The organism is Actinoplanes sp. NPDC048967 (assembly GCF_040649415.1).
Lineage (GTDB): Bacteria > Actinomycetota > Actinomycetes > Mycobacteriales > Micromonosporaceae > Actinoplanes.
The window spans coordinates 399,168-848,519 of the sequence record NZ_JBEZFL010000001.1 but is presented as its reverse complement, the minus strand read 5'-3'; the positions used below and the strand labels follow the sequence as shown (position 1 = coordinate 848,519).

The following is a 449,352-nucleotide window of genomic DNA, read 5'->3' as shown; positions in this document are numbered from 1 at the left end:
AGGTGGTCGCCGGACGGATGGAGAACCCGGGCGGCTGATCGTCCGGGCCAACCCGCAGCGGAAACCCAGGGCAGTTCGTGTCTGGCGGTTTTCGCGCACCTGAACCCCGCCATCCGGTCTTCGAAGGAGTTGCCACCCGTGGCCATGCAGTTCTACGCCTCACCCGAGCAGGTCCAGCGCGACCGCTCGGAGTACGCCCGCAAGGGCATCGCCCGCGGCCGCTCCGCCGTCGTCCTCACCTACGAGGGCGGCGTCCTGCTGGTCGCCGAGAATCTCACCTCGCTGCGCAAGATCAGCGAGCTGTACGACAGGATCGGCTTCGCGGCGGTCGGCCGCTACAACGAGTTCGAGAGCCTGCGCCGGGCCGGCGTGCGGATGGCCGACCTCAACGGGCTGGCCTACGACCGCCGCGACGTGACCGGCCGCGCGCTGGCGAACGCCTACACCCAGACGCTGGGTGCGATCTTCTCCGAGACGCAGAAGCCGTACGAGGTGGAGATCTGCGTGGCGCAGGTCGGCATCTCGCCGGAGGCCGACGAGCTCTACCGCATCACGTACGACGGCTCGGTGCAGGACGAGCCCGGCTTCATGGCGATGGGCGGCTCCGCCGAGGCCATCTCCACGGTGCTCAAGTCCCGTCACGACGTTGCGGCGGACCTGCAGACCGCGCTGGCGCTGGCGGTCGAGGGCCTGGCCAGCGTCGGCGGGGAGAACGGCACCCCGCGTACGCTGGGCGCCTCCCAGCTCGAGGTGGCGGTCCTGGACCGCAACCGCAAGGGCCGCACCTTCCGCCGCATCTCGGGCGCGGCGCTGACGACGCTGCTCGAGGGCGGCAAGGACGAGCCGGAGAAGGAGGTCGGCGAGGCGGGCGACGTGGCGCCGCCGGCGCCGGCTGAGGACAAGCCGACTGTTTCGGCCGCTTCGGTCGATCTGGAGGGCAAGCCCGAGGCGGACCCGGCCGAGCCGGCCGACGACACCAACGGCGACGGTTCCTGACCTGACCGGCTGCCGGCCGCACCCCCAGCCTCGCCGCGATGGCCGGGCTCGGGGGAGCGGCCGGGCCGGGCTCAGTCGATGACGTGCGGGCGCCACCAGTCCTCGTTGGCGCGGTACCACTGCACGGTCTCCGCCAGGCCGGCCGCGAAGTCCACCCGGGGCCGGTAGCCCAACTCCCGCCGGATCCGTTCGTCGTCCAGCGCGTACCTGCGGTCGTGACCCTTGCGGTCCGCGACCATCTCCACCCGGTCCCAGCCCACCCCGCAGGCCGCCAGCAGCATCCCGGTCAGCTCCCGGTTGGTCAGCTCCCGGTTCCCGCCGATGTGGTAGACCTCGCCTGCCTTGCCCTCCGCCAGCACCAGCGCCGTCCCCCGGCAGTGGTCGTCGACGTGCACCCAGTCCCGCACCTGCTGCCCGTCGCCGTACAGAGGCACCGTGCGGCCCTCCAGCAGGTTCGTGACGAACCGGGGGATGAGTTTCTCGGGGTGCTGGTACGGCCCGTAGTTGTTGGCGCAGCGGGTCACCACGACCGGCAGTTGGTGCGTGCGGTGATACGCCAACGCCAGCAGGTCCGCGCCCGCCTTGGTGGCCGCGTACGGGGAGTTCGGCGCCAGTGGCGACCGTTCCGTCCAGGCCCCCGTGCTGATCGAGCCGTAGACCTCGTCCGTGGAGACGTGCACGAAGCGGCTGGTGCCGTGCCGCAGCGCCGCGTCGAGCAGTACCTGGGTGCCGACCATGTTGGTCATCGCGAACTCCCCGGCCGCCCGGATCGAGCGGTCGACGTGGGATTCGGCGGCGAAGTGCACAACCGCGTCGTGGCGGGGCAGCACCGAGTCGATCAGGGCCGCGTCGGCGATGTCACCGGGTACGAAGTCGAGGCGTTTGCTCTCCGCGACCGGGCCCAGATTCGCGAAGTTGCCCGCGTACGTCAGCTTGTCGAGGACCGTGACCCGGGCACCCTCCAGGCCCGGCAGGGTGTCGGTGAGCGCGCCGCGAACGAAGTGGGAGCCGATGAAGCCGGCGCCGCCGGTGACCAGAAGATTCATCAAGCCGGAGTGTATCCGCAGGTCCAGGCCCTGCGAGTTGATCTTCACAGACGATCATGACAGATAGCACCGGTGAAAGGGCGCGTTGTCACTGCCGCGAACGCCCCCGGTGCGGCTAGTGTTTCGTCATGGAACGGCGAATTTTCGGCCTCGAAACCGAGTACGGAGTCACGTGCACCTACCGGGGACAGCGGCGGCTGTCGCCGGACGAAGTGGCCCGCTACCTGTTCCGCCGAGTGGTGTCCTGGGGACGGTCCAGCAACGTCTTCCTCCGCAACGGTGCCCGCCTCTACCTCGATGTCGGTTCCCACCCCGAGTACGCGACCCCCGAGTGCGACTCCGTCACCGACCTGGTCGCCCATGACCGTGCCGGTGAGCGGATTTTGGAAGGTCTCCTCGTCGACGCGGAGAAACGCCTGCACGACGAGGGCATCGCCGGTGAGATCTACCTCTTCAAGAACAACACCGACTCGGCCGGCAACTCGTACGGCTGCCACGAGAACTACCTGGTGAGCCGGCACGGCGAGTTCGGGCGCCTGGCCGACGTGCTCATCCCGTTCCTCGTCACCCGCCAGTTGATCTGCGGCGCCGGCAAGGTGCTGCAGACCCCGCGCGGTGCGGTCTTCTGCCTCTCGCAGCGGGCCGAGCACATCTGGGAGGGCGTCTCCAGCGCGACGACGCGCAGCCGCCCGATCATCAACACCCGCGACGAGCCGCACGCCGACGCCGAGCGCTACCGGCGCCTGCACGTCATCGTCGGCGACTCCAACATGAACGAGGTCACCACGCTGCTCAAGGTCGGCAGCGCCGACATCGTGCTGCGGATGATCGAGGCCGGCGTGGTCATGCGCGACCTGTCCCTGGAGAACCCGATCCGGGCCATCCGCGAGGTCTCGCACGACATCACCGGCCGCCGCAAGATCCGCCTGGCCAACAACAAAGAGGTCAGCGCGCTCGAGATCCAGCAGGAATACCTGGCCAAGGCCACCGAGTTCGTCGAGCGCCGCGGCGGCGACCCGACCGCCAAGCGCGTCGTCGAGCTGTGGGGCCGGGTGCTCAACGCGATCGAGAGCGGCGACCTCGACCCGGTGTCCCGCGAGATCGACTGGGTGTCGAAGTACAAGCTGATCGAGCGGTACCAGGCCAAGCACGAGATGCCGATGTCGCACCCGCGGATCGCGCAGCTCGACCTGGCGTACCACGACGTGCGCCGCGGCCGTGGCCTCTACGCCCTGATGGAGAAGCGCAAGCAGGTCGACCGCATCTCCAACGACCTCGAGATCTTCGAGGCCAAGGAGACGCCGCCGCAGACGACCCGCGCACGCCTGCGCGGCGAGTTCATCCGGCACGCCCAGGAGAAGCGCCGCGACTTCACCGTCGACTGGGTGCATCTCAAGCTCAACGACCAGGCGCAGCGCACGGTCCTGTGCAAGGACCCGTTCCGCGCCTACGACGAACGGGTGGAGCGCCTCATCGCCAGCATGTGAGCGAACGGTAGGCTGGTCGGGCCATGACGACACCAGCGCCAGAGCCCGACCAGCGCCCCTCCGGCGAAAAGCCGGAGGAGCCCGTCGAGGACGTCAAGCCGAGCCTGGTGACACGGCGCCGCGAACGCCTTCGCGCCGAGATCCACGAGGCCCGTCACGGTGACCACCTGGTCCCGACCTGGATGCTGACAACGATCCTGGTCGTGATCGTGGTGGGCTGGCTCTACCTGATCTACTCCGCCTGAGCGAGGGGTCATGGCGCGCATCGAGATCGTGGTCGCGGACATCACCGGCGAAGCCGTGGACGCGATCGTCACCGCGGCCAACGAATCTCTGCTCGGCGGCGGCGGTGTGGACGGTGCCGTGCACCGAGCGGCCGGCCCGCAGCTCGCCGAAGCGGGCGCGGCGCTCGCACCCCTCGATCCGGGCGACGCGGTGGTCACCCCGGCCTTCGATCTGCGGCCACCGGTCCGGCATGTGATCCACACGGTCGGCCCGGTCTGGGAGGGCGGCGACCAGGGCGAGGCCGAGGTGCTGGCTTCGTGCTACCGGCGCTCACTGGAGGAGGCCGACCGCATCGGGGCGCGCACGGTGGCATTTCCGGCGATCGCCACCGGGGTCTACGGCTTCCCGGCCGAGGAAGCGGCGGGCATCGCGGTCCGCACGATCCAGGACACCCCGACGGCGGTGGAGACGGTCCGGCTGGTCGCCTACGACGCCGAAGCAGGGGAGATCCTCCAGGCGGCGCTGAGCGCGAGCTGAGCGGTAGGGGGCGGGAGATCGGGGGCCGCCGTGTCGAGGTCGAGGCCTTCAAGATCAAGACGTGGGAGAGATCGAGAACCGGAAGATCAAAGGCTTGAAGATCAAAGGCTCAGAGCCAAAGGCTTGAAGATCAAAGTCAGGTCGTGCCTGGTTGCATGGCATTGACCGTCGCTCCCGCCGATTGCCAGGTTCGTGCGGAGTCACCCTCCCGCGCTACGCGCGAAATCGCGCCACTGCGAAGCCGAGCTGAGCGAGTTTGTCGCGCCACTGCGCCACTGCGCCACTGCGCCACTGCGCCACTGCGCCACTGCGCAGGCCGCGCTGAGCAGTCCGTCGGGCTGCGGGTGAAGCCGCGCCAGTGCGCATGCCGCGTTGAGCGTGTTTGTCGCGCTGCGGGCGCTATCGCGTCGCTGCGCATGCCGCGTTGAGCGCCTTTGTCGCGCTGTGGGTGGTGCTGCGTCGCTGTGCGAGCCGCGTTGAGCGTGGTTGTCGCGCTGTGGGTGGCGCGGCGTCGCTTCGCATGCCGCGTTGAGCGTGTTTGTCGCGCTGCGGGCGCTACCGCTCCACTGCGCGGGCCTCGCTGAGCGAGTTTGTCGCGCTGAGCGATTGTTGCGCGGCGCGGGATTGCCGCGCTGAGCTACCGGGACGTGAGCTCACGCGCGACGACCTCTGCGTCCTGGGCGGTCAGGGGATCAGCGTGGCAGCGTGGCGTCCCGCCGCTGCCGCTGCCACGAAATAGGCGTGGTCCTCCGTCAGTCCTCTACCCATCGTGGACAGCCGGACCGGGCTGGCCAGCAGCGCCGCGTCCAACCCGTCGGTCGCCACGTGGACCAGGCGGTGCAGAGTCGTCAGCGGCGCCAGGGCGTCTTCCACTGCCTTCGCCAGGTCGGTCGGCAGGTCGTCCGGGATCACCAGATCCGCCGGGACCAGGGCGACCTTCCCGTACGCGGTCAGGCTGTGGTGGGAGACCCCTCGGTGGCGGGCGCGGCCGTCGGCGTCCGAGATGCGCAGGGAGCCCACCGGCGTGCCCTGCAGGGCCACGATCGCGTTGATCGCCTCGCCCAGGGCCACCCCGGAGAAGCCCCACGGCGTACCCGTGCCGAGGTTGCCCGGGCCCTGCGCCACGATGGCCACGTCCGCCGACAGGACGTGCCGGGCGGCCAGCAGGCCCGCGTGCAGGGTGCCGGCCTCCAGGTCGCCGCCGAACGACTGGCCTGTTGTCACCGTGCCGGCCAGGTGGTCGTGCAGGCCGTCCAGGGTGCGGGAGAACCAGGCCGGGAGGGCGCCGCCGTCGGTCATCACGTAGGCGACCTTGGCCTCCGGGCGGTCCGCGTGGATGCCCGCCAGCACCGCCGGCAGCGCCGAGTGCAGGTCCGCCGTCACCACCGGCATGCCTTCGAGGCTCTCCGCGGTGGCCATCACCTCGCGGTGCGGGGACGCCTCCTCGTCGACGCCCAGCAGGATCGGCTGCAGCGGGGTGTAGCGGGCCTTCACCAGGTGGCCCTCATCGCGGTCGGTGCCGGTCGACGGCGGGTCCGCCGGCAGCCGGTCGGGGAGCGCCACCACCAGGGCGTAGCCGCCGGTGCCGAGGCCCATCACCAGGGCACCCACGTTCAGCAGGACGCGGTCGCCCACTTCCGGCGTACCGGTCAGGGCCGGGTAGGCCAGTGCCCGCAGCGGGCCTTCGTCCGTCGTCACGTCGAGTTCGACGGCGCCGCGCCACTCGCGTCGGACTGCGGACACCGTTCCTGATCGCCAGCGCACCATGGCGGCGACCCTATATGTCCACTCCGCCGTCGCGGTGGTTGCGTCCGGCCCGGCCTCGCGTCGGGTCCAGGAACACGTACTGGATGCCCTGGTAGCGGGCCCGCAGCCGGCGCTCGGCCTCGTCCGACGCCGCCTCGATCTCCGCCCCGCTGACGTCGTCGTTGAAGTCGACCTTGGCCGCCACCAGGATCGCGCCCGGGCCCAGCTGCATGGTCAGCAGCGTCGGGACCGCCGTCACCACCGGGATGCCGGCCAGGTCGTCGGCGATCTGGTTGTGCATGCGGCGCGGCACCGCCCGGCCGACCAGCAGCGACACGTTGGCGCGGGCCAGGACGGTCGCGACCACCAGCAGCAGCAGGCCGATCGCGATCGAGGCCAGGCCGTCCCACAGCTCGGCGCCGGTGATCTGGGACAGCGCGATGCCCGCCGCCGCCAGGATCAGGCCGATCAGCGCCGCCGAGTCCTCGAAGTAGACGGCCTTGACCGTGGTGTCCGAGGTGAGCCGCAGGAACCGCCGGCGGGTGATGCCCCAGCGTTTCGACTCCCCGGTCACCTGCCGCTGCGCCTTGAGGAACGAGGTGCCCTCGGCCAGGAACGACACCGCCAGCACGATGTACGACACCAGATAGTCGCCGCTGTGCTCGCCGCTGATGATGGTGGTCACACCGTGGTAGATCGAGAAGCCCGCGCCGCCGACGAAGGTGAACAGGGCCGCGATGAACGCCCAGACGAAGCTTTCCTTGCCGTACCCGAACGGGTGTTCTTCGTCCGGCTGTTTGGTGCCGCGGCGCAGCGCGACGAACAGGAACACCTCGGTGACCGTGTCGGCGAGGGAGTGCGCGGCCTCGGACAGCATGGCCGCCGAGCCCGACAGCATGCCCGCGACCAGCTTGGCCGCGGCGATGGCCAGGTTGGCCAGGCCGGCGACCACGACGGTGCCGACGCTCTCGTTGCCCTCGCCGTCCGGGGATTCCGTCGGGTCGGCGGGCTCCGCCGGTGCGGGCAGGGCCGAGCCGCCGGCCACGCCGACCGGCAGGTGATCGTCGGGCTCGGTCAGCGGGGGACCGGCGGTGGGGGTCTTGTCGGGCACGCGTCCAGGGTTCCCCACCGGCGGTCACGAATAACCTCAGCGGCGTCGTTGCTGCTAGCGTTTCCTCTCGTGTCGCGGACCCGTACCGAGCGCCTGGTGAACCTGGTGATCTGTCTGCTGTCCACGCGACGGTTCCTGACCGCCGCGCAGATCGCCGCGACCGTGCCCGGCTACGAGCACGACCCCGAGGATCCCCGCGACCACGAGGCGTTCCAGCGCAAGTTCGAACGGGACAAGGCCGAGCTGCGCGAGCTGGGCGTTCCGCTGGAGACCGGCCTGGCCAGCGCCTTCGACACCGAGTCCGGTTACCGGATCGCCCACCGCGAGTACGCCCTGCCGGACATCCCGCTCGAACCGGACGAGGCCGCCGCCGTCGGTATCGCCGCCCGGCTCTGGCAGCACGCCGGTCTCGCCGCCGCGGCCTCCTCCGGCCTGGCCAAGCTGCGCGCCGCCGGGGTCGAGGTCGACCCGCAGGCCACCCTCGGCATGGAGCCGGTGATGACCGTGGACCCGGCGTTCGGGCCGCTCACCGCCGCCGCCCGGGCCCGCCGCGCGGTCACCTTCTCCTACCGCGTCCCCGAGGTCGACGAGCCGTCCACCCGCCGGCTCCAGCCCTGGGGCGTGGTCTGCTGGCAGGGCCGCTGGTACGTCGTCGGCCACGACCGGGACCGGCAGGCCACCCGCTGCTTCCGGCTGTCCCGCATCGTCGGCGCGGTCCGCCCGGTCGGCTCCGAGGGCGCGTTCACCCCGCCGGAGAACGTCGACCTGATCAGTCACGTGGCCCGCTGGTCCGGGCCGGTCGAACGCAACGGGCGGGCCACCGTGCTCGTGCCGCCGGGCCGGGCCGCGGGCCTGCGCCGGCTGGCGATCGAGACGGTGCCCGGTCCCGACGGCGACCGCCTGACCATTCCGTACTCCGACGTCGAGTGGCTGGCCTCGCGGCTGGTCGGCTACGGCGCCGAGGTGCGCGCGGACGGGCCGCCGGAGCTCCGCGACGCCGTCATCCAGCAGCTCAAGGAGGTCGTGGCCCGCCACGAGCGGGTCCAGCCGGCGGTGCTGCGATGACCCCTCAGCCCCGTACCCGGGAGAACAAGGCCTCCGCCGACCGCCTGGGCCGGCTGCTCAACCTGGTGCCCTATCTGCTGGCCCGGCCCGGGATCCTGGTCGCGGAAGCGGCCGCGGCCTTCGGGATCACCGAGCGGCAGCTGCGCGAGGACCTGGAGTTGCTCTGGGTCTGCGGGCTGCCGGGGTACGGCCCCGGCGACCTGATCGACATGGCGCTCGACGGCGACCGGGTGACCATCACCTACGACGCGGGCATCGACCGGCCGCTGCGGCTCAATCCCGACGAGGCTCTCGCCCTGGTCGTGGCCCTGCGGATGCTGGCCGAGACGCCGGGCACCGGGTCGCGCGACGCGGTCGAACGGGCCCTGGCCAAGATCGAGAACGCGGCCGGGGACGTCGCGGACACCCCGGTCGCGGTGCGGCTGCCCGCGGACAACGAACGCGTCGACGCGATCCGCGGTGTGGTCGAGCGGCGGCACGCCATGCGCCTGACCTACTACACGCCGGCCCGGGACGAGACCACCGAGCGGGTGGTCGACCCGATGCGGATGCTCATGGTCGGTCCCCGGGCCTACCTGGAGGCGTGGTGCCGCCGGGCCGAGGGCACCCGGCTGTTCCGGGTCGACCGCATCGACGCCTTCACCGAGCTGGACGAGCCCTCCGCTCCGCCCGCGCAGGCGGTGCCGCACGACGTCAGCGACGGCGTGTTCCATCCGTCGCACGACCTTCCACTGGTCACGCTGCGGGTGGGCCGCGGCAGCCGGTGGATCACCGAGTACTACCCGTGCGAGGACGTGCGGCGCGACGGCGACGAATGGATCGTCACGATGCGGGTCACCGACCTGGGGTGGGCCCAGCGGCTGCTGCTGGGCCTGGGCCCGGACGTGACGGTGGTCGGCCCGGTCGAGCTGGTCGACCGGATCCGCGAACAGGCCGCCACCGCGCTGGACCAGTACGCGGCGACCCCACCGGTCACCGCGTAGGGCCTGCCCTGCCGGTCATGACGGCCTGCGCCGGGCCCAGCTTCCGCCTCGCGGCGCGGTCCGGACGGTCGAATACAAACCCGGTATTCGACCGTCCGGCCCACTTGCGACGCGAAACCTGGACCTCGTCTCGGCGTCGCCATGATCGGCAGGGCAGGCCCTAAGCTGTCCGCCATGGTGAAGTGGATCGTGATCGCCGTGGTGGCGCTCGCCCTGATCATTCTGGTCGTGGCTGTGTTCTCCGTGCTCAACAAGCTGAACGGGCTGGACCGGGCGGCGCGCAAGCTGCAACGGCGGCAGGCCGAGGCGATGAAGCTCCAGCAGGGCGCCGTCGTCCTGGAGGAATCCGTGGCCGGCCTGCAGCAACGGGCCGAGATCATGCAGGCGCAGCTCGCCGTCATCAAGGCCGGACAGGGCGCCTCGGACGGGAAACACTCCTTAAAGAAGGCCTGATCCGCGTGGTAGCGTGCGGCGTTCCCCGCGCGTTGTCCGAAAATTCCTCGGAGCAGATCGCAATCAAACAGCTCCGGCATGGGCTGCTCTCCACAACCACACGTACGATGGACCCCGCATCACCCGTCAGGACCCTGATCCGATCGACTGGAGTTATCCATGGGCGCCCTCAAGCCGTGGCACATCGCCATCTTCGTCGTCGTCCTCGTGCTGTTGTTCGGCGCGAAGCGGCTGCCGGACGCCGCGAGGTCGCTCGGCCGGTCGCTGCGGATCATCAAGGCCGAGACCAAGGGCCTCGTGGACGACAACGACAACGTCGCCGAGAAGGCTGAGCCGCAGTACTCGCGCCAGCCGCTGCAGCCCGACGCGATCCACCAGCCGGGCCAGCCGGGCTACCAGCAGGCGCCGCCGCCCGGATACCAGCAGCCGGGCTACCAGCAGCAGCCCAACGGCCAGCAGTACCCGCCGCAGCAGCCGCCGGCCCAGCCGTACGTGGACCCGGTGCAGCGCACCAACGACCGCTGATCGGCCGTGGCCCTCTCCCTACGCCGTCGGGGACCGAGCAAGTTCGAGCAGGCCTCCGACGGTTCCATGACGCTCATCGAGCACGTCCGGGAGCTGCGTAACCGGCTCTTCTGGGCGTCGCTCGGCATCATCGCGGGCCTGATCGTCGGCTTCATCGTCTCGGGGTGGGTCTTCGACATCCTGAAGCAGCCGTACTGCTCGCTCGACAGCTCCTGGATCATCAACTCCCAGGGCGAGCGGGTCTGCAACTTCGTCGTGCTCGGCGTCGTCGACCCCCTGATCCTCAAGCTCAAGATCGCGCTGTGGGTCGGCCTGATCCTCGGCGCCCCGGTCTGGATGTTCCAGCTGTGGGCGTTCATTGCCCCGGGCCTGCACCGGCACGAGCGCAAGTGGGCCTACGTCTTCGTGGCTATCGCCACGCCGCTGTTCGTCGGCGGTGCGGTGCTCGCCTTCTTCGTCATCAAGCACAGCCTGGCCTTCATCCAGGAAGCCGGCATCCTGGGCGTGACGACCCAGCTCGAAGTGACGGCCTACGTCAGCTTCGTGACCAACATGATCTTGATCTTCGGGGTCGCGTTCGAATTCCCGCTGGTCCTGCTGATGCTCAACTTCACCGGCGTGGTGAGCGCCAGGAAGCTGATGGGCTGGTGGCGGATCGTGGTGTTCCTGTCCTTCGGGTTCGCCGCCATCGCCACCCCGGACCCCGGCCCGTTCGGCATGACCCTGCTCGCCGCGTGCATGGTGGTGCTGTACCTGATCGCGACCGGCGTGGCCTTCATCAACGACAAGCGCAAGGGCCGCGGCAAGGAGATCTACGCGGGCCTGGACGACGACGAGATCTCGCCGATCGAGGACGACCGCGAGCCGGTCACCGCGGGCAGCCGGGTCGAGTCGGTCGCACCGGTCGAGGCCCCGGAGCCCGTGGCGAAACCGTTGCCGCTGGAGAGCCGCTTCGACGACATGACCTGACGGGGCAGCCGGTAGCCTCCGGCTGTGACGAGCGACGACATCGCGGTGCTGGCCAACCCCCGGGCGGGGCGCGGCCGGCACCGCGGTCTGCTTCCCGGGGTCCTGGAACGGCTGGGCGCTTCCGGCCGCAGCGTGCGGCTGCTCAGCGCGGACAGCGCGGAGGACGCCGAGAAGGCCTGCCATCGGGCCGTCGCCGAGGGCGTCGGCGCGCTGGTCGCCGTCGGCGGGGACGGCACCGTGCACCGGGCCGTGCAGGCGGTGGCCGGCACCCGGGTCGGCTTCGGCGTGGTGCCCGCGGGCACCGGCAACGACTTCGCGGCCGGCACCGGCGTGCCCACCGATCCGATGGCCGCCGCGACCGCCGTCGCCGACGCGGTCCGCGACGGGCGCGGCACCCCGGTCGATCTTGCCCGGGTCACCACCGGGCCGGGCGACGTGCGCTGGTACGGGGCGGTGCTGGCGGCCGGCTTCGACGCGATCGTCAACGAACGGGCCAACCGGATGCGCTGGCCCCGCGGCCCGCGCCGCTACGACCTGGCCATCGTGCTGGAGATGGCCCGGCTGCGCCCGCGCCGCTACCGCCTCGAGCTCGACGGCGTCGACCGCAGCTTCACCGGCGTCCTGGTGGCGGTCGGCAACTGCCGCAGCTACGGCGGCGGCATGCTGATCTGCCCCGACGCCGACCCCACCGACGGCCTGCTCGACGTGGTGGTCGCGGCGCCGCTGGGCCGCGGCGCCCTGGCCCGGCTCAAGCCGCGCCTGCGCCGCGGCACGCACGTCACCGACCCGCGGGTGGGCAGCTACCGGGCCCGGGAGGTCCGGATCGGGGCGCCGGACATCATCGGGTACGCGGACGGCGAACGCGTCGCCGCCCTGCCGCTGGTGATCAGCTGCGAGCCGGGTGCGGTCCGGTTGTTGCGGTGATCCCGGCATCAGCGGCCGCCGACCCGGGCCGAACGGAGAGGTGAAGCCGCAGATCATCGGGAGGCAGCATGTCGATCGGTTCGCTGAGTTCGGGCACCGTGTCCACCGCCACGCTGGCGTCCGCCGACACGGCCGGGCAGGCCACCAGGGCCCAGGACGCCGAGAGCCCGACGATCGCGGACCACGTGGCCGCGGCGGACGTCCAGGAGCCGATCCGCAGCGTCTCGACGACCCTCGGCACGCTGGTCGACACCTACCTCTGACCGCCACCGGGCTCCCCGGCCCGCTGCCGCGCCGGGCCCAGGGCCGCCTTGGAACGAGGTGCTGGGCACGGCGTAGAGCTGCCGTGCGACGTGCTGCCGGGCGGCCCCGATCGTCAGACGGGGCAGCCGGCCAGGGCCAGAGTCGCCCCCAGGCCGTTGGTGCGGCCGGGCTCCGCCGCCGGCAGCACCAGAGCCGCGCAGCCGGCCTGCACCGCTCCCGCGTCGGCCGGGCTGTCGCCCACCATCAGCGTGCGTTCCGGGTCGGCGCCGAGCATCCCGCAGGCGCGCAGGAAGATCGCCGGGTCCGGCTTCGTGCGGCCCACCTCGTACGACAGGGCGAACGCGTCGACCAGGTCCGCCAGCCCCCAGGCGGCGAAGTGCGGGCGGATGTCGAAGCCGATGTTGCTGACCACCGCCACCTTGACGCCCGCGTCGTGCAGGGTGCGCAGGGTCGGTTCGGTGTCGGCGTACGGCAGCCAGCCCTCCGGGCCCAGCAACCGCTCGTAGAGTGCGTCGGCGAGGCCCTCCACGTCCGTGCTGACGGTGGCGGCCAGGCCCGTGTAGGCGGCACGGTGGCTGTGTTCGTACAGGTCGCGGTCGGCCCAGTGCTCCGCCAGGTGCAGCGGCACCCGGTAGGGCAGCGGCCCGCCGGCGCGCCCGGCCGTGACCAGGCGGTCGGCCAGGATCGTGGCCTTGCCGCGGTCCAGCTCCCGCCCGCAGGCCGCGGCCGCGGCGAGCACCCAGGCCACCGGCTCCTCGACCTGCGCGAGGGTGCCGTGGAAGTCGAAGAGCACCGCGTCGACCTGGCGGCGCGACGGGAAGGCAGTCGAATCGGCGGCATCCGGCACGCCGTGCACCATACCGAGCGGCTGCGACGCAACTGTCGGCAACCGCCCGGCGGGGCATGACCTTCGTTGTGTCACACGCAAGCATTAGCCTTGTGTTCATGACGAGCCCTGCCGGTGATGTGAGCCCCGCCGAACGGTATGCGGCTTCGAAGCGCCGGGCGGCCCGGGCCGCCGAGTTTCCGGCCCTCGACGATTTCATGCTCGACGTCGGCTTCGACCTCGACGACTTCCAGCGCCAGGCCTGCGAGGCGCTGGAGCGCGGCAGCGGCGTGCTGGTCTGCGCCCCGACCGGCGCGGGCAAGACGGTGGTCGGTGAGTTCGCCGTGCACCTGGCGCTGCGCTCGGACGGCTCCGGCGTGCGCCGCAAGTGCTTCTACACGACCCCGATCAAGGCCCTGTCCAACCAGAAGTACCACGACCTGGTGGAACGCTACGGCGCCGACCAGGTCGGCCTGCTCACCGGCGACAACGTGGTCAACGGTGACGCCCCGGTCATCGTCATGACCACCGAGGTGCTGCGCAACATGCTCTACTCGGGCTCGGCGAGCCTGCAGGGCCTGGCGTACGTGGTGATGGACGAGGTGCACTACCTCGCCGACCGGTTCCGCGGCGCGGTCTGGGAGGAGGTCATCATCCACCTCCCGTCCTCTGTGACGCTGGTCTCCCTGTCCGCCACGGTCAGTAACTACGAGGAGTTCGCCGACTGGCTGGTGACCGTGCGGGGGCAGACCGAGGTCGTGGTCAGCGAGCACCGGCCCGTCCCGCTCTGGCAGCACATGCTGGTCGGCAAGCGGATGTTCGACCTGTTCCACGACGCCGACGCGGCCCGCAAGCACGACGTGCACCCCGAGCTGCTGCGCTACACCCGCGAGATGCTGCGCCGGCTCGAGCTCACCGACCGTACGGCCGGGCCGGGCTGGCAGGGCCGCGGGGGACGTCCCCGGCGCTGGCAGCCACCACCGCGCGCCGAGGTCGTCGACCGGCTCGACCGGGCCGACCTGCTGCCGGCCATCCTGTTCATCTTCAGCCGGGCCGGCTGCGACGCGGCCGTGCAGCAGTGCCTGTCCGGCGGCCTGCGGCTCACCGGCGCCGACGAGCGCGCCGAGATCCGCCGCATCGCCCAGGCCAAGGTGGCCAACATCCCCAGCGAGGACCTGTCCGTCCTCGGCTACTGGGAGTGGCTCGACGGCCTCGAACGCGGGGTCGCCGCCCACCACGCCGGCATGCTGCCCGCCTTCAAGGAGGCGGTCGAGGAGTGTTTCGTGCGCGGCCTGGTCAAGGCGGTCTTCGCCACCGAGACGCTGGCGCTGGGCATCAACATGCCGGCCCGCTGCGTGGTGCTGGAACGACTCGTCAAGTTCAACGGCGAGGCCCACGTCGACCTCACCCCGGGGGAGTACACCCAGCTCACCGGGCGCGCCGGGCGCCGCGGCATCGACGTCGAGGGCCACGCCGTGGTGCTGTGGAGCCCCGAGGTCGACCCCCGGCACGTCGCCGGACTGGCCTCGACCCGCACCTATCCGCTGCGCTCCAGCTTCCGCCCGTCCTACAACATGGCCGTCAACCTGGTCGGCTCGGTCGGCGCGGACAAGGCCCGCGACCTGCTCGAGTCGTCATTCGCCCAGTTCCAGGCCGACCGATCGGTGGTCGGGCTGGCCCGGCAGGTGCAGCGCAACATCGAGACCATGCAGACGTACGACAACGACGGCGCCTGCCACCACGGTGACTTCGACGAATACTTCGCCCTCCGGGTCGCCATCGCGGACCGCGAACGCTCCCTGGCCCGCCAGGGCACCGCGCAGCGTCGTGCCGCCGCGGTGTCCTCCCTGGAGAAGCTCCGGGTCGGCGACGTCATCCGGGTGCCGCAGGGCCGCCGGGCCGGTCTCGCGGTGGTCCTGGAGCCACCCACCGGCGGCTTCGGCGAGCCCCGCCCGCTGGTGCTCACCCAGGACCGCTGGGCCGGCCGGGTCAGCCCGGCCGACTTCCCCGGCGCGGTCGACGTGCTCGAACGCATCCGGGTGCCCAAGCACTTCAACCCCCGCTCGCCGGGCGCCCGCCGCGACCTGGCCGCCACGGTCAGCGCGACCGGCCTCGACCGGCACGGCTCGGGCAACGGCCGGCGCGGCCGGGGCAAGGCGGCACCCGGCGAGGACGCCGAGATCGCCCTGCTCAAGGTGCAGATGCGCCAGCACCCGTGCCACGCCTGCCCGGACCGCGAGGAGCACGCCCGCTTCGCCGAGCGCCGTCACCGCCTGTCCCGCGACACCGACGCGCTGCGTGACAAGGTGGCCGGGCGCACCGGCTCCCTGGCCCGCACGTTCGACCAGGTCTGCGCGGTGCTCGCCGGCCGCGGCTACCTGTCGGGCGACGGCGAGGTGACCGAGACCGGCCGGATGCTGGGCCGGATCTGGACCGAGGCCGACCTGCTCGTCGCGGAATGCCTGCGGCGGGGAGTCTGGGAGGGGCTGGCCCCGGAGGAGCTGGCGGCGGCGGTGTCCATGGTGCTGTTCGAGTCCCGCCGCGAGGGCGACGAACGCGCGTCGGTGCCCAAGGGCGCCACGACGGCGGCGGTGGACGCGTGCCACAAGCTGTGGGCCGAGATCGAGTCCGACGAGGCTGCGCACGGGCTGTCGCTGACCCGGGAGCCGGATCCGGGCTTCGTCTGGCCGATGTACCGGTGGGCGCGCGGGGAACCGCTGGCCCGGGTGCTGGCCAGCGGCAACAACTACGAGACGGACATGCCGGCGGGCGACTTCGTGCGCTGGGCGCGGCAGGTGCTGGATCTGCTGGCGCAGCTCCGGGACGCCTCGGCGGCGACGCCGGGGGTGCGGGAGACGGCGCGGAAGGCGATGACGGCGGTGAACAGGGGGGTACTGGCCTACCAGACGGCCCTCTGAGTGGCCCCGGCGGTCAGAGCGGCCAAGCCGGTGCGGGCCGGGCGGTAGCTGGCGTGCGGGTCTGGCACACTCCCGGCGTGGGCATGATTTTCCAAGGGCGGCGGCTGACGTCCGATCAGGTCGCGGACCTCGCCGCCGATCCGTCGCTGACCGCTCGCCTCCTCGACCGCGAGGATGACGTCCTCGATCTCGACAAGGCCTGGCACGGCATCCACTTCCTGCTGACCGGCGGCTCCTGGGAGACCTCCCCGGGCGCCGGGGAAGCGGTGCTCGGCGGCGATCCGGTCGGGGACGATCTGGGCTACGGCCCGGCCCGCCTCCTGCCGGCGGAACGGGTCCAACTGGTCGCCGCCGCCCTGCGCGAGGTGACCGCTGACTCGCTGCGGACCCGGTTCGATCCGGCCGCCCTGCTCGCGGAGGGGATCTACCCGCAGGTCTGGGACGACGAGGACTTCGCGCTTTACCTGCTGCCGAACTTTTCGAGCCTGCAAGCGTTCTATGTCGCGGCCGCGGGGGAGAAGCAGGCCGTCCTACTGGCCGTCACCTGACCCGGTGCTGTCGCGGATCACCAGGTGGTGCGCGGCCACGACACGGCGGGCCGGGCGGTCCGGCGGACGGGTGCCGAGGCGGTCGGCGAGACAGTTCAGCGCCTCCCGGGCGATCGCTTCCTTGTCCGGGGAGATCGTGGTCAGGGACGGGGTCGCGTACCGGCCGTCCTCGACGTCGTCGAAGCCCGCCACCGCCAGGTCCCGCGGGATCCGCAGGCCGCGCGCCAGCGCGACCTGCATCGCGCCGAGCGCCAGCTGGTCGCTGAAGCAGAACACCGCATCCGCCCGCGGTCCGGCGTCGAGCAGCCGGCTCATCGCCGCCGCACCGTCGGCCCGGTGCAGCCGGTCCACCGGGATCTCCAGCGCCGGATCGGCCGGCAGGCCCGCCTCGGCCAGCGCCCGCCGGTAGCCCTCCAGGCGGCGGGCCGCTGTGCCGTTCTCCAGGTGCGGCTGCAGACCGACGGCGGCGATACGGGTGCGACCGGCAGCGATCAGGTGCTGGGTGATCTCGCGGGACGCGGCCACGCTGTCGACCGCGACATGGTCCAGCAGGCCGTCCGCGTCCTGCTCACCGAGCAGCACCACCGGTACGCCACCAGGGCCGCGGCGCAGCTCCCCGGGGGACAGGGCCCACGGGCTCAGCACGAGACCGTCGATGACCTGGCCGCGTACGCCGTCGAGCAGCCGCCGCTCGTGATCGGCGTCGCCGTCGGTCTGCTGGACCAGCAGCATCCACGAACGTCGCTCGGCCTCGCGGACGAGCAGGCCGGCCAGTTCACCGAAGTACGGCGAGGCGATCTCCGGGATGGCCAGAGCCACCAGTCCGGACCGGCCGCCGCGCAGGTGCCGGGCGGCGGCGTTGGGGCGGTACTGGAGCTCGTCGATGGCCTGCTGCACCCGGGCCCGGGTCTCCGGGGCCACCTGGGCGAAGCCGCTGACCACGTTCGACACCGTACGGATCGACACCCCGGCGCGTTCCGCCACCTGCCGCAGGCTCGCCGTCATGATCGACCTCCCATGGTGCAAACCCTACCGCTACCACTTGCCACGTTGCATGCAACGTTGCAAAGTGAGGGGCATGACTGACACCGACACCGGCGTGCGGGCTCGCGACGCCATCTACGACCAGGGGATCACCGCTTGTCCGGGCGCGTTCAGCGTCGCCTGGGCGGACACCATGCGGGAGGACATCGAGAAGGCGTTCGCCGAGGCCCGGTCCCGGCCCGGCGGTGCGGTCGGCCGCGGCCCGCACCGCTACTACGTCGAGATCCACCCCGAGCAGCTGCGCGGCTTCGTCGACCTGGTCACCCACCCGTGGGTCACCGCCGTGTGCGAGGCGGTGCTGGGCCCGGAGTACGAGATCGTCGAGCTCGGCTTCGACGTCCCGCTGGCCGGCGCGGTCAATCAGCCCTGGCACCGGGACTTCCCGATGCCCGAGGTCACCCGCCAGGAACGGCGGCTCAACTCGCTGGCGTTCAACCTCACCGGCGTCGACACCACCGAGGAGATGGGCCCGTTCGAGATCGCCCCGGGCACCCAGTTCGACGACGAGCCGGAGTTCGGCCACGGCATGTTCCCGCCGAAGCCCTTCTACCGCCGTTACGAGGAGCGGGCTGTCCGCAAGTACCCGAAGCGCGGCGACATCTCGGCCCGCTCGGCCCTGACCATCCACCGCGGGACCCGCAACTACTCCGACATGTCACGGCCGGTGCTGGTCCTGGGCGTGGACGCGCCCGGCGCGGGCAACGGCGAACGGCACGACACCGCCGTCACCCGCGCCTACTGGGAGGCTCTGCCGGAGCAGGTCAAGGCTCACCTGCACTGTCCGGTCGTGGAGACCCTCACCCCGATCACCCAGAAGCACACCATCGAAGGGCTCGTCATGGGCGAGGCCTGAGAAGCGACCCGGCCGAGCCCGGTCGGCTGCTCAGCTGCCGAGGCGGCGTGATCCCGCGGCGGCCTTCACGATCACCGGTACGAGGACAGTCGGGTCGAGGCGGGTCCGCAGCGCCGGAACCCAGCCCGCGTCCGGGGCGAAGTCCGGGTCGTAGGCCGCGTTGTACGCCGCCACCAGGTCCACCGCTCGCGGCGCCCGGCTGCCCACCTGGACGAGCGTGCCCTGCGCGGTGATCTTCGTGCCCTTCCAGTACTTGAGCAGGTCGCCGTCACCGACGTCGGCGCTGCGCAGGAAGTAGTTGTTCTCCGCGTAGATGCTCGACTCGAAGCCCACGCCCAGCGAGTAGCCGTAGTCCTCAGCCGTGGCCACGTACAGGTTGTTGTAGATGTCCACCTGGCCGAAGCGGACCCGCGGCGCGCGCTGGACCACGTTGCCGAAGCGGTTGTGGTGCACCGTGACGCGCAGCTTGCCCACGTCCACGCCGGGGGTGTCCGTCGAGCCGATCAGCATCGTCTTGTCGTGGTCGTAGTAGTTGTTGTACGAGACGGTGACCAGGTCGGAGCCGCGGATGATGTCGCTGGCCCCGTCGTGGACCTGGTACGGCCGGTCGAAGTACAGCGGCTGGGCGGCGTCGTGGTTGTTGCCGTCGCTGAACGTGTTGTGGTCCAGCCACACGTTGGTCGCGCCGGTCAGCGACACCAGGTCGTAGAGCGAGTTCCAGTTGCCCGTCGAGCCGTCGGTGGGGTCCCAGGCCGGGAAGCAGTCCGCGGCGTCGGTGAACTCGATGTTGCGCACGATCACGTTGTGCACGTTCTGCAGCACCATGCTGCCGTGCTCGATGCGGGCGCCGTTGATGCCGATGACGGTCGTGTCGGACGGCACGAGGATCTTGATCTGGTCGCCCTGGCGCTTGGCCGAGCGGACCCGGGCCTCCTCCAGTGGGCCGGTGGGCTTGGTCGCCCGGCCCCAGACCGCCGGGTCGTAGGCCTGCAGGAAAGCCTCCAGGCGGTACGCCGGGTCGGCATAGTCCGCGCAGCTCAAAGGCTTGTTGTCGGCGTCGACGCTCATGCTGAAGCGGCCGTCGACGAGGACCAGTCGCGGGGCGGCCTCGCCGCTCAGGGCCGCGATGAGCTCGGCGCGGTTGTGCACGACGAAGGTGTGGGCGGCGTCGGCGGCCGAACCACCGGTGGTGCCGGTGCCGGCGGCGGCCCAGCCGTCGTCGGCGGCGAGAGGTTGCCGGGCCAGCCGCAGCGCCGCGGCCGACGCGCCGGACGGGGTGTCGGCGGCTTCGGCGGGCAGGATCGGGCTGAAACCGATGGCCGTGACCAGGGCGGCCGCGGCAAGGGATCTTCCGCGCATGGTGCGCTCCAGGTAATCGATGCTCGAGGTGGGGGAGGAAGCGCCGGGCGAGAGTGGGAAAGCGCTTACCCCGAGCAACGGTTACACGCGTGTTTCGACGAGTCAATGCCCGCGAACGTGCAGGAAGTTTGCAGTGGTCGATCTCCGGCGAGCGGTGCGGGCCGCAGGCCGGATCAGGGCCAGACGGTGGCGTGCGCGCTGAAGAGCTCCGGGTCGCTGTGCACCGGTACGACGCAGAGCAGATGCCCGCCGGGCGCCCGCATGATGTGACAGTCCAGCCAGCGGTTGATCTCCACCGCCCCCAGCCCTGTCAGCCGGGCCGCCTCGGCCTCGTGGTCGTCGGTCTCGATGTCCACGTGGTAGCGCGGTGCGTCGCCGACCGCCTGCACGCCCATCGTCAGCGCGGGCAACGCCTGACGCAGCATGATGAACTGCTCCTCGTGCGGCTCGGGCACCGCCGGGACGCCCAGCGCGGCCGACCAGAAAGCCGCGGCCGCGGGCGCCTCCGGCGTCGGCGTGTCGACGAACAGACCGTAGAGGCGGCTGCGATGCATGAGGGCCAGGCTAACAACGCGGTACCGGGCCAGGCGTGCAGCTGGAGGCGGGGGCCATCTGCTCGCCGACGAGCCGTTCGCTCTGATGTTCGAGACCCGGGACGACCTGATCACCGGGATCACCACGTTTCTCGGCGAGCCGGCCGCGCCGTGGGGGCAGGATGGACACGTGCAGAGTGATGGTGAATTGGCCCGGACAGCCGCCCTCGCCGGCGCGACAGTCGCCCTGAAGTACTTCGCCGAGCTCGCCGGCCTGCCGCGCGAGCTCAAGGCCGACGGCAGCGTCGTCACCGAGGCGGACCGGGCCACCGAGGCCGCGATCCGCGCCGTGCTGGCCGAGGCCCGGCCGCACGACGCCGTCCTGGGCGAGGAGGGCGGCGAGACCGGCGCGGGCGCCCGGCGCTGGATCATCGACCCGATCGATGGGACGGCCCAGTTCGTCGCGGGCGACGACCGGTGGCTGGTGCTGGTCGCCCTGGAGGAGGCCGGCGAGGTCGTCGCCGCGGTGGCCGCGGTCCCCGCGCAGGACCGGGTCTGGTGGGCGCGTCGCGGCGGCGGCGCCTACGAGACAAACCTCGACGGTACGGCGGACAAGCGCATCCACGTCACCGATCGCCGTACCCCGCTGAGCGCCGCCCGGCTCGGTGTCGTCCCGGTCGCCCCGAACGTCTACCCCTCCGACCTGGCCGTCGCCGCGCCGCTGACCGCCGTGACGCCGGCCGTGGAATGGGATGTGCACGCCGGCCTGCTCGTCGCCGACGGCACCCTCGACCTGGCCGTGCAGACCCGCGGCGAGGTGTGGGACTTCGCCGCCACCTCGTTGATCGTCACCGAGGCGGGCGGCTGCTACGGCGGGGTGGACGGCATCCGCGGGCCGCGCGCCGGTGTCTCCCTCTACGCCGCGAACCGTTCCCTGTGGCAGGCCGCGGCCGAGGTGCTCTGGCCGGCCTGAGCCACCCCCTAAGGCGAGGTGCTGGAGTTCAGCGCGAAGACCAGCGCCGCGACCGCGCCGATGGACAGCACGACGCTGATGATGCCCAGGACGCGGCCGATCAGCGCCGGCCCGACGCCGTGCGCGCCGCGCCCGCGCGTGCTCATGACGATGGCGGCGATGCCGAAGATCCAGCCCAGCAGGCAGAACGACAGCGGTACGCCGACGACGCCCAGGATCAGGGCGGTCCGCCCGGCGTTGCGGTTCGGCGGGGTCGGCGGTGCGGCGTTGCGCGGGTCCCACTGCAACCGGGGCGGCAGATCCTGCACCTGGGCCATGAGATCCGAGGCGTACGTGGCCGTGCTGACCGCGACCACCCGGCCGTCGTACTGCTCGGTGGTCAGCAGGCCCTCGCCGAGGGCCTGACTCAGCTGGTCGATCACCTGGGTGCGGTGCACGGTGCCGATGCGCTCGTCCTTCATCGGTGGCGAACGTATCGCGCGCCGGGCGGACCGCGCGGCGAAACCCGCACAGTCACCCGCACGGAGTCGGTCAGGCCGGGGCCTGCAGCAGGATGGTCGTCCAGGCGCCGACGTGCACCCGGTCGCCGTGGCCGACGCTGCGGGTCTGCCCGGCCGTCAGCGGCTTCGGCTCGTCGTTGAGGTAGGTGCCGTTGGTCGAGCCGAGGTCGGAGACCAGCCAGACGCCGTCCACACTCAGAGTCAGCAGGGCATGGCTGTGCGAGACACCCGGGTCGGCGTCGGCCAGGTCGATCTCCGGGTCCGTGCCCTTCGACGTGCTCCTGCGGCCGATCCGCACCTGCGGGGCGGGCAGCGTCACCGTGCGCTCGGTGGGCTGCTCCGGGAAGTCGACCCCCTCGATGGCGTTGGCCGCGAAGTACTCCCGGTCGGCGAACACGGTGGCCGTCCACTGTGCCGCCGGCTGCCCGGTCACCGGGGGCTGGACCAGCGCGGGCACCTTGCCGGTGCTGTGGTCGAAGCCGCAGTCCTCGCAGAACCGGCCCGCCCCGGCCCGGGGCGTGCCGCAGTTCGGGCAGGGTTCCCCGCTCGGGAAGGCCGGCGGGGCGGCCGGGGCGACACCCGGGGTGAACGCCGCCGTGCCACCGATCTTCGCGCCGCAGGTGTCGCAGAAGTCGTCCGTCGTGGACGCGTGGCCCTTGGGACAGGCATACGTCGTCATGACGACCGTCCCACCCGCACGGTCTTGGTCGAGCGGGTGTCCAGGGCCATCTCGTCGGCCGCCTCGACCTTGCGGCGCAGCCGGACCGTGCCGGTCGCCGCGTCCTCGATGTCGACGACCGTGGCCAGCAGCTCCTCGGTCGCCTTGTTGCCGCTCTCGTGGGCGAGCTGCGCGGCCCGGCCGAACTTCAGCGTCGCCGTCCGGTCGTCGCCGGCTTTTCGCGCCTCGATGCCGGCCTGGATCGCGTCGGCCAGCTCGGCCTGCCCGGTGTAGTGCGCCACCTGACGGTTGATCCGGGTCGACAGCGCCGAGTCCTCGGTCCAGACCGCCCGCACCAGGGTCTGCGCCAGCACGTTGTCACCCTCCACCACGGACACCCGGGCCGCCAGCATCTCGTCACCGGCCGCGCCCGGGGTCACGTCGACGCAGATGTGGTAGTCGCGGCTCTCCGAGCCCCACGCGCCCAGCGGGTAGCGGCCGGCCCGGGGACCGTCCTCGACCCGCTTGCCGGTCAGGTCGGCCACCTGCGGCTCGACCTGCTTGACGAAGCGGACCGTCGCGTTCACCGGGGTCCAGACCTTGAGCTGCACGTCGGCGCTGGTCTTGCCCATCGCCGCGGTCATCATCTGCTCGAACGCGGCGGCCAGGTCCTGCGGGCGGGCGACGATGTCGACCGTGCCGAGCATCGCGGTGGCGATCTTGCGCAGCTCGGAGACCGTCCAGTTGGTGCCGACGCCGCGGCAGTCACAGGTGAAGGTGCCGCCGAGCTCCTGCAGCACGCCCTCGAGGTAGCCCTTGTACTCGCCGTTCTCGCCGTCGGTCAGCAGGATGGCGTGGGTGATGTCGCCCGGGCGCTGGGCGAACAGCTGGCCGGCCAGCTTGAGCCAGGCGCCCATGGCCGTACCGCCGTTGGCCTGGAGCCGGTCGATCGCGCCGATCGCCTGGGCCCGGGTCTCGGGGGTGGCCACCGCGAGCTGGCCGGGCGCCGGGAAGAGCTGCTGGGCGGTGCTCACGCCGGCGATGATGGCGAAGCGCACGCCGTCGTCGATGCAGTTGACCGCGGCCTTGGCGGCCTGGCGGGCGGCGACCATCCGGCCCTCGGCCTGCATCGAGCCGGAACAGTCGACGATGATGATCTCGGTGGCGCCGGCCGTGCGCCGTCCGCCCTCCGCGCCGGACGAGGCGACGGTGACGATCGCGTTGACTTCGGTCGCGCCCAGGGCGAGGAACTCGTTCTGGAACGCCTCGGCGGTGTACGGCACGGGCTCTCCCTTAGCTGTCGAGGGTGTTGAGGGGGACGAGGGCGACGGTGATGTTGTCCGAGCCGCCCGCCGCGTTGGCGAAGTCGACGAGGGCGCGACCGGCCTCCAGCAGACCCGCCGAGTCGCGCAGCGCGGCCCGGACGGTGTCGGCGAAGGCGGCCGGCTCGGTCAGGTAGTTCCACAGGCCGTCGCTGCAGAGCACCAGGTGGCCCGGGGTCTCGGCGAAGAAGGCGCCGGTGCGTGGGCGGATCGCGCCCGCGTCCGCGCCCAGCCAGGCGGTGATGGCGTGCGCCTTGGGATCGTTCCAGGCCGACTGCGGATCGACGCCCAGCGAGATGGCGTGGGTGGCCCACGAGTCGTCCTCGGTGAGCTGCACGGCTTCGCCCTCGACGGGCACCCAGTAACCGCGGCTGTCGCCGACCCAGCCGTACCCGATCTCGGTGCCGCGCACGCAGGCCGCGACGATCGTGCAGGCCGGGTTGGACGTGGCCCGGCGCGGGTCGCCGGTCGCCGCCAGCGCGGCGACCGCGGTCCCGGCGGCCAGGATCGCCTCGGCGATGCTCTCCGGCAGCTCGGCCCCGGCCGTGAGCAGGGCCTTGCCGGTCACCTCGGCGGCGGTCTCGGAGGCGACGTCCGGATCGAACGACGCGGACACCCCGTCGCAGACCACCACGTCGACGTCGGCGCCGCGGGTGGCCAGCCACATCGCGTCCTCGTTGCGGTGGTGCCGCAGACCCCGGTCGGTGACCGCGGCGGCGACCGGTCCGGCGTCGGCCTCGACGTGGTCTCGGGGCCGGGCCGCGAGCAGCCCGCAGTTGCCGCAGTAGCCGTCGTCGCCGACCGCGCCGGCCGCGCCGCAGGACGGGCAGTCCTTGCCGACTGCCTGGCCGGCGCCCGTGGCCAACGGCTTGCCGCAGCTCTCGCAGAAGGCGGCCCCGGCGGCCCGCTCGTCCCCGCAGGAGGCGCAGTCCGGCCGCGCGGTCATGCGGCGCCGCCGCGGGGGGCGTGGTCCGGCCGCGCGGTCATGCCGCGCCGCCGCGGGGGGCGCAGTCCGGCCGCGGAGTCATGCCGCCGTGGCGGCTGGTGTCGCGGCCGGGCGTGGCGCCGTCGGCGAAGGAACTCATGGCGTCTCGTTTCTCCCACCGGACGGCCGGCCTCACGTGCGGGTCCTCGGCCGGGCCGCGTTGGCCAGGTCCACCAGCCGGATCTTCTCCGGCCCGTGGGCGGCCCGGGCCATCTCCCGGTACGCGCCCTCCAGCGCGAAGCGTACGTCCCGCTCCCCGGCGTGCGTGGCGCCGGGCGTGCCCAGCACCGCGCCCGGCACGGGGGTGCCGCCGGTCAGGGTGCTCAGCGCCCGTTCCAGCAGCTCGGCGCGGAGCGCGGCGAGCTGCGCGGCCTCCATCTCCAGCCGGTCGATCAGGGCGGCCGCGGCAGCCAGGGCGGCCACGTCGGCCGCCGCCGCCGGATCCGACCGGACCAGGGCCCGGACGGCGCCGACCTGGGAGCTGCGGTACGCCGCCGAGGTCCCCGGCACCCGGTTGTACGCCTCCACGGCCCCGTCCCGGTCCCCGGTGGCGAGCCGGCACCGGGCCAGTCCCGCCGCCGCGGTCGTGTACGCCGGGTCGGTGCGGCTCACCACGTCGTAATAGGCCGCCGCCTCGCCCGGGCGCCCGGCCAGCTCCAGCGTCAGGCCCAGCGCCAGCTTGGGCGCGAGCTCGCCGGGCAGCGCCGAGTAGACCGCGTCGAACTGCTCCCCGGCCCGGGGCAGGTCGCCCGAGGCCAGCGCCAGGACACCGTCGTACCAGGCGACCCGCCAGTCCCCGCCGGCGTGCGCCGCGATCGTGTCGTGCATCCGGGCCGCGTCGGCGAAGGCGTCCCGGCCGCTGCCGGCCGCGCCCAGGTCGATCAGCGCGCGCAGGGCCCGCAGCTGCACCTCGAGGGTGTTCTCCGGGGCCTTGCCGAGCAGCGTGAGGACCTCCTGCGGCTCGGTGACGGTCACCGAGGCGAGGAAGGCGGCGGCCGGGTCGGTCAGGTCGATCATCGGTGCCGGCAGGAAGCGCCATTGCGGCTCGTCGCTGCGCGGATCGGTGCGCAGCTCGCCGGTGAACAGCCGGGAGGTGGCCGGGCGGGGGTCGCCGTCGGCGGCGAGCACCTCGCGCAGCACGCCCAGCATCTGCTCGGTCATCTCGCCGGCGTCGACGAACCGCTCGGCCGGGTCGGTGCGGGTGGCCCGCTGCAGCAGCCGGTAGAAGGACTCGTGGCGCTGGTAGACCTCGAACTCGCCGCGGTCGGGCAGGCTGTCCTTGAAGGTGCTCTGGTAGCCACGGAAGTCGGTGGTGAGCACGGCCAGGGTGCGCCCGATGGTGTAGAGGTCGGACTGGATCGACGGGCCGGCCGTGGCCATCTCCGGTGCCTGGTAGCCGAGCGTGCCGTACAGCGCGGCGTCCTGGTCGTCGACGTGCACGACGCCGCCGAGGTCGATGAGCTTGACCTGGTCGCCGGTCTGGATGACGTTGTCCGGCTTGAAATCGCAGAAGATCAGGCCGCGGTCGTGCAGGTAGCCGAACGCCGGCATGATCTCCAGGACGTAGGCCAGCGCCTGGTCCACCGGCAGCGGGTCCGGCTGGTGGTTGTTGGCCGTACGGCGGTCCTTGAGGATGCCCTTGAGGGACTCCCCGCCGACGTACTCCATGACGATGTAGCCGGCGCCGTCGTGCTCCACGAAGTTGTAGATCTTGACGATGTTCGGGTGCTCGACCTCGGCCAGGAAGCGCTGCTCGGCCACCGCCGCCGCGAGCGCGTCCTCGTCACCGGAGTTGAGCAGGCCCTTGAGCACCACCCAGCGGTTCGAGACGCGCTTGTCGTTGGCCAGGTAGATCCAGCCCAGGCCGCCGTGGGCCAGCGCGCCGATCACCTCGTACTGCCCGCCGACCAGATCGCCCTTACCGAGCTTGGGGGTGAAGTTGAACGCCTCGCCGCAGGACGGGCAGAAACCGGCGGTGCGCCCGGGCCGGTCGCCGCGGGCCCGGCCGACCGGGTTGCCGCACTTGGCGCAGTACCGCTTGTCCTCGGGCACCTCGGCCACGGCCATGATCGCCGTGGCGGGATCGCGCTCGGGCAGCGGCGCCACGTCGACGAGCCCACCGCCGAAGCGCCGGCGCCGGGATCCGGTGCGGGCGCTGCCGGTGCGGGCCGAGCCACCGGTACGCGTGGACAGCGCAGCCGTCCGCACCGAGGGAGCCGTGGCCGTACGCGGCTTCGGTGGCGCCGCGGCTCCTCCCTTGACCGGGGCCATGCCGCAGGTGTCGCAGTAGCCGTCCTGGATGGTGCCGGGACAGTCGCGCTGGCATTTCACAGAAGGCCGTCCCTCGCAGTCGTCGTGGCGGTGAGCCGGGCCACCGCATCCTGGTACGCGTTCACCGCGGCCCGGGCGGCGTCGACATCACAGGGCGCGGTGTAGAGCGCGTCGCGGGCCCGTCCGGCCAGTGGCGCGAGCGCCGGATCCTCGGACAGCCCCCGCCGGCCGGCCTTCGCCTGGTACGCGTCCAGGCGACCGCGCAGCTCGTTGCGGGCCGCCAGCATCCCGGCGTTACGGGCGGCGGCGTCGCGCAGGGCGGCGATCCGTTCCCGGGCCCGCCGGCTCCACTCGGCCAGCCGCGGACTGAGCAACGCCCAGTGCCCGGCGGCGGCGAGAGCGTCCAGCGCCGCCAGATCCGGCCGCAGGTCCGGCCCGGACACGACCGCGATGGCGCTGTCGGCGAACCGGCCGGCGGCGTTCTGCTCGGCCACCGCCGCGGCCCGGGCCGCCTCGGCGAGCTGGTCGAGCAGGGCATGCGCGTCGGCCAGCCGCTGGGTGAGCGCCTCGCGCAGCTCACCGGCCGAGGTGCGTTCCGCGTCGGCCCGGTCCAGCAGCGAGCGGACGGTCGCCAGAGCCCGCTCGTCGCAGCCCAGCGGATCCGAGGCGAGGGCGGAGGTGAAGTCGCCGAGCAGCCGGTCGGCCTCGTCCAGGGTCGCCGAGCGGGTCAGGCCGCGCAGGTGGGCCAGCGACGAGGCGACCGTGGCGGCCTCGGGCATCAGCCGGTGCCACACGTCGCCGGCGCGTACGGCCACGTCGACCGCGGTCTTGAAGGCGGCCTCCATCGCGGCCAGCAGCTCGGCCGGGGTGCAGGTGGTGCTGACCTGGCCGGCCCCGAGCAGGCCGCGCTGGGCCAGCGGCACCGTCGTGGTGGACAGGGTGATCGAGCGGCCGAGGACCTGGTGCACGTACGCGGTCTTCTCGGTGTCGGTGAACCGCCGCTGGTTGCGCGCCGACCGGGCCGAGGTGATGAACGCGGTCAGCATGCCGTAGCCGTCCCACAGCTGGGTCAGCGCGGCGGTGGCGTCGGCCCAGGCGGCGGCTGTCCGGCCGGTCAGCGGTCCCTTGTCGAGATCCTTGCGGGCCGTGTTGTCGTCGAGGTCGACCAGGTTCGCCGCCACGGCCGCCGCGGCCGCCTCCAGGCGCAGCAGCTCGCTGTCGGCGCGGCCGAGCAGGTCCTGGGTGGGCGCGGTCACGGCCGGTCAGTCCCGGTACTCGGCGACCGGCGGCTGCGGGGCGGCGCCGAAGTCACCGAGCCACCGCTCGTAGGTGGCCTTCCAGGTGCCGTCGGCCCGGTTCCTGGCCAGCACCGCGTTGACGAAGCGGGTGAACTCCGGGTGGTCGTTGCTCATCGCCATGCCGTACGGCTCCTCGGTGAACGCGGGGCCGACGACCTTGGCGTACGGGTCCTGGGCGGCCAGCCCGACCAGGATGGTGTCGTCGGTGGAGATGGCGTCGACCTCGTTCTGCTGGAAGGCGACCAGGCAGTCACCGAAGCCGGGCCGGTCCACCGCGATCGGCTTGGCGGGATCCTTGGCGATGTTGTCGTACGACGTGGAGCCCTTGGCCGCGCACACCTTCTGGCCGCGGAGGTCCTTGATGCTCTGCGCCTTCGAGGCCGAGGAGACCAGCACCTTCTGCCCGGCGTTGTAGTAGATGGTGGAGAAGTTGACGTCCTTCCAGCGGGCGCAGTTGGCGGTCATGGTGTCGGCGACGAGGTCGACCGAGCCGTCCACCGCGGAGCTGACCCGCTTGTCGTACGCGATGACCTTGATCTGGATCTTGTCCGGGTCGCCGAAGATGGCCTGGGCGATCTGCCGGCCCATGTCCACGTCGAAGCCCTCGACCTTGCCGGTGAACGGGTTGCGCGAGCTGAACAGCAGGGTGTCCTGGCTGGTGCCGAGCACCAGCCGGCCGCGCTTGTGGATCTGGGCCATGTAGGTGCCGGCCGGCATCTTGCCCGGGGCGGGCAGCGCCCCGGCGGGCTTGAGGCTCGCGCGCGGGTTGCAGGACGTGTCGACGACGGCGGCGGGGCCGGTCGGCGCGGGTGCGGCGGACGCGCTCGGACGCCCGGGCAGCGGGGACGAGTCGCCGGCGCAGCCCGCGGCGGCGAGCACGGACAGTGCGGCGACGGCGACGAGGGTGACACGGGCGCGCATCAGCGGTACTCCTCGAGTCGGGCGCGGACGCCGGCGACGGCGAGGCCGCAGATCAGCAGGGCGAGCAGCGGTCCGAGCACGGTGAGCAGGCCCAGCCCGCGACCGGCCGCGCCGATCTCGTCGCGGAACACGTCCTTGCGGCTCTCCAGCGCCCGGTCGATGACGGCGGTGACGCCGGTGAAGGTCCGGCTGGTCTGCGGCCCGATGGCCAGCGCCACGGCGCCGTCGTAGTCGCCTTTGTTGTCGAGCTCGCGGACCTTGTCGTGGGCGCTGACGTAGGCGCGGTGGGCCTGGGCCGCGGACCGCACGTCCGCACCGGCGGAGCCGTCGGGCATGACCTCGGCGGCGTCGGTGAGCAGCTTGTCGAGCCGGCCGGTGGTCTGGTCGAAGTCGGTCTCCAGGGCGCCCTCGCCGGACCGGGCGGCCAGGGTCAGCGCCTCGTCGCCGCGCTCGCGCAGGGCCGCGATCCGCGTCTCGGCGAGCAGCGCGACCGGCCAGGAGCCCTCGGTGTCGGCCTCGGACAGGTGCGCGCGCTGCGAGATCAGCACCCCGCCGACGCCGACCGCCAGCACGAGCGTGACCGCCGTGGCGACCAGCAGCGGCACGTTGAACGTGCGGTGGGTCAGGCGGCTGAGGTGGCGCTGGGTCAGCACCAGCGCGGTGAGCAGCGCCAGCAGCAGCAGGATCAGCAGGGCGGTCCACCAGGAGCTGCGGGCGTCGCCGTAGCCGTCGTCGACCTCGCTCTGCGCGGCCTGGAACAGCGCCTGCGCCTGCGGCTGCAGCGAATCGCGGCTCAGGGTGGACGCCGAGGACAGGTACGACGCGCCGATCGGCAGGCCCTGGCGGTTGTTGGCCCGGGCGCTGGCCACCAGGGCCGCATAGCGGGAGACGTCCGTGGACAGCTGCCGGATCGCGTCGGCCGAGCGGCCGGTCTCCGGGGTACGGCGGGCCGCCGAGGTCAGCGCGGTGGTGGCGCGGTCCAGATCCTCCTCGTAGCGCCGGGTGAGGTCGACCGGCTCCAGCCCGCCGGCCAGGAACGCCTGCGCGGCGGTGGTGTCGGCGTCGGCCAGCGCGGAGTAGATCGTCTCGGCCTCGACCAGCAGCGGCTGGGCCCGGTTGCCGAGATCGGCGGTACCGGTCGCGGCGGCCGACGCGGTGAGGCCGGCGACGAGGCCGGTCAGCAGGCCCAGGGTCACGAGCCCGGCGAGGATGAGCTGCAGCCGGCCGGGGGAGGTCCGCCGGAGCCGGGCGACGCGGTGCAGGACGCCACCGGAGGGGTTCGCCACGACCGGCGCGGGCCGGTCGAGCTGTGCTGTGCTCAAGCTTCCTCCGTCGGTGCCGTGCGTGGTCGGGCGCTCACCCGCTCACTGTGCCGCACGCGCGCAAATGATCTTCTCCAGCGTCCGGCCGGCCGAGTCTACGCACGAAAACGCACCCGGAGTGTCCCCCTCCGGGTGCGCGTTCGGCGTACGTCAGGTCAGGTCAGCGCACTCAGGTCAGGGCGCGCTTGAGCAGCTTGCCGGTCGCGGTCATGGGCAGCGTGTCCACGAAGGCGACCAGTCTCGGGTACTTGTAACCGGCCATCTGCTCCTTGCCCCAGGCGATGAGCTCCTCCTCGGTGACGGTCGCACCCTCCTTGCGGATCACGTACGCCTTCACCTCCTCGCCGTGGGTCTCGTGCGGCACCCCGATGACCGCGGCGAGCGACACCGCCTCGTGAGTCATCAGGACCTCTTCGATCTCGCGCGGGTAGACGTTGAAACCACCGCGGATGATCATGTCCTTGGCCCGGTCGACGATGTAGTACCAGCCGTCCTTGTCGCGCTTGCCCAGGTCGCCGGTGCGGAACCAGCCGTTGTTCATCACCTCGGCGGTCGCGTCGGGCCGGTTGTAGTAGCCGCGCATGATGCAGTGCCCGCGGATGGCGATCTCGCCGATCTCCTCGCTGCCCTCGATCGTGTTCCACGACTCGTCGATCAGCTTGACCTCGACACCCCAGATCGGCACGCCGATCGACCCCGGCCGCGGCTCACTGTCCGGGTCGCTGAACGTCGCCACCGGCGAGGTCTCGGACAGGCCGTAGCCCTCCAGGATGGTCCAGCCGAGCCGGTTGCGGACCTCCTTGATGATCTCCAGCGGCAGGCTGGAGCCGCCGCTGACCGTGCGCCGCATGGTGCGGGCGATCTTCTCCACGTCGACGTCGTCGGTCAGCGCGTTGAGCAGACCCCAGTACATCGTCGGCACACCGGCGAAGAAGGTGACGTTCTCCTTCTCCAGCAGCTTGACCGCGGCGGCCGGCTCGAAGCGGGGCAGCAGCACCAGCGTGGAAGCGCTGGAGAAGCCCGCGTTCATGTTGACCGTGGAGCCGAACGAGTGGAACAGCGGCAGCACCAGCAGGTGGGTGTCGGTGGCCGGAGCGGACTGGAACAGCCGGTTGCAGGTGAGCGCGTTGAGGATGAGGTTGGAGTGGCTCAGCTCGGCGCCCTTGGCCTGCCCGGTGGTGCCGCTGGTGTAGAGGATGACCGCGGGATCGGTCTCGGCGGCGAGCACGGTCTCGAACACGGGTGACTGCCCGGCCAGCGCCCGGCCCAGCGTCTCGGCGCCCTCGATCGGCGACTCCGCGGCGGGGTCGGCGGTGACCAGGAAGAAGTGCTCGCACGCGTCCACCTGGGCGAAGCCGGCGTGGCCCTCGGCGCCCATCGGCAGCTCGGGTGTGCCCTGGAAGCAGAAGTACGCCTTGGCCTGCGAGTCGGTCAGGTGGTACGCGATCTCCCGCCCCTTGAGCAGCACGTTCAACGGCACGACGACCGCGCCGGCCTTGAGGATGCCGTAGTAGAGCACCGGGAAGTACGGCAGGTTGGGACACGACAGGGCGACCTTGTCCCCGGGGCCGATGCCCCGCGCGCGCAGCAGGTTGGCGACCTGGTTGGCCGCCGCGTTCACCTGCGCGTACGTCAGGCGCTGGTCGCCGAGGACGACCGCTGCCCGCTCCGGGTAGTGACGGGCGCTGTCCTCCAGGAAGACGGAGAGGTTGAGCATGCGTGGGTCTCCTCGACAGATCCGCTGTGGCGACGGTCTCAATCCCAACATGCCGACGGCAGCCGAAGAACCCTCCGTTTCGATTTTGTTTCACATAGACCCAGCTCTTGCCCGCAGCACCGGCACGCCGGCCGCCAGGACGGCGACGAGGGCGCAGACCAGCGCCACGCCGAGGTTCTGACCCCACGGCACCACGAGCTCGATCGCCTGCCCGATCTCCTCCTCGATCGAGCGCCGGGCCGCCAGCAGGCAGAACACCGCCACCGTGCCGCCCAACAGGGTGCCCGTCACCACCGCGAGCAGGGCCTCGCCGGAGGTCACCCGCAGCACGTGGGACGTGCCGCCGCCGGCCAGGCGCAGCGCCCGGTACTCCTCGCGGCGTGCGGCCGTCGCCATCAGCAGGGTGTTGGCCACCGCGAGACCCGTGTAGCCGACACCGAGGGCGAGCAGCACGGCCAGGAAGATCTGCACGATCTCGCCCTCCTCGTCGATGTCGAGCTGCACGTACGCGCGTGCGGTGAGTACCCGCAGCCCGGTCGCCGGCACGGCCGGTCCGTCGAGCAGGACGGCCTCGGTCAGCGCGCCGGGGTCGTGGCGCCGGACCAGGTCGCGGGGGAGCAGCATCGCTTCCGGCGCGTCGTCGCGGACGGCGGTGACCGGCAGCGTCGCGGTGGTGCCGTCCGGGAACCGGACGTCCAGGCGGCGGGGCAGGTCCGCAAGTTCACGCGAGAGCACGACACCCTCCTGACCGTCTGTCCCGGCCACGCCGTAGCGCGTCGTCCTGCCGCCGACCGTCACCAGCAGGTGGCTGCTCAGATAGGAGTCGCCGGGCTGGCCGGCCACGGCGGCGTCGGACAGACCCGGAGTGCCGTCGGGGGCGGCGACCAGCGCGGCGGGCACGTCGGCCGCCGCGTCGGCGCCGGCGGACTGGGAGATCGTCGAGACGGTCCCGGTGAGCAGCACCGCGAAGCCGATGGTGAGCAGCACCGGTGCCGCTGTCGAGGCGACCCGGCGGGCCCCGGTGAGCGTGCCTTCGCGGACCAGCATTCCGGTCGCGCCGCGCCGCCACGGCCAGGTCGTGAACCGCACCAGCGGGGCGATGACCACCGGGGCGAGCAGCGCGGCCCCGATGAGCAGCAGCATCGCGGCGCCCATCATGGCCGAGGACTGGGCGTCGGTGCTGAGCGCGGGCAGGGCGATCAGCAGGGCGGCGCCCGCGATCACGCTCAGCACGCCGAGGATCCAGCGGGGCCGGGTCATCGCCCGGTGCTCGATCGCCGCGTCCCGCAGGGCGTCGAGGGCGGGCACCCGGCTGGACCGCCGGGCCGCGGTCCAGACACCGGTCAGCGCGACCACGATGCCGAGCCCGAACGCACCGGCCAGCGCCGCCGGCTGCCAGGTCACGGCGAACCCCGCCGGTTCGAGCCCGGCGGCCACCAGCGGCGGCGCGAGCAGGGGAGCGGCCAGCGCCCCCAGCGGTACGCCCACCGTGCCACCCAGCACCGCGACGACCAGCGTCTCGGCGTACATCATCCGGATCACCTGGCCCGGGGTGGCCCCCACCGCGCGCAGCAGCCCGATCTCGCGCCGTCGTTGCGCCGCGCTCAGCGCGCACGTGGACGCGACCACGAAGATCGCCACGAAGGAGCCCAGCGAGACCATGGCGATCAGCAGTTGCGCGCCCAGCCAGCGGATCCGGGTCACGGACTCCGGCTCCAGGGTGTCGCGGGCCGCCCCGGACAGGACCGTGCCGCTTGTACCCACGGCCGACCGGGCCGCCGCCGCGACCGACTCGGCGTCACCGCTGACGGTCAGCCCGATGAGCCGGACGCCGGCGGACAGGGCGGCGGCGGTGGCATCCGCGACGTAGAAGCCCGGGCCGTCGGTCGTGCCGGTCACCGTCCAGGTCGCCGGGCCGTGCGCGGTCAGCACGTCGACCCGCGAACCCGGTGCCTGACCGGCCAGCGTGACCTCCCCGGGCCGCTCCGGTGGTGCGCCGGCGCTGAGCCGGTAGCCGCCGAGCGCCGCCGACGACCAGGCGTGCCCCTCGGCGAGCGCGGTCTGCGGGTCGCCGGTGGGCCGGCCGCCGACGACCCGCTGCACGTAGAAGGACGGGTCGGGGATCGCCGCGGTGACCCCGGGCAGGGCCGCGAGCCGACCGGCCAGCCCGGCCGCCTCGGCGATGGTCCACGAGCGGTACTCCGGATAGCCGTCGTCGTTGTCGCCGACCGACGGCGAGTGCACGAGCACCGGGGTGGCGGACAACCGCTCGGGGGTCTGCGGTTGTGACGACGCCCAGAGAGTGGTCGCGCCGGCCACGACGCCCACGCCGAGCGCGATCGCGACGAAGGTGCCGGCGAACGCGGCGAACCGGTGCCGGACCATGTCCCAGGCGAGCCTCACCGCTCCTCCAGCCGGGCCATCCGCACGGCGATCTCCGGGGCGTCCGCCGGATGGTCGAGCACGTCCGCCACCCGTCCGTCGGCGAGCAGCAGCACCCGGTCGGCGTGCGCGGCCGCGTACGGGTCGTGCGTCACCATCACCACGGTCTGGGCGTGCCGGTCCACCGCCGTACGCAGCAGCCGCAGCACCTCCCGCGACGCCGTGGTGTCCAGCGCGCCTGTGGGCTCGTCGGCGAACAGCACTGCCGGCCGGGTCACCAGCGCCCGGGCGATGGCGACCCGTTGCTGCTGGCCGCCGGAGAGCTCACTCGGGCGGTGCCGGGCCCGGTCGGCCAGCCCCACCTCGGCCAGCATCGCCCGGACCTCGCCGGCCGCCGGCCGCCGGCCCGCGAGCCGCAGCGGCAACGCCACGTTCTGCTCCGCGCTCAGCGCCGGGATCAGGTTGAACGCCTGGAAGACGAAACCGACCCGGGCGCGGCGCACCTTGGTCAGGGCCCGCTCGGAGAGCCCGGTCAGGCTCACCCCGTCGATGGTCACCTCGCCACTGGTCGGCCGGTCGAGGCCCGCGGCACAGTGCAGCAGGGTGGACTTGCCGGACCCGGACGGGCCCATCACCGCGGTGAACGTGGCCGGGGCGATGTCCACGTCGACCGCGTCGAGGGCGGTCACCGCGCTTTCGCCCGTACCGTAGATCCTGGAGACGGCCCGCAGCCGCACCGCCGTGCCGATGGTCGTGATGGTCATGGCCGGAAGCCTTCCGGCCCGCCGGGCCCGGCACATTCCCCCGCGCGCGAGGATCGAAGGTATACCCAGCACTACCGAGCGGGGCGCGGCCCGCCGGTAGCGTGACTGCCCATGCCGGTCCGCAACGCGCTCGAGGCGCTCACCATGCGGCCGACGCGGTTCCTGCTGTCGCCCTGGCCCCTGCGCTCGCTGATCTACCTCACCGGTGGGGCGCTGATCGGCATGGCCACCATCGCGACCACCCTGCTCCTGCTGGCCGCCGGGCTCCTGCTGTCGATCGTCGTCGTCGGCGTCGCCGGCTACCTGGCCACGGTGCTGTCCGGGGTGGTTGTCGGCCGGCTGGAACGCTGGCGGATGCGGCTGGTCGACCGGGAGGCGCTGCCGAACCCGCACCGCCATCCCGGCGAGCCGGGGCTGCGCGCCTGGCTCACCTGCCGGTTGCGGGAGCAGGCCACCTGGCGGGAGCTGGGATACACGGTGATCTCCGCGCTGGTGCTGTGCTGGATGGACGCCGCGGTGGTCTACGCCGCTGTCGTGGTGCCCGCCAGCCTGCTGTTCGGACCGGTCTACCTGCACGGCGAGACCACGCCCTGGGTCACCGTGCCGATGGCGCTGCTGACCCCGGTCGCCCTGGCGATCGGCGCCTATCCGGTGACCGCCTGGGCCGGCGCGCGGGCGGCGATGGCCCGGGCACTGCTCGCGCCGCGCAGCGACGACAGCGACGCCAAGCTGGTCGAGCTCACCCGCTCCCGAGCCCGACTGGTGGACGCCTTCGAGGTCGAGCGCCGCCGCATCGAGCGGGACCTGCACGACGGTGCCCAGCAGCGGCTGGTCGCCCTCAGCATGCAGCTCGGACTGGCCCGTCTGGAGCTGGAGGACGGGTCCGCGGCCGCGGTCCAGGTGACGGCGGCGCAGCAACTCGCCAAGGAGACGCTCGCCGAGCTCCGGGAGCTCATTCGCGGCGTCCACCCGAAGGTCCTGACCGACCGCGGCCTTGCCGCGGCCGTCGGGGACGCGGCCGGGCACGCCCCGGTGCCGGTGGATCTCGACCTGCGGCTGGCCGGGCGCCTGCCGGACGCGGTCGAGGTGACGGCGTACTTCGTGGTGGTGGAGGCCCTGGCCAACGTGGCCAAACACAGCGAAGCGACCCGGGCCGCCGTGTCCGCCGGGATCCGCGGCGGCCGGCTGCACCTGGACGTCCGCGACGACGGCCGCGGCGGCGCCGACCCCGGCCGCGGCACCGGTCTGACCGGGCTGGCGGATCGGGTCGCCGCGGTCGACGGCACAGTGGCGCTGTCCAGCCCGCCCGGCGGCCCCACCCTGCTGCATGTGGAGATCCCGTGCGGGTCGTGATCGCGGAGGACGGCGTCATCGTCCGCGAGGGCATCGCCGGCATGCTGCGCCACTTCGGCCACGAGGTGGTCGCGGCCGTCGCCGACGCACCGGCCCTGCTCGCGGCCGTCGCCGAGCACCGGCCCGACGTCGTGGTCACCGACGTGCGGATGCCACCGGGCTTCAGCGACGAGGGCCTGCAGGCGGCGATCGCGCTGCGGGCCGCCGACCCCGGCCTGCCGGTCCTGGTGCTGAGCCAGTACGTGGAGCAGACGTACGCCGCCGAACTGCTCGACTCCGGCCCGACCGCGGGCGTCGGCTACCTGCTCAAGGACCGCATCGGCGACGTGGCCGAGTTCGTCGACGCGCTGGTCCGGGTGGCCGCCGGCCGTACGGTCGTCGACCCGGAAGTGGTCCGGCAGCTCCTGGGCCGGCGCCGCGACCCGCTGGCCCGCCTCACTCCCCGCGAACGCGAGGTGCTGGCCCTGATGGCCGAGGGCCGCTCGAACACGGCGATCGCCCGGACGCTGGTGGTCAGCGAGGCGGCGGTGGCCAAACACATCGGCAGCCTGCTGGCCAAGCTGGACCTGCCGCCGGACGTCGACGACCACCGCCGCGTCCGGGCGGTGCTGGCCTTCCTGCGCGGCTGATCCGTTCCTCAGGCGTTGCGCAGCTGCTCGAGGACCAGCGGGTCGATCCTGCCGGCGACGATGCGTTCCTCCAGGTTGGCGACGCCGGCCCAGGACGCGAGCGCCTCGTCGAGGTCGGCCGCTGCCGGGCCCGCGGGGTGGCCCAGGACGGCGAGCCGGTCGCGCACCTCGGTGCCCAGGTCGCCGTCGAGATCCAGCAGGGTCGCCGGGTCCGGGCGTTCGAAGTAGAGGGTGTGCAGTTCGAGCAGGCGGGTCAGCTCCGCGACCGGGTCTGGGTGGTCGTCCACACGGAGATCCACCACGACGTCGCTGGTGCCGCCGTACCCCTGGCCCTTGGCCACCACCAGCAGCGCCGCGCTCTGCCGGCCCCGGCGGTCGCCGCCGGCCTCGTCGCCGGCGCGCAGGGCGTCGAGCAGGCGGTACGCCAGGCGGGTCTGTGCCGTGCCGGCCAGCCAGGCCTGGCGCATCTGCTCGACCACCTGGGGTCCGGCCAGCATGTTGCCCTGGATGGCGAAGCCGTCCCCGGCCACCCCGCCGGCCCAGTCGTGGCAGGCCGAGCCGGTGAACGTCGCTCCGGGGCCCTGCGAGCCGACCACGCCGACCTGCCGGTGGTCCACCGGGCCGGCGTCCGCGGCGATCAGGCCGGCGACTGTCTCGGCGGCGGGCACCCCGGTGGCCAGCAGGGCGAGGGCCTGCGGCCGGTACGCGAGGTTGGCGTACGACTGGGTCGCCACCGCGCCCACGTCCGCGAGGGCGGCGGGCACGGCCGCGCCGGCGCCCAGGAACTTGCTGGCCACAGCCACCCCGAGCGCGCCACCGTCGGCTGCGCGCGCCACGACAGAGAAGGTCATGAGCGCACGTTATCCGAGTCGTAACAAGACAGGAGAACACTGTGCCCGGGTGCCGTTCGACTGAGCCGGCGGCGTCCGCTGGTCAGATCACTGTCGTGCCCGCCGCCGCCCTCGGTGGGGCCGACCACGGTCCGCCGTCCGCGGGCCGCGCCGGGATCGGTGCGGCCCGCTGTGCGGACCTCGAGCTACGGGCGGGGACGGTGCTTGCCGGTTCCTGACCCGCCCGTAGTTTCGCCCGTCGTTTCGTCAGCGGCCGAAGGCGAAGCGCGAGCGCTTCTTCTGCCGGCCGAAGCGGCCCTGCAGGGTGTCCGCGCCCTGGCGCAGCAGCTTGGTGCCGCGGCTGGGTCCGCGCTTGGCCTCCACGGCGTCGCTGAGCTTGCGCGCGCCGGCCGCGGCCAGCGGGATGGCGATCGCCATGATCACGTAGCGCCTGATCAGGTTGAAGAACATCGGAGTCTCCTCGTCGCCGGTTGGGGTACGCCTCCTGATTACCCGCAGCGACGATCGCCACACGTGGCCCGGCCGCCGACTACCTCGTCCGGGCGGGTGACAGCCGTGCCGCCAGTGCTTCCACGCCGGGACCGGAGAGCCGGGGCAGGGCCGCCGGCCGGCCGGTGAGCAGCAGCAGGATCGCCCCGATCGGGCCCTCGACGCGAGGCCCGGCCCCCGCCGTCCAGTCGTCGTCGGTGGCGGCGAAGGTGAAACCGCGCAGCCGCCGCTCGGCCCGGAACGGCCACAGATCCGGCCACACGCGGGCCGCGGCGGCGGCCGACGCCCGTGCCGGCATCGCGCGCTGCCGTCCGAGCGGAACGGCGATGTCCTGGCCGTGCACCAGGACGTCGATGAGTGGCTCCAGGTGGGTGACCCCCGGTGCGGTACGCCGCGACCCGGCCATCGCGCGCAGCAGCGGGGCATACTCCGCGGTGGGCCGCCGGGCCTGGTGGCGCGCGGTGTCCCGGATCATCCGGTTGAGGTTGCCGCGGGCCCGCACCACGGCCACCAGCGCGGGCAGCACGCCGGTCTGGGACAGCGTCAGGTGCGCGGCGACATCGCGGACGCGCCACTGCGCACAGAGCGAGGGCGTCGCCCACTCCGGCGGGGTCAGATCGTCGAGCAGCTCCGCCAGGCTCAGCCTCTCGGCGTCGATGGTCTGCCACACCTCGTCGCGGTCCATGTCGGCCCTCCCACCGAATTTGGTAAGCTTCTCTGACCAATAGTCGTCAGAGAATCTGTCCAAGTCAAGGGGCCGTATGAGTGACGAGCTGAATCTCGGCCTGCTCTGCTACATCGCGTACCGGGCGATGGAGAGCGGGGTGCTCGAGGCGCTGGAGGCGGCCGGATACGGCGATCTCACCGCCGCTCAGGGCCGGATCGCCGCCCGGATCGGGCCGGCCGGGAGCCGGGTCACCGAGCTGGCCGAGCAGGCCGGGGTGACCAAGCAGACCGCCGGTTTCCTGGTCGACCAGCTGGAGCGCTCGGGCTACGTCGAGCGGGTGCCGGACCCGTCCGACGCGCGCGCCCGGCTGGTGCGTTTCGCCCCGCGGGGCAAGGCCGCGGTCGCGGTCGCGCGCGAGGCCGAGGTGCGGATCGAGGCGACGTGGAGCCGGCATCTGGGCCGGCGCGGCACGACCCAGCTGCGGCGGGCGCTGACCGAGCTGCGGGAGATCACTGATCCGTACCGGTGACGGCCGGTGGCCCCGGGCCGGACGGGGAGCGGCCCACCCCGCTTTCCCGCCCGGCCCGGGGCCACCGGAGGTCGTGGATCAGTCGTTGTCGCGCAGGTAGCGGACGGTGTCGTGGGCGGCCCGGGCCAGCAGGGACGCGTCCGAGCCCACGCCGATGAAGCGGAAGCCCAGGTCCGCGTACTCCTGGGCCTGCCCGGCGTGACCGGCCAGGATGCCGGCGGTGATCCCGGCGTTCTTGGCCGCGACCAGCACCTCGTCCAGGGCGGCCCGGAAGTCGGGGTGGGTGAAGGCCCCGGGCACGCCGAGGTCGTGCGACAGGTCGCGGGGGCCGATGAAGAGCACGTCGACGCCGGGGATGGCGGCGATCTCGGCGATCGACGCCAGCGCCCGCCGGCTCTCCACCTGCACGATGCCGAGCACTCCGTCGTTGGCGGTGGCCAGGCCTTCGGGGCGCAGGCCGAAGTCGTACACCCGGTTGTAGGTGGCCACGCCGCGGTCACCGGCCGGCGGATAGCGCAGGTGCCGGACCGCCGCGGTGACCTCCTCGGGCGTTTCCAGCCGGGGGAACATCACGCCGGTGACGCCGACGTCGAGCACCCGGCCGGTGCGGATCCGCTCGGCCGACTCGACCCTCGCCACCATGGCCAGCCCGTGCGCCTCGGCGGCGATCTGCTGGTGCAGCAGGGCCGGCTCGTCCCCGCCGCCGTGCTCGAGGTCGGCCAGCAGCCAGTCGAAGCCGGCCACCGCGCAGGCCTCGGCGGCCAGCGCCGAGCCGAGCCCGAGGAACGTGCCGTAGAGCAGCTCGCCGGCCCGTAGCCGGTCCCGCAGGTCAGCCATCGGCCCGGCCCGCCATCCGCTCGGCCAGCCGCAGCAGCGCGGTGTGGTCCAGCCCGCCGTCCCCCTGGGCCCGCAGGGCGGCCATGAGCTGGGCCAGCAGGGCGCCGACCGGGACGACGGCGCCGGCCTCGCGGGCGGCCTCCAGCATGATGCCCAGATCCTTGTGGTGCAGGTCGACCCGGAAGCCGGGGGTGAAGCTGCGGGCGAGCATGCCGGCCGCCTTGCGGTCCAGCACCGTGCTGCCGGCCAGACCGCCGGCCAGCACCCGCAGGCCGGCCCCGGCGTCGACGCCGGCGGCCTCCAGCAGCACGATCGCCTCGGCCACGAGCTGGATGGTGCCGGCGACGACGAGCTGGTTGGCGGCCTTCACCGTCTGGCCGGCGCCGGCCGGTCCGACGTGCACGATCGTGGTGCCGAGCGCTTCGAGCACGGGCCGGGCCGCCTCGGCGTCGGCCTCGGCCCCGCCCACCATGATGGACAGCGTGCCTTCGACGGCCCCCTGCTCACCGCCGGAGACCGGGGCATCCAGGGCCCGGACACCCCGGTCGGCCACGGCGGCCGCGACCGTGCGGGCGGTCCGCGGCCGGACGGTGGACATGTCGATGAGGAGCGTGCCCGGCCGGGCGTGGGCGAGGACCCCGCCGGGGCCGAGGACGACCTGCTCGACGTCGGGGGAGTCGGGCAGCATCGTGACGACCACGTCCGCGCCGGCCACGGCCTCGGCGACGTCCCGGACCGGACGGCCGCCCGCGGCGGCGAGCCGGTCGAGGCCGGCCCGGCCGCGGGAGTGGCCCGCGACGTCGTAACCCGCCTTGACGAGATTGGCGGCCATGGGCGAGCCCATGATCCCCAGGCCGATGAAGCCGATGGCGTCTGGCATGCAGGTACCCCGTCCACATATATGGATGCCTATCGCACTGCTGAATGCAACCCAAACTAGAGAAGCCCTGTCGGCCGGTCAAGCAAGCGATATGTATGGGAACTGGATGTTAGGGTTCCGTCGCATCGACGACGGTCATGAACGTGGAGGTTCCCCCGATGGCTCAGCGACTCCTCATCACCGGCGGCGCGGGAAAGGTCGCGGGGCTGCTGCGACCCCGCCTCGCCGCCGCGGGCCGCACCCTGCGGCTGCTCGACATCGTGGAGCCCGCGCCGGTCGAGGGCGGCGGCGCCGAGGAGATCGTCATCGCGTCGGTGGACGACCAGGAGGCCCTGGTGGCGGCGTGCGAGGGCGTGGACGCCATCGTGCATCTGGGCGGGCAGAGCAAGGAGGCCGGCGCCGAGGACGTGCTGCGGCGCAACGCGTACGGGACGTACTGCCTGCTCGAAGCGGCCCGGCGCAGCGGGGTCCGGCGCGTCGTGCTGGCCTCGTCCAGCCATGCCGCCGGTTTCCACCCGCGCGACGACGACCGCTACCCCGACGGGCTGCCGGCCGACCTCCCGCCCCGCCCCGACACCCTGTACGGCTGGAGCAAGGCAGCCGTGGAGTCGCTCGGCCGGCTCTACGTGGACCGCTTCGACCTCGAGGTCATCTGTGTCCGCATCGGACTCTGGTTCCCGACCCCGCCGCAACTGCGCGGCCTGGCCCTGTGGCTCTCACCCGACGACGGCGCCCGGCTGGTCGAGGCCTGTGTGGCGGCCGAGAGTCCGGGTTACCGGATCATCTGGGGCGTCAGCCGCAACACCCGCCGCTGGTGGTCGCTGGCCGAGGGCGAGGCGATCGGCTACTTCCCCGAGGACGACGCCGAGGTCTACGCGGAGCGGCGCGTCGCCGAGTTCGGTGAGCCCGACTTCGCGCACGACCCGCTGCTGAACCGGGTCGGCTCGTGGTGGTGCGACCTGCCCCTGGGCGAACCGATGTGACCCGTCAGCGGATGCCCTCGCGGCGCAGCGTCGCGGCGAGGGCGTTCGTGTGCGCGGTCACCGCCGCCACCACCTTGTCCAGGTGGGCGCCCTTGGCCAGGTCGGCCGGCATCGAGCAGGAGATGGCGTCGGTGGCCGGGATGCGGTAGCCGACCGCGACGGCGACGCACGCCACCCCGGGCGTGCCCTGCTCGACCTCGAACGCCCAGCCACGCCGGCGCACCGCGTCCAGCTCGGCGTGCAGCGCGGCCCGCCCGGTGATCGTGTGCGGGGTGAACGCCTCCAGCGTGTCCGGCAGCAGGGCGTCCACCTCGGCCTCGGTCAGGTCGGCGAGCAGCGCCTGGCCCAGCCCGGTGACGTGGGCCGGCAGCCGGCGCCCGACCCGGGAGATGACCCGCTCGGCCTCGCGCGACTCGCGACTGGCCAGGTAGAGCACGTGGGTGTCGTCGCGCCGGGCGTAGTGGATGGTGTGGCCCACCTCGGTGCGCAGATCCTCCAGCGTCTCGTACGCGTACCGCAGGGCCGGGTCGCGGTCCAGATAAGCCGTGCCGGAGAGCAGGGCGTGCGGGCCGACGCCGAAGGCGGAGCCGCTCTCGTCCGCCTCCACCCACTTCAGCTCGCGGAGGGTGCGCACCAGCGCGTGCAGGCTGGAACGGGGGTAGCCCATGCGCTCCTGGAGCTCCGAGAGCGTCAGCTTCGTCGGGGAGGCGGCGAGCGTCTCCAGGATCTTGACGGTGCGCTCCGCGGACTTCACCGGTGACGAGTCATTGGTCCCGGTGGATGGGTGGGCGACCGGGCGGGATCGAGCTAGAGCCATGTCAGCCACCATCGCGGTCGATTGTTTCCGGACTGTTGACGGCCATAGTACCGAAAGCTAGCTTGTGCGTACTTGCCTTCCACAAGCTCGAAACGCTTCCACATATGTAGACAGGAGGCATCCCCATGTCTACCAGGAGACTGCTGGCGGCGGTCATGGCCACGATGCTGGTCGCGACCGGACTCACCGCCTGTGGCGACGACGGCGCCCCCGAACAGGACGCCAACGCCGCGCTGGACATCTGGATCCGCAAACCCCCCGGCTCCAACTCCGAGAAGACCGCGAAGGCGATCGCCGCCGGGTTCACCGCCGCCACCGGCACCCCGGCCACCGTCACCGCGCTGTTCGAGGACTTCGAGACCAAGCTGCAGCAGGCCGCCGCCCAGAAGGACCTGCCCGACATCGTCATCAACGACACCGCTCAGCTCGGCACGCTGGTCAATCAGGGCCTGGTCCGCGCGGTCGACAAGGCCGCCCTGGCCGGCGGGGCCGACCTCAGCCCGACGTCGTGGGACGCCGCCACCGGCGCCGACGGCAAGACGTACGGGGTCCCGTTCTCGGCCCAGTCCTTCGCGCTGTTCATCCGCAAGGACTGGCGCGAGAAGGTCGGCGCCGCGCAACCGAAGTCCTGGGCCGAGCTCGACGCGCTGGCCAAGGCGTTCACCACCGAGGACCCGGACGGCAACGGCAAGGCCGACACGTACGGCTACGTGGTGCCCGGCTCCACCAAGCGTGGTTACACCGCCTGGTACCTGACCAGCTTCCTGTGGTCCGGCGGCGGCGACTTCCTCAGCGGCGACACCGGCAAGTTCACGACGGCCGTCAACACCCCGCAGTCCGTCGCCGTGGTCGACGGCTTCAAGAAGCAGTTCTGCACCGACAAGGACGTCGTGCCGGGCGCGGTCACGCTGGAGACCACCCAGGCCCACCCGCTGTTCGAGACCGGCAAGGGCGGCATCTACTTCACCGGTCCGTACAACATGGCCCGCTTCGACAAGAACCTCGGCAAGGACAAGTACGAGATCGTCGCGTTGCCGGCCGGTCCCGGTGGCAAGGCCCAGTCGCTGGCCGAGGGTGAGAATGTCTACCTGATGGCGGGCTCGGCCAACGAGACCGGGCAGCAGAAGTTCGCGGAGTTCGCCGTCTCGGTGCCGGGCCAGACCATCGGCATGGCCGGTGACTCCGACGGCGGCATCGTCCGGCTGCCGGTCAACACCAAGGTGCAGCTGTCCTCGGTGCGCAAGGACACCCGCTGGGCCACCTTCGAGCAGGTCTTCCAGAAGTCCGGCCGCTACGTGCCGGCGGTGCCGGACTGGACGCCGTTCCGGCAGGCCGCCGCCGAGACGATCAACACGATCGTGGCCGACTGCGGCTCGGACACCAAGGCCGAACTGGACAAGCTGGCTCAGACGTTCGATGCGGAACTGACCAAGCAGGGGGTCAAGGGATGACCGGCCGCGCCGAGGAGACCCGGTCATGACGATGGCGCCCGCCGTGCCGGCCCGGACGGGCGCGCCGCCCGCGCCCGCCGCGCCGGCCCGGCGGAGCCGCCTGCGGCTCGCGCTGCGGCGGCACCTGCCGGCCTGGCTCTTCCTGGCCCCAGCCCTGCTGCTCTTCGCGGTCTTCAAGTTCGTGCCGATGGTCCGGGCCGTCGAGATGAGCTTCCACGAGGTACGGCCGTACCTCGGCGACCGCTTCGTCGGCCTGGCCAACTACCGCGACGTGCTCACCGACCCGTCGTTCACCTCGGCCATCGGTCACACCGTGGTGCTGGCCCTCGGGCAGACCCTCGGTTCGCTCGTGCTCGGTTTCGTCCTCGCGCTGCTGCTCGAAGGCTCGTCGCGGGGCCTGTGGTTCGTCCGGACGGCCGTCTTCCTGCCCACGGTCGCCGCGATGGCGGTGGTCGCCGAGCTGTGGCGCATCCTCTACCACCCGGTCGGCGACGGTGCGATCAACAGCGTCCTCGGCTGGTTCGGCGCCGGCCCCTCGCAGTTCCTCAACTCCGCCGACTCGGCCCTGTGGTCGGTCATGGGCGTCGGCATCTGGCGCGGGGCACCGTACGACATGATGATCTTCCTGGCCGGCCTGGCCGGCGTCGACCGCGCCCTCTACGAGGCGGCCGCCGCCGACGGCGCCGGCCCGCTGCGGCGGCTCTGGCATGTCACCGTGCCCGCGCTGCGCCCGGTGCTGACCATCCTGCTGACCCTGGCCGCGATCCGCGGCCTGCGGGTCTTCACCGAGATCTTCCTGCTGACCAACGGCGGGCCGAACGGTTCCACCGAGGTGGTCATGACGCTGGTCTACAAACTCGGGCTGGAACGCAACGAGCTGGGCGTCGCCTCGGCCGGCTCGGTGCTGTTGCTCCTGGCCACCGTGGTGCTGACCGTCGCCGTGCGGGCCTCGCGCCGGCGGGAGGCCTGATGAGCCGCCGCAACGTGGGTGCCCGCCTGGACACCGCCCTGGGCTGGGGCGCCGCACCGGGCCCGGTCGCGTTCGCCGCCCGGGTGCTGCTCCAACTGGTGCTGGTCGCGGTCTTCGCCGGGCCGCTGATCGCCCTGCTGGTCAGCGCCTTCACCCCGGTCACCGACCCGACCCGGCTGACGCTCGTCCCGCACGGGCTGACCCTGGACAACTTCGCCGCGGCGGTGGACCGCGACGTGCTGACCTACCTGGCGAACTCGTTCATCGTGGTCGGCGGCGGCCTGCTGCTGCAGATCCTGGTGAGCGTCTCCGCCGCGTACGCGTTGGCCCGCAAGCGTTTCCCGGGCATGCAGCTGGTCCTGCTGCTGATCCTGTCCACCCTGATGCTGCCCGAGGAGATTCTGGCCATCCCGCTGTCGCTGGTGCTGGCCGACGTGCCGGTGCTGCACGTCAACCTGATCGGCACCCTGGCCGGCATGATCATCCCGGTCGGGGCCTGGGCCTTCTCCATCCTGGTGATGACCGAGTTCATGAAGGAGATCCCCGTCGAGCTGGAGGAGGCGGCCCGCCTCGACGGCGCCGGCGACCTGCGGATCTTCTGGTCGGTGGTGCTGCCGCTGTGCCGGCCGGCGCTGGGCGTCATCGGCATCTTCGGCTTCACGATGATCTGGGACCAGTACATGCTGCCGCTGCTGGTCGCCGACGACGCCGCGAAGTTCACCCTGCCGCTGGCGCTGCGCACCCTGCGCAGCGACGATCAGGTGGGCCTCGGGGTGCTGCTCGCGGCCGCGCTGCTCGCGCTGCTGCCCTCGGTGCTGGCCTTCCTGGCCATGCAACGACAGTTCATGCGCGGCCTGACCTCAGGAGCGATCAAGGGATGACGACCTCGCTGCCCGTCCGCGCCGTGACGATCACGCCCATTGCTTTTCCCGATCCGCCGTTGCTCAACTCCGCCGGGGTGCACCAGCCCTGGGCGCTGCGCGCGATCGTCCAGGTCCACTGTGGTGACGAACTGGTCGGGCTCGGCGAGACCTACGGCGACGCCCCGCACCTGGCGTTGCTGGAACGCGCCGCGGGGGCGCTCGCCGGGCTGGATGTCTTCGACCTGGCCGGGCTGCGGTCCCGGATCGCCACCGCGGTCGGGGTGGTGGACGCCCCCGACCGGCACGGGCTGACCGGCGGCTCCAGCGCCGAGAAGACCCTGGCCCGGATCGTCTCGCCGTTCGAGGTGGCCCTGCTCGACCTTCAGGGGCAGGTGACCGAGCGACCCGTGCACGCGCTGCTCGGCGGCAAGGTGCGGGAGACGGTCCCGTTCTCGGCGTACCTGTTCTACAAATGGGCCGGGCACCCCGGCGCGGAGCCCGACGAGTACGGCGAGGCGCTCGACCCGGCCGGCATCGTCGCCCAGGCCCGGCGCATGATCGACCGGTACGGCTTCCGCTCGATCAAGCTCAAGGGCGGCGTCTTCCCGCCGGAGCAGGAGATCAACGCGATCCGCGCGCTCCGCGTGGCGTTCCCGGAGCTGCCGCTGCGCCTGGACCCGAACTGCGCGTGGACCGTCGACACCTCGATCAAGGTCGCCGAGGAGACCGCCGGCCTGCTGGAGTATCTGGAGGACCCGACCGCCGGGCTGGCCGGCATGGCCGAGGTCGCCGCGCCGGCCCCGATGCCGCTGGCCACCAACATGTGCGTGGTGCGCTTCGCCGACCTGCCGGAGTCGGTGGCGCGGGGCTCGGTGGGCATCGTTCTCGCCGACCATCACTACTGGGGCGGGCTCACCGCGTCGGCGCACCTGGCGACCATCTGCCGCACCTGGGGGCTCGGGCTTTCCATGCACTCGAACAGCCACCTGGGGATCAGCCTGGCCGCGATGACCCACCTGGCGGCGGCCACGCCGAACCTGACGTACGCGGTGGACACGCACATGCCGTGGCAGCTCGGCGTCGACGTGGTGGCCGAGCCGCTGCGCTTCACCGACGGCTCGGTCACCGTGCCGGACGCACCGGGGCTCGGCGTCAGCCTGGACCCGGACGCGTTGGCCCGGCTGCACGAGAACTACGTGAGCTGCGGGATCCGGGAACGCGACGACACCGCGTACATGCGGCTGTTCGAGCCCGGATACACCAAGCGGCGGCCACGATGGTGAGCGGGCACGCGTACCCGTGGGATGTGCTGGGCGATCCGGACTTCGCCGGGCGGGCGGCCGAGGCCGTCGACGCGGTGACGCTGGCCGCGACGTACCACTCGGTCCGGGCGGCGACCCCGCTGCATCCGGCGCGGCGGGTCGTCGACGCTCGGTATGCCGCGCTCTACCGCCCGATCCGGGCCGCGGCCTGGGACGGCCGGCTGCTGCGGGCCGCGGGCCCGGCCTGGATGACCGAGCAGGACCCTTTCGGTACGGCGGCCAGCACGCTCCGGGCGGCGGGGCTGGCGGTCAACGCCTGGATCGTGCTGACCCACAACACCCGGCTCGGCCTGGCGCACCCGGAGACCGCGGTGGTCAACTGCTTCGGCGAGCGCTACCCGTACGCGTTGTGCCCGGCTCATCCGGAGGTCCGCGCGTACGCGGCGACCCTGGCCGGCGAAGCCGTCCGGGATGTGGCCGTGGACGGGATCTCGTTGGAGGCGTGCGGGCAGCTCGGCCTCGTCCACCTCGGACACCACGAGAAGACCGACGGCGCTTGGACCGCGGCGGAGGTACGGCTGCTGTCCGTGTGCTGCTGTGCCTCGTGCCGTTCCGGTTGGCGGGCGGCGGGCCTCGTTCCGGATTCGGTCGTGGCTGGGCTGCGGGCGGGTTCGATGTCCGATGACGTGATGGCGGCGGTGCTGGCGAATCGGCACGCGAACGCTGATGCTCTGCGGGCGGAAGTGCTGGGCGCTGTCCGTGAGCGGGCGCCCGGGGTGCCGATCACGTTGCACGCCAACCCGGATCCCTGGGCGACCGGGCCGTCGCCGGGTCTCACCCCCTCGGCCGCAACTGACGTCGACGCGTTGTTGGTGCCGGCGTGGCCGACCACTGAAGCCTCCGCCGAAGTGGTGCGCCAGGCTGCGGCGACGGGGCTGCCGGTGGACGCCTATGTGACGGTGCTGCCGCCGGTCGAGGCGGACGCCGTACCGGGGCACGTTGCTCGGCTGCGGGCGGCCGGTGCGGCCCGGATCAGCTTGTATCACCTCGGCCTGGCGGGCCCGGACCGCCAGAAGCTGCTCCGGATCGCGGCGGCCGCCACGCTTGGTTGAGTCCCACACGCCCCGTCAGCGACTCGTTGACCTGGCCAGACTCGACGGCCGCTCAATTTGTCCGCGGCGTCACCTCGGCCCGACGGCAGCACCCGCACGGTGCTCGCCGGTCCGACCCCTGCTGGAATCCCATCGCCCAGAGCGCCCATCGAAGTGCAACAACCTGATCCGGCCCCGACTCGAAAGGACGATCAAGGCTGAACCCCGCTGTACAACCACTCCGCCTCGATCCGGCCACGCTCGAAGCCGAGTCGACGATGCGGATGGCGTCAGCCCCGTTGACTGGCGAGGACCAAAAACGCATTGATCTGCCGATGAGAGTGTGCGGCGCCCGGACGCGGGCGCGACGCTCAGGATTTGCCGCGGTGGTTATTCGCTCGCGCGATGACGACGACGCCGGCGGTCACACCCAGGGCCGCACCCAGCGCGACACCGAGACCGACGTTGTTGAGCAGGATCCCGATGACGACGCCGAAGGCAGCGCCAAAGGCGACCCAGACCCCGATATTTGACCAGATCCCGAGACTTGCGGAGCCCCGAGGCTTGTCGTTGCTCGTCATCGGATCTCTCCCGGGGCGTTGAGCGGGAAGGCGGACGATGCGGCGGCCCACCGTGGCGAATGCGCCGCCGTCACCCTCCTCAAATTATCACCCGGCATCAATCGGCAAATCCTCGTCGCGGAGCCGGCCTCCGCCCTGATCTGCCGCCGAGCGTGCGCGCGCCGGCTACCGAGAGCGGTCACGCGGCGTGGTCAGCGCCGGCCTGGCTCGGGCGCACGTACGACCGGCGCCTGTTTGTCGTCGTTGGAGTCGAAGCGGTAACCCTCGCTCACCAACCGCGCAACGATGACGTCGATGTTCTGCCGGGCACGACGGGCCATCTCGTCGGAGACCTGCTGGGCCTCGGACGCCATGTCGGGCTCCTGGCGGACCGTCCGCCCTCGTTGGCGCAGCTCATGCGAGACGAGCTCTCGCTGTCCGGCACGGTAACGGCTGAGCCATCGCGGCGACGATGTCATGCCGGCGATCTTGCCGAACCCGGCTCCAGACCCTTGGAGGGGAGTGCCGTACGTATGGCACCTACTGAGCGCGGATGGCCGATGTCTGGGGTGACTGATCCCTCGGCACGGTCGCGGCGACCAATGTGGAGGCGGTGCAGCGCGCCTGCGTCCCCGCCGCACGCCAACGCAGGAACGGCTGGGCCGGCCGGCATGCCGGGGCAGAATGTGATCAGCGCGGCCCGGACGCTCTGAACCGGGCCGAGATCCGGTGCACATCGCCGCGATTCGCGGCCCTAACCCCAATCGCGCCGGGCGCTGCCTCTCACTTCGTCTGGCTGGACCGCATTCGTCTGCCGCGAGGTGCCCGGCCCTGTCGCGCTCAGTTCTGGTGACGACCGAGGCCTTCATCGATACGAACGGATTGAGCGATGATCATCGTCGGTACGGTTGCAGTGGATGTCTCGGCATCCCAGCCGTACTCACACTATGATTCGTGTGTGACGGCATCCGGGTCTGGATGCACTTCCACCTGGGCAAACACTCGCCGAGCAGGGGCGGAGGTGTGCAAGACGGCGCTCCGGCGGCACCGTAGTAGTGGATGGTCGACAACCGGCGCAACCGAAATGCCGGCGGATCCGTATCCCGGGAGCTTTGCATGCTGGCGCTGATCATTGACGATTCGGCAGTCATCCGTTCCATCCTGAGGGGGTACCTGCTTCCGTTCGGCTTCAACATCTACGAAGCCGTGGACGGCGTGGACGCCCTTGACCTGCTCGCTGAGATTCCCACCGTTCCGGACCTCGCCCTGATCGACTGGCACATGCCGCGGATGAACGGCCTTGAGTTCCTCCGGTCCATCCGCCGTCGACAGGATCTGGCCGCGATGGTGCGCATGATGGTAACCAGCGAGAGTGAACCAGGCAGCATCGTCCGAGCCCTGGCCGCCGGAGCGCACGAGTACCTGCTGAAGCCCTGCACCGCCGACGATCTGGGCGAAAAGCTGGCCTACCTGGGGATGGTAGCGCCCGTGACAGCGCCCTGAGCTGCGAGAATTTCGACTCGACCGAGTCAAACGTGGCTCTGCGCCACCGAACGGAGGCCAAGGCGCTCCGATCTGCCGCCGAGCGTGCGCGTCGGCCACCCAGAGCGGTCACGCGGCGTGATCGGCGCCGGCCTGGCTCGGGCGCACGCTCGTGCCGATGAGCGTGCGTGCGATCTGTCCGACAATGAGACCGGCAGAGCGCTGGAAGTGCGTCCACGTCGGCCTGAACCTTTACCACTTCACCGGTGGACCCTGCGCCGAACTGGTGGCTCTCGCGGTGGCCCGGGCCGCCGGCGCCCGAGCACCTCGGTTGATCGTCGCGGTCGGCGACGCCGGCCGGGGCGTTCTGGGCCCATGCGGGCGCGACCGGCAGGTGCTCGCCGACTACTACCCGGGTATCCACGTCATCGTCCCCACCGACGAGGGCACCCGGATTGAGCCGACCGCCGCACTGCTGCCGCAACCCTTTCAATGGGAGAATCAGCAAGTGCAGCGTCTGCGGTTCCGGGCCACCCATCTTCCCGCCGTCCGCGACGGAAGCAAACGGGTGACGATGCGCTTCAAAGATCCCGTACAGGTCGGACCTGCGCTGCTGGTGTTTCAATCCGACGACGAGGTGTGCCTGCCCGGACGCATCACCTCCACCGTCGCCAAGCGCCTCGACAGCATCACCGACGACGAGGCCCGAGAAGACGGCTTCACCAGCGCCGCCGACATCCTGCCCGGCTTGCGTGACTACTACCCGGACCTGCAAGCGGGCGACGAGATCGTGATCGTTCGCTTCGACCTGGACGAGTGAACGGATCCTGGCCGGTCGGCTGCGGACTGCTGCGCGGAGGTGCCCGATCCGGTTGGTCGGACGCCACGCTGTGGCTTCAGATACGGTGACCGAAAGCTCCCGGGGAGCGCCGAACTCCTCGGCCCCTACGCCTGGACGCAGTTGAGCATGAGCACACCAAACGCCGTCCTCGTGGGCTTACGACCTCGCCGGCGCCGGGGTCAGTGCGGCCGCCGGCACAGCGCATGGCCGTCCGGGCAGAGGTAGTAGTCCACCCCCGGCTCCAGGCGCGTCCGCGACTCGATCCGGTAGGTGACGGCCGGGCCGCCCGGACCCAGCACGATCACGTACGGCGCATGGTGGTCCCAGCCGCCGTCGTAGCCGTTGAAGACGTCGGCGGCTCCCGCGGCGTACCCGGATTCGAAGATCGTCTTGTCGGTTGCCGGCAGGTTCACCGTGGCCTGCTCGGCCCGGCCCTCGCGGAGGCCGTCGGCATGCCCGGCGTCGTACCCTCGATCGGCCGCCGGCCCCGGCTCGGCACCCGTCACCCGGCCCGCCCAGAACGTGCCCGCGCCGGCCAATATCAGAAGCACCACCGCCAGCGCGGTCCACATCCGAATTCGCATGCTTCCATCTTGGCCGTCCGCGGTCGGCTTCGAAGGGCGTGGACCGTGGGTTTCGTACGCGCCAGGTTCTGCCTCGGATCTTGCCTGCGGATACCCGGTGCCGCTACCGTGCACCGGCTTTGACGTATCTCTGACAGGGAGACATAGAGAGAATGACTGCTACCCAGACCCCCACCGGTACGGGCTCGAAGTCCTGGATCGTCGCACTGGTGCTCAGCTTCTTCGTGGGCGTGCTCGGCATCCACCGCTTCTACGTCGGCAAGATCGGCACGGGTGTGCTCATGCTGATCACCTTCGGCGGGTTCGGCCTCTGGGCGCTGATCGACTTCATCATGATCGCGGTCGGGAAGTTCACCGACAAGCAGGGGCTCGCGCTCTCGCGCTGACCCGCATCCCGGCGATGCCCGGCTGTGCCCCGTGAATCAAGCGGTGGCGGGGCCGGGCATCGGTTCGTTCAGGCGCTCAACGTTCGCAGGTGGGCCAGATCCCGCCCGACGGCGGCCACGGGGTCGGTCATCGGGTAGTGGGCGTGCAAGGACAGCGGGCCGGCATAGCCGCGCTCGCGGAGTGTGCCCAGCGTCGCCGGCCAGTCGACGACCCCGCCGTCATCGGCCAGCGGCTGCCAGGCGAGGCCGGCGCCGCGCCAGGCCGCGTTTTTGACGCCCACGCAGGCGATCCGGTCACCCAGCAGGTCGAGGCTCATCGGCAGCTGTTCGCTGCCTTCCATCGCCTGGTTGCCGGGGTCGAGGTAGACGGGCAGTTCCTCCGTGAGGCGCAGGGCGTGCGCCGCCGACGGGTGGATCGTGCCGTGGTGCAACTGCAGAGCCACCCGTACGCCGTGACGGCGGCCCAGCCCGGCCAGCGCGGCCAGGTCACGCCGTGCGGTGTCGAGGATGCGCTGGTATCCGGGTGCGGCGTCGTACCGCCACCAGCCGAGGCGGACCAGCGGCACGCCCAACTCGGCGCAGACGCCGAGGATCGTGTCGGCGGTGTCGTCGGCCCGGACCAGATCGGTGGTGACCACGCCGAGCTTCATGTCGTGGCGGGTGAGCTCCGTGGCGACGTCCCTGAGTCGGGTGGGCTCGTCCGGTGTCACGGTCTGGCCGTCGCGCACGACAAGCTCGGCTCCGTCGGCTCCGAGCGCGGCCACGGTCGCGGCGAGCCGGCCGGCCGGGAGAGCTCCGAACGGCTTCGTCATGACAAGTAACCGGATTGCGTCCATGGATGAGGATGACTCTACCGTGGGCCGCCCGGGAGCGCGGACGTCGAGATACTTCGATAGGTTCGGGCTGACCACTCCACGCCGGACCGTGACCCGGTCCGCGACGGAAGGAAGTTCGACCGTGCGACGACTGCTGGTGGCAACGCTCGCCACCGCACTGACCCTGGCCGGGACCGCGCTCCCGGCGCAGGCCGCACCCACTCCCGGCGGCGCCGGGCTGGGCGACGAATACTTCCCGGACTACGGCAACAGCGGCTACGACGTCTCGCACTACGACGTACGGCTGCGCTACTACCCCGGCGAGGACCGCCTCACCGGCACCACCACGATCCTGGCCGCGGCGACGCAGGATCTCAGCTCCTTCCACCTCGACTTCGTGCTGGACGTGGCCTCCGTGAAGGTCAACAACCGGGCCGCCACCTTCACCCGCGAGGGCGACCACGAGCTGGTCGTCACGCCGCCGCGGGCGGTCGGCCAGGGTCAGACGATGACCGTCGTGGTGCAGTATTCCGGCGTGCCGTCCAACAAGGTCGCGGCCGGCTACACCGCCTGGACCCGCACCGCCGACGGCGCCCTGGCGGTCGGCCAGCCCGAGATCGCCTGGTGGTGGTTCCCGAGCAACGACCACCCGAGCGACAAGGCCACCTTCGACGTCTCCGTGGCCGTGCCCGACGGCGTCGAGGTGCTCAGCAACGGCGTCATGCCGCGCAACCCCACCCAGGACACCCTCGGCTGGAAGCGGTGGAGCTGGCGTTCGCTGCACCCGCAGGCCACCTACCTGGCGTTCCTGGCCATCGGGCAGTACGAGATCACCCGCGACACCACCGCCGACGGCCAGCAGGTCATCAACGCCTACTCGGAGCTGCTGCCGCAGGACTTCGAGGACGCGGCCAAGGCCAGCGTCGAGCGCACGGCCGAGGTCGTCGAGTGGGAGAGCGGCGTCTTCGGGCCGTACCCGTTCGAGGCGCAGGGCGGCGTCGTGGGGCCGCCGGGCGCACTCGGCTTCGCTCTGGAGACGCAGACCCGGTCGGTCTACTCGTCGGGCTTCTTCCGCAGCGGCGCCAACATGTCCGTGGTCGTGCACGAGAACGCCCACCAGTGGTTCGGCGACAGCGTGTCCGTCGAGCAGTGGAAGGAGATCTGGCTCAACGAGGGCTTCGCCAGCTACGCCGAGTGGCTGTGGTCCGAGGAGCAGGGCGAGGGCACGGCCCAGGAGCTCTTCGACTACCTGTACGCCACCCAGCCCGCCGACTTCTGGACCATCGCACCCGGTGCCCCGGGCGCGGCCGACATCTTCAGCAATGCTGTGTACGACCGGGGCGCCATGACCCTGCACCAGTTGCGCCGGGCCATCGGTGACGAGGACTTCTTCGAGCTGCTGCGCACCTGGGTGGCCGAGCACAAGGACAGCGACGGCAACACCGCCGAGTTCATCGCGCTGGCCGAGAAGGTCTCCGGCCAGCAGCTCGACGAGCTGTTCCAGGCCTGGCTCTACACGCCGTCCAAGCCGGCGATCGAGGGCGTCTCCGCGCTGGCCCGTAAGGCCGCGCCGCAGGCCCCGAAGTCGTGGGCGAAGATCCAGCAGACCCACCAGCTGCTGCACGCACACTGATCCGTCCCGCTGCGGGCCCGGCCGGAGACGGCCGGGCCCTCAGTGCAGTTTCGCCTCGTCGGCGGCCTCGCGGCCCGACTCCCAGCCCTCCAGGCTGGCCACCCGGAAGCCGCGCCCGCGCGTGGTGCTCGGGAACGAGCGGTCGCGCGCCTCCCGCACCTGCACGTCCCGCGAGGCGAGCACCGGCAGCAGCGCCGCGGGATCGGCGGTCCGGTCCAGCGCGGCCCGGCTGGCCTCGGCGAGCCGTTCCCCGATCCGCACCGCGTAGCCGACCAGGAACGACTGCCGGAAGTTCTTGAGCCGCGACCGGCCCGCCTTGCCGCGCGGCTCGGTGCGCGCCATCGCCCGGTGCGCCTGCACCAGCAGCGAGGTGTGCAGCAGGTCCACCGCGTCGATGTCGGCGTCGAAGCCGAAGACGGTGGCGAAGCCGAACTCGGGGGACCAGACCACGTGGCAGCGGTTGGCCCGGGCCACGGAGTTCAGCAGCGACGCCTTCTCACTCTCGTACGGGTGATCCACCCCGATCCGCCGGGCGTACGGGACCACGGCGCTCTCACCCCCGGCGGCCAGCAGCGCCTCGTCGATGCTGTGCCGCGAGATCAGCTCCTGCGCCTTGGCGCTGTACGCCTCCGCCTCAGCCGGGAAGGTCGTCGCCTCGGCCTTGGCCAGCAACGCCCGTACCCGTTCCAGCTTGGCGTCGTTGCCGGGCGCCCGCCGCACCGGCGTCGCCTGCCCGGGCGGCGGCACGAGCACCTCGATCGGCGGCAGCCCGTTGAGCAGGGTCACCAGGCTCAGCACCGCGTCGATCAACGAGACCCGGTCGATGCGGCGGTGGGTGGTGACCTGCCGCAGGTAGTCGGCGTCGTCACCCCACCACGGGCGGGCGTCCAGCTCGGCGGCCTGGTCCCGCCAGCGCTCGTCGACCGTCTTCGGCCGGAATCCCCGCAGGTACGCGGCGACGGAGTCGACGATCAGCAGCGGCTGCGTCCCGGTGCCGCGCCGGGTCACCAGGCGGTGCAGCTCGGCCGGCTGCCAGCCACCACGCCAGAGCCGCGCGGTGGCGTCGAACAGCGCCGTGGCCAGCGCCGGATCCACCTCGGCGGCCGGCGCGACGGTGAGCGCGTCGAGGCCGTCCTCGTACCCCGTCCGCCCGCCGACGATCGCCCCGACCGTCTCCCGCACCGTCTCCACGCGGCCATGATGCCTGGTCGAGCCCGGACAGCACGCACAGCGGGGCCGCCGGGCGGCGCACGTCACCCCGGTAGGTCGTACCGTGGGCCGCATGACGACGGCGGCCCAGCTGATGGCGTTCTGTGGCGTGGTGGGCCTGGGCGCGATGTCGCCCGGACCGGACTTCGCGGTGGTCGTGCGCCGCGCGGCCCTGCGCGGACGGGTGGAAGGCATGGCCGCGGCCACGGGTGTGGCCACCGGCGTCTTCCTCTGGGCGGTGGCGGCGGCCGCGGGGGTGGCCGCGCTGGTCGCGACGGTCCCGGTGGTGCTCACGACCATCCGGTACGCGGGCGCGGCGTACCTCGCGTACCTGGGCATCAGGGCCCTGCTGGCGGCGATCCGTCCCACCGCGACCGGTCCGAGCGCGGCGCCGGGGTCGACCGGCGGGGCGTTCCGGGACGGGCTGCTCTGCAACGCCCTCAACCCGAAGGCGGCGGTGTTCTTCCTGGCGCTGCTGCCGCAGTTCCTGCCGGCGCATCCCGGCACCCTCGACACGCTCACCCTTTCCCTGCTCGCCGTCGCGGTCACGCTGCTGTGGTTCTGCACCGTGGCGAACCTGGTGGCGGTGTTCCGGCGGGTGTTCGACCGGTCCGGGGTGCGCCGGGCGCTCGACGGGCTGAGCGGTGCGGCGCTGCTCGGCCTGGGCGCCCGGCTGGCCAGAGGGTGGTGAGCGCGACGCTGAGTCTCAGCTGAGGCTCAGCGGGCCCGGATTAGCGTGGCTTCGTGATCGAGATGTCACCACGGGAACACCCCGACCACGACGGCCTGGCCGCCAACGGCGACATCAGCGTCGCGTACGAGACCTTCGGCCCACCCGACGGCATGCCTCTGCTGCTCGTCAGCGCCACCGAGGCGCAGATGCTGATGTTTCCCGAGGGCTTGTGCCGGGCGTTCGTCGAAGCCGGTTTCCAGGTCACCCGCTTCGACCACCGCGACGCCGGCCTGTCGACCCATCTGGACGGCGTCCCCGCGCCCGGGCCTCTCAAGGCGGCGCTCCGTCCGTCGACCGCGCCCTACCAGTTGACGGACATGGCGGCCGACGCCGTCGCCGTCCTGGACGACCTCGGCTGGCCGTCCGCCCATGTCGCCGGGACCTCCATGGGCGGCATGATCGCCCAGACGATGGCGATCACCCACCCGGGCCGGACCCGAAGCCTCACCTCCATCTCCTCCACCCCGTCGATCCGGATCGGCGCCCGGCCGCCGCGCCGGATCCTGCGGGCGATGAAGGACATCCTGGCGGCGCCGGTCACCGACGCCGACCAGGCGGCGCGCCGCGAGATCGCGATCTACCGGCTGATGGGCTCGCCCGGGTTCCCTCTCGACGAGGCCCTGATCGCCGACATCGGCCGGCGGTCGCACGAACGCCGGCCCAGCGACCCCGGCAGCGGCCGCCGGCAGCGCGCCGCGGTCGCCGCGTCGAGAGATCGGCGTCCGGCGCTGGCGGCTCTGCGCATCCCGGCGCTGATCGTCCACGGCCAGGACGACCTCATGATGCGTCCGGAGGCCGGCCGTGCGACCGCGGCGGCCATCGCCGGATCCCGGCTGGTGTCCTACCCCGGTATGGGCCATGATCTGCCCGCCGTTTTGTGGCCGCCGGTCGTCGATGAGATCCGTCGCCTGGCCGGCCGGGCCGAGGACCGGCGCTAGACCGGCTGGTCGGGACGCTGGGCCGCGGCCGCCGGTCGGTACCGCACGTCCACCTCGGCCGTCGGGTCGTCGGCGCCGACGCGGTGCAGGTAGATCGGCCGGCCGCCGACGTGGTCGTAGAGCCGGATGCCGTCACCCAGCAGCACCGGCGCGATGTGCAGGTCGATCTCGTCGATCAGTCCACGCTCGAGAAGCTGGCGGCCGATGTCCGCCGAGAGCACCTCCACGTTCTTGCCGTCGGCTGCCGCCAGCGCGATCCGCACCGCCTCGGCCACGTCGCAGTCGAGGAACGTGACCCGCTCGGCGGGCTCGGCGTCCTCGGGGTGGTGGGTCAGCACGAAGACCTGCCCGGTCCAGGCGCCGCCGTAGACGTTCGCGGCGTCGGGGAACCGGTCCCAGCCCTGCCGGCCGCCGAGCACGGCGCCCGTCGTCTCGACGTACTGGTCGATGAAGCCGGGCCGCTCGGAGATGCCGGTGCTCATCCAGTCCATGTCGTGGTCCGGCCCGGTCACGAAACCGTCCAGTGACATGGTGAAGTGCCACAGGACCTTGCCGTTGGCGGTCTGCGGTTCGAAGTCGCTCATGCCGTCCTCCCGGTGCGCTGATTCGCTCTTACCCAGGTTGAGACGGCATCCGCGACGAAACCTCATCGGTCGAGGGCCGGCGGGAGCCCGAACACCGGGAACAGCGCCGGTTCATGGAACGCGACGATCTCGATGATCCGCCGGGCGCGCACCCGGAGCACCCCGATCCCGAACGGCTCGAAGACCGGCCGCCCCGGGATCCGCCGATAGCTCGCCGCGGCGAGCTGCCCGTTGGCGCTCGTGGGGAGGGTGCGCAGAGCACCGACATAGTCGGGGGAGCCCGCGTCCCAACTCGCCGCCAGCGCCGCGAGGACCGAATCACGGTCGGCGAACCACTCCGGGAACGGCGGCATCGTCGCCCGCACGTCCTTCGCCAGCAGCTCGGCCACCGCGTCGAGGTCGCCGCGCTCGACCGCGTCCAGATATCGCCGCAGTACCTGCCGGTCCTCCTCGGTCGGCGGCGCGGCCGGCGCCCAGTCCGATCGGCCCCGCGGAAGGTGCTCCCGCAGCGTCGCACGGGCCCGTTGCAGCGAGCTGTTGACCGACGCGACGCTGCCGTCGAGCACCTCGGCCGTCCGGCGGGCCGGCCAGCCGAGCACGTCGCACAGAACGGCCGCGGCGCGCTGCCGGGGCGGCAGGTGCTGCATCGCCGCCAGGAAAGCCAGCTCCAAGGTCTCCCGGGCCACGGCGGCCGCCTCCGGCTCGTCATCCCGCGGCGCGACCGGCTCCCGCAGCGCGTCGGGGAACGGTTGCAGCCACGGGCCGGTGACCAGGGCTGACGCCGACTGCCCGGGTACATGATCCGGATTGGCGTGATCAGGCAGCATCCGCCGCCGGCGTCCGCCGAGCGCGTCGAGGCAGACGTTGGTGGCGATGCGGTACAGCCACGTACGCAGCGACGACCGACCCTCGAACCCGTCCCGTCCGCGCCAGGCTTTCAGGAACACCTCCTGCACGAGGTCCTCCGCCTCGTCGTAGGAGCCGAGCATGCGGTAGCAGTGGACGCGCAGCTCGCGCCGGTGCTGCTCGATCCGCCGGGCGAAGTCGTCGTCGCTCACCGGGCGACCGTACCGAGCCGCCCACCGCTACGGTGACCCCTCATAGGGTGGCGGATGCCTGCGCGAAAGTCTGACTCCGAGGAGCCTGACGTGCCGGGGGCGACGGACGAGGACATAGCTGACGCCATAGCCGCCATCAAGAGCGAATCCCAACGGTGGTCCGCTCGGGCCGAGGCTCGACGAACCACGTCTCGTGCGGCCCGCAGGCAAACGTGTCTGCTGGTCACGGCGTTGTCCTCGGTGCTCATGATCTGCGCCTTGGCCGCATGCGCCTGGACCGCCGAGCCGGCAGTGAGCGGCACGCTGATCGCTGTACCGGTTTTCGTGGCTGTCCTGGGGCTGAGCGGTTCGCTGCTGCTCTACGTCATCGGCGCTGCCGTGGCGTACCGGTCGGTCGTGACCGATCAGGCATCGGGGGCAGCCATGAGTTTCATGGTCGCGATCACCCTGGCCGGCCGGGCGTTGTTCATGGGTACCGCCCCGCCACGGTTCTTGCCGTCGGGGTAGCCGTGCTGGGGCAGAAGCTCGGTGTCATCATCCGGCACGCCGGAGCACTGTAGATCTACCAGGGGCGCGGTGTACGGCCGCGGGGTGCTGGGCTGCGTCGGGCCGGCCCTGGCCGGGTGGTGCGGGGCCGGGTCGGACTGCGCCGAGGAAGGCCGGGCGGTGCCGGCTGGCGGGCGGAGGGACGGCGGCGCGGCACGGGAACGAGTGGTGAGGAGACCACAGGGGCGAGGCCGAGCCCGGTCAGCCGCATCGCGACGGCCAGCAGTGCGGCAGCGACCGCGGCGTCGACCCAGTAGTGGTTGGCCGTGCCGACCACGACCAGCAGCGTGAACAGCGGGTGGAGCAGCCACAGCCGGCGCCACCGGCCGCGCGTCAGTGTCATCAGCGTGAGAGCCACCAGCAGGGACCAGCCGACGTGCAGGGACGGCATGGCCGCGTACTGGTTGGTGACGGTGTCGGTGGCGGGGGAGCCGTAGACGCTGGGCCCGAACAGCTGCCCGGTGTCGACCAGGCCCGTGCGCGCCAGCATGCGGGGCGGGGCCAGCGGGAAGATCAGGTGCACCACCAGCGCCGCGCCCGTGAGCAGGGCCAGGGTGTTGCGCGCCGGCCGGTAGTGGGTGGGGCGGCGCAGGTAGATCCAGAGCAGGAAGGCGATGGTGGCCGGGAAGTGCACGTACGCGTAATAGCTGTTGGCCGCCTCGATCACCGCGCCGGAGCGCAGCAGCAGGTGTTGCAGGCCGGTCTCGCCGGGCAGGCGCAGCAGCCGTTCCAGGTCCCAGATCCGGCCCGCGTTGGCCATTGCCGTGGCGACGTGTCCGTCCGCGGCCAGCCGGCCCAGGCTGTAGGCGGCCCACAGCGCCGCGATCAGCGCCAGTTCGCGCAGCGGCGCCGGCCGGGTCCTCGGTACGGCCACGGGTGCCCGGGCCGTACGGTCGTCGGCGAGCGTCATCGCGGGTCACCTCTGTTCACGGGGTGAGGGCCCGGACCGCCGGGGCGGTCCGGGCCACTCTCATCGGCCTGCGGTGACCAGATCCGAGCCGGTGTGTTCCGGCTCGCTCAGCTCGTCCGGCGGGACGCGCAGCTTCTCGCCCTCCACGTCGATGTCCGGCAGCACCCGGTCCAGCCAGCGCGGCAGCCACCAGGCCCGGCGCCCGAGCAGGGTCATCACCGCCGGCACGATGGTCATCCGGACCACGAACGCGTCGAACAGGATCGCCGCCGCCAGCGCGAAGCCGATGGACTTGATGAACGACTCGGGCGACAGGATGAAACCGGAGAAGACGCTGACCATGATGATCGCCGCGGCCGTCACCACCCGGGCCCCGTGGGCGAAGCCGTTGACCACGGCCTGAGTCGGCGGGGTGCCGTGCACGTGCTCCTCGCGCATCCGGCTGACCAGGAAGACCTCGTAGTCCATGGCCAGGCCGAAGACGATGCCGATCAGGAACACCGGCAGCATGCTCATCACCGGGCCGGGCTGGTCGATGCCGAACAGCCCGCCGAGCCAGCCCCACTGGAAGACGGCCACGACGGCGCCGAAGGTCGCCAGCACCGAGAGCAGGAAGCCGGCGATCGCCTTGATCGGCACCAGGATCGACCGGAACAGCAGCGTCAGCAGCAGGAACGCCAGCGCCACGATCACCGCCAGGTACGGCACCAGCGCGCTGCCCATCTTGTCGGACATGTCGATGTCGACCGCCGTGGTGCCGGTCACCGACAGGTCCGCGCCGGTACGCTCCCGCAGCCCGTCGTTCTGGTCGCGGATCGCGTGCACCAGCGCCTCGGTCTCCGCGCTGTCCGGCGCGGTGGCCGGAATGACCTGGAGGATCGCGGTGTCACCGGCCGGGTTGAGGGTGGGCGGGCTGACCGTGACGACCCCGGCCAGGCCCTTGATCGTGCCGGCCGCCGTGGCCGCGGCGCGCTGCGGGTCCGGGCTGGACGCGGCGTCGACCACCACGGTCAGCGGGCCGTTGAAGCCCGGCCCGAAGCCGTCGGTCAGCATGTCGTACGCCTTGCGCTGGGTGGTCTCGGTGCCGGCCATGTTGTCGCCGGGCAGGCCCAGCCGCAGGTCGAGGGCCGGGATCGCGAGCACGACCAGGCCCAGCACGGCGGCGACCAGGACGGCCACCGGCCGGCGGGTGACGAACCGGGCCCAGCGCAGCCCGGCGGACGGCTTCGCCGCACCCGCTTCCGGGTCACGGCCCCGGCGGCCCATGACGCGCCGGCCGGCGAAGCCAAGCAGGGCGGGCAGCAGGGTCAGGGCGATGAGCACCGCGACGACGACGGCGAAAGCGGCCGCCAGCCCCATCTGGGTCAGCACCGGGATGTTGACCACGGTCAGCGCGGCCAGGGCGATGAACACGGTGAGCCCGGCGAAGGTGACCGCGGAACCGGCCGTGCCGACCGCGCGGGCGACCGCCTCCTCGGTGCGGCGCCCGATGGTGATCTCGTGGCGGTAGCGGGAGACGATGAACAGCGCGTAGTCGATGGCCACGGCGATGCCGAGCATCAGGGCCAGCGTGGAGGTGCTGCTGCCCAGGTCGACGAAGCCGGAGGCGATCTGGATGCCGAGCACGGCCGCGGCGACGCCGAGGATGGCCGTCAGCAGCGGCAGCCCGGCGGCGACCAGCGAGCCGAAGGTGATGACCAGGACCACCGCGGCGACCAGGATGCCGAGGATCTCGGAGTTGCCGGGTCCGCCCTGCTCCTGGACCGCGTCACCACCCGCTTCCACGGCCAGGCCGGCGTCCCGGCCCGCGGCGGTGGCCTCGATGAGTGCCTCGCGGTCGGCGTCGGTCAGCGCGGTGGCGGCGACCTTGTACGTGACCTGCGCGTACGCGACTGTGCCGGCCTGGTTGATGGTGCCCTGCAGCGGGTCGGAGACCGCGGCGACCTGCGCACCGGTCTTGAGCTGGGCGACGGTCCCGGCGACGGCCGCCCGGTTGCGCTCGTCGGTGAGCTTCTCGCCGGCGGGGGCCGCGAACACCACCCGGGCCTGGGCGCCGTCCGCACCGGCGCCGGGGAAGCGCTGACCGAGCAGGTCCATCGCCTCCTGGGCCTCGGTGCCCGGGATCTTGAACTCGTCGGAGGTGGGTCCCGACAGCGTGGCCGCGCCCACGCCGAGTAACGCCAGCGCGGCGAGCCAGAGCGCGAGGATCAGTCTGCGCCGGCGGAAACTGAACCGGCCCAGCCGGTAGAGGTAGGTGGCCATCGGTACTCCCGGGATCGCGTCGTCAGGTGACCCTTGAAACGATCAATGAATCCCGGTCCCGGCGCGTCGTCCCCGTGCAGGCACCGCATACCATCGCCGTGGTATTTCCGGCCGGCCCCGGCTACTGCGACGAGACGACGACCCGGTCCCGCCCGCCCGCGTACGGTCAGCGTGATGGAGGAGACCGGCGTGATGCGGATGAAGCGGTGGTCCGACGCTCAGTGGCACCCGCTGCTGGTCGATGCCCTGCTCGCCGTCGTGCTGGCCGGGTTCGTGCTGAAGTCGGCGGTGCTGGAGCCGAGCTCCGAGCTCACCGAGACCGTGACGGTCGGCGACGTGCTGGTCGCCGTCGTGGCGTTCCTCGCCGTCCTGCAGCGCCGCAGCCGTCCCCGGGCCGCCCTGGTGATCGCCACCTGCGCCACCGTCGGCGGGATCACCCAGGGGGTGAGCAATCCCGGCCTGGTCGTCGTCCTCGGCGTGATCACCTATTCCATCGCGGCCCACCGCAACCGTCGAGACGGCTGGATGTGCGCGCTGGCAGCGGCCTCGGTGGTCTACGGCGCCGCCGTCGTCACCTCCGCCGGATGGCGCCCGGACGTGCTGGCCGTCTTCGCCTGGATCTTCATGGCCGCCGCGGTCGGGGACGCCGCCCGCAGCCACCGCGCCTACGTCGCCGAGGTCGAGGCCCGGGCGCACCGCGCCGAGCAGACCCGCGAGCAGGAGGCGCAGCGCCGGGTGATCGACGAGCGGCTGCGGATCGCCCGGGAACTGCACGACGTGGTCGCCCACCACATCGCGGTGATCAGCGTGCAGGCGGGCGCGGCCACCCACGTGCTGGAGCGCCGGCCGGACCAGGTGGGCCCGGTGCTGGCGCACATCCGCGAGGCCTCCGACCTGGTACTCAAGGAGATCTCGTCGGTGGTGGGCGTGCTGCGCAATTCCGACGAGCAGGCGAACACCGAGCCGGCCCCGGGATTGTCGCGGCTGCCGGATCTGCTGGGCGCCCTGCAGGCCGCCGGTTTCACCGTACGGAACCAGCTGCGCGGCGATCCGCGGGAGTTGCCGGCGATGGTCGACCTGGCGGCGTACCGGATCGTGCAGGAAGCCCTGACCAACGCCCACCGGTACGGCGACGGCCGGGCCGCGCTGCTCGTCGAGTACGCCCCCAGCGGCGTCATCCTCGAGGTCACCAACGACATCCGGCCCGACCGGGACACCGGGGGCACCGGCTACGGCCTGCTCGGCATGCGCGAGCGGGCCACCGCGGCGGGCGGCACCGTGACCGCCGGCCCGCTCGGCGACGGCCGTTTCCGGGTGCACGCCGTGCTGCCGACCGAGGACGCCCCGGCGAAGGGCTGCCTGCGGTGACCATCCGCGTGCTGCTGGCCGACGACCAGACGCTGATCCGGGCCGGCTTCAAGATGATCATCGACTCGGAGCCGGAGTTCGAGGTGGTCGGCGAGGCGTCCGACGGCGGCGAGGCGGTGGCACTGGCCCGTACGGCCCGGGCCGACGTGGTGCTGATGGACATCCGGATGCCGCGGATGGACGGGCTGGAGGCCACCCGCCGGATCGGCGCCGACGACAACCTCGCCGGGGTACGCGTCCTGGTCCTCACCACCTTCGAGAACGACGACAACGTGGTGCTCGCCCTGCAGGCCGGCGCGAGCGGCTTCCTGGGCAAGAGCGTCGCGCCCGCGGACCTGCTGCACGCCATCCGGGTGGTGGCCGACGGCGAGGCGCTGCTGTCCCCCCGGGCCACCCGCGGGCTGGTCAGCCGGTTCCTGAGCCAGCCCGAGGCCGGTGCCGGTCAGGTCCCGGTGGAGCTGACCGGCCTCACCGACCGGGAACGCGAGATCCTGGTGCTGGTCGCCCACGGCCTGTCGAACGACGACATCGCCGAGCGGCTGTACGTCTCCCCGCTGACCGTGAAGACGCACGTCAACCGGGCGATGACCAAGCTCGACGTACGGGACCGGGCACAGTTGGTGGTGCTGGCGTACCAGCGTGGCCTGGTCCGCCCGGGCGAGCAGCTACCCACGGGCTAGGGGAACGGCGTCCCGCACGGCGTTCAGGCCGTCGGCCTGCGTGACGATCGCCTGGTATCCGAGCTCGGCGACGGCCTTGCCGGTGCGCAGCGTGCAGCTCTGCGCCAGGAACCAGCGCGCGGGAACGGGAATCACGCGGGCCGCGGTGTCGGCGTCCATGTCGGGGATGGTGGCATCGACTCCGTAGATCGCGAAGTTCTCCTCGAGGAACTCGCGCAGGGTGACGCGGTGCTGATCGGTGATGAAGTAGGCCTGACCCGGCCGGCCGGCCGTGCAGCCAGCCCCGCACCAGGCCCTCGACCGCGTTGTCGACGAAGGTGACGTCGGTGAGGTGCCGGCCGCCCTCGATCCAGGCGAACTCGCCGTTGCGGGCCGCATGGACGAGACCTTCGACCAGCGAGCTCTCGGGTCCCCACACGAACCGGGGCCGGATCGACACAGTGGTGAAGCCCGGCGCGTTCGCGGCCAGGACCGAAGCCTCGGCTTGCGCCTTCGTCGCGCAGTACGCGGCTTCGGAGTCCGGTCGCAAGGGCGCGTTCTCGTCGGCGTCGATGAGCGGCTCGCCGGCCAGGAGGGCGGATTCGCTGCCGCAGTGCACGAAGCGGGCCACTCCGGCCTGCCGGGCTGCTTGCAGGGCGGCACGGGTGCCGCCCACCGTGATCAGCTCCTGCCGTTTCCGCGCGGCCGTGATGTCGGTCTCCGCGGCCAGGTGGAACAGCACCTCGCTGCCCTCGACGCCGGCGCGCCAGGTATCGGGATCGGTCAGCTCACCGCGCACCGGCTGGGCGCCCAGCGCGGCCACCACGTCAGCGGCCGCCGCACTGCGGACCAGGACCTTGACCGTGTGCCCATCGGCCAGCAGGCGACGCACCAGTCGCCGGCCGATGAAGCCGGAACCGCCGGTGATGAAGGTCTGTGCCATCTCGTTCTCCTCGGTCGTGACGATCTCTGCCTGGTCCAGCAATCGGCGGTCGCCGTCCCTTCCCTCCGGTTCATCGAGGTTTCGGTGGCCTGCGATAAGATTTTTGAATGGCTACGCTGCGGGCCCTGGAATGCCTGGTCGCGGTCACGGACACCGGCTCGATCACCGAGGCGGCCCGGCTGCTGCACTCGTCGCAGCCCGCGGTGTCCCAGCAGATCGCCGCGCTGGAGCGCGAGACCCGGACTCCGCTGCTGCGCCGGGAGGCACGTGGGGTCTCGCTCACCCCGGCCGGGCGCGCGGCCGTGGCGGACGCCCGGCGGGCGATAGAGGCAGCCGCGTCAGCCGTACGCTCGGCCCGGGCCACGGGCGAGGCGGGGGGCGGATCGCTGCGCCTGGTCTGCGCGCAGAGCCTGACCGTGCCGTTGCTCGCCCCGGTGATCCGCGCCTGGCACCGGCACCACCCGCAGGTGGCGATCAGCATCAGCGAGGCCGTCAAGCCGGACGGCCTGTTCGGCCTCATCGAGACTGACGACGTCGACGTCCTCGTGATTCCCGGTCCGGCGGACGGCCGGTTCACCTCCACGGCTCTCGCCGAGGAGGAGATCGTGCTGACCGCACCGAGAAGCCATCGGCTGGCGGAGCAGAGTTCGGTGCGACGTTCCGAGCTCGACGGTGAGGATCTGGTGCACTTCGCGCCGGACAACAGCTTGAGCAGCTGGCTCGACCGGTCGCTCAGCGCGGCCGGCCTTCGCCTCGAGCCGGTGGTGCGGACCTCGGTCACCTCGGCGGCGCCCCAGCTCGCCGCGGCCGGCCTCGGCATCGCGATAAGTCCGGTCAGTGCCGTCAGCGCCGGCTTCCCGGGCGTGGTCCGCTCCTTCTCACCCCGGTGGACCCGGCAGCTGGTCGCGGTGACGCCGGGGGAGCCCGACCCGCTGGCCGCCCGCTTCATCGCCGATCTGCGTGCCCGCGGGGTGAGGGTGCCCCGCGACGTGCGGAACCAGCTCGACGGCCGCGGCGCCGGCTGACCATCCGCGGGGCACTGCGGCCACGCCGGGCTCAGGCCGTCCTGATCAGCGCCACGATCGGGATGCGGCGGCCGGCCCGGGCCTCGTGCTCGGCGAAGAACGGGGCCTCCTGCTTGATCGCGGCCCACTCGCGGTCGTAGTCGTCGCCGGACAGCGGTTCGGCGCGGGCCGTGAACCGCTCGCCGGGCAGTTCGACCGTGACCGACGGATCGGCCAGGAGGTTGCGGTACCAATGCGGGTCCTCGCGGGCCCCGTTGTTCGACGCGATCACCAGGAGGCGGTCGCCGCTGCGGACGTACATCATCGGGCTGGTCCGCTCCTGGCCGCTGCGGCGGCCGACCGTGCTGAGCAGCAGCAGGGGCCGGTTGCCGAGCGATTCTCCGCCGTCGGCCCGGAACTGTTCGATCAAGGTGCGGTTGTAGGTCAGCACGTCCTCAGGCATCGTCATCCGGACATCATCGCGCGCGGCCTTGAGATTTCCACCTTGTTACAACTACCGTGGTCGATGCATGGGAGCGCTCCCATACTCATCCCCAGGAGTTGTCGAATGCGCTTGAGATCCCTCGCCTCCACCACGGCGGCCGCCGCGGCCGTGGTCGCCGGCACCGCGGTGCTCTGGCCCGGCGCGGCTTCCGCCGCCGAGTCGCCCTTCTATGTCGACCCGCAGAGCAGTGCCGCCCGCTGGGTCGCCGCCAACCCAGGCGACTCGCGGGCGGGCGTGATCCGGGACCGGATCGCGAACGTCCCGCAGGGCCGGTGGTTCACCCAGAACAACACCTCCACCGTCGCCGGTGAGGTGGACTCCTTCGTGGGTGCCGCCGCCGCGGCCGGCAAGACGCCGATCCTGGTCGTCTACAACATCCCCAACCGCGACTGCAGCGGCGCCAGCTCGGGCGGGCTGGCCAACCACACCGTGTACCGGCAGTGGATCGACCAGGTGGCCGCCGGGCTCAAGGGCCGCGCGGCGGCGATCATCCTGGAGCCGGACGTGCTCCCGATCATGACGAACTGCCTGACCTCGGCCCAGCAGCAGGAGGTCTATGCCTCCATGGCGTACGCGGGCAAGAAGCTCAAGGCCGCCTCGTCGGCCGCCAAGGTCTACTTCGACGCCGGGAACTCGGCCTGGGTGGCCCCGAACGAGATGGCCGCCCGGCTGGTCCGCGCCGACATCGCCAACAGCGCCGACGGGATCTCGGTGAACGTGTCGAACTACCGCACCAACCAGGAGTCGACCGCTTACATCCGTAACGTCATCAACGCCACCGGCGTCTCCCGGCTCAAGGGTGTGATCGACACCAGCCGCAACGGCAACGGCCCGCTGGGCAGTGAGTGGTGCGACCCGGCCGGGCGGGCGATCGGCATCCCGAGCACCACCGCGGTGTCCGACCCGATCCTGGACGCGTACCTGTGGATCAAGCTGCCGGGTGAGGCCGACGGCTGCATCGCCGGTGCCGGGCAGTTCGTCCCGCAGCGCGCCTACGACCTGGCGATCGCGGCCGGCCCGGTGAGCCCACCGCCGGTCACGACCTCGCCCACGCCGGCACCCAGCACTCCGGGGCCGACCACTCCGGCGCCCTCGACGCCCCCGCCGCCGACCGGTACCTGCTCGGTGGCCTACTCGGCCAACGCCTGGTCGAACGGCTTCACCGCCGACGTGCGGATCACCAACGGCGGGGCCGCGCTGACCTCGTGGACGCTGACGTTCAGTGTGCCGGCCAACGTCACGCTGAGCAGCGGCTGGAGCGGCACCTGGTCGCAGTCGGGCAGCACGATCACGGTCCGCAACGCGGCCTGGAACGGCTCGCTCGCCACCGGCGCCACCACCTCGACGGGCTTCCAGGCCACCTTCACCGGTGCCGCCCCGGCCAGCCCGACGGACTTCGCCCTGAACGGCACGCCATGTTGATCCGGCTGGCGGCCGCCGGCGCCCTGCTGATCGGCGCGGTCCTGGCCGCGGTGAGCCCCGCGGCCGCCGCCACGGCATGCGATGTCACCTACACCGCCAACCAGTGGAGCACCGGCTTCACCGCCGACGTCCGGGTCACCAACAACGGCGCGCCGATCAACGGCTGGGTCGTGACGTGGACGTTCACCGGCAACCAGCGGGTCACCTCCGGCTGGAACGCCCAGCTGACCCAGTCCGGCAGCACGGTGACCGCGGCGGCGCCGAGCTACAACACCGCGCTGGCCACCGGGGCGTCGGCGAGCTTCGGCTTCCAGGCGACGTACTCGGGGACCAACCCGGCCCCGGCGTCGTTCGCCCTCAACGGCGTCTCCTGCAACGGCGACGCCCCGCCGACCTCGACCCCGCCCAGCACCCCGCCGACCAGTACGCCGCCGAGCACCCCGCCCAGCACCCCGCCGACCTCGACCCCGCCGCAGGCCGGGTGCGGTTCCGGGACCCGCTGCGACGGCTTCGAGGGCACCCAGGCCGACTGGGCGGTGACCTATCCGGACTGCTCGGGCACCGGCAAGGCGGCGTTCGACCCGGCGGTCGCGCACAGCGGCAGCACGTCGCTGCGCGTCGACGGCACGGCCGGCTACTGCAACCACGTGTTCATGCGCAACACCTCGCTGCTGCCGGCCGGGGCCTCCGCCCTGTTCGTCCGCTACTGGGTGCGGCACACCACCGCGCTGCCGGCGGCGCACACCACGGCGGTGGCGCTGCGCGACGCCAACGACGGCAACCGGGACCTGCGCTTCGGTGGCCAGAACGGCGCCCTGCAATGGAACCGGGCCTCCGATGACGCCACGCTGCCGGAACAGAGCCCGGCCGGGGTGGCGCTGTCCGCGCCGCTGCCGACGGGCAGCTGGAACTGCGTGGAGTTCAAGGTGGACCAGAGCAACGGCACCATGCAGACCTGGCTCAACGGCACGTCGGTGCCCGGGCTGCTGCAGGACGGTGTGCCGACGCACGACATCGACAGCCAGTGGCTGAACCGCACCTGGCGACCGGCTCTGGCCGACCTGCGCCTGGGCTGGGAGAGCTACGGCGAGGGCGCCGACACCCTCTGGTACGACGACGTCGCCGTGGGAACCGCCCGCGTCGGCTGCTGAGTCACCGGCATCCGGGCGGCGGCGCGAGCTCCGCGCCGCCGCCCGGAGTGACCGGGATCCGTCACAGCTCGAACCAGTACCGCCGGGCGGGACCGAACGGGGTCTCCCCGATGCCCTCGAAGGCGCCGCCGCCCCGCTCGATCGTGCGCATCGAGGCGACGTTGCCGGGCGCGCAGACGGCCAGCACCCGTTCCAGGCCCAGCCCGCGCGCCTCGTCGAGCATCCGGGCCAGCGCCCAGGCGCCCAGCCCGCGCCCGCGGGCCGACGGCCGGATGCCGTACCCGAGGTGGCCGGCCCACCGTACGTAGTCGCTGTCGCCGTGGCGCAGCGCTGTCCCGCCGAGCACGCGATCACTCTCGATGATCCACCGATACGTGCAGTGGTCCTGCGAGAGCCGGGTCAGCCAGGCCGCGAAGCCGGCCGGTGTGCCGACCTCGTCCGCCGGGCCCAGCCCGAAGCCGTCGTCGTGCGCTCCCGGGCCCCACTCCGCGTGCGCCTCCAGCCAGGCCTGGTGCAGGTGGACGGCGGGCGGGATCAGCTCGGGCACGCGACGACGATAGCGGCCGCCCCGCCAACTCGTACGCAACTGCGTTCTTGTTCGGCGCGGGGGCCGCCACCACGATCGGCGGTGTCCGGACGGTTCCGACGAGGGCGAGGATCGATGAACGCCACCACCACGACGGCGGTACCGCCGGATCCCACCGGCGCCGCCACACCGGTCGAGTTCGCAGGACGCCTGCGCGCGTTGATGGCCATGCGCAGACGCTCCCTGGACAGCGTGGCCAAGCGCAGCCGCGACGCGGGGACCCCGATCTCCCGCGCCACGGTCCACAATCTGATCACCGCCGCCAGCACACCCCGGCAGGACTCCCTGGTCGGCTTCCTGCGCGGCTGCGGAGTGCCGCCCCGCGAGCAGATCCGCTGGCTCATCACGTTCCACAAGGTCTATCCGGAGGGCCAGCGCACGGTCAGGCCCCGGCCGGCCCCGGATCCTCGCGCCTGCTGACGGCCGCGTGGCCGGCGGTGCGGGCCAGCGTGATGCGGTCGATCTCGGTGCAGGGCTGCTTGCTGCCCGGCAGGGCGTCGGCGAGGCTGCGTACGGTCATCGTGGTGCGCGCGCCGCGAGCAGCGGGCACGACGTCGACAGCGATGAAGGCGTAGTCGTCGTAGCGCACCTGTGACCAGTCGACCACCTCGGGAACCCGGCTCCCGCCCAGGTGCCCGGCCGCCTTGATCTTGCTGTCCTGTTTCGACCACACGTAGCTGTTGACGATGTTCTCAGTGTTGTTCTCCACCTCGTTCGGACCGCCGGGCGGCTGATAGCCCCGGTAGCGCTGACCCGCCGGCAGCTTCTGCGGGCCGGTCGGGGTGATCCCGGGCGGCGGTGGCGCGGCCGGGCTGGGCGCCGTCCGGAAGGGATAGCGCGGCCGTCCGCCGGAGCCGACGCAGAGGTACGTGACGCCGTCCTTGGCCGGATGAATCGTCGAGCCGTCCGGCGCGGACCGGGTCCGCTTGCCGTACCGGATCGGGTCGGTGCGTTCCAGCAGGTGGTTGTGGCCCTGCACGACCAGGTCGACCTCGTACCGGCTGAACAGCGGGTCGAGCGCGTCGCGGACGCCGCCGTCGGAGGCGTGGTTGTTCGTCGTCGAGTACGCGCAGTGGTGCAGGAACGCGACCACGAAATCGATGTCCCCGGCCAGCTCGCTCCGCCACTTGCGCAGCGTGTGCCTGAGCCAGCTCAGCTGGGCCCCGCCGGAGTAGCCGGTGTTGGTCTGCAGCTCGGCCGAGAGCTCGTTGGCGTCTACGGAGATCACGCCCACGTTGGCGTACACGTAGCGGTAGACGGACGGGCAGCTCTTCGGGCCGTTGGCCGGGAAGTCCAGGCGCGACACCAGCCCGCCGTAGCCGTGGGCGGGGCTGTCGCCGAGGAACTTGGTGTTGCCGTACAGCGGTTCCATGTCGTGGTTGCCGGTGGTGAACATCCACGGCGTGTACGCGGCCAGCGGCTCGATCTGGTTGAGGAAGACGTCCCAGACGTACGGGTTGTAGAGGTTGCGGCCAGTGGGAGCGACCCCGGTCAGCGCGGTCGTGTCGTCGGCGGGCAGGCCGGAGCCGGACGGGTTGGCGTAGCAGATGTCGCCGGCCAGCAGTGTGAAGACCGGCTGCTGGGTGGCCATGAGCATGGTCTGGGTCAGTGCGGGACGTTTGTCGGTGCCGTGCGGCCCGGCCACCGGATCGTCCGGCAGGTACGAGTTGTCGTCGAAGACCCCGGACGGCCACTTCCCGCCGGCCGCGGTGACGGACGCCGGGTTCTGGCCCCAGGCGTACTTCGGGTCCCTGGGCGCGGTGTTGGTGCCGACGTCGGCGAAGGCGGTGAACGTGAACGGCGCCGCCACCGCGGAGTGCCGGGCCGGAGCCGTGCTGAAGTGCGCGTCACCGCTGACCGTGCCGTCGGACAGCCGGATCCGGTAGTGGTACACGGTGCCGGCGCGCAGCCCGTCCACGGTGGCCTTGAGGTAGAACTGGCTCCCGATCGGCCCGCCGGGGATCGCGTACTGGCCGACCAGGTGCTGGATCTCCGCCTCGGTCCGGTGCCCGTACCGGCCCGGCTCGTGGCCGACGTCGACGAACGCCCGCAGCTTGGGCGGCAGCTTGCCGGTCTTGCTGACCAGTTGCGCGGTCACGGCCATCGCCGGGCGCAGCAGGCCGTCGGAGGCCGGTACGAACGACAGGTGCCGGCCGGAGACCACCACCCCGGCCCGGCCCGGCTTGCCCCCACCGGCTGCGAAGGCCGCATCGGCCAGCTGGAACTGGGCGTACGCGTACCCGCCGGCGCCGGCCATGACGGCCTTCAGCATCGAGCGGCGGCTCACCCGTTGACGGGCCAGCTCCCGGGCGTTCCACTCCGCGCACTCGTCCGCCGTGACGGGACGGCTACTTCTCGACAATGTCACGCGGCCATCCTGTCCGGCCCGGACCGTTCCCAGGACGTACACGCCCGGCCCGGCCGGAAAACCCGACGAAAGAGGTAGCGGGCGCAATGTCGGGGGGTCGTGTCACTCTTGGTCGGGAGAGGGGGCCGTCATGTCCTTCGAGTATGCGGGCGCCACAGTTGAGATCGTCGATGCCGCCACCATTCTTGCCGCTGCCCGGGTCAACCCGGTCGACCTGCTGCGCCGAGCCGCTTTCCCCGCCCCGGTGCGCCGGGCCACCCTGACCGTGACCAGCGCGGACACCGCCTCCGGGCCGGTGCACGTGTTCGTCGCGGAGATCCGCACCAACGATGACGACGTGCCCCAGCGGGAGCGCATCCGGGCGGTCGTGCTGGGCAACGACCCCGTCGGGACGCTGCTCGCGAAGCGGATCGCCGCCGGGGATCCGGTGGCCACCAAGATCGTGGACGGGGTGGGGGCGGCGGCCGTCGCGGCGTACAAGAAGCTCGGCCTGGATCGGCCCTCCGGGCCGGCGGCGGAGCGGGAGCCGGGCGCCGCGGTCCTGGCCGACGCGGCCGCCGGGCTGCAGGCCGCGGTGACCTACGACCAGGACGGCGGTGTCGTGCGGCTGCGGGCCGAGGTCGCCCGCGACGACGTCCAGCCCGACCACCTGGAGGCCATGGTCAAGCTGACCCTGCGGGCGGTGGTCGAGCTGATCGGTCCGGAGGCGGGGGAGCTGCCGCTGGCCGGCCGGCGGTACGTGGTCAGCCGCGAGACCATCCCGCGGGTCGCCCCCACCACCCGGACGGTCACCCTCGACCAGGTCGGCGGTCTGGCCGACGTGGTCGCCGAGCTGCGCCAGATCGCGGTGTCGTTCCGGCATCCGGAGGCGATGGCCCGGTGGGGCGCGCGCCGGCCGCAGGGCATCCTCATGTACGGCCCGCCGGGCACCGGCAAGACCATGCTGTCCCGGGCGCTGGCCAACGAGATCGGCGCCGACTTCCGCGAGATCCGCACGCCGGAGATCCTGGACAAGTGGCTGGGCGGGTCCGAGCGCAACATCAAGCAGATCTTCCGCGACGCCCGCCGCTACCGGGTGCCGACCCTGATGCTGTTCGACGAGTTCGACTCGATCATCAGCTACGCGGGCTCCGGCGGCGACGCGGCCAGCCAGGCGATCAACGCGGTGGCCGGCATCTTCAAGCAGGAGATGAACGACCTGATCGAGGCCAACCCGAACGTCATCGTGGTGGCGACGACCAACTTCCCGCACCGGGTCGACGACTCGCTGATCCGCTCGGGCCGCTTCGACGTCAAGATCTCCGTGCCCAAGCCGGACGAGGTGAGCCGGGCGGAGATCTTCCGCAAGATGATCGCCCAGCTGGCGGCGGTGCACGAGGAGCCGGGCTTCACCATGTTCGCCGACGGCATCGACCTGGCCGAGCTGGGCCGGCTCAGCCACGGCATGACCGGCGCGGACATCAAGGAGATCCTGCGCCGGGTGCAGCTGGCCAAGGCGATGCAGGACGCCCGCACCGGCGGCCTGGTCGACCCGATCAGCCAGCAGGACCTGATCACCAGCATCAACGACCTGCTCGGTCCCCGCTGACCGTGGCTGAGCGCAGACCCTGGCGGTCGGGGCCGCGATGTTCGCCCGCCGCGCGGCCGCCGGCTGCTCATGACCGCGAGTCTGTCAGCTCACCGGCCGCCAGTGCCGCCTCCGCCGCGGGCGTGCGCCACGGCAGCAGGGCGGCGCTGGTCACCACCGCCCCGGCGAGCACGAACAGGGCCGTCCGCACGCTGGTCGCCGCGGCCAGCAGGCCACTCGCGGCGATGCACGCCGGCTGGGCCACCCGCGAGCTGATCGACCAGGCGGCGAACACCCGCGCGAGGTAGCCGTCCTCGGTGGCCTGCATCCGGTACGTCGCGAAGGTCGGATTGAACGCCCCCGCGCAGGCGACGAGCAGGAACTGGCCCAGCGTGATCGACGTCAGCCCGGCCACGCCGGCCGGGGCGAGCGGGATCAGGACCAGCGGCAGCGCCTTGGCGGCCCCGGAGACCAGCAGCACCCGGCGCCGGCCGTACCGCCGGGTCAGCGGGCGGGCGGCCAGCGCGCCGAGCAGGCCGCCGAGGCAGGGGATCCCGAACGCCAGGCCGTACTGCCAGGGGGCGAAGCCCAGCTCACGCAGCATCAGGACCGCCAGCAGCGGAGCCGTCGCCATCACGCAGGCGCCGAAGACCAGCGAGTTGAAGAAGAGCAGGCGCAGGTCGCGGTGCCGCAGGATGTACCGCCAGCCGGCCGTGAGCTGCGCCGCCCGGTGCCGTTCACCGGTCGGCGCGGGCGGTGGCGGCTCCGGGCCCCGCAACCGGCGGATGCCCAGCGCCGACAGCAGGAAGCTGACCGCGTCCAGGGCCACCGTGGCCGTCGCCCCGACGGCGGCGATCAGCACCCCGCCCAGCGGCGGGCCCGCCGTGCTGACCGTCCAGAACGTCGCCTCGAAGCGGCCGTTGGCCACGGCCAGCTGATCCGGCGGGACGAGCGCCTTGAGATGGGCACCGCTCGCCGCCTGGAAAGCGATGCCGCCCACCGACTGGGCCACCGCCACCAGACACAAGTGGGGATAGGTCAGAACGCCCAGCGAGGCGGCGACCGGGAGACTGCCCAGCGCCGCGCACCGCAGCAGGTCCGCGCCGATCATCACCGGGCGCTTGTGCCGGACCTCGATCCACGGGCCGAGCGGCAGCGCCAGAGCCGCGCCGGCCACTCCGCCGAGCGCCGCCAGCAGCGATACCTGCTGCACGGAGGCGTGCAGGGCCAGCGTGGCGATCAGGGGGAGAGCACCCAGGCTCAGCGCCGTGCCGAGTTCGCTGACCGCGTACGCGGCCCACAGCCGGCGAAAGTCCACCGGCGCACCTTACGGGCTGGGGGCCGGTTCGCGCACGGCGTACGCGGCGAAGTCGGGCTCGGCCTGGGGCTTGCCGAAGTGGTAGCCCTGGGCCAGCTGGTAGCCCAGCCGGTACAGCTCCTCGGCCTGTTCCACCGTCTCCACACCTTCCGCGACCGCGGTCAGGCCGAGGCCCTCGCTGACCCGGATCAGCGCCGTGGCGATGACGGCGTGCCGGCCCGCCATCGTGATGTTGTCGACGAAGGACTTGTCGACCTTGAGGACGTCCACCGGCACCGTCTGGAGCAGGCCGAGCGACGAGTGCCCGGTGCCGAAGTCGTCCAGGGCGATCCGTACGCCCAGCTCGTGCAGCTCGTTGAGGGTCTGCACCGCCTGGCCGCCGCCGAACACCGCGGTCTCGGTGACCTCGACGGTGAGCTTGCCGACCGGCAGCCCGGTGTCCGCCAGGGCGCGGGCCACCACGGCCGTGAAGCCGGGCTGGGCCAGCTGCCGGGCCGAGACGTTGACGCTGATCCGCTGCGGCGCCCGGGCACCCCAGTCCGCCTGCCACTCGACGGCCTGGGCGCACGCGGTCCGCAGGATCCATTCGCCCAGCTCGACGATGAGCCCGTTGTGTTCGGCCGCCGGGATGAACCGGTCGGGGGAGATCATGCCGCGCTCCGGGTGGTCCCAGCGGACCAGCGCCTCGACCGCCCGCAGCCGCCCGTTGGGCAGCTCGACGATCGGCTGGTAGACCATCCGGAACTGGCCGGTGTCCAGGGCGGTGCGCAGCTCGGCACCCAGCCGGGCCTGCTCGTCCGCGGTGTCGTCGAGGTCGGCGGTGTGGCGGCGGTGGGTCTCGCCGACGGACTTGGCGGCGTACATGGCGACGTCGGCGCGGCGCAGCACCTCGACGGGGTCGGTGGTGCCCGTACCGTCGGCGACGCCGATGCTGACGCCGATCAGCAGCTCGTGGCCGCCGGCGTGCACGGGTGAGCGCAGCGAGCCGGCGAGCCGGGTGACCGCCGCGTCGGCCGTCGCGGCGTCCGCGCCGGTGAGCAGGACCGCGAACTCGTCGCCACCCATCCGGGCCACCAGGGCGCCGGGTCCGGCGGCCCGGGACAGGCGCTCGGCCACACCGATCAGCAGCCGGTCCCCGACGGCGTGCCCGAGCGCGTCGTTGACCTCTTTGAAGTCGTCCAGGTCGAGCAGGGCCACCTGCAACGGTCCGGCGGCCAGGCCCTCGGTCAGGCCCTGCTCCAGCCGGCGGCGGTTGGCCAGCCCGGTCAGGTCGTCGGCCATCGCCAGGTCCTCCAGCTGGTCGGCCTGCTGCTGGACCTGCGCCACGAAGCCGGACATCCGCAGCACCACGAGGACGAACAGCAGTACGGCGCCGACGGCGATCGCCAGCCGGTCCACGGGGTCACCGCCGATGCCGGGCACGAACAGCAGCGCGGGGGCCAGCAGGGAGCAGACTGCCAGCAGCACCAGCCGGGACCGGCCCACCCGGGCGTCACTGGGCCGGTTGGTGGTCGTGCCGGTCCAGCGCATCGAGGGGTGCAGGGCCGCCGCGGCCCAGGCGATGTAGGACAGGAGCCAGCCGGCGTCGAGCAGGCTGCCGCCGTCGTCCTCCGAGTAGAGCGAGACGAGTGAGTAGGAGATGTCCGCGACGAGCAGCAGCAGCGCGGCCAGGCTCAGCAGCCGGGCACTGGCCGAGCGCCGCCCCGAACTGGTGAAGAACCGGGCCAGGATGGCCAGCAGCAGGGCGTCGGCGGCGGGATAGGCCACCCCGATGACCCGTTCCAGCGTCGAGGCGGTCGAACCGGCCGCGATCGGGTGCATCACGAACACCCAGAAGACCAGACCGATGCCGATCGCCACGATCGCCGGATCCACCAGCCCGGCGAGATCACCGCCGCGGCGGCGGCCGCGGCTGAGCAGGACCAGACCGACAACCAGCATCGGGTACGCGCTCAGATAGAAGTAGTCGGCCGCCGACGGGTACGGCTCCTCGTGCAGGACGTACTTGTAGTACTCCCAGACGAAATCACCGCCGACCCAGGTGATCTGCCCGGCGGCGAACCAGTACCACATCGCCGGCCGTTCGGGCCGGTGCAGGCGCACCGCCAGCGGGATCGCCAGGCAGGAGAGCAGTCCGATGGCGTTGTAGACGGCGTTCGCGGCGAAACCGTCGTGCGGCAGCAGGTAGTAACCGCCCACGGCCAGCACGCCGAGGATCAGCCACCACCACCAGAGTCGTTTCTGCCGCACGGAGGGCAATCGGTCGCCGGCGTATTCATCTGAGGATTTCACCGGGTCAGACCGCCACTGTCCCGGTGCCGCTGACGGCGTCGTGGAAGTCGGGCTGGGCCGCGGGCCGGCCGAAGTGGTAGCCCTGGGCCAGCCGGTAGCCGAGGCGGTGCAGTTCGGTGGCCTGTTCGGCGGTTTCGACGCCTTCGGCGACGGCGGTGAGTCCGAGGCCGTCGGCGACCTGGATGAGGGCGGTGGCGATGACGGCGTGCCGGCCGGCCATGGTGATGGTGTCGACGAAGCTCTTGTCGACTTTGAGGGTGTCGACGGGGACGGTCTGCAGCAGGCCGAGGGAGGAGTGGCCGGTGCCGAAGTCGTCGAGGGCGATGCGTACGCCGAGCTGGTGCAGGTCCTTGACGGTCTGCACGCTCTGCCCGCCCCGGAAGACGGCGGTCTCGGTGACTTCGATGATCAGATTGTGCGCACTCAGGCCCGTCCAGGCCAGTACTTCGGCCACCAGATCGGCGAAGTCCGGCTCGGCGAGCTGACGCGCGGAGACATTGACGCTGACCCGCGCCGGGGCGGCCGTACCGTGCGTGGCGTGCCAGGCGACGGCCTGGGCGCAGGCGGTCCGCAGGATCCAGGCACCGAGTTCGACGATGAGCCCGTTCTGCTCGGCGACCGGGATGAAGTCGGCCGGGTTGACCAGGCCACGCTCGGGGTGATGCCAGCGGACGAGGGCCTCCACCGATACGATCCGGGCGTCGGGCAGCGAGACGATGGGCTGGTAGACGAGGCGGAACTGGCCGGTGTCCAGCGCCGTACGCATCTCCGCCCCCAGCCGGTCCTCCGCTCGGGCCCGTTCGTCGAGCTCCACGGCGTAGCGGCGGACGTGGCTGCCGCGCTGGTCCTTGGCCGCGTACATGGCGGTGTCGGCCCGGCGCAGCACCTCGTACGGGTCGTCGGTGTCCTCGCCGTCGGCGATGCCGACGCTGGCGGCGACCAGCAGCTCCTGGCCCGCCACCTCCACGGGCGGGCGCAGGCCGGCCGTGAGCCGGTCGACGATGCCGGCCATCGCCTCGGCCGACGCGCCGGTGACCAGGACGGCGAACTCGTCACCGCCCATCCGGGCCACGAGGTCGTCACCGCGCAGGCGGTCGGCGAGGCGTTGCGCCACGACCGCCAGCAGCCGGTCGCCGACGGCGTGGCCGAAGCGGTCGTTGACGTCCTTGAAGCCGTCGAGGTCGAGCAGCGCCACCTGGGCCGGGCCGGCGGCCACGGCGGCCGCGAGCCGCTCCTCGAAGAAGCGGCGGTTGGGCAGGCCGGTCAGGTCGTCCCGCATGGCGAGGTCCCGCAGCTGCCGGGCCTGCCGCTGCACCTGCGTGACGAAACCGGACATCCGCAGCAGGACCAGGACGAACAGCAGCACCGCGCCGACGCCGATGGACAGCCAGCTCAGGTGCGGGAAGCCCAGGGCACCCTGGACGAACAGCAGCGTCGGCACCAGCAGCGTGCTGCCGGTCAGCAGGACCAGCCGGCCCGGTCCGACGCGGGGCCCGCCGGTGCGGACGGGCGCCGGGGCGGCGGCCGACGGATGCAGGGCCGCGGCACCCCAGACGACGTTGGAGAGCAGCCAGCCGACCGAGATGACGCCCTCCAACTCCGGGCGGTAGGCGGTGACGAACTGGAACCCGACGTCGGCGGCGAGCAGCGAGCCGATGCCCGCGGCCAGCAGGGCCGGGCCGGGCGTCGGGCGTCCGGAACGGGTCAGCATGCGGGCCACGAGCGCCAGCAGCACGAGGTCGCAGCCGGGATAAGCGGCGCCGAGCAGCCTCTCCAGCAGCGGGATGGAGCTGTCGCCGGCGATCGGGCCGATGGCCAGGACCCACCAGACCAGGCCCAGCCCGGTGGCGATGATCGCGGCGTCGAGCAGGCCGGCCAGGTCGCGGCCGACCCGGCCCCGGGTGAGCAGCAGCGTGCCGGCCACCAGCAGCGGGCAGCTGCCCAGGTAGAAGACGTCGGCCGGGGAGGGGAACGGCGACTGGTGCAGGACCTGCCGGTAGATCTCGTACGTGACGTCGCCGGCCAGCCGGAACCCGACGGCGGCAGCCAGGACGCACCAGCCCAGCCGGTCCTCGGGCCGGTTGCGCCGGACCCGGGCCAGCACCACCACCAGCGTCAGCAGCTCGAACAGGTTGTACAGGACCGCTCCGGCCAGGGTGCCGTCGCCCAGGAGCGGATACGCGACGCAGCTGAGCAGCCCGGCCGCCGTCCACGCCGTGACCCTCCGGTCGACCGCAATTGTCCGCACGACGGGGCCATCGGCACCGGCGCCCGGCACTTGAGACTTCGGGCACACCCGGGGGTGCGGCCGCCGGACCGCAGGCTAGGCCGGCAGCGCCCGGTCGATCAGCGCCGCGGTGTCCACGCCCCGGGGCAGCGTGCCGAACGAGTGACCCCAGTCGCCGCCCAACCGGCTCGCGCAGAAGGCGTCGGCCACGGCCGCCGGCGCGTGCCGAACCAGCAGGGAGCCCTGCAGCACCAGGGCCATCCGCTCCACGACGCGACGGGCGTCCGACTCCAGATCCTCGCCGTCACTGAGCAGTGCGGTCAGCTCGGCCGTGGCGGCGTCCAGGCGGGAGTCGGCGCCGGCGGCCGCGCCCACCTCGGCCCGGAACGCGTCCAGCCCGGCCGGGTCGCGGCGCAGGGTCCGCAGCACGTCCAGCGCCTGGACGTTGCCGGAGCCCTCCCAGATCGAGTTCAGCGGGGCGTCGCGGTAGAGCCGGGGCAGGCCCGACTCCTCGACGTAGCCGTTGCCGCCCAGACACTCCAGGGCCTCACCGACGACGGCCGGCTGACGCTTGCACACCCAGAACTTGCCGACCGCGATGGCCAGGCGGCTGAACGCGCGCTCGCCGGCGTCACCGCGTACTCCCCGGTCGACGGCCCCGGCCAGCCGCAGAGCCAGCGCCGTCGCCGCCTCCGACTCCACCGCCAGGTCGGCCAGGACGTTGCGCATCAGCGGCTTGTCGATCAGCGGCCCGCCGAAGGCGGCGCGGTGCCGCGCGTGGTGCACGGCCTGGACCAGCGCGGCCCGCATCCCCGAGGCCGAGCCGGTCACGCAGTCCAGCCGGGTCATGGCGACCATCTCGATGATGGTCCGCACCCCGCGGCCCTCCTCGCCGACCAGCCAGGCCACCGTCTCGTCGAACTCCGGCTCGCTGCTGGCGTTGCTGCGGTTGCCGAGCTTGTCCTTGAGCCGCTGGATCCGGAACGGGTTGCGCCCGCCGTCCGGGAGCACCCGCGGCACCAGGAAACAGGAGAGCCCGCCGGGGGCCTGGGCCAGCACCAGGAACAGGTCACACATGGGCGCGCTGGTGAACCACTTGTGGCCGCGCAACCGGTACGTGCCGTCGGCGGCCGGGGTGGCCGTGGTCGAGTTGGCCCGCACGTCCGAGCCGCCCTGCTTCTCGGTCATGCCCATGCCGGCGAGCAGCCCGCGCTTGGTCGTCGGGGTCCGCAGCCCCGGGTCGTACACCCGCGCGGTCAGCAGCGGCTCGTAGACCGCGGCCAGCTCGGGGGCGTTGCGCAGGGCCGGGACGACCGCGTACGTCATCGAGACCGGGCAGGAGTGGCCCGCCTCGACCTGGCTCCACACGAACGTGCCGGCGGCCCGCGCGACGTGCGCCCCGGCCCGGCCGTCCGCCCACGGGGCCCCGGCGAGCCCGGCGCCGACGGCGACGTCCATGAGGCTGTGCCAGGCCGGGTGGAACTCGACCTCGTCGATGCGGTGGCCGTACCGGTCGTGGGTGAGCAGGCGCGGCTCGTACCGGTTGGCGTCGGCGGCCCAGCGCTGGGCCTCCGGCTGCCCGCCCAGCTTGCCCAGCCGGTGCAGGTCCTCGGCGGCCCAGCCGGCGCCCTCCCGGGCGAGGCCTTCGAGCATGGCCGCGTCGGCGGCGATGTCGTGCCCGGCCAGGGGTGGCGGCTGGTTGACGACCTCGTGGGTGAGTGGCATGCCCCGAATCTAGGCCGTCGCACCGGCCGGTGACGAGGGCGGGGACCAGGTGGCCGCCATGGCGGCGATCCGCTCGGCGACCCCGGCCGGGTCGACCACCTGGTGCAGGTGGCGCCCGGCGATCCGCTCCACGGCCCAGCCCCGCGCGGCGGCCTCGTTGGCGATCTCCTCGTACGGCGGGCCGAACAACAGATAGCCGCAGGGCTGCGCGTCCCAACCCGCGGGCACGGGGATCTGCTGCTCGTAGTAGCTCAGCGGCAGGCGCGGCTGCTCGGCCTCGACGGCGGCGCGGACGGCGGCGTCGGGCAGCATGGGCGCCACCTCGTCCTCGTCGTACCAGCTCGTCCACGGCGGCAGGACGCCGTCGACGGCCCTGGGCCGCAGGAAGGCCAGCGCGTCCTCCGGTGCGACCGGGGTGGGCCCCTGCCGGGCGGGCAGCGCCGCGTCGACGAACAGGCAGCCGACGACCGGCCGGGTGGCGGCCGCGACGATGACCGGCACGAACAGCCCGGCGTTGCTGTGCGCCACCAGCACCACCGACCGGTCCGGCGGCAGTCCGGCGACGGCCGCACCGACCAGCTCCACGACCCGGGGCCAGAACGGCGGTCCCGCGTCGCCCACGCCGGCCAGCGACGGCACGACGACGGTGGCTCCCCGGGCACGCAGCTCGTCGGCGACGGGGTGCCAGGTGCCCGGTCCGACCGACGGGCTGTGCACCAGTACGAAAACGGCGTCCATGACGCTCACGCTTCCGGAAACGGACCGGCGTGGCCAGGGCGGCGCGTGACGCCCACAGCGAAACCGGCTCGGCCGGGAGCGGCTGCGCCCTCGCCGGGCGGTATCGCAGGGGGACTGCGCGACCGTAGCGTGCGCCGGCGACTACCCGCCGTCGAGACCGCCGCAGCGTTCCCGACCCGGGTCGGAACTTGCCCGATCGTAAAGGCGCAATCGCGGGTGTTGGTCCGAAATGCCGCCCCACGGCACGTGTGCCGTCCTCTTAGGATGACCCGGCCCGCGTGCACATGCGGGTCGAAATGGGGGAGGCACGTGTTCAGACAACGGAAAGTGCGCGGCGCTGCGGCCGGGCTCGCTTGCGTGGCCATGGTCGCGACGGCGGGAATCCTGGCGAGCTCCGCGTCGGCGGATGACACGGGCACCGACGTGGCATCCCGCAAGCGGGCCGCGGCCGACGGGAAAGCTCCCGCCGGTGACAAGAAGCTGCTGGCGGCGGCCAAGGCCGCCGCGGAGAAATCCGCAGCCCGCAAGAAGGCGGACGTCGGCGACGGCGCCGTGCACCTGGTGGTCGGTTTCAAGCCGGGGGTCGAGGCCGCCGTGGCCACCCAGTCCCTCGGTGCGGCCGGCCTGCGGGCCAAGACGGACGCCGCCCTGGCATCCCTCGGCGCCCGTCGCGTGACTGTCCCGGCCGCCGCCAGCGCCGAGGCGATCGCCAAGCTGCGGGCCGACCCGGACGTGGCGTACGTGGAGAAGGACGGCATCGCCCGGGCCACGGCGGTCACGCCGAACGACGAGTACTGGTCGTACCAGACCGAGCTGCCCCAGATCACCGTGCCGGGTGCCTGGGACCTGACCACCGGATCGGCCGCGGTGAAGGTCGCCGTGGTGGACACCGGTGTGACGAACCTCGGTGGTGAGCTCGGCGACGCGTTGCTGCCGGGCTGGGACTACGTCAACGGCGACAGCGACCCGGCCGACGACGAGGGGCACGGCAGCGCGGTTGCCGCCCTCATCGCCGGGCGGGGCGACAACGGCAAAGGTACGGCGGGAGTCTGCTGGCAGTGCCAGATCCTGCCGGTCAAGGTGCTGGACTCCGCGGGCAACGGCTCGATGGCCAACGTGGCGGCCGGCATCAAGTACGCGGCCGATCGCGGCGTGCAGATCATCAACGTGTCGCTCGGTGGTTACTCGAGCAGCACGGTGCTGCAGGACGCGGTCACGTACGCCCGCGGCAAGGGCATCCTGGTCGTCGCATCGGCGGGTAACGACGCGCTGCGCGACCGGCTGTACCCGGCCGCGTACGCGGACTCGCTCGCCGTCGGTGGCACCGACATCAACGGTGACTGGTTCCTCGACTACGACCCGGCGCTGGGCTACTACGGCTCGAACTACGGCGCCGACTGGGTCGACGTGGCCGCACCCTGGTGCACGGTCGCGCCGAACCTGGCCGGCTTCGCCAACGACAGCGGTGGCGAGGACGTCGGCGACGACGACTACGGGTACTTCTGTGGCACCTCGGCGTCCGCACCCCTGGTGTCGGGCATCGCGGCGCTGGTGAAGTCGCGCTACCCGGGGGCGACCGTGTGGTCGCTGCAGAACAGCCTCACCAAAACCGCCAAGCAGACCGTCACGACGGACTTCACGGCGTTCGGCGAGGTGCGCGCGGCAACGGCGGTGACCACTGTGGACACCACCGCGCCGAAGATCACCGGGGCGACGCCGGCGCAGTCGGCCAAGTTCCGCGGCACGGTGACGGTGGGCGCGACCGGCGTCTCCGACACCGGCGGCGCGGGCATGTCCTACGGTGCGCTCTACGCCGACGGCAAGTACGTCGGCCGGGACACCACGACGCCGTACGCGGTCAAGTACAACAGTGGCCGGCTCAACCGGGCGGTGAAGTTCCAGTGGAAGGTGTACGACAAGGCGGGCAACTCGGCCGTCTACAACCGCACCCTGATCGCCGACAACAAGGTGCCGACGGTGAAGATCACCAGCGGCCCCAAGAACGGCGCGAAGGTCAAGGGCACCGTGACGCTGAAGGCCTCGGCCAGTGACTCGTCGGGCATCACCCGCGTCGAGCTGCTGATCAACGGCAAGGTGGTCGCCAAGGACACCACGTCGGGCTATTCGTTCAAGATCAAGGTGTCGAAGTACGGCAAGAAGATCAAGGTGCAGGTCCGCTCGGTCGACAAGGCGGGCAACTCCGCCACGACCTCGGCCCGTACCTGGAAGCGCTGACAGCCGGTCCGCGCACCCCGCACCGACGACGAAGGCCCAACCCCTGGCACGGGGGTTGGGCCTTCGCCGTCGTCCGGGGTCGTTCGGATCAGCTCCGCACGACGCCGCGGTCGGCCAGCAGCTTCGCCTGCTGCGGCCAGGTCACCAGGCTGGGCGAGAAACGCATGCCGGCGGCCGCGATCGCGGCCCGCAGCCCGGCCTCGTCGGTGGCGGCCAGCTGCGCGTAGGTGGTGATGCCGGCGGCGACGAGCGCGCCGGCCATCTTCGGGCCGATCCCCTCGATCCGGGTGAGATCGTCCGGCGCGGTGGTCCCGGCACCGCGCTGCGCCGGTACGGCGTCAGCGACGGAACCGGCGGGCACGCTCTCATCGGCCGTCGTGCCGCCGAGCACCGGGGCGGTCTCGGGGCTCACGGCTGAATCCGGGCCGGCCGGACCGACTGCCGCTGCGGGCACGGCCTCCGCTGCGGGCACGGCCTCCGCTGCGGGCACGGCCTCCGCGGCGGCGACGCGCTCGACGCCCGGTGCGCTGTCGGTGATGGGCTCGACTTCCGGTGCGCTGTCGGTGATGGGCTCGGCGCCTGCCGCATTGTCGGTGGCGGTGATGGGCTCGACGCCCGGTTCGCGGTCGGCGGCCAGGTCGTCGGCGAGGGCGGTGAAGGCGCGCTGGTCGCCCTCGGCCAGCAGGCGGGCCTGCTCCGGCCAGGTTGCCAGGTTGGGCGAGAGGCGCAGCTTGGCGGCCTTGATCGTGGCCCGCAGCGAAGCGAGATCGGCGTCGGCGAGGTCGCGGTAGGTGCTGATGCCGGCGGCCGCGAGGGTGGCGGCGATCTTCGGGCCGATGCCCTCGATCCGGGTCAGCTTGTCGGCGGGGCGAGCGGACCCGACCGGCGCGGCGGGCGCCGGCTCGGCCGATGCCGGCTCGGCGTCGACCGGCGCGACCGCGACGGGGACGGGCGTCGCGACGACGGGCTCCGGCTCTGCCACGGGCTCGGCCGCCGCGATCGGCTCGGGCTCTGCGATCGGCTCGGGCGCTGCGATCGGCTCGGGCGCTGCGATCGGCTCGGGCTCTGCGACGGACCCGGATCCGGCGATCGGCTCGGATGCGGCGATCGGCTCGGCAGCGAGGGGCTCCGCCTCAGTGACAGGCTCCGTCGCGGTGGGCGTGACGACGGGCTTCGTCTCGACCGGCTCGACGTCCGGCGTCGCGGCGGCGATCGGCTCGGCATCCGACGTGCCGGCGGTGGACGGCCCGCCGTCGGCAACGGAAACGGTTTCGGCGACGGGTGCGGCGGTGACGGCCGGCTCGGCCGGCTCGACGGTCTCGGTTTCCACCCGGCTCTCCACGATGGGCTCAGCAGCGGCCGGATCCACCTCGGCCGGCGCAGCGGCCTCTGGTTCGGTTGTCCCGACGGGCGCGGCGACGGCCACCGCCGGGGCGGCCTCCGCGGCCGCGGACCGCCGGGAAACGAGGATCCGGCCCCAGATCAGCCAGCCCGCGAGCAGGCCGACCAGGAGGGCGGCAACGATGGACAGGAGCGATGCCACGGCATGCCTCCGAAGACGAGGGTCGAGATGTAGGCGCGCAGCTTCGCACATCTCGATACCGGTCAGGTCGCGGCGTGCCGTTTTCGTGACCCCGGACGGGTGATTTCCCCACGAGCCGGTCAAGCCCGGGGCTTGAGCAGCGTGATCCGGCTCGCGCCGAGCTCGGTCACGTACAGGTTGCCGGTGCTCACGTCCTGCGTCACGTCCAGTGGCTGGCTGAATCCGGTCAGTCCGGTGATGCCGGTCGTGCGGTTGCTCAGCGTGCCGTTCGCGGCCACGTCGAAGGTCTCGATGTCCTGTCCCGCCGAATAGCGGACCACGAGCAGCTTGCCGTCGAGCGCCCCGCCCCGGTACTCGATCGCGCCGTTCGCCGAGGCGTGCAGGCCCGCGTCGTAGGTTCCGGCGAGGTCGAGGTTCGGGTCCGGCAGGGTGCCGACCGGGTACGCGCCCACCTGGAACGGATCCGTGCCCGCGGTCGGATTGCCACCGGCCAGCACCCACTCGCAGCGTTGCGGGTTCGGGTGCCCGTAGTAGCGGCCCGCCTTCACGTCGAACACGTAGTCCGTCTCGGCGGTCGGCACCGACGTCAGCGCCGGCACCGTCGGAGCGGTGTAGCCGCGGCGGGTGCAGGACGCGGGCAGCGGTGCCGGAGTCGCCGGGGTGTTGCCGCCGGCCGCCGAGCCGTTGGTCGGCGCGTACAGGTGGCCGTTGCGGTGCCACACCAGGTCGTAGGCGTTCCGGACGCCGGTCGCGTGCAGGGTCACCGGTGCGCCTGCGGCGTAAGGGTTGTAGCTGCCGCCGTCCGCGGTCTTCACGTTGATCGGCGTACCGGTGAACGCCGCCGGGTCGAGCCGCAGCACGGCCGCGCTGAGCAGTTGCTCGGGGCGGTTGCCCCAGGTCGAGTCGGGCGCGCCCATCGCGTTGTTCGCGCCCTGGGACACGTACAGCGCGCCGTCGGGTCCGAAGGCGAGCGAGTTGGTCTCGTGGTCCTTCACCGAGCGGGGCAGGTTCACCACCACCGGCGTGTAGGTGCCGAGGTCGGTGCCGCTGAGCCGGCCGATGCGGCCGGACCAGTCGGGCACGTTCAGCGGGCCGGTGAACTCGTAGTTGTCGGTGACCCAGAGGTTGCCCGCCGGGTCGAAAGCCATGCCGATCACCGTGCGGGCGGGCGCGCCGGGTAGTCCCAGGGCGGCCGCGTTGTCGCGGACGGCGGTGATCACCGTGGCGGTGCCCAGGGTGCCGTCCGCGTTGATCGGAAAGCGGAAGATGCGCCCGTCGAGGGTGCCCGCGTACAGGCGGTTGCCGGGGCCCTCGACCACCGTCGTGAAGGACGCGCCGGTCGCGACGCCGACCACCTTGTCGAAGGCGGCCGGGCCGCCCGGGCCGGTGCCGGCCCCGGTCGTGAAGACGATGGAGTACGGCGTGAAGGTGCGCCCGCTCACGTCCTTCACCCCGGCGGTCAGGCTGAACCGGTACGCGGTGTTCGCCGCGAGCGCCGCGGTCGGGGAGAGGTTGACGACGTCTCCGCCGCCGCTCGTGATGGCGTTGGCCGGCACCGCCGCGCCGTCGCTGACCCGGGTCAGCGTCACGGTCGCCGAGGTCAGGGTGGCCTGGTCGACGCCGCCGTTGGGCAGCACCAGATCCTCGACGACACTGCCGGTCGGTGACACCCCGGTGGCGCCGTTGGCCGGCGTGCTGGTGCGTACGCCGGGGATCGCGCCCGCCCCCGGCACGCTGGCGACGTCCACGTAGTTGAGCTTGGTGTTGGTGCCGCCGGCCGGGCTGAGCGTGAGCCGTCCGTCGGTGACGGTGACCGTCCGGGTGGCGGTGGCGTGCCTGACCGACGCGGTCGGGGTGAACGCGGCGACGGCGTTCTGGTCCTCGATGCTGAGCCAGTGCACGCTGTTCACGGCCGTGCCCGCGTCACCGACCGCGGCCGTCACCGTGTAGGTCCCGTTGGGCACGACGGCCTCCCATGAACCGGGCGTGCTGACCCCGGTGGAGCCGGCCGGCAGCTGGGCGTGGATCAGCGTGGCCAGCCGTACGTCGGGCTGGGCGGCGTCCGGGTTCCGGTTGCGGCCGTTGCCGGCCAGGCTCAGCGGCGTCGTGGTGCCCAGCTGCACCCAGCCGTAGCCGCGAGCGGTGGCGAACGCGTCGCCGGAGTCACGCACGTAGCCGGTGGGCGGGGCGGTGGCGGCGTCGGAGAAGTTCACCTTGAGCGCGAACGCCGCCGGGGTCGCGGTGACAGTGGCCGACGGCGGCGACTCGGTGCCGGTGCTGTCCACGGCGGTGACGGTGTAGCCGTACGCGGTGCCGTTGCGGGCGGTGGTGTCCAGCCACGTGGCCCGGGTCAGCAAGGTCGCGCCCGAGATCAGGGTGCCGCCGCGGTAGACCCGGTAGCCGGCCAGATCCGCGGCGGCCGACGCTGTCCAGGCCAGTGCCACCTGGGCGTCGCCCGGCCTGGCGGTGACTCCGGTGGGTGCGGCGGGTGGGCCGACCCGCGCGATCTCCAGGTAGTTGAGCTTGGAGTTGGTGCCGCCGGTCGCGTCGACGGTCAGCCGCCCGTCGCTCACCGGCACGGTCACGGTGGCGGTGCGGAACTCGGCCGCGGTGGTGGAGACGAAGCCGGACACCGCGGTCACGCCCTCGACCCGGATCGTGTGCGCGCTGTCGTACGCGGGCTGGTCACCGACCGACACGGTCACCTGGTACGAGCCCGGGGACAGCGCGTACTCCCAGGCGCCGGGGGTCAGCACGCCGCTGGTACCGCCGACGTCGCCGTACTGGAGGTGGATCAGGGTGTTGAGCCGCGCGTCGATCCCGGTGCGCGCCCGATCGCGGGTGTTGCGGCTCAGGTCCAGCGGGTCGTGCGTGCCGGCCGCCACCCAGCCCGACCCGCGCGCGGCGTCGAAGCCGAGCCCGGTGTCGGCGGTGTAGCCGGCCGGGACCGCCGCGGCGGCCGGCTGGAAATTGACCTTCGCGACGGGGGTGAGGGCCGCGTGCGCGGGTGCCACGAAGGCGAACGGGGCGACGAGCGCCGCCACGGCTGTTGTCCACAAACGACGGTGCATGTCGGTCCCCCTGACCGGCCCCCCAGCAGGCCTGGCGGCAGCCTGGCACGGCGGCGGTGCGGCGCCCGCTGTCAGCAATCTGTCTGCGGTGTCCGCGCAGGTGGGAGGCCGGGCCGAATGGTCGCGCTCCGACCGCAGGGCGTGAACGGATAGAGCGCCCGTAAGCGCCGATCATCGAGCGGATCCCCCGCACCCGGTACAGATCGGCGCGGCCGTCCAGCAGCCCGCCCCGACCCGCAGTGGGCCGCGTCGGCCGGCCCAGTTCGCACAGGGCCGCGTCGGCCGGCCCGGCCCGCGAACGGCCGCGGCGATGGGTCAGGCGCGCGAACGGCCGCGGCGATGGGTCAGGCGCGCGAACGGCCGCGGCGATGGGTCAGGCGCGCGAACGGCCGCGGCGATGGGTCAGGCGCGCGGACAGCCGAAGAGGCGCGGCTCAGCGATGGCGGCGGCGGGCGATCGCGTACAGGTCGCGGGCCGGGCCGATCAGCTGCCCCGAGGCCGGCCACACCGCCCGCAACTGCCGCTGCAGCGGCATGGCCGTCGGCACCGCGACCAGCGTGCCCGCCGCCAGCTCCGCGGTGACCGCGAGCGAGCTGAGCACCGCCGCCCCGCTGCCGGCCGCCACCGCGTGCTTGATCGCGGTCGTCGACGACAGCTCGAGCAGCGGGGCCGCCGCGGTCAGCGGGGCCAGGGCCTGTTCGAACGCCCGCCGGGTGCCCGAGCCGGCCTCCCGTGACACCAGCGGGGTCCCGGCCAGCTCGGCCGGGGTGACGCCGCGCCGCCGTTTCGACCACGGGTGCCCGGGGGCCACGACGACCGCCAGCCGGTCGGTGGCGACGGTCTCGGCGCGCAGGCCGGCCGGCGCTTCCGGACCTTCGACGAAGCCGAGGTCGACCTCGTTGGCCAGCACCGCGGCCGCCACGTCGGCCGAGTTGGCCGCGCGCAGCGTCACGCTGAGCCCGGGGTGGCCGGTGCGCAGGGCCACCAGCCACGCCGGCAGCAGGTATTCCGCGACGGTCTGGCTGGCGGCCACCGCGAGCCGGCTCTCCTGGGTCTCGCGCAGCGCGGCGGCGCCGGTGGCCAGGGCGTCGGCCGCGTCCACGGCGGCGCGGGCCCAGTCGGCGACCAGGGCGCCGGTCGCGGTCAGCGTCGAGCCGCGCGGGGAGCGGTGCAGCAGGGTCAGCCCGAGGCGGCGTTCCAGCTCGCGGAGGCGGGCACTGGCGGCCGGCTGGGAGATGTGATGTGTCGTCGCCGCGCGGCCCACGCTGCCCAGCCGGGCGACGCTGAGCAGCAGGTCGAAGCCGGTCAGGTCGGCGAACGCCGGCGGCAGAGGCATAAGGCCAGCTTATGACCCCACAGGCGGGCGGCGGCTACTGGGGGAGCCGGGCGGGGACCGAGAGTGGAGATCATGACCGTCCTGCTCGAACGTCCCGTGCGCCCGGCCCCGATCGTGATCGGCCCGAACTGGTTCGCCAGTGTCATGGGCACGGGCATCGTCGCCACGGCCGCGGTCGCCCTCCCGCTGCCCGTGCCGGGGCTGCGGGCGTTCGCCACCGTGGTCTGGGCGCTGGCGTCGGTCCTGCTGGTTGTCCTGGCCACCGCCGCGGTCCGGCACCGCCGGGCGTACGCGGGGGACGTCGTCTCGGAACAGTTCTGGGGCGCGCCGCCGATGGCCCTGCTGACCGTCGGCGCGGGGACGTTGCTGCTGGGCCGGGACTGGATCGGCGAGTCCGCCGCGGTCGCGGTGGACGTGGTGCTCTGGACGGCCGGAACCCTGCTCGGGCTGGCGGTCGCTGTCGTGATCCCGTACCGCATGGTCACCCGGCACCGGCCGGGACCCGGCACGGCTTTCGGTGGCCGGCTCATGCCGGTCGTGTCGCCGATGGTGTCGGCGGCGACCGGCGCGCTGCTCGTGCCGCACGTTCCCTGGCCCGTCGAGCTGCTGGCGGCCTGCTACACGATGGCCGGTCTGAGCCTCGTCGCGGCGGCGCTGGTGTTCGTCCGGCTCTGGCGCCGGCTCATCGCGTACGGCCCCGGCGCGGCCCGGATGGTGCCGACGTGGTGGATCGTGCTCGGGCCGGTCGGTCAGTCGGTCACCGCCGTGCACCTGCTGGGCCGGGCCACCGACGGTGTGCTGAGCGAGCCGTACGCCACCGCCGCGCAGGGGCTGGTGCTGCTCTACGGCGTACCGGCGCTGGGTTTTGCCCTGTGCTGGGCGGCCCTGGCCGCCGTGATCACCGTGCGCACCGCCCGGGCCGGGCTGCCGTTCTCACTCACCTGGTGGAGCTTCACGTTCCCGGTCGGCACGGTGGTGACCGGCGCGAGCGGGCTCGCCACCCGCGTCCCGTCGGCCCTGCCGGTCGCCCTCGCCGTGGTGCTCTATGCGATGCTGCTGGCCGCCTGGTCGGTCGTCGCCGTCCGCACGCTGCGCGCGCTGGGCCGGGGTGACCTCATCCGGCCGGCACCGCCCGCGTAGCCTCTGAGCAGGGCTGCGTCGAGATGAGTGAGGGAGTCGTTGGCCACGGACCTGCTCGCCGAGCTGGCCGGCGCACGCCGCCTGGCCGTTGCCCACGACCGGCCCGACCTCGCCGAACGGCTGGACCGCGCGACCGCCCAGCTGCAACGCGGCGACGTCACCGTGGCGGTGGTGGGCGAGTTCAAGCAGGGCAAGAGCACGCTGGTCAACGCCCTGCTGCGCACCGACGTGTGCCCGGTGGACCCGGATGTCGTCACCGCCGTGCCGACCGTCCTGCGCTACGGCACCGACCCGGCGGTCACCCTGCACGTGCCCGCCGAGGACGGCTCGGTGGAGCCGGTCACCGTGCCGTTCGACCAGCTCGGCGGGCATGTCACCGGCGCCGCTCCGGCGGCCGGGGCGCGGGCGCCGCGCAGCGTGGAGGTCCGCCTCGACCGGCGGCTGCTCGGCGCCGGGCTGTCCTTCGTCGACACGCCGGGCGTCGGTGGCCTCGACTCCGCGCACGGCAACCTGACCATCGGCGCGCTGACCGGGGCCGCCGCGGCGCTGTTCGTCACCGACGCGTCCCAGGAGCTGACTGCCGCCGAGGTCGACTTCCTGCGCCGGGTGCTGGAGCGCTGCCCGGCCGCGTACTGCGTCGTCACCAAGACCGACCTGTACGGCGAGTGGCGGCGCATCGTCGAACTCGACGCCGGGCACCTCGCCGCCGCCGGCCTCGACGTGCCGGTCGTGGCCGTCTCGTCGTTCCTGCGGCTGCGCGCCCAGGCCCGCGACAGCACCGAGCTCAACACCGAGTCCGGCTATCCGCTGCTGGTCGAGCTGCTGCGCCGGGACGTGCTCGGCGCGGCCCGGGCGGGGGCCCGCTCGGCCGCGCGCGCCGAGCTGGCGTTCGTCGTGGCCCAGCTGCGCGAGCGGGTGGTGGCCGAGCAGGCCGCGGCGAGCTCCCCCGCGGCGGCGCAGACCCTGGTCCAGCGGTACGCCGAGAAGCAGCGCCGCACCCGCACGCTGGGCTCGTGGCAGACCGTGCTCGGCGACGGCATCCAGGACCTCACCGCCGACGTCGACCACGACCTGCGCGAACGCCTGCGGACCATGCTGCGCTCAGGCGAGGAGCTGCTCAACGAGTCCGACCCGCGCGACACCTGGCCGGAGTTCCAGGCCTGGGCCGCCCGCGAGGCGTCCGCGGCCGCAGTCGACAACCTGATGCTGCTGGCCCAGCGCAGTGACCAGCTCGCCCAGGAGGTGGCTGCCCGCTTCGACCTGGAGTACGAGGGCCTCGACCTGGACCTGCCCGCACCGGAGCAGGGGCTGGGCAAGGTGGGCGGCCTCGACGTGGACTTCCACCGCTCCGGCATGCAGCAGTTCCTCGGCGCGTTCACCGCTGCCCGGATCACCTACGGCGGCTTCTACATGCTCGGTGCCATCGGCGCGATGTTCAACGTGTTCATCGCCGCCCCGATCGGCCTGATCGCCGGGCTCACCCTGGGTCGCCGGCTGGTCAAGCAGGAACGCGAGCGGCAGATCCAGCAGCGCCGCCAGCAGGCCCGCACCGAGCTGCGCCGCTACGTCGACGACGTCTCCTTCCACGTGGGCCGCGACTCCCGGGAAGCGGTCCGGCGCACCCAGCGGCTGCTGCGCGACGAGTTCACCGCCCGGGCCGCCGCCGTGGAACGCTCGACGGCCGAGGCGGCGTCCGCGGTCCGCGAGATGGCCGCGCTGCCGGCGGACCAGCGTGCGGCGCGGGCCCGGCAGCTCGCCGCCCAGCGCGCGGAACTGGACAAGCTGGCATGACGCTGCTGCCGGAGGTGCAGGCGCTGCTGGACCGGGCGCTGGCCGAGACCGGTGACCCGGCCGTGCGGGCGGCGATCGGCGACGCCCGGCGCCGGCTGGGCGAGCCGCTGCGGGTGGCCATCGCGGGCAAGGTCAAGGCGGGCAAGTCCACCCTGCTCAACGCGCTGGTCGGTGAGGGCCTGGCGCCCACCGACGCGGGGGAGTGCACCCGCATCGTGACCTGGTACGCCGACGGCCCGACGTACGCCGTCACGGCCCACCTGCGGGACGGCGGCACCCGGCCGTTGCCGTTCCACCGGGTCGCCGGCGCGGTCCGGATCACCCTCGACCGGCCCGCCGAGCAGATCGACCACCTCGAGGTACGCGTCCCCAGCGCCCGCCTGCGCCGGCACACCTTGATCGACACGCCTGGCATCGCGTCCCTGTCCACCGACGTGTCCCTGCGGACCACCGCGTTCCTCGACGCCGAGGCCGACCGGCCGGCGCAGACCGACGCGGTCATCTACCTGCTGCGCCACATGCACGCCGACGACGTCCGCTTCCTGGAGTCCTTCCACGGCGACGACCTGGCCAGCGGCACCCCGGTCAACACCGTCGGGGTGCTCTCGCGGGCCGACGAGATCGGTGGCGCCCGCCTGGACGCGATGGAAGCGGCCGCCCGGGTCGCTGCCCGCTACGCCGCCGACGACCGGCTGCGCCGGCTCTGCCCGGTCGTCGTGCCGGTGGCCGGCCTGCTCGGCGCGGCCGGGGCGACCCTGCGCGAGGACGAGTTCCGCACCTTGGCCGCGGTGGCCGCGCTGCCCATGGCCGACGTGGTGGAGCTGCTGCTGACCGCCGACCGCTTCGCCGGCTCGGCACCCGGGCGGCGGGAGACGCTGGGCCGGCTGGGGCTGTTCGGCGTGCGGCTGTCGGTGCGGCTGATCCGCGAGCAGAAGGTGCACGACTCGGCCGACCTGGCCGCCGCGCTGACCGCGCACAGCGGCATCGACCGGCTGCGGGACGTCTTCGCGGCCCAGTTCGTCGGACGCAGCGAGGTGCTCAAGGCCCGGTCCGCGCTGGCCGTGCTGGACGAGTTCATCGACCCCGGCTCGGCGCTGGCGGCGCAGGCCGAGCGGATCCGGGCCAGCGCTCACGAGTTCGTCGAGCTGCGGCTGCTGCACCTGTTGCGGTCGGGCCGGCTGCCGGGCACGCAGGCACAGCTGGCCGAGATGGATCTGCTGCTCGGCGGGGCGGGCGGGGCCGCGTACCTGCGGCTGGGCCTGCCGGCCGACGCGTCGCCGGAGCAGATCGCCGCGGCGGCCCGGGAGGCCCTGGCCCGCTGGCAGACGCTGGCCGAGCACCCGTTCTCGGCCCGGGAGCTGCGCACCGCGGCACGCGCGGTCACCCGCAGCTGTGAAGGGCTGCTGGCCGGCGTCGCCTGACCCCTGCTCACCCCGCGGACGACAGGGCGGCGAGCTTGCGGCGGACGGCCTCGGCGTCGGAATGGCCCAGTTCGGTCAGGACCGCCAAGGACCTGGTCCACGCCCGCTCGGCCCGGTCACTGCGGCCGGCGGCCAGTTCCGCGTCGCCGAGGTGGGTCAGGGCCTGGGTCTGGTTGTACCGGTCGTCGAGATCACCGGCGAGGCGCACCGCGTGGCCGTAGCACTCGATCGCCTCGTCGTGGCGGCCCAGCCGGTGGTGGGCGTAACCGAGGCTGTCCCAGGCGTGCGCCTGTCCGGCCCGGTTGCCGAGCCGTTCGTGCAGGGCCAGCGACTGGCGGCAGCACTCCAGCGCCTCGTCGTGATCGCCCCGCATCGCGTGGTACCAGCCGACCTGGTTCAGCGCGTCGGCCTGGCCCCGCTCGTCGGCCGCGGCGCGGTACAGCGTCAGCGCCTGCCGGGCGTGGTCCACCGCGGCGTCGTAGCGGCCCTGGTGGCCCCAGAGGTGGGCGAAGTTGCGGTGGGTGTGCGCCTGACCGATCCGGTGACCGACCGCGGTGTACAGGTCGAGAGCCTGTTGCAGGGAAGCGATGCTGTCCGCGTAGCTGCCGCGCAGAGTGTGGGTGCGGGCGATGCTGATGTGCGCCCGCGCCTGGGCGACGCGGTCGCCCAGCCGATCGGCGGCCCGCAGCGCCGTACGCCAGGCGGCGGCCCGCTCGTCCCAGTCGCCGCGGCGGTCCAGATAGGTGTTCAACGACCAGGTCAACTGCCAGATGTACGCGTCATGCCCGGTCTCCGCGGTGGACGTGACCGTGGCCAGCAGCACCGGGTGCTCGGTGGCCAGCCACGCGGTCGCGGCCCGCGGGTCGGCGAGCTGTTCCGGGCGGGCGTCGGCCGCCGGGGGAGCCAGGGGCAGCTCGATGTCGCCCCGGGCCGGGTCGAGCAGCCGGTCGGCGGCGTACGCGGTGTGCAGGTAGTGGTCGAGGAGCCGGCGCACAGCGGCGTCCCGATCGGCGACCGGATCAAGATCAGCGGCGAGGCCGGCGGCGTACGATCGCAGCAGGTCGTGGCTCACGTACCGGCCGGGGAGCTGCTCGGTCAGCAGGCTGGCCCGGGTCAGCTCGCCCAGCAGCCGCCGGGTGTCGGACGGCGGCAGCCCGGTCAGGCTCGCCACCGCCGTGGTCGCCGCGCTCGGCCCCGGATGCAGGGAGAACAGCCGGAACACCCGCTGCGCCGGGGCACTCAGCGCGTCGTACGACCAGGAGAAGACCGACCGCATCCGGCCGGCCACGTCCCCGGTGTCCAGCGCGTCCAGCCGGTGGCCCTCCTCGGCCAGCTCGGCGGCCAGCGGGGCCAGCGGGAAACGGGACTGCCGGGCCCGGGCGGCAGTGATCGCCAGCGCCAGCGGCAGGCCCGCGCAGGCGGCGACGATCACCTCGGCCGCGGCCGGTTCGGCGTCCACCCGGTCCCGGCCGAGCCGGCGGACCAGCAGCTCCCGGGCCTCGTCGTCGGTGAGGGTGTCCAGCGGCAGCGCCTGGGCGTCGGCGGTGGCCAGCAGACCGGTGAGCTGGTGCCGGCTGGTCACCAGGGCCAGCGAGCCCGGGGCGGCCGGGAGCAGCGGCCGGACCTGCTCGGCGTCGCGGGCGTTGTCCAGCACCACCAGCACCCGCCGGTCCGCGAGCAGGGTGCGGTAGCGGCCGAGCTGGGCGTCGCGGCCCGGTGGCAGCCGGTCGGCCGGCACCCCGAGCGCGTCCAGGAAACCCCGGACCGCGTCGGCCGGGGCCAGGACGGTCTCGTCCTGGTCGAAGCCGCGCAGGTTCACGTACAGCTGGCCGTCGGGGAACCGCGGCGCCACGGTGTGCGCCCAGTGCACGGCCAGGGCGGTCTTGCCGACGCCGGCCATCCCGGACACCACCACGGCTCGCGCGGACGCCCGGTCGTGCAGGGCGTCCAGCATTGCCAGGTGTGCGGTCCGGCCCGCGAAGCCGGCGATGTCCGCGGGCAGCTGCGCCGGGCCGGAGCGGACGCCACCGGGTTCGTCCCCGCGCAGCACCGCGCGGTGCACGTCCTGCAGGTCCGCGCCCGGCTCGGCGCCGAGTTCCTCGATCAGATGGCGGCGGACGGCCGCGTAGTGGGCCAGCGCCTCGGCCGGGCGTCCGGCCGCCACCAGGGCCCGCATCAGCACCGCGGCCAGCGACTCCTGCAGCGGGAACTGGGCGGCCAGGTCACCGAGGACCCGGATGACCTCGCCCGGATTGCCGACTGCGAGCTCGGCGCGGGCCCAGGCCACGGCGGTGTCCGCGTACCGGCGGCGCCAGAGCTGCCTGGTCTGCGCGACCCACTCCCCGCCGAGGCCCGCCAGGGGCTCGCCGCGCCACAGTGCCATGCCCTGCCGGAGCAGGGCCACCCGCTGCTCGGCCGGGTGCTCCGGCCGCAGGGCCCGGGCGGTCAGCTCGCCCAGCCGGTGCACGTCCACGGTGGCCGGGTCGACCTCGAGGCGGTACGAGTCCGAGGTGAGCACCAGTGAGCCCGGCACCCCGGCGCGCTGCACGACCTGCCGCACCCGGGTGAGGTGCGCGTGCAGCGACTGCCGCGCGGACCGGGGCGGGGCCTGGCCCCAGACCCGGTCGATGAGCGTGGCGACCGGCACCGACCGTCCGGCGTCGGCGAGCAGAGCCGCCAGCACGGTCCGCTGCCTCGGGTGCCCGACATCGATGCGCTCGGCGCCGTGCCACACCTCGACCGGACCCAGCAACCGGAAATCCCCCACGCCCGACCTCTCGTAGCCCGAGCCGTCGATCGAACCACAAGAATCCCGCAAGCGCTGTCTGGCACTGTCCTCATCGGAGGTCACCGCCATCGCCTCCGAGCGTCGGACGCGGCCCTTCGGTGATCGGCATCCCGCCGATTCGGGGGCGCCGAATGGCCGGGTCCACGCCCGCGAGGACGGGCCGCTGGCGCGCCCGCGTCATGCTGATCAGGTGCGCCTCATCCTGAACGTCCTCTGGTTCATCTTCGGCAGCGGCTTCGTCCTGGCGCTGGGGTACGGGCTGGCCGCCCTGCTCTGCTTCGCCCTCGTGGTGACCATCCCGTTCGGGGTCGCGTCGCTGCGGCTGGCGTCGTACTCGCTGTGGCCGTTCGGCCGTACGCTGGTCACCCGGCCCACCGCGGGCGTCGCCTCGGGCCTGGCCAACGTGCTGTGGGTCGTCATCGCCGGCTGGTGGCTGGCGCTGGGTCACGTGGTGGCGGGCATCGCCCAGTGCGTGACGATCATCGGCATCCCGTTCGGCATCGCCAACTTCAAGCTGGTCCCGGCGGCGTTCTGGCCGCTGGGCCGCGAGATCGTCGACCTCGACGAAGCCGCCGGCTGAGCCCCGAGGGTCAGAGTCGGCTGTAGGCGGCCCGCAGCGCGGCCTGCCGTTTCTTGTCGGCCTGGGCACGCCGTTGCTCGATCAGGCCGGTGGTGGCCCGCAGCTGCCGCTGGAGACTCCCGAGCGGGACGAGGCCCTCTGCCAGCCGGAGCCGGGCCCCGGCGCTCGCCAGGGTCGGCGGAACCTCATCCACCAGGGCGGGATCCGGCATCCGGACCGGCCGCACGGTGGTCCGGGTCAGCTCGGCCACCCGGTGCTCGATCCGGAGGACCTGGTCCGGCAGGGCCCTCAGGCCCGTGACCGCGTCGCGGATGTGGTTGTCGTAGCCGCGCGCCGCCCATTCCGCTCGGAACTGGTCGGTGGAACCGGTGGCCTTCCCCATGACGGCGCGCATCACCGTGCCCGCCGCCCCGACGGCCGAGCCCAGGTGCCGGCCGACCTCCTCGCAGTGGGCCAGGGCCTGGGTGAGAAGCAGTGTCGCCACGACCAGCCGCTGGTAGTGGCCGTCGTGGAGCCGCAGGACCGGGTCGACCAGACCGTCGATCTGCTCGGCCAGCTGCTCCGCACTGGCCTGCTGCTCCTCGACGCGGACGGTCAGCTCCCGCTGGCTGCGCCGCAGCTCCCGGATCCGTTTGACCGTGGCCAGGTCCTTGCCGAGCGAGCCGCTGAAGAGCCGGCCGGTGGCCGGTTGACCGGTCAGCTCCGCCGTCGTCTCCGCCAGCTGCCGCTGGTCGGCGGCGAGGGCCTCGGTCACTTGGCGGAACATCGCCAGACGGGGGGTGAGCAACAGACGGGCTTCGGCGTCCAGCATCGCCCGAGGATAGACACCGGTACGCCCGGCGGGCTACCTCTCGTGATCAATCGGTCGCGGGCTGCGACTTCAGGCGGCCCCGCGCGGGCGAATGTGCTTGCCCGGGCGGGGCGGTTCGCCGATCATCGCCCGATGGCCGCCGATTTCTCCGTCAAGCCCACCCTCGTCGGCCCGCGCGTCGTGCTGCGCCCGTTCCGGGCCGGTGACTTCCCGGCCGTCCGGGACGCGCTGCGCGATCCCGAGGTCGTCCGGCTCACCGGCAGCCGGCCGGTCGTCTGGGACGAGGCCGCCGAAGAGCGGCTGCGCGAGTGGTACGGCACCCGCGCCGACTGCCCCGACCGTCTCGACCTCGCGGTGGAGGAGCGGGCCACCGGAGCCTGGGTCGGTGAGGTCGTCCTCAACGAGTGGGACCCACCCAACCGCAGCTGCAACTTCCGGACCATGTTCGGACCCCAGGGCCGGGACCGGGGGCTGGGCACCGAGGCGGCCCGGCTGCTCGTCGGCTACGGCCTGGAACAGCTCGGCCTGCACCGCATCGCCCTCGAGGTGTACTCGTTCAACCCGCGCGCCCGCCGCGCGTACGAGAAGGTGGGTTTTGTCGCCGAGGGCGTCCTGCGGGACGCTTTGCGCACGCCGCAGGGCTGGGTGGACGCCACGGTCATGGCGATCCTGGCCGACGACTGGAAAGGTCAGGACCAGCAGGGATGACCCTCGCGGGCGTCCCCTTCGGTGAGGACCTGCTCCGCGGAGCCGTCCGCCTTGGCGACCACGATCTTCGGCTGGTCGACCGGCCCGCGGGTGAAGGCCAGCCAGCTGCCGTCCGGCGCCCAGGACGGGTCCATCTCCCGGTCCTCGTGCTCGGTCAGCTGCTTCGCGTTCTTGCCGTCGGGACTGATGGTCCAGATGTCCCCCGCGTCGCCCGGGTCACGGGTGTAGGCGATCCGCATCCCGTCCGGTGACCAGTTCGGGTCCACGCCGGGACCACTGTCGCCCTTGGTCACCTGCAGGCCGGGCTCCTCCGGATCGTTGGCATTCAGGATGAAGATCTGCCGCTCACCCTTCACCAGCTTCCAGTAGGCGATCGCCCCGCCGCCGGGCGACCAGGCCGGATCGTCCTTCATGCCGTCCGCCCAGGTCAGCTGGGTCGGCTTGGAGTCACCGATCCTGATGGTGAAGATCTGCGGGCTGCCGTCGACCTTGCGCAGGAACGCCAGCTTGCTGCCGTCGGGATTCCACGACACCCGGCCACCGGTGGCGTTCTCCACGACCTTCTGCGGGTTGCCGCCGTCCGCCGCCATCACCCAGATCGCGTTGCTGCCGTCCGCCTCGTACCGGATCACCGCGACCCGCTTGCGGTTACGGGACCACTCGGGCAGCACGTCGCCGCCGGTGTCCGCGACAGCCGTGCGGCCGGGCTTGCCGGGGGTGAGCAGGTAGGCGCTGGACTTGAGCTCGGGCCGCTGGTCACCGCCGGCGTCGACCTGGATCAGCATCCCGGCGGTGGGAAGGGTCAGCGGCACACTGACCGACGGGGAGGCGGTCGGCGGCGCGGCCGTGTCCCGGTCCTTGTCGCCGCGCCGGACCAGCGCGACCAGGACGGTGGTCCCGGCGATCATCGCAAGGGTGAGGGCACCGATCAGGACCAGCAGCTTGCCGTTGCGTTTGGCCGGCGGCCGGTCGCCGCCGGCCGGCGCCGGTGGGTAGTGCACCGGCGGGGGACCGGGCGGCGGCGGGGCCGGGCTGGTCGGCTGCGGGAAGGTGCGGGTCGGGGTTGTGCGGGGCTGCCCGTTCGAGGGTACGGAGGCCGCGCCGCGCGAGTAGGCCACCGGGCCTTGCGCCGCCCCGCCGCTGACCGGCCGGTCGGCCCGCACCGCTTCGCCGGGCAGAATCCGCGTGGCTCCCGCGGCCCCGTTCCCGTTGCCGTGGCTGCTGCCCGGCAGAATCTGCGTGGACCCGGCGTCGGCGGCGGTTCCCGGAGCGGTCTGCGTGCCGCTGTCCGCCAGGAGCTGGGTGGATCCGGCGTCGGCGTCGGCGGCGGTTCCCGGAGCGGTCTGCGTGCCGCTGTCCGCCAGGAGCTGGGTGGATCCGGGCCCGGCGCCGATGCCGGTCGGCCCGTGCGTCGCTGCGCCGGCGTCCTCGTGCGGTGCCGCGCCGGCGGCCTGCGCGAAGCCCGCGATCGCCGGCGTTTCGAGCAGGGTGTCCTGCCCGGCTTCCGGGTCCGCCCAGGCCGCCGTCGCATCGGCGCCGACCGACCCGACCGGCTCCGGACCGGCCGCGGCGACCGGGGGCGGCGGAACCACCGCGTCGTCGAAGGGCGACACCCCACCGGTGACCAGTGCCGTGGCCACCGCCGCACCCATCGCGATGCTGTGCTCCGGATGCGGGTCGGCCACCACCGGCCGGTCGAACGCCGCCGCCAGCAGCTGCCCGATCAGCGGGATCCGGGACGATCCGCCCGCCAGCAGCACCGCGTCCAGCTCGCCCGGCGCCACCCGGGCCGCGCGCAGCGCCCGGTGCATCGCCGCGACCGTGTCGGCCAGTGCCGGGGCGATCATCGACTCCAGTTCGGAGCGGTTCAGCCGGACCCGGGTGTGCACGCCGGGCAGCGCCACCGGGATCATCACCTCGGTGTCGAAGGACAGCGCCTCCTTGGCCTCCACGCAGTCGCGGCGCAGCCGGGCCAGGGCGGTGACCACGTCGGGCTCGTTCGGGTCCAGACCCTCGACCCGGTCGCCGAGCACCCCCAGGACGTGCCCGAAGACCGCCTCGTCGAAGTCCGCGCCGCCGAGCTGCTCGATGCCCTCGGGCTCGCCGAGCACCTGGAAGCCCTCACCCTCCCGGCGCAGCACCGCCGCGTCGAAAGTGCCGCCACCCAGGTCGTACACGGCCACTGTCTCGCCCGGACCGATCCGGCGGGCCGTCGCATGCTGGAGGGCCGCGGCCTCCGGCTCGGTGCGCAGCAGCGCCGGCCCGGTGTCGGCCAGCCGCAGCGCCTGGTCCAGCTGCTCCCGTTTGTACGGTCCCCAGTTCGCCGGGTGCGTCACCGTCAGCACCGCGGGCGGCCCGTCCTGCAGCCGGATGACCGTGTCCAGCACGTGCCGCAGCAGTTTGGCGGTCAGCGCGTGCGCCGAGAACGGCACGCCACCGGCCAGGATCGGCACCGGGTCGCCGATGCGGCGCTTGAACTCACGGGCCAGCCGGGCCGGCTCGGCCTGACCGCGGCGCTCGGCCGCCTCACCGATCAGCAGGCCGCCGTCGGGGCGCACGAACACCAGCGACGGGATCTCGGCCCGGCGCCCGCCCAGCCGGACCACCTCGGTCCGCCCGTCGACGCGGACCGCCGCCGCCGTCTGGGTCGTACCGAGGTCGATCCCCAAGCCGTACTGCATCGCCACAGCTAGAGACCTTAAGGGCAACGCGCCAGCCCCGGCACCGCCGGACGGGCGGTGTCGCGGGTGGTTCTCCCGGCGCGCGGATCAGCAACAGCGGACATCGTGCCGAGGGCGCCCAGCTCACAGCTGAGTCACTGAACGTTTCAGCCGTGTTGACAGGTCGTTACCCAGGGGATCAACATATCTGAACTGACTGATGGAAGCGCTCCCAAGGAGACCCTTCGTGATCCGAACCCTCGGCGCCGCCGTCCTGCTCGTGGCCGGCCTCACCGCCGTACCGGCCGGTCCGGCCGCTGCCGCCGACGAGGTCGAGCAGGTCGTCAACGGCGGCTTCACCACCGGCACCGACCCGTGGTGGGGCAATCCCGGGCCGCTGACCCTGACCGACGGCAAAGCCTGTATGGACGTGCCGGGCGGCACCAGCAACCGGTGGGACGTCGCCGTCGGTCAGAACGACATCGATCTCGTCGCGGGCGAGACCTACCGGTACTCGTTCACAGCCAGCGGCGATCCCGATGGGCATGTCGCCCGGGCGATCGTGGGGCTGGCCGTCTCGCCGTACGACACGTACTTCGAGGCGTCGCCGGCGTTGACCGTCTCGGGCGACACGTACTCGTACACCTTCACCTCGGCCGTGACCACCGCCCAGGCGCAGGTCGCGCTCCAGGTCGGCGGCAGCGCCGACCCCTGGCGGCTCTGCCTGGACGACGTCTCCCTGGTCGGCGGCGTGCCGCCGGAGGTCTACGTGCCCGACACCGGGCCGCGGGTGCGGGTCAACCAGGTCGCCTACCTGCCGGGCGGGCCGAAAAAGGCCACCCTGGTCACCGAGGCCACGACGAAGCTCCCCTGGCAGCTGAAGAACGCGGCCGGCGCCACCGTCGCGCGGGGCAGCACCGTGCCGCGCGGGGTCGACGTGTCGTCCGGGCAGAACGTGCAGACGATCGACTTCAGCCGCTACCACAAGCGCGGCACCGGCTACACGCTGGTCGCCGACGGTGAGACCAGCCGGCCGTTCGACATCGACGCCGCCGTCTACGAGCAGCTCCGCGCCGACGCGCTGAAGTTCTACTACACCCAGCGCAGCGGCATCGACATCCGCGAGGACCTGCGGCCCGGGTACGGCCGCCCGGCCGGTCACGTCGACGTCCCGCCGAACCTGGGCGACGGCTCGGTGCCCTGCCAGGCCGGTGTCTGCGACTACAAGCTGGACGTGACCGGCGGCTGGTACGACGCCGGCGACCACGGCAAGTACGTCGTCAACGGCGGCATCTCCACCTGGCAGCTGCTCAACCAGTACGAGCGCACCGCCGAGCCGCGCAAGCTGGGCGACGGCACGCTGGCCATCCCGGAGAGCGGCAACAAGGTCCCGGACCTGCTCGACGAGGCCCGCTGGGAGCTGGAGTTCCTGCTGAAGATGCAGGTGCCGGCCGGGCAGCCGCACGCCGGCATGGTGCACCACAAGATCCACGACGCCAACTGGACCGGGCTGCCGCTGCTGCCGCACCTCGACCCCCAGCAGCGTGAACTGCACCCGGTCTCGACCGCGGCGACGCTGAACCTGGCCGCCACGGCCGCGCAGGCCGCCCGCATCTACCGCCGCTACGACAAGGCGTTCGCCGCCAAGGCCCTGGCCGCGGCCCGCACCGCCTACACCGCCGCCCTGGCCGAGCCGGCCATCTACGCCTCCGTGGCCGACGGCACCGGCGGTGGCGCGTACAACGACGACAAGGTCGACGACGACTTCTACTGGGCCGCCGCCGAGCTCTACATCAGCACGGGTGACAAGACGTACGCCCGTGACATCCTCGCTTCGCCGGTGCACACCGCGGACGTCTTCGGCACCGGGGCCTTCGACTGGGCCAGCACCGCCGCGGCCGGCCGCCTCGACCTGGCCCTGCTGCCGAACAAGCTGCCCGGCCGCCACCAGGTCCGCGCCTCGATCGTCGCCGGCGCGGAGAAGTACCTCAAGATCCAGAACGCGCACCCGTACGGCGTCGCGTACGCCCCGGCCAACAACATGTGGGACTGGGGCTCGAACAGCGCGATCCTGAACAACATGACCGTGCTGGCCTCGGCCTACGACATCACCGGCCGCGACAGGTTCCGCAACGCGGTCTACGAGGGCATGGACTACATCTTCGGCCGCAACGCGCTCAACCAGTCCTACGTGACCGGTTACGGCGAGGTCAGCTCGCACAACCAGCACAGCCGCTGGTACGCCCACCAGCTCGACCCGGCCCTGCCCAACCCGCCCCGGGGCACCCTGGCCGGCGGGCCCAACTCCTCGATCCAGGACCCGTACGCGCAGAGCAAGCTGACCGGCTGCGTGGGTCAGTTCTGCTACATCGACGACATCCAGTCCTGGTCGACCAACGAGTTGACCATCAACTGGAACGCACCGCTGGCCTGGGTGTCCTCGTTCATCGCGGACCAGAACTAGAATCCATGGCGTGATCGACGTCGAGAAGCCCGTGTGGCTTCTCGACGTCGACGGCGTCATCAACACGATCAAGCCCGGCTGGGGCGCCGCGCCACGCAAGTCGCTGGTGTGGTCGGGGGCGGACAACACGTCGTACGTGTTGCGCTGGTCCCCGCTGCTGGTGGACCGGATCCGGGCGTTGCACATCGACGGCCGGGTCGAGGTCCGCTGGTGCACGACCTGGTGCCCGGAGGCCGAACGCCTGGAAAGCCTGTGGCGCCTGCCTGTGCTCGGGCGGGCCCTGGACGCCGACCCGATGCCCCGCGGCGCGCAGTGCTGGCCGCTGAAGCTGGCGGCGGCCTGGGAGGTGCTGGCCGAGGGCCGCCGGCTCATCTGGACCGACGACGAGGCTCTGCCCGCGCCGGGCCCGGCGCGTGACGAGCTGACCGCGGACGGCCGGGCGCTGCTGATCGCGCCGCGGGCCAACCGCGGCCTGCAACCGGCCGACTTGCACCTGATCGAGAAGTTCGCCGAGGGACGGCGCCTGCCGACGCACCGGGTGCCGGGCCGCCACCGCCAGCCGCCGGACTGACGCTCAGGCCGGATGCCGCTCCAGAAAGCGCCGGGCCCGGCTGATGTCCCGCCCGAGCAGGATCATCGCCGTCGCGCACAGCGCGGTCACCACCAGGGCCAGCACGGTCCAGACCGGGCTGCGATGCTGAACGGCCTGGCCGACCTGCACGAGGATCAGCCCGGCCGGCGTGGCCATGAGCCGCCGTTGCCCCAGCAGGTCACCGGCGCCCTGACGGGCCGCCGGGGCGTCCCGCGGGTCGACCGGCGCGCGGCCGCGGATCTGGCGCAGCACCCGCCGGCGCTCCGCGGGCGCCAACCCGGCCAGTGCCGACGACCGCCGGGCCCGGGCCCGGTGCCGGAGCACCAGGACCAGCGCCGTGATGATGACGGCCAGCCCCGCCAGATTGATGCCGACGCCGATCCACTGCCACAGTTCGTCCGTGCCCACCCCTGCCGGATACCCCGGTCACAGCGGGCGGGAAACACCACGGCGGGCCCGGCGCAGAGGCCGGGCCCGCCGATGGCGGCTCTTCTGGTCAGCGGCGCAGCGTCAGCAGCGCCGGCCGGTACGGCAGCAGCCCGTAGTCGCCGCCGGAGCTCGGCGAGCGGCCCTGGTAGAGCAGTTGCAGGTTGCACGGGTCGATGGTCATCGTCTGGTCGGCGTTCGTGCGGATCAGCTCGCCGTGGCTGATGTCGTTGGTCCAGGTCGCGCCGCTGTTGGCCTTGCCCGCGAACGGGTTGCTCTCGGTCGCGGCCTGCGGCGTCCACGAGCCGTTCAGGCTGGTGGCCGTGAAGGACCGGAAGTAGCGGCCGTTCGCGCCGATGGCTTCGACGATCATCAGGTACCGGTTCTGGCCCTGGAGCTTGTAGACCTGCGGGGCCTCGAACAGGTTGTTCTTCGTGTCGCTCATGACCACGGTCGAGGTCGAGCCGAAGGTGCCGGGGAAGTTCCCGATCGGCATGCTGGCCCGGTAGATCTTGCCGTTGTCACCGGCGAAGAACAGGTACATGTTCGTGCCGTCACCGATCAGCGTCTGGTCGATCGGTCCGGTGTCGGAGCCGCTGATCGAACCGGTGAACAGCGGCTGGGCCGCCGACCAGCTGTTGGCGTTGGCCGGGTCGTTCGACGTGCGGTACGAGAACGCGGTCGGGCCCCACTGGTGGGCCAGCACCCAGATGTTCTTCGGCGCGAAGTAGAACAGCGACGGCGCGACCGTTCCGGCGTTCATCTTGTTCTGGCTGGCCGAGCCGAGCTCGGAGAAGGTGGTGACCGGGCCGAAGTTCATCGAGCCCCATGAGGTGCCGGTGTCGTGGGTGGTGGCGTAGACGAGCTGCTTGCCGTTGTAGGGCGCGGTGGTGAAGTCCTTGAGCGACACCCAGCCCGACTTCGGGTTGGCCAGCGAGCCGGTCGAGTTCCACCGGTACGACGACGGCAGCGCGCAGGCGGCCGGGGTCGTGGTGGGGGTGGTCGGCGTGGTGGTGGTGCCGCCGCCGGAGCCGGTGCACGAGGTGATCCGGGGACGCGCAGTGGTGTTGCCGTTGACCATGGTGGTGAAGCCGAACGCGTTGCCGGAGCCGTTGGCCTTCATCGTCATGACGGTGCCGCTGGCGTCCCAGGTCGCGGTGCCGTTCCAGACGGAGGAGACCTTCTGCGGCGCCGTGAGGGTGACGACGACACTCCAGTCGCTGGCTCCGGTCACCGTGACCGTGGAGTTGTAGCGGTCGCCCCAGGCGGTGCCGGGGGTCAGCGTCGCGGTGCAGCTGCCCGATCCGGTGGCCGGCGGAGTGGTCGGGCCGGTCGTCGGGGTCGTCGTGCCGCCGGCGTTGAGGGCGTTCAGCACGGAGGTGTAGGCGGCCTTCTTGTTGCCCGAACCGTCGAACAGCAGCGGGTTCTCACCCGGGCGCCAGGAATCGCTGTCGCGGATGCCCCAGGCGGTGATGCCGGTGCACCGGGCCACCGCGAGGCAGGCCTTGGTGACCGTGCCGTAGATGGCGGCCTGGTTGCCGCCCTGCGCGATGTCCAGCTCGGTGATCTGCACGTCCACGCCGAGGTCGGCGAAGCGCTGCAGGTTCGCCTGGTACGTCGAGTCGATGCCGGTGCCCAGGTGGGACTGGAAGCCGACGCAGTCGATCGGCACGCCCCGGGACTTGAAATCGCGGACCATGGTGTAGATGCCGGTCGACTTCGCGTTGATGCCGTCGGTGTTGTAGTCGTTGTAACACAGCTTCGCGGCCGGGTCGGCGGCCCGCGCGGCGCGGAAGGCGGCTTCGATCCAGTCGTTGCCGGTGCGTTGCAGGTTGGAGTCGCGGCGGGCGCCGCTGCCGCCGTCGGCGAAGGCCTCGTTGACCACGTCCCAGGCGTAGATCTTGCCCTTGTAGTGGGTGGCGACCTGGGTGACGTGGTTGATCGCGGCGTTGCGCAGCGTGGTGCCCGACAGCGACTGGGCCCAGCCGGGCTGCTGGGCGTGCCAGAGCAGGGCGTGGCCGCGGATCTTGGCGCCCATCGCGATGCCCTGGTTGAGGATGCGGTCGCCGTTGGTGTACGTGAACCGGCCCTGGGACGGCTCGGTGGCGTCCCACTTCATCTCGTTCTCAGGCGTGACGGAGTTGAACTCGCTGTTCAGGATGCGGGTGTAGGTCGAGTCACCCAGCCGGCCGGCGGCGATCGCCGCACCGAAGTAGCGGCCCTTCTGGGCGGCTGAGGCGCCCAGCGTCGTGGCCGCGTCGGCGGTCTGGGTGTAGACGACGCTCAGCCCGGCGGCGACCAGGCCGGCGATGCCTGCCGCCACCAGCACGATCCGCCGTCGCGGGGCTCGACGATGGGCGGGTGGATGAACAGACGCAGTCATAACGTGCCTCTCGGGAAAGGGATGGCGCGAAGAAAAAGGATGGTCGCGCGGTCGCCAATGCTGCCACGCCAATATCCGGATATCAACCTGTGAGCATTTGAAGAATGGTCGAAAGACGACTTTCGAATGGCTTCCGGGGAAACGCATTTAAGGAAAAGCAAAGGTTCATAGCCGCTGGTCAGGCCCATGATCTGGCCGCAAAAAAAGCCGTCTGCCGATAATGCGGCAGACGGCCGGTAAAAGCCAGGGGCCGGGTCGGCGCGGGGAGGCGCCGACCCGGCTGATCCGGTGCGGGGACGGTTACTTGTAGGTGATGTCCGAGGCGCTGAAGAAACAGTTTTTACCGTCCGCGCCGGAACCGGTCTTCGGCGGCTCGGCGCCGGTGTTGTTGCCGGTGAATCGGTCGCAGATCGCGAGCTTCTTCTTGCTGTCCCCGACGATCGTGATGCCGGAGAACGTAGCCGTGTCCCCGTTGGTGTTGATGCCGGCCAGGGACTTGCCCGGTGCGCTCGCGGTGATGTTCTGCAGCACCACGGTCCGCTTGTACTGCGTCCTGCAGTTGCCGCACGAGCGGTAGAGCTTGCCGAAGTCGCTGACCTGGAAGTCGCGGACGGTCAGCGTGCCGCCGCCGTTGTGCTGGAAGACCTTGTCCGAGGCCGAGCGGGCGCCGCCGCCGTCGACGGTGTAGCGGGCCGAGGGGCCGCCCTTGAACGTGGCGGCGTCCTCGCCGACGTCTTCCCACCAGACGTTGACCAGAGTGCACGAGCCGCTGCAGTGCACGCCGTCACCGGCCGGGGCGCCGAGGATGACGTTCTTGAGGGTGGCGCCGTCGGCCAGTTCGAACATCGGATCCTGACTCTCGCCCTGGCCGCCGTCGCCGATGCCGAAGTACCGCTTGAGGCCGCCGTCGAAGGTGCCCGGAACGGTGGTCGTCGCGCTGACCTTGACCAGGCCCTGGGCGGACGGCCAGGCCGTGGCGGCCGAGGCGTTCTGGGTGAAGGCGACCGCGGTGACGCCGAGACCGCAGGCCAGGACGGCCGCGATGGCCGCGCCCCGCCAGCGCCGGAGCCGGCCGGGGGAGCTCTCCGGACCGGGAGAGCTCTCCGGAGATGTGGGGGAGGACGTTTCCATACCCGTCCAGTGGCCGGGGGCACCCGGGAGGTTGCCCCGCGGCGCAAGATTTCTCCGCCGGTTCCGCGGGTAGGCCGAGGGCATGGCTGCGCCCGGCGTCCTCACCCGATACACGACCGCGGCCGCCCTGGCGCGGCTCGCCGACGAGGGCAGCCGGGTGGCGCTGCTGCTGCACGTGCTCGCAGTCGGGCGGGGCGCGGCGTTCGGCGGCCTGCTGATCGGCGCGCTGATGGTGCCGCACGTGCTGGCGGCCCCGCTGGTGGGAGCACTCGCCGACGCTGTCCGCCGGCGCCGGCTGCTCTACGTCGGCGGGCTGCTGGGCTTCGCGGCCGGTTTCACCGGTGCGGCGCTGCTGGCCGCGCCGGCCCCGGCCGCGGCGTTCGGGGCGGCGGTGCTGGCCGGCTGCTGCGCGCCGCTGCTGATCGGCGGTCTGTCCAGTCTGCTCGGCGAGCTCGCCGGCGACCGGCTGCCGCGGGCGTTCGGCCTCGACGCGACCTCCTACAGCCTGGCCGGCATCGTCGGCCCGGCTCTGGCCGCGCTTGTCGCGGGCTGGTCGGGGGCACTGTGGGCGGTGGCCGTGCTCGCGGTCTCGTGCGCCCTCGCCGCGGCCATCGTGGTGTCGCTGCCGGTACCGGACCGGACCCGGCCGAGCACCCCACGGGGCCGGGGGCGGGCGATCAAGGCGCTGTGGCGGGAGCCTCCACTGACCGCTGTCACGGCGGCCAGCACAGTCAGCCAGTTCGGTCTCGGCGCCCTGCCGATCGTCGCCGCGCTGCTCGCCACCGGTCTGCACGACCCGGCGATGACCGGCCTGACGTTGTCCGCGTTCGCGGTCGGCGCCCTGGTCAGCTCGCTGGCCTACGCCCGGCTGCCGCTGCGCCGGGTGCGTCCCGAGACAGTCATGCTCGCCGGGCTGGCTGTCTCGAGTGTGCCGTTCGCGCTGCTGACCGCCGTCGAGGGCCGCTGGTCCCTGCTGGCCCTGTTCGCGGTCGCGGGCCTGATCGACGGGCCGACGTTCGCGTCGCTGCTGGTGGTGCGCAACCGCGAGGCGCCGCCGGAGGCACGGACCCAGGTCTTCACCATCGGGGCCGGGCTCAAGGTGACCGCCGCCGCGGCCGGGGTCGCCCTCGCGGGGCTGGCCACCGGCCACGGCACCACCGCCCTGCTGCTGGCCGTCGCGGCCAGCCAGCTGCTGGCCGGCGGCCTCGGCGCCGCGCTGCTCAGGCGGCGCCGGCCAGCTCCTCGAGTGTCGCCCGCGCTCCCTTGAGGTGCAGTGAGGACAACACCGACCGGTACGCCGAGACGAACCGCTCGTTGTCGATCAGGTCCCCGAACAGGTCCCGGTCGGCGATGAAGGCCAGTGGGTCCGTGCTCTGACGCCGGGCCGCCGCGGTCAGGGTGTCCTTGAGCCGGTCCACCACCTCGATCGGGTTGCCCTGCTCGTCGACGCCCTCGGCGTACCGGGCCCAGCTGGCCACCACGGCGGTGGACCGCAGGATCTCGCCACCGGTCTCGAGGTTGTGCCGGATCACCGGCAGCAGCCACTTGGGGATGCGGTCGGAGCTCTCCGCGCAGAGCCGGGCCACGGTGTCGCGTACCTGGGCGTTGGAGAACCGATCGATGAGCTGGTGCTTGTACTCGTCCAGGTCGATACCGGGCACCGGCTCCAGGGTCGGTGTGGCCTCGCGGTCCATGTACGCCAGCAGGAAGCCGGCGAACAGCGGGTCCTGGGCGACGTCGTGCACGAGCCGGTAGCCGGCCAGGTAGCCGAAGTAGCACAGCGCCTGGTGGCTGGCGTTGAGCAGGCGCAGCTTCATCAGCTCGTACGGCTCGACGTCGGCGACCACCTGCACGCCGGCGTCGGAGAACGGCGGCCGGCCCAGCGGGAACGCGTCCTCCAGGGCCCACTGGGTGAACGGCTCGCACACCACCGGCCAGGCGTCGTCCACGCCGAACCGCTTGCGCACCTCCGCGCGGTCGTCGTCCGTGGTCACCGGGGTGATCCGGTCGACCATGCTGTTCGGGAAGGCGACGTGCTGCTGCACCCACTCGCCCAGCCCCGGGTCCAGCAGGGTGGCGAAGGCGACGAAGCTGCGCCGGGCGGCGTGCCCGTTGCCCTGGATGTTGTCGCAGCTCATGATCGTGAACGGCGGCACCCCGCGCTCGCGCCGCCGGGCCAGCGCCGCGGTGATCAGCCCGAAGGTGGTCCGCGGCGGGTTGCCGGGCGTCAGGTCGTGCCGCACGTCCGGGTTGTCGGCGACGAAGGCCCCGGTGACGGCGTTGAAGTTGTAGCCGCCCTCGGTGATGGTCAGCGAGACGATGCGCACCTCGGGCCCGGCCATCTTCTCGATGACGGCCTCGGGGTCGTCCGGCGCGAAGAGGTATTCCTTGATCGAGCCGACGACCCGGGCCTCGAGGGTGCCGTCCGGCGCCTTGACGACCAGCGTGTAGAGGCCGTCCTGGGCGTGCATCACCTCGGCCATGCGGCGGTCGGCCGGCATCACGCCCACCCCGCAGATCGCCCAGTCCAGCGCCTGGCCCGCGCTCATCAGCCGGTCGAGGTACATCGCCTCGTGGGCCCGGTGGAAGCCACCGACGCCGAAGTGCACGATCCCGGTCCGCAGCGCGCCGCGGTCGTAGGACGGGACCGGCAGCTCGGCGGGCAGGGACGACAGGTTCTGGGCATTGAGGGGCAGCATCGGCATGTCCTCCCAGCGCTGCTCTGACGGGCTCGGAGCCCCAGCATGGCATCCCGGGAGGCCCGTTGCCGGGCCCGGCGCGGCAGCAGCTTTCTCACCGTCCGTCAACACGGGCACACGCGCCGCACAAACGGGCACGGCCCGGTGGCGGATCGCCACCGGGCCGTCCCAATGCTCCCGGTCAGACCGGCAGAACCGCCGCCGGCTTGAGGCCGGCACCGGTCATGTGCCGCAGGTACGCGGGCAGAGTGAAGAACTCCGGACAGGTCCGCTCGGAGAGCAGCACGGTCAGCAGGGTCCGGGCCTGACCGAAGCACCGGGCCGACTCCTCGTCCAGCGCCCCGGTCTCGGCCAGCACGTCCAGCTCCTCGCGCAGCATCCGGGTCACCAGGCCCGCGGTCACCGGCACGCCGTAGTCGGTCGGGGTCCCGGTCGAGATCCACTGCCACAGCTGGGTCCGGCAGATCTCCGCGGTCGCCGCGTCCTCCATCAGCCCGCCCAGCGCCACCGCGCCGCGCCCGCCCAGCCACGCCGCGACGTACCGCAGCGCCACGCTGACGTTGGTGCGCAGCGCGACCTCGCTGACCGTGACGGCGCTGGACTTGACGTCCAGCAGCTCCTTGGCGGTGACCCGCACGTCCTCGCGCTTGCGCACGATCTGGTGCGGCTCGAAGCCGAGCCACTGGTCGAAGACCTCCCGGCAGGTCTGCACCAGGCCCGGGTGGGCCACCCAGGAGCCGTCGAAGCCGTCGCCGACCTCGCGCCGCTTGTCCTGGCGGACCTGGTTGAGCGCCCGCTTGGCGGCCACCGGGTCCCGGCTGGGCACGACGGCGGCCATGCCACCGATCGCGTGGGCGCCGCGCCGGTGACAGGTCTTGACCAGCAATTCCGTGTACGCCCGCATGAACGGCGCGGTCATCGTCACCTGCGAGCGCTCCGGCAGCACCACGTCCGGCCGGTTCTTGATCATGCTGAACAGGTAGTCCCAGCGGCCGGCGTTGAGTCCCGCCGAGTGCTCGCGCAGCTCGTACAGGATCTCCTCCATCTCGAAGGCCGCCGTGATCGTCTCGATCAGCACCGTCGCGCGGATCGTGCCGCGGGGGATGCCCAGCAGGTTCTGCGCGAAGACGAAGACGTCGTTCCACAGCCGGGCCTCGAGGTGGCTCTCCAGCTTGGGCAGGTAGAAGTAAGGGCCGCTGCCGCGCTCGATCTGCTTGCGCCCACAGTGGAACAGGTACAGGCCGAAGTCGAACAGCGACGCCGAGACCGCCCGCCCGCCGATGCGCACGTGGCACTCCGGCAGGTGCCAGCCGCGGGGCCGGACCATGATGGTCGGCAGCTCGGTGCCGATCCGGTACTCGCGGCCGTCCGGCGCGGTGAAGTCCAGCGTGCCGTCCAGCGCGGCCCGCAGATTGCGCTGGCCCGAGACGACGTTGTCCCAGGTCGGCGCGGTGGCGTCCTCGAAGTCGGCCATCCAGACCTTGGCGCCGGAGTTCAGCGCGTTGATCGTCATCTTGCGTTCCGGCGGCCCGGTGATCTCCACCCGGCGGTCCATCAGGTCCTCGGCCGGGGGCGCCACGGTCCAGGTGTCGTCGATGCGGATCTGCCGGGTCGAGGACAGGAAGTCCAGCTCGGTCGTCCGGGTGGCCCGGCGGCGCCGGCGGCGGTCCAGCAGCTGGACCCGGCGGGCGCCGAACTCGCGGTCCAGCGCCACCACGAACGCGATCGCCTCGGGCGTCAGGACGTCGTCGTACTCGGAGGGGGAGACAGTGACTTCTTCCATCAGAACTGCTCCGCTTCGGTCGAGCCGGACAGCGCGGTGGTGGAGCTGTCGGGGTTCAGGGCCGTGGAGACGGCGTCGAAGTAGCCGGTCCCGACCTCGGCCTGGTGCTTGGTCGCCGTGTAACCGTTGGCCTCGGCCGCGAACTCGGCCTCCTGCAACCGCACGTACGCGCTCATGCCCTCGGTGGCGTAGCCCTGGGACAGCTCGAACATCGAGTGGTTCAGCGCGTGGAAGCCGGCCAGCGTGACGAACTGGAACTTGTAGCCCATGGCACCGAGCTCCTTCTGGAACCGGGCGATGGTGGCGTCGTCGAGGTTGCGCTTCCAGTTGAACGACGGCGAGCAGTTGTACGCCAGCATCTTGTCCGGGTGCACCTTGTGCACGGCCTCGGCGAACGAGCGGGCGAACTCCAGGTCCGGCTTGCCGGTCTCGCACCAGATCAGGTCGGCGTAGTCGGCGTACGCGACCCCGCGGGCGATGGCCGCCTCGGGACCGCTGCGCACCCGGAAGAAGCCCTCGGCGGTCCGCTCGCCGGTGAGGAAAGGCTTGTCGCGCTCGTCGACGTCGGTGGTGAGCAGATCGGCGGCCAGCGCGTCGGTGCGGGCGATGATCAGGCTCGGCACCCCGGCCACGTCGGCGGCCAGCCGGGCCGCGTTGAGCGTGCGGATGTGCTGGGCGGTCGGGATGAGCACCTTGCCGCCGAGGTGGCCGCACTTCTTCTCCGAGGCGAGCTGGTCCTCCCAGTGCACGCTGGCCGCACCCGCGGCGATCATGGCCTTCATCAGCTCGAACGCGTTCAGCGGCCCGCCGAAGCCGGCCTCGGCGTCGGCGACGATGGGCGCCAGCCAATCGCGGTCGTGCCGGCCCGCCGCGGTGTCGATCTGGTCCGCCCGCAGCAGCGCGTTGTTGATCCGGCGCACCACCGCCGGCACCGAGTTCGCCGGGTAGAGGCTCTGGTCCGGGTATGTGTGCCCGGACAGGTTGGCGTCGGCGGCGACCTGCCAGCCGGACAGGTAGATCGCCTTGAGCCCGGCCCGCACCTGCTGCACGGCCTGGCCGCCGGTCATGGCACCGAGCGCGTTGATGTACTCCTCGTCGTGCAGCAGGTCCCAGAGCCGGCGGGCGCCCCGCTCGGCCAGGGTGTGCTGTTCCTGGACGCTGCCGCGCAGCTTGACGACGTCGTGCGCCGTGTAGCTGCGGGTCACGCCCAGCCAACGGGGATCGCCGGCCCACGCCCGAGTGAGGTCCGCGGCGGTACCGCCCCTGACTTCGGTCAGCTGATCAGTCATGGTGTTAAGCCCTTCCGTTACGGCAGAACTTCACTCTGATCGAGGGCGCAACCCCTCCTGAAGATATTTGTGAGGAGAAGAAGGGCGAATCTTCTGCTAGCGTCAAAACGCATGACGGCTTCACCGACCGACGCGACCGTGGACCTCGTGACCCTCGGGCAGCGGCTGCGGCACCAGCGCCGGGCCAAGGGCATGACCCTCGACCAGCTCAGCGCCGCCGTCGGCCGGGCGCCCTCACAGCTCTCGCTGATCGAGAACGGCAAACGGGAGCCGAAGCTCAGCGTGCTGCAGGCGATAGCGGGTGCTCTGGGCGTACCGATGCAGGAGCTGCTCCGGCCGGAAGCGCCGAGCCGGCGCGCCGGGCTGGAGATCGAGCTGGCCCATTTTCAGCGGGAGCCGGCCTACACGGCCCTGGGTCTGCCGGTCGTGCGCGGCGGCCGGCGGCTGCCCGCCGACGCCCTGGAATCGTTGATCGGCCTGCACCGCGAGCTGACCCGGCTGCTCACCGAGCAGAGCGCCACCCCGGAGGTTGCCCGCCGCGCCAACCAGCAGCTGCGCGTCGAGATGCGCGAGCGCGACAACTATTTCGACTACATCGAGCAGGCCGCGGCCACGGTGCTCGAGTCGGTGCGGCACACCACCGGCCCGCTGTCCCAGCGCGGCATCCTCGACATCGCCGCCCACCTGGGCTTCTCGTTGCACTACGTCAACGACCTGCCCGGCTCGGCCCGCTCGGTGACCGACCTGAAGAACCACAAGATCTATCTGCCCCAGGTGGCCAGCGGGAAGGGCCACGACCCGCGCGCGGTGGTGCTGCAGACGCTCGGGCACTTCGTGCTCGGCCACCACGATCCGGCCGACTACGGCGACTTCCTGCGCCAGCGGGTCGAGGTCAACTACTTCGCGGCGGCGCTGCTGATGCCGGAGAAGTTCGCCACCGACTTCCTGCGCGAGGCCAAGGCCGACCGGGCGCTGGCCATCGACGATTTCCGCGACGCGTTCGGGGTCTCCTACGAGACCGCCGCGCACCGCTTCACCAACCTGGTCACCCACCACTTCGGCATCCCGGTGCACTTCGCCCGGGTGCACGAGAGCGGCACGGTCTACAAAGCCTACGAGAACGACGACGTGCGCTTCCCGACCGACGTGACCGGCGCGATCGAGGGCCAGCCGGTGTGCCGCAAATGGGCGTCCCGCACGGTGTTCGCGGCCGAGGACCCGTACTCGTCGTTCTACCAGTTCACCGACACCGGCAAGGGCACGTACTGGTGCACGGTGCACGTGGAGTCGACCCGCTCGGGCGAGTTCTCGGTCACGGTCGGGACGCCGTACCAGCATGCGCGCTGGTTCCGCGGCGGGGACACCACCCGCCGTACCGTCTCGACATGCCCGGACCCGACCTGCTGCCGCCGGCCGCCCGCGGAGCTGGTGGACCGCTGGGCCGGGCAGGCCTGGCCCAGCGCCCGGGTGCACTCGCACCTGCTGGCCGCCCTGCCGCCCGGCACCTTCCCGGGCGTCGACGCCCAGGACGTCTACGAGTTCCTGCAGCGCCGCGCCCGGTGACGGCGGTTCGGACCGGCATTCGTGTGCGTTGTGTGGAGATCCTGTGCGGAGTCGGCCCGGGCGGTCGCCGGCGGGCCGGGCCGGTGATGAGATCGCATCGTCGGCACTCGCCGCCCCGGAAGGAGACCCCGTGAAATACGTCCTGGCCGTCCTGGCCGTCCTGCTCGGCGCCGCCGCCATCGTGTACGGCGAAGGCGACGACTCCCCGGGCCTGCAAGGGCTGGGCGCCCTGCTCGTCATCGGCGCGATCGTCTTCGTGGTGCGGACGGTGCGACGCCGTCAGGGCCGGTCCAGCGGCTTGCGATAGACGCGGAAGTCCGCGGGGGTGGCCAGCAGTGGCGCCAGGTCCGGATACAGCTCCTCGATCCGGCCCACCCGCTCCAACCGGTAGCCGAGCCGGGTGTACCAGGCGGCCAGGAACTCCTTGGACGCGAGCGTGAAGGTGCGCGGGACCAGCAACTCCAGCCGCATGACGAGACTTCCGCGCGAACGGGCGGTGGCCTCGGCGTACGAGACGAGCTGCCGGCCCACCCCCGTACCCCGGACCGCCGGGTCGGCGGCGAGCATGCCGAACTCGCTGCTGACCTCGTCCCACCGCCGCAGCCGCAGCACACCGGCCAGCCGATCGTCGCGGTACGCGGCCAGCAGCTCCCCGGCCCGGACCATCGCGGCCACCTCGACGGCGTCGGTGCGCGCGGCGCCGTCCACCCACAGACCCTGCTCCGACTCCTGATAGACCCGGTTGACCAGCCTCGTGACAGCGCCGATCAGCTCGGGGTCGTCGGCGGCGGCCGGGGGCAGCGGGGCGATCACGGACACGTCTCCTTCCTAGCGCAGCTCGGCGATCCGGGCCCGGGTGTCCGCCGGGGAGTCGGGGTGCAGGCGCTCGACGTCGGCCCGGATGTCGGCCACGGTCCGGCCGGCCAGCTCCCGCCGCCAGGCCAGCTCGGCCCCGCGCATCGCCTGGGCCAGGGCGCACGACTGCCGATAGTCGACGCCCGTGTGCACGCCCGGGCCCTTGCTCAGGATCTGGTCGCAGCGGAACAGCTCCTCCGGCCCCTCGATCGCGGCCACGATGTCCAGCAGGGAGACCGTGTCCGGGTCCCGGGCCAGTCGGAAGCCGCCGCGCGGCCCGGAGACCGACGTCAGGATCCCGGCCCGGACCAGGGCCTGGAGCTGCTTGTTCAGGTAGGCCGGCGGCAGCTCGTAGAAGGCCGCGAGGGTGCCGGTCGGCACCGGGGTGTCGAGCCAGCTCAGGTTGAGGCACGTGTGGAGGGCCCATTCGACGCCCTGACTCATCCGCATGTTCCTGGACTTTACATGTCCAGAATTCCGTGCCTATCCTGGACCTCCAACATCCAGGAACGGGGGACGATCATGACACTCGTACGCGGTCCGGCGATGACCGGCCCCGGGCGCCGCCGGGGCGCCCTGGCGCTGCTGGCGTTCGCCATGCTGATCGTCTCGCTGGATCAGTACATCGTGGTGGTCGCGCTCCCGGACATCCGGCGTGACCTGGGTTTCTCCGCGCAGACCCTGCAGGCCGTGGTCACCGCCTACGCCGTCGCGTCCAGCGGTTTCCTGCTGCTCGGCGGCCGCGCCGCGGACCTGCTCGGCCGGCGCCGGGTCCTGGTCACCGGCCTCGCCCTGTACGCGGCCTCGGCCCTGGCCGGCGGTCTGGCGCGCAGCCCGGAGGTGCTGCTGAGCGCCCGCGCGGTCCAGGGACTGGGCGGCGCCCTGGTCTTCCCGACGACGCTGGCGCTGGTCAACGTCACCTTCCCGGAGGGCCGGGCCCGCAACCGCGCGCTGGGCGTGTGGGGCGGAGCGGGCGCGGCCGGACTGGTCCTCGGCGTCCTGCTCGGTGGTGTCCTCACGCGCGCGTTCGGGTGGCCGGCGGTGTTTCTGGTCAACGCACCCTTGGCCGCCGCGGCGCTGGTGCTGGCGTTGCCGCTGCTGCCGGCCGATGCCCGGCGCGCCGAGGGGCGGTCATTCGACCTGCTGGGCGCGCTCAGTGCCACCGGCGGCAGCACGCTGCTGGTGTTCGCGCTGGTGAAGGGGCCGGAGTCCGGCTGGACCAAGCCGGTCGTGCTCGGCCCGGCGTTGTCCGGGCTGGTCCTGCTGGCCGCGTTGGTCGTGATCGAGCGGCGGGCCGCCGACCCGCTGGTGCCGCCGGGGCTGCTGCGCCGCAACGTCGTCGTGGCGGTCGGGCTCGCGGCGATGTTCGCGGCGACCTTCGGCTCGGTGCTGTACTTCCTGTCGATCTATTTCCAGGACGTCCGCGGCTACGACTCCCTGCGGACCGGTCTGGCCTTCCTGGTGCCCACCGCCGTGGTCGTGACCGGCTCCACGGTGGCGGGTCAGGTGGTGACCCGTTTCGGCCTGCGCCGCACCCTCGTCGCGGCGCTGGTGGTGGGTGCGGCGGGTGCCGCCGCGCTGGGTCTGGCGATGACCGGCGACAGCTCGTACGCGGCACTGCTGCCCGGACTGGTCGCAATCAGCATCGGTGACGGGGTGGTCTTCACCGCCATGTTCATCGCCGCGGCCACCGGCGTCAGCGACCGGGAGCAGGGCATCGCCTCGGGGCTGGCCTCCACCGGATCCGGGATCGGCGCCGCGCTCGGCCTGGCCGTCCTGGTCCTCGTCGCCCAGCACGGCATCCGCGCGGCGGTCCTGACGGTCGCGGCCGGGATCGTGCTCACGATGCTGGTCGCGGGGGCCCTGCGACCGGCACCGGCCGAGCCCCGCTCACCGATCCTCGTGCGAGGATGCTGAGCCCGAGCGGCCGGACCGGGATCAGGCGCGGCGCTGAGCGACGCGGGCGGTGCCGCGCGCCTGTTCGGGCACGGTGGCCCGGGCCACCGGTATCCCGGCGCCGAGCCGGATCACCAGGGGAGCGTCGACGAGGTCACTGTGCTCCAGCAGGGTGTGCTCCTCCCACGACAGCCGGACGTCGGCCGAGCACGTCGCCACCCGTACGTGCGCCAGCCGGCCGGCCCGTACGGTGGCCGCCAGACCCTGCACGGTGAACGTCACGGACAGGCACAACCGCAGCTCGTACACGCGTTCCTGGTCCACGAGCACGTCGAGGTGCGGGTCGTAGGTGACCCGGACCAGGTGGTCGTCCAGCGTGACCAGCCGGGTGACGTCGGCGTCGGCGGCCGTCTCCCGCGCGGCGGCGACCACGCAGTGGTAGCCCATCAGCCCGTTGAGCAGGATCGAGCCGAGGTCCTCCTCGAGCAGCCCGCCGGTCGCCGCGGAGAGCTCCGCGCCGAGCGCGTCGCGGGCCGGCCGGGACAGGCGGCGGGGGATCGCGCCGAGCGCCGCCTTGACCGGGCCGCCCTCGGTGAGCAGCCGGGTCAGGGTCGCGTCGTCGGCGCCGAGGAAGTCGCGCAGGTGGCCGGTCACGATCCCGCCTCCTCGATCGTCGTCCGGCCCGTCGCGGGATGCCGGACCACGGCGATGACGATCTCCGGAGCTGTGGTCCGCGCGGTCACCACCGCCGTACGGCGGCCCGGCTCGGCCACCACCGTCACGTGCTGTCGCAGCCACCGCCGGCCTCTGGGCAGACGGATCACACCCGACCTCATAGCGACCATCTCCTCGTGATCACTATGCGCACGTCCGGCGGGTTTTCCGGGCGTTGAGTCGTTGATCCGCTCGTGTTCAGCCCGGGATGTAATCCTCCAGGAGGGCCGGCGTCAGTCCGGCCTTGTGGATCGCGCGCAGCGCCGCCAGGAAATCCCGCACGAAGGCCGGCCGGAAGTGCATCAGGATGACGTCGCCCGGCTGGACCCGGTGACCCTCCTGGTAGCGCACCTTGCCCTTGTGGACCGTCTCCTTCCACATGAACGCGGCCTTGATCCCGCAGTCGCGCGCCGCCCGCAGTGTGGTGGCGTCCTTGGTGCCGAACGGTGGCCGGAACAGTACGGGCCGGCGTTGGTAGCGGTGACCCAGCCGGTCCGCCGAACCGCAGATCTCCCGGTGCTGGAACGCGTACGACTTGCCGCGCAGCTCGGTGTGGGTGATCGTGTGCGCCTCGATGACCGCGCCGTGCTCCCGCAGGCGCGCGAAGTACGCCTCGTCGTCGTGGATGGCGTCGGTGGTCAGGAACAGCGTGACCGGGACGCCGGCCGCCGCCAGCAAGGCCGGCGCCTCCGGCACCTTCAGGTAGCCGTCGTCGATGGTGATGAAGGCGACCGGCTGCTGCGTCGGGATCCGCGACAGGTACGGCACACTGCCCGACGCCGGCAGGGTGATCGGCACGGGCGGCGGTGCCGGCGGAAAGACGGGTATGTCGGCGGAGGTCCAGCCCTTGCCCCCGGTCGGCGCCGCGGGCCGGCTGGTCGGCGTCGTCGGTGTCGCGGGCGCTGTGATCAGGTGCTCGGCCGGCGGCGAGGCCGAGGGCAGCGCCTCCGGCGCGTCGGAGCCGGCCGAGCAGGCGGCCAGCGGCAGCCCCAGGAGGCAGACGACAGCGGTGGCGAGGGCTCGGCGGGACATCGGCAAGATCACATGGGCAAGCTAGAGAACGCCCGCAACCGCACACGGTGACCCGGACGTCGCGGACACAACATGCTGGCTGGTCAGACGCTCAGCAGGTGGGGGATCCGGCCCGGATCGGTCGGGGCCAGCAGGTGCAGCAGCGAGCGGGCCGCCGCGATCACCAGCGCCCGGTCGTACGTCGTGGCGAACACGAACCGCCGTTCCGCCTCGGGCCCGGTGTCACCGAGGTCGCGGGCGACCAGCGCCGCCGCCTGGTGCGGGCCGACGACCAGCACGTTCCACTCGCCGCGCAGCGCGTCACCGGCGGTGAAGTGGGCGCCGCGGACGCCGGGGGCCGGTTCGTCGCTCAGGCCGGTGCCCAGCGCCGCGACCATCGGGCTGCGCTCGGCGATCGCGGCGTACCGGCGGGCGGTGGCGTGGGTGAAGTGCAGGGCCTCCTGAAAGCAGGCGAGCAGCACGGGCGGCTGGTGGCTGTCGCGGGCCAGGGCTTCCAGGTGCTTGCTGATCGGCATCAGCGTCGACTTGGTCGTGACCACGGTGGGACGCCGGGCCGCGACGATCTCGAACGGCGTCGCGCCGGTGGGACCGCTCATCACCGGTCGCAGCAACGGCAGCAGGGCACCCGGCGGAGCGGGGACGGGCGGCAGGGGACCGGGGCGCCCGTACAGCCAGCCCTGGCCGACGGTCGCGCCCATCGTGCGGGCGATCGCCTCGTGCTCGGCCGTCTCCACCCCTTCGGCGAGGATCGTGGCCCCGCTGGCCTCGGCGTACGCCGCGACGGCGGCCACCACGTGCGAGGTGTGCGGATCCTGCGGGGCGTGCAGCAGGCTCATGTCCAGCTTGACGACGTCCGGGTGGACGAACGGCATCAGCGCCAGCGACATCGGGTCGGCGCCGACGTCGTCCAGGGCCACGCCCCAGCCCGCCGCCCGGCAGCTCGCCGTCGCGGACAGCAGTCCGGCCGGGTCCGCCGCGATCGCCCGCTCGGTCATCTCGGTGACCACGCGCAGCCGGCTCTGCGCCCGGGCCACCACCGGGGCCAGATCGCCGGGGCAGGGCGTGTGCCAGGCCGTCGGCTCCATGTTGACGAAGAGGGTCTGCTCCAGGCCGGCGTCCAGCGCGGCGCGGTACGCCGAAGCCCGGCACACCCAGTCGAGTTCGTTGTCGCGTCCGGCCGCCCGGGCCGCCGCGAACAGCGTCACCGGCGACTCCCAGGGGCTGCCCGCCGGGCCGCGGCTGAGCGCCTCGTAGCCCAGCACGCGCCGGGTGTCGAGCTCCACCAGCGGCTGGAAGACGGAGGTCACGGCGCGGCCGTCGATGACGTCATGGATGTTCCGCACGTCTTCGACATCGGCAGTGCGGGCGGACGGCTGAGGAGTTGGATCGATGTTAATACGAATTACCTCACTATCAGTGGTTCTATTAGCAGCCGACGGCCGCTTAGCGTCACGGACATGAATCGACGCACCCTGTTGAAAGGTGCCGCTGCCGGACTGGCGGGCGCCGCCGTAGTCCCCGCCGCGGCCCGGGCCGCCCTGCCCGCCGGCATGCCGACCTACACCTACCTCCGTGACGCCCTGACGCTGCCGTTGAACTACAACCCGACCGGGGAGTTCATCTTCCCGTGCATCCGCGGGGTCTACGACAAGATCAGCGGCGCGCGGGCCCGGTACTACCTCTATTACGCGCCGCACGAGAAGCCGGGCGGCATCTGTGTCGCGTACGCGAACTCGCTCGCCGGGCCGTTCACCGAATACTCCGCCAACCCGTTGATCGACAATGTCCTGCCCAGTACGACAGTCAGCCATGTGTCGTCCCCGCACGTCATCTGGGACGCCGCCACCCGGCAGTTCTTCTGCTACTTCCACGGCGAGAACACCACGACCCGGGTGGCCCGTTCCGCGGACGGCATCAATTTCCGCGACGAGACGCCGATTCTGAGCACGCGGCTCGTGCCCGGCACGTCGGAGACCTCGTACGCCCGGGTCTTCGAGCACACCCTGCCCGGGCGCGGCAACAAGTACGTCATGGTCTTCATGGGCGTGAAGAGCGGGCGGCGGATCTTCTACGGCTGGTCACCCAACGGCTGGGACCAGTGGCAGTTCAGTTCCACCCCGCTGGTCAACCCGGAGGGCGACGGCCTCACCGACATCGCCGCGCCGGCCCTGGTCAAGCGCAACAACACGACGTACGTGGCGTACCACGGCAACGACGGCAGGATGCGGATCACCGAGGTCGGCAACGCCTTCGACCGGGAGAACCACCTGGGTGTCTTCTACAGTCCGATCGCCTCCGACAACGGCCGCGCCGCCGCGCCGTCGTTCGGCACCGACGGTGGTACGCCGTACATGTTCTACGAGGCCGGGCCGCGCCTGCAGGCCCGGATCTGCATCGCGCGCGCCGGCTGACGGTCAGAGAGCGCTCCCACATAGATGGGTATCGAAAAACTTCGTTGGCTCTCTTTACTGTTAACAAGCTTTAAATTACGTTGAGCGTATCGCCGACGGAGCTTCCATCCATCGGGCAATGTCGATACCGACCGGACTTCCGGCGTGGTACCGGCGTGCCCGCGGCAGGCCGGGTTCCCCCAAACTCCGGCCTGCCGCCCCCCATGTAGAGGAGCGCTTCATGAGAAGAAGAACCACACTGCCGCTGCTGACCGTGGCCACGGTCGGCGCCTCACTGTTCGTCGCCGTCGCGCCGGCCTCGGCGCACGGCTACATCTCCTCACCGCCCAGCCGGCAGGCCAACTGCGCCCGCGGCGCGGTGGCCAACTGCGGTGACATCATCTACGAGCCGCAGAGCGTCGAGGCGCCCAAGGGCTCGACGCAGTGCAACGGCGGTGGCAGCCGCTTCGCCGTCCTCAACGACAACAGCCGCAACTGGCCGGCCGCGAGCGTCGGCTCGTCCGTGACGTTCAACTGGGTGCTCACCGCCCGGCACTCCACCAGCACGTGGGAGTACTTCATCGGCGGCACCCGGCTGGCCTCCTTCAACGACGGCGGCGCGCAGCCCGGCGCCACCAAGTCGCACACCGTCAGCATGGGCGGCTTCACCGGCCGGCAGACCGTGCTGGCCCGGTGGAACATCGCCGACACGGTCAACGCGTTCTACTCCTGTGTGGACGTGAACATCGGGGGCGGGGGCGGCAACCCGCCGCCCACCACGCCGCCGCCGACCACGCCGCCCACCCAGCCCACCACGCCGCCGCCGACGACCCAGCCGCCGGCCGGTGGCACCTGGCGGGCCGGCACCGCGTACTCGCCCGGCAACGTCGTCACCTACGGCGGGGCCTCGTACAGCTGCCGGCAGGCGCACACCGCGCTGGCCGGCTGGGAGCCGCCGAACGTGCCGGCTCTCTGGTCCCGCATCTGATCCACGCCCCGCGGACGGGTCCACGGCCACCGGCGTGGACCCGTCCGCCCGGCACCGGAGGAGGTGTCACCGTGCGTCGCCTGGCCACCGCCCTGCTGATGCTGATCACGCTGGCCGGCTGTGCCGCCGATCCGGCGCAGCCGCCACCGCCGGCGTTCAACAGCACCGACGTGATGTTCCTGCAGATGAGCCTCGACTACATCCGCCAGGGTGAGCAGGTCGTCGCGCTGGCCGGGCCGCGGGCCACCAACCCCCGGGTGCGCACGCTGATCAACGAGCTGGGCGGGCAGTGGCAGAGCGAGGCGGCCACCATGGGGCGCTGGCTGACCGGCTGGCAGCAGCCGCCGTCGGCCGACCCGGCCGCCGGCGCCCACGCCGGGCACGGCGACCTGCACTCGCTGCGGCCCGCCGACATCGCCGAGCTCGAGGCCGCCCGCGGCGCCGACTTCGACCGTACGGCGGTCAGCCTGCTCCTGGGCCACCTGCACAACTGTGTCGAGGTGACCCGGATGGAGGTGGCCGGTGGGCAGTACCCGCCGGCCAAGGCCCTCGCCGAGACGATGACCACCCAGCGGCAGTCGCAGATCCAGGCCATGCTCGCCCTGGCCGCATAGCCTCAGACCGTGATTGAAGCTTCAAACCACAGTACGATGGGCCGGTGACCGCCGAACCGCCGCGCTGGCTCAGCCCCGACGAGCTGCGGGCCTGGCTGCCCGTCGGTGGCCTGCTGCTGAAACTCCCCGCCGCCCTGGACGCCCAGATGCAGCGCGACTCGGGCCTGAGCCACTTCGAGTACCTCGTCCTGGCCAACCTCTCCGAGGCCCCCGAGCGGACCCGCCGGATGAGCGCCCTGGCCGCGCTGGCCAACGGCTCGCTGTCCCGGCTCTCCCACGTGGTCAAGCGCCTGGAGGCCCGCGGCTGGATCGAGCGCAGGGCCTGCCCGTCGGACGGCCGCTACACCAACGCGGTGCTCACCGAGGCCGGCTGGGAGAAGGTCCTGGCCAGCGCGCCGGGGCACGTGGAAGCCGTCCGCACCCTGGTGCTGGACGCGTTGTCCCCGGAGGAGCTCGACCAGCTCGGCGCGATGGCCCGCCGCCTGCTGGAGCGCCTGGAGCCGGGCGACGCCCGTAATGCCTTTCCGGGCTGAGCGCCCGGCCGATAATGTCGCCGGCATGGCCGAACTCATCGCACCCACCGCCCGGCTCCGCGAATCCTGGCTGCGCTCGCGCGACGAGTGGGGCGGCGCCCACCAGGACGGTGCGGGCCTGCGGCCGGAGGACGACGTGGACACCCCGGACGGCTTCGCCGCCTGGGTGCGCCGGCTGCTGCGGGACGCGGATCCGGCCGTCGCGCAGCCGGAGGGCCTGGTCCACTGCACGTACTGGTGGATCGTCGAGGACGACGAGGTGCTCGGCGCGATCGCGCTGCGCCACGAGCTCAACGACTTCCTGCTGCGGGCCGGCGGGCACATCGGTTACGGCGTACGGCCGTCGGCCCGCCGCCGCGGCCTGGCGTCCTTCGCGCTGGGCGAGGTCCTGCCGTACGCGGCCAAGCTCGGCCTGGCCCGCGTCCTGGTCACCTGCAACGTGGCCAACGAGGGCTCCCGCCGCACGATCGAGCGCAACGGCGGCGAGCTGGAGGACATCCGCGACACCGAGATCGGCCGGCTGCGCCGCTACTGGATCACCACGTCCGGCAGCTGAGTTCCATCCCGTCCTCGACCGGGAAGTCCACAGTGGTGTAGCCGTGGGCCGGGTCCCGGACGTAGGCGAGATAGGGCGCCATGCTCGTCATGCCGGTGTCGTCGGCGACCACCAGCGCGCCCGCAGCGAGCCGCGGCTCCAGCAAGCGCAAGACTGGCAGGCAGAGGTCCTTCCAGCCGTCCAGCAGCAGGAAGTCAACCTGACCGGGCACCGCGGCCAGCGTCTGGAGGGCGTCGCCGCGCAGGACCGTCACGGCCCGGTCGAGTCCGGCCTCGGCCAGGTTGGCCCGGGCCGCCGCCACTTTGGTGCCGCTCAGCTCGGTGCTGAAGACGTGCCCCCGGCCGTTGTCGGTGACCCCGGCCGCCAGGTAGATCGTCGACACGCCGTAGGAGGTGCCGAACTCGACCACCGTGGCGGGACGGGTCGCGCGTACCAGGGTGTAGAGCAGGTCGCCGCCGCGGGCCGAGATCGGCATGTACACCCGGTCCAGCGTGTCTGCTCGCTCCTGGGGCGGCGCGGTGACGAAGGGACGGTCGGCTGGCCACAGGTCGGGGTCGCGCGCCGCCGCGTCGAAGAGGCGTTCCAGGAGCGCGGGTACGGGGGCGCGGTGCAAGGTGTTGGGCATGGCGGTAGAGTAGACGCAACGTTGCGTCCAGGCAAGGTTGCGGGCAGACGGAGGAGACGGCGTGAACCATCGCGGGAACCGGCACGGCCGCAGCGAGCAGGCCCGGCTGAGTGTGTTGCAGGCAGCGGACGACCTGCTCGCCGAGAAGGGCTTCGCCCAGCTGACGATCGAGGGGATCGCGGCCCGCGCGGGGGTCGCCAAACAGACCATCTACCGCTGGTGGCCCTCGAAGACCGACGTGCTGTTCGACGCGTTCGCCGCCGACGCCGCGCAGGACCTGGAACCGGCGGACACCGGCGACCTGGCCGGTGACCTGCGCGCGCACCTGGAGAACCTCGCGCAGTACCTGACCCGGTCGGACGCCGGCGCGGTCTTCCGCGCGCTCACCGGGCAGTCGATGCACGACCCCGCACTGGCGGCCCGGCTGCGCGCCGAGCACCTCACCCACCAGCGGGCACGCGACCGCCGCCCGCTGGAACGCGCGGTCGCCCGCGGTGAGCTGCCCTCGGACACGGACCTCGACGCGGCCGTCGACCGGCTGGTCGGCCCGGTCTACTACCGCGTTCTGGTCACCGGGCAGCCGGTCACCCCGGACTTCGTCGAGACCCTGGTCCGGCAGGTGGTGGCGTAGGGCCGCTCAGCCGACCAGGCGGCGTTCCCAGGCCCAGGCGGCGATCTCCACCCGGTTGCGGGCCCCGAGCTTGGTCTGCACGCTGCCCAGGTGGGTCTTGACGGTGCCGACCGAGATGAACAGCTGCGTCGCGATCTCCGCGTTGGTCAGCCCGCGGGCGGCCAGCTTGACCACGTCCAGCTCACGCGGGGACAATCCGCCGTCGTCGCCGGTCGGGGCCGGTGGGGACAGATGCTCCAGCAGCCGTACGGTGATCGACGGGCTGATCAGCGCGTCCCCGGACACCGCCGCGCGTACCGCCTCCACCAGCAGCGCCGGCCCCGAGTCCTTCAGCAGGAAACCAGCCGCGCCGTTGCGCAGCGCCTGATGCACGTACTCGTCGAGGTCGAAGGTCGTCACGACGACCACCTTGATCGGATCCGCGACGCCCGGCCCGGCCAGCAGCCGCAGGGCCTCCAGGCCGTCCATCCGGGGCATCCGGATGTCGAAGAGCGCCACGTCCGGCTTGAGCTTGCGGGCCATCGCCACCGCCTCGACGCCGTCCGCGGCCTCGCCGATCAGCTCCATGTCGGGCTGCGCGCCGATGATCATGCCGAAGCCGGTCCGTACCATCGCCTGGTCGTCGGCGATCATCACGCGGATCACCGCGTCACCTCCTGGTCGAGCGGCAGGGCGGCGTCGACGACCCAGCCGCCGTCGATGCCCGGCCCGGCGGTGATGCGACCGCCGACCGCGCGGACCCGTTCGGTCAGGCCCACGAGACCGTACCCCGGGGCCTCGCGCGGCATCGCGGCGCGCGGAGCCGCGCCGTCGTTCGCCACCCGGACGAGCAACCAATCGGCGGTACGGCGCACCCACACGTCCGCGACCCGCGCGTCCTTGGCGTGCCGGCGGATGTTGGTCAGCGCCTCCATCACCACCCGGTACGCCGACGTGGACACCTCCACCGGGAGCCCCACCGTGCTGCCGTCCACGTGCAGCCGGGCCAGCACGTCCCCCGCGTTGCTGAACTGCTCCAGCAGCGGGGCCAGCTCGTCCACCCCGGCCAGCGGCGCGAGCGGCGCGTCCGGCCGGGCGTCCGGATCACGCAGCACCCCGACCATCCGGCGCATCGAGGCCATCGTCTCGGCACCGGCCGCCTCGATCTGCTCCAGTGCCAGCAGCACCCGCTTGGGGTCCTGCTCGGCGATGAACCGCGCGCCCTGGGCCTGCACCACGATGCCGGTGACGTGGTGGGCGATGAAGTCGTGCAGGTCCCGGGCGAACTCGGCGCGCTGCTCGGCGCGGACCGAGTCCATCGCGCGTACCCGGGTCGACTCGATGATGCGCAGGTAGACCGCCAGCGCGATGATCGCGGTGGCGACCAGCCCCAGGGCCAGGCCGGCGATGACGTTCTCGGAGCCGGCGCCGGCCCGCAGCGGCATGAACCCGATCGCCATGCCGAGCAGCAGCACGGCGCCGACCGCCCACCGGCTGTCGCCCCGGCGGCACACCACGAACATGACCGCGAGCAGCCCGACCGACTCGGCCAGGCCGAAGCTGCCCCCGACCCCGCCCGAGGCGCCCCCGATCCCGATGGTCAGCAGCAGGGAGAACGCGGCCAGCAGCATCGCCGCCCGGGGCAGCCGGGCCGAACCCTGCCGGTGGGCGGGCAGCCACACGGCGGCCGTCGACAGAGCGCCGATGAACAGCGCGAGGGCCAGCGGCAACCCGCCCGCGGACACGGCGGAGGCCAGGTCGATCAGCCCCAGCATGGCCATCACCAGCAGGGTGGCCAGCTGAGCGCCACGGCGGATCAGGTTCGGTCGCGTCAACATCGTGACCCAGCGTAACCGCTGCTCAACGCGGCTCCATCGGCCGAAAGACAGATCCGCCGCAGCCGCCGATCCCCGCTGCGGGCTGATGTGCGCGGTGCCTCCCGACCATCAGGCTGCTCCCAGTTTCGCTGACCCCTGGAGGATCCCTGATGAGAACGCAGTCCCCGGCCGCCTCTCCGACGTCGTCGATGGCCGGCCCCGACGACGGCATGACCGCCGTCGCCGCCGTGGACCTGGTCAAGGTGTACGGCAGCGGAGAGACCGCCGTCCGCGCCCTCGACGGCGTGACGGTCGGCTTCGCCCGCGCCCAGTTCACCGCCATCATGGGACCGTCCGGCTCCGGCAAGTCCACGCTGATGCACTGCCTGGCCGGGCTCGACACGGCCACCTCGGGCCGGGCGCTGCTGGGCGGCACCGACCTGACCGTGCTCAGCGACAAGGTCCTGACCCGGGTCCGCCGCGAGCGGATCGGCTTCGTCTTCCAGTCGTTCAACCTGCTCCCGCAGCTCACCGCCGAGCAGAACATCACCCTGCCGCTGGACCTGGCCGGCCGGCGGGCCGAGTCCGGGCTGTTCGCCCACCTCGCCGACGTGCTCGGCCTCAAGGGGCGGCTCACCCACCGGCCCAGCGAGCTCTCCGGCGGCCAGCAGCAGCGGGTCGCGCTGGCCCGGGCGCTGGTCTCCCGCCCCGAGGTCGTCTTCGCCGACGAGCCGACCGGCAACCTGGACTCCCGCTCCGGCGCCGAGGTGCTGTCGTTCCTGCGCAACTCCGTCCGCGAACTCGGCCAGACCATCGTCATGGTCACCCACGACCCGGGCGCGGCCGCGTACGCCGACCGGGTCGTGCTGCTGGCCGACGGCAAGGTGGCCGGCGAACTCGACCGCCCCGACCGCGCGTCGATCGCCGACGCCCTGCAGCACCTGGGGACGTACCGGTGAACGTGCTCCGTACCCAGCTCGCCGGGGTCTCCCGGCGCCCGGCCCGGCTGCTGCTCACCGGCCTGGCCATGCTCGTGGCGTCCTTCGTGGTCTACGCCACCGTCCTGGCCCAGCAGATCACCGAGCGCACCATGCTCGACGGCCTCAGCGGCACGCCCGCCGCCGTCGACCTCGTCGTCGGCGGGGAGTCGGAGACCGGCAACATGCCGACCATCACCCGCGCCGACCTGGCCCGCCTCCAGGCGGTGCCCGGTGTCGCCGAGGCGGCCGGGCGCACCGACTTCGGCGGCCAGACCGGCAGCGACTACCTGAACATCACGGCCGACCCGGGCAGCGGCCCGCTGGCCGTCGCCCACGTCACCCAGGGCCGGTACCCGTCCGCGCCGGGCGAGATCGCGGTGACCCCGCGCACGGCCGACCGGATGGGCCTGCCCGTGGGCAGCACCGTCTCACTGGTCACCAGCTGGGACGACGACGGCAAGCCCGGAAAACCCGTGCGGCTCACGGTCACCGGCCTGGCCGACGCCCGCGACGACTACGGCTCCACCGCGTACGCCCCGACGGCCACCATCCTGGCCCTGAGCCCCGACACCACCCTGTTCAAGGTGGACCTGCGCCTGGCCCCGGGAGCCGACGCCACCGCCGTCCGCGCGGAGCTCGACCGGATCGTGCAGAGCATGCCGGCCCCGCCCGAGGGCGCCGAACGCGCGCTGATCCGGGCCGGCGCGGACGTGCGCACCGACGAGGCGAACCGCGCGGCCTCCGATCTCAACGAGCTGTTCGCCGTCGTCGGGATGTTCGTGGCCATCGCCGTGGTCGCCGCCGGGCTGGTCGCCACCTCCACGTTCCGGATCGTGTTCGCCCAGCGGATGCGCCAGCTGGCGCTGCTGCGGGCGGTCGGGGCCGGACGCAGCTCGATCAGCCGGGCGCTGGCCGCCGAAGGCGCACTGACCGGATTCGTCGCCGGCCTGGTCGGCGTGCTGGGGGCCCTGGCCGTCGGCCACGCCCTGCCACCGGTACTGCGCGCCTTCGACGTCGCGGTGTCCTCGCCCGGTGTCCCGCTGCTGCCCGCGGTCGGGGTGATCCTGCTGTCCGTGCTGATCACCGTGCTGGCCGTGCTGGCCCCGGCGTTCTCGGCCGCGAAGGTCGCCCCGCTGGAGGCGCTGCGCTCGGCCAGCACCACCGGCGGCCGGCGTGACATCGGCAAGCTGCGCTGGGCGTTCGGGCTGCTGCTCACGCTGATGGCGGCCGGCGCGGCCGCGTACGTGATCGCCAACCTGCCGGACCGCGACGCCAAGAACTACACGCCCGGACCGATGCTGCTGACGGTGGTCGTCTCCGGAGCGCTGGCCTTCTTCGCCCTGATGGCGCTGGGTCCGGTCCTGGTCCGCCCGGTACTGGCCACGGTGGGCTGGCCGCTGCGCCGCCTCGGCGCCGTCGGCCGGCTCGCGGTGGGCGGAGTCGGCGGAGCGCCCCGGCGGGCCGCAGCGGTGTCGGTCGTCGTGGCGCTCGGCGTCACCCTGATCGCCGGCGTCGTGGTGACCGGGGCCTCGGTCCGGGTCCTCGCCGACCGCGAGATGGCCTCGGCCGTACCCGCCGACTACGAACTCGCCGCCAATGCCGACGAGCGGGTGCCGGCTGCCCTGGTCGACCAGGCGAAAGCCAGCCCCGACCTGGCCCACGTGACGCCGTACCGGCGCCTCGACACGGTCACGATCGGCGCCGACGAGTCCCAGCTGCAGGCCACCGACCTCGACATGGACGCGCTGCCGACCATGAAGAACATCGACGTGTCGGCCGGCACACTGGCCGGCATCAAACCCGGCGCGGTGGCGATCTCCGGCTTCGCCACGGACCTGTCCGGACTGGCGGTCGGCGACACCACGACGCTGACCAGCGGCAAGAAGAAGCTCCAGGTCACGGTCGCGGCAGTCCTGCCGGACACCGGGCCGCTGCAGTCGTCCCTGCTGCTGGACCCGAGCGACCTGACCAAGCTCGGAGCGCCGGCGACCTACTCCGGACTGCTGGCCGACGCGGCACAATCGGGCGAGGACGGGCGCACCGCCGGACAGAAGGCCATGCAGCAGCTGGTCCAGGGACGGACAGGCCTGGGCGTCACGGTCCTGGCCGACCAGCGGGACCAGTTCAACCTGATCCTGAACGGCGTCCTGGCGGTGGCGATCGGCCTGGTCGGACTGACGGTCCTGATCGCCGTGGTCGGCGTGGGCACGACAACGGCGCTGTCGGTGGTGGAACGGGTCCGAGAATCAGGCCTGCTGCGGGCGGTGGGCCTGTCCCGCGGCGGCCTGCGAGCGATGCTGACCGCGGAATCAAGCCTCTACGGCGTGATCGGCGCGACGATCGGCCTGATCCTGGGGGTGCCGTACGCGTGGCTGTCGATCAAGGCGCTGGGAGTGAACGCGCCGCTGGCCCTGCCGGTGTGGCAGCTGGCGGCGGTGTTCCTGACGCTGGTGATTTTCACGGCGGTCGCGGGGGTGTTGCCGGCTCGGCGGGCTTCCCGGGTCAGTCCGGTTGCTGCGCTGGCTACTGACGGGTGATCAGGTGGGAGCGGGGGTCGCTCTCGGCGGTTCGTTTCCGCCGGGGGTGGCCCTCGTTTCCTGGGCCTGGCTTGTATGCGGCGCCCTCCGTTTCTTCCGTCTCTTCGGCTTCTTTGACTTGTTCGGTGGCTTCCGTGCCCTCCGTTCCTTCGGCTTCTTCGGCTTGCTTGGTGTCTTCCGCGCCTTGCGGGCCTTGCGCGCTTGCGGGCCTTGCGCGCTTGCGGGCCTTGCGCGCTTCCGGGCCTTGCGCGCTTCCGGGCCTTGCGCGCCCTGCGCGCTTTCGCGCCTTGCGCGCTTCCGGCCTTCCGCGCTTCCGGGCCTTGCGCGCTTCCGGGCCTTGCGCGCTTCCGGGCCTTGCGCGCTTCCGGGCCTTCCGCGCTTCCGGGCCTTGCGCGCTTCCGGGCCTTGCGCGCTTTCGCGCCTTGCGCGCTTTCGCGCCTTGCGCGCTTCCGCGCCTTGCGCGCTTCCGGCCTTCCGCGCTTCCGGGCCTTGCGCGCTTCCGGGCCTTGCGCGCTTCCGGGCCTTGCGCGCTTCCGGGCCTTGCGCGCTTCCGGGCCTTCCGCGCTTCCGCGCCTTGCGCGCCTTGCGCGCTTCCGGGCCTTGCGCGCTTCCGGGCCTTCCGCGCTTCCGCGCTTCCGCGTCCTCCCTCCCCAGTCCCTCTGCGCCTCTAGCTCCGCACGGTCTGTGCCGGTTCGTTTTCGTCTCTCTCCGCTCAGTTGTGCCGGGCCGTTCGCGTCTCCCTCCGCTCACGCTGTGCTGGTCTGTCTGCGCTCCTCTCCGCTCCCTCTGCGCCGGTCCGTCCTGCGGGCCGATGTCCGCGACGACTCCGGCGTTCGCAGCCTCGTTGTTGTCGTACCCGGCGGATAGATTTCTGAGGTGACCGATCAGCCCGCAAACCGTGCCGCCGAAACCGAGCCGCTCTATCGTGCGGATCTCGCGGCGGTGGATCCCGAGCTGCGCGAGCCGTTGCCGACGATCATGGCGGCGACTCCGCGCCCGTTGACCCTCGACCTGTTGCCGGCCCGGCGGGCGCTCGGCGCCGAGCTGCGGCCCACCGACGAGTTGTTGTCGCGGGACGGCCGGATCACGTTGGAGACCCGGCAAGCGGGGGAGACCAGCGTCCTGATCGCCCGGCCGGCCGGGGTGGAAGGGCCGCTGCCCGGGGTCGTCTACCTGCACGGCGGCGGGATGATCGCCGGAGATGAGCGGAGTGACCTGCCCGGGATCCTGGAATGGGTCGAGCGGGTCGGCGTCGTGCTCGTCTCGGTCGCGTACCGGCTGGCGCCCGAGCATCCGTACCCGGCCGGCGTCGAGGATTGTCACGCCGCGCTCACCTGGACCTTGTCCCACCTCGACGAGCTGGGCATCGACGGCCGGGTGGTGCTGGCCGGCACCAGCGCCGGTGGTGGGCTGGCGGCGGGGACAGCGCTGCTGCACCGCGACCGCGGCGGCGCGGATCTGGCTGGGCTGCTGCTGATGTGCCCGATGCTGGACGACCGGAGGGTGGACGCGCCGGTGCGCCCGTACGACACGTGGAGCTCGGTCTCGAACCTGACCGGCTGGACCGCCCTGCTCGGGGCCGCCCGCGGCGGCCCGGACGTCCCGCCTTACGCCGCGCCGGCGCGCGCCACCGACCTGTCCGGTCTGCCGCCGGCCTTCATCGACGTGGGCACCGCCGACATCTTCCTGGACGAGGACGTCACCTTCGCCCAGCGGATCTGGGCGGCAGGCGGGCGGGCCGACCTGCACGTGTGGGCGGGCGGATTCCACGCGTTCGACCACCTGGCCCCGGAGGTGCGGATCTCGGGCGAGGCGCGGGCCGCGCGGGTCGGATGGCTGTGGCGCATCCTCCAGACCGGTCCCTACGTCACCGTGTAGTGCGCGACCGTGTCCTCGCGGCCGATCAGGAACTCGTCGTCCTCGGGATAGAAGACGGCCCGGGAGATGTCCGAGCCCGCGAAGCGCTGAATCACCTCGATCGACTCCCACCAGCTCAGCGTGACGACCTCGGTGCGGCCGTCACCCAGATCCCGGGTCCACATCTGCGCGTCGACGTTGCCCGGCGTGCCGCGGTAGGCGGCCATGCCGGTCTCCTCGATGTAGGCGACGTATTCGGCGGCCCGGTCGGTGGCGACCCAGCCACGCCACATGCGTGCGATCACCCGTTCGACACTAGGCCGTGAACCATCCGCAGGACCAGCCCCGCGGCCAGCGCCGGATCGTCACCCACCACCCCGAGCGCGTCGTACGCCGGAAACGACGTCGCCGCCACCACCCCGGCCAGCACCGCCTCACCCTGCTCGGGCGGCGCTGTCTCGCTCTGCCTGGGCGGCGCTGTCTCGCTCTGCCTGGGCGGTGCTGTCTCGCTCTGCCTGGGCGGCGCTGTCTCGCTCTGCCTGGGCGGCGCTGTCTCGCTCTGCCTGGGCGGCGCTGTCTCGCTCTGCCTGGGCGGCGCTGTCTCGCTCTGTCTGGGCGGCGCTGTCTCGCTCTGTCTGGGCGGCGCTGTCTCGCCGTGCCGGGGCGGCACTGCCTCGCCCCGCCCGGCCAGCAACCGCCGGAACTGCTCGCGCCGCCGGTCCTCGCGTGCGGCCAGATGTTCCGCGATGCCGGCGTCGACCGCTGCCAGCCCGAAGAGCGGCCGCAGCACCGCTCGCTCGCCGTGCCAGAAGCGACAGGTCTGCTCGACGACAAAGGCCAGCGCCTCGTCCGAGCCCAGGTCACGCGACGCGGTCAGCAGCTGATCCATGCCGGCCCGGCTGGTCAGCTCGGTGAGCACCGCGTCGAGCAGCCCGGCCTTGTTGCGCACCTGGTTGTAGACGGTGACCCGGGTGACCCCGGCCCGGGTGGCGACGGCTTCGAGGGTGAACTCCCGCCACGGCACGGTGGCAAGCAGCTCGCGGGCAGCGACGATGACCGCCTGCCGGGTCGCCGCGGTGGCCTCGGCTCGCCGCATCGTCGCTCTCCCAAATACTTGACGCCGTGTATAGCGAATAACTATACACGCTGTATGGCGAATGGAACGTTGATCGAATTCGGCGGGCTGCCGGGCACCGGCAAGTCCACATTGGCCGCTCATCTCGCGGACCGCAGCGGAGCGGTGTGGCTGCGTATCGACGAGATCGAGGGCGCGATGCGACGCAACGGGCTGACGGCGGGTCAGACCGGGGTGGCGGCGTACTCGATCGCCCACGACGTGGCGGCGAGCCACCTCCGGCGCGGGCTCACGGTGATCGCGGACGCGGTGAACCCGGTGGAGGCGGCCCGTCTCGGCTGGCGTGATCTGGCCCGGTCGGTGCAGGCCCGGCACGTCGTGATCGAGACTGCCTGCCCGGACGCGGCCCGGCTCGACCGGATCGCCGAGCGGGAACCGGATCTGCTCGTCCCGCTGGCGGCGGACGCCTATGAGCCGCGCAGCGATGAGCGGCTGATCGTCGATACGACCCGGCCGCTGAACGAGTGCCAGGCCGACGTGGTCCGCCACACCGGATTCACGCCGTGACCGACGCACCCGCCATGGCCGGTAGCCGGGTGCTTCGGATGAACAGCCCGGTCGCGTCCCCTACCATCGGGCCACGCGCGGTGATCAGGACCGGGGTGCGGGGACAGCGGCGGCAAAACGCGGTGGCCGGCACTCGAAGGCGGCGCGGTCCCATTCGGTGCGGTTCCGGCGGGCGGTGAGACCGGTCGCGGCGGGCGCCCACTAACCTGGACGTCTACTCGCTCGGCATCCCTGCCCGGGCTCGCCGCGAGGCTGGACGACGTGGTGGTCGGCGCCGGCAGGCCCAGGCTCGGCCGGGACCCCGGCGATAGTGGCGACTGGTCGTCTGACGAGGGAGTTGGGTCTGCGTGAGTGACTGGCCACTGACCGAGCTGCGGCTGACCTGCCGCGAGGTCTCTCTACGGCCTGTCCGCGAGGCAGACCTGCCCGCGCTGGCCGCGATCCTGCCGGCCGACTTCGAGCAGGACCCGAGCCTCGAACTCTTCCCGGACCTGAGCGCCGAGGCGAACCAGCGCCGGCTTTTCTACCAGGGTTACTGGAAGTCGCTCGGCACGTGGTCACCCTCGGCGTGGGTGCTGCACTTCGCGGTCACGTACCGCAACGAGCTCGTCGGGGTGCAGACGCTGGAGGCCGAGAACTTCCCGGCGCTGCGTACCGTGGATTCGGCGTCCTGGCTGGTCCCGGGCGTGCGCGGGCGTGGGCTCGGGGTGGCGATGCGAACGGCGGTGCTCGGCCTCGCCTTCGACCACTTGGGAGCGGTCGCGGCGGTGTCGTCGGCCGTCGCGGGCAACGCGGCGTCCCTAGGGGTGTCGCGCCGCATCGGTTACGCCGAGAACGGGGTCGGCCTGATCGTCGTGCCCGGTGGTGAGGTGGCTGAGTTACGGAATTTCCGGCTCACCGTGGACGCCTGGCGGGCCGCGGGACACGGCAGTTCGCCCGCGGGCGCCCACCCTCACGCCCGGCCCGAGGTGACCGTTGATGGGCTCACGCCGTGCCTGCCGTGGTTCGGCCTGCGCTGATCTCATCGGTGCGCCGGCGGGAGGGTGAACCAGAAAGTCGCGCCCCGCCCGTCCTCGCCCTCGGCGTGGATCTCGCCGCCGTGGCGTTCCACGGCCCGGTGCACGGTTGTCAGGCCGATGCCGGTGCCGGGGAAGTCGGCCGCGTTGTGCAGCCGGGCGAACGGCCGGAACAGCTCGATCGCCTTCCCGGACGGGAAGCCCGCCCCGTTGTCACGGATGTGGTACCTCGGGCTCTCACCCGGCCCGCTCCAGCCGACCTCGATCACGGGCTCGGTCACCCGCCGGGTGAACTTGCAGGCGTTGTTGATCAGGTTTTCCAGGATGACCCGGACCAGCCCCTCGTCACCGTCGGCGGTCATGTCGTCCGCGACCGTGAACCGGATCTCACGGTCCGGTTCTCGAGCCGTGACCTCGCCGATCACCTGCCAGGCCGTCGCGGTCAGGTCGAAGCGTTCCCGGCGTAGCTCACCACGGCTGGCCCGGGCCAGGATCAGCAGCGACTCCACCAGATCCGCCATCCGCCCGGCCGCGGCGTGGATGCGTTCCACCCGGTGCCGGACCTGCTCGCTGAGCGGCTCGTCGTCCTCGTCCAGGATGGTCTCCGCGAAACTGCTGATCACCTGCAACGGGCCGCGCAGGTCATGGGAGACCGAACCGCTGAACGCCTCCAGCTCGCGGTTGCGCCACTCCAGCTCCTCGACCAGCGCCGCCCGCGTCTCCGCGAGCTGCCGCGCCGCCCGTTCGCCGGCCGCGTCGAGCTCACGCCGCATCAGCTCCTCGCGAATCCGCCGGCTCTCGTCGAGGGACTGCTTGCGGCGGATCTGCCCGCGTACGTGGGCCCGCAACGTCTCCGGCCCGTCGGCGGAGCGCACGTAGTCGTCGGCCCCCGCGGCCAGGCAGTCCAGCATGGCGTCGTCGTGGTCCCCGATCATGATGACGGGAGTGTCGCCGATCTGCGGAACCTCCTTGATCCGGCGGCAGATCTCCCGGGCGTCGGCACCGGCGCCGTCGAGACTCAGCACGATGCAGTCGACCGGTTGCGCCGCCAGCAGATCGAGGGCGTCGTCGGCGGTGCCGGCGGGCACCACGTCGTACCCGTCGTCGCGCAGCGCATCGCCCAGCGCGAGCAGCCGCTGCCGGTCCGACGTCACGGTGAGCACCTTGCCCGGCCCGTGCAGGCTCCCGGTGACCTCGATGGGCAGTTGCTCGGCGCTGGTCCGCAGCACGGCGGCGAGCTTGGCGAGCACGACGGCCAGGTCCTGCTGCTTGCGGACGAACGCGTCGGCGCCCGCCTCCAGCATCTGCACCTCGGTCGCGTAGTCGTCCGACGCCGTCATCAACAGGCAAGGAATGTCCCGCAGCGCCGGATCGAGCCGCAGCCGCCGAATGACGGTCGCGCCGTCGATGCCCGGCATGACCCCGTCCACGATGACGGCCTGCGGCCTGCGGTCGGCCGCCGTGCGCAGGCCCTCCTCGCCGGAGTTGGCCGTGATGACGGCGTACCCCTCGGGCTCCAGCAGCTCCCGCAGCGTCTCCCGGAAGGTGATGCTGTCGTCGATGACCAGCACCGTAGTGCGGTCGTCGATGCGGAAAGGGTCCTCGCCGAGCAACTGCCGCGCCCGCGCCACGACATAACCGGCGTCGTAAGGCTTGCCGACGTACTCGTCAGCCCCGGTCCGCAGCCCGTGCAGCCGATCGGCGACCTCCGCCTCGCTGGAGAGCAGCACGGTGACCGTGCCTTCCCGGCCGGGATGGGCTCGCAACTCCCGCAGCAGTTCGACCCCGTCGGCATCGGGTAACAGCACGTCGAGCACCGCGACGTCAAAATGCGCACCGGCGAACGCCGCCCGCGCCTCGGCGCCGTTGGCGCAGAGAATCGACCGGAAGCCGTCGGCTTCGAAAGCCTCGTGCAGATCCATCCGTACGGTGAGACTGTCATCGACGATCAGCACCGTGTGCTTGTCCACCGGCGGGCCGATACCGGTGTCGCGGCGCTCTTCAGTGCCGCGATCGGCCTGATGAACGGTGGTCGCGGACGTGGACGGCTGGGCGAGCCGGCCGACCGCCTCGTGGGTCGGATGGCTCATCGCCGCACCCCCACGTCGGACGACAACTCACCGAGGCGCCCGGCTATCCGCGAGGGCGGCATGATGAAACCGGCCGCGCCGAGCAGCGCGGCCTCCCGCGGCATGCCGTAGACGACACAGCTCCCCTCGTCCTGGGCGAACGTGTGCCCGCCCCGCGCGCGCATCTGCAGGAGGCCGAGGGCACCGTCCCGACCCATGCCCGTGAGCAGGCACCCGGCTGCCGTCGGGCCGTATTCGGCGGCAACGGACTCGAAGAGCACGTCGACGGACGGCCGGCAGGAATGCCGGGGCGGTCCCTCACTGAGCCGCAGGTGGCCGTCGCTGACCAGCAGGTGACGGTCCGGCGGGGCCAGCAGGATCCGGCCGTTGAGCACCCGCATGGACATCCCGTCCACGGCATAGCTGACGTTGCGCCCGGTCTGCCCGGCGAGCCAGTCGGAGAAGGCCACGGCGAACGGCTCGCTGGCCGCGATGTGCTGCACGCACAGCACCGGCGGCGCGAAACCGGCCGGCAGCGCGCGAAGCAGCTCGGTCAGAGCCCCGGGACCACCGGTCGAGGCCCCGAGAGCGACCACCTTGATGCGCGGCTCATCGGCGGTGAGCAGCGGGGGAGCGGCCGGCGGACGCACGGCGGGCTCGGGCGTCGTACGGCTGCGGCCGTCGAGGCGCGCCCGCGGATGCGTGATCACGCGGATCCGCGACACCAGCCGTACGGTCGAACACAGCCGGCGTGCCCACCCGGCGTCGGAATCGTCCCCACGCGGCTTCTCCAGCACGTCCACCGCGCCGGCGGCGAGCGCGTTGTAGGTGCTGAACAGCTCCTGCCGGTCGGCAGAGGAGACGACCAGGATCGGCGTCGGGAACTCGGCCATGATGTGCTCGGTGGCGACGAGCCCGCTCATCGTGGGCAGCATCATGTCCATGGTGACCACGTCGGGCCGTAGCCGTCCGACCAGTTCGACGGCCTGCCCGCCGTCGAGTGCCTCACCGACCACCTGTAGTTCGGGGTCGGTCGCGAGCGCCTCGCGCAGGGCGTGGCGCATGGTCGCCGAATCCTCGACCACCAGAACGCGGATCATGCGTGGCTCCCCTTTCGCATGGCCCGCCGACGGATGTCCCGGCTCCCGGTGCACCGGCTGTTCACGCTCATGCCGGCACCAGCCGGCGGATGTGAGCGAGCAGCTCCTCCTGGTTGAACTCGCCCTTGACCACGTACGCGCTGGCCCCGACGGCAACGCCGTGCTGCCGGTCCTCGGCGCTGGCCCGGGAACTGACCAGGATCGCGGGCACCTCGGACAGCTCCGGATCCGCGCGCGTCTCGGCGACGAAGGTGAACCCGTCGATGCCCGGCATGTCGATGTCGGTGAGGTAGAGCCCGTAACGGCGGGACCGGGCCATGTCCAGGCCCTCCTCGCCGGAGGCGGCGAGGTCGACCTCGTACCCGGCCGACTCGAGGATGCTGCGTTCGAGCATCCGGGTGGTGAGCGAGTCGTCGACAACCAGAATGGGCAGGCGCCGGGGTGGCTCGGCCGGCGCGGGGCCGCCCGCGCCGAGCCGGTAGGTCTCCGCGATGAGTCCCTGGGCGTCCAGCACAAGCCGTGGATTGCCGTCGAGATCCATCGACACGCCGCCGATGACCGATGCCGCGGGGGCAAGGTCGGGCAGCGGCCGCACGACCAGTGTGGAGGTGCCCGCGAGCCGGTCGACGCCGACGGCCACGGCCTGGTCATCGGTGCCCACGATGACGGCGACAGTGGGCCCGCCGCCGTCCGGCACTGTCGTGCCTGCGTACAGCGCCCGGGCCAGCGGAAGGAACGGCACTGCCTCGCCGTCGTGCGCCATCTTCCCGGTGACGGCCGCGGCCGTGGCCTGCTCCGGCAGCAACCGTACGCACGTGCGTACGGAGTCGAGCGGCACGGTGGCGATGGTCCCGGCCGCCTCGAGAATCAGTCCGTGCATCGACATCAGCGCGAGCGGCAGCACCAGCTCGACAGCGGCGCCCCGGCCGGCCTCGGTCCGTACGGATACGTCGCCCCCGAGCTGGTCGGCGACGTCCCGGGCGACATCGAGCCCGATGCCCCGGCCGGCCACCTCGGTCACGGTCGGGGAAGTGCTGATGCCGCCCCGCAGCACCAGCTCGACCAGCGTCTGCTCGTCGGGCGGCGTCCCGCCGGGCATCAGCAGCCCACGGGCCTCGGCGGTGCGCCGGACCGCCGCGAGGTCGAAGCCCCGTCCGTCGTCCGTGCACCGGAAAGCCACGTACCGTCCACGCCGCTCGACCTCCACGACCACCCGGCCCTCGACGGGTTTGCCGGCCGCCAGGCGGTCCGCGTCAGGCTCGATGCCGTGCGCGACCGAGTTGCGAACGACGTGCAGCAATGCGTTGTTGGCCAGCGTCAACACCTGCGGATCCAGTCGCAGGTCGCCACCCCGGCCCTCGAACCGCACCCGCTTGCCCTGGGCGTCGGCAGCGTCGCGAACCGCGCGGTGCAGGCCGGTGAAGATGCTCGAGGCGGACACGAGTCGTAGCCGCTCAGCCCGGCCTCGCACCTCGTCCAGCTCCCGCTCGACCTGCTCGACGGTGTCGGTGATCCGCCTGCCGAGCGCACCGAGGTCCGCGGCGAGACGGGCGGCGACAACCCTGGCCGCATCGGTGTGCGCGGCCGTGCGCCCGACGCGGAGCTGGTCGGCGAGAGCCTCCGCGGAACGGGTCAACTGATCAAGGGCATGCCCCCCGGTGCGCAACGGAGCGAAGCGAGCGTGGGCCTCGCCGACGGCATCGAGAAGCTCATCGACATCGGCGGTCGCACCGCGCGCGGCGGGCGCGGCGTCGGGATGCGAGGGGGTCTTGGCGGCCTCCTCGCTCTTCGTCGTTGCTTCGGCACCGCCGGGAACGTCTGCCGCGGGCCGACCTTGTTCGGAGCGGCTGGTGCCGTCGTCTGCTTTCGTCCGGTGATCGTCCGGTCCGTCGACGGGCGCCGGCTGAGATGCGGACGCCGCAGCAGTGTTGATCCCGCCCAGGTCGCCGGCCGCGGACGGATTGGCCGTCTGGCGCCTCTTAGTCTCGGACCTGTCGACATCTTCTTGGCCACTGTCGGTCTGCGGTGCGGAGCCTTGCGGCTGATCACTCTGCCGATCTTGTCCATCATGGACATCCGGCACTTGGATCCGACGTTCGTTGTCGTATTGTGGCGCGCTGATCGCTCCGACGACCTCTTCGGCCTGAGGCCCGCTGATGGCTTCCGGGCCGTCAGCTCGGTCCCCGATCGGGCGTCCCGGATCGCCGTCATGTTGTTGCGCGCCGAGGCTTGCTGGCTCACTCTCGTGCAGCCGCGCGTTGCCTGTCCGGGACTCATCCTCCTGCTCCGCGGCTCGCCCGGGTCCCGCACCCCGATCGCCAGGGGCCCGCAGGCCGGGGGAGGGGCTCGCACCCCCCGGAGTCATTCCCGGCGGGAACCGCAAGGGTGGCTGCGCCTGCGGCCGCTGCGGTTCGAGGGCGGCGACCCGTTCCTCGATCTCGTCGTTGAGGCGCAACAACTCCCGCATCTGGTCCGCGGGCAGGGGTTCGCCGGCGCTGCGGTGCGGCACGAGCACTTCCTCGAAGGCGTGCGCCCGGTCGGCGATCTCCTGCTGGCGTACCACCCGGGCGGCGCCCTTCAGGGTGTGCGCGAAGCGCAGCAGCCGCGCGACCAGGTCCGGCCCGGGCTGCTGGTCCAGGTCGAGGACGCCCGCGCTGATCTGGTCGATCAGTTCGCGGGCCTCGACCCGGAAGTACCGCAGCGGATCCTGGCTCATCAGCGCCGACCGGTGCCGACCAGGTCGAGCAGGTCACCGGACAGACTCGACAGGTGCGCGGCGGTCTGTTTCGTCTGCACGGCACTCGCCTCCGTCTCCCGGGTCACCCGCGCGGTGTCGGAGGCGGCCACATTGACCTGCTCGACCGCCGTGGTCTGTTGCTTCGTCGACAGCTCGATCTCGCGAGTGGCGTCGTTGGTCGTCGCGACGAGCTGGGCGATGCGCCGGAACGAGCTGGTCGCGTCGTCGAACTGCCGCGAACCCGCGTCCACGCTCTTGGCGCCGATCTCCGTGGCCATCACCGTGGTGTTCACCGCCCCGCGGACGTCGTCGATCAGCGCACGGATCTCCTTGGCCGACCCGGCCGTACGGTCCGCGAGTTTGCGGATCTCCTCGGCCACCACGGCGAACCGCCGCCCCCACTCGCCGGCGCCGCTGGCCTCGATGGTCGCGTTGATGGCCAGGATGTTGGTCTGCTCGGCGAGTTCGGACACCAGGTCGACGACGCCGCCGATCTGCTGGGACTTCTCACCCAACGCCAGCATGTGCTGCACGATCTGATCCACCTGGGAACGGATGGCGGAGATCGAGGCCCGGGTCTGGTCGATCGTGGCGTCGCCGGTCTGCGCAGCGTCAGCCGTGTCCTCCGCGATCTTCGACACCCGCTGGGCGCTCTCGGCGATCTGCCGCGACGTGATCAGCAGCTCGCTGATCGTCGTGGTGATCTCGCTCATCGCGCTCGCCTGGTCGCGCCCGCCGGTCGCCTGCTGGGCGGCGGCCGCCTCGAGCTCGGCCGACGAACTCTGAATGTGCCCGACAGCGGCGCCGACCTCACGACGCAGGTCGCGATTGAGCCGCCAGGCGATGGAGGCACCGCAGGCCATGGCGAGCAGGCCGAGCGCGATGATCAGGATGATGCCCTGGGTGGCCCGGGCTGACGACTGGCGCCGGGCGGTCTCCACGTCGGCGCGGACCTTGGCGGTCAGAGCGGAGATCGATTCCTGGAGTGCCCGGCGGGCCGGGCCGACCTCAGTGGCGTTGAGCTGACTGATGGTCTGCAGGTCGGTGATCGTCTTGCGCTTCTCGATGACCGGCTGCAGGACCGCCGCATGCTGGGCCTCCGCGGTGGCGACGGCTTCCAGCAGGGAGATCGCGGCGCGATCGGTGAGCGTGCCACGCAACTGCACCACCAGTCCCAGAAACTCCTCCCGGTCCTGCGTGGTGAGGTTCAGATACTCCTCGTTGCCGTTGAGCAGATACGCCCGATAGTCGCTGATCCGGCTCTCCGCCTTGGTCGTCAGGTGCTCGGCGCTGCCCAGATCGTCGACGGCTTCCCGGATCGCGTCGTCCTTGGCGTCCACGACGATGGACAGCGCGGCCACCGAGGACGCCCCCATGATCAGGGTCAGGGCCACGGTCAGCCCGAATCCGAGCCCGAGCTTGTTGCCGAATGTACGTTTGGCCATGCCCGTCACCGCTCCTCGGTGTTGTACGTGGTGTGTCCGGTCAGCTGATGGACGACCGCGCGGGCCGACAGCAGGTCCACGATCGGCCTGATGCCACCCGGCAGCGGGACCATGCCGCGCAACACGTCGCGTCCGGTGTTGCCGTCGGCCTCGTCGACGATGATCGAGGCCGGCACCCGGACGTGACCGTCGAGATCGTGGAACGCCAGTGCGAGCGGTGGAGCCCCTGCGGCGACCACGAGCCAGCGCGGACGGTCGGGCACGGGATGCCCCAGCAGTGCCGCGAGGTCGTAGACGGGCACGATCGCGCCACTGAACCCGGCGACGCCCAGCAGCGCCGCCTGCGGTCCGGGCAACGGCGTGACCGGGCGGTCGGAGTGCACCCCGGAGGCCTGCGAGAGGCGTAACGCGTACGGGCGGCCGCCGGCTCGGACGGCCAGCAGTTCGGCGTACTCGGCGTCATGCTGGCGCGCCGGTTCCGTGAAGGAACGATCGAAGTCGTCGCGCAACTCGGCGAGGCGGTTCTTGACGTCACTGGGGCTCATCGGTGCGCCCCGCACGCGTCGAGCTCCGCACGGCAGAGTGTGGTCAGGGCGATCCGGCCGAACCCGCCGCCGAACAGTGCGATCCGCTCGTCGCGTTCCCGGCGGAGCAGGCCGAGCGCCCGGTCCAGCTCGGGCACGGCGATCCGGTTCTCGCCCCGGCGGCGGGCGAGCAGACCGAGCCGCAGGCGGGGCATGGCGAAGTCCGGATCCAGGTACGCGGCGAGCCGGTAGTGTCCGATCGCCACATCCACGGCAGCCCCGCCCTCCAGGCACACCGCGAGCTGGTGGTGGGCGTCAGCGTAGAGCCCGTCGACGTCGAGCAGACGCCGGCACAGCATCTCGGCTTCTTCGAGGCGGCCGGCGTGGGCCAGGAGCACGCCGTGCAGCAGGACATCACGCGCAGCGCGCCCGTCTGTCGGCTCGGCCTCGATCAGGCGCAGCGCCTCGGTGAAGCGCTCATCCAGCAGCAGCCGCATCGCACGGTCATGGACGCTGGACTCCACCGGGCCCGGCGGCACGGGCACATGACCGCGAGTCGGCGCGGTGAGGGCCGGCACTGCGCCGGCGGAGGGAACCGAGTGCTGCAGCCGACGGTAGTAGAACGTGTGGCGCGTGTGCTGCGGCTCGAGCCCGTCCGGACGACTGCCGAGCGAGTCGGTGTGCCCGAGGAACAGATATCCGCCCGGCGACAGCGCCCTGGTCATCCGCTGGATCAGGGATTCGCGCACCTGAGGTGTCAGATACATCAGCAGGTTCCGGCAGAACACCACGTCGTACTGGTCCGGGCGCCACAGCACCTCGTCGTCGGTCGCGACGTTGTACTGCTGGAAACGCACCGCCGACCGGATGCCGGCGTCCAGCTCGAACTCGCCGTCGTTGGCGTGGAAGTAGCGTTGCCGCACCGCGTCCGGGGTCTCGCGCAACGACCAGGCCGAATACCGGCCGGTCCGGGCCTGGTGGAGCACGGCGGGATTCGCGTCCAGCCCCTGCACGGAGATGATCCAGTCCGGGCCCGGCTGCGTCTCGCGCGCCACGATCGCCATCGTGTAGGCCTCTTCGCCGGAGGAACAGCCCACCGACAACATCCGCAGCACCCGCTGGGTCGAACGGGCCTCGATCCGTTCGGGCAGCGCCACCTCGGCGAGGACGCGGAACTGCTCACCGTGGCGAAAGAAGTAGGTCTCGTTGATGGTCAGGTCCTCGGCCAGCGTCGTCAGCTCGTCGTCCCAGTCCTCCTGGGCCAGCCGGCCCAGATACCGGGAGCGGCTGAGTCCGTGCGTCTCCGACCGCTTGCCGAGCACCTCAGCCAGCTGGGACGTGTCGTTGTCGTCGAACGTCCAGCCGAGCTTCGTGGCGAGCAGGCCGCGGAACATCGTGACCTCCGCGGAAGCGCTCATGAGGTCACCGCCAGGGAGGCTGCGGCAGCCCAGACCTCATCGGGCACGAGCCGCATGCTCTGCAACAGCAGCACCGGCGCGGCGTCGATCGTGCCGACGGCGGCGATGAGACGGGCGGGCGCGTCCCCGAGCAGAGCCTCATGGCGCCCTTCGGTGCCCGTGCTGACCGGCCGCACGCCATGGATCTCACCGGTCGCGAACGCCACCGGGCCACGCTCGGTCCGCACCGCGACGAAGCGCGACACCTCGGCGTCGGCCCCGCCGAGGAGCCGGGCCACGTCGATCACCAGGGTGGGGATGCCCCGCATGATGCAGATGCCCTTCACGAACGCGGGAGTGCCGGCGAGGGGATGGGTGGCCAGAGGCCGCATGGTCTCGATGACCTCGTCCAGGCGAAGGGCGCAGAGCAGCGGCCCGGCTCGGAAGACGAGCGAGCTGTCCCCCGCGGGCTCCTCTGCCGGTGGCGCCATTTGTCCGGGCTGCACCATTCGCTCAGGCTAGCGGTCATTTCTCCCTCATTAGCGAGAATGTTTCAGTCTGCTGGGTCCCATGCGGCACAGACGTCGCTCCGGGGCAACCGGACGCCGGACCCTTCGGCGATCGGCCGCGGCACCTGCGCCCGCTCAGCTTCGACCCGTACGCGTCGCCTGTCGTCCGCCCGCGCGACGATCCCGTCGTGGACTTCAGGAGGACGCGCAGCGCTCGTGTCCTCCTTGAGGAGTACGCCAAGACCGTTCCTGCTGACGACGCGGCCGCTGCCCGTTCGTCCATAGATTCGCCTCCGACCACAGGAACAGGAGGCCGAGATGACCACCACGCACGCCGTGCGGGCGGACGAGCTCGTCAAGGTGTACGGCGAGGGCGAGACAGCGGTGACAGCCGTCGACCGGGTGAGCGTCACGTTCCCCGCGGGGCAGTTCACCGCGATCGTGGGCCCGTCCGGCTCCGGCAAGTCCACCCTGATGCACCTGCTGGCGGGTCTCGACACCGCGACGTCCGGTTCGATCCTGATCGGCGGCGTCGAGTTGACCGGCCTGGCCGACCGCGACCTCACGGTGCTCCGCCGCGACCGCATCGGGTTCGTCTTCCAGGCGTTCAATCTGCTGCCGACGCTCACCGCCGAGCAGAACATCCTGCTGCCCGGCGAGCTCGCCGGGCGTCGCGTGGAGCGTCAGCGCCTCGCGCAGGTCGCGGCCGATCTCGGTCTGGCCGATCGGTTGCACCACTACCCGGCCCAGCTCTCCGGTGGCCAGCAGCAGCGGGTCGCCTGTGCGCGGGCGCTGATGAGCCGTCCGGACGTGGTGTTCGCCGACGAGCCGACCGGCAGCCTGGACACCCGGACCGGCGCCGGTGTGCTCGAGCTGTTGCGGCGCAGCGTCCGGGAGTGGGGTCAGACCGTCGTGATGGTGACCCACGACCCGGTGGCCGCCGGATACGCGGACCGTGTGGTCGTGCTGGCGGACGGGCGCATCGTCGACGACCTTCGGGCGCCCACCCCGGACGGCGTCGCCGACCGGCTCCAGCGGCTGGGGGCCTGACGTGCGGCGGACCGGACTGCGCCCGCGCCGCCTGGTGCCGACCGGGTTGGCGATCGTGCTCGCCGTCGCGTTCGTGGCCGGCACGATGATCTTCAGTGACAGCGCCAGGAGTGCCCTGGTCGACCAGTTCGCCCGGGCGGCGCGCAACGTCGACGTGGTGGTTTCTGCCGCGTCGGGCGGCCGGCTCACCCCGGCCGATCTGGATGCCGTGCGCCGCACGGACGGCGTCGCGTCGGCCACCGGCCGCATGCGGGAGCGGCTACCACTGCTCGACCGCGACGGCCGCCTCGTGGCGACCTTCGGCGCTCCGGGCTACGGCATCGACGTCGGCGACGACCCGACCCTGCGTTCGTACGACCTCAGCGCCGGCTCCCTGCCCACCTCCGACAGTGAAGCGGCGATAGACAACAAGACAGCGCAAACCACGGGTTACCGGATCGGTGACTCCGCCACTGTCCTGGACGCCTCGGAGCAGCGCCGCACACTGCGCATCGTCGGCATCGTCGCGATCACCGGAGACGTCTCCACCACCGTGGTCACCCGGGCCACCCTCACTCGGCTCACCGATGCCACCGGCTACCGGAACGTGGTGGCCACCGTCAGCGCCGGAGTCGATCCGGAGGCAGTTCGCGATCGCCTGCGGGTGCCGGCCGCGGCGTCGGCCCGTACCGGCGATCAGTTCCGCCAGGATCTCGCCCAGCAAGCGTTCGCGCAGATCAACGGGTTGACGATCGGCTTGTACCTGTTCGCCGCAGTGGCGGTCCTGGTGGCCGGATTTGTCATCGCGAACACGTTCGGAATCCTGGTCGCCCAGCGGCAACGGGAGACGGCGTTGCTGCGTTGTGTCGGCGCGCGCCGAGGTCAGATCCTGCGTTCACTGCTCGCCGACTCCGCCCTGGTGGGCGTCGCCGGTGCGATGCTGGGCATTTTGCTCGGATACGCGGTCGCGTGGGGGCTGCTGGAGGGCTCGGCGGCGCTCGGGGTCCGGCTGCCGGCCGGCGGCCTCGTCCTCACGCCCTACCCTCTGCTCGTGTCACTCCTCCTCGGGCCGCTGGTGACCATGGTCTCCGCTGTGGTGCCCGCGGCCCGGGCCACCCGCGTCCCGCCGGTCGCCGCTCTGCGCATGGTGGTGCCCGCCACCGGCAGATCGCGGCGCGTGCTGATCGTCGCCGCGGCTCTGGTGGCGCTGGCCGGCACGCTGACGACGGTGGCGGGGCTGCGACTGGACCAGCCCGAAGCGGCGATGATCCTGGTGGTGGCCGGTGGCATCGGCAACTTCCTGGCCTTGCTGCTGATCTCGCCCCTCGTCATCGGCAGGCTCGTCGCCGCGCTGGGGTGGCTGCCGGGTCGTCTGTTCGGGGTGCCCGCACGGCTGGCGGTCGCCAACGCCCGGCGCAACCCCGGTCGTACGGCTGCCACCACGGCCGCGTTGCTCGTCGGTGTGGGGCTGATGGCCGGCGGCAGCACCATCGCCGCCACGGTGGACCGCACGGCGGAGGCTCAGCTCAACGAGGCGTATCCGGTCGACTATCTGCTCACCCCGGCCGAAGGGCAGCGGGGCATCTCGCCGGCGGTAGGTGCACGTCTCACCGGTGACCCGACATTCGACCTGGTCGCCAAGGTCAAGCAGGTTGACGGGCGGGTGGCCGGCGACACGGTGACAGTCGCCGGTTTGGACAGCGCAGCGATCGGTACGGCGTACCGGCCTGAGGTGACAGCCGGACGGCTGGCTGACTTCGGACCCGGCTCAGCGCTCGTGGCGACAGGTCAAGGCAAGGTCGGTGACGAGCTGCCGGTTTCGGCCGCAGGGCGGAAGCACCAGGTGCGCATCGCCGCGCTGGTCGAGGCCTCCAGCCTTGTCGGCGACGTGATCCTGTGGCCCAGCGACTTCGCGGCGCTCTACCCGTCGCAGCGGGACGACAGCCTGATCCTGGTCCGGTCGGCACCCGGCGTCGACACCTCAGCCGCACGGCAACGCGTCGATGCCGCCCTGACCGCGCATCCGCTGGTGCAGGTCGACGACCTCGCTTCGGTCCGTGCCGAGCGCGGCGCTGCGATCCGCCAGATCCTCGGAATCATCGCGGTCCTGCTGGGCTTCGCGCTGGTCATCGCCTTGGTCGGCATCACCAACACGCTGTCCCTCTCCGTCCTGGAACGCACCAGGGAGTCGGCTCTCGTCCGCGCACTCGGCCTGACCCGGGGTCAGCTGCGCGCGACCCTGCTCGTCGAGGCGCTGCTGATGGCGTCAGCCGGCGCCGTCGTCGGAGTGGCGTTCGGGGTGCTCTACGGCTGGCTGGCGTCGGAGGCGGCCTTCGGTCCCACCGATGCGCTGCTGACCGTTCCGGGCGGGCAACTCCTGAGTTTTGTGCTGATCGCAGCAGTGGCCGGAGCCGGTGCGGCGGTGCTGCCCTCACGCCGAGCGGCCCGCGCCTCTGTCGTCAGCGCCATGGCGGACGCATGAGGCCTTCTATCGTGGTGGTCGTGTGGCGCATCGGCGCGTGGATCCGACCCTGGCTGTTCGATGGAGCCGTGGCGGCGCTCGTCGCTGCCCTGACCCTCTTCGAGTACCGCCTGCCATGGCCCGTCAAGATCTGTGGTCTGGCCATGGCGCTAGCGCTGATCTGGCGGCGGCACCTGCCGATGATCGTGGTGGCCGTGGTCTATCTGCTGGCGCCGCTGCACCTGTTGATGAGCAGCTACGTGCGGATGTTCGACATCGCTGTTCTGATCGCCATGTACGCCGCGGTGCTGTACAGGCCCGAGCTCCGCTGGGGAGTGGTCGCCGGGGCTGGTGCGGGCGTCGCGGTGCTGGTCGCTGCTCTCGTGGAGAACAACCGTTCTGGCAACTTCTGGGTGGTGTTCTGGGTCGTGGGCGCGGTGACGGTGGCGACCTGGGTCACCGCCTACGGCCTGCGCACCCGGCGGCTGTACGTGCAGACGCTCGAGGAACGTACCGCCACTCTCGAACGCGAACGCGACCACTTGGCCCTGCTCGCCGTTGCCGAAGAACGGGCAGCCATCGCCCGCGAGATCCACGACGTGGTGGCGCACAGCCTCAGCGTGATGATCGTCCAGGCCGATGCCGCCGGTTTCACGCTCGAAGGATCCGAGACGCCCGCCCGCGAAGCCCTGGCGACGATCGCCTCCACCGGCCGCGAAGCGCTCGACGACATGGGCCGGGTGATCCAGCTGTTGCGAGGCGCGTCGCTGCCGGTGCCCGAAGCGGTGGTCGAGCCCGTCGCGCATTCGAGTGATCGATCCTGGGCTGCCGTGGCGCGAAGGTTGGAGCGTCGGCAGAGTGCCACAGGTCGCGGTGCCGCGTTCGACGGTTTGCTGGCCGAGGCGGACCGCGCGAATGGCGACGGAACAGAGCGCAGAGCGATCGGGCTCAGGGAGATCGACGGACTTGTGGCACGGTCCGGCCTGCGCGTGGTGCGCGAGACCACGGGTGCGCTGGGTCGCCTCAGCCGGGCGCAGGAGATTGCGGCTTACCGGATCGTCCAGGAGTCACTGACCAACACCCTGCGGCACGCCGGGTCCGACGCCGCCGTGACCCTGCGTCTCGCCTTCACGCCGAAGTCCATGCGTGTCGAGGTGAGCGATGACGGGGGCGGGAAGCGACGGGTCGCGACGGCGGTGACCGCTCGGCCGGGTCACGGCTTGGCCGGGATGCGGGAACGGGCCGCCCTGCACGGTGGCACCTTGGAGGCCGGGCCGCGAGAGGATGGCGGCTGGTGCGTGATGGCGACCATTCCACGGACGTCAGGTGGCACCGATGACGGCAAAGAGTACGACGTGAACGGGGGCGACGCGGTGAACGGCGCAGGCAGTGCCCGGGGTGGTGGCGGGTGATCAGAGTTGTCGTCGTGGACGACCAGGAGCTCGTCCGGCGCGGGTTCCGGTCGATTCTGTCCGCGCAGGACGACATGGAGGTCGTCGGTGAGGCCGCCGACGGGGCCGAGGCCCTGCGGGTGCTGCGGGACGTCGATGCGGATGTCGTGGTGATGGACATCTGGATGCCTGTCATGGATGGCGTCGCCGCTACCCGAGAATTGGTGGCATCGGGAAACCGAGCCCGGGTGCTCGCGCTCACCACATTCGACACCGACGAGAACGCCTTCGCGGCGCTGCAGGCCGGGGCCGGCGGATTCCTGCTCAAGAATGCTCCGCCCACCGAGCTGCTCTCGGCGATCCGGTCCATCGCCGCGGGCGATGCCATCGTTGCGCCCCGGGTCACCCGGCGGCTGCTCGATCGCTTCGCCGGGCAACTGGTGCCCGCGGTGCCGGCGGTGCACAGCTCCGCCAAGCGGCTGGCGACCCTCACCGACCGTGAACGCGAAGTGTTTCTGCTGGTCGCTCAGGGCCGGTCGAACGCCGATATCGCTGAGCGGTTGCATGTCGCCGAGACCACCGTGAAAACGCACGTCGGCCGGATCCTCGGAAAGCTCGAGCTGCGGGACCGCGTACAGGCGGTGGTGCTCGCGTACGAGAGCGGTCTGGTCCGGCCCAATGCATAGATAAAGGTAGATGTAGCCTGGTTGCTCCATTGCCGAGATCGAGGAGGCGCCCGTGATACGAGTGCGAAGCCGAAGGGCGGCTTTGGTGGCGGCAGCCGTCGCGATGACCGCGACGATCTACGGGCTGGTGCAGCTCCCGGCGTCCGCGGACACCAGGACTGAAGTGCGCGAGGTGTTCTCGCCGAACGGCTCGATCCGGAAGGAGAACCTCCGGGTGGCCGATCTCCCGCGGACCGACAAGTCTGTCGACGTGACGGCCGAGGTGGTGACGATCCAGCAGACCGGCGCGCCGGGCAGCCGCTACGACCTCGTCTTCGTCGGTGACGGCTACACCGCCGCGGAGCAGGAGCTGTTCCACAGCCAGGTCCTCGCTCGCTGGGCCCAGCTCAGTGCGGTGGAGCCGTTCCGGACGCTGAAGAACAGCTTCAACGTGTGGCAGGTCAACGCGATCTCGGCCCAGTCCGGATCGGACAACGATCCGACCCTCGGCATCGAGAAGGACACCGCCCTCGACGGCGAGTTCTGGTGCGGAGGCCTGGACCGGCTGGTCTGCGTCGACGAAACCGTGGCCGAGCAGTACGCCCAGCTGGCGCCGGGTGCCGACCAGGCCCTCGTCCTGGTCAACAGCACCACCTACGGCGGCTCGGGCGGCAGCGTGACGGTGTCCAGCGGCGGCAACGCACTCTCCGGCGACATCGTGGTGCACGAACTCGGCCATTCGATCGGCGGCCTGGCCGACGAATACGGCGGCGACCCGACCGCCTATCCCGGCGGCGAACCGGGCGACCCCAACACCTCGGTGGCCAACGAGGCGACGATGCGCGCCCAGCGGCTCAAATGGTTCAGCTACCTGGGCAAACCCACCCCGGACGGCGGCGTGATCGGCACCTTCGAGGGCGCCGCCTACTACGACCGAGGCGTGTACAGGCCGAGCGAGAACTCGATGATGCGATCGCTGGGCAACGAGTTCAACCTGATCGGAATCGACCAGCTGACCGCCGCGATCCTCGCCAAGTCCGGCTGACGGCGGACCGGGTGACGGGTTCTCGGCGCGCAGTGGCGGCCGATTAGAGCCGCTACGCAGTTGTGAGCCGCGGCGGGCGAGCGGGGCGCGTCGAGGGTGTGGGCGGCAGCGGGCGAGCACGGCGCGTCGAGGGTGTGGGCGGCAGCTGGCGAGCAGGGCGCGTCGAGGGTGTGAATGGACGCGAGCGAGCGAGGCGCGTCGAGAGCGTGAGCGGCAGCGGGCGAGCAGAGCGCGTCGAGGGTGTGAAGAGAAGCGCACGAGCAGGGTGCGTCGAGAGCGTGAGCGGCGGTGGACGGGCAGAGCGCCATCGAGGATGTGAGCGGCAACGGGCGAGTGGGGCGCGGGCGGACCTGGGAGAGCAGGCCCGCCCGCACGCGCTGCCTCACTTCGGTTCGTCGTGTTCCCCGCCGAACCACGATCCGGCCGGCGCATGGTCGTCGTCACCGTGTCTCCGCGCCTGCGCCTGCGCCGAAGACCCCGCCGCGGAAGACTCCGCCGCGGGAGACTCCGGCGGCATTGGCCCGGCAACAGGAGAAATTGGCGAGGCACCTGGGGAAGTCGGGTCGGTACTTGGGGGAGTTGGCCCAGCAGCAGGAGGGGGAAGAGAAGGAAAACGAGGAGCAGAAGACATGGCGGCATGCCGCCCTGCGTCCGCAATCTCCTCTCGATCACTGAACCCGCGCCCAACCTCCGGCAAGCCGAATGACACCTCGGCCTCAGGAAATTCGACCACGGACTCCCGCCGCCGAGACCCGAACCCCGCGTCACCCACCACGACAGGTGCGGCTCCGGCCGACCCCCACGGCACCTCGCCACCGCCGAACCCAGCCGTAGGACGAGTCACCGACGACCCCGAACCGGCCTGGCCCGGCATAGAAAGATCACCCGTAGGCCGCGAAGCGAACTCCGAGTCCGAAACGACAGACCCAGACCCAGACCTGGACCCGAGCCCGAACCCGGACCCCAGCTCGGACCGGGACCCGGACCCAGACCGCTGCTCAAGCACGGACCCGGTCCGCGAGCCCGGCTGAAACTCGGATCCGGTCCGCGAGCCCGGCTGAAACTCGGATCCGGTCCGCGAGCCCGGCTGAAATTCGGATCCGGTCCGCGAGCCCGGCCCGGTCCCGGACCCGGCCGCCACCTCATCCGAAGTCGCCAGCCCGGAACCCGACCCAGACCCCAGCCCAGATCCGGACCCATCCCGCTCCTGAGACCCGGACCCGGTCCGCGAGTCCAACCCAGCTCCGGACCCGGCAGCCCTCAAAGCTGAAGCCGCCAGCCCAGACCCAGACCCCTCCCGCTCCTGAGATCCGGACCCGGACCCGGCGGCCACCTCATCCGAAGCCACCAGCCCAGACCCGACCCCAGCCCCAGCCCCAGCAGCCCCCTGCCGCCCACTCCCCACAGGCCACAATCGAGGCCGCCGCCGAGCAGCCAGATCCTCAACCCACCCGAACGCCACCACCGCCAGCAACGTCAACCCCAGCGAAGCGACCAGATCCGTAGGCCCGTCCAACTCCCCAAGATCATCCAGCGCCAGCACCGTCAGAACAGGCCAGATGGTCGCGATCGCGATGTTGTGCCAGAGATAGATCGTCACCGCCCGCGCGTTCAACAGATTGACCGCCCCGTCCACCCGCGGCCGACGCTCGAGCCACGACATGTCCGGCTGCCACCGCAACGCCAGCAGGACGAAGGCCAGTGACCACAACGCCTGCGACTCCGATACCTCGTTGAGGTCCCAGCCCGACTCCGAAGCGTGCCCCCGCAGCCAGTACAACGCGGCCAGCCCCATGAGCGCCGAGGCCGCGACCACCAGGCCCGGCCGGATCCGGGCCAGTCGACCGTCGTGATGCGCGAAGCCGGCGATCCAGCATGCGCCGTAGGTCGCGAAATCCCACATGGCCGCGTCCGCCCGCCCGAACGGCAGCGAGAAGCCCGTCTTGTCGAGGATCGCGATCAGCACGATCGGCGCCGCCACCGCGGCCCAGCCGATCTTCTTGTACGCCAGGTACAGCACCGGCGACAGCACCACGAACCACAGGTACGCCCGGATGTACCAGAGCGGCTCCCAGACGTCGATCCCCTTCTCGCTGCCCGGCGGGTCTCCGATCGGCAGCAGCCACAGGCCGAGTTTCCAGCTCAGCGGTTCGTCCCCGCCGTCCTCGTCGGTCCAGCCCAGGTACAGCATCGCCGGCACCGCGATCACCGCCAGCAGCCACAGCGGGGGCAGCAGCCGGCGCAGCCGCGAGGTGATCACCGAGCCCGCCGAGCGCCGGTCCAGGGATGCTGCTGTCAGCGATCCGGCCAGGGCGAACATGATGCCCATCGCGGGCAGCAGGATCGACAGCCACGGCCAGCCGAACAGGTGGTAGACGATCACCCGGACGATGGCGGCGGCGCGGAGCAGGTCCAGATAGCGGTTGCGCACCGGAGCACGCTAGCGATGCCCACCTCCCTTTCAGCACCTCCGGAGCGGTCCACAAGTACGCCCGGCCGGGTTACCCCGAAGGGGTGAAGTGTCCGGATTGTCAGTGCGATTGTGCGTCGCCGGTGATCTGTCCGGAGTCAGGAAAGTCCAGGTCAGGATGCCTGTCGCCGGGTTGTGGGGGAGAACTGGCCGAAACCTGCGGTAGTCACCGTTGCGTGGTGCCGCCGTTGGTCCTCCTCGGAGGCGGCGTGCACGGGCGCGGCGCATGAGGCAAAGGGAGACACACGGGATGCGCAAGCCTGCTGTCGTAGTGACCGCCGCGGTCTCGGCGGTGCTGGCCGGCGGGATCATGGTGGCCACCACCGCGGGTGCGGAGGAGACTCCGGCCACGCCGGCGGCGCCGTCGATGGTTCTGCCCGACCTGCCGGCCATCCCGCAACTTCCGGCCGACGGCGGCGTACCCGCGACTGCCGGGCTGCCCGCCGTACCCGGGGATCCGGCTGCTCCCGCCGGTCAGCTGACGCCCACCTCCGGCGCTCATGCCCCCGCCCGGCCCGGGGGTGTCGCCGATCCGGCGAAGCCGGCGGCGGACCAGCCGGCCGCGCCCGGCGCCGCGACCACAGCTGCCCGCCCGGCGGCTGACGCGGCGACCCGACCGGCGGCCGGCGCCCCGGCGGCGGCCAAGCCCGATGTCAAGGCCGACGACCGGGCCGACGAGAAGCCGGCGGCCGACAAGCCCACCCGCGGGGGCAAGCCGAACGCCTTCTCGGCCGCCCAGCGGGACGTGACCACCAGCCAGGCCCTCTCCACCGACCCCGGCGGCAGCGTCCAGCAGCAGGCGTTGACGCTGGTCAACGAGAACCGGCAGCGTGGCGGTTGCGACAAGCTCACCGTCGACCGGCGGCTGATCGTGGCGGCGAACCGGCATGCCGCCGAGATGGCGCGGCGCGGCTACTTCGCGCACGAGGACTCGCGCGGGCAGCGGGCCGGTGACCGGGTCGAGGACGCCGGCTACCGGTGGTCGCGCTACGGCGAGAACATCGCCCGTGGCCAGGACAGCGTCGCCGAGGTCGTCGACGGCTGGATGAAGAGCCCCGAGCACCGCGAGAACATCATGGACTGTGGTCTGCGCGAGGTGGGCGTCGGGCTGGCCTTCAGTGTCGACCGTACGCCGTACTGGGTCCAGGACTTCGCCACCCCGCAGTGACCGGGAGAAAGCGCTGAGCGACCACCCCTGTGTTTGACGTCCCGGATTGATGCCACAGTCGTTCGGCGGACCTTCCCAGGTGCACGGATGTGCTTCGATGTGCGGACACATCTCCTGGGGAGGACGATTTTGGGAGTGCAGCGGGTTTCCGCACGCCTCGCGACCGCCGTGCTGGCGGTGGCGGTCGGCGGGGGGCTCGGCGCTGTGGTGCTGTCCCCGGGCGCGGCCGGCGCCGCGACCCGGACGGTGAGCGCCGCACCGGTCACCGCCGTCGTCGTCACGAAGGCCGCCGCGGCTTCGTGCTCGACGGGCAAGTACCAGAAGCAGGTCGAGGGTTACCTCAAGAAGATCGGCGGCTACGGCACGGTCTCGGTCGACGGCAAGCAGTCGGCCAAGGACTGCGCCGCGATCAAGAAGTTCCAGGTCCGCTTCGGCATCAAGCCGGCCGCGGGCCTGGCCGGGCCGACGACGTACGGAGTGGCCAAGCGGCTCGCCGCCACGAAGACGTCGAAGTGCAAGGCCAAGAAGTCGGGCTACACGTTCTGCGTGGACCTGACGAACCAGACGACCTGGGTGATGAAGAACGGCAAGGTCTACGCCAAGCCGACGGTCACCCGGACCGGCATGAAGGGGTACCGCACGCCGTCGGGCTCCTTCAAGATCAACAAGCGCACCAAGAAGGAATGGTCCGACCCGTACGAGGTGTGGCTGCCGTACTGGCAGCGCTTCATCGGCGGCCGGGGCTTCCACCAGACGACCACGTACATCCACGATGCGTGGCGGGGCTCGCACGGCTGCGTCAACCTGCTGCCGGCGGACGCCAAGAAGTACTACAAGATCGGCAAGATCGGCATGACGGTCAAGGTCATCGGCCGTCGGTCGGGCACCTGATCAGGTAGGCAAGCGCAGAGACGGCCCGCCGGCCTGAGCCGGTGGGCCGTCTTTCTTTTCCGGTACGGGGTCAGGCCGCGAGCTCCTGGTGGCTCGTCCGGGCGTGCGTGGTGAGCACGTCGTGACCGGGGAAGGCCTTCTCGTCGCCGGACGCGGTGAACACCCGCAGGCCCTGCCGGGTCAGCGTGTACGTGACGTCGGTGAAGTGGCTCACCGTGTCGTCGTGGTGCACGATCGTCAGTTCGTCGGCGCGCAGCATGGTCCCGTCCTTCGCGTACGCAGGTGGTGCACGTGACCTGGATTACGGTTGCCGGGCCGCCCCCGGTTCAATCCGTCGGCCGATTGTGCCTTCCGGCAGGCCCCTTGACCAGGCCCGCCACTGAGCCTGCCGCCTCGCCTTGACCTGCGCAGTCGGCCACAGGTCGGCCGTCGGGCGGATTACCGACACCTACCTGGTATCAAATCGTTCCGACCGATATAGATCAGCTGTCCGATCGGCCCGGGTTTTTCGTCGGTGCCCCGGCATAGAGTGGCGCTCGTGTCCCGCCCCCACCGCCGCGCCCGCACCCTGCTGGTCGCGTTCGTCCTGCTGCCACCCCTGACCGCGGCCTCCTGCGGCGACGAGCCGTCCCGCCTCACGGTCGGCGCCGCCGCGATGGGCACCGTCGCCGAGATCGTCGAGGCCTCCGGCTCGGTGACCGCCCGCGCCGCCGCCACGGTCACCTCGCCGGCCGAGGGCACCCTCGCCGAGCTGCGCTTCGACGCCGGTGACCAGGTCCGTAAGGGCCAGGTGGTCGCGGTGGTCGACTCACCCGCCGCCGAGCGCCGCCTGGAGCAGGCCGCCCGGGCCCTCGACGCGGCCTCCTCGGGCGGCGTGCCGTCCACCGGGGGCACCGCGGCATTCACCGCCGCCCAGCACCGCACCGACCAGCGCGCCGACAAGGCGTTCACCGACGCCCGCAAGGCCGCCGACAAGGTCACTGACGCCGAGCTCAAGACCGCGCTCCTGGCCCAGGTGCGGGCCGCCCAGCAGCAATACGAGGCCGCCTCGGACGCGGCCGGCGCAGCCCTGCGCTCGGTGCAGCGCGGCGTCGCCGGCCTCGGCCAGGCGGTCAACGCCCTCGGCACGGCCCAGCGGCTCCAGGCCCAGCAGGCGTACGACCTGGCCGAGGCGGCCGTCGACGCGCTCACCCTGCGCGCCCCCGTCTCCGGCGTCGTCCAGCTCGGCGGCACCGCCGCGGGCGGCACGTCCTCGCTCACCGATCTGCTCGCCGACCCGGCCTCCGCGGCCGCTGCCGGTGCGCCGGCGCAGGCGCCCGTCGCCGGGGTCGATCCGGCCGTGCCGCAGGGCGCCACGGTCGGCGCGGGCACCCCGATCCTCACCATCGTCGACACCGGCAAGCTCGGCCTGGCCGCCGAGGTCGACGAGACCGACGTGCTGCTCGTGCGGGCCGGTGGCAAGGCGACCGCGGAGCTCGACGCTGCCACCGGCGCGACCTACGAGGCGAGCGTGCGCGCCGTCGACCTGCTGCCGACCACGTCCGCGCGCGGCGGCGTCTCCTATCGTGTGCGGCTCACTCTGGGCAAGGGCCGCTATGCGGACGGCCGGCCCGCGCCCACGCCGCGGCCGGGCATGAGCGCCATCGTCCGGCTCCAGGTGCGCCAGGCCGACGACGCGGTGACCGTGCCGGCGTCCGCCGTGGTGTCCGCCGACGGCCGCGACACCGTCTGGACCGTCCGCGGCGGCAAGGCCGAGCGGGTGCCGGTCACGCTCGGGGTCCAGGGTGAGGACGTCGTGCAGGTGGTCTCCGGCATCGGCGCCGGCCAGCAGATCATCGTGGGCGGTGCCGACCAGGTCAGTCCCGGGCAGACCGTGCCGTGAGCGACATCCCGGCCATCGTGGCCACGGACGTCTCGCGCACGTACGAGCTGGACGGCGTCTCCGTCGCCGCCCTGCGCGGCGTCTCCCTGACCGTGCACGACGGCGACTACCTGGCCATCGTCGGCACCTCCGGCTCCGGCAAGTCCACCCTCATGCACCTGCTCGGCGGGCTCGACCGGCCCACCGGCGGCACTCTGCTCATCGGCGGCCGGGACGTCGCCACGCTCTCACCGCCCGAGATGGCCCGGCTGCGCAACGAGACCATCGGCTTCGTCTTCCAGTCGTTCCATCTGCTCACCCGCACCACGGCCCGCGACAACGTGGCCCTGCCGCTGGTCTACCGCGGCGTCGGCCGCCGGGAACGCCGGGCCCGGGCCGGCGAGATGCTGGAACGCGTCGGCCTGGCCCACCGGATGGACCACCGGCCCAACCAGATGTCCGGCGGTGAGCAGCAGCGGGTGGCCATCGCCCGCGCGCTGGTCACCGGGCCGTCGGTGCTGCTGGCCGACGAGCCCACCGGCAATCTCGACACGACCACCGGCCGGTCGGTGCTGACCCTGCTCGAGTCGCTCAACGCCGACGGCGTGGCCGTCGTCCTGGTCACCCACGACCGCGAGGTCGCCGAGCGCGCCCACCGGCAGATCGTGATGCGCGACGGGCTGATCGTCGAGCCCGCCCCGGCCGCCGGGGACGGCCCCGCGTGAGAGTCGCCGAGGCCTGGCGGGTCGCCCTCGACGCGCTGCGCGCCAACCGGCTGCGCAGCGTGCTCACCATGCTCGGCGTGGTCATCGGCGTGGCCGCGGTGGTCGCGCTGGTGGCCATCGGCACGGGCACCAAGCAGCAGATCGAGCAGCAGGTCGAGGGCCTCGGCTCAAATCTGCTCATCGTCGTGCCGGGCCGGCTCGAGGCCGGCTCCGCGCCGTCGGTGTCGACGCTGTCGCTCGACGACGTCGACGCCGTCTCCCGGGTCGTCGGCGACCGCAACCGGGTCGCGGTGACGGTGGCCTCCGGCGAGACCGTACGCGCGGGCAGCCGCAGCTCGTTCGCCAGCATGCAGGGTGTCCTCGAGACCACCCCGAGCGTCTTCGTCCGGCGCCTCGACCGGGGCACCTACCTCACCCGCTCGGACGTCAACACCGCCCGCCGCGTCGCGGTCCTGGGCGCCGGCGTGGCCGGCCAGCTCTTCGGCGACCGGGATCCGATCGGCCGGCAGATCACCATCGGCGGTGTCCGGTTCCGGGTGATCGGCACCTTCGAGGCGCTCGGCCAGAGCCTCGGCGTGGACCGCGACAGCGAGGTGCACATCCCCGTCACGGCTGCCCAGCGGCTGCTCGGCACCGACCGCATCGACGCCCTGGCGATCCGCGCGCCCGACCGGGAACGCATCGACACCCTCGGCACCGACATCGTCGCGGCCCTCGGCAAGCGCCACCCCGAGAGCGACTTCAGCGCGGTCACCCAGGAGCAGATCCTCGGCGTGCTGGGCGACATCCTGGGCGTGCTGACCGGTGTCCTGGCCGCCATCGCCGGGATCAGCCTGCTGGTCGGCGGCGTCGGCGTCTCCAACATCATGCTGGTGTCGGTGCGGGAACGCACCAGAGAGATCGGCCTGCGCAAGGCGGTCGGCGCCCGGCCCCGCGACATCGGCGTGCAGTTCCTGCTCGAAGCTGTCCTGCTCACCACGATCGGAGGCGTCATCGGTATGGCGCTGGGCATCTCCGCCGCGCTGCTCGTCGACCGGCTGTCCCCGGTGCCGGCCGCCGTCACCTGGTGGTCGCTGGCCCTGGCGTTCGGGGTGTCGGCGCTGGTCGGCATCGTCTTCGGCGTCGTGCCCGCGCAACGCGCCGGCCGCCTCGATCCCGTCGTCGCGCTGCGGACCGAATGACCACGACCGTCCGCGAGCGCCGCACCGTGCCGGCTCCACTGCTCGTCCTCACCGCCATCGCGTCCGTCCAGGTCGGCAGCGCCGTCGCCCGCACACTGTTCGACGACCTCGGCGCGGCCGGCGTCACGCTGCTGCGCCTGTTGATCGCGGCCGTCGTCCTCGGCGTCGCGTTCCGCCCCCGGATCGGTGGCTGGTCCGCCGCGGCATGGCGGGCCGCCGGGCTGCTCGGCGTGGCCATGGCGGGCATGAATCTGCTCTTCTACCTGGCCCTGCGCACGGTCCCGCTCGGCGTCGGCGTGACGGTCGAGTTCCTCGGACCGCTGCTGCTCACGCTGGTGCAGACCCGGCGGCTGGTCGACCTGCTGTGGGCCGTGCTGGCCGCCGGGGGAGTCGCCCTGCTCGGTCTCGGGTCCGGGTTCACGGCGCCGCTGGGTGGACTGCTGCTGGCGTTCGCGGCCGGGCTCTGCTGGGCCGGTTACATCCTGGCCAGCGCGCACCTGGGCACCTTGGTCCCGGGCACGGGCGGGCTGGCGGTGGCGCTTGCCGTGGCGGCGGTGCTCGTTCTGCCGTTCGGCGCGAGCGGTGCTTCCGCCGTACTGGATCATCCGTCTCTGCTCGCCGGCGCGGCCGCGGTCGCGTTGCTGTCGTCGGTCCTGTCCTACGGTCTGGAGATCAACGCGCTGCGGCGCATGCCCACCCGGGTGTTCGGCATCCTGATGAGCCTGGAGCCGGCCGCCGCGGCCGTCGCCGGCCTCGTGGTGCTGCACCAGCGGCTCGGCCTGCGCGAGGTCGTGGCGCTGCTGCTGGTGAGTCTGGCCAGCCTGGGCGTCACTCTGGCCCAGCGCGAACCGGCACCCCCACCCACCTCACCGGCCTGACCGGCGCGGCCAAAACCTCATGTCCGGGCCCGGGAGGCCGAACAAAGAACGTGTCGCTCAGGGTCCACGCCCCCGCATACGAGCTACGCGATCTGCACGGAGCCTCTCGTGCGGTCGCGTACCTCGCGCTGGCCGCGTCGCCTTACGTGTTCGTGACGTCGTACATCGACCCGGGCGTCAACCTGATCACTCTGATCGTGTCCGCGGTGATCTCTGTCCTGATGGCGTTCACGGGTGTGCTCTGCTGGCGCCGGCCCGCCGCCTTACCCCGGTCGGGCTGGTTCATCGCCCCGATCCTGGCCACCGCGGTGGTGGCCGGCCTGAACTTCGCCACCCACGACGCGTCCACCGGCTCGCAGCTCTTCTACCTCTGGCCCATCCTGTACGCGGCGAACTTCCTCAGCCGCCGCGTCCTGTACCTCAACCTGCTCCTGGTGTACGCGGGCGACGCGGCCACCGTGTTCGCGGTCCTCGGGCCCCAGCGCGGCGCCTCGGACTGGGTCGCCATGGTGCTGGCCATGACGATGGCCGCCACCGTGGTGCAGAGTCTGCGGGTCCGCGCCGACCGGCTGCGTGACGTCCTGGAACGGCAGGCGAACGCGGACCACCTCACCGGCCTGGCCAACCGCCGCTACTTCGACGACGCGCTGGTCGCCGAGGCCGCCTGGGCCCGGCGCACCGACGGCGCCCTGGCCCTGCTCACGGTCGACCTGGACCACTTCAAGACGATCAACGACACCTTCGGCCACGCCGAGGGCGACCGGGTGCTGCAGGCGGTCGCCGACGCGATGCGCGACGTCGTCGGCGAGACCGGCGTCGCGGCCCGGCTGGGCGGCGACGAGTTCGTCATGCTGCTGCGGATGGGGCGGCGCGCCGCCGTGGGCGTCGCCGACGCCCTGCGTTCCGCGATCGCCGACCGCACCGACCTGCTGGGCGGCCCGCCGGGCGTGAGTATCGGCATCGCGGTGCTGCCCGGCGACGCCGGCACGGTGGAAGACCTGGTCGCGGCGTCGGACGCGGCGCTCTACGAGGCGAAGACGTCGGGCCGCGGCCGGGTGTCCGTCGCCGGCGAACGGCACAACGTCGACCAGGTGCCTAGCTTTGTTCCGGAGTCCCGGTCCTGACCAGCCCGAGAATCTCCCGGCGCATCCGCGGGTAGGGACCCCAGCCGTCCCGCAGCACATGGATGTAGATCGCCTCGAGCGCCACCTCGATCCGCTGCGCCAGCTCCTGATCATCGGGCAGCCCGAGCCGCGCAGCCCGGGCGAAGTGATCGAGCGCCTCCATGTGCCGCCCCTGATCAAAGGCGCTGCGACCGGCGTTCTCGTGCACAACGCTGCGCAGCAGCTCCGGCGCCTCCGAACTGGCGGCCTGCTCGAACAGCCGATCGGCCTCGGCGTAGTCCCCCCGCAACCGCAACACGTGCGCCAGCTCGGCCTGCGCGATGACGAGGGCCTGCACATCCCCGGCCGACTCGGCGTGAGCCAGCGCCAGCCGGCTCGCCGCCGCGGCCATACCGAGCTCGCCCAGCAGCCGGTACACCTCGGCCCGCACACTGAGCAGCCCGGCCCGGGCGACGTTGTCCTGCTCGTCGGCCAGCGGCCCGTCGAGCCGCTCACCGAGCTCCCGCAGCGCGTCCCGGTCGTCCACGACCTCGCGCAGCGTGGCACCGTCCAGCCGCCACCGGATCGCGGCCAGATCCTCCGGACCCAGGGGCCTGGGCCGGCCCGGGGCGGCGGGCTTGATCTCGGTGGGCTCCGGCCCGGGTACGAGCAGCGCCCCGGCCTCGTCGTCGAGTTTCGAGGGCGCACCAGGCGCCGGCCCGCCGCTGGTCGGCTGAGCGTCGCTCGGCTCGGGCTGATCCGGGGCGGCGACCTCCTCCGGTGACACCGTGGTGGTGGCGCCGGCGATCCCGTTCATCAGTCCGGTGATGTCCAGGTTCAGCACGACCCCGTCGGCCTTCGCCTGCTCGGCGTTCTCCGGGGCCGCCTTCGGCTTGGCCCCGAACCACGTGGGCCCGAGATCCGAGTCGGCGTACTTGCGCGGCTCCGACGGCCCCGACGTGATCAGCCGCCCGATCGGCGCGGCGTTCGCGGCGGGGTTCGGGCCGGGCCGGGTGGCCGGCGGGACCGGGGAGACCGGCGTGGCGCTGCCCGCACCGGGTTTCGGGCTGTGCTGCGGCTTGACCTCCGCGGGGGCGGCAGTGGCCGGCTGCGCTTCGGCAGGCCGCGTGGTCGGCACTCCGCCGGTCCGGAAGGCGGCTTCGGCCAGTTGCTTCGCTTGTTGCTGGCGGGCGAGCTCCGCGGCGCGGCGGGCCTCCTCCGCCTGGCGGGCGGCTTCGGCCTGCCGGGTCGCTTCGGCGTGCTGTTCGGCTTCGAGCTGGCGGGCCGCGATTGCTGCCTGGCGGGTCGCTTCGGCCTGGCGGTCGGCTTCCTCGGCCTGGCGTGCGGCCTCGGCTCGGCGGGCGGCGTCGGCCTGGCGTGCGGCTTCGGCTTGACGGGCGGTCGCTTCGGCTTGGCGGGCTGCGATCTCCGCTCGGCGGGCGGCTTCGGCGCGGCGGGCGGCCGCTTCAGCCTCGCGGGCTGCGATCTCCGCCTGGCGGGCGGCCTCGGCCTGGCGTGCGGCTTCCGCTTGGCGTGCGGCTTCCGCCTGGCGTGCTGCTTCAGCGTGGCGCGCGGCTTCGGCCTGGCGTGCGGCTTCGGTTTGGCGGGCGGCCTCGGCTTGGCGGGCGGCCTCGGCCTGCCTGACAGCCAGCTGGGCCTGATGTGCGGCTTCGGCTTGCCGGGCGGCCTCTGCTTGTCGCGCAGCGATCTCCGCCTGCCTGGCCGCTTCCGCCTGACGCGCGGCTTCGGCCTGACGCGCGGCTTCGGCCTGACGCGCGGCTTCGGCCTGACGGGCGCCTGCCGCCTGGCGAGCCTGTTCCGCTTGGCGTGCGGCGTCGGCTTGGCGTGCGGCGTCGGCCTGGCGTGCGGCTTCAGCTTGGCGTGCGGCGTCGGCCTGGCGTGCGGCTTCAGCTTGGCGTGCGGCGTCGGCCTGGCGTGCCGCGTCGGCCTGGCGGGCGGCCTCCGCCTGCTGCGCCGCGGCCCGCCGAGCTGCCTCTTCCGACCGGTGCTGGTCCGCCGGATCGCCGTGACGCGGCTGCGCGGGCACGCCCATCGGCCGCACCGGAAGCACGGGCTCCGCTTGATCCGGACCACCGTGCCGCGGCTGACCGGGCCGGCCCTGAACGCCGGGATCGGCGAGATAGCTTTGGGCTGCCTGCCCCGAACCGTCCGCCTCGCCCGGCCGCTGCGCGGGCACCTGGAACGGCCGGTCGACGGGAGGCTGCTGTGGGCTGCGGTGCTGCCCCGGTACGTCGGCGTAGGCCGCCGGCTCGCCACCGGCGGGCGCGGGAGAACCCGGCCGGACCATGCCGACCGTCGGCATCTCCGGCTGAGGGCTGATGAGCGGCAGCTCACCGGTGACCGGGCCATCGACGCCGGGCCGGGCCGGAAGAACCTCGCCCTCGAGCGCGGTCGGCCCGCCCGTGACAGGTCGGACCTGGGCGGGAACGTCGTACGCGGTGACCCCCGGCTGCGGTGCGCCAACGGTCGGAGCAGTACGGGACGGCGGCCGCTGCGAAGGCGGCACAGCGGTCGGCGTACCCGTGGAGAGAATCATCGCGGTCCGCGGCCCACCGACGATCGGCCGCTCAGCGGTCGACCCGTCGTCGAACGACGCCCGGCCGCGCGAAGCGTTGGCGGCGGGCGGGGCAGCCGGCCCGCCACGACGACCCCGAGGTGTGGCGAGGCGCGGATCGGTGTCCTGCGGCGACGAGAACCGCGGATCGTGCACCGGCACACCGCGCGGATCGGTGGCCGCCGGAAACGCCTGGGGCGACGCGAGCCGCGCGTCGGCACCCTGCGGCGGCGGAGCGAGCCGGGCGTTCTGCCCCGGCTGCTGAGCATCCTGACCAGGCAACTGCTGAGCGGCCCAGGCGTCCTGCGCAGGCGGCTGGATGAGCCGCGGGTCCGGCCCGGGCACCGCACCCCGCGGCGAGAACCGGGGACCGTGCACCGGAACGCCATGTGGATCGGTCCCGGCCGGGAAGCCGAGCGAGGACGCGACGCGCGGATCCTGCGTCTGACCATCATTGGCCCACGGGGTGAAAGCCGCCGGGGCCTGCGCCGCCGCCGGGCTCTGCGGCGACTCGCCGACCGCGGGCCGCCGGATCGGCGTGGGCGCGGACGGCGGCACCGGCGGAGGCGCAGCGGCCGGCATGACGGGCGGCCGGTCACGCGGCCCCGCCGGGCTGACGGGCGGCGCCTCCGCGGCGCGCCGATCCGCCGAGGGCATCACCCCCGGCCGCAGACCGTCAGGAACCGGCCCGGCCGGACTGACCGGAGCCCGCCCGGCACCACCGGAAGCATCGCGTCCCTGATCAAACGCGGCCGGAGCCTGCCCGGCGCCACCGGAAGCATCCCGCCTTTGATCGAACGCGGCCGGAGCCTGCCCGGCGCCACCGGAAGCATCCCGCCCCTGATCGAACGCGGCCGGAGCCTGCCTCGCAACACCCGGTGTGGAATCGAAGGCAGCCGGACTGACCGGTGCCCGTCCCGCGACACCCTGCGCGGCCGGACTGACCGGGGCCTCGTCCGTCACCCCGGACGGCGAGACGAACCCGACCCGCGGCTTCCGCGCACCTCCGGCCCGCCCCTGGTCGACCGCAGCCGGTGCCGCACCCTGCCGCCGCGTCCCCGGCCCGGCCGCCGCCGGCGCCTTCGGCACGTTCGGCAGCGCCGGCGTCACCACCCGAGGCGTCGCCGTCGACGGCGCCGCCTTCACCACCCGCGGCGTAGCCGGCGGGTCGGCCTTCTTGATCACCCGCGGCGGCGCGGGCGGCTTGGCCTTGCTGAGCACGCGTGGCGGCACCGGCGGCGGTGCCTTGCTCAGCACCCGCGGGCCCGCACCGTCGTCCGGCGTCTGCGGTTCCTCGGTCTGGGCCGCCGCCGCAGCCGGCCGCGGCGCCTCGGCGGCGGGCCGGTCGGACCACGGCTCGGCCGGGGCGATCCGCGACTCCTCATCCGGTACGGACGCAGCCGGCCGATCCCACGTGGTCCGCGAAGGCCGGCGGTCCCGCCCCGGGGCCGGCCGACGCTCGTACGGGAGCAGGTCCTCCTCGCGCAGGTCGTCGACGAGCGGGTCGAAGTTCTGATCACGCCGCGGGCGGTAGAGGTCGGCCACGACCTCTTCCTCGGGCTCGTCCGGCACCGGCGGCGACACCCGGGCGCGGCCGGTGACCGGCTGCGGCACGTCGTCGCGGCGGCCCCGGCGCACCGGCTCGTCGATCGGCTCGTCGTCCCAGCTCTCGATGACCCGGGAGCGGCGGGACGCGGTGTAGCGCTGCTGTTCTTCCCAGTCCCGTTCGTCGAAGTCGCGGTCGTCGTACTCGAGTTCGTCGAAGTCGAGGCTGCGGCGCTGCCAGCCTTCGGCGCCGGGCGGCGAGACGGGCGCGGCGTCGAGGTCGGCCGGGGTGAACGCGGGGTCGTCGAGCCAGCTGGGGCGTTCACCGTCGAAGGCCTGCTTGATGCGCTTGTCGCGGTTCGGTGACCGCTGGTAGCCGTCCTGGCGGCGCTGGCGGCGGCGTTCGGCCAGCTCGTCGACGCCCGGATCGAGGGGAATGACCGGCTTCAGCGGGGGTTCCGGAATGTCGGCGAATTCGTCGTCTTCGACGTATCGGGCGCGAATCGGGGGACGGCGGGTATCAGCGCCCCAGCGGGCCGCGACTGCGTCCGCGTACGGATCCCGGGCGGTCGCGGTGGTGTCCGCGTACGGCTGTTTCGGGCCGTCGTCGTACTCCGATTCCCAGTATTCGTCGTCCTCGAAGCTCATCGGGTCACCCCGGCACGACCCGCGGAGGGGCACGACAGTGGCTGCGCCGAGCCGGCCCGCTGTCGCATCCGTGCCCCCCGTCCTCGCCGCCGCGCACGCCCACCCGCGCCCGGTAGCCCTTCCCCGCCGTACGAGTTGGAAGGTTAACCACGGATTTGCGTAGCGCGCTACCGCCCGCGGGAGCGCTTCATCCGGCCCTGGTGGTCCCCCGACCCCGGGAGCCGTCCCGGCGCCGCGGCCCGCCGGAAGAGTTCCATCGACAGACAGTACGGACGCGGGCGCCCAGCGGTTCATTCTCCGGCGTGGGCAAACGGAAGGTTTTTGACAATTGACGTTGAGTGACGACGGCGGCTGCGGCGGTACCCCATTCATGAACCGCTCTCATTGTTTTGGTGAGGTGGCCGGCCACGGAATTTAAGCCATTCTTAATGGCCGGCTGAGGAAAGCAACGAAGAATGGCGCCGGACCGGGCGATCTTGCCCTCACCCACTGTGACCGTGGCGAGGGACACGTCGCGTATCCACGGATCATGGCCGCCCCGGATGTCACGGTGGGAAGCACGGGCCGGCCCGGCGCTGTGCCGGCCCGCGGCGCGCCACCTCATCTCCCGGCGCGACCGCTGAGTGACAGAAACACGACACCGAACGGAAGGGAGCGGATCATGCCGCGTCTCGACCTCGGCGCCGTACGCGCCACCTGCCGGGTGGCGCTGCGCCGCCTGGACTCCTGGACCCTGTCCACGATGAACTCCCCGGCCGGCGGCCGACGCCCCCGTTAAGCCGCCATCCGCCGGGGCCCAGGAACGGCGGCGGGTGCACCCGCCGCCGTTTCGATCCCCGACCTGCCCCCGGGCGTATCCGGTCCGCCGACCGCCGCCGCTCAGAAGCGGCCGTCCTTGTTGAACGGTGCGATGAGCGCCGGCAACGCCAACCCCGCGCGGCACAGATCGTGCAGCAACCGCGAAAGCTCAGCCCGGGTCAGCATCTCCAACTGCTCCGGCTCCCGATGCGGCACGTCCAGAGCCCGCGCCGCCTCCACGGCCCGTGCCCCGATCGCCGCCTCCACCGCCCACAACCGCTGGGCCAGCATCGCGATGTGCGCGGAGCGGGTCAGCTCCTCGTGCAGCCGCAGCAACCGGCGCAGGTCGGCGGCCAGCTTCTCGATCGGCGGCCCGAGCGGCTGCGGCTGTTCCGCCCGGCGACCGGGCCAGGACTGCGACACACCGGCCCACCAGCGCGGCGAGTAGATGACGACCGCGCCGATCAAAGTGGGCGTCACGGTGATGAGGGCGAGTTTCCCCACGTCGAGCAGGCTCACGGTGCGCTCCTTCAGCCCGCGTGCATGGACACCTCTCTGACGATCCGCCCGCCCGCAATCACCGTCAAGCCGGATCTGTGCGACGCCCGAAGTGGATCTCCGCAGGTCAGCGGGTGCGGCCGCGGCTCACCAGGCGGGTGATCGGCATCGGCGGCGCCGGGATGTCCGGGCCGTCGTAGCCGCGGACCACGCCGAACGGTCCTCCTGCGGCCCGGTCCTCCCAGGCCTGGCGGGCCGTCACGATCTCGTCGTGGTCGCGGCCCACGAAGTTCCACCACATCACGAGCCGTTCGCTGAACGGTTCGCCGCCCAGCAGCATCAGCCTGGTCGCCGGTCCCGCGACCAGGCGCAGCTCGGTGCGTCCCTCGCCGAGGTAGAGCAGCGGTCCCGGCTCGACCGGCACGTCCGCCGCGGTCACCGCGCCGTCGATGACCAGCACCGCGTACTCGAAATCGGGTCTCAGGGGCAGCGCGGCCGTGCTCCCGGCAGCCAGGGTGATCTCCGCTCCCAGCAGGGGAGTGTCGCAGCGGGCGGGGGAGACCGCCCCGGCCAGGTCGCCCATCAGCACGGTGGCGGTGAGGCCGCCGTCGGTGAGCACCGGCAGCTCCGCGTGCTGGGTGAAGGCCGGCGGTCCGCCGCGGGTCGCGTCCGGCAGAGCCACCCAGAGCTGAACCCCCTGGAGTACGCCGCTGTTGTCGGCCGGGGTCTCCTCCGAGTGGGAGATGCCGCGCCCGGCGGTCATCAGGTTGAGCTGGCCCGGCCTGATCTCCTGCAGGCTGCCGAGGCTGTCGCGGTGCACGATCTCCCCGGCGACCAGCCAGCTCACCGTCTGCAGCCCGATGTGCGGGTGCGGGCCGACGCGCATCCCCGCCGAACCCGCGAGCCGGTGCGGCCCGTACGCGTCCAGGAAGCACCACGCCCCGACCATCCGCCGGTGCTTGCTGGGCAGCGTCCGGGTCACCGTCAGCCCGCGCGGCCCGCCGAGGGCGACCGGGGTGCCTTCGAGGATCTCCACCCCGGCCGGGGGCGTCGTCACGTCAGGAATGCTCACCGTTGAAAGCTACCGCCGTTCCCGCGCTCAGCGGAGCGGCTCGCAGCAGGCTTGCGCCCAGCGCCACCACGGCCAGGGCGAGCGGCGCGGTGATCGGCACGACCAGCAGCGTCGCCGTACGGCCCGCCAGCAGCCCGCCGAAGCCGACGATCGAGACGCCGAGGACGCCCAGCGTGCACATCGTCGCTCCGAGCGCGGCCCGCGCGGCCGATCCCGCGGTGATCATCGTGGGCCGGGGTGTGTCGAAGCGGCGGAAGACCAGTACCAGGCCGGCGGTGACCAGCGCGGCAGCCGCCAGCCAGAGCGGCCGGGTCGCCCACCAGCCGGCCGACCCGGGTGCTCCGGCGGTCAGGCCGCGGGCCGCCACCAGGACGACGAACGCGGCGGTCAGGTGCCAGAGGAACGCCGTCATGGCCAGCCCGTTCGCCGCCACCACGGCCTGCCACACCCGGGCCCGGCTCAGCAGCCGGGTGGCCGGAACCCGGACCAGCAGCACGAGACCGATCAGCCAGACCGCGTGCGCGGCCAGCGCCACCGTCGGCGGCGACATGTTGGACACCGTCTCGCCCGGCACCCCGACCATCGACACCGGGTACGGCCCCACCGTCGTCAGCAGCAGCACCGCGCCGAGCCCGCCACCGGCCAACAGCAGGGCGAGTCGCCGGCCACCGCGCTGCAGCGTCCCGTCGGCGTAGAAGAAGCCGAGCTGGTGCACGCCGGCCCAGACCACCAGCAGGTTCAGCACGGCGATCCGCGGGTGCCCGGCGAAGCGCAGCACGTCCACGCCGACCGCCACCGCCAGCAGCAGCACCGGCACCTTCGCGCCGAAGCGCTCGTGCAGCCGCCACATCACCGGTGCCAGCGCGACGAGTCCCAGGTAGACGGCGAGGAACCACAGCGGCTGCACCGCCGTCCGCAGCGCCACCCGGATCAGGCCCTGGTCGTGGCCGGCCAGGGCCACGCCGAGGGCCACGGCCAGCCAGACCGTGAGGAAGACCGCGGTCGGGCGCAGCAGCCGGGCCGTACGGGACCGGGTGAAGTCCGCGTAGCCGCCGCCGCGGCGCCGGATCGAGGTCAGGGCGGTCGCGTGGGCGAAGCCGCCGACCAGGAAGAACACCGGCATCACCTGCAGCAGCCAGGTGATCGGCTGCAACCGGGGGACCAGGGCCAGCACGTTGGTCACCCGGGTGCCGCCGTCGGCGCCGGTGACCGGTACGGCCATCAGCCAGTGCCCGGCGATCACCACGCCGAGCGAGGCGACGCGGAGCAGGTCGACGTAACGGTCCCGGCCGGGCGGGGTCGCGGCCGCCAGGGACGCGGCGGAGGCGCCGGGCACGGTGGTGGAGGTCATGCCGGATACCCTGCCGGGCCGGTGACCTGGGCGGATGGGTGTGCGTACTCAACTCCGACCGGGTACCGGCGCTGACAACGGGCGCTGCCGGCAGTACGGTGGCCGCTGCTTCTCCGACCGGGAGGTCGACGTGCGTCCCGTACTCGCTGCCCTGCTCGTCGCGGCTCTTGCCGGTTGCAGCGCCGACAAGCCGAAGCCCGTGGAAAGCCCGCCCAGCGCAGCGGCACCGAGTGCCGTGCCGACATCCTCGGCCCGGCCGGTGACGCCCGCGCAGCTGCCGCAGGGCGGTACCCGGATCTTCCCGGCGTACCGGGTCGTCGCCTACTACGGCACCGCGGGCAACAGCAGCCTCGGGGTGTTGGGCGAGGGCAGCCCGGACAAGATGCTGCCGAAGCTGCGGGCCGCGGCGAAACCGTTCGCCGGTGGCCGCCGGGTGCAGCCCGCGTACGAGTTGATCGCGAGCGTCGCCCAGGCCGGCCCGGGCGCCGACGGCAACTACAGCCGGATGATCCCGCTCAGCCGCATCCAGGAGTACGTCGAGCACGCCCGCCGGCACCAGGTCCTGCTCATCCTGGACCTGCAGCCGGGCCGCGGCGACTCCTGCCGCAGGCCCGCCGGCTGGAACGCTTCCTGGTGCAGCCGCACGTCGGGCTGGCCCTGGACCCGGAATGGCGGATGCCGGAGGGCAAGGTGCCCGGCAAGACCATCGGCCGGGTCGGCGCCGCCGAGGTCAACCGCGTCTCCGGCTACCTGTCCGGCCTGGTCCGGGCGCACAAGCTGCCGGAGAAACTGTTCGTGCTGCACCAGTTCCGGGCGTCGATGCTGCCGGACATCACCCGGATCAGGAAGCAGCCCGGGCTGGCCCTGGTGCAGCACGTCGACGGCTTCGGCACCCGCTCGGAGAAGGACGCCACCTGGAACAGGCTGCGCCGCCCGCAGCAGTTCCACCTCGGCTACAAACTGTTCTACGACGAGGACGTCAAGCGCTACCGGGCGGCCGACGTGCTCAGGTTCAAGCCCGTTCCCGAGCTGGTGAGCTTCCAGTAGCGCCCAGGCTGGCCGAGCCCAGCACCCGGGTGATCGTCACCTCGATGACGACCCGCTGCGGGTTGGGCCGGGGCCGGCGGTAGCGCTCGGCGTAACGGCGCTCGGCCTCGGCCACCGACTCCGGGTCGTCGCGGACCACGGCGCGGCCCTCGATCGTGCTCCAGCGTGGACCGTCGACCTGGCAGATCGCCACCCGGTCACCGCCCGCGCGGACCTGGCGGACCTTGGCCGAGCCGCCGGAGGCGATCACCCGCAGCAGGCCCGCCGCCGGGTCGACGGTGGCACCGACCGGCACCACGTGCGGCGAGCCGTCGGTGCGCAGCGTGGTCAGCGTGCAGAGGTGCCGCTCGGTCCAGAACTCCAGAACTGCCGGGGCTGACAGGGACAGCCGACCACTCATGCTTGCTCCGTCGGTAGGTGACCCTGGCGCACGGCGGCGACCAGGCGTTGGTGGTCGCTCTCGACCTGGTCCGCGTACGCGCGGGCGAACTTGCACAGCATGTCGTCGAGCTTGTCGCTGCCGCCGATGTAGCCCGCGATCATGGAAGCGCCGCTGGTCCGGGCGTGGCTCTTGGCGAGCAGGTAACCGCAGATGCCGGCGTAGTCGGCCAGCGCGCCCGCGTTGATGTCCTCGACCAGGATCGCGCCCTTCATGTCGCGGAACTGCCGCACGTAGAACTGCAGCTCGCCCACGGTGGCCCAGCCCAGCAGCGGGTCGCTGACGGTCTGCAGCGCCTGCTGGTACTCCACCACGCGCTGGCCCTGGTGCCGGTGCCAGGCCACCGAGCCGTGCTGGTGCTTCGCGATCACCGACCGGCGGGCCTGCTTGAGCTGGAGGAACACCACGTCGTCGGGGCTGCTGCCCTCGCACAGCGCGACGTACGCCCGTAGCCCCACCGACCCCACGCCGACCACCTTGTGCGCGATGTCGACGATCCGGTAGCCGGCCAGAATGCGCGCCCAGTGCGGTGGCAGCGTGTTCAGGTAGCCGTCCAGGGCCGCGGCCAGGTGGTCGAGCTCCTTGTCGCTGGGCCGGGTGATCAGCGGCGGCTCCTGCACCAGCCGGACGGTGCCGTCGCGGTGCTCGGTGAAGCGCGGCAGCGCCCGGTCGCTGGTGCGCCGGCGGGCCCGGCGGGCGGCCCGTTCGATCTCGTCGCGGAAGCCGGGCTTGGTGGCCGCCTTGCGCAGGTCGTCCACGTCGAGGGCGGCGAACGAGCGGGCCAGCAGCGGCAGCTCGGCGAGGTGGCCGATCTGCTCGCGGTATTCCTCGACGCAGTGCTGTACCGCGTCGGCGCAGGCGTGCTCGCGGAAGCCGTTCTGCCGGCCGGCCACCCAGACGCTGGTGACCAGCCGGCGCAGGTCCCATTCCCAGGCGCCGGGATGGGCCTCGTCGAAGTCGTTCAGGTCGAAGACCAGTTCGCGTTCGGGGGAGGCGTAGAAGCCGAAGTTGCCCAGGTGGGCGTCGCCGCAGATGACCGGGGTGATGCCGGTGTGCGGCAGGGGAGCGAAGTCGTCGGCCATGATGTTGGCCGAGCCGCGCAGGAACGCGTACGGCGAGGCGATCATCCGGCCCACCCGGACCGGAACCAGCCGGGGCAGCCGCCCCTCGTGCGCGTCGGCGATCTGCTGGACCGGGTCGACGCGGTCCGGCGCCGGGGTCCAGTGGGCGAGGTCGGAACGCGGCGAACGCTCGCGCAGGGAGCGGCCGAGTTCGTAGCGCTCGGCGCGCGACGGCGCGGACTTGCGCAGGGACGCGAAGCCGTGGTCACGACGGGTGTCGAGCACGACGTGGCCGGCCGGTGGCGGGGAAACCGGTGCTGCGTCCATCACCGCCGAGCGTACGGGTCCGCACCGGTCCGGCTGTTGACGAGGGTCTTGTTATCGCTAACAATGACCGTCGGGTCCACCCTCCGGGACACCCACGCCCATGGTGGTGCGCGACGGGACGAGGTGCGGCGATGGATGTGCACGCGGCGCGCAGCCCCGCCATGACCGATGTCGCCCGGCTGGCCGGAGTCTCGCACCAGACCGTCTCCCGGGTCCTCAACGACCATCCGAATGTGCGCGAACAGACCCGCCTGCGGGTACGCGCGGCCATCGCCGAGCTGGGTTACCGGCCCAACCGGGCGGCCCGGGCCCTGGTCACCGGCCGCTCCCAGCTGATCGGCATCGTCGCGCAGAACAGCACCCTCTACGGCCCGGCCTCGCTGCTGGCGGCCTTCGAGCAGGCCGCGGCCGAGGCGGGTTTCGCGGTCAGCGTGGGCAGCGTCGGGCGCCTGGACCGGGAGTCGATCGCGGGGGCCGTCGAGCGGCACCTGGACCAGCGGGTCGCCGGCCTGGTGGTGATCGCGCCGGTGAAGTCCGCCGACGACGCCCTCGAGGGCATGCCGGCCGGGGTGCCGCTGGTGACCATCGACGGTGATCCGCAGCGGTCGCACACTCTGGTGACCGTGGATCAGGCCGCCGGGGCGCGCGCCGCGACCCGGCATCTGCTCGCCGCCGGGCACCGTACGGTCTGGCACATCTCCGGCCCGCCCGAGTGGTACGACGCGGCCTGGCGCATCGAGGGCTGGCGGGCCGCCCTGCACGAGGCCGGCGCCGAGGTGCCGCCGCTGGTGAACGCCGACTGGTCGGCGGCCTCCGGCTACGACGCGGGCCGGATGCTGGCGCGGATGCCCGAGGTGACCGCGGTCTTCGCGGCCAACGACCACCAGGCGCTCGGCCTGCTGCGGGCGTTCAGCGAGCACGGCCGCCGGGTGCCGCACGACGTGAGCGTGATCGGCTTCGACGACGTGCCGGAGGCGGCCTTCTTCATCCCGCCGCTGACCACCGTGCGGCCGTCCTTCGACGCGGTCGCCCAGGCCGGCCTGGACCTGCTGCTGGCCCAGATCACCGACCCCGCCACGCCGCCGAACCGCGTGGTCATCGCCCCGTCGCTGGTCGAACGGGCCAGTGTGGCCCCACCTGCCTGAACGGTTTCGCCAAGGTTGCCGCGTTGTAACCACAGAGCCGTTGACATCGGAAATGTTAGCGCTCACACTCGATCCCACGCCGCCTGTCGTGTGGTCTGTGACACGCCGGCGCCACGCCGGATCCCCCTTCCCGGAGGTATTCAGTCATGCCTGTCGCTCCGTCCGAGACCTATGTGATCGGCGTCGACTTCGGCACCCTCTCCGGCCGGGCCGTGGTCGTCCGGGTGTCCGACGGCACCGAGCTCGGCTCGGCCGTCCACGAATACCCGCACGCCGTGCTCACCGAGGCCCTGCCCGACGGCACCCCGCTCGGCCACGACTGGGCGCTGCAGGTGCCCGGCGACTACGTCGAGGTCCTCCAGCAGGCGGTGCCCGCCGCGGTGCGCGCCGCCGGCATCGACCCGGCCCAGGTGGTCGGCATCGGCACCGACTTCACCGCGTGCACCATGGTGCCGACGCTGGCCGACGGCACGCCGCTCAGCGAGCTCGAGGGGCTGGCGAGCCGGCCGCACGCGTACGTCAAGCTCTGGAAGCACCACGCCGCCCAGCCGCACGCCGACCGGATCAACCAGCTCGCCGCCAAGCGCGGCGAGCCCTGGCTGCCGCGCTACGGCGGCCTGATCTCCTCGGAGTGGGAGTTCGCCAAGGCGCTGCAGCTGCTGGAGGAGGACCCCGAGCTGTACGCGCGGATGGACCGCTGGGTCGAGGCCGCCGACTGGATCATCTGGCAGCTCACCGGCTCCTACGTCCGCAACGCCTGCACGGCCGGTTACAAGGGCATCCGCCAGGACGGGCACTACCCGTCGCCGGAGTTCCTGAGCGAGCTCAACCCGGACTTCGCGAGCTTCGTGGCCGACAAGCTGGACCAGCCGATCGGGCAGCTCGGTGCCGCCGCCGGCACGCTGAGCGCCGAGGCCGCCGGTTGGACCGGCCTGCCCGAGGGCATCGCGGTGGCGGTCGGCAACGTCGACGCGCACGTCACCTCGGCCGCGGCCCAGGCCCTCGAGCCGGGCCAGATGGTCGCCATCATGGGCACCTCGACCTGCCACGTGATGAACGGGGCCGAGGTCGCCGAGGTGCCCGGCATGTGCGGCGTCGTGCAGGGCGGCATCGTCGAGGGCCTGTACGGCTACGAGGCCGGCCAGAGCGGCGTCGGCGACATCTTCGCCCACTACCTGCGCTACCTGGCCCCCGAGTTCACCCACGAGCACCTCACCGAGCTGGCCGCGCGGCAGCGGCCGGGCGAGCACGGCCTGATCGCGCTGGACTGGCACAGCGGCAACCGCTCGGTGCTGGTCGACCACGAGCTGTCCGGCCTGCTCGTCGGCGAGACGCTGGCGACCCGGCCCGAGGACGTCTACCGGGCGCTGATCGAGGCGACCGCGTTCGGCACCCGGACCATCGTCGAGACGTTCAACGCCGCCGGCGTGCCGGTGCGCGAGTTCGTCGCGGCCGGTGGGCTCGTCAAGAACCCCCTGCTCATGCAGATCTACGCCGACGTGCTGCGGATGCCGCTGTCGGTGATCGGCTCCGACCAGGGCCCGGCGCTGGGCTCGGCGATCCACGCGGCGGCCGCCGCCGGCGCGTACCCGGACGTCCGCGCGGCCGCGGCGGCGATGGGCCGCAAGGAAACCGCGGTCTACCAGCCCGACCCGGCCGCGGCCGAGGTCTACGACGAGCTGTTCGCCGAGTACACCAAGCTGCACGACTACTTCGGCCGCGGCGCCAACAAGGTCATGCGCAACCTGCGGGCCGTCCAGCGCCGGGTGGCCGCCCGGTGAAACCTCTCGATCGCAACCAGCACGCCTACGGACAGGAGTCCACCCGATGAAGCCGCAGATCTGGTTCCTCACCGGCAGCCAGCACCTCTACGGGCCCGAGACCCTGGACCAGGTCGCCTCCCAGTCGCAGCAGATCCAGCAGCTCCTGACGACGTCCGGGGGCATCTCCGCGGAGATCGTCAGCAAGCCGGTGCTCACCGACAGCGCGGCGATCCGGACGGTCATGCTGGCGGCCAACGCCGACCCGGCCTGCCTGGGCGTGATCGCCTGGATGCACACGTTCTCCCCGGCCAAGATGTGGATCACCGGCCTGGACGCGCTGCGCAAGCCCCTGCTGCACCTGCACACCCAGCTCAACCAGGCGCTGCCGTGGGCGTCCATCGACATGGACTTCATGAACCTCAACCAGGCCGCGCACGGCGACCGGGAGTTCGGCTACATCCAGACCCGGATCGGCGTGGCCCGCAAGACCGTCGCCGGGCACGCGTCCGATCCGTCCGTGGTGACCCGGATCGACGGCTGGGTGCGGGCCGCGGCGGGCGTGCAGCGCCTGCGCAGCCTGCGGCTGGCCCGCTTCGGCGACAACATGCGCGACGTGGCCGTCACCGAGGGCGACAAGGTCGAGGCCGAGCTGCGCTTCGGCGTCTCGGTCAACACGTACGGCGTGAACGACCTGGTCGCGGTGGTCGACGCGGTTCCGGACAGCGAGGTCGACGCGCTGGCGGCGGAGTACGCGGACGCGTACACGCTGGACCCGCAGCTGGCCCGCGGCGGTGACCGGCACGAGTCGCTGCGCTACGCCGCGCGGATCGAGGCCGGCCTGCGGCAGTTCCTCACCGAGGGCGGCTTCGGCGCCTTCACCACCAACTTCGAGGACCTGGGCGGCCTGCGCCAGCTGCCCGGCCTGGCCGTGCAGCGGCTGATGGCCGACGGCTACGGCTTCGGCGGCGAGGGCGACTGGAAGACCTCCGCGCTGCTCGCGGCGGTCAAGGCGATGGGTACGGGCACCGGCCGCGGCACCTCGTTCATGGAGGACTACACCTACCACTTCGGCCCGGGTGAGCAGAAGATCCTCGGCGCGCACATGCTCGAGGTCTGCCCGAGCATCGCCGCCGACCGGCCGTCGTGCGAGATCCACCCGCTGGGCATCGGTGGCCGCGAGGACCCGGTGCGGCTGGTCTTCGACGCCGCGCCCGGCCCGGGTGTGGTGATCGGCCTGGCCGACATCGGCGACCGGTTCCGGCTGGTCGCCAACACCATCGAGGTCACCGCGCCGGACGAGCCGCTGCCCAGGCTGCCGGTGGCCCGCGCGGTCTGGAAGCCGGCCCCGTCGCTGGCCACGTCGGCCGAGTCCTGGCTGACCGCGGGCGGGCCGCACCACACCGTGCTCACCCAGGCGGTCGGGGCGGAGCCGCTGCGCGACTTCGCCACGATGCTCAACACTGAACTGCTGCTCATCGACGAGAACACGACCACGCACGACTTTGCCGATCGGGTTCGGTGGAACCAGGCGTACTACCGGCAATACGCGCGGTAAGTACGTATCGCCTGCGTAACAACAGTGTCGAGAAATGTTTACTTATGATCGCACGTGCGGGAAAGTTGCCCGGTCGTGCGCCCACCATCGCAAGGAGAGAACGATGAAGTTGACCCGGCTCGCGTCAGTGGCCACGGCCATGACGCTCACGGTGGCCCTGGCCGCCTGTGGCTCCAGTGAGAAGACGGCCGACCAGGAAGGCGCCGGCGCCGCCGACAACAAGGGCGCGCTGATCGGCGTGACCATGCCGACGCGTTCCTCCGAGCGGTGGATCGGTGACGGTGACAACCTCAAGAAGCAGCTCGAGGCCAAGGGCTACAAGGTCGACCTGCAGTACGCCGAGGACGACATCCCCACCCAGGTGAACCAGCTGGACAACCAGATCACCCGGGGCGCCAAGCTGCTGATCATCGCGTCGATCGACGGCACCGCGATCACCACGCAGCTGGCGAGCGCCAAGGAGAACAACATCCCGGTCATCGCCTACGACCGGCTGATCCGCAACAGCCCGAACGTGGACTACTACGCCACCTTCGACAACTTCAAGGTCGGCGTCCAGCAGGCGACCTCGCTGCTGGTCGGCCTGAAGCTGCTCAAGGAGGACGGCACCACCAAGGGCGACGCCAAGGGCCCGTTCAACATCGAGCTGTTCGCCGGCTCGCCGGACGACAACAACGCCACGTTCTTCTTCAACGGCGCGATGTCGGTGCTCCAGCCGTACATCGACAACAAGACCCTGGTGGTCAAGAGCGGCCAGACCGACTTCAAGAAGGTCGCGATCCTGCGCTGGAAGCCGGCCGTCGCCCAGGACCGCATGGAGAACCTGCTGACCTCGACGTACAAGGGCGGCGCCAAGGTCGACGGCGTGCTGTCGCCGTACGACGGCCTGAGCATCGGCATCCTGTCCGCGCTCAAGAGCAACGGCTACGGCACCGCCGGCCAGCCGTACCCGGTCGTCACCGGCCAGGACGCCGAGCAGGCGTCGGTCAAGTCGATCATCGCCGGTGAGCAGTTCGCCACCATCTACAAGGACACCCGCAAGCTCGCCGACACCACCGTGCAGATGGCCGACGCCGTTCTCAAGGGCCAGAAGCCCACGACGAACAACGACAAGGACTACGACAACGGTGTCAAGGTCGTCCCGGCCCAGCTGCTGGACTCGGTGATCATCTACAAGAGCAACTACAAGAAGGAGCTCGTCGACTCGGGCTACTACAAGGAGTCGGACCTCCAGTAATCCGTACCGGTGCCCGCCGCCCACCCGGCGGCGGGCACCGCCTCCTTCGCGCGCGTGCGACCCTGGGGAGTGCCATGAGCGACACCATCCTGCGGATGCAGGACATCACCAAAACGTTTCCCGGGGTCAAAGCGCTCCAGGACGTCAACCTGACCGTACGTCGCGGCGAGATCCACGCGATCTGCGGCGAGAACGGCGCCGGCAAGTCCACCCTGATGAAGGTGCTGTCCGGGGTCTATCCGCACGGCTCCTACGAGGGTGAGATCACCTTCGAGGGCGAGGAGTGCCGGTTCTCCGGCATCCGCGACAGCGAGCACCGCGGCATCGTCATCATCCATCAGGAGCTGGCGCTGGCGCCGCAGCTGTCCATCGCCGAGAACATCTTCCTCGGCAACGAGCAGGCCACCCGTGGCCTGATCGACTGGAACCGCACCAACCACGCCGCCGGCCAGCTGCTGGCGCGGGTGGGCCTGCACGAGAGCCCGGTGACCCCGATCCTGGAGCTGGGCGTCGGCAAGCAGCAGCTCGTCGAGATCGCCAAGGCCCTGTCCAAGGAGGTCCGGCTGCTCATCCTCGACGAGCCGACCGCGGCGCTCAACGACGAGGACTCCGCGCACCTGCTGGGCCTGCTGCGCGGGCTGCGCGACGAGGGCATCACCTGCGTGATCATCTCGCACAAGCTCAACGAGGTCATGGCCATCGCCGACCGGGTCACCATCCTGCGTGACGGCCGCACGATCTCCACCCTGGACCTGGCGACCGACGAGGTCACCGAGGACAAGATCATCTCTGGCATGGTGGGCCGCGACCTCGACCACCGTTACCCGCCGCACGAGTCGCACGTGGGCGAGGAGGTGCTGCGGATCGAGGACTGGACCGTGCACAGCCCCACCCAGCACGGCCGGGTGGTGGTCAGCAACGCCAACCTGAGCCTGCGCCGTGGCGAGATCGTCGGACTGGCCGGGCTGATGGGCGCCGGGCGCACCGAACTGGCGATGAGCGTCTTCGGCCGTTCCTACGGCACCGGCATCACCGGGCGGATCATCAAGGACGGCAAGGAGATCCACCTGCGGTCGGTGCGCGATGCGATCGACCACGGCATCGCGTACGCGACCGAGGACCGCAAGCGGTACGGCCTGAATCTCATCGAGGACATCAAGCGCAACATCTCCGCGGCCGCCCTGGGCAAGCTGGCCAAGCGCGGCTGGGTGGACGAGAACGAGGAGTTCAAGACCGCCGGTGCCTTCCGCAAGAGCATGAACATCAAGGCGCCGAGCGTGCTGAGCATCACCGGCAAGCTCTCCGGGGGCAACCAGCAGAAGGTCGTGCTGTCCAAGTGGATCTTCACGAACCCGGATGTGCTGATCCTCGACGAGCCCACCCGCGGCATCGACGTCGGCGCCAAGTACGAGATCTACACGATCATCAACCGGCTCGCCGACGAGGGCAAGGCGGTGCTGGTCATCTCCTCCGAGCTGCCCGAGCTGCTCGGGATCTGCGACCGGATCTACACGCTGTCGGCCGGCCGGATCACCGGTGAGGTGCCGCGGGCCGAGGCCACCCAGGAGAACCTGATGACGCTGATGACCAAGGGAACGGAGTAACCGCGATGTCTGTCGCACCCACCAACGCCGACCTCGCGGTGGACGAGTCACCGGCGGCGCCGGCCGGCCCGACCGGGGACTCACCCCGCCGGTACAACCTGAACCTGCGCCAGAGCGGCATCTACATCGCGTTCGCGCTGATCGTCGTGCTGTTCTCGGTGCTCACCGGCGGTGACCTGCTGGCACCGCAGAACATCAGCAACATCATCGTGCAGAACTCGTACATCCTGATCCTGGCGATCGGGATGATCCTGATCATCATCGCCGGGCACATCGACCTGTCCGCCGGCTCGGTGGTCGCGGTCTGCGGCGCGGTCGCGGCCGTCCTGATGGTCGAGCAGAACGTGCCCTGGCCGCTGGCGCTGCTCATCACGCTGGTCGTCGGTGGTCTGATCGGCGCCTGGCAGGGCTACTGGATCGCCTACTTCGGCATCCCGGCCTTCATCGTCACGCTGGCCGGCATGCTGCTGTTCCGCGCGCTGACCCTGACCATCCTGGGCAACCGGGGCATCGGCCCGTTCCCGGACGAGGTCCGCACGCTGTCGAACGGCTTCACCGAGGGCTACCTGGGCAACGTCGGTCTCGGCGCGCTCGGCGGCGCCGACCTGTTCAGCCTGCTGGTCGGCGTGATCGCGGTCGGTGGCATCGTCTTCACCCAGTGGCGCACCCGCTCGGCCCGCCAGCAGTACGGCCAGGTCGTCGACCCGCTGCCGCTGTTCATCGGCCGGATCGCGGTGGCCTCGTTCCTGGTCATCGCCGTCATCGTGCAGCTGGCCCGGTTCAAGAACCTGCCCTGGGTGCTGGTGCTGCTGGCGTTCCTGGTGCTGGCGTACTCGCTGCTGACCAACCGGGCGGTCTTCGGCCGGCAGATCTACGCGGTCGGCGGCAACCTGCAGGCCGCGACGCTGTCCGGCGTCAAGGTCAAGTCGGTCATCTTCTGGATCTTCGTGAACATGGGCGTGCTGGCCGCCCTGGCCGGCGTGATCTTCGCCGGCCGGCTCAACCAGGCGAACCCGACGGCCGGCGCCAACTTCGAGCTGGACGCGATCGCGGCGGCCTTCATCGGCGGCGCGGCGGTCCAGGGCGGCGTCGGCAAGGTGGTCGGAGCCATCACCGGTGGCCTGATCATGGGTGTGATCAACAACGGCATGTCGCTGATCGGTGCCCAGAGCGAAACGGTCCTGCTGGTCAAGGGTGCAGTCCTGCTGGCCGCAGTGGCCTTCGACGTCTGGAGCAAGCGCCGCGCCGGCGCTTCCCGTTAGGGAGGTTCCGGGCGACGGGTGATAGGGGAGAAACGGCGGCGGCCCTTGGGGGGACCGCCGCCGTTTCGCATGTCCGGGTCGACATTCCGAAACTTCCGGTAGCTCGTGACCCGCGCCACCCCCGAACTGGTCCTGAGGCGCATCGAAATACCAGCTGGAAACCGGTTAAAAGCGGGCGTTGTGCGCGGTAACAAATTCCGGAAGTGTTCCGGGAACCATTGTTTCCGCGATGTTGCCATGCCAGCATGACGGTGGCATTGAAACCCGTCGTTCTTTGGATCAGGTCGTGCGATCCGAGAAGGAGGCCATCGTGGCAATCCCCCCTCCTGTCCACTCCGCCGGCACCCCGCGGCGCCGCTCGTTACGGGCCCGCGCGCTGCTCGCCGGGGCCGTCGCCGTCGTCGCGGCGACCGGCGCGGTGACGCTGATGCCGAACGCGAACGCCGCGGAGTCCACCCTCGGCGCGGCGGCGGCCCAGTCGGGCCGCTATTTCGGTACGGCGATCGCCGCGAGCCGGCTCAGCAACTCGACGTACTCCACGATCGCCGGCCGCGAGTTCAACATGATCACGGCTGAGAACGAGATGAAGCCCGACGCGACCGAGCCCAACCGGGGCCAGTTCAACTTCAGCGCCGGCGACCAGATCTACAACTGGGCGACTCAGCGGGGCATGAGGGTACGCGGTCACACCCTGGCCTGGCACGCCCAGCAGCCCGGCTTCTGGGGCAGCCTCAGCGGGAGCAGCCTGCGGCAGGCGATGATCGACCACATCAACGGCGTCATGGCCCACTACAAGGGCAAGCTCTACGCCTGGGACGTGGTCAACGAGGCCTTCGCCGAGAACGGCAGCCGGCGTTCGTCGAACCTGCAGTCCACCGGCAACGACTGGATCGAGGCGGCGTTCCGCGCGGCCCGCACCGCCGACCCGGGTGTGAAGCTCTGCTACAACGACTACAACATCGAGAACTGGACGTACGCCAAGACCCAGGGCGTCTACAACATGATCCGCGACTTCAAGTCGCGCGGCGTGCCGATCGACTGCGTCGGCCTGCAGACCCACTTCACCGGCGGTAGCTCGCTGCCGGGCAACTTCCAGACGACACTGTCGAGCTTCGCCGCGCTGGGCGTGGACGTGCAGTTGACCGAGGTCGACGTCACCAACTCGTCCACCTCGCAGTACGCCGGACTGACCCAAGCCTGCCTGAACGTGCCCCGCTGCACCGGCATCACCGTCTGGGGCGTACGGGACAGCGACTCCTGGCGCTCCAACGAGAACCCGCTGCTGTTCGACGGCAACGGCAACAAGAAGGCCGCGTACACCTCGGTTCTGAACGCCCTGAACGCGGCCGGACCGGGCACGCCGACCTCGCCGACCGCGGGCCCCGGCTCCCCGACCCCCTCGACCCCGCCGGGCTCGGGCACCCGGATCGTCGGCGCCCAGTCCGGCCGGTGCATTGACGTCCCGAACGCGACCCAGAACAACGGCACGCGGGTCCAGCTCTACGACTGCAACGGCGGCAGCAACCAGACCTGGACGCTGACGTCGAGCAAGCAGCTGACCGTGTACGGCAGCCGCTGCCTGGACGCGGCGGGCTCGGCCAACGGCTCGGCGGTGCAGATCTACAGCTGCAACGGACAGACCAACCAGCAGTGGAACGTCAACAGCAACGGCACCATCACGGGCGTGCAATCGGGACGCTGCCTCGACGTCTGGGGCACCGGCAACGGCCAGCAGGTCCAGCTCTACGACTGCAACAGCCAGGCGAACCAGCGCTTCAGCCTGAGCTGACCCGACGCAGACGATCACGGTGTGGCGGCAGCGACTTGCCGCCACACCGTTTCGCCGTCCGAGGTCCGGAAGTTTGGGACAGTGAAGCCATGGTGCCCACACTGATGCTGGTGGGCCTGGTGCTCGGCCGCTGGTGGCGTACGACCCTGGTGGCCGCCACGCTGGGCTGGCCCATCCTGCTGCTCGCCGACGACCTGATCGAACCGGGCTGGAACATCGCCGCCGCCGCGGGGGTGTCCGCGGCCAACACAGCGGCCGGCATCGTGGTCCACCAGGCGATCCGCTGGGCCGTACGCCGCGCCACCAGCAGAGCCTCCGAGGGGCCGCCGCCGGCGACGTAGTCAGCGGGCCGCGGCCAGGCCGAATCCGGCCGGGGTGACCTCCGGGAAGACCTCGGCCAGCGACCCGAAACCGCACCGCTTCTGCAGGATCTCGCCGATCACCGCGCGATAGTCCGTCGTCGCGGCCAGGTCGCCGGCGACCAGAGCGCCCGCCGCCAGGCCCGGCCACGTGCCGTACACCGTGCCGCCGCGCACGCCGCCGCCCATCAGCAGCATCGCGTTCCCGTGGCCGTGGTCGACCCCGCGGGACGCGTTCTCCGCCACCCGCCGGCCGAACTCGCTGACCGTCACCACCGTCACCGACGCCATGCCGGCCGGGCCCAGGTCGGCCGCGAACGCCGCCAGTGCCGTCGAGGTTTCCAGCAGGTTGTCGTACATGCGCTGGCCCTTGACCGCCGTGCCCAGGCCCTCGTGCATGTCCCAGTCGCCGGAGTCGACCGCCGCCGCGGCCAGGCCCACCTTTGCCTTGATCAGCCGGGCCACGTCCTTGAGGGCGTTGCCCAGGGGCGTGGCGGGGTAGGCCGCGCCGTTCGCCGGTGCGTACGCGGTTGCGCGTACCCCCGTGGTTGCCGTCAGGGCGGCGTCCGCCGCCAGGGCGGGACCGGCCAGCAGGCCGGGCGCGGTCGCGTACATCTTGCGCAGCGACGCCGCCATCGGGCGGTTCGCGCTCTCGCCGGCCAGCGTGAAGCCGTCGACCGAGGCCATCGACACGTCGGAGAAGGCGCCGCCGAGGAGCCGGGCCGGCATCGCGTTGCCCATCGCCACCGCGGCGAGCGGACCGGTGGCGCCGGTCAGGCCCAGCATCCGGTCCAGCCAGCCGCTGCGCAGGGACGTGCCCGCGGCCGCGCGTTCCATCTCCTCCATGGCGGCGAAGTGCGAGCGGGTCGGGTTCGGCTGGCCGACCGCGTGCACCGCGGCCAGGCTGCCGTTCTTCCACATCGGCAGCAGCGGGGCCAGGCCCGGGTGCAGGCCGAACATGCTGTTGCCGCCGATCGCCTGGCTCTTGGGCAGGGCGATCGTCGGGCGGAGCTTGTAGTAGTCGGGGTCGCCGATCGGGGCGATCGCCGACAGGCCGTCGAAACCGCCGCGCAGCGACAGCACCACGAGGGTGTCCCCGGTGTAGCCCTCGGCGGCGTACGCCAGCCGGGTGGACAGCCCCTCGCCGACCAGGCCGGCCAGCGCCCCGGCGGCGCCGGCCGCGAGGCCGCGGCCCAGGACGCCCCGGCGGGTGAGCAGCTTGTTCTCGTCGCAGCAGGCCTGTGCAGTCACGGTGGTCACCTCAGCTGGAAGGAGGGCGAGTCGAGGACGAGAGCGATCAGGTACGGCAGACTCCCGGCGACCGACTCCTTGCTGGTCAGAGAACTCGTCGGCAGCTTGCCGGCGACGCTTAGCACGGCCGCCACGTGATCGGCGGGCAGCGGGGTGCCGACCAGCCGCCGGGCCAGCGCGTCCACCAGCGCCCCGTACGTCCTGGGCAGCACCGGCACGAGGGACGTGAGCAGGTCGGCGGGACGGGTGAGCTGCTTGGGGTACCAGCCGGCGGCGAGGTTCAAGTGGCTGTTGCAGCGCATGAGGAACGCCGACGGTGACGCCCAGGCGGCGGCCACGTCCGGGAAGCCGTTCGGCGGGCTCCAGCGGAACGGGGCGTTGCCGGCATTGACGAGGTTGTTGTAGAGCGCGTCGAGCGCCTTCACGCCGGAGGTCTCCGGGCCCAGGCCCAGGGCACGGACCGTGGCGGTCAGGTCCTCGAACGGCGTACGGACCTTCTGGCCGATCGACGCGGCGAACTCCGGCGACGTGAACAGGGCCCGCAGCACCGGCCCGATCGACGTGTCGTTGTCGAGGTACACCTTGGCCAGCTTGGCGACCAGGGCGGCCGGGGCCTCGTCGGCGACGAAGCGCAGGCAGAGCTTGGTGGCCAGCCGCTCGGCGGTGGCCGGGTGCTTGGCCAGGTAGTCGAGGAACGCCAGCGCGGCCGCCTCGCCGCCCTCGGCGGTCGCGTTCGCGTGGCTGAAGCCCAGGATGCGGACGGCGCCGGTCGCGTGCTTGGCCGCGGTGTAGGTGTAGGTCCCCGTGGTCGTCACAGTCAGGCCGGTGAGCAGCTGGGCGGCGGCCTGCACGTCGGCCTCGGTGTAGATCATGCCGACGGTGTGCAGCTCCATCAGCTCGCGCGCGTAGTTCTCGTTCGGCAGGGTCCTGGTCGACGACCGGTTGTCCAGGTACGTCAGCATCGCCGGGTGCCGGGCTGAGGCCTTGAGCATGTCCGCGAAGCGCCCGAAGGTGTACTTGCGGGTGACCGTCTTGTCGTAGTCGCTGCGGCTGTCCCAGACCCCGCTGGACGGCGCCGAGATGTGCAGGTGGTTGGCCCAGAACGCGGCGGTGGTCTCGAACAGCTGCCGGTTGCTCCAGATCGCCCGGGCCACCGTGGCCCGGCCCAGCTGGCCGAACGCCTCGTACGAGTGCTTGGACAGCTTGGCGCGTACCGTCGCGATGTCGGCACCGGCCAGCGGCAGGCGGGTGAGCAGCGCGTCCAGTGCCGAGTCGTCGATCTTCGCCGGGTCGAGCTGGCGGTCCAGCCAGGCCGGCACGCCCAGCTTGGCCAGCTCGGCCAGGGCTGCCGGGGTGGGCCCGAAGGTGGCCCGGCGCAGCAGATGCGCGAGCGGATCGGCCGAGACCAGGTCGGTCGGCACGGCCGCCGCGGCGGCGGGCGCGGCCAGCGCCACGTCGAGGGCGAGGCCCCCGGCCGCGGTCACGGCGACGGCGGCGGCGCCACCGAGAACGGCGCGGCGGGTCGGCTCAGGCTTCGTCTGCATGCCAGGCCCTTCGGCGTGATCCGGCACCCGCCGCGCCGCCGCAACCGGACTCTCACCGCTCGCAATGCGCTTGCACCCGTCGCGTCACGGCGTCCCGGCACGTACGCTCGGGGCTGTGGATCAGATCGATGCGGTACGGACCCCGGCGTCCTGGGTCGTGGTAGGTCTCGACAACGGCGGCACCTGCAACAACGCCACCGTCCTGGACGCGACGGGCCAGTTCCTGGTCGATCATCTGGTGGAGAATCCGAGCCTGGTCACCGACGGCCCGGAGTCCGCGGTCGAGCAGCTCGCCGCGGCCTTCACCGGCATTCTCGAGCTGACCAGCACCCCGCGGACGCTGGTGCGCGCGGTCGGGCTGGACACCCCGGGCCCGGCCAGCGCCGACGGCGTCATCTCGTCGAAGGGCTCGACGAATTTCTCGCAGGTCTCCTGGCACGGCTTCGACATCCGCGGCGCCCTGCAGGCGCGCATCGGCCTGCCGGTGGTCTACAACAACGACGCGAACGCGGCCGCGCTCTACGCCCACCACCGGCACTTCGGCGCCGAGGCCATGGAGCGGTCGTCCGTGGCGGCGATCGTCGGCACCGGCCTGGGCGGGGGAGTGGTCGAGCTCGGCAAGGTGGTCAGCGGTGCGGCCGGCATGGCGGGCGAGCTGGGCCATGTGCAGATCCCGTTGCACGGCGTGCTGGAGGAGGACCAGCCGGTCCCGGAGTGCAACTGCGGCTTCGCCGGCGACGTGGAGAGCATCGCGTCGCTGACGGGCATCGCCAAGAACCTGCTGCCGTACTGGCTGCGGCGGTTCCCGGACCACCCGCTGGCCGGGGAACCGATCAGCCGGGCGGCCAAGCTGCTCCGCGGGTACGGCGAGAAGGAGGACCCGCTGGCCGTGGCGGTCTTCGAACAGCAGGCCAAGGCGATCGGCAAGCTGTTCACCATCGCGGCCAACTTCACCGACCCGGCCGCGTACTTCCTGGGTGGCGGCGTGGTAGAGGCGGCGCCGCACTTCCGCCAGTGGTTCCTCAACACGGTCCGCGAGCACACCCAGCTGCGGGCCGAGCAGCAGGCCGCGGCGACTTTCGCCCTGGTGCCCGACCTCGACATGGCCGGTGCCCGGGGAGCGGCCGTCGCCGCGCTGGAGACTGTACGCCCGGTCGGCTGACGCGCACTTGTCCACTGTGGTTGAACGGGCATGACCGCGCGTCCCCCCGTCAATTCCCGTGCGCTCCTAACACCTGTGACGATGCATCGACAGCACTAGATATTGATCGACTCGCTCGGTAGCGTCCTGTGTGCCGTCCGTGGCGGGGGCCCCGGAGGCACCGAAGGGGGATCACTGATGCGACGTAGCATCGCGACCGTCGGAGCACTCGTGCTCGGAATCGTCGCGCTCACTCCGGGCGCGACGCCGGCCGCTCCACTCCAATCCGATCCGGGGCTGAGCCCGGCCGACAAGGCTGCTGTCGACGCCGGTCTGCCGGTGGCCGCCAAGCCCAAGCCCGGCGCCAAGCCCGCCGGGGTCAACCCGTTCCTGGCGATCCTGCCCGACCCGGCCAAGGCCGACTACAGCGGTTGGGCCGCCTACATGAAGAAGCAGGCATCGGCCAAGGCCGCCGCCCGCCTCAAGGCCCTCGCCGCGGCACCGTCGTCGGCGGCGGCCAAGGCTGCCGCGGCCGCGGTGGTCGTCGACGAGGACGAGCCCGCGGGCACCCGCGGCTCCAACGAGGACCCCGCCTCCGCCCAGCTGATCAAGAACTTCGGCACCGGCAGCGGCCAGAACCCGGCCATCCGCATCCTCGGCGCGCTCACTCCCGAGAGCGTCACCCCCGCCGCCCGGGCCGCCACCCCGGAGGACGACGGGTCGATCCCGCTCGCCGGGGCCACCGGCATCGGCGCCGCCCGCCGGGCCATCGTCACCAGCGCCGAGATCGGTGACGGCCCGCACGGCTCCGCCGGTACGGGCACCAACGACTTCGACTTCTACTCGTTGCAGGCCACCGCCGGACAGGTGGTGACCGTGCAGACGGCCACCCCGACGGGCGCGCTGGACACGCTGGTCGCGCTGTACACGCCGGACGGCACGATCGTGGCCAGCAACGACGACGCGGCCGGCTCCTTCGACAGCCTGCTGCAGTACAAGGTCCCGGCCACGGGCACCTACTACGCGGTCGTCGCGGCGTACAGCGGGCTGCCGGCCGATCCGTTCGATCCGGCCAGCGGGGACGGCGGGGCCAGCGAGGGCCCGTACACCGTCACCATCTCGGCGGCCTCGGACGACCAGGACTTCTTCGCGATCAAGCTCAAGGCCGGTGACGTGCTCGGCGCCTCGGCCAAGGGCGCGCCGGCGTACCTGACGGTCTACGACACGAACCCGCGCGAGGTGCACGGGTCGGACCAGGACGCCACCTACATCTACCCGCCGTCCTCCCCGCTGCCCGGTGGCGGCAACGCGGCCACCGACTACGTGGCGACCAAGACCGGCTGGCACTACGTGGGCGTGGCCCGGGGTTCCGGCAGCTACGACATCACCGTCGAGGCTTACCGGCCGGTCCTGCAGGGGGCCAAGCCCGTACAGACGCTGTTCCTGGACTTCGACGGGGCCCGGGTCAACACCGGCGTCTTCGGCGGCACCGGGAACGTGACGCTCAGCCCGTTCTCCGCGTTCCTCGCCAAGTGGGGCATCCCGCGTGTGCAGGAGGACGAGGTGATCGACGCGGTGGTCGCGAGCGTCACCGAGAACATCAAGCAGGATCTGATCGCCAGCGGTCTCAACAGCAAGTTCCGGGTGAAGATCCTGAACAGCAAGGACCACGCGGACCCGTGGGGCCAGGCGAACGTGAGCCGCATCGTGGTCGGCGGCACGATCGACGAGTCCGGGGTCGAGACCATCGGCATCGCCCAGAGCATCGACCCGGGCAACTTCGAGACCGAGGAGACCGCCCTGGTGCTGCAGGACGTGCTCAGTGACCCGGCCGGTGGGCCGGCCTCGCTGAACACGTACCTGACCCCGGCCAGCGACCGGGTGGCCTTCGTCGGCCAGGCGGTGGGCAACGTGACCGCGCACGAGGCGGGTCACTTCTTCGGTGACTGGCACACCGACAACGCCGACGAGACGGCCAACCTGATGGACTCGGGTGGCGCCAACTTCGACGTGCTCTTCGGCGTCGGCCCGGACGGCGTCGGCGGTACGGCTGACGACGCGGACGTCGACTTCGGCGACAGCCAGTTCAGCCCGGCGGAAGGCTTCGTCGGCACGGAGGACACGCTGGGCCGGATCGTCTTCGGTCTGACCAGCTGACCCTCGGACACGGCAGGGGCGTCCCGGGCATCCGGGGCGCCCCCGCTCGCTGCCGGAATCAGTCCTTCATGGCGGTCTCGACGTCGGCGTGCAGCGACAGATAGTCGATGAGGCCGAGGGTGTCGAGCAGTCGCCGCAGGAAACCGGAGGGTGCCGCGAGCCGGACCCAGCCACCGCGTTCCATCGCGCGGCCGTGCGCCGTCACCAGGACGCCGACGCCCATGGAATCGCAGAAGTCGAGTCCCGACAGGTCGACGATGATGCGAGGGCTGGGACGTTCCACGAGGCGGCTGAGGTTGGCCTTCAGTGACGGCGCGGTGTCGATGTCCAGGGAGCCGCGCAATGTCAGAACGGCCGTGTTGGGCGGGTGGTGCGCGACCGAGACCTGCATGGCGGTGTCGCTTTCGTCGGGGGCGGGCAGGGGTCAGTCAGGTCAGTCAGGGGGTCGTGGCGGACAGGACAGGTGGGTGTCTCCACCCTAGGCGAGGACGCGCTCGGCGGCAGACTCAGCCCGGAGTACGTTGATCACGTGAGCATCGACAAGGGTGACGTCGCCCCGGACTTCGAACTACCCGACCAGCACGGCACGCCGCGGCGGCTGAGCACTCTGCTCGCCGACGGGCCGGTCGTGCTGTTCTTCTATCCGGCCGCGATGACCAGCGGCTGCACGGCCGAGGCCTGCAACTTCCGGGACCTGGGCGCCGAGTATGCCGAGGCCGGCGCGCAGCGGGTCGGTATCAGCCGGGACAAAGTGGACAAGCAGCGGCAGTTCGCCGAGCTGCACGGCTTCGACTACCCGCTGCTCTCCGACCCGGAGAACAGCGCGGCCGAGGCGTACGGGATCAAGCGCCGGCTGCCGCTCGGCCCGCTGAGCGTCAAGCGGGTCACCTTCGTGATCGACACCGACCGCACCGTGCTCGACGTCATCCACAGCGAGCGCGACATGAACGAGCACGCCGACCGGGCCCTCGAGGTCGTGAAGGCCCGATCGGCGCCCTGAATGCTCTACTTCATGGGTTTTCCGCCGCGGGTAGGCTCAGCTCGTCAGACGGCGTTGCGCCACTTGCGGCCGCTGCGGCCGATCAGGCGGTCGGCGTCCGTCGGGCCCCACGAGGCGGCCTCGTAGGTCGGGATCGGCGACATGTCGTTCTTCCAGTGCTCGATGATCGGGTCGACGATCCGCCAGCACTGCTCGACCTCATCGGTGCGGATGAACAGCGTGGGGTCGCCGAGCAGGGCGTCGAGCAGCAGCCGCTCGTAGGCCTCCGGCGACTCCTCCTTGAACGTCTGGTCGTACGAGAAGTCCATGCTCGCCGTGCGCACCCGGAACGAGTGACCCGGGACCTTGGCGCCGAAGCGCAGCGAGATGCCCTCGTTGGGCTGGATCCGCAGGATCAGCGCGTCCGCGTCCAGCTCGGTGAGCTGGTTGGTCGGGATCGGCAGGTGCGGCGGCCGCTGGAACTGCAGGGCGACCTCGGTCACCCGGGCGGGCAGCCGCTTACCGGTACGCACATAGAACGGCACCCCGGCCCAGCGCCAGTTGTCGACGTTGAGCCGCATGGCCGCGTACGTCTCCGTGCGGGACAGCGGGTCGACGCCGACCTCGTCGCGATAGCCGGCCATCAGGTCCTCGCGGGTGCCGCCACGGGTGTACTGGCCGCGGACCGCCAGGTCGGCGATGTCGCGGTCGGTGGGCAGCCGGATCGCCTGCAGCAGCTTGACCTTCTCGTTGCGCAGCCCCTCGGCGTCGAACGAGGCGGGCGGCTCCATCAGCGCCAGGGCCAGCACCTGGAGCACGTGGTTCTGCACGATGTCGCGCATCGCGCCGGCGTGCTCGTAGAAGCCGCCGCGGGTGCCGACGCCGAGGGTCTCGGCCACGGTGATCTGCACGTGGTCGACCCACGAGCGGTTCCAGATGGGCTGGAAGATCGCGTTGGCGAAGCGCAGGGCGAGCACGTTCTGGACGGTGTCCTTGCCCAGGTAGTGGTCGATGCGGAAGACCTGGGGCTCGTCGAACGCGGCGTGCACGATGCCGTCGAGCTCGTGCGCGGTGCGCAGGTCGTTGCCGTACGGCTTCTCGATGACGAGCCGGGCGAACGAGCCCTCGCGCGCGTGGTTGAGCCCCGCGCCGGCCAGCCCGTTGATCACCGGCTGGAACGCCTCGGCGGGCGTCGAGAGGTAGAAGATCCGGTTGCCCGCGGTGCCACGGGTGGCGTCGAGCTCGTCGAGCACCTCGGCCAGCCGCTTGTAGGTCTCCGGGTTGTCGTAGCCGCCGGAGACGTAGCGGATGCCGCCGCCCTGCAGCTGCGGCTTGTCGGCGAGGCTGCGGCCGCCGAGCGCGCTCTCGGCGAACTGGTGGTCCTCCATGGCCGTGCGGGCGACGCCGACCAGGGCGAACTCGCCGGGCAGCCGGTTGTGCCGGGCCAGGCTCTCCACGGCCGGCAGCAGCTTGCGCCGGGTGAGGTCGCCGGACGCGCCGAAGATCACCAGAGTGGCGGGCGGGGCGTTGCGGTCCTGTGCGAGCTGGGGAACGGTGTCCATCGTCAGGTCTTCCTCCGACCGCGTACGTGAGCTTCCGTGAGAACTTTACGCAGCGCGGGCTCCCACCGGATCAAACCGGTACGCCGATGCGACCAGGCCCATAGCCGCGAAAGTGGCAAACTGGGGAGTAAGGTGCCAATCGGCAGAGGGAGATTGCTCGTGAAGTACCGGCTCGTGACCCGCAGCGACTTCGACGGGTTGGTCTGCGCCGTCCTGCTGCGTGTGCTCGACATGATCGACGAGATCACCTTCGTGCATCCGAAGGACGTGCAGGACGGCGTGGTCGACATCACCGAGCGTGACATCTTGACCAACCTGCCCTTCGCTCCGGGCGCTCACATGGTGTTCGACCACCACCATTCGGAGACGTTGCGTAACAAGGGTGACCGTTCGAACCACGTCATCGACCCGGACGCGCCGTCGGCCGCCCGGGTGATCTACGACTACTTCGGCGGCGCGGAACGCTTCCCGGAGATCTCCGACGAGCTGATGCGCGCCGTCGACCAGGCGGATTCGGCCGATTACGCGCTGGACGACATCCTCGACCCGCAGGGCTGGACGCTGCTCAACTTCCTCATGGACAGCCGCACCGGGCTGGGCCGCTTCCGAGAGTTCCGGATCTCGAACTACCAGCTGATGATGCTGCTGATCGACGCCTGCCTGCAGCTGCAGTCGGTCGACGAGATCCTGGAGCTGCCGGACGTCCGCGAGCGCGCCGAGCTCTACCGCGACTGCTCGGCGATGTTCGTGGAGCAGCTGCGCCGGGTCAGCCACCTCGACGGCGACGTGGTGGTGGTCGACCTGCGCGAGGAGGAGACGATCCACGCGGGCAACCGCTTCATGGTCTACGCCCTCTACCCGGAGTCCCGCGTCTCGATCCACATCATCTGGGGCCGCCAGAAACTCAACACGGTCTTCGCCTGCGGCAAATCAATCCTCGACCGCACCTCACCCGTCGACATCGGCGAAGTCATGCTCCGCTACGGCGGCGGCGGCCACCAAGCAGCAGGAACCTGCCAGATCCCCCACGAAAACTCAGAACGAGTGCTCCAGGAGATCATCAACGCCCTCAAGACCCCGCGCCCGGTCTCGGTTTAACCGCGACGAAAGTCGGATTTGCGCCGTCGGTGTCGAGGGCGCCGGAAATGACTAGGCGCCTTTTTGCCGTGGTCATTTCCGGTGACCTCGACACCGACCTCGTGGGCGCAAATCCCGCCGAGCCGAAGGCGAGGCCATCAAACAGAGCCATTTAATACAGCGGGGCGGGAAGCCGAACCTTCCCGCCCCGCCAAGTTGCAGGTCGTGGGTCTTGCCCTGGACCCCACCCGCCGGTCGTGTTCCGCGCCCCACGCGCATCAGCACGACACACCCGCGCCCACCTGCGCGGGACGTCTGTCACTCGGTCGGGCCGTCCTTGTAGCTCCAGGACGTGACCCGGGGCGTCTTGGCCGCGCCGACGAGTTCCTTGTCGTCCGCCTCGGTCTCGGGCTCTTCGGTCGTGGCGGCTCCGGCCGGGCGGCGGCGCGAGCGCAGCACCGCGACGGCGCCGGCGGCTGCGGCCAGTGCGGCGACGACCCAGCCGGCGATGGTCCAGAAGCCGGGTCCGTCGTTGGCGTCGATCAGGGCGGCGAAGGTGGCCGCGTCGGCGTCTCCGGTGTCGCTGGTGCCCGTACCGTTGTGTCCGCCGGAGTGGGGTGCCGCTTGCTGGCCGGGCGCCGCCGGGGTGAGGGAGAGCACGACCGGCGGCAGGGCAGCGCCCTGGGCCGGGTCGGCGTAGGTCGCCTGGAGGGTGAAGCTCATCTGGGCGGAGGCCGGCATCGGGCCCATCGCGACCGGCAGGTCGGCCGATGCGCCGGGGGCGAGCGCCTTGCCGGGCATCGCGGTCCAGGTGATGTCCGCGGCGGTCTCGGCGATCGCTTCGCCGTGGATGCCGTCCATCGGGGTGGCCAGCGACCTGGTCGTGATCAGCGGCGCCCAGTCGTCCACCGAGAGCGGGTAGGCCTCGGCGACCGGCAGTTCGGCCGGCAGCATCAGCTTGACCTTGGTGATCGGGCTCCGGGCGGTGTTCGTCACCTTGAACGTCACGTTGGTGCCGCTGCCCTGCGGTGCGCTGGGCGGGCTGACCGTGACGTCCGCGGCGGCGGGGGATGCCGCGCCGAGCACACCCGCGGCGACGGCGGCGGCCAGTACGCCCGCCCGGCGGTGCTTCTCGAGGTTCCTCACGAGGGGTAGTTCGGCTGGGACGCGTCAATGGTTCAACCGTGCCGGACTTTCTTTTCGGAGAGTTCGGCATGATGGTCGGCATGCGTGACGTGGCCATCAACAGCGACATGATCAGACTCGGACAGTTTCTCAAACTGGCCGACCTCATCGACACCGGCGGGGAGGCGAAGATCCTGATCGGGTCGGGGGACGTGACGGTCAACGGGGAGGTCGACACCCGGCGCGGGCGGCAGTTGCGGCCGGGGGACGTGGTGGTCGTGCAGGGACGGTCGGCCCGGGTCGCCTGAGGACCTCCGGGCAACTTCGATACTCATATATGCAGCACTGTGTGACCAGTGGTTGACATCCTGTCGATCACAGGCATCTACTGAGTCCGGTGTTACCGGCGTCACAGATGCCGGAGTCCGATCCGCCTCGCCGGGGAGGCTCCATGTCTCGTGCACATGTCCGCGCGGTTCTCTCGGGGGCCGCCGCAGCCCTGCTGGCCGTGTCGCTCGCGGGATGCGCGGGCTGGGGTGGTGACAGTGCCGGCTCCGGCGGGGCGAACAGCATCGACGTGCTGATGGTGAACAACCCGCAGATGATCGACCTGCAGCGGCTCACCGAGGCCAACTTCACCCGGCAGACCGGCATCAGCGTCAACTTCACGGTGCTGCCGGAGAACGACGTCCGGGACAAGATCAGCCAGGAGTTCTCCAGCCAGGCCGGCCAGTACGACGTGGCCTCGCTGAGCAACTTCGAGATCCCGATCTACGCCAAGAGCAAGTGGATCGCCCCGCTGGACGACTACGTCGCGGCCGACAGCGCGTTCAACCAGGCGGACATCCTGCCGCCGATGACCAAGTCGCTGACCGCCGACGACGGCAAGCTCTACGGCGAGCCGTTCTACGGTGAGTCCTCGTTCCTGATGTACCGCAAGGACGTGCTGGACGCCCAGGGCATCCAGATGCCCGCGAAGCCGACGTGGCAGCAGGTGGCGGACATCGCCGCGCAGGTCGACGGCAAGCAGCCCGGGATGGCCGGCATCTGCCTGCGCGGCCAGCCGGGCTGGGGCCAGGTCTTCGCGCCGCTGACGACGGTGGTGAACACGTTCGGCGGCACCTGGTTCGACGCGGACTGGAACGCCCGGGTCGACGCGCCCGAGTTCAAGCAGGCCACCCAGTTCTACGTGGACCTGGTGCGCGCGCACGGCGAGGTCGGCGCCCCGCAGGCCGGTTTCACCGAGTGCCTGAACAACCTGGTGCAGGGCAACGCCGCGATGTGGTACGACGCGACCAGCGCCGCGGGCACGCTGGAGGCGGCGGACTCCCCGGTCAAGGGCAAGATCGGGTACGTCGCCGCGCCGGTCGTCAAGACGCCGAGCTCGGGCTGGCTGTACGCGTGGTCGTGGAGCATCCAGCAGGCGAGCGAGAAGAAGGACAACGCCTGGAAGTTCATCTCCTGGGCCTCCAGCAAGCAGTACGAGGAACTCGTCGGCGGTCAGCTGGGCTGGTCCAAGGTGCCGGCCGGCAAGCGTGCCTCGACCTACTCCAACCCGGACTACCTCAAGGAGGCGTCGGCGTTCGCCGAGCCGACCGAGCAGGCCATCTCCAGCGCGGACCCGCGCAATCCCGGTGTGCAGCCGCGCCCGGCGCTCGGCATCCAGTTCGTCGACATCCCGGAGTTCACCGACCTCGGCACCCAGGTCTCGCAGTACGTCAGCTCCGCCATCGCCGGGCAGATGACCGTCGACGAGGCGCTGAAACGGGGTCAACGGCTGGCCGACGACGTCGCGGAACGGTACCGATCGCGCGAGAACGGCTGAAGGGGGCGACAGCGATGACATCCGTGGCCGAGAAAACGGGATCCGGCACGACCGGTCTGACGCCCACGCCGCCCGGTGCGGCGCGCCGGGCCGCCGGCTGGGCCCGGCGGGCGCCGCTGCTGCCCGCGCTCATCTTCATGATCGTGGTGACCCAGCTGCCGTTCGTGGCGACGCTGGTCATCTCGTTCATGGACTGGAACGCCTATTACCCCGACGAGCGCGGGTTCGCCGGCTTCGACAACTTCCGGCGGGTCTTCACCGACGTCAACATGCGTGACGCGGTCTGGACGACGATCCTGCTGACCGTCGGCGTGGTGCTGATCAGCCTGGTCCTCGGGCTCGGCATCGCGCTGCTGCTGGACCGCAAGTTCCGGGGCCGGGGCGCGGTCCGGACGATGATGATCGCCCCGTTCCTGGTGGTGCCCGTGGCCGCCGCCCTGCTCTGGAAGCACGCGCTCTACAACCCCGAGTACGGCCTCTTCAACGGCGCGCTGACCTGGGTCTGGGGGCTTTTCGGCTCCGACAACCCGCCGCAGCCCGACTGGATCAGCAACATGCCGCTGTGGTCGGTGATCTTCGCCCTGGTCTGGCAGTGGACCCCGTTCATGATGCTGATCCTGCTGGCCGGCCTGCAGGGACGCCCGCTCGACGTCGTCGAGGCCGCCCGCATCGACGGGGCCAGCGGCTGGCAGATCTTCCGCAGCATGACGCTGCCGCACCTGCGCCAGTACCTCGAGCTCGGCGCGCTGCTCGGCTCCATCTACATCGTGCAGAACTTCGACGCGGTCTTCACCATCACGTCCGGCGGCCTCGGTACGGCGAACCTGCCGTACACGATCTACCAGATCTTCTACCAGGCCCACGACTACGGCCGGGCGTCCGCCGCCGCCGTCGTGGTCGTGATCGGCACGATCATCATCGCGACGTTCGCCCTGCGGACGGTCTCGTCGCTGTTCAAGGAGGACCCGGGCCGATGACCACCACCTTGACCCGCACCGCGCCCAGCCACCAGGCCGTACCGAAGAAGAAGGACCGCGGCGGGCCGTGGCTGTCGCTGCTCGCCTGGGTGGTCGGCCTGCTGTTCGTGCTGCCCGTCGTCTGGATGGTGCTGACCTCCTTCCACAGCGAGGCCGACGCCGCCACCAACCCGCCCGCCGTGGCCGCCCCGCTGACCCTGGAGGGCTACCGCGAGTTCTTCTCCGGCGGCGCGAGCCCGTGGCCGCCGTTGCTCAACTCGCTGACCGCCAGCGTCATCTCGACCCTGCTGGTGCTGCTGCTGTCGTTCCCGGCCGCGTACGCGTTGTCGATCAAGCCGGTCAAGAAGTGGACCGACGTCCTGTTCTTCTTCCTGTCGACCAAGATGCTGCCCGTCGTCGCCGGCCTCCTGCCGCTGTACCTGTTCGCGCAGAACACCGGCCTGCTGGACAACATCTGGCTGCTGATCGTCTTCTACACCTCGATGAACCTGCCCATCGCGGTCTGGATGATGCGCTCGTTCCTGTCCGAGGTGCCGGTGGAGATGCTCGAGGCCGCCTCGATGGACGGCGCCGGTCTGGCCAAGACGTTGCGCTCGGTCATCGCGCCGGTGGTCATGCCCGGCATCGCCGCGACCGCGCTGATCTGCTTCATCTTCAGCTGGAACGAGCTGCTCTTCGCCCGGGTGCTGACGGCCACCGTGGCGGAGACCTCCCCGGTGTTCCTGACCAGCTTCGTCACCAGCCAGGGCCTGTTCCTGGCCCAGCTCTGCGCGGCGGCCTTCGTGGTTTCGTTGCCTGTGCTCGTGGCCGGCTTCGCGGCCCAGGACAAGCTCGTGCAGGGCCTGTCCCTGGGCTCGGTCAAGTAGCCGCCCCTGATCCACACTCCGCCCCGATAGAGGTGACCGGCCCCGCCCCCCGGGGCCGGTCACTGCGTCCCGGACCGAATTTTTTCCCCGAAAGGGGTAGGAACCGGTGCGCCCCGGGGTACGTCTGACCGCCTATGACCAGACTTCGCGGCTCGTGGACGGCCGCTGCCGCCGTGACCTTGTTCCTGCTCAGCGCCTGTGCCCAGCCGACCGCCGCCGGCGCCCCGAGCACCGGCGCGTCGCCGGACAGCTCCTCGGCCCCCGCCACCGGCGGCGACGGCGACGCGCTGGTGCTGCGGGTCTCCTCCGCCGGCGGCTTCGTGCCCCCGAGCGCGATCGTCGGCCGGCTCCCCGAGACCAGCGTGTACGCCGACGGCCGGGTGATCTTCAACGGCCCGGTCACCCTGAGCTATCCCGGCCCCGCCCTGCCCAACCTGCAGTGGGGCACCATCTCCCCGGCCACCCTGCAACAGCTGCTCGACAAGGCCGTCGCGGCCGGCGTCAAGCCCGGCACCGACTTCGGCCAGCCCGGGGTCGCCGACGCGCCGACCACTGAGGTCACCGTCGTGACCGCGGCGGGGGAGCGGACCGTCGGCGCGGTGGCCCTGCGCGAGGCCCGGCCGGACGACCCGCAGCTCACCAAGGCCCAGCAGCAGGCCCGGACGAAGCTGCGCACGTTCGTCGACGAGCTCGGCGACCTGACCACCGAGCTGATGACCGGCGGACCCCAGCAGTACAAGCCGGAGGTCATCGCCGGGATCGTGCAGCCGTACGTGGAGCCCGCGGATCAGCCCGGACGTCCCCGGACGGTGGCATGGCCCGGCCCCGCGCTGCCGGGCGAGCCGCTGAACCCCGATCTGAAGCTCAGCTGCGTGACCGCCACCGGCGAGCAGCGCGACGCCGTGCTCGCCGCGGCCAAGGACGCCACCGCCACCACCCCCTGGGTCTGGGCGGACAACGGCTGGTCGGTGCTGCTGCGCCCGCTGCTGCCGGACGAGGCGGGCTGCGCCGACCTGAAGGCGGGCCGATGACCCCGATCGGCGAGCCGTTCGACCCGTCGCCGGTCCGGCGGCCGGCCCCGCACGAGGCGGACAGCAGCGGGCCGGGACAGGCGACGCCCGTCCCGGCCCGCGCGGCCTGCCGGCCCTGGCTTACTGCACCCCGAGCAGATCCACCACGAAGATGAGGGTCTCGTTCGGCTTGATCACGCCACCGGCGCCGCGAGCGCCGTAGCCGAGGTGCGGGGGGATGGTCAGCTTGCGGCGGCCGCCGACACGCATGCCGACCACCCCCTGGTCCCATCCGCCGATGACCTGACCGGCGCCCAGGCCGAAGTCGAACGCCTCGCCCCGGTTGTACGACGCGTCGAACTCCTTGCCCGAGGAGAACGCGACCCCCACGTAGTGGACGGTGACCTGGTGGCCCGGCTTGGCCTCGTCGCCGTCACCGACGACCAGATCCTCCACGACCAGCTCGGCCGGCGGCTCACCCACGATGGGGCCGACGTCGGGCTTCTCCATGTGTCCTCCTGATTTGTGTGACTGCATGGCCATGCAACCACAGCGGGAGGTTTTTCCGGGCAGCGCCACCCACGGTGGTGAACGACTGAGCGCTCATCTCCGTACTGTTCGCCGGGAGGCCGGCCACCGCCGCACCCCGCGAGCACGAGGAGAAGGCATGACCGTCGTACGCCGTACCGCTGCGCTGATCCTGGCCGGTGGGATCGCCGCGGCCACGACACTGCTCCCGGCCGCACCCGCGCTCGCGCACGGCGCGCCGACCCAGCCGCTCAGCCGTACCGCGGCGTGCGCCGCCGGCGGCGAACAGGCGGGCTCGGCGGCGTGCAAGGCGGCGCTGGCGGCGAACGGGCGGTCCTTCGGCAACTTCGACAACGTGCGGGTGCCGAACGTGAACGGCAAGGACAAGCAGTTCATCCCGGACGGCAACCTGTGCAGCGGTGACCTGCCGGAATTCCAGGGCCTGGACCTGCCCCGCGCGGACTGGCCGACGACGAAGCTGGCCGCGGGCAGCACGCTGACCATCAAATACCGGGCCACGATCCCGCACCAGGGCACCTTCCGGGTCTACCTGACCAAGCCGGGCTATGACCCGAAGCAGCCGCTGGGCTGGGACGACCTGGGCAGCAAGCCGATCTTGACGGTGCAGGACCCGCCGCTGCGCTCCGGCGCCTACCGGATGAGCGCCGAGCTGCCCGCCGACCGTACGGGACGGCACGTGCTCTACACGGTCTGGCAGACCTCCAGCACCCCGGACACCTATTACTCGTGCTCGGATCTGCAGCTCAAGGCCCCGGCGACGGTCGCCACGACCAAGCCCGGCAAGGCCGCCGCGGCGCCGAGGCCGAAGGTGTCCCGCTCGGCCGAGCCCGGAGTGGTGGCCTCGCCCCAGGAGGCGGCCGGACCGGCCGCCGCGGGGGTGCCGCAGCAGAGCGACGACACCTGGCTGCGCCCGGCGGCGCAGTCGCAGGACACGCTGGACCGGGTGGCCCTGGGACACCAGATCATCATCGCGGCCCTGATCGTGATCGCGGGCGTGCTGGCCGCCGCCGGCTTCAAGCGGCTCCGCCGCCGGTAGCCCTCGCACGGCCCGCTGGCGCCTACCCGGCGTTCGATAGCGTGGGCGGCGATGACGAGTAGAGTGCGGTGGCTGAGTGCCGGAATTGTCCTGCTGACCGTGATCACGGGGTGCGCAGACACTCCCACGCCGCGCGCCTTGTCGTCCACTCCGCCTTCGCCCCCGGCCTCACTCAGCGCGGCGCCCGTGCCCAGCGCACCGCCGAGTCCGAGTCCGCAGGGCTGCGCCGACACCGTTCTGGCCGGGCTGTCCCCGGCCGAGCGCGCCGGCCAGGTGCTCATGATCGGCACCCCGGTCGGCGACCCGCGTGAGCTCGGTGACGTGGTCGCCCGGCATGATCTCGGCGGGGTCTTCCTGGCCGGGCGCAGCTCCCGGTCCGCCGCGGGCCTGCGCGCCGACATCACCGCCCTGCAACGCCGGGCCGGGACGCCGCTGCTGGTCGCGCTCGACCAGGAGGGCGGCAGCGTGCAGACCCTCAAGGGCCGCGACTTCCCGCTGATCCCCTCGGCGCAGCGGCTCGGTGCCGGCCCTCCGGCCAAGCTGCGCGGCACTGTGCGCGACACCGCCCAGCGCCTCGCCGGGATCGGCGTGACGGTCAACCTGGCGCCCGTCGCGGACACGGTCCCGGCCAAGCTGGGGGAGGGCAACCCACCCATCGGCGGCTTCCACCGCCAGTACGGCTCCGACCCGGACGCGGTCGCGGCGGACATCGCCACGGTGGTGTCGGCCTCGCAGGGCGCCGAGGTGCTGACCATCCTCAAGCACTTCCCCGGGCTGGGCCGGGTCCGCGCCAACACCGACACCGCCGTCCGGGTCGTCGACAACACGACCACGGCCGACGACCCGTACCTGAAGCCGTTCGTGGCCGGGATCAAGGCGGGATCGGCCGGGGTGATGATCTCCTCCGCGACGTACCCGAAGATCGACGGCTCGTCCATCGCGGCGTATTCCCAGCCGATCGTCACCGGCCTGCTGCGCGAGAAGCTCGGCTACACCGGGCTGGTGATGTCGGACGACCTCGGCGCGGCCGACTCGGCGTCGTCGCTGCCCGCCGGCGAGCGCGCGGTGCGGTTCGTGGCCGCGGGCGGCGACCTGGCGCTGACGATCCGGCCGCAGGACGCGGCCCCGATGTCGGCATCGCTGATCGCGGAGGCCCGCACGTCACCGGCGTTCGCGACCCGGCTGACCGACGCGGCCCGCCACGTGCTGCGGGCCAAGGACCGGGCCGGCCTGCTGACCTGCTGATCCGTACCGGATCCGCGCTGCGGTGTTGACCTGGAGCGCGCTCCAGGTCCTAACGTCTTCGACATGCAGACGATCGAACTGGGCACCACCGGGCAGCAGGTCAGCCGGCTCGCGCTCGGTGCCATGCAGATGGGCAACGCCACGAACGAGCAGGACTCGGTGCACATCCTGGACCGGTACCTCGAGGTCGGCGGGTCGTTCATCGACACCGCCGACTGCTACGAGTGGTGGGCGAGGCGGGACAGCCGGGGCGGGGAGAGCGAGGAACTGCTGGGCCGCTGGCTGCGCCAGGGCGGGCGGCGCGACCAGGTGTTCCTGGCCACCAAGGGCAGCGGGCTGCCGGCGTACTCGCCGGAGCTGTGGGCGGCCGACGGCACCGCGAACTGGGACCTGGCCCGGCGCACCTACGCCGGCGCGGGCGGCGACACACTGCGGCATGCCCTCGACGGCAGCCTGCGGCGGCTCGGCACCGACCACGTCGACCTCTACTACGTGCACGTCGACGACCGGGCCACCCCGCTCGAGGAGACCCTGGAGGCCCTGGCCGGCCTCGTGCAGGCCGGGAAGATCCGGTACCTGGGCTGGTCGAACGTGCGGACCTGGCGGCTGGAGCGGATCCGGCAGCTGTGCGACCGGTACGGCTGGCCGGCTCCGGTGGCGCTGCAACAGCAGCACACGTACCTGCGGCCGCGGCCCGGCACCGACAGTGTGTCCATCGTCGGGGCGGAGCAGCTGGATTACCTCGATGCGCACGAGGACCTGACGCTGGTGGCGTACTCGCCGATCCTCAAGGGGATCTACGACGACCCGGCCAAGCGGGCCGGGCACTGGGCCATGGAGGCGTACGCCGGGCCGGACACCGACGCGCGCCTCGCCGTACTGGCCGAGGTGGCCGCCGAGGTGGGCGTCACGCCGAACCAGCTCGTCCTGGCGTGGCTGGTGCAGCAGCCCTCACCGCGGACGATTCCGCTGGTCGGGCCGCGGACGCCGGAACAGTTCGAGGCGGCGCTGCCGGCCCTGGACGTCAAGCTCGGCGAGGACCAGCTTCGTCGGCTGAACGCCGCGGGCTAGTGCGGCAACGGCCCTGGGCTCAGCTCAGGCTCCACCTCTGGTTGAGACCCGACCCGCACGTCCACAGCACGATCTTCGTTGCGTTGGCGGTGGCTGCGTTGTAGGCGTCCAGGCACAGACCGGATGCGGCGCTGGTGATCGTGCCGTCGCTGTTGACGTTCCACCGCTGATTGCTCTGGCCGTTGCAGTCCCAGATGACCGCCCGCGTGCCGTTGGTGGTGCCGCCGTTGTACGCGTCCAGGCACTTGTTGCCGTAGATGGTGAGCTGACCGGCGGAGGTGTGGGTCCAGGACTGGTTGCTCTGGGCGTTGCAGTCCCACAGCTGCGCCTGGGTGCCGTTCGTGGTGCTGGAGTTGTTGATGTCCAGGCACCGACCGGACTGCCGCCCCACGATCGTCGTGGTGGTGGCGCTCGGCCCTTCCGTGCCGGTGACGGTGAGCAGTACGGACTGCTTGGCCGGCACGCTGGCGGTGTAGCCGGTGGCGAAGGACCCGCGGTCGGTGGCCGTCCACGGGTCCCGCACGGATGCCGGGCCGGTCAGCCCCAGCGCCGACCAGCGGGCCGTGACGGTGGCGGTGGCACCGGTGCGGTTGAGCAGCAGGACCGCCCGTTTTCCCGTACCGGTGAGCGGTTTGCTGTAGACCTGCAGCCCGGGGGTGTCCTCCGCGACCTTCGTGCCCTGCCGGCCGAGCGGATCCTGGTCGATCGCGATGACTTCCCGGTTGGTCAGGATGGCGCGGGTCTCCGCGTCCATGGTGGCGATGTTGTTACCGGCCAGCAGGGGCGCCCCGGAGATCGCCCACAGGCCCAGATGGCTGCGGTTCTGCGCCGCGGTGAAGTCCGGCATGCCGACGACGAGCATGTCGGGGTCGTTGTAGTGGCCGGGCCGCTGGGCGGTGGGATGCTGTGCGGAGTCGAAGTTGGCCAGGACCCGGTCCGTCGACGCCTTCTCGCCGTAGTAGATGATGTCCTGGCTCGTGCGCCACATCGTCGATATGCCGGGGGCCCAGTTCCACGGGTTGCCGTTTCCCCAGCTGCAGATCGAGAACGCCATGGGCCGGCCGGTCTGCGCCGTGGCGCGGGCGATGGACTCGCTGATCTGCGTGTAGGCGGTCTGCGGGTTGAGTCCCTCGGCGTTGCCGCCGCACCAGTCCACCTTGACGAAGTCGAAGCCCCACCGGGAGAACTGCAGGAAATCCTGGTCGTAGTGACCTTCGCTGCCCGAGCCGGGCGCGGCGGGGCGCCCGGTCGGGTAGTAGTAGCCGCACCCGTCGCGGCCGGCGTCGGTGTAGATGCCCGCCTTGAGGCCCTTGCTGTGGATGTAGGCGGCGATGGCGGCCATCCCGCCGGGCCACTCCGCGGTGTCCACAGTGATGTTGCCGGCCGAGTCCCGGGTGCCCTGCCACCAGCCCTCGTCGATGTTGACGTACTGGTAGCCGGCGTCCTTGAGCCCGGCGGAGACGATGGCGTCGACCTGGGTCCTGATCACGTTGTAGTCGATCTTCGCGGCGAACGTGTTCCAGGACGCCCAGCCCATCGGGGGCGTGGCCACCACGTCGTTCGGCGCGGCCGCCGCGGGTTCCCCGCTGGTCACCAAGGCCGTGGCCACCAGCATCGAGATCAACAAGCCACCGAGAAGGCGCTTGGCCGTACCGCTCGGGTTCAGCATGCGAATCCCCTCGATGCCGGTGACCGTATCAATCGACGAACGCCGATAGAGTCAATGTGACCGTTAACATAATGCGCGTCGGGGCGACGTGCAAGGACACGTTTCGATACCCGGGCGCGGCAAGGGAGCTGACCTGCGTAACGCCGCCGTCTCTTCTTCAGGCCTCAAGCCTTGGGCCGGAAGCTGTCGAAGATCAGTTGCAGGTCGTCCCGGTCGGCCTTCCAGCGGGCGTCGCTGGTCTCCCACCAGAGGCCGTACGCCTGCTTCTTCGAGGTGATGAAGCCGCGGTTGTTGACATGGCGACGGTTGCTGCCGTTGAAGGTGAACTCCCAGTCGGCGGCCTTCAGCCAGTACTTCACCGGGACGATCTTGATCTCCTTGTAGCCCGGGAAGTCACCGATGGACACCCGGTACTCGGCCTTGCCCTGCCAGTCGGCCACCGGGTTCCACTGGGGGCGGTCGGTCTGGTCGATGCCGAGGACGTGACCCTTGCCGTCGCGGAAGTAGACGATCGAGCCCTTCTTCGACCTCGACCAGCCCTCGGGGACGTAGACCCGGAAACCGGTGGGGTCGCGGTAGTCACGCCAGCCGTCGGGCAGCGGCGGCCGGGCCACCGGGTCCCCGGCCCGGCCGGTGGGCGCGCTGCTGGCCGGGGTGGCGCTCGGGGCGGGGGCTGACCCGCCCGGTACGCCGCCCGGGTCCGTCGATGCGGTGCCCGGCCCGGTCACACCGGGACCGGCACTGGCCTGGGCGGATGCTGTAGGCGCGACGGTGGGGGCCGTTCGGGGGGTCCCGTCGCTGTCGTCGTGCAGGGCCCACCAAGTGGTGCCCGCGCCGGCCAGGACCACGGCGGCTACTCCCGCGGCCAGCAGAGACCGTCGCCGCGGGGGAGCGGTTCTCGGGCCGGGTACCGGCGCGGTACCGCGCGGGGGAGCGGTCTCCGCCTCCGGCTCGGCTTCGGTGGTCGGCCTGGCCTCAGTGACAGGCGCGGCCTTGGTGGCGGGCGCGGCTTCCGTGATCGGCGCGGCCTTGGTGGCGGGCGCGGCCTTGGTGGCGGGCGCGGGCTTGGTGGCGGGCTCGGCTTCGGTGGCGGGCTCGGCCTTGGTGATGGGCGCGGACGCAAGCTCGGTGTCGGTGATGGGCGCGGACGCAAGCTCGGTCTCGGTGATGGTCTCGGCCTCGGGAACCCGCTGCCGGGGCACGGCCGACGCCGGGGCCAGCGCCGGGGCTGCCGCTGAATCCGGTGTGGGTCGCGTGTCCGGTATCGCCGTGGGTGCGGGCGGCGCGTCGCGTGTCGCCGCAGGCGCGGGTGTCGCGGTGGGTGCGGGTGGCGGGTCTGGTGTCGCGGTGGGTGCCGGTTTCGCCGCCGGAGCCGGGGCGGGCGCAGGAGCTGGGGCGGGCGCCGGTGCCGGGGCAGGCGACGCAGGCGCGGCCGTTACCCGGGCCGGCGTGTTGCGGTCGCGGTCACGCCAGCCGCTCCAGGGCCACCGCGGGCGCGGAGGAGCCGCCGTTTCGCCGCTCGCGACCTCTTCCAGCAGCTCCCGGGCCTCTTCCAGGTCGATCCGCGCGGCTGGGTCCTTGCGCAGCAGCCCTTCGAGGACCGGCGCCAGCACCCCGGCGTGCCCGGCCGGGGCCGGCTCGTCGGAGGCCACCGCGGTCAGCGTCTCGAACACCGACCCCCGCTCGTACGGCGAGTGCCCCTCCACCGCCGTGTACAGCGTCGCGCCCAGCGACCACAGGTCCGAGGCGGGCAGGGTGGTGCCGTCGCGGACCCGCTCGGGCGACATGTACTGCGGGGAGCCCAGCACCATGTTCGAGCTGGTCACGATGCCGTCGCCCTCGATGGTGGCGATGCCGAAGTCGGTGAGCACCACCCGGCCGTCGTCGCCCAGCAGCACGTTGGCCGGCTTGACGTCGCGGTGCCGGACGCCGGCCCGGTGCGAGGCGTCGAGGGCGTTCAGCACGGCCAGGCCGATCTCGGCGACCCGGCGCGGCTCCAGCGGGCCCTCCTGGTCGATGACCTCTTTCAGCGAGCGCGACTTCACGTACTCCATCACGATCCAGGTGGCGCCGTCCGCCGCGATGACGTCGTACACCTGGGCCGCGTTGGGGTGGCTGATCCGGGCCGCCGCCCGGGCCTCGCGCAGCGTGCGCTGCTGCACGGCGTCGCGGTCGGCCTCGGCGATGTCGTCCGGCGGCACGATCTCCTTGATCGCGACGTCCCGGTCGAGCACCTCGTCGCGGGCCAGGAAGACCCGGCCCATGCCGCCGACGCCGAGCGTCTCACCCAGCCGGTAACGACTGGCGACGACGACCGGGCCCACTGTCATGACACCGCCATACCCGATGACAGCACCGGCCACTCCTGCCGTACGGGGTTAGGATGCGGCATGGACGAGCTGTCGCTGCTCGACACCACCGGGATCCTGCGCCAGCCGTGGATCCGGCCCGACCGGACCAGTGCGGGTCTGGGCTGGTCCGGGCTCTACGTGTCCACCCAGCGCGAGCAGCCGTACCGGGCCGCCTTCGATGCCGCCCGCAGCCACCTCGTCATCCTGCACCTCAACGGGCCGGTCACCGTCCGCCGCGGGCATCTGGGGCTGACCAGCGCGCGCACGGTCGCCCCGGGCGGCTTCTTCGTGCACCCGGCCGGCAAGGACCTGACCGTGGAGCTGGGCGGACCGCTCGACACCGTGCACGTGTACCTCGACGATGACGCGTTGCAGCAGGGGCAGGACGGGTCGCCGGTCACGCTGGCCGAGGAGCTGGGCGTGGCCGATCCGCTGCTGGAGCAGCTGGTGCTGGCGCTGGACTCGGTGTTGCGGCAGTGGGAGCCGTCCGCGCGTACCTATGTGGATCAGGTCGCCGGGCTGCTGGCCGCGCAGCTGGCCCGCCGGCACGGCACCCGGCGGCCGTCGGCCGGTCCGGACGAGCGGCGCCGGCCGGCCGGGCTCAGCGAGCGGCAGCTGGCCCGGGTGCGGGAGCTGCTCACCGAACGGCTCGGCGAGCCGGTGCCGCTGGCCGACATGGCCGCGGCGGCCGGGCTGAGCGTCAGCCACTTCTCCCGGCAGTTCAAGGCCCGCGTCGGCCAGGCCCCCCACCAGTACCTGCTGCGCCTGCGGCTCGACACCGCGTGCCGGCTGCTGCGCACCGGCACCATGCCGATCGCCGCGGTCGCCGACCGCTGCGGCTTCACCCACCAGGAACATCTCACCCGGGTGATGCGCCGGCATCTGCACACCACCCCCGCGGCGGTACGGCGCGACGGTTGAACGAGCCATCGTTTCGTGCAGCGACGCGATGGTTCTGTGCAGGAAACAACGGCGCAACCGTGGGAGGTTCGCACCATGACGTCCTTCGCGTACTCGTCCGGCCCGGCCCGGGTCGTGTTCGGGCCCGGGGTGCTGGACCAGCTGCCGGAGGAGGTACGCCGCCTCGGCCGCAGCCGGGTGCTGGTGGTCTCCGGCGCGGGCACGGCCGACGCCGCCGCGCGGGCGGCCGCGAGCCTCGGTCCGCTGCTCGCCGGGCACTTCGCCGGAGCCGCGATGCACACCCCGGTCGATGTCACCCGGGAGGCGCTGGAGCTGGCCCGCGGCCTCGGCGCGGACTGCCTGGTCTCGGTGGGCGGCGGCTCGGCCACCGGGCTGGGCAAGGCGCTGTCGGTACGCGCCGGGCTGCCGCAGATCGCCGTGCCCAGCACGTACGCCGGTTCCGAGGTCACCCCGGTGCTCGGCGAGACCGATGAGACCGGCAAGACCACCCGCTCGGCGCCGGAGATCCTCCCCGAGACCGTCCTGTACGACGTGCAGCTGACTCTCGGCCTGCCGGTGCCGCTCTCGGTCACCAGCGGGGTCAACGCGATGGCGCACGCGGTGGAGGCCCTGTACTCCCCGGACGCGAACCCGGCGACCGGCGCGCTGGCGCAACGGGCGATCACTCTGCTGGCCCGCGCGCTGCCCGGCATCGTCGCCGATCCCGGTGATCTCGGCGCCCGTTCGGACGCCCTGACCGGGGCCTGGCTGGCCGGCATCTGCCTGGGCACCGTACGGATGGGGCTGCACCACAAGCTCTGCCACCTGCTCGGCGGCTCGTACGGGCTGCCCCACGCGCCCACCCACACGGTCATGTTGCCGCAGGTCATGGCCCACCAGGCGGCGGCCGCCCCGGAGGCGATGCGGGTGGTGGCCGAGGCGCTCAACGTCCGCGACGCGCCCTCCGGCCTGTACGACCTGATCACCTCGTGGGGCGGCCCGACCTCACTGCGCGAGTTGGGCATGGCCGTCGGTGACCTGGACGAGGCGGCGCGACGGGTGGACGCCGACGGGGTCCGGGCGCTGCTCGGGGCCGCGTACGAGGGCACCCGCCCGCCCGGACCCGCCGCCGTGCCGGACTTCAGCGCCCTGACCGGCCAGGTCCTGGCCAGTTTCGCCGCGACGCCCGATCCGCGGGTCCGCACTCTGGTCACCGACCTGGTCCGGGTCCTGCACGACTACACCAACCGCAACGACCTCAGCCAGCAGGAGTGGGAGTACGCCGTCGACTTCCTCACCCGCACCGGCCAGCTCTGTTCGCCCACCCGCCAGGAGTTCGTGCTGCTCTCCGACACCCTCGGCGTGTCGAGCATGGTCGACCTGCTGAGCAACTCGCGTACCCCGCGGACCACGCCGTCGGCCGTGCTCGGGCCGTTCTACGTGCCCGGGCCGCCGCCGGAGCCGCTCGGCGCGGACATCGCCGGCGGCCTGCCCGGCACGCCGCTGTGGGCCGACGTGCTGATCGCCGACGTCGCGGGCCGGCCGGTGGCCGGGGCGGTGGTCGACGTCTGGCAGTCCAACGACGACGGCTTCTACGACGTGCAGCTGCCCGAGCAGGCCGGACCGGTGCTGCGGGCCCGGTTCACCAGCGGCGACGACGGCCGGGTGCGCTTCTGGTCGATCCTGCCGTCGGAGTACCCGATCCCGGACGACGGCCCGGTCGGGCAGATGCTCGCGGCGACCGGCCGCCACCAGTACCGGGCGCCGCACCTGCACTTCATGATCAGCGCGCCGGGCTACCGCCGGCTGGTCACCCAGCTGTTCGTGGCCGGCGGCGCCTACCTGGACTCCGACACCGTGTTCGGGGTCAAGGACGACCTGATCGTCGACTTCGCGCCCGGCTCCGGTCCTCCGCCGGACGGTCGCGCGGTCGCGGAATGGCACCAGGTGTCGTACACCTTCCGGATCGCCGAGGAGAAGCCGTGACAGACGTGGTCGAGACCGACGTGCTCATCGTCGGCAGCGGGCCGGCCGGCGGTGCGGCGGCGATGCTGCTCAGCACGTACGGCGTGCCGAACATCATGGTCACCAAGTACAGCCGGCTGGCCGACACGCCCCGCGCGCACATCACCAACCAGCGCACGATGGAGGTGCTGCGCGACGCCGGCCTCGAGGAGCAGGTGGTCGCCCTGGCCACGCCGCAGCACCTGATGGGCCAGACGCCGTTCGTGTCCGCGCTCGACGGCGAGGAGCTGGGCCGGCTGCACACCTGGTACACCCACCCGTCCCGGCAGGCCGACCACGACCTGGCCTCGCCCACGGCGATGTGCGACATGCCCCAGCACCTGATGGAGCCGGTGCTGGCCGGCGCCGCCACCGCCCGCGGCACCCACCTGCGCTACGACACCGAATACCTGTCCCTGACCCAGGACGACGACGGCGTCACCGCGACCGTGCGCGACCGGCTGCGCGGCGACGAGTACCGGATCCGCGCGAAGTACCTGATCGGCGCCGACGGCGGGCGCAGCAAGGTCGCCGAGGACATCGGCCTGCCGATGGCCGGCCGGATGGGCGTCGCCGGCAGCATCAACATCGTCTTCGAGGCCGACCTGACCCGCTACGTCGCGCACCGGCCCAGCACCCTCTACTGGGTGCTGCAGACCGGCGCCGACGTCGGCGGCATCGGGATGGGCCTGGTGCGCTGCGTCCGGCCGTGGCACGAGTGGCTGATCGTCTGGGGCTACGACATCGACGGCGAGCCGCCGGACCTCACCGACGCGTACGCCCGGCAGATCGCCCACCAGCTCATCGGCGACGACACCGTGCCGGTCACCATCAAGTCGTCGTCGGCCTGGACGGTCAACCACCTGTACGCCGAGCGTTACCACCAGGGCCGGGTGTTCTGCGCCGGCGACGCGGTGCACCGGCACCCGCCGTCGAACGGGCTGGGCTCCAACACCTCGATCCAGGACGCGTACAACCTGGCCTGGAAGCTGAAGCTGGTGCTGTCCGGGGCGGCCGGGCCGGGGTTGCTGGAGTCGTACAGCGCGGAGCGGGCGCCGGTCGGCGCGCAGATCGTGGCCCGGGCCAACCGCAGCATCGGCGAGACCGGCCGCATCTTCCAGGCGCTGGGCCTGCTCTCGACCGAGGACCCGGACCAGATGCGGGCGAACATGGACGCGCGCAAGCTCCCCGGTGAGGCCCCGGAGAAACAGCGCCAGCTGCTGCGCGAGGCGATCGCCTTCAAGGACTACGAGTTCAACACCCACGGCGTCGAGCTGGACCAGCGCTACCGCTCGGCGGCGGTCGTCGGCGACGGTACGCAGGCACCGGCCAACCCCCGCGACGAGGAACTGTTCCACCACCCGACGACCTGGCCCGGCGCCAAGGTGCCGCACGCCTGGCTGGGCCACGGCTCCGCGCGGATCTCCACCCTCGACGTGGGCGGTCACGGCCGGTTCACGCTGCTGACCGGCATCGGCGGCGAGCCGTGGGTCGCCGCGGCGGCCACGCTCGCCGGCGCGCTGGGGGTCCCGCTGACCGCGGCGACGATCGGCCCGGGGGCCGACTACGAGGACCTGTACGGCGACTGGGCCCGCCTGCGCGAAGTCGGCGACACCGGCTGCGTGCTGCTGCGCCCGGACAACTACGTGGCGTTCCGCAGCCCGGGCCTGCCCGGCGATCCGGCGGCGGTGCTCGAAGCGGCCCTGCGGGCGGTCCTCGCCCGGCGCTGACCGCTGCGTACCCGCACCGGTTCGGCCGCGAGCAGGGTGACGACCAGGAAAGTCGTGGTACAGGTGAGGGTCCCGGCCGCCCACCCGGCGAGCTCCCATCGGCCGGCCCCGGCCTCGTGGTCGGTCAGCCGACCCTGGGCCCGTAAATCGGACAGGCCGGATCACCCGGAGTCGGCTCACGGACCCCTAGGGTGGAAGGGACCAGGCCTGGGGAGGAAACATGCGGATCAATGACGTTCTTCGTGTCAAGGGCGGGCAGGTCGTGACGGTGTCTCCGGAGACGCGCGTCGACGCACTGCTGACGGTGCTGGCCGAGCACCGGATCGGCGCCATCGTGGTGTCCGCCGACGGCTCCAGGGTCGACGGCATCGTCAGTGAGCGCGACATCGTGCGGGCCCTGGCCGCGCGCGGTGCCGCGGTGCTGAGCGAGCCGGTCACCGCCATCCACACCACCGAGGTCCACACGGTTGCGCCCGACGCCCCCCTCGAGGATGTCGAGCGGCTGATGACCGAGCGCCGGTTCCGGCACGTGCCGGTGGTCGTCGACGGCACGCTGCGCGGCATCGTGAGCATCGGCGACGTGGTGAAGGAGAGGATCGGCGAGCTGGAGACCGAGCGCTCCTCGCTGGCCGGCTACATCACCGGGGAACGCTTCTAGCTCGTGACGGGGCTCCGGTCGCCGTGGTACCCGGGTGCCACGGCGCAATGGCACCGTGGGTGGATGCCGGGATCCGCTTGCCTCCGTAACGTCGACGCCATGGTCGGACGGTCCCGTTGCTCCTCGGCGGGGCGACCCGGGTGCGCGACGCTGCGTGACCGTGGCTGCCGCAGCTGAGCCGCCGCGCCTGCCGAACCCGGCAGGTGCGGTGCGCGCGTTCCTCGTCCGCCATCCGCGGGTGGTGGACTCGCTCGTCGCCCTGCTCTGCCTGCTGTGGAGTTTCGACAACGGCACGGGGCTCCGGATACCGCAACCGGTCGGCCCGGCGTGGGGAGCCGTCAGCCTGATCGTGGCGGGCACGATGCTGGTTCGCCGTACGCGGCCGTGGTGGCCGGTGGTGGCGGTCGCCGCCGGTGGCGCCCTGATGACCGAGCATTTCATCGGTGTGGCGCTCGCCTGCGGGCTGTACGCACTCGCCGCCTACCGCTCCACGGGCCAGGCGGCGCTCGGGTCGGTGCTGGCCGTGGTCGCGTTGACTGCGCCGGCCGACCCGGTCGACTGGCGAGCCAAGGGAATCCTCTACGCGGTGATCGCGGTGATCGCCGTGGTCTTCGGCGCCAACGTCCGGATCCGGCGCCGGTACCTGCGGGCGTTGCTCGACCGCACGGTCCAGCTCGCGCGGGAGCGGGAACAGGAGGGACAGTTGGCGGCGGTGCGCGAACGCACCCGGATCGCCCACGATCTGCACGACATCGTGGCCCACAGCCTGACCGTGATGGTGCGCCTGGCCGATGGCGCCGCCGCCGTGGGGGACACCGAGCCGGACCGCGCCCGGTCGGCCGCGGAACGGATCGGCGGCATCGGCCGGGAGGCCATGACCGACATGCGCCGGCTGCTCGGCGTGCTGCGCGACGGCGGCCAGGACGAGCCGGCCACCCAGGACCTGGACGCCCTCGTCGCCACCTTCCGTACGGCCGGGCTGCCGGTCGAGCTTCGCCGGCAGGGCGCGGAACCGACCTCCCGGAGCTTGCGCATCGCCGTGTTCCGTACCGTCCAGGAGTCCCTGACCAATGCGCTGCGCTACGCCGTGGACGCGCGGCGGGTGGTCGTCGACGTGGACTACCGGGCCGACCCGCTGGTCGTCGAGGTCGTCGACGACGGGCGCGGCGCCGGACCCGCGCCGTCGGTGGGCACCCGGCAGGGCCTGGTCGCGCTGAAGGAGAGGCTCGCGCTCTACGGCGGTACGGTCGAGGCCGGTCCGCGGCCGGGACACGGCTGGACCGTCCGGGTGAGCCTGCCACTCGTGGAGTGAGGGAAGCGATGGCTGAGACGACCGTGCTGCTCGTGGACGACCAGGCGCTGGTGCGCGAGGGCATGGCCATGGTGCTGGGCCGGCAACCCGGCCTGCGGATCGTGGGGGAGGCCGACGACGGTCGCGCGGGCGTCCAGCTCGCCCGCCTGCACCGGCCGGACGTGGTGCTGATGGACGTGCGGATGCCGGTGCTCGACGGCATCGAGGCGACCCGGGAGATCGTGGCGCACTGCCCGCAGACCCGGGTGCTCATCCTGACGACGTTCGACCTCGACGAGTACGCCTTCAACGGCCTGCGCGCCGGCGCGAGCGGGTTCCTGCTCAAGGACGCGCGTTCGGCTGATCTGGTCGCGGCGGTCCGTACGGTGGCGGCCGGTGAGGCGGTGGTCTCGCCCCGCATCACCCGCACGCTGCTGGACCACTACCGGGCGGGTCCGGCCGCCCCGCCGGAACGGGAACGCCTCCTGGAGGAGCTGACCACCCGGGAGCGGGAGGTCCTCGTGGCCATCGCCCGCGGCCTGTCGAACACCGAGATCGCCGCCGAGCTGTTCCTCTCCGAGTCGACGGTGAAGACCCACGTCGGCCGGGTCCTGGCCAAGCTCGGCGCCCGTGACCGGGTGCACGCCGTCATCTGGGCACACCGCCACGGCCTGGTCTGAGAGGTACCGCGGTACCACGACCGGAGGGCACCGCGGGTGGATGGGAGAACCTTTCCTTCTCCGTAGCGTCGAGCCATGATCCGAGTAACGAGAGTCCGGTTGCGCGCCGCCTTCGGCTGGTTCGTTGCCATCGCCGCGGTGGTCACCGCCGTTGTGTTGTTCTTCGTCGCGCTGTTGGTCACCGCTCAGACGACCGGGAACGCGTTGTTGTCCTACGCCGGTGCCGGCCTCGCCGCGATCATGGGCGCGACCGTCCTGGCCCGGTGGTCGGTACGGCTCCGGGACAGCCGGAGCGGGTTGACCGCAGGTGTCTGCCTCGCGACGTCGCTCCTGCTGGCGGCCGGAGTGTCCTGGGCCTGGTTCGGGGCGCCGGCCACCTACACGCCGTTCCCCGGCTCGCCGGCCGTACGGTACTGGGACCTGCCGACGGGCTCCCGGATCGCCTACGTCCGCACCGCCGGCACCGTGACGCATCCCGAACCGGTGCTGCTCGTCCACGGTGGCCCGGGTGCCCCGGCCGGCAACAGCGACGAGTTCGCCGAGCGCCTCGCCGGTGCCGGCTTCGCCGTCTACAACTACCAGCAGGTCGGTGCGGGCCAGTCGAGCCGGCTCGATCCGCGGGAGTACACCGTGGCCCGGCATGTCGCCGACCTCGACGCCATCCGGCAGCAGCTGGGAGCCCCGAAGACGGTGCTGATCGGCTCATCGTGGGGTGGGGAGCTCATCGCGCACTACCTCGCCGCGCACCCGGACACCGTCGCGAAGGCGGTCGTCGCGAGTCCCGGGGCCATGTGGGACAACTCCTTCAGCGACGGCAGCCTGACACCGACCGGCCGGACCGACCAGTACCGCCGGTTGGCCGCGCACACCCGCTTCGCGGCGACATTCTTCCTGGGCCAGGTGGGTGGACTGCCGGCGGCCCGGACCTTGCTGTCCGACCACACAGCCGACGGGCTCTATCAGCAGTTCGTCCGCAGTCTGAACATGAGCTCCGGCTGTCCTGACGCCGCCGGAGTCGAACGGCCCGTCGACGCCACCGCCGGATACGGCCTCTGGGTCAACATCGCCACCTCGGCCTCGGCGTCGAAGGCCGCCGACCCCCGGCCGGCGTTACGCCACAACGGCACCCCCGTGCTGGTGCTGCGGGCCGAGTGCGACTACCTCCGCTGGGAGGTGACCCGCGAATACCGTGACACGTTCCCCCGAGCGACGATGCTGACCATCAACGGCGCCGGACATTCCGTTCTCGCCGACAAGCCGGCCGAGACGGGCACGGCCGTCGCGGCCTTCCTGACCGGAAGAGCCTTGCCGGCCGAGCCGTACACCGGCAGCGACACGCCCTGGAGATGAGCCCGGCCAGAGGCGGGCCGGGAGCGACAGTGGCACGATGCGACGGTGACGCTGAAGGTTGCCACCACCCAGCCCGCCGGGACGCCCGACGCCCGCGAGAACGGCCGCATCGTCCGCGAGCTGATGCGTCAGGCCGCCGCGGCCGACGTCCGGCTGCTCCACTTCCCCGAAGGGTTCCTGTCCGGATACGCCAAGGAGCAGATCGCCGACTGGGACGACGTCGACTGGGACGCTGTCCGCGACGAGCTGAGGTCGACCGCCGTCCTGGCCCGTGAGCTGGGGATGTGGGTGGTGCTGGGCTCGGCGCACCCGCTGACCCCGCCCCACCGCCCGCACAACAGTCTCTACGTGATCTCCGACGAGGGCCTGATCGTCACCCGCTACGACAAGCGCTTCTGCTCCCACACCGAGATCACCCGGTTCTACAGTCCGGGCTTCGAGCCGGTCGTGTTCGAGGTCGACGGCTACCGGTTCGGCCTGGCCATCTGCATCGAGGTCAACTTCCCGCAGCTGTTCGCCGAGTACGACCGTCTCGGGGTGGACTGCCTGCTGCTGTCCGCCTGGCCCGTCGACGCGATCCTCTTCCGCAAGGCGCAGGCGCACGCCGCGATCAACAACTACTGGCTCAGCCTGTCCGTACCCGCGCAGAGCGCCGGGTTGATGCCGTCGACGATCTTCGGTCCCGACGGAAGCGAGCTGACGGCGGCCGTCGCCCCGGAACAGCCGGTCGCCGCCGTCCTCGATCGTGCGGCGCCGCAGTTCCACATCGCCCTGAAGCTCGCCCGCCCGTGGCGTGCCGCGGCGAGCCGGGGCGACATCTATCGCAGCCGGCAGGTCGAGGATCCGCGCAGCGGCGACCGGACGATCATCTGACCGGCGGCCCGGGGACATGGATGCCCCCGGGCCGGAACGGCTCACACCGCGTTCAGTGGCTGCGCGGGGGCGATCCGCCGGGTCACCACGTGCACCGCGAAGAGGGCGTACCCGGTCAGCACCGGCACCAGCGCCGGGTGCACCAGCACGGCGAGCACTGCTGCCAGCACGACCACCGCGCCCACCGCCGCGGCCGCCCGGCCGTGACCGGGCAGCGTGGCCAGGGCCGCCCGCCAGCTGTGCTCCGGGTCGGCGCCCACCGCCACGATGACCAGCGCGCCGTAGCCGGCACCCGCGGCGGCGAGGGCCACCGTGAGGGCCACCAGCGGTGCGCCGCCCGGGACGGTGCCGTTGCGTACGGCCAGCACGTCGACGATCACCAGCAGCGCCGCCGTCGCGGCGGCCAGGCCGGCGACCAGGCCGGGCGCCAGCGCGCGCCGGAACGTCGCCCAGCTCGCGCGGACGGTCGGCCACCGGTCGTGCTCCAGGTGGTGGTGCACCGCCGCGCTGCCGGCCGCCAGCGCGGCGCCCGCCGTGACCAGCGGCAGCGCCGCCAGGGTGACCAGGAAGCCCAGCAGGGCCAGGTCGGTGGCGATCCGGACGGTCTCGCGCCAGTCGCGCCTCATCCCTTGAGCCCGCTGGTGTTGATGCCCTCGACGAGCATGCGCTGGAACGCCACGAAGAACAGGAACACCGGGATCAGCGACAGCAGCGACATCGCGAACATCGGCCCCACCGAGCTCTCACTCGTCGAGTCGATGAACAGCGTCAGCGCCACCGGCGCCGTGTAGTCCTGCAGTTCCGACAGGAACACGAGCTGCCGGAAGAAGTCGTTCCAGGTCCAGATGAACGAGAAGATCGCCGTGGTCACCAGGGCCGGCCGGCTCAGCGGCAGGATGACGTGCTGGAAGATCGAGTACGGCGACGCGCCGTCGATCTTCGCGGCCTCGTCCAGCTCGCGCGGGATGCCCCGCATGAACTGCACCATCAGGAACACGAAGAACGCCTCGGTGGCCAGGAACTGCGGCACCAGCAGCGGCAGGTACGGCCACTCGCCGCCGACCCAGCCGAGGTTCCGGAACAGGATGTACTGCGGGATGATCAGCACGTGCCCGGGCAGCAGCAGGGTCGCGATCATGATCGAGAACCAGAACTTGCGCATCCGGAACCGCAGCCGGCCGAAGGCGTACGCGGCCAGCAGGCAGGACACCGTGTTGCCGAGCACGGTCAGCCCGGAGACCATCGCGCTGTTGAGGAAGAACCGGCCGAAGTTGACGTCGAACTTCTGCCAGCCGGAGCTGAAGTTGCCGGGAGTGAAGCTCTCCGGCAGCAGCCCGATGTTGCTGGCGATCTCCTCGGGTGACTTGAAGGACGTGCCCACCATCCAGATCAGCGGGTAGAGCACCACCAGCAGGATCAGGATCAGGACGAGCAGGCGCAGCCGGCCGCGCATCAGTGCTCCTCGGCGTCGGAGTAGTGGACCCAGAACCGGCCGGTGCGGAACAGCACCACCGTGATCAGGCCGATCGCGAGCAGGAACACCCAGGCCATCGCCGAGGCGTAACCCATGTCCAGCTCGACGAAGCCCTTGATGTAGAGGTTCAGCGTGTACATCAGGGTGGAGTCGACCGGCCCGCCGGTGCCGTTGCTGAGCACGAAGGCGGACGTGAAGCCCTGGAAGCCGTTGATCGTCTCCAGCACCAGGTTGAAGAAGATCACCGGGGACAGCATCGGCAGGGTGACGTTGCGGAACTGCCGCCACCGCCCGGCGCCGTCGACCGAGGCGGCCTCGTACAGCTCCGTCGGCACCTGCTTGAGCCCGGCCAGGAAGATCACCATGGGCGCGCCGAACTGCCAGATGGCCAGCAGCATCAGGGTCTGCAGGGCCCACCGCGGGTCGTTGACCCAGGGCGCGCCCTCGATGCCGAACAACCCCAGGAACGAGTTGAAGGCACCGTCGCGGTTGAACATGCTGACCCACACGATGGCCAGCGCCACACTGCCGCCCAGCAGCGACGGCAGGTAGAACAGGCCGCGGAACACGCCGATGCCGCGCATGGCCCGGTTCAGCAGCAGGGCCACGCCGAGCGCGGCCGCCAGCTTGAGCGGCACGGCGACCAGCGCGAACGTCAGGGTGACCTGGACCGCGTGCCAGTAGGTCGGGTCCGAGGTGAACATCTGCCGGTAGTTGTCCCAGCCCACCCAGTTCGCCTCCGACAGCGGCGTGAGCACGTCGTAGTCGGTGAAGCTGAGGTAGAGCGAGAGCAGCATCGGGACAGCCGTGATCGCGAGCAGCCCGATCAGCCACGGGGACAGGAACAGGTATCCGGGCAGATTCTCGGAGTGCCGCTTCCCGCGCCGGTGGCCCGGGCCCTGCTGGTCGGCAGGGCCCGGGCCGGCGGGGTCGATCCGGCTCTGGGCCGTTCGCACCGTAGTCACGACTGTCGTCAGCCCTGACCGATCGCGGCCTTGGCCGCGGCGATGAACGCGGTGCCGCCCTGGGCCGGGGTCTGCCGGCCGTACTGGACCTCCTCGGCGATCCGGATCAGCTCACTGCGCACCTTGCTGTGCCCCTTGAGCGGTACGGACGGCGCCGAGCTGAAGGTCTTGCCCAGCTCGGTCTGCACCGCGATGGTCTGCTTCATGCTCGGGTCGGTGACACTGTCGGCCACCACCTGGCGCACCTCAAGGTTGGACGGCAGGCCCCGGTCGGTGCCCAGGATCTTGCCGGCCTCGGGGTCGTTGGCCAGGAAGTTCAGCACGTCCACGGCCTGCTCCTTGTGCGGGCTGCCGCGGAACACCGAGAAGTACATCGACGCGCGTGCCCACTGGGCCTTCTGGTCACCGGGGTACGCCACCACGCCGAGCTCGTCCTTGGTGTTCTTCTTCAGCTCGGGCATCTGGTTGGCCCAGACCCATGAGGTCGCGGCCTTGCCGGTGACCACCAGCTGCTTGCTGATGTCGGTGGCGTTGCCCTCGTGGATGACGTCCGGGGTGGGAGTGGCGCCGCGGTCCCGGGCGCCCTTCCAGAGGTCGAACCAGGCGGTGACGTCCTGCTCGGTGAAGCCGAGCTCCTTGCCCTTGTACAGGTCCTTGCCCTGCTGCCGGAGCCAGACCCAGAACGCCTGGTAGACGGCGCTGGCGTCCTGGGTGCCGGGCACCTTGGCGACCTTGGAGACGTTCTCCGCCCAGGCGATGTGGTCCTCCCAGCTCATCCCCGTGGTGGGGGCGGGCAGCTTGAACTTGTCCAGCAGGGTCTTGTTGAAGACCAGGCCCTGGGTGTTCTCGCCGAAGGCCACGCCGGCGAGCTTTCCGTCGACGACGCCGTAGTCCTTCAGGCCGGGCGGGAACTTCGACAGGTCGAGGCGCCCGTCGCCCGCGTACGGCGTCAGGTCGAGGGTGACGTTGCGGCCGGCGTACTCGGCGATGAAGTTGTCGTCGATCTGGAACACGTCGGGGGCGTTGCCGCCGGCGGTGAGCGTGGCCAGCTTGTCGAAGTAGCCCTGGTTGGCCTGCCAGGTCTTCTTGAACGTCACGTTCGGGTGTTTCTGGGTGTACAGGTTGAGCGCCTTCTCGGTCAGCGTGGCGCGGTTCTCCGCGCCCCACCAGAAGAAGGACAGCTCGACGGGCTTGTTGGGATCGCTGGACTCGTCGTCGCCGCCGCAGGCGGCGGCCCCGAGAGCCAGGGGTATGACCAGGGCCGCGGCGAGAAGCCGCCGTCGGGTCGCGGTACCGTGGCGGCGCGTGGTTCGCACGTCCGTCGGCGGGGCTTTGTCCGGGTACATGGTGCTCACTCCTTGGCGTAGGAGGCGACAGCTTCGGGGGCGGCGGCAGCCGCGTTGCCCGGATCCGCATGGCTGTGCGGATCCGGGCCCGGTCCCGTCGAGTCGCGGATGACCAACTCGGTCTGAAGGCTCGCATGGGCAGTGGTACGACGGTCGTCTCCGTGCGCGAGGAGCATGTCGACGGCCGCTCTTCCCGCGGCGGCGGCAGGTGTGGCCACCGTGGTCAGCTTGGGATGGATGAGGCGGCTCAGCGCGATGTCGTCGATGCCGACGACGCTGATGTCCGCCGGGACCCGCGCGCCGTGGGCGTGCAGGCCCTCGATGAGGCCGATGGCCATGAGGTCGTTGTAGGCGAGCACGGCGCTGACCCCGCTGCGCAGGACCTGCTCGGCGACGGCGGCGCCGCCGTGCTCGGTGGGCGGGTTGGGGCCGATGACGGTCAGCTCGGCACCGCCGGCTCGGGCGGCCAGCGCGGCCGAGCGCCGGATCTCCTTGCTGGTCCAGGAGCCGCGCGGCCCGGCGATCAGGCCGATCCGGCGGTGGCCGAGGCCGGCCAGGTGGTCGACGGCGAGCCCGGCGCCCTGGGCCACGTCCATCACGACGGTGGGCAGGCCGGTGATCTGCCGGTTGATCACGACCAGCGGCACCTCCCGGCTGAGCAGCTCGATGAGGCTGTTGCTCATCCGCGGGCTGCACAGCAGGATGCCGTCGACCTGCTTGGCCAGGGCGCGGACCAGGTCCTCCTCGACCGCGGCGTCCTCGTTGGAGTCGGCGACGAAGATGTGGTAGTCGCGCTGCCGGGCCTGGCTCTCGGCCGCCTTGATCAGCGGCGGGAAGAACGGGTTGGCGATGTCGGCCACGATCAGGCCGACGTTGTAGGTGCGCCCGGTGATCAGGGCCCGGGCGGCGCGGTTGGGCCGGTAGCCGAGCTGCTCGGCACAGGCCAGCACGCGGGTACGGGTGTCCGGGTTGACCAGGTGCGGCGCCGAGAACGTGCGGGAGACGGTGGAGATGTGGACTCCGGACTCCCGTGCGACGTCGCGAATCGTGGCTGGCACGCCGGCCCTTCCTTCGATGGGGGTGCCCTGTGGTCGGGGTCACTCTGGGGGCCAATTAATGCAAACGGTTGTAGCTGTGTCAACGGCCTTTTGTTGCAGGTTCATGACGGCTGTCCGCATTGCAGGTCCAGGTCACGGTTGCGGATTAGCATAAAAGCGGACGTAGCCGCCCTGAATTCTTGACGGCGAGCGATCGACGTGTTTAGTTCTGCTGCAAACGTTTGCAGTGAGGAGACGCGGTGGACGCACGACGGCGCTACGCACTGGTCGGTGCCGGGGCCCGGGCCGAGATGTTCCTGCGGGCCCTGGCCGTCGACCACGCCGGCACGGCCGAGCTGGTCGCCCTGGCCGACGTCAACCCGAGCCGGATGGCGGCGCACAACCGCTGGCTGACCGGGCTGGGCGTACCGGCGGTGCCCACGTACCCGGCGGCGGAGTTCACCACCATGCTGGCCGCCGAACGGGTCGACGAGGTGCTGGTCACCAGCGTCGACCGGACGCACGCCGACTACGTGGTGGCGGCGCTGGAGGCCGGGTGCGACGTCATCACCGAGAAGCCGATGACGGTCGACGCCGAGGGCTGCCGGCGGATCCTGGACGCGGTCGAGCGCACCGGCAAACGGGTCCAGGTGGCGTTCAACTACCGCTTCAACCCGCTGCACGAGGCCGTCCGTGAGGTGCTGGCCGCCGGTGAGCTCGGCGAGATCGGGTCCGTGCACTTCGAATGGCTGCTCGACGTGCGGCACGGCGCCGACTACTTCCGGCGGTGGCACCGCGACAAGGCCAACTCCGGCGGCCTGCTCGTGCACAAGTCCGGCCACCACTTCGACCTGGTCAACTGGTGGCTCGGCGCCGAGCCGGCCCAGGTGTACGCCGACGGCCGGCTCTTCTTCTACGGCGAGGCCGGGCAACGCCACGGCTACGCCCGCGACTACGAGCGTGCCCACGACGCCCCGGCTGCCGAGGGTGACCCGTTCGCCCTGCGCCTGCGGGACAACCCGCGGCTGCGCGAGCTGTACCTCGACGCCGAGGCCGACGACGGCTACCGGCGCGACCAGAACGTCTTCGCGCCCGGCGTGACGATCGAGGACGACATGGCGGTGCTGGTGCGCTACGACACCGGCGCCACGATGACGTACCACCTGACCGCGTACGCGCCCTGGGAGGGCTACCGGCTGATGGTCAACGGCAGCCGGGGCCGGCTGGAGCTGGAGGTGGTCGAGAGCGACCACGTCAGCGCGGCGGGGGCGGGCGAGGTCAAGGGGGCCGCGATCCACGGCGTGACCGAGGCCGAGGAACAGGGCCGGGCCACGCTGACCCTCCGGCCGTTCTGGGCGCCGCCGCGTGAGCTGCCGTTGCCGGCTGGGTACTCGCGGTCCGGGCACGGCGGCGCCGACTCGCGGATGACCGACGTGCTCTTCGGCGCGGCCAAGGACCCGCTCGAGCGTTCCGCCACCGCCCGCGACGGTGCGCTCGCCCTGCTCACCGGTCTCGCCGCGAACCGTTCCATCGAGATCGGATCCCCGGTCCGCGTGGCCGACCTGCTCGACCTGCCCTGACCCGACCTGTCCAGACTCCCGACGAGGTGTCCATGTCAGACCTGCTGTTCGCGGCCGAACCCCGCCAGCGCGACATCGCCCGTGAGCTCTACGCGCTCGTGGCCGGCCTGCCGCTGATCTCGCCGCACGGCCACGTCGATCCCGGCCTGCTCGCCGAGGACGAACCGTTCCCCGACCCGGCCCGGCTGATCATCGTCCCGGACCACTACATCACCCGGATGCTGCTCAGCCAGGGCATCCCGCTCGCGCGACTGGGCGTGCCCAGCCGTACCGGTGACCCGGTCGAGACCGACCCCCGCGCGATCTGGCGGCTGCTCGCGGAGAACTGGCACCTGTTCCGCGGCACGCCGTCGCGGCTCTGGCTGGAACGCACCTTCGCCTCGGTCTTCGGGGTGACCACCCGGTTCGGCCCGGCGACCGGCGACGCGATCTACGACGAGATCGCCGCCAAGCTCGCCGAGCCCGCCTTCCGGCCCCGGGCGCTGTTCGAGAAATTCGGCATCGAGGTGCTGGCCACCACCGAGTCGCCGCTGGACGAGCTGACCCGGCACGCCAAGCTCGAGGCCGACGGCTGGGGCGGCCCCGGGGGCCGGGTGATCACCACGTTCCGCCCCGACGACGTGGTGGACATGGAGTTCGAGGGCTGGGCCGGACGGATCGCCCGGCTGGGCGAGCTGACCGGCGAGGACACCACGACCTACCGGGGCTACCTGGCTGCGCTGTGGTCCCGGCGGCAGGCGTTCAAGGCCGCCGGCGCGACCTCCTCCGACCACGGGCACCTCACCGCCCGTACGGTGCGACTCCCCGCCGCCGAAGCCGCCCGGCTGTACGAACGCGGCCTGCGCGGGCGCGCCTCGGCGGCCGACGCCGAGGAGTTCCGTGCCCACATGCTGGTCGAGTTCGCCCGGATGTCGATCGAGGACGGGCTGGTCATGCAGCTGCACCCCGGTGCCGTCCGCAACCACAACAAGAGCCTGCACACCGGGCACGGCCGCGACGTCGGCGGCGACATCCCGCAGGCCACGGACTTCGTGCACGCCCTGACACCGCTGCTCGACGCGTACGGCAACGATCCCCGGCTGCGGGTGGTGCTCTTCACCCTGGACGAGGACACCTTCACCCGGGAGCTGGCTCCGCTCGCCGGTGGATATGCCGCGCTCTACCTCGGCGCGCCCTGGTGGTTCCTGGACTCCCCGGACGGGCTGCGCCGGTTCCGGGACGCGGTCACCGAGACCGCCGGCTTCTACAACACCGCGGGCTTCACCGACGACACCCGGGCCTTCTGCTCGATCCCGGTCCGGCACGAGGTCGCCCGGCGGGCCGACGCGGCGTACCTGGCCCGGCTGGTCGCCGAGGAGCGGCTGCCGCTGGACGAGGCCGCCGAGACCATCGCCGACCTCGCCTACCACCTGCCGAAGCAGGTGTTCCGGCTGTGACCAGGATCGTCGAGGTCGAGGTGCACGACGTCCGGTTCCCGACGTCGCGGACCGGCGACGGCTCCGATGCCGTCAACCGCGGCGACTACTCGGCCACGTACGTGGAGCTGCGCACCGACGGGCCGCACGCCGGTGCCGGCTTCACCTTCACCAACGGCCGCGGCAACGAGCTGACCTGCGCGGCGGTCCGGGCGCTGAGCCACCACGTGGTCGGGCGGACGCTGAGCGAGCTGGCCGCCGGGCCGGCCGCGTTCGTCCGGAGCCTGACCGCGGACCCGCAGCTGCGCTGGCTCGGGCCCGAGAAGGGCGTCCTCCAGCTGGCCACCGGGGCGCTGGTCAACGCGGTGTGGGACCTGCGGGCCAAATCCGCCGGGGCGCCGCTGTGGCAGCTGCTCGCCGAGATGTCCACCGAGGAGCTCGTCGCCTGCGTCGACTTCCACCACATCAGCGACGCGCTGACCCCGGCCGAGGCGGCGGCGATCCTCGACAAGGGCCGGGTGGGCCTGGCCGAGCGCCTCGCCGACGTGGCCCGCGACGGCTTCCCGTCGTACACGACCTCGGTGGGCTGGCTGGGCTACCCGGACGACAAGGTGCGGGCGCTGGCCCGGACCGCGTACGACCAGGGCTGGCGGGCCATGAAGATGAAGGTCGGCGGTGACCTCGACGACGACGTCCGGCGGGCGGGCATCATCCGCGAGGAGATCGGCCCCGAGGCGCTGCTGATGATGGACGCCAACCAGGTGTGGGACGTCGACGAGGCGATCGCCGCGATGACCCGGCTCGCCGCGTTCGGCCCGTACTGGATCGAGGAGCCGACGCACGCCGACGACGTGCTCGGCCACGCCCGGATCCGGCGTGCCGTCGACGGGCTCACCGGCGGCGCCTGCCGGGTGGCGACCGGTGAGGTCGCCGCCAACCGGGTGATCTTCAAGCAGCTGCTGCAGGCCCAGGCGATCGGCGTCATGCAGGTCGACGCCTGCCGGGTCGCCGGCGTCAACGAGGTGCTGGCTGAACTGCTGCTGGCGGCCAAGTTCGGCATCCCGGTCTGCCCGCACGCGGGCGGGGTCGGGCTGTGCGAGCTGGTCCAGCATGTGGCGATCTTCGACTACCTGCGGGTCGGCACGGCCCTGGAGGGCCGCATGATCGAGTACGTGGACCACCTGCACGAGCACTTCGAGGATCCGGTACGCACCCGCGAGGGCCGCTACCTGCTACCGGACCAGCCCGGTTACAGCGCCACCATGCGTCCCGCCTCGATCGCGGAGTTCTCCTTCCCCGGCGGACCGGCATGGCGGTGACCACCACGCCGCTGCTCGGGCTGGCCGGTCTGGCCCGGCTGCCGGCGCGCAGCCGTCCGCTGGTGCGCCCCGGCGACGTCCCGGCCGGGATCGTGCACCTCGGTCTCGGCGCCTTCCACCGGGCCCATCAGGCGGTCTACACCGAGGAGGCGATCGCCGCGGCCGGCGGTGACTGGGGCATCATCGGTGTGGCGCCGCGCTCGGCGCGGATCGTCGCCGACCTCTGGGCCCAGGACCGGCTGTTCAGCGTGACCACGATGTCCGGCCCGAGCGCCGGCACCCGGGTGGTCGGCGCCCTGGCGGGCGTGCGGCATGCGGCGGCGGATCCCGGCGCGGTGGTCGCCCTGCTGGCCGATCCAGCGGTACGGGTGGTGACGCTGACCGTCACCGAGAAGGGCTACCGGCTCGACCCGTCGACCGGCCGGCTCACGGTCGACGCCGACCTGCGGGCCGACCTGAGCACCGACCGGGCGCCGGTGACGATCCCCGGACTGCTGCTGCGCGGCCTGCTCGCCCGTTGCCGCGCCGACGCCGGTCCGATCGCGGTGCTCAGCTGCGACAACCTGCCCGCGAACGGGCGCCGGGTGCGCAGCCTGGTCGACCAGGCCCGGGAGCTCGTGCCGGGGGACTCGACCGGCTTCGGTGAGTGGCTGGGCGCGAGCGTGACGTTCCCCGGGTCCATGGTGGACCGGATCGTGCCCGCGAGCACGCCGGCGACGCTGGAGCTGGCAGCCACCGCGCTCGGTGCGCGGGACCTGGCGGCGGTGCACGGGGAGCCGTACCGGCAGTGGGTGATCGAGGACCGTTTCCCCGGTGGGCGGCCCGCCTGGGAGCTCGCCGGTGCGGTGCTGACCGACGATGCCGGACCGTGGGAACGGCTCAAGCTGCGTACGCTCAACGGGGTGCACTCGGCTGTGGCGTACCTCGGGGCGCTGGCCGGGCGCGAGACCATCGCCGCCGCGCTGGAGATCCCCGGGATGCGCGCGGCGATGACCCGCTTCGTCGCCGAGGACGTCGCCGGCAGCCTCGAGCCGCCGCCCGGCGTCTCGGTCGTCGGTTACGGCGACTCGGTGCTGGACCGGTTCGCCGACCCGGCCATCGCGCACCGCACCCGGCAGGTGGCGATGGACGGCACGCAGAAGCTGCCGCAGCGCGTGCTGCACACGATCGCCGACCGGCGCGCGGCCGGCGCATCACCCCGTTGGGCGGCCCTGGTCGTCGCGGCGTGGATGCGCTACGTGCAGGGCACGGCGGACGACGGGCGGGCGCTGCCGCTCGACGACCCGCTGGCGGACCGGATCCGCGAACGGCTGGCCGCCGCGCAGTCCACCCCGGCGGGCGTGGCCGAGGCGCTGTTCGGGCTGGGCACGGTGTTTCCGGCGCCGCTGTCCGCCGACGAGACGGTACGAGCGCTGGTCGTCGAATGGCTGACCGCGCTGGACAGACACGGTGTCGAGGCGACTTTGGCAGGTGCGGCATGACGGCGACAGTGGCGTTGATCGGCGCGAACGGGCATGGGCGGTCGCACCGGCGGCGGATCGCCGAGCTGGAGCGGACGGGGTCGGTGCGGTTGGTGGCGCTGGCCGACGTACAGCCGATAGACCCGGACCCACCGGTCCCACCCGGCGTGGCGGTCTTCACCGACCACCGCGAGCTGCTCGCGGCCGCGACCCCCGACGTCGTGGTGATCTGCACGCCGCCGCACACCCACCTGCCGATCGCCCTCGACGCCCTGGCGGCGGGCTGCGACCTGCTGCTGGAGAAGCCGCCGGTGCCGACGGTCGAGGCGCACGCCACCCTGCAGGCGGCGGTGCTGTCCTCGGGCCGGTCGTGCCAGGTGGGCTTCCAGGCACTCGGCTCGCTGGCCGCGCAGACCCTGTTCGACGCGGTGCGCGCGGAGCGCCTCGGCGCCGTCGAGAGCGTGGCCACTGTCGCGTCATGGCGGCGCGACGACGCCTACTACGCCCGCGCGCCCTGGTCCGGGCGCCGGGTGGTCGACGGCCGCCCGGTGCTCGACGGGGCACTGGTCAACCCGCTGGCCCACGCGGTCATGCAGAGCCTCGCGGTGGCGGCCGCGGCGGGCGCGGGCGAGCCGGCGCTGCTGGAGGCCGAGCGGTACCGCACCCGCGACATCGAGGTGGACGACACGGCGTTCGCCCGGATCACCTTCAGCGGCGGGCTGCGGATGATGGCGGCGGCGACGCTGGCGGGGGAGGACTTCATCGCCGGCGAGGTGATCGTGACGGGAGCGGCCGGGCGCTCCACCCTGGAGTACCCGACCGACCGCCTGGACCTGCCGGGGATCACCGCGCCGGCCGGCCGCATCGACCTGCTGGAGAACCTGGTGGCGCACCGGCGGGACCGGTCCGGGGTCGCGCTGGTCGCCCCGCTGGAACGGACGGCGGCGTTCACCGCGGTGGTGCAGGCACTGACCGGGCCGGGGGCGGCCCCGCCGGCGTTGATCGACGACGCGTTCCTGGCGGCGGTGGGCTCCGGGCCGGAACGGGTGCAGGTGATCCCGGGCGTCAACGCTGTGTTGCGGGAGGCGGCGGAGACGCTCAAGCTGCCGTCCGAGTCGGGGGTGGCGTGGGCGGTGCCGGCGTACACGGTGGAAGTGCCGGGCCACTGATCACAGCCGGCGCTCCAACACCCCGGCGACCGCCGCGCGCCCTTCTGTCGGATGTCCGATAGGGAGATTCGCCGCCCAGCCGGGTGATCTTCGACCGGATCGCCGGTGCGGACGTATCAGGTGATGGCCCCGGCGCCCCCGGTGGCCTTCACCGCTGAGAGGGCGTGCGCATCGTGAGAAGGGCAGTCGACGTCGAGGACCCGGCCGCGCCGGACGGTCAGCCGCCCGTACGCGGGGGAGCCGCGCCGGCCAGCACCGCCATCGCCGGGGTGGTCGCCACGGCCGCGGGCGCGACGGCGATCCCGCAGCTGCTGGGCGTGTTCGCCAACGTCGCCCAGGTCGCCACCCTGGCCCGCAGCGACCTGCTCTTCGTCGTCAACATCGTGATCGTCGTGCTCGGCCTGATCGCCCTGTTCGGCCCCGGGCAGGCGAAGTACCGCGAATCCTTGCCGCGGGTGATAGCCGCGGCCTGCGCGGTCATCGTCTGCGGCACGCTCGCCGGCATCGGGCTCTCCGACCGGCTGAAGAGCGAACCCGCGCCGGCCGAGGCAGCCGCGCCGGATCCGTCCCGGTCCGGCCCGCCGGCGAGCCGGTCGGTCGTCGCCACCCCGGGCAAGAAGGTGAAGCCCACAGCCACCGCGATCGTCGACCCTGTGGTCATACCCGGAGCACCGCAGGAACAGCCGGCGGCGCGAGAGGTCACTTCCAGGCCCACGTCCCGGCCCTCGACAAAGGCACCGATCAGGAAGGCGGCGGTGTCCGCGTCGATGAGCTGCACACCGTCGTCGTGCGAGACCTCGGAGAAGATCATGGCGCTGGGTGGTGCGTTCAGCGGTGCCCTGGCCGCCGGACACCAGCTGATGCTGTTCGTCCAGGCGCCGGACGGGCGGCACTACCCGGGCTCGAAGGGCCTGGTCAGCGGCAGCCGGTGGTCCGGCAAGGTCCACGTGGGCAGCGACAACGGCCAGGAGGCGAGCTTCACCTACGCCGCCTGCCTGTACGACATCAACCAGACCTTCGCGGCCGACCTCGACGCCCGCAGCGACACCGAGCTGAACGCCGGCCTGACCAGAATCCCCACCTCGGGCACGGCGGTGGCGCTGGCCTGCGAACAGTTGCGGTGGAACCGGCCCTGACCGATAGTCCTGGCGTGGACTTTCCGCTGCGTGAGCTGGGCCCCGCCCTGACCGCCCGGGCCGGGACCTGGGAGCGGCTCGGACTCGCCTGGACCATCGGGCCGGTGCTGCCGAACCGGGCCCCGGCTGTGGTGCAGGCGGAGTTCGAGTCGGCCGAGCTGGTCGGTGACCTCATGATCTGGGTCAGCGGCGAGGCGGAACTCAGCACGGTCCGGCTCACCGACGACCGCATGGTCAACAAGCATTACGACCTGGCCACGGTCGACGACCTCGAGGTCGTGCTCGACGAGCTGGTGGTCCTGCTGACCGACGGCATCGCGCCGGCCGCCGCGGTCGTAGACAGATTTCCGAGTGGTGATCCTCGAATTCCGGCCCCACAAATACGGCCTGAATGAATAGTGCGTCGTCGGTGTTCCCGCCGCGACACGGGGGGCTCGCGAGTGGACCGGCCGCCGGCCGGAGCCATTACACTCGCGGGATGCCACAGGACGGTCGTGAGGACCTCACCTGGCTGGGGTTGTCCGCGTTCGGCATATCCGGCGTCAAAGCGCCGCGAACCGTCGATCCAAAGACCGTCTTCGACTTGTTGAAGATAGTGTTCGCGGCGGTCGCGGGCGTCGGCGGCGTAGTCGCTCTCGTCATGGCCTACCGGCGGAAACGCGTCGCTGAGGCGAGCAACCAGTTGGCCGAGATCGGGGCCTCCCTGGACAAGGAGCGCGAACGCCGCGAACAGGCCAGGCACCTGAATGAACGCTTCACTACCGCGTCGTCGCAGCTCGGCGACGAGAACGCAGCAGTTCGGCTGGCCGGGGTGTACGCACCCGCCGCCCTGGCCTGGGCCCATGACCGCGAGGTCCGGCACACCATCGGCCGCGTGATCGCCGCGCATCTGCGGCAGAACGCGGCCTTGTCCTGGCAGGGACACGACTGCGACTTCACCACCGTGGTGTTCGACGGCGGGGACTTCACCGGCTCCCACTTCTCGGCCGGCCAGGTCCGGTTCGGGTACACCGAGTTCGAGTCCGGTCGAGTCGACTTCCGGGGTGCTGTGTTCGAAGGGGCCACAGTACATTTCGGCTTCGCGGAGTTCACCGGCGGATTCGTCGACTTCCGCGGGCGGATCGATTTCGGGAATGCGCGCTTCAATGGTGCGACAGTCCGGCTCGATCAGGCGGAGTTTGCCGGTGCCACGGTTGACCTCTCCGCGGTCCAGTTGGGCGCGAAGCCGCCGGTGCTGGTGGCCGGCGGTGTTCCGCAAGGACTGAAGTTGCCGAAGAGCCGGCAGTCACGGCCATGATCAAGCGGTGATCTGCTCCCGGGTCAGCGCGCCGTCGGCCACCAGGATGGTCAGGTTTCGGGAGAGCGGCGCGTCCGGCGTCACCGTGACGGTCTTCTCGAAGGCCAGGGCCGCGCACAGCCCGTTGTAGCCGCCCGCGCCCGTGCGGACGAACCAGCGGTCGTCGTCGCTGAGGCCGCGGAAGACCAGCGTGTACGGGCCCGGGCCGGTCAGTGCCACCCACGGCTCGTCGCTGCCGTTGACTGAGTCCTCGCCCGTCCGGGACGCCGTGAAGGTCGTGGTCGGGCCGGGGGTCGCACGCCAGAAGAAGCCGCCGTAGCCCGCGCCTCCCGGGCGGCCGTTGGTGGCCGGGCTGCCGAGGGTCACCGGCTGGATCGTGCTCAGCTCGTACGAGAAGGAGAGCTCCCAGCCCAGCGGGACCGCCCGGGCCGCCACCGTCCGGGTTTCGGTCAGCAGGGTCTCGTCCTGCGGGCCGAGCCAGAGCAGCCGCTCGCTGAAGCTGTCGGCCGCCTGCGCCAGCCATTGGGCGTGGATGATCCGGCCGTGGTCGTCGAGCCAGGTGTAGCCCTGGTCGCGCACGTAGGTGCGGCCGCCCCACAGGTTGACGCCGTTGACGTCCTGCATCGCGACCGAGACGCCCAGGTGCCATTGGTGGTCCTCCGGCAGGACGTCCGTCACCGGTACGCCGGCCAGTGTGCGCACCGGGTGCAGGTACGGCCGCGGGCCGTTCAGCGGGTCGACCTCCGGCTCCGTGACGTACTCGGCGACATCGACGTCTCCCACTGCCAGGCGCATGACCGGACGTTACCTCAGGCCGGGAACAGCAGGTCCAGGTGGGCGTCGAGGGCCTGCAACGCCCGCTGGGCCGGGTACTGGCCGCCGAGCACGTAGATGCCCAGTCCCTCCATCAGGGCCAGCAGGCTCGCCGCGGCGCCGACCGGGTCCGGGACCTTCAGCATGCCCGCCACGAAGTCGACCATCTGGGCGGTGTCGTCGTGCAGCTCGGCCGCCGCGGCCGGGCGGACCGCCGTGTACGCCAGGAAGGCCAGCGCCACCCGCCCGTTGTCGCGGCTCTCGTCGTCGAGCGGCAGCAGCGCCGCGATCATCGTGCGCAGCAGCAGCCGCGGTGGCGGGTCGGCGCCCAGCCCGGCCAGCGCCTCGGTGACCTTGCGCTGGCTGCGTTCGCGGACGACCGTCAGCGCGAAGGACATCATCTCGTCGCGGCTGCTGAAGTAGTGCTGCACCATCCCGGCCGACACACCCGCCTGGGCGGCCACGTGGCGCAGGCTCACCGATTCGAGGCCCTGGTCCGCGGCCACGCGCATCAGGGCGTCGGCGATCAGCCGGCGCCGTTCCTCCGGATCAACCTTCTTGGGCATGGCGCATGGTCGCATGCTCGGCGCCGGTCGCCTGCCGGCAGGCCCGTACGAAACCGTCGGGGTCGTCGACGTAGATCCGGAGCTCGTCGGCGGGCTCGGACGGGCCCTTGGGCAGGGGGTAGCTCACCGGGTGGCGCAGCCTGATGTCGACGGCGGTCTGGCTGCCGGTCGGCAGGTTGAGCACCGTGCGGTCGCCGTCCGGCTCGACCTGCACCGACTTGCTCGACGGCAACGTGCGGTAGGCCTTGCTGACCGTGGCGACGTCGGTCCACGGCACGGTGAGGTCGTGGGCCGCGCCCATCCGCACCCGGATCCCGGCCGGGCCCACGATGTGCGGGTTGATCTTCAGGCTGGCGAACAGGCCGATCATCCACAGCAGGCCCCAGACGCTGATCGCCAGCATGATCCAGCGGGCCGGCGCCCAGGGCACCACCTTGCGGATGATCAGGTCGAGGATCGGGATCTCGACCACCGAGAGGCCGATGAAGACGCCGAGAATCGGGGTGACCACGCCGAGGTAGCTGAACGCCTGGTCGCCCGGGGCCGGGGTCACGGGCTTGCGGCGGGCCCACAGATACATGCTGCGCCACATCGCCGCCTCTGTGGTGGCGGCCCGGCGGAGGAGCGGGAGAACCTGCATGATCCCAGGCTACCCGTTTGACAATACGACTGCAATATAAAAGCGGCCGGGAAGAGGCCGGCCCGGGGGCGGGACCGGCCTCGTCGCGGATCAGAGGTTGATCATGTGGCCGGTGAGGCCGTGGAACGCCTCCTGCAGGGCCTCGCTCAGCGTCGGGTGGGTGTGCACGTTGCGGGCCAGCTCGTTCGCCGTCAGGTCCCACTTCTGGGCCAGCGTCAGCTCCGGCAGCAGCTCCGAGACGTCCGGGCCGATCAGGTGGCCGCCCAGCAGCTCCTTGTACTTCGCGTCGGCGACCAGCTTGACGAAGCCGGTCGGCTCGGCCAGGCCGTGCGCCTTGCCGTTCGCGGTGAACGGGAACGTCGACACCTTGACGTCGTAGCCCTCGTCGCGGGCCTGCTGCTCGGTCAGGCCGAAGCTGGCCACCTGCGGCTGGCAGAACGTCGCCCGCGGCATCATCCGGTAGTCGCCCAGCGTCATCGTCTCCGCGCCGGCGATCGTCTCGGCGGCCACCACGCCCTGCGCCTCCGCGACGTGGGCGAGCTGGAGCTTCGCGGTGACGTCGCCGATCGCGTACAGGTGGGGGATGTTCGTCCGCATGTGGTCGTCGATCTCGATCGCGCCGCGGTCGGTGAGCTTGACCCCGGTGTTCTCCAGGCCGTAGCCCTCGACGCGGGGGGCGAAGCCGACCGACATCATCACCCGGTCCGCCTCGATGGTCTCCTGCTTGCCGTTCTTGGCGGTGTAGCTGACCACGACCGAGGAGCCCTGGTCGGTCACCGTCTCGACCTTGGCCGAGGTCAGGATCGGGATGCCGAGCTTGCGGTACTGCTTGGTGATCTCCTTGGAGACGTCGGCGTCCTCGTTGGGCAGGGCCCGGTCGAGGTACTCGATGATGGTGACGTCCACGCCGTAGTTCTTCAGGACGTAGCCGAACTCCATGCCGATCGCGCCGGCCCCGACGATGACGATCGAGGACGGCAGGTCGCGGTCCATGATCTGGGTCTCGTAGGTCACCACGTTGTCGCTCAGCTCGACGCCCGGCAGCAGGCGCACCGTCGAGCCGGTGGCGATGATCGCGTTGTCGAAGGTCAGCGTCTCGGTGCCGCCGGAGCTCAGCGTCACGTCGACGGAGTTGGCGTCGCGGAACACGCCCCGGCCGTCGTACTCCGTGATCTTGTTCTTCTTCATCAGGTAGTGCACGCCCTTGACCCGGCCGTCGGCGACCGTACGGCTGCGGTCGAAGGCCACGCCGAAGTCGAAGCTCACGTCCCCGCTCATGCCGAAGGTCTTGGCCTGGGTGTGGAAGATGTGCGCCAGCTCGGCGTTGCGCAGCAGCGCCTTCGACGGGATGCAGCCGACGTTCAGGCAGACGCCGCCCCAGTACTTCTCCTCCACCACCGCGGTCCGCAGGCCGAGCTGGGCGGCGCGGATCGCGGCGACGTAGCCGCCGGGACCCGCGCCGAGGACGATCAGGTCGTAGTGCTCACTCATGTGTTCAAGTATCGCGCAGGGTGGGTCAGCTGAGCAGGAAGACGGACGCGGCGCCCGTCACCACCACCCCGTTGCGGTGGCGCAGGTAGCGGGTGGGGTCGTCGGCCAGCTGGAGGTGGACGCCGCGGCCCCGCGGCACCCGGCGGAAGCCGGTCGGTGTGCCCGCCTCGATGAGAACCACGCCGTCGACGACCCGCACGTGCCGGTCGGGGAAGTCCACCGACTGCAGGTGCTCGACGTCGCCGGTGGCGGGGACGAAGCGGAACTGGGTCGTGGCGAGCGCGTGGTCCGGCGGGCGGACCACCAGCGCGGTGCCGTCGTGGGTGACGAACTGCCGCGGGGCGTCGGCGGGGGACAGCCGCACGATCGGGCCGCCGGCGCCGACCGGTACGCCGAACAGCGGCGTGCCGTCCGGGTGCCAGTACAGGCGCTGGACCCGGGTGTGCCGGTTGGGGTCGTAGAGCGGGTCACCGGTGATGTCGCGGTAGTCGCGGGCGTGGTAGACCAGCACGTCCGTGACGCCGTCCTCGGCCACCGTGAAGCTGTTGTGGCCGGGGCCGTACCGGTCGGTCTCGGGCCGGGTCACGAAGACCGGGTCCGGGCTCTTGGTCCACGACGAGCGGGCCAGCAGGTCGGCGCGGGCGTCCGCGGTCAGCAGGCCCATGCAGTAGCGGGCGTCGGTGGCGCTGGCCGAGAAGGTCATGAAGATCCGCCCGTTGCGGATCAGCACCGCCGGGCCCTCGTTGACCTTGAAGCCCTGGATCTCCCAGCTCTTCGTGGGAGTGGCGATCCGGGTGGGCTTGGTCCTCAGCGCCCAGGGCGAGCTCATCTCGGCGATGTAGAGGCTGGTGTTGACCGCGATCTCCGGCTCGCTCTGGGCCCACACCAGGTAGCGCCGCCCGCGGTGGGCGAAGGTGGTGGCGTCCAGCGAGAAGCTCTCCCATTCGGTGGCGATCTGGCCCTTGAGCGTCCAGCCGGCCGGGTCGGTGGGGTCGGCCAGTGCCGACTCCAGCACGTACATCCGGATCCGGAAGACGTCGTCGGAGTCGCCGGCGGCGAAGTAGATGTACCACTTGCCGTCGATGCGGTGCAGCTCCGGCGCCCAGATGTGGCCGCCCATCCTCCCGGTCGCCGGGCGCCGCCAGACCACCGACTCGGCCGCGGTGGCCAGCCCGTCGATGGTGGTGGCGCCGCGGACGACGACCCGGTCGTACTCGGGCACCGAGCCGGTGAAGTAGTAACGGCCCCGGTGCCGTGGGGTGATGAACGGGTCGGCGCGCTGCTCAATGAGCGGATCGCGGGTGGTCACGCCGGAGATCTGGGCATCGGTACGGGCTTTGCGGGCCTCCGCCGGGGAGGCGGCCAGGGTGACGCCCAGGCCCACGCCGCCGACAAGAAGGGTACGACGGTTCACGAGGTCTCCCGGATACGCAGGAAGGTCACGGAGTTCGGGGCGAAGGTCCGAGTGAATGTCGACGACAGACCATCGACTGTGGTGGTGACGGGCTGGATGGGCTCGGCGGAGCGGGTGTTCTGCTCCTGCGGGTCGCCGGTGATCACGGTCATCCGGCCCTGCCGGGCCACCTTGCGCCCGCCGAGGTCCACCGTGGTCACGGCCGGCGCGTCCTGCGCGTTGACCACTTTGACGATCAGTTCCCTGGTGGCGTCGTCCCGGGTGATCACTTGGGCGAACGGCTCGGTCACCTGGTCGTCGGTGAAGCTGCCCCACTCGGCCCCGTTGAGGAACAGCCGCACCTGGGTGCCGCGGACCTCGATGCGGATGTCGTACGTGGTCCCGGTGGTGATCGAGTTGGGCTTGGCCAGCACGATCTCCTTGGACCCGCCGGCGCCCTTCTGGATCGCGCCCTGGGTGTTGTTCCAGCCGCCCAGGTTCCACCAGTAGAGCTCGCCGGAGGGCTGCACGCCGAACGCGACCAGGAAGCCCTCGGCGCCGGCCTGCTTGGTGGCCTTGAGCGTCAGGTCGTAGTCGGTGGCGGTGATGTCGCCCGCCTTGACCAGGGTGTCCTGCGCGGCCGTGTCGGTCTGGCGGTAGGTGCCGTCGACGACCGACCAGGAGCCGCGCGGCTCCACCGGCGTCCACTGCCCGGCACCGCCGGAGAAGTCGTCGCTGAACAGCACCTCGCCGTCCGGGGCGGTCACCTTGACGTCGTCGTACGTGGCGGCGGTGGCCCAGGTGGAGAGGCCGACGGCTCCGGTGATGGGCTCGGGCTGGACCACCTTGCCGGTCGACCTGCTGGGCACCACGCGGTCACCCACGTTGGTCATGAACAGCTTCTGCATCTGGTAGCTGGTCGAGCCCCAGGACTCGTCGTTGTCGAACCAGATCAGGTCCGGCTTCCACTGCACGTGGTCGATGTTGGCCAGCAGTGGGGCGTACGAGGCCAGCTTGACCACGTCGGCGTTGCGTTCCAGCCCGGTCATGTACGACGCCTCGGCCAGCGAGTTGGCCAGCTTGTTGTCCAGGGACGCGTACTCGCCGAGGAAGACCTTCGGGCCGTTGCGGTCGTACGAGTCGTAGCGCTTGTTGTTGCCCAGGAACCAGGCCGGGCTGTTGTAGTAGTGCTCGTCGACCATGGCGACCCCGGCGGCCTTGTTCTTGGCCCACAGGTTGTCGAAGGTCGCGCCCTGGTCGTCCGGCCCGGAATTGCTCACCACGACGATCTGCGGATACTTCGCGGCGATGGCCTCGCGGAACTTCAGGAAATTGGCGAAGTACTCGTTCGGCAGGTTCTCCTCGTTGCCCACGGCCACGTGGGTCAGCCCGAACGGCTTCGGGTGGCCCATCCGCGCGCGCAGCTTGCCCCACGTCGAGGTGACCGGCCCGTTGGCGAACTCGATCAGGTCGAGGGCGTCCTGGATGTGGCGTTGCAGCAGCGCCGGGTCGTCGGTCGCCCGGTTCTGCCCGCAGCCGGTGACCAGCGCCGGCAGCACCGGCAGCGGCATCGCCCCGATGTCGGCGGAGAACTGGAAGTACTCGTAGTAGCCCAGCCCGTAGGACTGGTTGTAGCCCCAGAAGTTGGCGTTGGTGGCCCGCGTCTCGACCGGCCCGACCGTGTCCTTCCACTGGTACGAGCGCGCCCGCGGGTAGTTCGCCGCCGCGTCGTAGCCGGCCATGCTGCCGGTGTTGACCAGGCAGCCGCCGGGGAAGCGCACGAAGCCGGGACGCAGCGCGGCGATCTTCTCGGCGAGGTCCTTGCGCAGGCCGTTGGGGCGTCCCTGGTAGGTGTCGCGGGGGAACAGCGAGACCATGTCCAGGCGCAGGGTGCCGGTGCCGCCGGCGAGCACGGCCAGCCGGCCGGCGTCGGTGGTGCGGGTCGCCCGGACGGTGGCCGGGTAGCGCGTCCACGCGTCGCCGCGGACGGTGAGTGAGACCGGCGCGGCAAGGGGCCGGCCGGCGGTGTCGCGCAGGGTCACCGACAGCGGTGTGCCGGCGGGGGAGTCGCTGCGGGCCCAGACCGAGAAGTCGTACGTGGCTCCGCGGGTCACCGCGAAACCGGTGTTGTAGCCCGCGTTCGTGACGCCGTAGCGCCCGCCGGCCGGGTTGGTCAGCGCCAGCTTGAGGTAGGTGCGGTTGCGCTCGTTGAGCCGGGCCGCGTCGTCGACGGTGCTCGCCGTGCCCGCGCCGCCGCCCTCCGCGCCGGGCGTCCAGGCGGTCAGCCCCTGGTAGGCGGCGTTGTCGGCCGGGAGGAACTCGAAGGAGCGGTTGCGGACCAGCTCGGCGTAGAGGCCGCCGTCCGCCGCGAAGTTGATGTCCTCGAAGAAGACGCCGTACATGGAGTCGGCGATCTCCGGTCCGGTGGCCCCCCGGTCGACGGTGATCGTGTAGTCGGGCGGGGCGGCGGCCGGGGCCTGAGCCAGGCCCGGCGCCGCGCCGCCGACGGTGGCGAGCAGCACCGTCACGGTCGCGAGACCGAGGAGCGCACGGTACGGGGACATCTGCGTCCTCCTATGTGAACGTTAACAACGCAGGCCGATTATCTTCGACGCATAACACACCGTCAATGCTTTCGTAACTGAACTTGTTGTTATGAGAGCGGGAGTCCGCGAGTCGTGAAGACCTCGCGCAGCACCTCGGGGCGGTCGGTCATGATGCCGTCCACGCCCAGGTCGAGCAGGCGGCCCATCTCCGCCGGATCGTCGATCGTCCAGACGTGCACCTGCAGACCCAGCCGGTGCGCCCGGGTGAGGAACCGCCGGTCCACGATGGGCACCCGGCCGTGGCGGGTCGGGACCTGGGCCGCGACCGCCGAGGCCGGCAGCCGCAGCGGCGTGCCCGCCCAGGACGCGAGCCGCAGCCGCGCCACCTCGCCCCGGCCCAGCGAGGTCGCCACCCGCGGGCCGGCCAGCGCACGCACCCGGGCCAGTCGCGCATCGCTGAACGAGGCGAGCAGCACCCGGTCCGCGGCGTCGCCACGCCGGATCACGTCGACCGTCGGACCCGTCGCGGTGTCGGCCTTGACGTCGATGTTGAACCGGATCCGCGGCCAGGCGGCCAGCACCTCGTCCAGGCGGGGCACCGCGCCCGCCCCGCCGATCCGCAGCGTCGCCAGGTCGGCCCAGCGCAGGTCGGCCACCCGGCCCGCGGTGCCGGTGAGCCGCTCCAGCGAGGCGTCGTGGAAGACCACCGGTACGCCGTCCGCCGTGGCGTGCACGTCCGTCTCGACGTACCGGAAGCCCAGAGCGATCGCCCGCGCGAACGCCTCCGCCGTGTTCTCGTCGCCGGCGGCGGCCCCGCCGCGATGGGCGAACGCCAGCGGGGTGGGGGAGTCCAGGAAGGGCAGCCGGGCCCCTACAGACACGCGTCGTCCAGCTCGGCCAGCAGTGTGTCCCCGCTCTCCAGCAGCTCGAACCAGGCCGTCGTGCGGGGCAGCTCATGGGTGAAGAAGTAGCGGGCGGCCAGGCGCTTGCCGTCGTAGAACCGACCCTCCCGGCCGGCGGCGGCGCTCGCCTGCTCCAGCCACATCCACGCGATGACGAGGTGGCCGGCGGCGTTCAGGTAGGCGGTGGAGTTGGCCAGCGCTCGTTCCGGGTCGCCGTCCGACCAGAGCTTGCCGGTGACCTCGGCCAGCCGCTCGCAGCCCGCCTCCAGGAGCCGGGCATGGTCGGCGAGCTCGGCCGGCGCGCGCCCGGCGGCCTCGCGCATCGTGCGGACCAGCAGCTTGAGCCCGGCCCCGTCGCGCATGACCACTTTGCGGCCCAGTAGGTCCAGACCCTGGATGCCGTCGGTGCCCTCGTGGATCGGGTTGAGCCGGTTGTCGCGGTAGAACTGCTCGACCGGATACTCCCGGGTGTAGCCGTAGCCGCCGTGCACCTGGATGGCGTGGTCGTTGGCCAGCAGGCACCACTGCGACGGCCACGCCTTGACGATCGGCGTCAGCACGTCCAGCAGCAGTTGCGCCTCGGCGGCGGCCGCGGGGTCACCGGTCTCCTGCTCGTCGACGAGCTTGGCCGCGTACAGGACCAGGGCCAGGCCGCCCTCGACGTAGGTCTTGGACGCCAGCAGCATCCGGCGTACGTCCGGGTGCCGGATGATCGGCACCGGCGGGGCGACCGGATCCTTGCCGGCCACCGGGCGGCCCTGCAGGCGCTCGCGCGCGTACGCCAGCGCGTGCAGATAGCCCGTGTAGCCCAGCGCCACCGCGCCGGCGCCCACGCCGATCCGCGCCTCGTTCATCATCTGGAACATGTAGGCCAGGCCGCGGCCCTCCTCACCGACCAGATACGCCTCGCTGTCGGTGAACGACAGCACCGCGTTGGTCGTGCCCCGGAAGCCCATCTTGTGATTGAGCCCGGCCAGCTCCACGCCGTTGCGCGCGCCCACCCGGCCGTCGTCGCCGACCAGGTGCTTTCCGACGATGAACAGCGACAGGCCCTTGACCCCGGCCGGTGCCCCGGCGACCCGGGCCAGCACCAGGTGCACGATCGTCTCGCTGAGCTCGTGATCGCCGCCGGAGATCCACATCTTGCTGCCGGTGACCCGGTAGCTCCCGTCACCGGCCGGCACCGCCCGCGTGGTGACATCACTCAGCGAGGAGCCGGCCTGGGGCTCGGACAGGCACATCGTGCCGGTGAAGCGGCCCTCCAGCATGGGCGCCACGAACCGGGCGACGTGCTCGGGCGCGGCGTGGGTGAGCAGCAGGTTGGCGTTCGCCATGGTCAGCAGCGGGTACGCCGAGGTGGCGATGTTGGCCGCCTGGAACCAGGCGAAGCAGGCCCGGGCCACCACGTGCGGCAGCTGCAGCCCGCCGACCGCCTCGTCCATCGACCCGGCCAGCAGCCCGGAGTCGTTGAACGCGGCCAGCGCGGCCTTGACCTCCGGGATGATGTGCACCCGCTCGCCGTCGAAGCGCGGCTCCTCGGCGTCGTTGCGCCGGTTGTGGGGCGCGAACTCACGCTCGGCGATCTGCGCGGAGACCTCCAGGAAGGCGTCGAACGTCTCGCGGGAGTGCTCGGCGAAGCGCGGCCGGGCGGTCAGCCCGGCCACGTCGAGCCACTCGTAGAGCAGGAACTCGAGGTCGCGCTGCGAGAGGATGTTGGACGCCATCAGCCCACCCTAGCGTCAGCCGTTCAGCCGGCCCGGCGGCCGTTGTCGACGTGCGCCACGAAGTCCAGCACGGCGCCGGCGAGTGCCTCGGGGGCCTCCTGCGCCACGAAATGGCCGACGCCCTCGAGGCGTACGGCGGTGAGCTCGCCCGCGCTCACCTGGCGGAAGGTCTGCTCGGTGAACGGCGCGCTGAACGCGTCGACGGTGAGCACCGGCATGGTCAGCGGACGCTCCTCGGCCAGGGCCCGGGTGCTGCCCGCGTCGGCGAAGACGGCCTGGTAGAGACCGGCCGTGCCGCGCCAGCCGCCGGGGCGTGCGTACGACCGGGTGAACTCGTCGATGTCGGCCTCGGTGACGGCGTCCTCGACCGCGGTCATCTGTGGGTAGGCCCAGTCGGCGAGCAGCCGCCGTTCGTGGCCGGGCAGGAGCATCTCCGGGATGCCCGGGGCGGCGAGGAAGCCGACGTGCCACGAGCCGCCGTGGTTGACGTCGGCCAGGCTCTCCAGCCCGTAGCCGGCCAGGGTGGACTCGACCGCGGTGAGGCTCAGGACATCGTCGGGATGCGTGGCGGCGAAGCGGAAACCGAGGCCGCCGCTGATGTCCTGGCACAGCAGGTGGACCGGTCCGGCGCCGAGCTGCCCGGTCAGGTGGTGCAGGTCCTCGGCCGCGGTGGCGTCGTCGTAGTCGCCGTCGGCGGTGCCCGAGTCACCGAACCCGCGCAGGTCGACGGCGAAGACCCGGTGCGTCGTGGCCAGCAGTGGGATCAGCTTGTGGAAGGCCCACCAGGTCTCCGGCCACCCGTGCACGAGCAGGATCGCGGAGCCGGTCGTCCCGGCCGAGACGTAGTGCAGCCGGGCGCCGTTGACGTCGGCGACATGGTGGGTGACGCCGGGGATGGTGGCTCCGACGGGCGCGACGACGGGCATGGTTGGCTCCTCAGATAGACAGCCTAGGTGTCGATTAAGGTAGACACCCAGGCTGTCTTTGTCAAAGGCTTAGGCTGCCCGCATGTCCCGATCCGGCGCCGACCTCGCTCTGCTCCTGCTGGGCGGATTCCGTGACCTGGCCGACCGCGCGACGGCCGAGCTCGCCGCGCGGGGCTACCGGGACGTCCGGCCGGTGCACGACTTCGCGCTGCGGGCGATCCTGTCCGGCGCGGACAGCGCCTCCGAGCTCGGCCGGCGGATGTCCGTGGCCAAGCAGTCCGCGGCCAAGACGATCGCCGGGCTGGAGGAGCGCGAGTTCGTGCGGCGCGAGCCCGACCCGGCCGACCGGCGGCGGATCCGCCTGACGGTCACCGGGCACGGGCTCGCGATGCTGCGCGAGGGGGAAGCGATCTTCGACGAGTTGCGCGGGCAGTGGGAACAGCAGGTGGGGACGGACTCCGTCAAGGCGCTCGAGGAGACCCTCGGCCGGCTGCTCGCCGGCAACACCGTCCGGCTGGACACGCCGGGCTGGCTCATGCGGGACCTGTCCGGCGAGAGCTGATCCGCCCCCGGCCGCGCTCAGCCGCAGCGCCGGCCGCTGTTGACGCAGGCGGCGATCTTGCTCATCTGCCGGTCGGTGTTGACGTTGACGTAGTCGTTGTGGTCCGAGAACGGGTTGTGGTTCTCCTCGGGGAACGAGTCGAGCGCGTACTGGCCCTTCTCCTGCACGTCGCGCGGGATGTCGTAGGAGATGCTGATCCGCAGCTGCGGGATGGCCCGGAAACCCCGCGGGCAGGAACCGGCCCGGTCGGCGAAGGCCAGGTGCGCACGGTGGTTGTCGCTGTCGATGTCCTGGCCGTTCCAGCAGCCGGGGAAGTCCTGCACGCGCATCACCTTGCTGCCGGCCGGGCAGATCGGGTACTTGTCCGACAGCCGGTCGGCGAAGCCGGAACAGGTCCAGGTCGCGCGGGCGTTGGCCGGGCCCCGGCTGGTGGGCTTGGCGTCACCGGTCAGCGCCCGCAGGAAGCGCGGCATCGGGGTGACCTTGGCGGTGGCGTTGCCGCGGTACTCGATCAGCACGGCGGCGGGGCGGACGATGGCGCCGGTGTTGCCGGGCAGTTCCAGGTTCGGGCCGCTGGGCGCCGGGAGTTCCTTGCCGCCACCCGCGGCCGGAGGCTGCTTGCCGCCACCCGCGGCCGGGGGCGGGGCGTCCTGTCCCTTGCCGACGGTGCAGGCGGCGAGCTGGTCCAGCCCGGCCGGCCGGGCGGCGCGGCGGCTGATGGCGATGACGATCCGGTCGATCGTCGCGGTCCGCTTGGCCTGCAGGGCGCCCAGCACACCGCCGTCGCCCGGCGCTTGCACCAGGCGCTCGTCCGCCTGGGCGATCTGCCGGTCCAGCTCGGCCAGGTTGCGGTCGACCTCGGCCAGGGCCTGATCCGGTACGGCCGGGAGCTTGTCCCGCACCGACGGGCACCGCACGTTCGGGTTGGCGACGCTGCGCGTGGCCGCGGTGCCGTGCCCGGCGTGCAGGCCGTCGTAACTGACCTCGCACTCCACCAGTGACACCAGGCGCCCCGACCGGCCGTTGAGCAGAGCGCTGAGCTTCTTCAGGATCCGGGCCCGTTCCGCCCGCAGCGGCTTGATGACCGAGTTGTTGAAGCCGGCGTCGATCTGCCCGCGGCTCGCGGCGATCCGGTCGTTGGCCGCGGCCAGGCTCCGGTCCAGCTTCGCGAGCTGCCGGTCGACCGCCGCCCGGGACCCGGCCGGGACGGCGGGCAGCTTGTCGCGGACCTGGGGGCAGGAGACCGTCGGCACGGTCGTGGGCAGCGCCGCCGCGGTATCGGCCCGGACCGCCTTGTCGATCCGGACGACCGGCCAGAAGTACGAGGACTTGTCACCGTTGCGGCACGTGGTGCCGGCGGCGGCCAGGGCCTCGTCCGGGGTGTCCGCGGTGATCGCCTGGTTGCCCACGAAGTCGTGGACGTGCTCGGCGCCGTTCTTGATGCCCGGCTGCGCGACGGGGTTGTCCGGGCTGAACTTGCCGTTGCCGTTGGTGCCGCAGTCCACGGTGAAGGTGCCGGTGGCGGCTCCCCGCCGCGGCTTCGGCGTCACGACGTTCGGCGCCACCTTGGCGATGGGCACGTAGTCGGCGAGGCTGGTCTCCGCCGAGGCCTCGCCCTTGCCGCCGCTGGACACGAAGTAGCCAGTGGCTCCCGCGGTCACGATCAGTGTGGCGGCGACGGCGACCAGCCGTGCCCGACTGGTCCTGCTGCTGACCCTCATGGTGATTTCCCTCCGGACGCGGCAGGCCGGACGGCCCGCTGCGCCGGTGGATACGCCGGGAGGATCGACGCCGATCGGTTCGCGGAGGTGGCGTCACCGGTCGGTAAGATCCGGTCGCCGTGTGTGGTGAGGTGGTTGCGTTGCGTCTCAGTCGCGGGGCGGGCGGGTGCTGTCGCGGACGATGAGCTCGGTGGCCAGCTCGATCCGGGGCGCCTGGATCTCCTCGCCGCGGGCCAGCCGCAGGATGCTGCGGGCGGCGAGGCCGCCCATCTCGGCCAGCGGCTGCCGGACCGTGGTGAGCGGCGGCGACGCCCAGCGCGCCTCGGGCAGGTCGTCGAAGCCCACCACGCTCAGGTCGTCCGGCACGCGCAGGCCGCGCTGCCGGGCCGCCTCGTGCACGCCGAGCGCCATCGTGTCGCTGGAGGCGAAGATCGCGGTCGGCGGGTCGGCCATGGCCAGCAGCGACGCGCCGCCGGCGAAGCCCGAGTCGTAGAGGAAGTCGCCCTGGCGGATCAGACCCTCGTCCGGGGTGAGCCCGGCGGCCTCCAGGCCCGCGCGGTAGCCGTCCAGCCGGGCCCGGCTGCACAGCAGGTTCTTCGGGCCGGCGACGAAGCCGACCCGGCGGTGTCCGAGCTGCACGAGGTGCTGGGTCGCGGACAGGCCGCCGGCCCAGTTGGTCGCGCCGATCGTCGGTACGTCGACCATGGCGCCGCCGGCCGGGTCGATCACCACGACCGGGATGTTGAGCCGCTGGAGCTCCGCGTAGACCGGCGTGCTCACGTCGGAAGTAACGAAAATCACGCCGTCGGAGGCCCGGGCGTAGAGGTTCTGCAGCCATTGCCGGGTCGCGGTGCTGCGGCGGTGCACCGCCGAGACGACCGTGCCGACCCCGGAGGTGTGCATGACGTCCTCGACGCCCCGGATGAGCTCGACCGCCCACGGGCTGTCCAGGTCGTTGAAGACCAGGTCGACCAGAGCCGCCTTGCCGGCCTGCTGGCGGGAGGCCCGCCGCCGGTATCCGTGCTGCTTGAGCAGGTTCTCCACGGTCTCGCGGGTCTGCGGCGACACGTCGGCGCGGCCGTTGAGCACCCGGGAGACCGTGGGTACCGAGACCCCGGCTTCGCGGGCGATCGCGGCGATGGTCACGCGGGCCACTGGCGTCTCCTCGTAAGTTTCGGATGCAGTTTTCGGAAGTATTCCACAGTCCTTCGCGGAAAACATGAAACGTATTAGGGCTCGCGAATACAGATCGCGCCCGGACTCCGTCTCTCCCGTCACCCCGTCGGATGATCGCCGTACCTTTTGTGGCCTTTCGGAGGATCATCCGAGCCGTTTGCCGGGTCGGCGCTCGCGTCCTTTGGGCGTGGGCGCCGTTAGTTTGCGTTGTGCGTAATAACCGAAATGGCCGAAAATCTGTCGTACGCCGGCTGGTCCTCGTCGGCGTCACCACCGTCGTCGCCGCCGTGGGCGGTGTCGCCCTCGCCGAGGTCGTGTCGGGCCGACCGGCACCGTCGCCGTCGTTCAACGGCCCGGTGTACGCGCTCGCGCACCGCGGTGACGTGGTCTACGTCGGCGGCAACTTCACCGGCGCCCTGATCGGGGGCAAGACCGTGGCCCGGCAGCGGCTCGCGGCCTACGACGCGCGGACCGGCGCTCTGCTGGCCTGGAACCCCGGAGCCGACGCCACCGTGCGGGCCCTGGCCGTCGACGGCACCACCGTCTACGCCGCCGGTGACTTCGACAAGGTCGCCGGCATGGCCCGCGACGCCGTCGCCGCGATCGACGCGGGCACCGGCAAGCCGACCACCCTCAAGCACACCGTGCTGGGCCAGCCCAACGCCCTCGCGGTCGGCAACGGCCGGCTCTACATGGCCGGCCGGCTCACCTCCGTCGACGGCGCGCCGCGAACCAATCTGGCCGCGTTCTCGCTGGCCACCGGCGCGCTCGACGGCTGGGCGCCGACCACCGACAACACCGTGAACGCGCTGGCCGTCTACGGCAACCGGGTCTACCTGGGCGGCGGCTTCCACAAGACCAACGGGGTCAGCTCCACGCTGCGGCTCACCGCGGTCGACGGCAGCACCGCGCAGCTGGACAAGAGCTTCCTGCCCAAGCCGGTCTCGCAGGTCTTCGCGCTGACCGCCGACGCCAACGGCGTGTACGCCGCCCTCGGCGGCCAGGGCGGCCGGGCCGTCGCCTACACCTTCGGCGGCGCGGCCCGCTGGACCCGGGTCTTCGACGGCGACGCGCAGGCGATCGCCACCCTCGACGGCACGACATACGTCGGCGGCCACTTCGACAAGGCCTGCACCACGACCAACAACGGCGTCAAGGGCGTCTGCACCGACGGTTCCGTACCGCGGGTCAAGCTCGCCGCCGTGGACGGTGCCGGCAACCTGACCGATTGGGCGCCGCAGGCCAACGGGGTGGTGGGGGTCCGGACGCTGGCCGCGAACCCGGCCATCGGCCTGCTCGGCATCGGCGGTGACTTCACCACGGTGGCCGGTTCCGCGCAGAAGCGCTACGCCGCCTTCGGGGGCCCGAACTCGCCCGAGGCGGGGCCGGTCGCCCCGGCGTCGCCGTACGTGGCGTCGTACAACTTCGACTCCACCGTCACCGACGGCACGTTCGACGACGGTTCCGGCCACGGTCACCTGCTCAAGGCCCTGGCGGTCAACGGCGGCGCGGTCAGGACCGTCCCGCACGGCGCCGGGCAGGGCATCGCCTTCCCGGCCAAGTGCGCGGGCACCGCGTGTGCCCGGGTCGTGCTGCAGGCCACCGACGTGCCGGACCTCAACCCCGGCCGCAAGGACCTGCGGTACGGCGCGAACGTGTTGCTCTCACCGGCCGAGACCTCGTCGGGCGAGAACGTCATGCAGAAGGGCTACTCCACCGCCGGCGGCCAGTACAAGCTCCAGGTCGACGGCATCTCCGGCAAGCCCAGCTGCGTGCTGAGCGACAAGACCGACCCGGCCATCCACGTCGCCAAGAGCCAGACGTCGGTCGCGGACGGCGACTGGCACACCATCGAGTGCCGGCGGACCGGCACCACGCTGAGCATCCTGGTCGACGACAAGGAGAGCGCGAGCGCGACGGTGCCGGCGACGCTCGAGGTCGTCACCGCGCAGCCGCTGAGCATCGGCGGTAAGGGCACGGGCGTGAACAACGACCAGTTCCACGGCAGCCTCGACGACGTCTGGATCAGCGTCGGCTGACAGCCGCATCCGGGAGGCACGGCGGGTCCCACCGCCGTGCCTCCCACCGGCAGGGTGTGGCCGGCCCCCGTACGGGCTGCCCATACTCGGTGCCATGGACGCGAAACGACAGCTCGGCGAGTTCCTGCAGACCCGGCGCTCGCAGCTGCGGCCCCAGGACGTGGGGCTGAGCACGTACGGCGACCGGCGCCGCGTGCCGGGTCTGCGCCGCGAGGAGCTGGCGCTGCTGGCCGGGGTCAGCGCGTCCTATTACTCCCGGCTGGAGCAGGGCCAGTCGTCCAACGCCTCACCGGAGGTGCTGGACGCGATCGCCCGGGCCCTGCGGCTCGACGACGCCGAACGCGCCCACCTGCGGGAGCTGGCCGCCGGGACCCGCGGCGGCACCACGCGACGCCGTCCCGCCCCGGAACGGGTCACGCCCGCGGTCCGGCAACTGGTGGGCGCGCTCGGCGACGTACCGGTGGTGGTGCTGGGCCGGCACAGTGACGTGCTCGCCTGGAACGCCGCCGGGCACGCCCTGTTCGCCGGGCACCTCGACGTGGCCGCCCCCGACAGCCGGCACCGGCCCAACATGGCCCGCCTGGTCTTCCTCGACGAGCACACCCGCGAGCTGTACGCCGACTGGCCGGCCAAGGCCCGCGCCGTGGTGGCGACGCTGCGGATGGCCTCGGGGCACTTCCCGGACGACCCGCTGTTCGCCGGGCTGGTCGGTGAGCTGTCGATGAAGAGTCCGCAGTTCGCCGCGATGTGGGCCGACCACCGGGTCAAGGCCCTGGGCGACGCCGTCTACGAGATGCGCCACCCGCTGGTCGGCGCTCTCACGGTCACCCAGCAGACCCTGCGCACCGAACACGCGCAGGTCCTGGTGGTCGCGACCACCGAACCCGGGTCGCCGTCCCAGACGGCGTTGACGTTGCTGGTGCACAGCACGGCGACGAGCGGCACTGTGCCGGCCGAGCGGGCGCTCACCGACTGACCTTTCCTTCTCTCCGCGGGTGCTCCGACGACGAGCGCCGGACCCCGTACGCCCTCAACCCCTCTGGAGCGACCATGCACGAGATCAAGCTCGGCGACGTCACGGTGACCCGTGTGGAGGAGATGCACGGGCCGATCATGGCGCCGGGCGCCTTCTTCCCGGAGCTGCCGGCGGACGCCTGGCCGGAGCATCGCGACCTGCTGGTGCCCGACCACCTCGGGGCCGGCGACGACCTGGTGCACGCGGCCATGCAGACCTGGCTGCTGCGCAGCGAGGGCCGCACGATCCTGGTCGACACCGGCGTCGGCAACGACAAGACCCGCCCGTCGGTGCCGATGTGGGACCACCTTGACCGGGACTTCCTGGACCGGCTCGCGACCGCCGGGGTACGCCCGGAGGACGTAGACCTGGTCGTGAACACCCACCTGCACGCCGACCACGTCGGCTGGAACACCCGGCTGGTGGACGGGCGGTGGGTGCCGACGTTCCCGAACGCCACGTACCTGATGCCGCGGGCGGACTACCAGCCCCGGACGGCGGGCGACGCCTTCGAGGACAGCGTCGTCCCGGTCCACGAGTCCGGTCAGGCCCGGTTCTTCCAGGACACGTACGTGATCGACGCGAACCTGCGGCTGGCGGCGGCGCCCGGGCACACGCCCGGCTCCGCCGTGATCAAGCTCAGCTCGGGTGACGACCGGGCGTTGTTCGCCGGGGACCTGCTGCACACGCCGTTGCAGCTGCTGTACCCCGAGCACAACAGCTGCTTCTGCGAGGACCCCGCGGCGGCCCGGGTCAGCCGTCGCCGGCTGCTGGGATGGGCGGCCGACGCCGGTGCGCTGGTGCTGCCGGCGCACATCAGCGGCCACAGCGCTTTCGAGGTGAGCCACCGCGGCGACGCGTTCGCCGTCAAGCAGTGGGCGCCGTTCCCTCGTTACTGACGCGACCACCGGGTGGAGGGCCGGCACCGGCCCTCCACCCCGGGTCCCTGCGGCTGAGGATGGAAGCCGCAGAGGGGCTATCCCGTGTACGCCTCCAGCGTCGACAGCTGACCGGCCGGCCACCCCGTGTTGGCCGTCACGGTGATCCGGACGTAGCGGACCGTGGCGCTCGGGAAGGTCACCGTCACCTGGTTGCCGCCGGCCGGGTTGAACGTGCGGCCCGTCGCGGCGGACAGGGTGGTGAACGCGCCGCCGTCGGTGCTGCCCTGCACGGCGATGGTCTGGGTGCGGGTCTCCCAGCCGGGTGGCAGGCGCAGGACCAGGCGGGACACCGGCGTCGACGCGCCCAGGTCCACCTGCAGCCACTGCGGGAACGCGTTGTTCGCGCTCTCCCAGTACGAGCTCGGATTGCCGTCGACGGCGTTGCCCGAGCCGTACACCTGGGTGTGGCTGCTCTCCGCGGTCGGCCGGCCCGCGGCCAGGTCGCGCGCCGGGTCGGGGCCCGGCCCGGGGCCGCCGCCGAGCACCGGTGGGGTCGGGCGGGTCGCGGTCAGCGCCAGCCGGCCCTTGAGCATCCGGCCGCCGTCGGCGGTGATCCGCAGGTAGTAGTCGGCCGAGCAGGCGGTGCCGTCCTCGTCGAGGGCCCGGATGCCCGAACCGGCCGGCACGTACGCCGCGGTGGGTGCCGTCTTGGCGATCTGGTTGCCCTCGTTGAACTCGTCGAACATGGACACGTACAGGCCCTGGGAGCCGAGCCGGATCATGTTGTAGAGGCTGCGCCAGTAGTAGTCGCCGTGCCGGCGGTGCCCGGACGACAGGTCGCCCGGCAGCACGCAGGGCTGGTAGTCGATGCCGTGCGCCTGGCAGTCGGCGTAGTCCCCGACGTTGGCGTTGGCGTAGTACGAGTCCAGGTCGGCCGGGGTGGCCGCCCGGCCCACCATCCACGGCGAGATCATGTGGAAGGCGTGGTAGACGTCGGCGAAGCCCGGGCGCGAGTCGTTGATGCCCTGGCGCCACCACGTCGGCACCCCGCCGATGACGTAACAACCCTGTGCCTTGAACCAGTTGATGACGTCCAGGCAGGGGGCCGGGGTGAACGGGCGGCCGGGGTCGTCGAAGCCGAAACCCCAGATGCAGACGACCGGCTTGCCGTTCTGCCGGGCGTACGCGGGTGACGCCGTGTGCGCGGCCATCTTGGTCAGCCAGTCGTTCTTGATCTCCTGCTGCATCGCGGTCCAGCCGGTGACGTCGTACATGATGTAGAACTTGCGGCCGGTCGCCTCGGCCGCGCCGCGGACCTTGACCGTCATGGCGTCGCGGGTCGGGCCCTCGTCGCCGGTCGGGTTGAAGCGCTGCAGCGCCGCCGTGTCGATGTCGTAGTCGCGCATCCAGCGGAAGTGCGTGTCGACCGTCTGCTGGTCGTAGGAGGAGAACAGCCGGGCGCTCTGACCGTTGCCGAGATTCGGGTAGGCCGTGGGGTAGCCGTGCTGCAGGTCGGTCAGATCCGGCCAGGACACGATCGTGGTGTTGGCGGGGGACGGCGGCTGGAAGCGGTCGCGGCTCCAGTGCCACCAGCCGCCGATCGGGGCGCCGTCGCCGGGGCAGGAGAACCAGCCCTGGTAGCCGACGGTGATCTTGCCGACGACGTCGCCGGGCGGGGAGGCGGCGCCGGCCGGGCGGGCGAACAGGGCGGGGGAGGCGGCCGCGGCGGAGCCGGCGGCCATCGTGGACAGCACGGTACGGCGGGAGACGGGCACGGGGATGCTCCGATCCGATCCGACTTAGGGATGGAGGGGGATGTCGGATCGACGGTCATCGTGACAGCGCACGACACAGTCCCGCAATAGTTGAACCAACTTCTGAAACAATCGTGATACTCGCCCGCAAGAATGCGCCTGGCCGCGCCGGGACCCACGATCGGACCCCGGCGCGGCCGGTCGAGCGATCAATGCGAAAGGGCCGGCACAGCCTCGGGCACGCCCGGCGGGATCTCGTCGGCCCTGGCGGCCGGGTGGCGGGGCAGCCACAACGCCACGACGCCGCCGGCCGCCACGATGCAGGCGCCGACGATCACCGCGGGGACCAGCCCGTCGACGAAGGCCTGCCGGCTGGTGTAGTCACCGGTGGAGGTGAAGATGGAGGCCAGCACCGCGATGCCGACGGCCACCCCCAGCTCGCGGATGGTGTTGTTGGCCCCGGAGGCGACGCCGCGTTCGCGGGCCGTGACGCTGGCCAGGGCCATGGTGCTGATCGGCGCGAAGGTCAGCCCCATGCCGACCCCGCTGAGCACGAACGCGATCACCAGGTCGCCGTAGCTCACCTCGGTCGTGATGGCCAGGGCGATCCACAGGATGCCCGCGGCCAGCAGCGCCTGGCCCGCCACGATCAGGTTCCGCACGCCGAGGCGGTCGGCGAAGATGCCGGCCAGCGGCGCCACCACCATCGGCGCCATCGTCCACGGCAGGGTGCGGATGCCGGCGTCCAGCGGGCTCAGCCCCTGCACCACCTGGAAGAACTGGGCCAGCAGGAAGACCGCGCCGAAGGTGCCGGCCGAGAACGTCAGCGTGACGACGTTGACCAGGCTGAAGCCCCGCGAGCGGAACAGCGACAGCGGCAGCATCGGCGCGCTGTTGCGGCGCTGCCAGACCACGAACGCGGTGAGCAGCACGGCGCCACCGGCCAGCATGGACAGCACCCGGGCTGAGGACCAGCCGTGGTCCGGACCGTCCACCACGCCCCAGACCAGCAGCAGCATGCCGGCGGCGGAGAGCAACAGGCCCAGCGGGTCGAGCCGGACGGCACCGCCGCGCGACTCGGGCAGCACGGTCGCGGCCAGCAGCACGGCCACGACGCCGACCGGTACGTTGAGCCAGAAGATCCAGGACCAGTCGAGACCCTCGACCACGGCGCCGCCGACCACCGGGCCGACCGCGACCCCGAGACCGCTGATGCCGCCCCAGATCCCGACCGCCGCGCTGCGCAGCCGGTCCGGGACCGCCTGGGCCAGCAGGGTCAGCGACAGCGGGGCGACCGCGGCGCCGCCCAGGCCCTGCACCGCGCGGGACGCGGTCAGCATCCACGACTCGGTGCTCAGTGCGGCGGCGGCCGACGCCAGCGTGAACAGCACGATCCCGGCCAGGAACATCCGGCGGCGGCCGATTCGGTCGCCGATGGCGGCCGCGGTGAGCAGGAAGGCGGCGAAGGGCAACGTGTACGCGTTGACGAACCACTGCAGGTCGGTGACCGAGGCACCGAGGTCCGCGCGGATCACCGGCAGCGCCGTGGTGACCACCAGATTGTCCAGCGTGACCATGAAAATCGGGATGCCGACGGCGGCCAGGACCGCGGCGAGAGGGCGGGGCCGGCCGGGCGCAGCCGCTTGGGTGGACATCGGATCTCCCTAGTTGTTATTCACTGATAACTAGCTGCCGCCCACCGTAGTTATCAACTGATAACCTGTCAACGTGACCAGGACCCGTCTCACCGCCGAGGAGCGCCACGAGCAGCTGGTGGCCGCCGCTGTCACCGCCTTCGCCCGCGGTGGCTACGCCGGCACCACCACCGACCAGGTGGCCCGGCTGGCCGGCGTCTCGCAGCCGTACGTGATCCGGCTCTTCGGCACCAAGCAGGCGCTGTTCCTGGCCGCCGCCGAGCACGCCACCGACCGCGTGGAGCAGCGCTTCCGGCAGGCCGCCGCCGAGCGGGCGGATCTGGAGAGCCTGGGCATCGCCTACGACGACCTGCTGGCCGAGCGGGACCTGATCACGGTGCTGTTGCACGCCTTCGCCGCCGGTGCCGATCCGGCGCTCGGGCCCACGGTGCGGGCCTGCTTCGGCCGGATCTACCGCACGGTCCGGGAGCTGACCGGCGCTGACCAGGAGGAGGCCCGCGGCTTCCTGGCGTCCGGCATGCTGCTCACCGTGCTGGGGGTCCTGCAGATCATCGGCCCGGACGCGGTGCCCCGCGAGCCGTGGATGACCGAGCTGATCGGCGTCCACAACGAGAAGAAGGGCTGGCTCGGGCCCGCGCCGGCATAGTTCGTGCCACGAATGTTCCCGCCTACAATGGCCCGGTGGACAGTGCGGACGAGGGCCGGATCGGGGTGGTGGCCGCCCTGGTGCGGGCCACGTTCCTGGTCAATGCGGTCTATGCGGAATCGGGGCGGGAGCACGGCCTGACCCCGCAGCAGGGACAGTTGCTGTGCGTGCTGATGAGCGGGCCGCGCGGTATGGGTGAGCTGACCACGATGCTCGCCCTGGCCAAGTCGAGCCTCACCGGCCTGGTGGACCGCACCGAACGCAACGGGCTGGTCAGGCGCGAGCCTGATCCCCGCGACACGAGGGCGGTGCGGGTCGCGCTGACCCCGCACGGCAGCCGGCTCGCCGCCGGGTTCTATGCCGAGACCTGCCGCCGGGTGGCGCGGTTGGCCGCGGGCCTGGACGACGCCGGACGCGACGCGCTGTCCGGGCTGCTCGGCGCTGTCATCCGGGACAACAAGGTCCCCGAGGTGTTCCTGGAGCCGGAGGTTGCAGTTCGTAGCACGAACTAATACAGTTCGTGCCGCGAACTATAGGCCATCGGAAAGGCACTGCCATGTCCCGAGCCCGGGTTGTCTTCGGCTTCGGCGCACCCCACGGCATCACCGAGGGGCCGGCCCTGGTGCGGGCCGCCCGGCAGGCCGACCGGGCCGGGCTCGATCACCTCTCGCTGTCCGACCACCCCTACTTCGGTGCGCGGCTGGACGCGTACGCCGCGGTGGGTTTCGTCCTGGGACGTACCGAGCGGCTGGCCGCCCTGGCCAACGTGACCAACCTGCCGACCCGGCCCGCTCCCATGCTGGCCCGTACGGTGACGTCGCTCATGGCGCTCTCCGGCGGGCGGGTGGTGCTCGGCGTGGGCGCGGGCGGTCTGTGGGACCGGATCGCGCAGCTGGGCGTGCCCCGGCTCTCCCCGGGTGAGGCCGTCGAAGCGTTCGAGGAAGCGATCGTCCTCATCAGGAAGCTGTGCGGTGGTGGGCCGCCGGTCACGCACGAGGGCCGGTACTACCAGGTGCACGAGCTGGAGGCCGCGCCCGTGCCCGCGCCGCCGGTGTGGACCGGCTCGGTCGGCCCGAAGTCCCTCGCGGCCACCGGACGGGTCGCCGACGGCTGGATCCCCGGACACGCCGCCGACTGGCTCAGCGAGCGCTACCGGACCTCGCGCCCCGTCATCGACGAGGCGGCCGCCGCCGTCGGCCGCGATCCGGGCGAGATCCGCACCGTCTTCAACCTGCCCGGGGCCATCACCGACCGCCCGCTGACCGCCCCGCGCGACGAGGCCGGGCGGTGGCGCGGCGGCTCGGTGCAGCAGTGGATCGAGGAGCTCACCGGGGCGGTGCTGGAGCACGACGCGGCCGGCTTCACCCTCTTCGCGGCCGGTCACGGCCCCACGGACGAGGTGTCCCTCGGGCGCTGGGCCGAGGAGATCGCCCCGGCGGTCCGCGAGGCGGTCGCCGCTCAGATGTTGTGACGGGCGTAGGCCGGGCCGCGCAGACCCAGCATCGCCTCGGTCATCCGGACCGCGTCCACTGCCGCGCGCACATCGTGCACCCGCACGATCCGGGCACCCTGCGTCACGCAGAAGACCACCGCCGCGACCGTGCCCACCAGGCGCTCCTGCTGCGGGCGGTCCAGGGTCTCGCCGATGAAGTCCTTGTTGCTCAGCGCCGCCAGCGTCGGATAGCCGATCGCGGTGATCTCGCTCAGCCGCCGGGTCAGCTCCAGCGAGTGGTACGTGTTCTTGTTCAGGTCGTGACCCGGATCGATGATGATCTGCTCCGGCCGGACGCCGCGGGACAGCGCCAGCGCCACCCGCTCGCGCAGGAACCCGGCCACCTCCGCGGTCACGTCGGCGTACCGCGGGCTCGGGTGCAGGGTGCGCGGCGCGGCCAGGCTGTGGGTGATCACCAGGGACGCGTCGGTGCCGGCCACCGCGTCGGCGATCGCCGGGTCGCGCAGACCCGAGGTGTCGTTGATGACCCCCGCGCCGGCCGCGATCACCTCCCGCGCCACCTCCGGCCGGTAGGTGTCGACCGAGACCACGGCCAGCCCGCGCGCCGCCTCCACCACCGGCAGGACCCGATCCAGCTCCTCGGCCGCGCTGACCTCCGGCCCCGGCGCGAACGGCACCCCGCCGATGTCGATCCAGTCCGCCCCGGCGTCGGCCGCCGCGCGCACCGCCCCGGTCGCCTTCTCCAGCGCGAACGTGCGGCCGCGGTCGTGGAACGAGTCGGGCGTGCGGTTGACGATCGCCATCACCGTGACCCGGCGCGAGAAGTCGTGCGCGCGTCCCCCGATGACGCGTTCGGCGCAGATCAGCGGGGGTGCGAAGGCAGTCACGACCGGAGACTAACCGGGCTGTGAACATCGCCCGAATTCGGGCTCCCGCCGATGATCGCTGCTGCTCTAAGGTGCAAGGCGTGACGGAAGCGGGACACGCGGTGGCCGACGTGCGTGGTCCGCTGCCGTACCTGTGGTGGCTCGTGCGGCGGCAGAAGCTGCGGATCACCGCCGGCGCGGTGCTCGGATCGCTGTGGATGGTGGGGCTGACGCTCCCGCCGTACCTGCTCTCCCAGGCCATCGACCGCGGCCTGCAGCGGCGCGATCTGGCCGCCCTGGCCGGCTGGGTGGCCGTGCTCTTCGTGGTCGGCGCGGTCAACGCGGTGCTGGCCATCCTGCGGCACCGCACCATGACCAAGATCCGGCTGGACGGCGGTTTCCGCACCGTGCGGGCCGTCATCGCGCACGCCACCCGGCTCGGCGCCGCGCTGCCGCGGCGCATCGGCGCCGGCGAGATCGTCACCATCGGCATCGCCGACGTCTGGGTGCTGGCCCAGGCCCTCACCGTGACCGGGCCCGGCCTGGGCGCGGTGGTCGCCTATGTCGTGGTCGCCGTGCTGCTGCTGAAGATCTCGCCGCTGCTCGCGGTCGTGGTCCTCGCCGGCGTGCCGGTGCTGGCCATCGTGGTCGGCCCGATGCTCAGCCGGCTCCAGCGCGCCGGCGCCCGCTACCGCGACCACCAGGGCGCGCTCGCCGACCGGCTGGTCGACATCATGGCCGGGCTGCGCATCCTCAACGGCCTCGGCGGCAAGGAGGCGTACGCCCGCCGCTACCGCCGCGACTCCCGGCGGGTCGCCGAGGAGGGCTACCTGGTCGGCGCGGTGACCAGCTGGATCCAGGCACTCGGCGTCGGCCTGCCCGCGCTGTTCCTGGCCGTGGTGATCTGGCTGGCGGCCCGGATGGCGGCCCAGGGCCAGATCACGGTCGGCGAGCTGGTCGCGGTCTGGGGGTACGCGGCCGTGCTCGTCGTCCCGGTCGCGTTCTTCATCGAGGGCGGCTTCGACATCAGCCGTGCCCTGGTCGCCGGGGGCCGCGTCGTGGATTTCCTGCGTCTGCCGGTGGATCCGGCGCCGGCCCGGCCCGGTCCCGACGGCCCGGCGGTGCTGCGCGACCCCGAGTCCGGGGTGGTCGTGGTGCCCGGCCGGCTGACCGTGCTGGCCAGCGCCCGGCCCGCCGACGCCGCCGCGGTGGTGGACCGGCTCGGCCGCTACGGCCCGACCCGCGCGACCTGGGGCGGGCTGCGGATGGACGGGCTCGCGGTCCGCGACCGGATCCTGCTGGCTGACAACGAGGCGTACCTGTTCACCGGCACGCTGGGTGAGATCGTCGCGGGCCGGTCGCCGGTGGACGACGCCGCCGTCACCCGCGCGCTGACCGCCGCCGTCGCCGGTGACATCGTGGACGGTCTCAGCGAGGGCACCGCGTCGACCGTCGACACCCAGGGCCGCAACCTCTCCGGCGGCCAGCGCCAGCGCATCCGGCTCGCCCGCGCGCTCCACGCCGACCCGGAGATCCTGCTCGCCGTCGAGCCGACCTCGGCCGTGGACGCGCACACCGAGGCGGCCATCGCGCAGCGCCTGCCCATCGCCCGGGCCGGCCGGACCACGCTGGTCGCGACGACCTCGCCGGCCCTGCTGGACCGGGCCGACATCGTGCACTACCTGGTCGACGGCCGGCTGGCGGCCACCGGCACGCACCGCGCCCTGCTCGACACCGAGCCCGGCTACCGCGCGCTGGTCACCCGGGCGGCGGGGGAGGCCGCGATGCCGGAGGTCGTCCGGTGAGCACCCTGCCGGTCGCCGGCGGCGCCCACGTGCGCCGGGCCGCGATCCGGCTGATCCGCGACGACCGGCGGGCCGTCGTGCTGATGGTGCTGCTCAACGCCCTCGCGGCGATCGCCGGGCTGGCCGGGCCGTGGCTGCTGGGCCGCATCGTCGACACGGTCACCAGCGGCCACGCCTCCGTGCACGCCGTCGACCAGCTCGCCGGCGCGATCCTGCTGTGCACGGTCGCGCAGACCCTGCTGGCCCGCTCGGCGCTGGCGGTCGGCTACCGCTTCGGTGAGCGTACGGCGGCCCGGGTCCGCGAACGGTTCGTCGACCGGGCCCTGGCCCTGCCCGCCTCGGTGGTGGAACGGGTGCCGACCGGCGACCTGGCCGCCCGCGGCACCGGCGACGTCAGCACGGTCGCCGTGACGCTGCGCGACGCGATCCCCGAGGTGCTCATCGCCTCGGCGCAGGCCCTGTTCGTGATCGTCGCCGTCTTCCTGCTGGACCCGTTGCTCGGCGTGGTGGCCCTGGCCGGACTGTCGGCGATCCCGGCGGCCACCCGGTGGTATCTGCGCCGGGCGCCGACGGCCTACCTGGACGAGGGGGCGGCCGGGTCGGCGCTGGCCGACGAGCTGGCCTCGACGATCGCCGGCACCCGTACGGTCGAGGCCCTGGGCCTGCAGGAACGCCGCCGGGCAGCGGGCGACGCGGCGATCGCCCGGGCCCGCCGGACCCGGTTGCGCACCTTGTTCCTGCGCAGCGTGCTGTTCCCCGCGGTCGACGTCTCCTACGTGGTGCCGGTGGTCGCCGTGCTGCTGGTCGGCGGCACCCTCTATGTCAACGGGCTGCTCTCGCTGGGCGCCGTCGCCGCGACCGCGCTGTATCTGCGCCAGCTCGCCGTGCCACTGGACGCGATCCTGATCTGGCTGGAGCAGCTGCAGAGCAGCGGCGCGTCCTTCGCCCGGGTCGAGGGGCTGGCGGTGATCCCGCGGGCGGTGGTCACCGAGCGCCGCGCACCCGCCGGCGACCGGATCGAGGCACGCGGCGTGCGGTACGCCTACGACGGCGGCCGCGACGTCCTGCGCGGAGTCGACCTGACCGTGCGCCCGGGGGAGCGGCTCGCTCTGGTCGGCCGCTCCGGCGCCGGCAAGTCCACCCTGGGCCGGCTGCTCGCCGGGGTCGACCGCCCCCGCGCCGGCACGCTGACCGTGGGCGGCGTGCCGATCGCCGAGCTGCCGCCGAGCCTGCTGCGCCGGCAGGTCGTCCTGGTCACCCAGGAACACCACGTGTTCCGCGACGCGGTCCGCGACAACCTCACCCTGGCCGCCCCGGACGCGTCCGACGACGACCTGCGTTCGGCGCTGGCCATCGTCGGCGCGGACTGGGTACGCGAACTGCCGGACGGCCTGGACACCCGGCTGGGCGGCGACGGCTTCGTCCTCGACGGCGCACAGGCCCAGCAGCTGGCGCTGGCCCGGGTGGTGCTGGCCGACCCGCACACGGTGGTGCTGGACGAGGCGACGGCCCTGCTCGACCCGACGACCGCCCGGGACGCGGAACGGTCGCTGGCCGCGGTGCTGCACGACCGTACGGTGATCGCGATCGCGCACCGGCTGCAGACCGCGCACGACGCGGACCGGGTGGCGGTGATGGACGGCGGGCGGCTGGTGGAGCTGGGCACGCACGACGAACTGGTCGCGGCGGACGGCACGTACGCCGCCCTGTGGCGCACCTGGCACAGCTGACCGGTCAGACGGCCACCACGGGGTGCCGGACCACGGCGTCGAAGAGATAGCCCAGCTCGTTGTGGTCCGCCACATCCGGCTGGGTGTTGCCGCGGACGTCGGTCGCCCGGGCCAGCAGCTCGTGCGGGCCCGCCTCCGGCCGCCAGTCCACCTCCCACCGCTGCCATGCGTGGCCCTCGCTGCCGCCGACCCGGCGGGCCCGGCGCCAGGTCGCGCCGCCGTCCGTGCTGACGTCCACGTGCCGGATCGCGCCCGCCGCCGACCAGGACCGGCCGCGTAGCCGTACGTGCCGGCCCGCCGGGACCTGCGCGCCCGGGTCGAGTTCGAAGGCGCTCTTGAGGACCTGGCGGTTGAAGGGTTCGCCCTCGGCCGGGTGGTCCGGGCCGAACAGCCGGTAGAACTGGGTGTTCCAGGGGGAGAACAGCGGGGCGTCGCTGACCTCGATGCTGCCCAGCCACTTGATCGAGGCGATGCCGATCCAGCCGGGCACCACCAGCCGCACCGGGTGGCCGTGGTCGGCGGGCAGGGGTTCGCCGTTCATCTCGTACGCGAGCAGCACGTCGTGCAGTGCCTTGCGGAGCGGCAGCGGGCGGCGGACCGGGCCGAGGTCCACGCCCCCGCTGACGAAGTTCGGGTCCAGTCCGGCCGGCAGCACGTCCACCGCGTGGCGGCTCAGGCCGGCGCGCCGCAGCACTGTGGACAGCCGGACGCCGCGCCAGCGGGCCACGCCGACGGCGCCGAGCTTCCAGGCCGTGCCGGACACCGTCCGACCCTGCTGGGTGGTGAAGTAGCTGCGGCCGTTTCCCGCGCATTCCACCGTCGCGGTGACCGTTTCGCTCGGCCCGCGGCGCAATTCGTCATACATTAATGTGACCGGTCCCTGTCGCAGCCCGGCGCCAAACAGGTGTAGTCGCCAATCCTTCGCATCGATCATCGGCGTGCTGGTGTGGTTCCGGACGAAAAAGCGGTCGATGGGCACCAGATAGCCCTGATCGGCCAGCGCGGACCAGCGCATCTCGGCGTTGCTGCCCAGCACGGTGAAGAGCTCCGGGGGCAGGGGCTTCACGATCGGGCCCGGCGCTGCGGCGGTGGCGGCGGTGCCCGTGGCGGCCCCACCGGCCAGGCCCGCGCCTGCCGCGGCGGTGAGTTTGAGCAGGTCCCGGCGGGAGAAGCCGGTTGCCTCCCCGGCCAGCCACTGGGCCAGCCGGCGCCGGTCGTAGGTGGCCTCGTCCAGCATGTCGTCCATCAGGGTGCTCCTCTGCGGCACTGACCGGTCTCGATCGTCCACAGCATGGTAAACCGATGGGCGATGTAGGAAAACGGAGAGGAGGTGAGTACCCGCTGAAAAACGATCTATGCAGAAATAATTCGGCGTATTGTGCGGGCATTTTTATGCGTCAGCCGACGGAACCAGGGGTAACCAATATCGCGAAGCACCAACGGACGAACGAACCACGATGGAGGCAGCAATGAGTGACCCGTCTGCGGGCGCCCGCGCGCCGGACACCAACCCCCTCGCCGACGTGCCGGTCACCGAGACCTACGCGGCGACGACATATCCCGAGACGACCTACCCCGCCGAGACGTACCCGGCGACCGGGCAGGGCTCCTCGGATGGCGACCAGTCCGCGGTGAAGCAGGCCGCCGGACAGACCGCCCAGGCCGCGGGTCAGGCCGCCACTGACGTCAAGGACACCGCCAAGGAGCAGGCCCAGCGGGTCGGCTCCGAGGCCAAGACGCAGGTCCGCAACGTCGCGTCCGAGGTCCGCGGCAAGGTGAGCGAGCAGGCCCGGACGCAGAACGACAAGCTCGTCGGCAGCATCCGTGAGATGGCGGACCATCTGGAGGAGATGCGCGGCGACCGGGCCGACTCGCCCGCCACCCAGATCGTCTCGCGTGTCGCGGACAGCGGCCGGCAGCTCGCCGGTTACCTGGAGAACAACGGCCCCGAGGGCGTACTGCGCGAGGTCCAGGACTTCGCCCGGCGTCGCCCCGGCGCGTTCCTCGCGGGCGCACTGGCCGCCGGCTTCGTGGTGGCCCGGCTGGGCAAGGGCGTGGCCAAGGCCGACGACCTCTCGTCGGACAAGCCCGCCAGCGACTCGTTCGTGTCCAACCCGGGCACCTACGACACCGGCTACGACACCGGCACGACGGGCTACACCACCGGCACGACGACGACCGGCGGCTACGTGGACCCGGCGGTCGGCACCACCACCGGCTACCCCGCGGCGTCCACCGAGTACGCCTCGACGGGCACCGGCACGCCGGTCGTCGTGGAGGAGGACTACGTCACCGGGACCACGCGGGATTACCCGGGCGGCACGCGATGACCGCGCCGTACCCGACCGGCCACTCGCGGGACCACGCCGAGGAGGTCAGCGAGACCTCCGTCGGTGAACTGATCGGCAACATCAGCAACGACCTGTCCACGCTGTTCCGCCAGGAGGTGGAGCTGGCCAAGGTCGAGCTGAAGCAGGAGGCCTCGAAGGCCGGCAAGGCGGCCGGGATGCTCGGCGCCGCCGCCTTCGCCGGTTACCTGGTGCTGGTGCTGCTCAGCTTCGCGCTGGTGGCCGCCCTCAGCAACGTGATGGATCCCGGCTGGGCCGCGCTGATCGTGGCGGTGCTCTGGGGGATCGTCGGCGCGGTGCTCTACAGCAACGGCCGCAAGAAGCTCAAGACCGTGGACCCAACCCCGCGGCGCACCGTCGACACCCTCAAGGAGGACGCGCAATGGCTGAAGAACCCGACCGGTTGAGGCAGGACATCGAGGCGACGCGCGCCTCCATGACCCGCCACGTGGATCTGCTGGCGGAGAAGACCAGCCCTACCAAGGCCGCCCAGCGCCGCTGGACCGCCGTGAAGGAGAAGGTCATGGGTAGCTCGGAGCACGCGCGGCACTCGGCGGGCAACGCCGCGGGCACCGTGCAGGACAAGGCCTCCTCGGCCGCCAGCACCGTGCAGGACAAGGCCTCCTCGGCCCTGGGCACGGTGCAGGACAAGGCGTCGAACCTCAGCGACGCCGCGGGCGACAAGGCCCACAGCGCCGCCGACGCGGTGCGGAGCGCGCCGCAGGCGGTGGCCCAGCAGACGCAGGGCAACCCGCTCGCCGCGGGCATCATCGCCTTCGGTGTCGGCATGCTCGCCGCCACGCTGATCCCCGTCACCGACGCCGAGAAGCGGGCCGGCCAGCAGCTCAAGGAGCACAGCGGCGACCTGACCGACAAGGTCAAGGACGTCGCGGCCGAGATGAAGGACGACGTCTCGGGCACGGTGCAGCAGGCGGTCGGCCAGGTCAAGGAGACCGCCGCCGACGCCGCGCAGACCACCAAGCAGCAGGCCCAGTCCTCGGCGCAGGACGCCAAGGACCAGAGCAAGCAGGCGGTCAGCGACGCGCGGTCCTGACCTTCGTACGACCGACGCCGGGCTGCCCCGAAGGGGGCAAGCCCGGCGTTTGTCGGTACACCGCTCGGGCACAGGAACCGCATGACTATGAAGTTCGGATACAAGTTGTCGGCCGAGGGTTTCGGCCCGAAGGAGCTCATCCAGCAGGCGGTGCGGGCCGAGCAGGCCGGCTTCGACTTCGTCGAGATCAGCGACCACTTCCACCCGTGGCTGGACGTGCAGGGCCACTCGCCGTTCGCCTGGACCGTGCTCGGCGCGATCGCCGCGCGCACCGAGCGGATCGGCCTGGCCACCGGCGTGACCTGCCCGACCGTGCGGTACCACCCGGCGATCATCGCCCAGGCGGCCGCGACGCTGGCCATCGTGTCGGACAACCGGTTCACGCTGGGCATCGGCGCGGGGGAGCGGCTCAACGAGCACGTCGTCGGGCAGGGCTTCCCGAGCGTCCGCGGCCGGCACGAGCGGCTGCGTGAGGCGCTGGAGATCATCAAGCTGCTCTGGCAGGGCGGCTACCAGTCGTACGAGGGCAAGCACCTGCAGCTGGAGGACGCCCGGATCTTCGACCTGCCGGACCAGCTGCCGGTGATCGCCGTGGCGGCCGGCGGCAAGGACGCGGCCGCGATGGCCGCCGAGCTGGGTGACGGGCTGTTCGCCACCGAGCCGCGGGCCGACCTGGTCGAGAGCTACACCGGCGCCGGCGGGTCCGGTCCCCGCTACGCCGAGGTGCCGATGGCCTGGGCCCCGACCGAGGAGGCCGGCATCCAGGAGGTGCTCAAGACCACCCGGTGGGCGCTGACCGGCTGGAAGGTGATGAGCGAGCTGCCGAACCCGGTCAACTTCGACGCGGCGTCGCAGACGGTGCGCGAGGAGGACGTCCGTGGCCAGTTCGCACTGGGCCCGGACGCCGAGCCGTACGTGGCCGCGGTGCAGAAGTACACCGAGGCGGGCTTCGACCACATTGTCCTGCAGAACGCGGGTCCGGACCCGGACGGCTTCATCGACTTCTTCCAGAAGGACCTGCACGACAAGCTTCAGCGCCTGTGAAAGTTCCCGTTTCGTCCCGGGCCGGTAGGGGTAGGCCGCTGCGATGATCAGCGAAGTCACCGTCGTGGTGGCCACCCGTAACCGGCGCGCCCGGCTGTTCGAGACCATCCCGCACCACGAGGGTCCGGTCATCCTGGTCGACAACGGCTCCGACGACGGCGGCCCGGAGGCCATCGAGGCAGCGTTCCCGCAGGTCACGGTGGTCTCCCTGGGCGAGAACAGGGGAGCCGCGGCGCGCAACGTCGGCGTGGAGCTGGCCCGTACCCCTTATGTCGCGTTCGCCGACGACGACTCGTACTGGGCGCCCGGCTCACTGGCCGGCGCGGCCGCTCTGCTGCGGGACCACCCGCGGGTCGGGCTGCTCAGCGCCCGCGTGCTGGTCGGACCGCGGGCCCGCGTCGACCCGGTCTCCGAGGCCATGGCCGCCGCGCCCCTCGGCGTCCCCGAGGGCGCGCCCGGCCCGGCCGTGCTGGGCTTCCTGGCCTGCGCGGTCACCGTCCGGCGGGAGGCGTTCCTGCAGGTGGGGGGCTTCAACCCCAAACTGCACGTGTACGGCGAGGAAGCCCTCCTGGCGATGGACCTGGCCGCCGCCGGCTGGCTCCAGACCTACGCGCCCGAGCTGACCGTGCGCCACCTGCCGCTGCCGGCCGGCCGGGACAACGGCGCCCGGCACCGCATCGAGGCGCGCAACAGGGTCCTCACCGCTCTGCTGCGCCGCCCGCCCGCCGTGGTCGCCCGGACGGCGGTATCGGCCTGGCGGGACGATCGGCGGGGGGTGGCCGACGCCGCGCGCCTGCTCCCGTGGGCGCTGCGCCGACGCCGGCCACTCCCGGACACTGTGGAGGACGCCCTGCGCGTCCTCGCCAACTAGGAGGTCTCACCACCCGGTGGGGGCCTCACCACCCGTTCGGCGGGGCCTCCAGGTGGACCGCCTTCATGACGGTCAGCTCGTCGAGCAGCTCGGGGCCGTACCCGAAGCCCTGCCCGCTGCCGCCGCGCGGATGCGCCGCACCGCCGGGCGCGCCGCCGAAGACCGCGTTGACCTTGACGGTGCCGACCGGCAGCTCCCGCCAGGCCTGCTGGGCGTGGCTCATCGAGCCGGTCAGCACCGTCGCGGCCAGCCCGTACGGTGACTCCGCGGCCCGCGCCAGCGCCTCGCTGAACGAGTCGACGACGACCACCGGGGCGACCGGCCCGAACGTCTCCTCGCGCAGCACGGCCATGTCGTCGGTGCAGTCGGCCAGCACGGTCGGCGGGTAGTACGCGCCCGGCCCGTCCGGCACCTCGCCGCCGGCCAGCACCCGCGCGCCGTCCCGGACCGCGGCGCTGACCTGTGCGTGCACCGCCTCGCGGAGCCGGGTGTCGACCAGCGGTCCGATGTCGCCGGCCCAGGTTCCGGCCTGCTCGGCCAGCTCGCGCAGGAACGCGTCCGCGATGTCGCGGTGCGCGTAGATCCGTTCCACGGCGACGCAGATCTGGCCCGAGTTGGCGAAGGAGCCGAGCGCCGCCTGCTGCGCCGCCCACGCCGGGTCGACGTCCGCGTCGACGATCAGCGGGTCGCTGCCGCCGTTCTCCAGCAGCGCCTTGGCCCCGGTCGTCGCGCAGGCCGCCGCGATGGCCCGGCCGGTCGCGGTCGAGCCGACGTGCGCGACCACGTCCACCTCCGCCGACGCGAGCGCCGCCCCGACCGTGCCGTCGCCACTGAGCAATGAGAACACCCCGTCCGGGAAGTGCGGGGCGAGGAGCTGGGCCAGCCGCCGGCCGGTGGCCGGGGTGCGCTCGCTCGGCTTGTACACGACGGTGTTGCCGGTCACCAGGGCGGCGCCGAGCAGACCGCACGAGACGGCGACCGGGTCGTTCCACGGCGTCACCACCGCGACCACGCCCCGCGGCCCGTAGGCCATCAGGTCGATCGCCTCGTCGTTGCCCGCGAGGGTGCGGCCCCGGTGGGTGGGTCCGAGCTCGGCGTACTGGCGCAGGGTGCCGACGCCCGCGCCGATCGAGTCCTTCGCGCCGTCGACGGGCTTGCCCATCTCCGCGTTCATCAGCTCGGCGAGCTCGTCCGCGGCGGCCTCGACCGCGTCCGCCGCCGCGTGCAGGGCGGCCGCGCGGGCGCCCGCCGCGGTCCGGCTCCAGAGGGGGCCGGCGTCGCGCGCGGCCTTCACCGCGGCGGCCACATCAGCTTCCGAGGCGACGGCGACGCTCGTCACGGGAGTCCCGTCCGCGGGGTTCAGTACGGTCAGCCGGGCGTCCCCGCTGCCGGGTGTCCAGGTTCCACCGATGAGTTGTCCGACGTCATGCATGCCTCGCCGGTTGCCCCTCAACCGGCTCCGCAAACGCCGCGTCGTCCTTTATCAGTGCAGGTCGCGGGGCTCTGAAGAAGTGCTGAAGAAGTTGTGAACAAGTCAGTGATCTAGCGAATAACTCGAAATGGCCGGGGTACCCGGGGCGCCATGCGTGTCCTCGGTATCAATGCGATCTTCCACGATCCGGCTGCCGCCCTGGTCGTCGACGGCCAGGTGGTCGCCGCCGCGGAGGAGGAGCGGTTCAGCCGGCGCAAGCACGGCAAGCGGCCGGTGCCGTTCTCCGCCTGGGAGCTGCCCGAGCTCGCCGCCGCCTGGTGTCTGGAGAGCGCCGGCCTCAAGCCGGGCGACCTGGACGCGGTCGCGTACTCCTTCGATCCCGGCCTGACCCGGGACGCCGCCGAGCTCGGCCTGGCCGACCCGTGGGACCACCTGCGCGTCGACTACGCCCGGCGGGCGCCGCAGTTCCTCGCCGCCGCGCTGCCCGGGCTCGACCCGGAGCAGGTCCGCTTCGTCCCGCACCACGTGGCCCACGCCGCGTCGGCCGGCCTCGCCGTCGAGGAGGACAGCGCCGTGCTGGTCCTCGACGGGCGTGGCGAGGTGGCCAGCCATCTGTCCGGCGTCTACCGCGATGGCGAGTTGACCGTCCTGGCCGGACAGGGCCTGCCGCACTCGCTCGGCCTGCTCTACGAGGACCTGACCCGCCACCTGGGCTTCCTGCACTCCAGCGACGAGTACAAGGTGATGGCGCTGGCCTCGTTCGGCACGCCGAAGTTCCTGCCGCTGCTGCGCGAGCTGGTGCACGCCAACGACGACGGCGGTTTCACCGTCGAGCGCATCGACTGGTCCGCGCTGGCCAAGGCCCGCAGCGCCGAGGGCGAGATGACCGACGCGCACGCCGACCTGGCCTCCAGTGTCCAGGCCCGGCTCGAGGAGGTCATGCTCGACCTGGCCCGCTGGACGTACGACGCCGCCGGCGGTCCGAAGACGCTGACCATGGCCGGTGGCACCGCGCTCAACTGTGTGGCCAACGCGCGGATCGCGGCGCAGGGCCCGTACGAGCGGGTCTGGGTGCAGCCGGCCGCCGGTGACTCCGGCACCGCCCTGGGCGCCGCCCTGAGCGTCTCCCGCGAGGCCGGTCCGGTCGTGCCGTTCACCGGGGCCGACCTGGGCCGGGGCTGGAGCGACGAGGAGCTCGAGGCCGAGCTGCAGCGGGCGGCCCTGCCGTACACCCGGCCGGAGTCCATCGCCGCCGAGACCGCGCGGGTGCTCGCGGACAACGGCATCGTGGCCTGGTACCAGGGCCGCAGCGAGTACGGCCCGCGCGCCCTGGGCCACCGGTCGCTGCTCGCCCACCCCGGCGACCAGGACACCCAGACCCGGATGAACAACGTCAAGGGCCGCGAACAGTTCCGCCCGATCGCGCCGATGGTCCGGGCCGAGCGCTTCGCCGACATCTTCGACGGCGTCTACCCGAGTCCGTACATGCTCTTCGTGCACCAGGTGAAGCCCGAGTGGCGGGACCGGATCCCGGCGGTCGTGCACGTCGACGGCACCGCCCGCGTGCAGACCGTGCACACCGGGTCCGAGCCGTTGGTGGCCGAGATGCTCGCCGAGTTCGAGCGGCTCACCGGTCTGCCGGTGGTCGTCAACACGTCGCTGAACACCGCCGGGCGGCCCATGGTGGACACTCCGCGCGAGGCGATGGAGCTGTTCGGCTCCGCCCCGGTGGACCTGCTGGCTCTCGGGCCGTTCGCGGTGCACCGCGCCGCGGCCTTCGGGGGCGGCCGATGACCGGAGTCTCCGTCGTCGTCCCGACCCTCGGCCGGCCCAGCCTCACCGCGCTGCTGAGCGCCCTGGCCGCCGGGGCCCCGGCCCCGCTGCCGGTGGAGCTGCTGCTGGTCGACGACCGCCCGGCCCCGGCCGAGGAGCTCGAGCTCCCGCCGGGCGTCGACGCGAAGATCCTCACCGGCCGGGCTGCCGGTCCGGCCGCCGCCCGCAACGTCGGCTGGCGCGCCGCGAGCCACGAGTGGGTGGCGTTCCTCGACGACGACGTGCTGCCCGATCCGGACTGGTTCGTCCGGCTGGCCGCCGACCTCACCGGCGCTTCCGCGTCGGCCGGGGGAGTGCAGGGCCGGCTGCGCGTACCGCTGCCGGAGCACCGGCGGCCGACCGACTGGGAACGGGTCACCGCGGCGCTCGCCGACGGCGCGTGGATCACCGCCGACATGGCGTACCGGCGGGCCGCGCTGGAGGCCACCGGTGGCTTCGACGAGCGGCTGCCGCGGGCCTTCCGTGAGGACGCCGAGCTGGCGTACCGGGTGCGGGCGGCGGGTTGGGACCTGGTCCGGGGCTCGCGCACGGTCACCCACCCGGTGCGCCCCGAGGACCGCTGGGTCAGCGTGCGCACCCAGCGCGGCAACACCGACGACGCGCTGCTGCGCCACCTGTACGGCCCGGGCTGGCGCGGCAAGCTCGACATCCCGCCCGGTCGCCGCCCCCGGCACCTGGCCGTCACCGCCGCCGGCACCCTCGCCGCCGGTGCGCTGGCCACCGCGCTGCTCACCCGGCGACGCGGGGCGCTGACCGTGGCCGCCGCCGCGGCAGCCGCCTGGGGTGCCGGCACCGCGGAGTTCGCCGCCGCCCGGATCAAGCCCGGTCCCCGGGACCGCCGGGAGGTGGTCACGATGCTCGCCACCAGCGCCGCGATCCCGCCCGTGGCCGTCGCGCACTGGGTGCGCGGCTGGTTCATATGGCGGGGCGCGCGTCCGCTGGAGACCGCGCCGTGACCGCTCTCTTCGATGCCGTCCTGTTCGATCGGGACGGCACTCTCATTGTCGATGTCCCTTACAACGGCGACCCGGCGCTGGTCGAGCCGATGCCGGGCGCCCGGGCCGCGCTGGACCGGCTGCGGGCCGCGGGTCTGCGGCTGGGCGTGGTCACCAACCAGTCCGGCCTGGCCCGGGGCCTGTTCACCGCCGAGCAGCTCGCCGCGGTCAACGCCCGGGTCGAGGAACTGCTCGGCCCGTTCGACACCTGGCAGGTGTGCCCGCACGACGACACCGCGGGCTGCACCTGCCGCAAGCCCGCCCCCGGCCTCGTGCTGGCCGCCGCCGAGGTGCTGGGCACGAGCCCGGCGCGCTGCGTCGTCGTCGGTGACATCGGCCGGGACATGGTCGCGGCCGGGGCGGCCGGCGCCACCGGGATCATCGTGCCGACCGCCGTGACGCTGAGTCCCGAGGTCGCCGCGGCGCCCGCCCGAGCCACCGATCTGGCCGGTGCCGTCGACCTCATCCTCGAGCGGCAGACTCTGGTCACCCCGCGCGAGCCGCGCCGACCCGGCGGCACCGTGCTGGTCGTGCGGTCCGACTCGGCCGGGGACGTGCTGCTCACCGGGCCGGGCATCCGGGCCGTCGCGGCCGGCGCCGACCGGGTCGTGCTGCTCTGCGGGCCGCGCGGGCGGGCCGCCGCCGAGCTGCTGCCCGGCGTGGACGAGATCATCGAGGCCCGGCTGCCGTGGATCGACCCGCAGCCGGCGCCGGTCGGCCCGGACTTCGCCGGTGAGCTGGTCGCCCGGCTCGCCGCTGTCGGCGCGGACGAGGCCGTGGTCTTCACCTCGTTCCACCAGTCCGCGCTGCCGCTGGCGTTGCTGCTGCGTACGGCCGGGGTCGCGCGGATCACGGCGATCAGTGACGACTATCCCGGCTCGTTGCTGGACGTCCGGCACCGCGTACCGGTGGGGGTGCCCGAGGCGGAGCGCGCCCGCTCGGTCGCGGCAGCCGCCGGTTTCGCCCTGCCGGACGGCGACGACGGCGCCCTGCGGGTGCGGGTGGACGCGCCGGACACCGCCGATGACTACGTTGTCGTGCACCCTGGCGCCTCGGTCGACGCCCGGGCCTGCCCGCCGCAGACCATGCGCGCGATCGTCGTCGCGCTGGAACGCGCGGGACACCGGGTGATCGTGACCGGCGGCCCGGACGAGCAGGCGCTGGCCGCCGCCGTGGGCACGCCGGCCGGCGCGACCAGCCTGGCCGAGCTGACCCGGCTCATCGCCGGGGCGTCCTGTGTGGTGGTCGGCAACACCGGTCCGGCCCACCTCGCCGCGGCCGTCGGCACCCCCGTCGTCAGCCTCTACGCCCCGACCGTCCCCTTCGGTCAGTGGGGTCCGTACCGGGTGCCCTACGTGCGCCTCGGCGATCCTGGCGCGGCCTGCCGCGACACCCGCGCCGCGGTCTGTCCCGTGCCGGGCCACCCGTGCCTGGCCCGGATCGACCCGGCCGAGGTCGTCGCCGCCGTACGCCTGCTCGGTGTCCCCGTTCCCGTCATCAGTGAGGTAGCCGCGTGAACATCCTGCTCTGGCACGTGCACGGTTCCTGGACGACGTCGTTCGTCCAGGGCAAGCACCGCTACCTCGTCCCCGTGAACGCCGCCCGCGACGAGTGGGGCCGCGGCCGGGCCCGCACCTTCGACTGGCCCGCCTCCGTCGAGGAGATCGACCCGGCCGACGTGCGCGACGTGGACGTCGTCGTGCTGCAACGGCCCGAGGAGCTCGACCGGGTCGCGCACCTGGACGTGCCGAAGATCTACGTCGAGCACAACACCCCCAAGGGCGACGTGCCGAACAGCCGGCACCCGATGGCCGACCGGGACGACCTGATCGTCGCCCACGTCACCCATTTCAACGACCTGTTCTGGGACGTCGGCGGCACCCGGACCACGGTGATCGAGCACGGCATCGTCGAGCCGGCCGCGCGCTGGACCGGCGAGCTGGACCGCTTCGCGGTGGTCACCAACGAGCCGGTCCGGCGCAACCGGGTCACCGGCACCGACCTCATGCCCCGGTTCGCCGCGGTGGCACCCCTGGACGTGTACGGCATGGGCGTCGCCGGCCTGCACCTGGACGGGGTCACCACCTACGACGACCCGCCGCAGGCCCGGATGCACGCCGAGATCGCCCAGCGGCGGGCGTACCTGCACCTGTGCCGGTGGACCTCGCTGGGGCTGAGCCTGATCGAGGCCATGCAGATCGGCATGCCGGTGCTCGCGCTGGCCACCACCGAGGCGATCGCCGCCGTACCGGACGACGCCGGCGTGCTCGCCACCCGCGTCGACACGCTCGTCGACGCCGCCCACTGGCTGATCGAGGAGCCCGAGCAGGCCCGCCTGCTCGGCGCCCGGGCCCGCCAGGTGGCGCTGGCCCGCTACGGCCTGGACCGGTTCCTCGCCGACTGGGACCGCTTGCTGGAGGAGGAGACATGCGCATAGCGATGATCTCGGAGCACGCCAGCCCGCTCTCCGCCCTCGGTGGCGTGGACGCGGGCGGTCAGAACGCGCATGTCGCCGAACTCGCCGCCGCCCTGGTCGAACAGGGCCACGAGGTGCGGGTCTACACCCGCCGGGAGAGCCCGGACCAGCCCCGGGTCGTCCCGGCCAACGGGTTCCAGGTGGTGCACGTGCCGGCCGGACCGGCCGCTGTGCTGCCCAAGGACGACCTGCTGCCGTTCATGGGTGACTTCGCCGAGTGGATGGCCGCCGACTGGCGTGAGCACTGGCTGCCGGACGTCGCGCACGCGCACTTCTGGATGAGCGGGCTGGCCGCCGTGACCGCCGGACGGGCCTGCGACGTGCCGGTCGTGCAGACCTACCACGCGCTCGGCTCGGTCAAGCGCCGTCACCAGGGCGCCGCGGACACCAGCCCGGCGCACCGGGTGGCCTACGAGCGCCAGCTCGGCCGGGTCGTCGACCGGGTCGTCGTGCAGTGCCAGGACGAGGTCCGCGAGCTGATCCGGCTGGGCGTGCCGCGCGCCCGGATGGCGCTGGTGCCCTCGGGCGTCAACACCGACCGGTTCCGCCCGGACGGCCCGGCCGAGCCCCGCGACCCGGCCGTGCCGCGGATCATCACGGTGGGCCGCCTGGTCGAGCGCAAAGGCTACGAGGACCTGATCCGGGCGATGCCGGCCGTGCCCGGCGCCGAGCTGGTCATCGTCGGAGGACCGCCGGACGGCTCGGTCGACGACCACCCGTACGCCCGCAAGCTGCGCGCCCTCGCCGAGCGCAGCCGGGTCGGCGACCGGGTCCGGCTCGCCGGCGCCGTGGCCGCCGCCGACATGCCGCGCTGGTACCGCTCCGCCGACCTGCTCGCCGCCACCCCCTGGTACGAGCCCTTCGGCCTGACCCCGCTGGAGGCCATGGCCTGCGGGGTGCCCGTGGTCGCCACCGCCGTCGGCGGGCTCACCGACACCGTGGTCGACGGGATCACCGGCGACCTGGTGCCCGCCCGGGACCCGCGGGCGCTCGGCTCGGCGCTGCGCCGGTTGGTCACCGACGAGGTGCGCCGGTTCTCCTACGCGGCGGCCGCCGTCGATCGGGCCACCCACTCCTACTCCTGGCGGCACGTGGCCCTCCGGCTCGCCGCCGTCTACGCCGCTGTCACCGGCCGCACCCTGGCCGAGGACCAGACCCGAGAGGCAGTCGCCTGATGGACCTCCTGGACGAACACCTCACCGGCATGGCCGCGGCGCTGCTGCCGTACCGCGCGGCGGCCGCCGACCGGCTGGCCCGCTGGGGCGGCGAGCTGGCCCGGCACCTGGGCCACGGCGGCCGGCTGCTGGTCGCCGGCAACGGCGGCAGCGCGGCCGAGGCCCAGCACCTCGCCGCCGAGCTGGTCGGCCGGCTGCGTGACGAGCGGATGCCGCTGTCGGCGATCGCGCTGACCCCGGACTCGTCGGCGGTCACCGCGATCGGCAACGACTACGGCTTCGACGAGATCTTCGCCCGCCAGGTCCGCGCCCACGGCCGCCCCGGCGACGTGCTGCTGCTGTTGTCGACCAGCGGCCGCAGCCCGAACCTGCTCACCGCGGCGGACGCCGCCCGGGAGATCGGCGTGCGCACGTGGGCGATGTGCGGGCCGGGGCCGAACCCGCTCGCCGACGCCTGCGACGACGCGCTGTGCTGCCCGTCGCCGGACTCCCAGGTGGTCCAGGAGCTGCACCTGATCTCGGTCCACGTGATGTGCGAGTACCTGGACCGGGCCCTGCCGGTGGTGCTGGGAAAAGCACCGGCGCGACCCGTGCGGCGCATGCAGCCGGTGCTGGCGTCATGAACGGGCCGCTGCTGGTCATCGTCGGGGACACCCTGCTGGACCGGGATGTCGAGGGCACAGTGCGGCGGGTCGCGCCGGACGCGCCCGCCCCGGTGCTGGAGGAGGAGTCGGTCACCGACCGGCCCGGCGGCGCCGGCCTGGCCGCGCTGCTCGCCGCCGGTCAGGGCCACGACGTCGCCCTGGTCACCGCGATCGCCGACGACGAGGCCGGGAGCCGGCTCTGCGAGCTGCTCACCGACGCCGGCATCGCGGTCTATCCGCTGCCGCTGGCCGGTGCGACCGCCGAGAAGGTACGGCTGCGCGCCGACGGTCAGGTGCTGGTGCGCCTGGACCGGGGCGGCGAGCCGGTGGCACCGGGCGACCCGAGCGAGGCAGCCCTCGAGGTGCTCAAGGAAGCCTCGGCGATCCTGGTCAGCGACTACGGCCGCGGTGTGGCCCGCAATCCCCGCCTGCGCGCCGCGCTGCAGGAGGCCAAGGCGCCCGTGGTGTGGGACCCGCACCCGAACGGGCCGGCCCCGGTGCCCAACGTGCGGCTGGTGACCCCGAACGAGGCCGAGGTCCGCAAGCTCGCCGACGACGCCGGTGCCGGGCCGATGCTGAGCACGGTGCACCGCGCGGGCCAGCAGTTACGGCAGCGCTGGCGGGCCGGTGCGGTCGCTGTGACGGTCGGCGCGAACGGCGCGGTGTTGTGTCACGCCGGGTCGACGCCGCTGGTCGTGCCCGCTCCGAACGCCGCCGACGGCGACACCTGCGGTGCCGGTGACCGGTTCGCCGCGACCGCCGCGCTGGCCCTGGCCTCGGGTGCGCTGGTCTCCGAGGCGGTCCAGCAGGCGGTCACCGCGGCGACCGAGTACGTGGCGGCCGGCGGTGTCACCGTCGCCCTCGCCCCGCCCGCGGACAAGCCCGACCGGCAGACCGAGGAGGCGAGCCGGGTGATCGCCCGGGTCCGCGCCCAGGGCGGCACGGTCGTGGCCACCGGCGGCTGCTTCGACCTGCTGCACATCGGTCACCTGGCGACCCTGCAGGCCGCCCGCAAGCTGGGCGACTGCCTGGTCGTGTGCCTCAACTCCGACTCCAGCGTCGCCGCCCTCAAGGGCCCGGACCGGCCGCTCACCGGCCAGGGCGACCGGGCCCGGCTGCTCGCCGCCCTCGACTGCGTGGACGCCGTCGTGGTCTTCGACGAGCCGACGCCCGAGGCCGTGCTGGCCCGGCTGCGCCCGGACATCTGGGTCAAGGGCGGCGACTACGCCGACGGCGGGCCGGACCTGCCCGAGGCCGAGCTCATGCACCGCTGGGGTGGCCAGACGGTCATCGTCCCCTACCTCGACGGCCGTTCCACCACCAGGACCATCGCCGCCGCGCGCGGCCATTCGGAAGGAAACTCATGACCGACGCTGTCATCGTCACCGGCGGATCCAGCGGCCTGGGCGCCGCCGTCGTGGACGCCGTGCTCAAGGCCGGCGGCCGTCCGTTCGTCATCGACCGGCAGCCGCCCGCCGAGGGTGTCCCGTGGGTCGAGTGCGACCTGGCCGACACCCGGGCCGCCGAGGCGGCCACCCGCGAGGTCATCGCCCAGGCCGGCGGCAGCATCGACGGGGTGGTCACCGCGGCCGGCATGGACGTGCCCGGTGCGCTGGCCGACATCCCGGGCGAGACGTGGGACCGGATCGTCATGATCGATCTGCTGGCCACCGCCGCGGTCATCCGGGCGGCCATCCCGGCCCTCAAGGAGTCGCACGGCACGGTCGTGACCGTCGCCTCCACACTGGGCATCAAGGCGGTCAGCGACGCGACCGCGTACTGCGCCGCGAAGTTCGGCGTCGTCGGCTTCACCCGTTCGCTCGCCGCCGAGCTGGCCGGGCAGGTCGGCGTCACACTGCTGATCCCCGGTGGCATGCGGACGAAGTTCTTCGACGACCGCGACGAGCAGTACAAGCCGGGCCCGGACGCGATCCTCAACGACCCGGCCCAGGTGGCCAACGCGATCATGTTCGCGCTGACCCAGCCGGCCGGCAGCGCTGTGCGGGAGCTCATCGTCGCGGCCGAGCAGGAGACGTCGTACCCGTGATCCTGGTGCTGCGCGCCCTCGGCGTCGGCGACCTCGCCGCGGGCGTGCCCGCACTGCGGGCGCTGCGTGCCGCGTTCCCGGACCGGACCCTGGCGCTGGCCGCACCGGCCTGGCTGACGCCGCTGATCGAGCTGATCGGCGGCGTCGACCGGATCGTGGCCACCGACGGGCTGGCCGCGCCGCCGGCCGTGCCCGCCCCGGAACTGGCGGTCAACCTGCACGGCAGCGGCCCGGAGTCGCACCGGCTGCTCCAGGCGTTGCGACCCGCGCGGATGTGGGCGTTTGCCAGCGCCGGCGCGGGGCATCTCGACGGCCCGACCTGGGCCGAGGAGGAGCACGAAGTGCGACGCTGGTGCCGGCTGCTGAGCCATTACGACGTACGGGCCGATCCCGGCGATCTGTCCCTGGCCGTGCCCGGGGTCGACGGGCGGCGAGGGGTCACGATCGTCCATCCGGGCGCGAAGTCCCCGGCGCGCCGCTGGCCGCACTTCGCGGTGGTCGCCCGAGAGCTGGCCGCGCGGGGCCACGACGTGGTGGTCACCGGCTCGGCGGGGGAGCGGGAGCTCGCCATGACGGTGGCCCGCGACGCCGGCCTGCCACCGGCCGCCGTCCTGGCCGGGGACACCGGCCTCGATGAGCTGGCCGCGCTCGTCGCCCACGCGCGGCTACTGGTCAGCGGGGACACCGGCATCGCCCACCTGGCCACCGCGTACCGGACGCCGTCGGTCGTGTTGTTCGGGCCGGTGCCGCCGCGCCGCTGGGGGCCGCCGCCGGACCGCGCGTACCACCGGGCGATCTGGCACGGCACCCGGGCCGAGCGGGGCGACACGATGGACCCCGGGGTGCATCCCGCACTGCTGCGGGTGAGCGTCGACGAGGTGCTCGCGGCGGCCGGCGAGGCGGAGAAGGCGCGTCATGCGTTTGCGGCGTAGTGATCTGAGCAAGTCCGGCTACGGCCGGCGCCGCTCCGGCAAGGGCTTCCGCTATCTCGACACCGACGGCACCACGACGCTGCGCGACCGGGACGCCGTCACCCGGATCAAGGAACTGGTGATCCCGCCCGCGTGGACCGACGTGTGGATCAGCACCGATCCGCGCGGGCACATCCAGGCCACGGGCCAGGACGCCGCCGGCCGCAAGCAGTACCTCTATCACCCGGACTGGCGCACGGCCCGCGACGAGAAGAAGTTCGAGCACGCGCTGGAGATCGCCGAGCGGCTGCCGGAGATGCGCTCGCGGCTCTGCACCGACCTCAGCGGGCGGGGCCTGACCCGCGAACGGGTGCTGGCGGCGGTGGCCCGGCTGCTCGACATGGGCATGTTCCGGGTCGGCAGCGACCAGTACGCCCGCCGCGACGAGGACCCCTCCTACGGCCTGTCCACGCTGCTGCCCGAGCACGTCCGGGTCCGGGGTGGCTGCGTGGTGCTGGAGTTCACCGGCAAGTCCGGGGTCGAGCACGCCAACCCGGTCGAGGACGGCGAGGTCTGCCAGGTGCTGCGTGACCTCAAGCGGCGCCGGCGGGGGGAGCAGCGGCTGTTCGCGTACTGGGATCCGGCCGGGCGGCGGTGGCGCGACATCCGGGCCGACGACATCAACGCGTACCTGCGGGAGATCAGCGGCGAGGAGATGACCGCGAAGGACTTCCGGACCTGGCACGGCACGGTCAAAGCGGCCGAGGAACTGGCTGCCGCCGGGCCGCAGGAGACGAAGACCGGTCGCAAGAAGGCTGTCTCGCACGCCATGAAGGAGGTGGCCGAGATGCTCGGCAACACCCCGGCGGTCGCCCGCAGCTCGTACGTGGACCCGCGGGTCGTGGAGGAGTTCGAGAAGGGCCGGACCGTGCCGCAGGACGAGCCGGTCGAGCAGGCGGTGCTGGACCTGCTCTCGGACTAGTTTCGCGCCTCGGCCCGCGGGAACTTCGACGGTATGCCCGCACGCGAGAATCTGCCGAGCACCATCAAGCGGTCGCCGCGCAAAGCCCAGGACACCTACGCGGCGACCCTGGACAGCGCCGTCGAGCAGTACGGCGACGGCGAGCGCGCGCACCGCACCGCCCTGTCGTCGCTCAAGCACTCGTTCGAGAAGGTCGGCGACCACTGGGAGCCCAAGGAGCAGCGCGGCCCGAGCGACGCGCAGGCCGAGGGTGGTGTCGACACCGACCGACCCACGGCGGGCGGCGTGGACGCCAACGCGAGCAAGAAGCACCTGCTGGAGGTGGCCAAGCGGCTGGACGTGACCGGTCGCTCCCGGATGACCAAGGATGAGCTGGTCGAGGCGATCGGCAGGGCCAACGACGCGGCCAGCCGGCGCGCGCTGAAGGCCGAACGCGAGGACTGATCAGATCTGGGATAGCATCCCGAATATGAGAGATGCCCTGGACGAGCGGCTGGCGTCCCGCGTCGCCGAGCTGCGGGTCGCGCGCGGCTGGTCGCTGGACGACCTGGCCGGCCGCACCGGCGTGAGCCGTTCCACGCTGTCCCGCCTCGAACGCGGCGAGATCAGCCCGACGGCCTCGCTGCTCGGCAAGCTCTGCACCGCGTACGGCTGGACCATGTCCCGCCTGCTGGCCGAGGTCGAGGCCGAGCCACCGGCCGTGGTCCGCGCCGCGGACCAGGCCCGCTGGCGCGACGAGTCCGCCGGCTTCACCCGCCGCAGCGTCTCCCCGCCGCACGCCGGCCTGCGCGGCGAGCTGATCGAGGGGGTCCTCGAACCCGGCGCCGACATCTCCTACGACGCGCCCCCGGTGAGCGGCATGGAGCAGCACGTGTGGGTGCTCGACGGCCGGCTGGAGCTGACCGACGACCGCACCCCGCACCGCCTCGACGCGGGGGACTGCCTGCGGTTCCGCCTCTGGGGCCCGACCCGCTTCCACAACCCGGGTCCAGGCCCGGTCCGCTACGCCGTCTTCGTGGTGCTGCCGTGACCGTCACCCGGCTCACCGGCGACGACTTCGCCGCTCACCTGCCGGCCCTGGCCGACCTGCTCGTCGACGCCGTGGCCGGCGGCGCCTCCGTGGGCTTCCTGGCCGGCTTCGACCACGCGGCCGCGACCGCCTGGTGGCAGTCCCGCGCCGGCGCGGTCGCGGACGGCAGCCTGGCCGTGTGGATCAGCAGCGGTCCGGCCGGCGTCACCGGCACGATCAGCCTGGCGTACGCGGAGAAGCCCAACGCCCGGCACCGTGCCGAAGTGATCAAGCTGGCCGTGCGCCGCGACGCGCGGGGCCACGGCCTCGGCCGCCGGCTGCTCGCCGCCGCGGAGGAGGCAGCCGCCGCCTCCGGGATCACCCTGTTGCTGCTCGACACGGAGACGGCCAGCGCGGCGGAACGGCTCTACGAGTCGGCGGGCTGGCACCGGTACGGCATCGTCCCGGACTACGCGGCCGACCCGGCGGGTGAGCTCCGGGACTGCAGTTTCTTCGTCAAGAAGCTCGGCTGACTGTCGGGAATCCGCCTTTCCACAGTGGAAGGGCCGGGGCGGGCGCTGCGCTAGCCTGACGCCCTATGGGCCGGCGCTATCGGGTGCTCCTCGTCTCCAGCAGCGGCGGTGTGCTGCTGGATCTGCTCGCCCTGCGACCGTGGTGGCAGGGTCACGACCCGGTCTGGGTCGCCGTGCCGGCCCCGGACACCGAGGTCGCCCTGGCCGGGCAGCGGGTGCACTGGCGTCCCGAGCTGACCACCGGCACCAAGCTGCGGGTCGTCCCGGCGGCCTGGCGAGCGCTGCGGCTGCTGCGCGCGGAGCGGCCCGACGTCATTGTGTCGGCCGGCACCGGCGTGGCGGTCGGCTTCTTCCTCGCGGCCCGGCTGCTGCGCGTGCCCGCGCTGTGGCTGGAGACGTTCAACATGACCGGTCCGCCCGGGGCCGCGGCCCGGATCTGCGCCCGGCTCGCCGCCGCCGTGCTGGTGCAGCGGCCGGCCCTGCTGGAGACCCGCCGCCGCGCGGTGCTGATCGGGGAGCTCTACTGATGGCCCGCGTTCTGGTCACCGTCGGGATGGGCCCGTGGCCCTTCGACCGGCTCATCGCCGCGCTGGCCCCGCTGTGCGCCGAGCACGAGGTGTTCGCCCAGACCGGCCCGTCCACCGTCGTCCCGCCCTGCCCGCACGCGGCTTTCCTGCCGCTGGACGACCTGCAGGAACGGCTGGCCGCCGCGGACGTCGTGCTCACCCACGCCGGCAACACCGTGCGGCTGGTGCAGCGGCTCGGCGGCGTGCCGGTGGCCGTGGCGCGGGAGGCGGCGCGCGGCGAGATGGGCAACGATCACCAGGTCGAATATCTGCGGGCCGAGGAGCGGGCCGGCCGGGTCGTCGCGGTCTGGGACGTCGGCGAGCTGGCCGGGGCGGTCGCCCGCCACCGCGAGGACGCGCGGCGGTTGCTCGCCGAGCGCCCGCTGCCGCCGGCCGTCTCCGACGAGCGGCTCGTGGCCGTCCTCGACGAGCTCTGCGGGCGGCTGGTGCGATGAACCCGTTCGCCGGCCATCCGCTGCACCGGTACGCCTTCGCCTGGGAGCAGCTCGACGGGCGCACCGGAAGGCATCTCGACCTCGGCTGTGGCACCGGCGACTTCCTCGGCGTGCTGCACACCGCGGGCAGGGTCGTGGCGGAAGGGGCCGACCCGCATCCCGGATATCTGGCGCAGGTGCGGGCGCGGCACCCCGGGCTGACGCTGCACCAGCTGACCGTGGGCGCACCGCTGGAGCTGCCCGACGCCTCCTACGACTCCGTGACCGCGCTCGACATGCTGGAACACGTACCGGACGAGGCCAAGCTGCTCGCCGAGGCGCACCGCGTGCTGGTCCCCGGCGGGCTGCTCGTGGTGACCGTGCCGCGCCGGCACGTCTTCTCGTTCCTCGACCCGGACGACGCCAAGTTCCGGCTGCCGCGGCTGCACCGCTGGGTCTACACCCGCCGCTTCGGCGCCCGCGTCTACCACGAACGCTTCACCGACCTGGCCAACGACCTGCGGGGCGACATGTCCGTCGGTAAGGACCGGCACACCAACTACCGCACGCCGGAGCTGCTGGGGCTGTTGCGGGACAACGGCTTCGAGCCCGTGGTGGTGACCGGGGCCAACCTGTTCTGGCGCTGGCTGCAGATCCCGGCCCTGCTCACCGGCGGCGCGCTGCGGCGGCTGCTGGAGCGCGGCATCCATCTGGACGGGCGGCTGTTCCGCTCGGCCAATCTGTTCGTCGCGGCGAGGAGACTGCCATGACCCTCGGTGAGAAGGCCCGGCTGGCGGCGTTCTTCGGCCGGCTGGCGGTCAAGGAACGGTTCGCGCCCCGGCTGCACGTGCGGCCGCTGGTCGCCGAGCTGTTCCTCACCGACAACTGCAACCTGCGCTGCACCAGCTGCGGCTGCTGGACCTCGAACACCAAGGGCGAACTGTCCACCCAGGAGTGGCAGGACGTGCTGCGACAGCTCGTGGCGCTGCGCATCCACAAGGTCAACTTCACCGGCGGGGAGCCGCTGATCCGGCCGGACGCGATCGCGCTGATGGCGTACGCCCGCAGCGCCGGCGTACGCCACCTGCACCTCAACAGCAACGGCATCCGGCTCACCCCGGCCGTCCTGGACGAGGTCATCGCCGCGGGCGTGCGCAGCTTCAACGTCTCGGTCGACGGCCCGACCGCCCTGGTCCACGACCGGATCCGGGGCCGCCTGGGCGCGTTCGCCACCACCACCGGGCACCTGCGGCACCTGATCGCCCAGCGTGACCGGCACCGGCTCAAGGTGCGGATGAACTTCACCGTCATGCGCGACAACGTGGACAGCCTGCCGGCCATCGCCGCGCTGGCCCAGGAGCTCGGCGTCGCCCTCTACCTCAACCTGGTCACCGACCGTACGTTCCTGTTCCGCACGGACGCGGTGACCGACCAGACCGCCGTCGACCGCGGCCGCCTCGACGCCGCGCTGGCCGAGCTGGAGGACCTGGCCCGCCGGGACCGCCGCTGGCTGCCGCGCTACTCCGACCTGCGCTACCTGCGCGGCCACTTCAGCGACCTGGTGCAACGTGACCTGCCGTGCGCCGAGTCGCAGCTCAAGCTGATGATCCACTCGCAGGGCCAGGTCGGCGGGTGCTGGGCCCACGACCCCACCGCCACCGTCCGCTCCCGGTCGCTGGCCGCCATCGTCGACGCCCCCGAATACCGCGAGGAGCACGCCAGGCTGTTCCGCAAGGAGTGCGTCGGCTGCGGCAGCAACTACAGCCTCAACCTGCGGTGGCGGCCCGGCACGTACCTCGCGGACCTGCAATGGCGCGCGGGACGGAAGTCCCTTGCGGCCTAGCCGGCCCCTCTACGACGCGCTCGCCGACGGCTACGAGCAGCACTTCGCCGTGCCGCACCGCCGCGCCTACGACGACCTGGCCTGGGAGCAGACGGCGGCCCTGCTGCCGCCGCCCCCGGACCGGATCGTCGACGCCGGCTGCGGCGTCGGGCGCTGGGCGCGCCGCCTGCGGAGCCTGGGGTACGACGTGACGGGGGTCGAGCAGTCCCCGGGCATGATCGCCGCCCTGCGCCGCCACCCGAGCGATCCCGGGTTCACCCTCGTCGAGGGGTCGATGACCGACGCGCGGCTGCCGCCGGACGCCGGAATGGTGCTGGCGATGGGGTCATTGCAGTACACCGACGACCCCGAGGCCGCGATCGCCCACCTGGCCGGCTGGCTGCGTCCCGGCGGCGTCCTGGCCGTCCTGGTCGACTCGCTGGTCGCCCTGGTGTTGGAACTGCTGCGCGACGGCCGCGAGCAGGAGGCCCGGCAGCGGCTGGCCACCCGGCGCGGGGTGTGGCGTCAGCACGGCCTGGAAGCCGACCTGCACCTGCTCGACCGGGCCCGGCTCGAGGCGGCGTTCACGGCGGCCGGCCTCACCGGCATCCGCACCCGCGGCCTGCTGGTCACGGCGACACCCCTGGGCCGCGACGAGCTCACCCGCCGGCTGACCACCGACCGCGACGCCCACCTGGCCCTGGAACGGCACCTGCTGGAGTCGCCCCTGCTGGCCGACACCGGCAAGCAGCTCCTGGTCACCGGCCGCCGTCGCGGGCCGGCTGGTCCGGCGTAGGCCACTCCTCGATCCCGAGCACGCGCAGCAGCGCCAGCCGCTCGCGGGCCTCGTCGTCGGCCGGGGTGAGAACCACCAGCTCCTGACCCTGGTCCGGGGTGACCAGGGTCTCGCAGTCCATCCGCAGCCGGCCCACCCGCGGATGCCGGAACGTCTTGCGGTCCATGCGCCGCACCGCCACCTCGTGCTCGGCCCAGAGCCGCCGGAAGTCGGCGCTCGCCGCCTGCAGCCGGTCGACGAGCCCGGCGACGGCGGGATCACCGGACCGGCGGCCGGCGGTCGCGCGCAGGTCGGCGACCAGCCGGCGGCTGTGCTCCTGCCGGTCGTCGTCCGCGTGGGTGGCGCGGGCGGCCGGGTCGGTGAACCAGCGGTACACGACGTAGCGCCGGTCACCGGAGAAGTGGGTGAGATCGCCGGTCAGCAGGAAGGACATCCGGTTCTGGGCCAGCACCTCACCCAGGTCGGACAACACCATGGCCGGGGTGTCACCGAGCAGGTCCAGCATGCGCATCAGACCGGCCCGGGCCTGGCCGGCGATGCCCTCGGCGGGCGGGGGACGGTGCCCGGCCAGGTGGAACAGGTGGTCACGCTCGTCGTCGGAGAGGCGCAGGGCCCGGGCCAGCGCACCGAGCAGCTGGGTCGAGGGCTGACTGCTGCGGCCCTGCTCCAGGCGTACCACGTAGTCGACCGACATGCCGGCCAGCATGGCCACCTCCTCGCGGCGCAGGCCGGTGGTACGCCGGCGCGGCCCCTCGGCGATGCCGACCTGGGCCGGCCGGACGGCCTCGCGGCGGCGGCGCAGGAAGTCGGCGAGCTGCTCACGATGCATGACCTCATGGTGCTCCGCGCCGGGCCCGGGTATCCAGGGAGCGGCTCTCCCACGATGAACGCTCCGCTCCCGCCCGCGCCGGGCCGGGTCCACGGTTGATCCATGATGCAGACACGAACCTTGGGCAGGACCGGGCCGGCCGTCTCCACGCTGGGCCTGGGCGCGATGGGCATGTCGGGCGCGTACGGCGCGACCGACCGCACGGAAGCGATCGCCACGGTGCACGCCGCGCTGGACGCGGGCGTGACCCTGATCGACACCGCCGACTTCTACGGCATGGGCCACAACGAACTGCTGCTCGGCGAGGCCCTGCGCGGCCGCGACCGGGACAGCTACCAGCTGAGCGTCAAGTTCGGCATGCAGCGGGGGCCGGGCGCCACGTTCGGCGGCCAGGACAGCCGCCCGGAGGCGGTGCGCAACTTCCTGGCCTACACGCTGATCCGGCTGGGCGTCGACCACATCGACATCTACCGTCCCGCCCGGCTGGACCCGGCGGTGCCGATCGAGGACACCGTCGGCGCGATCAAGGAGATGATCGACGCCGGCTACGTGCGGCACCTGGGCCTGTCGGAGGTCGGTGCGGAGACGATCCGCCGGGCGCAGGCCGTGCACCCGGTGGCGGACCTGCAGATCGAGTACTCCCTGCTGTCCCGGGCGGTGGAGGCCGAGGTGCTGCCCACGCTGCGGGAACTGGGGATCGGGCTGACCGCGTACGGGGTGCTGGGCCGCGGTCTGATCTCCGGGCACTGGTCCGCCGGACCGCCCGGACCGGGCGACAGCCGCGGCTTCAGCCCGCGGTTCGCCGGCGGCAACGTGGAGCACAATCTCGCCCTGGTGGAAGCGCTGCGCCGGGTCGCCGGGGCGAAGGGCTGCACGGTCGCGCAGTTGGCCATCGCCTGGGTGGGGGCGCAGGGGCCGGACATCGTGCCGCTGGTCGGCGCGCGCACCCGGGAACGGCTGGCCGAGGCGCTGCCCGCGGCCGAGCTGACCCTGACGGCGGACGACCTCGCCGAGATCGAGCAGGCAGTGCCGGCGGGGGCGGCCCGCGGCGACCGTTACCCGGCGGCTTTCATGGCTTCCCTCGGCGTGGGCAACTAGCGTCGTCCATGCTGTGCGGGTGGCGAGGCGGGCAGCTCCGGGGCCTTTCTGGATGTTCCTGTGGGCGGTGGTGTCGGTGTCGGCCCCACTGGTCCTGTACCCGTTCTTCCATCGCGCCGAGGAAGTCATGTCCGAGGGCCCGACGGTGGTGTGGTGGATGCTCGCCCCTCCGCCGCTGCTCGCCGCCGTCTCCGCCGCGCGCGCCGGCGGGCGGATGTGGCGTGCCGTCACCATCGGCACCGTCGTCGCGGCCGCATATCTGGGCCTCTCCTGGGCGGTGTATCGCTGGGGCATCCCGGTGCGGCGGACGGTCGGCGCGGAGGCCTTTCTCGGCCTGCCGCTGGCCGCGACCGGAGCCTTGATCGGTTACCGGCTGGGCCGCCCGGGAGCGCGCGGTGGCCGGTGGCCCGGCCGGGTTGTCGCCGGCGCGCTGATCGCCGTGGTCGGTGCGTCGCTGGTTCCCGTGACCGTGCAGCGGGGTGCCGAGTTCAGCTTCCGCAGCTTTCCCGCCGGACCGGACGAGATCCGGGTCGATCGGCCGGTGCCGCTCACCCTCGTGGCAGCCGGCCGGTACGGCCTCTACGCGGTCGGTTCCGCACCGACCGACCCCGACTGCCAGGTGACCGGCGCCGGCCAGCCCGATCGGGCGGTGGAGCTGCTCCCCGTCAAGCCCGGCACACCCGGCGTCGATGCCACTCCGGCGTATCGCTGGATCGGCGAATTTCAGGTGCCCGCGGCGAGCGAGTACTCCCTGACCTGCCGGGGGAGCGTCGCCGCCGCGACCTACTCGGTCAACCGGGTCCCGCGGATCCGCGGGGCGGTGGGGACGCTTGTGCACTGGCCGCTGCCGATTCTGTGGCTGTTCGGGGCGCTCCCCGGACTACTCCTGATCGCGACCGGCTTACGGCGCGCGATCAGCTGATGAGGCTCACGCCCAGGGCGAGGACGGCCAGCCCCTGCAGGACGGCCCGGGGGACGATGATGCGGTCCCAGGCGCGTTGCCAGCCGCGGACGTCGGCCGGAGTCTCGTGGGCGTCGGCGGCCACGGTGAGCCGCCGGTTGATGGGCGCGCTGACCCGCAGGTAGAGCAGCACCCAGACCACCAGCAGCACGAATGCCGCCCCGGCGGTCGCGGCCGCGGCGGGACGGCCGGCCAGCGCGGCGAGCACGGCCGCGGCGGCCGCCGCGATGACCCCGAGGATCCCGGGTACGGGCATGCGCCGGTCAGCGACGCGGTGCAGGTTGCCCATGACCGCCGTGAGGGTGCTGTCGTCGACGCGCGCGAGGGCGGACCGCTGGACGAGCGCGCAGAAGGCGTCGGTGCCGTAGACGATTCCGGTGCTCAGGACGGCCAGCAGGGCGGCGAGTTGCGACACCAGTGTCATGCCTGGGCCTCGGGACCGCCGAGCGCGGGCAGGGCACCGATCTGCTGGAACATCTGCATCAGGTTCAGCTGGTCCCAGTGCTCGACGAACAGGCCGTCGCGCACGCGCCAGATGTCGATGCTGCGCATCTCGACGGGCTGGCCGCTGGCCGGGATGCCCAGCAGGTCCCCGGTGTGGGTGCCGCGGTAGACGAAGCGGCCGACGACGCGGTCCCCGGAGACGATCAGGTCCTCCATGGTGACCCGCACGTCGGGCAGGCCGGTGAAGAACGCGGACCAGAACTGGCGGTTGGCCTCGCGTCCGTCGGCGACGAAGTCGTTGTGGTTGCGGTAGTCCTCGGCGATGAACCTGTCCACCAGGTCCGGGTTGTGGGTGTTGGTCATCTCGACGAAGAGGTCGGCGAGCTGGTGTCCGGGCGTGGTCATGTCAGGCTCCGATCGCGGTTAGCACTGCTAGCGCCAGCGACGCTAATCCGCGATTCCGCTCGCGTCAATAGCAGTGCTAGCGAAGCTGTCGGTGCTATAGTCGGGCATGGCTATCGAGGACCGCCGGCAGCGCGAGCGCGACGCCCGCCGCCGGCTGATCACGGCGACGGCGCGCACCCTGGCCGAGACCGAGGGCTGGGAGGCGGTCACCACGCGCCGGCTGTCCACCGAGATCGAATACAGCCAGCCCGTGCTCTACAAGCATTTCGGCTCGATGGAGGACATCGTCGAAGCCGTCGCGGTCGAGGGCTTCGAGGAGCTAGCCGAGACCCTGCGCGCCGCCCGCGGCGACAGCCGGGCGCCCGGTGACGAGCTCGGCCGGGTCGCCGCCGCCTACAGCGGCTTCGCCACGAAGAATCCCGCGCTGTTCGACGCGATGTTCATCCGGTCCACCCGACTGCACTTCGCCGCCGAGGACACGCCGGTGCCGCTGAAGGAAGCCTTCGCCGAGCTGCGCGCGGCGGTCGCCACGATCGCCGGCGGGCGCGACGTCGACACTCTCACCGAGGTTGTCTGGTCGGCGCTGCACGGACTGGTGGTGCTCGGCCGCAACGGCCGGCTACGCCCGGGCCATGACACCGCCCGCATCGAGCTCCTGGTCACGCAGCTGCGCGCCGCGTCGGCCTAGGGCCGGCCCTTCAGGCACACGAACGGGCCACGGACGCCCGCGTTGAAGCGTTCGGCCGCGGCCAGGGCCTTCTTCACCCGGCGGCGCGGGCCCAGCGCGGTGCCCGCCGTGGCGTAGAGCGCGCCCAGGGCGATCTGGTCACCGCAGCCGACCGCGGCGAAACCGTCGGCCGCCTTGGCCACCTGGTAGTCGTCGTGGACGGCGAAGAGCTGCCCGCGTACGCCGACCAGGAACGTGCCGCCCTCCTCACGGTCGTTCTCCTTGGCCGCCCAGCCGCCCGCCTTGAGACAGTCGCGCACCGCGTCGATGAACGTCGTCGCCATGAACCGGTCCAGGTCACCGGTGGGCTTCGGCAGGGCCAGCGAATACCGGATCAGCTGACCCATCCGGAACGAGGTGGTGAAACCGAACAGGTAGCGGTTCTTGCGGAAGACCTTCGCGTCGGCGCGCACGGTCAGGCTCAGGCCCGACACACCCGCACTGTCCCCGCCGATGTAGACCGAACCCGACTGCGTCAACCCGGCGATGGCCGTCATGGGTCCACCGTCGCACAGCCGGCCCGCGCCGTCGATCGGCTGACGGGTGCCGCACCGAACGGGGAGTCCTCGGCACCGTCGCACGCACAGTGCGAGATCGCCCTGGTCAGCGGGCTTGCATGGACGTGTCAGGCGAGATCGCACCCGGAAGGGGTGGCACGTATGAACGCAGTCCTGCGGCATCACGCGAGGAGGGCCGCCGTCGTCGGATCCGTCCTGGCGGTCATCGGCGGTGCTCTCCCCGGTGCCCGCCCGGCGGCGGCCGTTGCCGACCCGCCGGGCACGGTCCTGTCCACGGCGGCGGCCACCCTGCCACCGGAGCTGACCGCGCTGGCCACCGGCAAGCGCGTCTCGTACGTCAGCACGAGTGTCACCGGCGCGAGCATCACCACCACCGGGCTCGTACTCAGCCCCAAGCGCAAGAAGGCCAACAAGACCGTGGTGTGGGGGCACGGCACCACCGGGCTGGCCGACCAGTGCGCGCCCTCCGAGAACCAGGGGGTCTTCTGGCCGGAGGCCCGAGCGGCCGTCGCCGAGCTGCTCACCCGGGGCTGGACCGTCGCCGCCCCCGACTATCCGGGCCTGGGTACGCCGCAAGCACACCCGTACCTGATCGGTGGCAGCGCGGCCCGCTCGATGATCGACAGCGTCAGGGCCGCCCGGCACCTGGACACCAACCTCGGCACCGAGTACGTCCTCGACGGCCACTCCCAGGGCGGCCAGGGCGCACTGTTCGCCGGGGAACTGGCACCGGGCTACGACGGCGACCTCACGTTGCGCGGCGTCGCGGCCATCGCCCCGGTCTCCAACGTCGACGTGCTGGCCCCGCTGATCCCCGGCACGCCCGGCCAGGGTTACCTGGTGATGGCCCTGTACGGCCTGGCCGCGGTCCAGCCGTCGTTCGACCCGCTCACCGTGCTGGCCCCGCCGGCCCGGCAACGCGTGGCCGTGCTCGAATCCGGCTGCCTGTACGAGATCCTGGCCCAGTACCAGTCGCTGAAGGCCGGTCAGCTGCTCCTCGGCGGCGCCCTGCCGCCGGCGGTGGTGGACCAGCTGGCCCGCTACGACAATCCGGCCCAGGTGGCGCCGAGCGCGCCGATCCTGCTCGTGCAGGGCTCGGCCGACGAGGCGGTGCCGGCCTTCATCACCGACGCGCTGGAGGACCAGCTGGACGACTACCCGCAGCCGGTCCACCTCGTCACGCTCGAGAACGAGAACCACGACGGCGCGGTGTTCGCCTCGACGACCCTGGTCGCGGACTGGATCGCCGCCCGCTTCGCCGCCTGACATCCACGGACCGGGAGCCCCCGGCCGCCGCCCGCCGCCACATGACAGGATGCGCGGCGGGCGGCCGCTGGGTGCGGTCCGACGGACGGACGGTGAAGGGCGATGCTGCACGCCGGTCTCAGGCTCGGTGACCGCTACCGGCTCGACGCGCGGATCGGCGCCGGCGGCATGGGCGAGGTCTGGCGGGCGGTCGACGAGGTGCTCGGCCGGGTCGTCGCGGTCAAGGCCATGCTGCCCGGGGTCGCCGACCAGCCCGACTTCGCCAAGCGGTTCCTCGTCGAGGCCAAGGCCATGGCCAGCGTCAACCATCCCGCGGTGGCGTCGATCCACGACTACGGGCGCGGCGCCGGGATCACGTACCTGGTCATGGAGTTCATCGACGGCGAGTCCCTGTCGCAACTGCTGGCCCGCCGGGGGCGGCTGGACCCGGTGACGACGATGCGGCTCGTCGCGCAGGCCGCCGACGGCCTTGAGGCGGTGCACGAGCGCGGCATCGTGCACCGCGACATCAAACCCGCCAACCTTCTCGTACGCCGTAACGGCGCCCTGCTCATCACGGACTTCGGAATCTCCCGCACCGAGGACGGCACCAAGCTCACCGCCTCCGGCGCGGTCCTCGGCACACCGACGTACCTGTCACCCGAACAGGTGCTCGGGCGCCCGGCCACCGGCCGCAGCGACATCTACTCGCTGGGGCTGGCCGCATACGAGTGCCTTGCCGGACGGCGCCCGTTCGAGGGCGACAACCCGTACGCGGTGGCGCTGCAGCGGCTGCAGGCCGCGCCCCGCGCGCTCGGCGGTGACATCCCCGCCCCGGTGCTGGCCGTGGTCGAGCGGGCGCTGGCCACCGACCCGGCCGACCGCTGGCCGTCGGCGGCCGCGATGGCCGACGCCGCCCGGGCCGCAGCCGGTCCCGCTCGTGCCCCGGCCGATCCTGGCCGTGCCCCGGACGGTCCTGCTCGGGCTGCGGTCGGTCCCGGCCCGGCTTCGGGCGACCCTTTCCAGACCTCAAGCGGCGCGGCCTGGGCTGCGGTCGGTCCCGGCCCGGCCTCGGGCGACCCTTTCCAGGCCGCGGCCGATCCTTTACGGGCCCCGGCCGACCCGGCCTGGGCCGCACCCGGTTCCGCGCCGGCCCTGGCTGGTTCCGCGCCGGCCCTGGCTGGTTCCGCGCCGGCCCCGGCCGGTTCCGCCCCGGCCGGCTCCGCCCCGGCCGCGGTCGGTCCCGGCCGGGCGCCGCTGCCGTCCACGTCTCGCTCCCGGCGCTGGGCGGTGCTGGCCGCGGCACTGGTTGTCCTGGTCCTGGCCGGAGTCATAGGGCTGTGGCAGACGCTGCGGCCGGACCCGGACGGCGGGCCGGCCGCGGGCGCCGGCACCCCGGCCCCGGGCGCCGACACCCCGGCCGCAGCCGCGCCCGGCGCCGTGCGGCCGGCCGGCTTCGTCACCTGCGGCCCGCTGCTCTGTCCGCAAGAGCCGCTGTGCTGGGCCGGGGTGACCGCCATCAACGGCCGGGCGTCGTCGCCGCGGGATCTCGCCTGCGCCGGGGACCACACCTGGGAGACCTTCGCGGCCACCGCCCTGCCCGCCGACGTCAGCCGGAGCCACGAGGACGAACTGCTCCTGCGCAAGGACATCGCGGCCGCCTGCTCGGCGCGGGTCATGGCCGACCGCAGCCGGGACCGCGCCGCGACCGGCGGCTGGGAGCGTGAGGCCTGGCCGATCGAGGTACCCGGTACCGATGAGCGGCTGGTGCACTGCCTGGCCCGTCCCGCACAGGGCGAGCCCACCGGCTCGGCGTTCACCTCATCCTGAGGGCAGACCGCGCCGGACCGCCGCGACCACCCGTTCGGCCTGCTCGGGCGTCAGCTCCGACGACATCGGCAGGGCCAGCGCCTCGGCGTGCAGCGCGTCGGTGACCGGCAGGGTCTCGCCCGCACCGAGCGGCCCCCGGTGCACCGCCGCGAAGTACGGCTTGGTTCCCACCCCCAGCGCGTCGAGGCGCCGCTGCAACCCGTCGCGGTCGGCCACCCGGGCCACCCAGTGCACGTAGCTGTGCCGGTTGCCGTCGCGCACCTGCTGTGTCTCCAGTGGCAGGCCGGTATAGACCGCTGCGACCTCGGTGCGCCACCGGACCAGGTCGCCGAGCACCGGCAGCTGATCCAGCGCCACCACCGCGTGCAGCTCGTTCATCAGCTCCGAGCGGGTCCAGCCCGCCGGGTCGGCCTGCACCCGCTCGGCCGCCTCGGCCGGCAGGACCAGGGCGCCGCCCGCGCCGCCGGCCGACAGGACCTTGGCGAAACTCATCGAGTACGCGTGCGCGTCCGCCTGCTGTGCCACCGGCCGGCCCTGGTGCAGGCTGCCCAGCGCCGCCGCCGAGTCGGCCAGCAGCGCCACCCCGGCCGGCCGGCAGACCGCGCGCAGCCCCGGGTAGTCGCACGGGTTGCCGAAGGTGTCGACCGCCATGACCAGCCGCACGTCACCCGGTCGCAGTGCCTCGGCCACCGCGGCCGGTGACAGCGTCCAGGTCGCCGGGTCGACGTCGGCGAACCGCAGCCGGTAGCCCAGCTGCACCAGGATCTCGGCGGTCGCCGGGAACGTGTACGACGGCAGCACCGCGACGTCCCCCGGCCCCGCACGGCCCACCGTCGCCGCCACCATGATCCGCAGCGCGGCGGTCCCGGACGCGGTGAGCAGCACCCGCCGGTCGTCGTCGAGGTCGAGCTCCTTGCCGAGGCGTTCGGTGAGCTCCCGCGTCCACCGGTTGCCGTGCTTCACCTCGCCGCTGACCAGGCACTGCTGCTGGCGGGCGACGACGAGCTCCGGACGGACCGGCCGCGGCGGCACCACGACCGGCAGCGGCGGGCGGAACAGCGGCTCCCGGTCGTCGCTGATCTGCTCGATGAGCCGGGCCAGGTGCGGGCGCAGCGAACCGATCCGGTAGCCGGCGGCGGCGAGCCGGTTGGTGACCACCAACCCCGAACTGTCCGGCAGGCGGCGTGGCTGCTCGCGTACGGGGGAGGCGGAGCCGCACAGCGTACGGATCTCGGTGGCCAGGGCGTGCAGCGACACCGGCGGCCCGCCGACGTTGAACACGCCGGGCCCGATGCCACCGACGAGGATCCGGCCCAGCTCCGCCGGCGGCAGGAAGCTGCGTACGGTCCCGGCGGTGACGGGCAGCGGCAGCCCGGCCCGCGCCCGCCGGACCAGCCGGGTGGCGACCCGGTCCTGACCGGCACCGAACGCGTTGGCCAGCCGCAACACGGTCAGCCGGTCGCTCCGGACGGCCCCGGCGACGAGCCGCTCCTGGGCGAGCTTGGCCATCGCGTACGTCCACCGCCCGGCCGGATCCGCGTCGGCCATCCGGCGGGCGAGCGGCGCGGCCCGCCACGGGGGACAGGCGGCCCGGGCCAGATCACGGGCGTCGGCGCACCACGCGTCGATCTCCGCGGCCGGCCACGGCAGCACCGGTGTGGTGTCCTCGGTCAGCGGGCCGTCGGCTGACCCGTACACCTCGACCGAGGACGTCAGAACGACCCTTCGCCCGGCCAGAGCGGGCAGCAGCCGGGCCGTGCTGATCGCATTGTGCAGCGGCAGTGTCCACGGTCGGCGTGGCCGCGGATCGCTGGCCCCGAGCAGCAGCACGACCACGCCCGGCGGCAGCTCGGGCAGCTCGTCGGTGAGCAGGTCGGCGCTGATCCAGCCGAGCCCGGCCGCCGCGGTGGCCTCCGGCGGCGCCACCCGGTCCACGCTGGTGACCGCGGCCCCGGCGGCCAGCAGTGCGGCGGCGACCTCGGTGCCGAGGAAGCCCGAACCCCCGACCAGCACGAAGCTGTTCATGCAACCTCCACAAAGGAGGTCAGTATCACCGAGCCCCGACCGCCGCGGTGTCCGCTCGCCGACAGGCGGTCAGCCGTCCGTCGCGCAGGTCGTAGCGGGCGTGCACCCGGTCCAGCCCCTCGGTCCGGTGGGTCAGCAGCAGCACCGTGCGCCCGTCGGTGGCGGTGAGCAGATCCGCCATCAGCGCGGCCGCGCCGGCCTCGTCCAGCCCCTCGGTGGGCTCGTCCAGGATCAGCAGGTCCGGTTCGGCGAGCAGGGCCCGGGCGGTCGCCAGCCGGCGGCGCTGACCGCCGGAGATCGTCCCGCCGCCGGTGCCGAGCCAGGTGTCGAGCCCCTGCGGCAGACCGGCCAGCCAGCCGTCGAGCCGCACCCGGCCCAGGGCGGCGTGCAGTTCCACGTCGGTGGCGTCCGGGCGGGCCAGCCGCAGGTTCTCCCGGACCGTGGAGGCGAAGACATGGTCGGCCTCGTCACCGACCAGCGCGCTGCGGCCCACCCCGGTGACCGTGCCCGCGCGCGGGTCCAGCAGCCGGGCCAGCACGGCGGCGAGGGTGGACTTGCCGCCGCCGGAGGGCCCGAGCACCGCGGTGCGGGAGCCGGCCGGCAGCTTCAGGTCGATGCCGATCAGGGCGGGCGGCCGGGCCGGATCCCAGCCGGCCACCAGGCCACGGATCGTGATGTCCCCGGCGACACCGGCGGCACCGGCGGCGCCCGCGGCACCGCGAGCAGCGGCGAGTTCGGGATCAGCCGACGGTGGCTGCGCGGCGATCTCCGCGAGCCGGGCGCGTGCACCGGCCGCGCGGCGCCGGGCGACAGCAGCGTCGGGCAGCGCAGCGACCGGCTCGCCGAGCGCCACGACCGCCAGCAGCAGCACCGCGGCCCACTCGTCGGACAGCCCACTACCGGCGGCCACCACCGCGGTCCCGGTCACCGCGACTCCCCAGCCGAGCAGGCCCAGCGCGGCGGCGGCACCGGCCGAGCGGGCCGCCCGCGCTTCGAGCCGCGCCAGCACCCGGCTGCGCCGATCCGGTACGGCCAGAGCCTCCCCGCCCCGGTTCCCCACGGCGAGCTCCTCGACGCCGTCGACGGTCTCCACCACGGCGTCCCGCAGCTCGGCCCGCGCCTGACCGGTGGCGGCGTCGAGCCGGTTCGCCTGCCGCGCGGTCAGCGCCGGGGCGGCCAGCCCGCTGATCAGCAGTCCCGCCGCGAGCGGAAGCGCGACCGCGGGCAGCACCGCCACAGCGGTGACCGTCACCAGCGCCAGGGTCAGAGCCGCCGCGAGGGCGGGCAGGCGCCCCCGCAGCAGCCCGTCGACGCGGGCGTCCACGTCGTCACCGACCCGGGTGAGCAGGTCACCGCGGCGGCGCAGCCGGGGGCCGGGCACCCGGGGGATGAGGTCGGCGAAGACCCGCGCCCGCCATTCGCCGAGCCGGGCGAAGGCCACGTCGTGCGAGACCAGCCGCTCGACGTAGCGCAGCAGCGGCCGGGCGACGGCGCTGCCCCGGACGAGCACGACGGCGGTCGACAGGGTGAGCACCGGCGGCAGCGTCGCGGCGCGGACGAGCAGCCAGGTGGCCGCCCCGGTCAGCACGATGCCGGCCAGCCAGGAGGCCGCCCCGAAGCCGACGGCCGTGCCGGGGCGCCGTACAAGCCACCCGGCAGCTCGCCCCACCAACGACCCACCGGCCGCGCGGGCGGGAACAACACCCGGCGCAGCCGTGAGTACGGCGCCCGGCGCGGCCGTTGAAGCGGGAACGACAGCCGGCGGCCCGATCTCGCCGGCCTGCCGCCGGGCAGCCGTGACCCCCTCCAGCCGGTCCAGGTCCTCGGGCATGCCGGGTGACGGCGTTGCCGAGGCGGAGTCCGGCTCTGTCGGGCCGGGCGGCGGCCAAGCGGTGAAGCCGGACGCCGACGGAACGGCGTGATGCGGGCCGCCACGGCCGATCGGCCCTGAGGCCGCCGTGACGTCAGGCAGCGGGGGAGTGACGTCGACGATCCGGTCGGCCGCGCCCAGCAGCCCGGGCCGGTGCGCGACCACCAGCACCGCACACCCCTGGTCCGCCGCCGCCCGCAGCCGCTCGATCACCAGCCGTTCGGCTTCCGCGTCGAGGTGCGCGGTCGGTTCGTCGAGCAGCAGCACCGCCGGCGCGCGTCCGGCCGCCCGCAGCAGAGCCGCCAGCGCCAGTCGCTGCCGCTGGCCGGCCGACACCCCGGCTCCGTGCTCGCCCAGTACCGTCGCCGGTCCGACCTCGCCGTCCAGGCCCACCGTGCGCAGTGCGTCGCGCACCGCGTCCGGACTGCACCCCGGGAACACGTCGGCGACCGTGCGGACGTGCGGCAGGGTCGGCCGCTGGGGCAGGTACAGCAGGCTGGGACCGCTCAGCTCGACCCGTCCCGTGACCGCTGGTTGCAGCCCGGCCAGCACCCGCAGTGCCGTGGTCTTACCGGCACCGGACGGTCCGCGCAGGGCGACCAGTTCCCCCTCGCGGACGGCCAGCGCGTCCAGGCCGAGCGCGTCCACGGTGGATCCGGGGTGCCGCACCCGCAGCCGGGCGGCGTACACGGCCGGGCGTTCGCCGCCGGCGCCGAAGCGTCCGTCGCGGTCCGCGGCCAGCACCGCGCCGGTCGGCAGGAAGGCCGGATCGGCGTCGGAGGGGGCCAGGATCTCGTCGACGTCCGCGATGACCGCCGACGCGTCGGCGCTCGCGTGGTAGCGGGCCGCCATCTCGCGCAGCGGACGGTACACCTCGGGCGCGAGCAGGATGACCAGCAGCGCCGGGCCCAGCGTCAGGTCGCCGGCGGCCACCCGGAGCCCGGCCTCGACGGCGATCAGCCCCACGGACAGCGTGGCGACCAGGTCCAGCGCCGTCGAGGACAGGAACGCCACCCGCAGCACCCGCAGGGTCGCCGTGCGGTGCCGGTCGGTCATGTCGCGGACCACGGTGGTCTGGCGGTCGGCGCGGCCGTACAACCGCAGGGTGGCCAGCCCGCGCACGACGTCGAGGAAGTGGCCCGCCAGCCGGGCGTCGGCCGCCCAGGCCCGCTCGGCCCGCTCGCGGGTCGCCCAGCCGATCAGCGCGCCCAGCACCGGGATCAGGGGCAGCGTGACCACGGCGATCAGCGCCGACGTCAGGTCGGTGACGGCCATCGCGACGATGACCAGCGGCGGCAGCGCCACGCCCAGGACCAGCGCGGGCAGGTAGCCGGAGAACCACGGCCGCAGCGAGTCCAGGCCGCTGCCCAGTACGGCGGTGAGCCGGTTGCCGCCGAAGCGGGCCACCCAGGCGGGACCGTGGTCCAGGGCCGCCGCGAGCGCCGAGCGGCGCAGTTCGTCGGTGACCGCGGCCGCCGTACGCTGGGCCACCACCTGCTCCGCCCAGGTCAGCGCGGCCCGCAGCACGAAGGCCGCGGCCAGCAGGGCCAGCGCGTCGTGGCCGGTGACGATCCGGGCCAGGGCGACGGCGACGGCGACCGTCGCGGCCGCCTGGCCGGCGCCGAGCAGGGCCGAGATCCCGATTCCGGTACGGCTGGAGCGCGCGTGCCGCAGCAACCGGGGGTCGAGGGGTCCACGGCTCATGACGGCACCCGCTCGCTGGCCACCCGGCGCCGGAACACCCAGTACGAGAAGGCCTGATAGACCAGTACGCCGGGGAGCACCACCACGCCGACGACGCTGATCAGCCGCAGCGCCGAGTCGGTGGCCGCCGCGCCGGTCATGGTCAGCGACCAGGCCGGGTCCAGCGTGCTGCGCAGCACGACGTCGCCGTGCACGGTGAAGACGGTGACGACGGCGCCGGCGATGCTCAGCGCCGTACCGCCGAAGGCCAGGGCTTCCCGGCCGTTGCGGGCCAGCATGGCGATGCCCAGGCAGAGCGCGGCCGCGGCCAGCGCCGGCCGCGACTCGGTGGCGAAGCCGATCGCGGCCAGCCCGGCGGTGCCGCCGGTGGCCAGCGTGACGCCGAGCCGGCGGGCCCGCCGGTGCACCGGGCCGGTGGTGCGCAGAGTCAGGAACATCGCACCGATCAGCAGGGCGGCGAACAGGGCCGCGCCCGCCCCGGCCAGGGCCGGCCAGCTGAGCAGGGCGCCGGTGCTGCGGCTCAGGCCCGTACCGGTGACCTGGCCGTCCGGGCCGAGGGCCAGGCCGTGGGTGAGCACGCCCAGCACGGCTCCCCAGAGCAGCACGATGCCGGCCGAGGCGGCCGCCAGGGCCGCGTCGCAGCGGCGGCGCCAGCGTGGCCCGTCGCCCTTGCCGCGGAACTCCAGCGCCACCCCGCGGACGGCGAGCAGCAGCAACAGCGCCACCATCGGCAGGTAGAGGCCGGAGAGCAGGGCGGCGTACCAGTCGGGGAAGGCCGCGAAGGTCACGCCGATCGCGGCGACCAGCCAGACCTCGTTGCCGTCCCAGAACGGGCCGACGGTGCGGACGACGGCTCCCCGCTCGTGGTCGTCGCGGCCGACGACCGGGGAGAGCAGGCCGACGCCGAAGTCGAAGCCCTCCAGGACGAAGAACAGCACCCAGCAGAGCACGACCAGCGCGAACCAGAGTGTGATCATGGTGATTCCTCAGTAGACCGGGACGGGTTCGCGCTCGGGGGCCTGCTCGCCGGCGGTTGCGGCGGGCGCGGCGGCTTCGAGCGGTTGCCGGGACAGGTGGCGGACCAGCCGCAGCCAGACGACGGCGAGGATGCCGTAGACGACGGCGAAGCCGATCAGGGAGACGAGCACCTCGCCGCGGGTCAGGCCGGGGGAGATGCCGTCGGCGACCCGGGAGATGCCGAACGCGAGCCAGGGCTGGCGGGCGGTCTCGGTGAAGATCCAGCCGAACGTGTTGGCCGCGGCGGGCAGGATCGGGATCAGCGGCAGGAAGCGGATCAGCAGCCGGTGGGCCTGCCGGTCGCGCCGGGTGCTCCACAGGTAGTACGCCGCGACCGCCGCCGCCAGCATGCCGATGCCGATCATCAGCCGGAACGTCCAGAACGCCACCGGGATCATCGGGATGTAGCTGCCCGGGCCGAACTGGGCGGCGTACTGGGCCTGCAGGTCGTCGATGCCCTGCACGGTCGCGCCGGGGTCGCCCTTGGCCAGGATGGACAGCAGGCGGGGGATCTCGAGGCTGAAGAACGGCTCGCCGCCGTCCGGGCCGCCGACCGCGAAGACCGAGAAGGGTGCGCCGGTGGTGGTCGCGTACAGGGCCTCGGCGGCGGCCATCTTCATCGGCTGGACCTCGGTGATGACCTTGCCGAGGTGGTCGCCGGTCAGGGCGGTGAGGGCGCCCCCGGTGAGCGTCAGCCAGGCGCCGAGCCGGGCCAGCGTACGGAATGCCGCCTCACCCCCGGCCCGCAGCCGCCACACGCCGATGGCCAGCAGCAGCGACCCGCCGGCCATCACCGCCCCGGCCAGCGTGTGCGGGAACGCGGCCAGGTTGACCTTGTTGAGCAGCAGCGCGCCGAAGTCGTCGAGGTGCGCCCGCCCGGTCACCGGGTCCAGCGAGTACGCGACCGGGTTCTGCATGAACGAGTTGGCGGCCAGGATGATGAACGCGGACATCACGGTGCCGGCCGCGACGATGACGATGGTGGCGGCGTGCAGCTTGCGCGGCAGCCGGTCCCAGCCGAAGTACCAGAGCGCGAGGAACGTCGCCTCCAGGAAGAAGGCGAGCATGCCCTCGATCGCGAGCGTCGGGCCGAACACGTCGCCGTAGAAGCGGGCGAAGTTGCTCCAGCCCATCCCGAACTGGAACTCCTGCACCAGCCCGGTGACCACGCCGACCGCGAAGGTGACGATGAGCAGCTTGCCGACCAGCTTGGTGAGCTGCCGGTAGCGCTCCTGGCCGGTGCGCAGCCAGGCGAGCTGCAGGCCGGCGGCGGTTCCGGCCAGGCTGATCGACAGCGGCACGAAGAAGTAGTGGTAGATCGTCACGACCGCGAACTGCAGCCGGGTCAGCTCGAGCACGTCCATGGATGGCCCCCTCTACGACGTTCCGTAGTAGATACTACGCCTCGTAGTACGACGCTGTGCAGTAGAGTGGTTCACATGGCTTTGGGAGACCTCGAACGTGAGGTCATGACGCAGTTGTGGAACGCCGGCGAGCCGCTGACCGTGCGCCAGGTGCACGAACGGCTGAGCCGCGACCGCGAGCTGGCGTACACGACCGTGATGACCGTGCTGGACCGGCTGGCCAAGAAGGGTGTCGTCACCCAGCAGCGCGCCGACCGGGCGTACCGCTACGCCCCCGCGCAGTCGCGCGAGGAGATGACCGCCGCCCTGATGCTCGACGCCCTCAGCGCGGCTCCCGACGGCGTCCGCGACGCGGCCCTGGCGCACTTCGTCGGCCGGATCGACCCGTCGGCCCTGACCGCCGCCATCGAGGCGGCACGGAAGGACCCGGGCGCTCGGCCGTGACCGCCTTGCTGCTCGGCGCTCTGGGGCTGACCCTGTCGCTGGTCGTGCCGGGCATCCTGGCCGGCGCGCGCTGGCCTGACCGCGCGCCCGCCGCCGCCGTCGCGCTCTGGCAGAGCATCACCCTCACCGGGGTGCTCTGCGCGCTGGGCGTGGTGCTGGCCGGACCTCAGGAGTTGGTCAGTGAGCTGGGTTCGGACCGGCCGGTGGGTGCGGCCGCGCTGATCTTCGCGCTGGTGATCGCCGCGGTGATCATCGTGCGGCTGCTGGTGTCGCTCGTCCGGGTGAGCATCCGGTCGCGGGCCCGCCGGTCCCGGCACCGGCTGCTGGTCGACCTGTTGGACAGTGCCGAGCGCCACGGCGAGCTGCCGGCTGAGGTGCCCGCCGGGCTGCGGGTGCTGGACGGGCCGCTGCCTTTCGCGTACTGCCTGCCGGGGCGCTCGCCGCGGGTGGTGCTCAGTGACGGCGCGCTGCGGGTGCTCGACGCCGAGCAGGTGGCCGCGGTGATCGCGCACGAGCAGACCCATCTGCGGCACCGGCACGACGTGGTCATGGAGTCGTTCACCGCGTTCTACCGGGCGGTGCCGCGGCCGTTGCGCAGCCGGGCGCCGCTCGACGCCGTACACCTGCTGCTCGAGATGGTCGCCGACGACGCCGCCCGGCGGCGCTGCGGCGCGGCGCCGCTGCGCACGGCCCTGGCGCTGCTCAGCGACGCGGTCAGCCCGGACGCGCCGGCGGAGCTCGGCAGCGCGGCGGCAGAGCGCCGGCGCCGGCTCGACCGGCTGAATGTGAGTGATCCGCGCCCGGTCACCGTGACCTTGAGCCTGGCCGCGGCCACCGGCGCGGTCGGCCTGCTGGTATTACCCACAGTGATTCTGGTGTTGCCCTGGCTGGACCGGGCGCTCTCGGCCTGGCCCCTGTGACGGCCATTCACTCACGCTGCGTCGACCAATGTTCGGCGCAGTGTGTCCTGATACCGCCGGGTTCAATTCGCCGTTGATCGGGAGTACGGTAGTGCCCGGCTCGGCAGTCCCCCCTCGTCCCAATCCGGGCGAACTGACGGGCCACCGCCTAATCGTCGCGAGACGAACCGGGGACCCAAGAATTCTGGGGTCAAGCCACCAGCAGCACGGTGGCCGGGCGCGCTTCCCGCCCGCACCCGTCAGCTAACCCGGTCGGCGGCCGAGGGAAGAAAGGACACTGCACCTACGTGAAACGGATTGAGGCGCGCAGCGCCGCAATTCTGCGCAGCATCGCCTGCGCCGTCGTCGCGGTCGGGATTCTTCTCACTCCCGGGGTGGCGAATGCGACACCGTCCCCGTCGAGCATCGAAAAGCAGATCGACGAGCAGTGGAACAAGCTGGAACCGGTCATCGAGCAGTACAACAACGTGCACAACCAGCTGCTCAAGAACCAGGCCCAGCTCCGGAAGATCGACAAACGGCTCGCACCGCTGGAGCTGGAGGTCGACCTGGCCATGTCGCAGGTGGGCAACATGGCGGGAAAGGCCTACATGCAGGGCTCGCCCAGCGCCATGAAGGCCATGGTCGTCAGTGGCTCGCCGACCTCTCTGACCGAGAAACTCACGTTCCTCGACCAGATCAGCCGGCACCAGCGTGAGTCGGTCTCGGGCGCCGCGAAGCTCCGCGACCAGCTCGCGGGCGACAAGCGCGACCTGGACACCCTGACCAAAGCCGTGGCGGCGCGCGACAAGGCGCTGGCCCAGCAGAAGAAGGACATCCAGAAGAAGGTCGACGAGCTGCAGAAATTGCGGATCAGGGCGTACGGCGCGAGCGGCGGCTCCGACGGTGCGTTCAAGACCGGCCCGTGCCCGGTCGACTACACCGACGACAAGGGCGGCCGGGCGGCGCAGAAGGCGTGCGACCTCATCGGCAAGCCGTACGTCTTCGGTGCGGAAGGGCCGGGCGGCTACGACTGCTCCGGCCTGACCAAGGTGGCCTGGGCGGTGGTCGGGGTGCACCTGGAGCACTTCACCGGTGACCAGATCGGAGCGGGCCGGGCGGTCAGCCGCAGTCAGCTGCAGCCGGGCGACCTGATCTTCTACGGCAGTCCGGTCCATCATGTCGGCATCTATGTCGGCGGCAACACGATGGTGCACGCACCGCACACGGGTGACCACGTCCGCATGGCGTCGATCGATCGCAGCGGGGCCATCACCGGCATCCGCCGCCCGACCGGCTGACGCCGGCACCGAGCACGACGGAAAAGCCGCCACTTTTCGTGGCGGCTTTTTCCTTGGGACCGCTCCGCAGCGCCGTCCTCCGGTTGAGCAGGTCGGTGACTCGTCGCCGTCCGCGCTAGGCTGCCCGGATGCGGTGGCCGGCGAGGAATACATCGACTTCGTCAGAAGCCGCCGAGGTCCCCTCCGAGCGACATGACCCGTAATCCGCCGAGCGGTACGTCGTCTCCGTCTGGGCGTTGACCCAGCCCCGCGGGTGGTAGACCACCACCGCCGTGTCGCCCGCCTCCTGGTGGTCGGCGGTCAGGGTGGTCCCGTCCGGGCAGCGCAGCCGCTCAACGGACTCGACCTCGCAGGTCGCAGTGCGGCCGGCCACCGCGAGGACCGCCCCGGATCCGCCGGCGACGGCCGTGGAAAGCGCGACCACCGTGACGACGACACACTCGAGGATGCGCCAGAGTCAGGCGCGGCGCCTGCGGCTCTCGGCGTTGACGACGGACCGCGTGGTGGCTGCCATGGCTCCGACGGCAACGGTGGGCTCCAATGTGTTCGATCATGATGGCTGGGAGACTGGGTGACATGTTTCCCGCTGCCTTCGTCCGCAACGTCACCGGCAACTGGGGCGACGACGGCCGGCGCTGGCTCACGCAGCTGCCCGCCCTCGTCGAGGACGTCGCCCGGGAGTGGGGGCTGACGGTCGGTGCGCCGTACCCGTTGAGTTTCAACTATGTCGCGCCGGCGCGACGGCCCGACGGGTCGCCGGCCGTGCTCAAGCTCGGCCTGCCCGCCGCCGGTCACGTCGCGACGGAGGCAGACACGCTCGGCTTCTTCGGTGGCCGGGGCGCGGTCGCCGTGCTGGCCCGCGACGACGACCGGGGCGCGCTGATGCTGGAGCGGGCCGAGCCCGGCGGCACGCTGCGGGCCTTGGTCCGCGAGCACGACGAGCAGGCCACGGCCGTGCTCGTCGACATGATGCGGCGCCTGCACCGGCCGGCGCCAGAAGGGCTGGTGCTGGAGGAGCTGTCGTCGCGGGTGGCGGCGTTCGACGCGCATCTGGCCCGGTATGCCGGCGACCACCCGTTCCCCCGGCGCCTGGTCGAGCAGGCCCGCGAGCTTCTGGTCGAGCTGTGCGCCTCCGCCTCGCAGCGGGTGGTCCTGCACGGGGACCTGCACCACGAGAACGTGCTGGCCGCGACCCGGGAGCCGTGGCTGGCGATCGACCCGCACGGCGTGCTCGGCGATCCCGGCTACGAGGTCGGGGCGGCGCTCTACAACCCGTTCGACGGCGACGAGCCGGTGCTGGAGCTGCTGCCGGCCCGGGTGGAGCAGTTCGCCGACGGTCTCGGCCTGCCCGTCGACCGGGTGGTCGCCTGGGGATTCGTGCAGGCGGTGCTCTCCGAGGTGTGGGACGCCGACGGCGGTGACCCGACGCCCGGTCAGGCGCTGCGGGTGGCGTTCAAGCTGGCGCCGCGCCTTTCCTGAGCAGGCTCAGCAGTCGCACCAGCTCGGCGCGCTCGGCGGTGGTCAGAGGCGCGAGCAGCTCGTCCTGGATGGCCTCGGCCCGGGCCGCCAGCTCCTGGGCGCGTTCGCGGCCGCGGCCGGTGATCGTCACGACGTTGCGGCGCTTGTCGGCCGGGTCCGGGCTGCGCTCGACGTAGCCGTCCGCGGTCAGCTCGTTGAGCACCGCCACCATGTCGCTGAGGTGGATGCCGGTGCGCCGGCCCAGCTCGGCCTGGCTGTCCGGGCCGCCGAGCAGGGTCTCCAGCAGCCGGTAGTGGTAGCCGCGGGCGCCGATCTCGGCGAAACGATCGGTGACCAGGCGGCCGGCGTGGGCGGCGGTCTGGGTCAGCAGCCAGCTGGGGAGGTGCTCCATGTGTCGACTCTACCATTTGCTCGACTAACGTTAGTGTGACTAACGTTAGTCGCATGAACGATATCGCGCCGTACCGGATCGACGTCCCGCAGGCCGACCTCGACGACCTGGCCGACCGCCTCGACCGCACCCGCTGGCCCGACGAGCTGCCCGGCGCGGGCTGGGACTACGGCATCCCGCTGGCCCGCGTACGCGAACTCGCCGAGCTCTGGCGCCACGGCTACGACTGGCGGCGCCACGAGGCCGAGCTGAACGAGTTCCCGCAGTTCCGCACCGAGATCGACGGCCAGCGCGTCCACTTCCTGCACGTCCGCTCGGCCGACCCGGACGCGTTGCCGCTGCTGCTCCTGCACGGCTGGCCCGGCTCGGTGCTGGAGTTCCAGGCCCTGACCGGTCTGCTCTCCGACGACTTCCACCTGGTGGTGCCGTCACTGCCCGGCTTCGGCTTCTCCGGGCCGACCGGGGAACGGGGCTGGGACCTGCACCGCATCGCCCGGGCCCTGGCCGAGCTGATGACCCGGCTCGGCTACCCGCGGTTCGGCGCGCACGGGGGTGACTGGGGCTCCGGCGTCGCCCGCGCTCTCGGCGCCGCTGTCCCCGAACGGGTCGTCGGCGTACACGTCAACTACCTGCCCACGCCCGGCCCGGCGACGGGCCTGACCGGCGCGGACCGCGACCGGGCCGAGCGGACCGCGGCGTTCGCCGCGAACCGACCCGGCTACCAGGTGCTGCAGGCGACCCGGCCGCAGACCATCTCGTACGCGCTGACCGACTCGCCCGTCGGCCAGCTCGCCTGGATCGCCGAGAAGTTCACCGAGTGGGTCGACCCGTCCTCCACCATCAGCGACGACGTCCTGCTCACCGACGTGTCGATCTACTGGTTCACCCGGACGGCGGGCTCGTCGGCCCGGCTTGCCAAGGAGAGCGGCTACGGCACACCCTGCCCGGCGCCGATGGGTGTGGCCGTCCTGCCGCACGACATCGTGCTGAGCGTGCGCCCGCTGGCCGAGCGCCTCTTCGACATCCGGCACTGGACGGAGCTGCCGCGCGGCGGCCACTTCGCGGCGCTGGAGGTGCCGGTCGAGCTGGCCGCCGACATCCGCGCCTTCTTCCGCGGCTTGGTGATCTCGCCCGCACTGTAGTGCGGGTCCCGCGTCGCGGCGCCCGGCACGGGGAAGAGTGGAGGCATGCGACTCGATCTCAGCGGCAGGACTGCTCTCGTCACCGGCTCGACCCAGGGCATCGGACTCGCGATCGCCACCGGCCTGGCCGCCGCCGGCGCCCGGGTGGCGATCAACGGCCGGGACCGCGACAAGGTGCTCGCCGCGCTCCCGAGCGACGGTGACCACGTCGCCGCCCCGGCCGATCTGACCACCGACGACGGCGTCGCCGCGTTGCTGGAGGCGTTGCCGGAGGTCGACATCCTCGTCAACAACCTGGGCATCTTCGGCGCCCGGCCGGCGCTGGAGATCTCCGACGCCGAGTGGCGGCGGTATTTCGAGGTCAACGTGCTGACCGCGGTCCGGCTGACCCGGGCGTATCTACCGGGTATGCGCGAGCGCGGCTGGGGCCGGATCCAGTACATCGCGAGCGACTCGGCGGTGGTGACGCCGGCCGAGATGATCCACTACGGCATGACCAAGACCGCGCTGCTGGCGGTCTCCCGCGGCTTCGCCAAGGAGGCGGCCGGCAGTGGCGTGACGGTCAACAGTGTCATCGCCGGACCGACCCACACCGCCGGCGTCGAGGAGTTCGTCTATCAGCTCGTGGACCGTGACCTCCCGTGGGACCAGGCGCAGCGCGAGTTCATGCGGTTGCACCGGCCGCAGTCACTGTTGCAGCGCCTGATCGAGCCGGAGGAGATCGCCAACATGGTGGTCTACCTCAGCTCCCCGCAGGCGTCGGCCACCACCGGTGGCGCGCTGCGCGTCGACGGCGGTTATGTCGACGCGATCCTGCCCTGACGGGTCCGCCCGGCCGGACCGCGGGACATGCCCGCGGTCCGGCCGGTCCGGCTCAGTCGCGCAGCCGGCGGTAGGCGCGCGCCGACAGCGGCAGGAAGATCGCGGTGAGCAGCAGCGGCCAGCCGACCGCGAGCCACACCGCCCCGCCGGCCGGCGGTCCCTCGGTGATCCCGGTCGGGTTGCCGAAGAGCTCCCGCGTGGCCGACGCGGTCGCGGACAACGGATTCCAGGCGGCGATCGTGCCCAGCCAGCCCGGCATCGTCTCGGCGGACACGATCGCGGTGGACAGGAAGCCGATCGGCCAGACCAGCACCTGTACGGCCATCGTGGCGCCCTCGCCGCGGAAGCTCAGGCCCACGAAGATCCCGATCCACAGCACGGCGAACCGCAGCAGGAGCAGGAGCAGCACGGCGCCCAGCGCGGACGCCGGGCCGTCGGAGATCCGCCAGCCGATGAGCAGGCCGCCGAGGATCAGCACGAGCAGCTCGACCGCCGAGTTGGCCAGGTCGGCGCCGACCCGGCCCAGGGCCACCGACGCGCTGCCGATCGGCATCGAGCGGAACCGGTCGGTGATGCCCTTGCGGGCGTCGGCGGCCATCGCCGTGGCCGTGCTCTCGACCCCGAACATCATGCTCAGCGCGAGCATGCCGGGCAGCAGGAAGCTGATGTAGTCGCCGCCGCCGGGGACCGTGATCGCGCCGCCGAAGAGGAAACCGAAAACCAGCAGCAGCATGATCGAGAAGAGCAGGCCGAAGAGCGGCGCCCAGGGCTGGCGTACCCAGTGGGCCAGGTCCCGCTGGGTGATGACCCAGCCGGCTCGCAGTGTCGTCATCGTGCCACCTCCTTGTCGGTCAGGGTGAGGAAGACCTCGTCCAGGGTCGGCCGGCGCAGCACCAGGTCCTCCGGGGCGATGCCCAGCTGATCGAGAGCGCGGACGATGTCGGCCAGGGCGACCACCCCGGCGCCGACCTCGAAGGTCACCCGGTGCGTCTCCGCGTCGGTGACGGCGGCCTCGCCCAGGGCGGCCGCCAGCCGCTGCGCCACCGGCTCCAGCGACTCCGACCGCGGCACGGTGACGGTCACCCGGTCGCCACCGACCTGACGCTTGAGCTCGTCGGGCGTGCCGGTGGCGACCACCTTGCCGTGGTTCATCACGGAGATCCGGGCCGCCAGCTGGTCGGCCTCGTCCAGGTACTGCGTGGTGAGCAGGACCGTGGTGCCGCGCGCGGCGATCTGCCGGACGCTCTCCCAGACCTCGTTGCGGGCCCGGGGATCCAGACCCGTGGTGGGCTCGTCGAGGAACAGCACCGCCGGAGTGAGGATGAAACCGGCGGCCAGGTCGAGCCGGCGGCGCATCCCGCCGCTGTAGGTGGAGACCGCCCGGTCCGCCGCGTCGGTGAGCCCGAACGTGTCGAGCAGTTCGTCGGCGCGGGCCCGGGCGTGGGCCGTGGTGAGGCCGAAGAGCCGGCCGAACATGACCAGGTTCTGCCGGCCGCCGAGGATCTCGTCCACGGCGGCGTTCTGCCCGACCAGGCCGATCCGCCGCCGGACCTCGTGGGCCTGGGTGCGCACGTCGAAGCCGGCGACCCGCGCGCTGCCGCCGTCGGTACGGATGAGGGTGGCCAGGGCCTTCACCGCGGTGGTCTTGCCGGCACCGTTCGGGCCGAGCAGCCCGTGGATGACGCCGGGCGGCACGCTCAGGTCGAAGCCGTCCAGAGCGTCCAGAGCGCCGTATCTCTTGCGTAGTCCGTCGGCCGTGAGGGCGTGGTCGGTCACGGTGGCTCCTAACTCCGTATGCCTTACGGAAATCTTGCCGGGCAACACCGTACACCCCACGGGGTAATCTGCGCACATGGATCAGGACATCGATCGCACGCTCAACCTGCTGTGGCGGCGCACGCTCGGCACCCCGCAGGGCACCCGTGGGCCCCGGCAGCGGGTGAGCGTGGACGAGGTGGTGCGCGCGGCGATCGCGGTGGCGGACGAGGAGGGGCTGCCCGCGTTCTCGATGCGCAAGGTCGCCGACCGGCTCGGGTTGAAGCTGATGTCGATCTACACCTACGTCCCCGGCCGGGCCGAGCTGATCGGCCTGATGATCGACGAGGTGGCCGGCGAGCAGCCGCTGCCGCCGCACGAGGGCCCGTTGCGGCAGCGGATCACCGGGGTCGCGCAGCAGATCTGGGACGAGTTCCACCGGCATCCCTGGCTGCTGCAGGTGGAGAACAGCCGGCCGTGGATCGGCCCGAACGTCTCCGACCGTTACGAGTGGCAGCTCGCCGCCATCGAGGGCGCCGGCTTCACCGACCTGGAGATGGACCAGGTGATCACGATGCTGGGCAGCTTCACGGCCGGGGCGGCGCGGTCCTCCGTCGACACCCGGCGCACCACCGAACAGTCCGGCATCTCCGACGCCGAGTGGTGGGCGGTCAACGCGCCGGTCCTGGAACGGGTGATGCCCGGCGACGCGTACCCGATCTCCGGCCGGGTCGGGCAGGCCGCCGGGCTGGAGTACAACGCGGTCGGCGACCCGGAGCGCTCGTTCCGCTTCGGGCTCGACCGCATCCTGGACGGGCTGGAGCGCCTGCTCGACCGCTGACGGGGGCGCTGGGGGAAGCCGGGCATAATCGCCTCTCATGAGCGACGCCCTGATCGACAGCCTCACGGCGGCGGTCGCCGCCCGGCCCGACGACGTCGCGCTGCGGCTGCACCTGGCCGAGCTGCTGGTCGCGGCCGGGCGGACCGGCGAGGCGATCGGGCACGCCGCCCAGGTGCTGGCCCGGGACCCCGCGAACGAGGCCGCCCGGCGGGTGATGACCAGCGCTCTTCCGGGTGAAGCGCCGACATCCCCGCCGAGCCCGAGCGTGGACTGGGATGCCCTGGAGGGTGAGTTCGAGGGCGTCGTCCCGCCCAGGTTCGCCCCGGCCGGTGCCGACGACCGCGCGTTCGACGTCGAACGGGCCACCGTCACCCTCGCCGACGTCGGCGGCATGGACGAGGTGAAGCAGCGCCTCGAGCTGGCCTTCCTCGGCCCGCTGCGCAACCCGCGGCTGCGCACGCTGTTCGGCAAGAGCCTGCGTGGCGGCCTGTTGCTGTACGGCCCACCCGGTTGCGGCAAGACGTTCCTGGCCCGGGCCGTCGCGGGGGAGATGGGCGCCGCGTTCGTCTCCCTGTCGATCGTCGACGTGCTGCAGATGTGGGTCGGCAGCTCGGAGCGCAACCTGCACGACCTGTTCGAGGCGGCCCGCTCGCACGCGCCCTGCGTGCTGTTCCTCGACGAGATCGACGCGCTCGGCCACAAGCGCAGTCAGCTCAGCTCCTCGGCGATGCGGACCCTGGTCAACCAGTTGCTCACCGAGCTGGACGGGGTCGGCGGCGGCAACGAGGGGGTGTTCGTGCTCGCCGCGACCAACGCTCCCTGGGACATCGACGCGGCGCTGCGCCGGCCCGGCCGCCTCGACCGCACTGTCCTGGTGCTGCCGCCGGACGCGACCGCCCGCGCGGCCATCCTCGAGTACCACCTGCGCGAGCGGCCGGTCGCCGGCATCGACCTGCGCGCGCTGGCGGCCGCCACCGAGCACTTCTCCGGTGCGGACCTCGCGCACGTGTGCGAGACCGCCGCCGAGTTCGCGATGCGCGACGCCATCGCCACCGGTGAGGTGCGGATGATCTCGCACCAGGACATGACGGCTGCCGTACGGGAGGTGCGCCCGTCCACCGACGCCTGGTTCGCCACGGCCCGCAGCGTGGTCATGTTCGGCAACGCCGGCGGCGAGTACGACGACCTGGCCGCGTACCTGCGGAAGCGCAAGCTGCTGTGAGCGGCGACGACGCGTACCGGCAGGCCCGGCAGCTCGCCCAGGTCGGCCGGCCCGCGGACGCCGAGGCCCGGTTGCGCACGGCGCTGGCCGCCGCGCCCGCCGACGCGGACCTGCTCACCCTGCTCGGATATGTACTGCGTCAGCAGCGCGACTACGCGGCCGCGCTGGCGGCCTGCGACGCCGCCGTGGCGGCCGACCCGCGGCTGGCCGACGCGCACGCCGAACGCGCCGAGTCCTTGCTCGCCCTGATCCGCGACCGGGACGCGATCGCCGCGGCGGGGGAGGCGGTCCGGCTGGCCCCGCTCGAGCCCTCGGGGCATCTGGTGCTGGCCCGCGCCCTGGCCGCCGGCCGCCGCTTCGCCGAGGCCCGGGCCTGCGCCCGGCAGGGTCTGGCGCTGGCCCCGCGGTCGGTCGAGGGGCTGCTGACCGTGGCCGACGTGGAACGCGACGCGGGCAGCCGGGACGCGGCCGAGGAGGCGGCCCGGGCGGCCCTGGCGATCGAGCCGGCCAACGCCTACGGCCGCTGGCTGCTCGCGATGCTCGACGCCGAGCGGCTGCGGGTGGGCCGCTCGATGCGCGCTCTGCACGACATGGCCCGGGAGAATCCGGCCCGCCCGGATGTCATCTCGATGACGTGGCCGATCCGCAGCCTGCTCAGCGCGCTGCGCCGCTGGTTCGCCGCCGCGATCCTGCTGGTCGCAGCGGGCGCCCTGGCGGCGAGGTGGTGGCCCTCGGCGGCCCTCGGCAGCCGCATCCTGGCGGCCCTGTTCGCGGTGGTCGTGGCCGGCCTTGCCCTGCGGGTGCTGATCCCCGCGGGCCGGTTGCCGTGGCGCTGCCTGCGGCTGGTGCCCGGGCTGCTGCGCCGGGCCACCCGGGCCGCGATGATGACGGTGGGCGTCATGGTCGCGCTGCTGCTCGGGTACGCCGTGACGGGCCGCTGGTGGACGGCCGTGCTCGCCCTCGCGGCGGTGCCGGTGCTGTGGGGTCTGGGCCTGGCCGAACTGCTCGGTGCCCGGCTGGACGACCCGGGTTTCCTGCACGCGCTGAAGGCCCTGGGCCGTGACTTCCGCGACTGGGGCGGCGAGCTCGCCCGCTGGTGGCAGGAGACGAAACGCGAACTGCGCGAGACGTGGGACGACAAACCGCCGCCGCGTCCCGGTTCGCCGCGATGAGTCACGATCACCGCCACGGCCCTCCGCCGGCCGCGTCCCGGCGTACCCGGCGGATCGTCACCGCGGTGCTGGTGCCGGCCGCGCTGGCCACTCTGGTCGCGCTGATCCTGCTGTGGCCCGGCGACGTGCGCACCGAGGCTGCCGCGGGCGGCGGCGAGCGTGCGCTGGGCACGGTCACCGCCGTGGCCGAGCAGGCGTGCCCGGCAGGCGCGCAGCAGCAGCGCTGTGGTTCCGCCACGGTCCGCGTCACCGAGGGCCCCGGCTCCGGGACCGACCAGCCCGTGGATCTTCCACAGGGTCCCGGCACGCGCGCCCTGCACGTCGGCGACGGCGTGGTCCTGCTCTACTTCCCGGACGCGGTTCCCGGCGGGCGGGCGTACTCGGTGGTGGACCGGCAGCGCTCGGCCCCGATGATCTGGCTGGTCGCGGTGGCCGTGGCGGTGATCCTGGCGTTCGGGCGGCGGCGGGGGCTGACGTCGCTGGCCGGTCTGGCGGTGAGCTTCGCGCTGCTGCTGCTGTTCGTGATCCCGGCCATCCTGGACGGCTCGCCGCCGCTGCTCATCGCCGTGGTGGGCGCCTCGGCGATCATGTTCGCGGCGCTGTATCTGACCCACGGCGTCAACGTGCACACCTCGGTGGCGGTGGCCGGCACGCTGGCCAGCCTGGTGCTCACCGGCGTGCTCGGTGCGGTGTTCACCTCGCTGATGCAGCTGAGCGGGCTGGGCAGCGACGACAGCGCGGCCCTGGCCGTCACCCGGGCCGGCCTGGACCTGCGCGGGTTGCTGCTGGCCGGCATCGTGATCGGCGCCCTCGGCGTGCTGGACGACGTGACGGTCACCCAGGCGGTGACGGTGGCGGAGATGAGCCCCGGCGCGACGAGCCGCTGGGAGCTGTACCGCGCGGCGATCCGGGTCGGCCGCGCGCACGTGGCGTCGGCGGTCAACACGATCGTGCTCGCGTACGCGGGGGCCTCGCTGCCCCTGCTGTTGCTGATCACGGCGTCCAGCGAACCCGTCACGGACCTGCTGACCAGCGAGTACCTGGCTCAGGAGATCCTGCGCAGCGCGGTCGGCACGATCGGCCTGGTCGCCTCGGTCCCGATCACGACCGCCCTCGCCGCCCTGGTGGCGGACCTCGCCCCGGCCGGTCCCGCCGTCGCGGGGCGGCACGCCCGGCGCGCCTGAGGACGGCGGGCCGGGGCCCGCCGCCCTCGATCGGCCGGTGCTCAGCAGTTGCGCAGTTCCGGTGACTGGTTGAGCAGCTGCCCGCGCGGGGAGACGAATGCCTGGTATCGGTCGCCGCCCACCGCGCTGAAGCGGAACGCCGCCACCCGGTGGCAGTTCTGGAAGGCGAGCTTGGCACCGAAGTGCCGCTCCAGCCCGCCGCGGATGGCGTCGCTGGCCAGGGCGCGGAGCAGCTCACCGCGCTGCTGCTCGGACGGCGGCGGGATCTCGTGGTCGGCGAACTCGCCGCCGGTGGTGTCCAGGTCGGTCATGACCTTGCTGACCACCTCCCAGGCGTACGGCAGGGACGTGCGGACACAGTCGACGAACTCCGCGTCCGGGACCTCGCCACGCTCGGCGGCGGAGAGCAGATCGGGGGAGACGGCAAGAGACATGCGGATCCTTCCAACAGCGGACGGCGTACCGGCGGGCGCCGGCAGCCAGTTCCATCTTGTTGGAAACGATTTCCATTGTAAAGAACGGCACGCCGATCAGACCGTCGCGCAGGGGGAACGTCTCCCGGGCCGGTGTGGCCGTCACGGTGCGGGCCGCGCCGGCGGCCGACCGGGCGGGGTTGACCGCGGGCGAGGCCGCCCTGTTGGGTGAGCTTCTCGACCGCCTCGCCGCCGAAACGGAGCCCGCCCGGTGATCCTCGACTGGCCCGCCTGCCGCAATGCCCGCGACCTGGGCGGACTGCCCACCCTCGACGGTGGCCGGATCCGTGACGGGGCGCTGCTGCGCTCCGACCACCACGCCGCGATGACCCCGGCCGACGTCGCCACGGTCCGGGCCGCCGGGGTGTCGCGGATCGTGGACCTGCGCCGGCCCGCGGAGCTCGCCGAGCAGCCCAGCCCGTTCGCCGGTGACCCGATCTACACCCACGTGTCGATGCTCATGGACGTGACCGACTACGAGTATCCGGCCGACTCCTACGGCCCGCTGCTGGACCACAATCAGGGCCGGGTGGCGGCCGCCTTCCGGGCGATCGCCGAGGCGCCTCCGGGCGGCGTGCTCGTGCACTGCCGCGGCGGCCGGGACCGGACGGGCACCCTGGTCGCCCTCGCCCTGACCGTCGCCGGGGTCGGCCCGGAGGTGGTGGCCGAGGACTACGCGCGCTCCGAGAACTGCCCGGCCACCACAATGATCAACACGCTGGCCCACGCCGAGCGGGCGTACGGCGGCGTCGAGAACTATCTGCGCGGCATCGGCGTCGAGCCGCATCACCTCGACGCGGTCCGGGAACGCCTGCGCGAGCCCGCCTTCCTCACCGAGACCCGCGCGGGCTGGGACGCCGTCGCCGACTGGTACACCGAGCAGTTCCGCGGCGAGCTGGCCGCCAAGATCTGGGACCGCGCCCTGCTGGCCGGCTTCGCGGAGCTCGTCAGCGTGGCGCCCGGCCCGGTCGTCGAGGTCGGCTCCGGCCCGGGCGCCACGACCGAGTTCCTGCACGGCCTCGGCGTCGACGTCAGCGGCATCGACCTCTCCCCGGGGATGGTCGCCGTCGCCCGCCGTGACCATCCGGAGATCCGCTTCCAGGTCGGTTCCATGACGGACCTGCCGGTGCCCGACGCGTCGCTGGCCGGGCTGGTGGCCTGGTATTCGATCGTCAACCTGCCGGACGAGGCGCTGCCGGTGGTGTTCGGGGAGTTCCACCGGGTGCTGGCCCCCGGCGCGCCGGTCATCGTGTCGTTCCAGACCGGCGACGAGGTCCGGGTGAACAAGGACATCGCATTCCACCGCCGCCGCCCGGAAGCTGTCGCCGCGCTGCTGGTGGCGGCCGGGCTGGAGCCGGTGCTGCAAACGGTGCGCGAGCCCGCCGAGCACCCCGGCCTGGTCGAGCAGGTGCCGCAGGCGTACCTGGTGGCCCGCCGGCCGTCAGCCGGTCACTAGCTCAGCCGGTCAGTAGAGCGGTCAGGACGACGACGTCCACTGCACCGACAGGCCGGTCGCCGCGCGTTCGGTGCGGACCTCCATCACCGAGCCCAGGATCGTCGCCCGGTCCACCACGATCGGTTGGTCGTCCAAGCCGTAGGTGATCCGGTCCGAGACGAACACCGGCGTGCCCTCGGGCCGGCGCAGCAGCTCCGCCACCGGCGCCGTGAGCACCTCCGGGCGCAGCACCTCCGAGGCGCGGTGCACGACCACCCCGTGCTCGGCGATCGCCGCGTACAGGGAGGTGTCGCTGAGGTCGGCGGTGCGCAGCAGGGCACCGACCGGCGGGCGCACCCACGACAACTGGTGCACCGCCGGCCGCCCGGCCAGCAGGCGCAGGCGTTCGAGCCGCAGGACCCGGCCCGGACCCAGCTGCGCCGCGACCCAGGCCGGCGGGCGGTGCATGCCCTGGCCGAGGATCTCGGTGCTGACCGTACGGCCCTGGGCCCGCAGATCCTCGGCCAGCCCGCGCAGCGAGTCGAGCCGGTAGGTGGCCTTCGGCGACGCCACGAACGTGCCCCGCCCCGGCTGCTGGGAGAGCAGGCCGTCGGCCTCCAGCTGCCGCAGCGCCTGCCGCAGCGTCACGAGCGTCACCCCGTACGCGGCGCTGAGCTCCTTCTGCGGCGGCAGCGCCGAGCCGGGCGGCAGCTCGCCACCGCGGATCTTCGCGGTCAGGTCAGCCGCGATGACCTGATATTTCGGCGTGCGGCGTTCCAGGAGACACCCCCAGGTCGAGTGCGGTGCGGTAGGCGGCGACGTCGGCGGCGAGCTCGGCCGCCGTGGCTCCGTCGAGAACCCTACGCATCAGCACCGACGCGATCACAGCGCCGTCCCCGGCGCGTCCCGCCTCGGCCGCCTGGGCCGGGGTGGACACCCCGAACCCGATGAGGACCGGCAGGTCGCTGACGGCCTTCAGCCGGGCGGCCAGTGTCGCCGCCGAGCCGGCCAGCTGGGCGCGTTCGCCGGTGGTGCCCATGACGCTGATCGCGTACACGAAGCCGCGGCTGCGGGCGCAGATCTCCCGCAGCCGGTCGTCCGGGGTCGACGGGGCCGCCAGCAGCACCAGGTCGATGCCGGCGGTCGCCGCGGCGGCCTCGGTCGCCGCCGACTCCTCCAGCGGCAGGTCCGGCACGATCAGGCCGGAGACCCCGGCGGCGGCCAGCGCGGGCAGCCCGATCCGCAGCACGATGTTCGCGTACGTCATGACGACGACCGGCACCCGCAGCGGCGTGGCGGCGAGGTCCGCGAGGATCGACTCCACCGTGGCGCCGCGGGCCAGGGCCCGGTCCGAGGCCTCCTGGATGGTCGGCCCGTCCAGCATTGGGTCGGAGAACGGCAGCCCCACCTCGATCGCGTCCGCCCCGCCGTCCTGGCAGGCCAGCAGCAGCTCGGTCCAGTTCGCGGTGATGCCACCGGTCACGTAGGGCACCAGCAGCGGCCGTCCGGTGACCGCCAGCGCGGCGCTGAGCGTGGTCGTCATCGCAGTCCCTCCATCAGCTGAACCATGTCCTTGTCGCCGCGGCCCGAGAGGGTCAGCAGCACCGTCGAGCCGGTCGGCAGTTCGGGGGTCCCGGCCGCGCGCAGCACCCACGCCACCGCGTGCGCCGATTCGAGCGCGCAGATGATGCCCTCGCGCTCGGCCAGACGGCGGACCGCGACCAGCACCTCGTCGTCGGTCACCGTCACGTACCGGGCCCGGCCCAGTCCGCCGAGCTGTGCGTGCTCCGGTCCGACGCCGGGGTAGTCCAGGCCGGCGGCGATCGAGTGCGCCTCGGCGACCTGCCCGTGCCGGTCCTGCAGCACCAGCGACCGGGAGCCGTGCAGCACCCCCGGCTCACCGCCGGACACCGCCGCCCCGCCGGCCGCCTCCACGCCGACGAGCCGCGCGGTCGTGTCGACGAAGCCCGCGAAGGTGCCGGCCGCGTTGGAGCCGCCGCCCACGCAGGCGACGACCACGTCCGGGAGGCCGGCGCTGAGCTCGGCCGCGACCTGCCCGCGGGCCTCCTCGCCGATCACCCGCTGGAATTCCCGGACCATCCACGGGTACGGGTGCGGCCCGGCGACCGACCCGAGGCAGAAGTGGGTGTCCTCGACGGCCGACACCCAGTTGCGCATGGCCTCGTTGGTGGCGTCCTTGAGGGTGCGGCTGCCGCTGGTGACCGGGACGACCTCGGCGCCGAGCAGGTGCATCCGGAAGACGTTGAGGGCCTGGCGCTCGATGTCGCGCTCACCCATGTAGACCGTGGCGCGCAACCCGAACAGCGCCGCCGCGGTGGCCGTGGCGACGCCGTGCTGGCCGGCCCCGGTCTCGGCGATCAGCCGGGTCTTGCCCATCCGCCGGGCCAGCAGCGCCTGCCCGAGCACGTTGTTGATCTTGTGGGAGCCGGTGTGGGCGAGGTCCTCACGCTTGAGCAGCAGGGTGATGCCCAGCTCGGCGGAGAGGTTGCGGGCGGCGGTGAGCGCGGTGGGCCGCCCGGCGTAGGTGCGGCGGTAGCCGTCGAGCTCCTGCCGGAACGCCGGGTCGGCCCAGGCGTCGCGGAAGGCTTCCTCCAGGGCGAGGCAGGCGGGGATCAGTGACTCGGGGACGTATCTGCCGCCGTACTCGCCGAAGCGCCCGCCGGCGGTGGGTTCGCGCATGACCATGGTCATGGTGTGCCTCCAAAGTTCTATAACTCTCGGCTGAGTGTGTCATAGCGGGACGGAGAGTTCTAGAACTTTATTTCGGTTGTCGTGCGGGTCACCAACGGGTTGGCTCGGGTGATGACCGAGTCCTACTTCGTCTGTGCGACGCCGCGCACCGGCAGTTCCCTGCTCCTCGGCCTGCTGGCGTCGACCGGGCTGGCCGGCACCCCGGAGTCGTACTTCCGGCGACCGGACGAGCAGCTGTGGGCGGATCGCTGGGGGATTCCCGGCCCGGCCGACCCGGCGTTCGACTACGAGGCCTTCGTGCGGGCCGCCCGCGCGGCCGGAACGACGCCCAACGGAGTCTTCGGCGCCAAGCTGATGTGGGGCACCCTCGACGAGCTGGTGGCCAAGCTGGCGCCGGCCACCGAGGGCCGGGACCTGGCGGTGCTGGAGGCCGCGTTCGGACCGGTCCGCTTCGTCCACCTGCGGCGCGAGGACGAGCTGGCCCAGGCGGTGTCCTGGCTGCGCGCGGAGCAGACCCGCACCTGGCGGGCCGGCGACCCGGACGGCACCGCGGCCGAGCCGCACTACGTCGAGGCCCGCATCACCGAGCTGCTGGACACCGTGGCCGAGCACACCGCCGCCTGGCGGGCCTGGTTCGCGCGGTACGGCATCACCCCGCACGAGATCACCTACGAGCAGCTCACCGCCGACCTGACCGGCACCACCCGGGGCGTGCTCACCTTCCTGGACCTCGACCCGGAGGCGGGCCGGCCGATCCAGCCCCGGCACCGCCGCCAGGCCGACCGGCTCAACGAGGAATGGGCCGCGCGATACCGGACGGAAACCGCCCGCTAGAGCAGTTCCGCGTCGTGGACCAGCAGCGCCACCTGCACCCGGTTGTTCAGGTCGAGCTTGGCCAGCAGCCGTGACACGTGGCCCTTCACCGTCGGCAGACTCATCCCCAGCTCGGTGCCGATCTCCGCGTTCGACCAGCCCCGGCCCAGCGCCAGCGCCACCGCCCGTTCCCGCTCGGTCAGCGCGGCCAGCCGGTGCCGGGCCCGGTCCCGCCGCGGGCCGGCGGCCGGATCGGCGACGTGATCGATCAGCTGCCGGATCACCACCGGCGACAGGGTGGCCGAGCCGCCCGCCACCGCCCGGACCGCCTCGATGATGTCCCGCGGCGGGGTGTCCTTGAGCAGGAAGCCGCTGGCCCCGGCCCGGAGCGCGTCCAGCACATGCTCGTCGGCGTGGAACGTGGTCAGCACGATCACCTGCGGCGGCGAAGGGCGCGAGCGCAGCCGGCGGGTGGCGACCAGCCCGTCCACCTCCGGCATCCGGATGTCCATCAGCACCACGTCGGGCCAGTGCGCGTCGGCCATCGCCGCGGCCTGGGCGCCGTCGCCGGCCTCGGCGACGACCTCGATGTCCGGCGAGCCGCCGAGCAGGATGCGCAGCCCGGCCCGGACCAGCGGATCGTCGTCGACGATGGCCAACCGGATCGGCCGCGCCGGCCCGGCGCCCGCCGTCACTGCCGCTCCCCGGCCGCGCTGAGCCCGGCGGCCGGCTCGGCGTCCGTCGTCACTGCCGCTCCCGGGCCGTGCCGAGCCCGGCGGCCGCCGGGATGCGCCGGCAGTTCATGCCGGCCATGGCAGCTCGGCTTCCAGGACGAAGTCGTCGCCCTGCCGGCCGTACCGGACGTGGCCGCCGCTCAGCGCCGCACGCTCGCCGACCCCGACCAGGCCCATCCCCGCGCCCGGCACCGCCGCCCGCGCGGCCGGAACCGGGCACGGGTTGGCGATCCGGATCCGCAGGCCGGCGCCCGGTGCGCCGTCGAGCAGCACCCGCACCGGCGTGCCCGGCGCATGTTTGCGCGCGTTGGTGAGGCCCTCCTGCACGATCCGGTACGCCGTACGCCCGAGCACCACCGACGGCCCGCCCTCCGGCAGCGCGCACGTGTAGTGCACCGCCGTACCCATCGCCCGCGCACTGTCGACGAGCGCGGGCAGATCGGCCAGCCCCGGCTGCGGTGGCTCCGGGCGGCCCACCGCGCCCTCGCGCAGCACCCCGATGACGCCGCGCAGCTCCTCCAGGGCCTCGTGGGCGCTGGCCCGGATCGCGCCCGCCGCGATCGCCACCTCTTCCGGCCGCGCGTCGGTGCGCACCTCCAGAGCCCCGGCGTGCAGGCTGACCAGCGACATCCGGTGGGCCAGCACGTCGTGCATCTCCCGCGCGATACGGGCCCGCTCGGTCAGCCGGGCCTGGTCCTCCCGCAGGTGCTGCTCGGCCTCGAGCCGGGCGGCGTGCTCCCGCAGCGTCCCGGTCAGCCGCCGGTACGCCCGCACGAACATCCCCCACCCCAGCGCCCCCGCCGTGGTGACCCCGCGGACCAGCAGGTCCACCCACACCGGGAACTCCGGGCTGTCGTGCAGCACGAAGTACACCGGCACCACCGCGACGTACGCGACACCGAGCGCCAGCGCCACCGGGCCGCGCCGATGGATCGCCACGGTGAACAGCGCGACGATGACGGCGCCGGTCGCCATCACCGACAGCGTGGTCACCGGCAGCAGGGCGATCGTCAGGCCCACCGGCCGGCGCCGGCGTAACAGCAGCGCGGCGCAGCACAGCACGCCGAGCGCGACGTCGGCGAGCCACGGCAGCGGCGCACCCTGGCGGGTGGCGTCGCCGAGCGGCACCATCAGCGACCCGTACGCCAGCGCCACGGTCACCGCGACGGTGTCGGCCAGCCTGTCCCGAACGGCCGACCGGCGGCCGCCCGCCGGGTCGGGCACGAGCAACGCGAACACCAGGCCGGCCATGTGCCGAGCCTACGATCCGGCGCCGCGCGGGGGCACTGTCCGAAGTCACCGGCGACCCCTACCGAAGTATGGGTGCGTACCGGATCCGAGGGCCGATGCGCCGCGCAGCCCCCGAAGCCAGGCTCAAGACCATGGTGAGGCGAGCGGGGTGGATCGGGGCGGCGGCCGGCTGGGGGATCGTCGCGGGGTGGTGGATGCCGCGCGGCCCGTTGACGGGTGCGCAGGCGCTGTGGTCGGTGGGGCTCAGCGTCGCCGTGGGGGTGGCGGTCGGCCGGCTGAGCCGGTCACGGTGGTCGCTGCTGATCGCGCCGGCGGTCTTCGTCGTGGCGGTGGAGCTGCTGCGGCTGAGGGTGGACGGGCCGTCGGCCGACGCGCCGCACGCCAGTGCTTTCGGCTTCATCGTGCTGGTCACCGGGCGCGGCCTGCACGCGTTGCTGTCGGTGCTGCCCATGGTGCTCGGTGCCGTGTACGCCCGGCGCGGCACCGGCGGCCGGCGGTATCTGCGGCGTGCGGCGACAGGGTTGCTGAGCGCGGTGCTGCTGGCCGTGACGGTGGCGGTGGCCGTACCGGCCCGGACGCCCGGGATCGCGGGGGAGCGCAGCATCGCCGAGCTGACCCGGATCGACGCGGGCGGCCACCGGCTCGGCGCACTGATCCGGGGCGTCGACCGGTCGGCACCCGTGTTGCTGTTCGTGCCCGGGGCGCCGGGCGGCTCGGAACTGGGCGCGGCCCGGCGTCACCTACCCGAGTTGGAGAAGCGGTTCGTGGTGGTGACGCTGGACCGGCGCGGCGGCGGCTCGTCGTACCCCGCTCTGGATCCGACCGCGACGGTGACGCTGGACAGTGCGGTCGCGGACGTCGTCGCCGTCACCGAGGCGCTGCGCCGCCGGTTCCACCAGGACAAGATCTTCCTGCTCGGGCACTCCGGCGGCTCGATCCTGGGCGTGCTGGCGGTGCAGCGGCGGCCCGAGCTGTACCGGGCGTACATCGGCGCCGGGCAGGCCGTCGATCTGCCCGCGAGCGACAAGATCTGCTACGCCGACATCCTGGCCTGGGCGCGAGCCACGGGCCGCGGGGAGCTCTCCCGTACGCTGACCGCGCTCGGGCCGCCGCCGTACCGGGACGTCTACTCGTACGAGCCGATCATGCTGTACGCGAACCAGGTCTACGACTACGACCACTCGGGCAACGCGCCCGGGGCGGGTGACCCCTTCGACGGCATCGACGCCTCGGAGTACACGCTGTTGCAGAAGGCGCACACCGTCAACGCCGTGCTGGACACCTGGAACGCGCTCTACCCCCGGATGCAGAGCGTGGACCTGCGCCGCGACGTGCCGCAGCTGGAGGTGCCGGTCCATTTCGTGCAGGGCGCCCACGAGATGCGGGGCCTCGCCGCCCTCTTCACCCCCTGGTACGAGGCGCTGCGGGCGCCCGGCAAGCGGCTGACCGTGGTGCCGTCCGGTGGCCATCGGGCGTTCCTGGAACAGCCGCGCCGCTTCGCCGAGGTGATGGACGAGGTGCTGGCTCAGGCCGGGGGCAGCACCCGGTAGGTGAGGTGGGTGACCAGCGACGCGGAGCGGCCGGAGAGCTGCTCCAGGCGTACCGGCGGGATCCCGTCGAAGAGCCGCTCGCCGCGGCCCAGCACCACCGGCGCGATGTGCAGGCGCAACTCGTCGAGGATGCCGGCGGCGAGGGCCTGGTTGATCGTCGAGGCGCCGCCGGCCACGGAGATCCGTCCGTCGCCGGAGGCCTCGCGGGCCCGGGCGAAAGCCTCCTGAAGGCCGCCGGTGACGAAGGAGAAAGTGGTGCCGCCCTGCATCACCAGGTCGGCCCGCGGGTGATGGGTGAGGACAAAAACCGGCTTGTGGTACGGCGGGTCCTCGCCCCACCAGCCGCGCCAATCCGGATCCCAGTCGCCGCGCCCGGGGCTGAACATGTTGCGCCCCATGATGAACGCGTCGGCGGCGGTGATCGCGGCCAGTTCGGCGGTGTTCTCGTCCGGGGTGTCGAACATCCAGCGGTGCAGCTGCTCGCCGCCCTCGCCGATGGGATCCTGCCGGCTCTGCCCGGGCCCGGCCACGAAGCCGTCGGCGGAGACGGCGGGGTCGGAGGTCACGTACGCCATGGTCGTCGTCCTCTCAAACCGGTTGCTTTCTGCAATCGGTTTGGACGGTACCGGATACCGGTTGTAGAGTGCAACTGGTACGGCGATGTCGCTGCGCCGGTGAGGAGCCGACGATGACCGAGGAACACCGGTCCGGGTGCCCGATCAACCTGTCCCTCGAGGTCCTCGGGGACAAATGGTCGCTGCTGATCATCCGGGACATGATGTTCGGCAACCGCCGGCACTTCCGGGCGCTGCTGACCGAGAGCGAGGAGGGCATCGCGTCCAACATCCTGGCCGACCGCCTCCAGCGGCTGACCGCGCTCGGCATGCTGACCTCGGCGCCCGATCCCCGGCACAAGCAGCGCATCCGGCTCAGCCTGACCGAGCCCGCCATCCAGCTCGTGCCGGTGCTCGCCCACCTCGGCGCGTGGGGCCGCCGGCACCTGCCGGTCACCCCCGAGCTGGCCATCCGGGCCGAGCTGCTGGAACGCGGCGGCCCGGCGCTCTGGGAGGACTTCATGGACGAGCTGCGCGAGCTGCATCTGGGCGTCCCCCGCCCGGCCGGCACCGAATCGGTGCTGTCCCGGCTGACCGCCGCCTACCACGCCGAAGTGGCCCGGCGCGAAGCCGCGTAGTCGTCGAGTGGGCTCGGGGGAGGGGCCGTCTGAGCGCCGTCCGCGACCCGAGCGGGGACCAGGCTAGGTTCTGTCTCTTAGATCATCGAGCCGATCATGGGCGTCGATCGTTGGGTCGGGTGTGGCGCGTGGTGATCTGACAAACGAGGAATGGGCTGTGCTGGCGCCGTTGCTGCCGGCACAGCCGGTTCAAGGCAGGCGGTGGCGTGATCACCGACAGGTGATCAACGCGATCTGCTGAGTGAAACGCACCGGTTCGCCGTGGCGGGACCTGCCCGAACGTTACGGGCCCTGGAAGACGCCGTATCAACGATTCCGGCGGTGGGCGGCCGATGGCACCTGGGCAAGGCTGAAAGCGCAGGTCATCATGCTGGCCGAACTTGACGATGACATCGACTGGGACGCCCAGGTCGACGCGACGATCGTGCGGACTCATCAGCACGCGGCCGGGGCCGCAAAAAGGGGCTGAGTATCGCCGAGACGCAGGCACGGGAAAGCATCGGCCGCTCTCGCGGCGGGCTGACCACCAAGATTCACACCCTGGCCGACGGTCGAGGCCGGTCTCTGACCTCGCTGATCACGCCGGGACAAGCCGCCGATACCCAGCAGCTGATCCCGTTACTCGATCAGGTCCGAGTGTTACGACCTGGGCCCGGCCGGCCCCGAAAACGTCCCACCTCGTTAACCGGCGACCGGGCGTACTCGTCACGGGCGAACCGCAAAGCCTTGCGGGACAAGCACATCACCACGACGATCCCGCGACCGCGCGACCAGATCGCCAACCGGCTCCGCAAAGGTCGTAACGGCGGCCGGCCACCGGCGTTCGACCCGGCCGCCTATCGGCGGCGTAACCAGGTCGAACGCGGCTTCAACCGGCGCAAGCACTGGCGTGGGCTGGCCACCCGCTACGACAAGCTCGGCGCCCATTTCCAAGCCACCCTCGACATGATCGAGATGCTCGACTGGCTCCGCGCCGTACCCGACGGCCTTGATCTAAGAGACAGAACCTAGCCGCGCTCATCGACCGCTACGGCCGGGCCGTCGTCGTGGAGGGTGCCGGAGCCGCCCGCCGGTCCGCGTGAGTCAGCTGGTGATGTCGCGGCCGGCGAAGCGGGCCCACGCCGCCGACAGGAACACCAGGATGTAGGCGCCGGCCGACAGCAGCCCGGGCGTCAGCGCGTCGAAGGACACCGGGTCGCGCAGCAGCTCCCCGAAGTCCTGCCAGTGCCGGGTCAGCAGGTACGGGTGCAGCCAGTCCAGCTGCGGGATCTGCTGGAGCACGAAGCTGGCCACGGTCAGCATGGTCAGCGCGATGGTGGCACCCATCGGCTGCTCGGTGAGCGTCGACAGGAACAGCCCCAGGGCGCCCAGCGCCGACAGGCACACCCCGAGGAACAGGCAGACGCCGAGCAACCGCAGCAGGGCCTCGCCGAAGCCGGCCTGAGTGCCCGACAGCAGCGTGACGTCCCCGCCGCCGAAGAGGATCAGCCCGATCACCAGCCCCGAGACGGCCACCACCAGCGGCGCCAGGAACGCGCCGGCGACGATGCCGGCGTACTTGACGGCCAGCAGGCGGGTCCGGCTCACCGGCACGGTCAGCAGGTAACGCAGCGTGCCCTGGTTGGCCTCGCCGGCCACGGCGTCCCCGGCCAGCATCGCGACGGCGATCGGCAGGAACAGTCCCAGCTCGACGCCGAGCGCGGCCAGCGCCACGAAGAAGCCGTTGCCGGTGATCTGGGCGAAGAAGTCCGGACCGCCGCCGGGGCGGTCCGAGGTGTCCGGCGCGGCCACCTTCATGGCCACGGCCAGCACGACCGGTACGGCGGCCAGCGCGGCCAGGCCGACCTGATTGCGCCGGCGGACCGCGATCAGGCGCAGCTCGGAGCGCAGGAACCGGGTGGAGACCCGGCGTACCGGGGTCGCCGGGAGCCCGGACACCTCAACCGCTGACATCGAAGCCTCTTCCGGTCAGGGAGACGAACACGTCCTCGAGGCTGGGCGACTCGGCCGCGAAGCCGCGTACCGCCACCCCGTCGTGCACCAGCGCGGCCACCACCTTCTCCGGCGCGATCGCGCCGAGTTGCCCGGTGGCCTCGGCCGCCGTCTCGGCGACCTCGGTCAGGCCCAGCGTGCGCAGCACCCGGGCCGCCTGGGCGGGCTGGTCGGTCAGCACCCGGGCCCGCGGCGCCGCGTCCGAGCGCAGCTGCGCCAGCGGCTCCTGGGCGACCAGCCTGCCGCGGTGCATGACCCCGACGTGCGTGCAGACCTGCTCGACCTCGGCGAGCAGATGCGTGCTGAGCAGCACCGTCGCGCCCTCCGCGGCGAGCGCCCCGACCAGCGTGCGCACCTCGCGGGTGCCCTGCGGGTCCAGGCCGTTGGTCGGTTCGTCGAGGATGAGCAGCTCCCGCGGCACCAGCAGAGCGGCCGCGATGGCCAGCCGCTGCTTCATGCCGAGCGAGTAGGTGCGGTAGCGCTTGCCGGCTGCCGCGCCCAGCCCCACCCGGTCCAGGGCCGCGGCGATCCGGGCGTCCGACGTCCGGGCCTCGGCGCGGCGATCGGCCGCGTCCACCCGGCGCAGGTTGTCCCGCCCCGACAGGTACGGGTGGAAGCCGGGGCCCTCGACCAGCGCGCCGACGCGGGGGAGCACGTCGGCGGCGTGCTCCGGCATCGCCGCGCCGAGCAGTTCGTGCTGCCCGGCGCTCGGGCCGATCAGCCCCAGCAGCATCCGGATCGTGGTGGTCTTGCCCGAGCCGTTCGGGCCGAGGAAGCCGTAGACCGAACCGCGGGGGACAGCCAGGTCGACGGTGTCCACCGCGACCTGGCTGCCGAACCGCTTGGTCAGCCCCTGTGTGGCGACCGCGAGGTCAGTCACTTTCCGGCTGCCTCATACAGCTTCTCCGGGGCCACCGCGCCGACCAGGATCCGGCCGTCGTCGGTGATCAGCGCGCTGAACAGGGCGCTGGTGAGCAGGTGCCCGCTGCCCCAGCTGCCGCTGGTCTTCGGCAGTGTGCCGACGATCGCGTCCAGCTGCCCGGCCGCGCCGGCCGCGCCGTCCTCGGCCTTGGCCTTGGCGTCGTCACCCTTGGGCATCGTGGCCACCAGCACCGACGTCCAGCCCTTGCCGACGACCTTGGTGCCCTCGGCCGCTTCCTTCTGCGCCTTCTCCGCCTCGGGCGTGATCGCCTTCTCGCGCTCCTTGGCGATGTCGGACTCGCTGGGCTCGGTCACCTTGGTGCCCGGCGGCGGGTTGAAGGTGAACTGCTCGGCGTCCGGCACCTCGAAGCTGACCTGCTGGAACGCCACCCGTACGGCCGGGTCGTTGGCGCCCTTGGCATACACGTCCACGCCCAGCGGGATGTGCTTGTCCGCGTCGATGGCCAGGCGCACCTGGCCCACCAGCGAGGCGGTGTCACGCGGGGTGAGGACCAGCTCGTACGCGTCCCGGCCGGCGACCTTGGCCGCGCCGGTCGTGGTGACCGCCGTGGTCGGGTCGATCGCGGCGAGCGCCGCGTCGGCGGCCTCCTGCGGCGTCGACGGCACACCCGAGGGCAGCGCCTTGGGCCCGGCCGCGCCGGCCTTGTCCGCCGGCAGCTTGAAGTGCGTCGCCGAGCTGTCGGTGCTGCGCCACATCCACACGTCGGACCCGTTGCGGATCACGTCGGTCTCGCCGAGCGTGCCCATCAGGGCGAGGCGCGCCTTGTCCTCGCCGGCGTACCAGACCCGCGCGGTGTTGCTGCCCGCGACCAGATTCATGATCTCCGAGCTGCCGGCTCCGCTGGTGACGCCGGGCAGCGACGGCAGGCCCAGGTCGGCCGTCTGCACGACCGTGCCGGAGAAGCCGTCGACCTTCGCGTTCTGCACGTCGACCAGCAGCTGAGCCGCGCTGCGCTCGGGCAGCGAGGGGTCCGCGCTGGCGACGATCGTGCCCGCCGCGGCGCCGCCTCCGATGACGACGACCGCTGCCGCTGCCGGAACCAGCCAGCGCAGCGCGGGCCTTGACCTGAACACACTCACGATGAGCACCTCCCGTTGTCTGCAGCCATCCTGCGCCGCACCGGCTGTGACGCCGCTGAGAACATCCCCTAGGGGTTGCCCCACCCATGCCAAGGTAGTGGGGTGCGGTTGCTGGTGGTGGAGGACGAGGCGCGGCTCGCGGCTGCCCTGCAGCGGGGTCTGCAGGCCGAGGGGTTCGCGGTGGACGTGACCGGCGACGGTCAGGACGGGCTGGAGCTGGCCCGCCACGGTGACTACGACGCGATGATTCTCGACGTCATGCTGCCGCGGCTGTCCGGCTACCGGGTGGTGCGCCAGCTGCGCGCCGAGCAGAAATGGCTGCCGGTGCTGATGCTGTCGGCCAAGGACGGTGAGTACGACCAGGCGGACGGGCTCGACTGCGGCGCCGACGACTACCTGACCAAGCCGTTCTCGTACGTGGTGCTGCTGGCCCGGTTGCGGGCACTGCTGCGGCGGGGCACCCCGGAACGCCCGGCGGTGCTGCGCCACGGCGACCTGGAGCTGGACCCGGCGCAGCGCAAGGTGACCGTGGCCGGAGCCGAGGTGGTGCTGACCGCCCGCGAGTTCGCCCTGCTGGAATACCTGCTGCGCCGCCCGGGCGAGGTGGTCTCCAAGACCGAGCTGCTCGACCACGTCTGGGACGCCGCGCTGGACACCGCCGCGAACGCGGTCGAGGTCTACGTCGGCTATCTGCGCCGCAAGATCGGCCGGGAGCGGCTGGAGACGGTCCGCGGTGCCGGCTACCGGCTGGCCGCCGTCGACGGGTCCTGAGCATGACCTGGCTGCGCCGGCTCAGCCTGCGGGCGCGACTGCTGCTGGTGTCGGTGGTGGTGCTCTTCGTCGGGCTGGCCGGCGGCGGCGTGGTGCTGGTCGCGACGATGAACTTCGCGCTGCTGCGCACGGCGAACAAGGAGGCGCTGGACACCGCCGACGCCATCGCCGATCTGGTCGACGCCAAGACGGTGACCAGGCCGCTGCCGGCTGCTCCGGGCGTACGGGCGCAGATCGTCGACGCCCGGGACCGGGTACGCGCGGCGTCCACCGGCGCCGACCGACTGGTGCCGATCCTCTACCCGGACGAGCTGGACGCGCTGACCGACCGGGAGGGTCAGTTCATCCCCGGCCACCGGATCGGCTTCGAGGGCCGGGTCTGGGTGGTCATGGTGGCGGCCGGGCCCGCCGACGACCCGGTCCGGGTGCTGGTCGCGCGGCCCACCGCCGACCTGACCCAGGGGCTGCAGCTGCTGCGCACCACCCTGCTGCTCACGTTCCCGGCGCTGGTGGCGCTGCTCGCGCTGGTCGCCTGGCGGGTGATGGGCGCGACCCTGCGCCCGGTCGAGGCGTTGCGGGCCGGCGCCGAGGAGATCACCGGCGGCGCCCGCTCCGACCGGCTGCCGGTGCCGGACTCGCATGACGAGATCCACCGGCTGGCGGTCACCCTCAACGACATGCTGCACCGCCTGGACGCGGCCCGGGGACGCCAGCGGGCCTTCGTCGCCGACGCCGCCCACGAGCTGCGCAGCCCGCTGACCAACATGCGCACCGAGCTGGAGGTGGCGCAGCGGCTGCCGGACACCACCGACTGGCCGGCGCTCGCCGACGACCTGCTGACCGATGTGGACAGACTCAGCCGGCTGGTCGACGACCTGCTGCTGCTGGCCCGGTCCGACGACGGCAGCACCCGGGTCGAGGAACGGCGGATGGAGGCCGTCGAGCTGGGACAGCTGCTGGGCGAGGTCGCGGCCCGCTACCCGGCGGTGGAGTACGAACGCCCGGCCGTGCCGCTGCGCACCCGCGGGGACCGCGACGCGCTCGGCCGGGTGGTGGCCAACCTACTCGACAACGCCGTCCGGCACGCCGCGTCGTCGGTACGGCTCACGGTGGTGGCCGACGGCGCGTACCAGATGATCTCGGTCTCGGACGACGGCCCGGGCATCCCGGCGGCCGACCGGGAGCGGGTCTTCGACCGCTTCACCCGGCTCGACGACGCGCGGGCCCGCGACGCCGGCGGTTCGGGGCTGGGCCTGGCCATCGTCCGCGAACTGGTCCGCCGGCACCGGGGCACAGTGGTGCTGCGGGGCGCCTCCCCGCCGCCGGGGCTGCGCGTGGATGTCCGCCTGCCGGGCGCCTGACTTCAGCGCCCGCCGGGCTTGCGGCCGACGAACCGGGCCAGGGCCGCCTGCCCGGCCGGCAGATTGCACTCGGCGATCACGCGGTGCCACGGTCCGAAGCCCTCGTCGTCCAGGATGCCGCCGTCGACGATGAAGCCGATCAGATCGCGTTGCAGCTCGGTCAGCTCGGCGGCGGTGGTGCCTTCGGCCGGTGGTCCGTCCGGGAAGACGGCGCTCAGCAGCAGGGCGAGCAGGCGGGGATCGGCGCCGTACTGGTAGAAGGGCTCGGCCAGCAGCTGGGGCAGGCCGGGGATCGATCCGGGGACCAGGGTGGACAGCGCCCGGATTGCGCCGTCCCGCGGGGTGGGGTGCATCGGCCAGGCGTCGGCCTCGTCCGCCGAGCCCGGCCGGCCGACGAGGTCCGCCAGCTCGCGGGCCAGGTCGGGGTCCGGCTCATCGCTGAGACATACCAGCGCCATTGCCGCCGACCAGCGGGTCAGATCGTGCGGATGGTCGTGCCACCGGGCGATCGCGGGGACGAGCGCGGGATCGAGGGTCGTCGCGGCGGCGAGACACAGCGACGCGGCCACCTGCGGATCCTGCTCAGCGGCGAGCCGGGCGGCCAGCGCCCGCGCCGCGGCCGGACCGGCGGGCGACTCAGCGGGCGCGGCAGCGGATCCGGCGGGTGACTCGGCGGGATCGGTGGCCGCGGCAGCGGATCCGGCGGGCGGCGGCCGGCTCGGACCGGCGGGCGACCCGCCGGTCGCTGCGGTCCTCCGCCAGCTCGGCCAGGGTCGGCCCGGCGGTGCGGCGGCGCGGTGCCGGTTCGCGGTCGACGGCCATGATGTCGGCCAGCACCGCGTAGGCCGCCGCGCGGGCCGCCACTCCCGCACCGGCGAACGTGTCGATCAGGAACGGCACCGCCGCGACGGTGGCCGGATATCTCGATCCCTGATGGACGAGCAGGTCGCTCAGTTCGTCCGCCGCCGCACTGTCGCCGGTGGCGAGCGAGCGGAGCAGACCGGGCACGTCACCGGCCGGCCCGTACGCGTGGGTCAGGGTCTGCCAGCCGGGCATCCGGGGATCATGGGGCACGCGGAGAAATCAGCAGCCGGCGGCTCGCGAAATCCGCGGGAACTTTCCCGGGACGGTCACCGACCAATGACCGTGCCCGGCGCCCCGGCCGGGTCCGACCGGAAGGTTTCTGATGTCGCTGTTGAAGCGCTCGGCCGCGGTGGCCGGAATGGTCACCGCGCTCACCCTCGCCCTCGCTGTGCCCGCGTCCGCGCACGTCACGGTCAACGCGAACACCGCGGTGCAGGGTGGCTACGCCAAGGTCACCTTCCGGGTGCCGAACGAGAGCGACACCGCGAGCACCACCAAGGTCGAGGTCAACCTGCCGGCCGACACGCCGTTCGCGTCGGTGTCGCTCAAGCCGGTGGCCGGCTGGACCATGGCGCCGGTGAAGTCGAAGCTGGCCAAGCCGATCGAGGCGCACGGCACCCAGATCAACGAGGCGGTCACGAAGATCACCTGGACCGCCACCGGGGACGCGGCGATCAAGCCGGGCCAGTTCCAGGAGTTCGACGTCTCGCTCGGCCCGCTGCCGCAGGTGCCGCAGGTGGTGTTCAAGGCCCTGCAGACGTACTCGGACGGCAACGTCGTGCGCTGGATCGACGAGCCCACCACCGACGGCACCGAGCCGGACAAGCCCGCGCCGGTCCTCAAGCTCACCGCGGCCGCGGCGGCCGACGCGCCGGCCGCCGCCACCAGCAGCACCGCACCGACCGTCTCGGCGGCCGGCGAGGCGGAGCCGGACGGCAACGGGACCTGGGCCGGCATCGTCGGCATCGTGCTGGGGCTGGCCGCGCTGGTGCTCGGGCTGCTCGCGTACCGCCGCTCGGGTCAGAGCACCGCGGGGCAGTGACCGACGAGCAGGTGACCGGGTGGGCGCTCGCCGCGGGCCGGGGTGACCGGGACGCGGCGGCGGCGTTCGTCCGGGCCACCCAGCGGCAGCTGCGACGCTTCCTGCAGCACCTGGCCGGGCCGGAGGAGCTCGACGACCTGACCCAGGAGACGTACCTGCGGGCGCTGCGCAGCCTGCCCGGTTTTGCCGGCCGGTCCAGCGCCCGCACCTGGCTCTACACCATCGCGCGCCGGGTCGCCGTCGACCACGTGCGGGCCGCGGTCGTCCGGCCGCGGATCGCCCGGGTCGAGGACTGGCAGGGCGCGGCCGACGCGGCGCTCGGCGCCGACCGGCCGCGCTTCGAGGACGACCTGGCCCTGCGCGACCTGCTGGGGGCGCTGAGCGCCGAGCGGCGGGAGGCCTTCGTGGCCACCCAGCTGCTCGGTCTCTCGTACGCGGAAGCGGCCGAGGTCTGCGACTGTCCGGTGGGGACGATCCGCTCCCGGGTGGCCCGGGCCCGCGAGGATCTGGTGGCGGCGCTGGCCGCCAGCGGTGACCCGCGCCGCGGCCGCCCCTCGAACGCGGCGGGCTGACGGCCCGGTCAGCCGCCCGTGTAGGCCGCGTAGCACCGGTCGGCGCGTTCGCGGGCGACGGCCGGGTCGGTGCCGTCGGCGACGGCGGCCTCGGCCCAGCTGTCGCTGCTCAGCCGGTAGAAGAGCTTGCCCTCGTCGGAGACCATCCACGCCTCGATGGCCGCCTGGTCGCGGGGCGCCGCCGGATCCGCCAGGTGCATGGCCAGGCCGAGCAGGCCGGCGTCCCAGCCGATCCCGACGGCGCCGGGGCCGAACTGCTCCCAGAACTCGTCGGCGACGTGCGCGACGTGCTCCAGCTCGAAGCGGGTGCGCCCGTCGCCCTCCGGGACCAGACGGACCTCGATCCAGCTGACTTCTCCGTTGTACTCCCAGGTGGCGGCGAAGCCGTGCGGCTTGTCGCAGCGGGAGATCGTGCCGCCGGCGTTGCCCTCGAGCTGGTACTTGCCGCCCTCGCGGAGTTCCCCGCTGACCGGCAGGAACCAGCGGGTGATCCGTTCCGGGTCGGTCACCGCGTCCCACAGGTCGTCCTGGCCGGTGTCGTAGACCTGGCTGATGGTCGACACGCGGGCTTCGCCGGCCTCCAGGGTGCGTCCACCGGCCTGCCGCCGTACCGCGCTGACTTGCTGCTTCGCGTCAATCATCCGTCGCTCCGATCGTCGTCGCGGGCGGCGAGCCGCCGCTGTCGCTTACCGCGGGCCACCTCGGTGGCCAGCGCGTCCAGGTGAGGGGTCCAGAACCGGCGGAATCTGCTCAGCCACTCGTCGGCCTCGCGCAGCGCCGTGTCGTCGACCGCGTAGAGCCGCCGGGCGCCGTCCGGGCGTACCGTGGCGAAGCCGTTGTCGCGCAGCACCCGCAGGTGCTGGGAGACGGCCGGCTGGGAGATGCCGAACTCGGCCCGGATGACCTCGGTGACCGCGCCGGAGGGCTGCTCGCCGTCGGCGAGCAGCTCCAGGATGCGGCGGCGGACCGGGTCGCCGAGCACGTCGAAGGCATGCACCCCGCCACTGTGCCAGCCACGGCTTATATAAGTCAACTCTTAATTAACCGCCCGGCCCGGTGGACTGCTGCGATGCTGCTTCACGTGCGGTTCTGCTCGGTGGTGCTGGCGCTGAGCCTGCTGGCGGGCTGCGGCGATCCGGCGGCGCGGGCGCCGTCCACGACCCTGCCCCGGCCCTCGTTCGGAGCCTGGTCCGTCCCCGGGCCCTCGATGAGCGCCTCGCCCGCCGCGTCGACTGCGGCCTCGGCCCGCGCTTCGTCCACGGCGCCGGCCGCCGCCGTCAGCAGCGGGTGGGAGCTGACCGTCTACTACACCGCCGTGCAGAGCTTCCACGACGGCGAGCCCGAGACCGTCACCGGCTGCCGCGGGCTCGACTGCGCGCACGGCGACGAGGACCTGGGCGAGTATCCCGCCGACTTCGTCGCGGCGGTCAAGGACGAGGGCACCGGGCGTACGGTGGCCGGCACGTACCTGAACTGGTCGTACGACATCGGCTACTGGCTCGACACCGCCGCCCGGGACACCGCCGGCGCCCCGCTGCGCCCGTTCGTCTCGGCCGCCGCCGACCCCGGCGTGCTGCCTCGCGGCACGACCGTCCGCGTCGCCGGTTGCGGGCACACCGACGACGGAGCAGCCGCGCCCGAGCCGGTCTGTTCGGCTCTGCGGCGGGCCCGCTGGACCGTGACCGACGAGTTCACGCCCGGCCTCGGCGGGAGCAAGCACCTCGACCTCTACATCGGCGAGGAGACCGGACCCGGCTTCACCGACTCGGCCTGGTATCTCACCCTCACCGGGGCCTCGGTCAGGACGCGTACCGCTTAGCGGCCCGCTCGCGGGCCTTGGCCGCCTCGGTCTCGCGGTCCTTGGGCGGCGCGGTGGTGACGAGCTCGGCGAGCAGCTCCTCGGTCGCCGCCGCGACCGCGGCGACCGCCCGGTCGAACGCGGCCTGGTTGCGCTGCGACGGATTCGTCGACCCGGCTACCTTGCGCACGTACTGCAGGGCGGCCGCCTGAACCTCGTCCGGGGTGGCGGGCGGCTCGAAGTTGTGCAGCTGGCGAATGTTTCGGCACATGCGCAGAAGCGTAGTCACCGCGGGCCGGACCGTCAGGGCAGAACGCCCGGCGGGAACCACTCGACGGTCCGGAAGTCGCCGGTCTCCACCGTCTCGTAGGGCGCGCCGCTCACGCACAGCGGCACCGACTCGGTGTTGCCCGGATCGATCACCCAGCTGTAGCCGACCCGGTCGTGCCGGCCGTGGTCGTACACCGTGAAGCCGCGGCGCACGCCGATGAACTCCTTCAGGCTGCTGGCGGTGATGATCCCCGTGGCGACCGCCACCGGGCCGCCGACCGCCAGGCAGTCGATCCGCCCGCTGAACCAGGCCCCCTCGGTGCCGAGGTAGTGGCTGACCCGGAACGTCCCCCGGGCGTCCGGCCCGAGGCCGTGGGCGTCGAAGGTGAACCGGATGTCGTCCCCGGCGGCCCGCCACAACGTCGCCGAGCCGACCAGGCTGGGCTCGGTCGGCTTCGGGCGGGTGGCCGACGCGGCGCCACCGGACGTGATCAGGACGGCGGCCGCGGCGGTCAGGGCGAGAACTGCGCGCTTCATCATGCTTCCTCCAGGTCTCGGGTACTTCCGACATGGATCAGCCTGGTCCGTCGCGGCCCGGGACGACTCCCGCCCGGGAGGGAACCGGCTCCCTCTCAGGAGGGACTCACGAACCCCGACTCGTACGCGGCGATCACCGCCTGGGTACGGTCGCGGGCGCCCAGCTTGGCCAGCACGTTGCCGACATGGGTCTTGACCGTCTGCACACCCAGCACCAGCTGCGCGGCGATCTCGGCGTTGGACAGGCCCCGCGCCATCAGCCGCAGCACCTCGGCCTCCCGGTCGGTGAGGTCGGCCGGGGGCGTGCGGCGGCCGTACGCGGCCGCCAGCCGCCGGATCGCCGCCGGGAACAGCAGCGACTCGCCGGCCGCCACCACCCGGATCGCCGCCAGCACCTCGGCCGGACGGGCCCGCTTGAGCAGGAAGCCGCTCGCCCCGGCGCGCAGGGCGGCGTACACGTACTCGTCGTGCTCGAAGGTCGTGATGATCAGGACGCGCGGCGGGTGGGCGGCGGTGGCGAGCGCGTGCCGGGTGGCCTGCAGGCCGTCGATCGCCGGCATCCGCACGTCCATGAGCACCACGTCGGGGCGGGTCCGGGCCAGCAGCGGCGGAACGGCGGCCCCGTCGGCGGCCTCACCGACCACGGTCAGGTCCGGGGCGGTGGAGATGATCGCGGCCAGCCCGATCCGGACGAGCTCCTCGTCGTCGACCACGGCCACCCGGACCGGCTGGGCGGGGGTGCTCACCGGTGCCACTCCGCGCGTACCCGCCAGTCGTCGCCGTCCGGACCCGCGACCAGCTCGCCGCCCAGCAGTGAGACCCGTTCCCGCATCCCGGCCAGCCCGCGGCCGGGCAGCGGATTGCGCACCTCGACGACCAGGTCCGGACCGCGGGCGCTGACCCGCAGCGACACCGGCGCGGGCGCGGCGTGCCGCAGCGCGTTGGTCAGCGACTCCTGCACGACCCGGTACGCCTCGCGGGACAGCTCGACGGGCACGTCATCGAGCGCGCCGGTGGTCGCCAGCTGCGCGCCGGCGCCCGCGGCGAGCCGGGGGAGATCACGAAGGTCCGGCTGCCGGATCGCCGACGCCTGGCCCGGGCTGCGCGGGGCCGCCTGGTCCGGGCCGGACGGCGTCGTTCCGCTCGGGCCGGGCGGGCGTGGCGCGGTGCGATCGGTGGGGGAGCGGCCGGGCCGGTACCGCTCGTCGCGCAGCAGGCCCAGGACCTGGTCCAGATCCTCCAGGGCGGCCCGGCCCGTCTCCTCGATCGCGGTCAGCGCCCGCCGCGCGAAGGCCGGGTCACGTTCCAGCAGCTCACCGGCGGCGGCCGCCTGCAGCACGCTCACCGTCAGCGCGTGGCCGACCGAGTCGTGCAGGTCGCGGGCCAGCCGGTTGCGCTCGGCCAGCTTGCGCGCCTCGGCCCGTACCGCCGCGACCCGTTCGTCGGCCGACGGGCCCAGCAGCACCGGCGCCATCACGGCGGCCAGGGCGCCCAGCCCGGCGGTCGCGTAGCCGGTGGCGACCAGCAGGGCCACCCCCAGCAGTCCCAGGCCGGCGGCCGGCCAGCCGGTGTGCGTCATGATCAGTCCCGCGGCGACCGGCACGGCGACGAACAGCGCCAGCCCCACGATCGCGCCCACGCCGAGATGCACGGCGAACCACAGCGCCGCGCGCACCCGTGCCTCGGGCGCCGGCGTGGCGGGCGGGTCCGGCAGGTCGACGCCGAGCAGCCAGCGGGCGGCGGCGATCTCCAGTGCGCGCGCGCCGTGCAGGAAGGGCGGGGCGAGCCCGATGACGGCGGTCGCGGCGCCGAGCACCACGACGACGGTGACCGGCGTGCCGTCGTCGGCCGCCAGCCGGGCCAGACCCACCCCGACCAGCCCGTACGGCAACAGCAGAACGCCGCCGAGCAGCAGGAACGCAGCCCGCCGGTACGTCGTGGCGGCCACCAGCGGCCGGATCATCCGGGTCGCGGGGGACCGCTGGGCAGCCGCCGCGGGCGGGGTCCGGGGTGCCACGGTGGACATGCCGGGACCCTAGTGCGCCACGGCACCGGCCGCTGCCCCGGCGAGGTCCGGCCCCCGGGCCCGGATAGGTTCTGCGGATGACCGTGGACGTCGATGAGTCGCAGCCCGCTGCCGTTGCCACGCCCCGGCGTCACCGACGGTGGCTGGTTGCTCTGCTCATCGTGGTCATGCTCGGTCAGATGGCGGCCGCGATGGTGGTCACCTCGGTGCAGCAGACGCCGACCATCGACGAACCGGTCTACGTCGGCGCGGCCATCACCTACGTCCAGCAGCACAGCCTGCGCTACAACCCGGAACATCCCCCGCTCGGCAAGCTGATCATCGCGGCCGGGCTCGTGTTCGCCGATCCGCACGTCGATCCGCGCTACCGGGGCAACCAGTCCGAGCTGGGCCGGTACGTGCTCTACGAGGCCGGCAACGACCCGTACGAGCTGATGTTCGCCGCCCGGCTCCCGATGATCATCCTGACGCTGCTGTTCGGCCTGGTGGTGTTCGCCTTCGCCCGCGACCTGGTGGGACCGGTGGGCGGGCTGCTCGCCCTGGCCCTGTACGCCTTCTCGCCCGACCTGATCGCGCACGGGTCGCTGGCCACTCTCGACGTGCCGGCGGCCGGTTTCCTGCTGACCGCCGCGTGGCTGCTCTGGCGGGCCCGGAACCGCCCGCGGCTGTACCTGCCGCTGGCCGGGCTGGCGCTCGGTGCCGCGCTGGCGACCCGGATGAGCGCGCTGCCCGCGGTGCCGGTGGTGCTGCTTCTGGCGTTCCTGGCGGTCAGACGGCTGCGGGGGGTGGTGGCCGCGGCCGGGGTCGGGCTGATCGCGCTCGCGGTGGTGTGGGTCAGCTACCTCGTCGTCGACCCGACGCTGCACTTCCTGACCCCGATCGGCCTGCCCGAGCTCCACGGGCTGAAGCGGACGCTGGTGAACCTGGTGCCGATGCCGGAGCCGTACCGCGACGGCATGCGCATCCAGTTCGGCTTCGAGCAGCAGACGTTCAACGGCTTCCTGTTCGGCGAGGCGTACCGGGGCTCGCGCTGGTACTACCTGCCCGCGGCGATGCTGGTGAAGACGCCGCTGGGCATGCTGGTGCTGTGGCTGGCCGGCGCGGTCACCATGCTGACCGTGGCCCGGCTGCGGGCTGCGGCCCTCTACGTGCTGGTGATGCCGGCGATCCTGTTCGTCGTGGCCATGACGGGCGCCCGCAACTACGGCAGCCGGTACGCGATCTTCCTGCCGGTCTTCCTGGCCGTGGCCGCCGCGGCCGTGGTGACCCTGCGCCCGCGCTGGACCCGGGTCACGGCCGCGGCGCTGGTGGCGTTCGTCGCGGTCAGCTCGGTACGCACGTTCCCGTACTACCTGCCGTACTCGAACGAGGCCTTCGGCGGGCCGGCGAAGACCCACCTGCGGCTGCACGACTCGAACGTCGACTGGGGGCAGGACCTGGGCCGGGTCGCCGACCGGCTGCGCGAGCGCTACCCCGGCGAGCCGGTCTGGTTGCTGTACAAGGGCGCGGGGGTGCCGGCCGCGTACGGCATCGACGCGAAGGACCCGCGCGAAGTGCCGCCGGCCGAGGTACGCGGCCTGCTGGTGGTCTCGGACTCCACGATCGCGGGCGCGACCGGCCGCACCCGGGCACTGATCGCCGGCAGCGGCACACCGATCGACTCGGTGGGTCACTCGATCAGCATCTACCGGCGCCCGTGACGTCGCCCGGCCCGCCGCTCAGCGGGCGGTCGGTGCCAGGCCGAACTTGCCGTTCTCGGCCCGCAGCAGCAGGAACTTGGGCGTGGTACGGGTGCCGTCCGGGTTGAAGCTCAGCGGGCCGCTCATCGCGGCCAGGTCGGTGGCCGCGATCGCCTTGCGGACCGCCTCGCGGTCGGTGCTGCCCGCCCGCTTCACGGCGTCGAGGGCGACGTTCACCGCGTCGTACGCCTCGACCGTCGACGGCCCCGGCGGGGCGCCGAAGGCCGCCTGGTAGCGCTTGGACCAGTCGGCCAGCTCCGGCAGGAACTCCGGGAAGATGAGTGCGGTGCCGTACACGTCGCGGGACTGCGCGGGTGTCAGATTTTCCAGCAGCGGGCCGTCGGTCGCGCCGTCGCCGACGACGATCTTGCCGGTGAAGCCGTTGCCGCGCAGGTCCTTGATGAGCTGGCCGGCTTCGGCGTAGTAACCCGTGTAGTAGACGATGTCGGCCTTGCCGGCCCGTACCGAGCCGGCGATCCGGGAGTAGTCCGGCGCCCCCTGGCTCAGCTCGAACTGGCCGGTCACCGTCAGGCCGGCGGTGCGTCTCGCCGCCGTGGCCGTGGACTCGGCCAGGGTCACCGGGAAGCTGGTGCCGTCGTGCACCACCGCGACCCGGTGCCCGCCGAGGCGCTTCATCCAGTCGACCGCGAAGTCGGCCTCGGCGGTGACGGTGCCGCAGATCAGGAAGACGTTGTCGTACTTCGGCGCGAGCAGGTCGGTGGAGTTGGACTGGGCCACGACCATCGGCACGCCGGCCGCCCGGAAGATCTTCAGGGTGGGCACGGTGGCGCTGCTGCAGTAGCCGCCGACCGAGGCGACGATGTCCTTGCCGACCAGCGTCCGGGCGGCGGTCACAGCGGTGCCCGGGTCGCAGGCGTCGTCCTCGACGGCCAGCTCGACCTGCCGGCCCAGGATCCCACCGGCCGCGTTGGCCTCGCTGACGGCCAGCCGGGCCGCGTTGACCATGGCCTCGCCGGACGGGCTGCTGCGCCCGGTGAGCGGCACCAGGGTGCCCAGCCGGATCGTTCCCGGCGACGGCGCGGACCCACCCTCGGTCTCGGCCGCGGGCCCGCCGCAGCCGGCCAGTGCGGCCAGTACGACAGCCACGGCGACGCCGGACAGCACTCTGCGACTGCGCAATGGGACCACACCCCGTCCTTCGACTCATGGGTCTCTTCGGTCCCCGGTCCGGTCACCTGAGCCCATTCGCCTTCACCACCGCCCGTCGCTGCCGAATAGTCCGCCGTGATCAGCCGCATCCGGGGACGCAGTGTCGCGATGACGGCTGCCCTGGCGGGGGTGCTGCTGGCGCTGGCCGGCTACGTCATCCAGGGCACGGTGCACACCACCCGGGCCACCGAGCAGCAGAGCCACGCGCTGGTCGTCGACTCGCTGTTCTTCGAGGCGCGGATCGCGATCGCCATGCAGGAGGTGAACCTGCGGCACTACCAGGTCGAGCCGTCCGTGGCCGTCCAGCAGCGCTTCGACCAGGTCGTGCTGACGGCGAACGACACGCTGGCGCAGATCATCGCCGGGGACACCGGCCAGGCCCGGGCGGACGCGCTGCGGTTGCGGGACGAGCAGCTGGCGTACCAGGCCCTGGCCGAGCGGCTGATCGCGCTGATCGCCGACAGCGACCCCGCCCATGTCCAGCTGGACCGCCTCGAGGTGACGCCGGCCTTCTACACGTTGCAGGACGACGTGGACGAGGTGTCGCGGGCGTACCACGACGCCGCCCAGTTGCAGGTGTCCGCGTTGCGCCGGACCCAGGTACGGCTGCTGGTCGGCACCTCGGTCGGTTTCGCGGTCGGACTGACCCTGGTCGGCATGATCCTGCGCCTGGTGCTGAGCTACCAGCGGCGGCTGGTCGAACAGGCGGCGGCGAGCCGGCACCTGGCCCTGCACGACCCGCTCACCGGCCTGCCCAACCGCACCCTGTTCGGCCAGCGTCTGCAAACTGCCCTGGACGGCGTGACCGCGGGGACCGGCCATCAGGTGGCCCTCATGGTCATCGACCTGAACGGGTTCAAGGCCGTCAACGACACCCTGGGCCACCACGCCGGTGACCTGGTACTGCTCGAATCCGGGCGGCGGCTGGCCGCCGGGGTCGGCGCCGACGGCGTGGTGGCCCGGCTCGGCGGCGACGAGTTCGCCGTGCTGCTGCCCCGCGTGGCCGGCGCCGCCGAGGCCACCGAGCTGGCCGAGCGGCTGGTCGGCGCGCTGCGCCGCGACTTCGTCCTGGCCGAGGGCCCGGCCGCGATCAGCGGCAGCCTCGGCATCGCGCTCGGCCCGCTGCACGGCGCCGGCGACGAGCTGTTCCGGCACGCCGACGCGGCGATGTACCGGGCCAAGGGCAACGGCGGCGGGGTCGCCGTCTACGACGCCGCCGAGGACGCCGAGATCCCGGACCGGATGCAGCTCTTCGCCGACCTGCGGGCGCTGCTCGACAGCGGCGACCCGGACGGTCAGCTGCGGCTCTACTACCAGCCCCAGGTCCGCCTCAGCGACGGCGTCGTGACCTCGGTCGAGGCGCTGGTCCGCTGGCAGCACCCCGAGCGGGGGCTGCTGATGCCGGCCACGTTCCTGCCCGTCGCGGAGAGCCGGGGCCTGGAGATCCGGCTGACCGACCACCTGCTGGGGCTGGCGGTCCGGCAGGCCGCGCGCTGGCTGGCCGAGGGGCACACGTACCAGGTGGCGGTGAACGTGTCGCCCGGCTGCCTGATCGACGCCGGTTTCGTCCCCCGGGTGCTGAGCACGGTCGCCGACGCCGGCCTGCCGCCGCAGCAGCTGTGCCTGGAACTGACCGAGACCAGCATCATGGCCGACCCGGACCGGGCGGTCCGCGCGCTGCACGAGGTCCGCGAGCACGGCGTCACCGTGTCGGTCGACGATTTCGGCACCGGCTTCAGCTCGCTGGCCCAGCTGCGCCGGGTGCCGGCCGACGAGCTCAAGATCGACCGTACGTTCGTCCGCGACCTGACCCCGGGCACGCCCGACGCCGTCATGGTGCGCAGCGCGATCGACCTCGGGCACAACCTGGGGCTGTCCATGGTGGCCGAGGGCGTGGAGGACGTGGCCGCGCTGCTGCGGCTGCGCGAGATGGCCTGCGAGTACGCCCAGGGTTACGCACTGAGCCACCCGGTGCCCGCCGACCGGCTCCCGCAGGCCTGCCTCGACGCCGAGCACGTCGTGCGCCACGCGGTCGGTGCCGCGCTGACCGCCTGATCCGAGGGTGTGGACGGCTGCCGCCGGGGTATGCGCGCCCCATGGAAAAGGACGGCCTGCGCGCGAGCGTGACCTTCATCGGCAACGCGACGACCGTGTTGCGGCTCGGGGACTTCACCCTGCTGACCGACCCGAACTTCGTGTCCGCGGGCAGCCGGGTGCACCTGGGCTACGGCATGTGGACCCGGCGCCTGCTCGACCCGGCCTGCTCGGTCGCGGAGCTGCCGCCGCTCGACGCGGTGCTGCTGTCGCACTTCCACGGCGACCACTGGGACCGGGTGGCCACGGCCGAGGTGGGCAAGGCGACGCCGATCGTCACCACCCGAGAGGCCCAGCGCAAACTCCGGCGCCGCGAATTCGAGGAGGTTCTCGGCCTGCCGACCTGGGAGAGTCACGAACTCTCGCGGGGCCGGCAGCGGCTGCGGGTGACCTCGGTCCCCGGCCGGCACGGTCCCGGCCTGATGGACCGGCTGCTGCCCGACGTCATGGGCTCGGTCGTGGAGCTGGAGGAGGACGGCCGGTGCCGGCTGCGGCTCTACATCACCGGCGACACGCTGTACCGGCCGTTCCTGCAAGAGGTGCCCCGACGCTGTGGCGACATCGACGCCATGATCATCCATCTCGGCGGTACGAAGATCATGGGCATGCTGCTCACCATGGACGACAAGCAGGGCGTGGCCACGACCGAGCTGATCCGGCCGCGGCTCACCATCCCGATCCACAACGACGACTACGTGGTGCAGAAGACGCCGCTGAGCGCGTTCCTGCGCCGGGCCGGCGAGCACGGCCTCACCGGCGTCCAGCCGATCACCCGCGGCGACAGCCTGGAACTGCCACTGCGCTGAACCGCGGTCCCGGCCGGGCAGCCACCGCGCCGAGCCCTCGGCCCGCGCGGTGGCAGTCCGGGACCGGCTACGCCGTCGGTGCGGCCGCGGCCATGACCTGCGGGGTGCGCTCCCAGACGCGGTGCCGGCCGAGAGCGGCGACGAGCTGCTTGCGGTACGCGGCCGTCATGCCGTCGGCGAGCAGGATGCCCGGCGCCTCCACGTCGATGCCCGCGGTGCGCAGCGCCTGCACGCCGTCACCCCACGCGCCGATCGCCTTGGCGTGGCGGAACGCCTCCTGCAGCAGCACCGTCAGCTTCACGTCCGCCAGGTCGCCGGCGCCGCCCGCGATCAGGATCGCGTCGTACTCGATCGACCGCGTGGTCAGCAGCGTGCGCTCGATGATCTCCTTGCGCAGGCCCTTGACCAGCTCGCCGCCGTGCGACGCGATGACCCGGACGAGGGCGCCCTGGGCCGTCAGCGTGTCCCGCAGCTTGCCGATCCCGGCCAGGTCGGCCTTCGGCCCGGCGACCACGCCGACGACCCGGCCGGCGATCGGGCCCGGCACCCCGGTGACCTGCGACAGGGCGGCGGAGACCCGGACCTCGGCGACCGGCGTGCCGGCCGGGGCAGGCAGTCCCAGCCCCGCGGCGACCTGGGCGCACAGACCCGCGTCCACGTTGGCCAGCACGCCGAGCATGCGCTCGCGGATCGCCTGCTCGTAGCACTTGCCGAGCTCGAAGGTGAAGGCCTCGGCCAGGTGGATCCGCTCGACCTCGCTCAGGCTGGCGTAGAACATCGCCGGCTGGCTGAAGTGGTCGTCGAAGGAGACCGGGTTGGCCCGTACCTTCGCACCCTCGACGAGCCGCGGCACGTGCACGAAGCCGCCCTCCGGCTCGCTCGCCGGGGCCGGGCCCTCGGCCCCGGCCAGGCTGTTCGGCAGATACGGGGCGATGCCGCGGTGCACGGCGGTCTGGTGCATCCCGTCCCGCAGGTTGTCGTTGACCGGCGCGTGCGGCCGGTTGATCGGCAGCTGCGGGAAGTTCGGGCCGCCGAGCCGGGTGAGCTGGGTGTCCAGGTACGAGAACAGCCGCGCCTGCATCAGCGGGTCGTTGGTGACCTCGATGCCGGGCACCAGGTGGCCGGTGTGGAAGGCGACCTGCTCGACCTCGGCGTGGTAGTTGTCCGGGTTGCGGTTCAGGGTGAGCAACCCGATCGGCTGCACCGGGGCCAGTTCCTCCGGCACGATCTTGGTGGGATCGAGCAGGTCGATCCCCTCGAAGGTCTCCTCGGCGCTGTCCGGCATCACCTGGATGCCCAGCTCGTACTCCAGGAACGCGCCGGCGTCGATGGCGTCGGCCATGTCCCGGCGGTGGAAGTCCGGGTCGACCCCGGCGGCGAGCTGCGCCTCCTCCCAGACCAGCGAGTGCACCCCGGCGACCGGCTTCCAGTGGAACTTCACCAGGTGCGTGCCGCCGTCCGCGTCGACCAGGCGGAAGGTGTGCACCCCGAAGCCCTCCATGGTGCGGTACGAGCGCGGGATGCCGCGGTCGGACATGTTCCAGAAGACGTGGTGGGTGGCCTCGGTGTGCAGCGAGACGAAGTCCCAGAACGTGTCGTGGGCCGACTGCGCCTGCGGGATCTCCCGGTCCGGGTGCGGCTTGCCGGCGTGGATGATGTCCGGGAACTTGATGCCGTCCTGGATGAAGAACACCGGGATGTTGTTGCCGACCAGGTCGACGTTGCCCTGATCGGTGTAGAACTTCACGGCGAAGCCGCGGGTGTCGCGCACGGTGTCGGCGGACCCGCGCGAGCCCAGCACGGTCGAGAAGCGGACGAAGACCGGCGTCTCCTTGCCGGCCTCGGCCAGGAAGCCCGCCTTGGTGACCGACGCCGCGCTGCCGTACGCCCGGAAGACGCCGTGCGCGGCGGCCCCGCGCGCGTGCACGACGCGCTCGGGGATCCGCTCGTGGTCGAAGTGGGTGATCTTCTCCCGCAGGTGGAAGTCCTCCAGCAGCGAGGGCCCGCGGGGTCCGGCCTTCAGCGAATGGTCGGTGTCACTGAGCCGCAGACCCTGCGCCGTCGTGAGGAACTCCCCGGTCTGCAAGCCCTGTTCCGGTGCCAGCGCTGCGGTCAGCGGGGTGGTCGCCGCCGGCTCCATGGCCGCCGGGCTCGGCACGGTGGGCTCTGACCTGCGGGGGCGCTTCACTGCCATCTACTGTCCTCGTCTCGATACCGGGGCACCGGGAATCCGGGGCCCTGTCCCGGGTGCCCCATCGGCAAGGTCCGAAACGCTCTATTGGTCTATTTCCCGACCGCACTGTGGGCGGCGAAGGCCACCGCCCGCCGGGCCACGACGGTCCCGGCGGTCGTGATCGCGTTGTGCCCGGCCGCCGGCACGACATCGGTCACGGCGTACGGCGTCAGCCGCGCGGCCTGCCGCAGCCAGCGCGGCGGCGCGATGGGATCGTGCTCACCGCGCAGGAACAGCACCGGGGCCTGGACCAGCGGCAGCCGGTGATCGATGCGATGACGCACGGACAACCGCAGGGTGGTCAGGATCCGGCGGGGCCGCGCGTCACGCACGTCGGCCGCGATGATCCGGGCCTGCCGCGCGTCCTCCCAGACCAGATCGGCCAGCCAGCGGCGCGCCTGGCCGGTGGCCGTGGGCGCGGCCGGGTCCACCGTCGGGCCGACCAGGACGAGCGCGGAGACCAGATCGGGCCGCCGTACGGCCAGCTCGACGGCGACCTGGCAACCGAACGAGTTGGCGAGCACCCGCGCGGCGGTGATGCCCTCGGTGTCCATCCAGGCGGCGATGACCGCCGCGTGCTGCTCGACGTCGAAGACCTGCCGCGGCTTGCCGGACAGGCCGAAGCCCGGCAGGTCGGGCACGTGCACCGGGCCGCCGGTGAGTGCGGCGGCGGTCGGCATCAGGTAACGGTGCGAGACGGCCAGCCCGTGCAGCAGCACCCACGGCCGGCCGGTGGCGGCGGCCCGCGAGCGTACGTGCAGCCGCAGGCCGGCCACCGCGGTCCAGTGGCTGACGAATCCCTGGGCGGTCCGCGGTGCGGCCCGGGTCAGTAGGCGCTGGCCGGGAGTCATCCGTGCGATGCGTCGTATCACCTGCCGTACATACCCCCGGGCATCCCGGCGAACCTCAGGTGCCCCGATCGGCGGAACCGCCGCGGGGTGTCAACCGCTGCGGGTCGGGCGGCGATGCGGGTTGGCGGCCAGGCGGTGGCGGCCACGTGGGCGCGCATGCCCGGCGCGCCAGTCCGGATGAGCGGGTCGAGCTGCGCGGGCGGTCGTGCGGCTGGGCGGTCAGGCTGGGTGGGCGGTCAGGCTGGGCGGGCGGTCAGCTCGGCGAGGGCGGTGGTCAGCCGGTCGACGTCGTCGTCGGTCGTGCCGAGCCCGAAGCTCGTCCGCAGCAGCCCCGGCGTCGCGCTGCCGCAGCCACCGATGCCGGTGTCCCCGGTCAGCCGACGCGTCAGTGGATGGGCGCAGAACAGTCCGGCTCGCACCCCGATGCCGTACTCCCGGGCCAGCCGGTCGGCGATCGTCGCGGGGTCGTGTCCGGGCAGGGCGAGCGACACGATGCCGACCCGGGGCTGCCGATCGCCGAACACGCTCACCGGCCGTACCCCCGGGATCCCGGCCAGTCCCTCCCGCAGCCGGCCCAGCAGCTCCTGCTCGCGCTCGTGCAGCGCGGTGCGGTCGGTGCGCAGCAGCGCCGCGCAGACCGCGGCCAGCGACACCGCGCCGAGCAGGTTGGGGGTGCCCGCCTCGTGCCGGGCGGCCCCGAGGGCCCACGTCACGTCCCCGGCGGCGGCGCCGACCGCGGTGCTGGCCCCGCCGCCGCTGAGGTACGGCTCGGCGGCGTCGAGCCAGTCGGCCCGCCCGGCCAGGACGCCGGCGCCGAACGGGGCGTAGAGCTTGTGCCCGGACAGGGCGAGGTAGTCCGCGCCCAGGGTGGCCAGGTCGACGGGCGAGTGCGGCGCGAGCTGCGCGGCGTCCACGACGATGCGGGCGCCGTACCGGTGGGCCACGTCGGCCAGCCGGCGCACCGGCCAGATCTCGCCGGTCACATTGCTCGCGCCGGTGACCGCGACCAGGACCGGCCCGCCCAGCCCGGGCCTGTCCAGCCCGGGCCCGTCCAGCCCGGGCCTGCCCAGCCCGGGGCCGTCCAGGCCGCGCACGCTCCGCAGGGCTCGCTCGACGGCCGCGACGGCCTCGTCCGGGCTCGCGGGCGTGGGCAGTCGCAGCGGGCGGCGCCACGGCAGCAGGTTCGCGTGGTGCTCACCGTCGAAGACGACCGTGGTGGCCTCGGCCGGCAGGGCGCGAGCCAGCAGATTCAGCGCGTCGGTGGTGTTGCGGGTGAAGATCACCGTGTCGCCGGCCCGGGCGCCGAGGAACTCGCCGACGAGGTCGCGGGCTCGCTCGTACTCCAGGGTCGAGGTCTGGGAGCGGATGCCCGTGCCGCGGTGCACGCTGCCGTACCAGGGGAGCAAGCTCTGCACGGCGTCCGCGGCGGCGCGCACGCAGGGGGCCGTCGCGGCGTAGTCGAGGTGGGCGAACGGGACCGTCGTGCCATCGGGCAGGTCGACGGTCAGTTCCGCGCCGACGACGTCGAGGTCGGTGTGCTGCAGGACGAGGGACATGGTGCTGCCTCCGGGAGGTCGGGGACCCCGCCCCGGGGCCCGCGCTTGCCCGCGTCGGTGTCGACGCCGGCCCGGTCCTCACCCGGAGCACCCCATCGCGAACACAAGGGTTGCCGGCCAGCAAGCCGGGGCTTCGCGCTGGCACTCATGACCTGACAGCACCGTAGCAGAGCCGCCCGCTGGAGGTCACCGGTGTGCCGCGGGACGAACGGGCGCGGCGGCCGACGAGCCGATCGTCGCCGATCTCGCCCGCCGGTTCGAGGTCGGCAAGTTCATCGCCGACAGGTACCAGGGTCCGGTGCCGGCGGCCTTCTGAGCGAAGTGTCGTACCCGTGCGGCAGAGTGTCAGGGGTGCGTAGCCCTACCGCCCCTGACACGGCCCACCCCCGCGACTGGCTGCCGAGCTATCTGGCGCTCGCCGCGATCTGGGGCACCAGCTTCCTGTTCATCAAGGTCGGCGTCCGTGAGCTGCATCCGCTGTGGCTCACCTTCGCCCGGGTCACCGCCGGCACGGCGGTCCTGCTGATCGTGCTCGCGGTGACCCGCGACCGGCTGCCCCGCGACGCCCGGCTGTGGGGCCATCTGGCGGTCGTGGCCGCGCTGGGCGTCTCGGTGCCCTTCACCCTCTTCGGGTACGGCGAACAGCGCGTCTCCTCGGTGCTCGCCGGCATCTGGAACGCGGCCACCCCGCTGGTCGCGTTGCCGCTGGCGGTGCTGGTCTTCCGCACCGAGGCCCTGACTCCGCGCCGGGTGGCCGGCATCGCGACCGGCTTCCTCGGTGTGCTGGTGGTGCTGGGCGTCTGGCGCGACCTCGGCGGCTCGCAGCTCACCGGGCAGCTCATGTGCTTCGGCGCGGCGATGTGTTACGCCGTCGCGATCCCGTACCAGAAGAAGTTCATCGCCGGCCGGGCCGGCTCCGGGGTGTCGATCGCCGGCGGGCAGCTGCTGATGGCCCTGGCCCAGCTGGCCGTGCTGGCGCCACTGCTGGCCGGCGCGCCGCCCGCCCCGACAGAGCTGTCACTGCAGGTGGTGCTGTGCGTGCTGGCGCTGGGCGCGCTCGGCACCGGGCTGGCGTTCGTGCTCAACATGCGGGTGATCCGGGTGGCCGGCGCGAGCACGTCGGCGTCGGTGACCTACCTGATGCCGGTGGTGGCGACGGTGGTCGGCGTGCTGATCCTGGGCGAGCACCTGATCTGGAACCAGCCGCTGGGCGCGCTGATCGTGCTGACGGGCGTGGCGATCTCCCAGGGGGTGCTGTCCCGCCGCCGCGCTGCCCGGCCGCCGGACGACCCGGTGGTCGCGGGCCCCGGCCCGGCGGCGGCCGCGCCCTGACCGGACCTCAGGCCTGCCCGAGGATGGCGGCGCGGGTGGGACGCCGGTCGAGCTTCATGAAGCGGTCGGCGCCCTCGAGCTCCGAAAAGCCGGCCCGCCGGTAGACCTCGTGGGCGTCCTTGGTGGCGAGCATGAAACGCGCGACACCCTGGTCGGTGAGGTCCTCGACGATGCTGTCGACCAGCCACCGGCCGAGACCCCGGCCGCGGTGCCCGGTGGCCACGAAGACATCGCAGATCCACGCGAGGGTCGCCCCGTCGGTGACGATCCGGGCGAAGGCCACCTGCTCGCTGCCGTGAAAGACCGAGTACGGCAACGACCCCTCGATCGACCGCGCCACCACGTCGTAGTCCCGCCCGGCAGCCCAGTAGGACTCATCGCACAACGGGTCGCCACCCCGCGGCCTGCCTATGCTGACCACCGATCGACGCCACACGGCAGGAGTTGCATTGGACAGCTTTGACATCGGCCGGATCACCGACGCGGATTTCGAGGCTCTCTGCCGTGACTTGCTCGGACAGGTGCTAGGCGTCCGGTTCGAGCTGTTCGCGCCCGGCCGGGACGGTGGAATGGACCTCCGGTACGTCACGCCGTCCGGTGAGACCTGGATCGTCCAGTGCAAACACTGGGGTCGCAGCGGCCGCGCCAACCTGGTGGCGCACATGGCGAAGAAGGAGAAGCCCAAGGTCGACGCGCTCAAGCCGGACCGCTATCTGCTCGCCACCTCCGTGGATCTGAATCCGGAAGCCAAGAAGCGCCTGTTCGCCGATCTGACACCCTGGGTGAAGAGCACGGGGGACCTGTGGGGCCTGCGCGAGATCGAGGAAGAGCTGCGCGCGAATGACGAGATAGTGCAGCGGCACATCAGGCTGTGGCTCAACAGCACCGCCGTCCTTCAGGCAGTGCTGACCAACGGCATTCGTACGCGCTCCCAGATGCTGTCAGCCGACACCGAGACGACGTTGCGCACCTACGTTCCGGTCCCCGCGTTCAGCCGTTGTCTCGAGCTGCTCGAGGATCGGCACGCCTGCCTCATCGTCGGCGCTCCGGGGGCCGGGAAGACCACTTTGGCCCAGGTGGTGGCGGCCGCCCACGTCGCGAAGGGCTTCGACCTGGTGGAGATCTCGGAGGATGTCGAGGAGGCGTTCTCGGCCTGGCGCGACGATCATCACCAGGTCTTCTACTACGACGACTTCCTCGGCCAGACGGCGCTCGACGACAAGCTGCGCAAGAACGAGGACGGCCGGCTGCTGAGGCTGATGGAACACGTGGGGAGAAATCCCAGGAAGCGGCTCATCCTGACCACCCGCGAGTATGTTCTGGCGCAGGCCCGGCAACGCTACGAACGCCTGGGCCGCACCGATTTCGACCCCCTGACCCGCGTCGTCGACGTCGCTGAATACCAGCTCGACACTCGCGCCCAGATCCTCTACAACCACGTCTACTTCGCCGATCTGACCGCTTCGCAGCAGGCGTCCTTCTCGGAACCCGGCACCTACCTGCCGATTGTCGAGCACCGTAATTTCAACCCGCGGCTGATCGCCCTCACCCTGAGCCTGACGAAGGCCGATGCCGACCCGGGCGAGGTTGCCACGAACGTGCTGCGATCGCTCGACGATTCCAGCCAGCTCTGGCAGCACCTCGTCGAGAACCAGCTCACCGCGCATCAGGTCGCGCTTCTGGAGTCGGCTTACTCATTCGGCGCGGTAGACATCGACCCGCTGCGGCGGGCCTGGCGCTCCCTGACCGAGGTCCGCCGGCTGCCTGCCTCCGAGGACGACTTCCGCAAGGCGTTGCAGGTCCTCGACGGCACGCTGCTGGTCATCTTCGACCATGAGAACACGGTGAGGATCGTGGTCGGGAACCCTTCCGTGCAGGACTTCATGAAGGACTTCTACCGGCGGCGCCCCGACGCAATGCTGACCCTGCTCCAGAGTGTGGTGTCGTACGAGCAGCTCCGCAGACTGTGGACCCGGTTGCGATCTTCGGACCCTCTCGCTCAGCGTGAGGTGGTCAAACAGAAAGTCCTCGGTCTGCTCCGGGCCGAATCTCTCGCCGGATCGTTGCCGAACACCTTGCCGAGGCGGTTCATGACGGCCTTGCTGATCGCCCGTGTCCACGACGACCGGGATTTTGCCGACGAGCTGCTGGCCGACCTCGCCGACTGCGCGCCGGAGCTGGTCCATGACTGTGCCGATCTCTACGCCATCGCCGAGCTGGTCCAGTATCTCCGCGAACTGGCCGAGGAGGAGGCGGACGTCGACGACATCCTGGACATCATCGACGATGAGGCCCGGCAACGTCTCTGGGGCAGCGTCGAGGACTGGGACTCGGCCCGCGAAGCCGCAGACATCGCCGAGGAACTGGGGCTGTATCTCGGATCACGGCTTGAGGAACACATCGAGGAGACCTTGAAATCGGGTGCTCTCAGCCTCGTCAGACAATGGCAGGACGGAGACGGATCGGTGGCCCGGCGCGACGATCTGGCGGAGATCCTCGACAAGGTGCGGCCCGGTGACGTGACCGGCCTCACCGCGATCGACGAACACGACGACCGCGCGGATCCGGTGCGCGAGTTGCACAACCTGATCTCGCTCGCCGAGGTTCATCCGCACATGGGCTCGGTGGCACCCCGCGAACCCGCCCGCGCGGTGCACAAGGACGACCTCGCCCGGCTGTTCGGCCGGTTCGCGAACCACGGCTGACCGGCCGATGTCGTCCGGTTCAGCTGACCTCGCGCAGCCGCACGTCGGCGTCCAGGTCGCTGAACGCCTCCGCCGACCGGGCCGGCTTGAGGCCGACCTCGTCCTGGCTCATGGCTCAGCTCCTGTGTCCAGGGGAGTGCAGCTCATCCCTGCATCCCGATAGGAGATGGAGTCAGGCCGAGCGGTCGTCGTAGGCGGCGCGGGCCCGGTGCACCGCGGTGATGTGCGTCTCGGCCCAGCCCTTGATGGCCCGCTGCAACGGCAGCAGCTCGTGGCCGAGAGCGGTCAGCTCGTACGACACCCGCACCGGGACCGCCGCGGTGACGCTGCGGGTCACCAGGCCGTCGCGTTCCAGCTTGCGCAGCGTCTGGGTGAGCATCTTCTGGCTGGCCCCGGCCACCTCGCGGGACAGTTCGGCGTACCGCAGCGGCCCGTCCGCCAGCGCGGCCACCACCAGGGTCAGCCATTTGTCGCTCAGCGTGCCCAGCAGGTCGTGGCCAGGGCACTCGGCGAGGTTGGCGTTGTAGGCGCGCTGCGCCTCGTCCCGGCGCTCTGCGGCGGACCTCGTGACCATCGCGGCGGTCTCCTCCCGGTACGGTACGCACTCCCGGGTGCGTCCTTACCGCCCGACGATATCGCCCCTAGCGTCGCCACCATGAGAGCCGTGATCGTGCGCCGCTTCGGCGGCCCCGAAGTCCTGGAAGTGGCCGACCGCCCCGAGCCCCGCCCCGGCCCGGGCCAGGTCCGGATCCGCGTCGCCGCGGCGGCCGTGAACCGCATCGACCTGTCCACCCGCAGCGGCGCCATGACGCGGGCGGGCCTGCTGCCGCCCGCTGACGAGGTCAGGCTGGGCTGGGACGTCGCGGGCGTGGTCGACGAGGTCGGTCCGGGAGTACGTCGCCGCGCCCCGGGCCACACCGTCATCGGCCTGCGGGACGTCCTGTCGGCCGGCGGTGCGCAGGCCGAGTGGGTGGTGCTGGACGAGCTCGCGACCGCCCCGGCGCCCCGCACGGTGAGCCTGCCGGAGGCATCCACCCTTCCGCTGATCGGTCTCACCGCCGACCGCGCCCTGTCCCTGACAGGGCTGCGAGCGGGTCAGACCCTGCTGGTCACCGGTGCGGCGGGCGGGGTCGGCGGCCTGCTGCTGCAACTCGCCGCCCTTCGCGGCATCCGCACGGTCGCGGTGGCGGCCGGGACCGACGAGGAAACGGTACGGGAACGCGGCGCCGACGAGTTCGTGACCCGTACGGACCGGCTGGGCGCGGCAGTCCGCGACGTGATCCCCGGTGGAGTGGACGCGGTCGTCGATGCCGCCGTGGCGGGTGTCACAGCCCATGAAGCGCTGCGCGGTGGAGGGGTGTTCGTGGCCCTGGTGGCGCCGTTCGCCCCGCCACCGCTGCGCGCCACCAGCGTCGTCGTCCAGGAGGTGCGGGCCGACGGCGGCCGCCTGACGGCACTCGCGGCGCTGGTCGACGCGGGTCTGCTGACGCTGCGCGTGGCGGACACGATCCCATTGGCCGGCGTGGCCCGGGCCCACGAGCGGCTGGCCGCCGCCGGCCTGCGCGGACGGCTGGTGCTCGTGCCCTGACAAGCGTTCATCAAGGCTTCACAATGCCTACCTATTGGATGGATATGGTGGCGCCCATGACGAGATCCGTGCACGTGAGCGCCGCCGCCCCGGACGCCGCCCGCCGCCGGGCCGAGGAGGCGGCAGTCCGGCGCCAGTTCGAGAAGGACGCGCTCTGGAGCCGGATGATCGCCCCCGGCGGCCGGGTCCCGGACCTGCCCCTGATCGAGGTCGACCTGGGCCCGATCCACCTGCGCCGGCTGCTGGACACCGGGCCGCTGGTCCTGGTCTTCATCCGGTACGCGGGCTCGGCGGCCTGCGAGGAGACCGTGGTGGCGTACGAGCGGACGCTGGCCCCGGCCTGCACGGACCTGGGTGCCCACCTGGTGGCGGTGAGCCCGCAACGGGCGGAGCTGCTGGCCCCGGTCAAACACCGCAACGATGTGAGCTACCTGGTGGCGGCCGACCCCCGGCACACGCTGATCGACGCGTTCGGCCTCGGCTATCAGGCGCCGGCGGCCACCGAAGTGCTGGGCACGCGGCGATCGGTCCTGCCGTACCCGAGCGTGGTGGTCGCGGATCGCACGGGAACGGTGCGCTACGCGGACGTGCACCCGTTCACGGCGGCACGCACCCCGGCGGCGCCGATCATCGCGACCCTGCGCCAGCAGATCGGCTCGATCCCGGTGGCGCCGCGCGGCCGATCCTGACGCACGGTCCTGTCACTCCGGCGTGAGGCACGCGCTACGTCCCCGCGCCGAAGAGCAGCATGTCGGCGACGAAGCACGTCACCGCCCCCGATGAGTTGCGGCCGATCCAGGTCGGGTAGGCGCCGTCACCCCAGCCGCTCGACCACGCCACCATGCCCCCTTCGGCCAGGGTGGTGAAGCGGTCGAAGTCGAACCGCTCCCATTCCTCGGACAGCCGTTCGCGATTGTCCTCGTCGACGAAGCAGCCCAGCCCCGCGTCCACCCCGAAACCGAAGAACTCGCCGTCGCCCAGATCCAGCCGGTCCTGGCCGTCGCGCAGGGCCAGTTCCCAGGTGGCGGTGGGTGAGTCGGTGATCTGCAGGCGGGCGGCAGCCACCCGGCGATGGCCGGGATCGTCGGCGAAGGTCGCCACGCTGATCGTCACCGGATACCCGCCCGGCGCGACGGTGACGGTGAACGGCTCCTCGCCGTAGTCCAGTGACGACGGGTCGGCGGCCACCAGCCGCCCCGACGGCAGATGCAACGGCCCGGCCGCGTGGGTGGAGATGCGCGTCGTCCGGTCCCGGACCGGCCGCTCGGCGCCGTCGGCGAAGAGCTCCTCGATCCGGTACGGCCGCAACGGCCGGGGCGGCTGCCACGGGCGTACGCCGGCACGGACCGGCAGCGGATGCGACGACGCGTCGACGATCTCGGGCCGTCCGTCACCGGCGAACTCCAGCAGCGCCTGCCACTGGCCGAAAGCCGGAACGGCGAGACGCGGCGCCGGCGAGTCCGGCGTGAAGTCCTTCGCGCTGGAGTTGCCGCGCTCGACGAAATCGGTGCGGCGGCCGTTGAGCTCGAAGGAGACGGTCGTTGTGGTCGTACCCTGCCATCGGCGTGCCTCGCGCAGAAAGAGGTCGCCGGTCCTGCTTCTCCGCCACTGGTGGCGGGAGGCCCGCCCGCCGTAACCGTCGAAGCGGGTCAGCCCGAGATACCCGTCGCCGAGCGCGACGTCGACGACGGCGTGCGCCCGCCCGCCGGCCAGCAGAACTACCGAGTACGGCTCACCGCCGGCATGCCGGGCCTCAGCGATGTCTCTGGTCAGCGGATTGACCACCCCGTCGTCCCAGCCGTCGCAGTACACCGTCGTGAGCGTCGCCCCCATGACCGGCGAGTCTAGGAGACGGCGACCCCAGCCGACGTTTCTCTTCAGCACGTACTCGAATCTGTTGTCGTCTTGGAAGGCGGCGACGACCTCCCAGCCCTCGGCGCCGAGCGCGTTTCAGGCGAGGCCGTACACCTGGTTGAGGTCGAGCAGATGATGGCCGGCGACGGCCCGCTCCTCGAGGTCCAGCACCAGGACCAGGAACACGTCGGGGGTCTCGCACTGGATGAGGACGTGCTGGTACGGCGTGCCGGTCATGGTCCAGCCGTACGGCACGTCCCCGTCCGAGAAGTCGTGGCCCTCGAAGTCCGCCGGGGGGATCGCGTCGAAGTACGGCCAGAAGTCGAACGGCGGTGCCTCGTCCGTGTCGAGTCGCGCCGGTCGGGGCACCGTCGTGGCCTTGAACTCTTCCTCGGTCAGCTTGCGCACCCGATCAGCATGCAACGCCCACCTGCGTAGCCGGCGCGGGGGCCACTCACCCGGGCGAACCCACAGGTGACGCCGCAACCGGCGGCCGCTCCGCGCGTTCATCTGGCGTGCGGAGAATTGCGAGCTTGGCGCTGATCGTTGCGTGCGGCGGGGTGCTGGCCGGCTGCGCGGGTGCGGACGGCGGCGCGGGATCGACGTCGCCCGCCGGGAGCGCTGATGAGACGCGGCCGGGTGGGTGGGAGGCGATCGTCGACAGGGTCATGCCGGATGGTGGCCGCCCGCCGACGATGCCGGATGAGGACGATCAGGGCCGGATGCCGCCGGCGAGCGGACAGGGAGCCGGCGGGCTGGGCCAGGACGGACCGGGCCTCGATGGACAGGGCCTCGTCGGATCGGGAGGCGGCGGGCAGGCGCCTGACGGGCCGGCGGTGGCCCCGCCGGCAACCGGCACCGACGACGCCGGCACGCCGCACGCCGGATTCGACACGCCGGCTCCACCACCGCCCGCGCCCCCGGGGGCTCCCGGAAAGCCCGCGCTACCGGCGGCTCCCGGAAAGCCGGCGCCCCCGGCGGCTCCCGGGAAGACGGCCGTGCCGCCGTTGCGGACGATGGGGCCGGGCAACGCACCGCCGGCCAGGACGCACGTCGTCGTGGTGACCCCCGGCATGGGATCGGGCACCGTCGCGCCGGGCATCGGACAGGCCGTGCCGGCGCGGCCGATGATGGGCCCGGGCGGGGGCACTTCGATCTCGGGCGGCGGTGACAGCGGCGGGATGTCGGCCGCTCGCTGATGCCCCGGACGCAACGCCGGCAGGGAGCCGGCCGGCGCACCCCGCCGACGGACACCAAGTCGGTGCGACAGCGCATGCGAGAACGGGAGTGGCGCACCTGGTCTCTGGAGAAGTGGACCGCGGTCCTCAGCGGGGTGGTGACGGTGCTCACCGCGGTCGTCGCCCTGGGATGGTGGGTGGGGCCCGTCGTCGTGAAGAAGCTGACCTCGCGTGCCGCGGTCTGCGGCATCTCCGAGAAGGGCCGGGTGCTGCTCGACGCCGCCTGGCTGACGGTGCCGGCGGAAGGCGCCGGTGATCCGCGGCCCGCGGTGACCGGCTCCTGCAACTCGCGCGGTGGCGGTCGGTCGGTGTCCCGGCGCGGCCCGGGGAGCTATGAGGTGATCCTGCAGGATCTGGGCGTCGACGGCGGCACGGTCGAGGTGACGGCGGTTTCCGGCGCGCACCGGGTCTGCGGCACGGGCGGCTGGGGCCGTACGGCCGACGGGGTCGACCTGACGATCCGGGTGACCTGCGTGGACGGCCGGGGTGCCCGTGCCGACTCCGGGTTCGCGGTGCGGTTCCTCCAGGGGTACGTGGGCATCGGTACGCTCGCCTACCTGCGCTACGAGCTCGGCACCACGTCCCCCTTCATCCCGGACGACAACTACAGCTTCAACTCGTTCCACCGACCGAATTCGGTCAAGCGCCTCCGGGCCGGCGTGTACGTGGCCTCTCTGCAGGGCGTGCAGCGGTCGGCGGACAGCGGCATGCCGGGCGTGGTCAAGGTGACGCCCGTGGGCGACGTCGTCCACGCCTGCAACCCGACGGTCTGGGATCCGCATCATGACGAGGTCACCGGCGCGGGATGGATGCAGGTCGAGGTGGAATGCTTCGACGCCGCCGGAGCGCCGGTCGACAGCCGCTTCGCTCTCAGCTACTCGGTCGGCCTGGCCGCCCCGCCTGGGATCGTGGCCAGGGGTGCCCAGCTCTGGAGCAACCAAGCGGCGATGCGCAGCTTCACTCCCAACCCGGTCTGGCAGTTCTCGTCCGCCGGCCCGCTGGCCCTGGTCGAGCGCCGGTCCGCCGGTGACTACGTCGTGAAGATGCCGGCCGCCGAGCTGACCCGCGGCGGGCACACGCAGGTCTCCGCCTACCACACCGCCGCGTCCTGCCACCCGGACGCCGTACCGCACGAGCGGGACGACGTCGTCAGCGTCAGGATCCGCTGCTGGTCCCGTGGCGCCCCTGCGGACGCCCGCTTCTCGCTGCTGTTCCAGAGCTGAGGCAGCACGGGCCGGGGCGGCGCGGACTCCGGCCCGGCGGGCCCCGGGCGCCGCTGAGCAGGTGGCACGATGGGCGCATGACTCTGGACCTGTTCGCGGGGATCCCGGTCCGTGACTACGCCGCCGCCACGGCCTGGTACGAGCAGCTCCTCGGGGAGCCGCCGTCGTTCCTGCCGAACGACACCGAAGCGGTCTGGGAGCTCGCGGAGCACCGCTTCCTGTACATCGAGGTGCTCCCGGACCGGGCCGGGCGCGCCCTGCACACCGTCTTCGTCAGCGACTTCGACGACCGCCTGGCCGCGATCGCCGGTCGCGGCCTGACCCCGGCCCACAGCGAGACCTACGACAACGGCGTGCGCAAGGCGATCTTCCGGGATCCGGACGGCAACGAGATCGGGTTCGGCGGCGGCCCGGTCTGAGATCACCGCGGCTGCGGCGCGGCCGCGGTGACCGGGTCGCGGCGCGGACGGCGCAGGCGGTTCTCCGCGTACGCCATGCCGACCAGCACGATCACACCACCGGCCACAGTGGTCAGAGTGATCCGCTCGCCCAGCGTGATCGCCCCCACGACGACCGCCGCGATCGGTACGAGGTAGTTGACCGCGGAAGCCGTCGTCGCGCCCACCTCGCCGATGAGCCGGAAGTACAGCACGTACGCCAGCCCGGTGCTCAGTACACCGAGCAGCACGATGCTCACCGTCACCCGCGAGGTCAGCGACACCGCGCCCCACTGCAGGAACGGGCTGACCGCCGCCTGCAGCACCACAGCCATGGACAGCTGTCCGGCGGCGAGCGACATCGGCGCGAGGTGGCGCGGCGACAGGAACTTGCGGACGTAGACGAAGCCGGCGGCATAGCTGACCGCCGCGCCGAAGCACGCCAGCTCCCCACCGGCCGACCCGCCTCCGGTGCGCCACGGCGCGATGACCACGACCAGGCCGGCGAAGCCCACCAGCAGCCCGATCAGCTTGCGCGCGGTGGCGCGTTCCTCGGCCAGCGCGAAGGCCGCGACCGAGAGGGTGAGCAGCGGGGTCGCGCCGACCAGCACCCCGGCGATGCCGGCGCCCGCGGTGCGCTCGCCGTAGGAGAGCAGCAGGAACGGGATGACGTTGCCGAACAGGGCTGCGGCGGTCAGGTGGCCCCAGACGGCGGCACCGCGTGGCAGCCCCACCCGGCGGATCGCGGCGATGCTCAGCAGCACCGCCGCGCCCAGCACCAGCCGGGCCAGCACCAGCTGAGCGGGGGAGAGGCCGGCCAGGGCCTCCTTGATGAACGTGAAGCTGCTGCCCCAGAGGAGCGCCAGAACCAGGAAGCGAATCTTCATGGTCCTATCCTCGAAGTGCGAGGGCTCCGGCGTCCACCAGCTGTTTCTAAGCGCTTCCGTTAAGCAGAAGTGAAAGATTGCTCCAGCTCGGCGGCGGCCCGGCGGAACGCCTCGACGACCGGTCGCAGGTGCGGCGCCTGCTCGGCCGCGGGCCGCAGGAAGACCGAGACCTGCCGCGCCGGCTGTTGCGCCCGGGGCGCCCGTAAAGTCAGGCCCGGCGTCTGGCCGGCGGTGCACATCCGCGGCGCCAGCGCGACGCCGTGCCCGGCGCGGACCAGGGCGAAGACCGAGACGTAGCTGTCCGCCGTGTGGGCGATCCGGGGCGTGAAGCCGGCCAGCGAGCACTCGCGCAGGGCGATGTCGCGGCACAGGCCGGCCGGCGGCACGATCCACTCCTCTTCGGTGAGATCGGCGAGACACAGATCAGCGGTGGCCGCCCGCGGATGCCCGGCCGGCAGGATCACGTCCAGCGGATCGACCAGCAACGGCGTACGGGTGAAGCGCGCGTCGTCCGCCCGTACCTCGCCATCGAGCCCGACCACGACGTCGGTCTCGTCACGCAGCAGCCGGTCGAGCGCCTCCTCGGTGTCCGCCTCGCGCACCCGCAGGGTGAGTCGCGGCGCGTCCGTGGCCAGGCGGCCCATCGCCGGCACCGCCAGAGCCGGCACGGCCGTGGTGAAGATGTCCACCCGGACCGTCGCCGCCGCCCCGCTCACATAGGCGTCCAGCTCGGTCTGGGCCAGCTCCAACTGGGCGAACAGCCGGTCGGCGTGGCGCAGCAGCAGCCAGGCGGCGTCGGTCAGCCGCACCCGCCGCCCGTGCGGCTCCAGCAGGGGCGCCCCGACGTCCTTGGCCAGCAGCGCGAGCTGCTGCGACACCGCCGACGATGTCATGTGCAGCGCGGAGCCGACGGCGGTGACCGTGCCGCGGTCGCGCAGCTCCCGCAACAGGCGCAGCCGCCGCAGGTCGATCTGTCCCATGTCCGCATCCTAGGCGGAGGATTTATATAAGCACTGTTACAGTTTGCCGATGCCGCCTCCCGATCTGCTCGACAGCAGCTACTACGGTCCGCTGTTCCGCCTGCTCGCCGACATGGACGCCGACATCGCCGGGCTGTACGCCGAGGCCGGCATCGAGGGGGTCCGGACCCGCTTCGTCGGCCCGATGATCGAGCTCGGCCGCGGCGGCCCGCTGACCATCAAGGAGATCGCCGAACGCCGCAAGGTCAGCCACTCGGCGATGAGCCAGACCGTCGCGGCGATGCGCAAGGCCGGCCTGGTCGAGCCGGCCGGCGACAGTGACGGGCGCAAGCGCCGGGTCCGGCTCACCGCCCGGTCCCGCGAGCTCCTGCCGTTCCTGCAGGCCGAGTGGCGGGCCACCGAGGCGACGGTGCTGGCGCTGGACGCCGAGCTGCCGTACCCGATCATGCGGGCGGTGGCCGACATCCAGGCCGCGCTCAGCGCCCGCCCGTTCGCCCAGCGGTTGCGCGATCACCTCGCCGGCGAGCAGTCGTGAGCGCGCTCGACTCCCTGGTCGACCTGCGCCCGCTGCGCGAGAACCGCACGTTCCGCCGGCTGTGGCTGGGCACCACCGCCTCCGGCCTCGGCGGCCAGTTCGGCGGTTTCGCCGTCGTCTACTACATCTGGGAACGCACCCACAGCGCCGCCATGGTCGGGCTGGTCGGCCTGGTCACCGCGGTCCCGCTGATCGTGCTCGCGCTGGCCGGCAGCGCCTTCACCGACCACGTCGACCGGCGGCGGCTGGCGCTGGGCTGCTCGTACGGTCAGCTGCTGATCAGCGTGGGGATGGCCGGGGTGGCCGCCTCGGACGTGGGCGGCGTACCGCTGATGCTGGTCCTCGCCGGCGCCGCCTCCGGGCTGGCCGCCCTGGGCGGGCCGGCCAAGCAGACCTTCACCCCGGTGCTGCTCAGCGGGCACCGGCTCGCCGCCGGCCTGGCCCTGAACCACCTGTCCTTCCAGCTCGCCATGCTGCTCGGCCCGGCCGCGGCCGGCCTGGTCACCGCGCAGTGGGGGACGACCTGGTGCTTCGTCATCGACGCGGTCACCTTCGGCTTCGCCCTGATCGGCATCGCCGGCCTGCCCCGGGGAGTGCAGGGCGCGACGGGCCGCCCGGGTGCGGCGGCGGTCCGCGACGGACTCGCGTTCACCGTCCGCACCCCGCAGGTCCGGGGCGCGTTCCTGGCCGACCTGGCCGCCACGCTGCTGGCCATGCCGATCGCGCTGTTCCCGGTGATCAACGAGGAGAGGTTCGGCGGCCGGCCGGAGATCCTCGGGCTGTTCATCACGGCCGTCGCCGTCGGCGGGGTGCTCGCCTCGGTGCTGTCCGGCCTGGCCACGCACCGCCGCCACCCCGGGACGGTGCTGCTGATCTGCGGAGCCGTCTGGGCGGTGGCGCTGGGCCTGGCCGGACTCAGCGGCCACCTGCTCGTCGTGCTGGGTCTGCTGGCGGTGGCCGGTGCGGCGGACACCTGGGCGGTCGTGTCCCGGGGCACGGTGGTGCAGACGGTGACGCCGGCCGCGTACCGGGGGCGGGTGGCCTCGCTCGAGCACATCGTCGGCTCGGCCGGCCCGCAGCTCGGCAATCTGCGGGCCGGCCTGGTCGCCTCGGTGACCTCGGGCGGCGCGTCCCTGGCCATCGGTGGAGTCCTCGGCGTCGTCGCGACAGGACTGATCGCGCTGACGACACCCGCGCTGCGCCGCTTCACCGTCGAGGACCGGGTCACCGAACCAGCGCCCTGACCGGGCCGGCCCGCTACCGCTCGCTTCAGTGCTGGCCGGCCTCGGCCGGTGGGCGCCGGGCCGGTCCCGCCACCGCGTAGGTGACGAGCCCGCCCAGCGCCAGCAGCCCGGCCGTGACGTTCGCGGCCGTGCTCTCCGGAGGCTGGGCCTGCCACGTCAGGACCTGGCCCAGGACCGGTTCCGAGCGGGGGTACAGGGCGGCGGCCAGGGTCCAGGCCAGCGGCAGGAACCAGGCCCTGGCGGTGCCCGTCGTCGCGGCGGCCAGAGCGGTCAGCCCCAGCAGCCCGGCCGCGTCGCGCACCATCATCCACCCGGGACCGAAGCGGGCGCCGGTGGCCAGCGTGACCAGCATCAGCACCACGACGACCAGCAACGCCACCAGCAGGTGCGCGACCCGTCGCCGCGGCCAGCGCAACGCCGCCGTGCCCTCCAGCGCGTCGTCCGGACCGCCGAGCGTGGCGGTCAGCGCGACGACCAGCAGCAGCACGGTCAGGGCGACCATCTGGAAGCCCACATCGCGCGCGTTCGAGAACACCGACCACAAGGACCACATCAGCACCGCGATGCTGCCGGCCGCGGCCAGCGCCATCGGTGCCCGCCGGGACCGCAGATAGAGCGTCAGCCACCTCATCGGGCGTTCCCGGTGAGCAGTCCCTCGTCGACCGAGCAGCTCAGCGCGGCCCGGCGCAACGCCACCACACGCTTCTGGGCCTCGGCCTCGGGCAGCTGCCGCAGGCTCTGCCACAGTTGCACGGCACTGTCGAGCATCGCGGGGTCGGACATCTCGTCGGCCACCGGCTCTCGTCCGGTCAACCACGAGGCGGCGGCGACCCGCTCCGGCCAGCCGGCCGGCTTCTCACATCCGGGCGGGCTCGCGAACGCTCCGAACACCACTTCCGCCGGGATCGCGGACGGCTCCAGCACGTGTCCGTCCGGGCCGGCCTCGACGCTGACCAGGGCGACATCCTCACGCCACGCCGGGTAGACGTCGGGGTACGCGGTGGTGTCCTCGTGCACCTCGGTCGGTCCGCCCGGCAGCTTCGTCAGAACCGTCAGGGCCTCGCGGGCCTTGGGCGTCACCTCGGCCAGCAGTCCGGAGTGGACCCGGCTGACACACACCCGCGGCTGGTCGTCGGTGCAGACCAGGGCCCGCGCCACCGGGTCGATCGCGTCCGTCACGAACCTGTTCTGGTGCGGCATCACGGTGACAGCCAGTGCCGCGCCCAGCACCAGCGGCAGCAGCGCGGCCACCCGGATCCGCCGGCCGCCGGACGCGAACAGCAGCACGGCGGCGACGGCCAGCGCGGCCAGCCAGACGGCCTGGGCGGCGCTGACCCGGCCGGGCACGGTCGCGTAGGCATCGGGCATGTTCATCTCGTAGATCGGCGAGAACACCAGCGCCAGCCACCCTCGGGGCCGTGTCGCGGCCGGGATCAGCAACAGCAGCGCCAGGCCGGCGATGCCCAGCGCCGGGGCGGTCACCAGCGAGGGCAGCAGACGGCCGACCGCCAGGCCGACCCAGACCGCCGCGACCAGTGCCAGCACGCCGACGGCCGTGACGGCCAGGACGGCCGCCGGGAAGTACCGCGCGGTGCTGACGATCCACAAGGCGCCCGCGATCCCCATCGCCAGGTAGCCGCCCACCACGGCGACCCCCATCGCGCCGACCGTCGGCACGATCCGGTGGGCCCGCGGGCGCGGGGTGCTGCCGAAGAGCTCCTCCACGTTGGACCGGTGCTCCCGCCGGGCCTGCCAGGCACCGGCGGCGAGCGCCAGCGGCCAGAGCACCGCCAGATAGAGCCGCTGCGTCATGGCCAGCTGCATCCACCCGGTGGAGAAGCCGATCCCCTCGGCGAAGAAGAGCAGCAGGGTGCCGGCCACCGCCAGGGCCAGGGCCGAGCCGAGCGCCGCCGAGCGGCGCAGTTCGATACCGAGGATGCGGGTCATCTGCCGGCCTCCGCCCGGTGCCGACGCAGCAGCGCGGAATAGCCGCGTTCGGCCGGGCTGTCCCCGGCGTCGCCCTGGCCGCCCTGCGTCATGAGGTCGTCCGGCGTGCCCTGGTAGACCAGCCGTCCCTCGTTGATCAGGACGACGTCGGTGCAGGCGACGACCACGTCCTCGACCAGGTGGGTGGAGACCAGCACGCAGCTGTCGACGCCGAGATCCCGCAGCAGTTCCCGGAAGTCGAGCCGCTGCTCCGGGTCGAGCCCGACGGTGGGCTCGTCGAGCAGCAGCACGGCCGGGTCGTTGACGATCGCCTGGGCGATGCCGGCCCGGCGCAGCATGCCGCCGGACAGCGTCTTCATCCGGGCGCCGGCCTTGGCCGTGAGGCCGACCCGGTCGATCGCCCGCTGCACCGCGCCCGGCACCGCCGACTTCGGCATCTCCTTGAGCCAGGCCATGTACTCGACGAACTCCCGGACCGTGAACCGGGGATAGAAGCCGAACTGCTGCGGCAGGTAGCCCAGGCCGCGGCGGACCCGGCGCAGATCGGCCCGGCCGTCGACCGCCTCGCCGAGCAGCGTCAACCGGCCGCCGGCGGGCTTCACCACCGTGGCCAGCGCCCGCATCAGCGTGGTCTTGCCGGCGCCGTTCGGGCCGAGCAGTCCGTGCACCCCGGTGCCGAGGGCCAGGTCCAGCCCGTCGACGGCGAGATGCCGGCCGGCTCGTACCCGCAGCTCCTGGGCATGCACGGCCCAAGGGTGGGTGGTGGGAGCCGTCTCGTCCGCGCTCACCGTACGCATCATCAATCCTCCGAAATAATGGGCAGACGCCCGGGAGCTCAGTTGTGGCTGGACAGCCGGCGGAAGTTGTCGGCCCGCAACACGGCGAGCCCGGCCAGCGTGAGGGTGAGCAGCGCCCACCCGGGAGAGCTGCCCGCTCGCAGCACCGCCGGCAGTTCGGCGGTGGCCACGGCCGGCGCGATCACGGCCAGCGCCCAGACCGCGCCGAGGCCGATGGCGGCCAGGCGCACCCCGACGAAGCCGCCCAGGGCGATGGTCGCGGCGGTGAAGGCCAGGCACGGCAGCAGCGTCAGGGCCATTGAGGTTCCGGTACGGGTGCTGGCCAGCGCCAGCGCCGGCACCACCACGGCCAGCACTCCGGCCGTACGCCGTAACAGCATCGTCAGCCCGGCCGCCGGCGTACCCGCGATCAACTCCCAGGCCGGGTCGTGACGCCGGCTCCACGCGATCGCGACGCCCGGCAGCGGCGCCACCGGAGCCAGCAGCGCGACCAGCGACGGGAGCCCGGGCGCCAGCGCCTGGAGCAGCACCGCGCAGGCCAGCACCGCGACCGTCATGGTGAGCCACGGCATCAGGTGCCAGACCACCCAGCGGTGCCGTGCCGCCGACCAGCGCGGCCGGCGCACCGGGGCCGGACCGGCGGCGATGCCGTCGTCGAGTCCGGCGGCGACCCGGGCGAGCAGGCTCCGGGTGTCGTCCGCCGTGCTGCCCGCCACCAGGGCCCGGCAGTGCGCGCACCCTTCCAGGTGCACCTCGACGGACCACACCGTGACCTCGTCGAGCTCGGCCGCCGGGTCGGCGTAGCGGGCGATCACCGCGGGGTTCGGATGGGTCGTCATGACAGCGCCTCCCGCAGCGCGAGCCGGGCCCGCCGGGCCCGGGATTTCACGGTGTTCTCCGGTACGCCCAGCAGCAGCGACGTCTCCCGCACCGAGAAACCGTCGAGCACCATCGCCTGCAGCACCTGTCGCGCCTCCGGTGGGAGCACGAGCAGGGCGTGTTCCAGCTCCTGACCGACCCGGGCGGCCATCACCTCGTCCTCGGCGGCCGGCGCGACCGTCTCGGTGAGCGCCACCGCCGGGAGCTGGTTCTGCCGGGCCCGGCGCCGGAACGCGTCGACCAGGCGGTGGGCCGCGATGGTCCACAGCCAGCCCACCCCGCTGCCGGAGGTGGCGGACCCGGCAAAGGTGCCCGCGGCCCGCCACACGGCCAGGTACGTCTCCTGCATCACGTCGGCGACGACGTCCTCGTCGGCGCACCGGCGACGCAACCGGGCGAGCAGCCACGGCGACGTACGCCGGTACAGCTCGTCGAAGGCGCCCCGGTCACCGGCGGCGGTGCGGCGTACGAGGTCGTCCTCGCCGGCCGCGTCCAAGCTTCGTCTCACACCCAGCAAGACGAAAGATCACCGCTCGCGGTTCTCCCGATGGTGTGACATGAGTCACGAAATGCCCCGGGCTCGCCGCCGGTGGCGGGTCTCCGAGCCGGTGCCCCGCTGTCCTAGGCTGGCGTGAATGTGGCTTACCTCGCTGTTGCGGCGGCATCACGAAGTGGCGAAGTTCCTCGTCGTCGGCGGCGTCTGCTTCCTGGCCACGACCGCGGTCAACTACGCGCTGAAGCTGACGGTCCTGCCCCACAAGCCGGTCACCGCGCTGAGCATCGCCACCGTCCTGAGCACGATCCTGTCCTACGCGCTGAACCGGGAGTGGTCCTTCCGCACCCGCGGCGGCCGGCTGCGGCGGCACGAGGCCTCGCTGTTCTTCGTCGTCAGTGCGATCGGCATCGTGCTCACCGTGCTGCCGCTCTATGCCTCCCGGTACGTGTTCCTGCTGCGGGTACCCGAGGTCAGCCGGCCGGTGCAGGAGATCGCCGACTTCGTCAGCGGCATCGTGATCGGCACCGCCGTCGCCATGGTGTTCCGGCTGTGGGCTTTCAAACGTTTCGTCTTCCCGCACGCCGAGGTCCGTCCCCGCCGGACCCGCTCGTCGGGGCCGGACCTCGGCGTGCGGCCTGCCGGGTCGCCGATCAGCGGCCCGCGTCGCCCGGCCGGTCCCGCAGCTGGATCTCCGCGCTGTTCTGCAGGAAGCTCTGCTGCGACACCGGCACCAGCACCGCGTCGCGATGGAAGCCGGGCAGGTCGATCGCCCCGCAGCTGATCATCGTCGCCTTGAGCTTGGCGATGGTCAGGGCCACGTTGTCGTAGAGGCTGCCCGCGTACGGCACGTAGCCGTCGACACCCTCCTCGAAGGTGAGCCGGCTGCCACCGCCGTGCTCGTAGCGCGACACGTTGCGGGCCCGGTTGGAGCCCTCACCCCAGTACTCCTTGAAGAACTGACCGCCGACCCGGACCAGCGGCGACGGGCTCTCGTCGAAGCGGGCGAAGTAGCGGCCCAGCATCACGAAGTCGGCGCCCAGGGCGAACGCCACCGCCATGTGCGCGTCGGTCAGCAGGCCGCCGTCGCAGCACAGCGGCACGTACACCCCGGTCTCGGCGGCGTACGCGTCCCGCTCGGCCACGACGTCGATCAGCGCCGACGCCTGACCGCGCCCGATGCCCTTCTGGTCGCGTGTGGTGCAGATCGAGCCGCCGCCGATGCCGACCTTGACGAAGTCCGCGCCGGCGTCGGCCAGGTAGCGGAACGCGCGGGCGTCCACCACGTTGCCCGCGCCGATCCGCACCTCGTCGCCGTAGGTGTCCCGGACGAACTTCAGGGTGTCGGCCTGCCACACCGAATAGCCGTCGGAGGAGTCGATGCAGAGTAGGTCGGCGCCCGCTTCGACCAGTGCCGGGATGCGTTCGCGGTAGTCGTGGGTGTTGACCCCGGCGCCGACCCGGAACCGCTTGTCGGCGTCGATGGACTCGTTGCGGAACCGCTTGTGCAGCTCGTAGTCGCGGCGCAGCACGATGGACTGCAACAGCCCGTCGGCGTCGACCACCGGCAGCACGTCGAGGCGGTGGTCCCAGATGAGTGTGTTGGCCTCGGACAGGGTGATCGAGGGCGGGGCGGTGACCAGAGCCTGGGCCGGGCGCATCCGGGAGTCGACCGGGCTGCCCAGGTCGTGCCGGTGCGGATGGAAGTCGTCGGTCGAGATGAGCCCGACGAACCGCCCGTGCGGGCTGCCGTCGTCGGTGACCACCGCGACGTCCCGTTCGGCCGACTCCAGCAGGAGGGCGACCTCGCCGAGGGTGGCCGACGGCTTGATGTTGATATCGGAGAACCGGAAGCCGGCCTTGTGCCGCTTGACCGCCTGCACCATCGCGGCCTGGGCGGCGACCGGCTGGTTCTGGTGCACGAAGCTGAGCCCGCCGCACTGGGCCAGCGCGATGGCCAGCCGCGGCGAGGACACCGCACCCATGATCGCGCTGGTCAGGGGAGTGGCCACCCGGACGGCCGCGGGCTCACCGACCCGGTGGCGCACCAGCGGCGCGCCGAGGTCGACGTTGTCCGGGGTGCAGCCGGCGGTGGTGAGGCCGGGGACGAGCAGGAATTCGTTGAGCGTTCGCGACACTTCGTCGAGGATCTTCACAAGGCTCCTGAGCAGTGGGCCGGGCCGACATAAAGGTACGAACCTAGCAGCCGGCCGGTCCTCAGGGGCGTGCAGTCGCCCGGTCGAGGACGTCGTCGGCCGGGCAGCGGCCGCGCAGCACGTACCGCTCGGTGAAGTCGGCCACCGCGTCCCGCAGCTCGCGCGAGACCCCCTGCCGGGAGAGCGACGCGTACGCGGCCACGAAACATTCCCGCGCGACCGCCGCCAGCTCGGGATCGGTGAGTGCGTCGCGGGCCGCGCGTTCCCAGAGCCGGGGCGTGCCCGCCAGCATCCGCGTCGCCGCCTCGGCCTCGGTGGCCGCCTGCGGATCGTCGAGCAGCGCGGCGATGACCGCGAGCGGCACCCGCCAGCCGGTGCCGGGCTGGCGGTCGGCCACGTCGAGCTCCAGGTGCCCGCGGGCCGCCACCGGGGGCCGCAGGCCGGCCAGGTGCCGGGTGAGGTCGGTGATGGTGGGGCGGTCGCCGGGCCCGGACCGGCTCCAGGCTCGCAACGTCCGGCCCGTGCCCGCCACCGGAGCGTCCAGGACCAGGGCCGTCCAGGCGCCGCGCGGGTCGGCTCCGGGTGGCGCGGACGGCAGGCCGCGCCGCAGAGCCTGGCGGGTGCTGCGCCAGCCGGACGGCCGGCCGTGCCGCAGCGGCGCGTTGGCGAACGCCGCCGCCAGCACGGGAGCGAGTGCGTGGGCCAGATCCCACCGCCGGCGCAGCCCGAACGGCCCGTCCCCGTCGATGCCGGCCTCCAGCGCCACCCGGATGCCGGCGGTCGCCGTGGCGTACGTGTCATCCGGGGCGGTCGCCGGGTCGACGGCGTCGGCGGCCTCGGCCAGCACGGCGAGCCGGTGCCCCGCGATCAGCGGGTGCGGCACCGGCAGGTCCTCGGCCATCCGCGCGGCGCAGACCTCGAGGCCCGGCGACGGTGGACCGCTGACCACCGCGATCCGCCGCGAGCGGGCGCCGAGCAGGCCGTGCCGCAGCGGCGCGCGTTCCCGTAGCGAGCCGACCAGCGAGAGCGGCAGTCCCGGCTCGTCGAGCAGCAGGTCCACGGAGAGGCCGACGAAACCCGGGAGCCCGGGGGCGAAGGCGTGCTCGGCCACCAGGAGCTCGGCGGCCGGTTCGGTCAGCGACATCACGCGGCGCTCCCTGGTCGATGCGGAAGCTCATCCTACTCACCCGACGGGAATTGTGGGCCTTAGGAGTGGCGGTGGTCCAGGGCCACGAAGCGGTAGCCGCGGGCTTTCAAGGCCGGGATGACCGTGCGCAGGGCGGTGTAGGTCTGCGAGCGGTCACCGCCGCCGTCGTGGCAGAGCAGGATCTGGCCCGGCCGGGCGGCCAGCAGGCGCCGGGTGATGGCCGCGACGCCCGGGCGGGACCAGTCGCGCGGGTCGTCGCTCCAGTCCAGCGGGACCATCCGGGCCTTCGCCGCCGCCCGCAGCAGCGCCGGTGACCAGTCGCCGCCGGGGGAGCGGAACAGCGCCGGGGCGTACCCGGTGGTGTCGTAGATCTTCTCCTGGGCGCGGGCGAGCTCCTTGCGCAGGAGACGGTCCGGACGGCGGCCCATCTGGGTGGGATGGCTCCAGGTGTGGTTGGCCACCTGATGGCCGTCGCGGACCACGCTGCGGGCCACCGCCTCGTGCCCGAGCACCTGGTTGCCGATCATGCAGAACAGCGCGGGCACGTGGTGCTTGTCCAGCAGCCGCAGGATCTTGGGCGTCCACAGCGGGTGCGGCCCGTCGTCGATGGTCAGCGCGACCGCGTCGGACGGGAACGCCGGGCCGGGCAGCGCGCGCCGGTAGTCCTTGAGGGTGAACACCGGATCCTTCAACGGCCGCAGGCCGGCCGGCGCCGGTGGCTTCCCGGACGGCCGCGGTGCCGCCGGTCGCGGCGAGGTGGTGGCCCGAGGCGCCGGTGCGCGCGCATCCGACGCCGACGCCGATCCGGCCAGCACCAGTGCGCCGGCCAGCCCAGGCCCGGCCCGCAGCAGGCGCCGCCGCGAGATCGCCGGCTCCCGCGCACTCGCATCGTCACTGTCCGTCACGGACGGAGCGGACGATTCGCGCCTGAGGAAGGAGGGACGATGGATGATCATGTGACAGAAAGCTACCAAGGCCGGACAAGGTGGCTCGCACGGCGGCTGAGGTGCTGACGCACCGACCGGGTCACCGGCCAAGCATGCCCGGCCACCACCAGAGCGGCCGCGGACCGGCACGGCCGCCGTGTCGATGGTGCGGTGACCACCGCCGGGCATCGGGTCGCGCGCGTGGACCGCGAGGTTCACCAGCACCTGTTCCCGCAGTGTTCCGCCGGACCTGAGTGCCCGCCGGCGGCCTCCGCGCGCCCGGGTAGTCTGCATCCGCGTCGTCACAGCCGGTTGATCAAGCCGCGCCGGCGCGCCTGTGCGGAGGGATCAGCCCGTGGCCGAGGATGTCGAGCCGCAGAGTCGAACCGGCGGCTTCTCCGGGCGGCGCCGGCTCGCTGCCGTCCTGGGTGCGGCGGCGGCGGTCCTGGCCGTCGGCGTACCGGTGGCTCTGGCCGGCCGGACGATCTCCGGGCCGCCGGGCGCCGAGGCCGTCCTGCCGTCTCCGCCCGCCGGTGAGTCGCCCCCGTGGGCCGGCGAAGCTGACGGCATGCCGCCGCCCCCGCCGGCCGTCGAGCCGACCGGTGTGCCGGTGGCGAAGCCGGTCCCCGGGCAGGTGAAGGGCCATCCCGTCGACGACGGCTGCCCGGTGACCGCGCCGCTCCTGCTCGACGCCCTGCGCACCGGCGACCGCTATCGGCACCTCGCCACCACCGGCGGGCTGGACGACATCGACTGCTACGACAACTACGCCCTGGCCCGCGTCCGGCCCGACGGCGCCGACGTGGTCTTCCGCTACTCGCCGCTGACCGAGACCTGGCACGCGATCGCCGGCGCCTGCGCCGAGGTGCCCGCCGACATCCGCGCCCACCTCAGCCGCTGTGCCTGAACGAGCTCAGGTCAGCACCACGTGGGGCTTGGCGAAGCCGTTGAAACGGGACGCGTACACGGTCGTGTAGGCGCCGGCGGAACCGATGAACAGCTCCTCACCCTCCCGCAGGTCCGCCGACAGGGGTACGTCCCGGGCGTACGTGTCCTGGCCGTCGCAGGTCGGGCCGGTGATGTGCCAGTTTCGCCGGGCCGCCGAGCGGCGCGCGTCCCAGATCGGGTAGCGCAGCTCCCCGCCGGACTCGAGCACCTCCATCATCCCGTTGAAGACGCCCAGGTCGGTGTGCACCCACCAGCCCGACGGCCGGCGGGCGACCCCGATGACCCGGCAGCGGAAGGTCCCGGCCTCGGCGACCAGGCACCGGCCCGGTTCGGCGAAGACCTCCACCGGGTACGGCAGCTGCGCGATGCCGGCCGCGGCGGCCCGGCCGAACGCCGCCAGTGCGGGCACCGGCTCGTCGTAGACAGCGGGGAACCCGCCGCCGATGTCGACCATCTGCAGCCGGATGCCGTGGCTGACGAGTCTGGCCAGGACGGTGTGCACGTCCTCCAGCGGCCCGGTGAGCGCGGCCGGGGTCAGCGACTGCGACCCGATGTGGAAGGTGATCCCGTACGGCACCAGCCCGAGCGTGCGCGCGCGGACCAGCAGCTCGATCGCCCCGGGCACGTCCACGCCGAACTTGCCCTCGCTGGGCACCAGGCTGGCCCGGTCGCCGGTCGACAGCCGGGCGTAGACGCAGCTCCCGGGGGCTTCCTCGGCCACCCGCTCCAGCTCGTCGAGCGAGTCCACCGAGAACCGGTAGACGCCGGCGCGGGCGGCCCCGCGGGTCTGTTCGCGGGCGCGAACCGGATTGCTGAAGAGCAGATCCTGGCCGCGGACGCCGAGCGACCGCAGAATGCCCACCTCGTCGACCGAGGCGACCTCGAAACGGGCGCCCGCGGTGTGCAGCACGCGCAGCACCCCGGGGTCGGTATTGCATTTGGTCGCGAAGAATGGACGGACGTTCGGGAATGCGTTCTTGAATTCTTCGACGGCAGCGGCTATACGCGCGGATTTCATCTCGAGGACGGGCACGCCGGAAACGGAGGGAGGGCCTTGCAGTCCGGCCGGCGGATCGGCTACCGCGGGGCCTGCAGGAAAAGTGCGCAACGGGGAACCCCTTCACGCTGGGTGACAGCTCCGCTGCTGAGCGTACACCTCGGGGGTCCTCCGGGTGAATACCACGCTCGCCGCCGGATCTGTCCACAGCGGAGTCTGCGCAGGTCAGAGCCCGTTACACAGATTCGGGGCGCCCCGACTGGGGCGCCCCGATCCGGCGTTACCTCAAGGTCCCGATCGCGCGCAACGATTCGGCCGGCGCAGACGTTTCACTATCTTGAAACGGATCTTGCCGTTCGGGAAGTTGACGTTGATTGACTACTTCCCATCGTCACGCACCTATCGGTAACCTCTCATCTGTTGTTATCGAACTCGCCGTCCTTTGCCGAGTGAACAAACTCGGTCCAGTCCGACGGGTTGAAGATGAGAGCTGGACCCGTAGGGTTCTTGCTGTCGCGTACGGCGACAACTGTGTCGAGGAATGCGACCTCGACACAGTTGTTGCCACCGTTTCCGTTGCTGCGACTGGATTTCTTCCACACAGCAGCGTCGAGATGGTGCGCAGGCATGCCAAGCACCTCCCTTCAATATGCGGTTGTAGTTCTCCCCTGCACGGGTTCGTGCAGGCATTCGGTCGTACCGGCCTATCCGCGAAGCAGGCCCTCGATCATCTTGATGGACAAGCGAGGATCGAGGGCTTTGGCGCTCAGTCGCTCGAACTCGTCACGGTAGCGGGCGACCTCTGAATGTTGCTCTTCGTAGTAGTCGCCCGCAAGACCCTCTAGGTAAACTACATCCAAATGAGTGGTCTCCCGGAACGCCAAAAGTGCTGCTGAGCCGCCCAGGAAGGGATGTTCGCCGGCATCGAACGGGAGAATCTTGAACGTCACCGTCGGTAATTGCGCGGTTTCTATCAGGTGCTGCAACTGCTCGTCCATGACATCCGGGCCGCCGATGACCCGTCGCACCACGGATTCGTCGACCAGGGCGAGGAGTTCCAGTGGATTCGTAGCCCGCAGCCGGCCCTGCCGCTTGAGCCGCAGCGCGACCCGCCGGTCCACCAGGTGCGGCGGGTCCTGCGCGCGGCCTGTCCGCATCAGCGCGCGCATGTAGGCCTCCGTCTGCAGTAGACCCGGCAGCACGATGGGTTCCCAGGCCAGCAGGGTCGAGGCCTCCGCCTCCAGGCCCACGAAGTTGCCCGGCCGCATGATGTCGCGGTAGTCCGTCCACCACGTGCGCTCGCGCGACATCCGGGCCAGCGCCATGAGCGCCTCGCGGTAGTTCTCGTCCTGCACGCCGTAGAGGGTCAGCAGGTCCTTGACGTCGCGGGCGGTCACCGCCACGCGCGCGGTCTCGATCCTGGTCACCTTGGCCGCGTGCCACTCGAAATGGCGGCCGACGGTCTCCTGGGTCAGGCCGGCTTCCTCGCGGCAACGCTTCAATTCCGCGCCCAATCGGCGCCGTCGCAGTGTCGGGCCCTCGTCAGTGGACACTGCCGCCCCCTCGGTCCTCGGGAATGGGATTACTTTGACATCCACGCCTGGCGCCGGACCCATCCTCCGGCAAAAACATCACGACGTGATTCCGAGTCTAGTACTTCTTGTGTTGACCTTAGCGCCGGGTACATGATGCACCGGACAGGGAGTTAGTGCGGTCTATACAGGCAGTTGTCCCTGACGAATCCCAGGTCGATGTTCTAGGGAGTGGCGGCGTGCTGGCTGACCAGTTCTATTTGATCGCTCACGAGGACCGGACCGGCCGTTCGCGGCTGCATCCACGGGCCACCGGCATCGGATTGGCCGCGGCGCTGCTGGGCGAACTCATCCTCGACAACAAACTCCGGATCTTCGCGGGCGATCTGGAGATCGTGAGCAACCAACCTCCGCGCGACGGGCTCGACCACGCCGTCCTCGACCTCCTCATCGCCCAGCCGCAGCACCGCGACGTGCGGACGTGGCTCGCCTACCTGTCGCAGGACGCGGCGGTACGGGTCGGGGAGCGCCTCGAACGCTCCGGCGCGGTGGAGTCGGTGACCCGGCGGCGGATGCTGAGCACCCAGACCTTCTACATGCCCAACAACGAGCTGCAGCGCAACGCCGCGGCCTGGGCTCCCATGCGGCTGGCCAACATCCTGGTCCGCGGCCTGGACATGTCCATCACCGACCGGGTGCTGGCCGGCCTCATCGCCGCCACCGGTCTGACCCGCCACGTGCTCTGGGACTTCGAGGCGCACCGGTCCGCGTTCTCCGTCCTGCCGAACACGGTGGCCGCTCTTCCCGACGACCTGCGCCAGCTCATCGAGCACACCGAGGCCAGCGTCGGGTCGGTTCTCGCCGTCGGCCGTCGGTGAGCTCTCGCGGGCGGCACCACCGCCGCCAGGACAACTTCGATCAATGGGCCGGGAGGCTGTTGATGGCGCGTAAGGACCCCGCCGAGCCGGACATCATCTCCAGCGCACTGGCGCGCAACCGGCTCGGCGTCCCGTCGGTGGTCTTCTTCGGGGTGGCCGGGGCGGCCCCGCTGACCGTCATCATCGGCGCGATCTCGGCCATCTACGCGATCATCGGCAACACCGCGGTGCCCGTGGTCTACCTGGTCACCGCCGGTATCCTGTCCATCTTCACGGTGGGCTTCGTGGCGATGAGCCGGCACATCGTGAACTCCGGCGCCTTCTACGCGTACATCAGCCATGGGCTGGGGCGGCTGGCCGGGGTCGGAGCGGCCTTCGTGGCGCTGCCGGCGTACGCGCTCATGCAGATCGGGTTGTTCGGGCTGTTCGGTTCGGCCGCCTCCGACATCCTGGCGGCGTTCGGGCTCAAGGTCGGCTGGTTCGCCTGCGCGCTGGCGGCCTGGGTGGTCGTGTCGGTGCTGGGCCTGCTCTGGGTCGACCTCAGCGGCAAGGTGCTGGCCGTCCTGCTGATCGCCGAGATCAGCATCGTGCTGATCTACGACCTGGTGATGATCGCCAACCCGGCGGGCGGCAGCGTCAGCTTCGCCACGCTGAACCCGGCGCCCCTGTTCACCGCGGACGTCGGGCCGATGCTGGTGCTCGCCATCGCCGGCTTCGTCGGCTTCGAGGCCACCGTCGTGCTGTCCGAGGAGGCCAAGGACCCGAAGAAGACGATCGCCCGGGCCACCCACCTGGCCGTCATCCTCGCCGGCCTGCTCTGCGGGCTGTCGGCGTGGGCGATGTCGGTGACCACCGGGCCCAGCGGGGTGGTGGCGGCGGCCCAGGCCAACCGTACGGACATGGTCTTCGAGCTCGTCGCGCCGCACGTGCCGGAAATCCTGGTCAACATCGGCTACGTCCTGTTCATGACCAGCGTTTTCGCCGCACTGCTGGCGTTCCACGCCGCCGTGGCCCGTTACCAGTTCGCCCTCGGGCGTGAGGGTGTGCTGCCCGCGGCCTGGGGACGGACGCACCCGCGTACCGGTGCGCCGTTGCTCGGCTCGATCACTCAGAGCGTGCTGGCGGTCGCGGTGCTCTCGGCCTACGCCGTCGCCGGTCTGGAACCACTGTTCTACGTGTTCGCCTGGCTGACCACGATCGGCGGTCTCGGCGTGCTCTTCCTCATGTGGAGTGCGTCGTTCGCCGTGCTCGCGTTCTTCGTGCGCAACCGGGGCAAGGAGAACGTCTGGCGTTCGCAGATCGCCCCGATGATCGCGTTCCTGCTGCTCAGCGCCGTACTCGGGATCACCATCATCGGGTTCGGCGAGCTCCTGCAGGTCTCCGGCGACTCGCCGTTCCAGTGGCTGGTCCCGGTGCTCTACTGCGGGGTCGCGGCGATCGGCGTCGGCTGGGCGCTGGTCATGCGGGCCGCGCGGCCCGAGGCGTACGCGGCCATCGGCCGGGGCGTGGACGGCCGCACCATCGCGTTACCGGAAGGGCCACCGTCGACCAAAGGGTCACATGAACCGGTGGGGGCCCGCGGATACCACTACTGAACCCGGACACCCGAAAGGAGAGCAGGCGACGGAAGGAGATCATCCAGATGACCGACGACGGCCGGGAGCCACGGACCGGTGACTCCGTGGCGCCCGGCCGGACGGTGGTAGCGGGCCGGCGGACGCTCCCTGCGGCGCACCTCGAAGTCGACAGCTCCGGGGTATCGGCAGCGCCGCGACGGAGCGTCAGCCCGCCCAGCCCGTGCGAAGGAGATGCCTATGGCGTGATGTCGGGGGACCCTCAGGCCGCCGCGGCTTCCGCGCTGAAATCGTAGAGCCAGTAGGACTGCTGGTCGATCCGCTGGAAGCGCATGTTGTCGGTGAGCCGCTCCACCATGGACCGGAAGATGTGCGAGAAGTTCAGCACCTCGTCGTTGTAGGAGCAGATGTCGATGCCCACGAGCCCGTTCTGGGTGGCCGCGGTGACGTACAACTGCTCGACGAGCTGCCGGAACATGTGCCGGCCCTGGGACTTGGGGTGAACCGCGACGAACCCGATGTACCAGATCCGCTTGCCCGCATAGTGCTCGGGCCAATGCCGCTCGAAGTACTGCGGCGCGATCAACGGCACCGCCTCGAGGTCTCTGGTGTACGTCGCCAGACCGCACAGGGTCCCGTCATCGGTCAGGCAGAGGTACTTCTGGACCCGCGTGTCGTTCATGACCTCGTCGAATTCGTGGCGGTACATCAGGTGCCGTTGCACCGCCATCGCGTTCAGCTCATTGAAGGCGGCGTAGTACAACTGCCAGGCCGCTTCGGCGAGCTCGTCGTCGTTGATCTGATCGACAATTTTGATGACCATGCTGTGCTCCCCGCAATGCTGCCGGTCGGGTGACCATCGACGCCTCACACCACTGAAGTTGATCGATGGCTATGTGACCAACAGAGTACGGAGGGTGACGCGGAAGCAACAGGCGGTGAGCATAGATTTCGGCCCTCCCGTGCCCGGATCGGCGATTTTGGCACGTCAAGGTCATGTACTCGGTGCACGTTGCACAAAGGACACGCCCCAGGCGACCGGCCGGGCCGTCGATGCCCCGCGCGCGGGCGACGGCGGCCCGCTCGCCGCTGTCCACCATGTCACGGGCGCGCCAGAAGCGTTAGATTGTGTTTTCACCATTGACGAGTCTGGATGGCTGCCATGTCGGACCAGTTCACGATCGTGACCGACCCCGCCTCCCATTCTCTGGCGCTCTCGGCCCTGTTCGCGGCGCTGCCGCTGCTCACCCTGTTCATCCTGCTCGGCGCGCTGCGCATGCGGGCCTGGCTTGCGGGGATCATCGCGCTCGTGGTCGCGCTCGTGGTCGCCGTCGCGGTTTATGCGATGCCGGTCGGGCAGGCGCTGCTGTCCGCCTCCGAGGGAGCCGCCTTCGGCTTCTTCCCGATCCTGTGGATCGTGCTGAACGCGATCTGGGTCTACAACCTCACCGTGGCCAGCGGACACTTCGACGTGCTGCGCCGCTCGATGGCCCGGCTCAGCCCGGACATGCGGATCCAGGCGGTCATCGTCGCCTTCTGCTTCGGTGCCCTGCTGGAGGCGCTGGCCGGATTCGGTACGCCGGTGGCGGTCACCGTGGTCATGCTGATGGCCCTGGGCTTCCCGCCGCTGCGCGCGGCCTCGGTCGCCCTGATCGCCAACACGGCACCGGTGGCCTTCGGCGCGCTGGCCACCCCGATCGTCACCCTGGGCACGGTCACCTCGGGCGCCGTGGACGATCCCCGGCTCAACGCCGACACCCTGGGAGCCATGGTGGGGCGGCAGACCCCGCTGCTGGCTGTGGTCGTACCCCTGGTCCTGGTCGCGGTGATCGACGGCCGCCGCGGGGTCCGGCAGACCTGGCCGGCGGCCGTGATCGCCGGGGTGGTCTTCGCCGCCGCGCAGTTCGCGGCCTCGAACTACATCTCGGTACCGCTGACCGACATCATCGCGTCGCTGCTGGCCGCGGCCGCGGTGGTGCTGCTGCTGCGGTTCTGGCGCCCGGCCGAGTCCCCGGACCTGCGCGAGCCGCAGCCCGCCGCCGCCCCGGCCGCCCGCGCGGGTGACAACCTCGCCATGGCCGGCAACGAGCCGGCCCCCGCTGCCGCACATCCGGCCGCCGAGCCGACCCGCGCCGCCGGCCCGCCGGCCGCTGATCCGGGTCGCGCCGCCGGGTCGCCGGGCGCTGATCCGGGTCGCGCCGCCGGGTCGCCGGGCGCTGATCCGGGTCGCGCCGCCGGGTCGCCGGGCGCTGAAGCGGGCCGTGATGCGGTGCCGCCGGGCGACGAGCCGGCGACGGTGGGTGCGGTGCCCGGCAGCCGGGAGGGTGGGGCGGACAGGCGGCCGGCCCGCGCGGACGCCGATCTGGCGCGCCGCGACAGCGGGGCCGAGATCGCCCGCGCCTACGCCCCGTACCTGATCATCATCGTGATCTTCTCGATCGCGAACATCGGGGCGGTCAAGTCGGCCCTGGCCGGGCGGCCGTGGACGGTCACCTTCGGCTGGCCGGGACTGCACATCCTCGGCCTCAACGGCAAACCGCTGGCCTCGACCACCTTCACCCTGGGCTGGCTCGGCGCCGCCGGCACCCTGATGATCCTGGCCGGCATCCTGACTGCGGTGGTGCTGCGGATCCGGCCCGGCCGGGCCCTGCGGGCCTACGCCGACACCTATGTGGAGCTCCGGCACGCCATCGTCACCGTGATGGCGGTGCTGGCGCTGGCCTACGTGCTCAACCAGTCCGGCCAGACCAACACGCTCGGCGAGTTCCTGGCGCAGGCCGGTGGGCTGTTCATCTTCCTGTCCTCGATCCTGGGCTGGATCGGGGTGGCGGTGACCGGTTCCGACACCTCGGCCAACGCTCTCTTCGGCGCCCTGCAGGTGGAGACCGCGGCCCGCGCCGGGCTCGATCCGGTGCTGCTCGCCGCCGCGAATTCCTCCGGTGGGGTGCTGGGCAAGATGATCAGCCCGCAGAACCTGGCGATCGCCGCGTCCGCCGTCGGCATGGCCGGCCGGGAGGGTGACATCTTCCGCAAGGTGGTCGGCTGGAGCCTGGTGCTGCTGCTGGTCATGTGTGTCCTGGTCACCCTGCAGGGCACGCCCGTGCTCAGCTGGATGGTGCCGGGCGGCTGAGCAGCAGTTCCACCGCGGCGGTGAGCGTCGCCACGACCGGCACACCGGCGTCGGCGAAGTGGTCGCGGGCGTGCAGGGCGTCCTCGCCCGGGTGGTAGAGCACGCACCGGACGCCGCACTCGCGGGCCGCGCGGGCGTCGTCGAGGCTGTCCCCGACGACGACCGCGTGGTGCCGGGCGATGCCCTGCTCGTGCAGGTGGCGGCGCAGATGCGGGGCCTTGTGGGCCAGGTCCCGGCCGGTGCTGCCGTCGACGCGGGTGAAATGGTGGCCGATGCCCGCGGCGGCGATCAGCGGGACGAGCTGCTCGTGCGGATACATCGAGAGCAGCGACTGCCGGCCGCCGGCGGCCGTCCACCGGGAGAACGCGTCGATCGCGTCGGCGGTGAGGGTCACGGCCGTGCGGTGCCGGGCGTACGCGGCGCGGAAGCACTCGTCGAGCCGCCGTTGCTCGTCGCCGGTCAGCGGCCGGCCGGCGAGCCGCTCGTAGAAGGTGGTGATCGGCTGGGTGTGGTGGCGCTGGTAGGCCGCGCGGGTGACGGCGGGCAGGCCGCACGCGGCGAACGCGTCGATGGTCGCGTCGATGAGCGCCCGGCTGTCGCCGAAGACCGTGCCGTTCCAGTCCCAGACGATGTGGCCGGTCACGCGCCGGCCACCCGAGCCGGTGCCGGGCCGGCCCGGTAAACGACGGTCAGCACCGCGACGCAGATCAGCGCGGCCACGGGGGCGAGGCCGAAGCCGTACCGGATGCCGGCAGCGATCAGAGGACCGGCCGCCGCCGCACCGATCGCGCTGCCGACCGCGAAGGCCGTCGCCACCCAGGCGAAGGCCTCGGCGACCGTGCCCGCCGGGGCGAGCCGGTCGGCCGCGAGGAACACCGCCGTGAGCAGCGGTGGCAGGGCCAGGCCGCTGACGGCCATAAGTACCGCCATCGCCGCCGGCCGGGGCGTGACCAGCAACGGCAGGAAGCCGGCCATCAGTGCGGCAGCCAGCAACGGCAGCCTGATCGGCCCACCGGGCCGGGCCCGGGTGTAGAGCAGGCCGCCGATCAGCGCCCCGGCCGCCTGGGCGGCGAGCAGCCAGCCGCTCAGCGACCGGGCCCCGGCGGCCTCGGCATAGCCGGTCAGCGCCACCGGGATGCTGCCGAAGGCCAGGCCCACGCAGAGCACCCCGACCAGCATCAGGGCCAGCCGGTGCGAGCGCAGCGGTCCGGCCCAGTGCCGTACGGCCGGCACCCCGCGCCACGAGCGCACGGCCGGCGTCCTCGCGAACACCGCGGTGCCCGCCAGTTGCAGCGCGGCCGCGGTGAGCAGGCCGGCGGTCGGGCCACCCAGGGCCACGGCCGCGACCGTCGTCAGCGGACCCACCACGAAGATCACCTCCTGGACGGCGATGTCCAGGGCATACGCCGCCGGGACCACGTCCGGGGCCAGCAGGTCCGGCCACAGCGCGCGCAGGCACGCCTCCAGCGGCGGGGTGCCGAGCCCGGCCAGCGCCGCCCCGACGGCGGCTACCGGGATGCGGTGCCCGCCCGCGGCGACCAGCGCGAACCCGGCGCCGGACACCAGCGCCGAAGCCCACAGGACGGGCGGCTGGCGCCAGCGGTCGACCGTGCGGGCCAGCAGGGGAGCGCTCACCGCCATCGCCGCCGTGTACGCCGCGACCAGCAGCCCGGCGGCGGTCAGGCTCAGCGACTGGCGGGCGAACAGGAGCAGGGCGAGCGGGCCGGAGGCCAGCGGCAGGCGGCCGACCTGGCTGGCCAGCAGGACGCGGGAGACCTGCGGCGCGCGCAGCACCGCGCGGACCCGGGGCGGAGAGGAACTGACAGCGGACATGACACATCGCTCCCTGTGCGATGAGGAATGGTGCTGGACGCGCCGGTGCCGGGGCTGCGTCAGGGAGCGAAGTCGGCCCGCTCGTGGTCGTTGCCGTAGAGCGGCAGGGCGGGGGTGATCCAGTGGGCGTACGCCGCCGCGACTGCCTCCACCGGGATCACTGCCCGACCATAACCCAGCCGGCCCGGTCGGTGGGGGCCACGTCGGCGGCCCGGGGCACGACCGGCAGCGTGAACCAGAACCGGCTGCCGCCGCCCGGGTTGTCGTCGATGCCGACCCGGCCGCCGTGGCGTTCGACGATCCGGGCCACGATGGCCAGGCCCAGGCCGGTGCCCGGATAGCCCTCGCTGCCGGCCGCCCGGGCGAAGGCGGTGAAGACGGAGTCGCGCTGGTCCTCCGGGATGCCGATGCCGCGGTCGGCGACGTCGATCCGGACGGCGTCGCCCTCGGGCCGGCTGCTGATCCGCACGTACGGCTGATGCCCCTCCGCCGTGTACTTCACCGCGTTGCCGATCAGGTTGTCCAGCACCTGCCGCAGCAACGTGGCATCCCCCGGTACGGCGGGCAGCGGGTCCACGACGATCAGCGGGCCCGACTGCTGTGCCCCGGTGAGCCGTTCGTGAGCGATGTCGTCGGCCAGCGCCTTCAGGTCGACCGTCGTGGTGTTCAGCGTCCGGTTCTCGGCGGTGGCGTAGTCGAGCAGGTCGTCGATGAGGGTCCGCATGCGCTGGGCGCCGCCGTACAGCCGTTCCAGGAAGTCACGGTGCTGCGGGTCGAGCCGCGCCGCGGCCTCCTCGCGCAGGAAGTCCGCGTAGCCGGTGATCCGGGCCAGGGGGCTGCGCAGGTCGTGGGCCACGATGCCGGCGAAGCCGACCAGCTCGGTCTCGCGCTGCCGCAGCTGCTGCTCGACTGCCTCGCGCCGCCGGATGTCGTGCAGCAGCGCGGTGGTGGCCTGGTCGACGCGGCGCAGCGCGCGGTTGCGGGAGGTGAGCACCGTGCCGGTGAGCCCGGCGATCAGCGCGGTCAGCAGGGCGCCGATGATCCACGCGGCGACGTCCAGGTGCATGTCGGCGCCGGGCAGCAGCCGCTGGGTGGGCTGGACGACGAGCCGCCAGGTGCGTTGCGGCACGGTGACCGGGACGTCGCTGGGGTCCGGGTGGTCGTGCAGCCGGGCCGGCGGCATCCAGCTCGCGACCGGGACCGGGGTGCCGGGGGCGGGGTCGAACAGGGTGACGGCCACGGCGTCCCCGGCCACCACGCTGATGGCCTGCCGCAGGAAGTCGCCGCCGCGCAGCCCCATGGTCAGCCAGCCGCGGAACTGCCCGGTGTCGGGGGCGGCCGGCGAGGTCGCATAGACCGGCGCGGCCAGCACGAACGACAACTGCTGGAGCGTGGCCGGCAGGGCCTGGTCCTTGATCAGGCGGTAGGTGCTGCTCGTCGCGACCCGGTGACTCGTCCGGGCCTGCCGCATCGCCGCGACCGCCGCCGGAGACCCGGCCAGGTCGCGGCCCAGCAGCGACTCACCGCGGTCGAGCGAGCGGTGCAGCACGATGAACAGGTGGTCGCCCACGGCGGTCGGCACCGGCTGCAGGGTCAGCCCGGCGTCACCGCGGTCCCGCCAGAAACGCTGCACCTGCGGGATCCGTGATCTGCTCGCCGGCACCACGAAGGCCACGCCGCTGGCCCCGGGCAGCCGCTGCTGGTCGATCGCGGCGACGGTCGCGGTGAACTCGGCGGACTCCAGCCGGGCCTGGGCACCGACGGCCGCGGCCAGGTCGGTCAGGGAGGTGCTGTAGCGACGGACCTCGGCGGCCACCGTCTGCGCGACGATCATGGATCGTTGCTCCAGGGCCCGGTGCGCCCGGTCGTCGTCGGCCCGCCGCAACGCCAGCGCGGCCAGCGTGGTGCCGAGCAGGCCGAGGGCGATGACCAGGGCGAGCACGCGTACCGAGCGACGCCCCGGCGACCGCGAGCCGGCGCCGGGGGAGGTGCTCGTGCCGGAATCCCCGCCCACGGCCCGACGCTACGCCCGCGGCCGGGGCCCGGGTGGCGATTCCCGCGAGTGGCGGGGTGGTCCGGTGGGCTGGGTATGGTGATCTCATGTCAGGACCCGCCGTGCCGGCCGTCGAGGCGGCCGGGATCGCGCACCGCGTGCTGCGGCACGGGCCGGTCGGCAGCGTGGCCGAGGCCGCTGCCGCCCAGGGCATGGAGGTCCGGGATCTGGTCAAGACCCTGGTCGTACGCCGCGCCGACGACCAGTACGTCTTCGTGCTGGTGCCCGGCGACCGGGTGATCTCGTGGCCCAAGCTGCGCGCCCTGTTCGGGGTCAACCGCCTGTCGATGCCGGACGCTGCGACGGCCAAGCAGGCCACCGGCTACGAGCGCGGCACCATCACCCCGTTCGGGTCCTCGACGGCCTGGCCGGTGATCGCCGACGACCGGCTGCGCGGCCGCACGATCGGCCTCGGCGCGGGCGAGCGCGGGGTGGCTCTGCAGGTGGCCGCGGACGAGGCCGGCAAGGCGCTGGACGCCACCTTCGCCGACGTGACGGATCCCGAGCCGGCCCGGTCCTAGCGACCTTCAGGCCGGCTGGGCGACGTGCCCGGGGATCTCCTCGATCCGGTGGTAGACCGGCAGGCCCCGCTCCCGGGCGATGGCCACGTCCTGATCCGCACCGGTGGACTCGCCGGGCAGCCGCAGAACCGCGTCGCAGTGCTGCAGCAACCGCTGGGCCGTCGGGTAGAGCACGTCCTCGGCGGTGGCCGCGCCGTGCGCCCGGTCGAGCACCGGCAGCGCCACCCATTCGCCGATCATGGGCACGTGCCCGGCCTGGAAGATCGGCCACGCCGCCTCCTCGAGGCGGGCCAGGTTGGCCGCGATCAGGTCGGGGTCGCCGCCGGTGCCGGAGCGGTAGGGACCGGCAATGAGGATCATCATGGGCTTCATGGCGCCAGATTAGCGCTAGACTCGGCAGAATCAAAGAAGAACGTGGAGAAACGTGCATGCTGGCTGCGCAACGCAAGGACTTCCTGCTCGCCCGGCTCGACCGGGACCGGCGGGTGGTGGCCAAGGATGTGGCCGCCGAGCTCGGGGTCTCCGAGGACAGTGTCCGGCGGGACCTGCGGGAGCTGGCTGCCGCCGGGCTCTGCCAGCGGGTCTACGGCGGTGCGCTGCCCGCCTCGCCGGCGGTGGCCGACTACGGCGCCCGGCGCGCGGTCGAGGTGGACAGCAAGCAGCGGGTCGGCGTGGCCGCGGCGGCCCTGATCCGGCCGGGGAGCACCGTGATCCTCGACGGCGGCACGACCGCTCTGGCGGTCACCCGGGCTCTGCCGGCCGGCCTGGAGGCCACCGTGGTCACCCACAGTTCGACCGTCGCGGCCGCGCTCGCCGAGCACCCCGCGGTCGAGGTCTACATCCTCGGCGGCCGGCTCTTCCGGCACTCGATGGTCGCGTGCGGCGCGGCGGCGGTCGAGGCCGCCCAGGTGGTGCACGCGGACCTGTTCCTGCTCGGGGTCACCGGCGTGCACCCCGACGCCGGGCTGACCACCGGCGACGCCGACGAGGCCGCGATGAAACGGGCCCTGGCCGGGCGGGCCGCGGACACCTACGTCCTGGCCAGTACCGAGAAGATCGGGGCCGCCTCCCGCTTCGCGGTGCTGCCGCTGAGCGCCGTCGCGGGCGTTGTCACCGACGCATCGTCACAGGACGAAACCGTACGGCGACTGAGTGCTGAAGGCGTACCGGTGCTTCCCGCTTAGGTCGCGGAGTATGACCGTTCGGCGCACGCCTGCGATCGATGGGCGGTTTATGCTTGCGCCGTTCCATCCGGCGTGGTTCCGCTCGAGCAAGGGATGTGCACGTGGCTGACGGCCAGCAGGAGATGCCCAAACTGGACACCACCGTCCCGCAGACGGCCCGGATCTGGAACCACCTGCTGGGCGGCAAGGACAACTTCGCCGTCGACCGGGAGGTCGGCGACCAGATCATCGCGTCCCTGCCGCAGCTCGCCGAGAACGCCCGGCTCTCCCGGGCCTACCTGGCCCGCGTGGTGCGTTACCTGGCCGGCGAGGCCGGCGTACGGCAGTTCCTGGACATCGGCACGGGCCTGCCCACCGCCGACAACACCCACGAGGTCGCGCAGCAGGTCGCCCCGGACGCCCGGATCGTCTATGTGGACAACGACCCGCTGGTGCTCGCGCACGCCCGGGCTCTGCTGACCACCAGCCCCGAGGGCGCCACCGACTACATCGACGCCGACCTGCGCGACGCCGACACCATCCTGCGCGAGGCCGCCCGCACCCTCGACCTGGACCGGCCGGTGGCGCTGTTCCTGATGGGCATTCTCGGTCACATCGAGGACGACGCCGAAGCCAAGTCGATCATCGACAAAATCATGGGACGGCTCGCCCCGGGCAGCTACCTCGCGATGTACGACGGCAGCGACACCAGCGAGGCCAACAACGAGGCCGTGCGGATCTGGAACATCTCCGCCAACCCGAAGTACCACCTGCGCAGCGCCGCCCGCATCGCCGGGCTGTTCGAGGGGCTGGAACTGGTCGAGCCCGGTGTCGTCCCGGTGACCCGCTGGAAGCCGGAGCCGGGTGCCGAGAACGCGCCGGAGATCGACCAGTACTGTGCCGTGGGCCGCAAACCGTAAACGACGACGGGAACACCAGTGACGACGGCGCAGAACGACGGGCCCACGGTCCGCCGCTTGCAGCTCGGCGCCCGCCTGCGCAATTTGCGGCTGGCCAAGGGGGTCACCCGCGACAAGGCCGGCTACGAGATCCGCGCCTCCGAGTCGAAGATCAGCCGGATGGAGCTCGGCCGCGTCAGCTTCAAGGAGCGCGACGTCGTCGACCTGCTCAAGCTGTACGGCGTCGAGGACGAGGGTGAGCAGCAGCGCCTGCTCACCCTGGCCCGGGAGGCCAACACCCCGGGCTGGTGGCACTCGTACGGCGACGTGCTCAGCACCTGGTTCCAGAACTACCTGGACCTCGAGCAGGCCGCCGAGCTGATCCGCACGTACGAGATCCAGTTCGTGCCCGGTCTGTTGCAGACCGACGCCTACGCCCGGGCGGTCATCATGCTCGGGCACGGCGGCGCGACGCCCGAGGAGATCGACCGCCGGGCCGACCTGCGGATGGCGCGCAAGCAGATGCTGCAACGCCACGAGTCCCCGCGGCTCTGGGCGGTGCTCGACGAGGCGGTGCTGCGCCGCCCGATCGGCGGCAAGGAAGTGCTCCGCGAGCAGATCGAGTCGCTGCTGGCGATGTGCGAGCAGCCCAGCGTCCGGCTCCAGGTGATCCCGTTCGAGTCCGGCGGGCACGCCGCGGCCGGTGGCGCGTTCACCATCCTGCGCTTCCCGTACCCCGACATGCCCGACGTGGTCTACCTCGAGCACCTGACCAGCGGCCTGTACCTGGACAAGCGCGAGGACGTCGACCACTACGCCGCGGCGATGGGCCGGCTGACGATCGAGGCGGAACCCCCGGCGCGGACCCCGGAGCTGCTGCACCGGGCACTGCGCGACCTGGACGCCGCCGAGTAGGGAAGGAAGGCCACCGCGATGGCCGAGCCGACCGCCGCGCTCTCCGTGCCGCTGCCGGAGACGGACCGTCCGCTGCTCACCTACTACGACGACGCGACCGGGGAACGCACCGAGCTCAGCGCGGCCGAGCTGGGGAGCTGGTCGGCCCGGACCGCGGCCCTGCTGCACGACGGCTGCGGCCTGCAAGCCGGCGGCAGCGCGGCCGTGCTGCTGCCGCCGCACTGGCAGACCGCAGTGGTGCTGCTCGGGGCGTGGTCGGCGGGGGTGGCCGTGTCGTTCCGCTCGTGGGCGACCGCGGGGCTGTCCGCGCCGCTTGAGCAGCTCGACGCCGTCTTCGTCTCCCGCCGGCGGCTGGACAGCTGGCTGGAGGAGGTGCCGGCCGCCCGGCACCGCTTCGTACTGGGCCTCGCGCCCGGCCTGCGGCCGCTGACCGAGGTCCCGGCGGACTACCGGGACTTCGCGGCCGAGGTGGTCCGGCACCCGGACGACGCGCCGGCCTACGCGGCCCTGCGCCCCGGCGACGCGGCCAGCCCGGACGGTACGACGTACGCGCAGTGGAACGACATCGCACGCAGCATCGCGGCCTCGTCGCAGCTGCGCCCGGGTGACCGGGTGCTGGTCGAAGCGTCCGACCACGAGCAGCCGGTGCAGTGGCTGCTGGCGCCGCTGGTGGCCGGGGCGTCCATTGTGCTCTGTGCCAACCTGGACCGCGACGCTCTGGATGCCCGGGTCGCCGCCGAGGGCGTCACCCGGGTCCTCTGAGGATCAGCCGGCGTCCGGGTTCGTGGCGACCACGAACAAGCGGTCCGCGGTACGGCGGCCGACCCCGTCCGCGATGTCCACGGTCCGCATGCCGTGCCGCCGCAGCATCGCCGTCAGCTCATTTCTCGACCACGGCCGCATGGTGAAGTCGTAGCTGGACTCCTCCTCGGTCCGCCCGTCCACGAGGAGTTCGTACCGTTCCTCGACGTGCAGCAGCCCCTCCCGCCACCGGCTGCGGCTGGAGAATCTGAGCTCGCGGCGGCCGCCCAGCCGGGCGACGGCCGACCGGCTCGCGCCGTCGGCCCGGAGCCGGGAGGCCTCCTCCTCGCGGACGTCGAGGAAGAGGAGTCCGCCCGGTCGCAGGCTTGCGGTCAGCGACGTGATCGCCGCTTCCCGGTCCGCGTCGGTGACCATGTCGTTGAGCACGCCCCGGCAGGTCACCGCGTCGTACTCGGACGCCAGGGCCAGCGCGCACAGGTCGGACAGGAACGCACGAGAGCCGGGGCAGCGTTCGGCGGCCAGCGCGAGCAGTTCGGCGGAGGCGTCCGTGAGGTCGACCCGGTGGCCCTTGGCGATGAGCGCCTCGGCGTGCCGGCCCGTGCCGCATCCGGCGTCCAGCACCGCGGCCGGCGAGCGGTGGGCCCGGGCCAGCCGTTCGTGGACGGCGTCGACCCAGGGCGCGACCGGATCGGTGATGAGCAGGTCGTAGGCCTCGGCGTGCCGGCTGTAGAAGGGACGCTCGGCACTGACTCGTGCGGACGCTGACGTCACCCGGCCAGCCTAGGGCGGGCCCGCCTGTTCCGCGGTGCTCCACCAGTCCTCGGGCCCCGTGGTGTTGTCCGAGTGCCGCAGCAGGGCCTCGATCTGCGCCGAGCCGGCCGGCCGCGCGAACAGGTAGCCCTGGCCGTACGTGCAGCCCAGCGCGCTGAGCAGCGAATGCTGGTCGATGTTCTCGATGCCCTCGGCCACCGTCTGCAACCGCAGCGCCCGGCCCAGCTGCACCACGGCCTCGGCCAGGGTGGCGTCGTCCGGGTCGGTGGCGATGCCGTCGATGAACGCCTTGTCGATCTTCAGGATGTCGATCGGGAACCGCCGCAGGTACGACAGTGACGAGTAACCGGTGCCGAAGTCGTCGATGGCGATGTGCACGCCCAGGTCCCGCAGCTCGCGCAGGGTGCTGATGGTGGCGTCGGTGTCCCGCATCAGCAGCGACTCGGTGATCTCCAGCACCACCCGGCCCGGATCGATCCCGGAGTCGCGCAGCACCGCGGCCACGTCCGCGACCAGATCCATGTGCTGGAACTGCCGGGCGGAGAGGTTCACGCTGATCCGCAGCTGCTCGGCACCCGGGACGTCCCGGTGCCAGGCGGCCACCTGCCGGCACGACTCGGCCAGCACCCAGTGTCCCAGCGGCACGATCAGCCCGGTCTGCTCGGCCAGGCCGATGAAGGTGTCCGGGCCCAGCAGCCCGCGCTCCGGGTGCTGCCAGCGCACCAGCGCCTCGACACCGATCAGCCGGCCCGACGGCAGGTCGACGATCGGCTGGTAGTGCACCAGGAACTCGTCGTCGGTGAGGGCCTGCTCCAGCCGCAGACGGGCCTCGGCCTCCTGCAGGGCGTCGGCGTACATCGACTCGTCGAAGACCACGTAACGGTCGCGGCCGGCGGTCTTGGCGGCGTACATGGCCAGGTCCGCGTCACGCAGCAGCTCGTGCGTGTCGGCCTCGGTCATGGTGTGGGTGATCTTGGCCGAGGCGATGCCGATGCTGGCCGTGGTGACCAGGTCGCGGTGACCGACCCGGACGGGCAGCCGGACGATCTCCAGCAGGCGTTCCGCCAGCGCGGCCAGCTCCAGGTCGTCGAGCCCCTCGACCAGCACCGCGAACTCGTCCCCGCCCAGCCGCGCCAGCGTGTCGGCGGGCCGGATGCAGCCGCTCATCCGCGCGGCGACGGCCTGGATCAGCTCGTCCCCGGCCGAGTGCCCGAGCGTGTCGTTGACCTTCTTGAAGTCGTCCAGGTCGACCAGCAGCAGCTCCACCCGGCCGCCGCTGCGCAGGTTCCGGGCCACCGCCTGGTTCATCCGGTCACCGAGCAGCGCCCGGTTGGGCAGCCCGGTCAGCGAGTCCTGGAACGCCTGCCGGGTGAGCTCACCCTCCAGCGCCTTCTGCTCGCTCACGTCTCTTATGGTCAGCACGACCGCGTTGATGTGCGGGTCCGAGAGCCGGTTGGTCCCGGTCACCTGCACGTTGATCCACCGGCCGTCGGCGTGCTGGCACCGCGAGTCGATCCGCTCGGTGTGCCCCGGGGCGGCCGCGCGCAGGTCGAGCATCCACGCGGTGATCCGGTCCAGATCGTCCGGATGGGTCATCGCGACCATCGTCTCGTTGGTGAACTGAGCCGCGTCGCGGCCCAGCACCCGGCCCGACGACGAACTGGCGAAGACCACACCGTTGTCCGAGATGGCGAGCACGGCGTCGGAACCGTTCTCCAGCATGGCCTCGGTGCGCCGCTCGGCGACCGCGCGCTGGGTGTCCTGCTGCCGGCGGCTGTGCGCGGTCAGGGCACACAGCCCGGCCACCACGATCAGCACCATCGACAGCGACATCACCAGCACCGGGTTGGGCCGCGGCGTGGTCATGGCCAGGGTGAGATAGCCGGCCTGGGCGAACAGGCCCAGCCCGAGCAGGGTCTGCGGCAGGAACACGGCCGAGGCGGCCACCACGATCACGATGGCGCCGGCCGGGTAGATCGCCAGGCCGTCGTCGTCGAAGTGGTTGAACGCGTACAGGGCGATCAGGGCGGCCGCGTACCAGGCGGTGAGCCAGCCGCGGACCCCCGCGTAGCGCAGGATCCGCGTCCACGGGAGCGCGCTGGCGGCGAGCACCACGGCGACGGCGAGACCCAGCGGGACCAGCCACCACCGGTACTGCGGCGCCCAGGCCACTTCGACGCGTACCGCGCCCATGAGAGTCAGCGCGGCGATGATCCACAAGTCGAGCCGGATCTGCCGTGCACGATATTGCGCCAACGTGGCGTCTGATCCGGCCCAAAGCTGCACGCTCCACTTGTCGGACGCCACGGCCCGGTCCGGAGACAAACCGCCGATTTTGTTTCCCGCCGGACCGGGTTCGAACGGCCCGACACGCTGACAGCGCTGCGGTCCTGCACGGCGGCGCGCGGACGGTGGAGCGGGCCTGACAAGATCGCGTTCGTCGATGCCGCTGATGCGAGGGACGCCCACCATGCCCCGCGACCGCCCGTACGTCCCGCGTGACCAGGCCACGCCCCGGGGGGCGGCCGGTGATCCCCTGCGCGATGCCCTCGACCTGCTGGGCACCCGCCGCACGGCCCGCCACCCCGTCCCGCCGGCCCCTGCCGCCCCGGCAGCCCCTCCAGTCCGGACGGCTCCGTCGCCGGACGGCAAGCCTGTCGCGGTGTCTCCTGCGGAGAGGCAGCCGCCGCGGCGGCGCGAACATCGGCCGGACTCCCGAGCCGGCCGGCCCCCGCGGCGTCCCAGTACCCCCCTTCAGCCCCGGCAGCCACGGACCCCGCTGCGGCTGGCCGGCAGCCGGCGCCGGATCCGGCTGGCCACCGTGTTCGCCCTGGCGCTGTTCACCGCCATCGGCGTGCGGCTGGTCGTGCTCCAGGTCGGCCAGTCACCCGAGGCGCTCGGGCTGCTCCTCGCGCAGCAGCGCAGCCGGCTCGTGGAGATCGAGCTGCCCGCCGCCCGCGGCAGCATCGTGGACCGGACCGGCGCCGTGCTGGCCCGCAGCGTCGAGTCCCGCTACGTGTACGCCGACCCCGAGCTGATCGACAATCCCCGGGTCGCCGCCGACCGGCTGTCCCCGCTGCTCGGCGTCGCCCGCTCCCGGCTCGCGCGGTTGATGGCCAGGGAGAAGCGACCGGACGGCACCAGCTCCCGGTTCGCGTACCTGGCTCGTGGCGTCGGGATCCCGGCCGCGCGCGCCGTCGCCGGGCTGGGGCTCGCCGGCATCGGGATCGGGCGCGACGAGCGCCGGGACGTGCCGGACGGAGATCTGGCGGCCAACCTCATCGGTTTCACCGGCGAGGACCGCACCGGGCTCGAAGGCCTGGAGGCCCGCTACGACGAGGCGCTGCGCGGGCAGGACGGCCGGCTGATCTACGAGCGCGGCAATCCGGGGGTCGACGACGGGCGGCTGGCCAAGGAGATCCCCAGCGGCTACCACCGGCTGACCCGGGCCCGCCCGGGCGCCACGCTGCACCTCACCATCGACCGGGACCTGCAGTTCCAGAGCCAGCGGGCGCTGTGCCCGGCCCTGGCCGAGGCGGATGCGACCTTCGGCGCCGCGGTGGTCCTGGACGTGCGTACCGGCGAGGTGCTGGCCCAGGCCAGCTGCCCGGGGTTCGATCCGGCGAAGCCGCTGCTGTCCGAGCCCGCCGAGCGGGCCGACGTCGCGAGCAGCGTCGCGGCCGAGCCGGGCTCCACCCACAAGGCCTTCGTCGTGGCCGCCGCCCTGCAGGAGGGCCTGATCACCGCGAAGACGACCGTGCCGGCGAGCGGGCCGCTGGTCCGCGGCGGTACGCCGTTCGCCGACGAGCACCCGCAGCCGGCCGGCACCCGGCTCACCATCCCGCAGGTGCTGGCGTTCTCGTCGAACGTCGGCACCATCGCGGTCGCCGACCGGCTCGGCCCGCAACGGATCTTCGAGTACCAGCAGCGGTTCGGGCTGGGCAGCGTCACCCGCGAAGGCATGCCGGGCGAGAGCGCCGGCCGGTTGCTGCCGCCGCGGCAGTGGAGCCCGTCGGCCTCGGGTTCGGTGCCGATCGGTACGAGCGTGGACGCGACGCTGCTCCAGATGGCCGCCGGGTACGGGGCCATCGCCAACGACGGCACGTACATCGCGCCGCGACTGGTGCACTCGACCGTCGACGCCGGCGGCACGGTGACGCTCGCCTCACCGCCGGAGACCCGGCGGGTGCTCAGCCCCGGGGTCGCCGCCGAGGTACGGCGCATGCTGGAGGCCGTGGTCGTGCTGCCCGGCGCCACCGGGCGTCGGGCGGCCGTCCCCGGCTACCGGGTCGCGGGCAAGACCGGCACCGTGGATCGCCTCGTCGACGGGCAGTACACCAGCGCGAACGCGGTCTCCTTCATCGGCATGGCCCCGGCCGAGGCACCCCGTTACGTCGTCGCCGTCTCCGCCGCGGTGCCCGAGGGCGCCGGAGGTGATGTGGCGGCACCGATCTTCAGCGACATCATGGGACTGACCCTGAGCCGCTACCGGGTACCGCCGTCCACGACCCGCCCTCCGGCGTACGAGTGAACCCGCAGGGTAGGTTGTGGCTGGCGGGACAGGACGGGCCCGGCGGGACGGTGAAGGGCAGGGAGGACCGATGACGACGGAGCGGTCCCGATCCACCGGACGCCCGACCCTCGACCAGGTCGCGGAACGGGCCGGCGTCGGGCGCGGCACGGTGTCCCGGGTGGTCAACGGCTCGGCGCAGGTCAGCCCGGGTGCCAAGGCCGCGGTCGAGGACGCGATCGCCGAGCTGGGGTACGTGCCCAATCGCGCCGCCCGCACCCTGGTGACCCAGCGGACCGACTCGATCGCCCTGGTCATCTTCGAGTCCGGGGAACGCTTCTTCGCCGAGCCGTTCTTCGGCCGCATCGTCCAGGCCATCGCGTCCGTGCTGGTGGAGCGCAACCTCCAGATGGTCCTGATGATCTCCCAGTCCCCGCAGGAGCGGGAACGGCTGGAGGGCTACCTGACCCGCCAGCACGTCGACGGCGCACTGCTGCTGTCGCTGCACGGCACCGACAACCTGATGGACAAGCTGGAGCAGCGCGGCGTGGCCACGGTCCGGGCCGGGCGGCCGGCCGAGGGGGAGTCGGGCTGTTACGTGGACGCCGACAACCGGGGAGGTGCCCGCGAAGCGGTGGAATATCTGCGCCGGTCGGGCCGCCGGCGGATCGCCACGATCACCGGCACCATGGACATGGCCCCGGGCCAGGCCCGCCTCGACGGCTACCGCGACGTGGTCGGCGAGGGGATCGTCGCGCACGGCGACTTCAGCGAGGAGGGCGGCGCCGCCGCGATGCGGCAGCTGCTGGCCCGGCATCCGGACATCGACGCCGTCTTCGCCGCCTCGGACATGATGGCCGCGGGCGCGCTGCGCACGATGCGCGAGCAGGGGCTGTCGGCCCCGGGCGACATCGCGGTGATCGGCTTCGACGACTCGGTGATCGCCGGGCACACCGATCCGCCGCTGACCAGCGTGCACCAGCCGATCGAGGAGATGGGCCGGCAGATGGTCCGGCTGCTGCTCGCCAAGATCGACGGCGAGGACCCCGGGCCGGGCGGCCCGGTGCTGAGCACCCGCCTGGTCCTCCGCGGCTCAGCCTGACCCCCGCTCGCCCGCTTCGGCTCGCCCGCTTCGGCTCGCCCGCTTCGGCTCGCCCGCTTCGGCTCGCCCGGCTGCTCAGCGGAGGCCCGGCTGCTCAGCGGCAGCCCGGCTGCTCAGCTGGAGCGCAGCGCCTCGTCGAGATCGGCCAGGCGGGCCCGGAGGATCTTGGCCGAGGCGCCGTCCACGCTGCCCTCGGCGATCCGGTCGTTGAGCTTGCGCCGCAGCTCGGCCACCTGGTCGTCGGCCCGGCGGCCGTCCCCGCGGTCCAGCGGCCGGAGCAGGTTGAGCAGGTCGACCGCGATGTCCGGCCGGATCTGCCCGTCGGCCCGCGCGTCCTCCACCGCGGTGCGGAACCGGGCCTGCGCGACGTCGGCGTCGAGCGGCGGGGCCGCGGTGGTGACCGCTGCTCGCGGCGTTGCCTTCGTGGCCGGCTGAGCCGAGGGCCGCGGGGCCGCTGATGGCGCCGGGGGCCTCAGGCTCGCCGGTGGCGGGCTCGCCGCAGGTGAGCGTCCGGCCTCCACGGTCGACCGCGAGGTGCCCATCGCCGCGAAGAGGGCCAGCGCCGAGACGACCAGCGCGACCAGCGACGACCAGAGCACCAGCCGGCGGCGCCCGGATCCCGGGCGTCCACCACCACCCGGCTCGGCGCGGTGTCCGGTCACGGTGGCCACGGGTACGAGCTGTTCCGGCTCCTCCGGCTCCGCCAGCTCGGCGAGTCCTTTCCCGACCTCCGCGGCGCTCGGCCGGCGGTCGGGCTCGTCGACCAGGCAGCGGGTCACCAGCTCGCGGAACGCCGGCGGCAGCTCGGACGGCAGCGCCGCCGCGCCCTGCGCGCGGGCCCGCGCGAGCTCTTCCCACGTGTCCACCGGGTACGGCGGCTGACCCGTCACCATCTCGAACAGCAGCACGCCCAGCCCGTACACGTCGGTCGCCGGTTCCGCGGGTTTGCCGTCGAGCCGTTCCGGTGCCACGTACGCCGGGGTGCCGAACGTCGCCCCGGTCTCGTCGTCGTCGGGTTCGCCGGTGACCGCGCTGATGCCGAAGTCGAGGATCTTGACGCCGGTCGGGGTCAGCATCACGTTGCCCGGCTTGACGTCGCGGTGCACCACGCCGCTCGCGTGAGCCGCCGTCAGGGCGTCGGCCACCGCGGCTCCGACCCCGGCCGCCTCCCGCCAGGGCAGCGGCGCGCAAGCCAGCCGGGCCGCCAGGGTCTCGCCGGCCAGCAGCTCCATCACCACGAACGGCGCCACCGAGCCTTCCGGGCGGACCGCCTCGTCGTAGTCGTGCACCGCGGCGATGTTGGGGTGCGACAGCCGGGCGCCCATCCGGGCTTCCTTCCAGGCGAGCTGGAGCACGTTGCTGCGGGCCCGGTCGAGTCCGGTGGGCAGCTTCAGCGCGACCGGGCGGGCCAGCAGCTCGTCCTGGGCGTGCCAGATCTCGGCCATCCCGCCGGTCTCCAGTCGCGACACCAGGCGGTAGCGGAACGCCAGGAGGGTGCCCGCCGCCGGCCAGTCGTCGCTCATCTCGGAACACTCGCCCAGCGCACGCGACGTGTCAACTCGTAACCAGCGACGGCGGCGCCGGATGTCGTTCACCACCGGGTGGCCCTCGCCGGGGCAGTAGCGGTTCGGTCACGGATCGGTGATGCTGTGGGCGTGCAAGCCATCAGCGTGACCACGTCGGACGTGGACGAGGCCCGGGCGGTGCTCGGGGACCACTTCTACTCCAACACCGTCGACGTGCTCTCCCCGGGCACCTGGAAGGCCGGCTTCGACATCGCGCACAGTGGCCTGGTGACCTTCGGTGACCTGCACTTCGGCATCGACGTGCGGATGTCGTTCGGCGAGCTGGGTGCGTACCACGTGGACGTACCCCTCAGCGGTGAGCTGGCGTGGCGCCAGGGTGGCGGTGCCCCGCTCGTCGCCACCACCGCCAGCGCCGCGGTCTTCCAGCCGGTCGGCGACACCGTTCTCGAGCGGTGGAGCGGCGACTGCCGGCTGCTGGCCGTGAAGATCGACCGGGTGGCGCTGGAGGAGGAGTTGAGCCGGATGATCGACGGGCCGGTCCGCAGCCCGGTGCGGCTGGGCCGGGAGCTCGACATCTCCGGCGGGCTCGGCGCCGCCTGGGCCCGGCTGGCCCGGATGCTGGCGGTCGACGCGACCGAGCAGCACGGGCTGGTCCGGCATCCGCTGCTGGGCCGGCAGCTGCGCGAGAGCCTGATCGGCGGGCTGTTGCTGGCCGCGTCGCACAACTACCGCGACGCTCTGGAGAACCGGCGTCCCGGGATGGCCGCCCCGCGCGCGGTGCGCCGGGCCGCCGAGGCGATGCGGGCCGAGCCCGGCCGGTCCTTCACCGTCGCCGACCTGGCCCGGATCGCCTCGGTCAGCCCACGCTCCCTGCAGGACGGTTTCCAGCGGTACCTCAACACGTCACCGATGGCCTATCTGCGGGAGATCCGGCTCTCGCTGGTGCACGACGAGCTGCGGCGCAGTGCGCCCTGCGACAGCACGGTCACCGAGATCGCGTACCGGTGCGGTTTTGTGCACCTGGGTCGCTTCGCCGCCCTCTACCGAAGCCGCTACGGCGTCTCCCCATCGGAAACCTTGCGCGGCTGAGCTTCGCTCAGGCCAGCAGCTCGCCCAGGGCGGCGGCGAAGACCTCATGGTGGCGGGCCACGTCGCCGGTCGCGGTCTGCGGGCACATCAGGGCCATGTTGTGGAACGGGGTCAGCAGCACCCCCCGGTTCATCAGGTACGTGTGCAGGAAGTCCTCCAGCTCGGGGTCGGCACCCGCAGCCGACTCCGTGCCGGTGCGCGGGGCCGGGGCGGTGAAGCGGTACTCCACCCGCGCCCCCACCTGGGCCACCGACCACGGCAGGGCGTACTCGGCGATGATCTTCCGGACGCCGTCGGCGAAGCCGGTCGCCACCTCGATCATCGTGGCGAAGGCGGCGTCGGTGAGCACCTCTTCCAGCGTCGCCCGGGTCGCCGCCATCGACACCGGGTTGCCGGCCAAGGTGCCACCGACCCCGCCCATGTCGACCAGGTCGAGGTCGGTGCGCCCGGTCAGCCGCGCGGCGAGGTCGGCGCTCAGCCCGTACGCGCCGACCGGGACGCCGCCGCCGATGGCCTTGCCGATGATGACCACGTCGGGATCAAGGGCCCAGGCGGCGGTCGCGCCGCCGGGCCCGGCCGAGAAGGTGTGGGTCTCGTCGTTGATCAGGTACGTGCCGTGCTCGCGGGTCAGCGCCCGCACCCCGGCCAGGTAACCGGGCTCGGGCAGCACGATGCCGATGTTGGTCAGCGCGGGTTCCATCAGCACCGCCGCGACGTCGCCGTGGGCCAGCTCCCGGGCCAGCCCGTCCAGGTCGTTGAACTCGGCGACCCGGCTGGTCAGGGTCACGTCACCGGGCGCGCCGACGTTGCCCTCGCGGCTGCGGGGCCGCCCGTCCGGCCCGACCACGATCAGCGACTCGTCGACCGAGCCGTGGTAGCAGTAGCTGTTGACGAGGATGCGCGAGCGGCCGGTGACGGCGCGCAGCAGCCGGATGGCCCAGCGGTTCGCGTCGGTCGCGGTGAGGGCGAAACTCCACGCCGGTACGCCGAAGCGCCGGCTCAGCTCCGCGCCGACCAGGGCCGCGTCCTCGGTGGGCACCATGGTGGCGGCGCCGCCCAGGTCGGCCAGGCGGCGGGTGACCGCGGCGACGACCGGGGCGGGGGAGTGCCCGGCCATCGCCGCGGTGTCACCGAGGCAGAAATCCACGTACTCGTGGCCGTCGATGTCGATGAGCCGGGCCCCGCGGGCCCGGTCGAGGTAGACCGGGTAGCCGGCCGCGCTCTTGTTCATCCAGGTCATCGGGACCCGGCCGAAGAGGTGGTCGGCGCGGGCGTAGGCCGCCGCCGAGCGTGGGTGCCGGTCGGCGAAGGCGGTCCGCTCACGCTCGGTCAGCGCGTGCAGGCGGGCACGGTCGATGGAATCCGTCGGCATGGCGCGACGCTACCAACGATCCGCGCGGGCAACGACCCTCCGGACGACCGATTCCGCTCAGAACAGGGCGAGCTGCCCCGGTGTGGGGTCGCGGCGGCTGGTCAGCCCGCCGCGCAGCCGCCAGGGCTGGAGCTCCGGCATCGGCTCGGTGACCACCGCGGGCGGGCTCCCGCCGGTCAGCGCCCACAGCGAGGGCCCGAAGTTGATGCCGCGTCCGGACAGGACGGACCGCATGGCGCTCAGGCGCAGCGGCAGCCGGGCCGCCCGCAGCTCCGGCATCGGCAGGTCGGCCCGCATCCGCATGAGCCGGCGGTTGCGCTCGACGATCTCCCGGGTCTCCGGACGGCCCAGCTCGTCGGTGCACTGGGCGCCCACGACGTCGCGCACCGACTGCGCGTCGCCCGCGTCGATGGCCGCCCAGGCGGCGTCGACGGTGTCGAAGGCGGCCAGCAGCCGGGCCGCGGTCGCCGAGCCGAAGCGGCGGACCCCGTGCAGGTTGTCCGAGGGATCGCCGCGCAGGGCGGCGTAATCGCGATACTGCGCCGCGCGTACGCCGCACAGCGCCAGCAGGCCCTCGGGGTCGACCAGGACGGCCTCGTCGAAGCCGCCGTTGCGGACCCGCAGCACCGACGTGGTGTCGTCGATCAGCGCGAACGCGTCCCGGTCGCTGGTCATCAGCACCGAGCGCCAGCCGTGTCGCCGGGCGTGCGCCGCCGAGCTGGCCAGCACGTCGTCCGCCTCGTAGGCCGGCGGCACGACCGTGCACACACCGGCCGCGGCCAGCAGCTCAGGGGCACCGGCGATCTGCTCGCTCAGATCAGCCGGTTTGTCCGGCCGGTGGGCTTTGTAGGCCGGATACTCGGTGCGCCGTGCGGAGTCCCGCGGGCAGTCGAAGCCCACCACCACTGCGTCGGGACGCAGGTGCGCGGCGGCGCGGGCCAGGTAGCCGACCAGCCCGCGCAGCGCCCACACCGGCCGGCCGGCCTGGTCCAGCAGCCCTTCCATCGCCGCGGCGTGGTAGGCGCGGTGCAACAGACTGTTGCCGTCGAGGACGAGCAGCAGGGGGGCCGGGGGCGACACCCGGACAGCCTATGCCGGACCGTACCGGGCGACGAGTTCCGCACCCAGCCGGGCGAGCTCGGCCCGGACCGCCTCCGGTTCGAGCACCTCGACCGCCGCGCCCCAACCGGCGAGTTGCTCCGCGATGGACAGCGCCATCGGGGCGGCGACGCGGACCCGGACCCGCCCGTCGGCGAGGGTTTCCAGCGGCTCGCAGTGCCGGCCGAAGTGGTCCCGCAGCACCGGCAGCACCCGCTCGGCGATCAGGACCGTGGCGGAGAGCAGGGACCGGCGCTGCTCGACCGCGCCGACCACCCGTTCCCACTCGCGGGAGAGGTCGAAGCCGGCCGGCCGCTCGGCGACCTGGTCGGTCACCTCGGCGCCGGTGATCCGGTCGACCCGGAAGGTCCGCTGCCCCTTCGCGGTGCCGGCCACCAGATACCAGACCTCGTCCTTGTCGACGAGGCCGAGCGGGTCGACCAGCCGCTGCGACTCGGCGCCGCCGCGGCTCGCGTACCGGAAAGCGACCTTGCGCCGGCGCACCACCGCGTCCTGGAGCAGGTCGACCAGCTCGGGACGGCCCCGGTCGCGCTCGCCCCAACGGGCCGCGTCGACCACCACCACATCGGCGGCGGCCTCGGCGTCGGCCCGGAACGTGTCCGGCAGCGCCCGGACGAGCTTGCGCAGCGCCGAGCGGATCGGCGGCGCCACGGCGGCGGCCGGCCCGGCCAGCAGGAACAAGGCCCGGGCCTCGGCCGAGGTGAGCCCGCTCAGGTCGGTGCGGGCGCCACCCACCAGCGACCAGCCGCCACCCCGCCCGGGCTGCGGATACACCGGGACGCCGGCCGTGGACAGGGCCTCCAGGTCACGGCGGGCGGTGGCCACCGACACCTCCAGCTCAGCGGCCAGCTCGGCCGCGGTCACCCGGCCCCGGGCCTGGAGCACCAACAGGGTCGCCACCAACCGGTCCGCTCGCATGTCGTGATCCTGTCAGGGAAAGTGCTCACTTGGTGAGCACTTATACCCCGCATGATGAGGGCGTTCAACTGACGCAGGGGAGAACACGATGTTCCGAGGATTCGCCACCATCAGCTTCTACGCCGACGACGTCAGCGCCGCGGCGGACTGGTACGCCGAACTGTTCGGCGCGAAGCCGTACTACGCCTTCCCGCCCGCGCCGGCGGCTCCCGCGTACATCGAGTTCCGCATCGGCGACGACGAGGACGAGCTCGGCCTGATCGACCGCCGGTACGCCCCGCCCGCGGCAGCGACCACCCCCGGCGGCGCGGTGATGCACTGGCACGTCGACGACCTCGAGGCCACCGTGGCGCGGCTGCTCGAGCTGGGCGCGACGGAGTACCAGCCGATCACCCACCACGGGGCGGGGGAGGGCTTCGCCACGGCCTCGGTGGTGGATCCGTTCGGCAACGTGCTCGGGGTCATGAACAACCCCCACTACCGGGAGATGCTGGCGGCGCGGAAGGGTGCGGTCTGAGTCACGGTGGCAAGCCCTCAGCTCCGGCGGTGGCCGTCCGATTGTCGGGGCCCACCGCCGATTCCGGGCCGGTCGTGGGGCCCGCCGATCGGCTGGGCCTTCCCGCCGGAGCAGAGGAGCCGCTATGCATCGCACCTGGGTCAGCGCCGGAGGCGCCCGATGACCGCCGCCGCCGACGTGCTGGCCGCGGTGGCCGGCCTCGGCGTGCCGTGGTGGGGCTGGACCGCGCTGGTCGTCATGATCTTCTGGGGGTTGCTGGCTCCCGGTGACCAGGGGCAGGACGAGGACGGCCCGACACCGGAGGAGCAAATCGCCCTCGCCCGCCGGCGATGATCAGGCAGGGCGCTCCGGCTCACTGCTGACGGAGTCGCCGTGCCCGGTGATGATCAGCCCTGGCGGGAGCCTCGTGGCGATGAGGATCTCTGAGGTGACGGTGGTGGATGACCGGCGCGCACGTTCGGCAGCGGATCCGGATGCCGTGGCGGCGGCCGGCGAGGCATCATGACGTCATGTCGACCGAGCATCGCGGGGCCGAGGGTGAGCACGGGCCTGCTGGTGGTGGCCCGCCGGACCGATGGATCGTCTGGCGGCAGGACGACAACGGCAACCGGTTCGAGGTCGCGCGCAAGAACTCGCGCGTGGACGCCGATCAACTCGCGGCGGTGATGGAGGCGCGGGGCCACAAGCAGTTGTACTGGGTCGCCAGAGCGCCTGGTCAACGCATGCCTGAGAGCTGACGGGGGACTTTGTTGTCGACCGGGCGGGACGGCATTATCGTCGGCCGTCGTTTCCGCCGTCGTGTCTGGAGTTGTGATGAGCCTGAGTGCTGATGACCGCCTGGAGATCCACGAGACGATCGCCCTGCACGGTCATCTGAGTGACGCCGGAGCCTATGAACGGTTCGACGAGGTGTTCACGCCGGATCTCGTGGTCGACGCCAGTGATCTCGGCCGCGCCCCGCTGCCGGCGCCCGACCCGTCGCGGCCGCGGCTCGACATGTACGTCGCGGCCTCGCACCGCCTGGGGGCTGCCGGCCCACTTGCTCACCATGTCACCAACACTGTGGTCCGTGAGGACGGCGACGGCGCCCGCGCCTGGTCGAAGGGCTTCGCCGTGAACCAGGACGGTTCGGTGGCCAGCTTCACCTACGAGGATGAGCTTGTGCGTACGGGACCGGGCTGGCGCATCAGGCACCGCACGGTCTCAGCTCGTCGTGCGGCCGGGATCGGAGTCGAACCGCTCGTTCTGCCCGCCTGAGAACCCGAGCGGCGCCCAGGGATCACTGTGCGGGTGACACGGCGAACGCCGCCACCGAACCCGGGGCACACGCCTCGTGGGGCGCGCGGACAAACGTCGTACTCCTGTCCTCCGGCGCCGCGACCTGGTAGCCGGGCACCCGTACCGTTGTCCTGCACGTCTTGGCGGCCGGTCGGACCGCGGCCCGGACGCGGTCGCCCGGCGCGAGCAGCATGGTCGGCGCCGCCGCGCCGGCGGGGGTGAACGCGCCGGCCGCGGTCTTGACGCCGGGGTGTCCCCGCAGCGAGCAGGCGTGTCCGGTGATGTTCTCGAAGATCAGGGAACCGGCATCGCCGGTGATGCGGAGCTCGCCGGTGCGGCACCGCGAGGGCGGCTCGCCCGTGGCGGGATCGACGCGGTCCGCGCCCGAGTCGGGCTGCACCAGCGTGTACGCCGTGGCGGAGACCGCCGCCAGGTCCAGCACCCCGGCGCTGCCCGCCGCGAAGGTGCCGGCCGTGGCCCCGGAGGGCGCCGCCGCGAGCGTGAGCCCCAGCGCGCCGGCCGCCAGCAGTGTTACCCGCCCGATGTTGCGCATGTGTTGCTCCCCCGAGGTCGTGCCGCTGTGTCCTGGTAGACGTTAGGGGGACCGGTGATGACCTTGCTCCCCCTTCCGTGCCACATGGGACCGCCTCGTCGCGGCTCCCTTGACCAGCCCCTTACTGCTTTACTAGGGTACTAGTAAAGCAGTAAGGGGCTCCCGTGTTCGTCTTCCGGCTCGACACCCACTCCGGCGTGCCGCCGTACCTGCAGCTCGTCCAGCAGGTCCGCCAGGCGGTGCTGCTGGGCTTTCTCCAACCCGGTGACCGCCTCCCGCTCATCCGGGAGGTGGTCGAGGACCTGGCGATCAATCCGAACACCGTCGCCAAGGCGTACCGGCAGATGGAGCAGGAGAACCTGGTCACCGGCCGGCCCGGGCAGGGCACGTTCGTCGATGACCAGCAGTCGGCCGCGATGTCGGCATCGACGTACACGTCGCTGCGCCGCGGCCTGGCGACCTGGTTGCGCCGCGCCCACGCGGCCGGCCTCGACGAGCAGGCGGTCAACGCGCTCTTCGCCTCCGTCCTCCAGCAGACGAGGAACGAGGACGTGGCGTGACAGCGACCGAGTTCGCGCTGCGCACCGACGGTGTGGGCAAGCGGTACCGGAAGGGCTGGGCGCTGCGCGACTGCACCCTGGCCCTGCCGGCGGGCGGCGTGATCGCCCTGGTCGGGCCGAACGGTGCGGGCAAGACCACGCTGCTGCGCCTGGTCGTCGGGTTGCTGGCCCCGAGCACCGGCACGGTCGAGGTCCTCGGCCACGACGTCACCGCCAGCACCCCGCAGACTCTGTCCCGGGTCGGGTTCCTGGCCCAGGACCACCCGCTGTACAAGCGCTTCACGGTCGCCGAGATGCTCCGCTTCGGCCGGGCCTGCAATCTGCGGTTCGACCAGGAGCTGGCCGAGCGCCGGCTGGCGAAGCTGGGCATCCCGCTCGACCGCCGGGCCGGCACGCTCTCCGGCGGCCAGCAGGCCCAGGTCGCGCTGGCTCTGGCCCTGGCCAAGCGGCCGGACCTGCTGGTCCTCGACGAGCCGGTGGCCAGCCTCGACCCGCTGGCCCGGCACGAGTTCATGCAGGTCCTCATGGGTGCGGTGGCCGAAGGCGGAGTGACTGTCCTGTTCTCCTCCCACGTCGTGCACGAACTGGAGCGCGCCTGCGACCACCTGGTCGTGCTCAACCAGGGCCGGGTCACGCTCACCGGCGACATCGACGCCCTCCTCGCCGAGCACCGGCTGCTCGTCGGCCCGCGCACGGCCACCGACCTCGACCGGGCGGGCACCGTCGTGGAGGCCGTCCACAGCGACCGCCACACGACCCTGCTGGTACGCGACGGCGGGATCCCGGCCGCGCCGGGGTGGCAGGCCCAGCCGGTCGCGCTGGAGGACCTGGTGCTGGCGTACCTGCGCCGGACGTCCGAGCCGAGCGCCGCGGTCACGTCGGGGGTGGCTTCATGACGTGGTTGATCTGGCGTCAGCACCGGACCGAGGTCTGCGTCCTGGGTCTGCTGGTCGGCATGTTCGGCGTCGCCCTGCTCGTGCTCGGGACGCAGGCCCACGACCTGTTCCCCGGCGGTCCCGCCCGGTGTGCGGGAGCAGCGGGTGTCACCGACGCTTGCGCGTCCTCCTTCCGCCGGCTCGACGAGGAGTACGGGTACGTCGAGAACCTCCTGGCGGCCTTCTATCTGGTCCCCGTCGTCATCGGCGCGTTCCTCGGTGCGCCGCTGCTCGCGCGTGAACTGGAGGACGGCACCTGGCAGCTCGCCTGGACGCAGGCCGTGCCGCGGATGCGCTGGCTGGCCGCCAAGCTCGCGGCCCTGGCCGGCGTCACGGTCGCGCTCACCGGGATGTTCACCGCGGAGCTCACCTGGTTCCGCCAGCCGTTCGACGCGTGGGAAGGGCGGTTCCAGTACGACGCCTTCGACCTGGAGGGATTCGTTCCGGTGGCGTACGCGCTGTTCGCGTTCGGCGTCGCCACCGCCGCCGGGGCGATCCTGCGGCGCAGCCTGCCCGCGTTCGGCGTCGCGTTCGGGGCGTTCCTGGCCAGCCGGATGGCGGTGGCGCTGCTGGCCCGTCCCGCCTACGCCACGCCGCTCACCACCGTGGAGCCGGTCCCCGTCGGCGGCTCGACGGCCCAGTCGGGGCACCGGCCCCTGTCCGGCTTCGCCGACTGGATGATCGAACGCGGCTACGCCGACGCCACCGGGCGCAGGCTGAGCTCGACCGAGTACTACGAGCTGGAGGACGCCGCCAACCGGGCCGGCACCAACCTCCACCAGTTCCTGCACGCGCGGGGCATCCAGCAGTTCGAGGTCTACCACCCGGCCGACCGGTTCTGGACATTCCAGCTCATCGAGGCGGCCCTGTTCGTCGCCGCCGCGGCGGTCCTGATCAGTGTGGTGGTGTGGCGGGTACGGCGCCGGATGATCTAGCTGTCCCGAGGACGGCACGTTCCGCGGCTCCAGGTCCCGGTGGACGACCCCCACGCCGTGGATCCCCGCCGGCGCCGTGGCCGGCCCGAGACGACTGGGCAGCTCATAGTCGCCGAGCCGGCGCGGATCGTTCGGCATCATCGGGCCGGTCACACGCGGCAGGACAGCGGCTTGCCGCTCGACCCCATCCCGGTCCGGCTTCAGCCGGCGACCGTATGGCCGGCGACCGTCTTGGCCGGCCGGCTCCGGGGCGGCACCTTTCTGGCCGCGCCCGGAGCCGTGTCCGGTCGGATCCTTGCCGACCTGCGAGCCTCAGCCGGCGAGTGACGACCTCATCCCTGCAGGACGCGCGGCGGCTTGAACCGGCGGACCTCCTGCGGCCAGCCGCATGCCTCCGCGATCCGGCCGGCCCACATCCGGGCGGTCGCCTCGTCCGGCACGTCCACGATCGTCAGGCCACCGAGGAACTCCTTGCTCTCGACGTAGGGCCCGTCGGCGAAGACCACCTCACCGCTCGTGGCGTCGGCGCTGAAGACCGGGCCGTCCTCTTCCTCCAGGCCGCCGGCGAACACGAATGCCCCGGCGGACTTGATCTCATCGACAACGGCCCGGGCGAGCGGACCGCGCCCGCTGAACCACTCCTCGGTGTGGTCACCCACCCACTGCTGATTGAAGTAGATGAGGTACTCAGCCATATCCGCTCCCTCTGATCGTCCGGACCCGACGTCCGGCCCTGCATACGCCACGAACGGCATCCAGTCGATCCGACACTCCCCAGCGTGATTTCTGCCAACCGGTCACACCTCGGTGCGTATCTGCGGCTGCGACGGCGGCGAAGCCGTGGGGAAGGGTAGGCCCGGCGGTGACAGGGCGACGGCAAAACGATGACAAATGGCCTGGCCCGGGCACCTGTCGGCCGCCTACCATCACCTCATGACCTGGCGACATTGATCCACCCGTAGAGGCCAGACCCGTGGGCCGCCGCGGCCGCCGTGTGACCGGCGTCCGCTCCGACTTCACGGGAAGGCCTCATGACCCTCGACTCCGCACGCGTGCGCCGGCTGGCTGCCACGCTTTACGCGTACGCGTTCCTCGCCGATCTCGTCCTGCTCTACCCGGTGTACGCGCTGCTGTTCAGTGACACCGGCCTGTCGGTCTGGCAAATCTCCTCGCTGTTCGTGATCTGGTCAGCCGGCAGCACGGTGCTGGAGGTGCCCTCCGGCGCCTGGGCTGACGCGGTCTCCCGGCGACTACTGCTGTGCCTGGCCCCGCTGGCCGGCGCTGCCGCGTTCGCGCTCTGGGTGCTCGCGCCTTCGTACCCGGCCTTCGCCGTCGGGTTCCTGCTCTGGGGCGCCGGCGGGGCGCTCGCCTCCGGATCGCTGGAGGCGCTCGTCTACAGCGAGCTCGCCCACCTCGGCGCGGCGCACCGCTACGCCCGCACGATGGGCCGGGCCCGCACGGCGGAGACGGTCGGCGTGCTGGTGGCGACCGTGCTCGCCGGTCCGGTGCTCGCCGCGGGCGGCTATCCGGCGGTCGGCGCGGCCAGCGTGCTCGCCGGGATCCTTGCCGCGCTGGTCGCCACCCGCTTCCCCGAGCACCGAACGGCCGTGTCCGCCCTGCCGGGTGCGTCGGTCACGTCGGGTGCGTCGGTCCTGCCGGGTGCGTCGGTCCTGCCGGGTGCGTCGGTCCTGCCGGGTGCGTCGGTCCCGTCGGGTGCGTCGGTCCCGTCGGGTGCGTCGGTCCCGTCGGGTGCGTCGGTCCTGCCGGGTGCGTCGGTCCTGCCGGGTGCGTCGGTCCCGTCGGGTGCGTCGGTCCTGCCGGGTGCGCCGGTCCTGCCGGGTGCGCCGATCCTGCCGGGTGCGCCGATCCCGTCGGGTGCGCCGGTCCTGCCGGGCGCACCCACCCTGCCAGCCGCGGGCGCCGACGAGGGCGAGGGCTACGAGAAAGGCGAGGGCGAGGGCTACGAGAAAGACGAGGGCGACGATCCGGGCTGGTGGGCGAGTCTCCGCGCCGGCCTGACCGAGGTCCGCGCCGACCCCGCGGTGCGGACAGCCGTGCTGCTCCTCGCCGTGGTGACCGCGGTGTGGGGCGCGCTCGACGAGTACACCCCGCTGCTGGCCGCCGGCACCGGCGTGACCCGCGAGACCGTCCCGATGCTGCTCCTGCTGGTCTGGCTCGGCGTGACCGCGGGCGGACTGCTCACCCCGCTGGGCGAGCGCCTGGGCAGCCGCGGCTACGCCGTCCTCCTGGCCGGCTCCGGCGTGGCCCTCGCCGCCGGCGCTCTCGTCGCCCACCCGGCCGGATTCGTCCTGGTAGCGGTGGCGTTCTGCGGCTTCCAACTGGCCACCGTCCTGGCCGACGCCCGGCTCCAGGACCGGATCACCGGGACCAGCCGGGCCACCGTCACGTCCCTCGCCGGCACCGCCACCGACGTAGCCACGATCGGCGTCTACGGCGCCTACGCCCTGGTCGCCGCCGGCGCCGGCAACGGGGTTGCCTTCGCGGTTCTCTCAGCGCCGTACCTGATCGTCGCCTTGGCGGTGACGGTCCGCCGGACCGCGCGCGTGCCCGTCGCCGCGGGAGGAAAGATGGGACCATGAGCGCACCGCAGTTGTTGTCCGCCTGGGCCGGCCACTGGACCGGGGTGGACACCGGCGTGACCGTCATCCTCCCGCCGCCCGGGACCGTCGGTTCCGGTGAGGTCCGCGGCGGCGCGCCGGCCACCCGGGAGTTCGCGCTGCTCGAGCCGACCCGGTTGGTGGACCGGGTCGACGCGGTCGTCCTCTCCGGCGGATCCGCGTTCGGGCTGGCCGCGGCCGAGGGCGTGATGGCGTTGCTGCGCGAGCGGGGGAGCGGCTTCCCGACGCCCGCCGGGCCGGTGCCGATCGTCATCGGGATGTCGATCTTCGACGGCTCGGTGCGGACCGGACCACCCGACGCGGCGAGTGGCCGGGCCGCCGCGCTGGCCGCGTACGCCGGCACGGAACTGACCAGCGGCCGGGTCGGCGCGGGCACGGGCGCTGGGACGGGCACGTGGCGCGGCCGGCGTGACCCCGGTGGTCTGGGCCTGGCCGAGGGGCAGGTGGGCACCGCCCGGGTGGCCGCCGTCGTCGTGGTCAACGCCTGGGGCGACGTGCTGGCCCCCGACGGCGAGCCACTCTTCGGCGCCGCACCCGAGGCGGTTCGTCCGCAAGCCCCGTACGGCATGCAGAACACCACCGTGGCCGTCGTGCTCACCGACGCCCGGCTCGCCAAGAACGACTGCTACCTGCTCGCCCAGAGCGGCCACACCGGTTTCGCCCGGTCGATCCACCCCGCCCACTCCCGCTACGACGGCGACGCGGTGGTGGCCCTGGCCACCGGCGAGTCCGAGGCCGACACCGATCTCGACCTGCTCCGCGCGGTCACCGTCGACACGGTCGCCGCCGCGGTCCGGGCCGCTGTCGCCCCACCGGGGTAGGTCCGCCAGGGCAGCAGGGCCACCAGCGCCAGCAGCATCAGCGTGAAGGCGTTGCGCAGGATCAGGGTCCGTGCGCCGCTGCTGTCGTCCGGGACGAGCCAGATCGGGGAGACGACGCTGAGGGCGTAGACGGTGACCGCGGCCAGCGCCGGCCGGGGATCACGGCGCTGGGCTGCGATGTCGGCCAGCACGAGCACCGCGACCGGCAGGAACACCAGGTGGTGGGTCCAGGACATGGGACTGACCAGGTTGGCGGTGAGGCCGGTCAGGGTCAGCGCCGTCACGGTGTCGCCGGCCGCGTACGCCTGGCGGGCCCGGCGCAGGCCCACCACCAGGACCAACACGCACAGCGGGACCCACCAGCCGGCCGGCGCCGCCGGTGTCCCGGCCAGGCGGGCCAGCAGGCCGGTCAGCGACTGGTTGGTCAGCGCGGCCGCCGTGCCCACCCGGTCGGTCTGCCACAGCAGGTCGCCGAAGTAGCGCAACGACTCCGCCGGGGCCAGCAGGAACGCGCCCCCGGTCAGCGCCGCCGTTGTCACCGTCGCCGTGCGCGCCGCCCGCCACTGGCCGGTGACCAGCAGATACACGATGAACAGGCCGGGCGTCAGCTTGATCGCGGTGGCGATGCCGACGCCCGCGCCGGCCCAGCGCGAGCCGGTGCGGCCCAGCACCACCAGGTCGAGCAGCACGAGGGCGAACAGCCACAGGTTGACCTGCCCGAAGCCGAGCGTCTGCCGGACCGGTTCGGTGCACAGCGCGAGCGGCACGGCCGCCACCAGCGTGAGTCGCAGCCCTCGGCCGTGCCGGGCCGCGATCGGGGCGGCGAGCACAGCGAGCACCACAGTCAGGGCCAGCACGCTGCCCGCGGCGTTCAGCCAGCCCGCCGTCGCCGCCGGGACCCGGGACACCGGCATGAGCACGAACGCCGCGAACGGCGGGTAGGTGAAGCCCAGGTCGCCGCGTACCGGGGCGACGTAGTCGTACAGCTCGCCGCCGTTGCTCCACCACCGGATCGCGTCGTGGTAGATGACCATGTCGAAGAAGCGGTAGTGCGCGTCGAAGACCCGTACCACCAGGACCAGGAGCGCGGCCAGGCCGCAGGCCGCGACGGTACGGACGCCCCGGCTCAAGGCTTGTCGCTCCACGTGACCGCGGTGACGGCGGCGCTGTACTGCACGGCACCGGCGGGCAGACCGGCGTTGGCCGCACCCGGCTGCCGGACCACCGCCTGGGTGTACGTGATCCGGTCGGAGTCCGGCCCGAGATACACCTGCCACTCGACGAGCCCGTGGCGTGGTGTGGTTGCCGTGTAGGCCAGCGCCCGCGCCGGCCGGCCCAGCGGATCCGCGCCCCCGTCCAGCGTCCGTACCCCGGTCAGCCCGGCCAGCATCCGGTAGATCTTCGCCCGGTCAGCCCCGCCCGCCACCGCGGTGAACGTGTCGAGCAGCTTCGTGCCCGTCCGGAACAGCCAGCCCTGCGGGTCCGGCGGCAGCTCCTGCCCGGCCTCGGCCAGCCAGGCGAGCATCGCGGGCCCGGTCCGCGCCGGGTCGTCCGGCAGGTCGCCCAGCTCACCCGCGTACGGCTCGTCGCCGGCCAGGTCCGGATACAGGGTCTGCTCGCCGGCGGCGGGCAGCTCCGCCGGCCCCGGCGAGCCGTCCGCGACGTACGCGGTCGCATCGGCGGCGGTCAGCGGCCGCACACTCGATCCGCGCTCGCCGATCGTCAGCCAGCCCTCACCGGGCAGCCCGGCCGCCGGCTGGACACTCTGGACGGTGTCGACGCGGATGACGTCGTAACCGGCGCCGGGCCCGAGGTGCACGATCCGCGCGACGGTGCCGGTGGCATGCACGAACTGCCCGCGCGGGCCTTCGCGTTCGGCCTGCGTGGCAGCCGCGGCCAGGATGCTCCGCGGCGTGGCCGTGCTCGCCCCGGCCTGCACCGGCGGTCGCGGCGGCGGGGACGTCCGGTTCACGACGGCGAACGCGGCGGCGGCCACGGCGGCCAGCGCGGCCGGCACGACGGCGTAACGCCACTTCGGGCCGGGGAGGAAGAACCCACGGCGCCGGCTGCGCGGCTGCGCCAGCACGGCCCGCTGCAGGAAGAGCGCGCGGGTCGAGGTCGCGGAGTCGTGCACGTCGGCATCCGGTACGGGATTGGCGGCGGCCAGCCGGGTCATGGCGTCCTGCTCGGTCATGCGGACTTTCCCCTCTGGCTAGCGGCGGTGTGCAACTCGTACGGCCGGGACGGCGGCGGCGCCTGATCCTGATCGGCCGCCGCCAGCAGGCGGGCGAGGCGGCGTCGGGCCCGGTGCACCCGTACCTTGAACGTCACGGCCGTGCAGCCCAGCACGTGCGCGGCGGCATCGTGGTCCAGGCCCTCCCAGCCGATCAGCAGCAGCGCCTCACGGTCGAGGCGCGACAACCGGCTCAGGGCCTCGCGCAGTCCGGCGTCCGCGACGACCGAGACGGCATGGTCCGGTGCGGACGGCACACCTCCGCCGGCCATCCGTTCGAACAGCCGGGCCCGGCGGCGCGCGGCCCGCTCCTCGTTGGCCAGACTGTTGCGGGCGACCCGGTAGAGCCACGGCAGCGGCTCCGCCGGCAGCCGGGCGAAGTGCCGCCAGGCGGTGGCGAAGGTCTCGGCGACGACGTCATGGGCCCGCGCCTGATCGGTACGGCGGGACACGAACGCCAGCACACGGGGATAGTGCCGGCGGAACAACGCCGTGAACTCCTCCTCGTCGCTCACGCCGGCCTTCTCCCCTCGTCGCACGGCCTCGTCGAAACGTTCAGGTCCGGCACCGCCCGCCCGGTTACCGGATCGGCCGATTTCTTTTCCCGGACCCGGTCCGGCCGACTTCGACGATCCGCCTCGCCGCGCTGCCGCAGGCCGGATGATGGTGCCATGACCACGCTCGCGTCCCGTCTGCCGCGCGGCGCCCGGCTGTCCCCGGAGTCCTGGGCCGCGCGCCACCGCATCGTCACCACTCTGCTGTGGTCGCACCTGCCGGCGCTGGTCCTGCTGGGACTGCTCGGGCCGATGCCCGCGTGGGAAGCGCTGGCCCTGCCGGCGGGCATCGGCGCCCTCGCCGTCGTCGCTGCCGTGCTGCGCGAGCCCCGGGCCCGGGCGTCGGTCACCAGCATCGGGCTGATCGCCTGCACGTTCGCGGCCATCGAGCTGTCCGGCGGTGAGATGGCCATGCACATCCACCTGTACGCCGTCCTGGTCTTCGTCGCGCTCTACCAGCAGTGGGCGCCGTTGCTGTGGGCCGTGGTCATCGTGGTGCTGCACCACGGTTCCCTGGGCCTGATGAACCCGGAGCGGGTGTTCGGCATGCACCACATGTCGGTGCTCGACGGGCTGGGCCAGGTCGCCCTGCACGCGGGCCTGGCGACCCTCGAGGTGATCGGCATCATCGTCCTCTGGCACTTCGCCGAGCAGGCCGAACGCGAGAACGAGGTACTGGCCGAGGCCGCCGAGGCGCAACGTTCCGCCACCGCGCAAGCCGAGCAGCAGGCCACGGCCCGCTCGGCCGAGGCGGAACGGGTCCGCGCCGCCGAGACGGCCGTCCGCGCAGAGCGGCTCTCGGCCGACGCGCTGGCCATCGGCCACCAGGCCCGTGCCGCCCTGGCCGCCGTCACCGCGGTCGACGCCGCCCTCGGCGCGCTCGCCGGTGCGGTCCACGACATCGCCGGGCAGTCGCGCGACGCGGCCGGGAGCGCCGCCGCGGGCAAGGACACCGCCTCGACCGCGGCCGACAAGGTACGGGCCCTGGAGTCGTCGGTCGGCGAGATCGCCACGGTCAACGCGCTGATCGCGCAGCTGGCCGGGCAGACCAACCTGCTCTCGCTGAACGCCACCATCGAGGCGGCCCGGGCCGGGGAGGCCGGCCGGGGCTTCGGTGTGGTGGCCAACGAGGTCAAGCAGCTGGCCCAGCAGACGGCGGAGTCGGTGGAACGGGTCAACGGCGTGATCCAGGCGATCGTCGCGCAGACCGGCGACGTGGCCAGCACCTTCGGCTCGACCACGTCGGCGGTGGCCGGCCTGTACGAGGTCCAGACCGACATCGCGGCGGCGATGCAGGAGCAGGCCGCCGTGCTGGCCGAGGTCACCCGCCAGCTGGCCACGGCGACGTCGGCGGCCGAGCAGGTCCTCGCCGGCCTGGAGGAACTCGCCGTCCCGGCCTGAGCCGTCCCGGCCTGAGCCGGTCGTCGGTCGTCGGTCGTCAGATGGTGCGCAGGTCCAGGGCGTGCCAGACGACCGCGTCGAGGTTGCCGGTCGACCACCACAGCATGCCGCCCCGGTACGACACCGAGCCGGCGTCCGGGCTGATCTCCACCGTCCGGCGGGTGGCGATCTCCACCGCGATCAGCTCGTTGTTGCCGGTCAGCTCCGAGTTGGGGCCGATCCGGGAGAGCACCTCGAAGCGGTCCAGCGGCGCCACGTCGACGATCACGGTCGCGGCGGTGTCGCCGGCGATGCGGTGCCGGTCGCTGCCGTCGGGGCGCATCAGCTCGATGCGGCTGAGCCCGTCCCCGGTCAGCGACGCCACCCGGCACCAGGCCGGGCTGCAGGCTGTGATGGCCCGGTCCCGGGCGTGGCCGACCGGACTGTCCCGGCCGGTGCCCAGGTTGCGCAGCAGGGTGCTGCCCGAGCTGTCGTTGACCCCGTTGACCAGCCACGGCCACGCCGACAGCTTCCACGTGCCGGTCTCCCGGCGGACGTCCACCGGCCCGCCGGTCAGCGCGACCGAGCGGAGCTGGGTGACGTCACCGGTGTCCGCGGCCACCCAGTGCACCCGGCCGTCGGCGATCACCAGGTCGTACTGCGACTGGTAGAACTCGGCCCGGCCCAGGTCGGCGGTCAGCTCGCGGGGCGGCCGGGCGTCGCGCAGGCCGGCCGTGAACAGCCGCAACCGGCCGCCGTCGGTGCTCTCCACCCAGGCCAGCACGTCGCCGGTGACGGTCAGTGCCTGGAAGGACGGGTGTTCCGCCCGGGGCAGCCGCCGGAGCTGGCGGACCGTGCCGTCCGCGCCGACGCGGACCAGGCGCAGGTAGCGGTCGTCGGTGCTCGCCGCGGTGCCCAGGGACGTGCGGGCGTCGAGGAAGAGGCCCGGCCGGTACTCGGCGCCGTCCGGCAGGTTCGCCTGCACGGTGCCGCGCTGGGCCTGCGGCCAGGCGACCGCCGCGGTGACCGGCGCTGCGGGCTGCGCCTGGCCGCCGGCCGGCAACGCCAGCAGGGCTGCGCTCGCCACGAGCGCGGCAACGAGGCCGAGCCGCGTGCGCGTGGTGCTCATGTCGCGTCGACCTCCACCGGCGTCCGTGGCTGCCGATGATAGCCACGGTCGCGGGCCCGCCGATCCCGGCAGTCTGCTGCAGGATGCAGACGGCATCCGCGTCGGGCCGGGTAAAGAGCCAAAAGGTGCCCGGGCTGATACCCGAGACATTTCCGCATTTCGATCTCTTGTCGGCCGCCGGGCCCGGTCGCAGGCTGTACCCGGCCGGCGTGTTGCGGCGGCCGTCATCGACGGGGGAAACGATGTTCTCGAGGACTCGGGCCGCGGCCGTGCTCGCCGCGCTCACTCTGACCGGGCCGGCGGTGCTGACACCCACACCGGCCCTGGCCGCCACCACACCCAACGCCGTGATCACCTGGAACGTCCACGCGCAGACGGCCATCTACGAGGTCGCCCGCCAGTCACCCAACGTGACCGGACGCAGCTTCGCGATGGTGCAGGGAGCCGTGTACGACGCCGTTAACGCGGTGGCCGGGGCGCCGTACCAGCCGTACCTGATCGCTCCGCGCAGCCGGCGCGGCGACTCGGCCGACGCCGCTGTCGCCGGCGCGGCCTACCGGGTGCTGGTCTCGCTCTTCCCGGCCCAGACGGCCGCCCTGACCGCCCAGTACGACCAGGCGCTCGCGGCCATCCCCGACGGGCGGGCGAAGCGTGGCGGCCTCGCCGTGGGCGAGCGGGCCGCCGCCGCCATGATCGAGGCCCGCCGCGACGACGGCGCGTTCGGCACCGGCACCTGGAACGTCAGCACCGCGCCCGGGCAGTGGCGGCCCACCCCGCCCGCGTTCGCCCAGGACGGCGCCTGGCTCGCGGACCTGCGGCCGTTCGTCGTCAGGGATGCCACTGCCTACCGCACCGCCGGCCCGCCCGCTCTGACCAGCGCCGCCTGGGCCCGGGAGCTCAACGAGGTCAAGGCCCTCGGCTCGGCCGCCAGCACCGCGCGCACCGCGGACCAGACGCAGGCCGCGCTGTGGTGGCACGACCGGCGCCTCGGCGAGTGGCAGATCAAGCGGGACCTCGCGCAGAGCCGGCGGCTCAGCCCGCTGCAGACGGCCCGGATGTTCGCGATGGCCGACATCGCCAACGCCGACGCCCTGACCGCCTGCTTCGCCGAGAAGAAGCACTGGAACTTCTGGCGCCCGGTGACCGCGGTCCAGCTGGCCGACACCGACGGCAACCCGGCCACCACGGCCGACCCGGCCTGGACGCCGCTGGTGGTGACGCCGCCGTTCCCGGACCACACCTCCGGGCACACCTGCTCGACCTCGGCCGTCATGCTCGCGCTGCGCACCTTCTTCGGCCGCGACGACCTGGCGTTCAGCGCCTACAGTGCCGACTCGGGCACCACCCGCTCGTTCACCAGCTTCTCGCAGGCGCTGGCGGAGGTGGTGGAGGCCCGGATCTGGGCGGGCGTGCACTTCCGCAGCGCCGACGTGCAGGGAGCCCAGGTCGGCACCCGGGTGGCCCGGGACGTGCTGGCCCACGAGTTCCGCCCCCGCCGCTAGGGGGTGTCTCGTAGGTCATGTGAACAAGCGGCCCTCCACTGTGGCCGTCACGGGTCCCCGGCGCAGGGTGCCGTCGTTCAGCGGGGTGCAGCGGATGCCGCCCTTGTTGCGCAACGCCCGCCAAGCGCCGGGGCCGATCGTGGTGTCCAGCCATGCGCACGGGTTGGCCCGGCGGCGTACCTGCAGGGCCACCGGGCCGTCGCCGGAGTCCAGGACCAGCACCGCGCCGACCAGGTCGTCGACCGCGATGCCGCGGACCAGGATGTTGCGCCGGACCTGGACCAGGTCGGCGCCCGCGGGCAGCGACTCGGCCGCGATGACGGTGATGCTCGCGTCGCGGTGCGCCTGCTTGCCGAAGTAGCGGTCGCCGACGATGCCCAGGCCGGCCCGGATGCGGACCTCGTCCACGAGCTCGCCGGCGGGCGCGGGCGCCGGGCCGTCCGCCGGGCGTCCTTCGAAGCGGTGAACGGGGGAGGCGAGCAGCTGGACGATCTCCGGCGGGGTCGGCACCAGGGAAGCTTAGGTCTCACCACCCGCTCGCGGGTCGGTAGATGTAGGTCCTGCCGTCGGCCTCCCCGATCAGAAGGAGACACGGGTCGTCTTTGATCGCGGTGATCCCGGTTCGCGGCGGAGTTCGCCAGCAGGACGACATAGACCGCGCTGGCCACCATGCCGAGCGACAGCGCCACCGCGGCGACGCGCAGCAGGAAAGGCCTTCTGTCGACCGGCCACTGGGCCGGCTGGCCGCTGCGGAAGCGCAACTGGCCACGAGCCGGCCCTGCACTGTCCCTGATTTCCTCACCCACGGGCTCGGCCGGTCGATGGGTCAGGCATGCTCCGTCGCCTCGTCTGCGCCATCGGCGCCGCCGCGATCACCGGCGCGCTCGCCGTCACGCCCGCGACGCCGGCCGCGGCCGCAGCCGCGACGACGCCGTGCCTGCCGAGCGCGCCGAGCCCCACGTGCCTGGTCTGGACCGGCAAGGTCGTACGCGTCAACGACGGCGACACCCTGTCGGTGGACGTGGCCGGCGACGGCACCACCACGCCGCGTTCGATCCGCCTCATCAACGCGCAGGCGATGGAACAGACCGTCTACTCCTCGGTGGTGCAGCGCCGCCGCGGTGAGTGTCACAGCCTTGCCGCCACCGCACGCCTGGAGCAGCTGGTGAAGGCCGGCGGGGGAGTGGTCCGTCTGACCGCCCAGCAGGCGTCCAGCAGCAGCCGGTCCCGTCCGCTGCGCAGCGTCGCCGTGCGGATCAACGGCAGCTGGCACGACGTCGGCCTGGACCTGATGCGCCGCGGGCTGGCGCTGTGGCAGCCGTTCGGCGCCGAGTGGGCCTGGAACTCGCGTTACCGGCTGGCCCAGGCCCAGGCGGCCCGCGACGGCGTCAACCTTTTCGACACCGACGCGTGCGGGAGCGGACCGGCCCAGACCAGCCCGCTCAGCGTGGTGGTCAACTACGACGCCGACGGCGCCGACGACCGCAACCTCAACGGCGAATGGGTCCGGGTGGAGAACGGGTCGGCGGCGCCGGTCCCGGTCGCGGGCTGGTGGGTGCGCGACTCCGCCCTGCGCCGCTACACCTTCCCGGCGGGCACGGTCCTGCCCGCGCGGGGCGCGGTTTACGTCCACGTCGGATCCGGTACGCCCACCGCGACGCACAAGTACTGGGGCCAGACCGCCCCCGTCTTCGACAACCCGACCTTCGACCAGCAGGCCCACGGCGACGGCGCCTACCTCTTCGACCCGCGCGGCGACCTGCGGGCGTGGATGCAGTACCCGTGCGTGCTGTCCTGCCCCGCGACACCGGCCCGCCGCTGACCCCGCTCGCCCCGCAGGTGGTCAGCGGCGCTCGAAGAGGACCAGGTTGGCCTTGGTGGCGCGCCAGACGCCCGCCGGCTGGTATCGGCTGGTGAGCACCGGACCGAGAGCGCCGGCGCCCGACAACGGAGCCTCGGCGGTCAGCTGCCGGCCGGCCGGTTGCCAGCGGAACAGCCACACCCGCCGCGCCGAGCCGAGGCACGCCACCTGATCGGCGCACTGCACCGCGTCCAGCTCGCCCACCTCGGCCGCCGGGGTGCGCAGCAGCACGTCGCGGGGCTTCTCCCGGCCGCGCAGTTGATAGTCGATGCCCGCGCGCAGCGACCACGTGCCCGAGGTGCCGTAGACGATCACGTCGCCGGGCTGCTGGTGCTGCTCCAGCTGGCGCGCCACGGTGCGGAAGTCCGGGCCCATGTGGCTGGTCTGGGCGCGCAGCCGCTGCTGAGCCGGCGCACCGACCGCGGCCAGCAGCACGAGAGCCGCGACGGCCCGCAGCGGCACGACCCGCAGCGAGACGGCCGCGCAGAGGCAGACCGCCGGCACGACGACGAGAACGTAGCGCGGGACCCACAGCGACGAGGTGACGAACGAGACGGCCATCAGCACCACCGGGGGCGCGACCGCCAGCACGGCGAACTCGCGCAGCAGCCGGGCGTCGCGGTGCCGGGCCACCAGGGCCAGGCCGATCAGCAGCAGGCCGACCGCCGCGGCCCCGAAGATGTCGCCCGGCGCGTCGAGCACCTGACGCACGGTCATCGGCGGCAGCCAGTCGAGCTGCGAGCCGCGCTGGGTGAGCCCGAGATAGACGAACGGCAGCACGGGCAGCACGGCCACGGCGGTCACCGCGAACCAGCGCGTCGGCCGGACCGCGGCCGGGTCCCGGCGGGCCCGGGTCACCACCGCGTACGCGTGCCCGACGAGCACCAGCAGCGCCAGGATGTGCGAGAGGCCGAGCAGCGTGACGGTGACGCCGTACGCGATCCAGCGGGCCCACGACGGCTGCCGCAGCGCACGGTGCAGCAGCAGGGTCGCGAGGGTGGCGAAGAGGAAGGCCAGGCCGTACGCCCGGGCGTCCTGGGCGTACCGGGAGAGCTGGGGCACGGTGACCAGCAGCAGCCCGGCGAGCAGGCCGGTCGCCGGGCCGAACAGCCGGCGGCCCAGCTCGGCCGAGACGCCCACACCGAGCGCCACCGCGAGCAGCGACGGCGCGCGCAGCCAGAACTCCGAGTCGCCGAAGACACCCGTCCAGAAGTGCATGAACAGGTAGTAGGGGGAGATCACGCCGTCGAAGTGCCGGGCCAGGTCGATGATCTGGGCCGGGGTGCGCTGGCTGGCCAGCCAGGTCGCGTTCTCGTCCCAGCCGACGGCCGGCCGGCGCAGGCCGATGCGGCCGACGACCAGCATGAGCAGTGCGGGGAGCACGGCCGGGCCCCAGACGAGCAACGGTTGCGGGATCCGGACCCGGGGAGCCGGCACCCGCACGCCGTCGGCGCCGTCGTCCCGGGGTGCTGCCCCGGGAGCGGCGTCCGAGGTCGCCGGAGCCACCAGGGTCACGTCACTCCTCGTCCGCGGAGACGGAATCGAGCCGGATCGAACTGCCCCGGATCGAACTGACACTGTAGAGGGCAGGACGACCGGCTGCGAAGTGTGCACCTGGTCACTTTCCGGGCGTTCGGTCATCAGCGTCAGACGACCGAGAACTTCTCCGGCAGACCGGCCCGGCCGGTGAGCGCGCGCAGCACCAGCTCGCCGTCGCCGACCGCGGCGGCGACCCGGGCGGCCAGCGCGACGGCCTCGGCCACGGCGTCCGGTGGCGCGTCGAAGGTCAACCCGGTGGCGGCGGCGATGTCGGTGCCGTGCACCACCAGCTCGAAGGTCCGCGTGGGCAGCCAGTCCCGGACCCGCATGCCGCCGGCCGGCGTGGTCACCACGTCGTCGTCGTTCGCCGCGGCCAGCGCCGCGGTGGCCTGCCCGGCGAGCTCGCTGACCCGGGTGGCCGCGTCGTCGCCGAGCCACGCGCCGGTCTCCCGGGCGTCGGCCGTCGAGGCTGCCGTCGCGGCGGCGTACAGCTCCGGCGGCGCGGACCGGGCGAACGCCCAGTAGTCCTCCGGCGCGTGCAGCGTCACCACGCCGCCGGTGACGGTGAGCACCGGCGGCACCTGGCGCAGCGCGGAGCCGACCGTGTGGCCGACCAGCTCGCGCAGACTCCAGTCGCCGGTGCCGGGGCCGTCCCAGCGGTCGGCCGGCAGCCGGGACACGAGGTCGGCGAAGGAGACGGCGGCGGCCCGGTAGTTGCGGCGATAGTCCATGGCCCTCACTCAGTCGTGGCGGGCAGGCCGAAGACGTGACTGAGGCCGGTCACCTGGATGGCCTTGCGGACCGGTTGCGACGGGTTGGTCAGGGTCAGCGACACCCCGTTGCTGGCCGCGGTGTTGCGCGCGCTCACCAGCGCCCCGAGCGCGTACGAGTCGATGAAGGTGACCTCGCTGACGTCCACGTTCAGATACCGGCACTCGCCGCTCGCGGCGGCGGCCGCCAGGCTGTCGCGGACCGCGTCCGCGCGGTCCAGGTCCATCTCCCCGGCGAGGGCGGCGACCACCAGACCATCGGCGTCCACCTGCTGATACGTGACCACGGCGTCGTTCGGCATTCACCACACGATAGTCGCCGCCCCAAGATTGTCGATCCGAGGACCGCCCGTTCGAGTAACCGGTGCAGGCCCGCGCACGGCGGGCCCGGAGGAAGGAGAGCACCGTGGGCGAGATCGTGGTCGTGGAGCAGCTGAGCCTGGACGGCGTCATGCAGGCACCGGGCAGTCCCGACGAGGACACCAGGGGCGATTTCCGGTACGGCGGCTGGGCCCGTCCCTACGCCGATCACGTCGCGGCCGCCACCATGGGCAAGGGGATGGGTGAGGACGGCGCGATGCTGTTCGGGCGGCGAACCTACGTCAGCTTGCACGGGTTCTGGGCCGGGCAGACCGACGGCAACCCGTACACCGAGGTGCTCAACCGCAAGACCAAGTACGTGGTCTCGCGCACTCTGGCCGGGCCGCTGCCGTGGCAGAACTCGGTGCTGGTCACGGGGGCGGCCGCCGACGCCGTGGCCGAGCTCAAGGCCGAGGTCGACGGGGCCCTGGTGGTGCTGGGCAGCGGCCGGCTCGTCCGGGCCCTGGCCGCCGCCGGGCTCGTCGACGAGTACGTCCTGTCGATCCACCCGCTCGCGTTGGGCGCCGGGACCAGGCTGTTCGGCGAGGGGGCCGCGGCGCACCGGACGATGACCCTGGCCGACACCGTGACCACCACCACCGGGGTGATCATCGCCCGCTACCGCCCGGTGGTCACCGGGTAGGCCGGCCGTAGGCCTCCAGCAGCCGCAGCCAGATCTCGCTGATCGTGGGGTACGCCGGCACCGCGTGCCACAGCCGGGCCAGGGGCACCTCACCGACGACCGCGATCGTCGCCGACTGCAACAACTCGGCGACGTCCGGTCCGGCGAAGGTCACGCCGAGCACCACCTCGCGCTGCTCGTCGACCACCATCCGCGCGGTGCCGGCGTACCCGTCCGCGTGCAGGCTCGCCCCGGCGACCCGGCCGATCTCGTAGTCGACCACGCGGACCTGGTGTCCGGCCTCGCGTGCGGCCGCCGCGGTGAGCCCGACCGAGGCCACCTGCGGGTCGGTGAAGACGACCTGGGGGACCGCGCGGTGGTCGGCCGTCGCGACGTGGGTGCCCCACGGCGCGTCCGAGACCGGCGCGCCGGCCGCCCGGGCCGCGATGACGTCGCCGGCCGCCCGGGCCTGGTACTTGCCCTGGTGGGTGAGCAGCGCGCGGTGCGTCACGTCACCGGCGGCATAGAGCCAGTCGGACCCCGGCACCCGCATGGTGTCGTCGGTGGTGATCCAGTCACCCGGGGTGAGCCCCACGGTCTCCAGGCCGATGCCACCGGTACGCGGTGTGCGCCCGGTCGCCACCAGCACCTCTTCGGCGGTGATCGTGGCACCGTCGCCGGTCCGGATCTCGACACCGTCGGCGGTCCGGGCGACCCGCGTGGTGGCGGTGCCCAGCAGGACCGTGGCGCCCCGCTCGCGCAACGCCGCGGCGACGAGCTCACCGGCGAACGGTTCCATGCCGCCCAGCAGGCCGCTGCGGGCGATCACGGTGACCTTCGTGCCGAAGCCCGCGTACGCCGTGGCCATCTCCGTCGCGACCACCCCGCCGCCGATGATCGCCAGGCTGCCCGGCACCTTGCGGGCGCTGGTCGCCTCCCGGCTGGTCCAGGGTCGCGCCGCGCGCAGCCCGTCGATGTCCGGCACAGCGGCGTCGGTGCCGGTGGCGACCGCGACGGCGTGGCGGGCGGTGAGCACGGTGGTGCCGCCGTCGGCCGCGGTGACCGTGACCTCGCGGACGCCGGTCAGGGCGCCGTGGCCGCGGATCAGGGAGATGCCCGCGCCCTCGACCCACTCCACCTGACCGGCGTCGGACCAGTCGTTGGTGAAGGAGTCGCGCCGGGCGAGCACCGCCGGCACGTCGAGGGTGCCGGTCACGGCCTGGGCCGCCCCGCCGACCTGCCGGGCGGCGCGGACCGCCTCGGCCGGGCGCAGCAGGGCTTTGGACGGCATGCAGGCCCAGTACGAGCATTCGCCGCCGACGAGCTCGTGTTCGACCAGGACGGCGGTCAGCCCGCCCCGCACGGCGCGGTCGGCGATGTTCTCCCCGACCGGACCGGCGCCCAGCACGATGACGTCGTACGCGGTCCCGGTGCTCTGTGTCATGCGCTCTGCGTACCACTCCCGCGGGAGCGGCGGGGGGCCGGGGGCGGATCCGTACCTCCCGGGTTCGATGATCGTGCAGAAGGTTGCGCATCTTCCGTGGACACTGCACGGTTGTATGCACGTGCAGCGGGGCACAGTGGTGGGCAGGGAGGAGACAATGACTTCGACGGAGCAGGACCACCGCAGTGGTCCCACGGCCCTGCGCATCCAGCTCGGCGTGCGGCTGCGGCGCCTGCGTCAGGCGCGGGGGATCTCGCGCGAGGCGGCGGGCTGGGAGATCCGCGGGTCGGAGTCGAAGATCAGCCGGATGGAGCTCGGCCGCGTCCCTTTCAAGGAACGCGACGTGGCTGACCTGCTCACCCTCTACGGCGTCGGCGAGCCGGAGAGCAGCGCGCTGCTGAGCCTGGCCCGGCGGGCGAACGCCCCGGCCTGGTGGCGGCAGTTCGGCGAGGTCGTGCCGCCGTGGTACCTGTCCTATCTGGGCCTGGAGGAGGCGGCGTCGCTGATCCGGGCGTACGAGGCGCACTACGTGCCGGGTCTGTTGCAGACCGCCGACTATGCCCGGGCCGTGCTGCGGCGCGAGCACGCGACCGCGCCGGCCGCGGAGATCGAGCGGCGCATCGAGTTGCGGTGCAACCGGCAGCGGGTGCTGACCCGGCCGGACCCGCCGCAGTTCTGGGCCGTGCTCGACGAGGCGGTGCTGCGGCGTGAGATCGGCGGCCGCGACGTGATGCGGGCGCAGGTGCGGGCGCTGCTGGAGGCGGCCCAGCGGCCGAACGTACGGCTGCAGATCGTGCCGTTCCATCAGGGAGCGGCCGGGCCGGCCGACTTCCCGTTCGCCATCATGCGGTTCTCGGAGCCGGAGCTGCCGGACGTGGTCTACGTCGAGCAGCTGACCGGGGCGATCTATCTGGACAAGCCCGGTGACGTGGAGCATTACCTGATCGCGATGGAGCGGGCCTGTCTGGAGGCGGAGCCTCCGGAGCGCACGGCGGCCATGCTCGACGACGCGCTGCATCAGATCGCGCGCTGACAGTCACGTTCGACACGCCGGGCATCGTCCGAACGGCGGGCCGGCCCGGCGGATCTTCCACTTTTGCTCCAGTGTGCATATGCACGTGCATCCGGCCTTGCGTCGGCCCGCGCATATGACGATGCTTGGGCACGTGCACGGTTACCGGACGAGGAGTGAAGCCATGGACGCCAATCGCGGCCCGAACCGGCCGGTGAGCCACTTCGCGGAGACGGACTACTGCTTCGGCACCGGCTCCCTGGACCTGCGCGTCGAACGTGTCGACTGGAACAGGCCGGTCCAGCGCGACGGCGAGAACTGGTACGAGGTCGAGGGCATCGAGTTCACTCCGGACGGCCGGGAGATCGGACGCCGGCAGGCCCTGGTCCGGGGCCGCCGGCTGTCCGCCCTGCCGCGCAACACGCGATCCTGAGCCCGCGTCAGCTGCCCGCGTTGATCGACGACGACGCGAGCCCACCGTTCATCAGGCCCCAGCGCTGCAGCAGCTCGGTGTAGCGCCCGGACCGGATGAGCGAGTCCAGCGCGGCGCGCAGCGCGTCCCGCAGTCCGGTGTTGTCCTTGGCCACGGCCAGTCCCATCAGGCCCGGCTCGTACTGCACGGTCGAGGCGAGCTGGTAGTACGAGCGGGTCCGCGCGTCGGTCGCGAGGTGGGCGGCCGGCGGATAGTCGTTCAGGATGGCGACCGCCCGCCCGGTGCGGACCTGGAGCAGGGCGTCCGCGTTGGTCTTGAAGTTCTTGATGATCATCTTGTTCGCCCCGCAACTGGGCTGGGAGCGGCGCAGCAGGTCGGCCTGCACAGTGGACTTCTCCACCGCCACGACCTGGCCGCACAGGTCCTTGAGATCCGAGATGCCGCGCGGGTTGCCCCGCTGGACGACGATCGCGGTGCCGGCGGAGAAGTAGTCGACGAAGTCCACCAGCTTCTCGCGTTCCGCGGTGTCGGTCATCGAGGAGAGCACGCCGTCGTAGGTGCCCTTGACGGTCTCGTCGATGGCCGAGCTGAAGTCGGCCGCAACCATCTCCACCTGGATCCCGGTGATCGAGCCGAGCGCCGCGGCGAGATCCGCGTCGAAGCCGATGATCGTGCGGCCGTCGGGCGCGTAGGACTCCATCGGCGCGTAGCTGGGGTCCGTGGCCAGCCGGATGCTGCCGCGGTCGCGGACGGCGTCCGGCAGCATGGCGCGGATCTGCTCGTCCACGGCCACTTCGCCGGTCGCCGTGTCATCCGTGCCGGCGGAGGCCGAGCCGCAGCCGCCGGCGGCCAGGGCCAGCGCGATGCCGGCGGTGGCCAGGCGGACGCGGCGGCGGGTCGAGTGCTTCATCGGAGACCTCCGGTGCTCAGTGGTGCGGGTTCGGTGGGCGCGGTTGCGGCTTCCGTGGCGAGCTCGGCGCGGGCGTGCCGGCCGCTGCCACGCGGGTTGAGGTAGAGGTCGAGCAGGTGCGGCCAGGCCGTGGGCCGGGCGAACAGGTAGCCCTGGGCGTCGTCACAGCCGGCGTCCGCGAGCCAGTCGCTGACCGCCGCCGTCTCCACGCCCTCGGCCGTGACCCGCAGGCCGAGCCCGTGGGCCAGGGCGATCACCGAGCGGACGATCGCCTGGTTCGGCGCGTCGGTGTCCAGGTCGGTGACGAAGCTGCGGTCGATCTTGACCTCGGCGACCGGTACGGACCGCAGCTGCGACAGGCTGGTGTAACCGATGCCGAAGTCGTCGACCGAGACCCCGATGCCGAGCGCGGTCAGCTCGACCACCGCGTCGGCGGCCGTCGCGGCGTCCCCGGCCAGCGCGGTCTCGGTGATCTCCAGCAGCAGCCGCCCGGCCGGCGTGCCGTGCTCGGCCAGCAACGCCGCCACGACCCGCGGGAAACCGGGGGCCTCGAGGTTGCGGGCGGAGACGTTGACGGCCACCGGCCACTGCTGGCCGAGCGCCGTCCAGCCGGCCTGGTCCTGCAGGGCCCGGCGCAGCACCCAGGCGGTCAGCGGCTCGATGAGCCCGGACTGCTCGGCCGCCGGCAGGAACTCGACCGGCGACAGCAGCCCGCGCTGCGGGTGCTGCCAGCGCACGAGCGCCTCCAGGCCACTGATCCCGTCGTCGGCCAGGCGCACCTTGGGCTGGTAGTGCAGGACGAGCTCGTCGCGCTCCAGCGCGTGACGCAGTTCGGTCTGCACCATCAGCCAGTGGGCGGGCTGCGCGACCTGGCTGCGGTCGTACAGGACGATGTCGGTGGTGCCGCGCTTGCCCTGGTACATCGCGGCGTCGGCGTGCTGGAGCAGCTCCTCGACGTCGGTACCGTGCTCCGGGTACAACGCCACGCCGAAGCTGGCCTCGATGCGCAGCGCGACGCCGTCGAGCAGGGTCTCCTGCCCGAGCTCGCCGCGGGCCGCCTCGAGCAGGTCCAGCACCGCGTCGCGGGGGAGCCCCGGCAGGATCAGGCCGAACTCGTCGCCGCCCAGCCGGGCCACGGTGCCGGTGCCGCCGAGCGCGCCGGACAGCCGGGACGCCACCACTCTGAGCAACTCGTCCCCGGCGTGGTGACCCAGCGTGTCGTTGACTTCCTTGAAGCGGTTGAGGTCGACCAGCACGACGGCGCCGCCGGGACCGTCCGCGGCGACGGTCTCCCGGGCGCGCGAGCGGAAGGCGGCCCGGTTGGGCAGGCCGGTCAGTGCGTCGTGCAGCGCCTCGTGCTCCTGCCGGGAGGCGTAGCGGCGCAGCGACCGCGAGGTGGACCACGCGATGAGGGCCAGGACCAGGTACAACCCGGCCAGGGCCGCGCCGAGCCGCCAGTAGGTGACGTACATCTGCCGGTGCAGATGCGCGGCGATCGCGTCGTACGGCAGGTAGAGCTCCAGCACCCCCACCGCCTGCCCGGAGGCGCCGACGATGACCGGCTGGAGCACCCGGATGACCATGCCGGAGCTGCGCCGGGAGTCGGCGACGACCGCGACGTCGGTACGGCCCGCGGCCGCCTCGCGGAAGGCCGGGGCGGTCACCGGGATGCCGCCGGCGGTGGAGCCGTCGTCGGAGAAGGCGACCTGCCCGGCGAAGCTGCGCAGCCGCATGCTGAGCACCGAGCCGTGGAAGATCGCGAGGTCGGTGGCCTCCTGCAGGCGCTGCCGCTGGTCCGTGGTGAGCCCGGCCGCGAGATCGGCGCCGTCCAGGGCGGGGGCGACGGCCATCTCCTCGATGACCGAGGCCTGAGCGCGGCCCTGGTCAGCGCTCTGCCGGGCGGCGTCGTCGCGGTAGCCCTGCACGAGCAGCACGCCCAGCAGCCCGACCAGTACCAGGCTGGCCGCGGCATAGGCGAGGAACACGCGCGAGCCCGCGCTGGTGCCCCGGCCCTTCCCGCTGCGCCTCATGGTCCCTCTATCGACGCCGCCGGGGCCGACTGAAGCGGTTGGCGCGGTCGCGGGCCTGTCGCAACGAAGCGGAAACATTGACTTGCATGCAGGATGCATTCTACGTTGTGGGACAGGTCACACGACCGCACAGATTTCCCGTCCGCGCTGCCCCCAGCGCGCGTTCCGCACCGCCGGCCGCGCCGCGATGACGCACGCACTGCAGGGTGTGCGCCCGCCGCCGGCACCGGCATCTCGTACGCAGCCGTACCCCGGGAGGCATGATGTCCGCTTCCGAAGCCCCACCCACCCCACGGTCCGTCGACGCCGTCGTCGTCGGGGCCGGTTTCTCCGGCATGTACCTCTTGCACCAGCTCCGCGAGCAGGGCCTGTCCGTCGTCGTCTTCGAGGCCGGCACCGACGTCGGCGGCACCTGGTACTGGAACCGCTACCCCGGTGCCCGGGTCGACGTGGAGAGCCTCGCCTACTCGTACTCCTTCTCCCCGGACCTGGAGCAGGAGTACCAGTGGGAGGAGCGTTACCCGACCCAGCCCGAGATCCTCAAGTACGCCCGGCACGTCGCCGACCGCTTCGACCTGCGCCGCGACATCGTCTTCCGGACCCGGGTGACCGCCGCGACCTGGGACGAGGAGGCCGGCACCTGGCTCGTCCGCACCGAGCACGGCGACGCCGTCAGCGCCCGGTTCTTCGTGATGGCCACCGGCTGCCTGTCCGCGTCCAAGATGCCGGAGATCCCGGGGCTGGAGACGTTCAAGGGCGCGACCTACCACACCGCGCACTGGCCGCACGAGGGCGTGGACTTCACCGGCAAGCGGGTCGCGCTCATCGGCACCGGCTCCTCGGGGGTGCAGTCGATCCGGTCATCGCCGAGCAGGCCGCGGACCTGACCGTCTTCCAGCGCACCCCGGCGTACTCGCTGCCGGCGCGCAACCGGCCGCTGCGGCCGGACGAGATCGCCGAGCGCAAGGCGAGCTACCGGGCGTACCGGCAGGCCCAGCGCGAGTCCGCCGCCGGCATTCCGGTGACCGTGCCGACGAAGTCCGCGCTGGAGGTCTCGGACGCGGAACGCGACGCGATCTTCGAAGCGGCCTGGGAGAGCGGGAGCCTGGTCAACCTGCTCTCCACCTTCACCGACCTGGCGACCGACCAGGCGGCCAACGACACGGCGAAACGGTGGATCCACCGCAAGATCCACGAGATCGTCAAGGACCCCGAGGTCGCCGACGACCTGTGCCCGGACTACCCGGTCGGCACCAAGCGGCCCTGCCTGGACACCGGCTACTACGAGACGTACAACCGGCCCGACGTGCACCTGGTCAACCTGCGGCGCACGCCGCTGGTGGAGATCACCGAGAAGGGCGTACGGACCGCCGAGCGCGAGTACGAGGCCGACATCATCGTCTACGCCACCGGCTTCGACGCGATGACGGGTGCGCTGACCAACGTCGACATCCGCGGCCGTGACGGCGTCTCGCTCAAGGAGACCTGGCAGGCCGGGCCGCGGACGTACCTGGGCCTCGGGTCGGCCGGCTTCCCGAACATGTTCATGATCACCGGCCCGGGCAGCCCGTCGGTGCTGTCCAACATGGTGGTCTCGATCGAGCAGCACGTCGACTGGGTGGCCGGGGTCATCCGGCATTTGGACACCGAGGGGCTGCGCACCATCGAGGCCACCCCGCAGGCCCAGGACGACTGGGTGGCGCACGTCAACGAGATCGCCGGCTACACGCTCTACCCCAAGGCGAACTCCTGGTACATGGGCGCCAACGTGCCCGGCAAGCCGCGTGTGTTCATGCCGTACGCCGGTGGGGTGGGCGCGTACCGCAAGCGTTGCGACGAGGTCGCCGCGAAGGGTTACGAGGGCTTCGCCCTCACCGTCTGACGATCCGCGAAGGAGAGCACCCATGTCCCGACGTCATCTGATCGACCCTGAGGTCGCCGTACCGCTGGAGGGTCTGCTCGAGGCCCTGCCCGGTGGTTTCAACGCCATCCCGGACATCGTCCAGCGCCGCGCCACCGTCGAGGCGCTGCTCGGCGCCATCGAGGTGCCGGAGAACCCGAACGTGGTCAAGGAGGACCGGACGGTGCCGGGGCCGGTCGGCGACCCTGACATCACCGTACGGATCTACCGGCCGCGCAACGCCACCGGCACCCTGCCGGGTATCTACTTCATCCACGGCGGCGGGATGATCCTCGGCAACATCGCCGGTGAGGACCCGACCGCCACCCTGCTCTGCGACGAGGTCGGCGCGGTCGTGGTCTCGGTCGAGTACCGGCTGGCCCCGGAGCACCCGCACCCGGCCCCGGCCGAGGACTGCTACGCCGGTCTGGTGTGGACCGCGGCGCACGCGGACGAGCTCGGTATCGACCCCGGCCGGCTCGCCCTCTACGGCGGCAGCGCCGGCGGTGGCCTGGTCATCGCCACCGCGCTGATGGCCCGCGACCGGGGTGGCCCGGCGCTGCGGTTCATGATGCCGATCTACCCGATGGTCGACGACCGCAACGAGACGGCGTCCAGCCACGAGATCACCGACATCGGCATCTGGGACCGGGCCGGCAACATCGAGGCCTGGGCCTGGTACCTGGGTGGCAAGGAGGCCGACCAGTACGCCGCCCCGGCCCGCGCGGAGGACCTGACCGGGCTGCCACCGGCCTTCATCGACGTCGGCACGGTGGACATGTTCCGCGACGAGGACATCGCCTTCGCCCAGCGGCTGATGGCGGCCGGGGTGCCCACCGAGCTGCACGTGCACCCGGGGAGCTATCACGCGGCCGAGACCTTCGCGGCCGACGCGGCGCTGTCCCGGCGTACGTGGGCGCTCCGGACCGACGCGTTGCGCCGAGCCCTGGCCTGACCCCTCTGCGGCGGCGGGTACTGAATCGTGGCGGATTTTCCTAAAAGGTGCGAAACACCTCAAAGAGGCCGCTAGCTTGATCTCAGTACCTGTCCGCAAGAGAAGGGTTCGTCATGAAACTGGTTCGAGGCTTCGCGTTGATCGTGGGAGTGGCCACCGCCGCCCTGGCGTTCTCGGCCCCCGCGAGCGCGCACGGCTACGACGACGACTACGACTACAACCACCACCACAACAAGGGTCACCACGGCAGTCAGCACAGCAGTGGCAACGTCGGCCTGCTGAACGGCAACCAGGCCTACTTCCCGGTGCACATCCCGCTGAACGTCTGCGGCAACAGCATCGCGATCCTCGGCCTGGCCAACAGCAACGCCGGCTGCGTCAACAACTGATCACCCGACCCGGGTAGGTGCCGGCCGTCGCCCACGGACGGCACCTACCACCTCGGGTCCGGCCCCCTCGGGCCCCGCCGGCTCAGCCGCGGCCCACCCGCAGCGTGCCGACCCCGGCCACGGCGTCCAGGTCGATCCGGTTCTTGCTGTCGGCCCAGTGCGGCGACAGGAACGAGGCACCCCGGGCCACCCCGTCGTCGGTGCGCCCGTCCAGCTTCACCTGACCGGCGCCGCCGCGGGCCCGTACCCGTACCGGCACGCCCTGGTCCGTGGAGACCTCGAAGCGGTTCACCCCGCCCGACAACCGGATCGGCAGCGTGCCGTCAGGCCGCGGCAGCGTCAGATCGATGCGCGCCGCGTCGCCGGCGAGGTCCACCGCGTCCACCTTGGCGTCGCCGAGGTCGAAGACCCCGGCCTTGATCCCGCCGGTGATCCGCATGCTCCACCGCACCTCGGCGTTGAGCAGCACGGTGACCGCCGCGTCGGGCCGCTTGGCCTTCTCGTCGAGGAACAGCCGCACGCCCTTGGCGTTGACCTGCGCGCGTGGCACCACGCTGCCGTCCTGCGGCGTGGTGATCCGGTACAGGTCGCCGCCGATGTCCCCGGTCCGCAGGTCGATCACCGCGGTGTTGCTGACCAGCTCGAACGCGGCTTCGGCGCGGCCCCGCGCGGGCGCGGAGATCACGTTGGCGGGCGCCGGGGCCGAGGACGGCGGGTCGGTCTGCGGCTCGATGGTCTGCGGCTCGATGGTCTGCGGCGGCGCGGTCGCCGGCGGTGGTGCCTCGGCATCGGGCTGCGGGGCCTGCGCGGCCGGGGGCGCATCCCTGCCGAGGAGGACGAAACCGGCGAAGCCGGCCCCGGCCACGAGTACGGCGGCCAGCGCCAGGACCGCCGGCAGGGCCCGCTTCGACCCGCGGGGCGGCGCGAAGGTGAGGTGGTCGGTGCCGTTCGGGCGGCCGGTGCGGTCGCCTTCGCGGATCCTTTCGCGGGTGCCTTCGCGCGTGCCTTCGCGGATGCCTTCGCGGGTGCCGGAGCGCAGCAGGGCGTCGACCGCTGCTTTCGTGGGTTCGTCGGTGTAGTGGTCGGCGGGCGGACCGATGCGGTGCGGCGCGTCGGGCCAGTAGTCCGAGATCGACGGCAGCGTGGGCGGCGTCGGGTCGGCGGGACGCCGGTACGGGGCGTCCGGGTCTGCCGGTACGGGGTTGTCCACTGCGCGTTGCTCCCTCGAGGGCAAGCACCGCCGGCCGCGGGTTCGCCGCGGTCGTCGGCGCGTGGTGATTCCCTCGTGACTACGGATGGGAGTGCGGTTCGGATCGATCACTGACGGTGAACCGAGGATTGCCTCTTGCCACGGTCCGCTTTTGCCCCGAATATTGCTGCTGCACCGCCCGCGCGGCGTCCCGCAGTCTTGTGCCCAGTGAACGGATCCGGATGTCGCCAGAGGACGGCCCGCTCGCCGAGGAGTGGGTACCACCGCCCCAGCACTTCGCCCCACCCCCGCGTACGTCGGCCGGCGTCCCGATGGCCGCTGTCACGGCTCCCGCGCCGCACCGGGCCACCGCGCCGGGCCGGACGCGTACGGTCGTGGTCGCCGCCGCCGTGATCGCCCTGCTCGCCGCGGTCGGACTGGCCGTCACCTCCCGCGACGAGAAGCGTCCCGGACCACTCTTCGTGGCCCTGCCGACCGTGCCGCCGGTGACCGTCGAGCCGAGCGGGCCGTCGCCCGCCGCCTCACCCGAGGACCGCCCCGCGCCACCGGCGACCACCCGGGTCCGCGACGTGGTGCCACCGCCGCGCACCCCGGCCGGCAGCCCGGTGCGTTCCACGTCGGCCGCGCCGGCCGTCGTCCTGCCGGTGGTCGGCCAGGAGCTCGGGCTGGAGCCGGTGGGGGAGCGTGGCCGGCGGGTCCGGCACCGCGACTTCGTGGCCCGGATCGACCCGGTCGGACCGGCCAGCCGGGAGCTGGACCGGGCCGACTCCCGCTTCACGGCGCGCGCGGGTCGCGGTGACGCCGCCTGCCTGTCGTTCGAGTCGTACAACTACCCGGGCTACTTCCTGCGCTCGCGGGAGTCGGCTCTGCGGCTGGAACGCGCGGACGGCAGCCGCGGGTACGACGCCGACGCGACGTTCTGCGCGGTGCCGGCGGGGGACGGCGGGTTCGTGCTGCGCAGCCGGAGCGCCCCGGACCGCTACGTGACCGAAAGTGACGCGGTGTTGTCACTGAACCGGGTGACCCCGGCCGCGGCTCAGGCTTTCGTCACTCGACCGCCACTCTGAGCCGCGCGGCCCGCGGCCCGCGGCCGCGGCCCGGCGCCGGTGGCGGCGCGGCGGCCGGCTTGCGGCGGGCGCCGGCGGGCGGCCCGAGGCCTCCGGCGGTCTGCGGCCGGGTCAGGCTGAGGCGCGCCAGACGATCGGCGTCGGGAGGAGTACGTTGCCCGGCGCCGGCTCCTCGCCGCGCAGCTGCCGCAGCACCAGATCCGCCGCGTTCCGTCCGATCTCCCGCGCCGGCTGGTGCACCGTTGACAGTGGCGGCTGGGTGCGCAACGCCCACGAGCTGTCGTCGAAGCCGACCACCCCGATGTCCCCCGGCGCGCTGCGACCAGCGTCCCGCAGCACCTCCAGCGCCCCCGCCGCCAGCGCGTCCGAGGCGGCGAAGAGCCCGTCGATGCGGGGCTCGCGGGCCAGCAGCTCCCGCATGCCTTTCACCCCGGACGCGTAGTCGTACAGCGGCACCTCCGCGACCAGCCGCGGGTCGAAGCGGTCACCCAGCGCCGCCCGGAAGCCGGTCAGACGGTCGGCGCCGGAGTCGCGGTCCAGCGCCGCCGCGATCATCGCGATGTGCTCGCGGCCGGTGGCGGCCAGCCGTTCGGTGATCGCGCGGGCCGAGCCGACGTTGTCGATGCCCACGTACGGGATGCTGCGGTGCAGGTCCGGCGGGTGGCCCACGAAGGTCGCGGGCAGCCGGAGCTCGGCGATGACCCGGGTGATCGGGTCGTGGCTGCGGGCCGAGACGATGATCGCCCCGTCGACGAAGCCGCCGCTGAGATAGCGGGCCACCCGTTCGGTGTCGCGGGCCGAGTCGACGACCAGGTTGACCATCTGGTGGTCGGCGACCGAGAGGACCTCGTTGGCGCCCAGCATGATGGCACCGATGTTGGGGTCGTCGAGCAGCAGCGAGTGCGGTTCCAGGGCCAGGAAGCCGACCGCCTGGGAGCGGCGCATCACCAGGTTGCGGGCGGCGGTGTTGGGCACGTAGCCGACCTCGGCGATCGCGGCCTCGATGGCGGCCCGGGCCTCGGCCGAGACGTAGCCGCCGTTCAGGACGCGGCTGACCGTGCCACGCGAGATCCCGGCCGCCGCGGCGACGTCGTGGACCGTGGCGCGTCTGGGCTTGCTCGGCGGGGCCACCTGAGCAGTGTAGGACCGGGCTCTTGACCTGGTCCGCGGGCCGTGCCTAGTGTGTGCACGTTCACACATCCGACTCGGCCCTGGTGTCGCGGCGCAATGTGTGCACGTGCACACACGTGGCGTGGGAAGGGGATCCGATGGCGGGCATCAGCCTCGGTTGCGACTACAACTTCGAGCAGTGGCCGCCGGAGGTGTGGGCCGAGGACGTCGCGCTGATGCGTACGGCGGGCATCGACCTCGTGGCCGTCAACATCTTCGGCTGGGCGAGCATCGAGCCCCGCCCCGGCGAGTACGACTTCAGCACCCTCGACACCATCATCGCCCTGTTGCACGACAACGGGATCCGCATCAACCTCGGCACCGGTACCTCGTCCCCGCCGCCCTGGCTGACCACCCGGCACCCGGAGATCCTGCCCGTGGTCGCCGACGGCACCACCCGCCACCCGGGCGGCCGGCAGGCCTGGTGCCCCAGCTCGCCGGTGTTCCGTGAGCACGCCCTGGCCCTGGTCGAGCAGGTCGCCCGCCGGTACGGCGACCACCCGGCGATCGCCCTCTGGCACGTCTCCAACGAGCTGGGCTGCCACAACGCGCTCTGCTACGACGAGGCCAGCGCCGAGGCGTTCCGGGTGTGGCTGGTCCGCCGCTACGGCAGCATCGACGCGCTCAACCAGGCCTGGGGCACCTCGTTCTGGAGCCAGCGCTACGCCGATTTCACCGAGGTCCAGCCGCCCCGGCTCGCGTTGTCCCTGCGCAACCCGGGTCAGCTCGTGGACTTCCAGCGGTTCAGCTCCGACGCGCTGCTCGAGCACTACCGGGCCGAGGCGGCCGTCCTGCGCCGGTACAGCGGCGCGCCGGTCACCACCAACTTCATGGTCACCGCGCACATCCGCGCGCTGGACTACTGGAGCTGGGCGCCGGAGATGGACGTCGTCGCCAACGACCACTACCTCGACCACCGTCTGGGCGACCCCGACGCGGAGCTGTCGTTCGCAGCCGACCTCACCCGGGGGCTGGCCGGCGGACGGCCCTGGATGCTCATGGAACAGTCCACCGGCGCGGTCAACTGGCAGCCGTACAACCTGGCCAAGCTGCCCGGGCAGATGCTGCGCAACTCACTGACCCACGTCGCGCGCGGCGCCGACTCGGTCTGCTTCTTCCAGTGGCGGGCCTCGGCCCAGGGTGCGGAGAAGTTCCACTCGGCGCTGGTGCCGCACGCCGGCACCGACACCGCCGGCTGGCGCGAGGTGCTCGAGCTGTCCGCGACGCTGGACGCGCTGGCCGAGGTGGCCGGCACGACGGTGCGGGCCGAGGTGGCGATCCTGTTCAGCTGGGAGTCGTGGTGGGCCACCGACACCGAGGCCCGCCCGTCGCAGGACGTGCGGTACCTCGACCAGGTGCACGCGGCCTACCGGGCGGTGCGCCGGCTCGGCGTGACCGCCGATGTGGTGGCTCCCGGTACGGACCTCAGCCGGTACCGCCTGGTGATCGTGCCCTGCCTGCACATGGTCTCGGACGCGGACGCCGCCGTGATCAACACGTACGTGGCCGAGGGCGGGCACGCCGTGGTGACGTTCTACAGCGGCATCGTCGACCTCGCCGACCGGGTCCGGCTCGGCGGCCACCCGGGCGCGTTCCGGGAGATGCTGGGCGTCGTCGCCGAGGAGTTCTTCCCGCTGCTGCCCGGCCACCAGGTCACCCTCACCGGGGGAGCGACCGCCACGCTCTGGACCGAGCACCTGCGGGCCACCACCGCCGAGATCGTCGACCGCTACGCCGACGGGCCGCTGCCGGGCGTCCCGGCGGTCACCCGCAACAGCCACGGCCAGGGCACTTCCTGGTACGTGGCCACCGCGCTGGACGACGACGGCCTGCGGGATCTCCTGCGCGCCGCCGTCCGTGGGGCCGGGGTCCGGGCCACCGGTCCGGAGAACGACGGCTCCGTCGAGGTGGTCCGCCGCACCGGCGGCGACCGCAGTTACGTCTTCGTCATCAATCACGGCCGGCAGGACATCGAGCACCCCGTCACCGGACGCGACCTGGTCACCGGGGAGGCCGTACCCGGGTTGCTCAAGGTCGGCGCCGGTGCCGTCCGTGTCGTCAGAGAGGAGCCGATCGGATGACCGTGACCGAGAAGGCGGTCGCCGGGGTGGTTCCGCCCGCGGCGGGGCTGCCGCGCCCGCGCCGTTCCCGGCACACCCGGGCAGTGCTGTTCTTCGTCGTGCCCTTCGGGGTGCTGTTCGTCCTCTTCTACCTGGTGCCCATCGGGTACGCGATCGTGCAGTCGCTGTACAAGCTGGAGCGCACCGGCACCTTCGGACCGGCCCGCGAGGTCTTCGGCGGGCTCGTGCAGTACGAGCGGGTCTTCGCCGACGGCCCGTTCTGGGCATCGGTCGGCCGGGTGCTGCTGTTCGGCGTCGTCCAGGTGCCGGTGATGTTGGGCCTGGCGCTGCTGCTGGCCCTGCTGCTCGACTCCGGACTGGTCAAGGGCCGGCGCTTCTTCCGGCTCGCGTTCTTCGTGCCGTACGCGGTGCCCGGGGTGGTCGCCGCGATCATGTGGGGCTACCTGTACTCGCCCAACCTGTCGCCGTTCACCGCGCTCACGGCCAACGTCGACTTCCTCAGCGCCGACCTCGTGCTGTGGGCCATGGCCAACGTCGTGACCTGGGTCTACGTCGGCTACACCATGCTGATCATCTACTCGTCGCTGCTGTCGATCCCCACCGAGATCTACGAGGCGGCCCGCATCGACGGGGCGGGGCAGTTCCGGATCGCCTGGTCGGTGAAGATCCCGCTGGTGCTGCCGGCGATCGTGCTGACCACCGTCTTCTCGATCATCGGCACGCTGCAGCTGATCGCCGAGCCGCAGGTGTTCCGCAGCTTCAGCTCCGCGGTGTCGAGCACCTACACGCCGAACCTCACTGTCTACTCCACCTCGTCGATCCCGAACTTCAACCTGGCGGCGGCCTTTTCCGTGGTGCTGGCGCTGGCCACGTTCGCCCTGTCCTTCACCTTCCTCAAGGCCACCCAGCGCCGGAGCGAGCGGTGAGCGCCCCCGGCCTGAAGGCGCGCGAGAGCCTGCTCTCCCGGACCGCGGCGATGATCGTCATGGGCGTCTGCACCGTCTACTTCCTGGTGCCGATCTGGTGGCTGTTCGTGGGCTCGTCCAAGAGCCGGGAACAGATCACCGGCACCAACCCGATCTGGTTCGCCGACTTCAACCTCGGCGCCAACATCCGCGAACTGCTGTCCTACGGCGACGGGGTGTTCCTGCGCTGGATGGTCAACAGCCTGCTCTACACCGGCGGGGCCGCGCTGCTGGGCACTCTGCTCGCCGCGATGTGCGGTTACGCCATCGCCAAGTACCGCTTCCCCGGCCGCGAGACGCTGTTCAACGTCGTCCTGGGCGGCGTGCTCGTGCCGGCCAGTGCCCTGGCGCTGCCGCTCTTCCTGATCTTCAGCAAGGTCGAGGCGACGAACACCTTCTGGTCGGTGTTCCTGCCCAGCGTGGTCAACCCGTTCGGGGTCTACCTGGCCCGGATCTACGCGACCGCGAGCGTGCCCGAGGAACTGCTGGAGGCCGCCCGGCTCGACGGCTCCGGTGAGGTCCGCAGCTTCTTCACCGTGTCGGTCCGGCTGATGTTCCCGGCCCTGGTGACGATCTTCCTCTTCCAGTTCGTGGCCGTCTGGAACAACTTCCTGCTGCCGCTGGTGATGCTCAGCGACGAACGGCTCTTCCCGGTGACGCTCGGCCTCTACTCCTGGAACAGCCAGGTGAGCACCATCCCGGAACTGCGCGGCCTGGTGATCGTCGGCGCGTTGCTCTCCATCACGCCCCTGGTGGTCGCCTTCCTCTTCCTCCAACGCTACTGGCGCAGCGGTATCGGCGCCGGAGCAGTCAAGTGATCCGCCTCCATCCCGTCCATCACAAAGGAAACGTTATGCGCGCATCCCTCCGGTCGGCCGGCGTGCTGCTGACCTCCGCCTTGCTGCTGGCCGCCTGCTCATCCGGCGGCGGCGACGACTCCGGCACGGACACCGCCGCGGCGTCGTGCAAGCCGTCGTCGGGCCCGGTCACCCTCACCTACACCTCGTGGATCCCGAACCTCGAGGAGGTCGTCGAGGTCTGGAACGCCAAGAACCCGAACATCCAGGTGAAGGTGCAGACCGGCCCGAACGGCAACGGCGGCACCTACCAGAACTTCTTCAACCAGCTCAAGGCCGGCAACGCCCCCGACCTCGGACACATCGAGTACGACGCGCTGCCCAGCTTCCGGGTCCAGGACGGCCTGGCCGACCTCGGCGGCTGCGACATCGTGGCCGCGGCCAAGGACCAGTTCGTGGACTGGACCTGGAACCAGGTCACGTTCGGCGAGCAGGGCAAGGTCTTCGGCATCCCGCAGGACTCCGGCCCGATGGCCATGTTCTACCGCGCCGACCTGTTCGACAAGGCCGGCATCGCCCCGCCGACCACCTGGGACGAGTACGCCGCGGCCGCCGAGAAGGTCAAGGCCGCCGGTGGCTACATCACCAACTTCTCGCAGAGCGACATCAACCAGTTCGCCGGGCTCGCCTGGCAGGCCGGCGGCCGGTGGTTCACCAACGACGGCAACCAGTGGACGGTCTCGCTGGACGACCCGAACACCAAGAAGGTCGCCGACTACTGGCAAGGCCTGATCGACAAGAAGCTGGTCTCGGCGGTGCCGCCGTGGACCCCGGAGTGGGACAACGCCTACAACACCGACAAGGCCTGGACCTGGGTCTCCGCGGTCTGGGGAGCCAACTCCATCGCCACCGGTGCGCCGCGGACGGCGGGCAAGTGGAAGGTCGCCCCGATGCCGCAGTGGGCCGCGGGGGACAAGAAGGCCGGTAACTGGGGCGGCTCGTCGACCGCCGTCTTCAAGGGTTCCAAGCACCCGTACGAGGCGGCGCAGTTCGCGCTGTGGCTGAACACCTCCGAGGAGGCGCTGACGCTGCTCAACGAGAAGGCGCAGCTGTACCCGGCCACCAAGGCGGGCGCCTCGCTGCCGGCCCTCAAGCAGGGCGTCAAGTTCTACGGCGACCAGCCGATCTACGACGTCTTCGCCGAGGCCTCCGGCCAGGTCACCCCGGACTTCACCTGGGGACCGACGATGACCGCCACCTACGCCAACGCCTCCGACGGGTTCAAGGCCGCCGTTTCCGGCAAGGGCACCCTGAACGACGCGCTCACCGCCGCGCAGGCGTCCACGATCCAGACACTCAAGTCGCAGGCGATCCCGGTCAAGGAGTGACCTGACGATCATCCGGCTGCGGGCCGCGGGCCCGGCCTCGTGCCGGACGTCCGGGCCCGCAGGCGGCTGCCGGTCAGTACTTGAAGTGGCTGACCAGGGACTGCAGGTGGTGGGCCATGCCGCTGAGCTCGACGACCGCCTGCCGGGACTGCCCGATGCCCTCGGTGCTGACCTGAGTGGCGTCGGCCAGCCCGGTGATGTTCGCGGCGATGTCACCCGCACCGGCGGCCGCGGCCGCGACACTGCGGCTCATCTCCTCGGTGGTCGCGGTCTGCTCCTCAACCGCGCTGGCGATCGTGGCCTGGTAGTCGTTGATCTCCGCGATGACCGAGCTGATCTCGCCGATCGCGGTCACCGCGCCGGTGGTGTCCGTCTGGATGGCCTGGACCCGGCGGGAGATGTCCTCGGTCGCGCGGGCGGTCTCCTGGGCCAGGTCCTTGACCTCGGAGGCGACCACGGCGAAGCCCTTGCCCATCTCGCCGGCCCGGGCCGCCTCGATGGTGGCGTTGAGGGCGAGCAGGTTGGTCTGCTCGGCGATGGCGGTGATCACCTTGATGACGTTGCCGATCTCGGCCGAGGACTCGCCGAGCTTGCCGACCTGGGCGGTGGTGGCCTCCGCGACGGAGACGGCCTTGCCGGCGACCTCGGCCGCCGCGGTGGCGTTCTGCGCGATCTCGCGGATCGACTGCCCCATCTCCTGGGTGCCCTTGGCCACGCTCGACACGTTCTCGGAGACGCCGGCCGCGGCCCGGGACACCGTGTGCGCCTGGCCGGCCGACAGCTCGGCCGAGTTGGCGATGGTGGTCGAGGTCGCGGACATCTCCTCGGCGGCCGCGGCGACCGAGTCGGCGGAACCGGCGACCGACGAGACCACCCGGCGCATGTTGGCCTGCGCCTGGTCCAGGGCCTGGGCCATCTGCCCGACCTCGTCCCGGCCGGTGACGTCCGCGCCGACGGTGAGGTCGCCGTCGGCCATCGCCCGCAGCGCGGTCCGGACCCGCTGCAACGGCTGGGTGATCGACTGCACCACCACGTACGCGAGCAGGCAGACGACCAGGGCGGCCAGCGCCACGGCGATCCACAGGATGCGCTCGGCCCGTTCCCGGCTCGCGGCGGCGGACCGCTGCGAACGCTCGACGGTGTCCAGGAACAGCGCCCGCTCGTTGGCCAGCACGGCACTGATCAGGTAGTTGTCGACCCCGATCTGCTCCCAGGAGAGGCGGGCGGCGCCCTGGTCGACCCCGGCCCCGGCCACGAAGCGGGTCAGCGTGGCGGTGTAATCGGCGGCGACCGTCTTGATGCGTTCCACGGCGGCGGCCAGCCCACCCGGCAGCGACACCGCCTCCAGCTTGGTCACCAGCGCGTTCGTGGCGTCGACCTGCTCCTTGAGCAGGGCGGCCTGGGCCTTGGCGTCGGACCGGATGACCGACTGCAGACCGTTGACCTTGAGCTCGCTGGCCGCCCGGTCGAGCTGCAGCACCAGGGCGCTGGCCGAGGTCAGCGTCTCCAGCCGGTCGGCGGTCCGTTCGGCGTTGCGGTTGTTGACCACCGTCACCACCAGGCAGCCGGCCAGGGCCACCAGGCTCGCGGCGACCAGCACGGTCAGCTTGACCCGGACGGAAAGATCCAGGAACCACCGGGTGGCGCGAACGCTGGCCATCGACGACTCTCCTCGCGGGTGCTGCGGCATCAGGCGGTGACCTCGGCGGCGGTGTAGTAACCGCTGTCGACCAGGACGCGCCGGTAGTTGGACTTGTCGACGTCGACCGGCTGCAGCAGGAAGGTGGGGATCACCTTGACCCCGTTGTTGTACTGCTCGGTGTCGTTGACCTCGGGGCGCCCGCCGGTCAGCAGCGAGTTGGTCATCTGCACGGTCACCTTGGCCAGCTCCCGGGTGTCCTTGTAGACGGTCTCGGTCTGCTTGCCGGCGGCGATCAGCTTCACGGAGTCGAGCTCGGCGTCCTGCCCGGTGATGACGGGCACCTTCTTCGCACCGCCGTACCCCGCGGCCCCGAGCGCGTCGAGAATGCCCCGACTGAGCCCGTCGTACGGCGAGAGCACGGCATCGACACGCGCGGACCGGTAGTGCTCGGCCAGCAACCGGGCCATCCGCTTCTTGGCGACCGCACCGTCCCAGCGCAGCGTGGCAACCTTGGCGAAAGCGGTCTCGCCGCTGCGTACCACCAGCCGGCCGGAGTCGATCTGCGGCCGCAGCACACTCATGGCGCCGTTGAAGAAGAACGTGGCGTTGTTGTCGTCCGCGGAGCCGGCGAACAGCTCGACGTTGAACGGCCCCTTGCCCTTGAGCCCGTCGAGGACCGCGGTGCCCTGCAACACCCCGACCTTGAAGTTGTCGAAGGTCGCGTAGTAGCTCAGGTCGGCGCTGTCCCGGATCAGCCGGTCGTAGGCGATCACCGGGATCTTCGCGGCCGCGGCCCGACCCAGCACGTCCTTGAGCGCGGTGCCGTCGATGGCGGCGATGACCAGCGCCTTGTCACCCCGCGCGACCATCGTCTCCAGCTGCGCGACCTGGGCCTTGACGTCGTCCTCGGCGTACTGCACGTCGGGCCGGTAACCGAGCAGCGTGAACTGGCGGGCGAGGTTGTCCCCGTCGGCGATCCACCGCTCACTCTTCTTGGTCGGCATGGCGATACCGACGACACCCCGATCCGGCGCGGCGGCGATGTCGTCCCCGCCGTCCCCACCACACCCGGAAACCGCCAGCACCAGCAGCCCGGCGACGAGCGCCCGTCTCCCCAGCATCAACCGGCCCTCTCGGTGCGACAAAACCCCGTCCGACGCGAAACACGAGAAGCCTATGCCCGGCAATCCCCCGATAAGTGGCGTTTCCCGGATACGCCGACGTGGCACCGGATCGCTACCGTGACCCATCGACACAGGTCGACACGGGAGTGCTCATGAACGCCGAGGCGTGGGACAGCGATCCCATTCTGGAACCTGGTGCGGCACTGGACCGGCTGGCGGCCTGGAAGGACCGGATCGACCGGCTGGCCACCGACACCAGGGCGATGAGCGTGCAGCTCGACCGGCTCCGGGTCACCGCCACCGACGACAGCGGAACGGTGGAGGTGACCGTCGACGCCCAGGGCGCCCTGGTGGACCTGCGGCTGGGCCGGGGGATCCAGCAGCTGGAACCGGAACGGGTCGCCGACGCGATCATGACCACGATCCGGGCGGCCAAGGGCCGGATCGCCGGCCGGGCCCAGGAGATCGTCGCGGAAACCATCGGCACGGAATCGCCGGCCGCCCAGGCGATCGCCGCCCAGATCGGCGAACGGCTGAGCACGCCGTGACCGACGAGCTCACCGTCGACGCGGCCCAGCTCCGCCGGCACATCGCCCACCTGGAAGCGGTGCGCGCCCGGTTCGACGCGGTCAGATCCGCCAGCGCCGCCATCGCCCAGGACGGCGCGGCGTACGGGTTGCTCTGCGGCTGGCTGCCCCCGGTGCTGGAAGGGCGCCACCAGCGGCAGGACAGCCTGGTCGGGTACGTGACGGAGAACCTCGCACTGGCCGCCGACGCGCTTACCGAGGTCGCCGCGGCCTACGAGGACACCGACGCGGGCGCCGCCGAGACGGTCCGCAAGGCCGGCGAACGGCCGGGACGATGAGTGACCACTCACTGGTCGCCGACGTGTCCTCGACCCGTCAGCCGTGGACCGGGATGTCCCTGGCGGAGAACTTCGAAGGCCTGGTCGCCGCGATCAAGAGCGAGGGCTGGGTCGACGACCTGCTCGCCGGCGCGGCCTTCGGGACCGAGGTGGTGGCCACCGCGATCGACCCGTTCAGCGCGCTGCTCGCCAACGGCCTGGGCTGGGCGATGGAGTACTTCGAGCCGCTGCAGCACATGCTCGACCAGCTCGCCGGCATGCCGGACGTGGTCGCCGCGCATGCCGCCACCTGGGACAACATCGCGGCCGAGCTGAACGACACGGCGGAGGAGCTCAGCTCGTACCTCACGAGCGATCTGCCCGACTGGAACGGCCGGGCCGCCACCGCGTACGCGGGCATGATGGGCCACAACGTGGCCGCCGTCGGCGGACTGAGCGCGGTGGCCGCCGCAATGGCGGCGGCGACCGTAGCAGCGGGCAACCTGGTCCGCTTCACCCGCGACATCGTCCGGGACCTGATCGCGGACCTGGTCGCCCGGGTCATCGTGTGGGCGGCCGAAGCCATCTTCGTGGTGACCATCCCGGTGATCGCCGCCCAGATCACCGCCGCGGTGGTCAAGTGGGCCGGCCGCATCCTGAGCTACACCACCGCCCTGGTGACCAGCCTGACCAACCTGACCCGCCTGGTGCAGGGGTAGGTGGCACGGCGTGGCGCGCGGGGGAGGGGGCCGGGACGGCGGTGACGGTTCGCCGCCCGGTGGGCGGCCGGGGCGTCCGCACGGGGGCGGGAACGAGAGCATCGCCGCGGCCCAGGAGACGGTCTCGGCAGAGGCGCAGCTGGGCCGCCCGAGCGGCGGCGCCGGCGGCACCCGGACCGGAGACGAACCGGCCACCCTGGCATCGGCCGGCCCGGACACGAGGGTCGCGCAGTCGTTCGTCGACAACATCACCCGGGATCCGAGATCGGTGTCCGGGCGCTCCGCGCAGGACATCGCCGACCAGTTCAGCGCCGCCGGATATCCCGCGACGGTCGAGCAGAGCCACAAGAAGGGCACGTCCGGCCAGGCCGTGCAGGTACGCATCCAGAACCATCCCGAGATCACCAACATTCAGGTGCACCCGGGCGGCGGCCGGCACACGCCGGAGGGCTCGCCATACTGGAAGATCTCGACGAGTACGGCCGGCAAGACGTGGGTCATCCCCAGCGACTTCCGGGGCGCTGACGAGCTGGGCGGGAACGTGATTCGCTATGACGAATAAGCTGATCAAGGTCGACCGGGTGCGTTCGGCGGCGGAGGCGGCGGGTCTCGAGGCGCTCGGTGCGGACCTTGTCGGCGTGTCCCTGACCGCGGATCCCCGCTTCTACGACGACCGCACGGTGACCGTCGAGCAGGCCGCAGTCATCGGCCGGGCGTTGCAGCGGGCCACCCTCGTCACGGCGATGGAGCTCGGCAAGGATCCCGCGCGCGTCCTGCGCAGCGTCGCGGCGACCCGCGCCGGCATGGTTCAGCCGATCACCGGAGCGATCCCGCCGCCCGAGGTCCGCGAAGCGCTGGCCGGTGCCGGGGTCGGCATCGTGTACGGCGGCATCGAGATCGCCCACGACGACGACCCGGGCTGGGTCTTCAGCGCCTACGCCGGCGAGCCGGACCTCAACGCGGTCCTGTTCCACGTCGACGTGCTGCCCGAGTACCGCGACTCGTGGAGGTTCCTGCGCGACCGGGCCCCGGAGTACGAGGAGGAGTTCCAGATCGCGGACCTCGACGAGCTGGGCCGCGAGCGTCCCATCGTCGTCGGGCTGGACTTCACCCCGGACAACGTGCGGGAGATCGTCACCGCGCTTCCCTCGGTGCGGGGGATCGCCCTGACCCTGGCCGAGCAGGGCCGGCGGAGCGACGCCCGGTTCCACCGCTACGCCGACGCCGTACGCGTCCTCAGCGCTTACCGGCCAGCTCCCGGTACTCCGCCCACGGGATGACCGGCCGCGCCAATCCACGCCGGTCCAGGTAGCGCTTGGTCGCGGCCCGGCAGTTCCGCACCGTCCGGACCATGTCGCGGGGCCCTCGCCCCATCGGCTCGATCGCTTTCTCCGGGGTCAGCACCCACCCCACCCCGGTACGCGCCAACCGCCCCCGGACCACCGCATTGTGCAGCGCAGCCAGTTTCTCGTCGTGCCGGTGCACCAGCAGGCTCGCCGGGCCCGCCGCCACCCCCGCGTCCTCGTCCAGCTCGACCCCGTACCCGTCCGCCGTGCTGGTGATCGTGGTTCGGCGCAGCACCGGCGCCCCCTCGCTGTCCGTCGCGGCGAGCACCGCAGTGCCGTACCCCTGCAGCGCGTGGGCCCCCGGCAGTGGGCCGTCGGTGATGCCCGGCCCGGGCGCCGGGCGGGGTGCCGTCGTGATCTTCGTCGGGGTCACCGTGATCAGCAGCCGCATGAAGTACCAGTCGGTGAACCGGCGGGCCGCCACGTTCAGATAGGCGCGTGCGGCCGGCTGTCTTTCGAACAGCGACTCCCACAGCCGGCCCAGTTCACCCTCCGGGACCGTGTGGATCTTCTCGGGGCAGGTTGCCGTGCCGCGGATCAGGATCTGCGGCGGGTCCGGCAGGCCGCTGCCGGTCGGGTCCGAGAGCAGCAGCGCGACCCGGCCGTCGCGGCGCACGTTCAGTGCCTTCCGCGGGAAGGCCAGTGACGTGGTCACCAGCAGGGTGCCGTCGTCGCCGCGCAGGATGGCGGTGGGCCAGGCGATCGGGGTGCCGTCGGGCGCCAGGGTGGCGAACTCGGCCGTCCGGTACGCGTCGACGGTACGGGCCAGGGCGTGGTCGCTGCGCAGCATGGCCGTGATCGTACTGATCGTTCTCACTCGTCCTGTTGCTGTCTCAGACGCCCTTTCATAAGCCACATATGCCGCGCCGCCCTCGTTTTCCGGACCGCCTTGCCCCCTTAAACGGATTGTCTCGGCCATATCCGTGCCATCCAGGCCTAGCGGCAGAAGGTGTTCTTGTCGATGATGGCTACGTGACAGGCCGCCATCGACGACGTTTGCGACTCCGCGCGGGTACAGCCGTGCTCACCATCCTGGCTGTCGTGGCGGTGGTGGCCGGTGCGCGGATCGCCGTGGGCCAGCTCGGGGGCGGGGAGTGCAGCGGCCAGGTGCGGTTGTCCGTGTCCGCCGCGCCCGAGATCGCCGCCGCTGTGCAGCAGTCCGCGGCGAGCTGGGTCGCCGGTAAGGCCGACGTCGAGGGGACCTGTGTGGTCGTCGACGTCCGCGCCGCGGATCCGGCCGACGTCGCCGCCGTGCTCGGCGCCAAGCAGAAGGTCTCGCTCACCGGCGCCGGAGCGCCGCGGGCCGGCGTGACCCCGCCGGACGTCTGGATCGCCGACTCGCGCATCTGGTTGCAGCGGCTGCGCGCGGCCGCGCCGCGGTTCGCCTTCACCGAGGAGGGCTCGCTCGCGATGAGCCCGGTCGTCATGGCGATGCCGGAGCCGGTGGCCAAGGGCCTCGGCTGGCCGGGCAAGAAGCTCAGCTATGCCGACCTGGTCGCCCAGATCACCACCAGCACCAACTTCCGGGCCGGCACGGTCGACCCGGCCCGTGACGCTGCCGCGCTGTCCGGCCTGCTGGTGCTGAGCAGCACCGCGTCGACCCTGGACCAGCGCCGGCCGGGCACCTCCAACGGCCTGCTCCGCGCGCTGGCGACCGACACCTCGGTGCTGCGCGACGACCTGATGGCCCAGCTGCCCCAGGGCGACGACGAGGGCTCGCTGGCCGGCGGGCTGGGGCTGGCCGCCATGTCGGAGAGTGACGTCGTCACGTACAACGCCGGTAAGCCGCCGGTCAACCTCACCGCGCTCTATCTCGATCCGGCGGCGGCGCCGCTGGACTATCCGTTCACGGTCCTGCCGGAGCTGGACCAGTCCCAGGCCGAGGCCGCGCACCAGCTCTACGAGACCCTGAGCAAGAGCTCCGGCTTCCGGGACGCCCTCGCTGTGGCGGGCCTGCGCCTGCCGGACGGCGGCACTCCGGGCGGTTTCGTCAGCCCGGACGGCGCGCCCAAGCGGATCGGGCCGTCCCCGGCGGCCGGCAGCGGTGAGGCCGCGGCCTCGACCACGGACGGCGCGACCATCGACCGGGCGCTGGCCGGCTGGTCGGCCGTGGTGGCGCCGGCCCGGATACTGGCCATCGTGGACGCCTCGGACAGCATGCGTACCCCGGTGCCCACCGCCCGCAACGCCAGCCGGATGCAGGTGACTCTGGCGGCCGCCCGCAGCGGCCTGGGTCTGTTCAGCGACGACTGGCAGGTCGGGCTCTGGCTGTTCGCCGCCGGCGCGGGCCCCGGCAACCACCGTGAACTGGAGCCGATCGGGCCCCTGACCGACAACCGTGACGACGTCACCGCGGCGCTGACCGGCATCAAGCCCGCCGGTGGCGACGCCGGGCTCTACCGCACGATCCTCGACGGCTACCGCGAGGTGCAGAAGGGCTGGCAGGCCGGCCGGGTCAACTCCGTGCTGGTGATGACCGACGGCGCCGACGCGGGGCAGAAGGCCGGCGACATCAAGCTGGAGCAGCTGCTCACCCAGCTGGACGAGGCGAAGAGCACGGACAAGCCGGTCCAGGTCATCGTGGTCGGGGTCGGCGACGCGGTGGACGAGGCGCCGCTGGAGCGGATCACCCAGGTGACCGGCGGGGGTGTCTTCGTCGCCGAGGACCCGGCCCAGATCGGCGCGGTCTTCCTCCAGGCCCTGTCGCTGCGCACCGCCTCCACCCGCTGAGTCGACATTGCACGGACGCACCGGCCGGCCCGGTGCGGACGGGCGCTGTCGGACATCCGTACGCGTGCGGGGTTCACCCGGGGCGAGCCGGCCGCTAGGTTGGCCGGATGCGACGGATGAAATCGATCTTTGTCGGTGCCCTGCTCGCTCCCGTGGCCGCGCTGAGCCTGGTGCTGAGCACCGGTGGTGCCGCGACGGCGATCGCCAACGGCGAGCCGGTGCCGGACGGCAAGTACCGGTTCTCGGTCAAGCTGACCATGACCGGCATCCCCACGGCGAGCGGCGGACGCCGTAACAGCGCCTGCTCGGGCGCCCTCATCGCGCCGCAGTGGGTGATCACCGCCGGGCACTGCTTCCGGGACGCCAACAACGTACGGGTCAACTACCCGGTCGCCGACCTGACCACCGCGACGGTGGGCCGCACGGATCTGACCGGCACCGGCGGCCACGAGCTCAAAGTCGTCGCGGTGATCCAGTCACCGACCGCGGACGTCTCGCTGGCCCGGCTGGAGCAGCCGGTCCGTGACGTGCGGCCGCTGCGCGTCGGGCACCGGGCCCCGGAGATCGGCGCCGTCGTCCGGGTCACCGGCTACGGCTCCACCACGAGCGTGAGCCCGGCGCCGGTGACCCGGCTCCGGACCGGGCAGATGACGGTGGTCTCGCTGAGCGATTCCGTGACCGGCCTGCAGGGGTACGCTCCCCAGCCCGACACCACGCCGTGCCCGTACGACTCCGGGGCCCCGTTCTTCCTGGAGCGCGGCAAGGCCCGCCCGGTCCTGGTGTCGGTGGTCAGCAACGGCCCGAGCTGCCCGCACACCGCGGTGGAGAGCAGCGCCCGCACCGACAACATCGCCGGCTGGATCCGCGAGAGCATCCGCTCGGGCGGCGCCTCCTGACGACGTCCCGCGCGGCGGGGTGGATCGGGCGCCGGTGCCGCGGGGTTCTGCGATACCGTTTGGCGGTCGGCCGCCGCGTCGCCCGGGTCGGTGCCGATCCACGTGGCCGCCGTCAGCTCAGGGAGTCACGATGTCCGAGTCGAGTGCCGGGTCCGCTGCCAACGCCGGGGAGTCCGCTGAGCAGGAGCCCGAGGTCGAGGTCTTCGCCAACCGGGCCGAGCGCCGGGCCAAGGGCAAGAAGGGCTCCGGCGGCGGCGGTGGCGAGGTCTTCAGCAAGGGTCAGCAGCCGGTCGGCCGCGGCTCGGTGCAGAGCCCCCGCCAGTACGGCAACCGCCGCAGCGGCTGATCCGCGCCGTCACGCCACGGCGGTGACCGTGGCGTCCGCACCACCGCGCCAGAGCAGTCCGGCCTCGGTGAAGCCCGCCGTCCGCAGCGCCGTCAGGTGCCAGCCGGCCGGCGGGGTCCACTCCGAACTGCCGTGCGCGGTGGGATAGATCTTCTCCCGTTCGGCGTGCAGCGGCGCCAGCCGCGGGTCGGCTGCCACGCGCGTCCACCAGTCCCGCCAGGACAGCGCCGCGCCGGTCCGGTAGCGCGCCTCGCGGCGGCTGTCCGCCCTGGTGAGCAGGTGCTTCGTCAGCTCCGGCAGCCCCTCGTCGGGCATGTGGTCGGCGTTGGCGAAGACGCCACCGGCGCGCAGCACGTCGTGGACCTCGGCGTAGAGCACGGTGAGCCGGTCCGGCGTGAGCCAGTGCAGCGCCGTCGCGGTCAGCACAGCGTCGTAGTGCCGGTGCGGCAGCGCCTCGGCCCAGGACGGCCGATCGAGGTCCGCGGCGATGATCCGGGCCCGGCCGCCGAGGGATGCCTCGGCCAGGGCCAGCAGCACGGGGTCCTGATCCACCACGGTGACCCGCGCCTGCGGGAAGCGCGCGAGGGTCCGCAGCGCGATGGTGCCCGTACCGCCGGCCAGGTCGAGGACCTCGGGCCGGTCGTGCGGGGTCACCGCCTCGACGGCGTCGAGCATTGCCGTGATCCGGTGTTCCCGGTCCGGCAGGTATGCCTCCTGTTGCCGGTCCCAGCTCTCCTGCCACGCGTCCGCCACCTCGGCGAGGTAATGAGTCATGTCCGTCACGGTACTTACCGGCGGGCTCTCGGTCCAGACTTGTTGCCAATAATGTGCAACAGTGTCGCCGGTGGCAGCCGGGTCACCGCGACGCCGGCCAGGCACAGCGCGCCGCCGAGGAACGCCAGCGGGGCGGGCACCTCGCCGAGGAACAGCCAGGACAACAGCACGGCGATGCCGGGGACCAGGTAGGACGACGAGCTCAGCCCGCCCGCACTCATCCGGTTGAGCGCGTACGCCCACGTCGCGAAGGCGATCGCGGTGGGGAACAGGCCGAGGTAGACGACGCCGAGTGTGGCGCTGCGCGGTGCGTCCCCGAGCTCGGTGAGCAGGTCTCCGGCGAACGGCAGGCAGGCCACGGTGCCGGCCAGGCAGCCGAGCCAGGTCGCGGTGAACGGGTCGACGTCGTGCAGGGCCTGTTTCTGCAGCAGGACTCCGGCGGCGTACAGGGCGGCGGCGCCGAGGGCGAGCAGGACGCCGATCGCGTCGTGCCGTCCGGTTGACGTGGCGACGGCGATCGTGACGACACCGGTGAAGGCGATCACCAGGCCGGTGACCAGGCCGCGGGGGAAGCCCTCCTTGAGGTAGACGCCGGCCAGCACGGCGATCAGGATCGGGCCGACGTTCACCACCAGGGCCGTCGTGCCGGCGTC

Annotated in this window: 413 protein-coding genes, 3 pseudogenes and 2 riboswitches (2 of these 418 running past the window's edge); of the genes and pseudogenes, 224 read left to right on the top strand and 192 right to left on the bottom strand. The window is 72.5% G+C overall.

Going from position 1 to position 449,352, the window contains the following annotated elements:
• Together prcB and prcA are read left to right on the top strand one after the other, a co-directional pair.
• Positions 1-38, top strand: the 3' portion of a protein-coding gene (gene prcB / locus AB0C12_RS03965; RefSeq protein ID WP_212989211.1) for a proteasome subunit beta. It extends 802 nt beyond the left edge of the window; only the last 38 of its 840 coding nucleotides appear in the window; the start codon falls outside the window, past its left edge; it ends in the stop codon at positions 36-38.
• A gap of 100 nt (positions 39-138) precedes the next feature.
• On the top strand, positions 139-996 hold the full coding sequence (gene prcA, locus AB0C12_RS03960) for a proteasome subunit alpha (RefSeq protein WP_360543882.1): 858 nt from the start codon (positions 139-141) through the stop codon (positions 994-996).
• A gap of 71 nt (positions 997-1,067) precedes the next feature.
• On the opposite strand, the gene rfbB is transcribed toward prcA, so the two are convergent.
• Positions 1,068-2,042 carry a dTDP-glucose 4,6-dehydratase gene (gene rfbB / locus AB0C12_RS03955; protein ID WP_360543880.1) on the bottom strand — a complete coding sequence of 325 codons (975 nt, stop codon included), beginning with the start codon at positions 2,040-2,042 and terminating at the stop codon, positions 1,068-1,070.
• 128 nt (positions 2,043-2,170) lie between these two features.
• Between rfbB and pafA the strand changes: the two genes are divergently transcribed.
• Genes pafA through AB0C12_RS03940 form a run of 3 tightly spaced genes read left to right on the top strand, consistent with a single transcriptional unit; the run spans position 2,171 to position 4,291 of the window.
• On the top strand, positions 2,171-3,529 hold the full coding sequence (pafA, locus tag AB0C12_RS03950) for a Pup--protein ligase (protein ID WP_212989214.1): 1,359 nt from the start codon (positions 2,171-2,173) through the stop codon (positions 3,527-3,529).
• 23 nt (positions 3,530-3,552) lie between these two features.
• Entirely contained in the window at positions 3,553-3,774 is a 222-nt protein-coding gene (locus AB0C12_RS03945) for a hypothetical protein (protein WP_360543878.1), read from the top strand.
• Positions 3,775-3,784: 10 nt separating this feature from the next.
• Entirely contained in the window at positions 3,785-4,291 is a 507-nt protein-coding gene (locus AB0C12_RS03940) for an O-acetyl-ADP-ribose deacetylase (protein WP_360543876.1), read from the top strand.
• Between the two features lie 684 nt (positions 4,292-4,975).
• Here the strand turns inward: AB0C12_RS03940 and AB0C12_RS03935 are convergent.
• Together AB0C12_RS03935 and AB0C12_RS03930 are read right to left on the bottom strand one after the other, a co-directional pair.
• Complete coding sequence (locus AB0C12_RS03935) at positions 4,976-6,058, bottom strand: DUF3866 family protein (RefSeq protein ID WP_360543874.1); 1,083 nt, start codon at positions 6,056-6,058, stop codon at positions 4,976-4,978.
• 10 nt (positions 6,059-6,068) lie between these two features.
• Positions 6,069-7,064: a cation diffusion facilitator family transporter gene (locus AB0C12_RS03930; RefSeq protein WP_360544924.1), complete on the bottom strand. Its 996-nt coding sequence runs from the start codon at positions 7,062-7,064 to the stop codon at positions 6,069-6,071.
• Between the two features lie 153 nt (positions 7,065-7,217).
• Here AB0C12_RS03930 and AB0C12_RS03925 point away from each other — a divergent pair, with 153 nt between their 5' ends.
• The 7 genes from AB0C12_RS03925 (at position 7,218) to AB0C12_RS03895 (ending at position 12,330) form a co-directional block, all read left to right on the top strand.
• A complete protein-coding gene (locus AB0C12_RS03925; protein WP_360543872.1) occupies positions 7,218-8,213 on the top strand; it encodes a WYL domain-containing protein in 996 nt (331 codons plus the stop codon).
• Positions 8,210-9,196: a YafY family protein gene (locus AB0C12_RS03920; protein ID WP_360543870.1), complete on the top strand. Its 987-nt coding sequence runs from the start codon at positions 8,210-8,212 to the stop codon at positions 9,194-9,196. Before AB0C12_RS03925 ends, AB0C12_RS03920 begins: the two co-directional genes overlap by 4 nt.
• A gap of 174 nt (positions 9,197-9,370) precedes the next feature.
• Positions 9,371-9,649, top strand: coding sequence for a hypothetical protein (locus AB0C12_RS03915; protein ID WP_360543868.1), 279 nt, complete (start codon positions 9,371-9,373; stop codon positions 9,647-9,649).
• 159 nt (positions 9,650-9,808) lie between these two features.
• Positions 9,809-10,174: a Sec-independent protein translocase subunit TatA gene (gene tatA / locus AB0C12_RS03910; RefSeq protein WP_360543866.1), complete on the top strand. Its 366-nt coding sequence runs from the start codon at positions 9,809-9,811 to the stop codon at positions 10,172-10,174.
• 6 nt (positions 10,175-10,180) lie between these two features.
• Positions 10,181-11,143 (top strand): twin-arginine translocase subunit TatC, encoded by a 963-nt coding sequence (tatC, locus tag AB0C12_RS03905; protein WP_360543864.1) that lies wholly within the window; start codon positions 10,181-10,183, stop codon positions 11,141-11,143.
• A gap of 24 nt (positions 11,144-11,167) precedes the next feature.
• Complete coding sequence (locus AB0C12_RS03900) at positions 11,168-12,067, top strand: diacylglycerol kinase family protein (RefSeq protein WP_360543862.1); 900 nt, start codon at positions 11,168-11,170, stop codon at positions 12,065-12,067.
• A gap of 68 nt (positions 12,068-12,135) precedes the next feature.
• Positions 12,136-12,330, top strand: coding sequence for a hypothetical protein (locus AB0C12_RS03895; RefSeq protein ID WP_360543860.1), 195 nt, complete (start codon positions 12,136-12,138; stop codon positions 12,328-12,330).
• A gap of 113 nt (positions 12,331-12,443) precedes the next feature.
• Here AB0C12_RS03895 and AB0C12_RS03890 read toward each other — a convergent pair whose 3' ends face one another.
• Entirely contained in the window at positions 12,444-13,190 is a 747-nt protein-coding gene (locus tag AB0C12_RS03890) for an HAD-IA family hydrolase (RefSeq protein WP_360543858.1), read from the bottom strand.
• Positions 13,191-13,276: 86 nt separating this feature from the next.
• Here AB0C12_RS03890 and AB0C12_RS03885 point away from each other — a divergent pair, with 86 nt between their 5' ends.
• A complete protein-coding gene (locus AB0C12_RS03885) occupies positions 13,277-16,075 on the top strand; it encodes a DEAD/DEAH box helicase (RefSeq protein ID WP_360543856.1) in 2,799 nt (932 codons plus the stop codon).
• An 83-nt stretch (positions 16,076-16,158) separates the two neighbouring features.
• Positions 16,159-16,623 carry a YfbM family protein gene (locus AB0C12_RS03880; protein ID WP_360544922.1) on the top strand — a complete coding sequence of 155 codons (465 nt, stop codon included), beginning with the start codon at positions 16,159-16,161 and terminating at the stop codon, positions 16,621-16,623.
• On the opposite strand, the gene AB0C12_RS03875 is transcribed toward AB0C12_RS03880, so the two are convergent.
• A complete protein-coding gene (locus AB0C12_RS03875) occupies positions 16,606-17,628 on the bottom strand; it encodes a LacI family DNA-binding transcriptional regulator (protein ID WP_360543854.1) in 1,023 nt (340 codons plus the stop codon). The genes AB0C12_RS03880 and AB0C12_RS03875 overlap by 18 nt on opposite strands.
• Before the next feature lie 73 nt (positions 17,629-17,701).
• On the opposite strand from AB0C12_RS03875, the gene AB0C12_RS03870 reads away from it, so the two are divergent.
• Positions 17,702-18,520 carry a phytanoyl-CoA dioxygenase family protein gene (locus AB0C12_RS03870; protein ID WP_360543852.1) on the top strand — a complete coding sequence of 273 codons (819 nt, stop codon included), beginning with the start codon at positions 17,702-17,704 and terminating at the stop codon, positions 18,518-18,520.
• Between the two features lie 30 nt (positions 18,521-18,550).
• On the opposite strand, the gene AB0C12_RS03865 is transcribed toward AB0C12_RS03870, so the two are convergent.
• Both AB0C12_RS03865 and AB0C12_RS03860 read right to left on the bottom strand, forming a co-directional pair.
• Positions 18,551-19,879: a polysaccharide lyase family 1 protein gene (locus AB0C12_RS03865; RefSeq protein WP_360543850.1), complete on the bottom strand. Its 1,329-nt coding sequence runs from the start codon at positions 19,877-19,879 to the stop codon at positions 18,551-18,553.
• Positions 19,880-20,052: 173 nt separating this feature from the next.
• A complete protein-coding gene (locus AB0C12_RS03860) occupies positions 20,053-20,433 on the bottom strand; it encodes a VOC family protein (protein WP_360543849.1) in 381 nt (126 codons plus the stop codon).
• Between the two features lie 85 nt (positions 20,434-20,518).
• Here AB0C12_RS03860 and AB0C12_RS03855 point away from each other — a divergent pair, with 85 nt between their 5' ends.
• On the top strand, positions 20,519-21,385 hold the full coding sequence (locus AB0C12_RS03855) for an inositol monophosphatase family protein (RefSeq protein WP_360543847.1): 867 nt from the start codon (positions 20,519-20,521) through the stop codon (positions 21,383-21,385).
• An 8-nt stretch (positions 21,386-21,393) separates the two neighbouring features.
• Here the strand turns inward: AB0C12_RS03855 and AB0C12_RS03850 are convergent, their stop codons facing one another.
• The 11 genes from AB0C12_RS03850 to AB0C12_RS03800 form a co-directional block, all read right to left on the bottom strand.
• On the bottom strand, positions 21,394-21,846 hold the full coding sequence (locus tag AB0C12_RS03850; protein ID WP_360543845.1) for a DUF1707 domain-containing protein: 453 nt from the start codon (positions 21,844-21,846) through the stop codon (positions 21,394-21,396).
• A gap of 70 nt (positions 21,847-21,916) precedes the next feature.
• Entirely contained in the window at positions 21,917-22,564 is a 648-nt protein-coding gene (locus AB0C12_RS03845) for an FHA domain-containing protein (protein WP_360543843.1), read from the bottom strand.
• Complete coding sequence (locus AB0C12_RS03840; protein ID WP_360543841.1) at positions 22,561-23,826, bottom strand: VWA domain-containing protein; 1,266 nt, start codon at positions 23,824-23,826, stop codon at positions 22,561-22,563. The genes AB0C12_RS03845 and AB0C12_RS03840 overlap by 4 nt, the downstream gene beginning before the upstream one ends.
• A gap of 10 nt (positions 23,827-23,836) precedes the next feature.
• Positions 23,837-24,811 carry a PP2C family serine/threonine-protein phosphatase gene (locus AB0C12_RS03835; RefSeq protein WP_360543839.1) on the bottom strand — a complete coding sequence of 325 codons (975 nt, stop codon included), beginning with the start codon at positions 24,809-24,811 and terminating at the stop codon, positions 23,837-23,839.
• 171 nt (positions 24,812-24,982) lie between these two features.
• On the bottom strand, positions 24,983-27,181 hold the full coding sequence (locus AB0C12_RS03830) for a tetratricopeptide repeat protein (protein WP_360543837.1): 2,199 nt from the start codon (positions 27,179-27,181) through the stop codon (positions 24,983-24,985).
• Complete coding sequence (locus tag AB0C12_RS03825) at positions 27,178-28,377, bottom strand: hypothetical protein (protein ID WP_360543835.1); 1,200 nt, start codon at positions 28,375-28,377, stop codon at positions 27,178-27,180. Before AB0C12_RS03825 ends, AB0C12_RS03830 begins: the two co-directional genes overlap by 4 nt.
• A gap of 6 nt (positions 28,378-28,383) precedes the next feature.
• Positions 28,384-29,340: a glutamate ABC transporter substrate-binding protein gene (locus tag AB0C12_RS03820; protein WP_360543833.1), complete on the bottom strand. Its 957-nt coding sequence runs from the start codon at positions 29,338-29,340 to the stop codon at positions 28,384-28,386.
• Entirely contained in the window at positions 29,340-30,662 is a 1,323-nt protein-coding gene (locus AB0C12_RS03815) for a hypothetical protein (protein WP_360543831.1), read from the bottom strand. The genes AB0C12_RS03820 and AB0C12_RS03815 overlap by 1 nt, the downstream gene beginning before the upstream one ends.
• Before the next feature lie 169 nt (positions 30,663-30,831).
• Positions 30,832-32,379: a long-chain fatty acid--CoA ligase gene (locus AB0C12_RS03810; RefSeq protein WP_360543829.1), complete on the bottom strand. Its 1,548-nt coding sequence runs from the start codon at positions 32,377-32,379 to the stop codon at positions 30,832-30,834.
• Between the two features lie 90 nt (positions 32,380-32,469).
• On the bottom strand, positions 32,470-34,782 hold the full coding sequence (locus tag AB0C12_RS03805; protein ID WP_360543827.1) for an ABC transporter permease: 2,313 nt from the start codon (positions 34,780-34,782) through the stop codon (positions 32,470-32,472).
• Positions 34,779-35,525 carry an ABC transporter ATP-binding protein gene (locus AB0C12_RS03800; RefSeq protein WP_360543825.1) on the bottom strand — a complete coding sequence of 249 codons (747 nt, stop codon included), beginning with the start codon at positions 35,523-35,525 and terminating at the stop codon, positions 34,779-34,781. Before AB0C12_RS03800 ends, AB0C12_RS03805 begins: the two co-directional genes overlap by 4 nt.
• A 111-nt stretch (positions 35,526-35,636) precedes the next feature.
• On the opposite strand from AB0C12_RS03800, the gene AB0C12_RS03795 reads away from it, so the two are divergent.
• Complete coding sequence (locus AB0C12_RS03795; protein ID WP_360543823.1) at positions 35,637-36,878, top strand: sensor domain-containing protein; 1,242 nt, start codon at positions 35,637-35,639, stop codon at positions 36,876-36,878.
• A 41-nt stretch (positions 36,879-36,919) separates the two neighbouring features.
• The gene (locus AB0C12_RS03790) at positions 36,920-37,507 is read left to right on the top strand and encodes a response regulator transcription factor (RefSeq protein ID WP_360544920.1); all 588 of its coding nucleotides are present in this window, start codon (positions 36,920-36,922) and stop codon (positions 37,505-37,507) included.
• A gap of 8 nt (positions 37,508-37,515) precedes the next feature.
• On the opposite strand, the gene AB0C12_RS03785 is transcribed toward AB0C12_RS03790, so the two are convergent.
• From AB0C12_RS03785 to AB0C12_RS03775, 3 genes are all read right to left on the bottom strand, one after another.
• Positions 37,516-38,358, bottom strand: a complete 843-nt coding sequence (locus tag AB0C12_RS03785; RefSeq protein ID WP_360543821.1) for a DUF1028 domain-containing protein — start codon at positions 38,356-38,358, stop codon at positions 37,516-37,518.
• 246 nt (positions 38,359-38,604) lie between these two features.
• On the bottom strand, positions 38,605-38,808 hold the full coding sequence (locus AB0C12_RS03780) for a hypothetical protein (RefSeq protein ID WP_360543819.1): 204 nt from the start codon (positions 38,806-38,808) through the stop codon (positions 38,605-38,607).
• A 79-nt stretch (positions 38,809-38,887) separates the two neighbouring features.
• The gene (locus tag AB0C12_RS03775) at positions 38,888-39,532 is read right to left on the bottom strand and encodes a maleylpyruvate isomerase family mycothiol-dependent enzyme (RefSeq protein WP_360543817.1); all 645 of its coding nucleotides are present in this window, start codon (positions 39,530-39,532) and stop codon (positions 38,888-38,890) included.
• A gap of 76 nt (positions 39,533-39,608) precedes the next feature.
• Between AB0C12_RS03775 and AB0C12_RS03770 the strand changes: the two genes are divergently transcribed.
• Positions 39,609-40,043, top strand: a complete 435-nt coding sequence (locus AB0C12_RS03770) for a MarR family transcriptional regulator (protein ID WP_360543815.1) — start codon at positions 39,609-39,611, stop codon at positions 40,041-40,043.
• A gap of 78 nt (positions 40,044-40,121) precedes the next feature.
• On the opposite strand, the gene AB0C12_RS03765 is transcribed toward AB0C12_RS03770, so the two are convergent.
• Positions 40,122-40,880 carry an aldolase/citrate lyase family protein gene (locus tag AB0C12_RS03765; RefSeq protein WP_360543813.1) on the bottom strand — a complete coding sequence of 253 codons (759 nt, stop codon included), beginning with the start codon at positions 40,878-40,880 and terminating at the stop codon, positions 40,122-40,124.
• Complete coding sequence (locus AB0C12_RS03760; RefSeq protein ID WP_360543811.1) at positions 40,873-41,760, bottom strand: 2-hydroxy-3-oxopropionate reductase; 888 nt, start codon at positions 41,758-41,760, stop codon at positions 40,873-40,875. The genes AB0C12_RS03765 and AB0C12_RS03760 overlap by 8 nt, the downstream gene beginning before the upstream one ends.
• A 158-nt stretch (positions 41,761-41,918) precedes the next feature.
• On the opposite strand from AB0C12_RS03760, the gene AB0C12_RS03755 reads away from it, so the two are divergent.
• Complete coding sequence (locus AB0C12_RS03755) at positions 41,919-42,743, top strand: NAD(P)-dependent oxidoreductase (protein ID WP_360543809.1); 825 nt, start codon at positions 41,919-41,921, stop codon at positions 42,741-42,743.
• 4 nt (positions 42,744-42,747) lie between these two features.
• On the opposite strand, the gene AB0C12_RS03750 is transcribed toward AB0C12_RS03755, so the two are convergent.
• Positions 42,748-43,560, bottom strand: a complete 813-nt coding sequence (locus tag AB0C12_RS03750; RefSeq protein WP_360543807.1) for an IclR family transcriptional regulator — start codon at positions 43,558-43,560, stop codon at positions 42,748-42,750.
• A gap of 125 nt (positions 43,561-43,685) precedes the next feature.
• On the opposite strand from AB0C12_RS03750, the gene AB0C12_RS03745 reads away from it, so the two are divergent.
• From AB0C12_RS03745 to AB0C12_RS03725, 5 genes are read left to right on the top strand one after another with little or no spacing between them, the layout of a single operon-like run.
• Positions 43,686-45,011: a sugar ABC transporter substrate-binding protein gene (locus AB0C12_RS03745; RefSeq protein ID WP_360543805.1), complete on the top strand. Its 1,326-nt coding sequence runs from the start codon at positions 43,686-43,688 to the stop codon at positions 45,009-45,011.
• Positions 45,012-45,036: 25 nt separating this feature from the next.
• Positions 45,037-45,981 carry a sugar ABC transporter permease gene (locus AB0C12_RS03740; RefSeq protein ID WP_360543803.1) on the top strand — a complete coding sequence of 315 codons (945 nt, stop codon included), beginning with the start codon at positions 45,037-45,039 and terminating at the stop codon, positions 45,979-45,981.
• A complete protein-coding gene (locus tag AB0C12_RS03735) occupies positions 45,981-46,862 on the top strand; it encodes a carbohydrate ABC transporter permease (RefSeq protein ID WP_360543801.1) in 882 nt (293 codons plus the stop codon). Before AB0C12_RS03740 ends, AB0C12_RS03735 begins: the two co-directional genes overlap by 1 nt.
• Positions 46,859-48,127: a glucarate dehydratase family protein gene (locus tag AB0C12_RS03730; protein ID WP_360543799.1), complete on the top strand. Its 1,269-nt coding sequence runs from the start codon at positions 46,859-46,861 to the stop codon at positions 48,125-48,127. Before AB0C12_RS03735 ends, AB0C12_RS03730 begins: the two co-directional genes overlap by 4 nt.
• The gene (locus tag AB0C12_RS03725) at positions 48,121-49,218 is read left to right on the top strand and encodes a hypothetical protein (protein WP_360543797.1); all 1,098 of its coding nucleotides are present in this window, start codon (positions 48,121-48,123) and stop codon (positions 49,216-49,218) included. The genes AB0C12_RS03730 and AB0C12_RS03725 overlap by 7 nt, the downstream gene beginning before the upstream one ends.
• 350 nt (positions 49,219-49,568) lie before the next feature.
• On the opposite strand, the gene AB0C12_RS03720 is transcribed toward AB0C12_RS03725, so the two are convergent.
• Both AB0C12_RS03720 and AB0C12_RS03715 read right to left on the bottom strand, forming a co-directional pair.
• A complete protein-coding gene (locus AB0C12_RS03720; RefSeq protein ID WP_360543795.1) occupies positions 49,569-49,778 on the bottom strand; it encodes a hypothetical protein in 210 nt (69 codons plus the stop codon).
• 191 nt (positions 49,779-49,969) lie between these two features.
• A complete protein-coding gene (locus AB0C12_RS03715) occupies positions 49,970-50,131 on the bottom strand; it encodes a hypothetical protein (protein WP_360543793.1) in 162 nt (53 codons plus the stop codon).
• Positions 50,132-50,873: 742 nt separating this feature from the next.
• Between AB0C12_RS03715 and AB0C12_RS03710 the strand changes: the two genes are divergently transcribed.
• Both AB0C12_RS03710 and AB0C12_RS03705 read left to right on the top strand, forming a co-directional pair.
• Positions 50,874-51,260: a response regulator gene (locus tag AB0C12_RS03710; protein ID WP_360543791.1), complete on the top strand. Its 387-nt coding sequence runs from the start codon at positions 50,874-50,876 to the stop codon at positions 51,258-51,260.
• A gap of 157 nt (positions 51,261-51,417) precedes the next feature.
• Positions 51,418-52,059 (top strand): ASCH domain-containing protein, encoded by a 642-nt coding sequence (locus AB0C12_RS03705; protein WP_360543789.1) that lies wholly within the window; start codon positions 51,418-51,420, stop codon positions 52,057-52,059.
• Between the two features lie 200 nt (positions 52,060-52,259).
• Here AB0C12_RS03705 and AB0C12_RS03700 read toward each other — a convergent pair whose 3' ends face one another.
• Positions 52,260-52,664, bottom strand: a complete 405-nt coding sequence (locus tag AB0C12_RS03700; protein ID WP_360543787.1) for a hypothetical protein — start codon at positions 52,662-52,664, stop codon at positions 52,260-52,262.
• A 152-nt stretch (positions 52,665-52,816) separates the two neighbouring features.
• On the opposite strand from AB0C12_RS03700, the gene AB0C12_RS03695 reads away from it, so the two are divergent.
• A complete protein-coding gene (locus AB0C12_RS03695) occupies positions 52,817-53,050 on the top strand; it encodes a TM2 domain-containing protein (protein ID WP_360543785.1) in 234 nt (77 codons plus the stop codon).
• Positions 53,051-53,118: 68 nt separating this feature from the next.
• On the opposite strand, the gene AB0C12_RS03690 is transcribed toward AB0C12_RS03695, so the two are convergent.
• On the bottom strand, positions 53,119-53,862 hold the full coding sequence (locus tag AB0C12_RS03690; RefSeq protein ID WP_360543783.1) for a TIM barrel protein: 744 nt from the start codon (positions 53,860-53,862) through the stop codon (positions 53,119-53,121).
• Positions 53,863-54,007: 145 nt separating this feature from the next.
• Between AB0C12_RS03690 and AB0C12_RS03685 the strand changes: the two genes are divergently transcribed.
• Entirely contained in the window at positions 54,008-55,498 is a 1,491-nt protein-coding gene (locus tag AB0C12_RS03685; RefSeq protein WP_360543781.1) for a M1 family metallopeptidase, read from the top strand.
• Between the two features lie 39 nt (positions 55,499-55,537).
• On the opposite strand, the gene AB0C12_RS03680 is transcribed toward AB0C12_RS03685, so the two are convergent.
• A complete protein-coding gene (locus AB0C12_RS03680) occupies positions 55,538-56,689 on the bottom strand; it encodes a DUF2786 domain-containing protein (RefSeq protein ID WP_360543779.1) in 1,152 nt (383 codons plus the stop codon).
• A gap of 91 nt (positions 56,690-56,780) precedes the next feature.
• Between AB0C12_RS03680 and AB0C12_RS03675 the strand changes: the two genes are divergently transcribed.
• Both AB0C12_RS03675 and AB0C12_RS03670 read left to right on the top strand, forming a co-directional pair.
• Positions 56,781-57,398: a LysE family translocator gene (locus tag AB0C12_RS03675; protein ID WP_360543777.1), complete on the top strand. Its 618-nt coding sequence runs from the start codon at positions 56,781-56,783 to the stop codon at positions 57,396-57,398.
• 62 nt (positions 57,399-57,460) lie between these two features.
• On the top strand, positions 57,461-58,378 hold the full coding sequence (locus AB0C12_RS03670; RefSeq protein WP_360544918.1) for an alpha/beta hydrolase: 918 nt from the start codon (positions 57,461-57,463) through the stop codon (positions 58,376-58,378).
• On the opposite strand, the gene AB0C12_RS03665 is transcribed toward AB0C12_RS03670, so the two are convergent.
• Positions 58,375-58,962, bottom strand: a complete 588-nt coding sequence (locus AB0C12_RS03665) for a dihydrofolate reductase family protein (RefSeq protein WP_360543775.1) — start codon at positions 58,960-58,962, stop codon at positions 58,375-58,377. The genes AB0C12_RS03670 and AB0C12_RS03665 overlap by 4 nt on opposite strands.
• Before the next feature lie 62 nt (positions 58,963-59,024).
• On the bottom strand, positions 59,025-60,020 hold the full coding sequence (locus tag AB0C12_RS03660) for a sigma-70 family RNA polymerase sigma factor (protein ID WP_360543773.1): 996 nt from the start codon (positions 60,018-60,020) through the stop codon (positions 59,025-59,027).
• Between the two features lie 291 nt (positions 60,021-60,311).
• On the opposite strand from AB0C12_RS03660, the gene AB0C12_RS03655 reads away from it, so the two are divergent.
• Positions 60,312-60,527, top strand: coding sequence for a hypothetical protein (locus AB0C12_RS03655; protein WP_360543771.1), 216 nt, complete (start codon positions 60,312-60,314; stop codon positions 60,525-60,527).
• A 55-nt stretch (positions 60,528-60,582) separates the two neighbouring features.
• Here the strand turns inward: AB0C12_RS03655 and AB0C12_RS03650 are convergent, their stop codons facing one another.
• Both AB0C12_RS03650 and AB0C12_RS03645 read right to left on the bottom strand, forming a co-directional pair.
• Positions 60,583-61,476 carry a phosphatase PAP2 family protein gene (locus AB0C12_RS03650; RefSeq protein ID WP_360543769.1) on the bottom strand — a complete coding sequence of 298 codons (894 nt, stop codon included), beginning with the start codon at positions 61,474-61,476 and terminating at the stop codon, positions 60,583-60,585.
• Between the two features lie 60 nt (positions 61,477-61,536).
• Positions 61,537-63,738: an MMPL family transporter gene (locus tag AB0C12_RS03645; RefSeq protein WP_360543767.1), complete on the bottom strand. Its 2,202-nt coding sequence runs from the start codon at positions 63,736-63,738 to the stop codon at positions 61,537-61,539.
• Between the two features lie 174 nt (positions 63,739-63,912).
• On the opposite strand from AB0C12_RS03645, the gene AB0C12_RS03640 reads away from it, so the two are divergent.
• Both AB0C12_RS03640 and AB0C12_RS03635 read left to right on the top strand, forming a co-directional pair.
• Positions 63,913-65,106, top strand: a complete 1,194-nt coding sequence (locus tag AB0C12_RS03640; protein ID WP_360543765.1) for a histidine kinase — start codon at positions 63,913-63,915, stop codon at positions 65,104-65,106.
• The gene (locus AB0C12_RS03635; protein WP_360543763.1) at positions 65,103-65,786 is read left to right on the top strand and encodes a response regulator transcription factor; all 684 of its coding nucleotides are present in this window, start codon (positions 65,103-65,105) and stop codon (positions 65,784-65,786) included. The genes AB0C12_RS03640 and AB0C12_RS03635 overlap by 4 nt, the downstream gene beginning before the upstream one ends.
• Here AB0C12_RS03635 and AB0C12_RS03630 read toward each other — a convergent pair.
• Positions 65,680-66,708, bottom strand: coding sequence for an NAD-dependent epimerase/dehydratase family protein (locus AB0C12_RS03630; protein WP_360543761.1), 1,029 nt, complete (start codon positions 66,706-66,708; stop codon positions 65,680-65,682). The two genes, AB0C12_RS03635 and AB0C12_RS03630, sit on opposite strands and share 107 nt — an antisense overlap.
• A gap of 107 nt (positions 66,709-66,815) precedes the next feature.
• On the opposite strand from AB0C12_RS03630, the gene AB0C12_RS03625 reads away from it, so the two are divergent.
• A complete protein-coding gene (locus AB0C12_RS03625; protein WP_360543759.1) occupies positions 66,816-67,733 on the top strand; it encodes a LysR family transcriptional regulator in 918 nt (305 codons plus the stop codon).
• 31 nt (positions 67,734-67,764) lie between these two features.
• Here AB0C12_RS03625 and AB0C12_RS03620 read toward each other — a convergent pair whose 3' ends face one another.
• Positions 67,765-68,181, bottom strand: coding sequence for a nitroreductase/quinone reductase family protein (locus AB0C12_RS03620; RefSeq protein WP_360543757.1), 417 nt, complete (start codon positions 68,179-68,181; stop codon positions 67,765-67,767).
• Positions 68,182-68,280: 99 nt separating this feature from the next.
• On the opposite strand from AB0C12_RS03620, the gene AB0C12_RS03615 reads away from it, so the two are divergent.
• Positions 68,281-69,639 (top strand): glycoside hydrolase family 6 protein, encoded by a 1,359-nt coding sequence (locus AB0C12_RS03615; RefSeq protein ID WP_360543755.1) that lies wholly within the window; start codon positions 68,281-68,283, stop codon positions 69,637-69,639.
• Positions 69,633-70,790 (top strand): cellulose-binding domain-containing protein, encoded by a 1,158-nt coding sequence (locus AB0C12_RS03610; RefSeq protein ID WP_360543753.1) that lies wholly within the window; start codon positions 69,633-69,635, stop codon positions 70,788-70,790. Before AB0C12_RS03615 ends, AB0C12_RS03610 begins: the two co-directional genes overlap by 7 nt.
• Positions 70,791-70,851: 61 nt before the next feature.
• Here AB0C12_RS03610 and AB0C12_RS03605 read toward each other — a convergent pair whose 3' ends face one another.
• On the bottom strand, positions 70,852-71,337 hold the full coding sequence (locus AB0C12_RS03605; RefSeq protein WP_360543751.1) for a GNAT family N-acetyltransferase: 486 nt from the start codon (positions 71,335-71,337) through the stop codon (positions 70,852-70,854).
• Positions 71,338-71,451: 114 nt separating this feature from the next.
• On the opposite strand from AB0C12_RS03605, the gene AB0C12_RS03600 reads away from it, so the two are divergent.
• Positions 71,452-71,796 (top strand): helix-turn-helix transcriptional regulator, encoded by a 345-nt coding sequence (locus AB0C12_RS03600; RefSeq protein ID WP_360543749.1) that lies wholly within the window; start codon positions 71,452-71,454, stop codon positions 71,794-71,796.
• Here the strand turns inward: AB0C12_RS03600 and AB0C12_RS03595 are convergent.
• Positions 71,759-73,744 (bottom strand): metallophosphoesterase family protein, encoded by a 1,986-nt coding sequence (locus tag AB0C12_RS03595; RefSeq protein ID WP_360543747.1) that lies wholly within the window; start codon positions 73,742-73,744, stop codon positions 71,759-71,761. The genes AB0C12_RS03600 and AB0C12_RS03595 overlap by 38 nt on opposite strands.
• A 130-nt stretch (positions 73,745-73,874) precedes the next feature.
• On the opposite strand from AB0C12_RS03595, the gene AB0C12_RS03590 reads away from it, so the two are divergent.
• Complete coding sequence (locus tag AB0C12_RS03590; RefSeq protein ID WP_360543745.1) at positions 73,875-75,332, top strand: ATP-binding protein; 1,458 nt, start codon at positions 73,875-73,877, stop codon at positions 75,330-75,332.
• 67 nt (positions 75,333-75,399) lie between these two features.
• Here AB0C12_RS03590 and AB0C12_RS03585 read toward each other — a convergent pair whose 3' ends face one another.
• The 5 genes from AB0C12_RS03585 to AB0C12_RS03565 form a co-directional block, all read right to left on the bottom strand.
• Positions 75,400-76,629 carry an MFS transporter gene (locus AB0C12_RS03585; RefSeq protein ID WP_360543743.1) on the bottom strand — a complete coding sequence of 410 codons (1,230 nt, stop codon included), beginning with the start codon at positions 76,627-76,629 and terminating at the stop codon, positions 75,400-75,402.
• Between the two features lie 9 nt (positions 76,630-76,638).
• Positions 76,639-78,879 carry a bifunctional diguanylate cyclase/phosphodiesterase gene (locus tag AB0C12_RS03580; RefSeq protein WP_360543742.1) on the bottom strand — a complete coding sequence of 747 codons (2,241 nt, stop codon included), beginning with the start codon at positions 78,877-78,879 and terminating at the stop codon, positions 76,639-76,641.
• A 46-nt stretch (positions 78,880-78,925) separates the two neighbouring features.
• Entirely contained in the window at positions 78,926-81,169 is a 2,244-nt protein-coding gene (locus AB0C12_RS03575) for a bifunctional diguanylate cyclase/phosphodiesterase (RefSeq protein ID WP_360543740.1), read from the bottom strand.
• A gap of 75 nt (positions 81,170-81,244) precedes the next feature.
• Positions 81,245-82,873 (bottom strand): acyl-CoA dehydrogenase family protein, encoded by a 1,629-nt coding sequence (locus AB0C12_RS03570; protein ID WP_360543738.1) that lies wholly within the window; start codon positions 82,871-82,873, stop codon positions 81,245-81,247.
• A 9-nt stretch (positions 82,874-82,882) separates the two neighbouring features.
• Complete coding sequence (locus AB0C12_RS03565; protein WP_360543736.1) at positions 82,883-83,611, bottom strand: alpha/beta hydrolase; 729 nt, start codon at positions 83,609-83,611, stop codon at positions 82,883-82,885.
• A gap of 309 nt (positions 83,612-83,920) precedes the next feature.
• Between AB0C12_RS03565 and AB0C12_RS03560 the strand changes: the two genes are divergently transcribed.
• Complete coding sequence (locus AB0C12_RS03560; RefSeq protein ID WP_360543734.1) at positions 83,921-85,846, top strand: S8 family serine peptidase; 1,926 nt, start codon at positions 83,921-83,923, stop codon at positions 85,844-85,846.
• An 88-nt stretch (positions 85,847-85,934) separates the two neighbouring features.
• Here the strand turns inward: AB0C12_RS03560 and AB0C12_RS03555 are convergent, their stop codons facing one another.
• From AB0C12_RS03555 to AB0C12_RS03545, 3 genes are all read right to left on the bottom strand, one after another.
• Complete coding sequence (locus AB0C12_RS03555; protein WP_360543732.1) at positions 85,935-87,389, bottom strand: helix-hairpin-helix domain-containing protein; 1,455 nt, start codon at positions 87,387-87,389, stop codon at positions 85,935-85,937.
• Between the two features lie 119 nt (positions 87,390-87,508).
• Entirely contained in the window at positions 87,509-90,460 is a 2,952-nt protein-coding gene (locus tag AB0C12_RS03550; RefSeq protein WP_360543730.1) for an Ig-like domain-containing protein, read from the bottom strand.
• Positions 90,461-90,893: 433 nt separating this feature from the next.
• A complete protein-coding gene (locus AB0C12_RS03545; RefSeq protein WP_360543728.1) occupies positions 90,894-91,796 on the bottom strand; it encodes a LysR family transcriptional regulator in 903 nt (300 codons plus the stop codon).
• Between the two features lie 72 nt (positions 91,797-91,868).
• Here AB0C12_RS03545 and AB0C12_RS03540 point away from each other — a divergent pair, with 72 nt between their 5' ends.
• Genes AB0C12_RS03540 through AB0C12_RS03530 form a run of 3 tightly spaced genes read left to right on the top strand, consistent with a single transcriptional unit; the run spans position 91,869 to position 96,148 of the window.
• On the top strand, positions 91,869-92,936 hold the full coding sequence (locus AB0C12_RS03540) for a TDT family transporter (protein ID WP_360543726.1): 1,068 nt from the start codon (positions 91,869-91,871) through the stop codon (positions 92,934-92,936).
• A gap of 27 nt (positions 92,937-92,963) precedes the next feature.
• Complete coding sequence (locus tag AB0C12_RS03535; protein WP_360543724.1) at positions 92,964-94,727, top strand: dynamin family protein; 1,764 nt, start codon at positions 92,964-92,966, stop codon at positions 94,725-94,727.
• A complete protein-coding gene (locus AB0C12_RS03530; RefSeq protein WP_360543722.1) occupies positions 94,724-96,148 on the top strand; it encodes a dynamin family protein in 1,425 nt (474 codons plus the stop codon). The genes AB0C12_RS03535 and AB0C12_RS03530 overlap by 4 nt, the downstream gene beginning before the upstream one ends.
• Positions 96,149-96,155: 7 nt before the next feature.
• Here AB0C12_RS03530 and AB0C12_RS03525 read toward each other — a convergent pair whose 3' ends face one another.
• Positions 96,156-98,915 (bottom strand): tetratricopeptide repeat protein, encoded by a 2,760-nt coding sequence (locus AB0C12_RS03525; protein ID WP_360543720.1) that lies wholly within the window; start codon positions 98,913-98,915, stop codon positions 96,156-96,158.
• Between the two features lie 211 nt (positions 98,916-99,126).
• Between AB0C12_RS03525 and AB0C12_RS03520 the strand changes: the two genes are divergently transcribed.
• Positions 99,127-99,516, top strand: a complete 390-nt coding sequence (locus AB0C12_RS03520) for a YccF domain-containing protein (RefSeq protein WP_360543718.1) — start codon at positions 99,127-99,129, stop codon at positions 99,514-99,516.
• A gap of 10 nt (positions 99,517-99,526) precedes the next feature.
• On the opposite strand, the gene AB0C12_RS03515 is transcribed toward AB0C12_RS03520, so the two are convergent.
• Positions 99,527-100,327, bottom strand: a complete 801-nt coding sequence (locus tag AB0C12_RS03515) for a hypothetical protein (RefSeq protein WP_360543716.1) — start codon at positions 100,325-100,327, stop codon at positions 99,527-99,529.
• 132 nt (positions 100,328-100,459) lie between these two features.
• Between AB0C12_RS03515 and AB0C12_RS03510 the strand changes: the two genes are divergently transcribed.
• Entirely contained in the window at positions 100,460-101,035 is a 576-nt protein-coding gene (locus AB0C12_RS03510; protein ID WP_360543714.1) for a GNAT family protein, read from the top strand.
• Here AB0C12_RS03510 and AB0C12_RS03505 read toward each other — a convergent pair.
• On the bottom strand, positions 101,017-103,716 hold the full coding sequence (locus AB0C12_RS03505) for an Hsp70 family protein (RefSeq protein ID WP_360543712.1): 2,700 nt from the start codon (positions 103,714-103,716) through the stop codon (positions 101,017-101,019). The genes AB0C12_RS03510 and AB0C12_RS03505 overlap by 19 nt on opposite strands.
• A gap of 226 nt (positions 103,717-103,942) precedes the next feature.
• Here AB0C12_RS03505 and AB0C12_RS03500 point away from each other — a divergent pair, with 226 nt between their 5' ends.
• Together AB0C12_RS03500 and AB0C12_RS03495 are read left to right on the top strand one after the other, a co-directional pair.
• Positions 103,943-106,159: a glycoside hydrolase family 9 protein gene (locus tag AB0C12_RS03500; protein ID WP_360543710.1), complete on the top strand. Its 2,217-nt coding sequence runs from the start codon at positions 103,943-103,945 to the stop codon at positions 106,157-106,159.
• 10 nt (positions 106,160-106,169) lie between these two features.
• Positions 106,170-106,730: a hypothetical protein gene (locus tag AB0C12_RS03495; RefSeq protein ID WP_360543708.1), complete on the top strand. Its 561-nt coding sequence runs from the start codon at positions 106,170-106,172 to the stop codon at positions 106,728-106,730.
• A gap of 3 nt (positions 106,731-106,733) precedes the next feature.
• Here AB0C12_RS03495 and AB0C12_RS03490 read toward each other — a convergent pair whose 3' ends face one another.
• The 3 genes from AB0C12_RS03490 to AB0C12_RS03480 all read right to left on the bottom strand — a co-directional run bounded on the left by AB0C12_RS03490 (position 106,734) and on the right by AB0C12_RS03480 (position 110,691).
• Positions 106,734-107,159 (bottom strand): hypothetical protein, encoded by a 426-nt coding sequence (locus AB0C12_RS03490; RefSeq protein WP_360543706.1) that lies wholly within the window; start codon positions 107,157-107,159, stop codon positions 106,734-106,736.
• Positions 107,160-107,247: 88 nt separating this feature from the next.
• Entirely contained in the window at positions 107,248-109,500 is a 2,253-nt protein-coding gene (locus AB0C12_RS03485) for a non-reducing end alpha-L-arabinofuranosidase family hydrolase (RefSeq protein ID WP_360543704.1), read from the bottom strand.
• Between the two features lie 360 nt (positions 109,501-109,860).
• Positions 109,861-110,691, bottom strand: a complete 831-nt coding sequence (locus AB0C12_RS03480; protein ID WP_360543702.1) for a pectate lyase — start codon at positions 110,689-110,691, stop codon at positions 109,861-109,863.
• A gap of 82 nt (positions 110,692-110,773) precedes the next feature.
• On the opposite strand from AB0C12_RS03480, the gene AB0C12_RS03475 reads away from it, so the two are divergent.
• Entirely contained in the window at positions 110,774-111,958 is a 1,185-nt protein-coding gene (locus AB0C12_RS03475) for an MFS transporter (protein ID WP_360543700.1), read from the top strand.
• Here the strand turns inward: AB0C12_RS03475 and AB0C12_RS03470 are convergent.
• From AB0C12_RS03470 to aceA, 3 genes are all read right to left on the bottom strand, one after another.
• Positions 111,912-113,390, bottom strand: a complete 1,479-nt coding sequence (locus AB0C12_RS03470) for a mannitol dehydrogenase family protein (RefSeq protein ID WP_360543698.1) — start codon at positions 113,388-113,390, stop codon at positions 111,912-111,914. The genes AB0C12_RS03475 and AB0C12_RS03470 overlap by 47 nt on opposite strands.
• A 181-nt stretch (positions 113,391-113,571) precedes the next feature.
• A complete protein-coding gene (aceB, locus tag AB0C12_RS03465) occupies positions 113,572-115,173 on the bottom strand; it encodes a malate synthase A (RefSeq protein ID WP_360543696.1) in 1,602 nt (533 codons plus the stop codon).
• Positions 115,173-116,462 carry an isocitrate lyase gene (aceA, locus tag AB0C12_RS03460; RefSeq protein ID WP_360543694.1) on the bottom strand — a complete coding sequence of 430 codons (1,290 nt, stop codon included), beginning with the start codon at positions 116,460-116,462 and terminating at the stop codon, positions 115,173-115,175. The genes aceB and aceA overlap by 1 nt, the downstream gene beginning before the upstream one ends.
• 111 nt (positions 116,463-116,573) lie before the next feature.
• On the opposite strand from aceA, the gene AB0C12_RS03455 reads away from it, so the two are divergent.
• On the top strand, positions 116,574-118,025 hold the full coding sequence (locus tag AB0C12_RS03455) for an XRE family transcriptional regulator (protein ID WP_360543692.1): 1,452 nt from the start codon (positions 116,574-116,576) through the stop codon (positions 118,023-118,025).
• A 130-nt stretch (positions 118,026-118,155) separates the two neighbouring features.
• Positions 118,156-118,332: a hypothetical protein gene (locus AB0C12_RS03450; protein ID WP_360543690.1), complete on the top strand. Its 177-nt coding sequence runs from the start codon at positions 118,156-118,158 to the stop codon at positions 118,330-118,332.
• Here the strand turns inward: AB0C12_RS03450 and AB0C12_RS03445 are convergent.
• Together AB0C12_RS03445 and AB0C12_RS03440 are read right to left on the bottom strand one after the other, a co-directional pair.
• Positions 118,305-118,844, bottom strand: coding sequence for a GNAT family N-acetyltransferase (locus tag AB0C12_RS03445; protein ID WP_360543688.1), 540 nt, complete (start codon positions 118,842-118,844; stop codon positions 118,305-118,307). The genes AB0C12_RS03450 and AB0C12_RS03445 overlap by 28 nt on opposite strands.
• Before the next feature lie 9 nt (positions 118,845-118,853).
• Positions 118,854-119,330 (bottom strand): Rrf2 family transcriptional regulator, encoded by a 477-nt coding sequence (locus AB0C12_RS03440; protein ID WP_360543686.1) that lies wholly within the window; start codon positions 119,328-119,330, stop codon positions 118,854-118,856.
• 72 nt (positions 119,331-119,402) lie between these two features.
• Here AB0C12_RS03440 and AB0C12_RS03435 point away from each other — a divergent pair, with 72 nt between their 5' ends.
• Positions 119,403-120,797: an MFS transporter gene (locus AB0C12_RS03435; protein WP_360543684.1), complete on the top strand. Its 1,395-nt coding sequence runs from the start codon at positions 119,403-119,405 to the stop codon at positions 120,795-120,797.
• 21 nt (positions 120,798-120,818) lie between these two features.
• Here the strand turns inward: AB0C12_RS03435 and AB0C12_RS03430 are convergent, their stop codons facing one another.
• From AB0C12_RS03430 to AB0C12_RS03415, 4 genes are all read right to left on the bottom strand, one after another.
• The gene (locus tag AB0C12_RS03430; protein ID WP_360543682.1) at positions 120,819-121,430 is read right to left on the bottom strand and encodes a hypothetical protein; all 612 of its coding nucleotides are present in this window, start codon (positions 121,428-121,430) and stop codon (positions 120,819-120,821) included.
• Positions 121,427-121,600, bottom strand: coding sequence for a hypothetical protein (locus tag AB0C12_RS03425; protein WP_360543680.1), 174 nt, complete (start codon positions 121,598-121,600; stop codon positions 121,427-121,429). The genes AB0C12_RS03430 and AB0C12_RS03425 overlap by 4 nt, the downstream gene beginning before the upstream one ends.
• 88 nt (positions 121,601-121,688) lie before the next feature.
• Positions 121,689-122,522, bottom strand: coding sequence for a polysaccharide deacetylase family protein (locus AB0C12_RS03420; protein WP_360543678.1), 834 nt, complete (start codon positions 122,520-122,522; stop codon positions 121,689-121,691).
• An 83-nt stretch (positions 122,523-122,605) separates the two neighbouring features.
• Complete coding sequence (locus tag AB0C12_RS03415) at positions 122,606-123,865, bottom strand: EAL domain-containing protein (RefSeq protein WP_360543676.1); 1,260 nt, start codon at positions 123,863-123,865, stop codon at positions 122,606-122,608.
• 114 nt (positions 123,866-123,979) lie between these two features.
• On the opposite strand from AB0C12_RS03415, the gene AB0C12_RS03410 reads away from it, so the two are divergent.
• The 5 genes from AB0C12_RS03410 (at position 123,980) to AB0C12_RS03390 (ending at position 127,603) form a co-directional block, all read left to right on the top strand.
• Positions 123,980-124,933, top strand: coding sequence for a hypothetical protein (locus AB0C12_RS03410; RefSeq protein ID WP_360543674.1), 954 nt, complete (start codon positions 123,980-123,982; stop codon positions 124,931-124,933).
• 220 nt (positions 124,934-125,153) lie between these two features.
• Positions 125,154-125,900: a lytic polysaccharide monooxygenase gene (locus AB0C12_RS03405; protein WP_360543672.1), complete on the top strand. Its 747-nt coding sequence runs from the start codon at positions 125,154-125,156 to the stop codon at positions 125,898-125,900.
• Positions 125,901-125,971: 71 nt separating this feature from the next.
• Positions 125,972-126,514 carry a DUF305 domain-containing protein gene (locus AB0C12_RS03400; protein ID WP_360543670.1) on the top strand — a complete coding sequence of 181 codons (543 nt, stop codon included), beginning with the start codon at positions 125,972-125,974 and terminating at the stop codon, positions 126,512-126,514.
• Between the two features lie 44 nt (positions 126,515-126,558).
• Complete coding sequence (locus tag AB0C12_RS03395; protein ID WP_360543668.1) at positions 126,559-127,047, top strand: MarR family winged helix-turn-helix transcriptional regulator; 489 nt, start codon at positions 126,559-126,561, stop codon at positions 127,045-127,047.
• A 25-nt stretch (positions 127,048-127,072) separates the two neighbouring features.
• Complete coding sequence (locus AB0C12_RS03390) at positions 127,073-127,603, top strand: GNAT family N-acetyltransferase (RefSeq protein WP_360543666.1); 531 nt, start codon at positions 127,073-127,075, stop codon at positions 127,601-127,603.
• Here AB0C12_RS03390 and AB0C12_RS03385 read toward each other — a convergent pair.
• Entirely contained in the window at positions 127,584-128,228 is a 645-nt protein-coding gene (locus tag AB0C12_RS03385) for a class I SAM-dependent methyltransferase (RefSeq protein ID WP_360543664.1), read from the bottom strand. The genes AB0C12_RS03390 and AB0C12_RS03385 overlap by 20 nt on opposite strands.
• 61 nt (positions 128,229-128,289) lie before the next feature.
• Between AB0C12_RS03385 and AB0C12_RS03380 the strand changes: the two genes are divergently transcribed.
• Entirely contained in the window at positions 128,290-128,859 is a 570-nt protein-coding gene (locus AB0C12_RS03380; RefSeq protein ID WP_360543662.1) for a TetR/AcrR family transcriptional regulator, read from the top strand.
• A 6-nt stretch (positions 128,860-128,865) separates the two neighbouring features.
• Here the strand turns inward: AB0C12_RS03380 and AB0C12_RS03375 are convergent, their stop codons facing one another.
• The gene (locus AB0C12_RS03375) at positions 128,866-129,504 is read right to left on the bottom strand and encodes a response regulator transcription factor (protein WP_212989301.1); all 639 of its coding nucleotides are present in this window, start codon (positions 129,502-129,504) and stop codon (positions 128,866-128,868) included.
• Complete coding sequence (locus AB0C12_RS03370) at positions 129,501-130,676, bottom strand: histidine kinase (RefSeq protein WP_360543660.1); 1,176 nt, start codon at positions 130,674-130,676, stop codon at positions 129,501-129,503. The genes AB0C12_RS03375 and AB0C12_RS03370 overlap by 4 nt, the downstream gene beginning before the upstream one ends.
• A gap of 209 nt (positions 130,677-130,885) precedes the next feature.
• Here AB0C12_RS03370 and AB0C12_RS03365 point away from each other — a divergent pair, with 209 nt between their 5' ends.
• The 3 genes from AB0C12_RS03365 (at position 130,886) to AB0C12_RS03355 (ending at position 136,050) form a co-directional block, all read left to right on the top strand.
• Positions 130,886-131,614, top strand: coding sequence for an ABC transporter ATP-binding protein (locus tag AB0C12_RS03365; RefSeq protein WP_360544916.1), 729 nt, complete (start codon positions 130,886-130,888; stop codon positions 131,612-131,614).
• Complete coding sequence (locus AB0C12_RS03360) at positions 131,611-134,172, top strand: ABC transporter permease (protein ID WP_360543658.1); 2,562 nt, start codon at positions 131,611-131,613, stop codon at positions 134,170-134,172. The genes AB0C12_RS03365 and AB0C12_RS03360 overlap by 4 nt, the downstream gene beginning before the upstream one ends.
• Positions 134,173-135,048: 876 nt before the next feature.
• Positions 135,049-136,050, top strand: a complete 1,002-nt coding sequence (locus AB0C12_RS03355; protein WP_360543656.1) for an alpha/beta hydrolase fold domain-containing protein — start codon at positions 135,049-135,051, stop codon at positions 136,048-136,050.
• On the opposite strand, the gene AB0C12_RS03350 is transcribed toward AB0C12_RS03355, so the two are convergent.
• A complete protein-coding gene (locus AB0C12_RS03350) occupies positions 136,035-136,334 on the bottom strand; it encodes a hypothetical protein (protein WP_360543654.1) in 300 nt (99 codons plus the stop codon). The genes AB0C12_RS03355 and AB0C12_RS03350 overlap by 16 nt on opposite strands.
• Complete coding sequence (locus tag AB0C12_RS03345; protein WP_360543652.1) at positions 136,331-137,125, bottom strand: TetR family transcriptional regulator; 795 nt, start codon at positions 137,123-137,125, stop codon at positions 136,331-136,333. The genes AB0C12_RS03350 and AB0C12_RS03345 overlap by 4 nt, the downstream gene beginning before the upstream one ends.
• Before the next feature lie 54 nt (positions 137,126-137,179).
• Between AB0C12_RS03345 and AB0C12_RS03340 the strand changes: the two genes are divergently transcribed.
• Positions 137,180-137,671 carry an AAA family ATPase gene (locus tag AB0C12_RS03340; RefSeq protein WP_360543651.1) on the top strand — a complete coding sequence of 164 codons (492 nt, stop codon included), beginning with the start codon at positions 137,180-137,182 and terminating at the stop codon, positions 137,669-137,671.
• Positions 137,672-138,018: 347 nt separating this feature from the next.
• The gene (locus AB0C12_RS03335) at positions 138,019-138,690 is read left to right on the top strand and encodes a GNAT family protein (RefSeq protein ID WP_360543649.1); all 672 of its coding nucleotides are present in this window, start codon (positions 138,019-138,021) and stop codon (positions 138,688-138,690) included.
• 2 nt (positions 138,691-138,692) lie between these two features.
• Here AB0C12_RS03335 and AB0C12_RS03330 read toward each other — a convergent pair whose 3' ends face one another.
• The 7 genes from AB0C12_RS03330 to AB0C12_RS03300 form a co-directional block, all read right to left on the bottom strand.
• Entirely contained in the window at positions 138,693-140,777 is a 2,085-nt protein-coding gene (locus AB0C12_RS03330; protein WP_360543647.1) for a response regulator, read from the bottom strand.
• Positions 140,774-141,856: a chemotaxis-specific protein-glutamate methyltransferase CheB gene (cheB, locus tag AB0C12_RS03325; protein ID WP_360543645.1), complete on the bottom strand. Its 1,083-nt coding sequence runs from the start codon at positions 141,854-141,856 to the stop codon at positions 140,774-140,776. Before cheB ends, AB0C12_RS03330 begins: the two co-directional genes overlap by 4 nt.
• Before the next feature lie 67 nt (positions 141,857-141,923).
• Positions 141,924-144,572, bottom strand: coding sequence for a response regulator (locus tag AB0C12_RS03320; protein ID WP_360543643.1), 2,649 nt, complete (start codon positions 144,570-144,572; stop codon positions 141,924-141,926).
• On the bottom strand, positions 144,572-146,038 hold the full coding sequence (locus AB0C12_RS03315; protein ID WP_360543641.1) for a methyl-accepting chemotaxis protein: 1,467 nt from the start codon (positions 146,036-146,038) through the stop codon (positions 144,572-144,574). The genes AB0C12_RS03320 and AB0C12_RS03315 overlap by 1 nt, the downstream gene beginning before the upstream one ends.
• A 5-nt stretch (positions 146,039-146,043) precedes the next feature.
• Positions 146,044-146,583, bottom strand: a complete 540-nt coding sequence (locus AB0C12_RS03310) for a chemotaxis protein CheW (RefSeq protein WP_360543639.1) — start codon at positions 146,581-146,583, stop codon at positions 146,044-146,046.
• Positions 146,580-147,980, bottom strand: coding sequence for a CheR family methyltransferase (locus AB0C12_RS03305; protein ID WP_360543637.1), 1,401 nt, complete (start codon positions 147,978-147,980; stop codon positions 146,580-146,582). Before AB0C12_RS03305 ends, AB0C12_RS03310 begins: the two co-directional genes overlap by 4 nt.
• Positions 147,977-148,450, bottom strand: a complete 474-nt coding sequence (locus AB0C12_RS03300) for a chemotaxis protein CheW (protein WP_360543635.1) — start codon at positions 148,448-148,450, stop codon at positions 147,977-147,979. Before AB0C12_RS03300 ends, AB0C12_RS03305 begins: the two co-directional genes overlap by 4 nt.
• Positions 148,451-148,786: 336 nt before the next feature.
• On the opposite strand from AB0C12_RS03300, the gene AB0C12_RS03295 reads away from it, so the two are divergent.
• The 5 genes from AB0C12_RS03295 (at position 148,787) to AB0C12_RS03275 (ending at position 155,059) form a co-directional block, all read left to right on the top strand.
• Entirely contained in the window at positions 148,787-149,518 is a 732-nt protein-coding gene (locus tag AB0C12_RS03295) for an ABC transporter ATP-binding protein (RefSeq protein ID WP_360543633.1), read from the top strand.
• 1 nt (position 149,519) lies between these two features.
• On the top strand, positions 149,520-151,979 hold the full coding sequence (locus AB0C12_RS03290; RefSeq protein ID WP_360543631.1) for an FtsX-like permease family protein: 2,460 nt from the start codon (positions 149,520-149,522) through the stop codon (positions 151,977-151,979).
• Between the two features lie 20 nt (positions 151,980-151,999).
• Positions 152,000-153,370 carry a histidine kinase gene (locus AB0C12_RS03285; RefSeq protein WP_360543630.1) on the top strand — a complete coding sequence of 457 codons (1,371 nt, stop codon included), beginning with the start codon at positions 152,000-152,002 and terminating at the stop codon, positions 153,368-153,370.
• Entirely contained in the window at positions 153,367-154,035 is a 669-nt protein-coding gene (locus tag AB0C12_RS03280) for a response regulator transcription factor (protein ID WP_360543628.1), read from the top strand. Before AB0C12_RS03285 ends, AB0C12_RS03280 begins: the two co-directional genes overlap by 4 nt.
• 85 nt (positions 154,036-154,120) lie before the next feature.
• On the top strand, positions 154,121-155,059 hold the full coding sequence (locus tag AB0C12_RS03275) for a M64 family metallopeptidase (RefSeq protein ID WP_360543626.1): 939 nt from the start codon (positions 154,121-154,123) through the stop codon (positions 155,057-155,059).
• Between the two features lie 382 nt (positions 155,060-155,441).
• Here the strand turns inward: AB0C12_RS03275 and AB0C12_RS03270 are convergent, their stop codons facing one another.
• Positions 155,442-157,490, bottom strand: a complete 2,049-nt coding sequence (locus AB0C12_RS03270) for an acyltransferase (protein WP_360543624.1) — start codon at positions 157,488-157,490, stop codon at positions 155,442-155,444.
• Positions 157,491-157,779: 289 nt separating this feature from the next.
• On the opposite strand from AB0C12_RS03270, the gene AB0C12_RS03265 reads away from it, so the two are divergent.
• Both AB0C12_RS03265 and AB0C12_RS03260 read left to right on the top strand, forming a co-directional pair.
• The gene (locus tag AB0C12_RS03265; RefSeq protein ID WP_360543622.1) at positions 157,780-158,697 is read left to right on the top strand and encodes a CAP domain-containing protein; all 918 of its coding nucleotides are present in this window, start codon (positions 157,780-157,782) and stop codon (positions 158,695-158,697) included.
• Positions 158,698-158,832: 135 nt separating this feature from the next.
• On the top strand, positions 158,833-159,588 hold the full coding sequence (locus AB0C12_RS03260) for a L,D-transpeptidase family protein (protein ID WP_360543620.1): 756 nt from the start codon (positions 158,833-158,835) through the stop codon (positions 159,586-159,588).
• A gap of 70 nt (positions 159,589-159,658) precedes the next feature.
• On the opposite strand, the gene AB0C12_RS03255 is transcribed toward AB0C12_RS03260, so the two are convergent.
• Positions 159,659-159,847 carry a hypothetical protein gene (locus AB0C12_RS03255; protein ID WP_360543618.1) on the bottom strand — a complete coding sequence of 63 codons (189 nt, stop codon included), beginning with the start codon at positions 159,845-159,847 and terminating at the stop codon, positions 159,659-159,661.
• A 279-nt stretch (positions 159,848-160,126) separates the two neighbouring features.
• Between AB0C12_RS03255 and AB0C12_RS03250 the strand changes: the two genes are divergently transcribed.
• From AB0C12_RS03250 to AB0C12_RS03230, 5 genes are read left to right on the top strand one after another with little or no spacing between them, the layout of a single operon-like run.
• Entirely contained in the window at positions 160,127-161,470 is a 1,344-nt protein-coding gene (locus AB0C12_RS03250) for an efflux RND transporter periplasmic adaptor subunit (protein WP_360543616.1), read from the top strand.
• A 5-nt stretch (positions 161,471-161,475) separates the two neighbouring features.
• Entirely contained in the window at positions 161,476-162,174 is a 699-nt protein-coding gene (locus AB0C12_RS03245; RefSeq protein ID WP_360544914.1) for an ABC transporter ATP-binding protein, read from the top strand.
• On the top strand, positions 162,171-163,355 hold the full coding sequence (locus tag AB0C12_RS03240) for an ABC transporter permease (RefSeq protein WP_360543614.1): 1,185 nt from the start codon (positions 162,171-162,173) through the stop codon (positions 163,353-163,355). The genes AB0C12_RS03245 and AB0C12_RS03240 overlap by 4 nt, the downstream gene beginning before the upstream one ends.
• Positions 163,352-164,233: an EamA family transporter gene (locus AB0C12_RS03235; protein WP_360543612.1), complete on the top strand. Its 882-nt coding sequence runs from the start codon at positions 163,352-163,354 to the stop codon at positions 164,231-164,233. The genes AB0C12_RS03240 and AB0C12_RS03235 overlap by 4 nt, the downstream gene beginning before the upstream one ends.
• A 50-nt stretch (positions 164,234-164,283) precedes the next feature.
• Positions 164,284-165,357, top strand: a complete 1,074-nt coding sequence (locus tag AB0C12_RS03230) for a GGDEF domain-containing protein (protein WP_360543610.1) — start codon at positions 164,284-164,286, stop codon at positions 165,355-165,357.
• On the opposite strand, the gene AB0C12_RS03225 is transcribed toward AB0C12_RS03230, so the two are convergent.
• The 5 genes from AB0C12_RS03225 to AB0C12_RS03205 all read right to left on the bottom strand — a co-directional run bounded on the left by AB0C12_RS03225 (position 165,329) and on the right by AB0C12_RS03205 (position 174,318).
• Positions 165,329-170,398 (bottom strand): hypothetical protein, encoded by a 5,070-nt coding sequence (locus AB0C12_RS03225; RefSeq protein WP_360543608.1) that lies wholly within the window; start codon positions 170,396-170,398, stop codon positions 165,329-165,331. The genes AB0C12_RS03230 and AB0C12_RS03225 overlap by 29 nt on opposite strands.
• A gap of 585 nt (positions 170,399-170,983) precedes the next feature.
• Positions 170,984-171,421 carry a hypothetical protein gene (locus tag AB0C12_RS03220; RefSeq protein ID WP_360543606.1) on the bottom strand — a complete coding sequence of 146 codons (438 nt, stop codon included), beginning with the start codon at positions 171,419-171,421 and terminating at the stop codon, positions 170,984-170,986.
• Positions 171,422-171,527: 106 nt separating this feature from the next.
• On the bottom strand, positions 171,528-172,472 hold the full coding sequence (locus AB0C12_RS03215; RefSeq protein ID WP_360543604.1) for a pirin family protein: 945 nt from the start codon (positions 172,470-172,472) through the stop codon (positions 171,528-171,530).
• Positions 172,459-173,823 (bottom strand): acyltransferase, encoded by a 1,365-nt coding sequence (locus AB0C12_RS03210; RefSeq protein WP_360543602.1) that lies wholly within the window; start codon positions 173,821-173,823, stop codon positions 172,459-172,461. Before AB0C12_RS03210 ends, AB0C12_RS03215 begins: the two co-directional genes overlap by 14 nt.
• A 324-nt stretch (positions 173,824-174,147) precedes the next feature.
• Positions 174,148-174,318, bottom strand: coding sequence for a hypothetical protein (locus tag AB0C12_RS03205; protein ID WP_360543600.1), 171 nt, complete (start codon positions 174,316-174,318; stop codon positions 174,148-174,150).
• Positions 174,319-174,456: 138 nt separating this feature from the next.
• Between AB0C12_RS03205 and AB0C12_RS03200 the strand changes: the two genes are divergently transcribed.
• The gene (locus AB0C12_RS03200) at positions 174,457-174,870 is read left to right on the top strand and encodes a hypothetical protein (protein WP_360543598.1); all 414 of its coding nucleotides are present in this window, start codon (positions 174,457-174,459) and stop codon (positions 174,868-174,870) included.
• On the opposite strand, the gene AB0C12_RS03195 is transcribed toward AB0C12_RS03200, so the two are convergent.
• Together AB0C12_RS03195 and AB0C12_RS03190 are read right to left on the bottom strand one after the other, a co-directional pair.
• Positions 174,836-175,270, bottom strand: a complete 435-nt coding sequence (locus AB0C12_RS03195; protein ID WP_360543596.1) for a TIGR03618 family F420-dependent PPOX class oxidoreductase — start codon at positions 175,268-175,270, stop codon at positions 174,836-174,838. The two genes, AB0C12_RS03200 and AB0C12_RS03195, sit on opposite strands and share 35 nt — an antisense overlap.
• Entirely contained in the window at positions 175,267-176,697 is a 1,431-nt protein-coding gene (locus AB0C12_RS03190) for a DUF2252 domain-containing protein (RefSeq protein WP_360543594.1), read from the bottom strand. Before AB0C12_RS03190 ends, AB0C12_RS03195 begins: the two co-directional genes overlap by 4 nt.
• 131 nt (positions 176,698-176,828) lie before the next feature.
• Between AB0C12_RS03190 and AB0C12_RS03185 the strand changes: the two genes are divergently transcribed.
• From AB0C12_RS03185 to AB0C12_RS03150, 8 genes are all read left to right on the top strand, one after another.
• Entirely contained in the window at positions 176,829-177,842 is a 1,014-nt protein-coding gene (locus AB0C12_RS03185; protein WP_360543592.1) for a LacI family DNA-binding transcriptional regulator, read from the top strand.
• Between the two features lie 146 nt (positions 177,843-177,988).
• Complete coding sequence (gene araB, locus AB0C12_RS03180; protein ID WP_360543590.1) at positions 177,989-179,623, top strand: ribulokinase; 1,635 nt, start codon at positions 177,989-177,991, stop codon at positions 179,621-179,623.
• Positions 179,624-179,669: 46 nt separating this feature from the next.
• Positions 179,670-181,160, top strand: coding sequence for an L-arabinose isomerase (gene araA, locus AB0C12_RS03175; protein WP_360543588.1), 1,491 nt, complete (start codon positions 179,670-179,672; stop codon positions 181,158-181,160).
• Between the two features lie 103 nt (positions 181,161-181,263).
• Positions 181,264-182,397 carry a multiple monosaccharide ABC transporter substrate-binding protein gene (gene chvE / locus AB0C12_RS03170; RefSeq protein ID WP_360543586.1) on the top strand — a complete coding sequence of 378 codons (1,134 nt, stop codon included), beginning with the start codon at positions 181,264-181,266 and terminating at the stop codon, positions 182,395-182,397.
• Positions 182,398-182,471: 74 nt separating this feature from the next.
• Entirely contained in the window at positions 182,472-184,001 is a 1,530-nt protein-coding gene (mmsA, locus tag AB0C12_RS03165; RefSeq protein ID WP_360543584.1) for a multiple monosaccharide ABC transporter ATP-binding protein, read from the top strand.
• 5 nt (positions 184,002-184,006) lie between these two features.
• Positions 184,007-185,263, top strand: coding sequence for a multiple monosaccharide ABC transporter permease (mmsB, locus tag AB0C12_RS03160; RefSeq protein WP_360543582.1), 1,257 nt, complete (start codon positions 184,007-184,009; stop codon positions 185,261-185,263).
• Between the two features lie 310 nt (positions 185,264-185,573).
• Positions 185,574-187,052, top strand: a complete 1,479-nt coding sequence (locus tag AB0C12_RS03155) for an endo-1,4-beta-xylanase (protein WP_360543580.1) — start codon at positions 185,574-185,576, stop codon at positions 187,050-187,052.
• A gap of 89 nt (positions 187,053-187,141) precedes the next feature.
• Positions 187,142-187,393: a hypothetical protein gene (locus AB0C12_RS03150; RefSeq protein WP_360543578.1), complete on the top strand. Its 252-nt coding sequence runs from the start codon at positions 187,142-187,144 to the stop codon at positions 187,391-187,393.
• Here the strand turns inward: AB0C12_RS03150 and AB0C12_RS03145 are convergent, their stop codons facing one another.
• Positions 187,394-188,662, bottom strand: a complete 1,269-nt coding sequence (locus AB0C12_RS03145) for a DUF1501 domain-containing protein (RefSeq protein ID WP_360543576.1) — start codon at positions 188,660-188,662, stop codon at positions 187,394-187,396. It abuts the gene before it with no gap.
• Between the two features lie 5 nt (positions 188,663-188,667).
• Entirely contained in the window at positions 188,668-190,206 is a 1,539-nt protein-coding gene (locus AB0C12_RS03140) for a DUF1800 domain-containing protein (RefSeq protein WP_360543574.1), read from the bottom strand.
• Positions 190,207-190,321: 115 nt separating this feature from the next.
• Here AB0C12_RS03140 and AB0C12_RS03135 point away from each other — a divergent pair, with 115 nt between their 5' ends.
• Entirely contained in the window at positions 190,322-191,368 is a 1,047-nt protein-coding gene (locus AB0C12_RS03135; protein ID WP_360543572.1) for an ROK family protein, read from the top strand.
• Positions 191,369-191,545: 177 nt separating this feature from the next.
• Positions 191,546-193,504 carry a PPC domain-containing protein gene (locus AB0C12_RS03130; protein WP_360543570.1) on the top strand — a complete coding sequence of 653 codons (1,959 nt, stop codon included), beginning with the start codon at positions 191,546-191,548 and terminating at the stop codon, positions 193,502-193,504.
• Positions 193,505-193,562: 58 nt separating this feature from the next.
• Here the strand turns inward: AB0C12_RS03130 and AB0C12_RS03125 are convergent, their stop codons facing one another.
• Positions 193,563-193,895, bottom strand: coding sequence for an STAS domain-containing protein (locus tag AB0C12_RS03125; RefSeq protein WP_212989343.1), 333 nt, complete (start codon positions 193,893-193,895; stop codon positions 193,563-193,565).
• A 138-nt stretch (positions 193,896-194,033) separates the two neighbouring features.
• Here AB0C12_RS03125 and AB0C12_RS03120 point away from each other — a divergent pair, with 138 nt between their 5' ends.
• Positions 194,034-194,504 (top strand): peroxiredoxin, encoded by a 471-nt coding sequence (locus tag AB0C12_RS03120; protein ID WP_360543567.1) that lies wholly within the window; start codon positions 194,034-194,036, stop codon positions 194,502-194,504.
• A gap of 44 nt (positions 194,505-194,548) precedes the next feature.
• Here AB0C12_RS03120 and zwf read toward each other — a convergent pair whose 3' ends face one another.
• Complete coding sequence (gene zwf / locus AB0C12_RS03115; protein WP_360543565.1) at positions 194,549-196,045, bottom strand: glucose-6-phosphate dehydrogenase; 1,497 nt, start codon at positions 196,043-196,045, stop codon at positions 194,549-194,551.
• A gap of 159 nt (positions 196,046-196,204) precedes the next feature.
• Here zwf and AB0C12_RS03110 point away from each other — a divergent pair, with 159 nt between their 5' ends.
• Positions 196,205-197,143, top strand: a complete 939-nt coding sequence (locus tag AB0C12_RS03110) for an exopolyphosphatase (RefSeq protein ID WP_360543563.1) — start codon at positions 196,205-196,207, stop codon at positions 197,141-197,143.
• A gap of 297 nt (positions 197,144-197,440) precedes the next feature.
• Here the strand turns inward: AB0C12_RS03110 and AB0C12_RS03105 are convergent, their stop codons facing one another.
• Positions 197,441-198,268, bottom strand: coding sequence for a DUF1775 domain-containing protein (locus AB0C12_RS03105; protein ID WP_360543561.1), 828 nt, complete (start codon positions 198,266-198,268; stop codon positions 197,441-197,443).
• An 80-nt stretch (positions 198,269-198,348) separates the two neighbouring features.
• Between AB0C12_RS03105 and AB0C12_RS03100 the strand changes: the two genes are divergently transcribed.
• The 5 genes from AB0C12_RS03100 (at position 198,349) to AB0C12_RS03080 (ending at position 202,946) form a co-directional block, all read left to right on the top strand.
• The gene (locus AB0C12_RS03100; RefSeq protein WP_360544912.1) at positions 198,349-198,555 is read left to right on the top strand and encodes an RNA-binding S4 domain-containing protein; all 207 of its coding nucleotides are present in this window, start codon (positions 198,349-198,351) and stop codon (positions 198,553-198,555) included.
• A gap of 143 nt (positions 198,556-198,698) precedes the next feature.
• Positions 198,699-200,072, top strand: a complete 1,374-nt coding sequence (locus AB0C12_RS03095; RefSeq protein WP_360543559.1) for a sugar ABC transporter substrate-binding protein — start codon at positions 198,699-198,701, stop codon at positions 200,070-200,072.
• Positions 200,073-200,086: 14 nt separating this feature from the next.
• Complete coding sequence (locus tag AB0C12_RS03090; protein WP_360543557.1) at positions 200,087-201,049, top strand: sugar ABC transporter permease; 963 nt, start codon at positions 200,087-200,089, stop codon at positions 201,047-201,049.
• Positions 201,046-201,915, top strand: coding sequence for a carbohydrate ABC transporter permease (locus tag AB0C12_RS03085; protein ID WP_360543556.1), 870 nt, complete (start codon positions 201,046-201,048; stop codon positions 201,913-201,915). The genes AB0C12_RS03090 and AB0C12_RS03085 overlap by 4 nt, the downstream gene beginning before the upstream one ends.
• Before the next feature lie 134 nt (positions 201,916-202,049).
• Positions 202,050-202,946: a hypothetical protein gene (locus tag AB0C12_RS03080; RefSeq protein WP_360543554.1), complete on the top strand. Its 897-nt coding sequence runs from the start codon at positions 202,050-202,052 to the stop codon at positions 202,944-202,946.
• A gap of 120 nt (positions 202,947-203,066) precedes the next feature.
• Here the strand turns inward: AB0C12_RS03080 and AB0C12_RS03075 are convergent, their stop codons facing one another.
• The gene (locus AB0C12_RS03075; protein ID WP_360543552.1) at positions 203,067-203,435 is read right to left on the bottom strand and encodes an FKBP-type peptidyl-prolyl cis-trans isomerase; all 369 of its coding nucleotides are present in this window, start codon (positions 203,433-203,435) and stop codon (positions 203,067-203,069) included.
• A 157-nt stretch (positions 203,436-203,592) separates the two neighbouring features.
• On the opposite strand from AB0C12_RS03075, the gene AB0C12_RS03070 reads away from it, so the two are divergent.
• From AB0C12_RS03070 to AB0C12_RS03060, 3 genes are all read left to right on the top strand, one after another.
• Positions 203,593-204,510: a lytic polysaccharide monooxygenase gene (locus AB0C12_RS03070; RefSeq protein WP_360543550.1), complete on the top strand. Its 918-nt coding sequence runs from the start codon at positions 203,593-203,595 to the stop codon at positions 204,508-204,510.
• Between the two features lie 186 nt (positions 204,511-204,696).
• Positions 204,697-205,755 (top strand): glycoside hydrolase family 3 N-terminal domain-containing protein, encoded by a 1,059-nt coding sequence (locus tag AB0C12_RS03065; protein ID WP_360543548.1) that lies wholly within the window; start codon positions 204,697-204,699, stop codon positions 205,753-205,755.
• 63 nt (positions 205,756-205,818) lie between these two features.
• Positions 205,819-206,826, top strand: coding sequence for an aldo/keto reductase (locus AB0C12_RS03060; protein ID WP_360543546.1), 1,008 nt, complete (start codon positions 205,819-205,821; stop codon positions 206,824-206,826).
• 19 nt (positions 206,827-206,845) lie between these two features.
• Here AB0C12_RS03060 and AB0C12_RS03055 read toward each other — a convergent pair whose 3' ends face one another.
• Both AB0C12_RS03055 and AB0C12_RS03050 read right to left on the bottom strand, forming a co-directional pair.
• Positions 206,846-208,495 (bottom strand): RICIN domain-containing protein, encoded by a 1,650-nt coding sequence (locus AB0C12_RS03055; protein ID WP_360543544.1) that lies wholly within the window; start codon positions 208,493-208,495, stop codon positions 206,846-206,848.
• 164 nt (positions 208,496-208,659) lie between these two features.
• Positions 208,660-210,825, bottom strand: a complete 2,166-nt coding sequence (locus AB0C12_RS03050; RefSeq protein WP_360543542.1) for a protein kinase — start codon at positions 210,823-210,825, stop codon at positions 208,660-208,662.
• Positions 210,826-210,885: 60 nt separating this feature from the next.
• Between AB0C12_RS03050 and AB0C12_RS03045 the strand changes: the two genes are divergently transcribed.
• From AB0C12_RS03045 to AB0C12_RS03010, 8 genes are all read left to right on the top strand, one after another.
• The gene (locus tag AB0C12_RS03045; RefSeq protein WP_360543540.1) at positions 210,886-211,767 is read left to right on the top strand and encodes an AraC family transcriptional regulator; all 882 of its coding nucleotides are present in this window, start codon (positions 210,886-210,888) and stop codon (positions 211,765-211,767) included.
• Positions 211,768-211,842: 75 nt separating this feature from the next.
• The gene (locus AB0C12_RS03040) at positions 211,843-213,732 is read left to right on the top strand and encodes a maleylacetate reductase and hydroxyquinol 1,2-dioxygenase domain-containing protein (RefSeq protein ID WP_360543538.1); all 1,890 of its coding nucleotides are present in this window, start codon (positions 211,843-211,845) and stop codon (positions 213,730-213,732) included.
• Complete coding sequence (locus tag AB0C12_RS03035; RefSeq protein WP_360543536.1) at positions 213,729-215,480, top strand: FAD-dependent monooxygenase; 1,752 nt, start codon at positions 213,729-213,731, stop codon at positions 215,478-215,480. The genes AB0C12_RS03040 and AB0C12_RS03035 overlap by 4 nt, the downstream gene beginning before the upstream one ends.
• Positions 215,481-215,700: 220 nt before the next feature.
• Positions 215,701-216,138 carry a CBS domain-containing protein gene (locus AB0C12_RS03030; RefSeq protein WP_360543534.1) on the top strand — a complete coding sequence of 146 codons (438 nt, stop codon included), beginning with the start codon at positions 215,701-215,703 and terminating at the stop codon, positions 216,136-216,138.
• Between the two features lie 160 nt (positions 216,139-216,298).
• Positions 216,299-217,450 (top strand): histidine kinase, encoded by a 1,152-nt coding sequence (locus AB0C12_RS03025; protein ID WP_360543532.1) that lies wholly within the window; start codon positions 216,299-216,301, stop codon positions 217,448-217,450.
• An 8-nt stretch (positions 217,451-217,458) separates the two neighbouring features.
• The gene (locus AB0C12_RS03020; protein ID WP_360543530.1) at positions 217,459-218,109 is read left to right on the top strand and encodes a response regulator transcription factor; all 651 of its coding nucleotides are present in this window, start codon (positions 217,459-217,461) and stop codon (positions 218,107-218,109) included.
• A gap of 75 nt (positions 218,110-218,184) precedes the next feature.
• Positions 218,185-219,459 (top strand): alpha/beta hydrolase, encoded by a 1,275-nt coding sequence (locus tag AB0C12_RS03015; RefSeq protein WP_360543528.1) that lies wholly within the window; start codon positions 218,185-218,187, stop codon positions 219,457-219,459.
• Between the two features lie 45 nt (positions 219,460-219,504).
• On the top strand, positions 219,505-220,332 hold the full coding sequence (locus tag AB0C12_RS03010) for a carbon-nitrogen hydrolase family protein (RefSeq protein ID WP_360543526.1): 828 nt from the start codon (positions 219,505-219,507) through the stop codon (positions 220,330-220,332).
• A 41-nt stretch (positions 220,333-220,373) separates the two neighbouring features.
• Here the strand turns inward: AB0C12_RS03010 and AB0C12_RS03005 are convergent, their stop codons facing one another.
• From AB0C12_RS03005 to AB0C12_RS02985, 5 genes are all read right to left on the bottom strand, one after another.
• A complete protein-coding gene (locus AB0C12_RS03005; RefSeq protein ID WP_360543524.1) occupies positions 220,374-220,958 on the bottom strand; it encodes a DUF624 domain-containing protein in 585 nt (194 codons plus the stop codon).
• Complete coding sequence (locus AB0C12_RS03000) at positions 220,955-221,785, bottom strand: carbohydrate ABC transporter permease (RefSeq protein WP_360543522.1); 831 nt, start codon at positions 221,783-221,785, stop codon at positions 220,955-220,957. The genes AB0C12_RS03005 and AB0C12_RS03000 overlap by 4 nt, the downstream gene beginning before the upstream one ends.
• Entirely contained in the window at positions 221,785-222,666 is an 882-nt protein-coding gene (locus AB0C12_RS02995) for a sugar ABC transporter permease (RefSeq protein ID WP_360544910.1), read from the bottom strand. The genes AB0C12_RS03000 and AB0C12_RS02995 overlap by 1 nt, the downstream gene beginning before the upstream one ends.
• 113 nt (positions 222,667-222,779) lie before the next feature.
• Positions 222,780-224,117: an ABC transporter substrate-binding protein gene (locus tag AB0C12_RS02990; RefSeq protein WP_360543520.1), complete on the bottom strand. Its 1,338-nt coding sequence runs from the start codon at positions 224,115-224,117 to the stop codon at positions 222,780-222,782.
• A gap of 5 nt (positions 224,118-224,122) precedes the next feature.
• On the bottom strand, positions 224,123-225,175 hold the full coding sequence (locus tag AB0C12_RS02985; protein WP_360543518.1) for a LacI family DNA-binding transcriptional regulator: 1,053 nt from the start codon (positions 225,173-225,175) through the stop codon (positions 224,123-224,125).
• A 239-nt stretch (positions 225,176-225,414) separates the two neighbouring features.
• Here AB0C12_RS02985 and AB0C12_RS02980 point away from each other — a divergent pair, with 239 nt between their 5' ends.
• The 8 genes from AB0C12_RS02980 to AB0C12_RS02945 all read left to right on the top strand — a co-directional run bounded on the left by AB0C12_RS02980 (position 225,415) and on the right by AB0C12_RS02945 (position 234,530).
• Entirely contained in the window at positions 225,415-226,734 is a 1,320-nt protein-coding gene (locus AB0C12_RS02980; RefSeq protein ID WP_360543516.1) for a Gfo/Idh/MocA family oxidoreductase, read from the top strand.
• 32 nt (positions 226,735-226,766) lie between these two features.
• Positions 226,767-228,170: a glucuronate isomerase gene (gene uxaC, locus AB0C12_RS02975; RefSeq protein ID WP_360543514.1), complete on the top strand. Its 1,404-nt coding sequence runs from the start codon at positions 226,767-226,769 to the stop codon at positions 228,168-228,170.
• A complete protein-coding gene (locus AB0C12_RS02970; protein ID WP_360543512.1) occupies positions 228,167-229,468 on the top strand; it encodes an enolase C-terminal domain-like protein in 1,302 nt (433 codons plus the stop codon). Before uxaC ends, AB0C12_RS02970 begins: the two co-directional genes overlap by 4 nt.
• Entirely contained in the window at positions 229,459-230,949 is a 1,491-nt protein-coding gene (locus AB0C12_RS02965; protein WP_360543510.1) for a mannitol dehydrogenase family protein, read from the top strand. The genes AB0C12_RS02970 and AB0C12_RS02965 overlap by 10 nt, the downstream gene beginning before the upstream one ends.
• Positions 230,946-232,097, top strand: a complete 1,152-nt coding sequence (locus tag AB0C12_RS02960; RefSeq protein WP_360543508.1) for a Gfo/Idh/MocA family oxidoreductase — start codon at positions 230,946-230,948, stop codon at positions 232,095-232,097. The genes AB0C12_RS02965 and AB0C12_RS02960 overlap by 4 nt, the downstream gene beginning before the upstream one ends.
• Positions 232,098-232,270: 173 nt before the next feature.
• Complete coding sequence (locus tag AB0C12_RS02955; protein ID WP_360543506.1) at positions 232,271-233,233, top strand: hypothetical protein; 963 nt, start codon at positions 232,271-232,273, stop codon at positions 233,231-233,233.
• A 14-nt stretch (positions 233,234-233,247) separates the two neighbouring features.
• A complete protein-coding gene (locus AB0C12_RS02950) occupies positions 233,248-233,628 on the top strand; it encodes a hypothetical protein (protein ID WP_360543504.1) in 381 nt (126 codons plus the stop codon).
• Positions 233,629-233,711: 83 nt separating this feature from the next.
• Positions 233,712-234,530 carry a hypothetical protein gene (locus tag AB0C12_RS02945; RefSeq protein WP_360543502.1) on the top strand — a complete coding sequence of 273 codons (819 nt, stop codon included), beginning with the start codon at positions 233,712-233,714 and terminating at the stop codon, positions 234,528-234,530.
• Here AB0C12_RS02945 and AB0C12_RS02940 read toward each other — a convergent pair whose 3' ends face one another.
• The 9 genes from AB0C12_RS02940 to AB0C12_RS02900 all read right to left on the bottom strand — a co-directional run bounded on the left by AB0C12_RS02940 (position 234,531) and on the right by AB0C12_RS02900 (position 245,531).
• The gene (locus AB0C12_RS02940; protein WP_360543500.1) at positions 234,531-235,325 is read right to left on the bottom strand and encodes a PmoA family protein; all 795 of its coding nucleotides are present in this window, start codon (positions 235,323-235,325) and stop codon (positions 234,531-234,533) included.
• Positions 235,326-235,339: 14 nt separating this feature from the next.
• Positions 235,340-235,909: a TetR family transcriptional regulator C-terminal domain-containing protein gene (locus AB0C12_RS02935; protein WP_360543498.1), complete on the bottom strand. Its 570-nt coding sequence runs from the start codon at positions 235,907-235,909 to the stop codon at positions 235,340-235,342.
• Positions 235,893-236,549 carry a hypothetical protein gene (locus tag AB0C12_RS02930; RefSeq protein WP_360543496.1) on the bottom strand — a complete coding sequence of 219 codons (657 nt, stop codon included), beginning with the start codon at positions 236,547-236,549 and terminating at the stop codon, positions 235,893-235,895. Before AB0C12_RS02930 ends, AB0C12_RS02935 begins: the two co-directional genes overlap by 17 nt.
• A gap of 90 nt (positions 236,550-236,639) precedes the next feature.
• On the bottom strand, positions 236,640-238,040 hold the full coding sequence (lpdA, locus tag AB0C12_RS02925) for a dihydrolipoyl dehydrogenase (protein ID WP_360543494.1): 1,401 nt from the start codon (positions 238,038-238,040) through the stop codon (positions 236,640-236,642).
• Positions 238,041-238,065: 25 nt separating this feature from the next.
• Positions 238,066-239,454: a family 43 glycosylhydrolase gene (locus tag AB0C12_RS02920; protein ID WP_360543492.1), complete on the bottom strand. Its 1,389-nt coding sequence runs from the start codon at positions 239,452-239,454 to the stop codon at positions 238,066-238,068.
• A complete protein-coding gene (locus AB0C12_RS02915; RefSeq protein ID WP_360543490.1) occupies positions 239,451-241,997 on the bottom strand; it encodes an alpha-L-arabinofuranosidase C-terminal domain-containing protein in 2,547 nt (848 codons plus the stop codon). Before AB0C12_RS02915 ends, AB0C12_RS02920 begins: the two co-directional genes overlap by 4 nt.
• 89 nt (positions 241,998-242,086) lie before the next feature.
• Positions 242,087-242,860 carry a glycerophosphodiester phosphodiesterase gene (locus tag AB0C12_RS02910; protein ID WP_360543488.1) on the bottom strand — a complete coding sequence of 258 codons (774 nt, stop codon included), beginning with the start codon at positions 242,858-242,860 and terminating at the stop codon, positions 242,087-242,089.
• Positions 242,851-244,605, bottom strand: coding sequence for an acyl-CoA dehydrogenase (locus tag AB0C12_RS02905; RefSeq protein ID WP_360543486.1), 1,755 nt, complete (start codon positions 244,603-244,605; stop codon positions 242,851-242,853). The genes AB0C12_RS02910 and AB0C12_RS02905 overlap by 10 nt, the downstream gene beginning before the upstream one ends.
• Before the next feature lie 23 nt (positions 244,606-244,628).
• Positions 244,629-245,531, bottom strand: a complete 903-nt coding sequence (locus tag AB0C12_RS02900) for an alpha/beta hydrolase (protein ID WP_360543484.1) — start codon at positions 245,529-245,531, stop codon at positions 244,629-244,631.
• Between the two features lie 82 nt (positions 245,532-245,613).
• Here AB0C12_RS02900 and AB0C12_RS02895 point away from each other — a divergent pair, with 82 nt between their 5' ends.
• Positions 245,614-246,093 (top strand): MarR family transcriptional regulator, encoded by a 480-nt coding sequence (locus AB0C12_RS02895; protein ID WP_360543482.1) that lies wholly within the window; start codon positions 245,614-245,616, stop codon positions 246,091-246,093.
• 17 nt (positions 246,094-246,110) lie between these two features.
• Here the strand turns inward: AB0C12_RS02895 and AB0C12_RS02890 are convergent, their stop codons facing one another.
• Positions 246,111-247,814 (bottom strand): DUF1996 domain-containing protein, encoded by a 1,704-nt coding sequence (locus AB0C12_RS02890; protein WP_360543480.1) that lies wholly within the window; start codon positions 247,812-247,814, stop codon positions 246,111-246,113.
• 147 nt (positions 247,815-247,961) lie between these two features.
• Complete coding sequence (locus tag AB0C12_RS02885; protein ID WP_360543478.1) at positions 247,962-248,969, bottom strand: LacI family DNA-binding transcriptional regulator; 1,008 nt, start codon at positions 248,967-248,969, stop codon at positions 247,962-247,964.
• Between the two features lie 230 nt (positions 248,970-249,199).
• On the opposite strand from AB0C12_RS02885, the gene AB0C12_RS02880 reads away from it, so the two are divergent.
• From AB0C12_RS02880 to AB0C12_RS02870, 3 genes are all read left to right on the top strand, one after another.
• Positions 249,200-251,029: a LamG domain-containing protein gene (locus tag AB0C12_RS02880; RefSeq protein WP_360543476.1), complete on the top strand. Its 1,830-nt coding sequence runs from the start codon at positions 249,200-249,202 to the stop codon at positions 251,027-251,029.
• Between the two features lie 94 nt (positions 251,030-251,123).
• Complete coding sequence (locus AB0C12_RS02875; RefSeq protein WP_360543474.1) at positions 251,124-252,005, top strand: helix-turn-helix transcriptional regulator; 882 nt, start codon at positions 251,124-251,126, stop codon at positions 252,003-252,005.
• A gap of 74 nt (positions 252,006-252,079) precedes the next feature.
• On the top strand, positions 252,080-252,943 hold the full coding sequence (locus AB0C12_RS02870; protein ID WP_360543472.1) for an MBL fold metallo-hydrolase: 864 nt from the start codon (positions 252,080-252,082) through the stop codon (positions 252,941-252,943).
• A 77-nt stretch (positions 252,944-253,020) separates the two neighbouring features.
• On the opposite strand, the gene AB0C12_RS02865 is transcribed toward AB0C12_RS02870, so the two are convergent.
• Both AB0C12_RS02865 and AB0C12_RS02860 read right to left on the bottom strand, forming a co-directional pair.
• Positions 253,021-254,700: a discoidin domain-containing protein gene (locus tag AB0C12_RS02865; protein WP_360543470.1), complete on the bottom strand. Its 1,680-nt coding sequence runs from the start codon at positions 254,698-254,700 to the stop codon at positions 253,021-253,023.
• 188 nt (positions 254,701-254,888) lie between these two features.
• Complete coding sequence (locus AB0C12_RS02860) at positions 254,889-256,334, bottom strand: DHA2 family efflux MFS transporter permease subunit (protein ID WP_360543468.1); 1,446 nt, start codon at positions 256,332-256,334, stop codon at positions 254,889-254,891.
• Between the two features lie 73 nt (positions 256,335-256,407).
• Between AB0C12_RS02860 and AB0C12_RS02855 the strand changes: the two genes are divergently transcribed.
• Genes AB0C12_RS02855 through AB0C12_RS02845 form a run of 3 tightly spaced genes read left to right on the top strand, consistent with a single transcriptional unit; the run spans position 256,408 to position 258,451 of the window.
• Entirely contained in the window at positions 256,408-256,980 is a 573-nt protein-coding gene (locus AB0C12_RS02855) for a TetR/AcrR family transcriptional regulator (protein ID WP_360543466.1), read from the top strand.
• Positions 256,981-257,015: 35 nt separating this feature from the next.
• On the top strand, positions 257,016-257,492 hold the full coding sequence (locus tag AB0C12_RS02850; RefSeq protein ID WP_360543464.1) for a MarR family transcriptional regulator: 477 nt from the start codon (positions 257,016-257,018) through the stop codon (positions 257,490-257,492).
• A gap of 44 nt (positions 257,493-257,536) precedes the next feature.
• Positions 257,537-258,451, top strand: coding sequence for an LLM class flavin-dependent oxidoreductase (locus AB0C12_RS02845; RefSeq protein ID WP_360543462.1), 915 nt, complete (start codon positions 257,537-257,539; stop codon positions 258,449-258,451).
• Here AB0C12_RS02845 and folP read toward each other — a convergent pair.
• Positions 258,439-259,320: a dihydropteroate synthase gene (folP, locus tag AB0C12_RS02840; RefSeq protein WP_360543460.1), complete on the bottom strand. Its 882-nt coding sequence runs from the start codon at positions 259,318-259,320 to the stop codon at positions 258,439-258,441. The two genes, AB0C12_RS02845 and folP, sit on opposite strands and share 13 nt — an antisense overlap.
• A gap of 164 nt (positions 259,321-259,484) precedes the next feature.
• Here folP and AB0C12_RS02835 point away from each other — a divergent pair, with 164 nt between their 5' ends.
• A complete protein-coding gene (locus AB0C12_RS02835; protein ID WP_360544908.1) occupies positions 259,485-261,104 on the top strand; it encodes an ABC transporter ATP-binding protein in 1,620 nt (539 codons plus the stop codon).
• Positions 261,101-262,834, top strand: coding sequence for an ABC transporter ATP-binding protein (locus tag AB0C12_RS02830; RefSeq protein WP_360543458.1), 1,734 nt, complete (start codon positions 261,101-261,103; stop codon positions 262,832-262,834). Before AB0C12_RS02835 ends, AB0C12_RS02830 begins: the two co-directional genes overlap by 4 nt.
• Before the next feature lie 4 nt (positions 262,835-262,838).
• On the opposite strand, the gene AB0C12_RS02825 is transcribed toward AB0C12_RS02830, so the two are convergent.
• Complete coding sequence (locus AB0C12_RS02825; protein WP_360543456.1) at positions 262,839-264,080, bottom strand: sulfite oxidase; 1,242 nt, start codon at positions 264,078-264,080, stop codon at positions 262,839-262,841.
• 223 nt (positions 264,081-264,303) lie between these two features.
• Between AB0C12_RS02825 and AB0C12_RS02820 the strand changes: the two genes are divergently transcribed.
• From AB0C12_RS02820 to AB0C12_RS02800, 5 genes are all read left to right on the top strand, one after another.
• Complete coding sequence (locus AB0C12_RS02820; protein WP_360543454.1) at positions 264,304-265,164, top strand: hypothetical protein; 861 nt, start codon at positions 264,304-264,306, stop codon at positions 265,162-265,164.
• On the top strand, positions 265,161-265,589 hold the full coding sequence (locus tag AB0C12_RS02815; RefSeq protein WP_360543452.1) for a phage holin family protein: 429 nt from the start codon (positions 265,161-265,163) through the stop codon (positions 265,587-265,589). The genes AB0C12_RS02820 and AB0C12_RS02815 overlap by 4 nt, the downstream gene beginning before the upstream one ends.
• A complete protein-coding gene (locus tag AB0C12_RS02810; RefSeq protein ID WP_360543450.1) occupies positions 265,565-266,236 on the top strand; it encodes a DUF3618 domain-containing protein in 672 nt (223 codons plus the stop codon). Before AB0C12_RS02815 ends, AB0C12_RS02810 begins: the two co-directional genes overlap by 25 nt.
• 81 nt (positions 266,237-266,317) lie before the next feature.
• Positions 266,318-267,280, top strand: a complete 963-nt coding sequence (locus AB0C12_RS02805) for a TIGR03557 family F420-dependent LLM class oxidoreductase (RefSeq protein ID WP_360543448.1) — start codon at positions 266,318-266,320, stop codon at positions 267,278-267,280.
• 43 nt (positions 267,281-267,323) lie between these two features.
• The gene (locus AB0C12_RS02800; protein ID WP_360543446.1) at positions 267,324-268,151 is read left to right on the top strand and encodes a glycosyltransferase; all 828 of its coding nucleotides are present in this window, start codon (positions 267,324-267,326) and stop codon (positions 268,149-268,151) included.
• A gap of 25 nt (positions 268,152-268,176) precedes the next feature.
• On the opposite strand, the gene AB0C12_RS02795 is transcribed toward AB0C12_RS02800, so the two are convergent.
• Positions 268,177-269,583, bottom strand: coding sequence for an aldehyde dehydrogenase family protein (locus AB0C12_RS02795; RefSeq protein WP_360543444.1), 1,407 nt, complete (start codon positions 269,581-269,583; stop codon positions 268,177-268,179).
• Between the two features lie 150 nt (positions 269,584-269,733).
• Here AB0C12_RS02795 and AB0C12_RS02790 point away from each other — a divergent pair, with 150 nt between their 5' ends.
• The 18 genes from AB0C12_RS02790 to AB0C12_RS02705 all read left to right on the top strand — a co-directional run bounded on the left by AB0C12_RS02790 (position 269,734) and on the right by AB0C12_RS02705 (position 285,806).
• Entirely contained in the window at positions 269,734-271,377 is a 1,644-nt protein-coding gene (locus AB0C12_RS02790; RefSeq protein ID WP_360543442.1) for a carbamoyltransferase C-terminal domain-containing protein, read from the top strand.
• Complete coding sequence (locus AB0C12_RS02785) at positions 271,374-272,372, top strand: glycosyltransferase (protein WP_360543440.1); 999 nt, start codon at positions 271,374-271,376, stop codon at positions 272,370-272,372. The genes AB0C12_RS02790 and AB0C12_RS02785 overlap by 4 nt, the downstream gene beginning before the upstream one ends.
• Positions 272,336-273,928, top strand: a complete 1,593-nt coding sequence (locus AB0C12_RS02780; protein ID WP_360543438.1) for an HAD-IIIA family hydrolase — start codon at positions 272,336-272,338, stop codon at positions 273,926-273,928. Before AB0C12_RS02785 ends, AB0C12_RS02780 begins: the two co-directional genes overlap by 37 nt.
• The gene (locus AB0C12_RS02775) at positions 273,925-274,848 is read left to right on the top strand and encodes a glycosyltransferase (protein ID WP_360543436.1); all 924 of its coding nucleotides are present in this window, start codon (positions 273,925-273,927) and stop codon (positions 274,846-274,848) included. Before AB0C12_RS02780 ends, AB0C12_RS02775 begins: the two co-directional genes overlap by 4 nt.
• On the top strand, positions 274,839-276,062 hold the full coding sequence (locus AB0C12_RS02770) for a glycosyltransferase (RefSeq protein WP_360543434.1): 1,224 nt from the start codon (positions 274,839-274,841) through the stop codon (positions 276,060-276,062). Before AB0C12_RS02775 ends, AB0C12_RS02770 begins: the two co-directional genes overlap by 10 nt.
• A complete protein-coding gene (locus AB0C12_RS02765; protein ID WP_360543432.1) occupies positions 276,062-276,685 on the top strand; it encodes an SIS domain-containing protein in 624 nt (207 codons plus the stop codon). Before AB0C12_RS02770 ends, AB0C12_RS02765 begins: the two co-directional genes overlap by 1 nt.
• Positions 276,682-278,073 carry a PfkB family carbohydrate kinase gene (locus AB0C12_RS02760; RefSeq protein ID WP_360543430.1) on the top strand — a complete coding sequence of 464 codons (1,392 nt, stop codon included), beginning with the start codon at positions 276,682-276,684 and terminating at the stop codon, positions 278,071-278,073. Before AB0C12_RS02765 ends, AB0C12_RS02760 begins: the two co-directional genes overlap by 4 nt.
• A complete protein-coding gene (locus AB0C12_RS02755; RefSeq protein WP_360543428.1) occupies positions 278,070-278,753 on the top strand; it encodes an SDR family oxidoreductase in 684 nt (227 codons plus the stop codon). Before AB0C12_RS02760 ends, AB0C12_RS02755 begins: the two co-directional genes overlap by 4 nt.
• The gene (locus AB0C12_RS02750) at positions 278,750-279,685 is read left to right on the top strand and encodes a glycosyltransferase family 9 protein (protein ID WP_360543426.1); all 936 of its coding nucleotides are present in this window, start codon (positions 278,750-278,752) and stop codon (positions 279,683-279,685) included. Before AB0C12_RS02755 ends, AB0C12_RS02750 begins: the two co-directional genes overlap by 4 nt.
• Positions 279,669-280,646, top strand: a complete 978-nt coding sequence (locus AB0C12_RS02745; protein ID WP_360543424.1) for a DNA topoisomerase IB — start codon at positions 279,669-279,671, stop codon at positions 280,644-280,646. The genes AB0C12_RS02750 and AB0C12_RS02745 overlap by 17 nt, the downstream gene beginning before the upstream one ends.
• A gap of 33 nt (positions 280,647-280,679) precedes the next feature.
• Positions 280,680-281,090 (top strand): ChaB family protein, encoded by a 411-nt coding sequence (locus AB0C12_RS02740; RefSeq protein WP_360543422.1) that lies wholly within the window; start codon positions 280,680-280,682, stop codon positions 281,088-281,090.
• A gap of 25 nt (positions 281,091-281,115) precedes the next feature.
• Positions 281,116-281,676: an XRE family transcriptional regulator gene (locus tag AB0C12_RS02735; RefSeq protein ID WP_360543420.1), complete on the top strand. Its 561-nt coding sequence runs from the start codon at positions 281,116-281,118 to the stop codon at positions 281,674-281,676.
• The gene (locus AB0C12_RS02730; RefSeq protein ID WP_360543418.1) at positions 281,673-282,188 is read left to right on the top strand and encodes a GNAT family N-acetyltransferase; all 516 of its coding nucleotides are present in this window, start codon (positions 281,673-281,675) and stop codon (positions 282,186-282,188) included. Before AB0C12_RS02735 ends, AB0C12_RS02730 begins: the two co-directional genes overlap by 4 nt.
• A gap of 65 nt (positions 282,189-282,253) precedes the next feature.
• Positions 282,254-282,715 carry a hypothetical protein gene (locus AB0C12_RS02725; RefSeq protein WP_360543416.1) on the top strand — a complete coding sequence of 154 codons (462 nt, stop codon included), beginning with the start codon at positions 282,254-282,256 and terminating at the stop codon, positions 282,713-282,715.
• On the top strand, positions 282,715-283,209 hold the full coding sequence (locus AB0C12_RS02720) for a hypothetical protein (protein ID WP_360543414.1): 495 nt from the start codon (positions 282,715-282,717) through the stop codon (positions 283,207-283,209). The genes AB0C12_RS02725 and AB0C12_RS02720 overlap by 1 nt, the downstream gene beginning before the upstream one ends.
• The gene (locus AB0C12_RS02715; protein ID WP_360543412.1) at positions 283,206-283,958 is read left to right on the top strand and encodes a methyltransferase domain-containing protein; all 753 of its coding nucleotides are present in this window, start codon (positions 283,206-283,208) and stop codon (positions 283,956-283,958) included. Before AB0C12_RS02720 ends, AB0C12_RS02715 begins: the two co-directional genes overlap by 4 nt.
• The gene (locus AB0C12_RS02710) at positions 283,955-285,031 is read left to right on the top strand and encodes a radical SAM protein (RefSeq protein WP_360543410.1); all 1,077 of its coding nucleotides are present in this window, start codon (positions 283,955-283,957) and stop codon (positions 285,029-285,031) included. Before AB0C12_RS02715 ends, AB0C12_RS02710 begins: the two co-directional genes overlap by 4 nt.
• The gene (locus AB0C12_RS02705; protein ID WP_360543408.1) at positions 285,021-285,806 is read left to right on the top strand and encodes a methyltransferase domain-containing protein; all 786 of its coding nucleotides are present in this window, start codon (positions 285,021-285,023) and stop codon (positions 285,804-285,806) included. The genes AB0C12_RS02710 and AB0C12_RS02705 overlap by 11 nt, the downstream gene beginning before the upstream one ends.
• On the opposite strand, the gene AB0C12_RS02700 is transcribed toward AB0C12_RS02705, so the two are convergent.
• Positions 285,769-286,635, bottom strand: coding sequence for a helix-turn-helix transcriptional regulator (locus tag AB0C12_RS02700; RefSeq protein ID WP_360543406.1), 867 nt, complete (start codon positions 286,633-286,635; stop codon positions 285,769-285,771). The genes AB0C12_RS02705 and AB0C12_RS02700 overlap by 38 nt on opposite strands.
• A 102-nt stretch (positions 286,636-286,737) precedes the next feature.
• Here AB0C12_RS02700 and AB0C12_RS02695 point away from each other — a divergent pair, with 102 nt between their 5' ends.
• Together AB0C12_RS02695 and AB0C12_RS02690 are read left to right on the top strand one after the other, a co-directional pair.
• Positions 286,738-287,733 carry an aldo/keto reductase gene (locus AB0C12_RS02695; protein ID WP_360543404.1) on the top strand — a complete coding sequence of 332 codons (996 nt, stop codon included), beginning with the start codon at positions 286,738-286,740 and terminating at the stop codon, positions 287,731-287,733.
• 76 nt (positions 287,734-287,809) lie between these two features.
• The gene (locus tag AB0C12_RS02690) at positions 287,810-288,655 is read left to right on the top strand and encodes a hypothetical protein (protein WP_360543402.1); all 846 of its coding nucleotides are present in this window, start codon (positions 287,810-287,812) and stop codon (positions 288,653-288,655) included.
• Here AB0C12_RS02690 and AB0C12_RS02685 read toward each other — a convergent pair.
• A complete protein-coding gene (locus AB0C12_RS02685; protein WP_360543400.1) occupies positions 288,648-289,118 on the bottom strand; it encodes a DUF1772 domain-containing protein in 471 nt (156 codons plus the stop codon). The genes AB0C12_RS02690 and AB0C12_RS02685 overlap by 8 nt on opposite strands.
• A complete protein-coding gene (locus AB0C12_RS02680) occupies positions 289,115-289,543 on the bottom strand; it encodes an ester cyclase (protein ID WP_360543398.1) in 429 nt (142 codons plus the stop codon). Before AB0C12_RS02680 ends, AB0C12_RS02685 begins: the two co-directional genes overlap by 4 nt.
• 106 nt (positions 289,544-289,649) lie before the next feature.
• Between AB0C12_RS02680 and AB0C12_RS02675 the strand changes: the two genes are divergently transcribed.
• Positions 289,650-290,231, top strand: coding sequence for a TetR/AcrR family transcriptional regulator (locus tag AB0C12_RS02675; RefSeq protein ID WP_360543396.1), 582 nt, complete (start codon positions 289,650-289,652; stop codon positions 290,229-290,231).
• On the opposite strand, the gene AB0C12_RS02670 is transcribed toward AB0C12_RS02675, so the two are convergent.
• The gene (locus tag AB0C12_RS02670; protein ID WP_360543394.1) at positions 290,228-290,767 is read right to left on the bottom strand and encodes a hypothetical protein; all 540 of its coding nucleotides are present in this window, start codon (positions 290,765-290,767) and stop codon (positions 290,228-290,230) included. The genes AB0C12_RS02675 and AB0C12_RS02670 overlap by 4 nt on opposite strands.
• Positions 290,768-290,929: 162 nt before the next feature.
• Between AB0C12_RS02670 and AB0C12_RS02665 the strand changes: the two genes are divergently transcribed.
• Positions 290,930-292,054, top strand: a complete 1,125-nt coding sequence (locus AB0C12_RS02665; RefSeq protein WP_360543392.1) for an alpha/beta fold hydrolase — start codon at positions 290,930-290,932, stop codon at positions 292,052-292,054.
• Between the two features lie 102 nt (positions 292,055-292,156).
• Complete coding sequence (locus AB0C12_RS02660) at positions 292,157-293,863, top strand: protein kinase (protein ID WP_360543390.1); 1,707 nt, start codon at positions 292,157-292,159, stop codon at positions 293,861-293,863.
• Here the strand turns inward: AB0C12_RS02660 and AB0C12_RS02655 are convergent.
• Genes AB0C12_RS02655 through AB0C12_RS02640 form a run of 4 tightly spaced genes read right to left on the bottom strand, consistent with a single transcriptional unit; the run spans position 293,855 to position 301,843 of the window.
• Complete coding sequence (locus AB0C12_RS02655) at positions 293,855-295,888, bottom strand: aminotransferase class I/II-fold pyridoxal phosphate-dependent enzyme (RefSeq protein ID WP_360543388.1); 2,034 nt, start codon at positions 295,886-295,888, stop codon at positions 293,855-293,857. The genes AB0C12_RS02660 and AB0C12_RS02655 overlap by 9 nt on opposite strands.
• A 25-nt stretch (positions 295,889-295,913) precedes the next feature.
• A complete protein-coding gene (gene cydC / locus AB0C12_RS02650; RefSeq protein WP_360543386.1) occupies positions 295,914-299,462 on the bottom strand; it encodes a thiol reductant ABC exporter subunit CydC in 3,549 nt (1,182 codons plus the stop codon).
• Positions 299,459-300,439 (bottom strand): cytochrome d ubiquinol oxidase subunit II, encoded by a 981-nt coding sequence (gene cydB / locus AB0C12_RS02645; RefSeq protein WP_360543384.1) that lies wholly within the window; start codon positions 300,437-300,439, stop codon positions 299,459-299,461. Before cydB ends, cydC begins: the two co-directional genes overlap by 4 nt.
• Before the next feature lie 9 nt (positions 300,440-300,448).
• On the bottom strand, positions 300,449-301,843 hold the full coding sequence (locus tag AB0C12_RS02640; protein ID WP_360543382.1) for a cytochrome ubiquinol oxidase subunit I: 1,395 nt from the start codon (positions 301,841-301,843) through the stop codon (positions 300,449-300,451).
• Between the two features lie 75 nt (positions 301,844-301,918).
• Between AB0C12_RS02640 and AB0C12_RS02635 the strand changes: the two genes are divergently transcribed.
• The 3 genes from AB0C12_RS02635 to AB0C12_RS02625 all read left to right on the top strand — a co-directional run bounded on the left by AB0C12_RS02635 (position 301,919) and on the right by AB0C12_RS02625 (position 304,487).
• Positions 301,919-302,287, top strand: a complete 369-nt coding sequence (locus AB0C12_RS02635; RefSeq protein WP_360543380.1) for a BlaI/MecI/CopY family transcriptional regulator — start codon at positions 301,919-301,921, stop codon at positions 302,285-302,287.
• Positions 302,284-303,207: a M56 family metallopeptidase gene (locus AB0C12_RS02630; protein WP_360543378.1), complete on the top strand. Its 924-nt coding sequence runs from the start codon at positions 302,284-302,286 to the stop codon at positions 303,205-303,207. Before AB0C12_RS02635 ends, AB0C12_RS02630 begins: the two co-directional genes overlap by 4 nt.
• A gap of 135 nt (positions 303,208-303,342) precedes the next feature.
• Positions 303,343-303,480, top strand: a riboswitch (cyclic di-AMP (ydaO/yuaA leader).
• A gap of 14 nt (positions 303,481-303,494) precedes the next feature.
• Complete coding sequence (locus AB0C12_RS02625) at positions 303,495-304,487, top strand: NlpC/P60 family protein (RefSeq protein WP_360543376.1); 993 nt, start codon at positions 303,495-303,497, stop codon at positions 304,485-304,487.
• A 115-nt stretch (positions 304,488-304,602) separates the two neighbouring features.
• Here the strand turns inward: AB0C12_RS02625 and AB0C12_RS02620 are convergent, their stop codons facing one another.
• Entirely contained in the window at positions 304,603-304,911 is a 309-nt protein-coding gene (locus tag AB0C12_RS02620; protein WP_360543374.1) for a hypothetical protein, read from the bottom strand.
• A 152-nt stretch (positions 304,912-305,063) separates the two neighbouring features.
• On the opposite strand from AB0C12_RS02620, the gene AB0C12_RS02615 reads away from it, so the two are divergent.
• Positions 305,064-305,966, top strand: a complete 903-nt coding sequence (locus tag AB0C12_RS02615; RefSeq protein WP_360543372.1) for an aminoglycoside phosphotransferase family protein — start codon at positions 305,064-305,066, stop codon at positions 305,964-305,966.
• Here the strand turns inward: AB0C12_RS02615 and AB0C12_RS02610 are convergent.
• The gene (locus AB0C12_RS02610; protein WP_360543370.1) at positions 305,941-306,357 is read right to left on the bottom strand and encodes a MarR family transcriptional regulator; all 417 of its coding nucleotides are present in this window, start codon (positions 306,355-306,357) and stop codon (positions 305,941-305,943) included. The genes AB0C12_RS02615 and AB0C12_RS02610 overlap by 26 nt on opposite strands.
• 53 nt (positions 306,358-306,410) lie before the next feature.
• Here AB0C12_RS02610 and AB0C12_RS02605 point away from each other — a divergent pair, with 53 nt between their 5' ends.
• Positions 306,411-307,499 carry an epoxide hydrolase family protein gene (locus tag AB0C12_RS02605; protein WP_360543368.1) on the top strand — a complete coding sequence of 363 codons (1,089 nt, stop codon included), beginning with the start codon at positions 306,411-306,413 and terminating at the stop codon, positions 307,497-307,499.
• Positions 307,500-307,544: 45 nt separating this feature from the next.
• On the top strand, positions 307,545-308,321 hold the full coding sequence (locus AB0C12_RS02600) for an SDR family oxidoreductase (protein ID WP_360543366.1): 777 nt from the start codon (positions 307,545-307,547) through the stop codon (positions 308,319-308,321).
• Positions 308,322-308,373: 52 nt separating this feature from the next.
• On the opposite strand, the gene AB0C12_RS02595 is transcribed toward AB0C12_RS02600, so the two are convergent.
• Together AB0C12_RS02595 and AB0C12_RS02590 are read right to left on the bottom strand one after the other, a co-directional pair.
• Entirely contained in the window at positions 308,374-309,153 is a 780-nt protein-coding gene (locus AB0C12_RS02595) for an ABC transporter permease (RefSeq protein WP_360543364.1), read from the bottom strand.
• Entirely contained in the window at positions 309,150-310,097 is a 948-nt protein-coding gene (locus tag AB0C12_RS02590; RefSeq protein ID WP_360543362.1) for an ATP-binding cassette domain-containing protein, read from the bottom strand. Before AB0C12_RS02590 ends, AB0C12_RS02595 begins: the two co-directional genes overlap by 4 nt.
• Before the next feature lie 76 nt (positions 310,098-310,173).
• Between AB0C12_RS02590 and AB0C12_RS02585 the strand changes: the two genes are divergently transcribed.
• The 4 genes from AB0C12_RS02585 to AB0C12_RS02570 are packed head-to-tail and all read left to right on the top strand — an operon-like array spanning position 310,174 to position 314,495.
• Positions 310,174-310,917, top strand: coding sequence for a TetR/AcrR family transcriptional regulator C-terminal domain-containing protein (locus AB0C12_RS02585; protein ID WP_360543360.1), 744 nt, complete (start codon positions 310,174-310,176; stop codon positions 310,915-310,917).
• 37 nt (positions 310,918-310,954) lie between these two features.
• The gene (locus AB0C12_RS02580) at positions 310,955-312,139 is read left to right on the top strand and encodes a tetratricopeptide repeat protein (RefSeq protein WP_360543358.1); all 1,185 of its coding nucleotides are present in this window, start codon (positions 310,955-310,957) and stop codon (positions 312,137-312,139) included.
• A complete protein-coding gene (locus AB0C12_RS02575; protein ID WP_360543356.1) occupies positions 312,136-313,311 on the top strand; it encodes a tetratricopeptide repeat protein in 1,176 nt (391 codons plus the stop codon). The genes AB0C12_RS02580 and AB0C12_RS02575 overlap by 4 nt, the downstream gene beginning before the upstream one ends.
• Positions 313,308-314,495, top strand: coding sequence for a YibE/F family protein (locus AB0C12_RS02570; protein WP_360543354.1), 1,188 nt, complete (start codon positions 313,308-313,310; stop codon positions 314,493-314,495). Before AB0C12_RS02575 ends, AB0C12_RS02570 begins: the two co-directional genes overlap by 4 nt.
• Before the next feature lie 41 nt (positions 314,496-314,536).
• Here AB0C12_RS02570 and AB0C12_RS02565 read toward each other — a convergent pair whose 3' ends face one another.
• Positions 314,537-314,929, bottom strand: coding sequence for an SCO5389 family protein (locus AB0C12_RS02565; RefSeq protein ID WP_360543352.1), 393 nt, complete (start codon positions 314,927-314,929; stop codon positions 314,537-314,539).
• A gap of 250 nt (positions 314,930-315,179) precedes the next feature.
• Between AB0C12_RS02565 and AB0C12_RS02560 the strand changes: the two genes are divergently transcribed.
• Positions 315,180-316,424 (top strand): tyrosine-protein phosphatase, encoded by a 1,245-nt coding sequence (locus tag AB0C12_RS02560; RefSeq protein WP_360543350.1) that lies wholly within the window; start codon positions 315,180-315,182, stop codon positions 316,422-316,424.
• A gap of 21 nt (positions 316,425-316,445) precedes the next feature.
• Here the strand turns inward: AB0C12_RS02560 and AB0C12_RS02555 are convergent, their stop codons facing one another.
• The 3 genes from AB0C12_RS02555 to trpB are packed head-to-tail and all read right to left on the bottom strand — an operon-like array spanning position 316,446 to position 319,115.
• The gene (locus tag AB0C12_RS02555) at positions 316,446-317,114 is read right to left on the bottom strand and encodes a GntR family transcriptional regulator (protein WP_360544906.1); all 669 of its coding nucleotides are present in this window, start codon (positions 317,112-317,114) and stop codon (positions 316,446-316,448) included.
• 28 nt (positions 317,115-317,142) lie between these two features.
• Complete coding sequence (gene trpA, locus AB0C12_RS02550) at positions 317,143-317,946, bottom strand: tryptophan synthase subunit alpha (RefSeq protein WP_360543348.1); 804 nt, start codon at positions 317,944-317,946, stop codon at positions 317,143-317,145.
• The gene (trpB, locus tag AB0C12_RS02545) at positions 317,943-319,115 is read right to left on the bottom strand and encodes a tryptophan synthase subunit beta (protein WP_360543346.1); all 1,173 of its coding nucleotides are present in this window, start codon (positions 319,113-319,115) and stop codon (positions 317,943-317,945) included. Before trpB ends, trpA begins: the two co-directional genes overlap by 4 nt.
• 111 nt (positions 319,116-319,226) lie before the next feature.
• Here trpB and AB0C12_RS02540 point away from each other — a divergent pair, with 111 nt between their 5' ends.
• Positions 319,227-319,949, top strand: coding sequence for a Stf0 family sulfotransferase (locus tag AB0C12_RS02540; RefSeq protein ID WP_360543344.1), 723 nt, complete (start codon positions 319,227-319,229; stop codon positions 319,947-319,949).
• On the opposite strand, the gene AB0C12_RS02535 is transcribed toward AB0C12_RS02540, so the two are convergent.
• Both AB0C12_RS02535 and AB0C12_RS02530 read right to left on the bottom strand, forming a co-directional pair.
• Complete coding sequence (locus AB0C12_RS02535) at positions 319,946-320,623, bottom strand: response regulator transcription factor (RefSeq protein WP_360543342.1); 678 nt, start codon at positions 320,621-320,623, stop codon at positions 319,946-319,948. The genes AB0C12_RS02540 and AB0C12_RS02535 overlap by 4 nt on opposite strands.
• A gap of 105 nt (positions 320,624-320,728) precedes the next feature.
• The gene (locus AB0C12_RS02530; protein WP_360543340.1) at positions 320,729-321,913 is read right to left on the bottom strand and encodes a histidine kinase; all 1,185 of its coding nucleotides are present in this window, start codon (positions 321,911-321,913) and stop codon (positions 320,729-320,731) included.
• 131 nt (positions 321,914-322,044) lie between these two features.
• Between AB0C12_RS02530 and AB0C12_RS02525 the strand changes: the two genes are divergently transcribed.
• A complete protein-coding gene (locus AB0C12_RS02525; protein ID WP_360543338.1) occupies positions 322,045-323,463 on the top strand; it encodes an alpha/beta hydrolase in 1,419 nt (472 codons plus the stop codon).
• Here AB0C12_RS02525 and AB0C12_RS02520 read toward each other — a convergent pair.
• Positions 323,439-324,038, bottom strand: coding sequence for a dihydrofolate reductase family protein (locus tag AB0C12_RS02520; RefSeq protein WP_360543336.1), 600 nt, complete (start codon positions 324,036-324,038; stop codon positions 323,439-323,441). The genes AB0C12_RS02525 and AB0C12_RS02520 overlap by 25 nt on opposite strands.
• Before the next feature lie 113 nt (positions 324,039-324,151).
• Here AB0C12_RS02520 and AB0C12_RS02515 point away from each other — a divergent pair, with 113 nt between their 5' ends.
• Together AB0C12_RS02515 and AB0C12_RS02510 are read left to right on the top strand one after the other, a co-directional pair.
• Positions 324,152-324,655: a helix-turn-helix domain-containing protein gene (locus tag AB0C12_RS02515; RefSeq protein ID WP_360543334.1), complete on the top strand. Its 504-nt coding sequence runs from the start codon at positions 324,152-324,154 to the stop codon at positions 324,653-324,655.
• 121 nt (positions 324,656-324,776) lie between these two features.
• Positions 324,777-325,666, top strand: a pseudogene (locus AB0C12_RS02510) (IS5 family transposase).
• A 72-nt stretch (positions 325,667-325,738) separates the two neighbouring features.
• Here AB0C12_RS02510 and AB0C12_RS02505 read toward each other — a convergent pair.
• From AB0C12_RS02505 to AB0C12_RS02495, 3 genes are read right to left on the bottom strand one after another with little or no spacing between them, the layout of a single operon-like run.
• Positions 325,739-326,608 carry an ABC transporter permease gene (locus AB0C12_RS02505; protein WP_360543332.1) on the bottom strand — a complete coding sequence of 290 codons (870 nt, stop codon included), beginning with the start codon at positions 326,606-326,608 and terminating at the stop codon, positions 325,739-325,741.
• Positions 326,595-327,527, bottom strand: a complete 933-nt coding sequence (locus tag AB0C12_RS02500; protein ID WP_360543330.1) for an ABC transporter ATP-binding protein — start codon at positions 327,525-327,527, stop codon at positions 326,595-326,597. Before AB0C12_RS02500 ends, AB0C12_RS02505 begins: the two co-directional genes overlap by 14 nt.
• Positions 327,524-328,669: a hypothetical protein gene (locus AB0C12_RS02495; RefSeq protein WP_360543328.1), complete on the bottom strand. Its 1,146-nt coding sequence runs from the start codon at positions 328,667-328,669 to the stop codon at positions 327,524-327,526. Before AB0C12_RS02495 ends, AB0C12_RS02500 begins: the two co-directional genes overlap by 4 nt.
• Positions 328,670-328,771: 102 nt before the next feature.
• On the opposite strand from AB0C12_RS02495, the gene AB0C12_RS02490 reads away from it, so the two are divergent.
• Positions 328,772-329,440, top strand: coding sequence for a response regulator transcription factor (locus tag AB0C12_RS02490; protein WP_212989447.1), 669 nt, complete (start codon positions 328,772-328,774; stop codon positions 329,438-329,440).
• A 2-nt stretch (positions 329,441-329,442) separates the two neighbouring features.
• Positions 329,443-330,801 (top strand): HAMP domain-containing sensor histidine kinase, encoded by a 1,359-nt coding sequence (locus tag AB0C12_RS02485; protein ID WP_360543326.1) that lies wholly within the window; start codon positions 329,443-329,445, stop codon positions 330,799-330,801.
• Between the two features lie 2 nt (positions 330,802-330,803).
• Here AB0C12_RS02485 and AB0C12_RS02480 read toward each other — a convergent pair whose 3' ends face one another.
• A complete protein-coding gene (locus AB0C12_RS02480; RefSeq protein ID WP_360543324.1) occupies positions 330,804-331,370 on the bottom strand; it encodes a hypothetical protein in 567 nt (188 codons plus the stop codon).
• Between the two features lie 67 nt (positions 331,371-331,437).
• Complete coding sequence (locus AB0C12_RS02475; protein ID WP_360543322.1) at positions 331,438-331,857, bottom strand: hypothetical protein; 420 nt, start codon at positions 331,855-331,857, stop codon at positions 331,438-331,440.
• Between the two features lie 130 nt (positions 331,858-331,987).
• Here AB0C12_RS02475 and AB0C12_RS02470 point away from each other — a divergent pair, with 130 nt between their 5' ends.
• Positions 331,988-332,707, top strand: a complete 720-nt coding sequence (locus AB0C12_RS02470) for a YcnI family protein (protein ID WP_360543320.1) — start codon at positions 331,988-331,990, stop codon at positions 332,705-332,707.
• Complete coding sequence (locus AB0C12_RS02465; protein WP_360543318.1) at positions 332,704-333,279, top strand: sigma-70 family RNA polymerase sigma factor; 576 nt, start codon at positions 332,704-332,706, stop codon at positions 333,277-333,279. Before AB0C12_RS02470 ends, AB0C12_RS02465 begins: the two co-directional genes overlap by 4 nt.
• A gap of 8 nt (positions 333,280-333,287) precedes the next feature.
• On the opposite strand, the gene AB0C12_RS02460 is transcribed toward AB0C12_RS02465, so the two are convergent.
• Positions 333,288-333,920 (bottom strand): SRPBCC family protein, encoded by a 633-nt coding sequence (locus AB0C12_RS02460; RefSeq protein ID WP_360543317.1) that lies wholly within the window; start codon positions 333,918-333,920, stop codon positions 333,288-333,290.
• Positions 333,917-334,276, bottom strand: a complete 360-nt coding sequence (locus AB0C12_RS02455) for a metalloregulator ArsR/SmtB family transcription factor (protein WP_360543313.1) — start codon at positions 334,274-334,276, stop codon at positions 333,917-333,919. The genes AB0C12_RS02460 and AB0C12_RS02455 overlap by 4 nt, the downstream gene beginning before the upstream one ends.
• Positions 334,277-334,348: 72 nt before the next feature.
• Between AB0C12_RS02455 and AB0C12_RS02450 the strand changes: the two genes are divergently transcribed.
• A complete protein-coding gene (locus AB0C12_RS02450; RefSeq protein ID WP_360543311.1) occupies positions 334,349-335,098 on the top strand; it encodes a hypothetical protein in 750 nt (249 codons plus the stop codon).
• Here the strand turns inward: AB0C12_RS02450 and AB0C12_RS02445 are convergent.
• From AB0C12_RS02445 to AB0C12_RS02430, 4 genes are all read right to left on the bottom strand, one after another.
• On the bottom strand, positions 335,079-335,348 hold the full coding sequence (locus AB0C12_RS02445; protein WP_212989454.1) for a DUF2277 domain-containing protein: 270 nt from the start codon (positions 335,346-335,348) through the stop codon (positions 335,079-335,081). The genes AB0C12_RS02450 and AB0C12_RS02445 overlap by 20 nt on opposite strands.
• A 32-nt stretch (positions 335,349-335,380) precedes the next feature.
• Positions 335,381-335,887, bottom strand: coding sequence for a hypothetical protein (locus AB0C12_RS02440; protein ID WP_360543309.1), 507 nt, complete (start codon positions 335,885-335,887; stop codon positions 335,381-335,383).
• Positions 335,888-335,979: 92 nt separating this feature from the next.
• Entirely contained in the window at positions 335,980-336,630 is a 651-nt protein-coding gene (locus AB0C12_RS02435; RefSeq protein ID WP_360543307.1) for a response regulator transcription factor, read from the bottom strand.
• Positions 336,627-337,910, bottom strand: a complete 1,284-nt coding sequence (locus AB0C12_RS02430; RefSeq protein WP_360543305.1) for a histidine kinase — start codon at positions 337,908-337,910, stop codon at positions 336,627-336,629. Before AB0C12_RS02430 ends, AB0C12_RS02435 begins: the two co-directional genes overlap by 4 nt.
• Positions 337,911-337,987: 77 nt before the next feature.
• On the opposite strand from AB0C12_RS02430, the gene AB0C12_RS02425 reads away from it, so the two are divergent.
• On the top strand, positions 337,988-339,610 hold the full coding sequence (locus AB0C12_RS02425; RefSeq protein ID WP_360543303.1) for a glycosyltransferase family 39 protein: 1,623 nt from the start codon (positions 337,988-337,990) through the stop codon (positions 339,608-339,610).
• 18 nt (positions 339,611-339,628) lie between these two features.
• Here AB0C12_RS02425 and AB0C12_RS02420 read toward each other — a convergent pair whose 3' ends face one another.
• On the bottom strand, positions 339,629-340,789 hold the full coding sequence (locus tag AB0C12_RS02420; protein ID WP_360543301.1) for a branched-chain amino acid ABC transporter substrate-binding protein: 1,161 nt from the start codon (positions 340,787-340,789) through the stop codon (positions 339,629-339,631).
• A 138-nt stretch (positions 340,790-340,927) separates the two neighbouring features.
• Between AB0C12_RS02420 and AB0C12_RS02415 the strand changes: the two genes are divergently transcribed.
• Together AB0C12_RS02415 and AB0C12_RS02410 are read left to right on the top strand one after the other, a co-directional pair.
• On the top strand, positions 340,928-342,874 hold the full coding sequence (locus AB0C12_RS02415; RefSeq protein ID WP_360543300.1) for an EAL domain-containing protein: 1,947 nt from the start codon (positions 340,928-340,930) through the stop codon (positions 342,872-342,874).
• Positions 342,875-342,915: 41 nt separating this feature from the next.
• Positions 342,916-343,719 (top strand): MBL fold metallo-hydrolase, encoded by an 804-nt coding sequence (locus AB0C12_RS02410; RefSeq protein WP_360543298.1) that lies wholly within the window; start codon positions 342,916-342,918, stop codon positions 343,717-343,719.
• Between the two features lie 67 nt (positions 343,720-343,786).
• On the opposite strand, the gene AB0C12_RS02405 is transcribed toward AB0C12_RS02410, so the two are convergent.
• The 3 genes from AB0C12_RS02405 to AB0C12_RS02395 all read right to left on the bottom strand — a co-directional run bounded on the left by AB0C12_RS02405 (position 343,787) and on the right by AB0C12_RS02395 (position 348,359).
• Entirely contained in the window at positions 343,787-345,913 is a 2,127-nt protein-coding gene (locus AB0C12_RS02405) for a catalase (RefSeq protein WP_360543296.1), read from the bottom strand.
• An 89-nt stretch (positions 345,914-346,002) separates the two neighbouring features.
• Positions 346,003-346,803, bottom strand: a complete 801-nt coding sequence (locus AB0C12_RS02400; protein ID WP_360543294.1) for an alpha/beta hydrolase — start codon at positions 346,801-346,803, stop codon at positions 346,003-346,005.
• Positions 346,804-347,039: 236 nt separating this feature from the next.
• Positions 347,040-348,359, bottom strand: a complete 1,320-nt coding sequence (locus tag AB0C12_RS02395; RefSeq protein WP_360543292.1) for an aminotransferase class V-fold PLP-dependent enzyme — start codon at positions 348,357-348,359, stop codon at positions 347,040-347,042.
• A gap of 36 nt (positions 348,360-348,395) precedes the next feature.
• Positions 348,396-348,512: riboswitch (SAM riboswitch) on the bottom strand.
• Positions 348,513-348,710: 198 nt separating this feature from the next.
• On the opposite strand from AB0C12_RS02395, the gene AB0C12_RS02390 reads away from it, so the two are divergent.
• The gene (locus AB0C12_RS02390) at positions 348,711-349,691 is read left to right on the top strand and encodes a DMT family transporter (protein WP_360543290.1); all 981 of its coding nucleotides are present in this window, start codon (positions 348,711-348,713) and stop codon (positions 349,689-349,691) included.
• A 7-nt stretch (positions 349,692-349,698) separates the two neighbouring features.
• On the opposite strand, the gene AB0C12_RS02385 is transcribed toward AB0C12_RS02390, so the two are convergent.
• Positions 349,699-350,076 carry a GNAT family N-acetyltransferase gene (locus tag AB0C12_RS02385; RefSeq protein ID WP_360543288.1) on the bottom strand — a complete coding sequence of 126 codons (378 nt, stop codon included), beginning with the start codon at positions 350,074-350,076 and terminating at the stop codon, positions 349,699-349,701.
• Between the two features lie 64 nt (positions 350,077-350,140).
• On the opposite strand from AB0C12_RS02385, the gene AB0C12_RS02380 reads away from it, so the two are divergent.
• Positions 350,141-352,396, top strand: a complete 2,256-nt coding sequence (locus AB0C12_RS02380; RefSeq protein WP_360543286.1) for a restriction endonuclease — start codon at positions 350,141-350,143, stop codon at positions 352,394-352,396.
• Between the two features lie 172 nt (positions 352,397-352,568).
• Here AB0C12_RS02380 and AB0C12_RS02375 read toward each other — a convergent pair whose 3' ends face one another.
• Positions 352,569-352,970, bottom strand: coding sequence for a helix-turn-helix domain-containing protein (locus AB0C12_RS02375; protein ID WP_360543284.1), 402 nt, complete (start codon positions 352,968-352,970; stop codon positions 352,569-352,571).
• A gap of 81 nt (positions 352,971-353,051) precedes the next feature.
• On the opposite strand from AB0C12_RS02375, the gene AB0C12_RS02370 reads away from it, so the two are divergent.
• Both AB0C12_RS02370 and AB0C12_RS02365 read left to right on the top strand, forming a co-directional pair.
• On the top strand, positions 353,052-353,984 hold the full coding sequence (locus tag AB0C12_RS02370) for an NADP-dependent oxidoreductase (protein ID WP_360543282.1): 933 nt from the start codon (positions 353,052-353,054) through the stop codon (positions 353,982-353,984).
• Positions 353,985-354,040: 56 nt separating this feature from the next.
• Positions 354,041-354,673, top strand: a complete 633-nt coding sequence (locus AB0C12_RS02365) for a redoxin domain-containing protein (RefSeq protein WP_360543280.1) — start codon at positions 354,041-354,043, stop codon at positions 354,671-354,673.
• A 34-nt stretch (positions 354,674-354,707) separates the two neighbouring features.
• On the opposite strand, the gene AB0C12_RS02360 is transcribed toward AB0C12_RS02365, so the two are convergent.
• Complete coding sequence (locus AB0C12_RS02360) at positions 354,708-355,817, bottom strand: DUF4241 domain-containing protein (protein ID WP_360543278.1); 1,110 nt, start codon at positions 355,815-355,817, stop codon at positions 354,708-354,710.
• Positions 355,818-355,934: 117 nt separating this feature from the next.
• Positions 355,935-356,246, bottom strand: a complete 312-nt coding sequence (locus AB0C12_RS02355; protein ID WP_360543277.1) for a hypothetical protein — start codon at positions 356,244-356,246, stop codon at positions 355,935-355,937.
• An 865-nt stretch (positions 356,247-357,111) separates the two neighbouring features.
• Here AB0C12_RS02355 and AB0C12_RS02350 point away from each other — a divergent pair.
• Positions 357,112-358,299 carry a hypothetical protein gene (locus AB0C12_RS02350; protein ID WP_360543275.1) on the top strand — a complete coding sequence of 396 codons (1,188 nt, stop codon included), beginning with the start codon at positions 357,112-357,114 and terminating at the stop codon, positions 358,297-358,299.
• Positions 358,300-358,376: 77 nt separating this feature from the next.
• The gene (locus tag AB0C12_RS02345; protein ID WP_360543273.1) at positions 358,377-358,718 is read left to right on the top strand and encodes a VOC family protein; all 342 of its coding nucleotides are present in this window, start codon (positions 358,377-358,379) and stop codon (positions 358,716-358,718) included.
• A gap of 2 nt (positions 358,719-358,720) precedes the next feature.
• On the opposite strand, the gene AB0C12_RS02340 is transcribed toward AB0C12_RS02345, so the two are convergent.
• Together AB0C12_RS02340 and AB0C12_RS02335 are read right to left on the bottom strand one after the other, a co-directional pair.
• A complete protein-coding gene (locus tag AB0C12_RS02340) occupies positions 358,721-359,623 on the bottom strand; it encodes a DMT family transporter (RefSeq protein WP_360543271.1) in 903 nt (300 codons plus the stop codon).
• Positions 359,624-359,682: 59 nt separating this feature from the next.
• On the bottom strand, positions 359,683-360,603 hold the full coding sequence (locus AB0C12_RS02335; RefSeq protein ID WP_360543269.1) for a LysR family transcriptional regulator: 921 nt from the start codon (positions 360,601-360,603) through the stop codon (positions 359,683-359,685).
• A gap of 49 nt (positions 360,604-360,652) precedes the next feature.
• Between AB0C12_RS02335 and AB0C12_RS02330 the strand changes: the two genes are divergently transcribed.
• Both AB0C12_RS02330 and AB0C12_RS02325 read left to right on the top strand, forming a co-directional pair.
• Positions 360,653-361,138: a MarR family transcriptional regulator gene (locus AB0C12_RS02330; protein WP_360543267.1), complete on the top strand. Its 486-nt coding sequence runs from the start codon at positions 360,653-360,655 to the stop codon at positions 361,136-361,138.
• A complete protein-coding gene (locus AB0C12_RS02325) occupies positions 361,135-362,382 on the top strand; it encodes an MFS transporter (RefSeq protein ID WP_360543265.1) in 1,248 nt (415 codons plus the stop codon). Before AB0C12_RS02330 ends, AB0C12_RS02325 begins: the two co-directional genes overlap by 4 nt.
• Before the next feature lie 25 nt (positions 362,383-362,407).
• Here AB0C12_RS02325 and AB0C12_RS02320 read toward each other — a convergent pair whose 3' ends face one another.
• From AB0C12_RS02320 to AB0C12_RS02300, 5 genes are read right to left on the bottom strand one after another with little or no spacing between them, the layout of a single operon-like run.
• A complete protein-coding gene (locus AB0C12_RS02320; RefSeq protein WP_360543263.1) occupies positions 362,408-363,013 on the bottom strand; it encodes a hypothetical protein in 606 nt (201 codons plus the stop codon).
• Positions 363,010-364,329 carry a hypothetical protein gene (locus AB0C12_RS02315; RefSeq protein WP_360543261.1) on the bottom strand — a complete coding sequence of 440 codons (1,320 nt, stop codon included), beginning with the start codon at positions 364,327-364,329 and terminating at the stop codon, positions 363,010-363,012. The genes AB0C12_RS02320 and AB0C12_RS02315 overlap by 4 nt, the downstream gene beginning before the upstream one ends.
• Positions 364,326-365,129, bottom strand: coding sequence for an ATP-binding cassette domain-containing protein (locus tag AB0C12_RS02310; protein WP_360543259.1), 804 nt, complete (start codon positions 365,127-365,129; stop codon positions 364,326-364,328). The genes AB0C12_RS02315 and AB0C12_RS02310 overlap by 4 nt, the downstream gene beginning before the upstream one ends.
• A 35-nt stretch (positions 365,130-365,164) precedes the next feature.
• Entirely contained in the window at positions 365,165-365,965 is an 801-nt protein-coding gene (locus AB0C12_RS02305) for a hypothetical protein (protein WP_360543257.1), read from the bottom strand.
• The gene (locus AB0C12_RS02300) at positions 365,962-366,513 is read right to left on the bottom strand and encodes an RNA polymerase sigma factor (RefSeq protein ID WP_360543255.1); all 552 of its coding nucleotides are present in this window, start codon (positions 366,511-366,513) and stop codon (positions 365,962-365,964) included. The genes AB0C12_RS02305 and AB0C12_RS02300 overlap by 4 nt, the downstream gene beginning before the upstream one ends.
• Before the next feature lie 127 nt (positions 366,514-366,640).
• Here AB0C12_RS02300 and AB0C12_RS02295 point away from each other — a divergent pair.
• Positions 366,641-367,063 (top strand): annotated as a pseudogene (locus AB0C12_RS02295) (GtrA family protein); the annotation flags it as partial.
• Between the two features lie 88 nt (positions 367,064-367,151).
• Here the strand turns inward: AB0C12_RS02295 and AB0C12_RS02290 are convergent.
• From AB0C12_RS02290 to AB0C12_RS02280, 3 genes are all read right to left on the bottom strand, one after another.
• Complete coding sequence (locus AB0C12_RS02290) at positions 367,152-368,636, bottom strand: IMP dehydrogenase (protein ID WP_360543253.1); 1,485 nt, start codon at positions 368,634-368,636, stop codon at positions 367,152-367,154.
• A 79-nt stretch (positions 368,637-368,715) separates the two neighbouring features.
• Positions 368,716-369,798, bottom strand: coding sequence for a glutamate-cysteine ligase family protein (locus AB0C12_RS02285; RefSeq protein ID WP_360543251.1), 1,083 nt, complete (start codon positions 369,796-369,798; stop codon positions 368,716-368,718).
• A 62-nt stretch (positions 369,799-369,860) separates the two neighbouring features.
• On the bottom strand, positions 369,861-370,706 hold the full coding sequence (locus AB0C12_RS02280) for a polysaccharide deacetylase family protein (protein ID WP_360543249.1): 846 nt from the start codon (positions 370,704-370,706) through the stop codon (positions 369,861-369,863).
• A gap of 376 nt (positions 370,707-371,082) precedes the next feature.
• Between AB0C12_RS02280 and AB0C12_RS02275 the strand changes: the two genes are divergently transcribed.
• Positions 371,083-371,634, top strand: a complete 552-nt coding sequence (locus AB0C12_RS02275) for a hypothetical protein (protein WP_360543247.1) — start codon at positions 371,083-371,085, stop codon at positions 371,632-371,634.
• A gap of 6 nt (positions 371,635-371,640) precedes the next feature.
• Here the strand turns inward: AB0C12_RS02275 and AB0C12_RS02270 are convergent, their stop codons facing one another.
• From AB0C12_RS02270 to AB0C12_RS02260, 3 genes are all read right to left on the bottom strand, one after another.
• Positions 371,641-372,693 (bottom strand): type III PLP-dependent enzyme, encoded by a 1,053-nt coding sequence (locus AB0C12_RS02270; RefSeq protein WP_360543245.1) that lies wholly within the window; start codon positions 372,691-372,693, stop codon positions 371,641-371,643.
• Positions 372,694-373,085: 392 nt separating this feature from the next.
• Positions 373,086-373,301 (bottom strand): DUF397 domain-containing protein, encoded by a 216-nt coding sequence (locus AB0C12_RS02265; protein WP_360543243.1) that lies wholly within the window; start codon positions 373,299-373,301, stop codon positions 373,086-373,088.
• A 75-nt stretch (positions 373,302-373,376) separates the two neighbouring features.
• Positions 373,377-374,225 carry a helix-turn-helix transcriptional regulator gene (locus AB0C12_RS02260; RefSeq protein ID WP_360543241.1) on the bottom strand — a complete coding sequence of 283 codons (849 nt, stop codon included), beginning with the start codon at positions 374,223-374,225 and terminating at the stop codon, positions 373,377-373,379.
• Between the two features lie 218 nt (positions 374,226-374,443).
• On the opposite strand from AB0C12_RS02260, the gene AB0C12_RS02255 reads away from it, so the two are divergent.
• Together AB0C12_RS02255 and AB0C12_RS02250 are read left to right on the top strand one after the other, a co-directional pair.
• The gene (locus AB0C12_RS02255) at positions 374,444-375,082 is read left to right on the top strand and encodes a GPP34 family phosphoprotein (protein WP_360543239.1); all 639 of its coding nucleotides are present in this window, start codon (positions 374,444-374,446) and stop codon (positions 375,080-375,082) included.
• A gap of 62 nt (positions 375,083-375,144) precedes the next feature.
• Entirely contained in the window at positions 375,145-376,677 is a 1,533-nt protein-coding gene (locus AB0C12_RS02250) for an APC family permease (RefSeq protein ID WP_360543237.1), read from the top strand.
• 241 nt (positions 376,678-376,918) lie between these two features.
• Here AB0C12_RS02250 and AB0C12_RS02245 read toward each other — a convergent pair whose 3' ends face one another.
• A complete protein-coding gene (locus AB0C12_RS02245; RefSeq protein WP_360543235.1) occupies positions 376,919-377,479 on the bottom strand; it encodes a GNAT family N-acetyltransferase in 561 nt (186 codons plus the stop codon).
• Positions 377,480-377,809: 330 nt separating this feature from the next.
• Here AB0C12_RS02245 and AB0C12_RS02240 point away from each other — a divergent pair, with 330 nt between their 5' ends.
• Entirely contained in the window at positions 377,810-379,786 is a 1,977-nt protein-coding gene (locus tag AB0C12_RS02240; protein WP_360543233.1) for an L-lactate permease, read from the top strand.
• Here the strand turns inward: AB0C12_RS02240 and AB0C12_RS02235 are convergent.
• The 3 genes from AB0C12_RS02235 to AB0C12_RS02225 all read right to left on the bottom strand — a co-directional run bounded on the left by AB0C12_RS02235 (position 379,761) and on the right by AB0C12_RS02225 (position 383,633).
• A complete protein-coding gene (locus AB0C12_RS02235; RefSeq protein WP_360543231.1) occupies positions 379,761-380,429 on the bottom strand; it encodes a haloacid dehalogenase-like hydrolase in 669 nt (222 codons plus the stop codon). The genes AB0C12_RS02240 and AB0C12_RS02235 overlap by 26 nt on opposite strands.
• Positions 380,426-381,619, bottom strand: a complete 1,194-nt coding sequence (locus AB0C12_RS02230; protein ID WP_360543229.1) for an MFS transporter — start codon at positions 381,617-381,619, stop codon at positions 380,426-380,428. Before AB0C12_RS02230 ends, AB0C12_RS02235 begins: the two co-directional genes overlap by 4 nt.
• A 157-nt stretch (positions 381,620-381,776) precedes the next feature.
• Positions 381,777-383,633, bottom strand: a complete 1,857-nt coding sequence (locus AB0C12_RS02225; RefSeq protein WP_360543227.1) for an ATP-binding protein — start codon at positions 383,631-383,633, stop codon at positions 381,777-381,779.
• A gap of 86 nt (positions 383,634-383,719) precedes the next feature.
• Between AB0C12_RS02225 and AB0C12_RS02220 the strand changes: the two genes are divergently transcribed.
• The gene (locus AB0C12_RS02220) at positions 383,720-384,193 is read left to right on the top strand and encodes a YbaK/EbsC family protein (protein WP_360543225.1); all 474 of its coding nucleotides are present in this window, start codon (positions 383,720-383,722) and stop codon (positions 384,191-384,193) included.
• A 6-nt stretch (positions 384,194-384,199) separates the two neighbouring features.
• On the opposite strand, the gene AB0C12_RS02215 is transcribed toward AB0C12_RS02220, so the two are convergent.
• Positions 384,200-384,565: a DUF4406 domain-containing protein gene (locus AB0C12_RS02215; RefSeq protein ID WP_360543223.1), complete on the bottom strand. Its 366-nt coding sequence runs from the start codon at positions 384,563-384,565 to the stop codon at positions 384,200-384,202.
• A 56-nt stretch (positions 384,566-384,621) separates the two neighbouring features.
• On the opposite strand from AB0C12_RS02215, the gene AB0C12_RS02210 reads away from it, so the two are divergent.
• The 4 genes from AB0C12_RS02210 to AB0C12_RS02195 all read left to right on the top strand — a co-directional run bounded on the left by AB0C12_RS02210 (position 384,622) and on the right by AB0C12_RS02195 (position 387,932).
• Positions 384,622-385,377 carry a DeoR/GlpR family DNA-binding transcription regulator gene (locus AB0C12_RS02210; RefSeq protein ID WP_360543221.1) on the top strand — a complete coding sequence of 252 codons (756 nt, stop codon included), beginning with the start codon at positions 384,622-384,624 and terminating at the stop codon, positions 385,375-385,377.
• Between the two features lie 122 nt (positions 385,378-385,499).
• Positions 385,500-386,276, top strand: a complete 777-nt coding sequence (locus AB0C12_RS02205) for an SAM-dependent methyltransferase (protein ID WP_360544904.1) — start codon at positions 385,500-385,502, stop codon at positions 386,274-386,276.
• An 18-nt stretch (positions 386,277-386,294) separates the two neighbouring features.
• On the top strand, positions 386,295-387,170 hold the full coding sequence (locus tag AB0C12_RS02200) for a helix-turn-helix transcriptional regulator (protein WP_360543219.1): 876 nt from the start codon (positions 386,295-386,297) through the stop codon (positions 387,168-387,170).
• Between the two features lie 18 nt (positions 387,171-387,188).
• On the top strand, positions 387,189-387,932 hold the full coding sequence (locus AB0C12_RS02195; protein WP_360543217.1) for a TIGR03089 family protein: 744 nt from the start codon (positions 387,189-387,191) through the stop codon (positions 387,930-387,932).
• 3 nt (positions 387,933-387,935) lie between these two features.
• Here the strand turns inward: AB0C12_RS02195 and AB0C12_RS02190 are convergent, their stop codons facing one another.
• Positions 387,936-388,703, bottom strand: coding sequence for a class I SAM-dependent methyltransferase (locus AB0C12_RS02190; protein WP_360543215.1), 768 nt, complete (start codon positions 388,701-388,703; stop codon positions 387,936-387,938).
• Positions 388,704-388,712: 9 nt separating this feature from the next.
• The gene (locus AB0C12_RS02185) at positions 388,713-391,028 is read right to left on the bottom strand and encodes an EAL domain-containing protein (RefSeq protein WP_360543213.1); all 2,316 of its coding nucleotides are present in this window, start codon (positions 391,026-391,028) and stop codon (positions 388,713-388,715) included.
• Positions 391,029-391,524: 496 nt separating this feature from the next.
• Between AB0C12_RS02185 and AB0C12_RS02180 the strand changes: the two genes are divergently transcribed.
• Both AB0C12_RS02180 and AB0C12_RS02175 read left to right on the top strand, forming a co-directional pair.
• Positions 391,525-393,234, top strand: a complete 1,710-nt coding sequence (locus tag AB0C12_RS02180) for a penicillin-binding protein 2 (protein ID WP_360543211.1) — start codon at positions 391,525-391,527, stop codon at positions 393,232-393,234.
• A gap of 70 nt (positions 393,235-393,304) precedes the next feature.
• Positions 393,305-394,315 (top strand): LacI family DNA-binding transcriptional regulator, encoded by a 1,011-nt coding sequence (locus AB0C12_RS02175; protein WP_360543209.1) that lies wholly within the window; start codon positions 393,305-393,307, stop codon positions 394,313-394,315.
• A gap of 113 nt (positions 394,316-394,428) precedes the next feature.
• Here AB0C12_RS02175 and AB0C12_RS02170 read toward each other — a convergent pair whose 3' ends face one another.
• Positions 394,429-395,838: a serine/threonine-protein kinase gene (locus AB0C12_RS02170; protein ID WP_360543207.1), complete on the bottom strand. Its 1,410-nt coding sequence runs from the start codon at positions 395,836-395,838 to the stop codon at positions 394,429-394,431.
• 132 nt (positions 395,839-395,970) lie between these two features.
• Here AB0C12_RS02170 and AB0C12_RS02165 point away from each other — a divergent pair, with 132 nt between their 5' ends.
• The gene (locus tag AB0C12_RS02165; protein WP_360543205.1) at positions 395,971-396,930 is read left to right on the top strand and encodes an AraC family transcriptional regulator; all 960 of its coding nucleotides are present in this window, start codon (positions 395,971-395,973) and stop codon (positions 396,928-396,930) included.
• A gap of 7 nt (positions 396,931-396,937) precedes the next feature.
• Here AB0C12_RS02165 and AB0C12_RS02160 read toward each other — a convergent pair whose 3' ends face one another.
• The 3 genes from AB0C12_RS02160 to AB0C12_RS02150 are packed head-to-tail and all read right to left on the bottom strand — an operon-like array spanning position 396,938 to position 400,339.
• Positions 396,938-398,302, bottom strand: a complete 1,365-nt coding sequence (locus tag AB0C12_RS02160) for a transaminase (RefSeq protein WP_360543203.1) — start codon at positions 398,300-398,302, stop codon at positions 396,938-396,940.
• A 57-nt stretch (positions 398,303-398,359) separates the two neighbouring features.
• Positions 398,360-399,382 carry a 5'-3' exonuclease H3TH domain-containing protein gene (locus AB0C12_RS02155; protein WP_360543201.1) on the bottom strand — a complete coding sequence of 341 codons (1,023 nt, stop codon included), beginning with the start codon at positions 399,380-399,382 and terminating at the stop codon, positions 398,360-398,362.
• Between the two features lie 9 nt (positions 399,383-399,391).
• Complete coding sequence (locus AB0C12_RS02150; protein WP_360543199.1) at positions 399,392-400,339, bottom strand: WYL domain-containing protein; 948 nt, start codon at positions 400,337-400,339, stop codon at positions 399,392-399,394.
• Positions 400,340-400,427: 88 nt separating this feature from the next.
• Here AB0C12_RS02150 and AB0C12_RS02145 point away from each other — a divergent pair, with 88 nt between their 5' ends.
• The 4 genes from AB0C12_RS02145 (at position 400,428) to AB0C12_RS02130 (ending at position 402,113) form a co-directional block, all read left to right on the top strand.
• Positions 400,428-400,856, top strand: a complete 429-nt coding sequence (locus tag AB0C12_RS02145; protein ID WP_360543197.1) for a VOC family protein — start codon at positions 400,428-400,430, stop codon at positions 400,854-400,856.
• A 159-nt stretch (positions 400,857-401,015) separates the two neighbouring features.
• A complete protein-coding gene (locus AB0C12_RS02140; protein ID WP_360543195.1) occupies positions 401,016-401,189 on the top strand; it encodes a hypothetical protein in 174 nt (57 codons plus the stop codon).
• A gap of 176 nt (positions 401,190-401,365) precedes the next feature.
• Positions 401,366-401,593, top strand: a complete 228-nt coding sequence (locus AB0C12_RS02135; RefSeq protein ID WP_360543193.1) for a hypothetical protein — start codon at positions 401,366-401,368, stop codon at positions 401,591-401,593.
• A gap of 76 nt (positions 401,594-401,669) precedes the next feature.
• Positions 401,670-402,113: a nuclear transport factor 2 family protein gene (locus AB0C12_RS02130; RefSeq protein WP_360543191.1), complete on the top strand. Its 444-nt coding sequence runs from the start codon at positions 401,670-401,672 to the stop codon at positions 402,111-402,113.
• A gap of 22 nt (positions 402,114-402,135) precedes the next feature.
• Here AB0C12_RS02130 and AB0C12_RS02125 read toward each other — a convergent pair whose 3' ends face one another.
• Positions 402,136-402,687, bottom strand: a complete 552-nt coding sequence (locus AB0C12_RS02125) for a DUF4232 domain-containing protein (protein ID WP_360543189.1) — start codon at positions 402,685-402,687, stop codon at positions 402,136-402,138.
• Between the two features lie 164 nt (positions 402,688-402,851).
• Here AB0C12_RS02125 and AB0C12_RS02120 point away from each other — a divergent pair, with 164 nt between their 5' ends.
• From AB0C12_RS02120 to AB0C12_RS02110, 3 genes are read left to right on the top strand one after another with little or no spacing between them, the layout of a single operon-like run.
• Positions 402,852-403,247 (top strand): GntR family transcriptional regulator, encoded by a 396-nt coding sequence (locus tag AB0C12_RS02120; RefSeq protein WP_360543187.1) that lies wholly within the window; start codon positions 402,852-402,854, stop codon positions 403,245-403,247.
• Positions 403,244-404,143, top strand: a complete 900-nt coding sequence (locus AB0C12_RS02115) for an ABC transporter ATP-binding protein (protein ID WP_360543185.1) — start codon at positions 403,244-403,246, stop codon at positions 404,141-404,143. The genes AB0C12_RS02120 and AB0C12_RS02115 overlap by 4 nt, the downstream gene beginning before the upstream one ends.
• Positions 404,140-405,117: an ABC transporter permease subunit gene (locus tag AB0C12_RS02110; RefSeq protein ID WP_360543183.1), complete on the top strand. Its 978-nt coding sequence runs from the start codon at positions 404,140-404,142 to the stop codon at positions 405,115-405,117. The genes AB0C12_RS02115 and AB0C12_RS02110 overlap by 4 nt, the downstream gene beginning before the upstream one ends.
• A 332-nt stretch (positions 405,118-405,449) precedes the next feature.
• On the opposite strand, the gene AB0C12_RS02105 is transcribed toward AB0C12_RS02110, so the two are convergent.
• Positions 405,450-405,812, bottom strand: a complete 363-nt coding sequence (locus tag AB0C12_RS02105) for a YciI family protein (RefSeq protein ID WP_360543181.1) — start codon at positions 405,810-405,812, stop codon at positions 405,450-405,452.
• Between the two features lie 336 nt (positions 405,813-406,148).
• Between AB0C12_RS02105 and AB0C12_RS02100 the strand changes: the two genes are divergently transcribed.
• Together AB0C12_RS02100 and AB0C12_RS02095 are read left to right on the top strand one after the other, a co-directional pair.
• Positions 406,149-407,717, top strand: coding sequence for an MFS transporter (locus tag AB0C12_RS02100; protein WP_360543179.1), 1,569 nt, complete (start codon positions 406,149-406,151; stop codon positions 407,715-407,717).
• Positions 407,714-408,577, top strand: coding sequence for a P1 family peptidase (locus AB0C12_RS02095; protein WP_360543177.1), 864 nt, complete (start codon positions 407,714-407,716; stop codon positions 408,575-408,577). The genes AB0C12_RS02100 and AB0C12_RS02095 overlap by 4 nt, the downstream gene beginning before the upstream one ends.
• Positions 408,578-408,825: 248 nt before the next feature.
• Here the strand turns inward: AB0C12_RS02095 and AB0C12_RS02090 are convergent.
• From AB0C12_RS02090 to AB0C12_RS02080, 3 genes and pseudogenes are all read right to left on the bottom strand, one after another.
• A pseudogene (locus AB0C12_RS02090) lies at positions 408,826-409,611 on the bottom strand (glycosyltransferase 87 family protein); the annotation flags it as partial.
• A 92-nt stretch (positions 409,612-409,703) separates the two neighbouring features.
• Positions 409,704-410,771 carry a hypothetical protein gene (locus AB0C12_RS02085; protein WP_360543175.1) on the bottom strand — a complete coding sequence of 356 codons (1,068 nt, stop codon included), beginning with the start codon at positions 410,769-410,771 and terminating at the stop codon, positions 409,704-409,706.
• Positions 410,768-411,325: an RNA polymerase sigma factor gene (locus AB0C12_RS02080; protein WP_360543173.1), complete on the bottom strand. Its 558-nt coding sequence runs from the start codon at positions 411,323-411,325 to the stop codon at positions 410,768-410,770. Before AB0C12_RS02080 ends, AB0C12_RS02085 begins: the two co-directional genes overlap by 4 nt.
• Positions 411,326-411,481: 156 nt before the next feature.
• Between AB0C12_RS02080 and AB0C12_RS02075 the strand changes: the two genes are divergently transcribed.
• Positions 411,482-412,765, top strand: coding sequence for a methyl-accepting chemotaxis protein (locus AB0C12_RS02075; RefSeq protein WP_360543171.1), 1,284 nt, complete (start codon positions 411,482-411,484; stop codon positions 412,763-412,765).
• Positions 412,766-412,802: 37 nt separating this feature from the next.
• On the opposite strand, the gene AB0C12_RS02070 is transcribed toward AB0C12_RS02075, so the two are convergent.
• A complete protein-coding gene (locus AB0C12_RS02070) occupies positions 412,803-413,873 on the bottom strand; it encodes a hypothetical protein (protein ID WP_360543169.1) in 1,071 nt (356 codons plus the stop codon).
• Between the two features lie 242 nt (positions 413,874-414,115).
• Here AB0C12_RS02070 and AB0C12_RS02065 point away from each other — a divergent pair, with 242 nt between their 5' ends.
• The gene (locus tag AB0C12_RS02065) at positions 414,116-415,375 is read left to right on the top strand and encodes a vanadium-dependent haloperoxidase (RefSeq protein ID WP_360543167.1); all 1,260 of its coding nucleotides are present in this window, start codon (positions 414,116-414,118) and stop codon (positions 415,373-415,375) included.
• 15 nt (positions 415,376-415,390) lie between these two features.
• On the opposite strand, the gene AB0C12_RS02060 is transcribed toward AB0C12_RS02065, so the two are convergent.
• Positions 415,391-415,885, bottom strand: coding sequence for a molybdenum cofactor biosysynthesis protein (locus AB0C12_RS02060; protein WP_360543165.1), 495 nt, complete (start codon positions 415,883-415,885; stop codon positions 415,391-415,393).
• Between the two features lie 322 nt (positions 415,886-416,207).
• Between AB0C12_RS02060 and AB0C12_RS02055 the strand changes: the two genes are divergently transcribed.
• A complete protein-coding gene (locus tag AB0C12_RS02055; protein WP_360543163.1) occupies positions 416,208-417,197 on the top strand; it encodes a lamin tail domain-containing protein in 990 nt (329 codons plus the stop codon).
• 21 nt (positions 417,198-417,218) lie between these two features.
• Here AB0C12_RS02055 and AB0C12_RS02050 read toward each other — a convergent pair whose 3' ends face one another.
• The 3 genes from AB0C12_RS02050 to AB0C12_RS02040 form a co-directional block, all read right to left on the bottom strand.
• Positions 417,219-418,751 (bottom strand): glycosyltransferase family 39 protein, encoded by a 1,533-nt coding sequence (locus tag AB0C12_RS02050; RefSeq protein WP_360543161.1) that lies wholly within the window; start codon positions 418,749-418,751, stop codon positions 417,219-417,221.
• A 131-nt stretch (positions 418,752-418,882) separates the two neighbouring features.
• Positions 418,883-419,506: a maleylpyruvate isomerase N-terminal domain-containing protein gene (locus AB0C12_RS02045; RefSeq protein ID WP_360543159.1), complete on the bottom strand. Its 624-nt coding sequence runs from the start codon at positions 419,504-419,506 to the stop codon at positions 418,883-418,885.
• Positions 419,507-419,511: 5 nt separating this feature from the next.
• Entirely contained in the window at positions 419,512-419,847 is a 336-nt protein-coding gene (locus tag AB0C12_RS02040; RefSeq protein ID WP_360543157.1) for an STAS domain-containing protein, read from the bottom strand.
• A 104-nt stretch (positions 419,848-419,951) separates the two neighbouring features.
• On the opposite strand from AB0C12_RS02040, the gene AB0C12_RS02035 reads away from it, so the two are divergent.
• Positions 419,952-420,548: a dihydrofolate reductase family protein gene (locus AB0C12_RS02035; protein ID WP_360543155.1), complete on the top strand. Its 597-nt coding sequence runs from the start codon at positions 419,952-419,954 to the stop codon at positions 420,546-420,548.
• On the opposite strand, the gene AB0C12_RS02030 is transcribed toward AB0C12_RS02035, so the two are convergent.
• The gene (locus AB0C12_RS02030; RefSeq protein WP_360543153.1) at positions 420,538-421,971 is read right to left on the bottom strand and encodes an NAD(P)/FAD-dependent oxidoreductase; all 1,434 of its coding nucleotides are present in this window, start codon (positions 421,969-421,971) and stop codon (positions 420,538-420,540) included. The genes AB0C12_RS02035 and AB0C12_RS02030 overlap by 11 nt on opposite strands.
• 157 nt (positions 421,972-422,128) lie before the next feature.
• On the opposite strand from AB0C12_RS02030, the gene AB0C12_RS02025 reads away from it, so the two are divergent.
• Entirely contained in the window at positions 422,129-423,004 is an 876-nt protein-coding gene (locus tag AB0C12_RS02025) for a helix-turn-helix transcriptional regulator (protein ID WP_360543151.1), read from the top strand.
• A 163-nt stretch (positions 423,005-423,167) separates the two neighbouring features.
• Positions 423,168-423,416, top strand: a complete 249-nt coding sequence (locus tag AB0C12_RS02020; protein WP_360543149.1) for a hypothetical protein — start codon at positions 423,168-423,170, stop codon at positions 423,414-423,416.
• 7 nt (positions 423,417-423,423) lie between these two features.
• Here the strand turns inward: AB0C12_RS02020 and AB0C12_RS02015 are convergent, their stop codons facing one another.
• Positions 423,424-424,326 (bottom strand): ABC transporter substrate-binding protein, encoded by a 903-nt coding sequence (locus AB0C12_RS02015; RefSeq protein WP_360543147.1) that lies wholly within the window; start codon positions 424,324-424,326, stop codon positions 423,424-423,426.
• Complete coding sequence (locus tag AB0C12_RS02010; protein ID WP_360543145.1) at positions 424,323-426,356, bottom strand: EAL domain-containing protein; 2,034 nt, start codon at positions 426,354-426,356, stop codon at positions 424,323-424,325. Before AB0C12_RS02010 ends, AB0C12_RS02015 begins: the two co-directional genes overlap by 4 nt.
• Before the next feature lie 263 nt (positions 426,357-426,619).
• Here AB0C12_RS02010 and AB0C12_RS02005 point away from each other — a divergent pair, with 263 nt between their 5' ends.
• The 4 genes from AB0C12_RS02005 to AB0C12_RS01990 all read left to right on the top strand — a co-directional run bounded on the left by AB0C12_RS02005 (position 426,620) and on the right by AB0C12_RS01990 (position 429,600).
• A complete protein-coding gene (locus tag AB0C12_RS02005; protein ID WP_360543143.1) occupies positions 426,620-427,243 on the top strand; it encodes an NAD(P)/FAD-dependent oxidoreductase in 624 nt (207 codons plus the stop codon).
• A gap of 140 nt (positions 427,244-427,383) precedes the next feature.
• The gene (locus tag AB0C12_RS02000) at positions 427,384-428,238 is read left to right on the top strand and encodes a hypothetical protein (protein ID WP_360543141.1); all 855 of its coding nucleotides are present in this window, start codon (positions 427,384-427,386) and stop codon (positions 428,236-428,238) included.
• Between the two features lie 22 nt (positions 428,239-428,260).
• Positions 428,261-429,211 (top strand): alpha/beta hydrolase, encoded by a 951-nt coding sequence (locus AB0C12_RS01995; RefSeq protein WP_360543139.1) that lies wholly within the window; start codon positions 428,261-428,263, stop codon positions 429,209-429,211.
• 113 nt (positions 429,212-429,324) lie between these two features.
• Positions 429,325-429,600, top strand: a complete 276-nt coding sequence (locus AB0C12_RS01990; protein ID WP_360543138.1) for a chaplin — start codon at positions 429,325-429,327, stop codon at positions 429,598-429,600.
• Positions 429,601-429,682: 82 nt separating this feature from the next.
• Here the strand turns inward: AB0C12_RS01990 and AB0C12_RS01985 are convergent, their stop codons facing one another.
• A complete protein-coding gene (locus tag AB0C12_RS01985; RefSeq protein ID WP_360543136.1) occupies positions 429,683-430,810 on the bottom strand; it encodes a hypothetical protein in 1,128 nt (375 codons plus the stop codon).
• 221 nt (positions 430,811-431,031) lie between these two features.
• Here AB0C12_RS01985 and AB0C12_RS01980 point away from each other — a divergent pair, with 221 nt between their 5' ends.
• Positions 431,032-431,877: an AbfB domain-containing protein gene (locus AB0C12_RS01980; RefSeq protein ID WP_360543134.1), complete on the top strand. Its 846-nt coding sequence runs from the start codon at positions 431,032-431,034 to the stop codon at positions 431,875-431,877.
• A gap of 111 nt (positions 431,878-431,988) precedes the next feature.
• On the opposite strand, the gene AB0C12_RS01975 is transcribed toward AB0C12_RS01980, so the two are convergent.
• Positions 431,989-433,008: a LacI family DNA-binding transcriptional regulator gene (locus AB0C12_RS01975; protein WP_360543132.1), complete on the bottom strand. Its 1,020-nt coding sequence runs from the start codon at positions 433,006-433,008 to the stop codon at positions 431,989-431,991.
• A gap of 137 nt (positions 433,009-433,145) precedes the next feature.
• On the opposite strand from AB0C12_RS01975, the gene AB0C12_RS01970 reads away from it, so the two are divergent.
• The 4 genes from AB0C12_RS01970 to AB0C12_RS01955 are packed head-to-tail and all read left to right on the top strand — an operon-like array spanning position 433,146 to position 438,278.
• A complete protein-coding gene (locus AB0C12_RS01970; RefSeq protein ID WP_360543130.1) occupies positions 433,146-435,128 on the top strand; it encodes a beta-galactosidase in 1,983 nt (660 codons plus the stop codon).
• Positions 435,125-436,054 (top strand): sugar ABC transporter permease, encoded by a 930-nt coding sequence (locus tag AB0C12_RS01965; RefSeq protein WP_360543128.1) that lies wholly within the window; start codon positions 435,125-435,127, stop codon positions 436,052-436,054. The genes AB0C12_RS01970 and AB0C12_RS01965 overlap by 4 nt, the downstream gene beginning before the upstream one ends.
• A complete protein-coding gene (locus tag AB0C12_RS01960) occupies positions 436,051-436,911 on the top strand; it encodes a carbohydrate ABC transporter permease (RefSeq protein WP_360543126.1) in 861 nt (286 codons plus the stop codon). Before AB0C12_RS01965 ends, AB0C12_RS01960 begins: the two co-directional genes overlap by 4 nt.
• Before the next feature lie 35 nt (positions 436,912-436,946).
• The gene (locus tag AB0C12_RS01955) at positions 436,947-438,278 is read left to right on the top strand and encodes an extracellular solute-binding protein (RefSeq protein ID WP_360543124.1); all 1,332 of its coding nucleotides are present in this window, start codon (positions 436,947-436,949) and stop codon (positions 438,276-438,278) included.
• A 73-nt stretch (positions 438,279-438,351) separates the two neighbouring features.
• On the opposite strand, the gene AB0C12_RS01950 is transcribed toward AB0C12_RS01955, so the two are convergent.
• Positions 438,352-439,938 (bottom strand): methyl-accepting chemotaxis protein, encoded by a 1,587-nt coding sequence (locus tag AB0C12_RS01950; RefSeq protein ID WP_360543122.1) that lies wholly within the window; start codon positions 439,936-439,938, stop codon positions 438,352-438,354.
• Between the two features lie 29 nt (positions 439,939-439,967).
• Entirely contained in the window at positions 439,968-441,041 is a 1,074-nt protein-coding gene (chvE, locus tag AB0C12_RS01945; RefSeq protein WP_360543120.1) for a multiple monosaccharide ABC transporter substrate-binding protein, read from the bottom strand.
• A gap of 155 nt (positions 441,042-441,196) precedes the next feature.
• On the opposite strand from chvE (AB0C12_RS01945), the gene AB0C12_RS01940 reads away from it, so the two are divergent.
• Genes AB0C12_RS01940 through AB0C12_RS01920 form a run of 5 tightly spaced genes read left to right on the top strand, consistent with a single transcriptional unit; the run spans position 441,197 to position 443,887 of the window.
• The gene (locus AB0C12_RS01940; RefSeq protein WP_360543118.1) at positions 441,197-441,592 is read left to right on the top strand and encodes a YbaB/EbfC family nucleoid-associated protein; all 396 of its coding nucleotides are present in this window, start codon (positions 441,197-441,199) and stop codon (positions 441,590-441,592) included.
• Positions 441,589-441,909 (top strand): type VII secretion target, encoded by a 321-nt coding sequence (locus AB0C12_RS01935; protein ID WP_360543116.1) that lies wholly within the window; start codon positions 441,589-441,591, stop codon positions 441,907-441,909. The genes AB0C12_RS01940 and AB0C12_RS01935 overlap by 4 nt, the downstream gene beginning before the upstream one ends.
• Complete coding sequence (locus tag AB0C12_RS01930; RefSeq protein ID WP_360543114.1) at positions 441,906-442,607, top strand: hypothetical protein; 702 nt, start codon at positions 441,906-441,908, stop codon at positions 442,605-442,607. The genes AB0C12_RS01935 and AB0C12_RS01930 overlap by 4 nt, the downstream gene beginning before the upstream one ends.
• Positions 442,608-442,617: 10 nt before the next feature.
• The gene (locus tag AB0C12_RS01925) at positions 442,618-443,169 is read left to right on the top strand and encodes a hypothetical protein (protein ID WP_360543112.1); all 552 of its coding nucleotides are present in this window, start codon (positions 442,618-442,620) and stop codon (positions 443,167-443,169) included.
• The gene (locus AB0C12_RS01920) at positions 443,159-443,887 is read left to right on the top strand and encodes a hypothetical protein (protein ID WP_360543110.1); all 729 of its coding nucleotides are present in this window, start codon (positions 443,159-443,161) and stop codon (positions 443,885-443,887) included. Before AB0C12_RS01925 ends, AB0C12_RS01920 begins: the two co-directional genes overlap by 11 nt.
• Here AB0C12_RS01920 and AB0C12_RS01915 read toward each other — a convergent pair.
• A complete protein-coding gene (locus AB0C12_RS01915; protein WP_360543108.1) occupies positions 443,844-444,743 on the bottom strand; it encodes a pyridoxamine 5'-phosphate oxidase family protein in 900 nt (299 codons plus the stop codon). The two genes, AB0C12_RS01920 and AB0C12_RS01915, sit on opposite strands and share 44 nt — an antisense overlap.
• Positions 444,744-444,973: 230 nt before the next feature.
• Here AB0C12_RS01915 and AB0C12_RS01910 point away from each other — a divergent pair, with 230 nt between their 5' ends.
• The 3 genes from AB0C12_RS01910 to AB0C12_RS01900 all read left to right on the top strand — a co-directional run bounded on the left by AB0C12_RS01910 (position 444,974) and on the right by AB0C12_RS01900 (position 447,925).
• On the top strand, positions 444,974-446,683 hold the full coding sequence (locus tag AB0C12_RS01910; RefSeq protein WP_360543106.1) for a substrate-binding domain-containing protein: 1,710 nt from the start codon (positions 444,974-444,976) through the stop codon (positions 446,681-446,683).
• 116 nt (positions 446,684-446,799) lie between these two features.
• Positions 446,800-447,579 (top strand): trypsin-like serine protease, encoded by a 780-nt coding sequence (locus AB0C12_RS01905; protein ID WP_360543104.1) that lies wholly within the window; start codon positions 446,800-446,802, stop codon positions 447,577-447,579.
• 130 nt (positions 447,580-447,709) lie between these two features.
• Positions 447,710-447,925, top strand: coding sequence for a hypothetical protein (locus tag AB0C12_RS01900; protein ID WP_360543102.1), 216 nt, complete (start codon positions 447,710-447,712; stop codon positions 447,923-447,925).
• A 9-nt stretch (positions 447,926-447,934) separates the two neighbouring features.
• Here AB0C12_RS01900 and AB0C12_RS01895 read toward each other — a convergent pair whose 3' ends face one another.
• A complete protein-coding gene (locus AB0C12_RS01895) occupies positions 447,935-448,699 on the bottom strand; it encodes a class I SAM-dependent methyltransferase (RefSeq protein ID WP_360543100.1) in 765 nt (254 codons plus the stop codon).
• A 14-nt stretch (positions 448,700-448,713) separates the two neighbouring features.
• A protein-coding gene (locus AB0C12_RS01890; RefSeq protein WP_360543098.1) for a DMT family transporter crosses the window boundary here: on the bottom strand, positions 448,714-449,352 show its 3' portion. 273 nt of this gene lie beyond the right edge of the window; only the last 639 of its 912 coding nucleotides appear in the window; the start codon falls outside the window, past its right edge; it ends in the stop codon at positions 448,714-448,716.

Excerpts from the sequence above, each read along its gene's own strand:
- AB0C12_RS02570 (WP_360543354.1), top strand. The coding sequence starts at position 313,308 with ATGAGTCACGATCACCGCCACGGCCCTCCGCCGGCCGCGTCCCGGCGT.
- AB0C12_RS02915 (WP_360543490.1), bottom strand. The coding sequence starts at position 241,997 with ATGTCCCCGTACCGTGCGCTCCTCGGTCTCGCGACCGTGACGGTGCTG.
- AB0C12_RS03100 (WP_360544912.1), top strand. The coding sequence starts at position 198,349 with ATGCGTGACGTGGCCATCAACAGCGACATGATCAGACTCGGACAGTTT.
- AB0C12_RS03455 (WP_360543692.1), top strand. The coding sequence starts at position 116,574 with ATGACGGCTTCACCGACCGACGCGACCGTGGACCTCGTGACCCTCGGG.
- AB0C12_RS03775 (WP_360543817.1), bottom strand. The coding sequence starts at position 39,532 with ATGGACCGCGACGAGGTGTGGCAGACCATCGACGCCGAGAGGCTGAGC.
- AB0C12_RS03545 (WP_360543728.1), bottom strand. The coding sequence starts at position 91,796 with ATGCCTCTGCCGCCGGCGTTCGCCGACCTGACCGGCTTCGACCTGCTG.
- AB0C12_RS03670 (WP_360544918.1), top strand. The coding sequence starts at position 57,461 with ATGTCACCACGGGAACACCCCGACCACGACGGCCTGGCCGCCAACGGC.
- AB0C12_RS02795 (WP_360543444.1), bottom strand. The coding sequence starts at position 269,583 with ATGCATGACGTCGGACAACTCATCGGTGGAACCTGGACACCCGGCAGC.
- AB0C12_RS03000 (WP_360543522.1), bottom strand. The coding sequence starts at position 221,785 with ATGCGCGGCCGGCTGCGCCTGCTCGTCCTGATCCTGATCCTGCTGGTG.
- AB0C12_RS01965 (WP_360543128.1), top strand. The coding sequence starts at position 435,125 with ATGACCGTGACCGAGAAGGCGGTCGCCGGGGTGGTTCCGCCCGCGGCG.
- AB0C12_RS02640 (WP_360543382.1), bottom strand. The coding sequence starts at position 301,843 with ATGGACGTGCTCGAGCTGACCCGGCTGCAGTTCGCGGTCGTGACGATC.
- AB0C12_RS01895 (WP_360543100.1), bottom strand. The coding sequence starts at position 448,699 with ATGACTCATTACCTCGCCGAGGTGGCGGACGCGTGGCAGGAGAGCTGG.
- AB0C12_RS03295 (WP_360543633.1), top strand. The coding sequence starts at position 148,787 with ATGACCACCACGCACGCCGTGCGGGCGGACGAGCTCGTCAAGGTGTAC.
- AB0C12_RS02475 (WP_360543322.1), bottom strand. The coding sequence starts at position 331,857 with ATGCCCGGCTGGCAGACCCTGACCCACGCGTACGGGCCGGCCGGTGAC.
- AB0C12_RS02825 (WP_360543456.1), bottom strand. The coding sequence starts at position 264,080 with ATGGACGACATGCTGGACGAGGCCACCTACGACCGGCGCCGGCTGGCC.
- AB0C12_RS02525 (WP_360543338.1), top strand. The coding sequence starts at position 322,045 with ATGGTGAGGCGAGCGGGGTGGATCGGGGCGGCGGCCGGCTGGGGGATC.
- AB0C12_RS03855 (WP_360543847.1), top strand. The coding sequence starts at position 20,519 with ATGTTCGAGACCCGGGACGACCTGATCACCGGGATCACCACGTTTCTC.
- AB0C12_RS02470 (WP_360543320.1), top strand. The coding sequence starts at position 331,988 with ATGTCGCTGTTGAAGCGCTCGGCCGCGGTGGCCGGAATGGTCACCGCG.
- AB0C12_RS03850 (WP_360543845.1), bottom strand. The coding sequence starts at position 21,846 with ATGAAGGACGAGCGCATCGGCACCGTGCACCGCACCCAGGTGATCGAC.
- AB0C12_RS03480 (WP_360543702.1), bottom strand. The coding sequence starts at position 110,691 with ATGGAAACGTCCTCCCCCACATCTCCGGAGAGCTCTCCCGGTCCGGAG.
- AB0C12_RS03365 (WP_360544916.1), top strand. The coding sequence starts at position 130,886 with ATGACCGCCGTCGCCGCCGTGGACCTGGTCAAGGTGTACGGCAGCGGA.
- AB0C12_RS03005 (WP_360543524.1), bottom strand. The coding sequence starts at position 220,958 with ATGAGGCGCGACTGGCGCGAGACCGTCCGGATCGCCACCGACCTGGCC.
- AB0C12_RS03190 (WP_360543594.1), bottom strand. The coding sequence starts at position 176,697 with ATGGACGCAGCACCGGTTTCCCCGCCACCGGCCGGCCACGTCGTGCTC.
- AB0C12_RS02360 (WP_360543278.1), bottom strand. The coding sequence starts at position 355,817 with ATGGGGGCGACGCTCACGACGGTGTACTGCGACGGCTGGGACGACGGG.
- AB0C12_RS01980 (WP_360543134.1), top strand. The coding sequence starts at position 431,032 with ATGTCGCCAGAGGACGGCCCGCTCGCCGAGGAGTGGGTACCACCGCCC.
- AB0C12_RS03735 (WP_360543801.1), top strand. The coding sequence starts at position 45,981 with ATGAGCCGCCGCAACGTGGGTGCCCGCCTGGACACCGCCCTGGGCTGG.
- AB0C12_RS03565 (WP_360543736.1), bottom strand. The coding sequence starts at position 83,611 with ATGGACGCCGTTTTCGTACTGGTGCACAGCCCGTCGGTCGGACCGGGC.
- AB0C12_RS03550 (WP_360543730.1), bottom strand. The coding sequence starts at position 90,460 with ATGCACCGTCGTTTGTGGACAACAGCCGTGGCGGCGCTCGTCGCCCCG.
- AB0C12_RS03095 (WP_360543559.1), top strand. The coding sequence starts at position 198,699 with ATGTCTCGTGCACATGTCCGCGCGGTTCTCTCGGGGGCCGCCGCAGCC.
- AB0C12_RS03715 (WP_360543793.1), bottom strand. The coding sequence starts at position 50,131 with ATGGCGTCCGAGGCCCAGCAGGTCTCCGACGAGATGGCCCGTCGTGCC.
- AB0C12_RS02870 (WP_360543472.1), top strand. The coding sequence starts at position 252,080 with ATGCACGAGATCAAGCTCGGCGACGTCACGGTGACCCGTGTGGAGGAG.
- cydC (WP_360543386.1), bottom strand. The coding sequence starts at position 299,462 with ATGAGCCGTGGACCCCTCGACCCCCGGTTGCTGCGGCACGCGCGCTCC.
- AB0C12_RS03915 (WP_360543868.1), top strand. The coding sequence starts at position 9,371 with ATGGTGAAGTGGATCGTGATCGCCGTGGTGGCGCTCGCCCTGATCATT.
- AB0C12_RS02890 (WP_360543480.1), bottom strand. The coding sequence starts at position 247,814 with ATGAGGGTCAGCAGCAGGACCAGTCGGGCACGGCTGGTCGCCGTCGCC.
- AB0C12_RS03510 (WP_360543714.1), top strand. The coding sequence starts at position 100,460 with ATGGCCGCCGATTTCTCCGTCAAGCCCACCCTCGTCGGCCCGCGCGTC.
- AB0C12_RS03470 (WP_360543698.1), bottom strand. The coding sequence starts at position 113,390 with ATGCTGCCCCTCAATGCCCAGAACCTGTCGTCCCTGCCCGCCGAGCTG.
- AB0C12_RS02860 (WP_360543468.1), bottom strand. The coding sequence starts at position 256,334 with ATGTCCACCCAAGCGGCTGCGCCCGGCCGGCCCCGCCCTCTCGCCGCG.
- pafA (WP_212989214.1), top strand. The coding sequence starts at position 2,171 with ATGGAACGGCGAATTTTCGGCCTCGAAACCGAGTACGGAGTCACGTGC.
- AB0C12_RS03060 (WP_360543546.1), top strand. The coding sequence starts at position 205,819 with ATGCAGACGATCGAACTGGGCACCACCGGGCAGCAGGTCAGCCGGCTC.
- AB0C12_RS02635 (WP_360543380.1), top strand. The coding sequence starts at position 301,919 with ATGGCTTTGGGAGACCTCGAACGTGAGGTCATGACGCAGTTGTGGAAC.
- AB0C12_RS02365 (WP_360543280.1), top strand. The coding sequence starts at position 354,041 with ATGACGAGATCCGTGCACGTGAGCGCCGCCGCCCCGGACGCCGCCCGC.
- AB0C12_RS02520 (WP_360543336.1), bottom strand. The coding sequence starts at position 324,038 with ATGGCGTACGTGACCTCCGACCCCGCCGTCTCCGCCGACGGCTTCGTG.
- AB0C12_RS02195 (WP_360543217.1), top strand. The coding sequence starts at position 387,189 with ATGGCCGAGCCGACCGCCGCGCTCTCCGTGCCGCTGCCGGAGACGGAC.
- uxaC (WP_360543514.1), top strand. The coding sequence starts at position 226,767 with ATGTCAGACCTGCTGTTCGCGGCCGAACCCCGCCAGCGCGACATCGCC.
- AB0C12_RS02725 (WP_360543416.1), top strand. The coding sequence starts at position 282,254 with ATGGGCCGGCGCTATCGGGTGCTCCTCGTCTCCAGCAGCGGCGGTGTG.
- AB0C12_RS01970 (WP_360543130.1), top strand. The coding sequence starts at position 433,146 with ATGGCGGGCATCAGCCTCGGTTGCGACTACAACTTCGAGCAGTGGCCG.
- AB0C12_RS02240 (WP_360543233.1), top strand. The coding sequence starts at position 377,810 with ATGGCTGCCATGTCGGACCAGTTCACGATCGTGACCGACCCCGCCTCC.
- AB0C12_RS02655 (WP_360543388.1), bottom strand. The coding sequence starts at position 295,888 with ATGAACAGCTTCGTGCTGGTCGGGGGTTCGGGCTTCCTCGGCACCGAG.
- AB0C12_RS03125 (WP_212989343.1), bottom strand. The coding sequence starts at position 193,895 with ATGCAGGTCTCGGTCGCGCACCACCCGCCCAACACGGCCGTTCTGACA.
- AB0C12_RS02680 (WP_360543398.1), bottom strand. The coding sequence starts at position 289,543 with ATGACCACGCCCGGACACCAGCTCGCCGACCTCTTCGTCGAGATGACC.
- AB0C12_RS03710 (WP_360543791.1), top strand. The coding sequence starts at position 50,874 with ATGCTGGCGCTGATCATTGACGATTCGGCAGTCATCCGTTCCATCCTG.
- AB0C12_RS02800 (WP_360543446.1), top strand. The coding sequence starts at position 267,324 with ATGATCAGCGAAGTCACCGTCGTGGTGGCCACCCGTAACCGGCGCGCC.
- AB0C12_RS02845 (WP_360543462.1), top strand. The coding sequence starts at position 257,537 with ATGTCCCGAGCCCGGGTTGTCTTCGGCTTCGGCGCACCCCACGGCATC.
- AB0C12_RS03590 (WP_360543745.1), top strand. The coding sequence starts at position 73,875 with ATGTCCTTCGAGTATGCGGGCGCCACAGTTGAGATCGTCGATGCCGCC.
- zwf (WP_360543565.1), bottom strand. The coding sequence starts at position 196,045 with ATGGACACCGTTCCCCAGCTCGCACAGGACCGCAACGCCCCGCCCGCC.
- AB0C12_RS01930 (WP_360543114.1), top strand. The coding sequence starts at position 441,906 with ATGAGTGACCACTCACTGGTCGCCGACGTGTCCTCGACCCGTCAGCCG.
- AB0C12_RS03940 (WP_360543876.1), top strand. The coding sequence starts at position 3,785 with ATGGCGCGCATCGAGATCGTGGTCGCGGACATCACCGGCGAAGCCGTG.
- AB0C12_RS02820 (WP_360543454.1), top strand. The coding sequence starts at position 264,304 with ATGAGTGACCCGTCTGCGGGCGCCCGCGCGCCGGACACCAACCCCCTC.
- AB0C12_RS03795 (WP_360543823.1), top strand. The coding sequence starts at position 35,637 with ATGCCGGTCCGCAACGCGCTCGAGGCGCTCACCATGCGGCCGACGCGG.
- AB0C12_RS03300 (WP_360543635.1), bottom strand. The coding sequence starts at position 148,450 with ATGGCGCCACCGGCAGAGGAGCCCGCGGGGGACAGCTCGCTCGTCTTC.
- AB0C12_RS02515 (WP_360543334.1), top strand. The coding sequence starts at position 324,152 with ATGACCGAGGAACACCGGTCCGGGTGCCCGATCAACCTGTCCCTCGAG.
- AB0C12_RS03695 (WP_360543785.1), top strand. The coding sequence starts at position 52,817 with ATGACTGCTACCCAGACCCCCACCGGTACGGGCTCGAAGTCCTGGATC.
- AB0C12_RS02040 (WP_360543157.1), bottom strand. The coding sequence starts at position 419,847 with ATGCCGAACGACGCCGTGGTCACGTATCAGCAGGTGGACGCCGATGGT.
- AB0C12_RS01900 (WP_360543102.1), top strand. The coding sequence starts at position 447,710 with ATGTCCGAGTCGAGTGCCGGGTCCGCTGCCAACGCCGGGGAGTCCGCT.
- AB0C12_RS02935 (WP_360543498.1), bottom strand. The coding sequence starts at position 235,909 with ATGCCCAAGAAGGTTGATCCGGAGGAACGGCGCCGGCTGATCGCCGAC.
- AB0C12_RS03225 (WP_360543608.1), bottom strand. The coding sequence starts at position 170,398 with ATGAACCGCTGGGCGCCCGCGTCCGTACTGTCTGTCGATGGAACTCTT.
- AB0C12_RS01920 (WP_360543110.1), top strand. The coding sequence starts at position 443,159 with ATGACGAATAAGCTGATCAAGGTCGACCGGGTGCGTTCGGCGGCGGAG.
- AB0C12_RS03845 (WP_360543843.1), bottom strand. The coding sequence starts at position 22,564 with ATGACGACGTATGCCTGTCCCAAGGGCCACGCGTCCACGACGGACGAC.
- AB0C12_RS03610 (WP_360543753.1), top strand. The coding sequence starts at position 69,633 with ATGTTGATCCGGCTGGCGGCCGCCGGCGCCCTGCTGATCGGCGCGGTC.
- AB0C12_RS03320 (WP_360543643.1), bottom strand. The coding sequence starts at position 144,572 with ATGAGCCAGGATCCGCTGCGGTACTTCCGGGTCGAGGCCCGCGAACTG.
- AB0C12_RS02720 (WP_360543414.1), top strand. The coding sequence starts at position 282,715 with ATGGCCCGCGTTCTGGTCACCGTCGGGATGGGCCCGTGGCCCTTCGAC.
- AB0C12_RS03130 (WP_360543570.1), top strand. The coding sequence starts at position 191,546 with ATGCGACGTAGCATCGCGACCGTCGGAGCACTCGTGCTCGGAATCGTC.
- AB0C12_RS03865 (WP_360543850.1), bottom strand. The coding sequence starts at position 19,879 with ATGCGCGGAAGATCCCTTGCCGCGGCCGCCCTGGTCACGGCCATCGGT.
- AB0C12_RS03390 (WP_360543666.1), top strand. The coding sequence starts at position 127,073 with ATGGCCGAACTCATCGCACCCACCGCCCGGCTCCGCGAATCCTGGCTG.
- AB0C12_RS02615 (WP_360543372.1), top strand. The coding sequence starts at position 305,064 with ATGTTTCCCGCTGCCTTCGTCCGCAACGTCACCGGCAACTGGGGCGAC.
- AB0C12_RS01950 (WP_360543122.1), bottom strand. The coding sequence starts at position 439,938 with ATGGCCAGCGTTCGCGCCACCCGGTGGTTCCTGGATCTTTCCGTCCGG.
- chvE (WP_360543120.1), bottom strand. The coding sequence starts at position 441,041 with ATGCTGGGGAGACGGGCGCTCGTCGCCGGGCTGCTGGTGCTGGCGGTT.
- AB0C12_RS01915 (WP_360543108.1), bottom strand. The coding sequence starts at position 444,743 with ATGCTGCGCAGCGACCACGCCCTGGCCCGTACCGTCGACGCGTACCGG.
- AB0C12_RS02425 (WP_360543303.1), top strand. The coding sequence starts at position 337,988 with ATGACCGTGGACGTCGATGAGTCGCAGCCCGCTGCCGTTGCCACGCCC.
- AB0C12_RS02905 (WP_360543486.1), bottom strand. The coding sequence starts at position 244,605 with ATGGCGTCCAACATCCTCTCGCAGCGCGACCTCGAGTTCCTGCTCTAC.
- AB0C12_RS03330 (WP_360543647.1), bottom strand. The coding sequence starts at position 140,777 with ATGAGCCATCCGACCCACGAGGCGGTCGGCCGGCTCGCCCAGCCGTCC.
- AB0C12_RS02660 (WP_360543390.1), top strand. The coding sequence starts at position 292,157 with ATGCTGCACGCCGGTCTCAGGCTCGGTGACCGCTACCGGCTCGACGCG.
- AB0C12_RS03620 (WP_360543757.1), bottom strand. The coding sequence starts at position 68,181 with ATGACGATGCCTGAGGACGTGCTGACCTACAACCGCACCTTGATCGAA.
- AB0C12_RS03340 (WP_360543651.1), top strand. The coding sequence starts at position 137,180 with ATGGCGAATGGAACGTTGATCGAATTCGGCGGGCTGCCGGGCACCGGC.
- AB0C12_RS02245 (WP_360543235.1), bottom strand. The coding sequence starts at position 377,479 with ATGGTCATCAAAATTGTCGATCAGATCAACGACGACGAGCTCGCCGAA.
- AB0C12_RS02085 (WP_360543175.1), bottom strand. The coding sequence starts at position 410,771 with ATGACCGAGCAGGACGCCATGACCCGGCTGGCCGCCGCCAATCCCGTA.
- lpdA (WP_360543494.1), bottom strand. The coding sequence starts at position 238,040 with ATGAGTGAGCACTACGACCTGATCGTCCTCGGCGCGGGTCCCGGCGGC.
- AB0C12_RS03615 (WP_360543755.1), top strand. The coding sequence starts at position 68,281 with ATGCGCTTGAGATCCCTCGCCTCCACCACGGCGGCCGCCGCGGCCGTG.
- AB0C12_RS02205 (WP_360544904.1), top strand. The coding sequence starts at position 385,500 with ATGCCCAAACTGGACACCACCGTCCCGCAGACGGCCCGGATCTGGAAC.
- AB0C12_RS03405 (WP_360543672.1), top strand. The coding sequence starts at position 125,154 with ATGAGAAGAAGAACCACACTGCCGCTGCTGACCGTGGCCACGGTCGGC.
- AB0C12_RS03665 (WP_360543775.1), bottom strand. The coding sequence starts at position 58,962 with ATGAGCGACTTCGAACCGCAGACCGCCAACGGCAAGGTCCTGTGGCAC.
- AB0C12_RS01995 (WP_360543139.1), top strand. The coding sequence starts at position 428,261 with ATGTCCCGACGTCATCTGATCGACCCTGAGGTCGCCGTACCGCTGGAG.
- AB0C12_RS03410 (WP_360543674.1), top strand. The coding sequence starts at position 123,980 with ATGAATCGACGCACCCTGTTGAAAGGTGCCGCTGCCGGACTGGCGGGC.
- AB0C12_RS02695 (WP_360543404.1), top strand. The coding sequence starts at position 286,738 with ATGATGCAGACACGAACCTTGGGCAGGACCGGGCCGGCCGTCTCCACG.
- AB0C12_RS02675 (WP_360543396.1), top strand. The coding sequence starts at position 289,650 with ATGGCTATCGAGGACCGCCGGCAGCGCGAGCGCGACGCCCGCCGCCGG.
- AB0C12_RS03785 (WP_360543821.1), bottom strand. The coding sequence starts at position 38,358 with ATGACCTTCTCTGTCGTGGCGCGCGCAGCCGACGGTGGCGCGCTCGGG.
- trpA (WP_360543348.1), bottom strand. The coding sequence starts at position 317,946 with ATGACGACCACGCTCAGCGCCGCGCTGGCGGTCACCGGACGGCCGCTG.
- AB0C12_RS03305 (WP_360543637.1), bottom strand. The coding sequence starts at position 147,980 with ATGAGCGCTTCCGCGGAGGTCACGATGTTCCGCGGCCTGCTCGCCACG.
- AB0C12_RS02965 (WP_360543510.1), top strand. The coding sequence starts at position 229,459 with ATGGCGGTGACCACCACGCCGCTGCTCGGGCTGGCCGGTCTGGCCCGG.
- AB0C12_RS03890 (WP_360543858.1), bottom strand. The coding sequence starts at position 13,190 with ATGGTGCACGGCGTGCCGGATGCCGCCGATTCGACTGCCTTCCCGTCG.
- mmsB (WP_360543582.1), top strand. The coding sequence starts at position 184,007 with ATGTCTGTCGCACCCACCAACGCCGACCTCGCGGTGGACGAGTCACCG.
- AB0C12_RS03070 (WP_360543550.1), top strand. The coding sequence starts at position 203,593 with ATGACCGTCGTACGCCGTACCGCTGCGCTGATCCTGGCCGGTGGGATC.
- AB0C12_RS02160 (WP_360543203.1), bottom strand. The coding sequence starts at position 398,302 with ATGCCGACGGATTCCATCGACCGTGCCCGCCTGCACGCGCTGACCGAG.
- AB0C12_RS02230 (WP_360543229.1), bottom strand. The coding sequence starts at position 381,619 with ATGTCCGCTGTCAGTTCCTCTCCGCCCCGGGTCCGCGCGGTGCTGCGC.
- AB0C12_RS03705 (WP_360543789.1), top strand. The coding sequence starts at position 51,418 with ATGAGCGTGCGTGCGATCTGTCCGACAATGAGACCGGCAGAGCGCTGG.
- AB0C12_RS02790 (WP_360543442.1), top strand. The coding sequence starts at position 269,734 with ATGCGTGTCCTCGGTATCAATGCGATCTTCCACGATCCGGCTGCCGCC.
- AB0C12_RS03675 (WP_360543777.1), top strand. The coding sequence starts at position 56,781 with ATGACGACGGCGGCCCAGCTGATGGCGTTCTGTGGCGTGGTGGGCCTG.
- AB0C12_RS02780 (WP_360543438.1), top strand. The coding sequence starts at position 272,336 with ATGGCGGGGCGCGCGTCCGCTGGAGACCGCGCCGTGACCGCTCTCTTC.
- AB0C12_RS03800 (WP_360543825.1), bottom strand. The coding sequence starts at position 35,525 with ATGACCATCACGACCATCGGCACGGCGGTGCGGCTGCGGGCCGTCTCC.
- cydB (WP_360543384.1), bottom strand. The coding sequence starts at position 300,439 with ATGATCACACTCTGGTTCGCGCTGGTCGTGCTCTGCTGGGTGCTGTTC.
- AB0C12_RS03090 (WP_360543557.1), top strand. The coding sequence starts at position 200,087 with ATGACATCCGTGGCCGAGAAAACGGGATCCGGCACGACCGGTCTGACG.
- AB0C12_RS02170 (WP_360543207.1), bottom strand. The coding sequence starts at position 395,838 with ATGAGCGACGACTGGCCGGCGGCGGGCACCCTCCTGGCGTTCCGCTAC.
- AB0C12_RS02005 (WP_360543143.1), top strand. The coding sequence starts at position 426,620 with ATGTCCGCTTCCGAAGCCCCACCCACCCCACGGTCCGTCGACGCCGTC.
- AB0C12_RS03045 (WP_360543540.1), top strand. The coding sequence starts at position 210,886 with ATGGACGAGCTGTCGCTGCTCGACACCACCGGGATCCTGCGCCAGCCG.
- trpB (WP_360543346.1), bottom strand. The coding sequence starts at position 319,115 with ATGACCATGGTCATGCGCGAACCCACCGCCGGCGGGCGCTTCGGCGAG.
- AB0C12_RS03745 (WP_360543805.1), top strand. The coding sequence starts at position 43,686 with ATGTCTACCAGGAGACTGCTGGCGGCGGTCATGGCCACGATGCTGGTC.
- AB0C12_RS02875 (WP_360543474.1), top strand. The coding sequence starts at position 251,124 with ATGGACGCGAAACGACAGCTCGGCGAGTTCCTGCAGACCCGGCGCTCG.
- AB0C12_RS02530 (WP_360543340.1), bottom strand. The coding sequence starts at position 321,913 with ATGGCCGGCCTGGTGTTCGCGTTGCTCGTGCCCGACCCGGCGGGCGGC.
- AB0C12_RS02900 (WP_360543484.1), bottom strand. The coding sequence starts at position 245,531 with ATGCCCGTCGTCGCGCCCGTCGGAGCCACCATCCCCGGCGTCACCCAC.
- AB0C12_RS02400 (WP_360543294.1), bottom strand. The coding sequence starts at position 346,803 with ATGACTCCCGGCCAGCGCCTACTGACCCGGGCCGCACCGCGGACCGCC.
- AB0C12_RS02450 (WP_360543311.1), top strand. The coding sequence starts at position 334,349 with ATGCTGCTTCACGTGCGGTTCTGCTCGGTGGTGCTGGCGCTGAGCCTG.
- AB0C12_RS02715 (WP_360543412.1), top strand. The coding sequence starts at position 283,206 with ATGAACCCGTTCGCCGGCCATCCGCTGCACCGGTACGCCTTCGCCTGG.
- AB0C12_RS02020 (WP_360543149.1), top strand. The coding sequence starts at position 423,168 with ATGGACGCCAATCGCGGCCCGAACCGGCCGGTGAGCCACTTCGCGGAG.
- AB0C12_RS03040 (WP_360543538.1), top strand. The coding sequence starts at position 211,843 with ATGACGTCCTTCGCGTACTCGTCCGGCCCGGCCCGGGTCGTGTTCGGG.
- aceB (WP_360543696.1), bottom strand. The coding sequence starts at position 115,173 with ATGGAAGAAGTCACTGTCTCCCCCTCCGAGTACGACGACGTCCTGACG.
- AB0C12_RS03315 (WP_360543641.1), bottom strand. The coding sequence starts at position 146,038 with ATGGCCAAACGTACATTCGGCAACAAGCTCGGGCTCGGATTCGGGCTG.
- AB0C12_RS03935 (WP_360543874.1), bottom strand. The coding sequence starts at position 6,058 with ATGGTGCGCTGGCGATCAGGAACGGTGTCCGCAGTCCGACGCGAGTGG.
- AB0C12_RS02430 (WP_360543305.1), bottom strand. The coding sequence starts at position 337,910 with ATGTCCACCGTGGCACCCCGGACCCCGCCCGCGGCGGCTGCCCAGCGG.
- AB0C12_RS02345 (WP_360543273.1), top strand. The coding sequence starts at position 358,377 with ATGACTCTGGACCTGTTCGCGGGGATCCCGGTCCGTGACTACGCCGCC.
- AB0C12_RS02745 (WP_360543424.1), top strand. The coding sequence starts at position 279,669 with ATGCGTTTGCGGCGTAGTGATCTGAGCAAGTCCGGCTACGGCCGGCGC.
- AB0C12_RS02585 (WP_360543360.1), top strand. The coding sequence starts at position 310,174 with ATGGATCAGGACATCGATCGCACGCTCAACCTGCTGTGGCGGCGCACG.
- AB0C12_RS02100 (WP_360543179.1), top strand. The coding sequence starts at position 406,149 with ATGACCCTCGACTCCGCACGCGTGCGCCGGCTGGCTGCCACGCTTTAC.
- AB0C12_RS03210 (WP_360543602.1), bottom strand. The coding sequence starts at position 173,823 with ATGACCTCCACCACCGTGCCCGGCGCCTCCGCCGCGTCCCTGGCGGCC.
- AB0C12_RS03780 (WP_360543819.1), bottom strand. The coding sequence starts at position 38,808 with ATGTTCTTCAACCTGATCAGGCGCTACGTGATCATGGCGATCGCCATC.
- AB0C12_RS03750 (WP_360543807.1), bottom strand. The coding sequence starts at position 43,560 with ATGGCTCTAGCTCGATCCCGCCCGGTCGCCCACCCATCCACCGGGACC.
- AB0C12_RS02580 (WP_360543358.1), top strand. The coding sequence starts at position 310,955 with ATGAGCGACGCCCTGATCGACAGCCTCACGGCGGCGGTCGCCGCCCGG.
- AB0C12_RS02710 (WP_360543410.1), top strand. The coding sequence starts at position 283,955 with ATGACCCTCGGTGAGAAGGCCCGGCTGGCGGCGTTCTTCGGCCGGCTG.
- AB0C12_RS03835 (WP_360543839.1), bottom strand. The coding sequence starts at position 24,811 with ATGACCGCGCGGCCGGACTGCGCCTCCTGCGGGGACGAGCGGGCCGCC.
- AB0C12_RS02125 (WP_360543189.1), bottom strand. The coding sequence starts at position 402,687 with ATGCGCAACATCGGGCGGGTAACACTGCTGGCGGCCGGCGCGCTGGGG.
- AB0C12_RS02895 (WP_360543482.1), top strand. The coding sequence starts at position 245,614 with ATGTCCCGATCCGGCGCCGACCTCGCTCTGCTCCTGCTGGGCGGATTC.
- AB0C12_RS02305 (WP_360543257.1), bottom strand. The coding sequence starts at position 365,965 with ATGACGACCCATCCGAACCCCGCGGTGATCGCCCGCTACGCCGACCCG.
- AB0C12_RS01990 (WP_360543138.1), top strand. The coding sequence starts at position 429,325 with ATGAAACTGGTTCGAGGCTTCGCGTTGATCGTGGGAGTGGCCACCGCC.
- AB0C12_RS02700 (WP_360543406.1), bottom strand. The coding sequence starts at position 286,635 with ATGCATCGTGAGCAGCTCGCCGACTTCCTGCGCCGCCGCCGCGAGGCC.
- AB0C12_RS03650 (WP_360543769.1), bottom strand. The coding sequence starts at position 61,476 with ATGACGCTCGCCGACGACCGTACGGCCCGGGCACCCGTGGCCGTACCG.
- AB0C12_RS02265 (WP_360543243.1), bottom strand. The coding sequence starts at position 373,301 with ATGCCTGCGCACCATCTCGACGCTGCTGTGTGGAAGAAATCCAGTCGC.
- chvE (WP_360543586.1), top strand. The coding sequence starts at position 181,264 with ATGAAGTTGACCCGGCTCGCGTCAGTGGCCACGGCCATGACGCTCACG.
- AB0C12_RS03085 (WP_360543556.1), top strand. The coding sequence starts at position 201,046 with ATGACCACCACCTTGACCCGCACCGCGCCCAGCCACCAGGCCGTACCG.
- AB0C12_RS02065 (WP_360543167.1), top strand. The coding sequence starts at position 414,116 with ATGTTCTCGAGGACTCGGGCCGCGGCCGTGCTCGCCGCGCTCACTCTG.
- AB0C12_RS02505 (WP_360543332.1), bottom strand. The coding sequence starts at position 326,608 with ATGTCAGCGGTTGAGGTGTCCGGGCTCCCGGCGACCCCGGTACGCCGG.
- AB0C12_RS03690 (WP_360543783.1), bottom strand. The coding sequence starts at position 53,862 with ATGACGAAGCCGTTCGGAGCTCTCCCGGCCGGCCGGCTCGCCGCGACC.
- AB0C12_RS02335 (WP_360543269.1), bottom strand. The coding sequence starts at position 360,603 with ATGGGACAGATCGACCTGCGGCGGCTGCGCCTGTTGCGGGAGCTGCGC.
- AB0C12_RS03475 (WP_360543700.1), top strand. The coding sequence starts at position 110,774 with ATGGCTGCGCCCGGCGTCCTCACCCGATACACGACCGCGGCCGCCCTG.
- AB0C12_RS02095 (WP_360543177.1), top strand. The coding sequence starts at position 407,714 with ATGAGCGCACCGCAGTTGTTGTCCGCCTGGGCCGGCCACTGGACCGGG.
- aceA (WP_360543694.1), bottom strand. The coding sequence starts at position 116,462 with ATGACTGATCAGCTGACCGAAGTCAGGGGCGGTACCGCCGCGGACCTC.
- AB0C12_RS03370 (WP_360543660.1), bottom strand. The coding sequence starts at position 130,676 with ATGTTGACGCGACCGAACCTGATCCGCCGTGGCGCTCAGCTGGCCACC.
- AB0C12_RS03630 (WP_360543761.1), bottom strand. The coding sequence starts at position 66,708 with ATGGCACAGACCTTCATCACCGGCGGTTCCGGCTTCATCGGCCGGCGA.
- AB0C12_RS03885 (WP_360543856.1), top strand. The coding sequence starts at position 13,277 with ATGACGAGCCCTGCCGGTGATGTGAGCCCCGCCGAACGGTATGCGGCT.
- AB0C12_RS02960 (WP_360543508.1), top strand. The coding sequence starts at position 230,946 with ATGACGGCGACAGTGGCGTTGATCGGCGCGAACGGGCATGGGCGGTCG.
- AB0C12_RS02145 (WP_360543197.1), top strand. The coding sequence starts at position 400,428 with ATGTTCCGAGGATTCGCCACCATCAGCTTCTACGCCGACGACGTCAGC.
- AB0C12_RS03050 (WP_360543542.1), bottom strand. The coding sequence starts at position 210,825 with ATGACAGTGGGCCCGGTCGTCGTCGCCAGTCGTTACCGGCTGGGTGAG.
- AB0C12_RS03790 (WP_360544920.1), top strand. The coding sequence starts at position 36,920 with ATGCTGCGCCACTTCGGCCACGAGGTGGTCGCGGCCGTCGCCGACGCA.
- AB0C12_RS02310 (WP_360543259.1), bottom strand. The coding sequence starts at position 365,129 with ATGATGCGTACGGTGAGCGCGGACGAGACGGCTCCCACCACCCACCCT.
- AB0C12_RS03755 (WP_360543809.1), top strand. The coding sequence starts at position 41,919 with ATGGCTCAGCGACTCCTCATCACCGGCGGCGCGGGAAAGGTCGCGGGG.
- AB0C12_RS02150 (WP_360543199.1), bottom strand. The coding sequence starts at position 400,339 with ATGCGAGCGGACCGGTTGGTGGCGACCCTGTTGGTGCTCCAGGCCCGG.
- AB0C12_RS01955 (WP_360543124.1), top strand. The coding sequence starts at position 436,947 with ATGCGCGCATCCCTCCGGTCGGCCGGCGTGCTGCTGACCTCCGCCTTG.
- AB0C12_RS02395 (WP_360543292.1), bottom strand. The coding sequence starts at position 348,359 with ATGTCCCTCGTCCTGCAGCACACCGACCTCGACGTCGTCGGCGCGGAA.
- AB0C12_RS03150 (WP_360543578.1), top strand. The coding sequence starts at position 187,142 with ATGGTGCCCACACTGATGCTGGTGGGCCTGGTGCTCGGCCGCTGGTGG.
- AB0C12_RS01905 (WP_360543104.1), top strand. The coding sequence starts at position 446,800 with ATGAAATCGATCTTTGTCGGTGCCCTGCTCGCTCCCGTGGCCGCGCTG.
- araB (WP_360543590.1), top strand. The coding sequence starts at position 177,989 with ATGCCTGTCGCTCCGTCCGAGACCTATGTGATCGGCGTCGACTTCGGC.
- AB0C12_RS02930 (WP_360543496.1), bottom strand. The coding sequence starts at position 236,549 with ATGCAGGTTCTCCCGCTCCTCCGCCGGGCCGCCACCACAGAGGCGGCG.
- AB0C12_RS02250 (WP_360543237.1), top strand. The coding sequence starts at position 375,145 with ATGGCGCGTAAGGACCCCGCCGAGCCGGACATCATCTCCAGCGCACTG.
- AB0C12_RS02405 (WP_360543296.1), bottom strand. The coding sequence starts at position 345,913 with ATGGCAGTGAAGCGCCCCCGCAGGTCAGAGCCCACCGTGCCGAGCCCG.
- AB0C12_RS02605 (WP_360543368.1), top strand. The coding sequence starts at position 306,411 with ATGAACGATATCGCGCCGTACCGGATCGACGTCCCGCAGGCCGACCTC.
- AB0C12_RS02270 (WP_360543245.1), bottom strand. The coding sequence starts at position 372,693 with ATGAAATCCGCGCGTATAGCCGCTGCCGTCGAAGAATTCAAGAACGCA.
- AB0C12_RS03895 (WP_360543860.1), top strand. The coding sequence starts at position 12,136 with ATGTCGATCGGTTCGCTGAGTTCGGGCACCGTGTCCACCGCCACGCTG.
- AB0C12_RS03185 (WP_360543592.1), top strand. The coding sequence starts at position 176,829 with ATGGATGTGCACGCGGCGCGCAGCCCCGCCATGACCGATGTCGCCCGG.
- AB0C12_RS03920 (WP_360543870.1), top strand. The coding sequence starts at position 8,210 with ATGACCCCTCAGCCCCGTACCCGGGAGAACAAGGCCTCCGCCGACCGC.
- AB0C12_RS02785 (WP_360543440.1), top strand. The coding sequence starts at position 271,374 with ATGACCGGAGTCTCCGTCGTCGTCCCGACCCTCGGCCGGCCCAGCCTC.
- araA (WP_360543588.1), top strand. The coding sequence starts at position 179,670 with ATGAAGCCGCAGATCTGGTTCCTCACCGGCAGCCAGCACCTCTACGGG.
- tatA (WP_360543866.1), top strand. The coding sequence starts at position 9,809 with ATGGGCGCCCTCAAGCCGTGGCACATCGCCATCTTCGTCGTCGTCCTC.
- AB0C12_RS03435 (WP_360543684.1), top strand. The coding sequence starts at position 119,403 with ATGACACTCGTACGCGGTCCGGCGATGACCGGCCCCGGGCGCCGCCGG.
- AB0C12_RS02940 (WP_360543500.1), bottom strand. The coding sequence starts at position 235,325 with ATGCGCCTGGCAGTGGGAGACGTCGATGTCGCCGAGTACGTCACGGAG.
- AB0C12_RS02025 (WP_360543151.1), top strand. The coding sequence starts at position 422,129 with ATGACTTCGACGGAGCAGGACCACCGCAGTGGTCCCACGGCCCTGCGC.
- AB0C12_RS02070 (WP_360543169.1), bottom strand. The coding sequence starts at position 413,873 with ATGAGCACCACGCGCACGCGGCTCGGCCTCGTTGCCGCGCTCGTGGCG.
- AB0C12_RS02220 (WP_360543225.1), top strand. The coding sequence starts at position 383,720 with ATGTCAGGACCCGCCGTGCCGGCCGTCGAGGCGGCCGGGATCGCGCAC.
- AB0C12_RS02990 (WP_360543520.1), bottom strand. The coding sequence starts at position 224,117 with ATGTACCCGGACAAAGCCCCGCCGACGGACGTGCGAACCACGCGCCGC.
- AB0C12_RS03530 (WP_360543722.1), top strand. The coding sequence starts at position 94,724 with ATGACGCTGCTGCCGGAGGTGCAGGCGCTGCTGGACCGGGCGCTGGCC.
- AB0C12_RS02315 (WP_360543261.1), bottom strand. The coding sequence starts at position 364,329 with ATGACCCGCATCCTCGGTATCGAACTGCGCCGCTCGGCGGCGCTCGGC.
- AB0C12_RS02410 (WP_360543298.1), top strand. The coding sequence starts at position 342,916 with ATGGAAAAGGACGGCCTGCGCGCGAGCGTGACCTTCATCGGCAACGCG.
- AB0C12_RS03880 (WP_360544922.1), top strand. The coding sequence starts at position 16,159 with ATGATTTTCCAAGGGCGGCGGCTGACGTCCGATCAGGTCGCGGACCTC.
- AB0C12_RS02075 (WP_360543171.1), top strand. The coding sequence starts at position 411,482 with ATGACCACGCTCGCGTCCCGTCTGCCGCGCGGCGCCCGGCTGTCCCCG.
- AB0C12_RS03420 (WP_360543678.1), bottom strand. The coding sequence starts at position 122,522 with ATGTCCCGCCGAGCCCTCGCCACCGCTGTCGTCTGCCTCCTGGGGCTG.
- AB0C12_RS03875 (WP_360543854.1), bottom strand. The coding sequence starts at position 17,628 with ATGACGGCGAGCCTGCGGCAGGTGGCGGAACGCGCCGGGGTGTCGATC.
- AB0C12_RS02805 (WP_360543448.1), top strand. The coding sequence starts at position 266,318 with ATGACTATGAAGTTCGGATACAAGTTGTCGGCCGAGGGTTTCGGCCCG.
- AB0C12_RS03570 (WP_360543738.1), bottom strand. The coding sequence starts at position 82,873 with ATGCCACTCACCCACGAGGTCGTCAACCAGCCGCCACCCCTGGCCGGG.
- AB0C12_RS02130 (WP_360543191.1), top strand. The coding sequence starts at position 401,670 with ATGAGCCTGAGTGCTGATGACCGCCTGGAGATCCACGAGACGATCGCC.
- AB0C12_RS03540 (WP_360543726.1), top strand. The coding sequence starts at position 91,869 with ATGACCGTCCTGCTCGAACGTCCCGTGCGCCCGGCCCCGATCGTGATC.
- AB0C12_RS03265 (WP_360543622.1), top strand. The coding sequence starts at position 157,780 with ATGCGCAAGCCTGCTGTCGTAGTGACCGCCGCGGTCTCGGCGGTGCTG.
- AB0C12_RS03700 (WP_360543787.1), bottom strand. The coding sequence starts at position 52,664 with ATGCGAATTCGGATGTGGACCGCGCTGGCGGTGGTGCTTCTGATATTG.
- AB0C12_RS03505 (WP_360543712.1), bottom strand. The coding sequence starts at position 103,716 with ATGCAGTACGGCTTGGGGATCGACCTCGGTACGACCCAGACGGCGGCG.
- AB0C12_RS03310 (WP_360543639.1), bottom strand. The coding sequence starts at position 146,583 with ATGAGCCCCAGTGACGTCAAGAACCGCCTCGCCGAGTTGCGCGACGAC.
- AB0C12_RS02350 (WP_360543275.1), top strand. The coding sequence starts at position 357,112 with ATGCGAGAACGGGAGTGGCGCACCTGGTCTCTGGAGAAGTGGACCGCG.
- AB0C12_RS02105 (WP_360543181.1), bottom strand. The coding sequence starts at position 405,812 with ATGGCTGAGTACCTCATCTACTTCAATCAGCAGTGGGTGGGTGACCAC.
- AB0C12_RS01940 (WP_360543118.1), top strand. The coding sequence starts at position 441,197 with ATGAACGCCGAGGCGTGGGACAGCGATCCCATTCTGGAACCTGGTGCG.
- AB0C12_RS02010 (WP_360543145.1), bottom strand. The coding sequence starts at position 426,356 with ATGAGGCGCAGCGGGAAGGGCCGGGGCACCAGCGCGGGCTCGCGCGTG.
- AB0C12_RS03810 (WP_360543829.1), bottom strand. The coding sequence starts at position 32,379 with ATGCTCAACCTCTCCGTCTTCCTGGAGGACAGCGCCCGTCACTACCCG.
- AB0C12_RS03080 (WP_360543554.1), top strand. The coding sequence starts at position 202,050 with ATGACCAGACTTCGCGGCTCGTGGACGGCCGCTGCCGCCGTGACCTTG.
- AB0C12_RS03515 (WP_360543716.1), bottom strand. The coding sequence starts at position 100,327 with ATGCTGGACGCCGAAGCCCGTCTGTTGCTCACCCCCCGTCTGGCGATG.
- AB0C12_RS02030 (WP_360543153.1), bottom strand. The coding sequence starts at position 421,971 with ATGACACAGAGCACCGGGACCGCGTACGACGTCATCGTGCTGGGCGCC.
- AB0C12_RS03720 (WP_360543795.1), bottom strand. The coding sequence starts at position 49,778 with ATGACGAGCAACGACAAGCCTCGGGGCTCCGCAAGTCTCGGGATCTGG.
- AB0C12_RS03235 (WP_360543612.1), top strand. The coding sequence starts at position 163,352 with ATGACCACGACCGTCCGCGAGCGCCGCACCGTGCCGGCTCCACTGCTC.
- AB0C12_RS02485 (WP_360543326.1), top strand. The coding sequence starts at position 329,443 with ATGACCTGGCTGCGCCGGCTCAGCCTGCGGGCGCGACTGCTGCTGGTG.
- AB0C12_RS02015 (WP_360543147.1), bottom strand. The coding sequence starts at position 424,326 with ATGAAGCACTCGACCCGCCGCCGCGTCCGCCTGGCCACCGCCGGCATC.
- AB0C12_RS02285 (WP_360543251.1), bottom strand. The coding sequence starts at position 369,798 with ATGTCGCTGACCGAACCGGCCGCCGAGCTCCTGGTGGCCGAGCACGCC.
- AB0C12_RS03860 (WP_360543849.1), bottom strand. The coding sequence starts at position 20,433 with ATGCATCGCAGCCGCCTCTACGGTCTGTTCGTCGACACGCCGACGCCG.
- AB0C12_RS03385 (WP_360543664.1), bottom strand. The coding sequence starts at position 128,228 with ATGCCCAACACCTTGCACCGCGCCCCCGTACCCGCGCTCCTGGAACGC.
- AB0C12_RS03730 (WP_360543799.1), top strand. The coding sequence starts at position 46,859 with ATGACGACCTCGCTGCCCGTCCGCGCCGTGACGATCACGCCCATTGCT.
- AB0C12_RS03645 (WP_360543767.1), bottom strand. The coding sequence starts at position 63,738 with ATGGCCACCTACCTCTACCGGCTGGGCCGGTTCAGTTTCCGCCGGCGC.
- AB0C12_RS03075 (WP_360543552.1), bottom strand. The coding sequence starts at position 203,435 with ATGGAGAAGCCCGACGTCGGCCCCATCGTGGGTGAGCCGCCGGCCGAG.
- AB0C12_RS03725 (WP_360543797.1), top strand. The coding sequence starts at position 48,121 with ATGGTGAGCGGGCACGCGTACCCGTGGGATGTGCTGGGCGATCCGGAC.
- AB0C12_RS02330 (WP_360543267.1), top strand. The coding sequence starts at position 360,653 with ATGCCGCCTCCCGATCTGCTCGACAGCAGCTACTACGGTCCGCTGTTC.
- AB0C12_RS02445 (WP_212989454.1), bottom strand. The coding sequence starts at position 335,348 with ATGTGCCGAAACATTCGCCAGCTGCACAACTTCGAGCCGCCCGCCACC.
- AB0C12_RS02540 (WP_360543344.1), top strand. The coding sequence starts at position 319,227 with ATGACCGAGTCCTACTTCGTCTGTGCGACGCCGCGCACCGGCAGTTCC.
- AB0C12_RS02945 (WP_360543502.1), top strand. The coding sequence starts at position 233,712 with ATGCCACAGGACGGTCGTGAGGACCTCACCTGGCTGGGGTTGTCCGCG.
- AB0C12_RS02760 (WP_360543430.1), top strand. The coding sequence starts at position 276,682 with ATGAACGGGCCGCTGCTGGTCATCGTCGGGGACACCCTGCTGGACCGG.
- AB0C12_RS03625 (WP_360543759.1), top strand. The coding sequence starts at position 66,816 with ATGGCTACGCTGCGGGCCCTGGAATGCCTGGTCGCGGTCACGGACACC.
- AB0C12_RS02685 (WP_360543400.1), bottom strand. The coding sequence starts at position 289,118 with ATGACACTGGTGTCGCAACTCGCCGCCCTGCTGGCCGTCCTGAGCACC.
- AB0C12_RS02735 (WP_360543420.1), top strand. The coding sequence starts at position 281,116 with ATGAGAGATGCCCTGGACGAGCGGCTGGCGTCCCGCGTCGCCGAGCTG.
- AB0C12_RS02565 (WP_360543352.1), bottom strand. The coding sequence starts at position 314,929 with ATGTCTCTTGCCGTCTCCCCCGATCTGCTCTCCGCCGCCGAGCGTGGC.
- AB0C12_RS02755 (WP_360543428.1), top strand. The coding sequence starts at position 278,070 with ATGACCGACGCTGTCATCGTCACCGGCGGATCCAGCGGCCTGGGCGCC.
- AB0C12_RS02815 (WP_360543452.1), top strand. The coding sequence starts at position 265,161 with ATGACCGCGCCGTACCCGACCGGCCACTCGCGGGACCACGCCGAGGAG.
- AB0C12_RS02415 (WP_360543300.1), top strand. The coding sequence starts at position 340,928 with ATGACGGCTGCCCTGGCGGGGGTGCTGCTGGCGCTGGCCGGCTACGTC.
- AB0C12_RS03870 (WP_360543852.1), top strand. The coding sequence starts at position 17,702 with ATGACTGACACCGACACCGGCGTGCGGGCTCGCGACGCCATCTACGAC.
- AB0C12_RS02670 (WP_360543394.1), bottom strand. The coding sequence starts at position 290,767 with ATGACGGCCATCGCCGGGTTGACGCAGTCGGGTTCGGTCTACATCGGC.
- rfbB (WP_360543880.1), bottom strand. The coding sequence starts at position 2,042 with ATGAATCTTCTGGTCACCGGCGGCGCCGGCTTCATCGGCTCCCACTTC.
- AB0C12_RS02340 (WP_360543271.1), bottom strand. The coding sequence starts at position 359,623 with ATGAAGATTCGCTTCCTGGTTCTGGCGCTCCTCTGGGGCAGCAGCTTC.
- AB0C12_RS02665 (WP_360543392.1), top strand. The coding sequence starts at position 290,930 with ATGAACGCAGTCCTGCGGCATCACGCGAGGAGGGCCGCCGTCGTCGGA.
- AB0C12_RS03740 (WP_360543803.1), top strand. The coding sequence starts at position 45,037 with ATGACGATGGCGCCCGCCGTGCCGGCCCGGACGGGCGCGCCGCCCGCG.
- AB0C12_RS02140 (WP_360543195.1), top strand. The coding sequence starts at position 401,016 with ATGACCGCCGCCGCCGACGTGCTGGCCGCGGTGGCCGGCCTCGGCGTG.
- AB0C12_RS03600 (WP_360543749.1), top strand. The coding sequence starts at position 71,452 with ATGAACGCCACCACCACGACGGCGGTACCGCCGGATCCCACCGGCGCC.
- AB0C12_RS03770 (WP_360543815.1), top strand. The coding sequence starts at position 39,609 with ATGAGTGACGAGCTGAATCTCGGCCTGCTCTGCTACATCGCGTACCGG.
- AB0C12_RS03640 (WP_360543765.1), top strand. The coding sequence starts at position 63,913 with ATGGAGGAGACCGGCGTGATGCGGATGAAGCGGTGGTCCGACGCTCAG.
- AB0C12_RS02595 (WP_360543364.1), bottom strand. The coding sequence starts at position 309,153 with ATGACGACACTGCGAGCCGGCTGGGTCATCACCCAGCGGGACCTGGCC.
- AB0C12_RS02210 (WP_360543221.1), top strand. The coding sequence starts at position 384,622 with ATGCTGGCTGCGCAACGCAAGGACTTCCTGCTCGCCCGGCTCGACCGG.
- mmsA (WP_360543584.1), top strand. The coding sequence starts at position 182,472 with ATGAGCGACACCATCCTGCGGATGCAGGACATCACCAAAACGTTTCCC.
- AB0C12_RS03255 (WP_360543618.1), bottom strand. The coding sequence starts at position 159,847 with ATGCTGCGCGCCGACGAACTGACGATCGTGCACCACGACGACACGGTG.
- AB0C12_RS03765 (WP_360543813.1), bottom strand. The coding sequence starts at position 40,880 with ATGGCTGACCTGCGGGACCGGCTACGGGCCGGCGAGCTGCTCTACGGC.
- AB0C12_RS03440 (WP_360543686.1), bottom strand. The coding sequence starts at position 119,330 with ATGCGGATGAGTCAGGGCGTCGAATGGGCCCTCCACACGTGCCTCAAC.
- AB0C12_RS03030 (WP_360543534.1), top strand. The coding sequence starts at position 215,701 with ATGCGGATCAATGACGTTCTTCGTGTCAAGGGCGGGCAGGTCGTGACG.
- AB0C12_RS02610 (WP_360543370.1), bottom strand. The coding sequence starts at position 306,357 with ATGGAGCACCTCCCCAGCTGGCTGCTGACCCAGACCGCCGCCCACGCC.
- AB0C12_RS02440 (WP_360543309.1), bottom strand. The coding sequence starts at position 335,887 with ATGATGAAGCGCGCAGTTCTCGCCCTGACCGCCGCGGCCGCCGTCCTG.
- AB0C12_RS02045 (WP_360543159.1), bottom strand. The coding sequence starts at position 419,506 with ATGGACTATCGCCGCAACTACCGGGCCGCCGCCGTCTCCTTCGCCGAC.
- AB0C12_RS02375 (WP_360543284.1), bottom strand. The coding sequence starts at position 352,970 with ATGGTCACGAGGTCCGCCGCAGAGCGCCGGGACGAGGCGCAGCGCGCC.
- AB0C12_RS02215 (WP_360543223.1), bottom strand. The coding sequence starts at position 384,565 with ATGAAGCCCATGATGATCCTCATTGCCGGTCCCTACCGCTCCGGCACC.
- cheB (WP_360543645.1), bottom strand. The coding sequence starts at position 141,856 with ATGATCCGCGTTCTGGTGGTCGAGGATTCGGCGACCATGCGCCACGCC.
- AB0C12_RS03195 (WP_360543596.1), bottom strand. The coding sequence starts at position 175,270 with ATGAGTGGTCGGCTGTCCCTGTCAGCCCCGGCAGTTCTGGAGTTCTGG.
- AB0C12_RS02135 (WP_360543193.1), top strand. The coding sequence starts at position 401,366 with ATGTCGACCGAGCATCGCGGGGCCGAGGGTGAGCACGGGCCTGCTGGT.
- AB0C12_RS03015 (WP_360543528.1), top strand. The coding sequence starts at position 218,185 with ATGATCCGAGTAACGAGAGTCCGGTTGCGCGCCGCCTTCGGCTGGTTC.
- AB0C12_RS02460 (WP_360543317.1), bottom strand. The coding sequence starts at position 333,920 with ATGATTGACGCGAAGCAGCAAGTCAGCGCGGTACGGCGGCAGGCCGGT.
- AB0C12_RS02600 (WP_360543366.1), top strand. The coding sequence starts at position 307,545 with ATGCGACTCGATCTCAGCGGCAGGACTGCTCTCGTCACCGGCTCGACC.
- AB0C12_RS03055 (WP_360543544.1), bottom strand. The coding sequence starts at position 208,495 with ATGCTGAACCCGAGCGGTACGGCCAAGCGCCTTCTCGGTGGCTTGTTG.
- AB0C12_RS02110 (WP_360543183.1), top strand. The coding sequence starts at position 404,140 with ATGACGTGGTTGATCTGGCGTCAGCACCGGACCGAGGTCTGCGTCCTG.
- AB0C12_RS03345 (WP_360543652.1), bottom strand. The coding sequence starts at position 137,125 with ATGCGGCGAGCCGAGGCCACCGCGGCGACCCGGCAGGCGGTCATCGTC.
- AB0C12_RS02055 (WP_360543163.1), top strand. The coding sequence starts at position 416,208 with ATGCTCCGTCGCCTCGTCTGCGCCATCGGCGCCGCCGCGATCACCGGC.
- AB0C12_RS02370 (WP_360543282.1), top strand. The coding sequence starts at position 353,052 with ATGAGAGCCGTGATCGTGCGCCGCTTCGGCGGCCCCGAAGTCCTGGAA.
- AB0C12_RS02175 (WP_360543209.1), top strand. The coding sequence starts at position 393,305 with ATGACGACGGAGCGGTCCCGATCCACCGGACGCCCGACCCTCGACCAG.
- AB0C12_RS03760 (WP_360543811.1), bottom strand. The coding sequence starts at position 41,760 with ATGCCAGACGCCATCGGCTTCATCGGCCTGGGGATCATGGGCTCGCCC.
- AB0C12_RS02320 (WP_360543263.1), bottom strand. The coding sequence starts at position 363,013 with ATGAGGTGGCTGACGCTCTATCTGCGGTCCCGGCGGGCACCGATGGCG.
- AB0C12_RS02810 (WP_360543450.1), top strand. The coding sequence starts at position 265,565 with ATGGCTGAAGAACCCGACCGGTTGAGGCAGGACATCGAGGCGACGCGC.
- AB0C12_RS02770 (WP_360543434.1), top strand. The coding sequence starts at position 274,839 with ATGCGCATAGCGATGATCTCGGAGCACGCCAGCCCGCTCTCCGCCCTC.
- AB0C12_RS03820 (WP_360543833.1), bottom strand. The coding sequence starts at position 29,340 with ATGCGCGCCCGTGTCACCCTCGTCGCCGTCGCCGCACTGTCCGTGCTC.
- AB0C12_RS03140 (WP_360543574.1), bottom strand. The coding sequence starts at position 190,206 with ATGCAGACGAAGCCTGAGCCGACCCGCCGCGCCGTTCTCGGTGGCGCC.
- AB0C12_RS02740 (WP_360543422.1), top strand. The coding sequence starts at position 280,680 with ATGCCCGCACGCGAGAATCTGCCGAGCACCATCAAGCGGTCGCCGCGC.
- AB0C12_RS03945 (WP_360543878.1), top strand. The coding sequence starts at position 3,553 with ATGACGACACCAGCGCCAGAGCCCGACCAGCGCCCCTCCGGCGAAAAG.
- AB0C12_RS03020 (WP_360543530.1), top strand. The coding sequence starts at position 217,459 with ATGGCTGAGACGACCGTGCTGCTCGTGGACGACCAGGCGCTGGTGCGC.
- AB0C12_RS02765 (WP_360543432.1), top strand. The coding sequence starts at position 276,062 with ATGGACCTCCTGGACGAACACCTCACCGGCATGGCCGCGGCGCTGCTG.